This window comes from Agromyces sp. NSFZ (assembly GCF_056156205.1).
The window spans coordinates 2,814,216-3,264,586 of sequence record NZ_CM149585.1; the positions used below are offsets into that span (position 1 = coordinate 2,814,216).

At 71.0% G+C, this 450,371-nt stretch carries 421 protein-coding genes, 7 tRNA genes, 3 rRNA genes, 2 pseudogenes and 3 riboswitches (2 of these 436 cut by a window edge); of the genes and pseudogenes, 183 read left to right on the forward strand and 250 right to left on the reverse strand.

Annotation, left to right across the window (positions count from 1 at the left end; translation table 11 throughout):
- On the forward strand, positions 1-514 hold the end of the coding sequence (locus ACVFI9_RS13260; protein WP_474762689.1) for a nicotinate phosphoribosyltransferase. 806 nt of this gene lie to the left of the window's left edge; the window shows 514 of its 1,320 coding nt (coding positions 807-1,320); the start codon falls outside the window, past its left edge; the stop codon is at positions 512-514.
- 21 nt (positions 515-535) lie between these two features.
- Here the strand turns inward: ACVFI9_RS13260 and ACVFI9_RS13265 are convergent, their stop codons facing one another.
- From ACVFI9_RS13265 to ACVFI9_RS13275, 3 genes are all read right to left on the reverse strand, one after another.
- Positions 536-823, reverse strand: a complete 288-nt coding sequence (locus ACVFI9_RS13265; protein WP_474762690.1) for a DUF3039 domain-containing protein — start codon at positions 821-823, stop codon at positions 536-538.
- A 62-nt stretch (positions 824-885) separates the two neighbouring features.
- Positions 886-2,460 carry a hypothetical protein gene (locus tag ACVFI9_RS13270; protein WP_474762691.1) on the reverse strand — a complete coding sequence of 525 codons (1,575 nt, stop codon included), beginning with the start codon at positions 2,458-2,460 and terminating at the stop codon, positions 886-888.
- Positions 2,436-3,725, reverse strand: a complete 1,290-nt coding sequence (locus tag ACVFI9_RS13275; RefSeq protein ID WP_474762692.1) for an ABC transporter ATP-binding protein — start codon at positions 3,723-3,725, stop codon at positions 2,436-2,438. Before ACVFI9_RS13275 ends, ACVFI9_RS13270 begins: the two co-directional genes overlap by 25 nt.
- A gap of 585 nt (positions 3,726-4,310) precedes the next feature.
- On the opposite strand from ACVFI9_RS13275, the gene ACVFI9_RS13280 reads away from it, so the two are divergent.
- Positions 4,311-5,003 carry a phosphocholine cytidylyltransferase family protein gene (locus ACVFI9_RS13280; RefSeq protein WP_474762693.1) on the forward strand — a complete coding sequence of 231 codons (693 nt, stop codon included), beginning with the start codon at positions 4,311-4,313 and terminating at the stop codon, positions 5,001-5,003.
- A gap of 95 nt (positions 5,004-5,098) precedes the next feature.
- On the opposite strand, the gene ACVFI9_RS13285 is transcribed toward ACVFI9_RS13280, so the two are convergent.
- Entirely contained in the window at positions 5,099-5,587 is a 489-nt protein-coding gene (locus ACVFI9_RS13285) for an ECF transporter S component (RefSeq protein WP_474762694.1), read from the reverse strand.
- Positions 5,588-5,716: 129 nt separating this feature from the next.
- Here ACVFI9_RS13285 and ACVFI9_RS13290 point away from each other — a divergent pair, with 129 nt between their 5' ends.
- Both ACVFI9_RS13290 and ACVFI9_RS13295 read left to right on the forward strand, forming a co-directional pair.
- Entirely contained in the window at positions 5,717-6,529 is an 813-nt protein-coding gene (locus ACVFI9_RS13290; protein WP_474762695.1) for an ABC transporter permease, read from the forward strand.
- On the forward strand, positions 6,529-7,305 hold the full coding sequence (locus ACVFI9_RS13295; protein ID WP_474762696.1) for an ABC transporter ATP-binding protein: 777 nt from the start codon (positions 6,529-6,531) through the stop codon (positions 7,303-7,305). The genes ACVFI9_RS13290 and ACVFI9_RS13295 overlap by 1 nt, the downstream gene beginning before the upstream one ends.
- Positions 7,306-7,355: 50 nt before the next feature.
- On the opposite strand, the gene ACVFI9_RS13300 is transcribed toward ACVFI9_RS13295, so the two are convergent.
- Positions 7,356-8,603 carry an HNH endonuclease signature motif containing protein gene (locus tag ACVFI9_RS13300; protein ID WP_474762697.1) on the reverse strand — a complete coding sequence of 416 codons (1,248 nt, stop codon included), beginning with the start codon at positions 8,601-8,603 and terminating at the stop codon, positions 7,356-7,358.
- Positions 8,604-8,791: 188 nt separating this feature from the next.
- Between ACVFI9_RS13300 and ACVFI9_RS13305 the strand changes: the two genes are divergently transcribed.
- On the forward strand, positions 8,792-9,862 hold the full coding sequence (locus tag ACVFI9_RS13305; RefSeq protein ID WP_474762698.1) for a hypothetical protein: 1,071 nt from the start codon (positions 8,792-8,794) through the stop codon (positions 9,860-9,862).
- Between the two features lie 24 nt (positions 9,863-9,886).
- Here ACVFI9_RS13305 and ACVFI9_RS13310 read toward each other — a convergent pair whose 3' ends face one another.
- From ACVFI9_RS13310 to ACVFI9_RS13330, 5 genes are all read right to left on the reverse strand, one after another.
- Complete coding sequence (locus ACVFI9_RS13310) at positions 9,887-11,182, reverse strand: hypothetical protein (protein ID WP_474762699.1); 1,296 nt, start codon at positions 11,180-11,182, stop codon at positions 9,887-9,889.
- A gap of 91 nt (positions 11,183-11,273) precedes the next feature.
- On the reverse strand, positions 11,274-12,119 hold the full coding sequence (locus ACVFI9_RS13315) for a glycosyltransferase family 2 protein (RefSeq protein WP_474766257.1): 846 nt from the start codon (positions 12,117-12,119) through the stop codon (positions 11,274-11,276).
- 88 nt (positions 12,120-12,207) lie between these two features.
- Entirely contained in the window at positions 12,208-13,020 is an 813-nt protein-coding gene (locus tag ACVFI9_RS13320; protein ID WP_474762700.1) for a CDP-alcohol phosphatidyltransferase family protein, read from the reverse strand.
- Positions 13,021-13,025: 5 nt separating this feature from the next.
- The gene (locus ACVFI9_RS13325; RefSeq protein WP_474762701.1) at positions 13,026-14,081 is read right to left on the reverse strand and encodes a glycosyltransferase family 2 protein; all 1,056 of its coding nucleotides are present in this window, start codon (positions 14,079-14,081) and stop codon (positions 13,026-13,028) included.
- A gap of 96 nt (positions 14,082-14,177) precedes the next feature.
- The gene (locus ACVFI9_RS13330) at positions 14,178-15,872 is read right to left on the reverse strand and encodes a S1C family serine protease (protein WP_474762702.1); all 1,695 of its coding nucleotides are present in this window, start codon (positions 15,870-15,872) and stop codon (positions 14,178-14,180) included.
- Positions 15,873-16,041: 169 nt separating this feature from the next.
- Here ACVFI9_RS13330 and ACVFI9_RS13335 point away from each other — a divergent pair, with 169 nt between their 5' ends.
- Complete coding sequence (locus ACVFI9_RS13335) at positions 16,042-17,259, forward strand: aminotransferase class I/II-fold pyridoxal phosphate-dependent enzyme (protein ID WP_474762703.1); 1,218 nt, start codon at positions 16,042-16,044, stop codon at positions 17,257-17,259.
- A gap of 6 nt (positions 17,260-17,265) precedes the next feature.
- Here the strand turns inward: ACVFI9_RS13335 and ACVFI9_RS13340 are convergent, their stop codons facing one another.
- The gene (locus ACVFI9_RS13340) at positions 17,266-18,102 is read right to left on the reverse strand and encodes a carbon-nitrogen hydrolase family protein (RefSeq protein WP_474762704.1); all 837 of its coding nucleotides are present in this window, start codon (positions 18,100-18,102) and stop codon (positions 17,266-17,268) included.
- 127 nt (positions 18,103-18,229) lie between these two features.
- Between ACVFI9_RS13340 and ACVFI9_RS13345 the strand changes: the two genes are divergently transcribed.
- Entirely contained in the window at positions 18,230-18,922 is a 693-nt protein-coding gene (locus ACVFI9_RS13345; protein ID WP_474762705.1) for a hypothetical protein, read from the forward strand.
- 48 nt (positions 18,923-18,970) lie between these two features.
- Here ACVFI9_RS13345 and ACVFI9_RS13350 read toward each other — a convergent pair whose 3' ends face one another.
- Entirely contained in the window at positions 18,971-19,477 is a 507-nt protein-coding gene (locus ACVFI9_RS13350; RefSeq protein WP_474762706.1) for a ClbS/DfsB family four-helix bundle protein, read from the reverse strand.
- A gap of 4 nt (positions 19,478-19,481) precedes the next feature.
- Positions 19,482-19,970 carry a hypothetical protein gene (locus ACVFI9_RS13355; RefSeq protein WP_474762707.1) on the reverse strand — a complete coding sequence of 163 codons (489 nt, stop codon included), beginning with the start codon at positions 19,968-19,970 and terminating at the stop codon, positions 19,482-19,484.
- 145 nt (positions 19,971-20,115) lie between these two features.
- Between ACVFI9_RS13355 and ACVFI9_RS13360 the strand changes: the two genes are divergently transcribed.
- On the forward strand, positions 20,116-20,685 hold the full coding sequence (locus tag ACVFI9_RS13360; RefSeq protein WP_474762708.1) for a PadR family transcriptional regulator: 570 nt from the start codon (positions 20,116-20,118) through the stop codon (positions 20,683-20,685).
- A 37-nt stretch (positions 20,686-20,722) separates the two neighbouring features.
- The gene (locus tag ACVFI9_RS13365; protein ID WP_474762709.1) at positions 20,723-22,420 is read left to right on the forward strand and encodes an ABC1 kinase family protein; all 1,698 of its coding nucleotides are present in this window, start codon (positions 20,723-20,725) and stop codon (positions 22,418-22,420) included.
- 60 nt (positions 22,421-22,480) lie between these two features.
- On the opposite strand, the gene ACVFI9_RS13370 is transcribed toward ACVFI9_RS13365, so the two are convergent.
- The 7 genes from ACVFI9_RS13370 to ACVFI9_RS13400 all read right to left on the reverse strand — a co-directional run bounded on the left by ACVFI9_RS13370 (position 22,481) and on the right by ACVFI9_RS13400 (position 29,295).
- Complete coding sequence (locus ACVFI9_RS13370) at positions 22,481-22,840, reverse strand: MmcQ/YjbR family DNA-binding protein (protein WP_474762710.1); 360 nt, start codon at positions 22,838-22,840, stop codon at positions 22,481-22,483.
- Positions 22,841-23,012: 172 nt separating this feature from the next.
- The gene (locus ACVFI9_RS13375; protein WP_474762711.1) at positions 23,013-23,390 is read right to left on the reverse strand and encodes a hypothetical protein; all 378 of its coding nucleotides are present in this window, start codon (positions 23,388-23,390) and stop codon (positions 23,013-23,015) included.
- A 23-nt stretch (positions 23,391-23,413) separates the two neighbouring features.
- Complete coding sequence (locus ACVFI9_RS13380) at positions 23,414-24,040, reverse strand: nucleotidyltransferase domain-containing protein (protein ID WP_474762712.1); 627 nt, start codon at positions 24,038-24,040, stop codon at positions 23,414-23,416.
- 147 nt (positions 24,041-24,187) lie between these two features.
- A tRNA-Met gene (locus ACVFI9_RS13385) sits at positions 24,188-24,261 on the reverse strand.
- A gap of 62 nt (positions 24,262-24,323) precedes the next feature.
- Positions 24,324-25,202, reverse strand: a complete 879-nt coding sequence (locus tag ACVFI9_RS13390; RefSeq protein ID WP_474762713.1) for a class I SAM-dependent methyltransferase — start codon at positions 25,200-25,202, stop codon at positions 24,324-24,326.
- Positions 25,199-28,120, reverse strand: coding sequence for a UPF0182 family membrane protein (locus ACVFI9_RS13395; protein WP_474762714.1), 2,922 nt, complete (start codon positions 28,118-28,120; stop codon positions 25,199-25,201). The genes ACVFI9_RS13390 and ACVFI9_RS13395 overlap by 4 nt, the downstream gene beginning before the upstream one ends.
- 71 nt (positions 28,121-28,191) lie before the next feature.
- Positions 28,192-29,295, reverse strand: coding sequence for a YlbL family protein (locus tag ACVFI9_RS13400; protein WP_474762715.1), 1,104 nt, complete (start codon positions 29,293-29,295; stop codon positions 28,192-28,194).
- A 221-nt stretch (positions 29,296-29,516) separates the two neighbouring features.
- Between ACVFI9_RS13400 and ACVFI9_RS13405 the strand changes: the two genes are divergently transcribed.
- Positions 29,517-30,836 (forward strand): zinc-dependent metalloprotease, encoded by a 1,320-nt coding sequence (locus ACVFI9_RS13405; RefSeq protein WP_474766259.1) that lies wholly within the window; start codon positions 29,517-29,519, stop codon positions 30,834-30,836.
- An 841-nt stretch (positions 30,837-31,677) separates the two neighbouring features.
- On the opposite strand, the gene ACVFI9_RS13410 is transcribed toward ACVFI9_RS13405, so the two are convergent.
- Positions 31,678-33,474: an ATP-dependent helicase gene (locus ACVFI9_RS13410; RefSeq protein ID WP_474766261.1), complete on the reverse strand. Its 1,797-nt coding sequence runs from the start codon at positions 33,472-33,474 to the stop codon at positions 31,678-31,680.
- Entirely contained in the window at positions 33,474-34,436 is a 963-nt protein-coding gene (nudC, locus tag ACVFI9_RS13415) for an NAD(+) diphosphatase (protein ID WP_474762716.1), read from the reverse strand. The genes ACVFI9_RS13410 and nudC overlap by 1 nt, the downstream gene beginning before the upstream one ends.
- A gap of 117 nt (positions 34,437-34,553) precedes the next feature.
- Here nudC and ACVFI9_RS13420 point away from each other — a divergent pair, with 117 nt between their 5' ends.
- Positions 34,554-35,786 (forward strand): phosphotransferase, encoded by a 1,233-nt coding sequence (locus ACVFI9_RS13420; protein ID WP_474762717.1) that lies wholly within the window; start codon positions 34,554-34,556, stop codon positions 35,784-35,786.
- Here ACVFI9_RS13420 and ACVFI9_RS13425 read toward each other — a convergent pair.
- Both ACVFI9_RS13425 and ACVFI9_RS13430 read right to left on the reverse strand, forming a co-directional pair.
- Entirely contained in the window at positions 35,690-38,986 is a 3,297-nt protein-coding gene (locus tag ACVFI9_RS13425; protein ID WP_474762718.1) for a UvrD-helicase domain-containing protein, read from the reverse strand. The two genes, ACVFI9_RS13420 and ACVFI9_RS13425, sit on opposite strands and share 97 nt — an antisense overlap.
- The gene (locus tag ACVFI9_RS13430; protein ID WP_474762719.1) at positions 38,983-42,096 is read right to left on the reverse strand and encodes a PD-(D/E)XK nuclease family protein; all 3,114 of its coding nucleotides are present in this window, start codon (positions 42,094-42,096) and stop codon (positions 38,983-38,985) included. Before ACVFI9_RS13430 ends, ACVFI9_RS13425 begins: the two co-directional genes overlap by 4 nt.
- A gap of 93 nt (positions 42,097-42,189) precedes the next feature.
- Here ACVFI9_RS13430 and ACVFI9_RS13435 point away from each other — a divergent pair, with 93 nt between their 5' ends.
- Positions 42,190-42,414, forward strand: coding sequence for a DUF3107 domain-containing protein (locus ACVFI9_RS13435; RefSeq protein ID WP_474762720.1), 225 nt, complete (start codon positions 42,190-42,192; stop codon positions 42,412-42,414).
- Positions 42,415-42,416: 2 nt separating this feature from the next.
- Positions 42,417-42,728: a hypothetical protein gene (locus ACVFI9_RS13440; protein ID WP_474762721.1), complete on the forward strand. Its 312-nt coding sequence runs from the start codon at positions 42,417-42,419 to the stop codon at positions 42,726-42,728.
- Positions 42,729-42,778: 50 nt separating this feature from the next.
- Here the strand turns inward: ACVFI9_RS13440 and ACVFI9_RS13445 are convergent, their stop codons facing one another.
- The gene (locus ACVFI9_RS13445) at positions 42,779-43,495 is read right to left on the reverse strand and encodes a ferritin-like fold-containing protein (protein WP_474762722.1); all 717 of its coding nucleotides are present in this window, start codon (positions 43,493-43,495) and stop codon (positions 42,779-42,781) included.
- 132 nt (positions 43,496-43,627) lie between these two features.
- Between ACVFI9_RS13445 and ACVFI9_RS13450 the strand changes: the two genes are divergently transcribed.
- Complete coding sequence (locus tag ACVFI9_RS13450; RefSeq protein ID WP_474762723.1) at positions 43,628-45,148, forward strand: DEAD/DEAH box helicase; 1,521 nt, start codon at positions 43,628-43,630, stop codon at positions 45,146-45,148.
- 32 nt (positions 45,149-45,180) lie between these two features.
- Here the strand turns inward: ACVFI9_RS13450 and ACVFI9_RS13455 are convergent, their stop codons facing one another.
- Positions 45,181-46,050 carry a PHP domain-containing protein gene (locus ACVFI9_RS13455; protein ID WP_474762724.1) on the reverse strand — a complete coding sequence of 290 codons (870 nt, stop codon included), beginning with the start codon at positions 46,048-46,050 and terminating at the stop codon, positions 45,181-45,183.
- Between the two features lie 97 nt (positions 46,051-46,147).
- On the opposite strand from ACVFI9_RS13455, the gene ACVFI9_RS13460 reads away from it, so the two are divergent.
- Positions 46,148-47,170, forward strand: coding sequence for an endonuclease/exonuclease/phosphatase family protein (locus ACVFI9_RS13460; protein WP_474762725.1), 1,023 nt, complete (start codon positions 46,148-46,150; stop codon positions 47,168-47,170).
- Between the two features lie 132 nt (positions 47,171-47,302).
- The gene (locus ACVFI9_RS13465; RefSeq protein ID WP_474762726.1) at positions 47,303-48,871 is read left to right on the forward strand and encodes an aminopeptidase P family protein; all 1,569 of its coding nucleotides are present in this window, start codon (positions 47,303-47,305) and stop codon (positions 48,869-48,871) included.
- A 102-nt stretch (positions 48,872-48,973) separates the two neighbouring features.
- On the opposite strand, the gene ACVFI9_RS13470 is transcribed toward ACVFI9_RS13465, so the two are convergent.
- The gene (locus ACVFI9_RS13470; protein WP_474762727.1) at positions 48,974-49,324 is read right to left on the reverse strand and encodes a TIGR02611 family protein; all 351 of its coding nucleotides are present in this window, start codon (positions 49,322-49,324) and stop codon (positions 48,974-48,976) included.
- Between the two features lie 150 nt (positions 49,325-49,474).
- Between ACVFI9_RS13470 and ACVFI9_RS13475 the strand changes: the two genes are divergently transcribed.
- Positions 49,475-50,896 carry a M1 family metallopeptidase gene (locus ACVFI9_RS13475; RefSeq protein WP_474762728.1) on the forward strand — a complete coding sequence of 474 codons (1,422 nt, stop codon included), beginning with the start codon at positions 49,475-49,477 and terminating at the stop codon, positions 50,894-50,896.
- A gap of 78 nt (positions 50,897-50,974) precedes the next feature.
- Here the strand turns inward: ACVFI9_RS13475 and ACVFI9_RS13480 are convergent, their stop codons facing one another.
- Positions 50,975-51,724 (reverse strand): YflT domain-containing protein, encoded by a 750-nt coding sequence (locus ACVFI9_RS13480; protein WP_474762729.1) that lies wholly within the window; start codon positions 51,722-51,724, stop codon positions 50,975-50,977.
- A 77-nt stretch (positions 51,725-51,801) separates the two neighbouring features.
- Between ACVFI9_RS13480 and ACVFI9_RS13485 the strand changes: the two genes are divergently transcribed.
- Genes ACVFI9_RS13485 through ACVFI9_RS13500 form a run of 4 tightly spaced genes read left to right on the forward strand, consistent with a single transcriptional unit; the run spans position 51,802 to position 55,731 of the window.
- Positions 51,802-53,130, forward strand: coding sequence for a magnesium transporter MgtE N-terminal domain-containing protein (locus ACVFI9_RS13485; protein WP_474762730.1), 1,329 nt, complete (start codon positions 51,802-51,804; stop codon positions 53,128-53,130).
- Complete coding sequence (locus ACVFI9_RS13490) at positions 53,117-53,638, forward strand: DUF1003 domain-containing protein (protein ID WP_474762731.1); 522 nt, start codon at positions 53,117-53,119, stop codon at positions 53,636-53,638. The genes ACVFI9_RS13485 and ACVFI9_RS13490 overlap by 14 nt, the downstream gene beginning before the upstream one ends.
- On the forward strand, positions 53,625-54,803 hold the full coding sequence (locus ACVFI9_RS13495; RefSeq protein WP_474762732.1) for an Mrp/NBP35 family ATP-binding protein: 1,179 nt from the start codon (positions 53,625-53,627) through the stop codon (positions 54,801-54,803). The genes ACVFI9_RS13490 and ACVFI9_RS13495 overlap by 14 nt, the downstream gene beginning before the upstream one ends.
- A gap of 7 nt (positions 54,804-54,810) precedes the next feature.
- Positions 54,811-55,731, forward strand: a complete 921-nt coding sequence (locus ACVFI9_RS13500) for a cupredoxin domain-containing protein (RefSeq protein ID WP_474762733.1) — start codon at positions 54,811-54,813, stop codon at positions 55,729-55,731.
- A gap of 198 nt (positions 55,732-55,929) precedes the next feature.
- Here ACVFI9_RS13500 and ACVFI9_RS13505 read toward each other — a convergent pair whose 3' ends face one another.
- Together ACVFI9_RS13505 and ACVFI9_RS13510 are read right to left on the reverse strand one after the other, a co-directional pair.
- Entirely contained in the window at positions 55,930-57,459 is a 1,530-nt protein-coding gene (locus ACVFI9_RS13505) for a pyridoxal phosphate-dependent decarboxylase family protein (RefSeq protein ID WP_474762734.1), read from the reverse strand.
- Complete coding sequence (locus ACVFI9_RS13510; protein ID WP_474762735.1) at positions 57,456-58,916, reverse strand: MFS transporter; 1,461 nt, start codon at positions 58,914-58,916, stop codon at positions 57,456-57,458. The genes ACVFI9_RS13505 and ACVFI9_RS13510 overlap by 4 nt, the downstream gene beginning before the upstream one ends.
- A gap of 55 nt (positions 58,917-58,971) precedes the next feature.
- On the opposite strand from ACVFI9_RS13510, the gene ACVFI9_RS13515 reads away from it, so the two are divergent.
- Positions 58,972-60,522: a succinic semialdehyde dehydrogenase gene (locus tag ACVFI9_RS13515; protein WP_474762736.1), complete on the forward strand. Its 1,551-nt coding sequence runs from the start codon at positions 58,972-58,974 to the stop codon at positions 60,520-60,522.
- Positions 60,523-60,550: 28 nt separating this feature from the next.
- Here the strand turns inward: ACVFI9_RS13515 and ACVFI9_RS13520 are convergent, their stop codons facing one another.
- The gene (locus tag ACVFI9_RS13520; protein WP_474762737.1) at positions 60,551-60,940 is read right to left on the reverse strand and encodes a sec-independent translocase; all 390 of its coding nucleotides are present in this window, start codon (positions 60,938-60,940) and stop codon (positions 60,551-60,553) included.
- A 92-nt stretch (positions 60,941-61,032) separates the two neighbouring features.
- On the opposite strand from ACVFI9_RS13520, the gene ACVFI9_RS13525 reads away from it, so the two are divergent.
- Positions 61,033-61,665, forward strand: a complete 633-nt coding sequence (locus tag ACVFI9_RS13525) for an O-methyltransferase (RefSeq protein ID WP_474762738.1) — start codon at positions 61,033-61,035, stop codon at positions 61,663-61,665.
- An 8-nt stretch (positions 61,666-61,673) separates the two neighbouring features.
- Here ACVFI9_RS13525 and ACVFI9_RS13530 read toward each other — a convergent pair whose 3' ends face one another.
- The 3 genes from ACVFI9_RS13530 to dapE form a co-directional block, all read right to left on the reverse strand.
- Positions 61,674-61,847, reverse strand: a complete 174-nt coding sequence (locus ACVFI9_RS13530; RefSeq protein ID WP_067875042.1) for a DUF3117 domain-containing protein — start codon at positions 61,845-61,847, stop codon at positions 61,674-61,676.
- Positions 61,848-61,988: 141 nt separating this feature from the next.
- Positions 61,989-63,248, reverse strand: coding sequence for a hypothetical protein (locus ACVFI9_RS13535; protein ID WP_474762739.1), 1,260 nt, complete (start codon positions 63,246-63,248; stop codon positions 61,989-61,991).
- Positions 63,227-64,327, reverse strand: a complete 1,101-nt coding sequence (gene dapE / locus ACVFI9_RS13540) for a succinyl-diaminopimelate desuccinylase (protein ID WP_474762740.1) — start codon at positions 64,325-64,327, stop codon at positions 63,227-63,229. The genes ACVFI9_RS13535 and dapE overlap by 22 nt, the downstream gene beginning before the upstream one ends.
- Before the next feature lie 83 nt (positions 64,328-64,410).
- Between dapE and dapD the strand changes: the two genes are divergently transcribed.
- Together dapD and ACVFI9_RS13550 are read left to right on the forward strand one after the other, a co-directional pair.
- The gene (gene dapD / locus ACVFI9_RS13545; RefSeq protein WP_474762741.1) at positions 64,411-65,373 is read left to right on the forward strand and encodes a 2,3,4,5-tetrahydropyridine-2,6-dicarboxylate N-succinyltransferase; all 963 of its coding nucleotides are present in this window, start codon (positions 64,411-64,413) and stop codon (positions 65,371-65,373) included.
- Between the two features lie 114 nt (positions 65,374-65,487).
- Positions 65,488-68,079 (forward strand): penicillin acylase family protein, encoded by a 2,592-nt coding sequence (locus tag ACVFI9_RS13550; protein ID WP_474762742.1) that lies wholly within the window; start codon positions 65,488-65,490, stop codon positions 68,077-68,079.
- A 57-nt stretch (positions 68,080-68,136) separates the two neighbouring features.
- Here ACVFI9_RS13550 and ACVFI9_RS13555 read toward each other — a convergent pair whose 3' ends face one another.
- From ACVFI9_RS13555 to ACVFI9_RS13575, 5 genes are all read right to left on the reverse strand, one after another.
- Positions 68,137-69,435 (reverse strand): citrate synthase, encoded by a 1,299-nt coding sequence (locus ACVFI9_RS13555; protein WP_474766263.1) that lies wholly within the window; start codon positions 69,433-69,435, stop codon positions 68,137-68,139.
- 165 nt (positions 69,436-69,600) lie between these two features.
- On the reverse strand, positions 69,601-70,716 hold the full coding sequence (dapC, locus tag ACVFI9_RS13560; protein ID WP_474762743.1) for a succinyldiaminopimelate transaminase: 1,116 nt from the start codon (positions 70,714-70,716) through the stop codon (positions 69,601-69,603).
- 2 nt (positions 70,717-70,718) lie between these two features.
- A complete protein-coding gene (gene fdxA / locus ACVFI9_RS13565; RefSeq protein ID WP_142139444.1) occupies positions 70,719-71,039 on the reverse strand; it encodes a ferredoxin in 321 nt (106 codons plus the stop codon).
- 37 nt (positions 71,040-71,076) lie between these two features.
- Complete coding sequence (locus tag ACVFI9_RS13570) at positions 71,077-71,487, reverse strand: hypothetical protein (RefSeq protein ID WP_474762744.1); 411 nt, start codon at positions 71,485-71,487, stop codon at positions 71,077-71,079.
- Positions 71,484-71,936 carry a hypothetical protein gene (locus ACVFI9_RS13575; RefSeq protein ID WP_474762745.1) on the reverse strand — a complete coding sequence of 151 codons (453 nt, stop codon included), beginning with the start codon at positions 71,934-71,936 and terminating at the stop codon, positions 71,484-71,486. Before ACVFI9_RS13575 ends, ACVFI9_RS13570 begins: the two co-directional genes overlap by 4 nt.
- A 143-nt stretch (positions 71,937-72,079) precedes the next feature.
- Between ACVFI9_RS13575 and ACVFI9_RS13580 the strand changes: the two genes are divergently transcribed.
- On the forward strand, positions 72,080-72,889 hold the full coding sequence (locus ACVFI9_RS13580) for an enoyl-CoA hydratase/isomerase family protein (RefSeq protein WP_474762746.1): 810 nt from the start codon (positions 72,080-72,082) through the stop codon (positions 72,887-72,889).
- A 38-nt stretch (positions 72,890-72,927) separates the two neighbouring features.
- Here ACVFI9_RS13580 and ACVFI9_RS13585 read toward each other — a convergent pair whose 3' ends face one another.
- On the reverse strand, positions 72,928-73,710 hold the full coding sequence (locus ACVFI9_RS13585; protein WP_474762747.1) for a M23 family metallopeptidase: 783 nt from the start codon (positions 73,708-73,710) through the stop codon (positions 72,928-72,930).
- Between the two features lie 296 nt (positions 73,711-74,006).
- Here ACVFI9_RS13585 and ACVFI9_RS13590 point away from each other — a divergent pair, with 296 nt between their 5' ends.
- On the forward strand, positions 74,007-75,221 hold the full coding sequence (locus ACVFI9_RS13590) for an IS30 family transposase (RefSeq protein WP_474762373.1): 1,215 nt from the start codon (positions 74,007-74,009) through the stop codon (positions 75,219-75,221).
- A gap of 56 nt (positions 75,222-75,277) precedes the next feature.
- On the opposite strand, the gene typA is transcribed toward ACVFI9_RS13590, so the two are convergent.
- From typA to ACVFI9_RS13615, 5 genes are all read right to left on the reverse strand, one after another.
- A complete protein-coding gene (typA, locus tag ACVFI9_RS13595; protein ID WP_474762748.1) occupies positions 75,278-77,200 on the reverse strand; it encodes a translational GTPase TypA in 1,923 nt (640 codons plus the stop codon).
- A 246-nt stretch (positions 77,201-77,446) separates the two neighbouring features.
- The gene (locus ACVFI9_RS13600; RefSeq protein ID WP_474762749.1) at positions 77,447-79,216 is read right to left on the reverse strand and encodes a dipeptide ABC transporter ATP-binding protein; all 1,770 of its coding nucleotides are present in this window, start codon (positions 79,214-79,216) and stop codon (positions 77,447-77,449) included.
- Positions 79,213-80,172 (reverse strand): ABC transporter permease, encoded by a 960-nt coding sequence (locus tag ACVFI9_RS13605; protein WP_474762750.1) that lies wholly within the window; start codon positions 80,170-80,172, stop codon positions 79,213-79,215. Before ACVFI9_RS13605 ends, ACVFI9_RS13600 begins: the two co-directional genes overlap by 4 nt.
- Positions 80,162-81,091, reverse strand: a complete 930-nt coding sequence (locus tag ACVFI9_RS13610) for an ABC transporter permease (RefSeq protein WP_474762751.1) — start codon at positions 81,089-81,091, stop codon at positions 80,162-80,164. Before ACVFI9_RS13610 ends, ACVFI9_RS13605 begins: the two co-directional genes overlap by 11 nt.
- Before the next feature lie 187 nt (positions 81,092-81,278).
- On the reverse strand, positions 81,279-82,898 hold the full coding sequence (locus ACVFI9_RS13615; protein ID WP_474762752.1) for a peptide ABC transporter substrate-binding protein: 1,620 nt from the start codon (positions 82,896-82,898) through the stop codon (positions 81,279-81,281).
- Between the two features lie 204 nt (positions 82,899-83,102).
- Between ACVFI9_RS13615 and ACVFI9_RS13620 the strand changes: the two genes are divergently transcribed.
- The gene (locus ACVFI9_RS13620; protein ID WP_474762753.1) at positions 83,103-83,867 is read left to right on the forward strand and encodes a CPBP family intramembrane glutamic endopeptidase; all 765 of its coding nucleotides are present in this window, start codon (positions 83,103-83,105) and stop codon (positions 83,865-83,867) included.
- Here ACVFI9_RS13620 and ACVFI9_RS13625 read toward each other — a convergent pair.
- On the reverse strand, positions 83,813-84,271 hold the full coding sequence (locus ACVFI9_RS13625) for a hypothetical protein (RefSeq protein WP_474762754.1): 459 nt from the start codon (positions 84,269-84,271) through the stop codon (positions 83,813-83,815). The two genes, ACVFI9_RS13620 and ACVFI9_RS13625, sit on opposite strands and share 55 nt — an antisense overlap.
- 200 nt (positions 84,272-84,471) lie before the next feature.
- Here ACVFI9_RS13625 and ACVFI9_RS13630 point away from each other — a divergent pair, with 200 nt between their 5' ends.
- Positions 84,472-84,606 (forward strand): hypothetical protein, encoded by a 135-nt coding sequence (locus ACVFI9_RS13630; RefSeq protein ID WP_474762755.1) that lies wholly within the window; start codon positions 84,472-84,474, stop codon positions 84,604-84,606.
- Positions 84,607-84,661: 55 nt separating this feature from the next.
- Here the strand turns inward: ACVFI9_RS13630 and ACVFI9_RS13635 are convergent, their stop codons facing one another.
- From ACVFI9_RS13635 to gcvT, 5 genes are all read right to left on the reverse strand, one after another.
- Complete coding sequence (locus ACVFI9_RS13635) at positions 84,662-85,390, reverse strand: anti-sigma factor family protein (RefSeq protein ID WP_474762756.1); 729 nt, start codon at positions 85,388-85,390, stop codon at positions 84,662-84,664.
- A complete protein-coding gene (locus ACVFI9_RS13640) occupies positions 85,387-85,893 on the reverse strand; it encodes a sigma-70 family RNA polymerase sigma factor (protein ID WP_474762757.1) in 507 nt (168 codons plus the stop codon). Before ACVFI9_RS13640 ends, ACVFI9_RS13635 begins: the two co-directional genes overlap by 4 nt.
- Before the next feature lie 110 nt (positions 85,894-86,003).
- The gene (gene gcvP, locus ACVFI9_RS13645; protein ID WP_474762758.1) at positions 86,004-88,898 is read right to left on the reverse strand and encodes an aminomethyl-transferring glycine dehydrogenase; all 2,895 of its coding nucleotides are present in this window, start codon (positions 88,896-88,898) and stop codon (positions 86,004-86,006) included.
- 79 nt (positions 88,899-88,977) lie between these two features.
- The gene (gene gcvH / locus ACVFI9_RS13650) at positions 88,978-89,349 is read right to left on the reverse strand and encodes a glycine cleavage system protein GcvH (protein ID WP_474762759.1); all 372 of its coding nucleotides are present in this window, start codon (positions 89,347-89,349) and stop codon (positions 88,978-88,980) included.
- A gap of 47 nt (positions 89,350-89,396) precedes the next feature.
- Positions 89,397-90,593 carry a glycine cleavage system aminomethyltransferase GcvT gene (gene gcvT / locus ACVFI9_RS13655; RefSeq protein ID WP_474762760.1) on the reverse strand — a complete coding sequence of 399 codons (1,197 nt, stop codon included), beginning with the start codon at positions 90,591-90,593 and terminating at the stop codon, positions 89,397-89,399.
- 147 nt (positions 90,594-90,740) lie between these two features.
- Positions 90,741-90,847: riboswitch (glycine riboswitch) on the reverse strand.
- 216 nt (positions 90,848-91,063) lie between these two features.
- Between gcvT and ACVFI9_RS13660 the strand changes: the two genes are divergently transcribed.
- From ACVFI9_RS13660 to ACVFI9_RS13685, 6 genes are all read left to right on the forward strand, one after another.
- Positions 91,064-91,768 carry an NUDIX hydrolase gene (locus tag ACVFI9_RS13660; protein ID WP_474762761.1) on the forward strand — a complete coding sequence of 235 codons (705 nt, stop codon included), beginning with the start codon at positions 91,064-91,066 and terminating at the stop codon, positions 91,766-91,768.
- Positions 91,765-93,120 (forward strand): quinolinate synthase NadA, encoded by a 1,356-nt coding sequence (gene nadA / locus ACVFI9_RS13665; RefSeq protein ID WP_474762762.1) that lies wholly within the window; start codon positions 91,765-91,767, stop codon positions 93,118-93,120. The genes ACVFI9_RS13660 and nadA overlap by 4 nt, the downstream gene beginning before the upstream one ends.
- Before the next feature lie 2 nt (positions 93,121-93,122).
- Positions 93,123-94,712 (forward strand): L-aspartate oxidase, encoded by a 1,590-nt coding sequence (gene nadB / locus ACVFI9_RS13670; RefSeq protein WP_474762763.1) that lies wholly within the window; start codon positions 93,123-93,125, stop codon positions 94,710-94,712.
- Positions 94,712-95,587: a carboxylating nicotinate-nucleotide diphosphorylase gene (gene nadC, locus ACVFI9_RS13675; protein WP_474762764.1), complete on the forward strand. Its 876-nt coding sequence runs from the start codon at positions 94,712-94,714 to the stop codon at positions 95,585-95,587. The genes nadB and nadC overlap by 1 nt, the downstream gene beginning before the upstream one ends.
- Entirely contained in the window at positions 95,584-96,729 is a 1,146-nt protein-coding gene (locus tag ACVFI9_RS13680; RefSeq protein WP_474762765.1) for a cysteine desulfurase family protein, read from the forward strand. The genes nadC and ACVFI9_RS13680 overlap by 4 nt, the downstream gene beginning before the upstream one ends.
- A 195-nt stretch (positions 96,730-96,924) precedes the next feature.
- The gene (locus tag ACVFI9_RS13685) at positions 96,925-98,484 is read left to right on the forward strand and encodes an MDR family MFS transporter (protein ID WP_474762766.1); all 1,560 of its coding nucleotides are present in this window, start codon (positions 96,925-96,927) and stop codon (positions 98,482-98,484) included.
- 84 nt (positions 98,485-98,568) lie between these two features.
- Here the strand turns inward: ACVFI9_RS13685 and ACVFI9_RS13690 are convergent, their stop codons facing one another.
- Positions 98,569-100,323, reverse strand: a complete 1,755-nt coding sequence (locus ACVFI9_RS13690) for a VWA domain-containing protein (RefSeq protein WP_474762767.1) — start codon at positions 100,321-100,323, stop codon at positions 98,569-98,571.
- Positions 100,324-100,847: 524 nt separating this feature from the next.
- On the opposite strand from ACVFI9_RS13690, the gene ACVFI9_RS13695 reads away from it, so the two are divergent.
- Both ACVFI9_RS13695 and ACVFI9_RS13700 read left to right on the forward strand, forming a co-directional pair.
- Entirely contained in the window at positions 100,848-101,426 is a 579-nt protein-coding gene (locus ACVFI9_RS13695; RefSeq protein WP_474762768.1) for a carboxymuconolactone decarboxylase family protein, read from the forward strand.
- Positions 101,427-101,467: 41 nt separating this feature from the next.
- Positions 101,468-102,130, forward strand: a complete 663-nt coding sequence (locus ACVFI9_RS13700; RefSeq protein ID WP_474762769.1) for a phosphoribosyltransferase — start codon at positions 101,468-101,470, stop codon at positions 102,128-102,130.
- A 27-nt stretch (positions 102,131-102,157) separates the two neighbouring features.
- On the opposite strand, the gene ACVFI9_RS13705 is transcribed toward ACVFI9_RS13700, so the two are convergent.
- On the reverse strand, positions 102,158-102,970 hold the full coding sequence (locus ACVFI9_RS13705; RefSeq protein ID WP_474762770.1) for a putative protein N(5)-glutamine methyltransferase: 813 nt from the start codon (positions 102,968-102,970) through the stop codon (positions 102,158-102,160).
- Positions 102,971-103,132: 162 nt separating this feature from the next.
- Between ACVFI9_RS13705 and ACVFI9_RS13710 the strand changes: the two genes are divergently transcribed.
- Entirely contained in the window at positions 103,133-105,058 is a 1,926-nt protein-coding gene (locus ACVFI9_RS13710) for an anthranilate synthase family protein (protein WP_474762771.1), read from the forward strand.
- A gap of 91 nt (positions 105,059-105,149) precedes the next feature.
- Complete coding sequence (locus tag ACVFI9_RS13715) at positions 105,150-105,683, forward strand: hypothetical protein (RefSeq protein WP_474762772.1); 534 nt, start codon at positions 105,150-105,152, stop codon at positions 105,681-105,683.
- Positions 105,684-105,731: 48 nt separating this feature from the next.
- Here ACVFI9_RS13715 and ACVFI9_RS13720 read toward each other — a convergent pair whose 3' ends face one another.
- The 3 genes from ACVFI9_RS13720 to ACVFI9_RS13730 are packed head-to-tail and all read right to left on the reverse strand — an operon-like array spanning position 105,732 to position 108,272.
- Complete coding sequence (locus tag ACVFI9_RS13720; protein WP_474762773.1) at positions 105,732-106,217, reverse strand: deaminase; 486 nt, start codon at positions 106,215-106,217, stop codon at positions 105,732-105,734.
- Position 106,218: 1 nt separating this feature from the next.
- Complete coding sequence (locus ACVFI9_RS13725) at positions 106,219-107,391, reverse strand: cytochrome P450 (RefSeq protein ID WP_474762774.1); 1,173 nt, start codon at positions 107,389-107,391, stop codon at positions 106,219-106,221.
- 20 nt (positions 107,392-107,411) lie between these two features.
- Positions 107,412-108,272, reverse strand: coding sequence for an Fpg/Nei family DNA glycosylase (locus ACVFI9_RS13730; RefSeq protein WP_474762775.1), 861 nt, complete (start codon positions 108,270-108,272; stop codon positions 107,412-107,414).
- A gap of 59 nt (positions 108,273-108,331) precedes the next feature.
- Here ACVFI9_RS13730 and ACVFI9_RS13735 point away from each other — a divergent pair, with 59 nt between their 5' ends.
- A complete protein-coding gene (locus tag ACVFI9_RS13735) occupies positions 108,332-108,874 on the forward strand; it encodes a GNAT family N-acetyltransferase (RefSeq protein WP_474766265.1) in 543 nt (180 codons plus the stop codon).
- A gap of 18 nt (positions 108,875-108,892) precedes the next feature.
- Here the strand turns inward: ACVFI9_RS13735 and ACVFI9_RS13740 are convergent, their stop codons facing one another.
- Both ACVFI9_RS13740 and ACVFI9_RS13745 read right to left on the reverse strand, forming a co-directional pair.
- Entirely contained in the window at positions 108,893-109,219 is a 327-nt protein-coding gene (locus ACVFI9_RS13740; RefSeq protein ID WP_474762776.1) for a DMT family transporter, read from the reverse strand.
- A gap of 11 nt (positions 109,220-109,230) precedes the next feature.
- Positions 109,231-109,294: riboswitch (guanidine-III (ykkC-III) riboswitch) on the reverse strand.
- Between the two features lie 7 nt (positions 109,295-109,301).
- A complete protein-coding gene (locus ACVFI9_RS13745; RefSeq protein ID WP_474762777.1) occupies positions 109,302-110,276 on the reverse strand; it encodes an EamA family transporter in 975 nt (324 codons plus the stop codon).
- A 31-nt stretch (positions 110,277-110,307) separates the two neighbouring features.
- Here ACVFI9_RS13745 and ACVFI9_RS13750 point away from each other — a divergent pair, with 31 nt between their 5' ends.
- Positions 110,308-110,814, forward strand: coding sequence for a MarR family winged helix-turn-helix transcriptional regulator (locus ACVFI9_RS13750; protein ID WP_474762778.1), 507 nt, complete (start codon positions 110,308-110,310; stop codon positions 110,812-110,814).
- A gap of 61 nt (positions 110,815-110,875) precedes the next feature.
- Complete coding sequence (locus ACVFI9_RS13755; RefSeq protein ID WP_474762779.1) at positions 110,876-111,259, forward strand: DUF4180 domain-containing protein; 384 nt, start codon at positions 110,876-110,878, stop codon at positions 111,257-111,259.
- Between the two features lie 19 nt (positions 111,260-111,278).
- Here ACVFI9_RS13755 and ACVFI9_RS13760 read toward each other — a convergent pair whose 3' ends face one another.
- Positions 111,279-112,166, reverse strand: coding sequence for a DNA-formamidopyrimidine glycosylase family protein (locus ACVFI9_RS13760; protein ID WP_474762780.1), 888 nt, complete (start codon positions 112,164-112,166; stop codon positions 111,279-111,281).
- Positions 112,167-112,253: 87 nt separating this feature from the next.
- On the opposite strand from ACVFI9_RS13760, the gene ACVFI9_RS13765 reads away from it, so the two are divergent.
- Positions 112,254-112,838, forward strand: coding sequence for a 1-acyl-sn-glycerol-3-phosphate acyltransferase (locus tag ACVFI9_RS13765; RefSeq protein WP_474762781.1), 585 nt, complete (start codon positions 112,254-112,256; stop codon positions 112,836-112,838).
- A gap of 12 nt (positions 112,839-112,850) precedes the next feature.
- Here the strand turns inward: ACVFI9_RS13765 and ACVFI9_RS13770 are convergent, their stop codons facing one another.
- The 7 genes and pseudogenes from ACVFI9_RS13770 to ACVFI9_RS13800 form a co-directional block, all read right to left on the reverse strand.
- Positions 112,851-114,155, reverse strand: coding sequence for a hypothetical protein (locus ACVFI9_RS13770; RefSeq protein ID WP_474762782.1), 1,305 nt, complete (start codon positions 114,153-114,155; stop codon positions 112,851-112,853).
- Positions 114,156-114,228: 73 nt separating this feature from the next.
- The gene (locus tag ACVFI9_RS13775; RefSeq protein WP_474762783.1) at positions 114,229-114,837 is read right to left on the reverse strand and encodes an RNA polymerase sigma factor; all 609 of its coding nucleotides are present in this window, start codon (positions 114,835-114,837) and stop codon (positions 114,229-114,231) included.
- A gap of 102 nt (positions 114,838-114,939) precedes the next feature.
- Positions 114,940-115,056, reverse strand: a pseudogene (locus ACVFI9_RS13780) (DUF933 domain-containing protein); the annotation flags it as partial.
- A gap of 29 nt (positions 115,057-115,085) precedes the next feature.
- Complete coding sequence (locus tag ACVFI9_RS13785) at positions 115,086-115,451, reverse strand: zinc ribbon domain-containing protein YjdM (RefSeq protein WP_474762784.1); 366 nt, start codon at positions 115,449-115,451, stop codon at positions 115,086-115,088.
- Positions 115,444-116,517, reverse strand: a complete 1,074-nt coding sequence (gene ychF / locus ACVFI9_RS13790; RefSeq protein ID WP_474762785.1) for a redox-regulated ATPase YchF — start codon at positions 116,515-116,517, stop codon at positions 115,444-115,446. The genes ACVFI9_RS13785 and ychF overlap by 8 nt, the downstream gene beginning before the upstream one ends.
- Before the next feature lie 329 nt (positions 116,518-116,846).
- Positions 116,847-117,800, reverse strand: coding sequence for a DMT family transporter (locus ACVFI9_RS13795; protein WP_474762786.1), 954 nt, complete (start codon positions 117,798-117,800; stop codon positions 116,847-116,849).
- 80 nt (positions 117,801-117,880) lie between these two features.
- A complete protein-coding gene (locus tag ACVFI9_RS13800; protein ID WP_474762787.1) occupies positions 117,881-118,702 on the reverse strand; it encodes a class I SAM-dependent methyltransferase in 822 nt (273 codons plus the stop codon).
- A 36-nt stretch (positions 118,703-118,738) separates the two neighbouring features.
- Here ACVFI9_RS13800 and ACVFI9_RS13805 point away from each other — a divergent pair, with 36 nt between their 5' ends.
- Together ACVFI9_RS13805 and ACVFI9_RS13810 are read left to right on the forward strand one after the other, a co-directional pair.
- On the forward strand, positions 118,739-119,356 hold the full coding sequence (locus ACVFI9_RS13805) for a 3'-5' exonuclease (RefSeq protein ID WP_474762788.1): 618 nt from the start codon (positions 118,739-118,741) through the stop codon (positions 119,354-119,356).
- Between the two features lie 154 nt (positions 119,357-119,510).
- Positions 119,511-120,863 (forward strand): DNA recombination protein RmuC, encoded by a 1,353-nt coding sequence (locus tag ACVFI9_RS13810; RefSeq protein ID WP_474762789.1) that lies wholly within the window; start codon positions 119,511-119,513, stop codon positions 120,861-120,863.
- A 66-nt stretch (positions 120,864-120,929) separates the two neighbouring features.
- On the opposite strand, the gene ACVFI9_RS13815 is transcribed toward ACVFI9_RS13810, so the two are convergent.
- The 3 genes from ACVFI9_RS13815 to glpX form a co-directional block, all read right to left on the reverse strand.
- Positions 120,930-121,337 carry a VOC family protein gene (locus ACVFI9_RS13815; RefSeq protein WP_474762790.1) on the reverse strand — a complete coding sequence of 136 codons (408 nt, stop codon included), beginning with the start codon at positions 121,335-121,337 and terminating at the stop codon, positions 120,930-120,932.
- 391 nt (positions 121,338-121,728) lie between these two features.
- Complete coding sequence (locus ACVFI9_RS13820) at positions 121,729-123,084, reverse strand: MFS transporter (RefSeq protein WP_474762791.1); 1,356 nt, start codon at positions 123,082-123,084, stop codon at positions 121,729-121,731.
- Between the two features lie 47 nt (positions 123,085-123,131).
- Complete coding sequence (gene glpX / locus ACVFI9_RS13825) at positions 123,132-124,133, reverse strand: class II fructose-bisphosphatase (protein ID WP_474762792.1); 1,002 nt, start codon at positions 124,131-124,133, stop codon at positions 123,132-123,134.
- A gap of 253 nt (positions 124,134-124,386) precedes the next feature.
- Here glpX and fbaA point away from each other — a divergent pair, with 253 nt between their 5' ends.
- Positions 124,387-125,418, forward strand: coding sequence for a class II fructose-bisphosphate aldolase (fbaA, locus tag ACVFI9_RS13830; RefSeq protein WP_474762793.1), 1,032 nt, complete (start codon positions 124,387-124,389; stop codon positions 125,416-125,418).
- A gap of 7 nt (positions 125,419-125,425) precedes the next feature.
- Complete coding sequence (locus ACVFI9_RS13835; RefSeq protein WP_474762794.1) at positions 125,426-126,031, forward strand: DUF6264 family protein; 606 nt, start codon at positions 125,426-125,428, stop codon at positions 126,029-126,031.
- Between the two features lie 71 nt (positions 126,032-126,102).
- Here ACVFI9_RS13835 and ACVFI9_RS13840 read toward each other — a convergent pair whose 3' ends face one another.
- Positions 126,103-127,146, reverse strand: coding sequence for a 4-hydroxy-3-methylbut-2-enyl diphosphate reductase (locus tag ACVFI9_RS13840; RefSeq protein ID WP_474766267.1), 1,044 nt, complete (start codon positions 127,144-127,146; stop codon positions 126,103-126,105).
- 110 nt (positions 127,147-127,256) lie between these two features.
- Here ACVFI9_RS13840 and xseA point away from each other — a divergent pair, with 110 nt between their 5' ends.
- The 5 genes from xseA to ACVFI9_RS13865 all read left to right on the forward strand — a co-directional run bounded on the left by xseA (position 127,257) and on the right by ACVFI9_RS13865 (position 131,598).
- Positions 127,257-128,498 (forward strand): exodeoxyribonuclease VII large subunit, encoded by a 1,242-nt coding sequence (xseA, locus tag ACVFI9_RS13845; RefSeq protein WP_474762795.1) that lies wholly within the window; start codon positions 127,257-127,259, stop codon positions 128,496-128,498.
- Between the two features lies 1 nt (position 128,499).
- The gene (locus ACVFI9_RS13850) at positions 128,500-128,751 is read left to right on the forward strand and encodes an exodeoxyribonuclease VII small subunit (protein WP_474762796.1); all 252 of its coding nucleotides are present in this window, start codon (positions 128,500-128,502) and stop codon (positions 128,749-128,751) included.
- On the forward strand, positions 128,751-129,392 hold the full coding sequence (locus tag ACVFI9_RS13855; protein WP_474762797.1) for a DUF4245 domain-containing protein: 642 nt from the start codon (positions 128,751-128,753) through the stop codon (positions 129,390-129,392). Before ACVFI9_RS13850 ends, ACVFI9_RS13855 begins: the two co-directional genes overlap by 1 nt.
- Before the next feature lie 60 nt (positions 129,393-129,452).
- Positions 129,453-130,109, forward strand: coding sequence for a carbonic anhydrase (locus tag ACVFI9_RS13860; RefSeq protein WP_474762798.1), 657 nt, complete (start codon positions 129,453-129,455; stop codon positions 130,107-130,109).
- A 115-nt stretch (positions 130,110-130,224) separates the two neighbouring features.
- Positions 130,225-131,598 carry a class II fumarate hydratase gene (locus tag ACVFI9_RS13865; protein ID WP_474766269.1) on the forward strand — a complete coding sequence of 458 codons (1,374 nt, stop codon included), beginning with the start codon at positions 130,225-130,227 and terminating at the stop codon, positions 131,596-131,598.
- 176 nt (positions 131,599-131,774) lie between these two features.
- On the opposite strand, the gene ACVFI9_RS13870 is transcribed toward ACVFI9_RS13865, so the two are convergent.
- On the reverse strand, positions 131,775-131,945 hold the full coding sequence (locus ACVFI9_RS13870) for a hypothetical protein (RefSeq protein WP_474762799.1): 171 nt from the start codon (positions 131,943-131,945) through the stop codon (positions 131,775-131,777).
- A 135-nt stretch (positions 131,946-132,080) separates the two neighbouring features.
- Between ACVFI9_RS13870 and ACVFI9_RS13875 the strand changes: the two genes are divergently transcribed.
- Positions 132,081-132,707: a pyridoxamine 5'-phosphate oxidase family protein gene (locus ACVFI9_RS13875; RefSeq protein WP_474762800.1), complete on the forward strand. Its 627-nt coding sequence runs from the start codon at positions 132,081-132,083 to the stop codon at positions 132,705-132,707.
- Positions 132,708-132,746: 39 nt separating this feature from the next.
- Here ACVFI9_RS13875 and ACVFI9_RS13880 read toward each other — a convergent pair whose 3' ends face one another.
- The gene (locus ACVFI9_RS13880; RefSeq protein ID WP_474762801.1) at positions 132,747-134,123 is read right to left on the reverse strand and encodes an FAD-binding oxidoreductase; all 1,377 of its coding nucleotides are present in this window, start codon (positions 134,121-134,123) and stop codon (positions 132,747-132,749) included.
- Positions 134,124-134,215: 92 nt separating this feature from the next.
- Between ACVFI9_RS13880 and ACVFI9_RS13885 the strand changes: the two genes are divergently transcribed.
- Positions 134,216-134,671 carry a MarR family winged helix-turn-helix transcriptional regulator gene (locus ACVFI9_RS13885; protein WP_474762802.1) on the forward strand — a complete coding sequence of 152 codons (456 nt, stop codon included), beginning with the start codon at positions 134,216-134,218 and terminating at the stop codon, positions 134,669-134,671.
- Between the two features lie 60 nt (positions 134,672-134,731).
- Here ACVFI9_RS13885 and ACVFI9_RS13890 read toward each other — a convergent pair whose 3' ends face one another.
- The 3 genes from ACVFI9_RS13890 to ACVFI9_RS13900 form a co-directional block, all read right to left on the reverse strand.
- Positions 134,732-136,048: a PhoH family protein gene (locus ACVFI9_RS13890; protein WP_474762803.1), complete on the reverse strand. Its 1,317-nt coding sequence runs from the start codon at positions 136,046-136,048 to the stop codon at positions 134,732-134,734.
- Positions 136,049-136,335: 287 nt separating this feature from the next.
- Positions 136,336-137,454 carry an aminotransferase class V-fold PLP-dependent enzyme gene (locus ACVFI9_RS13895; protein ID WP_474762804.1) on the reverse strand — a complete coding sequence of 373 codons (1,119 nt, stop codon included), beginning with the start codon at positions 137,452-137,454 and terminating at the stop codon, positions 136,336-136,338.
- A 60-nt stretch (positions 137,455-137,514) separates the two neighbouring features.
- Entirely contained in the window at positions 137,515-138,300 is a 786-nt protein-coding gene (locus ACVFI9_RS13900; protein WP_474762805.1) for an isoprenyl transferase, read from the reverse strand.
- Positions 138,301-138,373: 73 nt separating this feature from the next.
- On the opposite strand from ACVFI9_RS13900, the gene trhA reads away from it, so the two are divergent.
- Together trhA and ACVFI9_RS13910 are read left to right on the forward strand one after the other, a co-directional pair.
- Entirely contained in the window at positions 138,374-139,174 is an 801-nt protein-coding gene (trhA, locus tag ACVFI9_RS13905) for a PAQR family membrane homeostasis protein TrhA (protein ID WP_474762806.1), read from the forward strand.
- 127 nt (positions 139,175-139,301) lie between these two features.
- Positions 139,302-140,636 (forward strand): DUF222 domain-containing protein, encoded by a 1,335-nt coding sequence (locus ACVFI9_RS13910; protein ID WP_474762807.1) that lies wholly within the window; start codon positions 139,302-139,304, stop codon positions 140,634-140,636.
- A gap of 74 nt (positions 140,637-140,710) precedes the next feature.
- Here ACVFI9_RS13910 and ACVFI9_RS13915 read toward each other — a convergent pair whose 3' ends face one another.
- Both ACVFI9_RS13915 and ACVFI9_RS13920 read right to left on the reverse strand, forming a co-directional pair.
- Entirely contained in the window at positions 140,711-142,312 is a 1,602-nt protein-coding gene (locus tag ACVFI9_RS13915) for a transposase (protein ID WP_474762808.1), read from the reverse strand.
- Between the two features lie 339 nt (positions 142,313-142,651).
- Entirely contained in the window at positions 142,652-142,969 is a 318-nt protein-coding gene (locus ACVFI9_RS13920) for a hypothetical protein (protein ID WP_474762809.1), read from the reverse strand.
- A 110-nt stretch (positions 142,970-143,079) separates the two neighbouring features.
- Between ACVFI9_RS13920 and ACVFI9_RS13925 the strand changes: the two genes are divergently transcribed.
- A complete protein-coding gene (locus tag ACVFI9_RS13925) occupies positions 143,080-143,490 on the forward strand; it encodes a DUF4307 domain-containing protein (protein WP_474762810.1) in 411 nt (136 codons plus the stop codon).
- 82 nt (positions 143,491-143,572) lie between these two features.
- Positions 143,573-144,064 (forward strand): transcription elongation factor GreA, encoded by a 492-nt coding sequence (gene greA / locus ACVFI9_RS13930; protein ID WP_474762811.1) that lies wholly within the window; start codon positions 143,573-143,575, stop codon positions 144,062-144,064.
- Between the two features lie 70 nt (positions 144,065-144,134).
- Here greA and ilvA read toward each other — a convergent pair whose 3' ends face one another.
- Both ilvA and ACVFI9_RS13940 read right to left on the reverse strand, forming a co-directional pair.
- A complete protein-coding gene (gene ilvA / locus ACVFI9_RS13935; RefSeq protein ID WP_474762812.1) occupies positions 144,135-145,373 on the reverse strand; it encodes a threonine ammonia-lyase in 1,239 nt (412 codons plus the stop codon).
- Positions 145,374-145,377: 4 nt separating this feature from the next.
- Positions 145,378-146,610, reverse strand: coding sequence for an AI-2E family transporter (locus ACVFI9_RS13940; protein WP_474762813.1), 1,233 nt, complete (start codon positions 146,608-146,610; stop codon positions 145,378-145,380).
- A gap of 78 nt (positions 146,611-146,688) precedes the next feature.
- Between ACVFI9_RS13940 and ACVFI9_RS13945 the strand changes: the two genes are divergently transcribed.
- On the forward strand, positions 146,689-147,897 hold the full coding sequence (locus ACVFI9_RS13945) for a winged helix-turn-helix domain-containing protein (RefSeq protein WP_474762814.1): 1,209 nt from the start codon (positions 146,689-146,691) through the stop codon (positions 147,895-147,897).
- Positions 147,898-147,921: 24 nt separating this feature from the next.
- Here the strand turns inward: ACVFI9_RS13945 and ACVFI9_RS13950 are convergent, their stop codons facing one another.
- The 6 genes from ACVFI9_RS13950 to ACVFI9_RS13975 form a co-directional block, all read right to left on the reverse strand.
- Positions 147,922-148,797 carry a M48 family metalloprotease gene (locus ACVFI9_RS13950; protein ID WP_474762815.1) on the reverse strand — a complete coding sequence of 292 codons (876 nt, stop codon included), beginning with the start codon at positions 148,795-148,797 and terminating at the stop codon, positions 147,922-147,924.
- Positions 148,798-148,806: 9 nt separating this feature from the next.
- Complete coding sequence (locus tag ACVFI9_RS13955; protein ID WP_474762816.1) at positions 148,807-149,373, reverse strand: LemA family protein; 567 nt, start codon at positions 149,371-149,373, stop codon at positions 148,807-148,809.
- A 123-nt stretch (positions 149,374-149,496) separates the two neighbouring features.
- Positions 149,497-150,822 (reverse strand): D-arabinono-1,4-lactone oxidase, encoded by a 1,326-nt coding sequence (locus tag ACVFI9_RS13960; RefSeq protein WP_474762817.1) that lies wholly within the window; start codon positions 150,820-150,822, stop codon positions 149,497-149,499.
- Positions 150,819-152,066, reverse strand: coding sequence for an alanine racemase (locus ACVFI9_RS13965; protein ID WP_474762818.1), 1,248 nt, complete (start codon positions 152,064-152,066; stop codon positions 150,819-150,821). The genes ACVFI9_RS13960 and ACVFI9_RS13965 overlap by 4 nt, the downstream gene beginning before the upstream one ends.
- Positions 152,063-153,337 (reverse strand): MFS transporter, encoded by a 1,275-nt coding sequence (locus ACVFI9_RS13970; RefSeq protein WP_474762819.1) that lies wholly within the window; start codon positions 153,335-153,337, stop codon positions 152,063-152,065. The genes ACVFI9_RS13965 and ACVFI9_RS13970 overlap by 4 nt, the downstream gene beginning before the upstream one ends.
- A complete protein-coding gene (locus ACVFI9_RS13975) occupies positions 153,334-153,930 on the reverse strand; it encodes a TetR/AcrR family transcriptional regulator (protein ID WP_474762820.1) in 597 nt (198 codons plus the stop codon). The genes ACVFI9_RS13970 and ACVFI9_RS13975 overlap by 4 nt, the downstream gene beginning before the upstream one ends.
- A gap of 107 nt (positions 153,931-154,037) precedes the next feature.
- Here ACVFI9_RS13975 and ACVFI9_RS13980 point away from each other — a divergent pair, with 107 nt between their 5' ends.
- From ACVFI9_RS13980 to ACVFI9_RS14005, 6 genes are all read left to right on the forward strand, one after another.
- Positions 154,038-154,967, forward strand: coding sequence for a Ppx/GppA phosphatase family protein (locus tag ACVFI9_RS13980; RefSeq protein ID WP_474762821.1), 930 nt, complete (start codon positions 154,038-154,040; stop codon positions 154,965-154,967).
- Positions 154,968-155,030: 63 nt separating this feature from the next.
- Positions 155,031-155,537 (forward strand): hypothetical protein, encoded by a 507-nt coding sequence (locus ACVFI9_RS13985; RefSeq protein WP_474762822.1) that lies wholly within the window; start codon positions 155,031-155,033, stop codon positions 155,535-155,537.
- Positions 155,530-155,910, forward strand: a complete 381-nt coding sequence (locus tag ACVFI9_RS13990; RefSeq protein WP_474762823.1) for a nuclear transport factor 2 family protein — start codon at positions 155,530-155,532, stop codon at positions 155,908-155,910. The genes ACVFI9_RS13985 and ACVFI9_RS13990 overlap by 8 nt, the downstream gene beginning before the upstream one ends.
- 419 nt (positions 155,911-156,329) lie before the next feature.
- On the forward strand, positions 156,330-156,539 hold the full coding sequence (locus ACVFI9_RS13995; protein ID WP_474766271.1) for a helix-turn-helix domain-containing protein: 210 nt from the start codon (positions 156,330-156,332) through the stop codon (positions 156,537-156,539).
- A 92-nt stretch (positions 156,540-156,631) separates the two neighbouring features.
- A complete protein-coding gene (locus ACVFI9_RS14000) occupies positions 156,632-156,898 on the forward strand; it encodes a hypothetical protein (protein WP_474762824.1) in 267 nt (88 codons plus the stop codon).
- 48 nt (positions 156,899-156,946) lie between these two features.
- Positions 156,947-157,828, forward strand: coding sequence for a hypothetical protein (locus tag ACVFI9_RS14005; RefSeq protein ID WP_474762825.1), 882 nt, complete (start codon positions 156,947-156,949; stop codon positions 157,826-157,828).
- A gap of 224 nt (positions 157,829-158,052) precedes the next feature.
- Here ACVFI9_RS14005 and ACVFI9_RS14010 read toward each other — a convergent pair whose 3' ends face one another.
- From ACVFI9_RS14010 to ACVFI9_RS14020, 3 genes are all read right to left on the reverse strand, one after another.
- On the reverse strand, positions 158,053-158,484 hold the full coding sequence (locus ACVFI9_RS14010) for a hypothetical protein (RefSeq protein ID WP_474762826.1): 432 nt from the start codon (positions 158,482-158,484) through the stop codon (positions 158,053-158,055).
- Positions 158,485-158,568: 84 nt separating this feature from the next.
- Positions 158,569-158,955: an HK97 family phage prohead protease gene (locus ACVFI9_RS14015; protein WP_474762827.1), complete on the reverse strand. Its 387-nt coding sequence runs from the start codon at positions 158,953-158,955 to the stop codon at positions 158,569-158,571.
- Positions 158,956-159,394: 439 nt separating this feature from the next.
- Complete coding sequence (locus ACVFI9_RS14020; protein ID WP_474762828.1) at positions 159,395-160,618, reverse strand: IS256 family transposase; 1,224 nt, start codon at positions 160,616-160,618, stop codon at positions 159,395-159,397.
- Positions 160,619-160,878: 260 nt separating this feature from the next.
- Here ACVFI9_RS14020 and ACVFI9_RS14025 point away from each other — a divergent pair, with 260 nt between their 5' ends.
- A complete protein-coding gene (locus ACVFI9_RS14025; protein WP_474762829.1) occupies positions 160,879-161,517 on the forward strand; it encodes a hypothetical protein in 639 nt (212 codons plus the stop codon).
- Positions 161,518-161,738: 221 nt separating this feature from the next.
- On the opposite strand, the gene ACVFI9_RS14030 is transcribed toward ACVFI9_RS14025, so the two are convergent.
- A complete protein-coding gene (locus ACVFI9_RS14030; RefSeq protein WP_474766376.1) occupies positions 161,739-162,206 on the reverse strand; it encodes a hypothetical protein in 468 nt (155 codons plus the stop codon).
- Between ACVFI9_RS14030 and ACVFI9_RS14035 the strand changes: the two are divergent.
- Positions 162,109-162,324 (forward strand): annotated as a pseudogene (locus ACVFI9_RS14035) (site-specific integrase); the annotation flags it as partial. The gene ACVFI9_RS14030 and the pseudogene ACVFI9_RS14035 sit on opposite strands and share 98 nt — an antisense overlap.
- A gap of 472 nt (positions 162,325-162,796) precedes the next feature.
- Here the strand turns inward: ACVFI9_RS14035 and ACVFI9_RS14040 are convergent.
- From ACVFI9_RS14040 to ACVFI9_RS14075, 8 genes are all read right to left on the reverse strand, one after another.
- Positions 162,797-163,408, reverse strand: a complete 612-nt coding sequence (locus ACVFI9_RS14040) for a hypothetical protein (protein WP_474766377.1) — start codon at positions 163,406-163,408, stop codon at positions 162,797-162,799.
- A gap of 226 nt (positions 163,409-163,634) precedes the next feature.
- Positions 163,635-163,979 (reverse strand): hypothetical protein, encoded by a 345-nt coding sequence (locus ACVFI9_RS14045; protein ID WP_474762830.1) that lies wholly within the window; start codon positions 163,977-163,979, stop codon positions 163,635-163,637.
- An 81-nt stretch (positions 163,980-164,060) separates the two neighbouring features.
- Complete coding sequence (locus tag ACVFI9_RS14050; RefSeq protein WP_474762831.1) at positions 164,061-164,423, reverse strand: hypothetical protein; 363 nt, start codon at positions 164,421-164,423, stop codon at positions 164,061-164,063.
- A gap of 198 nt (positions 164,424-164,621) precedes the next feature.
- Entirely contained in the window at positions 164,622-165,350 is a 729-nt protein-coding gene (locus tag ACVFI9_RS14055; protein WP_474762832.1) for a hypothetical protein, read from the reverse strand.
- A 137-nt stretch (positions 165,351-165,487) separates the two neighbouring features.
- A complete protein-coding gene (locus ACVFI9_RS14060; RefSeq protein WP_474762833.1) occupies positions 165,488-165,841 on the reverse strand; it encodes a PadR family transcriptional regulator in 354 nt (117 codons plus the stop codon).
- 156 nt (positions 165,842-165,997) lie between these two features.
- On the reverse strand, positions 165,998-166,555 hold the full coding sequence (locus ACVFI9_RS14065; protein WP_474762834.1) for a DUF6036 family nucleotidyltransferase: 558 nt from the start codon (positions 166,553-166,555) through the stop codon (positions 165,998-166,000).
- On the reverse strand, positions 166,552-167,130 hold the full coding sequence (locus tag ACVFI9_RS14070; RefSeq protein ID WP_474762835.1) for a helix-turn-helix domain-containing protein: 579 nt from the start codon (positions 167,128-167,130) through the stop codon (positions 166,552-166,554). Before ACVFI9_RS14070 ends, ACVFI9_RS14065 begins: the two co-directional genes overlap by 4 nt.
- 367 nt (positions 167,131-167,497) lie before the next feature.
- On the reverse strand, positions 167,498-168,436 hold the full coding sequence (locus ACVFI9_RS14075) for a hypothetical protein (RefSeq protein WP_474762836.1): 939 nt from the start codon (positions 168,434-168,436) through the stop codon (positions 167,498-167,500).
- A gap of 1,346 nt (positions 168,437-169,782) precedes the next feature.
- On the opposite strand from ACVFI9_RS14075, the gene ACVFI9_RS14080 reads away from it, so the two are divergent.
- Entirely contained in the window at positions 169,783-169,977 is a 195-nt protein-coding gene (locus tag ACVFI9_RS14080; protein ID WP_474762837.1) for a hypothetical protein, read from the forward strand.
- A 49-nt stretch (positions 169,978-170,026) separates the two neighbouring features.
- Here ACVFI9_RS14080 and ACVFI9_RS14085 read toward each other — a convergent pair.
- The 9 genes from ACVFI9_RS14085 to ACVFI9_RS14125 form a co-directional block, all read right to left on the reverse strand.
- Positions 170,027-170,100, reverse strand: a tRNA-Leu gene (locus tag ACVFI9_RS14085).
- 34 nt (positions 170,101-170,134) lie between these two features.
- A complete protein-coding gene (locus ACVFI9_RS14090) occupies positions 170,135-171,595 on the reverse strand; it encodes an NAD(P)/FAD-dependent oxidoreductase (protein WP_474762838.1) in 1,461 nt (486 codons plus the stop codon).
- A 46-nt stretch (positions 171,596-171,641) separates the two neighbouring features.
- The gene (locus tag ACVFI9_RS14095; RefSeq protein WP_474762839.1) at positions 171,642-172,913 is read right to left on the reverse strand and encodes a S8 family serine peptidase; all 1,272 of its coding nucleotides are present in this window, start codon (positions 172,911-172,913) and stop codon (positions 171,642-171,644) included.
- On the reverse strand, positions 172,910-173,473 hold the full coding sequence (locus tag ACVFI9_RS14100) for a DUF501 domain-containing protein (protein ID WP_474762840.1): 564 nt from the start codon (positions 173,471-173,473) through the stop codon (positions 172,910-172,912). Before ACVFI9_RS14100 ends, ACVFI9_RS14095 begins: the two co-directional genes overlap by 4 nt.
- Complete coding sequence (locus tag ACVFI9_RS14105) at positions 173,470-174,111, reverse strand: FtsB family cell division protein (protein ID WP_474762841.1); 642 nt, start codon at positions 174,109-174,111, stop codon at positions 173,470-173,472. Before ACVFI9_RS14105 ends, ACVFI9_RS14100 begins: the two co-directional genes overlap by 4 nt.
- Positions 174,112-174,176: 65 nt before the next feature.
- On the reverse strand, positions 174,177-175,457 hold the full coding sequence (gene eno / locus ACVFI9_RS14110) for a phosphopyruvate hydratase (RefSeq protein ID WP_474762842.1): 1,281 nt from the start codon (positions 175,455-175,457) through the stop codon (positions 174,177-174,179).
- Between the two features lie 276 nt (positions 175,458-175,733).
- Positions 175,734-177,038: a histidine--tRNA ligase gene (hisS, locus tag ACVFI9_RS14115; RefSeq protein ID WP_474762843.1), complete on the reverse strand. Its 1,305-nt coding sequence runs from the start codon at positions 177,036-177,038 to the stop codon at positions 175,734-175,736.
- A gap of 45 nt (positions 177,039-177,083) precedes the next feature.
- Positions 177,084-177,527 (reverse strand): DUF6841 family protein, encoded by a 444-nt coding sequence (locus ACVFI9_RS14120; protein ID WP_474762844.1) that lies wholly within the window; start codon positions 177,525-177,527, stop codon positions 177,084-177,086.
- Between the two features lie 85 nt (positions 177,528-177,612).
- The gene (locus ACVFI9_RS14125) at positions 177,613-178,338 is read right to left on the reverse strand and encodes a nucleoside triphosphate pyrophosphohydrolase (protein ID WP_474762845.1); all 726 of its coding nucleotides are present in this window, start codon (positions 178,336-178,338) and stop codon (positions 177,613-177,615) included.
- A 154-nt stretch (positions 178,339-178,492) separates the two neighbouring features.
- On the opposite strand from ACVFI9_RS14125, the gene ACVFI9_RS14130 reads away from it, so the two are divergent.
- Positions 178,493-179,692, forward strand: a complete 1,200-nt coding sequence (locus ACVFI9_RS14130) for a Na+/H+ antiporter NhaA (protein ID WP_474762846.1) — start codon at positions 178,493-178,495, stop codon at positions 179,690-179,692.
- Positions 179,693-179,726: 34 nt separating this feature from the next.
- Here ACVFI9_RS14130 and mfd read toward each other — a convergent pair whose 3' ends face one another.
- Positions 179,727-183,416: a transcription-repair coupling factor gene (gene mfd, locus ACVFI9_RS14135; protein WP_474762847.1), complete on the reverse strand. Its 3,690-nt coding sequence runs from the start codon at positions 183,414-183,416 to the stop codon at positions 179,727-179,729.
- A 77-nt stretch (positions 183,417-183,493) separates the two neighbouring features.
- On the opposite strand from mfd, the gene ACVFI9_RS14140 reads away from it, so the two are divergent.
- A complete protein-coding gene (locus ACVFI9_RS14140; RefSeq protein WP_474762848.1) occupies positions 183,494-184,222 on the forward strand; it encodes an RNase H family protein in 729 nt (242 codons plus the stop codon).
- Between the two features lie 45 nt (positions 184,223-184,267).
- On the opposite strand, the gene pth is transcribed toward ACVFI9_RS14140, so the two are convergent.
- From pth to ACVFI9_RS14155, 3 genes are all read right to left on the reverse strand, one after another.
- Positions 184,268-184,894 carry an aminoacyl-tRNA hydrolase gene (gene pth, locus ACVFI9_RS14145; protein ID WP_474762849.1) on the reverse strand — a complete coding sequence of 209 codons (627 nt, stop codon included), beginning with the start codon at positions 184,892-184,894 and terminating at the stop codon, positions 184,268-184,270.
- Positions 184,895-185,023: 129 nt separating this feature from the next.
- Positions 185,024-185,668, reverse strand: a complete 645-nt coding sequence (locus ACVFI9_RS14150; protein WP_474762850.1) for a 50S ribosomal protein L25/general stress protein Ctc — start codon at positions 185,666-185,668, stop codon at positions 185,024-185,026.
- A gap of 191 nt (positions 185,669-185,859) precedes the next feature.
- Positions 185,860-186,387: a gluconokinase gene (locus ACVFI9_RS14155; protein WP_474762851.1), complete on the reverse strand. Its 528-nt coding sequence runs from the start codon at positions 186,385-186,387 to the stop codon at positions 185,860-185,862.
- A gap of 178 nt (positions 186,388-186,565) precedes the next feature.
- Here ACVFI9_RS14155 and gndA point away from each other — a divergent pair, with 178 nt between their 5' ends.
- From gndA to ACVFI9_RS14175, 4 genes are read left to right on the forward strand one after another with little or no spacing between them, the layout of a single operon-like run.
- On the forward strand, positions 186,566-187,975 hold the full coding sequence (gene gndA, locus ACVFI9_RS14160; protein WP_474766272.1) for an NADP-dependent phosphogluconate dehydrogenase: 1,410 nt from the start codon (positions 186,566-186,568) through the stop codon (positions 187,973-187,975).
- Positions 187,976-188,029: 54 nt separating this feature from the next.
- Entirely contained in the window at positions 188,030-188,383 is a 354-nt protein-coding gene (locus ACVFI9_RS14165; protein ID WP_474762852.1) for a YidH family protein, read from the forward strand.
- Between the two features lie 4 nt (positions 188,384-188,387).
- On the forward strand, positions 188,388-188,738 hold the full coding sequence (locus ACVFI9_RS14170; protein ID WP_474762853.1) for a DUF202 domain-containing protein: 351 nt from the start codon (positions 188,388-188,390) through the stop codon (positions 188,736-188,738).
- Positions 188,735-189,097: a hypothetical protein gene (locus ACVFI9_RS14175; RefSeq protein ID WP_474762854.1), complete on the forward strand. Its 363-nt coding sequence runs from the start codon at positions 188,735-188,737 to the stop codon at positions 189,095-189,097. Before ACVFI9_RS14170 ends, ACVFI9_RS14175 begins: the two co-directional genes overlap by 4 nt.
- A 9-nt stretch (positions 189,098-189,106) precedes the next feature.
- Here the strand turns inward: ACVFI9_RS14175 and ACVFI9_RS14180 are convergent, their stop codons facing one another.
- The 5 genes from ACVFI9_RS14180 to ACVFI9_RS14200 form a co-directional block, all read right to left on the reverse strand.
- Positions 189,107-189,595 (reverse strand): hypothetical protein, encoded by a 489-nt coding sequence (locus ACVFI9_RS14180; RefSeq protein WP_474762855.1) that lies wholly within the window; start codon positions 189,593-189,595, stop codon positions 189,107-189,109.
- Positions 189,596-189,608: 13 nt separating this feature from the next.
- On the reverse strand, positions 189,609-191,309 hold the full coding sequence (locus tag ACVFI9_RS14185; protein ID WP_474762856.1) for a long-chain-fatty-acid--CoA ligase: 1,701 nt from the start codon (positions 191,307-191,309) through the stop codon (positions 189,609-189,611).
- Between the two features lie 5 nt (positions 191,310-191,314).
- A complete protein-coding gene (locus ACVFI9_RS14190; protein ID WP_474762857.1) occupies positions 191,315-192,292 on the reverse strand; it encodes a ribose-phosphate diphosphokinase in 978 nt (325 codons plus the stop codon).
- 35 nt (positions 192,293-192,327) lie between these two features.
- Positions 192,328-193,779, reverse strand: coding sequence for a bifunctional UDP-N-acetylglucosamine diphosphorylase/glucosamine-1-phosphate N-acetyltransferase GlmU (gene glmU / locus ACVFI9_RS14195; RefSeq protein WP_474762858.1), 1,452 nt, complete (start codon positions 193,777-193,779; stop codon positions 192,328-192,330).
- A gap of 1 nt (position 193,780) precedes the next feature.
- Positions 193,781-193,852: transfer RNA gene (locus tag ACVFI9_RS14200), tRNA-Gln, on the reverse strand.
- A 108-nt stretch (positions 193,853-193,960) separates the two neighbouring features.
- Between ACVFI9_RS14200 and ACVFI9_RS14205 the strand changes: the two genes are divergently transcribed.
- The 3 genes from ACVFI9_RS14205 to ACVFI9_RS14215 all read left to right on the forward strand — a co-directional run bounded on the left by ACVFI9_RS14205 (position 193,961) and on the right by ACVFI9_RS14215 (position 195,302).
- Positions 193,961-194,281 carry an ArsR/SmtB family transcription factor gene (locus tag ACVFI9_RS14205; RefSeq protein ID WP_474762859.1) on the forward strand — a complete coding sequence of 107 codons (321 nt, stop codon included), beginning with the start codon at positions 193,961-193,963 and terminating at the stop codon, positions 194,279-194,281.
- Positions 194,278-194,718, forward strand: a complete 441-nt coding sequence (locus tag ACVFI9_RS14210) for an SRPBCC domain-containing protein (RefSeq protein WP_474762860.1) — start codon at positions 194,278-194,280, stop codon at positions 194,716-194,718. Before ACVFI9_RS14205 ends, ACVFI9_RS14210 begins: the two co-directional genes overlap by 4 nt.
- A 92-nt stretch (positions 194,719-194,810) precedes the next feature.
- A complete protein-coding gene (locus ACVFI9_RS14215) occupies positions 194,811-195,302 on the forward strand; it encodes a MarR family winged helix-turn-helix transcriptional regulator (RefSeq protein ID WP_474762861.1) in 492 nt (163 codons plus the stop codon).
- Between the two features lie 133 nt (positions 195,303-195,435).
- Here the strand turns inward: ACVFI9_RS14215 and ACVFI9_RS14220 are convergent, their stop codons facing one another.
- From ACVFI9_RS14220 to ACVFI9_RS14245, 6 genes are all read right to left on the reverse strand, one after another.
- Positions 195,436-195,873: a hypothetical protein gene (locus ACVFI9_RS14220; protein WP_474762862.1), complete on the reverse strand. Its 438-nt coding sequence runs from the start codon at positions 195,871-195,873 to the stop codon at positions 195,436-195,438.
- A gap of 102 nt (positions 195,874-195,975) precedes the next feature.
- Positions 195,976-196,635 carry a methionine ABC transporter permease gene (locus ACVFI9_RS14225; protein WP_474762863.1) on the reverse strand — a complete coding sequence of 220 codons (660 nt, stop codon included), beginning with the start codon at positions 196,633-196,635 and terminating at the stop codon, positions 195,976-195,978.
- The gene (locus ACVFI9_RS14230) at positions 196,635-197,660 is read right to left on the reverse strand and encodes a methionine ABC transporter ATP-binding protein (protein ID WP_474762864.1); all 1,026 of its coding nucleotides are present in this window, start codon (positions 197,658-197,660) and stop codon (positions 196,635-196,637) included. Before ACVFI9_RS14230 ends, ACVFI9_RS14225 begins: the two co-directional genes overlap by 1 nt.
- A 97-nt stretch (positions 197,661-197,757) precedes the next feature.
- On the reverse strand, positions 197,758-198,654 hold the full coding sequence (locus tag ACVFI9_RS14235) for a MetQ/NlpA family ABC transporter substrate-binding protein (RefSeq protein WP_474762865.1): 897 nt from the start codon (positions 198,652-198,654) through the stop codon (positions 197,758-197,760).
- A 183-nt stretch (positions 198,655-198,837) separates the two neighbouring features.
- Positions 198,838-200,712, reverse strand: a complete 1,875-nt coding sequence (locus ACVFI9_RS14240; RefSeq protein WP_474762866.1) for an ABC-F family ATP-binding cassette domain-containing protein — start codon at positions 200,710-200,712, stop codon at positions 198,838-198,840.
- Positions 200,713-201,815: 1,103 nt separating this feature from the next.
- Positions 201,816-202,394 carry an ArsR/SmtB family transcription factor gene (locus ACVFI9_RS14245; protein WP_474762867.1) on the reverse strand — a complete coding sequence of 193 codons (579 nt, stop codon included), beginning with the start codon at positions 202,392-202,394 and terminating at the stop codon, positions 201,816-201,818.
- Positions 202,395-202,474: 80 nt separating this feature from the next.
- Between ACVFI9_RS14245 and ACVFI9_RS14250 the strand changes: the two genes are divergently transcribed.
- Positions 202,475-203,512, forward strand: coding sequence for an aldo/keto reductase (locus tag ACVFI9_RS14250; protein WP_474766273.1), 1,038 nt, complete (start codon positions 202,475-202,477; stop codon positions 203,510-203,512).
- Here ACVFI9_RS14250 and ACVFI9_RS14255 read toward each other — a convergent pair.
- The 6 genes from ACVFI9_RS14255 to ACVFI9_RS14280 all read right to left on the reverse strand — a co-directional run bounded on the left by ACVFI9_RS14255 (position 203,499) and on the right by ACVFI9_RS14280 (position 209,644).
- Positions 203,499-204,431, reverse strand: a complete 933-nt coding sequence (locus ACVFI9_RS14255; protein WP_474762868.1) for a 4-(cytidine 5'-diphospho)-2-C-methyl-D-erythritol kinase — start codon at positions 204,429-204,431, stop codon at positions 203,499-203,501. The genes ACVFI9_RS14250 and ACVFI9_RS14255 overlap by 14 nt on opposite strands.
- A 37-nt stretch (positions 204,432-204,468) precedes the next feature.
- Positions 204,469-205,008 (reverse strand): hypothetical protein, encoded by a 540-nt coding sequence (locus ACVFI9_RS14260; RefSeq protein ID WP_474762869.1) that lies wholly within the window; start codon positions 205,006-205,008, stop codon positions 204,469-204,471.
- A gap of 46 nt (positions 205,009-205,054) precedes the next feature.
- Entirely contained in the window at positions 205,055-205,960 is a 906-nt protein-coding gene (rsmA, locus tag ACVFI9_RS14265; protein WP_474762870.1) for a 16S rRNA (adenine(1518)-N(6)/adenine(1519)-N(6))-dimethyltransferase RsmA, read from the reverse strand.
- Entirely contained in the window at positions 205,957-206,796 is an 840-nt protein-coding gene (locus ACVFI9_RS14270; protein ID WP_474762871.1) for a TatD family hydrolase, read from the reverse strand. Before ACVFI9_RS14270 ends, rsmA begins: the two co-directional genes overlap by 4 nt.
- A gap of 137 nt (positions 206,797-206,933) precedes the next feature.
- Positions 206,934-208,493 carry a methionine--tRNA ligase gene (metG, locus tag ACVFI9_RS14275; RefSeq protein WP_474762872.1) on the reverse strand — a complete coding sequence of 520 codons (1,560 nt, stop codon included), beginning with the start codon at positions 208,491-208,493 and terminating at the stop codon, positions 206,934-206,936.
- 41 nt (positions 208,494-208,534) lie between these two features.
- The gene (locus tag ACVFI9_RS14280; protein ID WP_474762873.1) at positions 208,535-209,644 is read right to left on the reverse strand and encodes an NADP-dependent oxidoreductase; all 1,110 of its coding nucleotides are present in this window, start codon (positions 209,642-209,644) and stop codon (positions 208,535-208,537) included.
- A gap of 391 nt (positions 209,645-210,035) precedes the next feature.
- Here ACVFI9_RS14280 and ACVFI9_RS14285 point away from each other — a divergent pair, with 391 nt between their 5' ends.
- Positions 210,036-210,305: a hypothetical protein gene (locus ACVFI9_RS14285; RefSeq protein WP_474762874.1), complete on the forward strand. Its 270-nt coding sequence runs from the start codon at positions 210,036-210,038 to the stop codon at positions 210,303-210,305.
- 16 nt (positions 210,306-210,321) lie between these two features.
- Here ACVFI9_RS14285 and rsmI read toward each other — a convergent pair whose 3' ends face one another.
- Both rsmI and ACVFI9_RS14295 read right to left on the reverse strand, forming a co-directional pair.
- A complete protein-coding gene (rsmI, locus tag ACVFI9_RS14290) occupies positions 210,322-211,146 on the reverse strand; it encodes a 16S rRNA (cytidine(1402)-2'-O)-methyltransferase (RefSeq protein ID WP_474762875.1) in 825 nt (274 codons plus the stop codon).
- Between the two features lie 27 nt (positions 211,147-211,173).
- Entirely contained in the window at positions 211,174-211,467 is a 294-nt protein-coding gene (locus ACVFI9_RS14295; protein ID WP_474762876.1) for a hypothetical protein, read from the reverse strand.
- Positions 211,468-211,528: 61 nt separating this feature from the next.
- Between ACVFI9_RS14295 and ACVFI9_RS14300 the strand changes: the two genes are divergently transcribed.
- The 6 genes from ACVFI9_RS14300 (at position 211,529) to ACVFI9_RS14325 (ending at position 217,952) form a co-directional block, all read left to right on the forward strand.
- On the forward strand, positions 211,529-213,211 hold the full coding sequence (locus ACVFI9_RS14300; RefSeq protein ID WP_474762877.1) for a dolichyl-phosphate-mannose--protein mannosyltransferase: 1,683 nt from the start codon (positions 211,529-211,531) through the stop codon (positions 213,209-213,211).
- A gap of 114 nt (positions 213,212-213,325) precedes the next feature.
- Entirely contained in the window at positions 213,326-214,429 is a 1,104-nt protein-coding gene (locus ACVFI9_RS14305) for a hypothetical protein (protein ID WP_474762878.1), read from the forward strand.
- Positions 214,430-214,456: 27 nt separating this feature from the next.
- Positions 214,457-214,831 (forward strand): hypothetical protein, encoded by a 375-nt coding sequence (locus ACVFI9_RS14310; RefSeq protein ID WP_474762879.1) that lies wholly within the window; start codon positions 214,457-214,459, stop codon positions 214,829-214,831.
- Positions 214,832-214,843: 12 nt separating this feature from the next.
- On the forward strand, positions 214,844-215,152 hold the full coding sequence (locus tag ACVFI9_RS14315) for a hypothetical protein (protein ID WP_474762880.1): 309 nt from the start codon (positions 214,844-214,846) through the stop codon (positions 215,150-215,152).
- A gap of 72 nt (positions 215,153-215,224) precedes the next feature.
- Complete coding sequence (locus ACVFI9_RS14320) at positions 215,225-217,045, forward strand: S8 family serine peptidase (protein WP_474762881.1); 1,821 nt, start codon at positions 215,225-215,227, stop codon at positions 217,043-217,045.
- 22 nt (positions 217,046-217,067) lie between these two features.
- On the forward strand, positions 217,068-217,952 hold the full coding sequence (locus ACVFI9_RS14325; RefSeq protein ID WP_474762882.1) for an AfsR/SARP family transcriptional regulator: 885 nt from the start codon (positions 217,068-217,070) through the stop codon (positions 217,950-217,952).
- Here ACVFI9_RS14325 and ACVFI9_RS14330 read toward each other — a convergent pair.
- Entirely contained in the window at positions 217,846-218,499 is a 654-nt protein-coding gene (locus ACVFI9_RS14330; RefSeq protein WP_474762883.1) for an AfsR/SARP family transcriptional regulator, read from the reverse strand. The genes ACVFI9_RS14325 and ACVFI9_RS14330 overlap by 107 nt on opposite strands.
- 298 nt (positions 218,500-218,797) lie before the next feature.
- On the opposite strand from ACVFI9_RS14330, the gene ACVFI9_RS14335 reads away from it, so the two are divergent.
- On the forward strand, positions 218,798-219,766 hold the full coding sequence (locus ACVFI9_RS14335) for a YeiH family protein (protein WP_474766274.1): 969 nt from the start codon (positions 218,798-218,800) through the stop codon (positions 219,764-219,766).
- A gap of 24 nt (positions 219,767-219,790) precedes the next feature.
- On the opposite strand, the gene ACVFI9_RS14340 is transcribed toward ACVFI9_RS14335, so the two are convergent.
- The 6 genes from ACVFI9_RS14340 to ACVFI9_RS14365 all read right to left on the reverse strand — a co-directional run bounded on the left by ACVFI9_RS14340 (position 219,791) and on the right by ACVFI9_RS14365 (position 224,118).
- Positions 219,791-220,756, reverse strand: coding sequence for an NAD(P)-dependent alcohol dehydrogenase (locus ACVFI9_RS14340; protein WP_474762884.1), 966 nt, complete (start codon positions 220,754-220,756; stop codon positions 219,791-219,793).
- On the reverse strand, positions 220,753-221,751 hold the full coding sequence (locus ACVFI9_RS14345) for an NAD(P)-dependent alcohol dehydrogenase (protein WP_474762885.1): 999 nt from the start codon (positions 221,749-221,751) through the stop codon (positions 220,753-220,755). Before ACVFI9_RS14345 ends, ACVFI9_RS14340 begins: the two co-directional genes overlap by 4 nt.
- Positions 221,752-221,763: 12 nt before the next feature.
- On the reverse strand, positions 221,764-221,991 hold the full coding sequence (locus ACVFI9_RS14350; RefSeq protein WP_474762886.1) for a helix-turn-helix transcriptional regulator: 228 nt from the start codon (positions 221,989-221,991) through the stop codon (positions 221,764-221,766).
- Complete coding sequence (locus ACVFI9_RS14355) at positions 221,985-222,416, reverse strand: hypothetical protein (RefSeq protein WP_474762887.1); 432 nt, start codon at positions 222,414-222,416, stop codon at positions 221,985-221,987. Before ACVFI9_RS14355 ends, ACVFI9_RS14350 begins: the two co-directional genes overlap by 7 nt.
- A 213-nt stretch (positions 222,417-222,629) precedes the next feature.
- Positions 222,630-223,805, reverse strand: coding sequence for an FAD-dependent oxidoreductase (locus ACVFI9_RS14360; protein ID WP_474762888.1), 1,176 nt, complete (start codon positions 223,803-223,805; stop codon positions 222,630-222,632).
- A gap of 10 nt (positions 223,806-223,815) precedes the next feature.
- The gene (locus ACVFI9_RS14365; RefSeq protein ID WP_474762889.1) at positions 223,816-224,118 is read right to left on the reverse strand and encodes an antibiotic biosynthesis monooxygenase family protein; all 303 of its coding nucleotides are present in this window, start codon (positions 224,116-224,118) and stop codon (positions 223,816-223,818) included.
- A gap of 106 nt (positions 224,119-224,224) precedes the next feature.
- Between ACVFI9_RS14365 and ACVFI9_RS14370 the strand changes: the two genes are divergently transcribed.
- The 6 genes from ACVFI9_RS14370 (at position 224,225) to ACVFI9_RS14395 (ending at position 229,110) form a co-directional block, all read left to right on the forward strand.
- On the forward strand, positions 224,225-224,800 hold the full coding sequence (locus ACVFI9_RS14370) for a cysteine hydrolase family protein (protein WP_474762890.1): 576 nt from the start codon (positions 224,225-224,227) through the stop codon (positions 224,798-224,800).
- 90 nt (positions 224,801-224,890) lie between these two features.
- Entirely contained in the window at positions 224,891-226,186 is a 1,296-nt protein-coding gene (locus ACVFI9_RS14375; RefSeq protein ID WP_474762891.1) for an O-acetylhomoserine aminocarboxypropyltransferase/cysteine synthase family protein, read from the forward strand.
- Complete coding sequence (locus ACVFI9_RS14380; protein ID WP_474762892.1) at positions 226,183-226,827, forward strand: CoA-binding protein; 645 nt, start codon at positions 226,183-226,185, stop codon at positions 226,825-226,827. The genes ACVFI9_RS14375 and ACVFI9_RS14380 overlap by 4 nt, the downstream gene beginning before the upstream one ends.
- A gap of 83 nt (positions 226,828-226,910) precedes the next feature.
- A complete protein-coding gene (locus tag ACVFI9_RS14385; RefSeq protein ID WP_474762893.1) occupies positions 226,911-227,330 on the forward strand; it encodes a GNAT family N-acetyltransferase in 420 nt (139 codons plus the stop codon).
- Between the two features lie 117 nt (positions 227,331-227,447).
- Entirely contained in the window at positions 227,448-228,824 is a 1,377-nt protein-coding gene (locus ACVFI9_RS14390) for an L-serine ammonia-lyase (RefSeq protein ID WP_474762894.1), read from the forward strand.
- Between the two features lie 85 nt (positions 228,825-228,909).
- On the forward strand, positions 228,910-229,110 hold the full coding sequence (locus tag ACVFI9_RS14395) for a hypothetical protein (protein ID WP_474762895.1): 201 nt from the start codon (positions 228,910-228,912) through the stop codon (positions 229,108-229,110).
- A 39-nt stretch (positions 229,111-229,149) separates the two neighbouring features.
- Here ACVFI9_RS14395 and ACVFI9_RS14400 read toward each other — a convergent pair whose 3' ends face one another.
- The 3 genes from ACVFI9_RS14400 to ACVFI9_RS14410 all read right to left on the reverse strand — a co-directional run bounded on the left by ACVFI9_RS14400 (position 229,150) and on the right by ACVFI9_RS14410 (position 232,023).
- Positions 229,150-229,662 (reverse strand): rhodanese-like domain-containing protein, encoded by a 513-nt coding sequence (locus ACVFI9_RS14400; protein ID WP_474762896.1) that lies wholly within the window; start codon positions 229,660-229,662, stop codon positions 229,150-229,152.
- A 112-nt stretch (positions 229,663-229,774) separates the two neighbouring features.
- Entirely contained in the window at positions 229,775-231,049 is a 1,275-nt protein-coding gene (locus ACVFI9_RS14405) for a M18 family aminopeptidase (RefSeq protein ID WP_474762897.1), read from the reverse strand.
- A gap of 41 nt (positions 231,050-231,090) precedes the next feature.
- Positions 231,091-232,023, reverse strand: coding sequence for a DnaJ domain-containing protein (locus ACVFI9_RS14410; protein WP_474762898.1), 933 nt, complete (start codon positions 232,021-232,023; stop codon positions 231,091-231,093).
- 141 nt (positions 232,024-232,164) lie between these two features.
- On the opposite strand from ACVFI9_RS14410, the gene ACVFI9_RS14415 reads away from it, so the two are divergent.
- Positions 232,165-232,590 (forward strand): DUF1761 domain-containing protein, encoded by a 426-nt coding sequence (locus ACVFI9_RS14415; protein ID WP_474762899.1) that lies wholly within the window; start codon positions 232,165-232,167, stop codon positions 232,588-232,590.
- A gap of 53 nt (positions 232,591-232,643) precedes the next feature.
- Here ACVFI9_RS14415 and ACVFI9_RS14420 read toward each other — a convergent pair whose 3' ends face one another.
- Positions 232,644-234,212 (reverse strand): DUF7059 domain-containing protein, encoded by a 1,569-nt coding sequence (locus ACVFI9_RS14420; protein WP_474766275.1) that lies wholly within the window; start codon positions 234,210-234,212, stop codon positions 232,644-232,646.
- A gap of 153 nt (positions 234,213-234,365) precedes the next feature.
- Between ACVFI9_RS14420 and ACVFI9_RS14425 the strand changes: the two genes are divergently transcribed.
- The gene (locus ACVFI9_RS14425; protein ID WP_474762900.1) at positions 234,366-234,701 is read left to right on the forward strand and encodes a hypothetical protein; all 336 of its coding nucleotides are present in this window, start codon (positions 234,366-234,368) and stop codon (positions 234,699-234,701) included.
- Here the strand turns inward: ACVFI9_RS14425 and ACVFI9_RS14430 are convergent.
- From ACVFI9_RS14430 to ACVFI9_RS14455, 6 genes are all read right to left on the reverse strand, one after another.
- Positions 234,698-235,090 carry a DUF3054 domain-containing protein gene (locus tag ACVFI9_RS14430; protein WP_474762901.1) on the reverse strand — a complete coding sequence of 131 codons (393 nt, stop codon included), beginning with the start codon at positions 235,088-235,090 and terminating at the stop codon, positions 234,698-234,700. The genes ACVFI9_RS14425 and ACVFI9_RS14430 overlap by 4 nt on opposite strands.
- A 16-nt stretch (positions 235,091-235,106) precedes the next feature.
- Positions 235,107-236,999 carry a thioredoxin domain-containing protein gene (locus tag ACVFI9_RS14435; protein WP_474762902.1) on the reverse strand — a complete coding sequence of 631 codons (1,893 nt, stop codon included), beginning with the start codon at positions 236,997-236,999 and terminating at the stop codon, positions 235,107-235,109.
- A gap of 137 nt (positions 237,000-237,136) precedes the next feature.
- Positions 237,137-237,253: ribosomal RNA gene (rrf, locus tag ACVFI9_RS14440) — 5S ribosomal RNA — on the reverse strand.
- Positions 237,254-237,456: 203 nt separating this feature from the next.
- A 23S ribosomal RNA gene (locus ACVFI9_RS14445) occupies positions 237,457-240,560 on the reverse strand.
- Positions 240,561-241,041: 481 nt separating this feature from the next.
- A 16S ribosomal RNA gene (locus ACVFI9_RS14450) occupies positions 241,042-242,573 on the reverse strand.
- The 16S, 23S and 5S rRNA genes sit together here, the layout of an rRNA operon.
- 566 nt (positions 242,574-243,139) lie before the next feature.
- A complete protein-coding gene (locus tag ACVFI9_RS14455; RefSeq protein WP_474762903.1) occupies positions 243,140-243,976 on the reverse strand; it encodes an aldo/keto reductase in 837 nt (278 codons plus the stop codon).
- Here ACVFI9_RS14455 and hrpA point away from each other — a divergent pair.
- From hrpA to ACVFI9_RS14505, 10 genes are all read left to right on the forward strand, one after another.
- A complete protein-coding gene (hrpA, locus tag ACVFI9_RS14460; RefSeq protein WP_474762904.1) occupies positions 243,975-248,024 on the forward strand; it encodes an ATP-dependent RNA helicase HrpA in 4,050 nt (1,349 codons plus the stop codon). The genes ACVFI9_RS14455 and hrpA overlap by 2 nt on opposite strands.
- A 69-nt stretch (positions 248,025-248,093) precedes the next feature.
- Positions 248,094-248,624 (forward strand): M28 family peptidase, encoded by a 531-nt coding sequence (locus ACVFI9_RS14465; protein WP_474762905.1) that lies wholly within the window; start codon positions 248,094-248,096, stop codon positions 248,622-248,624.
- A gap of 97 nt (positions 248,625-248,721) precedes the next feature.
- Positions 248,722-249,930, forward strand: coding sequence for an MFS transporter (locus ACVFI9_RS14470; RefSeq protein ID WP_474762906.1), 1,209 nt, complete (start codon positions 248,722-248,724; stop codon positions 249,928-249,930).
- Between the two features lie 25 nt (positions 249,931-249,955).
- Positions 249,956-250,777, forward strand: a complete 822-nt coding sequence (locus ACVFI9_RS14475; protein ID WP_474766277.1) for an aldo/keto reductase — start codon at positions 249,956-249,958, stop codon at positions 250,775-250,777.
- Positions 250,778-250,926: 149 nt separating this feature from the next.
- The gene (locus ACVFI9_RS14480) at positions 250,927-251,868 is read left to right on the forward strand and encodes a DUF4349 domain-containing protein (RefSeq protein WP_474762907.1); all 942 of its coding nucleotides are present in this window, start codon (positions 250,927-250,929) and stop codon (positions 251,866-251,868) included.
- A 9-nt stretch (positions 251,869-251,877) separates the two neighbouring features.
- Entirely contained in the window at positions 251,878-253,041 is a 1,164-nt protein-coding gene (locus ACVFI9_RS14485) for an acyl-CoA dehydrogenase family protein (RefSeq protein WP_474762908.1), read from the forward strand.
- Between the two features lie 83 nt (positions 253,042-253,124).
- Complete coding sequence (locus ACVFI9_RS14490) at positions 253,125-253,301, forward strand: hypothetical protein (protein ID WP_474762909.1); 177 nt, start codon at positions 253,125-253,127, stop codon at positions 253,299-253,301.
- A 4-nt stretch (positions 253,302-253,305) separates the two neighbouring features.
- A complete protein-coding gene (locus ACVFI9_RS14495; protein WP_474762910.1) occupies positions 253,306-254,193 on the forward strand; it encodes an alanyl-tRNA editing protein in 888 nt (295 codons plus the stop codon).
- Between the two features lie 46 nt (positions 254,194-254,239).
- The gene (locus ACVFI9_RS14500) at positions 254,240-254,734 is read left to right on the forward strand and encodes a cation:proton antiporter regulatory subunit (protein ID WP_474762911.1); all 495 of its coding nucleotides are present in this window, start codon (positions 254,240-254,242) and stop codon (positions 254,732-254,734) included.
- A gap of 10 nt (positions 254,735-254,744) precedes the next feature.
- A complete protein-coding gene (locus ACVFI9_RS14505) occupies positions 254,745-255,932 on the forward strand; it encodes a cation:proton antiporter (RefSeq protein ID WP_474762912.1) in 1,188 nt (395 codons plus the stop codon).
- A 7-nt stretch (positions 255,933-255,939) separates the two neighbouring features.
- Here the strand turns inward: ACVFI9_RS14505 and ACVFI9_RS14510 are convergent, their stop codons facing one another.
- Positions 255,940-257,055 carry an LLM class flavin-dependent oxidoreductase gene (locus ACVFI9_RS14510; RefSeq protein ID WP_474762913.1) on the reverse strand — a complete coding sequence of 372 codons (1,116 nt, stop codon included), beginning with the start codon at positions 257,053-257,055 and terminating at the stop codon, positions 255,940-255,942.
- Between the two features lie 214 nt (positions 257,056-257,269).
- On the opposite strand from ACVFI9_RS14510, the gene ACVFI9_RS14515 reads away from it, so the two are divergent.
- Together ACVFI9_RS14515 and ACVFI9_RS14520 are read left to right on the forward strand one after the other, a co-directional pair.
- Entirely contained in the window at positions 257,270-257,929 is a 660-nt protein-coding gene (locus ACVFI9_RS14515; RefSeq protein ID WP_474762914.1) for an NADPH-dependent F420 reductase, read from the forward strand.
- Positions 257,930-258,010: 81 nt separating this feature from the next.
- A complete protein-coding gene (locus tag ACVFI9_RS14520) occupies positions 258,011-258,706 on the forward strand; it encodes a DNA alkylation repair protein (RefSeq protein WP_474762915.1) in 696 nt (231 codons plus the stop codon).
- 93 nt (positions 258,707-258,799) lie between these two features.
- On the opposite strand, the gene ACVFI9_RS14525 is transcribed toward ACVFI9_RS14520, so the two are convergent.
- The 5 genes from ACVFI9_RS14525 to galU all read right to left on the reverse strand — a co-directional run bounded on the left by ACVFI9_RS14525 (position 258,800) and on the right by galU (position 263,243).
- Entirely contained in the window at positions 258,800-260,278 is a 1,479-nt protein-coding gene (locus ACVFI9_RS14525) for an MFS transporter (protein WP_474762916.1), read from the reverse strand.
- A 157-nt stretch (positions 260,279-260,435) separates the two neighbouring features.
- A tRNA-Ala gene (locus ACVFI9_RS14530) sits at positions 260,436-260,508 on the reverse strand.
- 90 nt (positions 260,509-260,598) lie between these two features.
- The gene (locus tag ACVFI9_RS14535; protein ID WP_474762917.1) at positions 260,599-261,627 is read right to left on the reverse strand and encodes a hypothetical protein; all 1,029 of its coding nucleotides are present in this window, start codon (positions 261,625-261,627) and stop codon (positions 260,599-260,601) included.
- A 52-nt stretch (positions 261,628-261,679) separates the two neighbouring features.
- Positions 261,680-262,342, reverse strand: coding sequence for a GNAT family N-acetyltransferase (locus tag ACVFI9_RS14540; RefSeq protein ID WP_474762918.1), 663 nt, complete (start codon positions 262,340-262,342; stop codon positions 261,680-261,682).
- 1 nt (position 262,343) lies between these two features.
- Positions 262,344-263,243, reverse strand: a complete 900-nt coding sequence (galU, locus tag ACVFI9_RS14545) for a UTP--glucose-1-phosphate uridylyltransferase GalU (protein WP_474762919.1) — start codon at positions 263,241-263,243, stop codon at positions 262,344-262,346.
- A gap of 75 nt (positions 263,244-263,318) precedes the next feature.
- Between galU and ACVFI9_RS14550 the strand changes: the two genes are divergently transcribed.
- From ACVFI9_RS14550 to mscL, 3 genes are read left to right on the forward strand one after another with little or no spacing between them, the layout of a single operon-like run.
- Entirely contained in the window at positions 263,319-263,897 is a 579-nt protein-coding gene (locus ACVFI9_RS14550) for a 5-formyltetrahydrofolate cyclo-ligase (protein ID WP_474762920.1), read from the forward strand.
- 29 nt (positions 263,898-263,926) lie between these two features.
- On the forward strand, positions 263,927-264,283 hold the full coding sequence (locus tag ACVFI9_RS14555; protein WP_474762921.1) for an FmdB family zinc ribbon protein: 357 nt from the start codon (positions 263,927-263,929) through the stop codon (positions 264,281-264,283).
- 34 nt (positions 264,284-264,317) lie between these two features.
- A complete protein-coding gene (gene mscL / locus ACVFI9_RS14560; RefSeq protein ID WP_474762922.1) occupies positions 264,318-264,770 on the forward strand; it encodes a large conductance mechanosensitive channel protein MscL in 453 nt (150 codons plus the stop codon).
- A gap of 9 nt (positions 264,771-264,779) precedes the next feature.
- Here mscL and ACVFI9_RS14565 read toward each other — a convergent pair whose 3' ends face one another.
- Both ACVFI9_RS14565 and ACVFI9_RS14570 read right to left on the reverse strand, forming a co-directional pair.
- Positions 264,780-264,980: a hypothetical protein gene (locus tag ACVFI9_RS14565; RefSeq protein ID WP_474762923.1), complete on the reverse strand. Its 201-nt coding sequence runs from the start codon at positions 264,978-264,980 to the stop codon at positions 264,780-264,782.
- Complete coding sequence (locus tag ACVFI9_RS14570) at positions 264,980-268,657, reverse strand: DEAD/DEAH box helicase (protein ID WP_474762924.1); 3,678 nt, start codon at positions 268,655-268,657, stop codon at positions 264,980-264,982. Before ACVFI9_RS14570 ends, ACVFI9_RS14565 begins: the two co-directional genes overlap by 1 nt.
- 183 nt (positions 268,658-268,840) lie before the next feature.
- Here ACVFI9_RS14570 and ACVFI9_RS14575 point away from each other — a divergent pair, with 183 nt between their 5' ends.
- Together ACVFI9_RS14575 and ACVFI9_RS14580 are read left to right on the forward strand one after the other, a co-directional pair.
- Complete coding sequence (locus tag ACVFI9_RS14575; protein WP_474762925.1) at positions 268,841-269,149, forward strand: rhodanese-like domain-containing protein; 309 nt, start codon at positions 268,841-268,843, stop codon at positions 269,147-269,149.
- Positions 269,146-269,445, forward strand: a complete 300-nt coding sequence (locus ACVFI9_RS14580; RefSeq protein WP_474762926.1) for a metal-sensitive transcriptional regulator — start codon at positions 269,146-269,148, stop codon at positions 269,443-269,445. The genes ACVFI9_RS14575 and ACVFI9_RS14580 overlap by 4 nt, the downstream gene beginning before the upstream one ends.
- 94 nt (positions 269,446-269,539) lie before the next feature.
- Here the strand turns inward: ACVFI9_RS14580 and ald are convergent, their stop codons facing one another.
- Positions 269,540-270,640 carry an alanine dehydrogenase gene (gene ald, locus ACVFI9_RS14585; RefSeq protein WP_474762927.1) on the reverse strand — a complete coding sequence of 367 codons (1,101 nt, stop codon included), beginning with the start codon at positions 270,638-270,640 and terminating at the stop codon, positions 269,540-269,542.
- Positions 270,641-270,770: 130 nt separating this feature from the next.
- Here ald and ACVFI9_RS14590 point away from each other — a divergent pair, with 130 nt between their 5' ends.
- The 8 genes from ACVFI9_RS14590 to ACVFI9_RS14625 all read left to right on the forward strand — a co-directional run bounded on the left by ACVFI9_RS14590 (position 270,771) and on the right by ACVFI9_RS14625 (position 277,340).
- Positions 270,771-271,286 carry an Lrp/AsnC family transcriptional regulator gene (locus tag ACVFI9_RS14590; protein WP_474762928.1) on the forward strand — a complete coding sequence of 172 codons (516 nt, stop codon included), beginning with the start codon at positions 270,771-270,773 and terminating at the stop codon, positions 271,284-271,286.
- Positions 271,287-271,347: 61 nt separating this feature from the next.
- Positions 271,348-272,394, forward strand: a complete 1,047-nt coding sequence (locus tag ACVFI9_RS14595; protein WP_474762929.1) for an ATP-dependent DNA ligase — start codon at positions 271,348-271,350, stop codon at positions 272,392-272,394.
- 150 nt (positions 272,395-272,544) lie between these two features.
- Positions 272,545-272,709, forward strand: a complete 165-nt coding sequence (locus ACVFI9_RS14600) for a hypothetical protein (protein WP_474762930.1) — start codon at positions 272,545-272,547, stop codon at positions 272,707-272,709.
- Positions 272,706-272,975 (forward strand): hypothetical protein, encoded by a 270-nt coding sequence (locus ACVFI9_RS14605; RefSeq protein ID WP_474762931.1) that lies wholly within the window; start codon positions 272,706-272,708, stop codon positions 272,973-272,975. Before ACVFI9_RS14600 ends, ACVFI9_RS14605 begins: the two co-directional genes overlap by 4 nt.
- A gap of 153 nt (positions 272,976-273,128) precedes the next feature.
- Positions 273,129-274,418, forward strand: a complete 1,290-nt coding sequence (locus tag ACVFI9_RS14610; protein WP_474762932.1) for a serine hydrolase domain-containing protein — start codon at positions 273,129-273,131, stop codon at positions 274,416-274,418.
- A 63-nt stretch (positions 274,419-274,481) separates the two neighbouring features.
- The gene (locus tag ACVFI9_RS14615; protein WP_474762933.1) at positions 274,482-276,236 is read left to right on the forward strand and encodes a sensor histidine kinase; all 1,755 of its coding nucleotides are present in this window, start codon (positions 274,482-274,484) and stop codon (positions 276,234-276,236) included.
- A complete protein-coding gene (locus tag ACVFI9_RS14620) occupies positions 276,227-276,877 on the forward strand; it encodes a response regulator (RefSeq protein WP_474762934.1) in 651 nt (216 codons plus the stop codon). Before ACVFI9_RS14615 ends, ACVFI9_RS14620 begins: the two co-directional genes overlap by 10 nt.
- Positions 276,878-277,019: 142 nt before the next feature.
- Positions 277,020-277,340 (forward strand): DUF7882 family protein, encoded by a 321-nt coding sequence (locus ACVFI9_RS14625; protein ID WP_474762935.1) that lies wholly within the window; start codon positions 277,020-277,022, stop codon positions 277,338-277,340.
- On the opposite strand, the gene ACVFI9_RS14630 is transcribed toward ACVFI9_RS14625, so the two are convergent.
- Entirely contained in the window at positions 277,316-277,732 is a 417-nt protein-coding gene (locus tag ACVFI9_RS14630; RefSeq protein WP_474762936.1) for a MerR family DNA-binding transcriptional regulator, read from the reverse strand. The two genes, ACVFI9_RS14625 and ACVFI9_RS14630, sit on opposite strands and share 25 nt — an antisense overlap.
- An 85-nt stretch (positions 277,733-277,817) precedes the next feature.
- Between ACVFI9_RS14630 and ACVFI9_RS14635 the strand changes: the two genes are divergently transcribed.
- A complete protein-coding gene (locus ACVFI9_RS14635) occupies positions 277,818-278,975 on the forward strand; it encodes an MFS transporter (RefSeq protein WP_474762937.1) in 1,158 nt (385 codons plus the stop codon).
- 10 nt (positions 278,976-278,985) lie between these two features.
- Here ACVFI9_RS14635 and ACVFI9_RS14640 read toward each other — a convergent pair whose 3' ends face one another.
- From ACVFI9_RS14640 to ACVFI9_RS14650, 3 genes are all read right to left on the reverse strand, one after another.
- Entirely contained in the window at positions 278,986-279,288 is a 303-nt protein-coding gene (locus ACVFI9_RS14640; RefSeq protein WP_474762938.1) for a hypothetical protein, read from the reverse strand.
- Positions 279,289-279,324: 36 nt separating this feature from the next.
- Positions 279,325-279,396, reverse strand: a tRNA-Arg gene (locus ACVFI9_RS14645).
- Between the two features lie 4 nt (positions 279,397-279,400).
- Positions 279,401-280,003, reverse strand: coding sequence for a helix-turn-helix domain-containing protein (locus ACVFI9_RS14650; RefSeq protein ID WP_474762939.1), 603 nt, complete (start codon positions 280,001-280,003; stop codon positions 279,401-279,403).
- A 178-nt stretch (positions 280,004-280,181) separates the two neighbouring features.
- Between ACVFI9_RS14650 and ACVFI9_RS14655 the strand changes: the two genes are divergently transcribed.
- Positions 280,182-281,231 (forward strand): lactonase family protein, encoded by a 1,050-nt coding sequence (locus tag ACVFI9_RS14655; RefSeq protein WP_474762940.1) that lies wholly within the window; start codon positions 280,182-280,184, stop codon positions 281,229-281,231.
- Positions 281,232-281,450: 219 nt separating this feature from the next.
- Here ACVFI9_RS14655 and ACVFI9_RS14660 read toward each other — a convergent pair whose 3' ends face one another.
- The 4 genes from ACVFI9_RS14660 to ACVFI9_RS14675 all read right to left on the reverse strand — a co-directional run bounded on the left by ACVFI9_RS14660 (position 281,451) and on the right by ACVFI9_RS14675 (position 285,135).
- The gene (locus ACVFI9_RS14660; RefSeq protein ID WP_474762941.1) at positions 281,451-282,350 is read right to left on the reverse strand and encodes a CHAP domain-containing protein; all 900 of its coding nucleotides are present in this window, start codon (positions 282,348-282,350) and stop codon (positions 281,451-281,453) included.
- Positions 282,351-282,525: 175 nt separating this feature from the next.
- The gene (locus ACVFI9_RS14665; RefSeq protein ID WP_474762942.1) at positions 282,526-283,023 is read right to left on the reverse strand and encodes an HNH endonuclease; all 498 of its coding nucleotides are present in this window, start codon (positions 283,021-283,023) and stop codon (positions 282,526-282,528) included.
- Positions 283,024-283,381: 358 nt separating this feature from the next.
- Positions 283,382-284,047 (reverse strand): C40 family peptidase, encoded by a 666-nt coding sequence (locus tag ACVFI9_RS14670; RefSeq protein ID WP_474762943.1) that lies wholly within the window; start codon positions 284,045-284,047, stop codon positions 283,382-283,384.
- A 377-nt stretch (positions 284,048-284,424) separates the two neighbouring features.
- The gene (locus ACVFI9_RS14675; protein ID WP_474762944.1) at positions 284,425-285,135 is read right to left on the reverse strand and encodes an iron-dependent transcriptional repressor DtxR; all 711 of its coding nucleotides are present in this window, start codon (positions 285,133-285,135) and stop codon (positions 284,425-284,427) included.
- A gap of 66 nt (positions 285,136-285,201) precedes the next feature.
- Here ACVFI9_RS14675 and serC point away from each other — a divergent pair, with 66 nt between their 5' ends.
- Together serC and ACVFI9_RS14685 are read left to right on the forward strand one after the other, a co-directional pair.
- A complete protein-coding gene (gene serC, locus ACVFI9_RS14680) occupies positions 285,202-286,317 on the forward strand; it encodes a phosphoserine transaminase (RefSeq protein ID WP_474762945.1) in 1,116 nt (371 codons plus the stop codon).
- 5 nt (positions 286,318-286,322) lie between these two features.
- A complete protein-coding gene (locus ACVFI9_RS14685) occupies positions 286,323-286,589 on the forward strand; it encodes a DUF2530 domain-containing protein (RefSeq protein WP_474762946.1) in 267 nt (88 codons plus the stop codon).
- Here the strand turns inward: ACVFI9_RS14685 and ACVFI9_RS14690 are convergent.
- Positions 286,565-287,332 (reverse strand): DUF3027 domain-containing protein, encoded by a 768-nt coding sequence (locus ACVFI9_RS14690; protein WP_474762947.1) that lies wholly within the window; start codon positions 287,330-287,332, stop codon positions 286,565-286,567. The two genes, ACVFI9_RS14685 and ACVFI9_RS14690, sit on opposite strands and share 25 nt — an antisense overlap.
- Positions 287,325-287,705 (reverse strand): cold-shock protein, encoded by a 381-nt coding sequence (locus tag ACVFI9_RS14695; RefSeq protein WP_474762948.1) that lies wholly within the window; start codon positions 287,703-287,705, stop codon positions 287,325-287,327. The genes ACVFI9_RS14690 and ACVFI9_RS14695 overlap by 8 nt, the downstream gene beginning before the upstream one ends.
- Positions 287,706-287,812: 107 nt before the next feature.
- Here ACVFI9_RS14695 and ACVFI9_RS14700 point away from each other — a divergent pair, with 107 nt between their 5' ends.
- The 6 genes from ACVFI9_RS14700 to ACVFI9_RS14725 all read left to right on the forward strand — a co-directional run bounded on the left by ACVFI9_RS14700 (position 287,813) and on the right by ACVFI9_RS14725 (position 295,588).
- Positions 287,813-288,088 (forward strand): hypothetical protein, encoded by a 276-nt coding sequence (locus ACVFI9_RS14700; protein WP_474762949.1) that lies wholly within the window; start codon positions 287,813-287,815, stop codon positions 288,086-288,088.
- 9 nt (positions 288,089-288,097) lie between these two features.
- Positions 288,098-289,972 carry a helicase-associated domain-containing protein gene (locus tag ACVFI9_RS14705; protein ID WP_474762950.1) on the forward strand — a complete coding sequence of 625 codons (1,875 nt, stop codon included), beginning with the start codon at positions 288,098-288,100 and terminating at the stop codon, positions 289,970-289,972.
- Between the two features lie 133 nt (positions 289,973-290,105).
- The gene (locus ACVFI9_RS14710; protein ID WP_474762951.1) at positions 290,106-291,749 is read left to right on the forward strand and encodes a DNA repair helicase XPB; all 1,644 of its coding nucleotides are present in this window, start codon (positions 290,106-290,108) and stop codon (positions 291,747-291,749) included.
- Between the two features lie 118 nt (positions 291,750-291,867).
- Entirely contained in the window at positions 291,868-292,896 is a 1,029-nt protein-coding gene (locus ACVFI9_RS14715; RefSeq protein ID WP_474762952.1) for an iron ABC transporter substrate-binding protein, read from the forward strand.
- A gap of 26 nt (positions 292,897-292,922) precedes the next feature.
- Positions 292,923-294,470: an ABC transporter permease gene (locus ACVFI9_RS14720; RefSeq protein WP_474762953.1), complete on the forward strand. Its 1,548-nt coding sequence runs from the start codon at positions 292,923-292,925 to the stop codon at positions 294,468-294,470.
- A complete protein-coding gene (locus ACVFI9_RS14725; RefSeq protein ID WP_474762954.1) occupies positions 294,467-295,588 on the forward strand; it encodes an ABC transporter ATP-binding protein in 1,122 nt (373 codons plus the stop codon). The genes ACVFI9_RS14720 and ACVFI9_RS14725 overlap by 4 nt, the downstream gene beginning before the upstream one ends.
- Here the strand turns inward: ACVFI9_RS14725 and ACVFI9_RS14730 are convergent.
- From ACVFI9_RS14730 to folE, 4 genes are read right to left on the reverse strand one after another with little or no spacing between them, the layout of a single operon-like run.
- Positions 295,570-296,286, reverse strand: a complete 717-nt coding sequence (locus tag ACVFI9_RS14730; protein WP_474762955.1) for a pyrimidine reductase family protein — start codon at positions 296,284-296,286, stop codon at positions 295,570-295,572. The genes ACVFI9_RS14725 and ACVFI9_RS14730 overlap by 19 nt on opposite strands.
- A complete protein-coding gene (gene folP / locus ACVFI9_RS14735) occupies positions 296,283-297,137 on the reverse strand; it encodes a dihydropteroate synthase (protein ID WP_474762956.1) in 855 nt (284 codons plus the stop codon). Before folP ends, ACVFI9_RS14730 begins: the two co-directional genes overlap by 4 nt.
- Before the next feature lie 37 nt (positions 297,138-297,174).
- Positions 297,175-298,416, reverse strand: a complete 1,242-nt coding sequence (locus tag ACVFI9_RS14740; RefSeq protein ID WP_474762957.1) for an NAD(P)/FAD-dependent oxidoreductase — start codon at positions 298,414-298,416, stop codon at positions 297,175-297,177.
- Positions 298,417-298,447: 31 nt separating this feature from the next.
- The gene (folE, locus tag ACVFI9_RS14745; RefSeq protein ID WP_474762958.1) at positions 298,448-299,137 is read right to left on the reverse strand and encodes a GTP cyclohydrolase I FolE; all 690 of its coding nucleotides are present in this window, start codon (positions 299,135-299,137) and stop codon (positions 298,448-298,450) included.
- 83 nt (positions 299,138-299,220) lie between these two features.
- Between folE and ACVFI9_RS14750 the strand changes: the two genes are divergently transcribed.
- The 4 genes from ACVFI9_RS14750 to ACVFI9_RS14765 all read left to right on the forward strand — a co-directional run bounded on the left by ACVFI9_RS14750 (position 299,221) and on the right by ACVFI9_RS14765 (position 303,187).
- A complete protein-coding gene (locus ACVFI9_RS14750) occupies positions 299,221-299,934 on the forward strand; it encodes a helix-turn-helix transcriptional regulator (RefSeq protein ID WP_474762959.1) in 714 nt (237 codons plus the stop codon).
- Between the two features lie 29 nt (positions 299,935-299,963).
- Positions 299,964-300,656: a response regulator transcription factor gene (locus tag ACVFI9_RS14755; RefSeq protein WP_130353365.1), complete on the forward strand. Its 693-nt coding sequence runs from the start codon at positions 299,964-299,966 to the stop codon at positions 300,654-300,656.
- Between the two features lie 31 nt (positions 300,657-300,687).
- Positions 300,688-302,541, forward strand: coding sequence for a sensor histidine kinase (locus tag ACVFI9_RS14760; RefSeq protein WP_474762960.1), 1,854 nt, complete (start codon positions 300,688-300,690; stop codon positions 302,539-302,541).
- Between the two features lie 355 nt (positions 302,542-302,896).
- Positions 302,897-303,187, forward strand: a complete 291-nt coding sequence (locus tag ACVFI9_RS14765) for a WXG100 family type VII secretion target (protein ID WP_474762961.1) — start codon at positions 302,897-302,899, stop codon at positions 303,185-303,187.
- A 41-nt stretch (positions 303,188-303,228) separates the two neighbouring features.
- Here ACVFI9_RS14765 and ACVFI9_RS14770 read toward each other — a convergent pair whose 3' ends face one another.
- The 6 genes from ACVFI9_RS14770 to ACVFI9_RS14795 all read right to left on the reverse strand — a co-directional run bounded on the left by ACVFI9_RS14770 (position 303,229) and on the right by ACVFI9_RS14795 (position 308,871).
- Positions 303,229-304,428, reverse strand: a complete 1,200-nt coding sequence (locus ACVFI9_RS14770; RefSeq protein ID WP_474762962.1) for a hypothetical protein — start codon at positions 304,426-304,428, stop codon at positions 303,229-303,231.
- A 213-nt stretch (positions 304,429-304,641) separates the two neighbouring features.
- On the reverse strand, positions 304,642-306,264 hold the full coding sequence (gene groL / locus ACVFI9_RS14775; protein WP_474762963.1) for a chaperonin GroEL: 1,623 nt from the start codon (positions 306,262-306,264) through the stop codon (positions 304,642-304,644).
- Between the two features lie 146 nt (positions 306,265-306,410).
- Positions 306,411-307,451, reverse strand: coding sequence for a DUF3048 domain-containing protein (locus ACVFI9_RS14780; RefSeq protein WP_474762964.1), 1,041 nt, complete (start codon positions 307,449-307,451; stop codon positions 306,411-306,413).
- Between the two features lie 139 nt (positions 307,452-307,590).
- Positions 307,591-307,791 carry a cold-shock protein gene (locus tag ACVFI9_RS14785; RefSeq protein ID WP_130353371.1) on the reverse strand — a complete coding sequence of 67 codons (201 nt, stop codon included), beginning with the start codon at positions 307,789-307,791 and terminating at the stop codon, positions 307,591-307,593.
- Between the two features lie 210 nt (positions 307,792-308,001).
- Positions 308,002-308,547, reverse strand: a complete 546-nt coding sequence (locus tag ACVFI9_RS14790) for a LytR C-terminal domain-containing protein (protein ID WP_474762965.1) — start codon at positions 308,545-308,547, stop codon at positions 308,002-308,004.
- Between the two features lie 27 nt (positions 308,548-308,574).
- A complete protein-coding gene (locus tag ACVFI9_RS14795; protein WP_474762966.1) occupies positions 308,575-308,871 on the reverse strand; it encodes a DUF3263 domain-containing protein in 297 nt (98 codons plus the stop codon).
- 187 nt (positions 308,872-309,058) lie between these two features.
- Between ACVFI9_RS14795 and msrB the strand changes: the two genes are divergently transcribed.
- Both msrB and ACVFI9_RS14805 read left to right on the forward strand, forming a co-directional pair.
- The gene (gene msrB / locus ACVFI9_RS14800; RefSeq protein ID WP_474762967.1) at positions 309,059-309,460 is read left to right on the forward strand and encodes a peptide-methionine (R)-S-oxide reductase MsrB; all 402 of its coding nucleotides are present in this window, start codon (positions 309,059-309,061) and stop codon (positions 309,458-309,460) included.
- Positions 309,461-309,463: 3 nt separating this feature from the next.
- The gene (locus ACVFI9_RS14805) at positions 309,464-310,018 is read left to right on the forward strand and encodes a nitroreductase family protein (RefSeq protein WP_474762968.1); all 555 of its coding nucleotides are present in this window, start codon (positions 309,464-309,466) and stop codon (positions 310,016-310,018) included.
- Here ACVFI9_RS14805 and ACVFI9_RS14810 read toward each other — a convergent pair.
- The 3 genes from ACVFI9_RS14810 to ACVFI9_RS14820 form a co-directional block, all read right to left on the reverse strand.
- The gene (locus tag ACVFI9_RS14810; RefSeq protein WP_474762969.1) at positions 310,002-311,102 is read right to left on the reverse strand and encodes a DMT family transporter; all 1,101 of its coding nucleotides are present in this window, start codon (positions 311,100-311,102) and stop codon (positions 310,002-310,004) included. The genes ACVFI9_RS14805 and ACVFI9_RS14810 overlap by 17 nt on opposite strands.
- A gap of 1 nt (position 311,103) precedes the next feature.
- Positions 311,104-311,176: transfer RNA gene (locus ACVFI9_RS14815), tRNA-Thr, on the reverse strand.
- 97 nt (positions 311,177-311,273) lie between these two features.
- Entirely contained in the window at positions 311,274-312,209 is a 936-nt protein-coding gene (locus ACVFI9_RS14820) for a DsbA family protein (RefSeq protein ID WP_474762970.1), read from the reverse strand.
- A gap of 249 nt (positions 312,210-312,458) precedes the next feature.
- Between ACVFI9_RS14820 and ACVFI9_RS14825 the strand changes: the two genes are divergently transcribed.
- Positions 312,459-313,562 carry an ABC transporter ATP-binding protein gene (locus tag ACVFI9_RS14825; protein WP_474762971.1) on the forward strand — a complete coding sequence of 368 codons (1,104 nt, stop codon included), beginning with the start codon at positions 312,459-312,461 and terminating at the stop codon, positions 313,560-313,562.
- Positions 313,563-313,660: 98 nt separating this feature from the next.
- Here ACVFI9_RS14825 and ACVFI9_RS14830 read toward each other — a convergent pair whose 3' ends face one another.
- The 9 genes from ACVFI9_RS14830 to ACVFI9_RS14870 all read right to left on the reverse strand — a co-directional run bounded on the left by ACVFI9_RS14830 (position 313,661) and on the right by ACVFI9_RS14870 (position 325,298).
- Entirely contained in the window at positions 313,661-313,897 is a 237-nt protein-coding gene (locus tag ACVFI9_RS14830; RefSeq protein WP_474762972.1) for a glutaredoxin domain-containing protein, read from the reverse strand.
- Between the two features lie 34 nt (positions 313,898-313,931).
- On the reverse strand, positions 313,932-315,650 hold the full coding sequence (locus tag ACVFI9_RS14835; RefSeq protein ID WP_474762973.1) for a sigma-54-dependent Fis family transcriptional regulator: 1,719 nt from the start codon (positions 315,648-315,650) through the stop codon (positions 313,932-313,934).
- Positions 315,651-315,848: 198 nt separating this feature from the next.
- The gene (locus tag ACVFI9_RS14840; RefSeq protein WP_474762974.1) at positions 315,849-316,847 is read right to left on the reverse strand and encodes a 3-hydroxyacyl-CoA dehydrogenase; all 999 of its coding nucleotides are present in this window, start codon (positions 316,845-316,847) and stop codon (positions 315,849-315,851) included.
- The gene (locus ACVFI9_RS14845; protein WP_474762975.1) at positions 316,844-318,139 is read right to left on the reverse strand and encodes an iron-containing alcohol dehydrogenase; all 1,296 of its coding nucleotides are present in this window, start codon (positions 318,137-318,139) and stop codon (positions 316,844-316,846) included. Before ACVFI9_RS14845 ends, ACVFI9_RS14840 begins: the two co-directional genes overlap by 4 nt.
- Positions 318,139-319,656, reverse strand: coding sequence for an NAD-dependent succinate-semialdehyde dehydrogenase (locus tag ACVFI9_RS14850; RefSeq protein WP_474762976.1), 1,518 nt, complete (start codon positions 319,654-319,656; stop codon positions 318,139-318,141). Before ACVFI9_RS14850 ends, ACVFI9_RS14845 begins: the two co-directional genes overlap by 1 nt.
- 75 nt (positions 319,657-319,731) lie before the next feature.
- The gene (locus ACVFI9_RS14855) at positions 319,732-320,736 is read right to left on the reverse strand and encodes an ABC transporter permease (RefSeq protein ID WP_474762977.1); all 1,005 of its coding nucleotides are present in this window, start codon (positions 320,734-320,736) and stop codon (positions 319,732-319,734) included.
- Entirely contained in the window at positions 320,736-323,291 is a 2,556-nt protein-coding gene (locus ACVFI9_RS14860; RefSeq protein ID WP_474762978.1) for an ATP-binding cassette domain-containing protein, read from the reverse strand. The genes ACVFI9_RS14855 and ACVFI9_RS14860 overlap by 1 nt, the downstream gene beginning before the upstream one ends.
- A gap of 25 nt (positions 323,292-323,316) precedes the next feature.
- A complete protein-coding gene (locus ACVFI9_RS14865; protein ID WP_474762979.1) occupies positions 323,317-324,036 on the reverse strand; it encodes an SDR family NAD(P)-dependent oxidoreductase in 720 nt (239 codons plus the stop codon).
- Positions 324,037-324,152: 116 nt separating this feature from the next.
- Positions 324,153-325,298, reverse strand: coding sequence for a substrate-binding domain-containing protein (locus ACVFI9_RS14870; protein WP_474762980.1), 1,146 nt, complete (start codon positions 325,296-325,298; stop codon positions 324,153-324,155).
- Between the two features lie 429 nt (positions 325,299-325,727).
- Here ACVFI9_RS14870 and ACVFI9_RS14875 point away from each other — a divergent pair, with 429 nt between their 5' ends.
- Genes ACVFI9_RS14875 through ACVFI9_RS14885 form a run of 3 tightly spaced genes read left to right on the forward strand, consistent with a single transcriptional unit; the run spans position 325,728 to position 329,094 of the window.
- Positions 325,728-326,657, forward strand: coding sequence for an alpha/beta hydrolase (locus ACVFI9_RS14875; RefSeq protein ID WP_474762981.1), 930 nt, complete (start codon positions 325,728-325,730; stop codon positions 326,655-326,657).
- Positions 326,658-326,698: 41 nt separating this feature from the next.
- Positions 326,699-328,324 (forward strand): flavin-containing monooxygenase, encoded by a 1,626-nt coding sequence (locus ACVFI9_RS14880; protein WP_474762982.1) that lies wholly within the window; start codon positions 326,699-326,701, stop codon positions 328,322-328,324.
- Entirely contained in the window at positions 328,324-329,094 is a 771-nt protein-coding gene (locus ACVFI9_RS14885) for an SDR family NAD(P)-dependent oxidoreductase (RefSeq protein ID WP_474762983.1), read from the forward strand. Before ACVFI9_RS14880 ends, ACVFI9_RS14885 begins: the two co-directional genes overlap by 1 nt.
- A 77-nt stretch (positions 329,095-329,171) precedes the next feature.
- Here the strand turns inward: ACVFI9_RS14885 and ACVFI9_RS14890 are convergent, their stop codons facing one another.
- The gene (locus tag ACVFI9_RS14890; protein WP_474762984.1) at positions 329,172-329,864 is read right to left on the reverse strand and encodes a GntR family transcriptional regulator; all 693 of its coding nucleotides are present in this window, start codon (positions 329,862-329,864) and stop codon (positions 329,172-329,174) included.
- A 115-nt stretch (positions 329,865-329,979) separates the two neighbouring features.
- Here ACVFI9_RS14890 and ACVFI9_RS14895 point away from each other — a divergent pair, with 115 nt between their 5' ends.
- Positions 329,980-331,299 carry a DUF4032 domain-containing protein gene (locus ACVFI9_RS14895; RefSeq protein WP_474762985.1) on the forward strand — a complete coding sequence of 440 codons (1,320 nt, stop codon included), beginning with the start codon at positions 329,980-329,982 and terminating at the stop codon, positions 331,297-331,299.
- A gap of 132 nt (positions 331,300-331,431) precedes the next feature.
- Here the strand turns inward: ACVFI9_RS14895 and rlmB are convergent, their stop codons facing one another.
- The 4 genes from rlmB to ACVFI9_RS14915 are packed head-to-tail and all read right to left on the reverse strand — an operon-like array spanning position 331,432 to position 335,666.
- Positions 331,432-332,472 carry a 23S rRNA (guanosine(2251)-2'-O)-methyltransferase RlmB gene (rlmB, locus tag ACVFI9_RS14900; RefSeq protein ID WP_474762986.1) on the reverse strand — a complete coding sequence of 347 codons (1,041 nt, stop codon included), beginning with the start codon at positions 332,470-332,472 and terminating at the stop codon, positions 331,432-331,434.
- Positions 332,469-333,902 (reverse strand): cysteine--tRNA ligase, encoded by a 1,434-nt coding sequence (gene cysS / locus ACVFI9_RS14905; protein WP_474762987.1) that lies wholly within the window; start codon positions 333,900-333,902, stop codon positions 332,469-332,471. Before cysS ends, rlmB begins: the two co-directional genes overlap by 4 nt.
- 41 nt (positions 333,903-333,943) lie before the next feature.
- Positions 333,944-335,155, reverse strand: coding sequence for a 2-C-methyl-D-erythritol 4-phosphate cytidylyltransferase (gene ispD / locus ACVFI9_RS14910; RefSeq protein WP_474762988.1), 1,212 nt, complete (start codon positions 335,153-335,155; stop codon positions 333,944-333,946).
- Between the two features lie 28 nt (positions 335,156-335,183).
- On the reverse strand, positions 335,184-335,666 hold the full coding sequence (locus ACVFI9_RS14915) for a CarD family transcriptional regulator (protein ID WP_056734541.1): 483 nt from the start codon (positions 335,664-335,666) through the stop codon (positions 335,184-335,186).
- A 158-nt stretch (positions 335,667-335,824) separates the two neighbouring features.
- Between ACVFI9_RS14915 and ACVFI9_RS14920 the strand changes: the two genes are divergently transcribed.
- Positions 335,825-336,280 carry a DNA modification methylase gene (locus ACVFI9_RS14920; RefSeq protein ID WP_474762989.1) on the forward strand — a complete coding sequence of 152 codons (456 nt, stop codon included), beginning with the start codon at positions 335,825-335,827 and terminating at the stop codon, positions 336,278-336,280.
- Positions 336,281-336,290: 10 nt separating this feature from the next.
- On the opposite strand, the gene ACVFI9_RS14925 is transcribed toward ACVFI9_RS14920, so the two are convergent.
- Together ACVFI9_RS14925 and ACVFI9_RS14930 are read right to left on the reverse strand one after the other, a co-directional pair.
- Positions 336,291-336,971: a response regulator gene (locus ACVFI9_RS14925; RefSeq protein WP_474762990.1), complete on the reverse strand. Its 681-nt coding sequence runs from the start codon at positions 336,969-336,971 to the stop codon at positions 336,291-336,293.
- Positions 336,968-338,215: a sensor histidine kinase gene (locus ACVFI9_RS14930; RefSeq protein ID WP_474762991.1), complete on the reverse strand. Its 1,248-nt coding sequence runs from the start codon at positions 338,213-338,215 to the stop codon at positions 336,968-336,970. Before ACVFI9_RS14930 ends, ACVFI9_RS14925 begins: the two co-directional genes overlap by 4 nt.
- A 189-nt stretch (positions 338,216-338,404) precedes the next feature.
- On the opposite strand from ACVFI9_RS14930, the gene phoU reads away from it, so the two are divergent.
- Positions 338,405-339,064, forward strand: a complete 660-nt coding sequence (gene phoU, locus ACVFI9_RS14935) for a phosphate signaling complex protein PhoU (RefSeq protein WP_474762992.1) — start codon at positions 338,405-338,407, stop codon at positions 339,062-339,064.
- Between the two features lie 103 nt (positions 339,065-339,167).
- Here the strand turns inward: phoU and ACVFI9_RS14940 are convergent, their stop codons facing one another.
- On the reverse strand, positions 339,168-339,914 hold the full coding sequence (locus tag ACVFI9_RS14940) for a phosphoglyceromutase (protein ID WP_474762993.1): 747 nt from the start codon (positions 339,912-339,914) through the stop codon (positions 339,168-339,170).
- Between the two features lie 50 nt (positions 339,915-339,964).
- On the opposite strand from ACVFI9_RS14940, the gene ACVFI9_RS14945 reads away from it, so the two are divergent.
- A complete protein-coding gene (locus ACVFI9_RS14945; RefSeq protein WP_474762994.1) occupies positions 339,965-340,801 on the forward strand; it encodes a class I SAM-dependent methyltransferase in 837 nt (278 codons plus the stop codon).
- Between the two features lie 16 nt (positions 340,802-340,817).
- Here the strand turns inward: ACVFI9_RS14945 and ygfZ are convergent, their stop codons facing one another.
- The 3 genes from ygfZ to ACVFI9_RS14960 form a co-directional block, all read right to left on the reverse strand.
- Entirely contained in the window at positions 340,818-341,975 is a 1,158-nt protein-coding gene (gene ygfZ, locus ACVFI9_RS14950; protein ID WP_474762995.1) for a CAF17-like 4Fe-4S cluster assembly/insertion protein YgfZ, read from the reverse strand.
- Complete coding sequence (locus ACVFI9_RS14955; protein WP_474762996.1) at positions 341,975-342,583, reverse strand: nitrobindin family protein; 609 nt, start codon at positions 342,581-342,583, stop codon at positions 341,975-341,977. The genes ygfZ and ACVFI9_RS14955 overlap by 1 nt, the downstream gene beginning before the upstream one ends.
- A gap of 137 nt (positions 342,584-342,720) precedes the next feature.
- Complete coding sequence (locus ACVFI9_RS14960) at positions 342,721-343,035, reverse strand: hypothetical protein (protein ID WP_474762997.1); 315 nt, start codon at positions 343,033-343,035, stop codon at positions 342,721-342,723.
- Between the two features lie 103 nt (positions 343,036-343,138).
- Here ACVFI9_RS14960 and ACVFI9_RS14965 point away from each other — a divergent pair, with 103 nt between their 5' ends.
- From ACVFI9_RS14965 to ACVFI9_RS15000, 8 genes are all read left to right on the forward strand, one after another.
- Positions 343,139-343,828 (forward strand): response regulator transcription factor, encoded by a 690-nt coding sequence (locus ACVFI9_RS14965; protein WP_474762998.1) that lies wholly within the window; start codon positions 343,139-343,141, stop codon positions 343,826-343,828.
- Between the two features lie 46 nt (positions 343,829-343,874).
- Complete coding sequence (locus ACVFI9_RS14970) at positions 343,875-346,049, forward strand: RNA degradosome polyphosphate kinase (protein WP_474762999.1); 2,175 nt, start codon at positions 343,875-343,877, stop codon at positions 346,047-346,049.
- Positions 346,046-346,981 carry an NUDIX hydrolase gene (locus ACVFI9_RS14975; RefSeq protein ID WP_474763000.1) on the forward strand — a complete coding sequence of 312 codons (936 nt, stop codon included), beginning with the start codon at positions 346,046-346,048 and terminating at the stop codon, positions 346,979-346,981. Before ACVFI9_RS14970 ends, ACVFI9_RS14975 begins: the two co-directional genes overlap by 4 nt.
- A gap of 239 nt (positions 346,982-347,220) precedes the next feature.
- Positions 347,221-348,312, forward strand: a complete 1,092-nt coding sequence (locus tag ACVFI9_RS14980) for a phosphate ABC transporter substrate-binding protein PstS (RefSeq protein ID WP_474763001.1) — start codon at positions 347,221-347,223, stop codon at positions 348,310-348,312.
- Positions 348,313-348,405: 93 nt separating this feature from the next.
- Positions 348,406-349,344, forward strand: coding sequence for a phosphate ABC transporter permease subunit PstC (gene pstC, locus ACVFI9_RS14985; protein WP_474763002.1), 939 nt, complete (start codon positions 348,406-348,408; stop codon positions 349,342-349,344).
- A gap of 5 nt (positions 349,345-349,349) precedes the next feature.
- Entirely contained in the window at positions 349,350-350,444 is a 1,095-nt protein-coding gene (gene pstA, locus ACVFI9_RS14990) for a phosphate ABC transporter permease PstA (RefSeq protein WP_474766279.1), read from the forward strand.
- Between the two features lie 22 nt (positions 350,445-350,466).
- The gene (gene pstB / locus ACVFI9_RS14995; RefSeq protein ID WP_474763003.1) at positions 350,467-351,246 is read left to right on the forward strand and encodes a phosphate ABC transporter ATP-binding protein PstB; all 780 of its coding nucleotides are present in this window, start codon (positions 350,467-350,469) and stop codon (positions 351,244-351,246) included.
- A 229-nt stretch (positions 351,247-351,475) separates the two neighbouring features.
- Complete coding sequence (locus ACVFI9_RS15000) at positions 351,476-352,663, forward strand: NAD(P)-dependent malic enzyme (protein WP_474763004.1); 1,188 nt, start codon at positions 351,476-351,478, stop codon at positions 352,661-352,663.
- 2 nt (positions 352,664-352,665) lie between these two features.
- Here ACVFI9_RS15000 and ACVFI9_RS15005 read toward each other — a convergent pair whose 3' ends face one another.
- The 3 genes from ACVFI9_RS15005 to ACVFI9_RS15015 all read right to left on the reverse strand — a co-directional run bounded on the left by ACVFI9_RS15005 (position 352,666) and on the right by ACVFI9_RS15015 (position 355,833).
- Positions 352,666-353,553: an aminodeoxychorismate lyase gene (locus ACVFI9_RS15005; protein WP_474763005.1), complete on the reverse strand. Its 888-nt coding sequence runs from the start codon at positions 353,551-353,553 to the stop codon at positions 352,666-352,668.
- A 260-nt stretch (positions 353,554-353,813) separates the two neighbouring features.
- Positions 353,814-354,500: a response regulator gene (locus ACVFI9_RS15010; protein ID WP_474763006.1), complete on the reverse strand. Its 687-nt coding sequence runs from the start codon at positions 354,498-354,500 to the stop codon at positions 353,814-353,816.
- On the reverse strand, positions 354,493-355,833 hold the full coding sequence (locus ACVFI9_RS15015) for a sensor histidine kinase (RefSeq protein ID WP_474763007.1): 1,341 nt from the start codon (positions 355,831-355,833) through the stop codon (positions 354,493-354,495). Before ACVFI9_RS15015 ends, ACVFI9_RS15010 begins: the two co-directional genes overlap by 8 nt.
- A gap of 253 nt (positions 355,834-356,086) precedes the next feature.
- On the opposite strand from ACVFI9_RS15015, the gene ACVFI9_RS15020 reads away from it, so the two are divergent.
- On the forward strand, positions 356,087-357,130 hold the full coding sequence (locus tag ACVFI9_RS15020; protein WP_474763008.1) for a hypothetical protein: 1,044 nt from the start codon (positions 356,087-356,089) through the stop codon (positions 357,128-357,130).
- Between the two features lie 60 nt (positions 357,131-357,190).
- On the opposite strand, the gene ACVFI9_RS15025 is transcribed toward ACVFI9_RS15020, so the two are convergent.
- Positions 357,191-357,829 (reverse strand): DNA-directed RNA polymerase subunit beta, encoded by a 639-nt coding sequence (locus ACVFI9_RS15025; protein WP_474763009.1) that lies wholly within the window; start codon positions 357,827-357,829, stop codon positions 357,191-357,193.
- A gap of 85 nt (positions 357,830-357,914) precedes the next feature.
- A complete protein-coding gene (locus tag ACVFI9_RS15030; protein WP_474763010.1) occupies positions 357,915-358,382 on the reverse strand; it encodes a hypothetical protein in 468 nt (155 codons plus the stop codon).
- Positions 358,383-358,390: 8 nt separating this feature from the next.
- Between ACVFI9_RS15030 and ACVFI9_RS15035 the strand changes: the two genes are divergently transcribed.
- Both ACVFI9_RS15035 and ACVFI9_RS15040 read left to right on the forward strand, forming a co-directional pair.
- Positions 358,391-358,465, forward strand: a tRNA-Lys gene (locus ACVFI9_RS15035).
- Positions 358,466-358,844: 379 nt separating this feature from the next.
- Positions 358,845-359,096: a hypothetical protein gene (locus ACVFI9_RS15040; protein ID WP_474763011.1), complete on the forward strand. Its 252-nt coding sequence runs from the start codon at positions 358,845-358,847 to the stop codon at positions 359,094-359,096.
- A 281-nt stretch (positions 359,097-359,377) separates the two neighbouring features.
- On the opposite strand, the gene ACVFI9_RS15045 is transcribed toward ACVFI9_RS15040, so the two are convergent.
- Complete coding sequence (locus tag ACVFI9_RS15045; RefSeq protein WP_474763012.1) at positions 359,378-360,427, reverse strand: LLM class F420-dependent oxidoreductase; 1,050 nt, start codon at positions 360,425-360,427, stop codon at positions 359,378-359,380.
- Between the two features lie 242 nt (positions 360,428-360,669).
- Between ACVFI9_RS15045 and ACVFI9_RS15050 the strand changes: the two genes are divergently transcribed.
- Positions 360,670-361,845: a MarP family serine protease gene (locus tag ACVFI9_RS15050; protein ID WP_474763013.1), complete on the forward strand. Its 1,176-nt coding sequence runs from the start codon at positions 360,670-360,672 to the stop codon at positions 361,843-361,845.
- 12 nt (positions 361,846-361,857) lie between these two features.
- Here ACVFI9_RS15050 and ACVFI9_RS15055 read toward each other — a convergent pair whose 3' ends face one another.
- Both ACVFI9_RS15055 and ACVFI9_RS15060 read right to left on the reverse strand, forming a co-directional pair.
- Complete coding sequence (locus tag ACVFI9_RS15055) at positions 361,858-362,790, reverse strand: aldose 1-epimerase family protein (RefSeq protein WP_474763014.1); 933 nt, start codon at positions 362,788-362,790, stop codon at positions 361,858-361,860.
- A 17-nt stretch (positions 362,791-362,807) separates the two neighbouring features.
- The gene (locus tag ACVFI9_RS15060) at positions 362,808-363,632 is read right to left on the reverse strand and encodes a DeoR/GlpR family DNA-binding transcription regulator (RefSeq protein ID WP_474763015.1); all 825 of its coding nucleotides are present in this window, start codon (positions 363,630-363,632) and stop codon (positions 362,808-362,810) included.
- A gap of 83 nt (positions 363,633-363,715) precedes the next feature.
- Here ACVFI9_RS15060 and galT point away from each other — a divergent pair, with 83 nt between their 5' ends.
- Positions 363,716-364,870 (forward strand): galactose-1-phosphate uridylyltransferase, encoded by a 1,155-nt coding sequence (gene galT, locus ACVFI9_RS15065; protein ID WP_474763016.1) that lies wholly within the window; start codon positions 363,716-363,718, stop codon positions 364,868-364,870.
- 17 nt (positions 364,871-364,887) lie between these two features.
- A complete protein-coding gene (gene galK, locus ACVFI9_RS15070) occupies positions 364,888-366,024 on the forward strand; it encodes a galactokinase (RefSeq protein ID WP_474766280.1) in 1,137 nt (378 codons plus the stop codon).
- Positions 366,025-366,144: 120 nt separating this feature from the next.
- On the opposite strand, the gene ACVFI9_RS15075 is transcribed toward galK, so the two are convergent.
- Positions 366,145-366,717, reverse strand: a complete 573-nt coding sequence (locus ACVFI9_RS15075; protein ID WP_474763017.1) for a GNAT family N-acetyltransferase — start codon at positions 366,715-366,717, stop codon at positions 366,145-366,147.
- Complete coding sequence (locus ACVFI9_RS15080; protein WP_474763018.1) at positions 366,714-367,217, reverse strand: YbaK/EbsC family protein; 504 nt, start codon at positions 367,215-367,217, stop codon at positions 366,714-366,716. Before ACVFI9_RS15080 ends, ACVFI9_RS15075 begins: the two co-directional genes overlap by 4 nt.
- Before the next feature lie 42 nt (positions 367,218-367,259).
- Here ACVFI9_RS15080 and ACVFI9_RS15085 point away from each other — a divergent pair, with 42 nt between their 5' ends.
- Entirely contained in the window at positions 367,260-368,609 is a 1,350-nt protein-coding gene (locus tag ACVFI9_RS15085) for an APC family permease (RefSeq protein ID WP_474763019.1), read from the forward strand.
- Between the two features lie 10 nt (positions 368,610-368,619).
- A complete protein-coding gene (locus ACVFI9_RS15090; protein ID WP_474763020.1) occupies positions 368,620-369,156 on the forward strand; it encodes a gamma carbonic anhydrase family protein in 537 nt (178 codons plus the stop codon).
- On the opposite strand, the gene ACVFI9_RS15095 is transcribed toward ACVFI9_RS15090, so the two are convergent.
- The 4 genes from ACVFI9_RS15095 to ACVFI9_RS15110 all read right to left on the reverse strand — a co-directional run bounded on the left by ACVFI9_RS15095 (position 369,153) and on the right by ACVFI9_RS15110 (position 374,617).
- A complete protein-coding gene (locus ACVFI9_RS15095) occupies positions 369,153-370,448 on the reverse strand; it encodes a DUF6716 putative glycosyltransferase (protein ID WP_474763021.1) in 1,296 nt (431 codons plus the stop codon). The genes ACVFI9_RS15090 and ACVFI9_RS15095 overlap by 4 nt on opposite strands.
- Positions 370,445-371,317, reverse strand: coding sequence for an N-acetylneuraminate synthase family protein (locus ACVFI9_RS15100; RefSeq protein ID WP_474763022.1), 873 nt, complete (start codon positions 371,315-371,317; stop codon positions 370,445-370,447). The genes ACVFI9_RS15095 and ACVFI9_RS15100 overlap by 4 nt, the downstream gene beginning before the upstream one ends.
- Before the next feature lie 11 nt (positions 371,318-371,328).
- Positions 371,329-372,711 (reverse strand): cytidylyltransferase domain-containing protein, encoded by a 1,383-nt coding sequence (locus tag ACVFI9_RS15105; protein WP_474763023.1) that lies wholly within the window; start codon positions 372,709-372,711, stop codon positions 371,329-371,331.
- 151 nt (positions 372,712-372,862) lie between these two features.
- Positions 372,863-374,617, reverse strand: a complete 1,755-nt coding sequence (locus ACVFI9_RS15110) for a tannase/feruloyl esterase family alpha/beta hydrolase (protein ID WP_474763024.1) — start codon at positions 374,615-374,617, stop codon at positions 372,863-372,865.
- Positions 374,618-374,845: 228 nt separating this feature from the next.
- On the opposite strand from ACVFI9_RS15110, the gene ACVFI9_RS15115 reads away from it, so the two are divergent.
- A complete protein-coding gene (locus tag ACVFI9_RS15115; RefSeq protein ID WP_474763025.1) occupies positions 374,846-375,286 on the forward strand; it encodes a MarR family winged helix-turn-helix transcriptional regulator in 441 nt (146 codons plus the stop codon).
- A gap of 28 nt (positions 375,287-375,314) precedes the next feature.
- Here ACVFI9_RS15115 and ACVFI9_RS15120 read toward each other — a convergent pair whose 3' ends face one another.
- The 6 genes from ACVFI9_RS15120 to ACVFI9_RS15145 all read right to left on the reverse strand — a co-directional run bounded on the left by ACVFI9_RS15120 (position 375,315) and on the right by ACVFI9_RS15145 (position 381,454).
- On the reverse strand, positions 375,315-376,202 hold the full coding sequence (locus tag ACVFI9_RS15120; protein WP_474763026.1) for a bifunctional methylenetetrahydrofolate dehydrogenase/methenyltetrahydrofolate cyclohydrolase: 888 nt from the start codon (positions 376,200-376,202) through the stop codon (positions 375,315-375,317).
- Between the two features lie 121 nt (positions 376,203-376,323).
- The gene (gene glyA, locus ACVFI9_RS15125; RefSeq protein ID WP_474766281.1) at positions 376,324-377,583 is read right to left on the reverse strand and encodes a serine hydroxymethyltransferase; all 1,260 of its coding nucleotides are present in this window, start codon (positions 377,581-377,583) and stop codon (positions 376,324-376,326) included.
- A gap of 119 nt (positions 377,584-377,702) precedes the next feature.
- A riboswitch (ZMP/ZTP riboswitch) is annotated at positions 377,703-377,783 on the reverse strand.
- 41 nt (positions 377,784-377,824) lie between these two features.
- Positions 377,825-379,168, reverse strand: a complete 1,344-nt coding sequence (locus ACVFI9_RS15130; RefSeq protein WP_474763027.1) for a DJ-1/PfpI family protein — start codon at positions 379,166-379,168, stop codon at positions 377,825-377,827.
- Between the two features lie 5 nt (positions 379,169-379,173).
- Positions 379,174-379,569, reverse strand: coding sequence for a hypothetical protein (locus tag ACVFI9_RS15135; RefSeq protein ID WP_474763028.1), 396 nt, complete (start codon positions 379,567-379,569; stop codon positions 379,174-379,176).
- A gap of 113 nt (positions 379,570-379,682) precedes the next feature.
- Positions 379,683-380,321: a response regulator gene (locus ACVFI9_RS15140; protein WP_474763029.1), complete on the reverse strand. Its 639-nt coding sequence runs from the start codon at positions 380,319-380,321 to the stop codon at positions 379,683-379,685.
- Positions 380,318-381,454, reverse strand: a complete 1,137-nt coding sequence (locus tag ACVFI9_RS15145; RefSeq protein WP_474763030.1) for a sensor histidine kinase — start codon at positions 381,452-381,454, stop codon at positions 380,318-380,320. The genes ACVFI9_RS15140 and ACVFI9_RS15145 overlap by 4 nt, the downstream gene beginning before the upstream one ends.
- Positions 381,455-381,658: 204 nt before the next feature.
- On the opposite strand from ACVFI9_RS15145, the gene ACVFI9_RS15150 reads away from it, so the two are divergent.
- The gene (locus ACVFI9_RS15150; RefSeq protein WP_474763031.1) at positions 381,659-383,212 is read left to right on the forward strand and encodes a family 20 glycosylhydrolase; all 1,554 of its coding nucleotides are present in this window, start codon (positions 381,659-381,661) and stop codon (positions 383,210-383,212) included.
- Between the two features lie 27 nt (positions 383,213-383,239).
- Here the strand turns inward: ACVFI9_RS15150 and ACVFI9_RS15155 are convergent, their stop codons facing one another.
- From ACVFI9_RS15155 to ACVFI9_RS15165, 3 genes are read right to left on the reverse strand one after another with little or no spacing between them, the layout of a single operon-like run.
- Positions 383,240-384,151, reverse strand: a complete 912-nt coding sequence (locus ACVFI9_RS15155; RefSeq protein ID WP_474763032.1) for a carbohydrate ABC transporter permease — start codon at positions 384,149-384,151, stop codon at positions 383,240-383,242.
- 3 nt (positions 384,152-384,154) lie between these two features.
- Positions 384,155-385,129, reverse strand: coding sequence for a carbohydrate ABC transporter permease (locus ACVFI9_RS15160; RefSeq protein ID WP_474763033.1), 975 nt, complete (start codon positions 385,127-385,129; stop codon positions 384,155-384,157).
- A 54-nt stretch (positions 385,130-385,183) separates the two neighbouring features.
- Complete coding sequence (locus ACVFI9_RS15165; RefSeq protein WP_474763034.1) at positions 385,184-386,428, reverse strand: extracellular solute-binding protein; 1,245 nt, start codon at positions 386,426-386,428, stop codon at positions 385,184-385,186.
- A gap of 334 nt (positions 386,429-386,762) precedes the next feature.
- On the opposite strand from ACVFI9_RS15165, the gene ACVFI9_RS15170 reads away from it, so the two are divergent.
- The 8 genes from ACVFI9_RS15170 (at position 386,763) to ACVFI9_RS15205 (ending at position 395,677) form a co-directional block, all read left to right on the forward strand.
- On the forward strand, positions 386,763-387,701 hold the full coding sequence (locus ACVFI9_RS15170) for an SIS domain-containing protein (RefSeq protein WP_474763035.1): 939 nt from the start codon (positions 386,763-386,765) through the stop codon (positions 387,699-387,701).
- A gap of 5 nt (positions 387,702-387,706) precedes the next feature.
- Positions 387,707-388,657: an ROK family protein gene (locus tag ACVFI9_RS15175; protein WP_474766282.1), complete on the forward strand. Its 951-nt coding sequence runs from the start codon at positions 387,707-387,709 to the stop codon at positions 388,655-388,657.
- Positions 388,654-389,628, forward strand: coding sequence for a 1-phosphofructokinase family hexose kinase (locus ACVFI9_RS15180; RefSeq protein ID WP_474763036.1), 975 nt, complete (start codon positions 388,654-388,656; stop codon positions 389,626-389,628). Before ACVFI9_RS15175 ends, ACVFI9_RS15180 begins: the two co-directional genes overlap by 4 nt.
- Positions 389,625-390,476, forward strand: coding sequence for a class II fructose-bisphosphate aldolase (locus ACVFI9_RS15185; protein ID WP_474763037.1), 852 nt, complete (start codon positions 389,625-389,627; stop codon positions 390,474-390,476). Before ACVFI9_RS15180 ends, ACVFI9_RS15185 begins: the two co-directional genes overlap by 4 nt.
- A complete protein-coding gene (locus ACVFI9_RS15190; RefSeq protein WP_474763038.1) occupies positions 390,473-391,261 on the forward strand; it encodes a DeoR/GlpR family DNA-binding transcription regulator in 789 nt (262 codons plus the stop codon). Before ACVFI9_RS15185 ends, ACVFI9_RS15190 begins: the two co-directional genes overlap by 4 nt.
- Positions 391,258-392,415 (forward strand): N-acetylglucosamine-6-phosphate deacetylase, encoded by a 1,158-nt coding sequence (gene nagA / locus ACVFI9_RS15195; RefSeq protein WP_474763039.1) that lies wholly within the window; start codon positions 391,258-391,260, stop codon positions 392,413-392,415. Before ACVFI9_RS15190 ends, nagA begins: the two co-directional genes overlap by 4 nt.
- Positions 392,416-392,423: 8 nt before the next feature.
- On the forward strand, positions 392,424-393,590 hold the full coding sequence (locus tag ACVFI9_RS15200) for an RtcB family protein (RefSeq protein ID WP_474763040.1): 1,167 nt from the start codon (positions 392,424-392,426) through the stop codon (positions 393,588-393,590).
- 320 nt (positions 393,591-393,910) lie between these two features.
- Complete coding sequence (locus ACVFI9_RS15205; RefSeq protein ID WP_474763041.1) at positions 393,911-395,677, forward strand: sigma-70 family RNA polymerase sigma factor; 1,767 nt, start codon at positions 393,911-393,913, stop codon at positions 395,675-395,677.
- A gap of 42 nt (positions 395,678-395,719) precedes the next feature.
- Here ACVFI9_RS15205 and ACVFI9_RS15210 read toward each other — a convergent pair whose 3' ends face one another.
- Positions 395,720-396,640 (reverse strand): zinc-binding dehydrogenase, encoded by a 921-nt coding sequence (locus tag ACVFI9_RS15210; RefSeq protein ID WP_474763042.1) that lies wholly within the window; start codon positions 396,638-396,640, stop codon positions 395,720-395,722.
- Between the two features lie 27 nt (positions 396,641-396,667).
- The gene (locus tag ACVFI9_RS15215; RefSeq protein ID WP_474763043.1) at positions 396,668-397,903 is read right to left on the reverse strand and encodes an MFS transporter; all 1,236 of its coding nucleotides are present in this window, start codon (positions 397,901-397,903) and stop codon (positions 396,668-396,670) included.
- Between the two features lie 137 nt (positions 397,904-398,040).
- On the opposite strand from ACVFI9_RS15215, the gene purU reads away from it, so the two are divergent.
- Positions 398,041-398,913 (forward strand): formyltetrahydrofolate deformylase, encoded by an 873-nt coding sequence (gene purU, locus ACVFI9_RS15220; RefSeq protein ID WP_474763044.1) that lies wholly within the window; start codon positions 398,041-398,043, stop codon positions 398,911-398,913.
- Positions 398,914-399,067: 154 nt separating this feature from the next.
- Entirely contained in the window at positions 399,068-399,436 is a 369-nt protein-coding gene (locus tag ACVFI9_RS15225) for a YrdB family protein (RefSeq protein WP_474763045.1), read from the forward strand.
- A 250-nt stretch (positions 399,437-399,686) separates the two neighbouring features.
- Here ACVFI9_RS15225 and ACVFI9_RS15230 read toward each other — a convergent pair whose 3' ends face one another.
- On the reverse strand, positions 399,687-400,769 hold the full coding sequence (locus ACVFI9_RS15230; protein ID WP_474763046.1) for an ABC transporter permease: 1,083 nt from the start codon (positions 400,767-400,769) through the stop codon (positions 399,687-399,689).
- A 91-nt stretch (positions 400,770-400,860) separates the two neighbouring features.
- On the opposite strand from ACVFI9_RS15230, the gene ACVFI9_RS15235 reads away from it, so the two are divergent.
- The gene (locus tag ACVFI9_RS15235; protein WP_474763047.1) at positions 400,861-401,451 is read left to right on the forward strand and encodes a TetR/AcrR family transcriptional regulator; all 591 of its coding nucleotides are present in this window, start codon (positions 400,861-400,863) and stop codon (positions 401,449-401,451) included.
- Positions 401,452-401,470: 19 nt separating this feature from the next.
- Here the strand turns inward: ACVFI9_RS15235 and ACVFI9_RS15240 are convergent, their stop codons facing one another.
- From ACVFI9_RS15240 to ACVFI9_RS15275, 8 genes are all read right to left on the reverse strand, one after another.
- Entirely contained in the window at positions 401,471-402,256 is a 786-nt protein-coding gene (locus tag ACVFI9_RS15240; protein ID WP_474763048.1) for a glucosamine-6-phosphate deaminase, read from the reverse strand.
- A gap of 119 nt (positions 402,257-402,375) precedes the next feature.
- Positions 402,376-403,947: a glycoside hydrolase family 3 protein gene (locus ACVFI9_RS15245; protein ID WP_474763049.1), complete on the reverse strand. Its 1,572-nt coding sequence runs from the start codon at positions 403,945-403,947 to the stop codon at positions 402,376-402,378.
- Entirely contained in the window at positions 403,944-404,786 is an 843-nt protein-coding gene (locus ACVFI9_RS15250; protein ID WP_474763050.1) for a carbohydrate ABC transporter permease, read from the reverse strand. Before ACVFI9_RS15250 ends, ACVFI9_RS15245 begins: the two co-directional genes overlap by 4 nt.
- Positions 404,783-405,763 carry a carbohydrate ABC transporter permease gene (locus ACVFI9_RS15255; protein WP_474763051.1) on the reverse strand — a complete coding sequence of 327 codons (981 nt, stop codon included), beginning with the start codon at positions 405,761-405,763 and terminating at the stop codon, positions 404,783-404,785. Before ACVFI9_RS15255 ends, ACVFI9_RS15250 begins: the two co-directional genes overlap by 4 nt.
- A gap of 85 nt (positions 405,764-405,848) precedes the next feature.
- Positions 405,849-407,081: an extracellular solute-binding protein gene (locus ACVFI9_RS15260; RefSeq protein WP_474763052.1), complete on the reverse strand. Its 1,233-nt coding sequence runs from the start codon at positions 407,079-407,081 to the stop codon at positions 405,849-405,851.
- A 245-nt stretch (positions 407,082-407,326) separates the two neighbouring features.
- On the reverse strand, positions 407,327-409,204 hold the full coding sequence (locus tag ACVFI9_RS15265) for a heavy metal translocating P-type ATPase (RefSeq protein ID WP_474763053.1): 1,878 nt from the start codon (positions 409,202-409,204) through the stop codon (positions 407,327-407,329).
- A 173-nt stretch (positions 409,205-409,377) separates the two neighbouring features.
- The gene (locus ACVFI9_RS15270) at positions 409,378-410,592 is read right to left on the reverse strand and encodes an NADP-dependent isocitrate dehydrogenase (protein ID WP_474763054.1); all 1,215 of its coding nucleotides are present in this window, start codon (positions 410,590-410,592) and stop codon (positions 409,378-409,380) included.
- A 118-nt stretch (positions 410,593-410,710) separates the two neighbouring features.
- On the reverse strand, positions 410,711-411,742 hold the full coding sequence (locus ACVFI9_RS15275; protein WP_474763055.1) for a tellurite resistance/C4-dicarboxylate transporter family protein: 1,032 nt from the start codon (positions 411,740-411,742) through the stop codon (positions 410,711-410,713).
- A gap of 62 nt (positions 411,743-411,804) precedes the next feature.
- Here ACVFI9_RS15275 and ACVFI9_RS15280 point away from each other — a divergent pair, with 62 nt between their 5' ends.
- Together ACVFI9_RS15280 and ACVFI9_RS15285 are read left to right on the forward strand one after the other, a co-directional pair.
- Positions 411,805-412,257 carry a GNAT family N-acetyltransferase gene (locus ACVFI9_RS15280; protein ID WP_474763056.1) on the forward strand — a complete coding sequence of 151 codons (453 nt, stop codon included), beginning with the start codon at positions 411,805-411,807 and terminating at the stop codon, positions 412,255-412,257.
- Between the two features lie 13 nt (positions 412,258-412,270).
- Entirely contained in the window at positions 412,271-412,585 is a 315-nt protein-coding gene (locus ACVFI9_RS15285; RefSeq protein WP_474763057.1) for an MGMT family protein, read from the forward strand.
- A 7-nt stretch (positions 412,586-412,592) separates the two neighbouring features.
- Here ACVFI9_RS15285 and ACVFI9_RS15290 read toward each other — a convergent pair whose 3' ends face one another.
- Positions 412,593-414,392: a sensor histidine kinase gene (locus tag ACVFI9_RS15290; RefSeq protein WP_474763058.1), complete on the reverse strand. Its 1,800-nt coding sequence runs from the start codon at positions 414,390-414,392 to the stop codon at positions 412,593-412,595.
- Entirely contained in the window at positions 414,392-415,054 is a 663-nt protein-coding gene (locus ACVFI9_RS15295; protein WP_474763059.1) for a LuxR C-terminal-related transcriptional regulator, read from the reverse strand. Before ACVFI9_RS15295 ends, ACVFI9_RS15290 begins: the two co-directional genes overlap by 1 nt.
- Positions 415,055-415,266: 212 nt before the next feature.
- Here ACVFI9_RS15295 and ACVFI9_RS15300 point away from each other — a divergent pair, with 212 nt between their 5' ends.
- On the forward strand, positions 415,267-418,842 hold the full coding sequence (locus ACVFI9_RS15300) for a DUF3376 domain-containing protein (RefSeq protein ID WP_474763060.1): 3,576 nt from the start codon (positions 415,267-415,269) through the stop codon (positions 418,840-418,842).
- A gap of 141 nt (positions 418,843-418,983) precedes the next feature.
- Here the strand turns inward: ACVFI9_RS15300 and ACVFI9_RS15305 are convergent, their stop codons facing one another.
- Positions 418,984-420,792: an ABC transporter ATP-binding protein gene (locus ACVFI9_RS15305; RefSeq protein WP_474763061.1), complete on the reverse strand. Its 1,809-nt coding sequence runs from the start codon at positions 420,790-420,792 to the stop codon at positions 418,984-418,986.
- Entirely contained in the window at positions 420,789-422,624 is a 1,836-nt protein-coding gene (locus tag ACVFI9_RS15310) for an ABC transporter ATP-binding protein (protein WP_474766284.1), read from the reverse strand. Before ACVFI9_RS15310 ends, ACVFI9_RS15305 begins: the two co-directional genes overlap by 4 nt.
- A 522-nt stretch (positions 422,625-423,146) precedes the next feature.
- Between ACVFI9_RS15310 and ACVFI9_RS15315 the strand changes: the two genes are divergently transcribed.
- From ACVFI9_RS15315 to ACVFI9_RS15330, 4 genes are read left to right on the forward strand one after another with little or no spacing between them, the layout of a single operon-like run.
- A complete protein-coding gene (locus ACVFI9_RS15315) occupies positions 423,147-426,206 on the forward strand; it encodes an ABC transporter permease family protein (protein WP_474763062.1) in 3,060 nt (1,019 codons plus the stop codon).
- Positions 426,203-428,962, forward strand: a complete 2,760-nt coding sequence (locus ACVFI9_RS15320) for an FtsX-like permease family protein (RefSeq protein WP_474763063.1) — start codon at positions 426,203-426,205, stop codon at positions 428,960-428,962. The genes ACVFI9_RS15315 and ACVFI9_RS15320 overlap by 4 nt, the downstream gene beginning before the upstream one ends.
- Entirely contained in the window at positions 428,959-429,921 is a 963-nt protein-coding gene (locus ACVFI9_RS15325) for an ABC transporter ATP-binding protein (protein WP_474763064.1), read from the forward strand. The genes ACVFI9_RS15320 and ACVFI9_RS15325 overlap by 4 nt, the downstream gene beginning before the upstream one ends.
- Positions 429,918-430,616, forward strand: coding sequence for an ABC transporter ATP-binding protein (locus ACVFI9_RS15330; protein ID WP_474763065.1), 699 nt, complete (start codon positions 429,918-429,920; stop codon positions 430,614-430,616). Before ACVFI9_RS15325 ends, ACVFI9_RS15330 begins: the two co-directional genes overlap by 4 nt.
- Here the strand turns inward: ACVFI9_RS15330 and ddaH are convergent.
- The 7 genes from ddaH to ACVFI9_RS15365 all read right to left on the reverse strand — a co-directional run bounded on the left by ddaH (position 430,588) and on the right by ACVFI9_RS15365 (position 439,052).
- The gene (ddaH, locus tag ACVFI9_RS15335; protein ID WP_474763066.1) at positions 430,588-431,844 is read right to left on the reverse strand and encodes a dimethylargininase; all 1,257 of its coding nucleotides are present in this window, start codon (positions 431,842-431,844) and stop codon (positions 430,588-430,590) included. The genes ACVFI9_RS15330 and ddaH overlap by 29 nt on opposite strands.
- 30 nt (positions 431,845-431,874) lie before the next feature.
- Positions 431,875-432,966, reverse strand: a complete 1,092-nt coding sequence (locus ACVFI9_RS15340; RefSeq protein ID WP_474766286.1) for a Glu/Leu/Phe/Val dehydrogenase family protein — start codon at positions 432,964-432,966, stop codon at positions 431,875-431,877.
- 288 nt (positions 432,967-433,254) lie between these two features.
- The gene (gene purH / locus ACVFI9_RS15345; protein WP_474763067.1) at positions 433,255-434,865 is read right to left on the reverse strand and encodes a bifunctional phosphoribosylaminoimidazolecarboxamide formyltransferase/IMP cyclohydrolase; all 1,611 of its coding nucleotides are present in this window, start codon (positions 434,863-434,865) and stop codon (positions 433,255-433,257) included.
- Positions 434,862-435,455 carry a phosphoribosylglycinamide formyltransferase gene (purN, locus tag ACVFI9_RS15350; protein WP_474763068.1) on the reverse strand — a complete coding sequence of 198 codons (594 nt, stop codon included), beginning with the start codon at positions 435,453-435,455 and terminating at the stop codon, positions 434,862-434,864. The genes purH and purN overlap by 4 nt, the downstream gene beginning before the upstream one ends.
- 99 nt (positions 435,456-435,554) lie before the next feature.
- Entirely contained in the window at positions 435,555-436,970 is a 1,416-nt protein-coding gene (locus tag ACVFI9_RS15355) for a cell division protein PerM (protein ID WP_474763069.1), read from the reverse strand.
- A gap of 31 nt (positions 436,971-437,001) precedes the next feature.
- Complete coding sequence (locus tag ACVFI9_RS15360; RefSeq protein WP_474763070.1) at positions 437,002-438,459, reverse strand: hypothetical protein; 1,458 nt, start codon at positions 438,457-438,459, stop codon at positions 437,002-437,004.
- Between the two features lie 38 nt (positions 438,460-438,497).
- Positions 438,498-439,052: a hypothetical protein gene (locus ACVFI9_RS15365; RefSeq protein ID WP_474763071.1), complete on the reverse strand. Its 555-nt coding sequence runs from the start codon at positions 439,050-439,052 to the stop codon at positions 438,498-438,500.
- 293 nt (positions 439,053-439,345) lie between these two features.
- Here ACVFI9_RS15365 and ACVFI9_RS15370 point away from each other — a divergent pair, with 293 nt between their 5' ends.
- Positions 439,346-440,746, forward strand: coding sequence for a SpaA isopeptide-forming pilin-related protein (locus ACVFI9_RS15370; RefSeq protein WP_474763072.1), 1,401 nt, complete (start codon positions 439,346-439,348; stop codon positions 440,744-440,746).
- 90 nt (positions 440,747-440,836) lie between these two features.
- Here the strand turns inward: ACVFI9_RS15370 and sucD are convergent, their stop codons facing one another.
- Both sucD and sucC read right to left on the reverse strand, forming a co-directional pair.
- Positions 440,837-441,745 (reverse strand): succinate--CoA ligase subunit alpha, encoded by a 909-nt coding sequence (sucD, locus tag ACVFI9_RS15375; protein WP_474763073.1) that lies wholly within the window; start codon positions 441,743-441,745, stop codon positions 440,837-440,839.
- A gap of 14 nt (positions 441,746-441,759) precedes the next feature.
- Complete coding sequence (sucC, locus tag ACVFI9_RS15380; protein WP_474763074.1) at positions 441,760-442,926, reverse strand: ADP-forming succinate--CoA ligase subunit beta; 1,167 nt, start codon at positions 442,924-442,926, stop codon at positions 441,760-441,762.
- A 216-nt stretch (positions 442,927-443,142) separates the two neighbouring features.
- Here sucC and ACVFI9_RS15385 point away from each other — a divergent pair, with 216 nt between their 5' ends.
- Positions 443,143-443,877: a VIT1/CCC1 transporter family protein gene (locus ACVFI9_RS15385; RefSeq protein WP_474763075.1), complete on the forward strand. Its 735-nt coding sequence runs from the start codon at positions 443,143-443,145 to the stop codon at positions 443,875-443,877.
- A gap of 17 nt (positions 443,878-443,894) precedes the next feature.
- Positions 443,895-444,710 carry a DUF72 domain-containing protein gene (locus ACVFI9_RS15390; protein ID WP_474763076.1) on the forward strand — a complete coding sequence of 272 codons (816 nt, stop codon included), beginning with the start codon at positions 443,895-443,897 and terminating at the stop codon, positions 444,708-444,710.
- Here the strand turns inward: ACVFI9_RS15390 and ACVFI9_RS15395 are convergent.
- The 4 genes from ACVFI9_RS15395 to ACVFI9_RS15410 all read right to left on the reverse strand — a co-directional run bounded on the left by ACVFI9_RS15395 (position 444,679) and on the right by ACVFI9_RS15410 (position 448,122).
- Positions 444,679-445,479 (reverse strand): FAD:protein FMN transferase, encoded by an 801-nt coding sequence (locus ACVFI9_RS15395; RefSeq protein WP_474763077.1) that lies wholly within the window; start codon positions 445,477-445,479, stop codon positions 444,679-444,681. The two genes, ACVFI9_RS15390 and ACVFI9_RS15395, sit on opposite strands and share 32 nt — an antisense overlap.
- Positions 445,479-445,988: an FMN-binding protein gene (locus ACVFI9_RS15400; protein ID WP_474763078.1), complete on the reverse strand. Its 510-nt coding sequence runs from the start codon at positions 445,986-445,988 to the stop codon at positions 445,479-445,481. Before ACVFI9_RS15400 ends, ACVFI9_RS15395 begins: the two co-directional genes overlap by 1 nt.
- On the reverse strand, positions 445,985-447,394 hold the full coding sequence (locus ACVFI9_RS15405; protein WP_474763079.1) for a ferredoxin reductase family protein: 1,410 nt from the start codon (positions 447,392-447,394) through the stop codon (positions 445,985-445,987). Before ACVFI9_RS15405 ends, ACVFI9_RS15400 begins: the two co-directional genes overlap by 4 nt.
- A gap of 104 nt (positions 447,395-447,498) precedes the next feature.
- Positions 447,499-448,122 carry a TetR/AcrR family transcriptional regulator gene (locus ACVFI9_RS15410; RefSeq protein WP_474763080.1) on the reverse strand — a complete coding sequence of 208 codons (624 nt, stop codon included), beginning with the start codon at positions 448,120-448,122 and terminating at the stop codon, positions 447,499-447,501.
- 93 nt (positions 448,123-448,215) lie between these two features.
- On the opposite strand from ACVFI9_RS15410, the gene ACVFI9_RS15415 reads away from it, so the two are divergent.
- Positions 448,216-449,661, forward strand: a complete 1,446-nt coding sequence (locus ACVFI9_RS15415) for an FAD-dependent monooxygenase (protein WP_474763081.1) — start codon at positions 448,216-448,218, stop codon at positions 449,659-449,661.
- Between the two features lie 107 nt (positions 449,662-449,768).
- Here the strand turns inward: ACVFI9_RS15415 and ACVFI9_RS15420 are convergent, their stop codons facing one another.
- A protein-coding gene (locus ACVFI9_RS15420; RefSeq protein WP_474763082.1) for an ATP-dependent helicase crosses the window boundary here: on the reverse strand, positions 449,769-450,371 show its 3' portion. The gene runs 1,866 nt beyond the window's last position; the window shows 603 of its 2,469 coding nt (coding positions 1,867-2,469); its start codon lies off the right edge, out of view — the gene reads right to left on this strand; it ends in the stop codon at positions 449,769-449,771.

Genomic DNA, 450,371 nt, shown 5'->3' on the forward strand with positions numbered 1-450,371 from the left:
CGGGCTCGGCGCCGTCGACACGAGGATCACCGTCACGAGCGACCTCGACGAGTTCACGATCGCGGGCCTGTCGGGCGCGCCGGTCGACGCCTACGGCGTGGGCACGGCGGTCGTCACCGGCTCGGGCTTCCCCGCCGCCGGCATGGTCTACAAGCTCGTCGCCCGCCGTGACGACGCCGGCGAATGGATCTCGGTCGCAAAGGCGTCGACCCAGAAGCTCAGCGTCGGCGGCCGCAAGAACGCGGCACGAAGGCTCGACTCCACGCGCACCGCGCGGGAGGAGCTCATCTTCCTCGGCGACGGCCCGGAGGGCGAGGCCGAGTTCGAGCCGGGTGACCGGCTCCGCCCGCTCATGGTGCAGCTCATGGAGGGCGGCGTCGCCGACCCCGCGTTCCTCGGCTTGGCGGGCACTGCGGCCGCCCGGGCGCACCGCGCGCAGGTGATGCAGGAACTGCCGATCGAGGCGTTCCGGCTGGGGCGCGGCGAGCCGGTCATCCCGACGACGTACCGCTGACCCCTGGTGAACGGCTGATGCCTACTGGGCCTTCAGCCGCTCGTAGATCTCCTTGCACGTGGGGCAGACGGGGAACTTCTCGGGGTCGCGCCCGGGCGTCCACTTCTTGCCGCACAGGGCCCGGACGGGCTTGCCGGTGACGGCCGACTCGAGGATCTGCTCCTTCTTCACGTAGTGCGAGAACCGCTCGTGGTCGCCGGGCTCGATGGTCTCCTCTTCGAGGAGCTTCTCGAGCTCGCGGTCGAGCACGGAGGTGCCTCCGCCGGGCGCGTCGGGATCGGCGATGCTCGCGCGTACGGGTTCGATCATGCGCTCGATTCTACGCGCGGATGCCACGACCACGGCCGCCGGGGTGCATCTCGGTCGTGCGTCTACGCGCGCACGGCCGCGGCGAGGATCTCGGGTCCGCGACGGTCGAACACCCGACCGCCCAGCCAGATGCCCACGACCAGCACGATCACGCCGAGGCCCACGCCCGCCGCGAACGAGGCGGCGTGCCAGGCGGGGTCGACGAAGAGCCCGAGCGCGGCGAACGCGACGGCCGGAAGGGCCACGAGGAGCGACCCGAACATGGTGATCGATTGCACGAGCGCCGTGATGGCCGACGTGGACTGCGGCTGCTGGAACGGGCTGTCGCCCGGCTTCACGGCCGGGTAGGGGAACCGCGCCGAGGCGAGGGAGCCGACGCCGAGGCCCGCGAGCAACAGGGCCGTGCTCACCCCGATGACCGACGGCAGCAGCCGCCAGTCGTCGAGCACGAGCACGGTCACCGCGCTGCCGAGACCGATGACGAGCGTGCCGGCGATCAGCACCGGTACGAGCCGGCCGGCGCGATCGGCCGTGCCGCGCACGCCCGAGGCGACATGCAGCCAGACCGCCGTGCTGTCGAACGCCGTGTCGTTGTGGAGCGCCCAGCCGAGGAGCAGGCACATGAGCGGCACGGGAACGAGTGCCGTGTAGGCGAGCGGGATACCGGCGAGACTGAGCGGCACGAGGACGAGCACGGGAACGACCGGGATCATGATCACCGACATCCAGTACCGCGCATCGCGGACCCAGTAGGTGATGCTGCGCGCGGCCACGGCACCCGATGCCGTGTGCGGCATCCGGTCGAACCATCCGAGTCCCCGGTAGTGCTTGGCGGATGCCTCGCGGCCGGGTGTCACGAGCACCCGCGCCACGACCGCCTCCCACGCGAGCCACAGCGCAGCGAGCGTGACGAGGGCGATGAGGAGCTTCACGAGTGCCGCACCCCAGGCGCCGGCCGCCGCATCGCCGGGCGCGGCGAACGCGGCGCCGAGCGGCGTCCACCCGAGCACGCCGGCCGCCGACTCGAGCACGTCGAGCCCCGAGCTCGCCCAGTCGATGGAGATGACCACGACGATGATCGGCGAGAGCAGCACGACGAGCAGCACGCCGAGCACGCCGCTCACCTCGCGCGCGCGCCGTGTCGCGAGCAGCACCGAGGCGACCGAGGTGGCGAGGCGTGCCAGCAGCAGGCAACTGGCGAACGCCACGGCCGCGGAGAGGATCGCGAGGATCGTCTCCCCCACCCCGCGCGACCAGGTCACGACCGTCCCGGAGAGCACGATGGCGAGCACGAACGCCGGGATGCCGATCATCGCCGCGACGGCGAGGCCCATCGCAAGCGTGCGATTCGGCACCCCGAAGAGCGCGAACCTCCGCGGATCCATGGTGTCGTCGACGCCGAACGCGAGGGGGAACACGACGAACCCGATGAGCGTCGCGGCCCCGACCACGGTGAATACGTCGCGGATCACCGCGACGTCATCGGAGAACCGCAGCGCCACGAGGGACGCGAACAGCAGGACCGCGGCCCCGACGCCGTAGATGAGGCCGACGACGATGCCGACGACCTGCCATGGGCTGCGTCGGAAGATGTTCGCGAGCAGGCGCAGTTTCAGTCGGAGAAACTGTGCAACCATTCCATGCCTTCCGCCGCCTTGCGTCCGCCGGCGAGCTCGACGAATCGGTCTTCGAGGGTCTGTCCGCGTCGCACCTCGTCGAGCACCCCGGATGCGAGGACGCGGCCGCCGATGATGATGGCGGCGGAGTCGCAGACGCGCTCGATGAGGTCCATGCTGTGGCTCGACAGCAGCACCGTGCCGCCGCCGCCCACGTAGCGCTCGAGGATGTCGGTGAGGTTCGCCGCCGAGACCGGATCGACCGATTCGAACGGCTCGTCGAGCACGAGGAGGCGCGGCGCGTGGATCATCGCGCACGCGAGGGCGATCTTCTTCGTCATGCCCGCGGAGTAGTCGGCGACCAATCGGTCGACGGCGTCCTCGAGGCCGAACGCGGCGATGAGTTCGAGGCTGCGCTCGCGTACCGTGCGGTCGTCGAGGCCGCGCAGGGCGCCGGAGTAGTAGAGGAGCTGGGCGCCCGTGAGGCGGTCGAAGAGCCGGAGCCGGTCGGGCAGCACGCCGGTCACCCGCTTCGCGGCGCGCGCATCCTTCCAGACGTCGATCTCGTTGATGCGCACGGTGCCGGCGTCGGGGCGGAGGAGGCCGGTCACCATCGACAGCGTCGTCGTCTTGCCGGCGCCGTTCGGGCCGACGATGCCGTAGAACGACCCGGCGCGGATGTCGAGCGTGATGCCGTCGACCGCCGTGTTGTTCCCGAACCGCTTCACGAGCCCCTGGATCGTGAGCACACGAGGCGCGTCGGCCGCGGGCGCCGGGCGGGCGACTCGCAGCGTGCGCTTCTTGCGCGGCTTCGGCTTGCGCGGTGCGGGGATCACCGCGACGGCCTGATCGACGTCGGATGCCCCGAGCGCCTCGCTCTGCGTCGGCTCCTCGATCGCGGGCTCCGCGATGAGCGGCTCGGCGACCGACGCCGGTGTCTCTGCCGGCGTCTCCGTCTCGACGGGCGCCTCGGCCGACGTCTCGCCGGGGAACTCGGTCACGGTGACGACCGGAGGGTCGAGCTCCACGACCGGGGGGTCGAGCTCCACCACCGGCGGGTCGAGCTCCACGACCGGGGCCAAGGCCACCACGGGCTCCTCCACCGGCGGCACGACCACCGGTTCCTCCACCGGCCGCTCGCGCGTCGTCTCGTCGAGCTCGGCCGCGACCGCGGCATCCGACGCGACCGCGGCATCCGACGCGACCGCGGCATCTGTCGCGACCGCGGCATCCGGCTCACCGGCCTTGCGATTGGGCCGCTCGGCCGCGGTCGTCTCGGTCGTCATCGCAGCGGCGACGCGCTGGCGCTTCGCCGAGGTCGTGGTCGTGGCGCGGCCCCTCGAGGTGGTCGAGGCCGCGGATCCGCGACCCGCACGCGCGGTCTTGGCGGCCTCGCCTCGCGTCGCCGCAGCCTTCGAGGAGGCCGCCCGTGACGCCGCATTCCGCTTCGACGGGGCGGGTGCGTCGGACGAGTCGCCGGCGGAGGGAGCCTTGGTCTTGGCCGCCGATGCTGCCGCCTTCGGCGCACGGCGCGCCGCGGAAGACCCCCGATCGGCGGACACCCCCGTGCCGGTGCCTTCGGGAGCTTCGTCGTCAGGATCCACAGGCGAAACGGAAGTCACCACCACAACCTACCAACGAGCACCCGATCGACGCGCGCACGCGTCCCCCGAACGGGGGTAAACTGGGCATTTCCTGAGCGGGACATCACGATCCCACTACGACATGTCAAGCCCGCTGAGTTCTCGGCGTCGCCCCGATATCCTGTATGACGGCATAACGGCGTGTCCACATGTGAACTTCCGGATGAACAGACGACGAACGCACGGCAACGTGCGGGTCGCGGCATCCGCACCACCGAAGGAGATGCAGTGACCACCCAGATCGTGATCTTGGCCGCAGGCATGGGGAGCCGGCTCGGCCGATCGCTCCCCAAGCCGCTCACCGAGCTGGCCGACGGCCGCACCATCATGCAGCAGCAGTTCGACAACGTCGGGCACGCGTTCGGCGCCAACGCCAGCGTGACCATCGTCGTCGGCTACAAACTCGAGCACATCATCGAGGCGTTCCCGCAGGCGTCGTTCGTCTACAACGAGGAGTACGACCAGACGAACACCTCGAAGAGCCTGATGCGCGCACTCGCGGCGTCGCAGCCGGGCGGCGTGCTCTGGATGAACGGCGACGTCGTGTTCGACCCGCGCATCCTCGACCGCGCGCTGCCGTTCATCGCACGCGACCAGTCGTTCGTCACCGTGAACACCGCGAAGGTGTCCGACGAAGAGGTCAAGTACACGACCACCGCCGAGGGCTACATCAAGGAGCTCTCCAAGGTCGTCAAGGGCGGCCTCGGCGAGGCCGTGGGCATCAACTACGTCTCCAGCCGCGACAAGGCGACGCTCCTCGCGCACCTGCAGCGGGTCGGCGACCAGGACTACTTCGAGCGGGGCATCGAGCTCGCGATCGAGAAGAACGGCATGCTCGTCGAGCCGATGGACGTCTCCGACCTCTACGCGGTCGAGATCGACTTCGCCGAAGACCTCGAGCGTGCGAACCACTTCGTGTGATCAGCGCACCACAGCAGTGAAGAGCGGATGCCACGTGGCATCCGCTCTTCGCATGTGGGCACGGTGTCCGCGAACTGCGGTCGGCGCCGGGCGGCTCACGCCGCCTGCGCCACGCCCGCCTTCGCCAGTCGTGCGGCGATCACTCGGCCGATCCAGGTGAACAGCACGGGAGAGAGCACCCACAGCGGCAGCGCGATCGCCCAGGCCCACCAGGCGTAGTGCTCGGCACCGAGGCCGATGAACACGGCGATCGCGATCACCAGCCCCGAGAAGCCGGCGGCCACGTAGTACAGCCACGCGTCCCAGCGGCGGTAACGCGTCACGAGGAACGGGACCTCCATGAGCAGGCCGACGATGAGGCCGGCGCCGACGTAGCGCCACAGCCACCACGGCGCGAACGCGGCGCCGACCAGCCCGGCGATCAGGCCCGCGAGCACGGCCATGCCGGGCCGCTTGAGCACCGCCAGCGCCACGACGCTCGGGAGGAAATGCGTGCCGACCGTGAGGCCGTACAGCATCGGCCCGAAGGCGGCGAACGCGGCGGCGAGATAGCCGGATGCCCCGGCGACCACACCCCCGACCACGCCGATCGCGGCACAACTGAGGAGGACCCGAGTACTGGTGCGGTGCACGACGCTCCTTCCGACCGGTCGCGGCGCGCGCAGACCGCCTCCTCCAAACCTACCGCTGCGGCCATCTACGATGAGATCGTGATGAGCACCGCACCCGTCGCGTATCGCGACGCGCATCCGCTGCAGCGGACGCCGTGGGCCCGGTATCGTCACAGCCTCTGGCTCCTCACCACCCGCGACCTCAAGGTGAGGTACTCGACGTCGGCCCTCGGCTACCTCTGGTCGGTGCTCGACCCGCTCGTGATGGCCGGGATCTACTGGTTCGTCTTCACGCAGGTGTTCCAGCGCATCGCCGGAACCGAGCCGTACATCGTGTTCCTCCTCTCGGCGCTGCTGCCGTGGATGTGGTTCAACGGGGCCGTGTCCGACTCGACGCGGGCGTTCCTGAAGGACGCCAAGCTCGTCCGTTCCACGAAGATCCCCCGCACCATCTGGGTGAACCGCATCGTGCTCTCGAAGGGCATCGAATTCGTGCTCGCCCTGCCCGTGCTGGCGCTCTTCGCCATCCTGTTCGGCGCGGAGGTCGGCTGGCAGCTCGTGTTCTTCCCGCTCGCGGTGCTGCTGCAGGGCGTGCTCACGATCGGCGTCGCGCTCATCGTGGCGCCGCTCGTGGTCTTCTTCCGCGACCTCGAGCGTGCGGTGAAGCTCATCCTTCGGTTCCTCTTCTACGCGTCGCCGATCATCTACGGCGTGTCCAACCTGCCCGAAGAGCTGCATTTCTGGGCGGCGTTCAACCCGCTCTCGGGGATCTTCGGGCTGTACCGCGCCGGGTTCTTCCCCGACGAGCTCGACTGGTTCAACGTCATCATCTCGGCGGCGATGTCGCTCGCGTTCCTCGCGGTCGGATTGCTCATCTTCCGCGGAAGCATCCGCCAGGTGCTGAAGGAGATCTGATGACGGATGCCACGGCCGAGGCGTTGGCCACGAGCGCGCCCCACGCCATCCGGGTCGAGAACCTCGGGGTGCGGTTCCGGCGCAATCGGCGCGGTCGCCGCCTCTTCAAGGACCTCTTCGCCGGACGCCGGCGCCGCACCCGCCCGAACGAGTTCTGGGCGCTCCGCGACGTCTCGATCGACGTCCGCCCCGGCGAGGCCATCGGTGTCGTCGGCCGCAACGGCCAGGGCAAGTCGACGCTGTTGAAGCTCGTGGCCGGCGTGATGATCCCCGACGAGGGCAGGGTCGACGTGACCGGCGGGGTCGCGCCGCTCATCGAGATCACCGGCGGTTTCGTCGACGATCTCACCGTGCGCGACAACGTGTACCTGACGGCCGGCCTGCACGGCATGACGCGCGCGCAGATCGACGCGAAGTTCGACGACATCATCGGGTTCGCCGATATCGGCGACTTCCTCGACACGCCCTACAAGCACCTGTCGAGCGGCATGAAGGTGCGCATCGCCTTCGCGGTGATCTCGCAGCTCGAGGAGCCCATCATCCTCGTCGACGAGGTGCTCGCGGTCGGCGACAAGGCGTTCCGCGAGAAGTGCTACGGCCGCATCGAGGAGCTGCTCGCGGGCGGCCGCACGCTCTTCTTCGTCTCGCACAACGAGCGCGACCTTCGCCGGTTCTGCACTCGCGGCCTCTACCTCGACAAGGGCGCCCTCGTGCTCGATGCTCCGATCGACGAGGTGCTCGATCGCTACAACGCCGAGCACGGCACCGCGAAGTAGGCGCTCGGCGGCCGAGCGCGGCGCAGCATGGGCAACGCGCCGCGCGACCTTCACCCCGCCCTCGCAGTAACCGCGCCGCCATCGCCCGGCGCTTGGAGCGGACGCACCAGCCCGTCGGGTGGCCCGTCGTACCACCGCCCGGCAGGACTGCGCCACCGGATCGTTCCGTCTGGATCCTGCCAGACGCGCCAGCCGGTGTGATGCTTCAGCCGATGGTGGCCTCGGCAGAGGACGGCGAGATTGTCGTGGTCGGTGCATCCCTCGTGCTCCGTCGCGACCGTGTGATCGAGGTCACCCTCGCTCGCCGGCCGCTCGCATCCGGGGAACCGGCACCGTCCGTCGCGGATGCGCAGCCACGCGGCGAGGTCGGCGGGCACCCGGCGCGACGAGCGGCCGTATCGGAGCGTCGCACCCGTCACAGGGTGGGTGAGGATCGTCCGGAAGGACGGCACATGCGCGAAGAGCTGCCGTGCCGTCTCGATGTCGATGGGACCGTGGGTCTCGAGCATCGCCGGCTGTGCGCCGTGCCCGAAGAGGGTGAGCGCGGGAATGACGAGATGCACGGTGGCGCGCACCGTGCCGAGGTCACCGGGCTCGGGTACCGCAGCCGGATTCGCCCGACCCAGCAGCAGCGCGACGGCCGCGTCGGCCTCGCGTTGGGGTCTGGTGCGCCCGTCTCCCGCCGCGCGCACGGCGACCGCGCTCGCGATCCGTGCCCGGATGGCCACGGCCTCCTCGGCCGCGCACAGCAGGTTGACCCACGCCATGCCGTCGTGGGCGGGATCGATGACGAGTCGCCGTTCCTCGAGTGCCCGACGCTTCCGAGCCTCGGCCGCGGTGGGCTGGTACCGATGCTGCATGCGCACGAGCGCCCGGCGGAACCCCGTCGTCGTCATACGGCGCGCCTTCTCGACCGCCTCCCGCTCGAACTCGGCGGCACGCTCGGCGGGAAGGAGCGCGACCGCATCGACGAGCGCGCGCACGTGATGCAGCGACACCTCTCCTGCAGCGAGGGCGTCAGCCGTCTCAGGCAGGTCGACGAGTGCCGAGGCGTCGTACATCATGGCCGCGGCGGCACGCTCGTGCACCTGCAGGGACGTCGCGAGTTCCGCCGCACACGCGCGGTCGGCCCACTCCCGGTTCTCACGTTCGCCTCGTGCCGGATGCGCCTCGACGACGTGCATCAGCCGTCGGAGCCCATCGACCCGACGCAGCTGCTCGGCCTGCAACGCCCGGATGGAGCGCTCGAGCTCGACGACGCGCTCGAGCGCCTCGGCGAGGCGAGCAGTGGGTTCCATGTGGATATTCCAACATGACCCTCCGACATTCGAAATCACCTCCTATCAGGTATTTCGCCTGTGGAGAACTCCCCTCGCCCGGCACCTGTGGAGGACGAGTCGCGGCAGCCGCTCGCACCCATGGGACCCCGACCCCATCGCGCAACCCCCGGCATCCGCTCGGCTTCGCCGCCTAGGATCGACCCACCATGACCGAACGCGTGCACAAGATCACCTCACTCGGCACGAGTGCGCCACGAGAGGGCGACGGCTCCACCGACGCGGCCGCCGGCGCGGCCGCCGGCCCCGACCTCGGACGCGCCCACGGCGTCGAGCGCGGCATCGACGCGGTGCTCTCGATCCAGCGACCAGTCGTCGTGGCGCATCTGCGGAGCATCCGTCGCCGCGTCCCGAACGCCACCCCGGACCAGATCGTGCGCATCCTCGAGCGACGATACCTCGCGGCCGTGACCACGGGCGGCGCGGCAGTGGGTGCCACGGCGGTCGTGCCCGGCATCGGCACGGGCGTCACGCTCGCCCTCTCGGGCGTCGAGACCGCGGGCTTCCTCGAGGCCACCGCGCTGTTCGCGCAGTCGGTCGCCGAGGTGCACGGCATCGCGGTGGAGAGCCCCGAGCGGGCACGCGCCCTCGTGATGACGCTGATGCTCGGCAAGGAGGGCATCGACCTCGTGCGCCAGCTCGCGTCGCAGGCGGCCGGCCGGGGGGTGGCCCGGAACGCCTACTGGGGCGAGCTCATCACGAACAGCATGCCGAAAGCCGTCATGGGAACGGTCGTCGACCGCCTGCGCAGCATCTTCATCCGCCAGTTCGCCGTGCGCGGCGGCGCCGGCATCATCGGCAAGGCGATTCCCTTCGGCATCGGCGCCGCCATCGGCGGCGCGGGCAATCACCTGCTCGGCCGCAAGGTGCTGCAGCAGGCCCGACTCGCGTTCGGCGCGGCTCCCCCGACGCTGCCCGTCGAGCTCGAACCTCGCGAAGGCGACTCGGCGGTGAAGTCGGCGGCCCTCCGGATGTCGCGGGCCGGCGGTGCGGTCGGCTCGTTCGCCGTGACGAGCAGCCGGGGGCTGCGCGAGGCCGCGGGCCGCGCCATACGAGGGCGCAAGCGCTCGAAGAGGCAGGATGCCATCGAGGCGCCCACCGGCCCAGGCGCCGCCACGAGCACCGACGCCACGAGGAGCGCCGCCACGAGGAGCGCCGCCGCCACCGCGGACACCGCCGCCGCCGCCGACGACCTCGGCCCCGAGTACCCGGTCATCTAGGCCAGGTCGTCCAGCCCCGGTCGTCTAGGCCCCGAGCGTCTCCGCCTCTTCCTCGTCGTCCACCTCGAACTCGTCGAAATCCTCCTCGCCCGCGTGCAGCGTCGCGAAGCGCTCCCACTCTGCCATGAGGTGGTCGACGGCGGCGTGGAACCGCTGCGTGGTGACGCCGGGCGTCGTGTCGCCGAAGTAGCGCTCGACCCAGTGCCCGAGCCGTTCGAGCGCCGCCTCATCATGCGAGACCTCGTCGACGCGGGCGACCATGGTTGCGGCATCCGCCGCCTCGAGCCACTCGCAGGCCTGCAGGTACCCGCCCGTGTCGATCTGCGCCTCGGGGTTCACGGGACGCGTGATGAGCAGCGGCTTGCCTGCGGCGAGCCGGTCGTAGACCATCGCCGAGATGTCGACGATCGCGACATCCGCCGCCGCCAGCTGCCAGCCGAGCGAGGGACCGTCGTCGTAGACGTGCTGCGCCTTCGGGTCGGCGGCATTGGCGGCGGCGATGGCGGCGATGATCTCGCGGTTGGCCGCGCCGTAGTCGCGGTCGACGACGCCCGAGCGCGGGTGCGGCCGGTAGATCACGCGGTGGCGGCCGGTGGCGAGGAGCCCGCGTACGAGCGGCACGCCGTGCGAGGCGATGGAGCCGTAAGCGGCCGCTCCGCGGTCACCCTCCCACGTGGGCGCGTAGAGCACCACCTCGCGCTCATCGGGCGTGTACGGCAGCGGCGATCCGTCGAGGTAGTGGTCGGCCTGCGGACGGCCGATGGGGATCGCCCGCTTGTCGAAGTCGTAGTCCCAGAGCACTTTCTCGAGGCGCGCCCGGGCCGCGTCGCCGGCGATCAGCGCGTAGTCGTAGGCCTTGAACTGGTTGGTGGTCATGTACATCTTGTCGGACTCGCCGTGGTTGATGAACACGTGCCACCTGCGCCCGTAGCGCATCATCTGGAAGTTCTTCGCGTTCTGGTTGACGTAGAACACGATGTGCAGGTCCTGCTCGTGGATCACCCGCTCGAGGTCGACGACCCGGCGCACGTAGGCGACGGGCAGCGGCGACTCTTCGAGCAGCTGCAGCGCCGCGCCCGAGGCGCGGGTCAGGATGAGCACCGGATGCCTCGCGGCCAGCTCGGCGAGCGGCCTGTACCACTGGCGCAGCTGGTAGAGGTTGACTCGGCCGTCGGCGAAGTACACGCCGATGCGGTAGCGGTGGGGTTCGAGGGGCGGTTGCGCGGCGATTCGGGCGAGCAGTTCGCGCCGGGCGCGGCGCGACCACATGATGTCCTTGGCCAGCTTGACCGCACGCCGCGCGTCTCTCAGAAGTCCCACCGTCCAAGGGTAACGAGCACGCGAACGGCGGATGTCCCGTGGCCGACCCCTGCGGCTGCCCCGGCCCCGATCGAGAGCCGATCGTTACGCGTCAGACAACGGGCGGGCGCCCGGCCAGCGTCATGCGCCAGACCGTGCGCCAGCGGATCGGCTGGCGCCGCCCGGGGTACTCCCGCCAGCCTGCGCGCCACCCCGCGAACCAGGCGCGCAGCGCCGACGGGTTGCGCGCCCAGCGCAGCACCTGGATCGCGGTCCACGAGCCCACATACAGCGGCACCAGCACGGCAGGAAGGTTGCGTCGCGCCAGCCACACGCGGTTGCGGGCGTTCAGCCGGTAGTAGTAGGCGTGGCGCGCGGGGTCGATCACCGGATGCCCCGCCTCGAGGTCGCCCGCGTACCACGCGACGTGGCCGGTGTCCCACACCCGCCACGCCAGCTCGATGCCCTCGTGCGCGTAGAAGAACGGGTCGGCCCAGCCGCCCGTGGCATCGAACACGGTGCGGGGCATGAGCACGGCACCCTCCCAGCACGAGAACACGTTGCTCGAGTGCGCGGGGTCGCCCTTGCGGATGCGCGGGATCCACCGACGCGGCGACACCCGGCCCGTGGGGTCGAGGACGCGGGGCTGGATGAGCCCGAGCTCGGGCCGGTCGGCGAGGAGGCGGCATCCGTTCGCGAGGAATCGCCGATCGGGCAGGAACGCGTCGTCGTCGAGGAAGAAGAGCACCTCGCCCGTCACGCGCGGCACGCCGCGGTTGCGGCCGGCCGGAATGCCCAGGTTCTCGGCCAGGTGCAGGGTCTTCACGCCCGCGGGCAGCGCGGGCTCGGCGGTCGCCGGGTCCCAGCCGTTGCCGACGCACACGACGTCGACGTCGACGCCCTCCTGGTCGAGGATGCTCCGGATGCCCCGTGCGAGGTCGTCGGGACGCGTGCCCATGGTGAGCACCACCACGCCGACGCGCGGTCGGGCTGCGTTCGCTGAGCCCGTCGAAGCGCGCCCTTCGGCAGGCTCAGGGACCGGCGCGTCAGGCGCGGACACGGCGAGACGCCATGATCGCGACGAAGTGGCCGAGGAGCGAGAGGATCGCGAGCGGCAGCAGCGCGGCGACCACGACGCGGTCGACGAGCGGCTGCCCCACGACGAGTCCGACGAGCGCCGCGGCGAACGCGATGAGCGTGAGCTCGACGGAATGGTAGAGCCGGTGGAACGGCAGGAACCGGGCGGCCTTGCGGAGCTTCGCGAGGAGCCCGCCGCGCGGGGCGGTCTCCCCGTGCGTGTCGGCGAGCTTCGGGAGTCCGGCGTTCGCGCGGGCGACGTGCACCATGTCGTTGAGCGCCTTGTTCAGCACGATGACGAGCGCGAGGAGCGCCGCGAGCGTGGTCCAGAGGAAGTCTGCGGGGAACTCGAGCGGGTAGGCGGCGGCGCGGATGCCGAGCGCGACCGGGATGAGGGCCTCGGTCGTGTAGTGCCCGACCTTGTCGAGGAACACCCCGGCGGGCGACGACGTGCGACGCCAGCGGGCGACCTCGCCGTCGCAGCAGTCGACGAGCATCTGCAGCTGGCCGAGGACCACGGCGAGGAGGGCGCCCCAGACGCCGGGGATGAGCAGCGCCGCCGCGGTCGACCAGCCGACGAGGATCATGAGCGCCGTGACGCCGTTCGCCGAGATGCTCGTGCGCAGCAGCACCCACGTCAGGTAGGGCGAGAGGTTGCGGAGGTAGAGGGACGCCGTCCAGTGCTCGGCATTGCGGCGGCCGCGCACCTCGGGGGGCTGCGTGACGGCACGGAGCTCGGCGATCGACGTGGGCCGGGCGGCGGCCTCACCGGTGTGTGACATCGTCGTCACCTTCCCGTGTGCTTGGCGATGTTGCTCGTGAGCGAGAGGTAGCCGAGCACGAAGCCGACCCCCCACGTCACGTGGATGCAGGGCAAGACTACGAGAAACCACGCGGCCGTGCGTGCGCCGCGGCCGCGGGCGTAGACGAGCGTCGCGAGCACGACGAACAGCAGATAGACGACGGGCACGACGAAGCCGAGGAGCTCCCACGCCTCGACGCCGACCGCGAGCTTCACCAGGCCGACGATGCCCATCAGCGTTCCCAGCACGACACCCACGACCATGATGGGCGGCACGAAGTAGCGGAGGCCGTTCGACGCCGGGAACCGGCGCGCGAGCTCACCGCGCCAGAGCCCGGTCGAGAACATCTGGCGAGCGAGACGCTCGACCGTCGAACGGGGCCGGTACGTCACGCCGAGTGCGGGCGTGAACCAGACGGTGCCCCCGGTCTCGCGCAGGCGGCGGTTGAGCTCCCAGTCCTGTCCGCGCTTGATGGTCTCGTCGAAGAGGCCGACCCGCTCGAGCGCGGTGCGCCGGAACACCCCGAGGTAGACGGTGTCGGCGGGGCCCTCCTCGCCTCCGACGTGGAAGGCGGATCCACCGAGGCCGACCTTGGTGGTGTAGGCGAGCGCGACCGCCTGTTCGAACGGCGTCTCGCCCTTGGCGTCCATGATGCCGCCGACGTTGTCGGCGCCCGTGCGTTCGAGCGTCTCGACCGCGATGCGGGCATAGTCGACGGGCAGCATCGAATGCGAGTCGACGCGCACGACGACGGGGTACCGCGCAGCGCGGATGCCGATGTTGAGACCGGCCGGCGTCGACCCGATCTCGTTCTCGAGCACGCGCACGTCGAGATGGCGCTCGGCGAGATCGGCCACGAGTTCGGCCGTGCCGTCGATCGACGGACCGAGGGCGATGAGCACCTCGACCGGGCCCTCGTAGTCCTGCGCGAGGATCGATTCGACGGCCGCCCGCACGTGCGTGACGTCGTTCAGCACTGGCATGACATAGGAGACGCCGACGAGCGGCGAGGGTGTCGCCTGGTGGTGCTGCTCGGGCATGTTCCTCACTCGCTCGGGTCGATCGAGCCTAGCAGCCGCGTGCCCCGCGAACGAGGAGGGCCGGGGCCCTGGAGCCCCGGCCCTGCATCGTGCGGATCAGCCTTCGAACGTGCCGAGCGTGACGTCGACCGTCTTCGAGTCACCGTCGCGCGTGAACGTGATCTCGGCCTCGGCACCGCCGGGCATGGCACGCACCTGCGCGGTGAGGTCGGTCTGATCGGTGATCGGCACCCCGTTGAACTCGGTCACCACGTCACCGGCCCGAAGGCCGGCCTGCTCGGCGGCGCCGCCGGGCGTGACCTCCGAGATGAGGGCGCCGACGATGGTGCTCGCGTCGTCGGACTCGGCGGCGGTCACCGTCGCGCCGAGGAGTCCGTGCGTCGCCGACCCGTTCTCGATGATCTCCTTCGCGATGCGCTCGGCGAGGTTCGACGGCACGGCGAAGCCCACGCCGATGTTGCCCGCCTCGGTCGCGGCGCCTCCGGCCGAGAGGATCGCCACGTTCACGCCGATGAGCCGGCCCTCGGAGTCGACGAGTGCGCCGCCCGAGTTGCCCGGGTTGATCGCGGCATCCGTCTGGATGACCGGCAGGGACACCCGACCGGCATCGCCGGAGCGCTGCTGCGGCTCGCCGCCCTCGGGGTCGGGGAGGTCGAAGAAGAAGTCGAACGGGCTCTCGGAGCCGTCGCCCTGGTCGCCCTCGCCCGAGTCGTCGGGGGTCGTAGGGGCCGCCGACGAGGCCACGTCGATCGACCGGTTGAGCGCGCTGACGATGCCGTTCGTGACCGTGCCCGAGAGGCCGAGCGGTGCGCCGATGGCGATCGCCGTGTCGCCCACGTTGAGCGCGTCGGAATCCGCGAACTCGAGCGGCGTGAGGTCGGAGGCGTCGACGAGCTTGATGACCGCCAGGTCGGAGAGCGGGTCGGTGCCCACGAGTTCGGCGTCGTACCGTCGCCCGTCGCTCGTCTCGACCTTGATGGCCGGGTCGCCGGTCGCACCGTCGAGCGTCACGACGTGCGTGTTCGTGAGCACGTAGCCGTCGTCGGAGAGGATGATGCCCGAACCGGTGCCGCCGGCCTGGCTGCCGGAGACCGAGATCGTCACGACGCTCGGGCTCGCCTTGGCGGCGACCGCGGTGATCTGGTTCACCGAGTCGGTGTCGTTGACGACGATGTTCTGCGGGCTGCCGGAGCCGGTCGAGGTCACCGGCGAGTCGTTCGCGGTGATCAGGGCCGTCACCCCCGCACCCGAGGCACCGCCGATGAGGGCGGCGGCGACGATGGCGGCGGCCACCCCGAGACCGGCGCGACGCTGCTTGGGCGCCGGCTCACCGGCCGTGCGGGCGTCGTCGCGGCCGCCGGGAGTGCCGGGGCCACCGGGGCCGCCCGGCTCGGTGCGGTACGGCGGCACACCGGCCAATGGCGTGGTGGGCTGGGTCTCGCCCGGCCGCGGGCCGCCGAAGGACGGCGGGACGGCGCCCGATACCGGCCTGGTGTCGCCCGCGACTCCGGCACCCTGGTGCTCGTAGTGCGGGGCGTGGTACGGCTGCGGGGCCTGGCCCGGGTGGTACACCGTGCCGGTGGCCGCAGCCGCGGCGGGCGCGGACTCGGCGGCCGGCGCGGGCGCGGCGGCCGGGGCCGGCGCGGAGGCGGGCGCGGACTCGGCCTCAGCTCCGGCAGTCGGCGCGGCGTCGGGGGCAGGAGTCGTGGCGGCGGGCTGCGGCGTGCCGGCCGGTTCGGCGGCGTCGCCCCTGCGGTCCTCGCCGGTGGGGCCGTCGGTGGTGTCGGTCATGGTCTGCTCCTTCCAAGGCGATGCCAGCATCCGGCCGGAACCTGTGTGCGGCATCGGCGAAGTCTGTGAGCGGGCTATCCCCCAGCCGTGTTTCGACCGAAGGAGGAATCACACGCCCTGGGCACCCCTGCGCCAGCGTAGCGGCCGTAGCCTGACATACGGTGGGAACGTGAGCGACTTCTCCCCCGACCCCGGTCTGCGCCCATGGCAGCGCACGGCCGCGGGTGCCGGGCTCCTGGCCGACGACGGCACCATCGCAGCGACGATCTTCGCCGAGATGAGCGCGCTCGCCCAGCGCACGGGCGCGATCAACCTGGGTCAGGGCTTCCCCGACGAGGACGGCCCGGCCGAGGTGCTCGAGGCCGCTCGGCAGGCGATCTCCGACGGCGTCAACCAGTACCCGCCGGGCATCGGCGCGCCCGTGCTCCGCGAGGCCATCGCCGCGCACCAGGCCAGGTGGTACGGGATCGACGTCGACGCGGCATCCGAGGTGCTCGTGACCGCCGGCGCGACCGAGGCGCTGGCGGCCACGATCCTCGCCTTGGTCGACACCGGCGACGAGGTCGTCACGTTCGAGCCCTCGTACGACGCATATGCGGCGCTCATCGCCCGCGCCGGAGGGGTGCACCGCACGGTTCCGCTGAGGTTCCCCGACTGGCACGTCGACCTGGCCGAACTCGACGCGGCCGTCACCGATCGCACGCGCGTCATCCTCGTGAACTCGCCGCACAATCCGACCGGCACGGTGCTGGCCGACGAGGTGCTCGACCGCATCGTCGAGCTCGCCGACCGGCACGACGCGGTCATCGTCACCGACGAGGTCTACGAGCACCTCACGTTCGGCGCGGCGCATCGGCCGATCGCCACGAGGCCCGGTGCGCGCGACCGCACCATCACGATCTCGTCGGGTGGCAAGACCTTCGCCACCACGGGCTGGAAGATCGGCTGGCTCACCGCTCCCGCGCACCTCGTCACGAGCGTGCTCGCGGTGAAGCAGTACCTGACCTACGTGAACGGCGCCCCGTTCCAGCCGGCGATCGCGACGGGTCTCGGACTTCCCGATGCGGTCTTCGCGGATGCCGCGGCAACGCTCCGCGCGAAGCGCGACGTGCTGGCGGTCGGCCTCGCGGCGGCGGGCTTCACCGTGGCGCTGCCCGACGCCGGGTACTTCATCGTCGCCGACGCTGCGCCCCTGGGCTACGACGACGGTGCGGCACTGTGCCGGGAGCTCCCCGAGCGGGCCGGCGTGGTCGGCGTGCCCGTGTCGGCGTTCGTGCACCCCGACCGCCGCCATGCGTACCGGAGCCTCGTGCGGTTCGCGTTCTGCAAGCGACTCGACGTGCTCGAGGAGGCGTCATCGCGGCTCGCCCGGCTGGGCGCTCGGTGATACCCCTCAGCGCTCGGTGACGCGGAACCGGCGCAACTCCAGCGCCGGGTTCACGCGCCGCACCGCCTCGATGCGCTCACGCGAGATCCATGCCACCGCGACATCCGTCGCCTCGCCGATCGTCGCGACCTCGACGCCCATCGGGTCGACGATCATGCTGTTGCCGGCCCCGACCGGCGGGGCATGGTCGGCCGCGGCGACGTACACGGTGTTCTCCAGCGCCCTGGCGGTGGTGAGCACCCGCCAGTGGGCCTCCTTCAGCGGCCCGCGCACCCACTCGGCGGGCATGCACACGACGTCGGCTCCGGCGTCGACGATGCGCCGGGTCACCTCGGGGAAGCGCGCGTCGTAGCACGTCTGCAGGCCGAATCGGATGCCGCCGGCCTCGAAGACCTCGGGTGCGGCGATGTCGCCCGGGGCCACCCACTCGGACTCGCGCTGCCCGAACGCGTCGTAGAGGTGCAGCTTGCGGTAACGCGCGACCACGCCCGCGCCGGGTGCGACCGCCACCACGGTGTTCGCCACCCGTCGCTCGCCGTCGACGCGCTCGATCATGCCGGCGACGAGGTGCACGTCGAACCGGTCGGCGAGTGCCGCGAGCGCGGTCGTGAACGCGCCGCCCACGGCCTCGGCGGCGCCGAGCCACGACTCGTCGGGCGTGGGCGTGAAGTAGCTCGAGTACTCGGGGAAGACGACCAGCCGGGCGCCGCGCCGGACCGCGAGACCGGCGAGTCGCTCGATCTCGGCGAGGTTCGACGAGGCATCGGCGCCGGGCGCGAACTGCGCCACGGCGAGAGCGAGACCGGGATCCCCCGGGGTCGTGTCGGCGGTCATGTCGGCCATGCCGTCAGCCTATGCGAGCCATGCTCCGCCGTGCCGGGTGAACCGATCCGCCCGCTGTCTCGTCGTACGGAGAGGGACGGCGTTCGCCGCCCCACGTGGTATCCGATCACGAACGAAGGAAGAACACGTGCACATCATCATCACCCGTCTCGCCGGCGTCGCCACCGCCGGGGCGCTCGTCACCGGCGCCATCGCCTCCACCGCAGCGGTCGCGGCCCCCGCGGATGCCGCAGCCGACATCCGCACTCCGAACGACCTCCCGGTCCACGTCGAGGTCCTCGCGCCCGCACGCGGCGACCATGCCGGACTCGACGGCGCGGGCTGGTTCGTCGATCTCTCCCTGAGGTATCGCGACGGACTCGCGGCCGCCGGATTCTCGGGCCTCCAGCTGACGGGTCCCGCCACGCACAACAACGTCGCGCCCTTCCCCGGCACCTTCTCGCCGGGCGCCGATGACCGACTGCCGGGGGTCGTCGTACTGACCTCGACGACCAGCGCCACCCGACCCGGCTTCTCGGGGCCCGGCACGAACCTCGCCAACCTGTTCAACCTCACCGGCGTCACCGATCGGTCGGCAGCGGGAGCCGAGATCCAGGACACCTGGCTCGTCGGTGCCGCGATCGCCGGCGAGGACGTCGACACGGTGCTCACCGTGGCCGTGGTCGACGACCTGAACGGCAACGGCGTCTTCGACGACGCACCGGCGGTCGTGCCCGACGCGAACCAGGACGGCGTGGTCGACAAGCACGACCTGGAGGAGATCGGCGTCGCGTCCAACGTCGTGACGGTGCCGTTCCGCCTCAACGGCGCGGGCGCGTAGCCGGTCGGGCGGCGGGGTGTCACTGGGGGGACTCCGCCGCCCACCGCGTCAGGCTGCCGTCCGTCGTTCCTCGAGCAGGCCGATCGCCCACTCGTAGTGACCACCGAGGCATTCGTGCACCGGGTACGCCAGGGCGCCGCGGAGCCACGGATGCCGCGACGGCTCGAACAGGGACGAGTCGTCGATGCCCTCCAGCCGGGCGAGCACGTCCGCGTGGCTCGCCCGCAGGCGCTCCCGTGCCGCCACGAGCCCGACGTCGCGGTATCGGTCGCGCAGCATGAGGTTGAGCTCGTCGAGTGAGGACCAGTCGTACCCGTCGGCCGGGAACGCAGGCGTCCGGCCCGCGGCATCCGCCTCGAGCCAGCCCAGCAGCAGCACGTGCCATGCGTGCAGGTGGTTGACGACGTCGAGCACGTCGCGGTCGCGGCCGGTGCCTCCACCCGTGAACGGCTCAATCCGCTCGGATTCGGGAATGCCGTCGACGACCTGCTCGAAGGCCGCGAACGATCGGGTGGCGGCGTCGACGATGTCCACGCGCGTCTCGGGATGGGTCATCCCGTCATCGTACGGTCCGGTCTCCCGAGGTACGATCCGGTCTCCCGAGCGCGAGCCGCACGAGCACCACGACCTGCACGATGACGCCGATGATCGTGCCCGCGATCGCCAGGCCGAGCAGGATCCGGAACACCAGCTCCCAGTCGAACCCCGACCCGCCGAAGTCGAACGGGAACACGATCCAGAACCGCACCAGCACGACGAGGGCGATCACCGAGGTGATGATCTCGCCCACCGCCTTGACCCACGACAGGTCGAGCACGAGGTTCAGGACGTTCACGACCACGCCGGCGATCAGCGAGAGGTTCACGAGGACGATGAGCTCCTGCGTCGCCTCGGTGAGGAACGGCAGGACCCGCCAGGTCGGCCACACGTTCACCAGGACGAACAGCACGATGTTCACGACGATCGCGACGACGTAGCCGAACCGACGCCCGGGCGATGCCGGTCGAGCCGTCGCCCACGCGGAGGACGACCGCGGATTCGTGGACATGCCCCCAATGATGCGGGGAGCCCAGGCGCGCGAGGGGGTCGAAGGTCCCGACGCGGCGACCACCATCCACTGGTCGTCGCTCGTTGAACGATGTATCGTTATATATCGTTCGCGATCGAGAGGTCGCCGCCGCTAGGAGGTCGTCATGAACGGTTCGTATTCCGAGAATCCATTCGGTTCGGGCGCTCGCGGGCCCGGCGCAGGCTGGTCGGGTGGCGGCCTGTGGGAGGCGATGGACCAGTTGAAGAACCTGTTCGAGCAGCGCGTCGGCACCCGCATGGGCAGAGGCGACGTGCGCGCGGCCGTGCTCGCCCTCCTGGCGGAGCGGCCGATGCACGGGTACCAGATCATCCACGAGATCCAGGAGCGCAGCCACGGCGCGTGGAAGCCGAGCCCCGGCTCGGTGTACCCCACGCTGCAGCTGCTGGCCGACGAGGGGCTCATCACCGCGGAGGAGTCCGGCGGCAGGAAGACGTACTCGCTCACCGATGCCGGACGGGCAGAGGCCGAGCAGTCGGAGGAGCGCTCGGCTCCCTGGGAGACGCCCGGCATGAAGGATGCCGCGAGCGCCTCCGCGCTTCCGAAGGCCGGCGCGCAACTCGCGCAGGCGGCCGCCCTGGTGGCTCGATCCGGAACGCCCGAGCAGGTGGCCGAAGCCGTCGCGGTGCTCGACGAGGCCCGGCGTAGGCTGTACTCGATCCTCGCCCAAGGCTGACCGCGTGCCGCGAGCACGTCGGCGTCAAGGAGACTCCATGGCCGACGTCAGGCACATGCGCGCCCGCTACCGGCGGCTCCTTCGTTTCGCCGCACGGTACCTGGTGCAGGCCTGGTGGTTCGAGCTCGTCCTGCCCTGGATCGGGTTGTCGAGGCTGGCGGCGCGCGGACGGCCTGCTCGGCTCCAGCGCATCGCCCGGAACTTCCACACGCTCGCGGTCGACCTCGGCGGGCTCATGATCAAGGTCGGGCAGTTCATGTCGTCTCGACTCGACGTGCTGCCGCCCGAGATCACGAAGGAGCTCGAAGGACTCCAGGACGAGGTTCCACCCGAGGAGTTCGCGCAGGTCCGCGCACTCGCGGAAGCGGAACTCGGCGTGCCGTTGGAGCGCGCGTACTCCTTCCTCGACCCGGCACCGCTGGCGGCGGCATCCCTCGGCCAGGCGCACCGCGCCCGGCTGGTGCCCGAGGAGGCCGCCGAGACCGGGTTCGCCGACGTCGTCGTGAAGGTGCAGCGTCCGGGGATCGAGGCGATCATCGACGTCGACCTGGCGGCGCTGCGCCGGGTCGCGGGGTGGATGAGCCGGGTGAGGCTCGTCTCGAGCCATGTCGATCTGCCCCGACTGGTCGAGGAGTTCGCGCAGACCAGTTTCGAGGAGATCGACTACCTGCACGAGGCGCAGAACGCGGAGCGATTCGCCGAACGGTTCGCCGGCGACGGGAAGGTGCGCGTTCCCGAGGTCGCCTGGGAGCGCACCACGCGGCGCGTGCTCACGCTGCAGGACGTGACCGCGATCAAGATCAACGATCTCCCGGGGCTGCGCGCCGCCGGCATCGACCCCTCGGCGGTGGCCGCGGAGTTCGCGACCGAGATGCTCGACCAGTTGTTCGTGGGCGGCTTCTTCCACGCGGACCCGCACCCCGGCAACATCTTCGTCACACCGGTCACCGACGGTGGGCGCTCCGGCGAGCGCACCTGGGTGCTGACCTTCGTCGACTTCGGCATGATGGGCCAGATCCCCGACACGCTGCGGCAGGGACTGCAGCGGTTCCTGATCGCGGTCGCCTCGCGCAACGGACGGCAGCTCGTCGAGAGCATCCGGGGCCTCGGCGTGCTGTTGCCGTCGGCCGACACGGCAGAGCTCGAGCGCGCCATGACCGAGTTGTTCGCACGCTTCGGCGGCATGGGATTCGCCCAGCTCCGGCAGGTCGACGAGCGGGAGCTCCGCGCGTTCGCGCGCGAGTTCGGCGACACGATGCGCTCGCTGCCGTTCCAGCTCCCCGAGAACTTCCTCCTCGTCATCCGCGCGATGTCGCTCACCTCCGGCATGTGCAGCGGGCTCGACCCCGACTTCAACATCTGGGATGCGGTGGAGCCCTACGCCGCCCGTTTGCTGCGCGACGAGGGCGGCGGCGTGGTGCGCTCGTTCGCGCAGGAGGTGCTCTCCATCGCGGGTGTCGCGGCGCGGCTTCCCCGCCGCCTCGACGACCTCGCCACCCGGCTCGAGGAGGGCACGGTCGCCGTCCAGACGCCCCGGCTCGACCAGCGACTCCGTCAACTCGAGCGCACGGGTCGTCGCGTCATCTCGGCCGTCCTGTTCGCCGGCCTGCTCATCGGCGGCATCCTGCTGCGGCCGGCCGATCAGGTCTTCGGCACCGTGCTCATGGTGGCGGCGGCGCCGCCGTTGCTGCACGCGCTGTTCGCAGGGATGCTCGGGCGGCGCGGGCCGGGCTGAGCGGAGCAGCGGCAGGACGCCTCCGCTCACGACGGAATCGCGTACGCTCGCGCCCGCGAGTCATCCCGGGCCGTTCGGGTTCGCCAGATCGTAGGCGCGGGAGACCTTCTGCGGAACGACCATGCGCCAGGCGTCCACGACGAACTCGCGCGCCTCCCCCGGCTCCAGCACCGCAAGGTCGGCATGCACCCAGTTGAAGCGCATGTCGGCCTGGCTCGGCATGTGGAACTTGTGCGGCTGGCCACCGACCAGCGCCGCCCGTTCCTCGCGTGGGAACGCGAAGCCCATCACCGTCTCGTCGAGGGAGAACGCGACGTAGACCAGCTGTCCGACGCGGAACTTCAACCTGCCACGAACGTACACTTCGTACGACCGCTCCAGCTCGGTGCCCAGACGACGTACGTCTTCGAGTCGCGCCATGCGTGCACCCTACTCGCCGGCAGCGACACTCGGCGACCGACCTGGGTGTGATGCACGAAGGCCCGGAATCCGGGGATCCGGGCCTTCGCTTGGCGGTCGCCTAGTAAACGCGACGGTGCATCAGTCCGTCGGCCGAGATCGTGGAGGAAACGAGTTCCTTCGCAGTGGCGACTCAGGTCTCGATGGTGTGTTCGGCGGCGTCGAGAAGTCGTCGCGCGTGCAGCACGTGACGGGCCGCCTCGGCATGCGTCGGCAGGCGATCTCCGTCGGCTTGCACGCTCTTCGCGGCAAGCAGCGTGTCGAGATGCTTCGCCGTCGAGGCATCCGTCGCCGAACGCAACGTGGCCACGGCTTCGCGATGCGCGTCGCCCGATGCGCGATAGCCGAGCACATGGCCGCAGATCGCGTCGCTCGCGGCGATCCCGGCACTCACCGCGATCTCTGCCGCGTGCTTCCACTCGTGAGGGCTGTCCCCGCCCAATTGCAGTTCTGCGCTGACCAGGCGCGTTTGCGCGTCTCGCAGGCGGATGCGCACTGCTGCGGCATCCATCGGATGCCGTCGGGCCGTCGCACTCACGACGCGCGACGTTTCTGCGCGGTGGGCAGTTGCGATCCGTGCACGACGATGCCGTCGGTGATCACGCTCCGGAGCAACGGGTCATGATCGCGTTCGCGACGACGGAGTTCGGAGCGTGTGACAGCGTAGATCTGCGTCTCGTTCCCGGTGAGGCGTTCGGCGTGCTGCGCCAGCCGATAGCGGTACTCCGCCTGCGCGTCAGGATCGATGCCATCGGGGTAGACGACGAAGAGATCGAGATCGGATTCGAGCGAGGACTCACGTCGAGCGACCGAGCCGTACACCACGACAGTGATGTCGAGTTCGCCAGGCAGTTCATCGCGGCAGAATCGATCGAGCTCTGTGAACATCCGGGAACGCGCCTCGAGCGCCACCTCGATCACGGGCCACAGCACGTGCTGACGGTTCGGGCGGTAGATGATCGCCGGCGGTCGCGACTCCGCGTCGACGATCCCGACGCGGACGAAATGTGTGAGCGCCCGATGCACACTCGTCGTGGAGCCGACTCCGGCCAGCTGGTGAACCTGGCGACCCGAGAACCCCGCGTCGCTGCGGGCGAGTACGCGAAGCGTCGCGGCTTCGACCTCGCTCGTGATGCCCGCGAGTGGCTCGCTCAGGTTCATGTGGCGATTCTGGCACGAATGTCACGAATATGGAACATTCGTCACGCTATCGGGACGACAGAACACGACTGTCGTTCATTGGAGCCCCGAGAGCGCTAGGGGAAGCACGAAGGCCCGGAATCCGAGAGGATTCCGGGCCTTCATCTGTTGCGGGGGCAGGATTTGAACCTACGACCTCTGGGTTATGAGCCCAGCGAGCTACCGAGCTGCTCCACCCCGCGGCACAAGAGATAACACTAGCAGGCGGTTCGAGCGACGCCAAATCGAGGCCCACCCGGCGCGTTCAGGCGGCCTCCGAGGCAGAACGCGGCGCCGACGCCACGACCTCGTACGACAGGGGCAACCACCGCTCGGCGGGCCAGCCGTACATGCCCTCCCCCTTCGGTACGGTCACGGGGAAGATCTGCCACGGCACCTCGTAGTGCTCGGTGAACTCGTCGATCGCGAGGCCGGCCGCGCGCAGCGCGCCGAAGACCTCATCGAGCGGATGCATCCACTCCCACGTGCGGGCATGCTCGATCTGCGCATCGGGGTCGGCGTAGTCGGCATCCTCCTCGAACACGTCGGGCTCGCGCTTCGAGTACGCGTACTGGAACGTGGGCATGCCGCCGGGACCGCCGTCGCCGTCGAACACGAACGCCGCGGGGTGACCGTCGGCGAAGTACAGCCGCCCGCCGGGCTTCAGGAACCAGGCGATGATGCGCGCCCACTCCGCGACATCCGGAAGCCAGCCGATGGTGCCCCACGTGGTGAAGACGAGATCGAACGACGCGGGCTCGGGGAGCACGTGACGGGCATCGTAGACATTGGCCTCGACGAACCGGGCCCGGTCGACCACCCCGAGCTCAGCCGCCATGCGGCGGGCCTCCTCGACGGCCGGGCGCGAGAAGTCGAGCCCGACCACGCTCGCGGCGAGGTTCGCGAGCGACAGCGTGTCCGAGCCGAAGTGGCACTGCAGGTGCAGCACCCGAAGGCCGGTGAGGCCGTCGGGGAACACGCGCTCGATGCCCGCGCGGGCGATCGGATCGAGCACCCCGCCGCCGGCACGCAGCGCGCTGCGATCGTAGAACTCGGATGCCACGTGGATGGGCACCCGTTCGTCCCAGTTCGCCCGGTTGTCGTCGAGCCAGTCGCCGCCGCGGAGGTCGACGGCGTCGGTCACTGTCCCTCCGCCGCCGGAGTCTCGGCCTGGGTCAGCTCGAGCAGCTGCGCGACGATCTCGGCGAGCCTCGCGTCGGCGCGGCCGTACGCCGCCCAGTCGCCCTCGCTGAGCGCGGTCTGCTTCTGCTGGATCAGCACCTTCGCCTCGTTGAGGAGCGCCTGCACCTCGTCGCTCGGCACGGTGGGCGTGGTCGGCGTCGTCGGCTCGCCCTCCTCGGGCGGGGTCGTCGGCTCGGTGCCCGGCTCCACCTCGTTGTCGCCGGCATCCGCGCCGGAGTCGCCGCCGAAGAGCACGTCGAGCGCGAGGTCGAGCGTGTCCTGGAACGCGATCTGGTCGCCGAACGCGACGAGCACCTTCTGCAGCAGCGGGTAGCTCGTGTTGCCGGTGGACTTCACGTAGACGGGCTGCACGTAGAGCAGGCCGCCGCCCACCGGCACCGTGAGCAGGTTGCCGTTGATCACGTCGGACTGGCCCTGCTTCAGGATGTTCAGCTGGGCCGAGATGCTCGGATCGCCGTCGAACTGGTTCTGCACCTGGCCGGGGCCGGGCACGTTGTCGTCTTCTGGCAGCGCGAGCAGCCGGAGCTTTCCGTAATCCTCGCCGCGCTCGCCGTCGGTCGAGCCGGCGTCGGAGTTGACCGCGAGGTAGCCGCGGAGCACGTTGCGGCTCTGCTCGCCACGCGCCTCTGGGATGAACGTCGAGTACAGCGAGTACGACGGGGCATCCTGACCCGGCATCTGCATGGTGAGGTAGTACGGCGGCTGCAGGAGCGTCGTGTTGGCGCCCGCCGTCGGCTCCTTCGGCGTGGTCCACGCGTCCTCGCGCGAGTAGAAGGAACCCGGGTCGGTGACGTGATAGCGCCCGAGCACCGCGCGCTGCATCTTGAACAGGTCTGCCGGGTAGCGCACGTGGCTGAGCAGCTCGCCCGACATCTCCTTCATATCCTCGAGCGCCGACGGGAAGATCTTCTGCCACGTCTGGAGGATCGGGTCCTCGGCGTCCCAGGCGTAGAGGGTGACCGAGCCGTCGTAGGCGTCGACCGTCGCCTTCACCGAGTTGCGGATGTAGTTGACCTCGTCGAACGGGAGGGTCGTCGGCAGTCCCTCGCTGTCGGCGATGGCCTCGCTCATGCTCACCCTGTTGGAGTACGGGTACTGGTCGGTGAGCGTGTAGCCGTCGACGATCCACACGATGCGTCCATCGACGACGGAGGGATAGGTGTCGGAGTCGAGCGTGAGGTACGGCGCGACCTTGCGGACGCGATCGATGGGGTCGCGGTCGTAGAGGATCTGCGACTCGGTGTTCACGGCGTCGGAGAGGAAGATCTGCTCCGACTGGAACTTCAGGGCGTACACGAGCTTCGTGAACGCGTTGTCGAGCGTCGGCCCGCCCTCGCCCTGGAAGGTGGTGCGGGTCTCGCGATCGCTGTCGCCGCCCGCCGGGTAGTCGAGTTCGACCGGGTCCTCGTCGTCGGGCGCACCGACGATCGAGTACTCGGGCGAGTCCTCTCCGAAGTAGACGCGCGGCTCGAACTCGCCGAGCGCTCCGACCGACGGGATGCCCGACTGGAGGAACACGGGCTGGCCGTCGACCGAGCGCTGGTTGCCGGCCGCCGCCACCATGCCGTAGCCGTGCGTGTACACGATGTGCGAGTTGAACCAGGTCTGCGCGTCGCCGAGACCGTCGAGCGCGAGGTCGCGCACGGCCACGACGGTGTCCTGCGTCTGTCCGTCGATCTCGTAGCGATCGACGTCGAGCTGTTCGGGGAACTGGTAGTACTGGCGGAACTGCTCGAGCTGCCGGAAGGCGGGGCTGATGATGAGCGGGTCCATGAGGCGGATGTTCGCCGTCGTCTCGGCGTCGGCCCGCAGGGCGCCGGGCTCGGCATCGGTCTCGGCCTCGAACGGGATCAACTCGATGTCGGAGACGCCGTACGCCTCACGGGTCGAGTCGATGGCTCGCTCGATGAACGGCGCTTCGAGCGTCTTCGCGCTCGGATCGACCTGGAACCGCTGAACGACCCACGGGTACAGCGACCCGATGATGAGGCTCGACACGATGAGGAGGGCGGTGCCGATGAGGGGCAGCCGCCACCGGCCGATCGCCGCCGTGATGAAGAAGAGCACGGCGACCACCGCGGCGATGGCCGCGAGGATGCCGCGGCCGGGGATGACGGCGTTGACATCGGTGTATGCCGCACCCGTGATGATCGGGCCGGCTTCGGAGACGGTGGCGTACTGGTCGAGCCAGATGCTCACCGCCTGGAGCAGCAGGTAGACGCCCGCCGTGATGGCGATCTGCACGCGGGCCGACTTCGAGATCACGACCTCGCGCCCGCTCACCCGGATCGAGCCGTAGAGGTAGGCGGTGGCGATGACGAGCAGGAGGGAGAGCAGGACCACGGCGGAGGCGAACCCGACGATGGAACGGTAGAACGGCAACTCGAAGACGAAGAACCCCGCGTCGAACCCGAACTGCGGGTCGGTGGTGCCGAACGGCGTGCGGTTCAGCCAGGTGAGCGAGAGCTCCCACCGGCTCGAGGTCGAGACTCCGGCGAAGATGCCGAGCACCACCGGCACGCCGTACATGGCGAGCCGTCGCAGTGGCTCGAACACCTCCTGGTAGCGATCGAGCTGCGAGTTGAGCTTCGCGTAGACGGGCCTCGTGCGATAGGCGATCTGGATGGACGCCCACACGGGGACGGCCATGGCGACGAAGCCGATGACGAACAGCACCACTCGGGCGATCCACTCGGTGGTGAGCACCTCGAGGAAGCCCAGCTGGTCGTACCAGAGCACGTCGGCGTAGAGGCCGACGAAGACGAAGAACGCGATGACGAGCACCGCCAGCACCCCGATCGTGACGGCGATGGGGGCGCGTCGGCGCGGAATCCTCGGTGCTTGCGGCTGTGCTGACAATCTCGGCCTCGTGTTCGGTCGCGGGGGGATCGAGATTCCATCCTATGGTCGCGATGCTTGGAACCGGCTGCTCATGAGGTGGGACAGGAGGCGAAGCCTGAGGTGTCCGCGCCCGTGCCCACCGCCTCGACGATCTCGCGCGCCTCGTCGAGGGTCGACACGGCGAAGACCTCGATGCCGTCGGGGACATGTCCGGTGACCTCGGCGCAGTTCGACTCGGGAGCGAGGAACCATTCTGCACCGGCTCCGTCGGCACCCCAGAGCTTCTGCCGGATGCCGCCGATGGGCCCGACCTGCCCGGCGGAGTCGATGGTCCCCGTGCCCGCGATGATCTCGCCGCCGGTCATCGCACCGGGGGTGAGCTTGTCGACGATGCCGAGCGCGAACATCATGCCGGCGCTCGGACCGCCGACGTCGTCGAGCTGCAGCGTGATGTCGATCGGGAACTCGTAGCGCATCCGCACGCCGACCCCGATCACCACCGCGTCGTCGCGCTCGACCGGCGTCACCGACACCGCCTCTTCGACGCCGTCGCGGACGACGCGCAGCTCGGCCGGGGCATCCGTGCCGTTCTCGCGGAGCGCGTCGCGAAGCTCGTCGACGGAGTGCACGGCGGCGCCGTTCACCCGGGTGATCACGTCGCCCTCTTCGAGCACGCCGTCGGCAGGCGAATCCTCGAGGATGCCCGCGACCGTCACCTCGCGCGGGAACTCGTAGTCGAGCTCCACGAGCGCCGCGGCGATGGCGTCCTGCTGCGAGTCGACCATCGCGGCCTCGTTCTGGGCGTCCCGGTCCTCGTCGGTGAGACCGGGAGGGAAGATCGCCTCCACGGGCACCGCCGAGCGGGTGCGATCGAACCAGGCCCCGAGCACCTCGAGCCAGTTCGGCGTCTGCCCCGGGCGGCCCAGCACCGTCACCGTGAGCAGGTTGAGCTCGCCCTCGGTGGCGAAGGTCTCCTCATCGGGGATCTCGATGAGCGGCACCTCCTCTTCGCCGCGCTCGGCGACTCCGAGGGTGTCGTAGACGGGGCCCGGCTGCTCGATGACGTAGGGCGAGGGAAGCAGGGCGAAGAGCAGTGCGATGACCGCCGCCACGACGATCGCGGCCCGGCCGATTCGCTCACGCCGGGAGCGGCCCTGCGGGCGCGTCGACGCATGATCGTCGAAGAGGGCCATCGGTGTTTCGTTCCTTCCGGGCGACCGGAGTCGCCTTGCGCGAGCGCCAGAGCGGGCGTTGTTCGCGAAGGGCGGACACCCGGAAGGCCCAGCCTAGGCCATTTCCCAGACCCGCGCCCTGAGCCGGGGCTACGGTTGAAGGAACGCGACTGGAGGTGGCTCACGTGGCCGATCGGGACGACGAGTCCGGCGACCGGAACCCCGAGGATGAGTTCCGCGAGATGCTGCGCGAACTCCTGTCCGGGACCGGCGGCATCGATCCGTCGCAGCTTGCGGGCGCGGCAGGACTGCCGAACGATCCGGCGAGCATCGCCGCCCTGTTCGGTCAGTTGCAGCAGGCGATGAACCGCGGCGGCGACGGCATCGACTGGAACGTGGCGCTCCGACAGGGCGAGGAGCGCGCGGCATCCGCTCAGCAGCAGGTCGGCGACGACGACCGGGCGCGCCTCGGCCAGGCCCTGCAGGTCGCCTCGCTCTGGCTCGACGAGGCGGTGGACTTCTCGGCGCTCCCCGATTCGCCCGAGCTGCTCACGCGTCGTGCGTGGGTCACGGCGACGATGCCCGTGTGGACCCAGCTCGCCGAGCCGGTCGCCCTCAGCATCTCCGACTCGCTGACCCGCGTCATGAGCGAGCAGGCGCCCGAGGAGCTCCGTCCGATGATCCAGGGTGCGAGCCGCATGATGCGCGGCATCGGCGGCGCGCTCTTCGCGATGCAGCTCGGCCAGGTCGTCGGCCAGCTCGCGACCGAGGTCGTGTCGGGCGGCGACATCGGCATCCCGCTGCAGAACGACGGTCGCGCAGCGCTCCTTCCGCAGAACGTGGCGGAGTTCGGCGAGGGACTCGACATCCCACGCGACCAGGTCGAGCTCTACCTCGCCGTGCGCGAGATCGCGCACGCACGCCTGTTCCGGCACGCACGCTGGCTTCGACTGCACCTCATCACCGCGATCACCGCGTTCGCGCGCGGCATCGACATCGACACCGACCGGCTCGAGCAGCTCGCCGAGGGCTTCGACCCGTCGAACACCGAGGAGCTCCGCGACGCCGTCGTGAACGGCGCGCTCATCCGACCCAAGAGCGAGGCGCAGGAGGCCGCGCTGGCCCGCCTCGAGACCATGCTCGCGCTCGTCGAGGGCTGGGTCGACGCGGTCACGGCGGATGCCACGGGGCGCCTGCCGCGCTCCGACGCCATCGCCGAGTCGATCCGACGCCGCCGCGCGTCCGGCGGCCCCGCCGAATCCGCGTTCGCCACGCTCGTGGGGCTCGAGCTCCGCCCCCGCCGCATGCGCGAGGCCACCGCCATGTGGCGCGCCGTCACCGAGGCCGTGGGCGTCGAGGGTCGCGATGCGCTCTGGGCGCACCCCGACCTGCTGCCCACCGCCGCCGACCTCGACGACCCGAGCGCGCTCGTCGCACGCCTCACGGGCAGCCGCACCGCCGAGTCCGACGCCGATGACGAGTTCGATGCGGCGCTCGAGCAGCTGCTGCGGGGAGAGACTCCGGCGGCCCCGGGCGAAGACGGCGAGGAACCGAAGGCCTAGGTCGGGCACCGGCGCGGCCGTCCGGCCCTCCGCCGCTCCGGCCCGACCTGTGGACGGATGCCGCGCGGCGGGCCCCGACTCGGGCATGCTCCCGGCATGGCACCGCGGATCGATCCCACCCTGCCCCTCGTCTGGCGCTCGCCGAGCGACCTGCAGCTCGGGGCCGCGCAAGCCCGCGTCATCCTCCGCGACGCCGGCGACCTCGAATCCAACCTCATCGCCGCCCTGCGCCACGGGGTGAGCACGTCGACCCTGCTGACGCTCGCCACGGGCCTCGGCGCGACGCCCGACCAGGTGCATGCGCTGCTGGCGCGACTCGAGCCCGCGTTCGTCCCGGCGGGCGTGCCGACACCCGATGCGGGAACCGATGGCACGGCGCCGCCGCCCGCGCCGCCCGCGCCGGCGCTCGTCGCGCTCGACGCCGACGGGCTCGTGCGCGCACGGCTGGAGGCGAACCTGACGACCCTCGGCTATGAGGTGGCCGACGTGCGCGATGCGATCGAATTGGCCGACCTCGCGGTGATCGCCGCGCCATGGGTCGTCCAGCCCGCGCGGTACCTGCCGTTCCTCCGCCGCGACGTACCGCACCTCGCGATCGTCTTCGACGACACGGGCGTTCGAGTCGGACCGCTCGTGGAGCCCGGCCGGGGCCCGTGCCTGCGGTGCCTCGACCTCACGAGACGCGACGCCGACGCCGCGTGGCCGGCCATCGCCGCGCAACTCGCGGGCCGACCCGCGGCCAGCCGCACGAGGCGCGCGGAGCTCGACGCGAGCGCCGTCGCCACCGCCGTCGTCGACGACCGCCTCGCGCACGGCCTCACGGGGCTCGCGTCCGCGTCCCTCACGCTGGAGCGGCCGGGCGCCCTCCCGCGGCGGAGACGCCACGAGCCGCATCCCGATTGCGGGTGCCGAACTCCTGCAGGAACCGCGACGGTTCCCGTTCGCCTCGCTGCCCGCCGCCCCCGCGAGGCCAGCTCAGCGAGAGCCGGCGCCGTGCCCGCGTGATGCCGACGTACAGGAGGCGCCGCTCCTCGTCGATGGCGTCGAGCCCCTTCGCGTACGAGATCGGCAGCAGGCCCTCGGTGATGCCGACGATGAACACCTCGTCCCACTCGAGGCCCTTCGCCGAGTGCAGCGTCGCGAGCGTCACGGCCGAGACCGTCGGCTCGTGCTGCGCCTCGGCGCGGGCCCGCAGCTCGTCGGCGAACTCCCTGAACGTGGTGCCCTGGGGCGCATCGTCGACGAGGCGCGCGATGGCGTTCAGGGATTCCCACCGTGCGCGCACGGCTCCCGGACCGTCGGGCGGCTGCACCGTCCAGCCGAGCGAGCGCAGCACGTCGCTCACCGACTTGAAGAGGGGCTCCCCCGCGATCGTGAGCGCCGCCGCGCGGAGCGCGTGCACCGCCTCGCGCACCTCGGGCCGGTCGAAGAAGCGAACGCCGCCGCGAACGCGCGAACTCACGCCGACCTCGTCGAGCGCACGCTCGAGGATGGCCGTCTGCGAGTTCACGCGCATCAGCACCGCGATCGTCTCGGGCGGCACCCCCGCATCGACGCGCTCGCGGATACGCGTGGCCACGCCCCGGGCCTCGGCGAGGTCGTCGGCGTAGGAGACCACGTCGGGCTCGATGGCGGATGCGGCTGCGGCATCCGTCGACCCGGCCATGTGATGCGACGCCGGACGGTCGCCCACCGCGACCAGCTGCAGTGCGCCGGGGCGTCCGCGCATGAGCCGGTTCGCGACGCCGACGATCGCGGCGGTGGACCGGTAGTTGCGCTCGAGCCGCACCACGGTCGCGTCCTCGTAGCGGCGCTCGAAGTCGAGCAGGTACTCGGGCGTGGCCCCCGCGAACGAGTAGATGGTCTGGCTTGCGTCACCCACGACGCAGAGGTCGCGGCGACCGCCGAGCCACAGGTCGAGGAGCTGCTGCTGGGCCGGCGACACGTCCTGGTACTCGTCGACGACGAAGTGCCGGTAGCTCTCGCGCACGTGCATCGCGACCGAGGGCTCCGACTCGATCATGCCGGCGGTCGCGAGCAGCACGTCCTCGAAGTCGAGCATGCGCCGCTCGTCCTTCAACTGCTCGTAGCCCGCGACGAGGGCGAGCATCTGATCGGGCGTGAGCGAGCCCGGCGCACCGCGGCTCGCGAGCCGTCGCTCGTACTCCTCCATGCCGAGCGCGCTGACCTTGCGCCACTCGATCTCGGCGGCGACATCCCGAAGCGTGGCCACATCGACACGCAGCTTGAGCCGCTCGGCGGCCTCGCCGAGCACGCGTCCCTTGTACTCCAGCACCCGTGGCGCGTTGCCACCCACCACGAGCGGCCAGAAGTGGTTGAGCTGCGCGAGCGCGGCCGCGTGGAAGGTGCGCGCCGGCACGCCGCCGGCACCGAGCGTCCGCAGCCGTGCCCGCAGCTCGGCCGCCGCTCGGGCCGTGAACGTGAGCGCCATGACGCGTGCCGGATCGTAGGCGCCCGACGCGACGCCGTAGGCGATGCGATGCGTGATGGCCCGGGTCTTCCCCGTGCCTGCGCCGGCGAGCACGCACACCGGGCCGAGCAGGGCCTCGGCCACCACGCGCTGGTCGTCGTCGAGGGCACCGAGGAGGCGGTCGTCGGAGGCGTCGGATGCCGCCATCACGACGTGCCCCACGGAATCCCCTCGTCGATGGGGCCGCCGTACCAGCGCTCGAGCATCCACCTGGCGATCGAGGTGCCGCCCGGCAGGCCGATGTCGGGATTCGACCCCGAGAGCTCCTCGCGGGTGAACCAGCGCAGTTCGAGGATCTCGACGCCGTCGGGCGTCGCACCGGCGGCCGCGGCGGTCGTGGCCGCCCGGGCCGTGAAGCCGATCATGAGGCTCGCGGGGAGCGGCCACGGCTGCGATGCCGCGTACTCGACGCGGTCGACGACCAGGCCGGCCTCCTCACCGATCTCACGCACCACGGCCGCCTCGAGGGACTCCCCCGGTTCGACGAAGCCCGCGAGGAGCGAGAACCGGTTCTGTTCCCACAGGGCGTTCGAGCCGAGCAGCACGCGGTCGGCGTCGTCGGTCACGAGCACGATGACGGCGGGGTCGGTGCGGGGGAAGAGCAGCGTGTCCTCGCGGTCGCACTTGCGCGCCCAACCCGCCTGGATCACGGTCGTGGACGACCCGCAGCGCGGGCAGAACGGGCTCGACTCGTGCCAGTTCGCGAGGGCGACCGCCTCGGTGAAGAGGCCCGCGTCGCGGTCGCCGAGCACGGGCGCGGCCGCGCGGAGGCTCGCCCAGCGCGCCTCCTCGGGTTCGATGCGGGACGCGGCATCCGCGTCGAAGACCCGCACCTCGATGGGCGTGCCGGCGGGTACGCCGTTGTCGGCGAGCGTGCGACCGAGGTAGCACCGCAATGCGGGCTCGGGCAGGTCGGCCGGCCTGCGGAAATCGAGCACCGGCGCCGAGCCCTCGACACGCCCCGCCAGGAGCGCCCGCCCGCGATGCAGCGCGATGACGCGTGCGCCCGGGTCGGCGTCGAAGCGCTCGGGGAAGTCGTCGTCGGCACGAGCCTCACCGTCGCGATCGATGGCTGCGCGCGCGAGCGGCGGAGCGGTCGTTTCGCGCACGGCGCACCTCTCTGCTCGTTCCAGCGGAGTCGGCGGGAAGGCGTGGCGGTCGCCGCGGAGGCGGACTCACCTGCTTAAGCTGTGGCCATGGCCAGACCCCCTCTCACTCTAGCCGCGTTGGCCACGGCGGCGGTGCCCGGCCTCGAGGTGCGCGGGGCCCGCACGCACACCCGTCGGAGCCACGGCGGGTACGACAGCGTCGAACTCCGCGCCGCCGACGGGCGGCATCTCGTCATCCGGGCGCCCCGCTCGCAGAGCGCCGAGAACGAGCAGTCCGCCGACCTCGTCGCGATCCGCGCACTGACGCCCGGCATCCGCTCGCTCCTGCCGTTCCGGGTGCCGGCGTTCGTCGGCCAGGCGCCCATCGACGGCACGCGCGCCATCGTCACGGAGTTCCTTCCCGGCACGGTGATGACGGCCGACGAGCTCACGGAGCACGAGTCGCTCGCCTGGGCGGTCGGCACCGCGATCGCCGCGATCCACACGCTGCCCGGCGGGTTCATCAGCGACGCCGGACTCCCCCGCGAGAGCTCCGACGAGGCGCACGACGCGGTCGTCGACCTCATCGGCCGTGCGGCGGACACGGGTCACCTGCCCGCGGCGATCCTGCGCCGGTGGGAGCAGGCCACCGACGACGCGACCCTCTGGCGATTCCGGCCCACCGTCGTCAACGGCGCGCTCACCGCGGACTCGATCCTCGTCGACGGCGACATCGTCACGGCGATCGTCGGCTGGGGCGCCCTCTCGGTCGGCGACCCTGCGCGCGACCTGCACTGGCTGCTCACCTCGCGCGGCGCCGCCGCCGAATACGCCCTCGAGGCGTACACGAGGGGCCGCGCGGGCGTCGCCGACGCCCACCTGCCGCAGCGCGCGCTGCTCTACGGTGAGCTCGAACTCGCCCGGTGGCTCCTGCACGGCGTCGAACGGCGCGACCACGCCATCATCGACGACGCCGTGTCGCTCCTCGACGGCCTCGTCGAACGCGTGCACGACCACTCGAGCGAACCGCTCTCGCCCGACACCGGGCCGATCCTCGCCGTCGACGATGTGGAGCGCATGCTCGACGAGACGCCACGCGACCACCGATCGCAGGGCGGCGGCGGCACCCTCCTCACCGACAGCTACGACTTCTCGGAGCTCGAACGCCGCGAGGCCGGGGAGCGGCCGATGGCGGCGACAGATGCCACGGCACCGATCCCGCTCGACCTCAGCGACTGGGGCGACGCGGCGCCGCCCGAGCCGCCGTGGTCACCTCATGACGCTGCCGAGACCCGTGACGCGGCATCCCCCGCCGCCACTCCCGCTCGGGCCACCGACGCCCAGGAGCGACGCAACGCCGCCTCGTCGTAGAGGCGATCGGGTCGGATGATGCGGTCGTCCTCGACGTAGTAGAACACGGCGTCGATCTGCTCGGGCGCGACGCCCGCCCACTTCGCGTAGGCGAGGCGGTACAGCGCGAGCTGCGTCTGCTTGAGCTCGAGGTCGTGCTCGTCGCGCGGTGCCGCACCGGTCTTCCAGTCGACCACCTGGTAGCGGATGCCCCGTGCCGCGAGTTCTCCGCCCGGCGGCACCTCGTACACCGCGTCGAGCTTGCAGACGAACACGTGCTCGTCGATGGGCAGGTGGAGTTCGAGCTCGACCGCGATGGGGCGGCGCCCGCCCCATTCGGAGGCCTCGAACGTCGCCTGCAGCGAGCGCAGGCGCTCGGGCGCGACATCCGCGAGGAGCGATCCCCGCTGCTCGTCGTCGTCGGCGACGACCGGCCAGCCGTCGTCGATCGCCGCGGCGTCGCCGAGGCCCGTGGAACGATGCTCGACCCAGGCGTGGAACAGCGTGCCGATGCGGGTGGCGCGGTAGGGACGCTGCGGCATCGGGCGGCGCAACTGCTCGGCGACGGCCGCCGGGTCGTCGACGTAGTCCTTGAACCGGGAGGCGGGCACGCGTGCGGGGATCTGCGGCGCATCTGGGCCGTCGAAGCGACGGCGACGGTCTTCGAGGAGCAGCCGCAGCTCCTCGGCGAGCCGGGGTCCGATGCCGGCGCCGCTCGGACGCTCGGCCGCCGCGCGCACGGCATCGGCAGCGAGGTGCACCCGGTCGCGCCGGGCGCCGAGCGCGTCGAGCGGCCACTGCTGGCGCGTCGTCGCCGCCTCTCGCGGGTTCTCATCGGCCCCGGGCGCGAGCGGGAGCACGGCCGGATCGATGACGCGTGCGACCGCGAGCTCGCGAAGGAACGGGCTCGGTCGGCGGGCCGACTTCTGGGTCGACCACCAGGACCCGGTGAGCAACAGCTCGTCGCGTGTGCGGGTGAGCGCGACATAGGCGAGGCGTCGCTCCTCCTCGGCGTGCCGATCGCGGTTCTCGTCGGCGAACGCACGCACGGCGACGTCGAACTCGGCCTGGCTCTGCACACCTCGCCACTGCAATTCGGGCAGCTCGTCGCGGTCGCCCTTGAAGTCGTTCGGCAGTTCGCCGAAGGCGAGCCACCCCTTCGTCGTGCGCGGCTTCGACGGGAGCTCCTCGTCGACCATGCGCGGGATCGCGACGAGGTCCCACTCGAGACCCTTGGAGCCGTGGATGGAGAGCACCTGCACGGCGCCGGGCTCGGGATCGTCCTGCCGGGGAGCGAGCCGATCGCGCTGCTCCGCCTCGGTGAGCCAGCCGAGGAATGCGCCGAGGGTGGGATGCTCCGCCACGTCGGCGAAGCTCGCGAGCAGTTCGTCGAACGCCTCGAGGCTCGGCCCGCCGAGCGGCTGCGACGCGTTCGCGGCCACCTCGATGTCGAGGAGCAACTCCTGCACGACGAGGTGCACGAAGTCGACGAGGCCGAGGCCCGCACGACGCCGGAGCGACTGGAGCTGCGCGCCCGCTCGCCGCATGCGGCCGAGTCCCGTCTCGCTGAAGCGCGCCAGCGCGCGATGCTCGTCGGGTGCGGTGAGCAGGAAGTCGAGCGCGTCGACGATCGACGGCGACTCGTCGGGTGCGATCGAGGCCCTGAGGCTCGTGCGCACGTCGTCGTCGAGGCGATGGCTTGCGAGGTCGCGATCGGCGAGCCATCGCGCGAGGTCGTGGAGCGCGGCGAGGTCGGCGGGGCCGATGCGCCACCGCGCACCGCCGAGGACGCGCACCAACTCGGAGCCCGCGGTGGGATCGTGCAGCACGCGCAGCACGCAGACGAGATCGGCGATCACGGGCTGGTCGAGGAGGCCCGCGACGCCCAGCACATGCACGGGCACGCCGTGCGAGCGCAGGGCGTCGGTGAAGACGCCCACGTTCGCGAACGTGCGGCACAGCAGCGCTCCACTCGGGGCGGCGCCGGCACCGGTGCGGCGGAGGCGCGTTGCGAACCAGCGGGCGACGAGGTCGGCCTCCTCCTCGATGGTCTCGGCCCACGCCACCTCGAGCCGACCCGAGCCGGCGAACGGGGAGGCCGCGAGCGGCGCCTTGGGAATACCGGCGTCGAGCGGCCCGATGAGCGTGTTGGCTGCGTCGAGCACGATGCGCGGGTTGCGCCAGCTCGTCGAGAGGTCGTACACGCCGCACGTGGCGTCGGGCGCGAAGTCGTTCGCGAAGCGGGCGAGGTTGGCGGCACTCGCCCCGCGCCATCCGTAGATCGACTGGTCGGGGTCGCCGACGGCCATGACCGAGTGACCCCGGAACAACGTCGAGAGCAGCCGGGTCTGCACCACGCTCGTGTCCTGGTACTCGTCGAGCAGCACGGTGCGCGCCCGCTCGCGGGAGGCGGCGACGACCTCGGGATGCCGCTCGCAGATGGCGAGGGCGAGGGCCACCTGGTCGGAGAACTCGACGTAGCCCCGCTCTCGCTTGGCCGCGGCGTACGCGTCGGCGAGGTCGAGCAGCGGCGGCAGCGCACCCACGACGCCGAGCGCGTCGGTGAAGGTCTGGAAGTCGGTGCGCTTGCGCGGCGCCTCGATCGGCAGGCCCTCCATGGCGAGGAAGTCCCTGGCGAATGCGCGCACGTCGCGGCTGTCGGCAACGTTCTCGGCGAGCGCACGGCTGAGTGCGAGCACCGCGCCCGTGACGCGATCGAGCGAGGCGTCGAGCTCCACGAGTCGCGGGTCTGCCGACGCACTCGCCACCGAGCGGGCGAGCAGCCACGCGGATGCCTCGCCGAGCACCGACGCGTCGGGCTCGCGCCCGATGAGCATCGCGTGCTCGCGGTAGATGGTGCTCGCGAACGCGTTGTAGGTGCTCACGGACGCCGCCTCGAGCGGATCGAGGTCGACCTCGGCGATGCCCTCGGCGACGAGCTGACCGACACGCTCGCGCACGCGGTCGGCGAGCTCGGCGGCGGCCTTGCGCGTGAACGTGAGGCCGAGCACCTCGGGGACGGCGACATGGCCGTTGGCCAGGAGCCACACCACCCGGTTCGCCATGGTCTCGGTCTTGCCGCTGCCGGCGCCTGCGACCACGATGCTCGCACCGTGCGGGTCGGCCTCGATGACGGCGCGCTGTTCGTCGGTGGGCTGGTGCAGGCCCAGGCGCGCGGCGATCGCGGATGCGCCGATGGTCGAGGCCCCGCCGCCGCTCACGCCGACACCGCCGGAACGAGGTGCACGCGGTACTGCCAGGCGCTGAACCGCGAGCGGAAGCCGAGCTCGCCCGGCCCCTCGAACGTGCTGCCGGCCATGATCCGGCCGACAGCTGCGAGCCGCTCGCGGAACTCCGCCTCGGCCTCGTCGTCGAAGGGCTGCTGCACCCGCTCGGTGTACGCGACGCCGCGCGTGGGGCGCGCGAGGTAGACGAGCTTCGCCCCGCCGATGACGCCGGCGTTCGGCACTTCGCCGCCGCGGACGGCGAGCTGATAGGCGGCGAGCTGCGGATGCCGCGCCGTCTGCTCGGCGGTGGGCGGGGTGCGGCCCGTCTTGAGGTCGACGATCACGGTGGTGCCGTCGGGCGAGGCCTCGACCCGGTCGATGGTCCCCGTGATGCGTACGCGGCCGACGATGAGGGTGAACCGGCCCTCGGCGCCGAGCAGCACCTTGCCGTCGTCGGCGAAGGTCGCGAGGTAGTCGGCGGCGCCCTCGGTCATGCGCCGCGCGCCCCGCTTCTCACGTTCGGCGACCCAGCCCGCCTCGAACCGGAGATCGCGCCATCGCGCTTCGACGGCGGCCCAGAGCGTCTCGACGCTCGTGTCGCCGTCGGCGCGGGCTCCGGCCTCCTCCACCACGGCATGCACGATGGTGCCGATCGAGGCGGCGAGGCCCGACGGCGGGGAAGCCACGTGGTCGATGAACCACCCGAGCGGCGATTCCTCGGCGCGATCGATCTGCGAGGGCGAAACCGCGACGAACGCCTCGGGATCGTCGAGGTCGACGAGCGGCGCCGTGGTCGACGGCTCGGCGAGGCCGTACCAGTCGTCGGGGTGCGCCCCCGGCACGCCCTCCTCGGCGAGCAGCGCGAGCGCGGCGGCGGCCTCGGGATCGGCGGTGGCGACCGCCTCACGTCGCAGTACCCCGACGAGCCCTCGCAGGTGCAGGGGCCTGCGCCGCGGTCGTACCCGCTCGACGGCGTAGCCCATGAGCATCGACGGCTGCTCGTCGTCGTTGGCCGTGCAGCTCAGCACGAGCTGGCGTCGCGCGCGCGACGCGGCGAGCGCGAACAGCCGTAGTTCGTCGCCGCGCACCGAGACGCGCGCTTCGGCCGCGTTCTCGGGCCCGGGCAGCGGCGCACCCGCACGCGCGGCGGCGACGACCCGCGGAAGCAACCCGGCATGGAGGAGCGTGCCGCGGGGCCTGAGGTTCGGCCACACGCCGTCTTGCAGTCCGGCCACGACGACCACGTCGAATTCGCGGCCGATGAGCGCCGGCGGCGTGGTCACGACCACCGACTCGGCGCTGCGCTGCGGAGCCAGGGAGTCCTCTGGCAGCTCGCTCGCGAGCACCTCGTCGACGAACCCGCCGGCCGGCGCCTCGGGCTCGCGTTCGACGAAGCGGGTCGCTGCCGCGAACAGCGCGACCGCGGCGTCGAGCGAGCGGTTCGCCTCCTCGGCGAGCACGCCCGTGCCGCGCGCCTGGGCCGCCCACTCGGTGGCGAGACCGCTGCCGCTCCACAGGGTCCAGAGCACCTCCTCGATGGTGCCGCCGTCGGCGGCGACGCCCCGGGCGGCCCCGAGGAGCTTCGCGACGCGAGCGGCGCGGCGGCCCGGAGCGGCATCGATGGTCTCGAACCCGCCGGGCGCCGAGAGCGCGTCGACGAGCAGCTCGTCGCCCGAGCGTGCGCCGCCGCCGGCGAGCTCCTCGTGCCGAAGCGCGAGCCGGAGCCGGCGGAGGCCGACGCCGTCGAGCCGCCCGAGCGGACCCGTGAGCAGTTCGATCGCCCGCTCGGCGGTGAGCGGCTCGCGCCCGAGTGCCAGCGACGCGGCGACGAGCAGCGCGGCGGCCGCGGGTGCGTCGCGCAGGGCGGTGCGGGCGGCGTCGCCGGCCGTGGGCACGTCGGCGAGCGCGAGGCCCCGCTCGAACGCGGGCACGTCGGCGCCGGAGCGCAGCACGACGGCCATCGACGACCATGGCACCCCGTCGAGCAGGTGACGTTCGCGCAGGAGCGCCGCGACCGACTGGCACTCGGCGGCGTGCGAGGGCGCCTCGATGCCGAGCACGGCGGCCAGCGGGTCGGCGTCGACCTCGGCGACGCCGCCGTCGGGCTCGCCGAACGCCGCCTGCCGGTGCGTGCCGCCGAGCGCGGTGCCGATGTGCGACGTGGCGGAGCGCACGACCTCGCGGATGGCCGGCCGTCCACGCTGCACGCGCGCCAGGTCGATGCGTCGCACGGGCGCGCCGTCGAGCACCGTGGAGAGCGAGCCGAGCAGCTCGGGCCGGCCGCCGCGGAATCCGTTGCTCGCGACGTCGGGGTCGCCGAACGCGACGATGGAGACGCCGCGCGCCGCGAATGCGCCGAGCATCGCGGCCGTGGCCTCGGTCGCCTCCTGTGCGTCGTCGACGACGATGAGCCGGAGCCGGGCGAGGTCGCCGAGCGCCGCGGATGCCGCGGCATCCGTCGTGCTCCGACGCACGATGGTCGCGGCGAACGCGCCCAGTTCGGCCGAATCGAACTGGGTGGGGCGGACCTGCTCCTTCACCTCGGCGTACTCCTCGAGGAACGCCGCCGCCGCGACCCATTCGGGGCGGCCCGCACGTTCGCCGAGCCGGGCGAGCGCGGCGGCGTCGACGCCGTGCTCGATCGCACGCATCATGAGGTCGCGGAGCTCCGACCGGAAGCCGCGCAGCTCCCGCACCTCTGGGCCGAGCGGTTCGGGCCACGCGGGACCGAACCCGTCGCGGATGCCCCCCTCGAGCAGGTCGCCGACGATCTGGTCGTGCTCGGCGCCCGTGAGCAGCGTGACGGGTGCGCCCACGGCGGCACGCACGAGCTGGAACGCGATGGAGTTGGCGGTGCGCGCGAGCGGACCGCGCGTGGTCACGCCGAGGCGCACGGCGAGTTCATCGCGCAGGGCCGTGGCCGAGGCGCGCGTCGCCGAGAGCACGAGCACCTCCTCGGTGGTGTGGCCACGACGCTCGACGCGGTCGGCGACGAGCTCGACGACGAGCCTCGTCTTGCCGGTGCCGGGGGCTCCGAAGACGGCCGCGTGCTCGTGGTCGGCGAGGGTCGCGACGGGATGCTGCAGGGTCGCGATCTCGGGCATGCCTGAACGGTAACGCGTTCCGCCGACAGTGAACGGGAGCGGCCCGGCGCGGCCCGTGTCGTAGTGTTTCTGTCACAAGCAGAAAGGGCCACCGTGGACGTTCGCATCGGCATCCAGAACTCCCCCCGTGAACTCGGATTCGAGACCTCGCAGTCGGCGGCGGAGGTGGAGCAGGCCGTCGCAGCGGCGCTCGCCGGACAGGCGGCGCACCTCAAGCTCACCGACGACAAGGGCACCGTGTACGTGGTGCCGGCCGCGGCCCTCGCCTACGTCGAGATCGGCTCCGAGGAGTCGCGCCGCGTCGGCTTCGTCGCCTGACGATGGAACTCCTGTTCGTGGCGCTCGGCGGGGCGATCCTCGGGCTCGCCGCCCGCTACTCGCTCCCCCGGCGCCAGACGTACGGCAGCGCCCTCGTCCCCGCGATCGGCACGGGAGTCGCCGCCGTCGTGTGGGTCGGGCTCACGTGGCTCGGCTGGCCGTGGGACGGCGCCTGGATCTGGGTCGTCTCGCTCGCGGCGGCGGCTGGGGCATCCGTCGTCGCCGCCCTCATGATCGGGCCGCGCCGCGAGCGCGCCGACGAGGCGCTCTTCGAGCGGCTCGCACGCCCCGGAGCCGCGGCCCGCAAGGCCTGAGGCGCCCGTTGCCGACCGGCTCGGCGACGGGCGTGGGGCCGGGCCTCCGGCTACGCCGTGAGGCCGAGCGCGTCCATGCGACGCGTGTGGTCGGCGATGAGCTCGGTGAACACGGGTTCCACCTGCTCGCCGGCCCGCGCCGAGGCATCCGACCCCCGGAGCGCCGACCGCGCGATGAGGAGGGTGTCGCCCACGAGGCTGCGACCCCAGAGCGCCAGTCGGTCGGCGAGCCGCGGCTCGTCGCGGATCGCGCTGCGCAGCTCGGATTCGAGCAGGACGGCCGCGCCCTCCTCGTCGAGGATGGCCCGCACGCGCGCCCCGAGGTCGGCGGCCAGGCCCTCGGCGAGACGCGAGAAGAACGAATCGAGCATGCCCGCCGTGACGTGGATGCCGAGGAGCAGTTCGTACCAGTCGGCCCCGGCCGTCGCCTGGCGGAACCGGTCGGTGGCCGGCGCGAACGGCGCCATGACGTCGTCGGGCTCCACCTCGAGCCGGCGGATCTCGGCGATGAGCGCGTGGTGCTTGCGCAGGGCGACGCCGGCCGCAGCACTCAGTCCCTCCTTCGACGGGAGCGTCGGCGCGGTCGCGACGGCCTTCGCCAGCCCCTCGAAGAACTCGAGCTGGATGTAGGCCGCCTGCCCGAGGAAGGGCACGGCTTCGGGCACGAGCTCGTGGAAGTCGACGCGCGCGAGCTCCGTCGGGGCGACGCGGGGACGCAGTCGTGTCGCGTCGGGACGCGCACCGCGTCGATTCGTCCGGAACACCACGGGCACAGCCTATCGGAGGCTCTCAGGCAGTCTCCGATAGGCTGGGAGCGCTTGCGGACGTTGGATCCGCGGCCGTGCGCCTGGAGTCGAGACGAGGCGCACCCTCATCAGCGACATTCGACAGGCAGAACTTTGACCACTTTCAGTGACCTCGGCGTCGCGTCCGACATCGTCGACGCGCTCGCCGGGAAGGGCATCATCGATGCCTTCCCCATCCAGGAACAGACCATCCCCCTCGCCCTCTCGGGTCAGGACATCATCGGCCAGGCCAAGACCGGCACGGGCAAGACGTTCGGCTTCGGCCTGCCCATCATCCAGCGCCTCGGCGACGACCCCGAGCCGGGTGTCAAGGTGCTCGTCGTCGTGCCGACGCGCGAGCTCTGCGTGCAGGTGACCGAAGACCTCGAGCTCGCGGCATCTAACCGCCCCACCAAGATCGTGTCGATCTACGGCGGCAAGGCCTACGAGGGCCAGATCGAGCAGCTCAAGGCCGGCGCGCAGATCGTCGTCGGCACCCCCGGACGCCTGCTCGACCTGGCGTCGCAGCGGCTGCTGTCGCTCCGCAACGTGAGCGAGATGGTGCTCGACGAGGCCGACAAGATGCTCGACCTCGGCTTCCTGCCCGACATCGAGAAGATCATGGCGCAGACCCCGGCGACGCGGCACACCATGCTGTTCTCGGCGACCATGCCGGGGCCGATCGTCGCGCTCGCGCGTCGCTTCATGGTGCGCCCGATCCACATCCGTGCGACCGATCCCGACGAGGGACTCACGCAGGCGAACATCAAGCACCTCGTGTACCGCGCGCACTCGCTCGACAAGGACGAGGTGATCGCCCGCATCCTGCAGGCCGAGGGCCGCGGCAAGACCGTCATCTTCACGCGCACGAAGCGCGCGGCGGCGAAGCTCGTCGAGGAGCTCAACGACCGCGGCTTCAACGCCGCCGCGGTGCACGGCGACCTCAACCAGGACCAGCGCGAGCGCGCCATGGCCGCCTTCAAGGCCGGCAAGAAGGACGTCCTGATCGCCACGGATGTCGCGGCCCGGGGCATCGACGTCGACGACGTGACGCACGTCATCAACCACACCATCCCCGACGACGACAAGGCGTACCTGCACCGCGTCGGTCGCACGGGGCGAGCCGGCAAGACCGGCATCGCCGTCACGTTCGTCGACTGGGACGACCTGCACAAGTGGGCGCTCATCAACCGCGCTCTCGACTTCGGGCAGCCCGAGCCGACCGAGACCTACTCGTCGAGCCCGCACCTGTACACCGACCTCGACATCCCCGAGGGCACGAAGGGTCGCCTGAAGCCCACGGCCACGGCCGCTCCCGCGCGCTCGAGCGTGGCCGGCCGCAGCGAGGGCCGGGCTGAGGGCGATGCCGAGCGAGCGCCCCGCTCGCGTTCGCGTCGACGCACCCGCGGGGGCAAGCCCGCCGGCGAGACGGTCGGCGTCGCCGGGTCGGCGGCCGGCTCGGCGGCCGGGTCGGCCGAGAAGCCCGAGACGGCTGCCGCGGCGGTCGCCAAGGAGCCCGGCACCGGAACGCACGACGGCAAGGGCCACGAGCACCACGACGGCAATGCGGCTCCGCGCCGCCGTCGCCGTCGCCGCGGCGGAGGCTCGACCGGCGGCGCAGCTCCCGCCGCGTGAGCCGTCGGCGCCGGCGGGCCGCCGCGTGAACCCTACGGCCTGACCGGCGTCGAGCCTCGACCCTCGGCGACGATGCGCTCGACCACGTCGGCCGCCGTCCAGCACTCGCCGAGCACGTTCGGCTTGCCGGCGCCGTGGTAGTCGCTCGAGCCCGTGACGGCGAGTCCGAACTCGCGGGCGAGGGCGCGCAGGCGGGGCTTCGCGTCCTCGCGGTTCTCGGGGTGGTCGATCTCGAGTCCGAACAGGCCGGCGTCGACGAGCATGCGCAGTCGAGCGGGCGGGATCACCCGCTCGGCGCCGCGCGTGCCGGGGTGCGCGAGCACCGGCACGCCGCCGGCCGCGCGGATGAGGCGCACGCCCGTCAGCGGATCGGGTGCGTAGTGCGGCTGCGCATAGCCCGCGCTCGGGTCGAGGATGCCGGCGAACGCCGCCGATCGCGTGGACACGTGCCCGCGGGCCACGAGTGCGTCGGCGATGTGCGGTCGCCCGATCGTGGCGCCCTCGGTCGTCTGGGCGAGCACGTCGTCCCAGGTGAGGGCGTAGTCGCGGCCGATTCGGCGCACGATCTCCTCGGCGCGCGTCAGCCGCGACTCGCGGATGTGCGCGGTCTCGGCGAGCAGCGTCTGGTCGAGCGGGTCGATGAGGTAGCCGAGCAGGTGCACGCTCATGAAGCCCTCGCGCGTGGAGAGCTCCATGCCCGGGATCAGCACGACGCCCGTCTCGGGCACGGCGGCCGCCGCTTCGGCCCACCCGCCCGTCGAATCGTGGTCGGTGAGCGCGATGCCCCAGAGTCCCGCCGCCGCGGCCTGCTGCATCAGGCGGGTCGGCGATTCCGTGCCGTCCGAGACCGTCGTGTGCGTGTGCAGGTCGGCGATCCCGACGCCGACGGGGGTTTCGGACATCCCTTCATGCTAGTCGGGGCATCCTCACCGCCGACTCCCAGCGGACCGGCGGCGACGCCTCGGCCACGGCTGGGCCTTTCCCCCTATGGTGGTTCGCGTGCTTCTCCGGTTCCTCGCGTGGATGGTCGTCCTCGGCACCGCCGTGGTCGCCGTCGTGCTGGTGTGGCCGCAGGGGTTCGGGCTCCAGAACCAGTGGGTCGCGGCCCATGTCGTCGCGCTCCGCGGCGCAGCTGCCGTGGGCGGCGCGGTGTTCGCCGCCGGCTTCCTGTTGTTCACGATCCCGCGCCCCACTCGGAGCTTCGGCATCGCCATGGCGATCGTGCTCGCGCTCTTCTCCGCAGGCAACGTCGCCGTGCTCGCCGCGCGCGGCATGAGCGGTTCGGATGCCGCGGCCGGCGAGGCATCCGTCACGGTCCTGACCTGGAACACCCTCGGCGAGGTGCCCGACGCCTCGTCGATCGCGACGCTGGCCCTCGACGAGGGCGCCGACGTCATCGTGCTGTCGGAGACCACCGGACCGCTCGGCGAGGAGGTCGCGATCGCCATGCGCGAGGGCGGCAGCCCGATGTGGGTGCACACGGTCGCCTTCGACGAGGTCGCGAAGGCCCGTTCGACGACCATCCTCATCTCGCCCGAGCTCGGCGAATACACGGTCACGTCGGCGCTCGTGCCCGGGCCGCCCGGGAACACCAACACGCTGCCCTCGATCGTCGCCGACCCGGTCGACGGCGACGGCCCGCGCATGATCGCCGTGCACGCGGTCGCGCCGATCCGCTGGGAGCTGCGCAACTGGCGCAGCGACCTCGACTGGCTGGCCGAGCAGTGCGCGGGCGAGGACGTCATCATGGCGGGCGACTTCAACGCGACCGTCGACCACTTCGCCGGCCGGGGCGTCGACGGCGGCGATCTCGGGCGATGCCGGGATGCCGCGGTCGAGGCGGGTGCGGGGGCGATCGGCACGTGGCCGACGTTCCTGCCCGAGCTCCTCGGGAGCCCGATCGACCATGTGCTCGCGACGCCGAACTGGCGAGTGGACGGGTTCCGGGTCATCGGCGAGGTCGACGGGTCGGGCAGCGACCACCGCCCCGTGGTCGCGACGCTGAGCCCCGCCGCCGGCTGAGCCCCGCCGCTCGCTGAGCCTGTCGAAGCGAGACCCCTTCGACCGCTGGCTGAGCCTGTCGAAGCGAGCGGCCCTTCGACCGGCTCAGGGACCCCTTCGACCGGCTCAGGGACCGAATCGCGGAGTGCGAGAATGGTCGGCATGGCGAACACCGACACGAGCACGACCACCGCACGCCCGACGTCGGAGGACGAGGACCGCAACGCCAATCGCTCGACGACGCCCGGGTCCGAGGGCTTCAAGCGCTACATCGGCAGCGGCTGGGCCGAGCGCGACGAGACGCTGCCGCCCGCCCGCGAGCAGGCGCGTTTCGCCGCGGCGCGGCGAGCGAAGGTGTCGGCGGCGTTCACCGGCGTCCGGCTGATCATCCCGGCCGGTGACATGAAGCAGCGCGCCAACGACACCGACTATCCGTTCCGCGCGCACTCGGCGTTCGCGCACCTCACGGGCTGGGGCGCCGACTCCGAACCCGGCGCGGTGCTCGTGCTCGAACCGAACGACGACGCGCACGACGCGACCGTCTACTTCCGGGAGCGCGCCGGACGCGACACCGAGGAGTTCTACGCCGACGCGTCCATCGGCGAGTTCTGGATCGGCCCGCGCCCGTCGCTCGCGCACGTCGCCGCCGACCTCGGCCTCGCCACGCGCGGCATCGCCGACTTCGACGATGTCATCCGCTCGGTCGACACCGCCACGCTCGTGCTGCGCGAGGCCGACCCGTCGATCACCGAGCGCGTCGACCACGCCCGCATCCGGTACGCCGCCGAGGCGGCACTCTCGACCAACGCGTCGGATGCCCCGTTCTCGCTCGAGGTGGGCGGCGAGCACGAGCCCGACGCCGACCTCGCGCGCGTGCTGAGCGAACTGCGCCTCGTGAAGGACGAGTTCGAGATCGCCGAGATGCGCGCCGCGATCGACGCGACCGCGCGCGGCTTCACCGAGGTGCTCGAGGAGCTTCCCCGGATCACCGCCGAGGTCCGCGGCGAACGGGTGATCGAGGGTGTCTTCGCCACCCGCGCCCGCCTCGACGGCAACGACGTCGGCTACGGCTCGATCGCGGCGGCCGGCCCGCACGCGACCATCCTGCACTGGACCCGCAACGACGGTCCCGTCGTGCCGGGCGACCTCGTGCTCCTCGACGCCGGCGTCGAGCGCGACACCTACTACACCGCCGACATCACGCGCACGTTCCCGGTGAACGGCGCGTTCTCGCCCCTGCAGCGGCAGGTCTACGAGGCGGTGCTCGAGGCCGCGGACGCCGCGTTCCGCGTCGTGAAGCCCGGCGCGATCTTCCGCGAGGTGCACGCGGCCGCCATGGAGGTCATCGCCCGCAAGACGGCCGAATGGGGCTTCCTGCCGGTGTCGGCCGAGGAGTCGCTGCAGCCCGAGAACCAGTTCCACCGTCGCTACATGGTGCACGGCACGAGCCACCACCTCGGGCTCGACGTGCACGACTGCGCGCAGGCGCGGCGCTCCATGTACATGGACGGCGTGCTCGAGGCCGGCATGGTGTTCACGATCGAACCGGGCCTCTACTTCCAGCCCGACGACCTCACCGTGCCCGAGGAGTTCCGCGGCATCGGCATGCGCATCGAGGACGACATCCTCGTCACGGCCGACGGCGCCGAGAACCTCTCGGCCGGCATCCCGCGCACGGCCGACGAGGTCGAGGCGTGGGTGCGCGGGGGCGCCGGCGCCTGACGCCGCCTGCGCCACTTCGGCGGCCTCCGCGCCAGGCGAAGTGGCGCAGCGGGCGTGCATGTGGCGCAGCGGGTGGTGAGGCCTGCGTGCGGGCGGCGCGAGTCAGGCCCTCGCGCGCTCGGTCCGCCGCGCCTGCCACCACGCCCAGAAGCGCGCGAGCAGGCGCTTCGTGAAGGCGGCCAGGCGCTTCGCCCACGCGAACTCGGTGCCGAGGATCGCGAGGCCGAGGAAGACGACGAGCCATCCGGGTCCGGGCAGCGGCACGAGGAGCAGCCCGCCGATCGCGATGACGCCGCCGAGCACGCCGACCCCGAGCCGGTAGGCGAGCCGCAGCCGGGGGTGGCGGTCGATCCGACGGCGGATGGCTCGGAGCATCCGCCGGATCGGCCGATCGGGCCGCTCGCCCTCGGCGATCTCGCGCTCGAGTTCGCGCTTGGTGATCAACTGCGCCATGGGCACACGCTATATCGCGAGTCTGGAAATGCACCGCGACTCTGGTGGACCCGCCGCCGCGGGGTCTACATTGAGCACCACTGTCGTACCGAGCCGCGTCAGCCTCGGTCAGGGCAGCACCGTGCAGCACCGCCGAACGCAGGAGGATCCATGCCGTCTCGCCGCCCCGCACTGCTCGCCCTCGGATCGGCGGTCGCCGTCGTCGCGCTGCTCGGCGCGCCATCCGTCGCCGTCGCCGGCCCGGCGGAGTACACGCCGGGCTCCGACGGAGCCGGTGACCCGTACTTCCCGCTGGCCGGCAACGGCGGCACGGATGTCGTGCACTACCACCTCGACCTCGACTACACGCCGGCCCCACCCGATCCGGCACCGCTGGAGGGCCACCTCGACGGCGTCGCCACGATCGACCTCGTCCCGACGCAGGACCTCAGCCGATTCAACCTCGACCTGCGCGGCCTCACCGCCACGCAGGTGACGGTGGCCGGCAAGGCCGCGACCTTCACGCAGACCGCGAACGAACTCGTCATCACGCCGACGAAGAAGGTCAAGGCCGGCAAGCGGGCTCAGGTCGTGGTCACGTACGGCGGCACCACGACGCGTCCGACGGATATCGAGGGCGCGCTCTACGGCTGGGTCACGACCCGAGACGGAGCGATGGTGGTCAGCGAGCCCGACGGCTCGGCCACGTGGTTCCCGGTCAACGACCATCCGACCGACAAGGCGACCTACTCCTTCGAGATCACCGTGCCCGAAGGCCTCGTCGCCGTCGCGAACGGACTGCCCAGCGCCCCTGCGGCCACGGCCGACGGGAGGACCACCTGGTACTGGGACGCACCCGACCCCATGGCCGCGTACCTCGCGACCGCCAGTGTGGGCGATTACGAGGTGAACGAGTACGTCGCCGAGAACGGCACGCCGATCTTCGATGCCGTCGATCCGACACGTCTCGGCGATCCTTCGGCGGCCCTCTCCCTCACCAGCGACATGCTCGTGTTCTTCGAGGGCCTGTACGGGCCCTACCCCTTCAACTCGTACGGCGCGATCGTCGACGACGACTCGGTGGCGTACGCCCTCGAGACGCAGACGCGGTCGTTCTTCTCGCGCACCGCGCGCGAGGGCACCGTGGCGCACGAGCTCGCGCATCAGTGGATGGGCGACCACGTGAGCCCCTACCGCTGGGCTGACATCTGGCTCAACGAGGGCTGGGCCACCTATTCGCAGTGGATGTGGACCGAGCATCGCGGCGGCGGCACCGCGCAGGAGGCCTTCGACGACTACCTGTCGATCCCCGCCGACGACGAGGAATGGAACCTCATCGTCGCCGACCCGGGTCCGCTCGGGCTCTTCCAGAACCCGGTCTACGACCGGGGGGCCGCGACCCTGCATGCCCTGCGCGTGGACCTCGGCGACGACGCGTTCTTCGAGCTGGCGCAGACGTGGGTGGAGCGGTTCGGCGGCGGCACCGCGTCGACGGCCGACTTCATCGCGCTCGCGGAGGAGGTGTCGGGCGAGGAACTCGACGCCTTCTTCGACGTGTGGCTCTACACGGGTGAGAAGCCCGTCACCTGGTAGCGGTCGGTACTGCCGAGCGACGCTCCGAGCGACTCCCCCGAGCGACTCCCCGAGCGCTCGGAGCCCGGAAAGCCGCGCTCAGGACTCGGGGGCGTCGCGTCGCTCGCGGGCGGCGCGACGCGCCGCGTCCTGCGCCTCGCCGTAGGTGAGGCCGCGGGGCTGCTCCTCGACGGGCTCCGCGCCGGTGCCGGATGTCTCGCCGTCCTGCCCGGCGCTGGGCGGCGGGGCGGCGGCCGGCGATTCGGCCGGGGCGGCGGGCGCGGCCGGTGGCACGGCAGCCGGCACGGCCGGAGCCGAGGTCGCCGCCGACGTGCTCCACGGGGTGGCCGTGGCCGGGACATCCGTCGTGCCGAGGACCTGACGCGCGCGCGTGACATGCGCGGGCTCGGCGACGATGAGGTAGCGCGTCGCGAGCACCTGCGCGACCGAGGTGAAGTCGCGGCGGCGACGGTTGGCGGCGTATGAGACGACGCTGAAGATCATGCCGAACCCGGCGCCGATGAGGATCGCCGAGCCGAGGATGCCGAGCGACGCGCCCGTCGGCGCGAAGATGAAGAACAGGAGCCCCAGGAAGGTACCGAACCAGGCGCCCGACAGTGCGCCCGCACCGGCCGCCCGACCCCAGCTGAGCCTGCCCGTGATGCGCTCGACGCTCGTGAGGTCGGTGCCGACGATGGCGAGCTCCTTCACCGGGAAGTCGGCCTTCGAGAGCGTGTCTATGGCGGCCTGGGCCTCGGCGTAGGTCTCGAAGCTCGCCACGGTCTCGCCCTTGGGAAGGGTCGGATATGCGCGGGCCATGCGGCCGCCGAACGGGGATTGGGTGCTCACGCGGCCATTCTCCCACGGGGGCGTGCGAGGCCGCGGGAACCGGCCGGGAATCCCCGTTCGGGGGCTAAGTTGGTACCGTGAGCGCCACGAGAGTCTTCGTCGCCCGACTCGCCGGCTGCGCGGTCTTCGATCCCGCGGGCGACCGGGTCGGCAAGGTGCGCGACGTCCTCGTCGTGTACCGCAAGAACGACCCTCCGCGCGTGGTCGGGCTCATCGTCGAGATCCCCGGCAAGCGGCGCGTCTTCGTCTCGATCGGGCGCGTCACGTCGATCGGCGGCGGACAGATCATCACGACCGGCCTCATCAACCTGCGCCGCTTCGAGCAGCGCGGCGGCGAGGTGCGGGTCATCGCCGAGATGCTCGGTCGCAAGGTCGTGTTCAACGACGGCTCCGGTCAGGCGACCATCGAGGACGTCGCGATCGAGGAACGCGAGCCCGGCGAGTGGGAGGTCGACCAGCTCTTCGTACGCCGCCCCAAGGGCGTCTCGCCGTTCTCGAAGGGCCAGTCGGCGTACGTGACCTGGCGCGAGGTCCGCGAGTTCACCGCGAAGGGCGAGGCGCAGTCCGCCGAGCAGCTCATCGCCACGTACTCCGAGCTGAAGCCGGCCGACCTCGCGAACACCCTGCTCGACCTGCCGCCGCAACGCCGGCAGGAGGTGGCCGCCGAACTGCCCGACGACCGCCTCGCCGACGTGCTGGAGGAGATGCCCGAGTCCGATCAGGTCGACATCCTCGCGAAGCTCGGCGACGACCGCGCGGCCGACGTGCTCGACCACATGCAGCCCGACGATGCGGCCGACCTCATCGCGCAGCTCCCCGAGGAGCGCGGCGAGCACCTCCTCGAGCTCATGGAGCCCGAGGAGGCCGACGACGTGCGCTTCCTCCTCTCCTACGGCGCCGACACCGCCGGCGGCCTCATGACCACCGAGCCCATCATCGTCTCGGCCGACGCGACGGTCGCCGAGGGGCTCGCGCTCATCCGCAGGCACGACCTGCCCCCCGCGCTCGGCGCGGCGATCTGCGTGACGCTGCCGCCGTACGAGCCGCCGACCGGCCGCTTCCTCGGCCTCGTGCACTTCCAGCGCATGCTCCGCTATCCCCCGCACGAGCGCCTCGGCACCCTCATCGACCAGGGCCTCGAACCCGTCCGCGCCGACACCTCCGCCGCCGAGGTGAGCCGCATCCTCGCGAGCTACGACCTCGTGTCGGTGCCGGTCGTCGACGAGAAGCACCGACTCGTCGGGGTGGTGACGATTGACGACGTGCTCGACTACCTCCTGCCCGATGACTGGCGAAGTCATCCCGAGGATCCCGAAGTGGGTCGACGTGCTGCGGCACGGGCCCAGCTGACCACCGGTAGCATCCCGATCCCGCATGGAAGGAGGGCAGGAGATGGCACGCGTTGACGCCGAGAACCGCCGGTTCGACACCCCGAAGGGCATCCGTCGATCGCCCTCGTTCCGCGGGAACGGCGACAGCGACCGGTTCGGCCGGTTCACCGAGTGGGTCGCACGCGGCATGGGCACGCCCGGCTTCCTGCTCGGACTGTCGGTGTTCGCGATCGGGTGGATGGCCTGGAACACGTTCGCGCCCGAGCACCTGCGATTCGACTCCATCGCGATCGGCTTCACGGCCCTGACGCTCGTGCTCTCGCTGCAGGCGTCGTACGCCGCGCCGCTCATCCTGCTCGCCCAGAACCGCCAGGACGACCGCGACCGCGTGCAGATCGAGCAGGATCGCCAGCGTGCCGAGCGGAACCTCGCCGACACCGAGTACCTCGCCCGCGAGGTCGTGGCGCTGCGCCTCGCCGTGAAGGACCTCGCGTCGAAGGACTTCATCCGTGCCGAGCTCCGCGCAGCGATGGAGGAGCTCGACCGGCAGTCCGACGAGGAGGCCGAGCATGCCCAGCGCTGACGCCGCGGCGCTCGAGCAGGGGGTCCGCGCCGCGCTCACGGGCGTCATCGATCCCGAGATCCGCAAGCCCATCACCGAGCTCGACATGGTCGAGTCGGTCGCGGTGGCCGACGATGGTCGTGTCCGCGTCGGCATCCGGTTGACGATCGTCGGATGCCCCGCCAGCGACCGCATCGAGCGCGACGTGCGCCAGGCCGCCGAGACGGTGGTCGGGCCGGGCAACGCGGTCGTCGATCTCACGGTGATGACGCCCGAGCAGCGTCAGGCGCTCACCGAACGCCTCCGCGGCGGTCGCGCGGCTCGCGGGAACCCCTTCGGGCCCGGCACCCTCACGCGCGTGATCGCGATCACGAGCGGCAAGGGCGGTGTCGGCAAGTCGACGATCACCGCGAACCTCGCCGTGGCGCTCGCGGCACGCGGGCTCAGCGTGGGGCTCGTCGACGCCGACGTGCACGGCTTCTCGATTCCGGGACTCCTCGGGCTCGTCGACGAGCACGGCAACGCGGCCCGCCCTACGCGCGTCGACGACATGATCCTGCCGCCCGTCGCCCACGGCGTGAAGGTCATCTCGATCGGCATGTTCGTGGAGCCCACCGATCCGGGCGGGCGCGCGTCCTCGGTGGCGGTCGCGTGGCGGGGCCCGATGCTGCACCGCACGCTGAACCAGTTCCTCACCGACGTCTACTTCGGCGATCTCGACGTGCTCCTCGTCGACCTGCCGCCGGGCACGGGCGACGTCGCGATCTCGCTCGGGCAGCTGCTGCCGAACGCCGAGGTCGTCGTCGTCACGACCCCGCAGCCCGCAGCGGCCGACGTGGCCGAGCGATCGGGCATCGTGGCACGCCAGACCGGCCAGCGCATCGTGGGCGTGGTCGAGAACATGGCGGGCTTCGCGGGACCCGACGGCGGTGTCGTCGAGCTGTTCGGCGCGGGCGGTGGCGCCCTCGTCGCCGAACGGCTCTCCGAGGGTCAGCCCGCTCCCGTTCCGCTCCTCGCGAGCGTGCCGCTCAGCATCGCGCTCCGACAGGGCGGCGATGCCGGCATCCCCGTGGTCGTCTCGGCGCCCGACGATCCGGCGGCCCGCGCCATCGAGCAGGTGGCCGAACACCTGGCCGGCCTGCCCCGATCGCTGGCCGGCCGACGCCTCGACGTCTCGGTGCGGTGATCGAGCGATGAGCCGGATGCCTCGCGCCCACCGTCTCCGCTCGCTCGGGTTCCTCGCCGCCCTCGTCGCCGTGCCGCCACTGCTCGCCGGGTGCGCATCGGCCTCGCCCGAACCGGCGCTTCCCGACGGGCTCGCGGTCTCCATCAAGCAGGGCCGCCTCGACGTTCCGGCGGGCCGCCTCGTCGTGCGCTTCGAGAACCACGGCGCCGCGCCCGTGACGATCGAGTCGTTCGTGCTCGGCACCGCGACCCTGGAGCCGGGGCTCGAACGCTCGGAGGCGATCGACCTCGACGCGGGTGACGCCATCGACGTCCGGCTCGACCTGCCGGCGAGCATCTGCGACGCCGAGCCGAGCCCCGTCGAGGTCGACCTCGAGGTGGCGACCGCCGACGGCGTGCAGGCGGGCCGCCTCACCGCGGAGGACCCGTTCGACACCGTCGCCCGCGTGAATGCGGCCGACTGCCTCGGCGAGTCGGTGGCTGCCGTGGCCGCGATCGTCATGCCGGAGCACCTGCGTTCGACGGGCTCCGGCGCCGAGCGGCGCGCGTTCATCGACGTGCGGATCGAGCCCGAGGCATCCCTTCGACAGGCTCAGGACGGCGCCGCCGATGACCGCTCGATGCGCATCGAGCGCGTCTACGGCACGACCCTCCTGAACGCCGAGGACGGCATCGACTGGACCCTCGGGATCGACGTGGCCGTCGGCGACGCCCCGTTCACGATCAGCCTGCCGGTGCGGCCCGCGCGCTGCGACGCGCATGCGATCGCGGACGACAAGCGCGGTACGATCCTGCCGTTCGAGATCGCGGCCGACGACGGGCGGGCGGGGCGCCTCGATGTGCCGTCGGACGACGGGCTCAAGGCCGAGCTGTACGCGTACTACGGGGAGCGCTGCGGCCTCGAGCTGCCGGCCCGCGCGGCCGGCTGACGCGGCGCGCGCATCCAGAAGTCTCGTTTGCACGGTCACACCCTGCAACCCCGCCTTCTCGATCGACGCGGGCGACCGGATGCCGCATTCGCCCGCCCCACCACACTCCAGAAGTCCCGCATGCACGGTCGCACCCTGCAAACCCGCCTTCTCGACCGACACGGGCGACTGGGGCGGGCGGCAACCGCCGCGAGCGATTCAGTCGCGCGGCTCGACCACGCGGGCGAGCAGCTCGATGAGCAGCCGCTCGGTGAGCGGGCCGGGCAGCGCCTCGACGAGCGCCAGCACGGGCGCGAGTCGATCGGGCAGGGCCCCGCCCGCGCCTTCGCCGCCGAGCAGCCCGAAGGCACCGAGCAGTGCCGCCGCCGCGTCGGAGTCGACCCCGGCGACGGATGCCCCGGCGAGCGCGTCCGCCCCGCCCGGGAGCTGTTCGGCGAGCCCCGCGACGAGCTCGCCGCCGTCGACCGCCGGCACGCCACGCACCCGATCGGCGGCGGCCACGAGCGCGGCCGTGAGCTCGGCGACCACCCCATCCGTCACCGGGGTCACGGTGAGGTGCGTCGTGTGCGGCAGGCGCGTGCCGTCGGACTGGATGCGGCCGGGCTGCAGCTGCACGTGCCAGCCCGATTCGCGCGCGGCATCCGCCCAGTGATGCGGGTCGACCCGACGTTCGACGGGTGCTCGCTCGTCGGCGGCGACGGCGAGCAGCGGGCCGGTGGGCTCGCCGACCACGCGCAGCCCCTCGATGCCGTCGATCGTGTCGCGAAGCTCGCGCGTGGCCGAGGCGGCTCGCGTGGTGAGCTCGCGGAAGCCGCGCTCGCCGAGGACCTGCACCAGTGCCCAGGCGGCAGCGAGCGGGCCGGCGGGCTTCGACCCCGTCATCGTCGGGTTCACGACGGGATACCCCGGCCAGGCGGTCGTCGCGAAGTACTGGTGGCGCTGCCGGTCGCGACCCCGGGTGAGGAGCACCGACACGCCCTTGGGCGCGTAGCCGTACTTGTGCAGGTCGGCCGACAGGCTCGTGACGCCCGGGACGCGGAAGTCCCACAGGGGCAGGTCGTCGGGCCAGAAGGCCAGCGCGAACCCGCCGATGCAGGCGTCGACGTGCAGGGCGATGCCGCGGGGCGCCGTGATCGCGGCGACGTCGGCGATCGGGTCGAGGGTCGCGAACGGATACGACGGTGCGCTGAGCACCACGAGGGCGACGTCGTCGCCGAGGCGCTGCTCGATCGCTGCGGGCGTCGGCGCCCCGGTGCCGGGATCCACCGGCACGAGGTCGAGCGCGAGCCCGAAGTAGTGCGCGGCCTTGTGGAACGCTGCGTGCACCGTCGTGGGAGCGACGATGCGCGGCATGCGCGAGGTCCCGGCTCGGGCGGCGCGCCAGACGTCGCGCGCCGTCTTCACCGCGAGCAGGCAGCTCTCGGTGCCGCCCGAGGTGACCGAGCCGACGACGACCCCGTCGATGGCGGCGGCGTCCCCATGGAACACTCGCCTGGCGAATCCGACGACGTCCGCCTCCATCACGGCGACCGACGTGAACGTGGTCGGGTCGAGCCCGTTGACCGGCTGCACGATGCGTGCGGCGCGGGCGGCGAGGTCGTCGAGTTCGGGAAGCCCCGAGTCGTAGACGTACGAGAGCACGCGTCCGCCATGGGTCGGCGCATCCGCGCTCCGCAGGACCTCCAGTTCGGCGAGCACCTCGTCGGGGCTCCGCTCGAAGGCGCTCATCGCAGCACCGCCGGTGCCGCGGCATCCGCCTCGATATCGCCCTTGCGCAGCGGATACCGGCGCAGCGGCGCGAGGCTCGCGAGCACGAGCCCCGCGGGAAGCAGGCTGAACGCGATCGTGATGCCGGCGATCGCCGCGCCGGGTTGCTCGACCGCGGCCGACCCGGTCGATTCGATGTAGCCGGTGACGGCGAGCACGATCGTGAGGAGCGTCGCGCCGAGCGCCATGCCCGCTGTCTCGCCCGCGGTCCAGACGCCGCCGAAGCTTCCGGCCCGGCCCGCGCCGTGCCGCCTGGCGTCGTGCGAGATGACGTCGGGCAGCATCGCCATCGGGAGCGACTGCATGCCCGCGTAGGCGGCGCCGGCGAGCGCCACCGGCGCGTACACCCACGCACCCGGGGCCCAGAGCATGCCGACGAGGCTCGCCGCCGCGACCGCGAACAGCACGCTCGCGATCACGAATCCCCGCTCCTTGCCGACGCGGCGCGCCACGCGTTCCCATGCGGGCGCGCAGAGCACCGCGGGTGCGATGAGCGCGACGAACAGCGGGGTCACGAGACGCTCGTTGCCGAGCACCCACGTGGCCACGAACTGGGCACCCGCGAGCATGGCGCCCGTGGCCAGTCCCTGCAGCACGAATGCCGCCAGGAGTGCCCGGAACGGGGCGCTCCGACGCAGGGCGGCGAGGCCCTCGACGTAGCCGGTGCCGATGCGCCGTGCGGGCGGGGCGCCCGGCGCCGAAGCGTCCGGCACCGACGCATCCGCCACCGAGACATCTGACGCCGTGGCACCCGGCACGGAGACATCCGCGGCGGTGCCACCCGTCACCCGGTGTCGCGCGGCCGTCGTCGCCGCGACGAGCATGCCGACGCCGATCACCACGCCCGCGACCAGCGCCATCACCAGGTAGCCGAGGCGCTCGTCGCCGGGGAAGGCTGCGCGGATCTCGGGGCCGCCGGCGCCGAACAGCAGGATCGCGACCGTGAGCACCACGACCCGCCAGGTGAGCAGCTTCGTGCGGGCGTCGTAGTCGGGCGTGAGTTCGGCGGGCAGTGCGATGTACGGCACCTGGAACAGGCTGAAGGCGGTGGCGGTGGCGACGAATGCGACGAACACCCAGGCGGCGGATGCCACGGGCACGAGTCCCGCCGGCACCGCGAACGTGAGCAGGAATCCGACGGGCAGCGTCGCCGCACCGATCGTCATCCAGGTGCGGCGGGTGCCGGTGCGGAGGAGGGCGCGGTCGCTCCGCTCGCCGATCCACGGGTCGATCACGACGTCCCAGACCTTCGCACCCGTGACCACGAGACCGGCGAGGAGCGCCGCGACGCCGAGCGTGTCGGTGAGGAAGTACACGAGCACGAGTCCGGGCAGCGTCGCGAAGCCGCCGGTGCCGATCGATCCGATCGCATACCGGGTGACGACGCCGCGGGAGAGGGGTCGCTCCGGTGCGGTCATGGTGGCAGTGTACTCATCCGGCGGGCAAGTGGGACAGTTGACCTAGACTGTGCCCATGCGCGCGCCGACGGCCACCCACGACCTCTTCACGAGCCTCGCCGACGACGTCGTCGCGTCGGGCACCGAGACGATCAGCATGCCCTCCCCCCTCGACGGCGAGGCCATCCACGAGCTTCCGCGATCGAGCGCCGACGACGTGCGCGACGCCGTCGCGCGTGCCCGGCTCGCGCAGCTGGCGTGGGCCAGGGCCGGCTTCGCCGAGCGCCGCCGCGTGCTCCTGCGCGCGCACGACCTGCTGCTCGACCGGCGCGATCTGCTGCTCGACCTCGTGCAGCTCGAGAGCGGTAAGAGCCGTGGCCAGGCGCTCGAAGAGGTGTTCCAGTCGGCGTCGGTGACCCGGTACAACGCCCTGTCGGCGCGCCGCGTGCTGCGCGGCCGTCGCCGTCGCTCCGGTGTCCCCCTCGTCACGACGACCCGGGTGCGATACCGGCCGAAGGGCGTGGTCGGCGTCATCACGCCGTGGAACTTCGCGCTCAGCCTCGCCGCGATGGACGTGGTGCCCGCCCTCGCGGCTGGCTGCGCCGTGGTGCAGAAGGCCGACGACCAGGGTGCGCTCACCATCCTCGCACTGCGCCGTGCCTTCATCGATGCGGGCATGCCCGAGGCGCTCTGGGCCGTCGTCACCGGCACGGCGCACGAGGTCGGCGAGACGCTCACCGACGAGGTCGACTACATCTGCTTCACGGGCTCCACCGCGGTCGGCCGTCGCATCGGCGAGAAGGCCGGCCGGCGTCTCATCGGCGCCTCGCTCGAGCTCGGCGGCAAGAACCCGCTCATCGTGCTCGACGACGTCGACCCGCAGCAGGCGGCGGCGGATGCCGCGTACGCGTGCTTCTCGGCGATGGGCCAGCTCTGCGTCTCGATCGAGCGGCTCTACGTGCACCGGTCGGTGTCGGGCGCGTTCACGCGCGCGCTCGTCGAGCGCCTGCGCTCGGCGGAGGTCGGCACGGCGCACGACTACACCATGGACTTCGGGTCGCTGACCAGCAGCGAGCAGCTCGCGAACGTGCGGGCGCACCTCGACGACGCCGTCTCGAAGGGGGCCACCGTGCTGGTGGGCGGCAACCACCGCCCCGACCTCGGACCCTGGTTCTTCGAGCCGACCGTGCTCACGGGCGTCACCCCCGAGATGCGCGTGTACGCCGAGGAGACCTTCGGCGCGATCGTGTCGCTCTACCTCGTCGACAGCGAGGAGGAGGCGGTGCTCGCGGCGAACGACAGCGAGTACGGCCTCAACGCCGCGGTGCTCACGCGTTCGGCCCGCCGCGGCAACCGCGTGGCCGACGCGCTGGAGGCCGCGAGCATCAACATCAACGAGGGGTACCGCGGCACGTTCAGCTCGGTCGATGCGCCCATGGGCGGCATCAAGGCGTCGGGCGTGGGCCGCCGAAACGGCCCGGAGGGCCTGCTCCGCTTCGCCGACTCGATCACCGTCTCCCGATCGACGGGCCTCATGCAGCTGCCGCGCACCGGGCGCGAGTACGGCACGCTGGCGGAGTTGTTCGTGCTGCTCGCCCGCGTCCTCCGGGGCGTGCGCCGGCGCTAGGCCGCACGCCGGCGGCCGCCGGCCCCGGTCAGGTCGCCTCGGAGTCGAACGGCGCCGGCTCCCCCGCACCGAGCGCGTCGAGCTTGCGCTTGCGCTGCAGGTAGGCGGAGTTCTCGTTCACCGCCGCCCGCGCCACGACGGGCTTCTCCGGTTCGGCGAACGGGTCGACGTCGGTCAGCGCCTCTCGGATGATGCGTCGCGGATCGTACTGGCGCGGGTCGAGCTTGCGCCAGTCGACGTCGTCGAAGTCGGGCCCCATCTCCTCGCGCATGCGGGACTTCGCCCCATTCGCCATGTCGCGCATGGAACGCACGAACCGGCCGAGCTGGGCGGCGTAGTGGGGCAGACGCTCGGGTCCGAGCAGGAAGACGGCGATCACCCCGATGATGAGGAGCTTCTCGAACGTCAGACCGAACACCCCTACAGGATAGTCGGCGGCGAGGCGCGTGAACGCCGTCTTCGCAGGCCCGTAGGCTAATGGGTCGAGAGCCAGCCACCGGGAGTCGCCACGTGTCCGAGAGAGACCTGAACTGGAAGTACGTCGACGACTCGGTCATCGAGACCGAGACGGTCGTGAAGGCCCGCCAGCAGTCCCTCGAGCTCGGCATCGAGCCCGTCTCGCCCGCGGTCGGTGCGCAGCTCGCGGTGATCGCCGCGGCCGCGCGGGCCGAATCCATCATCGAGGTCGGCACAGGGGTCGGGGTTTCGGGCCTCTGGATGCTGCAGGCGGTGCGCGGCGCGATGCTGACGTCGATCGACACCGAGAACGAGTACCAGCAGCACGCCCGCGAGCACTTCGCCGACGCCGGCATCGCGCCGGCGCGGGTGCGGCTCATCGCGGGTCGCGCGAGCGAGGTGCTTCCGCGCATGAACGAGAACAGTTACGACGTGGTCTTCATCGACGCGGATGCCCCGTCGGTGATCGAGTACGTCGAGCACGGCCTGCGCCTCGCGAAGCCGGGCGGCTGCGTACTGGTGGCGCGAGCACTCTGGAAGGGGCGCGTCGCCGATCCCGCCCGACGCGACGACGCCGCAACGGCGTTCCGCGAGCTCATCGCCGAGCTGTCGGCCTCCCCAGCAGTGGCAACGGCCGTCTCCCCTGCGGGAGACGGCCTGTTGCAGATCGTGAAGTTGGGCGCTTGACCCTCGCCTCAGGCGGGGTTCACGACGCCGCCGAGGACGTCGTACAGCTCCTTGGCCTCAGCGTCGTTCACCGAGACGACGAGGCGACCGCCGCCCTCGAGCGGAACCCGCACGATGATGAGGCGACCCTCCTTCACAGCCTCCATAGGCCCGTCTCCGGTGCGTGGCTTCATGGCCGCCATTGAGCTACCCCTTTCGTGGCTGTCCCCTCCATTATCGGCCATGCCGCATGGCGCGGAGAAATCCCGGCCCCGTCTGTGGACAACGTTTACAGCCCGGTCACCCCGAAGACGCTTCGCGGGAACGCCCGATTCGCCGCCTCATCAGGGCGGAGTCCAATCCCGGCCGTCGATGCCCCAGCAGAGCAGCAGCCACCCCAGCTGCAGCGCCAGAGAGAGCGCGACCACGCCGCACCGGTACCACCGGTTTCGCGGCAGCGCGAGCGCGCCCAGCAACGGGAACAGGGGGGCGAGGATCCGGAACGTGCTCGACTGCGGGAAGAACACGGCGAGCAGGTACAGCGCGTAGCTCACGCTCCAGAGCCGGATGTCGATGCCCAGGCGGCGCACCGCCGGCGAGGCGATCGCGAGTCCGAAGGCGACGACGAGCGCGACGACCGCGATCGAACCGAACGGTTGCCCGAGCCACCAGTCGCCCGACTGGAACCATGCCGTGAACGGCACGAGTTCCTCGTAGCCGATGTACGCCGAGCGCCAGGCCAGCTCGGTCTCGGTGTAGCCGTGCAGCTCTCCGGTCACGGCCCACACGATCCCGGGCCAGGCGAGACCGGCGAGTCCGGCGAAGACGGCGACGGATGCCGCGAGCACGCGCTCGCGCACGGGGAACGCCTCCCGGTCGCGCCGGAACCAGCGCCAGAGCCAGTGCAGTCCCAACGCGAGGGCGAAGGCGAGGGCACCGGGGCGCGTGAACGACCACACCGCGATCACCGGGAACAGCCACGCGTACCGCCGATCGACGAGCAGCAGCAGGGCGAGCGCGACCCAGAGGAAGCCGAGCGACTCGGCGTAGCCGAACTGCATGATCGGCGCCACCGGCGCGACGCAGAAGAGCACCACGGCGAACAGCGCCCGGTCGGGTTCGAGGAACCGCGACATCAGCCGATGGAAGACGAGCGCAGCGCCGAGACCGGCCAGTGTGGACACGAGCACCGAGGCCACGTTCCACGACAGCCCGAGGAGCACCAGCGAGCCGACCAGCGCCGGGTAGACGGGCAGGAACGCCCACGCGTTCTCGGCCACGTGCCCGTCGTCGGTGAGCGGCAGCTCGGTGGGATATCCGGCGAAGAGGATCACCTGGTACCAGCGCGCATCCCACAGGTTCGAGTACTCGAACAGGTCGGGGTGCGCCCCCGTCCAGGGGTTCGCCGCCTGCACGCTCGAGAGCGCGAGCAGGAACACGGTGGTGACCGCACGCGCCCCGAAGTAGACGAGCACGACCTTCGCCCACCACGGCGCGAGGCGCCATCGCACCCGCGGCGACCATCGCGTGGCCCTGAACGGGTCGCGCTCGCGCTCGAGCGGCGTGCTCGCCACCGTGTCGCTCAGGCTGCGCCGGTCAGCCATGCCCGAAGGGCCCGCTCGCACGACAGGATCTGGTCGCAGGCCACGCGCTCGTCGTCGGCGTGCGCCTTGAGCGGGTCGCCCGGGCCGAAGTTGACGGCCGGGATGCCGAGGGCGCTGAAGCGCGCGACATCCGTCCACCCGTACTTCGGCTTCGCCTGTGCACCGACCGCACGCACGAACTGCTGCGCGAGCGGCGCGTCGAGGCCCGGCCGCGCACCCTCGGCCTCGTCGACGACCGTGAGCTCGTACTCGGGGAACAGCGCCGAGACGTGCTCGATCGCCTCGGCCACCGTTCGGTTCGGCGCGAACCGGTAGTTGACGTGCAGCATCGCCTCGTCGGGAATGACGTTGCCGGCGATGCCGCCCGTGATGCCCACGGCGTTCAAGCCCTCGCGGTACTCCAGCCCGTCGACCTCGACCGTCGCCGGTTCGTAGGCGGCGAGGCGCTCGAGCGCGGGCGCGAGCTTGTGGATCGCGTTCTCGCCCACCCAGCTGCGCGCCGAATGCGCTCGGAGCCCGTAGGCCCGCAGTTCGACGCGCAGGTTGCCGTTGCATCCGCCCTCGACCTGCCCGTTCGACGGCTCGCCCAGGATCGCGAAGTCACCCGTGAACAGGTCGGGACGGTGCCGGGCCAGCCGCCCGAGCCCGTTGAGCTCGGCCGAGACCTCCTCGTGGTCGTACCACATCCAGGTCAGGTCGACGATGGGGTCGGCGAGCTCGAGCGCCAGCTTCAGCTGCACCGCGACGCCCGCCTTCATGTCCACCGTGCCGCGGCCCCACAGGTACCGCTGTCCGTCGATGGTCTCGTACCGGGTCGGGACATTGCCGTTGATCGGCACGGTGTCGAGGTGGCCGGCGATGACCACCCGGCGGTCGCGGCCGAGGTTCGTGCGGGCGACGACGGTGTCGCCGTCGCGGATGATCTCGAGGTGCGGTGCGGCGGCGAGCGCTTCGACCACGAGGTCGGCGAGGGTCTGCTCGTCACCCGAGACGCTCGGCACGTCGCAGATGGCCTGCGTGATGGCCACGGAGTCGGCGGTGAGGTCGAGCGCGGCCCTTGGCGAGTCGGGAGTCGGCATGCCACGAGTCTACGGATGCCCCGGGGCCCGACCCGTGTCGTCATCGGGGAACGGGGTGGCTCGTGCGCGGATACGCTGGAAGCATGCCCGCAGACGACACCGCCTCCTCCCCTGCCCGCTCCGCCTGGGGTCACGGTCTCGAGACGGTGGCCGCCGACGGCACCGTGCTCGACGCGTGGTACCCCGCACCGGCGCTCGGCACGCTCGACGACGCCGACACGGCCGCGTCGTCGGACCTCGACGAGTTCTCCGGCCCCGATGTGCGGCGCGCCGTGACCGTGCGACCGGTCACCACCGTGATCGACCTCGATGCCGCGCCCGCCGGCACGGCCGACGCGTACCTGCGCCTGCACCTGCTCTCGCACCTCGTCGTTCGTCCCAATGAGCTCAGCCTCGACGGCGTGTTCGCGCACCTGCCGGCCGTCGTGTGGACGAACGCGGGCCCGGTGCATCCGGCCGACTTCGATCGACTGCGTCCGCGCCTGCAGCGGGCGGGCATCCACGCCACCGGCCTCGACAAGTTCCCGCGCCTGCTCGACTACGTCACGCCCGATCGCGTCCGGATCGCGGATGCCTCGCGCGTGCGCCTCGGCGCGCACCTCGCGCCCGGCACGACGGTCATGCACGAGGGCTTCGTGAACTTCAACGCCGGCACGCTCGGCGCCTCGATGGTCGAGGGTCGCATCTCGCAGGGCGTCGTGGTGGGCGACGGCAGCGACATCGGCGGTGGCGCCTCGATCATGGGCACGCTCTCGGGCGGCGGGACCGAGCGCGTCTCGATCGGCGAGCGGGCACTCCTCGGCGCCAACTCCGGTATCGGCATCTCGATCGGCGACGACTCGGTCGTCGAGGCGGGCCTCTACGTCACCGCGGGAACGAAGGTCGTCGTCCTCGGCGCCACGGGCGAGCCCGGCCGAACGGTGAAGGCCGTCGAGCTGTCCGGGCAACCGAACCTGCTCTTCCGGCGCAACTCGCTGAACGGGCAGGTCGAGGTGCTCTCGCGCACGGGTGAGGGCGTCACGCTGAACGCCGCGCTGCACGCCTGACGGTCTGGAGACGCGTCGCCGCCGGCGACGCTCCCGGGGTGCCCGAGCGGGGTACAGTGGGGTGCTCAGGCCGCCGCGGGGCGGCCGTCGCCATGCGCCGCACGAAGGAGTGACGTGGGTACCGACGCACCCAGAACCCGCCGGCACGGGGGCCTCCGGTTCCTCACCGTGCTCCTCGTCGCCGTGCTCGCGCTGGCCGTCACCGCGGCGGGGTTCGGCTGGTGGACCGTGCAGCGATCGTTCCCGACGACCTCCGGCCGCATCGAGGCGCCGGGCCTGCTGGCCACCGTCACGGTGTACCGCGACGATGCCGGCGTTCCCCAGCTGGTCGCCGAGACCGATCACGACCTCTTCTTCGCCCAGGGCTACGTGCACGCTCAGGACCGGTTCTGGGAGATGGACTTCCGCAGGCACGTGACGGCGGGCCGCCTCTCGGAGCTCTTCGGCGAGTCGCAGGTCGCGACCGACACGTTCGTCCGCATGCTCGACTGGCGTGGAGTGGCCGAGCAGGAGTACCAGCTCCTCGACGAGGGATCGCGCGCCCTCTACGAGGCGTATGCCGAGGGCGTGAACGCCTACCTCGCCGAGCGCGACGGCGCCGGGCTCTCGCTCGAGTACGCCGTGCTCGGACTGCAGAACCCCGGCTACTCCCCCGAGCCGTGGTCACCGGTCGACTCGATCGCGTGGCTCAAGGCCATGGCATGGGACCTCCGGTCGAACCTCGGCGACGAGATCGATCGGGCCCTCCTCTCGACGGCCCTGCCCCCCGAGGAGGTCGCGCGCCTGCACCCCGGATTCCCGTGGGGCGAGAAGCCCACGATCGTCGATGGCGTGTCCGCGGCGCCCGCGACGCTCGGAGTGACGGCGCTACCCGAGACCGACGCGAGTGCGACGGACACGACGACGGATGCCCCGGATGTCCCGTCGGCCGACCTCGCCCCGTACGCTGCGCCCCTGGCGTCCCTGCGCGCCGCCCTCGACGGCATCCCCGAGCTGCTCGGTGCCGAGGGTGGCGACCTCGGATCCAACTCGTGGGTCGTGTCGGGCGCACACACCGAGTCGGGGATGCCGCTGCTCGCGAACGACCCCCACCTCGGGCCCGCGATGCCCTCCATCTGGACGCAGATGGGCCTGCACTGCGTCGAGCTCCGCGACGACTGCGGGTTCGACGTGGCCGGCTACACCTTCTCGGGGCTGCCTGGCGTCGTCATCGGCCACAACGACCGCATCGCATGGGGGTTCACCAACCTCGGACCCGACGTCGCCGACCTCTACCTCGAGCGGGTCGACGGCGACACCTACGAGTTCGACGGCGCGATGCTGCCGCTCACCGTGCGCGAAGAGGTCATCGAGGTCGCAGGCGGCGACCCCGTCACCCGCACGGTGCGGGCCACGCAGCGCGGCCCGCTCGTCAGCGACGTCGGCGGCGACTACGGGGCCATCGCCGAGGGCCGGCCGGAGGCATCCGGTGACGACGTCGGCAACGCCGTGTCCCTGCAGTGGACCGCGCTGACGCCGGGCAACACTGCCCAGGCCATCTTCACCATGAACCGTGCCCGCGACTGGGACGGCTTCCGCCAGGCGGCCGCGCTCTTCGACGTGCCGGCCCAGAACCTGCTGTACGCCGACGTCGACGGCAACATCGGCTACCAGGCGCCCGGACGCATCCCCGTCAGGAAGGCGGGCGACGGCACGGTGCCCATGCCCGGGTGGACGAGCGCGAACGGCTGGGCGGGCACGGTGCCGTTCGACCAGCTGCCCTCGGTGCTGAACCCCGAGCGCGGCTATCTCGTCACCGCGAACAACGCCGTGAGCGCGAACGGCCCGGCGTTCACCAGCGACTGGGACCACGGGTACCGAGCCGAGGCCATCGAGCGGATGCTCGACGAGCGCATCGCCGCCGGCGAGAAGCTCGCGGTCGAGGATCTCGCCGAGATGCAGCTCGACACCGCCGACGCGAACGCCGCCGTGCTCGTGCCGGTGATCGCCGGGCTCGAACTCGACGGCGACGCCGCACGCGGCGCGGCGCTCCTCGAGACCTGGAACGAGCGCGCCGACGCCGACAGCGCGGCGGCGGCGTACTTCGCCGTGTTCTGGCGCAACCTCCTCGACGGGATGTTCGGGTCGCTGCCGGAGGACGCTCAGCCGAAGGGCGGTGATCGCTGGTTCACGGTCGTCGGCGAGCTCCTCGACGAGCCCGACGCGCGTTGGTGGACGAACGACGACCTCGGCGTCACCGGCCGCGACGCCATGATCGCGCATGCGCTCGAGGCGGCCTGGCACGAGGCATCCGACCGCATGGGCTCCGACACGGGCTCCTGGCGCTGGGGCCGGCTGCACACGCTGACGCTCACGAACCAGAGCTTCGGCGAATCGGGCATCGCGGCGATCGAATGGCTCTTCAACCGCGGACCCTATGCGCTCGGCGGCGGCTCCGACATCGTGAACGCCATCGGCTGGGACGTGACGCAGGGCTACGAGGTCGACTGGGTGCCGTCCATGCGCATGGTCATCGACGTCGGCGACTTCGATGCCTCACGTTGGGTGAACCTGACGGGCGCATCCGGCCACGCGTTCCACCCGCACTACGACGACCAGGCGGGGTTGTGGCAGCGCGGCGACACCCGACCGTGGGCGTTCACGATGCCGGCCGTGCAGGACGCTGCGCAGGACACGCTGCACCTGCGCCCGGCCGACGCGGACTGACGTCGGACGCCGGCGGTCACGCGCCGGGGGCGGCGAACTCGCGAGCCGCGCGGTGGGTCAAGCGCCGGGGTAGCGACGCTCGGGCTCGCCGACGTACAGCTGCTGCGGGCGGCCGATCTTCGTCTGGGGGTCGAGGTTCATCTCACGCCAGTGCGCCATCCAGCCGGGAAGCCGACCGATCGCGAAGAGCACCGTGAACATGCGCGTGGGGAAGCCCATCGCCTTGTAGATGACGCCGGTGTAGAAGTCGACGTTCGGGTAGAGGCGACGCTCCTTGAAGTAGTCGTCTTCGAGGGCGATCTGCTCGAGCTCCTTCGCGAGGTCGAGGAGCGGATCATTGACCCCGAGCCCGGCGAGCACCTCGTCGGCCGACTCCTTCACGAGGCGGGCCCGCGGGTCGTAGTTCTTGTAGACGCGGTGCCCGAAGCCCATGAGCTTCACACCGTCCTCCTTGCGCTTGACGCGCTCGACGAACTTCGCGACGCCCTCGCCCGAGTCGCGGATCTGCGCCAGCATCTGGAGCACGGCCTCGTTGGCGCCGCCGTGCAGCGGCCCCGAGAGCGCCTGGATCCCGGCGGAGATCGAGGCGTACAGGTTCGCGCCCGTCGACCCGACGAGTCGCACGGTCGAGGTGGAGGCGTTCTGCTCGTGGTCCTCGTGCAGGATGAGCAGGCGGTCGAGCGCCTTCGACAGCACCGGGTCGATGACGTAGGGCTCGGCCATGTTGCCGAAGTTCAGGCGCAGGAAGTTGTCGACGAAGCTCAGCGAGTTGTCGGGATACAGGAAGGCCTGCCCGGTGCTCTTCTTGTGCGCGTACGCCGCGATCACCGGGAGTTTCGCGAGGAGCCGCACCATCGTGAGCTCGACGTGGTCGAGGTCATGCGGATCCGACGAGTCCTCGTAGTAGGTGGACAGTGCCGACACCGCGCTCGAGAGCACGGACATGGGGTGCGCCGTGTGCGGCAGGGCCGAGAAGAAGCGCTTGAGGTCCTCGTGCAGGAGCGTGTGACGTCGGATCTTCTCGTCGAACTCGCCGAGCTGGTCGGTCGTGGGGAGGCTTCCGTAGAGCAGCAGCCACGCCACCTCGAGGTAGGTCGAATGCTGGGCGAGCTGCTCGATCGGGTAGCCACGATAGCGGAGGATGCCCTGGGTGCCGTCGATGTAGGTGATCTTCGACTGCGTGGACGCCGTGTTGACGAAGCCGTAGTCGAGCGCCGTCAGGCCGGTCTGGCGAGTGAGGCTCGACAGGTCGATGCTCGAGTGGCCGTCGACGGCATCGCGGATCGGGAACTCGGCCGTGCCGCCGGGGAAGCTGAGGGTGGCGGTCCGGGGCTCGTGCCCGGGTGCCTGGTTCACGACGTCGCTCACGGCGCCTCCTGTGATCGTCACTTGCGCGGTCACCTGCCTTGGGGTCAGGGGCCGATGGCCGCGGCCCGAATACAGCCTAGACGTGCTCGGGGCACACTGTGACATCCACCAAGAGAGGTGCGTATCCGTTGGAGCGACCGCACGGTATCGGCCTCAGGCGCCCGTCGCCGCCCGCAACCGCTCCGCTGCCGCCGAGATCCGCTCGTCGCCCGCGGTCAGGGAGAGCCGCACGTGCTCCGGGTAGTGGATGCCGTAGAAGTGCCCCGGTCCGCCCAGGATGCCGAGGTCGGCGAGCCTTCCGAGGCTCTCCCACGCATCGCGCCCCTCGGTCGCCCAGAGGTAGAGGCCGGCCTCACTGCCGTCGATGCGGAATCCGGCCGCCTCGAGCGCGGGCTTCAGCTTGGCGCGGCGGGCACGGTAGCGCTCCTTCTGCTCCACCACGTGCACCTCGTCGCGCAGGGCGACGGCCATCGCGTGCTGCAAGGGCTGCGGCAGCATGAGGCCCGCGTGCTTGCGCACGTTCGTGATCCGGGCGATCACGGTGCGGCATCCGGCGACGAACGCGGCGCGATAGCCCGCCATGTTCGACTGCTTCGAGAGGGAGTAGATGACGAGCGTGTCGCGTCGGTCGCCGTCGGTCACCGCGGGATCGAGCAGGCTCGGGATGGGCTCGTCGGCCCAGCGGCCCTCCCAGCCGAGCTCGGCGTAGCACTCGTCGCCGACGATGACCGCGCCGAGCTCACGCGCCCGCGCGCGGGCGGCCCGGAGCTGCTCGATGGTGAGGACCCGGCCGTCGGGGTTGCCTGGGCTGTTCAGCCACACGAGTCGCGTCTGCTCGGGCCACTCCGCCGGGTCGTCGGACGCCATGGCGGTCGCCCCGGTCAGCACCGCGCCCATCTCGTAGCTCGGGTAGGCGGCACGCGGATGCACCACGACGTCACCATCGCCCAGGCCGAGCAGGAACGGCAGCAGCGCGACGAGCTCCTTGGACCCGATGGTCGGCAGCACGTTCGCCTCGGTGAGGCCGGTCACGCCGCGTCGCCGCTCGAACCATTCGACGATCGCCGCGCGGAGTTCGGGTGTGCCGACCGTCGTGGGATAGGCGTGGGCGTCGGTCGCCGCGGCGAGCGCGTCGCGGACGATGACGGGCGTCGGATCGACGGGAGAACCGATGGACAGGTCGACGATGCCGCCCGGATGCGCCGCCGCCCGCTCACGATACGGACCCATGAGGTCCCACGGATAGTCGGGCAGTTCGCCCCGCGCCATGTTCAGTGCACCTGCGGCGGGAGGGCGGCGACGAGCGGGTGGTCCTTGGGGATCACGCCGATCTTCGCAGCACCGCCGGGCGAGCCGATGTCGTCGAAGAACTCGACATTGGCCTTGTAGTAGTCGGCCCACTCCTCGGGGAGGTCGTCCTCGTAGTAGATCGCCTCGACGGGGCACACGGGCTCGCATGCGCCGCAGTCGACGCACTCGTCGGGGTGGATGTAGAGCGAGCGTTCACCCTCGTAGATGCAGTCGACGGGGCACTCGTCGACGCAGGCGCGGTCTTTGACATCGACGCACGGCAGGGCGATGACGTAGGTCACTTGGCTCGGTGTCCTCTCGCAGGGCTGGGACTCCAGTCTAAGCGGCCTCGGATGCCGCGCGTCGCCGTGCGGGAAGCTCGGGCCACGCCACCACCAGCACGGCCAGGAGGGCGGGCGCCACCGCCCACACGGTGCCGCGGAGGTCGCCGGTGATGAGCACCGAGCCGCCGGGCCCTGGGAGCGTCAGCAATGCCACCGTGCCGACGATGCCGACGGCCACGCCGATGGCGGCGAGCCGTCCGCCCGCCGCGAGCCGCACGCCGACGAGGAGGGCGAGTACGCCGACGAGCGCCGCGACGATCCCCCACGGCACGACCACGGCGCCGATCGTGAGCTCGTTGCGGTGGCCGATCGTCGCCACCGACCCGTAGATGATGCCGACGAGGATCCCGAGCGCGAGGATGCCCGCGCGCGAGGTCCAGTCGGTGGGGCCGGCCGGGGCGGTCACTGCGCCTTCGGCGTCACCGTGTACGAGACCGTGCTGCCCTCGCCGGCGAGCAGCACCAGGTAGCCGGCGCCGGTGTAGACCTTCGCACCGAGCTGCCCGCCGGAGACCGAGGTGTCCTCGGTGTAGCCGGCCGCCTCGAGTTCGGCGGCAGCCTCGGCGAGGGCGTCACTCGAGGTGGTGGTGACCGCGACCACCCAGCCCTCGGTGCCGCCGGCGCCGGCGGACAGGCCGATCTTGCCGTCGACCACCGGCACCTCCGCCGGGAAGTCCGCGGGAAGCTCGCCCGAGAGGCTCACGTCTCCACCGGTCGCCTCCTCGACCGCGCCCTCGACGCTGCGGTTCACGAGTTCCTCGACCGGGTTCGCGAAGCAGCTTGTGAGGAGCGAGGCGGTGACGCCGGCGATCGCGACCGCCATCGCGGCTCGGGTCGTGACGGGCAGGCTGGGCATGCGGGCTCCTCTGGGGTGCGGTCGGGGATTCGCGGCGCGCGCGGCATCCGCTCGTGTCGGATTCTATCGGCCGAGTCCGCCGAGACGATGGCGTAGCGTGGTCAGCGGCGCGGCAGGGGCCGCTCGGAGAGGATCGATGACGAATGCCGGATGCCGCAACGGGAGCCGTGACCGAGGAGCCCGCCGTGCGGGTGGAGCGGGAAGGCGGCGTCGCGATCGTCACGATCGACCGGCCGGCATCGCTCAACGCGCTCTCGGCGGAGGTGCTCGGCGCGCTCGAGGCCGCGTTCACCGGGCTCGCCGACGAGCGCGGCCTGCGCGGCGCGCTGCTCGTGGGTGCCGGTGGTCGCGCCTTCGTGGCCGGGGCCGACATCCGCGGCCTGGCGTCGCTCGAGCCCGGACCGGCCGCCGACCTCGCCCGCCTCGGGCATCGGGTGGCCGCGGCGATCGAAGCACTGCCGGCCCCCGTGATCGCCTGCGTCGACGGGTTCGCCCTCGGTGGGGGCCTCGAGATGGCCCTCGCGTGCGACCTCATCTATGCGACGGATGCCTCGGCCTTCGGCCAGCCCGAGGTGCGGCTCGGGCTCATCCCGGGGTTCGGCGGCACGGTGCGACTCCCCCGCGCCGTCGGCGCCGCCCGGGCGAAGGAGCTCATCTACACCGGCCGGCGCATCGGCACCGAAGAAGCGGTGGCCCTCGGCCTCGTGGCGCGCCGCTTCGCCGATCGCGAGTCGCTCCTCGCAGGCGCACGCGCCACGATCGACGAGATCGCCGCGAACTCGCCGACCGCCGTGGCGCTCGCGAAGCGCGTGCTGGTCGCGGCGGCCGGCACCCCGACCGACGTCGCCTCGGCGCTCGAGGTGCAGGGGTTCGAGGACGCCTTCCAGACCGACGACATGCGCGAGGGCGTCAGCGCGTTCCTCGAGAAGCGGGAACCCCGCTTCGGCGCCTGAGACGGGTCGGGCGATGCGTCGGTCGGGCGACGCGTCGGTCAGCCGACGCGCGCGCTGAGCCAGGCGAAGCCGTCGAACCGCACGCCGTCGGCGCCGAACATCTCGAGGTGCAGGTGCGGCCCGGTGGACTGGCCCGTCGAGCCGACGAGACCGAGCTGCTGGCCCGCGCTCACGCGCTGGCCCTCGGACACGGCGAGCGACCCGTACTGCATGTGCGCGTACGACGTGGTGATGAGCTCGCCGCCGATGTTGTGCTGCACCTCGACGTTCACGCCCAGGCCGCCACCGTTCTCGGTCGCGAGCACGACCACGCCGTCGGCGATCGACATGACGGGCGTGCCGTTGCCGGGGTTGAAGTCGACGCCATCGTGGTAGGTCGAGCAGCCGGAACACGGCGCCTCGCGCGGGCCGAAGCCCGAGGCGCGGTTCTCGGGGTTGACGACCGGCCAGACGATGAGGTCGGACTCGATCACCGCGACGGCGCCGACGCCGGCCACCTGCGAGACGATGGGCGGCGGCGCCGCCTCGACGGCGTAGCTCTCGGTCGCGACCGGGGAGAGCTCGGCCTCGCTCGCGATCTGGATCGTCTGCGGGCGCTGCGAGATCGTGTCCTCCACCGCCGGCGCGTACACGGAGGCGCGATGTTCGGGATCGGTGGCGGTGACCGCGAGCGCGGGAACGCTCGTTGCGATCATCATGGCGCCGACGAAGGTCATCGCGATCGTCGAGATGGCGGGTCGGAGGCCGCCGCGGGAGGCGGAACGCTGCGGGGCGCTCGTGGCGCCTGCCCGCTCCTGCTTCGGGATGCTGCGGGTGTTCACCGCGTGAGCGGCGCGCGGGGCGCCGGCTTCACGGGTGGATCGGGGGCGGTTTCGGACAGAGGCGGGGGCGGCCGCACGGCGGCCGTGAGTCTTTGGGGGATTCATTCAGTTGCGAAGTTCGGGTTCGGGGGCTTCGGACAATAGGGGCCACCGTACGCAGCGAATCTGAGAGAATCCCGTTATCTTTCCGTGATCTGGCACCGAGTGCCAGCAAACGAGCCCCTCGGCTCGTGCAGGAGAATTGCGGCGAACCCCTGGGCGGATTCTTACGGTCGTTGCAACATGGGAGGTGTTGCGTGGGTGGCCGGAGGTTGTATCCGGATGCGGTCCGGGAGCGGTTCGTGTCCTTGGTGCTGGGTGGGGAGTCGGTCTCGTCCGCGGCACGGTTGCTCGGCGTGCCGGTGCCGACGGTGGAGCGGTGGTGGAAGGCTGCCAGCGTGGGTGTGCCGTTGCGGAAGGGGCGTCGGGGCGGGCTGGTCGAACCGTTGCCGCCGCCGCATGGGAAGTCGGGCCGGTACCTGTCGGACGCGGATCGGGCGGTGATCCAGGCAGGGCTGGCGTGGAAACTGACCCTTGCCCAGATCGGCGCGATGATCGGCCGGGACAAGTCCGTGGTCAGCCGGGAGGTGACCCGGAACCGGGGCGCGGACGGGGTGTACCGGGCCGCGTTGGCTGATCGGGCCGCGGCCGCGAAGCGGCGCCGCCCGAAACGCGTCAAGCTCGCCGGGAATCCGCGGCTGCGGCGGCAGGTCGAGGAGTGGATGGATGATGGCTGGAGTCCGGGGCTGATCGCGCGGATGCTCGCCGCCGACCCCGACCGGGATCAGACTGGACGGGTGAGTCACGAGACGATCTACCGGGCCCTGTACGTGCAGGGGCGCGGCGTGTTGCGGCAGGACCTGGCGCGGAAGCTGTCCACTGGCCGCACCCGTCGCAAGCCTCGGGGCAGCGTGGATCGACGCGGTCGGGCGATCTACGAGGACGCGTTCACGATCAGCGACCGACCGGCCGAGGTCGCGGACCGGGCGGTGCCCGGGCACTGGGAGGGTGACCTGATCATGGGCGCCGGGAACCGGTCCGCGATCGGGACGCTGGTGGAACGCTCGACCCGGTTCGTGATCCTGCTGCACCTGCCGGACCGGCATACCGCGGACGAGGTCGCGGGCGCGATGATCGAGCGGATGGGTGAACTGCCTGACCATCTTCGCCGGTCGATCACGTGGGACCGTGGTGTCGAGCTGGCCGGCTACGAACGGATCCAGCTCGCCCTGCGGGCGCCGGTGTACTTCTGCGACCCCCACTCACCATGGCAGCGTGGGTCGAACGAGAACACCAACCGGCTCCTCAGGTTCTGGTTCACCAAGGGCACCGACCTGAACGCCTGGGACGCCGACGCGCTACGCCGCGTCCAGGACACCCTCAACCGGCGCCCCCGACCCACCCTCGACTACCGCACCCCAGCCCAAGCCCTCAACGAGCTCCTCACCCGACAAGTTGCAACGACCACTTGACATCGCCCTGCCCTGGCGAGGGATGGCGTCCATTCTCCTGCACGAGCCGAGGTGGGTCAGGCCTGCTTCTTGAGGCGCGACGCGGCCCGCGCACGCGCCGTCTGGTCGAGCTCCACCTTGCGGATGCGCACCTTCTCGGGCGTGACCTCGACGCACTCGTCTTCACGCGCGAACTCCAGGCACTCCTCGAGCGTGAGCTGGCGCGACGGCGTCATCGACTCGAAGGTGTCGGCCGTCGACGAACGCATGTTCGTGAGCTTCTTCTCCTTCGTGATGTTCACGTCCATGTCGTCGTTGCGCGAGTTCTCGCCGATGACCATGCCCTCGTAGACCTCCTCGGTGGGGTTCACGAAGAAGGTCATGCGCTCCTGCAGCGCGATGATCGCGAACGGCGTCACCACGCCGGCACGGTCGGCGACGATCGAGCCGTTGCTGCGGGTCGTGATGGTGCCCGCCCACTCGTCGTAGCCGTGCGAGATCGCGTTCGCGATGCCGGTGCCCCGCGTGATGGTGAGGAACTCGGTGCGGAATCCGATGAGGCCGCGGCTCGGCACGATGAACTCCATGCGCACCCATCCGGTGCCGTGGTTCGCCATGTTGTCCATGCGGCCCTTGCGGGCGGCGAGGAGCTGCGTGATCGCGCCGAGGTACTCCTCGGGCGCGTCGATCGTGAGGTGCTCGTACGGCTCGTGCACCTTGCCGTCGATCGTCTTCGTGACCACCTGCGGCTTGCCGACCGTGAGCTCGAAGCCCTCGCGGCGCATCTGCTCGACGAGGATCGCGAGCGCCAGCTCGCCGCGGCCCTGCACCTCCCACGCGTCGGGGCGGCCGATGTCGAGCACCTTGAGCGAGACGTTGCCGACGAGCTCGCGGTCGAGGCGGTCCTTGACCATGCGGGCGGTGAGCTTGTGGCCCTTGACCTTGCCGACGAGGGGCGACGTGTTCGTGCCGATCGTCATCGAGATGGCGGGGTCGTCGACGTGGATGGCCGGGAGCGGCCGGACGTCTTCGGGGTCGGCGAGCGTCTCGCCGATCGTGATCTCCTCGATGCCGGCGACGGCGATGATGTCGCCGGGGCCGGCCTCCTCGGCCGGGAAGCGATCGAGGGCCTTGGTCTTGAGGAGCTCGGTGATGCGCACGTTCGAGTGCGAGCCGTCGTGACGCACCCATGCGACGGTCTGGCCCTTGCGGATGGTGCCGTTGAACACGCGCAGCAGCGCGAGGCGGCCGAGGAACGGCGACGCGTCGAGGTTCGTGACCCACGCCTGCAGCGGCGCCTCGTCGTCAAAGGTGGGGGCGGGGATGTGCTTCAGGATCGCCTCGAACAGCGGCTCGAGGTCGTCGCTGTCGGGAAGGCTGCCGTTCTCGGGCTTCGTCGTCGAGGCGCGGCCGGCCTTGCCGGATGCGTACACGACCGGCACGTCGAGCACGGCGTCGAGGTCGAGGTCGCCGTCGGTGCCCGCCGACATGGCGTCGTCGGCCAGGTCGGACGCGAGGCCGAGCAGGAGGTCCTGGCTCTCGGCGACGACCTCGTCGATGCGGGCGTCGGGCCGGTCGGTCTTGTTCACGAGCAGGATCACGGGCAGACGCGCCTCGAGCGCCTTGCGCAGCACGAACCGCGTCTGCGGCAGCGGGCCCTCGCTCGCGTCGACGAGCAGCACCACGCCGTCGACCATCGAGAGGCCGCGCTCGACCTCGCCGCCGAAGTCGGCGTGACCCGGAGTGTCGATGACGTTGATGGTCACGGGCCCGGATGTCGCGTGCTCGCCGGCGTACTCGATCGCCGTGTTCTTCGCGAGGATCGTGATGCCCTTCTCGCGCTCGAGCTCGTTCGAGTCCATGGCGCGCTCGTCGACGTGGGCGTGCTCGGCGAACGAATGGGTCTGCTTGAGCATGGCGTCGACGAGTGTCGTCTTGCCGTGGTCGACGTGGGCGACGATCGCGACGTTGCGCAGGTCGTTGCGGGTGGCGTTGGCCATGTGGTGGATTCCTCGCGGTGGGGCATCCGTCGGTCGACCTCGAGCGTGCGGGCTCGGATCGACGGCGCGGACGCGCTTGATGAGAGTCTGTGGGAGCGCGACGACCGTGGATCGACGGCTCGCGCGCCTCTACATTACCGTGCCCGGCCGAACGATCGCCGTGTGCCACCGTCGTGCGCCGATGGGGAACGACGAACGCCCGGGCTCCGACGAGCGGAGACCCGGGCGTTCGCGGCGTGCGATCGGCTAGGCGCCGAGCTCGATGTTCGCGCCGGGGATGGCCGCGAGCAGGTCGCGGGTGTACTGCTCCTTGGGGTTGTCGAACACCTCGTCGGTGGCCGCCGCCTCGACGATGCGCCCCTTCTGCATCACGCAGACATTGTCGGCGATGACGCGCACGACGGCGAGGTCGTGCGTGATGAAGAGGTAGGTGAGCTTCAGCTCGGCCTGCAGGTCGGCGAGCAGGCGCAGGATCTGCGCCTGCACGAGCACGTCGAGTGCCGAGACCGCCTCGTCGAGCACCACGATCTCGGGCTTCAGGGCCAGTGCTCGCGCGATGGCGATGCGCTGACGCTGTCCGCCGGAGAGCTCGTTCGGGTACCGGCCGACGAGCGACTTCGGCAGCGACACCTGTTCGAGGAGCTCGTACACGCGCTCGCGACGCCAGGCCTTCGTGCCCACCTTGTGCGTGAACAGCGGCTCCGCGATGGTGTTGCCGATGTTGCGCAGCGGGTTCAGCGACCCGTACGGGTCCTGGAAGACCGGCTGCATGCGGCTGCGCAGGTGGAACAGCTCCTTGCCTGTGGTCGCCGCGAGGTCCTTGCCGCCGACCACGATCTTGCCGCTGGTGGCCTCCTCGAGCTTGAGGAGCATCTTGGCCACGGTCGACTTGCCCGACCCCGACTCGCCGACGAGCGCCGTGGTGGTGCCCTTCGCGATCTCGAAGGAGACGTCGTCGACCGCGGTGAACTCGCCCGCTCCGCGGATCTTGAACACCTTGGTGAGGTGCTCGACCGTGATCGCGGGCGGGGCGGATGCCGCAGCCTCGAGCGCCTCGGCGCGGGCCTCGGCCGTGGCGATGAGGTCGATCTCCTCGCCGGCCACGTGAGCGGCATCCTCCGAGATCGACGATTCGGCCGCCGCGATGCTGCCGCTCGACTGGATGCGCCGCGATGCGAGGCTCGGCGCCGCTGCGACGAGTCGCTGGGTGTACGGGTGCTGCGGGTTCTGGAGGATCTCGACCGACGGCCCGGACTCGACGACCTTGCCCTTGTACATCACCACGAGCTGCTCGGCACGCTCGGCCGCGAGGCCGAGGTCGTGCGTGATGAACAGCAGGGTCGTGCCGAGCTCCCGCGTGAGGGACTCGAGGTGATCGAGGATGACGCGCTGCACGGTGACGTCGAGCGCCGAGGTGGGCTCGTCGGCGATGAGCAGCTGGGGATCGGCCGCGAGGCCCATGCCGATCAGCACGCGCTGGCGCATGCCGCCCGAGAACTGGTGCGGGAACTGCCGGAGGCGCCGATCGGCGTCTTGGAGGCCCGCCTGCTTCAGCACCTCGATGGCGCGCTTCTTGACCTCCTTGCGGCCGGTCGCGATGCCGTTGGCCTTGATGGCCTCCTCGACCTGGAAGCCGATCGACCACACGGGGTTGAGGTTCGACATCGGGTCCTGGGGGACGAAGCCGATCTTCCGGCCGCGGATGCCCTCCATCTCCTTCTGCGAGGCCTTCGCGAGGTCCTGGCCGTCGAGGAGGATCTGGCCGCCGGCGATGTGGCCGGTGCCCGGGAGCAGGTTGATGATCGCGTGCGCGGTCGTCGACTTGCCCGAACCCGACTCGCCCACGATCGCGAGGCTCTGACCGCGGTACAGGGTGATGTTCACCCCGTCGACGGCCTTCACGAGGCCCTCCTGGGTGTTGAACCCGACCTCGAGGTCCTTGATCTCGAGGAGGGGCCGCTCGTCGCGGCCGGTCATCGGGCGGTCGAGGTCGGTTCGATTCACGGTGTCGCTCATCGCTGGGCCCTCGCCTTCGGGTCGAGCGCATCGCGGATGACCTCGCCGAGCATGATGAAGCTCAGCACGGTGATCGACAGCGCGATGGACGGGAGGATGAGGGTCTGCGGCGCGTTCCGGAGGTCGTTCTGCGCTGCCGAGATGTCATTGCCCCACGACATCGTCGAGCTCGGCAGTCCGACGCCGAGGAACGACAGGGTCGCCTCCGCCACGATCGCCGACGCGAGCGAGATCGTCGTGATGACGATGACCGGCGCGATCGAGTTCGGGAGCACATGGCGCAGCAGGATCCGGAATCGCGAGACGCCGAGCGCGGTCGCCGCCATCACGAAGTCGGCGTTCTTCACCCGCAGCACCTCGGCTCTCAGCACACGTGCCGTGGATGGCCACGCGAATATGCCGATGGCGAGCGAGATCACCCACACGTTCGCGTACTGCGAGAAGACCGACATGACGACCACGGCGGCGAGGATGTAGGGGATCGAGAAGAAGATGTCGCCGATGCGCGAGAGCACCGAGTCGACCCATCCGCCGTAGAAGCCCGCGTACGCCCCGAAGACGACGCCGAGGAACGCCACGAGGAACGTGACGATGAGGCCGACCGAGAGCGACGTCGATGTTCCGTGGATGATCCGGGAGTAGATGTCGCAACCCTGCTTGGTGAAGCCGAGCGGGTGCCCCTCAGTGGGCCCGCCATTGCTGTTCGACAGCTGGCAGTCGTTGTTGGGCGGCACCTGGGTGAACAGGTTCGGGAACAGGGCGACGATCACGACGAGCAGGATCATCGCGGCCGAGATCCAGAACATCGGCCGCTTGCGGACGTCGGCCCACGCATCGCGCCAGAGGTTCGAGGGCTTGCCCTCGGTCTTGACGGAGTCGATGGCGACGAGCGGGGTCTCTTCGATCGGAGCGACGAAGTGCTGCTGATCGGGTCTGGTGTTGACGTTACTTGGCATAGCGGATCCTCGGGTCGAGAACGGCGTAGAGGAGGTCGATCGCCAGGTTGACCATGAGGTAGATCAACACCATCACGGTCACGAACGCGACGACGGTCGGGTTCTCTCCGCGGATGATCGCCTGGTACACGGTGCGACCGACACCCGGCACGTTGAAGATGCCCTCGGTGACGACCGCGCCGACCATGAGGACGCCGAAGTCGACGGCGAGGTAGGTCACGACGGGAATGAGCGAGTTGCGCAGGATGTGGACGGGCACGATCCGCCGACGGGACAGCCCCTTGCTCGCGGCGGTGCGAACGAAGTCGAGGCCATCCGTCTCGATGACCGACGTCCTCGTCAGTCGAACGATCTGGGCGAAGCTGCCGGTCGCGAGCACCAGCGCCGGGAGTATCAGGTCCTGTGTCGGGGCGCCGATGCCCACGGTGGTCCTGAACCAGCCGAGCTGGATGCCGAAGATGAACTGCGCGACGAATCCGACGACGAAAATCGGCAGCGAGATGAGGATGAGGCTCACCACGAGTGCGCTGGCGTCGAAGACGCCGCCCTTGCGCAGGCCCGAGACGAGGCCCACCGAGATGCCGGCGATCATCAGGAAGAACGTCGAGATCGCCGCGAGGCGGAGCGTGACCGGGAACGTCTGGGCGAGGATCTCGCCGACCGGCTGGCCGGAGAAGGAGACGCCGAGATCGCCACGGAGGATGTTGCCGAGGAAGATCAGGTACTGGACGATGAACGGCTCATCGAGGTGATACCTCTCACGCAGCGCCTCGAGCACCTGGGGTGGCGGGGTCTTGTCGCCGAAGAGGGCGACGACGGGGTCGCCCGGCATGGCGAAGACCATGAAGTAGATCAGGAAGGTGGTGCCGAGGAGAACAGGGATCACCTGCAGGACTCGGCGCACGATATAGCCGGCCATGGATCAGGCCTCGCATTTCGTGGATATTGACATGTCGAAGAAACCTCACCGTTGTGCGAGTTCGTCCACACGATGCTACGCCGATCGGGTTCGCACCGGGTGACTACGTGGGAGTGGGGCGGCAGCCACTCGGCTGCCGCCCCACGGGCGCCTCAGAGTCTAACCCCGAACCGCCCTCGATCGAGAACTACTCGCTCTTGGTGATCTGGTGGTACAGCGGCACGGAGTTCCAGCCGTACTCCACGTTCTCCACGTTCTCGCTCCACGCGCCGTTCACGGTGCGGTACCACAGCGGGATGGCGGGGAGGTCCTGGAAGAGGATCTCCTGCACCTGCTGGAACTTCTCGTTCGCGGCGTCGAGGTCGGTCTCGGCGAGACCCTCGTCGAGGAGCTGGTCGACCTCGGGGCTGGAGTAGTCACCGTCGTTCGAACCGGCACCCGTGCCGTAGAGCGGCCCGAGGAAGTTGAACAGCGCGGGGTAGTCCGCCTGCCAACCGGTACGGAACGCGGTCTGGATGGTGCGGTCGGTGATCGCGGTGCGCGCCTCGGCGAAGGTCGGGTAGGGAGCACCCGACGCGTCGATGCCGAGGTTGTTCTTCAGCTGGTTCGTGACTGCGTCGACCCAGGCGGCGTGACCACCGTCGGCGTTGTACGCGATCTGGAAGGTGCCCGTCCACGGCGAGATGGCGTCGGCCTCGGCCCACAGCTTCTTCGCCTCGTCGGGGTCGAAGTCGAGGACCTCGGAGCCGGGGATGTCCTCGGAGTAGCCGTCGATGACCGGCGACGTGAAGTCGTGCGCCGGGGTGGCGGCGCCCTCGAAGATCACGTCGGTGATCTCAGCGCGGTCGATCGCCTTCGAGATGGCGGCGCGGCGGAGCTTGCCCTCGTCGCCGTCGAAGTGCGGCAGGCGAGCCGGGATGGTGAACGACTGGAAGATCGCCGCGGCCTGGTTGACCGAGCGGTCTCCGAACTCGTCCTCGTAGCTGCCCAGCGCGCTCGGCGGGATCTGGTCGAGCACGTCGACGTTGCCGCCCTGGAGGTCGGCGTACGAAGCGTCCTGCGTCGCGTAGAAGATGATCGAGAGTCCGCCGTTGGCCGGCTGACGCGGACCTTCGTAGTCGGGGTTGACGACGAGGTCGATCTTCTCGTTGTGCTTCCAGGCGCCTTCGCCGTCGAGCATGTACGGGCCGTTGCCGACCGGGTTCTCACCGAACGCCTCGAGGTCGTCGAACGCCGACGCGGGCAGCGGGAAGAACGCCGAGTAGCCGAGCCGCAGCGGGAAGTCGGACTCGGGCTGCGACAGCTTGACCGTGAAGGTCAGGTCGTCGACGACCTCGAGGCCCGTGAGCTCCGAGTCCTCGTCGTAGCTGAAGCCCTCGATCGACTCGAAGAAGTAGCTCGAGAGCTGCTCGTTCGAGAGGAGCGCGCCGTAGTTCCAGGCGTCGACGAAGGAGTTCGCGTCGACCGGCTCGCCGTTGGAGAACTTCTGGTCGGGCTTGATCTTGATGGTGTAGGTCTGGGCGTCGTCGGTCTCGATCGACTCGGCCATGTCGTTGACGGGGGTGCCGTCGGCCTCGTAGTAGATCAGGCCAGCGAAGATCGCGTCGAGGATCTTGCCGCCGCCGGTCTCGTTGGTGTTGGTCGGGATCAGCGGGTTCTGCGGCTCGCTGCCGTTCGTGGTGACGATTGCAGCCGAGTCGCCGGCTCCGCCGGTCGACCCGGCGTCACCGCTGGTGCAGCCGGCGAGCACGAGTGCGCCCGCAGCCGCAAGAGCAATGGCGGCGACGCCAGTTCTCTTGATCTTCAATGTTCCTCCTGTGAGATGTGCGTCGACAGCACGGCTTCTGGCCGCACTGGACCGCTGGTACACCGAGACTATGAAGCGGCCACCCCCGGCGCAAACTCTTCGGGAAACCGTTACCGACGCGCAATCTACGAATCCGGCGCCCCGCGGATTCCGGTATTCTGCGCAGGATTCTTGCGTCAACGACGGGCATGCGAGGATATCCGCATGTCGACTGCACGGCGCCTGCGGCTCGAGGTCGTCATCGTCCTCGGCCTGTCGCTCGGGGCGTCCGCGGTCTACGCCGTGGTCTCGCTCATCGCGAAGCTCACCGAGGAGCGCGCGCTCGGCGACCAGTCCGTCGCGCTCAACCCGTCGCGTTCGACGCGGGAGTGGCTCGACTTCACGTACCAGTTCCTCGATCCGCTCTTCGGCCTCTTCGCGGTGGCCCTGGTGCTCTACCTGCTGTGGCGACCGGGTGTCGACCCGTTCCGCCGCATCGGCCTCGACCTGACCCGGCCGGCCCGGGACGCGGCATCCGGCGTGTTGCTGGTCGCCCTCATCGGCGTGCCCGGGCTGGCGCTCTACGCCGTCGGGCGCGCACTCGGCGTGACCGTCGCCGTGCAGACGTCACCGGCCGACTGGTTCTGGTGGACGGTGCCGATCCTCGTCTTCCGCGCCCTCGAGGCGGCGCTCACCGAGGAGGTCATCGCCGTCGGCTACCTCTTCACGCGGCTCCGCGAACTCGGCGTCGGGCCATGGGCGACCATCGTCTCGAGCGCGCTCCTGCGCGGCACCTACCACCTGTACCAGGGATTCGGCCCGTTCGTCGGCAACGCCGTGATGGGCCTCCTGTTCGGCTGGTGCTACCACCGGTGGGGGCGCACGATGCCGCTCGTCGTCGCGCACTTCGTGCTCGACGTGGTGTCGTTCGTGGGCTATCCGCTGGCCCTCGGCTGGTGGCCCGAGCTCTTCGTGACGCCCGCGGCCTGAGCGGCGCGAACGGCGTGCACCGGATGCCGCGACCGCGGCGGCTGCGGCACGTGCTCGCTGCGCGCCAGCGCGACGACCGTCGCGGGCATCGGCGGCAGCGCCTCCTCGGGCGGCTCGACGCGAAGGTCGGAGTCGGCCGCGCGCACGCGCGCCATCTCGTGCCAGCTCCGACGGCTCGGCGTGCAGACGGCCGAGAATCCCTCGGCACCGAACGCGGCCGCGCTCGCGTAGTCCGTGAACGACTGGCCTCGGCGGAGGGCCTCGGCGGTACCGGGATCACGACGCTCGAGCAGGTCGGCGCGTCGTTCGAGCCCGAGGCCGCTCGAGGCGAGCACCGAGGTTCCGACGAGGAGCCCCACGAACGCGACCGACGCGAGCGTCGCGATGAGATCGACGGAGATCATGCGCACCCCCAATGCGAGAGAACCTCAGTGTACTCCCGGGCGGCGTCGGAGGGACCTCCCGGATCCGCGGCGTCGCCGATCCCGCGAGCATGGCATCAGGCCGCGGTCGGGATCGAGCCGCGGGTCAGGGGGACGGCACCATGGACCTAGCACACGCCATCGCCGCGGGTGGTCTCTCGGCCCGCGCGACGGAGCGGCGCATGCGCTCGACCGAAGCCGAGATCCGCGAGGCGGAGCGACGCGTGGCCGCTCGCCGTGCCACGCCCGTCGAGGCATCCGACCATCGACTGAGGTTCGGGAGCGGGCGCCACGCGGCACCGCCGGCGCGGGCCTGAGCCTGGCCGTCGGTCGCCGATCCCCTCGCCCGTCGGAGTCCACGCCGGCGAGAACTCACTCCGGCTCGCCGAGCAGGAGCACGTCGCCGCTGGCCACCGCGCGGATCTCGAGCGAGGCGATGTCCTCGAGCGCCACCGCGGTGCCCGCCTCGAGCCGTGCCGTCGCGCCGGGGCTCGCCCGCCAGCTCGACAGTTCGCGGCGGTCACCGTCGCGGTCGACCACGTAGAGCGCGTAGGGCCATCCGTCGACCGGCGCGCCCGCGGCATCCGCCCCGTCGGTCTCGTAGGTGCAGTCGAGGTCGATGCGCGTGCCCCAGGCGACCGGGGTCAACTCGGCGGTCGCGGTGACCGGCACGTCGGCGACCGTGTCGAAGGCGACGACCTCGACGCCCGGCGGCGTCCTCGTGAGCCCGAGGGGCACGACGACGGCGGTCAGTGCGGTCGCCCCGGCCACGGCCGCCACGGCGAAGCGCACCCGGGAGCGGCGGATGCGACGACGCCGCGCCTCGTGGCGCACCGCGGCCAGCAGCTCGGGATGCGGCGCGAGGGGCGGAACCGCACCCTCGCCGTCGCCCTCCTCGAGGAGCGCCTCCGCGCGCTCGGGGGTGAGCCGGGCGAGGAGGCCCGGCATCGGCGTGAGCTCCTCGACGGCCCGGCGGCAGCGGTCGCACGTCTCGAGGTGACCCTCGTACTCGCGGCGCTCGGCCGGCGAGAGGGCGCCCAGCACGTAGGCCGAGTCCCAGTCGGCGAAGCGCTCGTGGTCGACGGAACGGTCGGCGTTCATCGGGTCACCCCTTTCTCCTGCAGGGCGAGCCGCAGTGCTCGCAGGCCGTAGTGCAGCCGCGACTTCACCGTACCCTCGGGGATGCCGAGCCGTCGGGCGACCTCGGCGATGCTGCGCCCGCCGTAGTAGGCGTGCACGATCACCGCCCGATGCTCGTAGTCGAGCCCGGCGAGCGCCTCCTCGACGAGCAGGCTCTCGAAGAGCGCGTCGGTTCCGTCGGAGCCGACCCGCTCGGGCGTCTCGGCGACGCCGACCTCGTGGCGGCGCCTCGCGCTGCGCGCCTCGTCGATCACGAGGTTGCGCGCCACGGTGAACATCCACGCCCTGGTCGATTCGGGTTCCTGGGCGAGGATGCGCGGGCTCCGCCACGCCCGCAGCAGCGTCTCCTGCACGATGTCGTCGGCGCCGGAGGGGTTGCCCGTGAGGTGCACGACGTAGCGCCACACGCTCGCGGCGTGCGCGTCGTAGAGCGCGACGAGCCGTCGGTCGTCATCTGGTGGCATCCGTCACCTCCTGGCGTGTACACGAGACGGCGGGGCATCCGGTTCACCATCGATGCGCATCCGGCACCGCACCACGACGACGGCGGCGACCACGACGACGACGACGGGCGCTACGCGAACGCCTCGATCGGCGGGCAGGCGCACACGAGGTTGCGGTCGCCGTAGGCCTGGTCGATGCGGCGCACGGGCGCCCAGTACTTGTTGCGCACGAGCGAGTGCACGGGGTACACGGCCTGCTCGCGCGTGTACGGGTGCGTCCACTCCCCCGCGACGACCGACTCCGCCGTGTGCGGCGCATTCCGAAGCGGGTTGTCGTCGGCGGGCCACTCGCCGCGCCCGACGGCGTCGGCCTCGGCCTTGATCTGGATCATCGCCTCGACGAACCGGTCCAGCTCGGCGAGGTCCTCCGACTCGGTCGGCTCGACCATGAGCGTGCCCGCGACCGGGAACGACATGGTCGGGGCGTGGAAGCCGTAGTCGATGAGGCGTTTCGCCACGTCGTCGACCGTCACGCCGGTCGCTGCGGTGAGCGGTCGCAGGTCGAGGATGCACTCGTGCGCGACGAGCCCGTTCTCGCCCGTGTAGAGCACCGGGAAGTGGTCGCGCAGTCGCGCCGCGACGTAGTTCGCCCCGAGCACCGCGGCGGCCGTGGCCTGCTTGAGCCCCTCCGCGCCCATCATGCGCACGTAGGCCCACGAGATCGGCAGGATCGACGGGCTGCCGTACGGCGCCGCCGACACCGGGCCGCCGTCGTGCGACACGCCGCCCGCGTGATCGGCGCGCTGGGCCATCGGGTGGCCGGGCAGGTACGGCGCGAGGTGCGCCTTCGCCGCCACCGGGCCGACGCCGGGCCCACCGCCGCCGTGCGGAATGCAGAACGTCTTGTGCAGGTTGAGGTGCGAGACGTCGCCGCCGAAGTCGCCGAAGCGCGCGTACCCCAGCAGGGCGTTGAGGTTGGCGCCGTCGATGTACACCTGGCCGCCCGCGTCGTGCACCGCCCGGGTGATCTGCTTCACCTCGTGCTCGTAGACGCCGTGCGTCGAGGGGTAGGTGATCATGAGCGCGGCGAGGTCGTCGGCGTGGTCGGCGATCTTGGCCCGCAGGTCGTCGAGGTCGACGTTGCCGAGCGCGTCGGTGGCGACCACCACGACCCGCATGCCGGCGAGCACGGCGGATGCCGCGTTGGTGCCGTGCGCGCTCGACGGGATGAGGCACACGTTGCGCTCGTCGTCGCCGTTCGCCCGGTGGTATCCGCGGATCGCGAGCAGGCCCGCGAGTTCGCCCTGGCTGCCGGCGTTCGGCTGCAGCGACACGGTGTCGTAGCCGGTGACCTCGGCGAGCCAGGTCTCGAGCTGTTCGATGAGCCCGAGCGTGCCGACCACGTCGGCCTCGGGCGCGAACGGGTGCAGGTTCGCGAACTCGGGCCAGGTCACCGACTGCATCTCGGTCGCCGCGTTGAGCTTCATCGTGCAGGAGCCGAGCGGGATCATGCCGCGGTCGAGCGCGTAGTCGCGGTCGGCCAGCTGCTTGAGGTACCGCATCATCTGCGTCTCGGACTGGTGCGTGTTGAACACCGGGTGCTCGAGGTACGGGCTCGTGCGGCGCAGGCCGTCGGGCAGCGCGTTCGGCATCGAGCCGCTGCCCGCGCGGAACGGCGCGCCATCCTCGCCGAACGCGCGTACGACGGCCTGCAGGTCCTCCCAGGTCGTCGTCTCGTCGACCGCGACCTGCACGGTCGCCTCGTCGACCTCCCAGAGGTTGAGGCCGAGCCCGCGGGCGCGCTCCACGACGTTCCGCGCGCGCCCCGGCACGTGCACCCGGATCGTGTCGAAGAACGCGTCGTGCACGAGCTCCTGCCCGTTCTCGGCGAGCCATCCGGCGAGCGCCGTCGCCTTCGCCGCGGTCGTGACGGCGATGTGACGGATGCCCCGGGGCCCGTGGTACACCGCGTACATGGCGGCCATGACGGCGAGCAGCACCTGCGCCGTGCAGATGTTCGAGGTCGCCTTCTCGCGGCGGATGTGCTGCTCACGGGCCTGCAGGCTGAGGCGGTAGGCGGGGTGACCCGCGGCGTCCTGCGAGACGCCGACGAGACGACCCGGCATCTGCCGCTCGAGGCCCTTGCGCACGGCCATGTAGCCCGCGTGCGGGCCACCGAAGCCCATGGGCACGCCGAATCGCTGCGACGTGCCGACCGCGACATCCGCCCCCAGCTCGCCGGGGCTCGTCACGAGCGCCAGCGCGAGCAGGTCGGCGGCGACGACCGCGACCGCCCCCTGCTCCTTCGAGGCGGCGATGACGGATGCCGGGTTCCAGACGCGGCCCGACGCACCCGGGTACTGCACGAAGATGCCGAAGTGCTCGCCGAGGGCGGCCACGTCGGTGCTCTCGTCGAGGTCGGCGACGACGAGCTCGATCCCGACGGCGGCGGCGCGCGACGCGAGCAGCGCGTGCGTCTGCGGGAGCGCGTCGGCGTCGACCACGAAGCGGTTCGAGCTCGACTTCGAGCCGCGGCGGGCGAGGAGCATCCCCTCGACGACCGCGGTGCCCTCGTCGAGCATCGACGCGTTCGCCGTGTCGAGTCCCGTGAGGTCGGCGACCATCGTCTGGAAGTTGATGAGCGCCTCGAGCCGCCCCTGCGAGATCTCGGGCTGGTACGGCGTGTACGCGGTGTACCAGCTCGGGTTCTCGAGCACGTTCCGCTGGATCACCGCGGGCGTGATCGTGCCCGAGTAGCCGAGTCCGATCATCGACGTGCGCACCGTGTTCGCGTCGGCGAGCGCGCGGAGTTCGGCGATCGCCTCGCGCTCGGTCGCCGCGGCCGGGATCGCCGAGTCGACGACCTCGCCCATGCGGATCGCGGTCGGCACGGCGGCGGTCATGAGCGCGTCGAGCGAGTCGTAGCCGAGCGCCGCGAGCATCCACTCGTGGTCGTGCGGCGTCGTGCCGATGTGCCGCCGCCCGAAGGCGTCGACGTCGAAGGCCGAGGAGGTGCTGAGGGTCATGGTGTTCCTTGGGGTCGCTGGTCGAGGGGCGGGCGCAGCCCGCGTCTCGAGACCGGGGTGCGAGAGCGGTCTGTTCGGCCTATTCGCCCGTGAGGGCGCGGTACTCGTCGTGCGAGAGGAGCTTCGGCAGGTCGGCGGCCGTGACCTTGATGAGCCAGCCCTCTCCGAACGGGTCGCTGTTCACGAGCTCGGGCGAGTCGATCACGGCCTGGTTCGCCTCGACGACCTCGCCGTCGACGGGGGCGAAGAGCTCGCCGACGGACTTCGTCGACTCGATCTCGCCGACGACGCTCCCCGCGGTGATCCTGGTGCCCGCGGCGGGCAGGTCGACGTAGACGACGTCGCCGAGCTTCTCGGCGGCGTAGTCGGTGATCCCGATCGTCACGGAGTCGCCGTCGCGGCGCACCCACTCGTGTTCCTCGGTGTACTGCAGGGTGGTCTGGTCGGTCATGCTTCTCTCCTCGGTCATTCGGTGTGCTGCGTCGCTGCGGTGCTGGGTCAGGTGGTGCGCCGGTAGAACGGCGGCTTGACGACGGAAGCCGCGACGCGCGTGCCACGGACGTCGACGTACAGGCCACGGCCCGTCTCCGCGGCATCCGGAGCGACGAACGCCATGGCGACGGGGTGCCCGAGCGTCGGCGAGAGGGCACCGCTCGTGACCTCGCCGACCCGGCGCGCGCCGTCGCCGTCGCCGTCGAACACCGCGTATCCGGCGCGCGGTGCGCGGCGGCCCGATGCTTCGAGGCCGACCAGCACCGGGGCATCCGCTGCCGGTCCCTGCTCGACGGCGGCACGGCCGACGAAGTCATCGGGCTTGTCGAGGGCCACGACGCGGCCGAGACCGGCCTGCACGGGCTGGATGTCGCGACTCAGCTCGTGCCCGTAGAGCGGCATGCCGGCTTCGAGGCGGAGGGTGTCGCGACTCGCGAGTCCGCACGGCACCACGCGGGGGCCGCCCGTCTCGCGGAGGGCCTCCCAGAGGCGCGTGGCCCGGTCGGGTGCGAGGTAGAGCTCGAAGCCGTCCTCGCCCGTGTAGCCGGTGCGCGCGATGAGCACGGGCTCGCCCTCGAACGTCGCGGGGAACGCGCGGTAGTACCCGAGCGCGTCGAGGCGCACGTCGAAGTCCTCCTCGTCGTTGCCGGGTCCGTCGACGCCGAATCCGGGCGTCTCGAGGATGACCGCGCGCGCGTCGGGTCCCTGCAGCGCGATGAGCGCGATGTCGCGGCTCTCGTCGGCGACGAACGTGTCGAAGCCCTCGGCGCGTGCGCGCAGCTCGTCGGCGACGACCGACGCGTTGGCGGCGTTCGCGACCACCATGTAGCGGTCCTCGCCCGTGCGGTAGACGACGAGGTCGTCGATGATGCCGCCGTCGGCGGCGAGGAGCAGCGAGTACTTCGCCTGCCCGATCGCGATGGCCGAGAGGCGTCCGGCCAGCGCGTGGTCGAGGGCGGCCGCGGAGCCCGGGCCGAGGAGGACGATCTCGCCCATGTGCGAGAGGTCGAAGATCCCGGAGTGCGTGCGCACCGCGTGGTGCTCGGCGAGGTCGCTCGAGTAGCGCACGGGCATCTGCCATCCGGCGAAGTCGGTGAAGCTCGCGCCGGCGGCGCGGTGCACCGCGTCGAGCGGGCTGCGTCGTTCGGGTTCGGTGGTACCGGGCTCGTCGGTGCCAGGGGCAGTGGTGCCGGAATCGGTCACGGAGTTCTCCAGAGTCGCGTGGGCGGTCGGCGGATGCCGCTGGGAACTCCCCCTCTGTCGTGGGCCTGAGAGATTCACGCGATCGCTCGCGCTTTCACCGTCGGCGGGACGTGGGCGGGAATCGCCCGATCCGCTTTCCAGAGCGGCCTCGTCATCGCGGTGTAGGTGACCTGAGAGATTGGCGGGGAGGCTTGCTCCTTCGGTGCCGGCCGGTGCTGCTGCTGCAGACCTTGCGGCTCTCCCGCGACGCGTCGATGGCCCGGTATGAGGTTGTACGGCTGATCCTAGCCGACGCGGCCCGCGGCCGCTGCAACCCCGTGCCCGCAGGTCGGCCGACCCGGGGCTCGCGGTGCATCGGCCCGGAGCGCCCGTCACGGTTTTGGCGTTCTGGTCAGAGTGACTGTAAGCTGAGCCCAGCACACTTCGAGTCATACTGACTCTAAGCCGTACCGAGAGACCGAGGTAGCCGGATGCCGCAGCCGCACGAGCGCCCAGCACGTCTCGCCGTGTCCACCGTGATCTTCGCCCTGCGACCCGACCACGCGGGTCGGCCCGTGCTCTGGACGCCGCTCGTGCGCCGCACGCGCGAGCCGCAGCGCGGATCCTGGGCGCTGCCGGGCGGCTGGCTGCCGCCGAACGAGGAGCTCGAGGTCGCCGCCGCCCGCACCCTGCGCGCCACCACCGGGCTCGCGCCGAAGTACCTCGAGCAGCTCTACACCTTCGGGCAGGTCGACCGCTCCCCCGACGCCCGTGTCGTGTCGGTCGTGTACTGGGCGCTCGTGCAGAGCGACGAGGCCGCGCGCGCGACCGCCGGCCCGAACGTGCGCTGGGTACCCGCCGACACGCTGCCGGCGCTCGCGTTCGACCACAACCGCATCATCGAGTACGCGCTCTGGCGCCTCCGCAACAAGGTCGAGTACGCGGAGATCGCGCACGCGTTCCTCGGCGAGACGTTCACGCTCGCCGAACTCCGCGAGGTGTACGAGGCGGTGCTGCAGCGCGGCCTCGACCCGGCCAACTTCCGGCGCCAGATGATCGCGTCCGGCCGCCTCCGCGAGACCGGCGAGCGCCTCGCCGGAGCGCCCCACCGCCCCCCGAAGCTCTACCGCTACGACACCTCCGCCGTGACGGCCGAGTCCCGCGAACCGTTCATGAGAGAGAGGCCAGCGTCATGAGCACCCCCACCATCCCCACCCGCGCCGCGGCATCCGTCGACCGCGCGATCCAGCTGATCACGAATGGCGCGACCGGGGGCAGCACGTGCACGCCCGACCTCGCGAAGGGTCCGTGGGAGTTCGACGCCGGACCCGCCGGCTACGGCCCCGGATCCTCGATGGGCGACGTGATCCCCACCGGCTCGCCGCGACAGGGAACGCTGCCCGCCGAGTACCGCGAGGCCGGCGACGAGGAGCTGCACGCGCGCATCCGGGCCGCGAAGGCGACCCTCGGCGACCGGGTCGTGGTGCTCGGCCACTTCTACCAGCGCGACGAGGTCGTCGAGCACGCCGACTTCACGGGCGACTCGTTCCAGCTCGCGAACGCCGCGAAGGGGCGGCCGGATGCCGAGGCGATCGTGTTCTGCGGCGTGCACTTCATGGCCGAGACCGCCGACCTGCTGTCGAGTCCCGGGCAGGCGGTCATCCTGCCGAACCTCGCCGCGGGCTGCTCGATGGCCGACATGGCCGACGAGTCGAGCGTCGAGGAGGCATGGGAGCAGCTCGAGGAGGTCTACGGCGACCTGTCGACGCCGGGCCCAGACGGCCGCGTCCCGGTCATCCCGGTCACGTACATGAACTCGTCGGCCGCCCTGAAGGGATTCGTGGGTCGCAACGGCGGCATCGTGTGCACGTCCTCGAACGCGAAGACCGTGCTCGAGTGGGCGTTCGAGCGCGGCGAGCGCGTGCTGTTCTTCCCCGACCAGCACCTCGGCCGCAACACCGCGAAGGCCATGGGCGTGTCGCTCGAGCAGATGCCGATGTGGAACCCCCGCAAGCCGCTCGGTGGCAACACCATCGACGAGCTCGCCGACGCCCGGGTCATCCTGTGGCACGGCTTCTGCTCGGTGCACAAGCGCTTCACGGTCGACCAGATCACCGCCGCGCGTGCACAGTACCCCGACGTGCAGGTCATCGTGCACCCCGAGTGCCCCATGCCCGTCGTCGACGCAGCGGATGCCTCGGGCTCGACCGATTTCATCGTCAAGGCCATCCAGGCGGCGCCAGCCGGCTCGACGTTCGCGATCGGCACCGAGATCAACCTCGTGCAGCGCCTCGCCGCGGAGCATCCCGAGCACACCATCTTCTGCCTCGACCCGGTCGTGTGCCCGTGCTCGACGATGTACCGCATCCACCCCGGCTACCTCGCCTGGGTGCTCGAGGAACTCGTCGCCGGTCGCGTCGTGAACCGCATCGAGGTGGCCGACGAGGTGGCCGACCCGGCTCGCCTCGCCCTCGAGCGGATGCTCGCGGCGAAGCCTCCTGCGGCCGCGGCGGGCGCGCCCGCTGCGGGCTCGACCAGGGCGGCCTGACCATGGTGCACGTCCTCGTCGTCGGCGGCGGCATCGCCGGGCTCTGGACGGCGGTGAAGGCCGCCGATGCGGGGCACACGGTCGAGCTCGTCACGAAGACGGTGCTCGCCGACGGCAACACGCGCCACGCGCAGGGCGGCATCGCCGCGGCGCTCTTCCCCGACGACTCCGTCGAGCGCCACCACGACGACACCATCGCCGCCGGGGCGGGCCTCGCCGACCCCGCGGCGGTGCGAGTGCTCGTCGACGAGGGCCCCGCGCGGGTGCGGGACCTCATCCGGTTCGGCGTGGAGTTCGACCGCGGCGAGTCCGGGCTCGAGCGCGGGCTCGAGGCGGCGCACTCGCGCGCTCGCATCCTGCACGCGGGCGGCGACGCGACGGGTGCCGCGATCGAGGCCGCGCTCGTCGCGACCGTGCGGCGTCGAGCCGTGCGCATCGACGAGGAGACGATGCTCGCCGACCTCGTGGTCGAGGGCGGCCGCGTGGTCGGGGCTCGTCTGCTCGCGGCATCCGGAGCCATGACCGAGCGACGCGCCGACGCCGTCGTGCTCGCGACCGGCGGAAGCGGATGCCTCTACACCCACACGACCAATCCGACGGTCGCCACCGGTGACGGCGTCGCGGCCGCGTGGCGGGCCGGCGCAGCCGTGGCCGACCTCGAGTTCGTGCAGTTCCACCCGACCGCGCTCGATGCTCCGGGCACGCCGCTCATCTCGGAGGCCGTGCGCGGCGAGGGCGCGCTGCTCGTCGACCGCGACGGCGAGCGCTTCTTGCTCGAGGTGGATCCGCGCGGCGAGCTGGCCCCGCGCGACGTCGTCGCGCGCGCCGTGTGGCGACGCATGGCCGAGCAGGGCGGCGAGCCGGTGTTCCTCGACGCGACCGGGCTCGGTGCCGAGTTCCTGGCGCAGCGGTTCCCGAGCCTCGACGCGGCGTGTCGCGAGGCCGGATTCGACTGGTCTGCCGGACCCGTGCCGATCACGCCCGCGGCGCACTACGCCATGGGCGGCGTGGTGACCGACCTCGACGGGCGCACCACGCTGCCCGGACTCTTCGCGGTCGGCGAGACGGCCCGCACGGGCGTGCACGGCGCGAACCGGCTGGCGTCGAACTCGCTCCTCGAGGCGGCGGTGTTCGCCGACCGGGCGGTGCGCGCCCTGGGCGCTCCATCGCCCGCTCGCGCACAGGACGGCGGATATACGATCGGACGCGCCGGAGCGGGAGCCTCGGTCCGCGGGGTGTCGGATCGTATATCCGCAACACCGAGCAGCGCGGGCGCGGGCACCGGTGTCGTCGACCGCGGCGAGCTGCAGCGCCTCATGTGGGAGCACGTCGGGCTCGAGCGCGACGAGGCCGGCCTCGTCGCGGCATCCGCTCGGCTCAGCGACTGGCGCGCTCATGAAGTGCGCGACCGCCGCACCGCCGAGGACCGCAACCTGCTCGACCTCGCCCGGCTCACGGTCGCGGCCGCGCTGGCACGCACCGAGAGCCGCGGGGCGCATTTCCGCACCGACGACCCGGCGATCGACCTCGTGACCGCCGAGCCCGTGACCGCCGAGCCCGTGACCGCCGGCGCTGCGAAGGCGGCCGCCTGATGACCGACGTCCGCGAGATCGACCGCATCGTCGCCGCCGCCCTCGACGAGGACGCCCCATGGGGCGACCTCACGAGCGAGACGCTCATCCCCGCGGCAGCGACGGCGACCGCCGAGCTCGTCGCGCGCGAGCCGGGGGTCGTGAGCGGCATCGAGGTGTTCGCGGCGGCGTTCCGCCTCGTCGACCCGCGCATCGAGGTGCAGCGGCTCGCCGCCGACGGCGACCGGTTCGGGGCGGGCGACGTGCTCGCTCGCGTGCAGGGCCCGGCCCGTGGCATCCTCACCGCGGAGCGGGTGGCGCTCAACCTGCTCCAGCGCATGTCGGGCATCGCCACGCTCACCGCACGCTACGTCGACGCCGTGGCGGGCAACCGCGCCCGCATCGTCGACACCCGCAAGACCACGCCGGGACTGCGAAGCCTCGAGCGCCAGGCCGTGCGCGACGGCGGCGGGCGCAACCATCGTCGCTCGCTCTCCGACGCCGTCATGGCCAAGGACAACCACCTCACCGTGCTCACCGCGGGCGGCCGCGACCTCGCGACGGCGCTCCGCGAGGCGCGCGAGCGGATGCCGCACACCGCCCATCTCGAGGTCGAGGTCGACCGGCTCGACCAGCTCGACGCGGTGCTCGCCGGCGGGGCCGACACGATCATGCTCGACAACTTCAGCCTCGACGACCTGCGGGCGGGCGTCGCGCGCATCGCCGGACGGGCCGTGGTCGAGGCATCCGGCGGCGTCTCGCTCGACACGGTCGGCGCGATCGCCGCCACCGGCGTCGACGTGATCTCGGTCGGCGCGCTCACGCACTCGGCCCGCGCCCTCGACCTCGGGCTCGACGTCGTGATCGAGGCGCCGGCCCCAGGAGGCGGCACGTGATCTTCCTCGACCATGCCGCGACGACTCCCGTGCGACGGGAGGCGCTCGAGGCGATGTGGCCGTTCCTCACCAACGCGTTCGGCAACCCCTCGAGCCATCACGGGCTCGGCGAGGAGGCGGCCCGTGCCCTCGACGCGGCCCGCGCCGACGTGGCGGCGGTCATCGGATGCCGCGCCGGCGACGTGGTGTTCACGAGCGGCGGCACCGAGGCCGACAACCTCGCGATCAAGGGCATCGCGCTCGCGAACCCGCGCGGCCGGCACCTCGTGGTGTCGCCCATCGAGCACGAGGCGGTGCTCGAGTCGGTCGATCACCTCGCGCGACTGCACGGGTTCGAGGTCTCGTTCGTCGACGTCGACGAGCACGGGCTCGTGCAGCCCGAGGCGCTGGCCCGGGTCATCCGTGCCGACACGACGCTCGTGTCGGTGCAGCTCGCCAACAACGAGATCGGCACCGTGCAGCCCATCGCCGAGCTCGCGGCCGTCGCGCACGCGTCGGGCGCGGCGATGCACACCGACGCGGTGCAGGCGGCCGGCTGGCTCCCGCTCTCGCTCGACGCGCTCGGCGTCGACGCGATGTCGCTCGCCGGCCACAAGGTCGGCGCACCGAAGGGCACCGGCGCCCTCATCGTGCGCGGCCGCATCCCGCTCGAGCCGGTGCTGCACGGCGGCGGGCAGGAGCGCGGTCGCCGGTCGGGCACGGAGAACGTCGCCGGCGCCCTGGCGTTCGCGACGGCCCTGCGCCTCGCGGAGGCCGGGCGAACGGATGCCGCAGCCCGCGTCGGCGCCCTCGCCGCCGAGCTCGTGGCGCGCGTCACCGCCGACGTGCCGTGGGCGCGCCTCACGGGCGACCCCGTGCGTCGGCTGCCGGGCACCGTCTCCTTCGTCTTCCCCGGCACGAGCGGCGAGGCCGTGCTGCTCGAACTCGAGCGGCAGGGCGTCATCTGCTCGAGCGGATCCGCGTGCGCCGCGGGCAGCGACGAGCCGTCGCACGTGCTCACCGCCATCGGCGTGCCGGCCGAGGTCGCGCAGACGGCGGTGCGCTTCACCCTCGGCTCCGAGACGACCGCCGAGGACATCGATGAGGCCGCGGCATCCGTCGCCCGTGCCGTGTCGGTGGTGCGCGCTATCGTCGCACCATGATCGATCCAACCGTCATTCCGTCCGACGACGAGCCCGTCGACACCGAGTAGCACCGGCACGACCTCTCGCCTCGGCCCCGCGGTTTCCATACATTCCGATCCTTCTCCCGATCTGGGAATACTCCGCCGATCGGGGCCGGTTGACCCACGTATTCGACGCTCTTCCCCGGCGCCCACCCGCGCCGATCCCGATTGGATGCATTCCTTGACCGAACGCACCGCTCCCGACCTCGATGACCTCGCCGCGCAGACCCGCGACGAGCAGCCTCACGAACACTCCGACGCCGAGGCGCTGCACGGAGCCCGGAACAACCGGGTCATCTGGCTGCTGCTCGCCGCCACCTTCGTCGTCTTCCTGAACGAGACGATCATGGGCGTGGCGATCCCCCACCTCGTCGACGACCTCGACATCACGCTGTCGGCCGCGCAGTGGCTGACCACCGCGTTCATGCTCACCATGGCCGTGGTCATCCCGATCACGGGCTTCCTGCTGCAGCGGTTCGCGACCCGGCCGATGTTCATCACGGCCATGAGCCTGTTCTCGACGGGCACGCTCATCGCGGCCCTCGCGCCCGGCTTCGAAGTGCTGCTGCTCGCCCGTGTGGTGCAGGCGACGGGCACCGCGATCATGATGCCGCTGCTCATGACGACCCTCATGACCCTCGTGCTTCCGTCCGACCGCGGGCGCATCATGGGCCGCGTCTCCATCGTGATGTCCGTCGCGCCCGCCATCGGGCCGACGATCTCGGGCCTGATCCTGAACTTCCTGTCGTGGCGGTTCATGTTCTGGCTCGTGCTCCCCATCGCCCTCGTGATGCTCGTCATCGGCTACCGCCGAGTCGAGAACGTCAGCGAGACGCGCGTCATCCCGATCGACGTCTTCTCCATCGTGCTCTCGGCGTTCGGCTTCGGCGGCCTGGTCTACGGCCTGAGCCTCGTCGGCGGCGTCGCGAGCGGCACCGACGTGGCCTCAGCTCCCCAGATGTGGATCGCGCTCGCGGTGGGGGCGTTGGGCGTGGCGGCGTTCATCGTGCGCCAGCTCATCCTGCAGCGACACGATCGAGCGCTGCTCGACCTGCGCACGTTCAAGACTCGCAACTTCGCGGTCTCGGTCGGGCTCATGACGGTGATGATGGCGGCACTCTTCGGCACCATCATCCTGCTGCCGGTCTACCTGCAGGACGTCCTGCACCTCGAGCCGGTCTACACCGGCCTGCTGCTTCTGCCGGGCGGCCTGATCATGGGACTCCTCGGCCCGCGGGTCGGTCGTCTCTACGACCGCTTCGGGCCGACCCCGCTACTGGTGCCCGGCTCGATCGTGGTGAGCGGCGTGCTGTGGTCGCTGACGCTCGTGACCGAGCAGACCTCGCCATGGATGCTGCTCGCCGCCCATGTGGCGCTCTCGACCGGACTCGCCTTCATGTTCACGCCGCTGTTCACGTCGGCGCTCGGGTCGATCGAGCCGCGCTTCTACTCGCACGGCTCGGCCACCGTCGGCACGATCCAGCAGGTGGCGGGTGCCGCGGGCACGGCGCTCTTCATCACGGTCATGACGTCGCAGGCCGCACGTCTCGCGACGACCGGCGCGACGGCCGAGGTTGCGGCCTCGTCCGGCATCCGCAGCGCGTTCATGGTCGGCGCGATCCTGTCGCTCCTCGCGATCGTCGGTGCGTTCTTCGTGCGGAAGCCCGCCGACATGATGCCCGGAGCCCACGTCGAGCACACCGCCGAGGCCGACGTCGCCGACACCGTGTGACGACCCGGTCGGGTTTCGGCCCGGTACTCCCCGCCTGATCGAACGGGCCCGGCACGACGCCGGGCCCGTTCGCCGTTCGGTACGTCAGCCGCAGTTCGGGCGGCAGGTGCGCTGCGACAGGGCGTCGACGAGCACGGTACCCAGATCCTCGGGCTTGGAGGCCGAGTAGGCGGCCCCCTTGGTCGCCTGCGCGATGCGCTGCATCGCGGCGAGGTCGGTGTCGGGGCCGAACCCGATCATGATGACCGCCACCGGCCTGGCGGGGTCGTTCGTGCGCTCGAGTTCCGCGAGCAGGGTCTCGAGATCGATGCCGTTCTCGTCCTCGTTCTTGCCGTCGGTGATGACGAGCACGGTGTTGACCTTCTCGGGGTCGTACGACTCCCGAACCCGCTGCACGGCGGCCAGGGTCGTGTCGTAGAGCCCCGTGGCACCTCCGAGGCGTCCGGGCAGCGACTGGATGATTCCGGCGATCTGCTGCTTGTGGGCGAGGTCGGCGAGCGGCGCGATCGGCGACACGTCCTCGTAGTCGACGTCGCCGTTGCGGGCGGTCGAGAAGAGCCAGACGCCGAGCTCGACCTCGCCAGAGAACTTCTCCATGGCGCCGACGGCCGCCTGCTGGAAGATGTCGATGCGCCGAAGGCCGTTCTCGGCGGGTTCCTCCATGGAGCCCGAGACGTCGATGACGGCGAGCATGCGCGAACGCAGCGTGAGGACGCCCCATGCGCGCAGGATCTCGAGCTGGGCGGCCGCGTCGGGCTTCGCCTCCTGCGCGGGCGGCGCCTCGGCGGCGAGCCCCGGCACGTCGAGGGAGCCGGTGCCGTCCGGGCCGCGGAATCCGACGGCGGCCAGCGATTCGGCGCCGTCGCGAACGGATGCCTCGAAGGCATCGACCAGTTCGGCGCGCGACGGGATGTCGGCGGCGTCCGCGTCATCTGCCGCATCGGCCGCGTCGGCGGCATCGGCCGCTTCGTCCGCGGCATCGGACTCGTCGTCCCCGGCGGCCTTCGGCAGGCGCACGAACGGGTAGTCGAGGAGCACGGTGCCGTCGGACGGGTAGGCGGCCACGAGCGTCTCGGCGGGCGCTTCGAGGTTGTAGGCCGCCACCTGGGCCTCGGTGGTGACGACGACACTCGGCTGCTGCGCCGCGGACAACGACCCGATCGCCGCACCGGTCGACGCCGGAATCGACTTGCCCAGCTCGATCATGGCACCCGCGAACTGGCGGGGATCGTCGGGCGAGGAGTGCGCGCGCAGCGCGAGGAGCCCGGCGAGGCTCGCTGAGGACGCCTCGGGGTCGGGCAGGATCGTCGGCAGCGTGCCCGAGAGCACGCGTGCCCAGGTCACCGGCTCCACCGCGATCTCGGCCGCGCGCGCCGCGGGAGCGGCCAGCACGACGGGAGTCGTCGCGACGGGTTCGCCCACCTGCACGTCGGGCGTGCTCTGTCCGAGCGAGGACGCGGTGGCGGCGGTGCGGTCGAGCCAGACGCTCGACTCGGGCACCCAGACGTCGGCGTTCAACGTGCCTGAGGCGAGGACGGCCGCGGTGTCGGCCGAATCCTGCGCCTTCACGATGGTCTCGACGCACTGCTCCGGAGCGGCGTCGAAGTCCTCCGCGATCTCGGTGAGTGCCGGAGCGATCGAGGTATCTGCCACGACGACGAGTTGCTGGGGTTCGACACAGCCGGCTTCCGCCGAGGCGAAGAGCGGATTCAGGTGACCGCCCACCCAGAGATACACCCCGGTGGCGATGACACTGACGACGGCGAGCGCAGCGATAGCGGACAGGATGAGCGCACGGCCCGGCTTCTTCGCCGGCGCCTTGGTGCTGTGACGCCCCACGGACACTCCAAGCCCGACGACGCCGTGGCCTCGCCGATTCCCAAGAGAACGGGTTCCCCCGTTCCGGGGGAAGGATTTCCCCAGTGTAGGCGACCGGCATCGCAACACGAATTCCGGCACGCATGCACGCGTCCGGCACGCTCGCACAGGCGCGGCGTCCGTAGTCGGCCAGGAGGGCGCAGCGGCGGCAGAGACGATGCAGCAGGGGGGAACGCAGCGGAGGCAGAAATGATGCGGGTCGGATGACCCCCAGTCATCCGACCCGCTCCCCCGCCCTGGACGTCGACCCCTCAGTCGACGCGCAGGCGCTTGTGAAACTCTCCGACCGGCCCGCCACTCTGGTGTTCCCCATCTCGTCGTGGTGTGCCGTCCGTAGATACAACGGTAGACGGGCGCGTTGCCCGACGAAAGGGCTTGACGCTCGGGGAGGCACCAACTATAAGCAGGAGTTGCAGCGACTGCTGGCGGCGGGTCGGGCGACCTGCCAGCATGAGGAGAGACCGCTCCGAGATCGAGGCCCGCGCATGACGATCATCCGTACCATTCCCGAGTCCGAGGCCGACGGCGAGGTCGCCGAGCTCTATGCCGACGACGTCGAGACGCTCGGGTACGTCCCGTCGTATACGAAGGCCATGGCGATGAACACCGGGGCATACCGTGCCTTCGAATCGCTGATCCGGTCCGTCGCCAGGCCGCTCGGCCTTCGCCGCTACGAACTCGTCACGTTGGCGGCGGCCCGGGGTGCGAAGTCGCGACACTGTCGACTCGCCCACGGGGTGAAGTCGCTCAAGCTGTTCGACGAGGCGCAGCTCGAGCGCATCGCCCGCGACTACACGGACGCTGATCTCAGCGAGGCGGAGGTCGAGATGATGCGCTTCGCCGAGCAGGTCGGGCGCGATGCGTCCGACATGACCGCCGCAGACGCGCAGCGGCTCAAGGACGTCGGCTTCAGCGATCAGGAGATCGTCGACATCGCGATCGCGGCATCCGCCCGGGTGTACTTCGCCAGCGCGCTGCAGGCCCTCGGCGTCGAGGTCGAGCGGCCGCCCATGCTGGCCGGCCCGCTCCAGGAAGCTCTGCTGGAAGGCATCGACCGGGCATAGTGCGGATGCCCCCACCCCGGCGACCAGAACGGAGGGGCGACATGGACTACTTCAACGACCGGCGCGACGCGGGGCGGCAACTCGCTCGCGCGTTCGAGGGGCGGCGGCTCGACCGGCCCGTCGTCCTCGGACTTCCCCGCGGCGGCGTGCCCGTCGCGGCGGAGCTCGCGCGCGCGCTCGGCGCCCCGCTCGATGTGCTCGTGGTGCGCAAACTGGGTCTTCCGTATCAGCCCGAGGTCGCCATGGGCGCGATCGGCGAGCGCGGTGCTCGCGTGCTGAACGACGACGTGCTGCGCAGCGGCGGCGTGTCGCAGGCGCAGCTCGACGCCGCCGAGCGTCGTGAGCGAGCGGAGCTCGAGGCGAGGGTCGTGCGCTTCCGCGGCGATGCTCCGATCATCGACCTCGCGGGCCGCACGGCCGTCATCGTCGACGACGGGGTCGCCACGGGTGCCACGGCGCGCGTCGCCTGCCGGGTCGCCCGCGAGCTCGGCGCGGCGACCGTGATCCTCGCGGTCCCCGTCGGCGCGCCCGACAGCGTCGCCGAGATCGCCGCCATGCCCGAGGTCGACGAGGTGGTCTGCCTCTCGACGCCTCGCGGATTCATGGCGGTGGGCATGCACTACATCGACTTCTCGCAGACGACCGACGGCGAGGTGCAGCAGATCCTCGCCGAGGCGCACGCGGACGGCAGCCCGTCGGCCTGATGCGGGGCGCGCCGTGATGGCGCCGGCTCAGCGGCGACCGATGACCACGGTGCCGGCGATCTCGTCGTCGTGCTCGATGCGGGCGTCGAGGCCGCCCCGGACGATGAGCGCGGCGGTCGCGTCGGCCTGGCGTCGGCTCGTCTCGATGAGCAGGTGTCCCCCGGGGGCGAGCCATTCCCGCGCGGACGCCGCGACCAGGCGGTGCACGTCGAGGCCGTCGATCCCGCCATCGAGCGCGATGCGCGCTTCGTGGTCCCTCGCCTCGGGGGGCATCATGGCGATCTCGTCGGTCGGCACGTACGGGGCGTTCACGGCGAGCACGTCGACCCGTCCGCGCAGTTCGATGGGCAGCGCTCCGAACAGGTCGCCCTCGACGACCAGCGCGCCGAGCGGCTCCAGGTTCCGGCGTGCGGCTCGGACCGCGGCCGGGTCGAGGTCGGCGGCCACGAGCCGCAGCGGTCCGGCCGCACGGGCCACCGCGGCGGCGATGGCGCCGGCCCCGCAGCAGAGGTCGACGACGACCGGCTCGTGGCCATCACGCGCGGCGTCGCAGGCGAAGCGCGACGCCGCCGACGCCAGCAGCTCCGTGCGGCGGCGCGGAACGAACACCCCCGGCTCGAGCAGGATGCGCAGGCCGGCGAACTCCGCCCAGCCGACCAGCTGCTCGAGCGGCTCACCGGCCACGCGGCGCATGACGAGTCGTTCGAGCTCGGCTGCGGCATCCGGATGTCCCCCAGCGGCCTCGCCGAGCAGGTCGGCCTCCTCCTCGGCGAAGACGCAGCCGGCGGCGCGGAGTCGTGCGACGAGTCGCGGGTCTGGAGACACAGTGGGCGTGCGCATGCGCGAACAATGTTAGAGTGCATCGCATGACCGCGTCGATCCGCACCTGGTGGCCCGCCTCCTAGGCGGACTGCAGCGTTTCGACGTACGACGACCGCCCGAGGGGCGGTCGTTTCGCGTTGCAGCGGGATGCTCCGGCCGAGGGCCCGACCGGAGACCGCCATGACCCGCCTGCTCACCTCGCTCCTCAGCGCACCCGAGCCAACGTCCTTCGCCGTGATCCGCCGCGAGCACGAACCGACGCTCGACGTGCTCGTCGGCGACGTGGTCGACGTCGACCGGCTCGCCGACATCCTGCTCGACGGCGCGGAAGTGCTCGCCCTCGTGCCGTTCCACCAGGTGCGCGAGCGCGGCTTCGAGGCGCGCGACGACGGCGCTCCGATCCGCTGCCTCGTGGTCCGCGAGCGGGAGTCCGTGCCGCTGGATGCGGCCCTCGACCTGCTGCCGCGGCATCCGATCGTCGTCGACGATCTCGACGTCGACGTGAGCGACGTCGAGTACGCCGGGATCGTGCGTCGTGTCATCGACGACGAGATCGGCCGCGGCGAGGGTGCCAACTTCGTCATCCGCCGGGACTTCACGGGCACCACGGATGCCGCGCCGGCGACGGCGGTGCTCGGCTGGCTGCGTGCGCTGCTCGAACAGGAGTCGGGCACGTACTGGACCTTCGCCCTGCACACGCCGACCCTCTCGGCGGCGGGCGCCACACCCGAGCGGCACGTCTCGTCGATGGGCGGCACGGTCTCGATGAATCCGATCAGTGGCACGTTCCGGCACGGCGGGCAGGCGAGTGGCGACGAGGCCGACCGGCTGCTCGCCTTCCTCCACGACGTGAAGGAGCGCGAGGAGCTCGTCATGGTCGTCGACGAGGAACTGAAGATGATGAGCGCCGTCTGCCCCGATGGCGGACGCATCCGGGGGCCGTTCCTGAAGCGGATGTCGCGGCTCACGCACACGGAGTACCTGCTCGAGGGGCGCTCCGACCTCGACCCGCGCGAGGTGCTGCGCCGCACGATGTTCGCACCGACCGTGACGGGTTCGCCCATGGGCAATGCCTGCACCGTCATCGCTCGCCACGAGCCCACGCCGCGCGGCTACTACGCCGGGGTGCTGGCCCGGTTCACGCCGCGCGACGGCCGGTACGACCTCGATGCGCCGATCCTCATCCGTACGGCGTACCTCGAGCCGGGCGGCCGTGTGAGGGTGCCCGTCGGTGCGACGCTCGTGCGCCACTCCGATCCCGACGGCGAGGTCGCGGAGACGCACGCGAAGGCGGCAGGGGTGCTCACCGCGCTCGGCGCGCTGCCCCGGCGCCCGTCGCACGGCGCCCGCGACGACGGTCACGACGGCGGCCACGACGTCGACGCTCGAACCGGAGGGGACGACGCCGACCGCATCCAGACGCTGCTGGCCGCGCGCAACGAGCACCTCGCCGCCTTCTGGCGGACCCCGCAGGACGCGCGACCTTCGCGTGGGCTCGAGGCCCTCGTCGTGGACGCCGGAGACGACTTCACGACCATGCTCGCCCATCAGCTGCGGCACCTGGGCCTCGCCACCCGGGTCGTGCCGTGGCACGAGGTGCCGCTCGAGGCATCCGCGGATCTCCTGGTCTTCGGGCCGGGACCCGGCGACCCGCGCCAGACGGCCGAGCCACGGCTGGCGCGGCTGCGCGAGCTGATGCGGGCCCGGCTCGCTGCGCGCCGCCCGATGCTCGCGGTCTGCCTCAGCCACCAACTGCTCGCCGACCTCGCGGGGCTGCCGCTCGAGCCGCTGCCGGCGCCGCGGCAGGGCGTGCAACTCGAGGTCGACGTGTTCGGGCGGCGCGCCGCGATCGGCTTCTACAACACGTTCTCGGCCGTCGCCGCGAACGGCACGACGACGCCCGAGCTCGGCCTCGTGGTGGCGTCGGATGCCGCGACCGGCGTCGTGCATGCCATGCGCGGTGCGGGGGTGGCCTCTGTACAGGGACACCTCGAGTCGGTCACGTCACCCGACGGGCTCGCGCTGCTCACCGAGCTGATCGACGGGCTCCTGCCAGATGAGCTCGGGACTCGGCGGCCAACGATCGCCGCTCCCGCGCGCGGATGATCCCGCACTTCCGGGTGTTTGGCAAGGCATTGCGGCAGTTCGTCCGCGCACGGTTGTCTGGTGCGGCACCCACCCGAGGAGGCGGATTCCCGTGGACACCAGCACCATCATCTGGATCATCGTCGGCATCGTCGTCGTCATCGCGATCGCCGTGGTCGCCTGGCTGCTGACCAGCCGGCAACGTGGGGAGGCTCGTCGCGAGTCCGAGCGCAGGAAGGCGGCCGAGCTCAGGGAGAGCGCGTACGAGACCGACGCGAAGCGTCGCGAACGCGAAGCCGAGGCCGCCCGGGCCGCGGCCGCCGCGAAGCAGGCCGAGGCCGACGCAGCGCAGGCGCGCCTCGCATCCGAGCGACTCGCCCGCGAGAGCGCCGGCCACCAGACGGAGGCGGAGCAGCTCCGCACCAGGGCCGAGGAGCGGCTGCAGAAGGCCGACCAGCTCGACCCCGACGTCGACGCCGACCGCCGCGACGACCTGCGCGCCCGTGAGCGGACGGCGACGGATGTGGACGGCGACGGTCGCGTCGACACCACGCGTGACCGCGTCGTCGACGACCGTGACCGCGGACTCGACGACCGCGACCGCGGACTCGACGACCGCGACACCGAGACGGGCCGGCGCGTCTGACCGAGCGGAGCGAACGGGCGGCGGAGCGGATGCCCCGCCGCCCGTTCGTCATGCCGGTGACGCGTGGTGCTCGATGAGCACCCGCACCTCCTCGACGAGGTCGCGCACCGGGCCCTCGACGCGGAGCCCGGGCGCGACGGTTGTGATGGGCAGTGCCGCCACCGGTGAGCGCGCGGCACCCACCGCGGCGCGCCACGAGGAGATCTGCTCCGAGGACGCGACGTAGACGATGCGCCCGAGCCCGACCCAGGCGTGAGCGGCGGCGCACATCGCGCAGTGCTCGCCCGATGTGTACACGGTCGCAGCGGCCCGCTCGGCCGGGGCGAGGTGCGTCAGCGCCCAGCGCGCGATCTCGAACTCCGGATGCCGCATCGGGTCCCCCGTGGACTCCTCCCGGTTCCGGTCGGCGAGGCGCTCGGCGCCCGAGGCATCGACGAGCACCGAGCCGAACGGGCTGTCGCCCGAATCGGCGGCCTCCCTCGCGAGTTCGACCGTTCGACGCAGGTGCACGAGGTCGGTCTCGGTGATGCCCATGTCACTCCATTCGCAGTGGGACGCGCTCGTAGCCCCCGGTCGGGTAGCGCGCATTGACGGGTGCGCCCGCGTGCGGGAGCTCGATGCCGCGGGTCGCGGCGAAGAGCTCCTCGAAGAGCACTCGGAGCTCGAGCCGCGCGAGCGGCGCGCCGGGGCAGTAGTGCACCCCGCGGCCGTAGACGAGGTTGTCGGCCGGGTCGCGGTCGAGCCGGAACTCGTCGGGGTCGCCGAACACGCGCTCGTCGCGGTCGGCCGAGGCCCAGAGCACGATGACGCGCTCGCCGGCGGGGATCGCTCGCCCGCCGATCGACACGGGCTTCGTGGTCAGTCGCCGGTTGCCGATCAGCGGGGCCTGGATGCGGAGGATCTCGTCGCTCGCGGCGGCGAGTCGGCTCGGCTCGGCTCGGAGCTGCCGCTGGATCTCGGAGCGCTCGGCGAGGAAGTGCGCCATGATCCCGACCGCCGCCGCGATGGTGGCGAGCTCGCCGACGGTCCAGTTGCGGATGATCGAGACGATCTCGTCGTCGGTCAGCCGGCGGCCGTCGACCTCCTCATGGAGCAGCGCGGCGGTGACGTCGAGCTCCGCGGGCGCGCCACGACGCAGGTCGAGCTGTTCCGTGATGAAGCCGTCGAATTCGAGGGCCACGGCCGACATGGCGTCGCGGTCGGCGGCGAGGGTGGCGTCGTGGTTCTTCCTCGTCCACTCCCGCAGCGGCATCCGCAGGCTCTCGGGCCAACCCATGAAGGCGCACTGCACGTTGTTCGCGAACGGCTCGGCGAGTGCGGCCATGAGCTCGACGTCCTCGCCCAGCGGAAGGGCACGCACAAGTCGCCGCGCGATCCGGCGGCACTCGGGCTCGAAGGCGGCCATGCGCTCCGGCGTGTAGTACCGGTCGACGACGGCACGGTAGGCGGCGTGCTCGGCCCCGTCATAGCCGTTCGGCACCGATCGGTGGTGCGACACGGCGTTGGAGTACGTCTCGGGGTCGTCGAGGATCGCCACGTTGTCGGCGTGACCGAAGACCGTCCAGTTGCCGTGGCGGCTGTACGCCACGGGGCATCTGGCCCGCATGGCGTCGTACGCGGCGATCTGGTCGGCCTGCGACTCGGCGGAGCGGGGCTCCCAGTCGGTCTCGCGCGACGTGTCGTGCGACCCTCGGTGCGACTCCGCCACGTCGACCCCCTGTTCTCTCGTCACTTGAGCAGGCGCGAAAGCACCCGGTCGGCGAGCGGCTTGCCGCCCGTCTGGCAGGTCGGGCAGTACTGGAACGTCGAGTCGGCGAAGATCACCTCGCGCACCGTGTCGCCGCACACCGGGCACGGCTCACCGGTGCGCCCGTGCACCTGCATGCGCGTGCGTTTCGAGTCCTTGAGCTCATCGGGCCGGCGCCCGGCGGCCGCCGCGATTGCATCGGCGAGCGTGTCGCGCAGCGCGTGGTAGAGGCGTTCGACGTCTTCGGGCTTGAGCTTCGCGGCGAGCGCGTACGGCGACATGCGGGCGTTGTGCAGGATCTCGTCGGAGTACGCGTTGCCGACGCCCGCGAAGACCGACTGGTCGCGCAGGAGGCCCTTCACCTGCGTGCGCCGTTCCGCGAGGATCGCGGCGAAGTCGTCGAGCGTGAAGTCGGGTGCCGTCGGGTCGGGGCCGAGCCGGGCGATGCCCGGCACCTCTGCGGGGTCTCGCACGACGTAGACGGCGAGCGATTTCTTGGTACCGGCCTCGGTGAGATCGAACCCCGAGCCGTCGTCGAGCCGCACACGCAGCGCGATGGGCGACTTGCCGGGCTTGATCACGGTCTTCGGCAGTTCGTCGTACCACCGCAGCCAGCCGGCCCGGGCGAGGTGGAACACGAGGTGAAGCCCGCCGATCTCGAGGTCGACGAACTTGCCATGGCGGGATGCCGCGTCGACGGTGCGCCCGGCGAGCTCCTGCAGTGGCGGGTCGAACGTCTTCAGCGCCGAGATGGCCGCGACGGATGCCCCGACGACGGCATGCCCCACGGCGCGCTCGCGGAGGAATCCGACGAGCGCGTCGACCTCGGGCAGCTCCGGCACCCTGCCATCGTCTCACCGTCTGCCGACATCGGGGCAGGTCGTCCTAGGATCGGCGAGTGATCGATCCCCTCCCGCTCGTCGACGGCATCAGCCTGCGCGGACTCCGACCCGTCGATGCCGAGGCGCTGGCGACCGCGTACGCCAGGAATCGCGCGCACCTCGCCGCGTGGGAGCCCGAGCGCGCCGAGGAGTTCTTCACCACCGCCTGGCACGAGGCGGAGGTGGCCGCTCAGCTGACCTCGGCGGCTCGGGGCGACTCGCTGCCGATGGTCCTCGCCGCCGACGACGGCGTGATCGTCGGCCGGATCAACCTCACGGGCATCGTTCGCGGGCCGTTCCAGAGCGCGAACCTCGGCTACTGGGTCGACGCCGGCCGCAACGGGCGCGGCGTGGCCTCGGCAGCGGTCGCCGCGATCGCCGACATCGCGCTGGAGGAGCTCGGCCTTCATCGCATCCAGGCGGCGACCCTCACGCACAACGCCGCCTCGCGGCGGGTGCTCGAGCGCAACGGCTTCCGGCACATCGGCTTCGCGCCCACCTACCTGAAGATCGCCGGCCGCTGGCAGGACCACGAGCTCTTCCAGCGCATCCTGCACGACTGAGGCTCGTCCCGACCCGGGTCAGTGACCCGCGTCGCTCACGAACTTCAGGCCGACGACGCAGCCGATGAGCCCGACGATCAGCAGCGCCTTCACGATCGAGACCGGCTCCGAACCCGTCGCCATGGCGTAGGCGACCGTGAGTGCCGCCCCGATACCGACCCAGACCGCGTACGCGGTGCCGGTCGGGATCTCACGCATCGCGACGGCCAGGCCGATCATGCTCGCCACGAGCGCCCCGCCGAAGACGAGCGACGGAACCAGCCTGGTGAAGCCGGCCGACCTGCCGAGGGCGGTCGCCCAGACCGCCTCGAGCACACCGGAGAAGATGAGGATGACCCACGACACGACTGCCTTCCCATGGCCAGTCTTGTCGCGCACCGGGTACTGAACCGTCGTCCGGGAGCCGTGGTGGGGCTCGTCGCCGAGCTTAGCCGCCCTGCCTGCTCAACGCCTGTGCAGGAGTCGAGCCGGTCGAGGTCAGCGCCGTCGCACGGGTCCCGGCGAGCACCGCGACATCCGAGCGCGCACGCCACGCGCGGATGCCACGGGCGACGACCGGCTGCCCCATCACGATGCCGACGAAGACGAGCGCGAGCCCGACGAACTGCTGCGCCGACAGCGATTCGCCGGCGACCACGACGCCGAGCAGTACGCCGGTCACCGGGTTCAGCAGACCGATCAGTCCGACCGTGCCGGCATCGAGGTGACGCAGTCCGGTGAACCATGCCACGAACCCGACCGCCGTCGCGACGAAGCTGACGTAGCCGAAGGCGAGGAGCGAGGGCGCGTCGAGCGCGGGCGGGGCACCCTCCCACAGGAGCGCCGCGGGCACGAGCATCGTGCCCCCGGCGATGAGCTGCCACGACGTGAGCGCGAGCACGTCGACGCCGCCGCCCCAGCGCTTGGCGAGGATGTAGCCGAGCGACGACATGCACATGGCCGCGACCGACGCGACGACGCCCCACGGCTCGACGGATGCCTCACCCGTGATGAGCATGAGGACCACCCCCGCCAGGCCGACGACCGCTCCGGTCAGCGGCAGCATGCGCAGTCGCTCGGACACGAGGAGCCAGGCGAAGAGCATCATGACGATCGGCGAGGTGGCCATGATGGTCGATGCGATGCTCGATGGCAAGAGCTGCGCCGCGACGTAGACGAGCGCGAAGAAGACGCCCATGTTGAGCGCTCCGAGCACGATCGATCGCCACCACCAGGCCCCGCGGGGCCGCTGGCGCCGGATCGCGAGCAGGAGGAGGCCCGCCGGCAGCGCACGCAGCACCGCGCCCCAGAGCGGTACGTCGGCGGGCAGGAACTCACGCGTGACGAAGTAGGTGCTTCCCCAGGCGATGGGCGCGATCGCGGCGATGAGGGTCCAACGCCAAGTAGCTTCCATGGAAGACATACTAGCTTCCATGGAAGCTAGTATCAATCCCATGGATGCCCCGACCGATCGCGTCGCCCAGATCATCGCCGAGTGGGAGCGTGAGCGACCGGACCTCGACCTCGCGCTCGCGCCACAGGCCGTCATCGGGCGCCTGCATCGCCTCGCGATGCACCTCACCGAGGACCTCCTCGCGGTGTACCGCACGTTCGGCCTCTCCGAGGGGGAGTTCGACGTGCTCGCCACCCTGCGCCGGGCAGGTGCGCCCTTCGAGCGGACCCCGAGCGAGCTGGCCGCGTCCACCATGGTCACCAGCGGGGCCATGACGAAGCGCATCGACCGCCTCGAGGTGCGGGGGCTCGTGAACCGCCGGCAGAGCGACGTCGACGGTCGTGGCCGGGTCATCGCGCTGACGCCGGCCGGGCTCGAGCTCATCGACCGCGCGTTCACCGCGCACCTCGCCAACGAGCGTCGCCTCCTCGAGGAGGCGCTGAGCCCAGCGGATGCGGCCACGCTCGAGCGCGTGCTCACGACCTGGCTGGCGCACTACGAGTCGTGAGTCGGTGTCACCTTGTGGAAGGACGACGACGAGTGACCGGATACCGCGTTATCGTCGAGCCATGCGCACCGACGAGCTGAGTGGCATCCGCGTCCTCCACCTCGACCCCGAGGGCGACCCGATCTCCACGCCCGACGACGCCGCCGACCTGGTCGGCAGCGCCTGGTCGCATCGGGCGACGATGGTCGCGGTCCCGGTCGCGCGCCTGGATCCGAAGTTCTTCAACCTGCGCTCGGGCATCGCCGGCGAAATCACCCAGAAGCTCGTGAACTACCGCCTGCAGCTCGCCGTGCTCGGCGACCTCGGCAGCCATCTCGAGAAGAGCAGCGCGCTGCGCGACTACGTGCGCGAGTCGAACGCGGGCGACCACATCTGGTTCCTCGACGACGCACTCGCGCTCGAAGACAAGCTGGCCCGCCGCGCGGCGCGGGCCACGGCTCGCTGAGGCGCGACGCCGATCACGCTCACTCCGGCGGCGATGGCGAGCGGTCGGATGGCTCCGGCAGCAACTCGCCCGCGGTCTGGCAGGCCGGGCAGTACTGCGCCGTCGTGCTCGCGAACGCGAAGTCGCGGATGACCCCGCCGCAACGCGGACATGGCTCCCCCGCGCGGCCGTGCACCTGCATCGAGGCCACCTTTGCCGCCTTGAGCTGATCCATCGGCACGCCCCGTCGGGCCTCGACGGCCGAGGAGATCACGCCGACGGTCGCCTCGAAGAGCCGCTCCCGTTCGGCCTCGGTGAGTTCCGACGCGCGAACCACGGGCGAGAGTCGTGCGGCATGGAGGATCTCGTCGGAGTACGCGTTGCCGATGCCGGCCAGCGACTCCTGGTCTTGCAGCACGGCCTTCAACTGCTTGCGACGACCGACGACGACCCGGTCGAGATCCACCTTGGTGAAGGCGGGGTCGGCGGGATCGGCACCGAGCTTGCCGACGGCCGGCACCTCCGGCGGATCGTCGACGACCCAGGTGCCGAGCGACACCCAGTCGCCCGCGTCGGTGAGCTCGAGCGTGCTGCCGTCGTCGAAGCCGATCTCGACCAGCGTCGGCGGGGGCGCCTCGTTCGGTGCCGCGGCGCCGGCGGTTGCTTCGCCGGCCGTCTCGTCGTGCCATCGCGCCCAGCCGTGCCGACCGAAGGACACGACGAGGTGCTGGGATGCGCCGACCGCCAGGTCGAGGAGCTTGCCGTGCCGCACCGAGCCCGTGACCTGCTCGCCCACGAGCCCGTCCGGCGGTCGGGTTCGGGTCTTCGTGGTGCGGAACTCGACGACATCGACCGCAGTGATGGCACGACCACGCAGCCGCTCGCCGATCTCGTCGGCGAGCGCCTGCACCTCAGGCGATTCCGGCATGACGCCAGCTTGGCACAGACCACCCACAGGGCGGACGGGCGGACGCGGATGCCTTGCGGGACATACGCCGTGACGTACGGTTGCGACATGCTCCGACGACTCGTCGCACGCGTCTTCTGGGCGTGCAGCCGGTGGCGGCTCATCAGCGAGCCGGCGCCTACGCGGCCGACCGTGCTCATCGGTGCGCCGCACACCTCCAACTGGGACTTCGTGCTTATGCTCGCCATCGCGTGGCGGCTCGGCATCGACGTCCGCTGGCTCGGTAAGAACAGCCTGTTCACCGGTTGGCGCGGGCCCGTCATGCGGCGGATCGGCGGCATCCCGGTCGACCGGGCGAATCCCGGACGCGTCGTGTCGGAGGTCGTCGCGCAGGTGCGGGCTGGCAGGGTGTTCGGCCTCGTGGTGACTCCTGACGGCACGAGAGGCGCGCACGAGTACTGGAAGTCGGGCTTCTACCGCATCGCCCGCGAGACCGGCATGCCCGTGACCCTCGGGTTCGTCGACCGCACGACGATGACCACGGGCCTCGGTCCGACCATGGAGCTCACGGGCGATGTGGCCGGCGACATGGACCGGATCCGCGCGTTCTACGCCGACAAGGCAGGGTTCCGTCCCGACCGGCGCGTGGAGCCGCGCCTGCGCGACGAGCACGGAGGGACCCCCACCGACTGACGGGCCTCCTGGCTACTCGGCCGCGAAATCGAGCTTCGACTCGGCGACGGCGATGATCGACCAGGTGCCGCCATCGGTGTCGGTGAACTCGTAGGCCGGCACGACGATCACGCTCCCGTCGGGCTGCCACTGGCTCGCGAGCCCGAGCCGCGCCTCGACGATCTCGACGTCGTTCACGGGCCACGCCACCGCTGCGCCCGACTTCGGCGTCGCAGGCGGCTCCGTGGGCGGCACCCACTGCTCGGCCGGGGTCGGCGCCTCTCGCAGCGCGATGGGAAGCGCAGTCATCTGGGCGCCGAAGCGCGGGTCCGAGAGCCGCTCGAACGCCTCCTGCTCGCTCACGACCGGGTAATCGCCCAGCGGGACGAGTTCGGCGAGCGGACCCGAGGCGCTGATCATGCCCTCCTCCGACAGCTCGGCGCTCAGCACCTGGTCGAGGCGCTGACCGTCGACCACCAGCCAGGCCTGCGCCATGCGCGTCGGCGAACCCTCCCACGTCTCGGAGGTGAACTCGAACGCCCCGGGGTCGCGGCCGATCGACGTGACGAGCGACCGCAGGGCGTCGATCGCGACCTCCTCGCTCGGCGGCTCGCCCGTCGGCTCACAGGTGACCGCACCGTCGGGGCACTGCCACGGGTTGATGCGCGGGTCGGAGTACCAGAAGCTCGACGCGCCGTCGAGTGACACACTCAGCGACGGGCCCGAGCCGTCCTGCGGTCCGACCGTCCAGGACCCGTACGCCAGCTGCGGCGTCCCCTCGACGCCGAGCGCTGCCCCGAGCGCGGCAACGGCCTCGGAACCGGATGCCGCGCGCGGATCGAACCCGTAGGCCGCGGCCATGCCGTCCGATGTCGACAGTCCCGAGGAGGTGAAGTGGTTGCGACCGCCTCCGTAGGGAGCGAACATGCCGCCCGCGCCGGGTGCGGACATCTTCGCGTCGCCGGTCGCCGGCTCGGGCATCGCGCCCTGCTCCCCCGCTCCGGCGTCAGCACCGCTCGGCAGCGAGATGGGCGGCGCCGCACCATCGGCGAGATTCGCGCTTCCGCCGGTCGACGCGCCGATGCCGTATCCGGCTGCACCGCCGGCCGCGCCGACCACGACGAGCGAGGCGGCGACCGCCGCGACCTGCAGCCATCCGCGGCGCCGGCGGGCGCGCTCCGCGCCGAGGTCGCTCACGGCTGCTCCGACCCCGAGGCCGCCCGTGTCCGCCGTCGCCTGCGCGACGACCTCGTCGGCGAATCCCTCTCGCGGCTCGAGTCCGCCGGCGGGGTCCGCCGCCCGCAGGCGCTCGATCGGGTCGTGCTGCTCGTCGTTCATCGTGATCCTCCGTGGCATCCGGTCTCACTGGGGATATGTGCCGGCAGCGCCGGACCTTGCACGGATGACCCGATCAGAACGTCATCCGCTCGCCCCACGCCTCACGCAGGCGCGAGCGGGCGCGCGAGAGCGCGGCATCCGCCCCTGATCGCGAGATGCCGAGCACCTGGGCGAGCGCCTCGCCGTCGAGGCCCTCCCACGCATGCAGGAGCAGGATGCGCCGGTCGCGCTCGCCGACGCTCATGAGCGCGCCGCGCAGTTCGTCGTCGAACAGCGCGCTGAGTTCGGGGTCTTCGGCCACGCGCCGGTCGCCGTGCTCGGGCACCTCGTCGACGGGGAGGTCGACGAGCTTCCGCCGGTGGTTGGCGAGCGTGAAGCCGGCGGTGCGATACAGCCACGGGAGCACGGCCTCGCGCGGCACGTCGACGCGTCGACGCCACGCCGTCGCGAACACGTCGGCGGCGAGGTCCTCGGCGTCCTGCCGGGGGCCACGGCGGGCGAAGTAGCGCACGAGCGCGGTCGAGTGCTCGCGCACGACGGCGGTGAACCACGCGAGATCGGCGCCGCCGCCGTCGGTCTTCGCTTCGGTGCCGCCGTCGGCGCTGCGCGGCTCGGCGCGCTCGGGCATCGGCACCTCCTGGGTCGAATCGGCGTCTGCGGCGTCGGTGTCGGCGGTCCTCACGTCCTGCTTGTGTCGCGACTGCGCCGAGTCTTGCACGTGCCGCCCCGATTCGTTGCGATTGCTCGTGCACGGGGCGGCGCGCCTGCCGAGCCTCGACATGCCGAATCGACACGTCGCCACGTCGCCGTCCTGCAAGACGTAGTCCTTGCCCTCCATGCGGGCGTTGCCCTTCGCGCGCACCTCGGCGACCGAGCCCGTCGCGACGAGGTCCTTGGACGAAGGGCGTTCGACGCGCTCGAGGTCGGCGATCAGACCGACTTCTTGACCACGCTGGACTTCAGCTGCATCCGCCCGAATCCGGGAACGTTCGCGTCGATGTCGTGATCGCCCACGCCGTCGGCGATGAGCCGGATCCCGCGGACCTTCGTGCCGACCTTCACGACACCACCGCCGGCACCCTTGACCTTGAGATCCTTGACGACCGTCACGGTGTCACCGTCGGCGAGCACGTTGCCGACGGCATCCCTGATCGAGGCCGCGGCATCCGTTCCGATCCCCTCCGCGGCCGAGGCCGAGGACCATTCATGGCCGCACATCGGGCACACCAGCAGTGCGCCCTGCTCGTAGGTGTACGACTCGTGGCACTGCGGGCAGGCGGGCAACGCGTCAGACATTGAAGCGGAACTCCACCACGTCGCCGTCGTGCATGACGTAGTCCTTGCCCTCCATGCGGGCCTTGCCCTTCGCCCGGGCCTCGGCGACCGAGCCGGTGGCGACGAGGTCCTCGAACGAGATGACCTCGGCCTTGATGAAGCCGCGCTCGAAGTCGGTGTGGATCACGCCGGCGGCCTGCGGGGCCTTCGCCCCGACCGGGATCGTCCACGCTCGCGACTCCTTGGGACCCGCGGTGAGGTACGTCTGCAGCCCGAGGGTCTTGAAGCCGATGCGGGCGAGCTGGTCGAGACCCGACTCGTCCTGCCCGGTCGACGCGAGCAGCTCCGCGGCATCCTCGGGGTCGAGGTCGATGAGCTCGGACTCGATCTTCGCGTCGAGGAAGACCGCCTCGGCTGGCGCGACCAGCGCCGCGAGTTCGGCCTTGCGCGCGGCATCCGTCAGCACCGCCTCGTCGACGTTGAAGACGTAGATGAACGGCTTCGCCGTCAGCAGGCCGAGCTCGCGAATGGGTGACAGGTCGACGGATGCCGCCGACAGCGGCGTGCCCTTCTGCAACACCTCCTGCGCCTCGACCGCCGCGGCCAGCACCGACGGGTCGGTCTTCTTGCCCTTGACCTCCTTCTCGAAGCGCGGGATGGCGCGCTCGAGCGTCTCGAGGTCTGCGAGGATCAGCTCGGTGTTGATGGTCTCCATGTCGGCCTTCGGGTCGACCGTGCCCTCGACGTGCACGACGTCGGAGTCCTCGAAGCCGCGCACGACCTGCGCGATGGCGTCGGCCTCGCGGATGTTCGCGAGGAACTTGTTGCCGAGCCCTTCGCCCTCCGACGCGCCCTTCACGATGCCGGCGATGTCGACGAACGACACGGCCGCCGGCAGGATGCGCTCGGAGCCGAAGATCTCGGCGAGCGTCTTCAGGCGCGGGTCGGGCAGGTTCACCACGCCGATGTTCGGTTCGATCGTCGCGAACGGGTAGTTCGCCGCGAGCACCTGGTTCTTGGTCAGGGCATTGAAGAGGGTCGACTTGCCGACGTTCGGGAGACCGACGATTCCGATGGTGAGAGCCACGGGGGTCTATCGTACCGCCCGACCGGTGGCCGCCCCGACCGGCTTGGGGCGATGTCGGCACCACCCCCTACGGTCGATCGCGTGACCACCCCCACCCTCAACGTGATCGAACACGGCTCCGGCCTCCCGCTCCTCGCCCTGCACGGCTTCCCGGTGACGAGCCCGTCGAGCGGGGCGATCCCATCACGGCGCCGACGCTCATCGTCGCCGGCCGTCAGGACTGGATCGTCGGCTACCTCGACCAGTGGAGCATTCTCGAGCACTACCCGGCGGCGACGTTCGCCGTGCTCGACGTCGCCGGCCACAACCTGCAGTTCGAGCGGTCGGAGCTATTCGGTGCGCTCGTTCGGGACTGGCTCGACCGGGTCGCCGACGAGCCGCTCGCCTGATGACGATTTGGTGTCGCCGGCCCGCCGGTCGCGGCGCTGGTGCAGCGTGAGATACACGCCCGCGATGACCACCGCGCCGCCGATGAGCACCGGCAGCTCGAGCGCGGCACCGAGCGCGAGTGCGATCACGACCGTGAACACGGGCAGCAGGTTGAGGAAGATGCCGGCGCGCGACGGACCGACCTTCGACGCACCGATGTTCCACAGCGCGTAGCCCGCCATCGACGGGAAGATCACGATGTACGCGAGACCGAGCGTGCCGGCGGCGCTCGACGGCAGTGAGACGCCGGTGAACACGATGACGGGCAGCATCGTCACGACCGCGAACACGCTCTGCACGGCCGTCGCCGTGATGGGCGGAGTCACGAGGCGCCGCGAGATGAGCGAGTAGATCGTCCACGCGAGCACCGAGGCGATGACGAGCAGGTCGCCGACGCCGAAGCCCTGCTCGACGAGCTGGCCGAGGTCCCCGCCCGTGAGCACCACCGTGACGCCGACGAACGCCACGATGAGGCCGGTCACCTGGACGCGATTCAGGCGCTCGCGCAGGAAGACCGCCGCGCCGAGCGCGATGACCGCCGGGTTGATGGCGCTGATGACGGCCGCGTTCACGGCGCCGGTGAATCCGAGCGCGGCGTACAGGAACAGCGTGTACCCGGTGAGGCCGAGCACCGACTGCAGCAGGTGCAGCTTCCACTCGCGCAGCGCCGCGCGCCAGTTCGGGCGCTCGATGGTCCAGGCGAGCGCGATCAGTGGCAGGAACGCGAAGACCCACCGGAAGAACGTCAGCGAGATGGGCGAGATCTCCCGCGTCACCATCTCGCCGAACACGTAGTTGCCCGCCCAGAACAGGTTGGCGAGCGCCAGGAAGAGGTACACCCGGCCGCGTTTCACCGAACAAGCCTACGTCGTCGCGGCCGGGGCCTCGGTGCACGGATGCCGCAGCCGCCCGTGCGGCGCGGGGTCTGGGTCGCTCAGCCCCGCAGCCGTGAGCGGAAGCAGTGCGTGACGTACGGCACCGCGAGCTCCGCCGCCCCCGCCACGTCGGGATGCGTGTCGAGCAGGGTCTCGAGCGCGGCGATCGTCGCGGCCTGCTCGCGCGCGCGCGCGGTGATGTAGTAGCTCCGGGATCGCACGAGGTCGAGGAACCGGGTCCGCGACATCCGCTCGACCCACTCGACGGTGTGCTCCTCGATGGGACCGAACGGCGGGCCGATCTTCACGTACCCCTCGAACGTCGTGCTCGCGTCGTGACCCTCGTGCATGATCGCGCCGGCCTCCTTGAGCCAGTCCGACCGGATGTCGCGGCTGTTCCAGACGAGGCCGAGCACGCCGCCCGGACGCAGCACCCGCGCGATCTCGGGCACCGCCCGCTCGGGCACGAACCAGTGCCACGCCTGGCCGGCGACCACCGCGTCGACCCAGGCGTCCTCCACGGGGATGTCCTCCGCGGTGCCGAGGATGCGTGGCACGCCCGGCACGGCGACCTCGAGCTCCTCGAGCATCTCCTCCACGGGGTCGACGGCGATCACGTCGCGGTCGAGGGCGACGAGCGCCTCGGTGAGCTTGCCGGTGCCCGCGCCGAGGTCGAGCACGCGCTTCGCATCGCCGATGAGCCACTCGATGGCCTCGACCGGGTAGCCGGGCCGCGACTGGTGGTAGACGGATGCCGCGGCGCCGAACGATCGCGCGACCTCGACGGTCGCGGGGTCGCTCGAGTCGACGACCACGCCGTCGGGACCACGGTTCACGGGCTCGGCATCCACGCCGCCCATTCCACGCCCGCGGCGGGGCATCCGTCAACTGTCCGCCCTGCGTGCGACGATGCAGACGTGCCAGTGGACTTCACCGCGATCGACTTCGAAACAGCCAACTCGTCGGGGGCGTCGGCCTGCTCCGTCGGCCTCGTGAAGGTGCGCGACGGCCGCGTCGTCGATCGGGTGCACTGGTACATCCGTCCGCCGTTCCCGCACAACGAATTCTCGGAGTGGAACATCCGCATCCACGGCATCACGCCCGAGATGGTGGCGGACGCCCCCGGGTGGGACGTGCACCTGCCGGCCCTGCGGGAGTTCGCCGGGGCCGACGTGCTCGTGGCCCACAACGCCGGCTTCGACATGGGCGTCATCGCGAAGACGAGCGCCGCGTTCGGGCTCGACGTGCCCGACTTCCGCTCGTTGTGCAGCCTGCAGGTGGCCCGTCGCACGTACCACCTCGAGTCGTACCGCCTACCGGTCGCCGCCATGGCCGCGGGGTTCGAGGGCTTCTCGCACCACGACGCGCTCGCCGACGCCGAGGCGTGCGCTGCGATCGTCGTGCACGCCGCGAAGCGGCACGAGGTCGACGACGTGGAGCGTCTCGCGCACGTCACCCGCGTGCAGCTCGGCGCCATCGGCCGGGTCGCGACCGGCGAGCAGCGCGCCGCGCACGGCCCCATGGCGCTGCAGTAGCAGCGCCCCGCTCCGCTGCGCCAGTTGTGCGCCCGCCGCGCCAGTTGCGGTGGCGCACGGGGCACCGACGTGGCGCAGGCGAGCGGCCGTCGTGAACGACGACTGGCGGCGCGGCTGACGCGAGGATGTCGGGGGCCGCTGCGACACTGGCGGCATGGACCTCCTCGCACTCCTCATCGGGCTTCTCGTCGGCGCGATCCTCGGCGGCCTCGGCGTCGCCGTGGTGTCGTCGCGGCGCGCCGCGAACGCGCCCGCGGCCGAAGACCCGGCGCTCGTCGAGGCCCTGCACCAGGCCCAGCTCGCCGAGGTGCGAGCCGCCGAGGAGGCGGCGAAGTCGGTGCTCCGCGAGGAGCTCGCCGCGGTGCAGGCGACCGCCGAACTGCTGCGCGAGCAGATCGTCGCCGCCCAGCAGCAGCACCGCGATCTCGTCGAGCAGCACCGCGCCGAGCAGCAGGCGCGCGAGGCCCGCGAGCAGGCCGAGAGCCGGGTGCTGCAGGCGCTCGCGCCCGTGAAGCAGACGCTCTCCGAGATGCAGTCGAAGGTCAGCGACCTCGAGTCGCAGCGCAACCTGCAGCACGGCGAGCTCGCCCAGCAGCTGAAGTCAGCCGCCGAGTCCGAGGAGCGACTGCGCTCCACGGCCGAGGCGCTCGCGTCGGCGCTCCGCTCCAACAGCACGCGCGGCGTCTGGGGCGAGACACAGCTGCGCAGCGTCGTCGAGGCCGCCGGCCTCATCGAGCGCGTCGACTTCGACGTGCAGTCGAGCATCTCGAGCGACTCCGGCTCGGGCCGGCCCGACATGGTCGTGCGCCTGCCCGGCGGCAAGTCGATCGCGGTCGACGCGAAGGTGCCGTTCAACGCCTACCTCGAGGCGAGCCAGATCCCTGCGACCGCCGCCGGCGCCGATGCCGCCCGCCGGGCCGAGTTCATGAAGCAGCACGTGCAGGCGGTGCGCGCCCACATCACGGCACTCGGCTCGAAGGGCTACTGGAACGGCCTCGACGCCTCCCCCGAACTCGTCATCGCGTTCATCCCGAGCGAGTCGCTCGTCTCCGCCGCCCTCGAGGCCGACCCCAGCATCATGGAGTTCGCGTTCGCGAAGCGCGTGGCCCTCGCATCCCCCGTCACGCTGTGGTCGGTGCTGAAGACCGTCGCGTTCTCGTGGCAGCAGGACGTGCTGACCAACGAGGCGAAGACGCTGTTCGACCTCAGCCGTGAGCTGTACTCGCGCCTCGCCACGACGGCAAGCCACATCGAGAAGCTCGGCCGCACCATCGAGCGCAGCGTGAAGGACTACAACGCGTTCGTGGGCTCGCTCGAGCGCCAGGTGCTGCCCACCGCCCGCAAGCTCGGTGCCCTCGACGAGTCGAAGGTGCTGGCGCCCCTGCAGGGCATCGAGGAGGCGCCGCGCGAGCTCACGGCCTACGAACTCGTCGCCGGGGCGGGCGCCGACCTCGACCCCGAGCTGCGGCTCCAGCTCGAGACGACCGACCCCGCGAAACGCGACTGACGCGCCGGCGGCGGCCACCCGGGTCGCCAGCGGGCTTCAGATCTCATCAGGTCGCGAGGTCGCAGGTCAGGTCGCGAGCACGCTGAGCACGTTGCCGGCCGGGTCGCGGAACCACGCGATATCCGGGCCCTGCCCGGTGCGGCTCCCCCACGCGATGCCGCGTTCGTCGGTGCCGAAGTCGTGCTCCCCGCTGTAGATCTTCGTCACGATCCCGGCGGTGTTGAGCTCGTCGACCGCCGTGCCGACGTCGTCGACGATGAGGTTCAGCATCGTGTACTCGGCGGGCACGTGATCCGGCTTCGCGTACACGTAGACCGACTGCCCCGACGGCAGGGTGAGCTGCAACGCTCCCATGGAGTCGTCGGCGACCGGCAGCCCGAGCTTCGAACCGTAGAACTCCCGCGCAGCGGCGAGGTCGTCGACGCTGTACCCCGGAAACGCGTCTCGGATGGTGACGATCGGTTCCTCCTTCAATGGATGCCGCCAAGACTCGCACGCCCGTCGACCGGCGTCGACCCCGGCGCATCCGACCATCGCGCCGCCGACCCCACCACCGCGCACAATTCAGGAAGCGCGCCGACCAGCACCCTCCACAATTCTGGAAGGGCCTGAACCGCCATCCTCCGTCCTCAGGAAACGCACGCGCACTTCCGCGGTCGGGCAGGAAATCGCGGGCTGAACAGGACGAGGACGATGTCGAGTCCTGAATTCTGAACGTCAGAGCCCTCCCCGCTCCTGAATTCTGAAGCACCCCGGAACAGCTCGTTCCTGAATTCTGACCACCTCGCCTCGAGTCGTCCTGAATTCTGCATACGTCTCCTGCGACTCGCTCGGCCGGGCCGGGCGCCGGCGGCCGGGCGGGCGATCAGGCGCGCGGGTGCGGCTCGTCGACCGGCGCCGCGAATCCGGCGGCGGCCTCGGCACCCGTGACCACCGTGGCATCCATCGGCCCGTCGTCGAGCGGGTGCGCGAGCTCGTCCTCCCCGAGCCGTGCCGCCGCGAGCGTGATGACCGCAAGCACCGGCGGCACGAGACCGGCGATGAGGAAGGCCGGCGCCAGGCCGAGCAGCTCGCCGATCGGCCCGGCGACCGCCATCGAGAGCGGCATGAGGGCGAGGGACACGAAGAAGTCGAGGCTCGACACGCGACCCAGCATCGCGGGCGGCACGCGACGCTGCAGCAGGGTGCCCCACACCACCTGGCCGGCGTCGAACAGGAACCCCACGATGAAGGTGGCGCCGACCATGACCCACAGCCACGAGGTCACGCCGATCACCGCGAGCGGAATGCAGCCGAACCCCCACACGAGGATCATGATGGTGAGGTACCGACGAGGGAGCGGGAACGACGCCACGAGCAGCGACCCGAGCGCGCCGCCGATGCCGAACGCCGCGAGCACGAGGGCGAACTCGCCCGCGCCGCCGCCCGCTTGGTCGCGGACGGCGAACGGGATCAGCACCTCGATCGGTCCGATCACGACGAGCACGAGCACGATCGAGAACGCGAGCGTCGCGAAGAGCCACCTGGTGCGCAGCAGGTAGCTGAAACCGTCCCGCAGGTCGGTCGCCATCTGGCGGACCGGGTGGGCATCCGTCTCGGCGAGATCGCGACGCAGCGCCGTGGTGCGCATGATGGCGAGGCCGCCGACTGCCACGGCCTGGAGCCCCGCGACCACCAGGAAGGCGAGCCATGGACCCTGCACGGCGATGAGCACGCTTGCGAGGGCGGGCCCGGCCGCCTGCTGCGCCACCGGCCGGAACACGCCCTCGATGCCGTTCGCCGCGAGCAGCTGCTCAGCGGGCAGGAGGGTCGGCAACCAGGCGGAGTAAGCCGGATAGAAGAAGCCGTCGGCGATGCCCAGCACGCACGAGAGCACCGCGAGGTGCCACACCTGGATCGCACCGCCGACGGCCAGCAACCCGGCGACGACGAACACGGCGGCCCGCACGACCTCGACGACGACGAGGATCCGTCGCTGCGGCACGCGGTCGGCGACGACGCCGCCCACGAGCACCGAGGCGACGAGACCGAGGCTCGCCCCGACGGCGACGATCGACAGATCGATCGGGGAGCCGCCGAGTTCGATGACCTGCCACGCGGCGGCGATGATCCAGGCACCGGCGCTCAGCAATGACGCCGCGAGCGCGACGGTGAGCAGTCGGTACTGGCCCGATCCGAACGGCCGCAGGGCACGCGGAAGGCGTGAGGCGTCGGAGGTCATCCGCTCATTCTGACGCCCGCGCGCGCAGATGCCCCCACGGGATCCGGTCAGATGTCGGTCTTGTCCAGCCACTTCTCGACGAGGTGGTCGGCGATCACGCGGCGGATCGTGCCCGATTTCCCGCGAAGGATGACGCTCTCGGTACGGATGATCGGGCCCTTCTTGCGCACGCCGTCGACGAGCTCGCCGTCGGTCACACCCGTCGCGACGAAGAAGGTGTTGTCGCTGCGCACCAGGTCGTCGAGCTCGTAGACGTGGTCGAACAGGAGCCCGGCGGCCTCACCGCGCTCCCGCTCGGCGTCGTCGAGCGGCGCGAGCCGGCCCTGCATGAACCCGCCGAGCGCCTTGATGGCGCACGCCGTCGTGATGCCCTCGGGGCTGCCGCCGATGCCGACGCACATGTCGATGCGGGATTCGTAGCGCGCGGCGTTGATGCCGCCGGCGACGTCGCCGTCGCTGATGAGGCGCGTGCCGGCCCCGGCCGCGCGGATGTCGGCGATGAGCTGCTCGTGACGCTCGCGGTTGAGCACCGCCACGCGCATCTCGCCGACGTCCTTGCCCTTGGCGGCGGCGAGCGCGCGCAGGTTCTCGCCGATGGGCTTGCGGATGTCGACGACGCCTCTGCCCGCGGCATCCGTCACGATCTTGTCCATGTAGAAGACGGATGACGCGTCGAGCATCGTGCCGCGGTCGGCCACCGCGATGACCGACAGCGCGTTCTGGCGACCGGCGGCCGTGAGCGAGGTGCCGTCGATCGGGTCGACGGCGATGTCGCAGGCGGGTCCGCGGCCGTTGCCGACCCGCTCGCCGTTGAAGAGCATCGGCGCCTCGTCCTTCTCGCCCTCGCCGATGACGACGACGCCGTCGAAGTTGACCGTGCCGAGGAACGCCCGCATGGCGTCGACCGCCGCCCCGTCGGCGCCGAGCTTGTCACCGCGGCCGATCCAGGGATAGGAACGGATCGCGGCCGCCTCCGTGGCCCGCACGAGCTCGAGCGCGATGTTGCGGTCGGGGTGCAGGTAGAGGCTTTCGGTATCGGTGCTCACCATCGAGGGGTCCTCCTGGAACGTGGTCAGGTGTCGACGTCCGATCCCGCGTCGAGTGGTGCGGGGGCGTCGATTCGAGCCTACCGACGGGCCCTTGGCGGGCGGTCGAGTTCGGGACGAATCGGCGTGAAAGATCGTGCGTTCTTTACGATCACGGCACGCGCGGCGGCGGCTCGGGGCATCCGTCGGCACCTGAGCAGTGCTCGGCAACTGGATAGACTCGTGAACGACTCGACCCACTTCCGAAGGAGCAGGTATGCCCATCGCAACGCCCGAGCAGTACGCACAGATGCTCGACACCGCCAAGGCGAAGGGCTTCGCCTTCCCGGCGATCAACGTGTCGTCCTCGCAGACGCTGAACGCGGTGCTGCAGGGCCTCACCGAGGCGGGCTCCGACGGCATCATCCAGGTCACCACGGGCGGGGCAGACTACTTCGCCGGGCACACCGTGAAGGCACGCGCCGCCGGTGCGCTCGCGTTCGCGAAGTTCGCGCACGAGGTGGCGAAGGCGTACCCGATCACGGTCGCGCTGCACACCGACCACTGCCCCAAGGACGCACTCGACGGCTTCGTGTACCCGCTCATCGCCGCCTCCGAGGAGGAGGTCAAGGCGGGCCGCAACCCGATCTTCCAGTCGCACATGTGGGACGGCTCGGCCGTGCCGCTCGCCGAGAACCTCGAGATCGCCAAGGAGATCCTGCCCCGCATGAAGGCGATCAACGCGATCCTCGAGGTCGAGATCGGCGTCGTCGGCGGCGAGGAGGACGGCGTCAAGCACGAGGGCTCCAACGAGGCCCTCTACACGACGCTCGCCGACGCGGTCGCGGCGGTCGATGCGCTCGGACTCGGCGAGCAGGGCCGGTACATGGCCGCCCTCACCTTCGGCAACGTGCACGGCGTGTACGCACCCGGCAACGTGAAGCTGCGCCCCGGGCTGCTCAAGGAGATCCAGGACGGGCTGGCCGAGAAGTACGGCACGGGCGAGAAGCCCCTCGACCTCGTCTTCCACGGCGGGTCGGGCTCGAGCGACGACGAGATCGCCGAGGCGGTGCGCAACGGCGTCGTGAAGATGAACATCGACACCGACACGCAGTACGCGTTCACGCGCTCGATCGCCGGCTACATGTTCCAGAACTACGACGGCGTGCTGAAGGTCGACGGCTCGGTCGGCAACAAGAAGCAGTACGACCCTCGCGCCTGGGGCAAGGTCGCCGAGTCGGCCATGGCCGTGCGCGTGGCCGAGTCGACCCGCCAGCTCGGGTCCGTCGGCAACTCCATCAGCGCCTAGGTTCCGGATGTCGCAGCAGCACCCCGCCGGAACACCCGACGACCGCGCCGGGCGCGACGAGCGCCCGCGCCCGCAGTACGGGGAGTACGCGCCTGAGGGATGGACGTGGCAGCCGCCGACCGATGAGCGCACGTCCGCCCCCGCGCCGCAGATCCCGGCGCCCCCGGTCGGTCCGGTGGCCGGGGGTGCTGCCGCGGCATCCGCTCACGGGGGCCGGCCGGAGCGCCGGGGCGACCGCATCGCGACCGTCGCATTGCTCGTGCTCGGACTCTTCGGCGCGCTCTACAACACGCTGCTGCTGAACATGCTGCCATCCGTGGCCACCGACACGTTCCGCCAGACAGCCGAGATACTCGGCACCGAGCTCCCGGCCCGCGACTTCGCCCCCGGCCCCCAGGTGCCGACCCTGATCCTCGTCGGGTCGATCGTGCAGCTCGCGCTGTGGCTGATCGCCCTGGTCTGGTCGGTGCGTCGCCTCCGGGCGCGGCGCCTCGCGTTCTGGGTGCCGCTCGTCGCCGGGGCCGTCGCGTTCGTGGTGTTCTACGTGCTCATGACGCAGATCCTGCTGTCGGACCCGGAGTACGCGCGGGTCCTGATGGGGTCGGCGGGCTGACGCCGGCAGCGGTGGGGTCGGCGGGCTGACGCCCGCAGCGGTGGGGTCGGCGGGCTGACGCCCGCAGCGGCTCAGCCCTGCGGCGTGCGCGCACGCCCGCCGAGCGCCCGCTCGTCGCGGTTGCCCTGCAGGTCCTTGCGGAGCTCCTTCGGCAGCGAGAACATGAGGTCCTCCTCGGCCGTCTTCACCTCGGCGACATCGCCGTAGCCGGCATCGGCGAGCGCGTCGAGCACCTCGCGCACGAGCTCCTCGGGAACGGATGCCCCGCTCGTCACGCCGACGGTCTCGACGCCGTCGAGCCACTCCTGCTGCACCTCGCTCGCGTAGTCGACGCGGTAGGCGGCCTTCGCGCCGTACTCGAGCGCGACCTCGACGAGGCGCACGCTGTTGGAGCTGTTGGCGGAGCCGACGACGATCACGAGGTCGGCCTCCTGCGCGACCTTCTTGATCGCGACCTGGCGGTTCTGGGTGGCGTAGCAGATGTCGTCGCTCGGCGGGTCGGCGAGCTTCGGGAACTTCTCACGCAGTCGCCGCACGGTTTCCATGGTCTCGTCGACCGAGAGCGTGGTCTGCGAGAGCCAGACGACCTTCTCGGGGTCGCGCACCTCGATGTTCTCGACATCGTCGGGGCTGTTCACGAGCGTCACGTGGTCGGGAGCCTCGCCGGCCGTGCCCTCGACCTCCTCGTGCCCTTCGTGACCGATGAGCAGGATCTCGTAGTCGTCGCGGGCGAAGCGCACGGCCTCGCGGTGCACCTTGGTGACGAGCGGGCACGTCGCGTCGATCGCGTGCAGGCCGCGGTCGGCGGCGGCGTTCACGACGGCCGGCGACACGCCGTGGGCACTGAAGACGATGTGGGCGCCCTCGGGCACCTCGTCGACCTCGTCGACGAAGATCGCGCCCTGCTGCTCGAGCTGGGTGACGACGTGGATGTTGTGCACGATCTGCTTGCGCACGTACACGGGTGCGCCGTAGTGCTCGAGCGCCTTCTCGACGGCGATGACAGCACGGTCGACACCCGCGCAGTAGCCGCGGGGCGCGGCCAGCAGCACGCGCTTGTGTCCGGGGACGGGGATATCCTTGAGCCGGCCGCGCACGCCAGGCACCCTGGGCATGCCGAGGCCGATCCGCGGGGCATCCGTCGTACTCGTCACGGTGTCCATCCTATGCGGCGATACTGAACAGACGGCCTGAGCGGCCACGTGCGACGAAGGGAACCGACTCGATGGCGGATGCCCCGGCGACACGTGAGGCGCCGTGGCCGGTCGCGCTCCTCTCGGGCAAGCTCAAGGAGTACCTCGACCGCCTCGGCACGGTGTGGGTCGAGGGCGAGCTCACCCAGTGGGGGGTCTCGGGCGGCAACGTCTACGGCAAGCTGAAGGACCTCGAGGCCGACGCCACGATCTCGATCACGATGTGGTCGTCGGTGCGGGCACGCCTGTCGGAGCAGTTCAAGCAGGGCGACCACGTCGTCGCGCTGGTGAAGCCGAACTGGTGGGTCAAGGGCGGCTCGCTCTCCATGCAGGTGTACGACCTCCGGCACGTCGGGCTCGGCGACCTGCTCGAGCGGCTCGAACGGCTGCGCGCGCAGCTCGCCGCCGAGGGCCTCTTCGACGTCGCCCGCAAGAAGCGGCTGCCGTTCCTCCCGGGCGTCATCGGGCTCGTCACCGGGCGCGACAGCGACGCGGAGCAGGACGTGCTGCGCAACGCGCGCCTGCGCTGGCCGAGCGTCGAGTTCCGCATGGCGTACGCCGCCGTGCAGGGCGACCGCACCGCCGTCGAGGTCGTCTCGGCGATCCGGCGGCTCGACGCCGACCCCGAGGTCGAGGTCATCATCATCGCCAGGGGCGGCGGCGACTTCCAGAACCTGCTGGGGTTCAGCGACGAGCGCGTCGTACGGGCGGCGGCTGCGGCATCCACCCCCATCGTCTCCGCGATCGGCCATGAGGCCGACCGGCCGCTCCTCGACGAGGTCGCCGACCTGCGTGCCTCGACGCCGACGGACGCCGCGAAGCGCGTCGTGCCCGACGTCGCCGAGGAGCTCACCCGCGTCGAGCAGGCGCGAGCGCGCCTGGGCATGCGCCTCGCCGCGATGCTCACGCGCGAGATCGACCGCATCGGGCACCTTCGCGCTCGGCCGGCGCTCGCCGACCCCGGCTGGATCATCGACCGCCGTGCCGAGGACCTCACCCGGTGGGTCGCCCGCGGCACCGAGCTCATGGAGCGGTGCATCGAACGGCAGACGGCCCGCGTCGGCGAGCTCCGGGGCCACCTCCGGGCGCTGTCGCCGCAGGCGACGCTCGACCGCGGGTACGCCATCGTGCAGCGCGACCACGACGGCGTGCTCACCCGTCCCGACCAGGCACCCGAGGGCACCCGGCTGCGCATCACGCTCGCCGAGGGGCGGCTCGGCGCCGTGTCCACGGGCCGGCCGGCCGACGACGAGGCGGTCGGCGGCGCCGAATAGAATGGAGGCCATGCCCCCCTCCACGGATGTCGCCGAGCTCACCTACGAGCAGGCACGCGACGAGCTCGTGCGGGTCGTCGCCGAGCTCGAGCAGGGCTCCGCGACCCTCGAGCAGTCGCTCGCGCTGTGGGAGCGCGGCGAGGCGCTGGCCGCCCGCTGCGAGGAGTGGCTCATCGGGGCGAAGGCGCGCCTCGACGCGGCGCGAGCGGGAGCGATCCGGCCCGCGGCATCCGACGACGCCGGCGAGCGCTGATGGCCGCACGCAGCCCCCGCGTCGTCGCCGAGCTCGGCCGACCAGAGACCCCCGAAGAGACCGCGGCCCGCCAGGCCGAGAACTCGCGCAAGCACCGCCAGCGGCAGACCGTCAGGAACCTCGTGCTCGCGCTCGGCGCGAGCCTGCTCGTGGTGCTCGTCATCGTGCTGCTCGTGCCGCGCAGCGACACCCCGCTCGAACGCGACATCGACGTGGCCGCCGTGGCGGCGCAGGCGCAGGCGGCGAGCGACGATCCGCTCGCGGTGCCCGAGCTCCCCGAGGGGTGGCGGGCCAACGCGGCCGAGCTGCGACGCTCCGACGTCGACGAGGTCACCGCCTGGTACGCGGGTTACCTCACACCCGGCGACGAGTACGTGGGCATGTACCAGGGTTTCGACGCCAACCCCACGTGGGTCGCCGGGCTCCTCGCCCGCACGCTCGCCACCGGCACCACCACCATCGACGGCGTGGAGTGGACCGTGTACGACAACCGCGACTCCGCCGACGACGTCGGCAACGCCCGATACGGGCTCACGACCGAGGCGGGCGGCACGACGTTCGTCCTGCTCGGCACGGCGAGCCCCGACGAGTTCGAGACCCTCGCGGCCGAGCTCGTCCCCACCATCGAAGCCCAGGACTGACCCGCACCCGCACCGAACCGCAACGCCGACGCCACACCGACGAACCCGAGAGGATCCGCCGTGAGCACGCCGCCCACCGAACGCCCCGAGACTCCGGCTGCGACGTGGCGGGAACTCCGCCGCGGCAACGAGCGGTTCATCGCCGGCGAGCCGCTGCACCCCCGGCAGGACGTCGACCATCGCACGGCGCTCGCCGACACCCAGCGGCCGCTCGTCGCGGTCTTCGGCTGCAGCGACTCGCGCCTGGCGGCCGAGATCATCTTCGACGTGGGCCTCGGCGACGCGTTCGTCGTGCGCAACGCCGGACAGGTCATCTCCGACTCGGTGCTCGGCTCGCTCGAGTACGCGGTCGGCGTGCTCGGCGTGCCGCTCATCCTGGTGCTCGGGCACGACCAGTGCGGCGCCGTGCGGGCCGCGATCGAGTCGCAGGCCCCCGAAGCCGCTCCGCTGCCGCCGCACATCGCGAGCGTCGTCGACCGCATCGTGCCGGCGGTGCGACGCGTCGCGGGCGTCGACGCCGATCAGCCCATCCTCACCGACGACGTCGACGCCGCGTACGTCGGCCGCGAGCACCTGCGCGACACCGTGGCCGAGCTCCTCGAGAGCTCCGAGATGATCAGCGACGCGATCGCGGCGGGTACGCTGGCTATCGTCGGCGCGAACTACCGCCTCGTCGAAGGTCGTGCCGAGACCGACATCGTCGTCGGCCGTATCTGACCGCCGCAGATCTCCGACCGCCGCAGTCGCGGCTCACGCCGGGTCTCCGGCATGCAACGAAAGGGAACACATCGTGGTGGACAACGCCGCCGACTACCGCATCGAGCAGGACACGATGGGCGAGGTGAGGGTGCCGAAGTCGGCGCTCTACCGAGCCCAGACGCAGCGCGCCGTCGAGAACTTCCCGATCTCGGGCTCCCAGCTCGAGCCGCAGCAGATCCAGGCCCTCGCCCGCATCAAGAAGGCGGCCGCCCAGGCCAACGCCCGCCTGGGCGTGCTCGACGCCGACATCGCGAAGGCCATCGAGGAGGCCGCCGATGAGGTCATCGCGGGCCGTCACGGGTTCGTCGAGCACTTCCCCGTCGACGTCTACCAGACCGGCAGCGGCACCTCGTCGAACATGAACATGAACGAGGTGCTCGCCACCGTGGCGACCGAGAAGCTCGGCCGGGCGGTGCATCCGAACGACCACGTGAACGCCTCGCAGTCGTCGAACGACGTGTTCCCCACGTCGGTGCACATCGCGGTCACCGCCGCGCTCATCGACGACCTCATCCCCGCCCTCGACCACCTCGCCGTCGCCCTCGAGGCCAAGGCCGAGCAGTGGGCCGGCGTGGTCAAGGCGGGCCGCACGCACCTCATGGATGCCACGCCCGTGACCCTCGGCCAGGAGTTCGGCGGCTACGCCCGCCAGGTGCGCCTCGGCATCGAGCGCGTGCGCACCGCCCTCCCCCGGGTCGCCGAGGTCCCGCTCGGCGGCACCGCGGTGGGCACCGGCATCAACACGCCGGCGGGCTTCCCGCAGCTGGTCATCGAGCTCCTCCAGCAGGACACGGAGCTCCCGATCACCGAGGCGGCCGACCACTTCGAGGCGCAGGCCAACCGCGACGGCCTCGTCGACGCATCCGGTGCCCTGCGCACCATCGCCGTGAGCCTCACGAAGATCTCGAACGACCTGCGCTGGATGGGCTCCGGCCCCAACACCGGCCTCGGCGAGCTGCAGATCCCCGACCTCCAGCCCGGCTCGTCGATCATGCCCGGCAAGGTCAACCCGGTGGTGCCCGAGGCGGTGCTCATGGTGTGCGCCAGGGTCATCGGCAACGACGCCACGGTCGCGTGGGGCGGGGCATCCGGAGCGTTCGAGCTCAACGTCCAGATCCCCGTGATGGGCACGGCGTTGCTCGAGTCGATCCGCCTGCTCTCGAATTCCGTGCGCGTGCTCGCCGACAAGACCATCGCCGGGCTCGAGGCGAACGTCGAGCGGGCCACGGCCCTCGCCGGCATGTCGCCGTCGATCGTGACGCCGCTCAACAAGCTCATCGGCTACGAGGCCGCGGCGAAGATCGCCAAGCACTCGGTCGCCAAGGGCATCACCGTGCGCGAGGCCGTGGTCGACCTCGGTTACGTCGAGCGGGGCGAGCTCACCGAGGCGCAGCTCGACACCGCGCTCGACCTGCTCTCGATGACGCGTCCGCCGCAGGCGCAGTAGCGCGCTCCGCGGCTCCCGCTCCGCTCCACGCCCGCGCCACCTTCGCGCCCTCCGCGCCACCTCCGCGCGATTTCCCGCGCCCTCCGCGCCACCTCCGCGCCCTCCGCGCCACCTCAAGTGGAGCAGGGGGCGCGGACGTGGCGCAGGCGGTGCGCAATGCCCCGCCCACGTGCTGATCAGGTCGCCGACCCCGTGCCCGCGAGGAAGTCCAGCACGTCGGGAGTCGCGTCGTCGATCCGACGATAGTGGCGATGCGACCCCGGCACGGGCCGCGCGCCGTTCACGCTCCAGGTCGCCATGCCGGCGGCGATGCCCGCGGTGACGCCTGCCGGGGTGCCCTCGATCACGAGGCAATCGCGAGGTTCGGCGTCGTGCCGTCGACATCGAAGAGCACCACGCGGGTCGACGGCATGATCCGAGTCTGGCAGGTTCCCATCCGCCGACGTCGAACAGCGCCCGCGCCACAGGCATAGGTTGGAGGCATGGATCACGGAGGCACTGCCGTCACGGACGTCGACGACCTCGAGGCGGTCGTCGGGAGACCGCTGCCGGCAGTGCGGGGCAAGATGCGCACCCGCCTGCACGAGCTCGACCGGCAGTGGCTCGCCGCATCCCCGCTCTGCTTCATCGCCACGACGGATGCCGCCGGCAACGCGGACGTCTCGCCGAAGGGCGACCCGCCCGGGTTCGCGCTGGTCCTCGACGACACGACGATCGCGATCCCCGAGCGACCGGGCAATCGGCGCGCCGACGGGTTCCACAACCTGCTCGAGAACCCGCACGTCGGACTGATCTTCGTGATCCCCGGACGTGGCGACACGCTCCGCATCAACGGGCGCGCCCGGCTCCTGCGCGATGTGCCCTACGCCGACCGCATGCGGGTGCGCGGTCACGAGCCGCAGCTCGTGCTCGAGGTGACGGTCGACGAGGTCTTCTCGCACTGCTCGAAGGCGTTCCTCCGGTCGAAGACGTGGGAGCCCGACACCTGGAACCCTGCGACCGCGCCGCGCCGGGCGATCATCGCGCAGACCCTCGAGCGCCCCGACGAGACCGTCGAGGCGCTCGACGAGTACTACGGTCCCTCGTACGCCGAGAAGATCTACGGCTGAGGCGAGGGCGGATGCCGCCGCGACATCCGCCCGCGCCCGTCACCGCCCCGCCGTGACCCCGGCGGGCTCGATGTTGACGTTGGAACCGAACACGTTCGCAGGATCGTAGAGCGCCTTCGCCTCGGCGAGACGTCGGAGCGTCGGCTCGGGATACGCCGCTCGCGCCGCCGTCTCGCCGGCGGTCGCCATGAAGTTGACGTACCCGGGGCCGCCGACCCCGAGCGCGGCGCTCGCGCGATCGGCCCACTCGCCGCCGGCCTCGGCGATCACCGGATCGGGGTGCAGTGCGCCCACGGTCGCCATGAGCCCGCGGGAGCGGTGTGCGAACGCCGTCGCCTCGTCGGCCACCCGGGCGATCGCGCCGCCCAGGGGCCGGAGGTTGAGCACGGCGAACGGTGTCGGCGCGTCGCCGACGAGGGCGATCGCGAGATCGGCACGGTCGGCATCGAAGCCGTCGCGGAACCCGGTGCGCATCGCCACCCGGTTCGGCTGGAGATCGGGACCGGCCTGGAACATCGCGGGATACGGCTGCTCGACGACGAGGTCGGCGAGCAGCGTCCCGGCGGCGCGGAAGGGGGCGAGCGCCGAGGGGGCGTCCTCCGGCCGACCGGAGTGGCAGACGAGCGCCATGACGATCGGCGTGCCGTGCCGGTCGGCGGGAAGGAACGGCAGTGGTGGCGCCTTCATGACGTTGACCATGGCCGAGACCGTGTCGTCCGCCTCCAGCGTTGCGCGGACCAGGCCGGCCACCGTCGTTCCCCGCGGCTCGAAGACGAGCATCCCGCCCGTGACGACCGGGGTCTCATGCAACCGCAGCCGCAGTGACGTGACGACGCCGAAGTTCCCGCCGCCGCCACGCAGCGCCCAGAACAGCTCGGGCTCCTCGGCTTCGCTCGCCTCGACGACCCGGCCGTCGGCGAGCACCACCGTGGCGCCGAGCAGGTTGTCGATCGTGAGGCCGTCGCGTCGGCTGAGGTGGCCGATGCCGCCGCCCAACGTGAGGCCCGCGATGCCCACGGTGGGGGTATCTCCGAAGCCCGTCGCGAGCCCGTGCGCGCCGGCGGCCGTCGTGTAGGCGCCGGCCGTCGCGCCCCCGCCCGCCACGCCGACCCGCTGGGCCGGGTCGATGTCCACGTTCGACAACGCACGCAGGTCGAGCAGGATGCCGCCGTCCACCAGGGCGTGCCGGGCATACGCGTGACCGCCGCCCCGAACGCCGAGCGGTGCGCCCGATTCGGCGGCGGTCGTGACCACGGCGGCCACTTCGCGCTCATCCCGGGGCCGTGCCACCGCGATGGGCGTCCGCACGTCGCCCGCGAAGAACAGGGTCGACGCCTCGTCGAACCCGGGCTCCCCGGACGTCAGGAGACCGGCGCCGAGCATGGTGCGCAGCCGCTGCAGTACCTCTGCACTCATTCGATGTCCTTTCATTCGATATCGAAAGATTAGACATCTAATCGTCTGCACGCAAATGCATTCGCATCGAACCCGCAGGATAGGGTCGGGGCATGGAGCTCGTACCGCACCAGGCGCTCGGCATCAGCCTCTGGGAGGCCACCCAGATCGTCTCCCGCGCCTTCGACCGCGAGCTCGCGGCTCACGGCGGCAACCGCCCGACGTGGTTCGTCTTCCTGAACATCGACCGCGGCGAGCACACCACGCAGCGCGACCTCGCGCGCGCCATCGGCATCACCGATGCGACCCTCAGCCACCACCTCGGCAACCTCGAGGAACGCGGTCTCATTCGACGCGATCGCGGCACCCGCGACCGACGCAGCCAGCGCATCACGTTCACCGACGACGGTCGCGAGGTCTTCGAGGAGATGAAGGCCGCCGCGATCGCGTTCGATCGCGAGATGCGCACCACACTCGGGCCGGACCGCACCGCTGCACTGGAGGCCGCGCTCGCGACCCTCGTGACGAGGTTCGACACGGGTGAGCCGCTTCCCCAGCACGTCGACTGACGGCGAGGGGCGAACCCCCGCCGTCGGCCGCGACGTCGGCTCGGCCCGCGCCGGCGTCGGCTACGTCAACTCGGCACCGTCGAGCATCTCCGACACGAGCGCCGCGATGGCCGACCGCTCCGAGCGGGTGAGCGTGATGTGGGCGAAGAGCGGATGCCCCTTCAGCGTCTCGATCACGCTCGCGACCCCGTCGTGGCGGCCCACGCGGAGGTTGTCGCGCTGTGCGACGTCGTGCGTGAGCACCACCCGCGAGTTCTGCCCGATACGGCTGAGCACCGTGAGCAGCACGTTGCGTTCGAGCGACTGCGCTTCGTCGACGATCACGAAGGCGTCGTGCAGCGACCGCCCCCGGATGTGCGTGAGCGGCAGCACCTCGAGGATGCCGCGGTCCACGACCTCGTCGAGCACGTTGTCGGACACCACCGAGCCGAGCGTGTCGAAGACCGCCTGCCCCCAGGGGTTCATCTTCTCCCCCTGGTCGCCCGGCAGGTACCCGAGCTCCTGGCCGCCGACCGCGTAGAGCGGGCGGAACACCATGATCTTCTTGTGCTGCTGACGCTCGAGCACCATCTCGAGCCCGGCGCAGAGCGCGAGCGCCGACTTGCCGGTGCCGGCGCGGCCGCCGAGCGAGAGGATGCCAACCTCGGGGTCGAGCAGCAGGTCGATCGCGAGACGCTGCTCGGCCGAACGGCCGTGCACCCCGAAGACCTCGCGGTCGCCGCGCACGAGCTTCACCTCGCGATCGCCCACGACGCGACCGAGCGCCGACCCGCGGTCGGAGTGGATGACGAGCCCCGTGTTCACGGGCATGCCCTCGACCTCCGGGGTCGTCATGTGTTCGTGCTCGTAGAGCTTGGCCATGTCGTTGGAACCCAGCGAGAGCTCGGCCATGCCGGTCCAGCCCGAATCGAGCGCGAGCTCGGCGCGGTACTCCTGCGCGTCGAGGCCGATCGACGCGGCCTTCACCCGCAGCGGCAGGTCCTTGGAGACGACGGTGACCGCGACCCCGTCGTTCGCGAGGTTCGCGGCGCACGCGAGGATCCTGGAGTCGTTGTCGCCGAGTTGCAGCCCGCTCGGAAGCACCGAGGGGCTCGAGTGGTTGAGCTCGACCCGCAGCGACCCGCCGTCGCCGACGGGGATCGGGAAGTCGAGGCGCTCGTGCTCGATGCGCAGCTCGTCGAGGATCCGCAGCGCCTGCCTCGCGAAGTACCCGATCTCGGGGTCGTTGCGCTTGGCTTCGAGTTCCGTGATGACGACCACCGGAAGCACCACCGCGTGTTCGGCGAATCGGAACAGCGCCCGCGGATCCGACAGCAGCACCGACGTGTCGAGCACGTACGTGCGTTCCGCCTGCGCCGCACGTTGCGGCAGAGACACGTCAGGGCGTGCCTTGGCACGCCCTGTGGTCCGACCGCTGGAGTTGGAGGTTTCGAGTGAGGCCACGACCGCTCCTGCCCCGAGCACTTCCGCTCGGCTCTCGCGCCGGCCGGCGAATCCTCCTACGAGCGCTTCACGAAGCCGACTCGACCGGGCGCCTTGCCCGATGCCTCGACGCTACGACGCCCGTGCCCGATCCGCGACAGCGACACGCGAATCGTCATCTGTCGTTCACATTCGGGCGGGTGTCCCGACCTCGGGCGGATGCCCCACCGCCCGCCGATGCGTCAGTACGACGCCGCCGTGCCGTACGAGACGAACGCGGCACGCAGCATGTCGATGGTCTCGGCGTTCGTCCCGGCGTGGATGCTGAGACGCACCTGACCGAGACGTGTCGTGGCCGTGACGCCGTGGTTGTGCAGCGACGCCGTGAGGTACGTCACCTGCTCGGCGGGCGGCTCGAGCACGACGAGCCCGGCCCGCTCCTGCTCGTCACGCGAGGACACGACGGCGATCGCGAACTCGTCGGCGAGGTCGATCACCTCGCTCACCCGCTCGGCGATGGCCGCGTTGATCTCGCCCACGCCGGTGGCCGAGATCTCCTCCATGACGGCGGCGAAGCGCGCTTCGGCGAGTGGATCGGGGTTCGACACCCGGTACGCCCTGGCGTCGGGGGCCGGAGGCGGCACCTCACCCCAGGGCTCGTCCTCTTCGGTGCCGCTGAAGCCCGAGAACACGGGCGTCAACCGTTCGAGGGCGCGATCTGAGAGCGCCATGATGCCCGTGCCCCAACCGGCGCGGCACCACTTCTGCCCGCCCGTGAGCACGACGTCGGCCGCGGTCCACGGCGCGTCGACGACGCCGAAGCCCTGGATGGCGTCGACGATGAGCAGCCGGTCGCCGATGACCTGGCGGATGCCCTCGATGTCGCAGAGGTAGCCCGTGCGCGAGTCGACGAGGCTCACGGCGACCGCCCCGATATTCGCCTCGAGCTGCTCGCGGATCTGGCCGGGCGTCACCTTGCCGTGGTCGGTTTCGAGCCACACGGGCTGCACCGAGTGCAGCGCCTCCTGCGCCCGCACCGCGGCGATCGGCAGGCTCGGGAACTCCTCGGCCGACAGCAGCACGCTGCCGGTGAGGCCGAACATCGCATGCATGATGCCCTGGGAGGTGTTCGACTGGAACACGATCTGGTCGGCGGGGAAGCCGGTGAGATCGGCCGCGGCATTGCGAACGCGCGCATCCTGCTCGCCGAAGACGTCGAAGCTGCCGTGCCGGCCTCGCTGGAGCACCTGGGCGAGCGCCATGGTCTCCTCGGCGGCGGAGGTCGCGAGCGGACCGACCCGGGCATAGTCCAAGTAGCCGGGCTCCTCGGTGAAACCGGCGATGTACGCGTCGATCGTCACGAACGCCCCCCTTCTCCGAGCCATATCATGGCAGACCTGCGGGGCGCGCGACGAACGGGATCACCCGCCGAACCTGCGGTGCCGGCCCGCGTAGTCGCGGAGGGCGCGAAGGAAGTCGACCTGCCGCAGGTCGGGGCCGAGGGCCTCCACGAAGTAGAACTCGCTGTGCGCGGCCTGCCACAGCATGAAGTCGCTGAGCCGCTGCTCGCCCGATGTGCGGATCACGAGGTCGGGGTCGGGCTGGCCGCCCGTGTAGAGGTGCTCGCCGATGAGGTCGGGCGTGAGTCGCTCGGCGAGGTCCTCCAGGCTCCGGCCCTCGGCGTGATGCGAGGCCACGATCGAGCGCATGGCATCGGTGATCTCCTTGCGCCCGCCGTAGCCCACGGCGAGGTTCACGTGCATGCCCCGCTTGTCGGCGGTGCGGTGCTCAGCGGCGTCGAGCGCGGCGACGAGCGGTTCCGGCAGCCCCGCGTCGGAGCCGACGTGCTGCACGCGCCAGTCGCGGTAGTGCGAGAGCTCCTCGGCGAGTTCGGCGATGATCTCGATGAGGTCGGACAGCTCGGAGCTCGACCGGTTGCCGAGGTTGTCGCTCGAGAGCAGGTAGAGCGTGACCACCCGGATGCCGAGGTCGTCGCACCATTCGAGGAACTCGCGCATCTTCGCGGCGCCGGCGCGGTGCCCGTGGGCCGCGCTCTCGTACCCGAGCTGCTTCGCCCACCGACGGTTGCCGTCGATGATCATGGCGACGTGCCGAGGCAGCACGGCGGGGTCGAGCCCGCGCTTGAGGCGGTTCTGGTAGAGACGGTAGAGGAGACCGCGACCGAGGGGCTGATCGCTCTGTTTCACGGCACTACGCTACCCCTCCCCGGCCGAGCCCACTCACAGCGGAACGTGATCCACGACGCCCTACGCTGTGACCATGAGCCACGAGCGCCGCGACGATCCCCCCGGCTTCGCCGACGAGCTCTCGAAGCCCGTCGCTCCCGAGGACACGGCGGATGCCGCCATCACGCGCGATGCGCACGGGCCCGACCTTCCCAACATCCCGCTGCTCGACGACGCCGTGGCGCACACCGAGCCCAAGCCGACGTGGCGGGGCTGGATCCACGCGGGCACGTTCCCGCTCACGATCGCGGCGGGCGTGGTGCTCATCGTGCTGGCCGAGGGTGCGCCGGCGAAGTGGTCGTCGGCGGTGTTCACGCTCACCTCGATGCTGTTGTTCGGCATGTCGGCGCTCTACCACCGCTTCGACTGGAATCCGCGCACGAAGGTGCTCCTGAAGCGCATCGACCACGCCAACATCTTCCTGCTCATCGCCGGCACCTACACGCCCCTTGCGATCCTCGCGCTGCCACCCGACAAGGGCTGGCTGCTGCTCGGCCTGGTCTGGGGCGGCGCGCTCCTCGGCATCGGCTTCCGCGTGTTCTGGATCCACGCGCCGCGCTGGCTCTACGTGCCCCTCTACCTCCTGCTCGGCTGGGCGGCCGTCATGTACCTCGGTGACCTGCTGGCCGCGAACGTCGCCATGATGGTGCTCGTGCTCGTGGGAGGCCTGCTCTACACGGTGGGCGCGATCGTCTACGGGCTGAAGAAACCGAACCCGTGGCCCGGCCGGTTCGGCTTCCACGAGATCTTCCACACCTGCACGGTGCTCGCCTTCATGGCGCACTGGACGGCGACCCTGATCATCGCGATCGATCCCGTCTACCACCTCGGCTGACGGATGCCGCAGGCTGGACTTGTCCTCCACAGGCGGCTGTCTGGCGGGGTTGTCCACAGGCAGATCTCCTGATCATGGGTGGTTTCCGCGCTGATTGAATGTCGGTGGGTGGGTGCAGGATCGAAGCATGCAACAACCCCCACCGCCACCTCCGCCGCCGCAGCCGCAGCCGCTGGCGCAGCCGTTGGCGTTGGTCGCGCTCGAGCGCGATCTCGCGGCGCTGACCGAGGTGTGGGCGGGTGCGATGCCAGCGTGGGGTGCCGTCCATGGGCGCGCGCAGGTCGAGGTCGAGCAACTGAGCGACACCGGCCTCATGCACGTCGCCGACGCGCTCGCGAAGGTGCGCCGCGGCACCGACGCCCTCCTCGCCCGAGTCGCGGCCGAGGTGACCAAGCGTTCCGGGTCGGAGTTCGGTGACACCGGGCTCGCGAAGACGCATGGGTTCCACAACCCGGTACGCCTGATCGCGGCATCCACCGGGTCGTCCCGCGCCGACGCGCTACGACTGATCACGGTCGGCACCGCCACCGCCGGGCGCCAGACCTTCACCGGTGAACGACAGCCGTCCCGGCACCCGCACGTCGCCGCCGCCCTGGAAGCGGCGACGATCGGTATCGACGCTGCCGCGGCGATCACGGCGATGCTCGACCGGGCCGCGATGCACGCCGACCCGGGTCGGGTCGACGTCGTCGAAGCCGCGCTCGTCGACCTCGCCGCGCACGTCCCCCTCGAGACCCTGCTCCGCGGGGTCCGCGAGGCCGAAGCACGCCTCGGTCCCGACGGCGTCGAACCCCGCGAAGACGAACTCCGGCAGGAGCGGTCGCTGACGATCCGTGAAGACGGCCGCGGCCTGGTGCACCTGCACGCCCGCCTCGACCCCGAAACCGCCGCCCCGATCAAGACCGCGATCGAAGCGCTCGTCACCGACGTGCTCCGCCGACGCGAACCCGGCGACCGCGCGCCCGCCGACGGCATGCCGATCACTGACCACACCGACGGCGACCCCGGCACCAACGCGGTCGTGGACGACCGGCGGTCCATCCCGCAGCTCCAGGCCGACGCGCTCGCCGCCCTCTGCCGGCACACCCTCGGCTGCACCCAGACCCACACCCCGCTCGCGAAGACCACCATCATCGTCCGCGTCGACCTCGACACCCTCACCACCGGGCTCGGACACGCCAGCATCGACGGCCTCGACCAACCCATCTCAGCCGGCACCGCCCGACGCCTGGCCGCCGACGCCGAACTCATCCCCGCCGTCCTCGGCACAGACAGCCTCCCCCTCGACCTCGGCCGCTCGGCTCGGCTCGGCTGTTCACCAAAGCCCAACGCCTCGCGCTCGGCGAACGCGACGGCGGCTGCGCCGCCTGTGGCCAGAACATCACCTACGTCGAAGCCCACCACCTCCACCGGCGGGAACGCGACACCGGCCCCACCGACCTCACCAACGGCGTCCTGCTGAGGCTGTCGCGTGAATCTTCGTGGGGCTGTGTTCGGGTGTTGTGGCGGGCGCCGGGGCGTGGTGTCTGCCTCGGCTCAGGCGAGTCGTGCGGTCCGTAGCTTGAGGAGGTTGTGGGCTGTGCAGATGAGGCGCCATTCGCTTTGCACGGCGGGCATGCTTCGGAGGTTGAATCGGCGGTAGCCGAGGTTGTTCTTGATGTTCCCGAAGACCGGTTCGATGGTGTGTTGTCGTTTGGCGTAGATGTCTCGTCCGTCAGGCTGGGCGAGTTTGTCGTCCATCCGTTGCCGCGCGATGACGGGATCGACGTGCTCGCCTCGGACGTGGTCGAGCATCACCTTGACCCGGGTCGCGGAAACCATGAGTTGGTCCGCGGCGGCACGTCTGGAGATCTCGCCTCGGTCGACTCGTTCGATCACGGGGATCCATTCCGCGGGCTCGGGTTCGCTGGTGCGGGTGGTGATCAGTTCGCCCTCAGTCCCGAAGTACCGTTTCGTCATGTCCCGTACCCAGGTGTAGGAGACGCCGAGGATCTCGCCTGCTTTCCGCAGGGACAGCTCGCCGCGATTGACTCGGGCGAGCACCGCGAGCTTGTCGTCGTCGGGTTTGGGGGCTTTGCGCCACGCGGTCTTCCGGGTCAGGATCAACACGTCCGCCCCAACGTCGACCGTGCCGTTCGCGGCAGTCCAGTAGCCGGCGTCCGCGACGAACACGCCCACCCCGTCGACGCTTCCAGCGTCGGCCAGGTTCCCGCTGACCGCGGCAGCCATCGGCACGAAATGGGGTTGATCGTTCGTGGTGGCCGTAACCTCGGCGGCAACCACGATCTGCCCGGTCGTCGCGGCCGCCTGCGCGTTGTATCCCTGTAGTGCGCCCTGGGAACCTGTTGCGATGATCCTCGAGTTCGGGTCGGTCGTGTTCGCCCGCCGGGCCCGGGCCCGCCGCGCCGTGTCGGGCTTGGGTTTCGGACCGGTCAGCTGCTTCCCTGACGCCTGCTGCTTCCGTTCCCGCTCCGCCATGCGGGATTCGTAATCGTGCGCCTTCTGCCCTTCGAGCTCGTCCAGCGCGGCACGGATCCGGTCGCGCCGGTCCCGGCCCCCAGCCCATTTGCGGGGCAGCTCATCACCACGTCGGTCGCCGAGCTGCTCGTCCTCGGCCGCATCAACCGCATCGGCCTCGGCGAGGATCTCAGCGGCCAGTTCCTCCTGCCGCCGGTTGGCAAAGAACGACGCGTCCGCCGCGATCTTCGTCCCATCGATCGCCACGATCCCCGCATCGACCAGACCCGCTTTCACGCACAACCCGAGGACCTGCCCGAACAAGGCGGCGATCGCGTCCTGATGGCGACGGCGGAACCGGGCCAACGTCGCGTGATCCGGGGTCTGGTTGGCTGCCAGGACACGGTACGCGACATCCTCGACGAGTCGGCGCTCGATGCGTCGCGAGGAGCGCTCCCCGGTGCAGTAGGCGTACACCAGCACGGCGAGCATCAACGCCGGATCGTACACCGCGCCGCCACGACCGTCCGCGCGGTACGACCCGTAGAACGCGATCAGATCCAGCTCATCGACCACGTCGATCACGAAGAACGCCAGATGATCCTCTGGCAGCCAGTCCCGCACCGACGGCGGCAACAGAAACACCTGATCAAGATCGCCCGAGCGCACATTCACAGCCACACTTAATCATCCCTGATCAGGGCAAAACACCAGTCAGGCACACCACGCAAGTGCATATTCACGCGACAGCCTCTGCTCTGCAGCTTCTGCCACCACCTGATCCACCGCGACCGATGGGTGATCCACGCGAGCCCATCCGAGGTGTGGTTCATCCCACCACCACACATCGACCCCGCCCAAACGCCACGACTCGGCGGCCGAACACGATTCCAACTCCACGACAGCCAAGCGGCATGATGCGGCGCCCACTCCTCCCCGAGCACGATTCACAGTTGCCCGGGCGTCGGACGGCTGACACCACCGCGCGCTGGGGCGCCGGAGCACCGGGTGCCGCGACCGTCAGCGGCGGGGAGGCGCCTCGTCGTCGTCGGATGCCACGGGCCGCTCGGCCTGTGGGGTCGGTGTCGTGGCATCCGGAGCCGCTGCACCGTCGCTCGCGGCGAGCTCGGCTTCGAGCCGCTCGGTCTCGAGCTGCTCGCGCACCTGCGCGCGATAGTTGACCCGTCGGATGCGCCGCACCATGTCGAGGATGAGCAGCACCACGACCACCATGATGACGAAGGTCGCGACGAACCCGATGACGCCCGGCGTCACGAGATCGGGGTCGAACTCCTCTTCCTCGGCCCGCAGCAGGAACGGCACCGTCGCAGCGATCACGAGCGTGCTCGGGAGCTGGAACTGGCGGGCAGGGCGAGCATCTGTTTCCCTTCGCGGGGCGGGTTAGGCTGGATCCCAAGCCTAGACGATCGAGGTGGGAGGCAACCGTGGTGACCGGGCAGCAGGCCGAGGCGCTGGACGCCCGCTACGGGCGAACCAGGCCGAACCGCACCCGCGATCGGCTCCTCCTCATCGCGGGCGCGGTCGCCGTCGCGATCGTGCTGGTCGTGTGGGTCGTGTGGGCCGGACTCGACGGCTCCAAGCCCTCGGTCGAGGCCACCGACACCGGCCACGTGCTCATGAACGACGAGCGGGCGGTCGAGGTCAGCTGGACCCTCTCGGTGCCGCCCGGCAACGAGACCGCGTGCATCGTGCAGGCGCTCGACGACGACTTCACCGTCGTCGGCTGGAAGGTCGTGGAGATCCCCGCCTCCGACCGCCACCTCCGGGAGTTCACCGAGACCGTGCGCGTCGCCCAGGAGGCCAACACCGGTTTGATCTCGCAGTGCTGGCTCAGCTAACATAGGAGATTCGCTCCGACAGTCGTCGGGGCGACACGTCTATTCCGACACGTCTCACGACACGTCACAACAGGAGTGCACCATGGCGCAGGACGCCACCGTCACCTGGCTCACGCAGGAGGCCTTCGACCGGCTCGCCGCCGAGCTCGAGGAGCTCTCCACGCACGGCCGCGAGGAGATCGCCAAGCGCATCGAGGCAGCCCGCGAAGAGGGCGACCTGAAGGAGAACGGCGGCTACCACGCCGCGAAAGACGAGCAGGGCAAGCAGGAGGCCCGCATCCGCCAGCTCACCGAGCTGCTGCGGCATGCGGAGGTCGGCGAGGCCCCGCAGTCGTCCGGCGTCGTCGAACCCGGCACGGTCATCACGGCGGTCATCGCCGGCGACGAGGAGCGGTTCCTCATCGGCAGCCGCGAGATCGCCGGCGACTCCGAGCTCGACGTCTTCAGCGAGCAGTCGCCGCTCGGCGCCGCGATCCTCGGACTGAAGGTCGGCGACTCCACGAGCTACACCGCGCCCAACGGCCGCGAGATCGCCGTGCAGGTCACCGGAGTCGAGACCTGGGGCGGCCAGTAACGCTCAGACGCCGCATCCGTCGACGACGGCCCGCTCGCTCAGGCGAGTGGGCCGTTCGTCATTCGGCCGGTCATTCGTCGACGATCCTCGGGTCGTAGCCGGCCCGGCGCAGGACCTCGACCACGGAGGCGCGGTGGTCGGGTCCGCGGGTCTCGACCGAGAGCTGCAGCTCCACCTCCGAGATCTGCAGTCCGGAGCCGTGCCGCGTGTGCAGCACCTCGATGACGTTCGCGTTCGCCTCGGCGAGCAGTTCCGCCACCCGGGCGAGCTGGCCGGGTCGGTCGGGCAGCCCGATGCTCAGCGTGAGATAGCGATCGGATGCCGCGAGCCCGTGCGCCACGACGCGCTGCATCAGCAGCGGGTCGATGTTGCCGCCGGAGAGCACGGCCACGACGGGTCCGTCGCTCGTGACCGCACCCGTCATGATCGCGGCCACGGCCACCGCTCCGGCCGGCTCGACGACGAGCTTGGCCCGCTCGAGGAGCACGAGGAGCGCCCTGGCGATGTCGTCCTCCGAGACGGTGACGACCTCGTCGACCGTCTCCCGGATGATCGCGAAGTTCAGCTCGCCTGGGCGGTAGACGGCGATGCCGTCGGCGATGGTGGGCACGACCGGCACCTGGCGCGGCTCCCCCGCCGCGAGCGACGCGATGTACGGAGCCGCGTTCTCCGCCTGCACGCCGATGACGCGGAGGGCCCGGCCCTCGCGGGCCGCCTGCTGCTTGGCGGCACTCGCGATGCCGGCGACGAGGCCGCCCCCGCCGATCGGGACGACGATGGTCGTGGCATCCGGGGCCTGCTCGAGGATCTCGAGGCCGAGCGTGCCCTGCCCGGCGACGACGTCGGGGTGGTCGAAGGGCGGGATGACGACGGCCCCGCTCTCGGCCGCGAACGCCGCTGCCGCCTCGAGCGTCTCGCCGATCGAGCTTCCCGACAGCACGACGTCGGCACCGTACGACCGCGTGGCCTCGAGCTTCGGCAGCGCGACGCCGACCGGCATGAAGATGGTGGCGCGGATGCCCAGTTCCCGAGCCGCGAAGGCGACGCCCTGCGCGTGGTTGCCCGCCGACGCAGCGACCACGCCGCGGGCGCGCTCGGCCTCGCTGAGCGACGCGATGCGGTGATAGGCGCCACGCAGCTTGTACGAGCCCGTGCGCTGCAGGTTCTCGCACTTGAGGTACACGGGCACGCCGAGCCGGTCGCCGAGGAAGCGGGATGTCTCCATGGGCGTCACGCGGGCCACGCGTCCCACGACCTCGCGCGCGTGGTCGAACTCGGCGAGGCTCGGTCCGGGAATCGTCGTGATCACGCGTTCATTCTCCTCGTTGGTAGCCGGGTCGCTGGGGCACGGTGCGCCAGAGCGGCGAATGCGCCTCGTCGGCCTCCGCGAGGGGCCCGGGGGCGAGCTTCCACGATCCGCCGGCGATGTAGTTGACCATGACGTTGGCGACCGCGGCGACCGGCACGGCGAAGAGGGCACCCGGGATGCCGGCGAGCAGGGAGCCGGTCGCGACCGCGATGACGACGCCCAGCGGATGGACCTTCACCGCGGTGCCCATGATGAGCGGCTGCAGGATGTGCCCCTCGACCTGCTGCACGAGCAGCACGATGCCGAGCATGATGAGCGCGATGACCCAGCCGTTGTAGACGAGCGCCACGAACACCGCGAGCGCGCCCGTGACGACGGCGCCGACGATCGGGATGAACGAACCCAGGAACACGAGGATGCCGATCGGGATCGCGAGCGGAACGCCGAGCAGGAACGCGCCCAGGCCGATGCCGACGGCGTCGATGGCGGCCACGAGCACCTGCACCTTGACGAAGTTCTGCAGGGTGGCCCAACCCGCCTTTCCGGCTCCGTCGACCGCCGCTCGAGCCCGGCGCGGGAACACGCCCACGATCCAGTTCCAGATGCCGCGGCCGTCGATCAGCACGAAGATGGTCGCGAAGATCGCGAGGAGCATGCCGGCCACGAAGTGCCCGAGCGTCGCCCCGGCCGACAGTGCGCCGCTCAGAAGGATGCTGCTGTCCTGCTGTGCCGAGGCGAAGACCTGGTCGACGAGGTCGTTGAGCTGTGCCTCGGTGACGTGCAACGGGCTCGCGAGCAGCAGCGCCTTGAACTGGTCCCACGCGACGAGCGACTGGGCGGCGAGATCGCCGAAGCCGCGGGCGATCTGCATGATGCCGAGGGTGAGGAGTCCCCCGACCACCGCGAACGCCGAGACCAGCGCCACGGTGATGGCGAGCCACCTCGGCCAGCCGTGTCGCTGCAGGAAGAGCGAGAACGGCACGAGCAGGGCACCCAAGAGCACGGCGACGAGGACCGGGACGATGATGAACCGGAGCTGGAAGATGAGGAAGATGACGACGGCGAGCACGCCGCCGACGAGCAGGAGCCGCCACGACCAGGCCGCGGCGAGGCGCATGCCGTAGGGCACTGAATCGGAGGCGTCGCGACGCGGTGCCGCAGTGGCGGGTGTGGCGGGCGCGACGGGGCGTCGGCGTCGTGGGAACCTGCGCCGAGCCCGACCGTTCGACCCAGTCATCGCTCCAGTCTAGGCGCGCCGCATGCGGGAAACGGCATGCACGGGTCGCTGTCGGAGGTGCGCGTTAGCCTCGGGACCATGGTCGATTCCGTCAGCCCGGCCCTCGCGCGCCGCATCTCGCTCGCCGCGCAGGGCTTCGGCCGGCCTGCCCCCGATTCGCCGGGCCTGCGGCAGGTCCGCGGCGTCGTCGAACGCCTCGGGCTGCTCCAGATCGACTCCGTGAACGTCTTCGAGCGCAGTCACTACCTGCCGGCGTTCAGCCGGGTCGGCGGCTACGACCGCACGCTGCTCGACCGCCTGGCGCACGGCCGGCGCGGTCGCCTGCTCGAGTACTGGGCGCACGAGGCGGCGTTCATCCCCCGCGAGCTGTGGCCGCTCTTCGAGTTCCGCCGCGAGGAGTACCGGAAGCAGGGCAGCGACTGGGGCGGCTGGCTCGTCGAGAACCGTCCGCTCGCCGACTGGCTGCGCCGTGAACTCGAGGCCAACGGTCCCATGCCGGCGAGCGCCATCGAGCACGATGCCAACGAGCGCCGCGGCCCGTGGTGGGGCTGGTCAGACGTGAAACGCACACTCGAGTGGATGTTCCGGGTCGGCGAGGTGGTGTGCATCGAGCGGCAGCGGTTCGAGCGGGTCTATTCGCTCCCTGAGCAGGCGCTGCCGGCCGAGCTCCTCGGCGCGCCGCCCACCGAGGCCGACGCGGTGCGCGTCCTCGTCGGGCATGCGGCATCCGCGCTCGGCATCGCGACCGAGGCCGACCTCGCCGACTACTGGCGCTTGAAGCGCACGCAGGTGCGGCCCGCGCTGCGCGACCTCGAGGACGCCGGCGAGCTCCTGCCCGTCGAGGTGCCCGGTTGGACGACGGGCCGGCGGCCCACGCCCACGTGGGTGCACCGCGACGCCCGGCGACCTCGGCGCATCGACGCCGCCACCCTGCTCTCGCCCTTCGATCCGGTCGTGTGGTTCCGCCCGCGCACCGAGCGTCTCTTCGGCTTCCACTACCGCATCGAGATCTACACGCCAGAGGCCGAACGCCGGTTCGGCTACTACTCGCTCCCGGTGCTCATCGACGACGACCTGGTCGGGCGGGTCGACCTGAAGAGCGACCGCAAGTCACGCGTGCTCCGCGTCCAGTCGGCGTGGTCGGAGGCGGGGGCTCCTGCAGAGACCGCGGCGCGGCTGGTGCCGGTGCTCCGCGGTGCGGCCGCGTGGCAGGGCCTCGACGACATCGAGGTCGCCGATCGCGGCGATCTCGCGCCGGCGTTGCGCGCCGAACTCGCCGGCTCCTGAGCGCCGGCGCGTACTCCGGGCTGCCTAGAAGGCGCCGCCCATCTGCTCGAGCCGCTTGACGCGGTCGGCGATCGGCGGGTGCGTCGCGAAGAGGCGGTCCATGACGCCGGGCCGCAGCGGATCGGCGATCCAGAGGTGCGCCATCGACGAGTTCTGGCGCCGCATCGGCCGCCCGTACGCCTCCAGCTTCTCGAGCGCGCGGGCGAGGGCGTCGGGATGCCGCGTCGTCATGGCGCCCGTGGCATCCGCGAGGTACTCCCGCTGGCGCGACACCGCGAGCTGCACGAGGCTCGCGACGAGCGGGGCGATGAGCATGGCGACCAGGCCGACGACGAGCATCACGGGGTTCTGGTTGTTGTTGCGGCCGCCGAAGAAGGTCATGCGCAGGAACATGTCGGAGATGAAGCCGATGGCCACCACGAGCCCGAACACGATCATCGACAGCCGGATGTCGTAGTTGCGCACGTGCCCGAGCTCGTGCGCCATGACGCCCTCGAGCTCGGCGTCGTCCATGATCTCGAGCAGCCCGGTCGTGGCTGCGACGACGGCGTGCTCGGGGTCGCGACCCGTGGCGAACGCGTTCGGGGCCGGGTCGGAGATGATGTACACCTTCGGCATGGGCGAGCCGGTGGTGATCGACAGGTTCTCGACGGTGCGCCAGAGCCGCGGGTGGTCGGCCTTCGAGCGCAGCTGGATGGCACCCGACATGGCGATGGCCTGCTTGTCGGCGGTGAAGTACTGGATCAGCGCGTAGGCCGACGCGATGACCACCGTCACGATGACGATGGTGATGTCTTGGTAGACCCAGGCCGCGAGCCAGCCCAGCCCGCCGATGATGGCGAGGAAGAACAGGATGATGAAGACGGTGTTGCGCTTGTTCCTGGCGATCGCTCGGTACAACGCCGGCCCTTAGAACTGCACGCGAGGCGGTTCTGCGATGGCCGCAGGCTCCGTCACCTCGAAGAACTCGCGCTCGTGGAAGCCGAGGCTGCGCACGAAGAGCGTGTTCGGGAAGACCTTGATCTTCGTGTTGAGCTCACGGACGCCGCCGTTGTAGAACCGGCGCGACGCCTGGATCTTGTCTTCGGTGTCGACGAGCTCGGCCTGCAGCTGCAGGAAGTTCTGGCTGGCCTGCAGCTGGGGATAGGCCTCGGCGACTGCGAAGATCGACTTCAGGGCCTGCTGCATGTGGTTCTCAGCCACACCCGCCTCGGCCGGGCCGTGCGCCTGCAGCGTCTCGGCGCGCGCACGCGTGACGTTCTCGAAGACCGCCTTCTCGTGAGCGGCGTACCCCTTGACCGCCTCGATGAGGTTGGGGATGAGGTCGGCACGACGCTTGAGCTGCACCGTGATGTCGCTCCAGGCCTCGTCGACGCGGACGTTGAGCGTCACCAGCGAGTTGTAGGTCGCCCAGAGGTAGATGCCGACGATCACCACGAGCGCGACGACGATGATGACGGGGATCAGCCATTCCATGGCACGGACTCCTAGCGCTCTTCGCGATGACTTGGTGTTCCACCATCCTAGTGAGCGGCGATCCCGCGCACCGGGCTTCCCATGAGACTCGAAGGGAAGGTACGGGCCGTTCAGGGAAAGGATTCAGGCAGTGGTGGCGCTCCCGAGCACGCGGTCGAGGTAGGCGTTCGCGAAGCGGCGCTCGGGGTCGAGCTCGTCGCGCACCCGCAGGAAGTCCTCGAACCGCGGGTACAGCCCGCGCAGGCTGTCGGCGGTCCGGGTGTGCAGCTTCCCCCAGTGCGGACGCCCCTCGAAGCTCCGCATGATCGCCTCGACGCCCGAGAAGTACTCGCGGTGGTCCTCCCGGAAGTAGCGGTGCACCGCGAGGTATCCGGTGCGACGTCCGTACGCCGTCGACAGCCAGGTCTCGTCGGATGCCGCGGCCCGGACCTCGATCGGGAAGCTGATGCGCCATCCCTTCCGCTCGATGAGTGCGCGCACCTCTCGGAATGCCTCCGGCACCGCCTCGAGCGGCACCGCGTACTCCATCTCCCGGAACCGCACGCTGCGGTGGGTCGTGTACACCTTCGGCGAGAAGTCGGCGAAGTCGCGGCTCCCCGAGAGCCGTTCGACGAGGCGGGCGAGACTCGGGGTCGTGCCGGGCACCACCCTGCCGGTCGCGCACACGGCGCGATAGGCCCCGTTCGCGAGCAGTTCGTCGTCGACCCAGCGCGAGAGGCGTCCGAGCGGTTTCCGCGGCGCATCCCCGGGCAGCCTCGTGTTGGTCTTCGTCAGCGCGCTGCCCGTGTGCGGGAACCAGTAGAACTCGAAGTGGTCGGCCTCCTCCGTACGCGCCATCCAGCCGTCGAGCACCTCGTCGAGCGGCTCGGGCTGCTCGACGGCGTGCAGCACGTAGCGCGGCACGAGCTGCAGCGTGAGCTCGACGAGCACGCCCAGCGCGCCGAGCCCGAGGCGAACGGCCGGGAGCAGGTCGGGGCGTTCCGTCTCGCTCACGGTCAGGAGGTCACCAGTGCCCGTCACGAGCTTGGCGCCGACGATCTGGGTCGCGAGACCGCCGTACCCGAGTCCCGTGCCGTGCGTACCCGTCGACGTCGCGCCGGCGATGGTCTGGCGATCGATGTCGCCCATGTTCGCCATGGCGAGTCCATACGGCGCGAGGAGGTGCGGCAGCTGGTGCAGGCGCGTGCCTGCCGCGAGCGTGACCCGGCCCGTCGAGACATCCGCGTCGATCACACCCGAGAGGTCGGTGAGGTCGAGCTGCACGCCGGGCGCGACGGCGATGCCGGTGAAGCTGTGTCCCGCTCCCACGGGCTTGATGGGCAGGCCGGATGCCCCGGCCGCGACGACTGCCCGCTGCACCGCGCCGGCCGTGGCCGGCCGTTCGATGCGCAGCGGCCGCACCGCCTCGGTGCGTGCCCAGTTGCGCCAGGTGGCTCCGCTCGCCGTCACAGGAACGCCCTCCCCTCTCCCCGGTACGTCGGGATCGTGTCGACCACGCGACCGCCGTCGACGACGGCGAACGCGTTCAGGTGCTCCGAGAGCTCCCCCGACTTCGTGTGCCGGAACCAGACTCGGTCGCCGACGCGCAGCGTGCGGGCCGTCGGCCCGGTGACGGGCGTCTGCACCTCGCCCGCGGCCTCGCGGGGAAGCGTCGAGAGTCCCTCCGGCCAGACGATCCGGGGTAGGCGATCGGGCCCCGGCGGACCCGACGCGATCCATCCGCCGCCGAGGATCGTGGCGTGCTCCGCGCTCGGACGCCGCACGACGTCGAGCGCGAACGCCGCGGCGGGCGCCGGCCGGAACTGCGCGTAGCCGTCGAAGAGGTGCCCCCCGAACAGGCCGGACCCGGCGGCGATCTCGGTGACCGAGGCATCCGCCCCCGTCGACTCGAGCGAGCCGGTGCCGCCGCCGTTGACGAACTCGAGGTCGGCGTGCTCGCGCACCGCCGCGACCGCACGCGCCCGGCGTTCGACGAGCTCGGGGATCGACCGCGCCTGCATCCAGCGGTTCACGGCGCCGTCGAGCGGCCGGCCGGCCGGCCGGTTCGCGACACCGGCGATCTGCGCCTCGTAGGCCATCATGCCGACGAGGCGGAAGCCACGCCGGCCGGCGATGTACGCGGCGAGCGCGCCCGCCTCGGCCGGCTCGTGCACGGGCGAGCGGCGCACCCCGAGGTGTCCGAGCACGGGCACCTGCCACGACGCGTCGAGCTCGAGGCACACGCGGATCGTCTCTCGCTCGCCCGGCGGCAGCACGGCGTCGATGAGGTCGAGCTGCTGCGGCGAGTCGACCATGAGGGTGATGCGGCTCGCGAGGTCGGCATCGCGTGCCAGCCGGCCGATGCCGCGGCCCTCCGCCGTCGGGTAGCCCACCACGAGGTCGTCGACCGTGTCGGCGAGCCACAGCGCTTCGGCCAGCGTGTACGCGAGCACGCCGCGGTATCCCGGCTCGCGGAGCAGCGCCTCCACCACGCTGCGGACCCGCACCGACTTCGAGGCGATGCGGATGGGCGTTCCGGCGGCGCGCCTCGTCATGTCCAGCGCGTTGTGCCGCAGCGCCGGGAGGTGGATGACGCCGACGGGCGCGTCGAGATCGCGGGTGGCGGCGGTGAGGGCGGGCCAGTGCCGTGCGGGATCGAGCCAGCTCGGGGCATCCGTCGCCGCGTCGCCCATGCGCAGGTCGAGCCCCGTCATCGCACGCTCCGCACGCGCATGACCGCGACGGCGCCGGCGATGCCGAACGCGGCACTGAGGAGGAAGACGAGCGTGAACGACCCGTTGACGACGACGGCGACCGCACCGAGCAGCGGACCGACGGCCTGCGGCACGGCCGTGGCGATGTTCATGATGCCGAGGTCCTTGCCCCGGGCGGCGGGGTCGGGCAGGACCTGGGTCGCGAGCGCCTGGTCGACCGAGAGGAAGCACCCGTAGCCCAGGCCGAGCAGGCCGGCGGCGACCATGGCGACGGCGAGGTCGGGCACCAGGGCGAGCAGCAGCGCGGCGATGCCCTGCAGCGTCGCGGCCACGAACACGAACACCCGGCGGCGCCCGAGCCGGTCGGAGAGGCTGCCGAAGCCGAGCGACGCGACGATCACGAACACCATGTAGACGAGCGTGAGCACGATGAGGTCCGCCTCGGCGTTCTCGTCGCCGAGGCCGAACATCAGGAAGTAGAGCAGGAGGCCCGTGCCGAGGGCGTTGCCGATCGAGACGAGCACTCGGCTGAGGAGCGTCCAGCCGAAATCGGGATGCGCCCGCGGGCTGATCCAGAGGCTCGCGATGACGCCCCTCGCGGTGACGCGCGACCGCTCCCCCGGCGCGAGCGGCTCGTCGTGGCGGGTGAGGAACGGCAGCGTGAGCACGACGAGCGCGACGGCCACCAGTGCGTAGCCCGCGAGCCTGCCGGTCACGACCGTGGTGACCAGCAGCAGGCCGACGATGATGCCGACCGCCTGCGGCGCCGACATCCAGCCCGACACGACGCCGCGTTGCGCGACTGGGACCTGGTCGGAGATCGTCGCCGTGAGCGCGGCGGTCATGATGCAGAAGCCCACGGTCGCGGCCACCCAGGCGGCGCCGATCGCCCACAGCTCGGTCTGGAACCCGAGCGCCACGAGGGCGAGCGCGAACACCAGGGCGCCGACGGCGATCCACGGCCGACGTCGACCGAACCGGGACGTCGTGCGATCGGAGAGGGCGCCCGTGATGGGGTAGGCGACGATCACGAACAGCGAGGCGATGCCCGAGATCGCGCCGAACGCCATGACGCTGTCGACCCAGTGGTCGGGCCGCAGCTGCTCGTCGATCTGCGCCGGCAGCAGCAGTTGCACGGGCGTGAGCTGGGCCATCCAGATGCCGAACCACGCACTCGCGAACGCGGCCACCCAGGCGGCACCGACCCGGCGCATGGGCTCGGCGAACGCGGCGGTGGGCGGGCGCGCGGATGCCGCGTGGAGCTCGGTCATGTGCGGTCGGCCATTCTCGCGAGGGCGTCGGCGGCCGCGCGTGCGACCGCCCTGGCGGCGCTGTCGTCACGATCGACCAGCCAGGTGAGGGTGAGGCCGTCGGTGAAGGCGACGAGCACGTGCGCCACTTCGGCGACCGGTCGGCGCCACGACGTGCCGGCCGCTTCGGCGGCGATCTCGAGGGAGTGCTCGGCGAGCTCGGCGTAGCGGCGGTACTGGGCGACGGCGAGCGGATGCCGCTCGGGCGAACGCAGTGCGTACTGCGTGAGCTCGAGCATCGCCTGTTCGTGATCGGGGTCGGCCCTGAGGTGCTCCAGGTACCGCAGCAGGCCCGACTCGAGGATCTGGCGCAGGTCCTGTCCGGGAACGACGTCGGGGATGACGGCCTGCTGCTCGCGCGCGACGACGGTCGCGATGAGCTCGTCGATGAGCTCGTCTCGCGAGTCGAACGCGTAGTGGAAGCTCGCGAGCGACATGCCGGCCTCGGCGACGATCGCGCGGGTCGTGGCCTGGGCGATACCCTGCCTCGACACGACGCGAAGGGCGGCCTCGACGAGGGCGCTGCGGCGCTCGGATGCGGGGATGCGGGCCACCGGGCTCCTCTCGACGCCGTCGCCGACCGAAGTGGGACGGTCGTCCCAGTCGCACCAGTATGCAGCAAACGCGTCGTCGGTGCATCCGTCGCCAGTACGCTCGAACCATGCGCCTCGGGGTCCTCGACGTCGGTTCCAACACCGTGCACCTGCTCGTCGTCGACGCCCACCGCGGTGCCCGACCGGTTCCGATGACCTCGCAGAAGTCGGTGCTGCGCCTCATGCGGCACCTCGACGGCGACGGCGCCATCCGCGATGAAGGCGTCGACGCCATCCTCACGGCCGTGCGCGAGGGTGCCGAAGCCGCCCGACAGGCGGCCGTCGACGAGTTCCTCCCCTTCGCGACCTCCGCGATCCGGGAGGCGGCGAACGGCGAGGAGGTGCTCGCCCGCGTCGCCGACGAGACTGGCGTGGAGCTGCAGGTGCTCTCCGGCGAGGACGAGGCGCAGCTCACCTACCTCGCCGTGCGCCGCTGGTACGGCTGGTCGGCCGGGCGGATCCTGCTGTTCGACATCGGCGGCGGCTCGCTCGAGGTGACGCATGGCATCGACGAGGTTCCGGATGTCGCGTTGTCGCTGCCGCTCGGGGCCGGGCGTTCGACGATCGAGTTCCTCCCCGACGACCCGCCCTCGACCGATCAGGTCGCGAAGCTGCGCGGGCATGCGCGGGCCGTCCTCGCCGAGGCGGTCACCGCGTTCCGCGAGCTGCCGGCGCCCGAGCACGTCGTGGGCTCGTCGAAGACGATCCGCTCGCTCGCTCGGCTCGCCGGCACCGTCGAAGACGGCGTCGGGGCATCCGATCGCAGCATCCTCACCCGTCGCGGTCTCGACGACTGGACGCCGCGCCTCGCGAAGATCCCCGCCGACGCACGCCCCGCGCTGCCCGGCATCACGGCCGACCGCACGTTCCAGATCGTGGCGGGTGCGGTCGTCCTCTCGGAGGCGATGCGCGCGTTCGGGGTCGACGAGCTCGAGGTGTCGCCGTGGGCGCTGCGGGAGGGGCTCATCCTGCGGCGGCTCGACCGGTTCACCGAGTAGCCGCGCGGTCTGTTCGGTGCCGGCGCGCCGCTGCTAGCCTGTGGCCAGCGAGCGGAGACGAGGATGCTTCACTTCGAGCAGTCCGGTGCGCCGGTGACGATCGAGGCGGTGGTGCCGATCTTCGTCGCGCTGCTCACGGCGACCGGCGCGATCCTCGCGCCGCGGCTGAACGCGCGACCCGACGACCTGAAGCTCGCCCAGAGCCTCACGACGCTGACGGCCGACCTTCCGCCGTCCCCGGAGCGGGAGCTCCTCGAACAGGTGCGCGACGAGCACGCGGTCGTCTGGGCGCTCCGGGAGGTGGCTCCCGTGCTGCCGAGCCTGAGACGGCTCGAACGCCTCTCGTACTATGGCGGGATCCTCGTGCTGCTGATCGCACCGGTGGCGCTCCTGCTCACGCCGGGTTACCAGTGGTGGTTCTGGATCGCATACCTCGCCGGAGCGGCCCTCATCCTGGTCGGTGCGGTGCTCCATCGGATGCGAACCGCTCGACGCCGAGCGTGGATGCGTGAGGAGCGCGTGCGACGCGGGCTGCGTGCGGGTGAAGAGGGAGAGGACGGACATGGCTGAGCGAGTGACGCGCGAGGTGCTCGAAGGGTTCCTGGCGGCGTTCAACGATCACGACCTCGACGCGATCATGGGCTACTTCGCCGACGACTGCGTCTTCTACATGCCGAGGGGTGCGAAGCCGCGCGGCGACCGGTTCGCCGGCAAGGAGGAGGTGCGGGCGGGCCTCGCGAAGCGATTCGAGGGCATCCCCGACGTGCACTACGGCGACGATCGGCACTGGGTCTGCGCCGACGGTCTCGGCGTCTCGGAATGGACGCTCACCGGCACCTCGACGGCCGGTCAGGCGATCGAGGTCCGCGGCGTCGACCTGCTCGAGTTCGACGAGGCCGGCAAGATCACCCGCAAGGACTCGTTCTGGAAGATTCTCGGGTGAGCGTCGCCCGACGGTGCTCCCGCTGGGACGGCGCGTGCTCCCGCTGGGATTCGAACCCGAATACGAGCCCCGGAACCGCGCAGGCGAGAGGCAACTTCCGCGAGATTCCGGGGAAGTTTGCATCACGTCCTCCCTCGTGAATCACGCCTTCGAGCGACGAATGTGGGGGAAATGTGGGGAAATCCCGCCCGCGGATACGACTTGCCGTCGAGGCCGAGCACCGGAGCTTCAGGTGCTGCATTTGCAGCACCTGCGCGCCCCAGATCTCGGACCACCGTCGTGTCGTGCGCGCCGACGACCGGCGCGATGGCCCGCGACGACATGCCGACCTCGGCCAGCCGGCCGACCCATCAGCTCGCGCAGCGGGCGAGGCAGCCGCTCGCGAACTCCCCCCGCGCGACTACGATCGCCCCGTGGGGATGCACCGGACCATCACCGCCGACGACGAGGACCTCCGGACGCTCGCCGGGATCCTCGGCACGGACCCCGGCACCGCCGCCAACAAGCTCAACGGCACGGTCGACTGGACCGCCGACGACATCGCCGAGCTCGCCGCGTACTACCAGGTCCAGCCCGCCGTATTCGCCCTCCTGCGCCCGCAGGACACGTCCACGGCCAGACACACGTAGCAGCAGCCGGGTCGGATCCCACGAGCCGCACAGCGCCGGACGCGACCGGGAAAAGGGCTCGTAGTGTCACCGGCCCGAGCGACGATGGACACATGCCCGAGCCCGAACTCCGATCCATCCCACCGGAGCGGCGCAACGGACCACCCCGATGGGAGGTCTGGCACGACGGCCAGCGCATCGGCATCATCCAGGAGAAGCATCTCCGCGGAGCCCGGCTGCCGTTCTACGAGGCCATCGCGCCGCACCCGCGGACCGGGAAGCCGATCAGCCTCGAACTGCACACCGACCGGGACAACCGCGTGCAGATGCTCGTGCGGTTCGCCACCCACCCGGAGGAGTACCGGCAGCATTGGTCATGACCACTCGGGATGACCCCGTTGGAGACATGGGCTGCCACACTGGGCAACGTGAACGCTTCTGAAGTCGAGGATCCGACTCGCACGATTGCCGAGAGCCTGGGCGACTTCTTGGATTACGCGGCAGACACCCTGCGCCTCGCCGATGTGACGCGGCACGGCGCGCACGCACTCCTTGGCGTCGCGCGCCTGAACGAGCACGCGAAGGAGGCTTGGATCGAGGCGTACAGCGAGTACCCGGATGAGCAGGAGATGCGGCTAGTCCGTTCGCAGGAGGTGGCGGAACTCGCGAGGCATGAGTTGGACAGTGGGTTCCCGCTCCTGCACAATCATGCGCTCGTTGGCCTCTGGGGTGCACTGGAAGCCACCATCGAAGACGTCTGCATCGCAAGAATCCTCGCGGCGCCAGAGGTACTGGATTCCGGTGCGCTCTCGCGGGTCAAGGTGTTGGGCGTTCCGTTCCTTGCCATGGGTCGCCGAGCGCAGGCCAGCCTTCTGCTGGACGAGGCGAGACGAGCCATCGGTGCAGAGTCAAAGGTCGGGGTAGGTCAGTTCGAGGCGATCCTTGGCGAGGTCGGACTCGATGGCGAGCTGGATCCCAACGCCAAGAACGTTGTTCGCATCGCGAAGGCAATGCGGAACGTAATCGCGCATCGGGGCGGCGTCATCGACGCGCGTTTCGTTGGGATCTGCCCCGACCTTGATGTCAGGCCGAACACGGCGCTTCGAATCTCACTTGGGCAGTTCACATCGATCGTCTACGCGATGACCATGTACATCGACGTGATTAACTCACGGGCACTAATCGCAGCAGGTCGACCCACCCGCGATCTTGTGTTGCCATTCGGGCTCCAAGACAGCGCCGATCTGATGCTGCCATTTCGCGGTCAGGAGTTCCCGGAACAGGAAACCGACCCCGAGGGGACATCCTAGATCGCGCCCCTGCCGAGGGGGGTGGGGGTTGAACCCGAGGGGGGCGGCGTGCTCGCCGTGGGACTCGGTCGGAGACCGGGCTCCCGCGATCGCCGCGCCCCCTCCCCGCAAGGGATCCGAAGGAGGGCTAGTCGACGACCTCGACGGGCACGTCCGTTTGTAGGTCCTCGCCATCGCGGTTGAGATATCCGCGGAAGGCGATGCGTGCCCGCGATCTCGCGCCGCTACTTCACACGTGGCCGGTAGACGGTAGTGCCTTCCTTGACCTTGAAATAGGTGCCCCTCCGGCCGCGCTTATCGATCCACGTCAACGCGACGATCATGTCCGGCTGGAGTTCCGGAAGCACGTACACGGATCCGGGTCTCGCATCAGAGCCCGCGCTGAAGAGGTAGGTCTTTGTGGGAGTGAGGTTAACCCCGTTCTGCGCCAGAGAGTACGTGACCTCGTACCGGGTCTGGCGAGAGCGGTTCCTTACCTGCCAATGCTCAGCGACCGGGTGTCGCTCCACGACGAAGGGCGCGCGGCTGTGCCATAGGCTACCGATCCATCGGAACCAGCCGCGCGCGAGCCATAGAACGGCAACGGTCAGGACCGCGCTTCCCACCCCGACGATTATGGGGAACCAAAGGTTTTCCGCGAGCCACTCACCATCCACGCCTCGGAGCCTACGAGCTAGCGCAGACATACCGGATCGGGCACGCCGTCGTGGCCGGCTGGCCTCCGCGACGGTCCCTCATCATCAGCTCGGGGCGGAAAGTGCCCCTCTTCGAGCTCTCAGCAGCGCGCGCGGGCGAGGCGCAGCCGAAGTTCGAGGTCTCGGCGGGTCCTGCGCGGGCCCTTGACCGCGAGCACCCCGGTGTCGGCGTTGGCGCCCACCGGGACGAAGCTGAACTCGTAGACCTTCAGCGCACGCAGCTCGGTGGCCTTGGTGCCGTCGTGATGTGACCGGCCCGGAGTCGAGCACGTCGTAGGCGAAGCTGAGCTGCGCGAGCCGCTTGTCCTTCACGAGGCGGTACACCTGCGCGCCCTTGGCCGTGTCGAGGTCGAACCGGCCGCGCACCCACCAGCCGTGCTCGTCCTCGCCCGTGTCCTCAGCGGAGGCGACGTAGAACTCGGGGTCGTCCATCCGGTGCCCGAACAGGCCCGGCAGCACGTTGCCCGAGGTCCTTCAACGGTGATTCCAGCCGCGATCTCTCGCCGCACTACTTCCTGCCGTATGCGAAGGGGCCGAATCCGTGGCGCTGGTGGGACGCGAGGTTGACGGGTGAAGGGGGCGAGGCCGAGCTCGTGCCAGTCGAGCTGCGGCCCGGGCTGTGGGTGCTCCGGCCGGTTGCCGAGGTGTGGACGTCGTGAGCGTCGCGCGAGTGCGTCGCGAGTGTGTCGCGATGCCCACGGGGTGTGGGCGTGGTGCCCACGGGGTGTGGGCGTGGTGCCCACGGGGTGTGGGCGTGGTGCCCACGGGGTGTGGGCGTGGTGCCCACCGAACGAGAGACGAGGACTGAACGGGGGTGGCGTCCCGCTGGTTGGTGGAGTTTCTCGACACCGTGCGGGTCAGCTGTGGTTGATTATGCCGCGGTCAGTTCCGGGATGGCCACCTCCTCGGCTTCGACGTTGAGGAGCTTCATGGAGTGTTCGCTGAAGTAGCGGCGGTCGGCGCCGTCCCATTCGTCGTGCTGCTCGATCAGGACGTGCCCGGCCAGTCGCAGCAGCGCGGCCGGGTTCGGGAACGTGCCGACGACGTCGGTGCGGCGTTTGATCTCCTTGTTCACCCGTTCCAGCGGGTTCGTGGACCAGACCTGCCTCCAATGCTGCTGTGGGAATCCGGTGAAGGCGAGCAGGTCGTCGCGGGCGTCTTCGAGCATCTCGGCGACCTTGGGATGCGACCGGGTGAGCATCCGGACGACCTCGTCGAACTGGGCGTGCACGTGCTCGGGGTCGGGTTGGGCGAAGATCGTGCGGATGATCGACGCGACCATGGGCCCGGCGGTCTTCGGCACGTTCGCGAGCACGTTGCGCATGAAGTGCACCCGGCACCGCTGCCAGGACGCGCCCTGTAGCACGGTGCCGATCGCGGCGATCAGACCGGTGTGCGCGTCGCTGATCACCAGTTGCACCCCGCCCAGCCCACGCGCCTTCAAGGAGCGCAGGAACGTGGTCCAGAACGGTTGCGACTCGGTGTCACCGACCTCGAACCCGAGCACCTCACGCCGCCCATCCTGTGCGACCCCGACCGCGACCACGACCGCTTGGGACACCACCCGACGGCCGACCCTCGCCTTGCAGTACGTCGCGTCGAGGAACACGTACGGGTAGGCGGTGTCAGCGAGGGGCCGGTCCCGGAACGCGGCGACGTCCTCGTCCAGGTTCGCGCAGATCCTCGACACCTCGGACTTGCTGATCCCGGTGTCGGCGCCGAGCGCCTTGACCAGGTCGTCCACCTTGCGCGTGCTGACGCCGTGCACGTACGCCTCCATCACGACCGCGAACAACGCCTGATCGACCCGGCGGCGCCGTTCCAGCAGCGACGGGAAGAACGACCCCTGGCGCAGCTTCGGTACCCGCAGCTCGAGTTCCCCGGCGGTAGTGGTCAACGCCCTGGGCCGGGTGCCGTTGCGCTGGGCGGTGCGGGTGTCGGTGCGTTCGTACGGGGCGGCGCCGATGAACGCGGCCGCTTCCGCGTCGATCAACTCCTGGTACAGGGTCTCGGTCGCGACCCGGATCCGGTCCGAGACATCGGTGAGCTTGAGTTCCCCGAGCAGCTCGAGGAGGGCAGACTGGTCAAGAGCCATCGTGCGTATGTGTCCTTCCGTGAGATTCCTAGACAGTTCTCACTGACCATCGCACGATGGCTCGCCTACGTCCACGACGCCGGCGACCCCGCCGAAAACCCCACCACCCCAGGGGACGCCACCCTGAACGGGAAAGACGGAGAGCCTTCGCTTCGCAGCTCAGGCCCCGACCTCACATGAAGATCGGTCTTTCTATCGGCTCGCGTTCTTGAGGTGGTTCTGTCCGTCGGCTGATGACGGAAATGATGAGGAGGAAGGCGATGAACCTGGACGAGATGTTCGACCCGCAGCACCCGGAGCGGAATCCGCTCAACATCGTGACGATGGCCGAGCTGAATAAGGCGGTCGGGTTCGGTGAGTTGCGTCGGTTCAGCGAGGTGCTCGACCGGTTCGTGCAGGTCGGCGGGCAGGCCACGCATCTGATCTTGACGTTGACGATCGAGCAGGTGGCCTCGCTTCAGCGCGAGCACGGTGCCGACTGGGTTCAGGTGGCGGAAATGACGAGCGCCCTCAAGCAGGCCGAGGTCGCCGCGTACCTGCACGAGGGTGAGGCGCAGCTCGCCGCGGAGGCCGACGGCCGGCTGCGGGCGGATGTCGAGGCGCTGCGCCTTCTGGACACGGACGACGTCACGCTCCCGCAGCCGGGCGACGACGCGCTGCAGCGAACGCATCTCGATCCCCACCTCCCTCGACATACGACGGAACGACGGCCACGCGTAGTGCTTCGCCGGTTCGTCATCTGCGCCAGGTATCCCATCACCGCGGATTCCGACCCGGTGAACCGCTGCTGCCCGGCCTCGAACTTGTCGAGCGCGCGCCACCAGTTCTCGGCCTCGATGCTCACCGCGCACCTCGACCACCGTCGGAGCCCCGCGCTACCATGGCGACAACGACCGTGACCAGATCGTTCGGGGAGGCCGGGTGAGCGCCCGGCCTTCCGGCGTTCACTCTCGGTGCCACATCGCCACCAACCTCTCGACATCATCGATCGAGCCGTCCCGGAGCACGACCCGGTCCGAGCCGGCCATGCTCACCAGGTAGGACCCAGAGCGAAGCCGCCACATCCGAAGCCCACGAGCCCGCGCCCTACGCCGAGCTCGCTCGAAGCGATCGGCCTCATTCATGTGCCCGCCGTCGGATCCTTCAGCGGCCACCGCTCCCACCCGAACGCGGCGACGAGGGAATCGGCGAGCCAGAAGTCGACCAGTGCCTCCGCGGCCTCGGGGGGCATCGAATCGGACAACACATCGACGAGGTCATCCCCGCACGGATCGACCCCGTCGATCGACGCCGTGCCTTCGAACATCGGCCACCGCTCATCCAGCCAGCTCACCGCGCGAGAGAGCGCCTCGCCCCTAGACCCGGCGACGCTGCTCACGCCGACGCCTCGCCGGTGCGCGAGCCCTTGCGAGCGGCCTCCCAGGTTAGCCGGCACGCCAAAGACCAACCAGGAGCGCAGCGTGCCGTACCCGGCGTTCCTACACGAGATCCTGACGAGCGCGACCGAGGGCAAGCGACGCGACCAGCTGATCTTCGGTGACGGCACCACCCCGCTGATGCAGAACCACTCGTCCCGGGGCTGGTTCATCGCCGCGGTCCGAAGGGCGCAGGCCGACGACCCCACGTTCCCAGAGCACCTCACCCCTCACGACCTGCGCCACACGGCCGCGAGCCTCGCGATCAGCGCCGACGCGAACGTCAAGGCCATCCAGCGGATGCTCGGTCACGCCAGCGCCGCGATGACCTTGGACACGTACGCCGACCCCTTCGATGACGACCTCGATGTCATCGCCGAGCGCCTCGAAGCGCACCGCGCCCGCAATGTGGGGGAAATGTGGGGAAAGCGGCCGATCGGCGAACTGCCCATCCCCGAACTTCCGCGAGATTCCGGGGAAGTTCGGGCGTGGCCGAAGGTGCTCCCGCTGGGATTCGAACCCGAATCTAGGGTCAACGGCGAGGCGGGAATTGATCAAGATCCGCGGAATTCCGCCTCAGTTGAGTGGTTGCGCGATCTCCTGAAGCGCCGGGAATCACGGCAGTTGTTGCCATTTTGTTGCCAGGCCTTAGCATCGGTCGCGTTGAGCTGCCAGTATGAGGGATCACAGGATGGGCAAACAACCGCGATCGTCCCCGTGGTCAGCGCCTCGCCTCGATCTCGACCTCAATCGCGAAAGCTGACTACTGCCGCCCCAAGATCGATTGCACGTAGGTATTCGGGTCAGGGCAAGCCTCCCGCAGCGCGGCATCCATCTCCGGTTCCCAGAATCGTTGGTCGTCAGCGGCCGACGGGAACCAGACGTATCCCGGCCAGGTCTCTACCCAGACGTCGCGCTCGGGCGGCCCGGGCACCACGATTCCATTCGCCTCAAGACAGGGGGCGTAGAAGGTGGTCAGGTAGTCGTAGATCCACCCCAGCTCGGCCTCGTTCGGTTCAGGGCGGGTTATCTTCGTCGGGTGCGCGGTGTCGCAGGCGTACCCCGCAAGCTGCTCGGGCTCGCCGCTTCCTGACCAGCCGATGGAGTCGGGCGGACCGTCTGTGTTCCCGGCCGTTCGGCCCTCGTCGACTTGTAGGCCGGCCGTTTCGTAGCACGCGCGCAGCACCTCGATGCGGTTCTCGTCTGGGACGTAGCCCTCGAAGGTGACCTCCGGCCGTACTGCGTCGGGGTAGCTCGCTAGCACCCCTTGCCAGCGTTGATCGGCGTCGTCGAGTCTCCTCGCCTCGGATTCCGCCTCGGTGAGAGGCGCATCGGGCTCTGGGTACGGCGCCAGCTCGGGCATTTCGATGCTCACGACAGCGGATGTCGGTTCCGTCGGTACGGCGGTGTCGCTGGGGGGTGGGGTTGAGCACGCGGTTAGTGCGAGGAGGGATACCACGAGAAGGGCGAGGCACCCACCGGCCGTCACTGTCGGACGCCGACTGAGGGTTGGAGTCATGCGCTCGATGATCCCGGAGAGAAGGCTCCGGATCAACGTCACATGGCCAACCGTCGTCAGCGTCGTCTGCTGTGGGACGCTCCTACGGAACAAGTAGCAACACCGCCCAATTCAAGATCGCAGCGACAAACGTCAGGGCAGTGAGGACCATGGTGGTGGTGCGGCGTGCCGTTGAATAGCGCACGATCATCCAGGTGAGCGTGACCGCTGTGAGCGTCAACACGATGGCCGTTGCCCAGAGCTCTGGGATCTCCCGGAACTGCGTTCTCTCTGGTGCCTGACCTCCAATAGTTGAGTTGCCGACCGCGACCGTAAACACCCGCCAGATTGCCGCGAGTGTCGGTACGAGTGCGCCGAACAGAAGCAGGCATCCCGGTGCTCCGACGATGTGCCGGTCCCGGTAGTCATCGTTGGGTGTAGCCGCCATGATCGCCTCTCAATCCCCATCCCAAATGGGAACGTAGGTGCCACACGCCATCGCGTCTGGAGCAGGCAAGGGCACACGATCTCAAGCCGCTCCGGGCCGGAGACTCAGGACGCTCAGATTCGCCATGAGCAGGACCAGCGCGATGACAGCGAGGACCATCGTTGATCGACGACGATGCCCGTTTCGGCGCGAGTTCGCCCACATGACGACCAACGTCCCGGTCGAAGCAAGCAAGAGAATCGCGGTCGACTGCAAGGTGACATCGCTCCCGAACTGCACCGGGTTCTCACGGTGTCCTTCGCCAAATGTTGTGTTCTCGAGCGCGATGTCGAACCATCGGGCGAACACTACAAATCCGGGTACGACCACACCGAGAAGGAAGACGACGAGCGAAGCGCGGTTGGAGGATCCATCCTTCGAAGTACGAGTCGGCTGCTCCTTCATGTGTCTCCAGACCAGAGAGGTGAGTTCGTGAGCCGAGACGAAGGAGCAGCACAGTGCCCAGCGAGTCGGATGCACGTGCCCACAACAAAGACGCAGCTCGGTAGTCCCACGACGTGTCGAGCGCCGTAGTCGTCTTGCGGGGTGCTCATTGGGATCGAGGGCGGGGCTCCGGGCCGGGCACCTCGATGGTAGGAAGCGTCACAGCAGGTTCGGGTATTCGATCGGTGCCGGGCATGTCTGATGCAGTTGTTCGACGGTCTCGCCGGTCCGCTTCTCAACGGAAGCGGGACCGTTCTTGATTGCGCTGTATGCAGTCCAGAAATCGGGGGCGGAGTCGCGTCGGTCGATGAAGTCCTGCCTGGACGGGGCGGTCTTGACTTCCACCCCGAAGTCTCGAATGCATCGCAAGGTAGCGATCTCATAGTCATACAGCTGCGACAGTTGCGCGTTCGTAGCCACGGGCTCAGACGTCATCCAGCCGGTCTGTACGCTGCAAGTCCGGTAGTCCTCTGATACCTCGGCCGTCTGTTCCTGTGTCTGACCGGGAATCTCGAAGGACTCCGTGCCGATCGCTCGGACCGTCCACCCTGCCGCCTCCATGCACTCGACGGCTGCCGCGAACGTGTCCGCGCGCCGCTGCAGGCCGGCCTGGATGGCCTTGATGAGCTCGCGGTCGACAAGGGGCGCGGAGGGAGGGGATGACTCCACAGGTGCGGGCGTCATCGCCCAGACGGCTGTACCCAACCCAAGCGGGAGCGCGACCGCCAAAATCGCGGCGGTAACCCTGACCACGAATCGCAAGGCAGGATTGACCGCTGTCCGCTCTGCAGCGGCCCAGGTGAGGTCTGCCGGAATCCCACGCAGGAGGCGCCAGCGCAAGGACCGGCCGAGCTGGCGTGTGGACAAGCCATTCTCTTCTGCCCACATGGCATGCTCGTGCAAGTCCGACGCGATCTCGTCTCGCCGGTTGTCCGCGACCGCAGCATCGAGGCCTCGGGTATACGTCCGCGCCCACCGGAGCGCGGCCCGCGCGGCTCGTCGATACTCTGGGCTCCGCTCGAGAGTCATGCCAAGCCCACCTTCCCCCGATTGATCGCGGGGATTCCCTCTTCGATTGACTGAGCAGCAAGCGCGCGGGCACCATCCGCCGTCAACCGGTAAAGACGACGCCGTGGCCGATGCTGCGACTCAGCCTCCGCCGCGTCTTCCCATTCCGCCTCCAGTAGACCCGCGGCCGCCATCCGATTCAGGGCCTTGTACAGCGCGCCTTGCGACATGAGCGGTTCACCGCCCTTCGTGGCCAGCTCCCGAGCAATCGCGAAGCCATAGAACGTACCTTCCGCGCGCTGCAGCTCACCTCCAGCTTCGAGAATGCGTATCTCCACCGGAAGCAGAACACCAGGTCGTCGTCGTGACATGGTGAAACTATAGGAACCTAGGTTCCAATAAACAAGCCATACGACTGAGTTGCCTCGGACGCATCCACGCGGGTCGTTCCGCGGCGCGGGTCGCGCTGACCCAATGGGTCGGGTTGACCCGACCCACCGATCGACGATGTCGCCCCATACGGCCGATCAGGTGGTCCGCCGCCTTCGCCGCTGGCGGTCGGCTTCGCTGATGACGTCGGTGGCAAACCAGAGGTATGACTGGAGGCCGTCGGGTAGCTCAACGGAGTCATCGCCGTAGACCTCATACGCGAGCGCAACGAGCTCAGCTGGGTCACGGATGCCCTCGCGCCGAGCGATGATGGCCAAGTCCGCGGCATCCTTATCGCGGCCGGCGGCGAGCTTCATAGCGATGAGCTCCTTCGGCGTCGCAACTGAGATGGTGACCGAGTCGTTCCGCTGCTGACCGCCCGCAACGCGCAGCCAGCCTCTCCCGGCGGAGTTGAGCCACCGGCGTGGGAGGTTGAGATCGCGAGCCATTTCTTCGACAACTTCCTCGATGACATCGGTCGGTTCGAGAAGTGCGTCGATGTCCGTCGTGACGCGGACGTCGCCGTCGTCGGGATAGTTCAGAAGCATCGCGGCGCCACCCGCAACTTTGATCGTCCCGCGGACCCCCTTCGCGGTGAGACGGTCCTTCAGCTCATCGAGGAGCTGTCGGACCGTCTCAGCGTCGAACTCCGTCATCGTGTCGCCAGCGAGTTCTCATCCAGGTAGATGTTGAGGTCCCTTAGGAACTCAGGAGTCGACGTCTTCGCCTTCTCGCGCAGTGACGGGAACCGAGAAACGTACCAACGCCGGCCCAGCCTCGACGGGAGCGCCCAGGCGGGGCGCCTGGATTCCGGAATCGATGCTCCATAGATGGCACGGAACAGCTGCTCCCAACGGTCATCTTTGATCTGCGACGGCCGATCGCTGAGGTCCGAGTTCGTGAACTCGTCGCCACTTTCCGTGAGCACCTGAGCCGCATGCGTGATAAGGCGGAGGGCGTAACTCGGGTCGCGCTGATCCAGAGCGTCGTTGACCTGATCCGTGACAGCGGCCGGCCCGTAGTCGGTATACGCAGTGTCAGTCTTGGCTGCGATCGCGATCCGGCGACCCATCGCATCCAGAGCACGCTGGAGAGTCTCGAGCTTGATGCGCCCTTCGCGCTCAGAACGTTCCATCTGCGAGACCGCGCCAGCTGAGATGTCCAACCGCTCTGCGAGCTGAGCGCCTGTGAGGCCCAGTTCGTCGCGTGTGGTGCGGATGAGGTCAGACATGCACCAATTATAGCTGTAGCTGTATTTCATGCAACCGCTCACTGCTCGCTGCCTGCACGACGAAGACCCTCGTCTGCGACCGCTTTCTGTCACCCGGAGCCCTCGGCTCCGGTCCTGGTTCTCTTCTTTCCCTGTCCTGCCGCCCTGCTTTACTTCCCAACCTCCCCCATGAAGAACGAAGGATGAGTGGGGGAGGTTGGGAAGCGCACGAAGCGCGGCAGGGGCGGCAGGATAGGGAAAGAACCCGCCGAAGCGGTCGGTTGCCTATTCGCGTCGGGTGAACGGTCAAGCGAACGGCCAAGTCGAGGCAGCCGACAGTCGGCGGTCACTCAGAGGTTAGGCATCCAACCCAAATCGTTCACCGTCATCAACTTCCTTCGCGTTTGATGTCGTTGTAGAGCTCCTCAACGCGGGTCGTGTAGTCGTAGGCGTCCGGATTGTGAACTCGGAAGATTGCCCGTAGGGCTTGGTTCTTGGGATACGGATCATTCGTGGGGATCGCCTTGTAGGCCTCGTAAAGGGGCATCATGACGTGAGCGGTCGCGATGATCCCCTGCTCGTCGGTCGACACGTCGGGGACCTGCATGATTGTCCTTGTGTGGGCCCCTGTGATGTTCTCCCACGTGCGGGCAATGTAGGGCCGGTTGAAGTCCTCGAAGATCATCACCGAGAGTAGGACGTCCTGCAGTCCCGCTTCGTACTTCTCGAGCACATGCGCGTATCGCCGTCTGAACTTCTTGGCCCTCTGGAGGGCATACCTCGTGCGCTTGGATGTGTCCTGGTTGCGCCTAACTGCTTGGAAGAGGCCGTAGAGGAACAGGATGACGATTAGCCACAGGTCGGTGCGCAGGTTCGCCTCATCAGGCAGGAGCCGGCTCAGACCGTTCTTGATGAGCACCTCATACAGAAAATAGGAGATGGCAATTGAGAGAGCGTGAAACACGAAGAACTGGATCTTGTGGACGAGCGCCCAGCGGGCACTGAGAAGGATCATCGCTGCTTGGAGCGCCGCGAACCAGACTGAGACCGTCCAGATGTTGACGACTACCCACGAAAGGTTGAGGAGGTAGAGCAGTATCGAAACGCCCACGATGGAGAGCGGCGTGAAGAGGACCCTGTAGACGGCATTGAATCCCACGCTGCTCTCGACTTGAAAGAGGCTCGTAATGGGCTGGTAGTCGTCGCGGTAGGCGATGAGCAACTTTCCCAGCCGTTCCGAGACGATCAAGAGCGCGAGCGCGATCAACGCGTGCGCCCAGAAGTTCTCGTAGGGCTCGACGTGAGGCAGCTGCTCGACAAGACGCATGGCCCCAAGTATGGAGGACGGCGGATATGCGTCCATGCACCCGCACTCGGGACGATCGTGTCTGGCTTGTACGCCTGTCCGGCTCACTCGCGTCGATGCTGGATGATGCTCTGCATTCCGCATTCTCGCGATTCGCGCGCGTACTGCTTCCTTACTGTTCTTCCTGTTCTCTTCCTGTTTCTTAAGGGGGACGCTCACCGTACCCCTGGGTGGTCGCTAAACGTACCCCTAAGGGGGTCGCTCACCGTACTCCTGAGGGGGTCGCTCACCGTACCCCTGAACGGTTGGGTGGCCCGTTATCCACAGGCCGTCGACGACGAATACTCTGCGCCGGACCCTGTCAATGGTCCTCGCTAGCCTGACCTCGTGGAACTCAACAACGAAGTCACACCCTCGATTCGGGAGGGACGCGCTCGTGGGTAGCGTCCTCGCGTATTCGACCTCAGGCGGCCGTCGCTATCGCGTGGTCTACCGCAAACCCGATCACAGCCAAGGCCAGAAGCGCGGCTTCAGGACCAAGCGCGATGCCGAGCTCTTCCTCGCCGAAGTCGAGCTTTCGAAGGCTCGCGGCGAGTTCATCGACGCATCATCGGCAAGGGCGCGTGTCGAGGGTCTGGGTGACGTCTGGCTCGCAGCGCAAGAGCAACTGCTGAAGCCATCGGCGTTCGCTCCGCTCGAATCGACGTGGCGTCTGCACGTGCGCCCGATCTGGGGACCTCGCGAGATCGGCGGAATCCGCCATAGCGAGGTGCAGACGTGGGTTTCCGAGCTCGCGAAGCGGATGGGCGCGACCAGCACGCTGCGTGCATATGGGATTCTCGCCGGCATCCTCGATGTCGCAGTCAAAGATCGGCGTATCCCCTCGAATCCGGCACGCGACCTCACACTCCCCCGCAAGAAGGGCAAGGCAAAGGTCTACCTGAGCCACACGCAGGTCGAACTCCTCGCCGACTCGTCGGCGCACCCCACGCTCGTGCACTTCCTCGCCTACACGGGTCTCCGGTGGGGTGAGGCGACCGGTCTGCGAGTAAAGCACCTGGACGCACTACGCCGTCGTGTCCGTGTCGAAGAGAACGCCGTGAAGGTCAACGGAAAGATCCACTTGGGTACGCCGAAGACGCATGCCACCAGATCGGTCCCGTACCCGCCCTTCCTCGCCGGGCCGCTCGCACGGCTTTGCGAGGACAAGGGCCGCGAGGGCATCCTGTTCGGCGACGGCGTCTCGCACATGGTGATCCCCCACTCATCGAGGGGATGGTTCGTAGCGGCCGTCAGACGGGCGCAGGAGGCCGAACCCGACTTCCCGAGGGTCCACGCCCCACGACCTCCGGCACACGGCCGCGAGCTTGGCGATCAGCGCCGGCGCCAACGTCAAGGCCGTCCAGCGGATGCTTGGCCACGCATCCGCGGCCATGACCCTCGACGTCTACGCCGACCTCTTCGACGACGACCTCGAGGCAGTCTCGACCGCCCTCGATGACGCCCGGGCGGCTGCGGTTGTTGCCAAAATGTTGCCACTGGCCCCGTCGGCCGAAGCATGAGAGGTCGAACTTCCGCGTGATTCCGCGGATCTGAGCACGTCAAGCACGGTGCTCCCGCTGGGATTCGAACCCAGACTGAGGCGAGTTTAAGTCGCCTGCCTCTGCCGATTGGGCTACGGGAGCGCGGTGCCGCACCGTGGCGGCACCGCGTCCCAGACTACTTGGCGGAGACCGGCTCGCCCTTGGCCTCGACCTTGGCGGCCTTGGTTGCACCAGTGGCCGGCCTCGACGTCACGGCCTTCGAGGTGTTGCCGGATGCCGCGACCGCGGGCGAGGTCGCCGGCGCCGCCGCTGCGGGCGGCTTCGGGCGCGCCGCGAACTGCTCGAACGCAGCGCGCGGGTCCTGCAACGCCGAGAGCGACACGATGTCGCGACCGAGCCAGAAGTTGTTCCACCAGCCCCAGAACACGCGGAACTTGCGCTCCCAGCTCGGCATCGCGAGGCCGTGGTAGCCGCGGTGGGCGAACCAGGCGATGAGACCCTTGAGGGCGAGCTTGCCCGACTGGAAGACGCCCGAGCCGATGCCGAGGCCGGCGACCGCACCGAGGTTCTTGTGGAAGTACTCCTTGGGCTCCTCGCCCCGGAGCACCGCGACGATGTTCTTCGCGAGGAGCTTGCCCTGACGCACGGCGTGCTGCGCGTTCGGCACGCAGTAGCCGCCGACGCCGCCGCCCGAGAGGTCGGGGACCGCGGCGATGTCGCCTGCGGCCCAGGCGTCGGCCACCCAGTCGTCTTCGTCGCCCACGCGCAGGTCGGCGCGCGTGAGGATGCGGCCGCGCTCCTCGACGGGCAGGTCGCTCGAACGCACGATGGCCGGGTTCGCCATGACGCCCGCGGTCCAGACCACGAGATCGGACTCGAACGTCTCGCCGGTCGACAGCTCGATGACGCCGTTCGCCGCGCTGGTGAGCTGCGTGTCGAGGTGGATCTCGGCCCCTCGCTGGGCGAGGTGCTTGATCACCCAGTGGCTCGTCTCGAGCGACACCTCGGGCATGATGCGACCCATGGCCTCGATGAGGTGGAAGTGCGTCTCGTCGAAGCTCAGCTGCGGGTAGTACTCGAGCAGCGCGCTCGCGAACGAGCGCAGCTCGGCGAACACCTCGATGCCCGCGAAGCCGCCGCCGACGACGACGAACGTGAGCAGGCGCTCGCGCTCGGGACCGGGAGGCAGGGTCGCCGCCTTGTCGAAGTTGGTGAGCACGCGGTCGCGAATGGCGACGGCCTCCTCGACCGTCTTCAGCCCGATGGCGTTCTCGGCGATGCCCGGAATGGGGAACGTGCGCGAGACGGCGCCGCCGGTCACGACGAGCACGTCGTACTCGAACTCCCACGAGTCGCCGAGCTCGGGCGTGATGGTCGCGGTCTTCGACGCGTGGTCGATGCCGGTCACCTTCGCGGTGATGATGTTGGTCTTCTTGAGGTGCCGGCGCTGGGAGACCACCGAATGACGCGGCTCGATCGAGCCGGCGGCGACCTCGGGAAGGAACGGCTGGTACGTCATGTACGGCAGCGGGTCGACGATCGTGACCTCAGCCTCGCCGGGACGCAGCCACTTCTCGAGTTTCCACGCTGTGTAGAACCCCGCATAGCCACCGCCGACGATGAGAATCTTGGGCACGGTGAATGGACTCCTCAGTTGTGATCAATGCGGGCTGTGTGTGCGATCACTGTTCGCGAGTTCGGACAGTCCGCCTGGTGTGCCGAGTGGCGCCGATGCCCAACAGCGTTGCTAGCGTACCAAATCCGGCGACGAGGGAGAGCGGGACGGTGATGTAGGCCAGTGTCCACGCGGTCGGCAGGAGCGTCTGCGCGCCGTCGGACCTCGGCAGCGGAGGATCCGCGATCGGCACGATGGGCTGGTTCTCGGCGTCGGTCGCGGGCGCCGGGACCTCCGCCCGCCGATGCAGCGCGATCCAGTCGGCCAGGCTGCCGAGCGGGTTGGCGTCGACCTCGTCGACGTCGGCCGTGAGCGCCGGTACCGGGTCGATGAGCCCCCACCCGTAGAGGGGGCTCGGCACGTCGTGGCCGTTGGGGTCGGCCGTGCGGATGACCCGTTCGATGACGTTCGCGGCATCCAGTTCGGGGTATTCGCTGCGCACGAGGGCGACCAGGCCCGAGACGATGGGCGCCGCCGCGCTCGTGCCGTCCCACTGCACGTAGCTGCCGTCGGGTAGCACGCCGACGAGGTCCTCGCTCGGCGCCGACACCGCGATCGTGATGCCCTGCGAGCTCGCGTCGAAGCTCGCGTTCTTCTCGCGGTCCACCCCGGCGACGGTCAGCACGCCCGGAATCGTGGCGGGCGCACCCACCTCGCTCGTGCCGCTGCCCCGGTTGCCGGCCGCGGCCACGATGACCACGTCATTGTCGAACGCGTACATGAACGCGTCGTCCCAGCTCTCGGGCCAGTCGCGGGTGTTGCGGGTGAGCGACATGTTGATGACGTCGGCACCCGAGTCGACCGCCCAGCGCACCGCCTCGGCGATCTGTTCGTCGTTCGACTTCTCGGCGCCCGTGTCCTGCCCGAAGGCGACGGACGCCGTGAGGAGGTCGGCCTCGGGCGCGACGCCGATGACGCCGTTGCCCTCCCCGGTCCCGCGACCCGCGAGCAGCGACGCCACGAGAGTGCCGTGGTTGGGGTCGTCGCCGACGGGCGTCTGGCCGTCGGGGCTGCCGAGGCCCGAGACATCCGTGCCTCCGACGATGGCGCCCCGAAGCTCGGCGACGTTGCCGTTCACGCCGGTGTCGATGATCGCCACCTTCACGCCCTCGCCGCGGGAGGTGTTCCACGCGGTCGTGAAGCCGTAGTCGGCGAGCCAGTACTCGAGGTCGCGCACGGTGTCGGCGTGCGCCGGCGTCGCGCCCGCGAGCGCGATCATCGTCGCCGCGGCCAGGGTTGCCGCAGCGCCGGCGAGAGCTCGGCTGAGACGCCGGCTCATACGCCGCTCCCGGTCGTGTCGTCGGCCGGATCCGCCGGATCAGGCACGTCGACGCCATAGTCGGGACACTGGCACACGTCGGGCGACCACGACGAGCGCTCGAGTGCGAGGTCGCCGATCGGGTTCACGCCGGGGCCCGCCGCCAGCGCGTGACCCGCGAGGGCGTGCAGACACTTCACGCGCGTCGGCATGCCGCCTGCCGAGATGCCCGCGATCTCGGGCACCACGGCGATCGACTCGCGGTCGGCCAGGTACTGCTCGTGCGCTCGCTCGTAGGCTGCGGCGACCTCGGGGTCGGCGGCGAGCAGCTCACCGCACTCGACCATGACCTGGGCCGCCTCGAGGAAGGACATCGCGGCCGTGGCGGCCGGATGCGTGAGGTAGTAGAACGTCGGGAACGGCGTGCCGTCGGACAGCCGCGGTGCGGTCGACACGACCGTCGGGGCGCCGCACGCGCAGCGCGCCGCGATGCCGACGACGTCGCGCGGGCGCCGACCGAGCTGCGCCGCCACGATGCTGAGGTCGCGCTCGCTCACCGGATCGAAGGGCGGGCGGGTCATCCGCGGCCCCCCGCCGCCGGAGCGGGCGTCGCCGCCGGAGCGGGCGTCGCCGCCGGAGCGGGCGCGAGCCCGGCGATCATCACGGAGTCGAGGAGGCTGCGCATCCAGTCGCCCTTCGATTCGGTCACTTCGGCGGAGACCTCGGCCGTGCCATCCGCGCTCGCTCCCGGGGTCCGGTCGTCGATCACGAGGTAGCTGACCTCGCCTGGCAACACGTAGTACAGCCGTTCACGCGCCTGGGTCATGATGAACGTCTCGTCGTTCCAGCGTTCGCGCTCGTCGCGGAGGCGCTGCACCTCCTCCTCCTGCGCGGAGACGGAGGCGCGCAGCTCGGCGATCTCCTGGCGCTGGGCGGCGAACGCGGCGATGGTGGGCGCCAGCACCACGACGGCGAGCACGAGCACGCCCATCATGATGAGCGAGAACCCCGAGAATCGGATGCCGCTGAGCCAGCCTGCGCTCGCTGCGGCGTTCGACGTGGTCGTCGTGGCCTTCGCGGCAGGCTTGCGCGGCTTGCCGGAGGTCCCGGGCTTCCCGGACTTCCCGGGCTTCGCGGACTTCCCGGACTTCCCGCGCGTTCCGGACGGCGTGGCCGCCCCAGCGGGACGACGCGGAGGGCGCGGCGGATTCTGCGGCATCGCCCCTCCTCACCGACCCGGCGGACGTGTCGGGAGCGGCCCCACGGCCGCCCCCGACACCCGAATCAGGCCGTGAACCGGGGGAACGCCGTGCGACCGGCGTACACCGCGGCCTCACCGAGCTCTTCTTCGATCCTCAGCAACTGATTGTACTTGGCGACCCGCTCGCTCCGGGCGGGCGCGCCCGTCTTGATCTGACCGCAGTCGGTGGCGACCGCGAGGTCGGCGATGGTGGTGTCCTCGGTCTCACCCGAACGGTGCGAGAGCACCGCGGTGTAACCGGCACGCTGGGCCAGTTTCACGGCGTCGAGCGTCTCGGTGAGCGTGCCGATCTGGTTGACCTTCACGAGGATCGAGTTGCCGACGTGGCGGCCGATGCCGTCGGCGAGCCGCTTCGGGTTGGTGACGAACAGGTCGTCGCCGACGAGCTGCAGCTTCGTGCCGAGCGTCGACGTGAGCTCGGCCCAGCCGTCCCAGTCGTCTTCGGCCAGCGGGTCCTCGATCGAGATGAGGGGGTACGCGTCGGCGAGCTCGGCGTAGTACGCGTTCATCTCGGCGGCCGAGCGGTCCTTGCCCTCGAAGCGGTACACGCCGTTCTCGAAGAACTCGGTGGCTGCGACATCCAGGCCCAGTGCGATGTCGGTGCCGAGCGTGAATCCCGCCTTGCCGATCGCCTCGGCGATGAAGTCGAGCGCGGCGCGGTTGTGCTCGAAGTCGGGGGCGAAGCCGCCCTCGTCGCCGAGGCCCGTGGAGAGGCCCTTCGACTTCAGCAGGCTCTTCAGCGCGTGGTACGTCTCGACGCCCCAGCGCAGGCCCTCGGAGTAGGTCGGCGCGCCGATCGGGAGGACCATGAACTCCTGGATGTCGACGCCGGTGTCGGCGTGCGCGCCGCCGTTGATGATGTTCATCATGGGCACGGGCAGCACGTGCGCGTTCGGGCCGCCGAGGTAGCGGAACAGCGGCAGGTCGGCCGAGTCGGCGGCGGCCTTGGCGACCGCGAGGCTCACCCCGAGGATGGCGTTGGCGCCGAGACGGCCCTTGTTGTCGGTGCCGTCAGCGTCCTTCAGGGCCTGGTCGACGACGCGCTGGTCGCTCGCGTCGAGGTCCTCGATGGCCGGGCCGAGCTCGTCGAGCACGGCGTCGACGGCCTTCTGCACGCCCTTGCCGAGGTAGCGGTCGTTGTCGCCGTCGCGCAGCTCGTACGCCTCGAACGCTCCGGTCGACGCGCCCGAGGGGACGGCCGCGCGGGCGAGGGTGCCGTCGTCGAGCAGCACCTCGACCTCCACGGTGGGGTTGCCGCGCGAATCCAGGATCTCGCGGGCGCCGACAGCTTCGATGAATGCCACAGTGAACTCCTCTGTGATGGGGATGTGCTTGGACGACTCCGTCGTGATCCGCGGTTCAGTCTAGTGAGGCGGGCTCACTCGTGACGTCCCGCGACGGATGCCGCGGCATCCGCGCGCCGGGCGTCGCAGACATCGAACGGTCGCGTTTGCAGGGTCGCACCCTGCAGACGCGACTTCTCGATTCCTCGGGCACCGCCCACGACCCCGCCGATGATCGAACGGTCGCGTTTGCAGGGTCGCACCCCGGCAAACGCGACTTCTCGATGGTGCGGCTCGCTACGCGCTCAGGTCGCGGAACGCGAGCGACGAGGCATCCGTCGTCTCCGCGCCCACCTGCGCCCACGCGTCGAAGCCGTCGGCGGTCACGCGGTCGAGGAGCGCTCGCACGTTCTTCACGCGACGCTCGAAGCGCACGCGGGTTCCGGATGCCACGAGCTCGTGCTTCAGCGAGAGCAGCGTCGCCGCGTCGACCTCGGCGTCGTACACGAGCACGACCGAGCGCGGGCGCCCCTCGTCGCGCACGGCGAGCAGGTCGACGATGCGCTCGAACCCGATCGAGAACCCGCACGCGGGCACCTCCTGGCCGAGGAAACGCCCGATCATGTGGTCGTAGCGGCCACCGCCACCGAGCGAGTAGCCGAGATCGGGGTGCGCGATCTCGAAGATCGTGCCCGTGTAGTAGCCCATGCCCCGCACGAGCGTGGGGTCGAACTCGATCGCCGCGTCGGGCAGGGCGGCGCGCAAGGCGAGCAGGTCGTCGTACGCCGCCCGGTCGAGCCAGGCGGGCGGGCGCACGACGCCGTCGTGCAGGTGCCAGTCGGCGGCCGTGAGCGCCTCGAGCTCGGCCGCGACATCCGGCACGCCCTCGCCACCGGCCCCGCCGTCATCGTCACCGCCGCCGCCGACGATGCCGAGTTCGCGCAACTCCGCCGCCACGCCCCCGACGCCGATCTTGTCGAGCTTGTCGATCGTGATGAGGGCGCGTTCGCGCAGCTCCTCTGGCACACCCCACGACGAGAGGATGCCCGCGAGGATCCGCCGGTCGTTGAGCCGGATGACGCAGCCGCCGAGCCCGAGCGCGTCGAGCGTCGCGAGGGTCGCGGTGAGCAGTTCGAGCTCGGCCAGCTGCCCCGCCTCGCCGATGATGTCGATGTCGCACTGCACGAACTGGCGGAACCGGCCCTTCTGCGGGCGCTCGGCACGCCACACGGGCGCGATCTGGATGGCCCGGAACACGGGCGGCAGCGCGGCACGGTGCGTCGCGTAGAACCGCGCGAGCGGCACCGTGAGGTCGTAGCGCAGGCCCAGGTCGGCGAGCGAGAGGGCGTCGCCGGATGCCGCGGCCGCCGCGAGGTCGTCGGGCGTGAGGCCGCGCTTCATCACGGCGAACGCGAGCTTCTCGTTGTCGCCGCCGAGGCCGGCGTGCAGGCGCGACGAATCCTCCATCACGGGCGTCTCGATCTCGTCGAAGCCGTGCGCCCGGTAGACGCCTCGGATCACGCCGAGGGCGTGCTCGCGGCGGGCCTTCTCGGCGGGCAGGAAGTCGCGCATGCCGCGCGGAGGGGTGACGGATGCGGCCATGCCGACCATTCTTCCAGCACGGCGGAGGGTCGCCCGCGCACGGCCCTACCCGTACAGGTCGAGGTCGACGCCGCGCTCCCGCGCTGCGCGCTGCAGCGCCTGCATCTCGTCGATGCCGACGGCGAGGTAGGCGTGCAACCCGTCGGCGTCGTCGCGCAGCAGGTACTCGTAGTCGCTCGTGACGATCAGCTCATCGTCGGCGTCGAGGTAGCTCCAGCGCACCCGCACGGAGGCGATGCGGTCGGTGAGCGCGTTCACGGAGCGGATGTCGGGCACCGCCGACTCGAGGCCGAGCATCCGGTACATCGAGTACGACGAGGCCAGCCCGGCCGACATGTCGGCGCGGCTCTCGAGGGCGCCCGCGAAGTCGTCGGTGATGATCATGCCCGGCAGGCCCCACAGCCTCGCGGTCGCATCGGCGTCGAACTCCCGCAGTGCCGCCGCGTACTCGTCGAAGAACTCGGCGATGCGTTCCTCGTCGATGGCCATCGCGCCTCCTCGGTGATCGCGCCCCAGGTGTGCCAGCTCGGCGTGCCTGCTCCGACGGTACGCCCGCGACGGGGCATCCGCGATGCTAGTCGCCCGGCCTGTCGGCAGCGGCCTCCGCGGCCGCTTCAGCGGTGCCTTCAGCGGCCCGCACGCCGGCTTCGAGATCACGCACGGCACGGCGCAGCGCGCGTTCGGCGTCGAGCCCCTGCGAGCGAGCGGATGCCACGAGCTCGAGCAGCGTGCGACCGAGGTCGCCCTCGGTGGCGGGCGACTCAGAGCCGTCCGGGATCGACGCCGGCGTCACCCGTACGCCCACCTTCTCGGCCTTGCCGATCACCTTCTGCGCGAGCGCGAGCGCGGGCATGCCGCGCGGGATGCCGTCGAGCACGCTCGTGCGGTGCGGCTTCTCGTCGGCCTTCAGCTCGTCCCAGAACGAGACCACGTCGTCGGCCGTCGCGGCGGTGCGGTCGCCTCCGAAGACATGCGGATGCCGCGACACCATCTTCGCGGTCATGTGCGCCGCGACATCCTGGATGTCGAAGTCCTCACCGGGCGTGTGCGCGGCGAGGTCCGCGTGGAAGAGCACCTGGTAGAGCACGTCGCCGAGTTCCTCGATGAGCTCCGCGCGGCTGCCCGATTCGATCGCGTCGATGAGCTCCCAGCTCTCCTCGACGAGGTACTGCACGAGGCTCTCGTGAGTCTGGTCGGCATCCCACGGGCATCCGCCGGGGGCGCGGAGGAACGCCACGGTCTCGATGAGCTCGTCGAGCGGGGTGGTCTCGGTAGGACGCTCGTGCGGAACCTGGCGCATTCCGCCAGCCTACGTCGCATCCCGTCCGCACTGCGCGGCCCGATAGGATCGGCGGTGGAGTGCCGGGAAGTCTGGTCGGCCGGCGGGAGACCGCCGAGATGCCCGTTGCCACGCCGTGCTCCAGCCGGTGCGGCGATTGCCGAACAGGGGTCCCATGAACGTCCTCCGATCCGAGCGCTGGTCCGCAGCACTCCTCCTCGTCGCCGCGATGCTCGGCCTGCTCCTCGCCAACCTGAGCTTCGGCCAGGGGCTCATCGAACTGAAGAACGCGCACGTCGACCTGTCGTGGCTCGGACTCGACCTCTCGGTCGGGCACTGGATCAGCGACGGCCTGCTCGCCGTGTTCTTCTTCATCGTGGCGGTCGAACTCAAGCGCGAGCTCGTGATCGGCGAGCTGAACTCGCTCTCGAAGGCGCTGCTGCCGGCCATCGCCGCGGTCGGCGGCGTGATCGTGCCGGCCGGGATCTTCCTGGCCTTCACCGCCGGCACCGACACGGTCGACGGCTGGCCGATCCCCACGGCGACCGACATCGCCTTCGCGCTCGGCGTGCTCGCCGTCTTCGGGCGATTCATCCCGACGCGCGTGCGCGTGTTCCTGCTCGCTCTGGCGGTGCTCGACGACCTCATCGCGATCCTCATCATCGCGTTCTTCTTCACGAACGACGCCGATCTCGGCGCGCTCGGCTTCGCCGCGATCACCATCACGGCGTTCGGCGCGGTCAGCCGCGTCATGAAGCCGCGATCGACGTGGATCCGGTCGCGGCGACCGCAGTGGCCGATCGTCGTGGTGCTCGTCGTCCTCTGGATCGTCACCTGGTACTTCGTCCACCAGTCGGGCGTGCACGCGACGATCGCCGGCGTGGCACTCGGCCTGGTGATGGCACGCCGTCCGGCCGGGCGCGCGGTGCACGTGCTCGAACCGTACTCGAACGGGGTCATCCTGCCGCTGTTCGCGTTCTCTGCGGCGATGGTGGCGGTGCCCCAGGTGCGCCCCAGCGAGCTCGACCCCGCGTTCTGGGGCATCCTCGTCGCCCTGCCGGTCGGCAAGATCATCGGCATCACGCTCGCGGGCGGTCTCGGCGGACTGGTCGCGAAACGCCGTTCGGGCACTCCACTCACGCTCGCCGACCTCGCGATCGTCGGCACGTTGGGCGGCATCGGGTTCACGGTGTCGCTGCTCATGAACGAGCTCGCGTTCGCCGAGCTGCCGGAGGTGGCCGATGAGGGCACCCTGGCCGTGCTCCTGGGGTCGGGGGCGGCCATGGCGCTCTCGGCGATCTTCGTCAGCCTGCTCTCTCGGCATTACCGGCGTCGTGGCGCGCAGGAGGGCGTGGGCGGAGCGTTCTCGCACTGAGTGCCGCGCGGGCGGCCACGCCGCGGTTCAGCGGTCACGCGGTGACGGATGCCTCGGCCGCCGCCTCCTCGACGGGGAAGATCGCCGTGATGAGCTTCGACACCCACTCGATGAGCTCGGCGTCGCCGGGAAGCTCGCCGCCCGGCGTCGGGAACGGCACGAGGATGACGTCGTTCTGCGCGAAGTGCTTCGCGCCCTGGTAGAGACGCTCGAGCCGCACACGACGCGAGTCGGGGATGCGCGCGGGTGCGATGCGCAGCTTCGAACCCGTCGCGATGACATCCGAGAGGCCCGCGAGCTGCGCCACGCGACGGAGCCGCGAGATCGCGATGAGGTGCTTCACAGGCTCGGGCGGCATGCCGTAGCGGTCGACGAGCTCGTCGAGCACCGCGTCGATCTGGCCTTCCTTCGCCGCCGGGCCGCTGGCCGCCGAGAGCTTCTGGTATGCCTCGAGCCGGAGCCGCTCGGAGTCGACGTAGTCCTCGGGGATGTGCGCGTCGACGGGGAGCTCGAGCCGTAGCTCGGTCTGGCCCTCGGCGACGTCGCCGCGGAACGCCGACACGGCCTCGCCGATCATGCGCAGGTAGAGATCGAAGCCGACGCCGGCGATGTGCCCGGCCTGCTCGGCGCCCAGGAGGTTGCCGGCGCCCCTGATCTCGAGGTCCTTCAAGGCGACCTGCATGCCGCTGCCGAGCTCGTTGTTCGCGGCGATGGTCGAGAGGCGGTCGTGCGCGGTCTCGGAGAGCGGCTTCTGCGGGTCCCAGAGGAAGTACGCGTACGCCCGCTCGCGCCCGCGTCCGACGCGGCCGCGCAGCTGATGCAGCTGCGAGAGGCCGTACTTGTCGGCTCGGTCGATGATGATCGTGTTCGCGTTCGAGATGTCGAGGCCCGTCTCGATGATCGTCGTCGACACGAGCACGTCGAACCTGCGCTCCCAGAAGTCGACCACGATCTGCTCGAGCACGTGCTCGTTGAGCTGCCCGTGCGCCACGGCGATGCGCGCCTCGGGCACGAGCTCGGCGAGCTGCGCGGCGGCCCGGTTGATCGACGACACCCGGTTGTGCACGAAGAACACCTGTCCCTCGCGGAGCATCTCGCGGCGGATGGCGGCCGCGACCTGCTGCTCCGAGTACGGCCCCACGAACGTGAGGATCGGATGACGGTCCTCGGGCGGCGTCGCGAGCGTCGACATCTCGCGGATGCCGGTGACCGCCATCTCGAGCGTGCGGGGAATCGGCGTCGCGCTCATCGCGAGGATGTCGACGTTGGTCTTCAGCTTCTTCAGCGCATCCTTGTGCTCGACGCCGAACCGCTGCTCCTCGTCGATGATGAGGAGTCCGACGTCCTTGAACTTCACCTGCTCGGTGAGGATGCGATGCGTGCCGATCACCATGTCGACGGTGCCGTCGGCGAGGCCCGCGACCGTCTCGCGCACCTCCTTGTCGGTCTGGAAGCGCGACAGTGCCCGCACATGCACGGGGAACCCGGCGAACCGCTCGGTGAAGGTCTCGAGGTGCTGCTTCACGAGCAGCGTCGTCGGCACGAGCATGGCGACCTGCTTGCCGTCTTGAATGGCCTTGAACGCCGCCCGCACCGCGACCTCGGTCTTGCCGAAGCCCACGTCACCGGCCAGCAGCCGGTCCATCGGAATGGGTCGCTCCATGTCGGCCTTGACCTCGTCGATGGTCTGCAGCTGGTCGGGCGTCTCGGTGAACGGGAACGCCTCCTCGAGCTCGTGCTGCCACGGCGTGTCGGGCCCGAACGCGTGGCCCTTCGCCGCCATGCGCGCGGAGTACAGCTTCACGAGCTCGACGGCGATCTCGCGTACGGCCTTGCGAGCGCGACCCTTGGCCTGGGCCCAGTCGCTGCCGCCCATCTTCGAGAGTGACGGCGCCTCGCCGCCGACGTACCGACTCAGCAGGTCGAGCTGGTCGGTCGGGACGAAGAGCCGGTCGCCCGGCTGGCCGCGCTTCGACGGGGCGTACTCGAGCACGAGGTACTCGCGCACCGCGGTCGGCGCCTGCTGGATGCCCGCGGTGCGGCTGGGGCCGGTGGGGCGGCTGCCGGTGGCGACCTCGCGTTGCACCATCTCGACGAATCGCCCGATGCCGTGCGTCTGGTGCACGACGTGGTCGCCCGCCTTGAGCTGCAACGGGTCGACGACGTTGCGGCGGCGGGTGGCGAGCTTCTTGTTCTGGCGTGCGTCGTACCCGGCCGCTCGGCCGTAGAACTCCGACTCCGCGATGAGCCCGAGCTTCACCTCGGGCACCTCGAAGCCCTGCGCGGCATCGGCCTGCACGAGGTAGGCGACGCCTGGCTCGAGGCCGGCGGGCACGGAATCGACGATGCGGGCGGCGAGGCCCGCCTCGGCGAGCACGTCGCGCGCCCGCTCGACCAGGCCGTGACCGGCGGATGCCACGACCAGCGACCATCCGTCGCGCAGGCGCTCGGCGGCGTGATCCACTGCCCCGGCGACATTGCCCGCGAAGCTCGGCATCGCCGCAGCGGCAACGCGCACGTACTCGGATGCGGCCGCCGCGGTTCCGTCCGCCGCGGCGTCGGGTGCGGACGCCGCCACCACTGCGGCGGCATCCCCGAGGTCGAAGCTCGAGAACGTCCACCAGACGCGCTTCGGATCGGGTTCGCCCGGCGCACTGAACAGGGTCGACTGGCGGAGTTCACGCATGGTGACGAAGTCGCCGGCCGCCAGGTCGATGGGCGCTTCGGCCCCGGCCGTCGCGGCCGTCCACGCCGCGGCGAGGAACTCGCGGTTGGTCTCGGAGAGATTCACGGCACGCCCGGCGACCCGCTCGGGCTGGAGCACGGCGACGGCGGCCCCTTGCGGCAGGTAGTGCGTCACGGGCACGAGGCGGTCGAGCAGCGCGGGCGCGAGCGACTCCATGCCCTCGACCGGAATGCCCTCGGCGAGCTTCTCGAGGAGGGTCGACAGGCTCGGGAACTCGTGCAGCATCTCGCGCGCCCGCTGCCGCACGGCCGGGGTGAGCAGCAGTTCGCGGCTCGGCGCGAGCGCGACGCGCTCGACGACGTCGGGCAGCGAACGCTGATCGGCCACCGAGAACGCCCGCAGCTCCTCGACCTCGTCACCGAAGAACTCGACACGCACCGGGTGGTCGGCGGTCGGCGGGAACACGTCGAGGATGCCGCCGCGCACCGCGAACTCGCCGCGGCGGGCCACCATGTCGACGCGCACGTAGGCGAGGTCGACGAGCTTCGCCGCGATCTGCGCGAGGTCGTACCCGCGGCCGCCCGCCACGAGCTCGATGGGTGCGAGCCCGGCGAGGTTGTCGGCGAGCGGTTGCAGCGCCGCACGCACCGAGGACACGATGATGAGCGGATGCCGCTCCCCCGCGTTCGACCACTCGTGCATGCGCCGAAGGGCATACAGGCGCCGCCCGACCGTCTCGGCCGAGGGACTGAGCCGCTCGTGCGGCAGCGTCTCCCATGCTGGGAACTCGAGGATCTCGGCGTCGTCGAAGTACGGTGCCAGCGCGGATCGCACCGACTCGCCCTCACGGCTCGTCGCGGTGACGACGAACAGGGCGGGCGGGAGCCCCGCCTCGGCCCGGCGCTGCAGCAGCCCGGCGAGCAGGGGCGCGTCGATGCCCGCGGGAGCCGAGAAGTCGGCGTTCCGCAGGGCCTCGGCGAGCGCGTCGTCGATCGTGGAGGCGCGCGAAAGCGCCGTGTTCAAGCCCTGCAGGATCACCGTACGAGTCTACGCGCGCCCTCCGACGCCACCGCTTCGGCCGGTACCATGAGGGCGCCCCATTCGAGAGGACCCGCATGATCATCGCCGCCGCCGACGGTTCCGCGCTCGGCAATCCCGGCCCGGCCGGCTGGGCCTGGTACGTCGACGACTCCTGCTGGGCGGCCGGCGGGTGGCCGCGCGGCACGAACAACCAGGGCGAGCTCACGGCGGTGCTCGAGCTCTTCCGTGCCACCGCGCACCTCGACGAGGAACTGCTCGTGCAGTGCGACAGCCAGTACGTGATCAACGCGCTCACGAAGTGGATGCCGAACTGGAAGCGCAAGGGCTGGCGCAAGGCCGACGGCTCCCCCGTGCTGAACCTCGAGCTCATGCAGGCGCTCGACGAGGCGCTCCAGGGGCGCCGCTATCGCTTCGAGTGGGTGCGCGGCCACGCGGGGCACCCCATGAACGAGGCGGCCGACGAGCGAGCGCGCGCCGTCGCGACCGCGTACCAGCGGGGCGGCAACGTCCCGGCAGGGCCGGGCTGGAGCGGCGCCTGCGAGCCGGCCGTCGACGCCCTGGTCTCGCCATCGCCCGCGGCATCGGTCGAGGCCGTCCTCGAGCCGGGCGCGGCGGGTGGCGCCCCGGGTGGCGCGGCGGTGGGCGCGCTCGCCGAAGAGCCGACGCTCTTCGCCTTCGCCGACGATGATGCGCAGTGGCACACGCTGACGCTCGAGCTCACGACCGAGGAGCTCGACCGGCTCGTGCAGCGCGCCCGCGCCGAGGGCCTTCCTCCAGAGGAGTTCCTGCGCGGCCTGATCTGACCGGGTCGCCGGTCGCACGCCGGCTCAGGCCGGCTCGGCGCCGGCTCAGGCCGGCGAGTGGAACTTCTGCTGCGCGGCGACGAGGCCGTGCGACACGATCTCCTCGACGGCGTCGGCGGCATCCGACAGCAGGTTCGGCAGCGCCTGACGCTCGGTGCCCGAGAAGTCCTTGAGGACGAAGTCGGCCGCGTCCTGGCGCCCCGGCGGGCGGCCGATGCCGACCCGCACGCGCGTGAACGCGGCATTGTCGGTGGCCTTCGCGACATCGCGGATGCCGTTGTGCCCGCCATGACCGCCGCCCTGCTTGAGGCGCACGGTGTCGAACGGGATGTCGAGTTCGTCGTGGACGATGATGAGCCGGTCGGCGGGCAGCGAGTAGTACTTCAGCAGCGCCGAGACCGGGCCGCCCGAGGTGTTCATGTAGCTGTTCGGCTTCGCGATGACGAGCTTCGGCCCGCCAGGGCCGAGGAACCCCTCGGCCACCCGCGACGGCGTCTTGTGCGTCTTGAAGGTCGCGCCGAGCCGTTCGGCGAGTCGGTCGGCCACCATCTGGCCGACGTTGTGCCGGTTGCCGGCGTACTGGGCGCCGGGATTGCCGAGCCCGACCACGAGCCACGTGTTCTCGGCCACGGTGTCGTCCTTCCGGCGGCGCAGGAGATCGAGGAGGCCCATGCCGGCTCCCTTCGACGGACTGCGGATCGTGCAGTGATGCGGTACGGGGAATGCGAGGGGCCCGCGGCCCGCCTCCGAGCGTACTCGGACGCGAGCCGCAGGCCCGGTGCGGGGTGCCGCGGCTGACGGCTACTCGGCCTGCTCGGCCTCGGCTGCGCCTTCCTCGGCGCCCTCGGCGGCTTCACCCTCGGCCTCGGCGGCCTCGGCCTCCGCGGCCTCCTCGCCGAGGTCGACCTTCTGCGGCACGTGCACGTTCACGACGAGGGTCTCCTCGTCGCTGACGAGGGTTGCGCCGGCGGGCAGCTCGACGTCCTTGGCGTGGATCTGGGTGCCCTCCTCGAGGCCCTCGACCGAGAGCACGATGCTCTCGGGGATGTGCGTCGCCTCGACCTCGAGCAGGAGGGTCTTGGCGTCGAGGTCGGCGATGGTGTCGCCGAACGGCTCGCCCTCGACGTGCACGGGGACCTCGACCTGGACCTTCTCGCCGCGACGGACGACGATCAGGTCGAGGTGCTCGATGACCTGATGCACCGGGTCCTTCTGCACGTCCTTCACGAGCGCGAGCTGGCTCTTGCCGGCGATCTGCAGGTCGAGCACCGCGTTCGCCTTGCGGAGGAGCAGGGCGATCTGGTGTCCGGGCAGCGTGAGGTGCTGCGGGTCGGTGCCGTGCCCGTAGAGCACGGCGGGGATCTTGCCGGTGGCGCGGATCTTGCGCGCCGCGCCCTTGCCGAACGTGTCGCGCGGGGCCGCTTCGACCTTGTTGTCTTCGTCCATGGTGGTTCTCCTTGCGGGCTCACTCGGCCCAGATCGTGTGTCTGTGTCGTTTCGACTCGACGCGCGCACATCTCGTGCGCAGTGCGTGAGGAACAGCCGTGAAGCCTGGATCCACCGCGTCGATCACGGATGTCGCGAGCGGCCACGGGGCCGGCTGCGAGACATCCCTCGCCGAAGTACAGTCGCCCAGTTTAGCGGATGTCGCCGAGCGCCGTGACCGCAGCCGAGACGACCTCGTCGACCGGGCCCGAGTTGTCGACCCGGACTCCCGGTTCGCCGCCCGCCAGCGGCTCCAGCGCGCCCAGCTGCGAATCGAGCAGCGTCGCGGGCATGAAGTGGCCCGGGCGTCGACCGACCCGCTCGCCGAGCTCGTCGCGCGGGACGACGAGCTCGACGAAGACGGCGTCGGGGCACGCCGTGCGGATCGCGTCGCGGTACGTGCGGCGAAGCGCCGAGCAGGCGATCACGCGGCCGCCGTCGGCCTCGGCGAGCGCGGCGCCGACGAGATCCAGCCAGGGTTCGCGGTCGGCGTCCACCAGCGCGATGCCGGCACGCATCTTCTCGACGTTGGCCACGGGGTGGAGATCGTCCCCGTCGACGAAGTCGAGCCGCGGGAACCGCTGCGAGAGCCGCTCGGCGAGGGCTGCGCCGATGACCGACTTGCCGGCACCGCTCGGGCCCATCACGACGATGCGGGGCGGAGCGTCGGTTGCGGTCATGACCTGCAGGCTAGCCCACCGGGAGCGGCCGTCCTGCGCCACCGCGTCCCTCACCGCAACGGGAGGCAACGGTGAGCCGCGCTCACAGTACGCTGGGGGGCGACCCCCAGAACTCACGAGGAGAGCTTTCGTGCCTGAAAACGGAACTGCAAACATCGGCGTCGTCGGACTCGCGGTCATGGGGTCGAACCTCGCCCGCAACCTCGCGAGTCGCGACGGCAACACGGTGGCCGTGTTCAACCGCTCCCCCGAGCGCACGCAGACCCTCGTGTCCGAGCACCCCGAGGCCGGATTCGTGCCGTCCGAGGCCTACGACGAGTTCGTCGCGTCGCTCGCCAAGCCCCGCACCGCGATCATCATGGTGCAGGCAGGCAAGGGCACCGACGCGGTGATCTCCGAGCTCGTGGAGCGCTTCGAGCCCGGCGACATCATCGTCGACGGCGGCAACGCGAACTTCCACGACACGATCCGCCGCGAGGCCGAGATCAAGCCCACCGGCATCCACTTCGTGGGCATGGGCGTCTCGGGCGGCGAGGAGGGCGCGCTCAACGGCCCGTCGCTGATGCCCGGTGGCACGGCCGAGTCGTACGAGACGCTCGGTCCCATCCTGCGGACGATCGCGGCGATCGCGCCCGACGGCGAGCCGTGCGTGACCCACGTCGGCACCGACGGCGCCGGCCACTTCGTGAAGATGGTGCACAACGGCATCGAGTACGCCGACATGCAGCTCATCGCCGAGGCCTACGACCTCATCCGCCAGGGCACCGGCAAGAGCCCGGCCGAGATCGCCGACGTCTTCGCCGAGTGGAACACCGGCGAGCTCGAGAGCTACCTCATCGAGATCACCGCCGAGGTGCTGCGCCAGACGGATGCCGCCACCGGGCAGCCGCTCGTCGACGTCATCCTCGACGAGGCGGGCGCCAAGGGCACCGGCGCCTGGACCGTGCAGAACGCGCTCGACCTCGGCGTCCCGACCTCGGGCATCGCGGAGGCGGTCTTCGCCCGGAGCCTCTCCTCGAAGCGGGCCCAGCGCCAGGCCTCCGCCGACCTGCCCGGCCCGGCGGGCGGCTGGACGGTCGACGACCCCGACACGTTCATCGAGGACGTGCGCCGGGCGCTCTACGCCTCGAAGATCATCGCCTACTCGCAGGGCTTCGACGAGATCGTCGCCGGCGCCGAGCAGTTCGGCTGGGACGTGCACAAGGGCGACATCGCGAAGATCTGGCGGGCCGGATGCATCATCCGCGCGCGCTTCCTCAACCGCATCGCCGAGGCGTACGCCGAAGACCCCGGCCTCGTGGCCCTCGTCGTCGCCCCGTACTTCCGCGACGCCGTCGCGGGGGCGCAGGAGAGCTGGCGCCGCATCGTCGCGATCGCCGCCCAGGCCGGCATCCCGACGCCCGCGTTCTCGTCGTCGCTCGCGTACTACGACGGCCTGCGCGCCGACCGCCTGCCTGCCGCGCTCATCCAGGGCCAGCGCGACTACTTCGGCGCGCACACCTACCGTCGTGTCGACCGCGAGGGCGTCTTCCACACGCTCTGGTCGGGCGACCGCAGTGAGATCGAGACGTCGCCCTCGTCGCACTGAGGCGTGAGCGGGAGCGGGCGCGAGCAGACGAGGCCGACGGGGAGGAGCGTGCGGATGCCGGAACCGGCGTGGCGGAGCGAGGGCACCGAGCCCGACTACCGCTTCACCCTCGCGAATGAGCGCACCTTCCTCGCGTGGATCCGCACGGCTCTCGCGCTGCTGGCCGGCGGCGTGCTGCTGCACCAGTTCGCGACGGAACTCGGTCCCCGTCCTGCCGTCACCGCACTGTCGGTCGGGCTGGCCGTCGTCGCCGCCGTGCTGAGCCTGGTCTCGTACACGAGGTGGCGCGGCAACGAGATCGCCATCCGGCAGGGGCGGCCGTTGCCGTTCAGCTGGGTGCTGCCGACCCTCGCGGGCGTCTGCCTGCTGACCAGCGCGGTGCTCGCGGTGCTGCTGCTCGTCACATGACCGGATGGGGCGGGTCGTGCGGCCGCATGTGATCCCCGCGACGGGCGATCCGGGACTCCAGCCCGAACGCACGGCCCTCGCGTGGACGCGCACGGCGCTCGCGATCGCGGTGAACGCCGCACTGTCGATGCGCGGGGGCCTGGTGACCGGCACGCCATGGCTCGTGGCGGTCGGGGTGCTGCTGCTCGCGGCATCCGCTGCGGCCGTCGTGATCGGCACCGTGCGCCGCCGCCAGCTGTCGGGCGCGCGACTCGTGATCACGCCGCCGCGCGGCGCCATCGTGGGCGTGGCGGCGGCGACGATCGCCGCGAGCGTCGGCGGCCTCGCCTCGGTGCTGGTGGGAGCCACGGCATGAGCGACCGATTCCGGGAACTCGACGACGAGCCGGGCGACGAGGGTCCGGTCTATGGCGAGCGCCGACGCCGGGCGCTCCGCATCACCGTGCTCGTCGCGCTCGGCGCGATGCTGCTGCCGCTCCTGCTCTCGTTGTACGGGGTGGCCCATTCGGCGGCGCAGCGAGCCTGCGCGGTGTCCGTGAACGCCTACGACGCGGATGCCGCGGGCGCACGAGTCTCGTTCGACCTGTTCGGTCCGGCCGGTCCCGGCTGGCAGTGCTTCGCCGTCGGCACGAACGGGAGCGAGACGCTCATCGCCGAGCTCGGGCTCCTGCCCGGGACACCGCGCTTCGTCGGCGACGACGAGCGCGACGCCTGAACCGCGCGGTCAGCCCGCGTCGGACGGCGGCGCCTCGTCGGGGAACACGCGCTTGTACGTGCGCCCGTCGGGCAGTCGCACGGTCTCGGCGCGCAGGAGCCCGCGGGTGACGCGCTGGTAGATCGCCTGCGGTGTCACCCCGAGGCGCTTCGCGGCCTCGGAGACCGACAACCCGGGCAGATCGGTCGCCGCGGTCGACGGGCGGTCGCGCTTGCGCTTGCGGCTCGCGTCCTGGCGGCTCGCGATGGCCTCGTCGTCGCCCGCCCAGCGGTACTTCGCCGCCGACGGGCTGAGGCCCGCGGCATCCGCCACCTCGTCCCACGTGGCGCCCGCCGCGATCGCCTCGCGTACGGCGCGCAGCGCGGCCGGGTCGGCTTCGAGGGCGACCACGAGGGAGCGGATGCCGCGGAGCCGCTCGAGCGGCGGGGCATCCGGACCGGCCTCGAGCGCGGCGAGGCCCTCGAGCGCCCGCGCGGCGTCGGCCGAGAGGAACGACACGGCGAGCCCCGGATCAGCCCGCGAGGAGGTTGTTGCGCACCTGGCGGCGCAGCACCTTGCCGATGAGCGAGCGGGGCAGGTCGTCGGCCTGCACGATGCGCCTGGGCACCTTGTAGGCCGTGAGCTCGCCGCGGGCGAAGTCGCGGATGGCGGCCTCGTCGAGCGTCGCGCCCTCGCGCAGGACGACGACCGCGACGACCTCCTCGCCCGATCGTTCGTCGGGCATGCCGACCACGGCGCAATCCTCGACGTCGGGGTGGCGGCGCACCGCCTCCTCGACCTCGCTCGGAGCGACGTTGAAGCCGCCCGTGATGATGAGCTCCTTGATGCGGTCGACCACGCGCACGAAGCCGTCGTCGTCGATCGCGACGATGTCGCCCGTGCGGAACCACGGCGCCCCGCCGTCGGGGTCGTCGACGAAGACCGCCTCGGTCTCCTCGGGCTTGCGCCAGTATCCCGAGAACACCTGGGGACCGCGCACGACGAGCTCGCCCTCGGCACCGTGCTCGCGGTCGACGGTGGGCTCGTCGGGGTCCACGACGCGAGCCTCGGTCGAGGGCAGCGGCAGGCCGACCGTGCCGGCCTTGCGGTTGGATGCCACCGGGTTCGCCATGAGCACGGGCGAGCACTCCGACAGCCCGTAGCCCTCGACGAGGTAGCCGCCGGTGGCGGCCTCCCACGGCTCGACCACGTCGGCCGAGAGCGGCATGGCTCCCGAGATGGCGATCTCGATGCCCTGCAGCGAGACTCCCTCGGCGGCCGCCGACTTCGTGAGCCGGTCGTAGATCGGCGGCACGGCCGGCAGGAACGTCGGCGGATGCTGCTTCACGGCCTTCAGCACGAGGTCGGGATCGAACTTCGGGAAGAGCACGAGCCGCGAGCCCATGCTCATCGCGAAGGTGAGGCACAGCGTGAGCCCGTAGGCGTGGAACATCGGCAGCACCGCGTAGACGACCGAGGTGCCGCGCTCGACCTGCGGCACCCAGGCGCGCGCCTGCGCCGCGTTCACGCCGAGGTTGGCGTGCGTGAGCACGGCGCCCTTCGGGCTGCCCGTGGTGCCGCTCGTGTACTGGATGACGGCGACGTCATCGGGGCCGGGGGCGACGATGTGCGCGTCGATCGGGTCGGATGCCACGAGCCGCTGCCACGGCATGGTGCCCCGCACCTTCGTGGTGAGCGCCGCTCGCGACTCGCGTGCCTTCGCGACCGGCAGTCGCAGCATGGCGCGCATGAGGGCCGGCATGGCACGGGTGAGGTCGACCGACACGACGTGCCGCACGGCGATGTCGGCGGGGAACGCCTGGATCGACTCGACCACCTTGTCCCACGCGATCACGACGCGTGCGCCGTGGTCCTCGAACTGGTGCCGCAGCTCGCGCGGGGTGTAGAGCGGGTTGTGCTCGACGACGATGGCGCCGAGGCGCAGCACCGCATAGAAGGCCACAACATGCTGCGGGCAGTTCGGCAGCACGATGGCGACCGGGTCGCCCTTCTGCACGCCGAGGAGGCGCAGGCCCTCGGCGGCGCGGTCGATCTGCGCGCCGAGCTCGGCATACGTCGTGGTGGCGCCGAAGAACTCGAGCGCGACGTTCTGCCCGTACTGCTCCACCGAGCCTCGAACGAGGTCGTACAGGGAGCCCTGCTGCGGCTCGATGTCGTGCGGCACGCCCTCGGCGTAGCTCGAGAGCCAGGGACGGGGCGTCGTGATGGCCATGGCCGTCAGGCCGCGCCCTCGAACATGCTCGTGACCGAGCCGTCTTCGAAGACCTCGCGGATGGCCCGGGCCAGGAGTGGGGCGATGGGGAGCACCGTGAGGCGATCCCAGCGCTTCTCCTCGGGCACGGGCAGCGTGTCGGTGACCACGACCCGGTCGATCGACGGGTCCTGCAGGATGTCGACCGCCGGGGTCGAGAAGACCGCGTGGGTCGCCGCCACGACGACGCCGATGGCGCCGTTGGCCTTGAGCGCCTCTGCGGCCTTCACGATGGTGCGGCCGGTGTCGATGAGGTCGTCGACCAGGAGGCAGACCCGGCCCTCGACGGTGCCGACGATCTCGTGCACCGAGACCTGGTTCGGCACCAGCGGGTCGCGACGCTTGTGGATGATCGCGAGCGGCGCGCCGAGCTTGTCGCTCCAGATGTCGGCGACGCGCACCCGGCCCATGTCGGGCGACACGACCGTGAGGGTCTGCGGGTCGAGGAGCTGGCGGAAGTGCTCGAGCAGCACGGGCATCGCGAACAGGTGGTCGACGGGTCCGTCGAAGAAGCCCTGGATCTGCGCGGCGTGCAGGTCGATCGACATGATGCGGTCGGCGCCGGCCGCCTTGTAGAGGTCGGCGACCAGACGCGCCGAGATCGGCTCGCGACCGCGGCCCTTCTTGTCCTGACGGGCGTACGGGTAGAACGGCGAGACCACGGTGATGCGCTTGGCCGAAGCACGTTTCAGCGCGTCGACCATGATGAGCTGCTCCATGAGCCACTCGTTGATGGGGGCGGCGTGCGACTGGATGACGAACGCATCGGTGCCGCGCACGCTCTCGTCGAATCGTGCGTAGAGCTCACCGTTCGCGAACGTGCGCGCGTCGGTGGGCATCAGCTCGGTGCCGAGTTCCACCGCGATCTGCTCGGCGAGCGCGGGGTGCGCCCGCCCGCTCACCAGCACGAGGCGCTTCGATCCGGTGGTCTCGATTCCAGCCATGTGGCCTGTCCTCTCCACCAGCCTCGACCGGTGCGTCAGTCTTCGACGGGGGCGGATGCCTCGCCGGCGGTCTCGGCGGCCTCGGCGGCCTGGGCCGCCGCGGTGCCGGGCCGGTGCTTCCGGACCCATCCCTCGATGTTGCGTTGGGGTGCCACGTTCACGCCGAGCGCCCCCGCGGGAATGTCCTTGCGGACGACCGTGCCGGCGCCCGTATAGGCTCCGTCACCAATCCTAACGGGCGCGACGAAGACGCCGTGCGACCCGGTCCTCACGTGCGAGCCGATGTCGGAGTGGTGCTTCCGCACCCCGTCGTAGTTCGCGAAGATCGAACCCGCGCCGATGTTCGAGTGCTCGCCGATGGTCGCGTCGCCCACGTACGAGAGGTGCGGCACCTTGCTGCCGGTGCCGATCTTCGCGTTCTTCGTCTCGACGAACGTGCCGATCTTGCCGTCGGCGCCGAGCACGGTGCCGGGCCGCAGGTACGAGAACGGGCCGACGGATGCCCCGGCGCCGATGACCGACAACGTGGCATCCGTGCGCTTCACCTCGGCGTTCTCGCCGACCTCGCAGTCGACGAGCGTCGTATCGGGGCCGACCACGGCGCCCGTCGCGATGACGGTGGCGCCCTTCAGCTGGGTGCCCGGGCGGATCGTGACATCGGGATCGATCTTCACGTCGAGGTCGATCCATGTCGTCGCGGGATCCTCGACGGTGACGCCGTTGAGCTGCCACCCGCGCACGATGAGCGCGTTGAGGCGCGCGGCCGTCTCGGAGAGCTGCGCCCGGTCGTTGATGCCCGCGACGAGCCACGGCTCGGAGACCGGCACGGCCTCGACCTCGCTGCCCGCTTCGCGGAGGTGCTGGATGACGTCGGTCAGGTACTTCTCGCCCTGCGCGTTGTCGGTCGTGAGGTTCGCGAGCTGGTCGCGCAGGGCGCTCGCGCCGAACGCGTAGATGCCCGCGTTGATCTCGGCGATGCCGCGCTCCTCCTCGGTGGCATCCTTCTGCTCCACGATGCGGCGGAAGGCGCCGCGCTCGTCGCGCACGATGCGTCCGTAGCCGCTCGGGTCGTCGTACCTGGCCGAGAGCACGGAGGCCTGCGCGGCGTGGCCGCGGTGCTGTTCGAGGAACGCCGCGAGCGTGTCGGCGTCGAGCAGCGGCACGTCGCCGTTGAGCACGAGCACCTCGCCCTCGAAGTCCGCGGGGAGCGCGGCGAGCGCCTGTTCCACCGCGCGCCCGGTGCCCGGCACCTCGTCCTGGTCGACCACGACGCACGCGGGCAGCACCGACTCGACCGTGGCGGCGACCTGGTCGCGCTCGTGGCGCACGACCGCGATGACGTGCGCGGCGTCGAGCGCTTGGGCCGTGCGGAGCACGTGGGACACGATCGGCGCTCCGGCGAGGGGGTGCAGGAGTTTCGGCGTGGCGGACTTCATGCGCGTGCCCTGGCCGGCGGCGAGGACGATGATGGCGAGTTGCTGATCCATGCTCCGCCACCAGGATTCGAACCTGGTCCTCACAGCTCCAAAGGCTGTCGTGCTGCCGTTACACCATGGCGGACCGCGCGGGCGGGGCCCTGCGCGCCAACCAGTCTGCCATGGCGCGGAGGGGTGCTCGCGGCATCCGGGTCTTGTCATGTGACCTTTTGGTCACCTATTATCGATGGCGATGGATGACGACGATCTGGTGTTCAAGGCACTCGCCGACGCCACGAGGCGCCGCCTGCTCGACCACCTGTTCGAGCACGACGGCGCCCGTCTGGCCGATCTCGAGGGATTGGCCGACATGACGCGGTTCGGCGTCATGAAGCATCTCCGGATCCTCGAGGAGGCCGGGCTGATCAGCACGCGCCGCTCGGGCCGGGAGAAACGGCACTACCTGAACGTGGTGCCCATTCGCCTCATCCACGACCGATGGATCGACAAGTACCGGGTCGGGCCGGCATCGGCGCTCTCCGACCTCAAGCGAGAACTGGAGCATCCGACATGACGACGACGCAGATCTACCACGTCTTCATCCGCGCGAGCGCGGACGAGATCTGGGAGGCCATCACGCGCCCCGAGCACACCGCGAGGTACTTCTACGGCGCGCACATCGACACCACGGCGCAGGAGCGCGTCAACCGCGGTCCCGACGGATCGGACTGGGGCACCGAGGCCGTGCTCGAGTTCGACCCGCCCCGGCGGCTGGTGCACGAGTGGAGGTCTGGGTACGACGACGAGCTCGCTTCGGAGCCGGCGAGCCGGGTCACCTGGGAGATCTCGCCACGCGACGACGGAACCTGCCTGGTGACACTGACCCACGACCGGCTCGAGGCGTCGCCGAAGACGGCCGAGGGGGTCGGAGGCACGGGCTGGATGTACGTGCTGAGCGCCCTGAAGACCGTGCTCGAGACGGGCGAACCGCTCGTCGCCTCCGGCCCCTGAGCCCGTCGAAGGGAGCCCCCTGAGCCCGTCGAAGGGAGCCGGTCAGCGGGCGCGCGCCATCGCATCGCCGCATCCGCCGGGATAATGGCGGGATGACGGAAGCTGACGAGGTCGACCGGATCGTGCGCGACTGGGAGCGCGAGCGACCCGACCTCGACTTCGCCCCCCTGCAGGTGCTGTCGCGCGTCGCACGCCTCTCGAAGCACCTCGACCGCGCCCGGCGCCAGGCGTTCACGCGGTCGGAGCTGGAGTCGAGCGAGTTCGACGTGCTGTCGGCGCTCCGTCGCGCAGGCGCGCCGTACCGGCTCTCGCCGAAGCAACTGCTGCAGCAGACGCTCGTCTCGAGCGGCACGATGACGAACCGCATCGACCGCCTCGTCGAGCGGGGCCTCGTCACCCGCCAGACCGATCCGCACGACGGCCGCGGCATCCTCGTCGAGATGACGCCGGCCGGCCTCACGCGCGTGGATGCCGCGATCACCCGCCTCGTCGACGCCGAGGCGGAGCTCCTCGCCGAGCTGCCGGCGGCGGAGCAGAAGCGGCTCTCGGCGCTGCTGCGGAAGCTGAGCCTCGGGTTCGACTGACGCTCGGTGCCGGTCGAGCCGCGTGAGCGTGGGCGTGGCGCCGAGAAGTCGCAGATGGCGGGTCGGACCCTGCAAACGCGACTTCTCGATCGGGAGGAGGACGAGCCCTCGGTCCCCGATCAGCGCCGGACGGTCACGCGTCGTCGTCAACCGCGAGCCAGCGCACGCCGCCGTCGTGGAGGATGAGCTGCGCCCGCACGGCCACGCCCTCGGCCCGGCACGCCTCGGCGAGCGCACGCGCCCACTCGCGGTCGCCCGGCGTCGGCTCGGCGCCGCCCGGCCGCTCCCATACGAACACCACCTTGGCGGCGCCGACCTGGCGGACGATGCTCGACAAGCGGTCGGCGATGAGTTGCGCCGCCGTGCTGCCCTCGCCGCTCGGCAGGTCGGGGCGATCGGGATACCCGGCCATGGGCATGAGGAGCGGCAGCTGCACGTCGTCGTCATCGAGGTAGAGCGTCCACCACTGACGTCGAATGGCATTCCGGAGCAGCAGTGCGACGCGCTCCTCCACGTCGCGGTCGGTCGTGATCGGCAGGCGGGCCGCCTCGTCGGCGTGCAGTCGGGTCATGCGGCGATCGTGGCGGGGACGCGCCGCCCGCGGCATCCGCTCAGCCACCGCTGTGGAGACCGGCACGAGCCGCCGGCCTGCCGAGGACGAGTCACGCCTCGGCTACCGGCGCAGCACGCGGCGTGCCAGCCAGTTGCCGAGGAACTGCACGCCCTGCACGAACACGACGATGAGGAGCACCGCCGCCCACGTGACGGCCGGCTCGAACTGCCGATACCCGTACACGAGCGCGAAGTTGCCGAGCCCGCCGCCGCCGATGAAGCCCGCGACCGCGGTCATGTCGACGATCGCGACGAGCACGAACGTGTAGCCGAGGATGAGCGGGCCCAGCGCCTCGGGGATCACGACCGTGCGCAGGATGCGCAGCGGGCCCGCGCCCATCGACTTCGCCGCCTCGATGACGCCGGGCGAGACCGTGAGCAGGTTCTGCTCGACGATGCGCGCGATCGCGAACGATGCCGCGAGCGAGAGCGCGAAGATGAGCGCGTTGTTGCCGATGCCCGTGCCGATGACGAGCCGCGAGAGCGGCTGCACCGCGGCGATGAAGATGATGAACGGGATCGGCCGGAAGAAGTTGATCACGACGTTGAGCACGTTGAACACGACCCGGTTCGACAGGAGGCTCCCCGGCCTGGTCGTGTAGAGGCCGATGCCGATCACGAGGCCGGCGAGCCCGCCGAAGAGCAATGTGAGCGCCACCATGTAGAGCGTCTCGGCGGAGGCCACCCAGAACTCGGTGCCCAGTTCGAGCAGGCGATCCATCAGCGGGCCTCCGTCACGTCGACCCGCGCGGCGATGCGCGCGAGGGCGGCGTCGATCGCGGCATCCGGCCCTCGGAGGGCCAAGGTCAGATGCCCGAAGGCGCGGCCCTGGATGTCGTTGATGCCGCCGTAGACGAGCTCGAACTCCACGCCCGCGTTCGCGAGCTCGAGGAAGACGGATGCCTGCGACGCGTCGCCGTCGCGGAACGAGATCGTGGCGATGCGACCCTCGTGGCGCTCCCGCAGCACGGCGAGCTCCACCGGCGACGGGATTCCCTTCACCACCGTCGCGACGAACCGCTGCGACGACGGGTTCTGCGGATCCGAGAACACGTCGAAGACGTCGCCCTGCTCGATGACCCGGCCACGGTCCATGACGGCGACCTTCGTGGCGATCGACTGGATGACGTCCATCTCGTGCGTGATGACGATGATCGTGACGCCGAACTCGCGGTTCACCCGCTTCAGGAGCTCGAGCACCTCGTGCGTCGTCTCGGGGTCGAGCGCGCTCGTCGCCTCGTCGGCGAGCAGCAGTCGCGGCGAGGTCGCGAGCGCGCGAGCGATGCCGACGCGCTGCTTCTGTCCGCCCGAGAGCTGGTCGGGGTGGTTCCGCGCCTTGTCGGCGAGTCCCACGAAGTCGAGCAGCTCGTCGACGCGTGCCGCGATCTCGGCCTTCGGCCGCCCGGCGACCGTGAGCGGGTACGCGACGTTCGCACGCACCGTCTTCGAGTCGAAGAGGTTGAACTGCTGGAAGATCATGCCGATGCCGAGCCGCATGCGGCGAAGCTCCCGCTCGCTCATCGCGGTGATCTCGCGGCCGTCGACCTCGATGCTCCCGGCGGTCGCGGGCTCGAGCGCGTTGACGAGCCGCACGAGCGTCGACTTGCCCGCTCCCGAATAGCCGATGATGCCGTACACGTCACCGGCGTCGACCTCGAGGCTCACGTCGTCGATCGCGACGACGGGCGCGCCTCCGGCGGGAGCCGGATAGGTCTTGGTGACGTTCCTCAGCGCGACGAGCGCCATGTGCGTGATCTTCTCCTGCAACGCCGCACCGGGCGACGGACGCCGTCTCCGGCGCCCGTCGCCCGATCGGCGAGCGATCGATCGTCGGGCGCGACGATCAGCCCTTGGCGGCCTCGGTGTCGGCCTCGACCTTGGCGAGCGACTCGACGAGGTCGGCGACGGGCGTCTGCACCGAGAGGCCGGTTCCGCCCGAGGACTCGAGGAGCCCGGCCTGCACCTCGGGGTCGGTCTGGAAGATCTCGACGAGCTTCAGGTACGTCTCGTTCTCGGCGTCATCGGCGCGCGTCGCGAAGATGTTCACGTAGGGCAGCGCGTTCGGGTCGCTGGGGTCGTCCTTCGCGATGGCGTCCTCGAAGGTGAGGCCGGCGTCCTCGACGAAGTCGTTGTTGATGATCGCGGCGGCCACGTCGGGCAGCGACGTCGGCGTGAGCGACGCCTCGAGCGCGGTCACCTTCACCTTGGACTTCGCCTCGTCGATGTCGGCGAGGTCGGAGAAGATCGTGCCGCCGCTCGTCAGCTCGATGAGTCCGGCGGACTGGAGCACGAGCAGGGCACGGGCCTGGTTCGACGCGTCGTTCGGCACGGCGACGGTCTCGCCGGCGGGGATGTCCTTCACCGAGTCGTACTTCGTCGAGTAGAGCCCCAGCGGGTAGATCGCGGTGGAGCCGATGGGCGTGAGGTCCTCTCCGGCCGACACGTTGTAGTCCGCGAGGTAGACGATGTGCTGGAACTGGTTGAGGTCCAGCTCCCCCTCGGTGGTGGCCGGGTTCGGCTGCGCGTAGTCCGAGAAGTCGATGATCTCGATCGTGATGCCCTCGTCGGCGGCGGCCTCCTCGAAGGCGGCCCACTGCGGGTCGCCCTTGCCGACGACGCCGATCTTCACGACGTCGTCACCCGCGGTCTCGCCGGAGGCGGGCGTCGCGCAGGCCGCGAGGCCCGCGAGCAGCGGAACGGTCGCCAGGGCGGCGAGGAGCTTGGTGGTGGTGCGTGACATTCCTGTGATTCCCTTTCGCGTGAGCGCACGCGATCGGGTGCCGATGGCGGGGAGGCATGGCTCCGCCGGGTGAGTCGTGACGAGGGGGCGACGTTGCCGCGAACGCGGGCGCAACAACCACGTTAGGCGAAGGATCTGCGCCTCCCGACCGATCGGTCATGATTGGTCACAGTTCCTGCGGCGTCATCCCTCGATCGCTTCAGAAACTTCGAGCCAGCGAGTCTCGAGTTCGGCGACGGATGCCTCGAGCTCCTGCAGTTCGTCGCCCAGCACGCCGAGGCCCACGTAGTCGCCCTGGTCGTGCAGGGCGAGCCGCTCGTGCAGGCGCGCGATCTCGGCGGCGAGCTTCTCGAGGCGCCGGTCGATCGACGAGAGCTCCTTCTCGGCGTTGCGGCGCTCGGCGCCGGTGAGCGCCTCTGCGGGCCGAGGAGTCGGCGAAGCCGGCGCCTCGATACCCTCGGTGCGCGCGAGGTCGGGTCTCGACACGCGCTCGGCTTCGCCTGGCCCTGCTCGGCCAGCAACCCGCAGCTCGAGGTACTGCTCGACGCCGCGCGGCAGGTCGCGCAGGTGCCCGTCGAGGATCGCGAACTGACGGTCGGTGACGCGCTCGATGAGGTACCGGTCGTGGCTCACCACGAGCAGCGTGCCGGGCCACGAGTCGAGCAGGTCCTCGATCGCGGCGAGCATGTCGGTGTCGAGGTCGTTCGTCGGCTCGTCGAGGATGAGCACGTTCGGCTCCTGCAGCAGGATGAGCAGGAGCTGCAGGCGCCGCTTCTGCCCACCCGAGAGGTTCTTCACGGGCGTCGAGAGCTGCGCGTTCGTGAAGCCCAGCCGTTCGAGGAGCTGGCCGGGCGTGAGCGACACCGCCTTCGACCCCGTCCCGACCGTGTACTCCGTGCGCTGCTCGGCGACCACCGCGCTCACGCGCTCGTCGGCCCACTCGGCGAGTTCGGCGAGCTCCTGGCTGAGCGTGGCGATCTTCACGGTCTTGCCGCGCTTCACGCGTCCGGTCGTCGGCTGCACCGCGCCCGTCACGAGCCCGAGGAGCGTCGACTTGCCCGCCCCGTTCACACCGAGGATGCCGGTGCGCTCACCCGGCGCGATGCGCCACTCGAGGTCGTGCAGCACGGTGCGCTCGGTCGGCGCGCCGGGCGGGGCATCCGGAACCGGGTAGACCACCGACACGTCGAGGAGGTCGACGACGTCCTTGCCGAGGCGCGACACCGCGAGGCGGTTGAGCTCGACGGGGTTCCGCACCGGCGGCTCGTTCTCGATGAGCTGGTTCGCGGCCTCGATGCGGAACTTCGGCTTCGACGTGCGGGCAGGGGCCCCGCGGCGGAGCCACGCGAGCTCCTTGCGCATGAGGTTCTGGCGCTTGGCCTCGGATGCCGCGGCCATGCGGTCGCGCTCGACGCGCTGCAGCACGTACGCCGCGTAGCCGCCCTCGAAGGGCTCGACGATGCCGTCGTGCACCTCCCACGTGTCGGTGCAGACCTCGTCGAGGAACCACCGGTCGTGCGTCACGACGACGAGCGCGCCGGCGTCGGCAGCCCATCGCGTCTTCAGGTGCCGCGCGAGCCACGCGATGCCCTCGACGTCGAGGTGGTTGGTGGGCTCGTCGAGGAACACGACGTCCCAGTCGCCGACGAGCAGCGCCGCGAGCCCGACCCTCCGCCGCTGCCCGCCCGAGAGCGCGCCGACCTGGCCGCGCCACGGGACATCCGCGAGCAGCCCGCCGATGACGTCGCGCACCTTCGGGTCGCCCGCCCAGACGTGCTCCTCGATGCCGCCGACGACCGACTCGGCCACGGTCAGGCCGGGATCGACGACGTCGGCCTGGTCGAGCATGCCGATCCGGATGCCGCGGCGGCGCGTCACGCGCCCCGCGTCGGGCTCGAGTCGACCCGCGAGGAGCTTCAGGAGCGTCGACTTGCCGTCGCCGTTGCGGCCGACGACGCCGATGCGGTCGCCCTCGTCGACGCCGAGGGTGACCTCGTCGAAGACGGTGCGCGTCGGGAACTCGAGGTGCAGGCGCTCGGCGCCGAGGAGGTGTGCCATGTCCCACCGAGCCTAGCCGCCGCGGGTCGGCGTGGGCTGCGCGTGGCACGCGCCGGCCGGCGCCGGCCCGCGCCGTCGGCGCGCCGTCGTGCGCGCGTCGGTCGTGCGCGGCCTCTGCTCTGGGCGAGTCGATGCCATTCGCACCGCTCCCCGCTTCCTGCGGTGCGGATGACATCGACTCGCGTTCCGGTCGCCAGCCGCGAGCCCGCAGGCGAGCCGCCACGCGCTCGCACATGGCCGCCGAGTTCCGCGCCTCGCCGTCGGCGCTCACGTCGTCGGCGGTCACCTGCACGATCGACCAGTCGAAGTCGGCGATCCGCTCCAGGCGCCCGATGTCGCGGCGGAACGCGTCCGCCGGGCGATGCAGGTCGCTCTGGTACTCGAGCCCGACCCGATACGCCGGGTACGCGAGGTCGATCATCGCGACGAGGGACCCGTCGGAATCGAGCACCCGGTGATTGCACTCCGGCTCCGGGAGGCCGCCGCGCACGAGATCGAGACGCAGCAGCGACTCCCGGCGCGACAGCGGACCCGATCGCGCCAGCTCCAGCGCCTCGCGCAATCGCGCGGCGCCGCGGCATCGCGGATGCCGCTCGATCGCCGCCGCGAGGTCGTCGCGCGTGCAGCGCGGCGCTCTGCCGTCGAAGGGCTGGGTGCCGGTGAGCAGGAAGTCCGCGGCGGCCACGAGGTCGTCGACCGACAGGCGCGCCGCGCACTGCACCCACGCGCTCGCGGCGTCGACCATCCGGAGACCGCCGCGCACGTGCACGGTGACGCGCTCGAATCGGATGGCGTGGCCGGTGACGCCCCGGCCGGCCGGAGGAGCCGAGTGTCGCGGCACCGAGACGTGCAGCGTCGGCGCTGCTCCCTGATCCGAGCCCGACGATGGCGGCGGCATCGCGGACGCCGGCAGCGGGACGCCCCAGAGCGCGGCCGCCGTCTCGTGGCTGAACACCTGCCGCCGGGGCATCCGCTCAGGGTGCACCGATCCGGGGCGACGGGCCGGGGCCTCTCCACAGGGCCATGCGGCGGCTCTCGCACCGTCGATGCCGAATGCACCGCTCGCCGCATTCGACGGTGCAGATGGCATCAACGGCCGGATCTCAGGGTCGCGAGGGGAACGCCCGCACGAAGGCGAGCACCGAGCGACGATCGGCACCGTCGTCGGGAAGCTCGCGCCGACGCCACCGCAGCAGCAGCTCGTCGAGTTCGCGACCGAGCTGCGCGAGCTCGTCGGGGGTCAGCCGCAACCAGGTGCGGCTGGACACGGCCGCGTCGTCCCACGGCGGCTCCGCCGCGGCGAGGAAGGCGCGTGCCCGCTCGACGTCACGAGCGAGCATCACCGCGTCGGCCGCCGCCGCGGCAGACTCCGCCGCCGGGCGGTCGCGGAACTGCCCGGCCGACCAGCGCATGCCGCGGGTGACGAGCTTCCAGCGTCGCTGGCGGAGGTCCGCGGCATCCGGTGCCGCGCGTTCGACGAGACCGGCGTCGACGAGCACGCGCAGGTGATGCGAGGCGCTGCCCGTGGCGACGCCGAGCACGTCCGCGAGCGCGCCGGTCGTCGACGGCCCGTCGACGGCCAGGGCGTCCATGATGCGCGCACGGTCGGGGTGCGCGAGGGCGGCGAGCGCGCGCACCTCGTCGACCGTGCGTACGTCTCCGGGGGCTCCATCTCGTCGCATGTGACCGAGCCTAGTCAATTTCGCAACCATATTTGCGCAAATCTGCTTGCCGAACTAGGGTCGGGCCTGTGACCACCGACATGCCCACCACGATCCTCGGGCGGACCGGCATGACCGTCTCCCGCTTCGCGCTCGGCACCATGATGTTCGGCGCCGCCGGCAACCCCGATCACGATGACTGCGTGCGCATCATCCGCACCGCCCTCGATCGCGGCATCAACTTCGTCGACACGGCCGACATGTACTCGGCCGGCGAATCCGAGGTGATCGTCGGCAAGGCCCTGCGTGACCGGCGCGATGACGTGATCCTCGCGACCAAGGGCCACTTCGCGCTCGGATCGGGCCTCAATCGCGGCGGCAACTCCCGGCGCCACCTGCTGCGCGCCGTCGACGCGAGCCTGAGCCGCCTCGGCACCGACTGGATCGACCTGTACCAGGTGCACCGGCCCGACCTCGACACCGACCTCGAGGAGACCCTCGGCGTGCTCACCGACCTCGTGCGCGCGGGCAAGATTCGGGCGTTCGGTTCCTCGACGTTCCCCGCCCACGAGGTCGTCGAATCGCACCGGGTCGCCGAGGCGCGTGGCCTCATGCGGTTCCGCACCGAACAGCCGCCATACAACCTGCTCGCACGCGGTGTCGAGCGCGACCTGCTCCCGGTCGCCGAACGCTGGGGTATGGGCGTGCTGACCTGGAGCCCGCTCGCGTTCGGGTTCCTCACCGGCCGCTACCGGCGCGACGCGGCACCGCCCGCCGCCGAGGGTCGCGCGGTGCTCCGGCCCGCGTGGTTCGACCCGGCGGATGCCACGACCGCGCGCAAGCTCGACGTGGTCGAGCAGCTCGTGCCCGTCGCCGACGGACTCGGCGTCTCACTGCCCGAACTGGCCGCCGCGTTCCCCCTGGCGCACCGGGCCGTCACCTCGGTGATCGTCGGCCCGCGCACGCTGCCGCAACTCGAGTCGCTGCTGCCTGCCGGCGCCCTCGTGCTCGACGACGAAGTGCTCGACCGCATCGACGAGATCGTCCCGCCCGGCACCGACGTGTACGCACCGAACGGCGCCTTCGACGCACCACGACTGGCCGATCCCACGCGGCGGCGGGCGATCAGGCGTAGCTGACGCGTGCGCCGTGCACCGGTCCGTGCACGTGCACCGCGGTGAGGCGCGCCGCCGACAATGCGACCTGCAGGTCGATCGCCGAGCCGGCGTCTTCGGCGAGGAACGCGACGGTCGGTCCCGAACCCGACACGATCCCCGCGAGCGCCCCGTGCGCCTCGCCGAGCTCGAGGATGCCGCCGAGCCCCGGCGCGAGCGCGAGGGCCGCCGGCTGGAGGTCGTTGTGCAGCGCTCCGGCGAGGCGATGTGCGTCGCCGGCTCGCAGGGCCTGCAGCACGGAGGCGGCCACGACGGGCGGCGCGTCGACGGCCATCGGCCGCGTCGTCTCGGCCCGCTGCCGGTCGAGCTCGCCGTAGACGGCGGGCGTCGAGAGGCCGAACTCGGCGAGCGCGAGCACCCAGTGGAACGAGCCGGTCGCGAGGGCCGGGCTCAGCCGATCGCCCCGGCCGGTGCCGATGGCGGTGCCGCCCGACAGGGCGAACGGCACGTCGGCGCCGAGCTTCGCGGCGAGTCCGTGCAGTTCCTCCTTCGACAGCGCAGTGCCCCACATGGCGTCGCACGCGATGAGGGTGGCCGCGGCATCCGCCGAACCCCCGCCCATGCCGCCCGCGATGGGCACGTGCTTCTCGATCTCGAGTCGCACGCCGCCGGGCACACCCGCGGTACGCGCGAGCAGCTTCGCCGCCCGGATCGCGAGGTTCGAGGCATCCGTCGGCAGGCCCGAGGTGTCCACGCTGCCCGAGAATCCGACGCTGAACTCGTCGTCGGGCCACGCCCGCACATCCTCGTAGAGCGAGACCGCCTGGTACGCCGTGGCGACGTCGTGGTACCCGTCGGACTGCACCGCGCCGACGCGCATGAAGAGGTTGATCTTGCCCGGCGCCCGCACACGCACTGCCTCGTCGGTTGCCGCGATCGTCATGCTGCCACGCTATCCCACGAGGTCGGACGTCCCCCCGTCAGCCCACCGCCTGCAGCCACTCACGCAGGTCGGCCTTGATCTCGGCGAGTCGGGTGCCGTCGCTCATGCGACCCCAGGTCAGGCCGATCGACGAGCGCCCCTCGCCGACCGGACTCGCGCTCGCGAGCACGAACTCGCCGCTGTCGAGCGGGAACCGCGCGGTCGGATGCTTCGCCGTGAGGTTGAGGGCGAGCGGCTCGACGTCGAGCTCGGCGGTGACGACCGCCGCGAGGGCCCGCAACGCGTCGGCGGGAGCGAGCGCGACGGTGCGGCTGACGCTCGCCTCGAACGTGCCGTCCTGCCGCTGGCCGGGCTCGCGGATGCCGCGTGCCTGTTCGTAGGCCACGGTGAGGTGCTGCGCCCACCACGCGTCGACGCCGTGCTGGTCGGCGAGCCACGACGCGACGTCCTTGTGCCGCCACGTGGCGGCACCGGCCTCGTCGAGCATCACGTACCACTCGGAACGCGCGCGTCCCGTCGCCTCCATGACGGCGTCGTCGCTGATGCCCTCGGCGCTGCTCCCCACCGGCGTGTCCATGGCACCACGGTAGTGCCGCCGCCAGCGCCTGTGAAGGGCGCCGCGGTCAGGCGTCGACCGGTGCAGATGCCGGTGCCGAAGCGGCCCGCGCGATCGCGAGGAAGTCCGCCACGCGAAGCTCCTCGCCGCGCGACTGGGGGTCGACACCGGCGTGTTCGAGTACCGCCGAGGCCGCCCCCGACGTGCCGCCGAGCACGGCCGACAGCGACTGCCGCAGCATCTTGCGGCGCTGCTGGAACGCCGCGTCGACGATCGCGAACGTCGCGCGTCGTTCCTCCTCGGTGCCCGGCTCCTCACCGCGCTCGAATCCGACGAGCACCGAGTCGACGTTCGGCACGGGCCAGAACACCATGCGCGAGACCTGCCCGGCGATGCGCCAGGTGCCGTACCAGGCGGCCTTCACGCTCGGCGAGCCGTAGACCTTCGAACCGGGTTCGGCGGCGAGCCGGTGGCCGACCTCGGCCTGCACCATGACGATGCCCGACGCGAGTGACGGGAAGTGCTCGAGCAGGTGCAGCAGCACGGGCACCGACACGTTGTACGGAAGGTTCGCGACGAGCCGCACGGGCGGCAGCCCGGGCAGCGAGGTGACCCGCAACGCGTCGTCGTGCACGACCGTGAGGTGGGTGCCGGGCTGCATGAGGCTCGCCGTGTGCGGCAGCTGTTCGGCGAGCCGTCCGTCGATCTCGACGGCCGTGACGGATGCCCCGGCCTCGAGCAGCCCGAGCGTCAGCGACCCGAGCCCGGGGCCGATCTCGAGCACGGTCTCACCCGATCGCACCCCTGCGGCGTGCACGATGCGCCGCACCGTGTTGGCGTCGTGCACGAAGTTCTGTCCGAGCTTCTTCGTGGGCGTGACGGCGAGATGCTCGGCGAGATCTCGGATCTCGACCGGGCCGAGCAGGCGCGGGGAGCTCTCGGCGCCATCGGCCGCATGCCGATGCGCGTTCACCGCGGCGCTCCCTGCGACCCCTCTGCCCCCCGCACGGGCTCATCTTGCCACGACCCGTACACTGCGACGGTGTTCGACGCGAGCTGTTCGCAGAACTCGTCGAGCGGGATGCCGAGCACATCCGCCATGAACCGCACGGTGTGCGGCACGAGATACGGCGCGTTCGGTCGCCCGCGCAGCGGGACGGGCGTGAGGTACGGGGCATCCGTCTCGACGAGGATCCGATCGCGCGGCGCGACCCGCAGCGCCTCACGCAGGTTCTCGGCGTTCTTGAACGTCACGTTGCCGGCGAACGAGAGGTACCAGCCCTCGGATGCCGCGAGCCGGGCGAGCTCCTCGCCGCCCGAGAAGCAGTGGAACACCGTGCGCTCGGGGGCACCGACGCGCCGCAGCGTCGCCACGACCTCGTCGTGCGCGTCGCGGTCGTGGATCTGCAGGGCGAGCCCGTGCCGCTTCGCGATCTCGATGTGGGCCTCGAACGCGCGGAACTGGGCGCCGCGTCCGTCGTCGCCGGTGCGGTAGAAGTCGAGTCCCGTCTCGCCGATGGCGCGCACGCGCGGCCGGGCCGCCAGCTCGTCGATCACGGCGAGGGCGTCGTCGAGGGTTCCGGATGCCTCGAGCTCGGGCGCCTCGTTCGGATGCAGCGCCACGGCCGCGAGGAGCCTCGGCTCGCGTTCGGCGACGTCGGCCGACCAGCGGCTCGTCGCGACATCCGTGCCCACCTGCACCGCACCGAGGACACCGACGGAGGCGGCGCGCTCGAGGTGCTCGTGCACGTCGAGCGGGAGGGCGCCGTCGGCGATCTCCAGGTGGGTGTGGTTGTCGTACACGCCCACGGCGAGGGGCTCGGGCGGCGGCGGGTACCCCCTCGCTCCGGTCCCTGAGCCCGTCGAAGGGCCGGAACGCGTGCGGAGGTGCTCGGACCTCCCTTCGACAGGCTCAGGGACCTCGACTGGCTCAGGGACCGAGCCCGTCACTCGCTCACCTCGACGCGCGGAAAAAGCGCCTCGAGCGCAGACACCTGCACGCCGACGCTCCACTCGTTCGCCCGGTCGATGCGCTGCTCCTGCACGGTGCCGGGCGCGCCGAGCGCGGTCCAGAGCTTCGCGGTCGCCTTGGGCAGCACGGGCGAGAGCAGCACGGCGAGCGTGCCGAGCCCGTGGTACGCGGTGGCGAGCACGGTCTCGAGGCGGGCGCGCTGGTGCGGATCCTTGGCGAGCGTCCACGGCTCCTCGACCGTGAGGTACCCGTTGAGGGCGTCGACGAGCTCCCACGTCGACGAGATGGCCTCGTGCACGGCGAGCCGCCCGATGGCCGACCACGCGGCATCCGTCGCCCGCTGCTCGATGGCCGCGATCTCGTGGTCGGCGGCGGAGAGCTCGGCGGCGCTCGGCACGACGCCGTCGCAGTACCGGTTGATCATGGCGACGACGCGCGACGCGAGGTTGCCGAACCCGTTGGCGAGCTCGGCCTGGTAGCGCGCCGAGAGGTCCTCCCACGAGAACGAGCCGTCCTGGCCGAAGTGGATCGCCGAGAGGAAGTAGTAGCGGAACGCGTCGGAACCGAACGTCTCGGTGATCTGCTCGGGGGCGATGCCCGTGAGCTTCGACTTCGACATCTTCTCGCCACCGACGAGGAGCCAGCCGTGGCCGAACACGCCGCGCGGCACCTCGAGGCCGGCCGCCATGAGCATGGCCGGCCAGATCACGGCGTGGAATCGCAGGATGTCCTTGCCGACGATGTGCTGCGCGGGCCAGCGGCGGGCGAACTCCTCGTCGTCCTGCCCGTAGCCGACGGCGGTGATGTAGTTGAGCAGCGCATCGAACCACACGTAGACGACGTGCGTGTCGTCCCACGGCACCTTCACGCCCCAGTCGAACGTCGAGCGCGAGATCGAGAGGTCGGCGAGCCCCGAGCGCACCCAGCCGAGCACCTCGTTGCGCGCCGACTCGGGCTGCACGAAGTCAGGGCGCTCCTCGTAGAGCGCGAGCAGCCGGTCGGCGAACGCCGACGTGCGGAAGAAGTAGTTCTTCTCGTGCAGGAGCTCCACGGGCTTGGAGTGGATCGCGCAGACCAGCTGGCCCTCGTACTCGCCCGCGCCCTGGACGAGCTCGGACTCCTGCTTGTACTCCTCGCACCCGACGCAGTAGTAGCCCTCGTACTCGCCCGTGTAGATGTGGCCGTCGTCGTAGAGCTTCTGCAGGAACTTCTGCACGTTCTGCTCGTGGCGCTCGTCGGTGGTGCGGATGAAGTCGTCGTTCGCCACGTCGACGGTCTCGAGCAGCGGCTTCCACGCGTCGGCGACGAGCTTGTCGGCCCACTCCTGCGGCGTCACGTCGTTGGCCGTGGCGGTGCGGAGGATCTTCTGGCCGTGCTCGTCCGTGCCGGTGAGCATCCACGTGTCGCGTCCCGCCTGGCGGTGCCAGCGTGCGAGCACGTCGGTGGCGACCTCGGTGTACGCGTGCCCGATGTGGGGCACGTCGTTCACGTAGAAAATGGGCGTGGTGATATAGAACGAGGAGGCGTCGGCCATGCGCTCAATCCTATGGGCGCGCGGATGCCGCTGCCGCCGCGTTACCGGCCGCTGGCGTGCTCCTCCCGCTCGTGCTCCTCGCGCTCGTGCTCCTCTCGGTGCCGCCGCCGCACGCTGCCGTCGGCGAGGGCGGGAGGAATCGCCTCCTCCACGTCCAGGTGCTCGTGCGGCGTGAGCACGCCGAGCGTCACGTCCTGCTCCTTGAGCGCCGGCTCACGGACCCGTTGCCCCCGGTACTCGACCATGCGCAGGCCGAGCACGATCTTGCCCGGCGCCTCCCGCTTGTCGAGCGCACGATACGCGTCGGCAACCGAATCGAGTGCGAAGACGTCCGCGATGGGGAGGCGGATGCGACGTGCGGCCGCGAGGGCGGCGACCCTGCCGAGGGCCACGGCGTCGCCCGCCGAGATGCGCACCGCGCCGTGTTCGTCGACCGCGTCCCAGTCGAAGATCGTGAGGATGCGCGCGGGCGGCACGCCGAGCGCCTTCGCCTCGCGCACCTCGCCGCCGAGGAAGTCGAGGAACGCGCTGATCGGCTCGGACGTGAGCGCGCGCACGCGGTCGGCGAGTCCGGCACCGTAGCCGGTCGGGATCACCCCGAACTGCCGCAGGAAGTCGAATCTCGCCTCGGCGCTCGTGCCGATGACCGTGGCACCGCGCATGCGGGCGAACTGCGCGGCGAGGCATCCGACCCCGCCCGCGGCCGCGGTGATGACCACCGTGTCGTTGGGCCCGAGTCCAAGGCCTTCGACGGCGTTCCACGCCGTGGTGCCCGCCGTGTACAGCGACCCGGCGACCTCCCACGACAGCCCCGGCGGGCGCGGCATCAGGTTCTCCTCGGGCACGACCACGTGCGTCGCCTGCGCGCCGCGAGCGACGAAGCCCATGACCTCGTCGCCACGGCTGAACCGGGAGGCGCCCGGCCCGTTCGCAATGACCACGCCGGCGAGGTCGCTCCCCTGCGTCACCGGGAGGTCCACCGGCCATCGCTCGCGATGATCGCCCCGGCGGATCGAGCTCTCGACCGGGTTCAGGCCCGTCGCGAACACCTCGACGAGCACCTCGCCCTCGCCCGGTTCGGGCGTGGGCACCTCGACGACCTCGAGTGCCTCGGGGCCGCCGAATCGGGAGTACTGCACTGCGTGCGCCATGTCGCACCTCCACCAGCATCATCCGCTGATGTCATTGTCCCCCTCTCGGGGGAGAAACGACAGGGTCGGGCGGGCGCACGGCGGCATGGACACGGGGCGACGCCACCTCTGGGCGACGCCGCCTCCGAATCCCGGGTTCCCGCGACCTCAGTCGCAGGAGCCCGGGATTCGGCGCATCGAGAGCGTCGGGGCCGGCTCCGTCGGCGCGGACACAACCGGTGCTGGTCTCGAGCGGGCCTCGCGCGCCCACACGGCAATAGGTCGACGAGCCGGCCTCGGCGCGTCCCGGATGTCGCGAGCGCGAGCGTGCGGGCGAGGGGCCCGTGGCGTGTCGGTCCGCCTCCGGCCAGCCATCGCGGGCAACGGGCTGCGGACACGAGATAATCGACGCATGTCTTCCTCCGTCGAGTCCCGCTCCAATCCGACAGCCTGGGCCGCCTTCTGGTTCGCGCTGGCCGGCCTCGTGCTCATGCCCATCCCGCTGTTCATCGGGCTGATCCTCGGCGGCGGCCTCTCGATCGTCGCCGCAATCCTCGCCGTGATCGCCCTCCTCAAGGGACTCGCGCGCAGCGGCAAGGGCATCGCGCCCGTCGTGTTCGCCGCGATCTTCATCGCGCTCACGTGGGGCGGCATCTCGGTCGGCGGCGGCACCGTCTGGTAGGTCGGGCGACCACACTTCAGCTCGAGCGGCGGGCGGCGAGCGCGGCCTCGTAGAGCTCCCGCTTGCCGAGGCCGCTCTCGGCGGCCACGAGCGCGACCGCGTCCTTCAATCGGGTTCCGGATGCCGCGAGCCCGAGCACCCGTTCGAGGGAACCCGCAGCATCCGCCTGCTCCTCGGCCGCCCCGCCCACGACGACGCAGATCTCACCGCGCACCCCGCCCTCGGCCCACGCGGCGAGTTCGGCGAGCCCGCCGCGACGCACCTCCTCGTGGAGCTTCGTGAGCTCGCGGCACACCGCCGCCGGGCGCTGGGCGCCGAACGCGTCGGCGAGCGCCGCGAGGCTCGCGGCGAGCCGCGACGGGCTCTCGAAGAACACGAGCGTGCGGCGATCACCGGCGAGTTCGGCGAGCCGTCGCGCACGCTCCCCCGCCTTGCGCGGCAGGAAACCCTCGAACGCGAACCGGTCGGTCGGCAGCCCCGACACGGCGAGGGCGGTGATGACGGCCGACGGCCCGGGGATGGCGGTGACCTCGACGCCTGCGGCCGCGGCCGCCTGCACGAGCGGGAAGCCCGGATCCGACACGGTCGGCATGCCCGCGTCGCTCAGCACGAGGAGGTCCTGGTCGCGCGCGAGCTCGACGAGCTCGGCGGCCTTCTGCCGCTCGTTGTGCTCGTGCAGCGCGATGAGCCGTGGGCGGTTGTCGATGCCGAGCCCCGCGAGCAGGCGCTGGGTGACGCGGGTGTCCTCGGATGCCACCACCGACGCATCCTCGAGCGCCTCCCGCAGCCGGGCCGACGCGTCGCCGAGGTTGCCGATGGGCGTGGCCGCGAGGATGATCATGCCCCAAGTGTCTCAGGGTGCGGCGGCTCAGGGTGCCCCGGCGAGCGTTCCCTCTTCAGCCGCGACGAGCGCGTCGATGGCGGCGAAGAACGCGGCGATGCCCGGCAGGTTCGCGCCCTTCTCGCGCGAGGCGGCGAGGTGCTCGGGCCGCTCCCACGTGACGACGTCGAGCCACTCCCCGTCGGGCAGCCGCACGAGTCGCGCGTCGACGAAGCCCGCTCGATCGGCGGCGAAGTCGGCGAGCATGCCGGGCCGTGCCGCGATGAGCGCCGCTTCCTGCTCGGGTCGGACTCGGAACCTGGTGAGCTCGATCGTGGTCATGCCGCCGAACGTACCGCGCCCCACCGTCACCCCGCGTGGTCGCCCGATTACGCTGGGGCGCATGGGTGCTGAGACGGGGTCGACCGACGTGCGCGCAACGCGCGACGACGCGACCTCCGTCGACGACTCCCCCGTACCCGAGACCGACGGCGCGGGTACCGGCGCGCCTCGGCCCGAACGCCGCGGAACGCGACTCGACGACTGGTGGTCGCGCGTGCTCACGACGCCGCGCCGCCGTGCCCTCTGGTACTGGGGCGGGCCGATCCTCGTCACCCTCTTCGCCGCCGTGCTGCGGTTCTGGAACCTCGGCCATCCGCAGGCGATCGTCTTCGACGAGACCTACTACGTGAAGGACGCGTGGACGCTCCTGCACAACGGGTACGAGTCCGACTGGCCCGATGGCGCCGACGAGGATTTCGCGCGCGGCGACACCGGCATCTTCAGCGACGATCCCGCGTATGTGGTGCATCCGCCGCTCGGCAAGTGGATGATCGCACTCGGCATGGCCGTGTTCGGTGCCGACAGCGCCTTCTGGTGGCGGGCATCCACGGCTCTCGCCGGCACCGTCGCCGTGTTCGTGCTCGCCCTGGTCGCCCGGCGGCTCTGGCCGTCGACGATCATCGCGGTGATCGCGGGGTTCCTCCTCGCCGTCGACGGCAACGCCATCGTGATGTCGCGCGTCGCCCTCCTCGACAACTGGATCATGCTCTTCGCCCTGCTCGGGTTCTGGTTCGTGCTGCTCGATCGCGAGGACGCGAGGCGTCGTCTCGAGGAGCGGCTCGCCGAGGCCCGCGCGGCCGGCCGCGAGCCGCATTACGGCCCGGCGATCTGGGCACGCCCATGGGTCCTCGCCGCCGGCATCGCGGTCGGGGCGGCGTGCGCGGTGAAGTGGTCGGGCGTATGGTTCCTCGCCGGGTTCGGCCTCTACCTCGTGCTCGTCGACGCCCTGGCGAGGCGGCGGGCGGGCGTGCCGTTCTGGCTCACGGCCGCCGTGCTCAAGCAAGGCCCGGTGACGTTCCTCCTGTTCGTGCCGGTCGCGGTGTACGTCTACGTCACCTCCTGGACCGGCTGGCTCGTCACCGACGGCGGCTACTACCGCGACTGGGCGGATGACCCGGCCAACGCGGCGACCGGATGGCTCTCCTGGGTGCCGCATGCGCTGCAGAGCCTCTGGCACTACCACGTGTCGGCCTACACCTACCACGTCGGCGTGCACGGCGACCATCCGTCGCAGTCGAGCCCGCTCTGGTGGCTCATCATGTTCAAGCCCACGAACATGTACTTCGCCGCCACCGACGACGGATCGGGCGGATGCGGCGCCGACACCTGCTGGGAGTCGATCATCGGCATCGGCAACCCGCTCATCTGGTGGGCTGCGGCCGCGGCATCCGTCTACCTCGTGTACCGGCTGGTGCGCTACCGCGAGTGGCAGACGGGCGCGATCCTGCTCGGCCTCGTCGCCGGCTACCTGCCGTGGCTCATGTACCTGGACCGCACCGTGTTCCAGTTCTACTCGATCGCGTTCCAGCCCTATACGATGCTCGCGCTCACCGCGGTCATCGTGCTCATCCTCGGGCGTCGAGACGACCCGCGGTGGCGACGACTGCGCGGCATCGCGACCGTCGCGATCTTCCTCGGCTTCGTGCTGCTCGTGTCGGCGTTCTACTACCCGATCTGGACGGCCATGCCCGTCACGCCCGAGTTCCGGCAGCTGCACTTCTGGACGCCGAGCTGGGTCACGTGAGCGCTGGCTCGCCCCGGTGAGCCGCGCCGCCAACGCGAGTGCAACGCGGCGGTGACGGCTGCCCGTCGATAGTGAGAACTCGAGGCCCAGCAAGCCCTGGATCGAGGAGGAATCATGGCGCAGGCATCAGTCACCAGCAAGCTCACCAGTCTCGGCAGCGGCGGGCCGGCCGTCACTCCCGCGGGAGCATCGGCGCCGACGTCGGCGGGCGACGGATACGGCGACGGTCCGGACGTGCTCGTTCCGGCAGGATTCATCGCCAGCATCGCCGCCGGACTCTCGGGCACGGTCGGCGAAGTGGCGGGGACCTACTTCGGCTACCCCAAGCTCGGCAAGGCCGTCGGGAAGGCGGCATCACCGCTCATCGAGCTGCTCCCGTTCCAGGTCATCCCGGCGCGCGTGGAGGTGCAAGGTGCGGGGCCCTCCACCAACGGGTCCACGGGACCGGCAGAAGACCTGGTCGTCGTTCCTGCAAGCGTCTTCGGCGGACTGCTGGGAGGCATAGGCGGCAAGCTCCTGGGCGGTGCCGTCGACAAGTGGCTGGGCGGCGGCGGCGGGACCGGTGAGTCGATCGGGGGCGCGATAGGCGGCACCCTCGGCGGCCTCCTTCCATTCCAGGTCGTCGCGCCGCAGGTGACGCCGCAGTCGACGGGTCCCATCGCGGAGCACGTCCCGGAGGAGCCGCTCATCGTCGTGCCGGCGAAGTTCTTCGGCAACCTGTTGGGCGGCGTCGCAGGGAAGTTCGGCGAGCTCGTCGGCGGCGAGACCGGCAAGGCCTGGGGCGAGGCGGCATCACCCATCCTCAAGTTGCTCCCGTTCCAGGACGTCCCGCCGAACCTCGTCCCCGCATCGGCCGGCCCGGGCGGAGCCGTCGAGGAGCGACTCATCGTGGTGCCCGCGAGCCTGTTCAGCAGCCTGCTCGGCGGACTCGCCGATACGGTGGCCACCGAGATCGGGGGCTTCCTCGGTCACGAGGAAGCAGGCGCAATGGTCGGCGGAGTCGCGAAGGGCGTGATCGAGATGCTCCCGTTCCACGCCGTTCCCGACGCGATCGCACCGGCGTCTGCCACGGGCGGTCCCGGAGGCGACGCCGACAAGCTGATGTTCGTGCCCGCAAGCCTGCTCCAAGGGGTCCTGAAGGGACTTTCGAAGACCTTCGCCTGGTCGAAGGGGCCCGTCCCTCCGCTGACGTCGCCGATCGGCACACTGCCCTTCTAGCGACGGCCGTCACGAAACGGAGTCATCATGCCGTTCACGTGGAACAGATCTCGCAGTTCGGAGCCCGTCGCTCCTGCGACCGCAGCCGTCGCGACGATCGGTGGCACGGTCGCACCGGCCACCGTGGCGGTCACGCCGCTGGGCGGCGTGCCGGGTGCGGCGACAGAGAACGCCGAGACGGCGGCTCGGGCGGACGCGGGCCGACTGCTCGTTCAGCTCTTCCAGTACCTCGAGCGTCACGCGGTCGAGCATCCGGGACTCATGCCCGTCATCGCCCGACTCGGCGACGCCGTGGCCGAATACCGCACCGGACAGTCCGCCGACCCGTACGCGGGGGTGCGGGCGGTCGTCTCGGCGATCCAGGGCGTCCGGGCGTCGGATCGATCGCTGCCCGAGCCATGACGGGTGAGCCGCATGACCGAGCGTGGCGAAGGCCCGGACACCGACGACACCGGTCGCGATGACCGCGGAACGGCGGCCCGTCCGGCGCCCGGTGACGAGCGCGTGCTCATCGCCGGGTCGCCGGACGTGCTGCTGGTCGTGGCCGCAGCACTGGCGGCCGACCCTGAGACGACGGTGGTGAGCGTGTCGCCCCCCGGTCCACGCGGTCCGGAGCGCATCGTGGCCGCAGTGCCGCCACGACGGCTCGCAGACCTCCGCGAGGCGTTCGGAGATGCCGTGCTCATCGAGCCCGACGAACCGCTCCGACCACTCGGACCCTGACCGGGCGCATTCGCGCCCGATCCTCGAATCGTGCGTCACCGGCGCACCCACTTCATCTCCCTGGAGGCTCCGATGTCCCCGATCGAACGCGACTCCGCGTCGGCGACGGGCGGCGTACCGACCCGCGATCGCACGTACCTCATCTCGAAGAACAGTGCGCTGTCGCTCTTCTCAGCCGATCCTCTCGACTTCGACTGGATTCTGGAACAACTCGACGCGGATCCGGAAGTAGCCGTGCAGCAGACCCTCGAGCCACGCAACTTCGCCCTCGCGAGTGCAGGCCAGTCGATCGTCCAGAAGGTCGTGGTCGCGTCGATGCCCGAAACGAAGCGCGCGGAGCTCGAAGGGCATCCGCAGATCGTGCTCGAGGAGGACTACGTGGTGGTGCCGCAGGACGGCGCACCCGCGATCCCGGAGATCGTCGGCGATCCGACGCTGGTGAGCCCGTTCGGCACCTCCACGTCGTGGCAGCTCCGGCTGACCGGACCCGACGGCGCGCCCGTCGCGGCGGCGACGGTCTTCCTCTACGGCAGTGGGATGCCCGCGCAAGGGCAGACGGATGCGAACGGAATGGTGACACTGAGCCTTCGAAACGAGTCGGACGCGACCATCCGTGCGCTGTACGTCAATCCGCTCCGCGACTTCTGGAGCCTGTGGGCCGATCGGCCGGCCCTGACCAGCGGGCAGGTCACGACCATCACCCTCCAGCCCCTGGCTGAGGCGTTCCCCGGATTCCCGGCGGCACAGCTCGTCGGATGGGGCCAGGTTGCGATGCGGCTCGACCAGGTCCCTGCGGGCTTCGACGGTCGCGGCATTCGTGTCGCAGTGATCGACTCGGGGGCGGCGACGCTCACACACGCCGACCTCGCGCAGGTGCGCTCGGGAGTGGATTTCACGTCGATTCCGGCGAACGACGTGCACTGGACCGACGACACCATCGCCCACGGCTCCCACTGCAGCGGCATCATCGCCGGAACCGACGACGGCGCGGGCGTGGTCGGCTTCGCGCCGGCGGCCGAACTGCACGAACTGCGGATCTTCCCCGGCGGCCGCGTCAGCAGCCTCATCGACGCGGTGGACTACTGCATCGACCAGCAGATGGACGTGGTCAACATGAGCCTGGGCGCCGGCGGCGTCTCGCAGGTCCTCCTGCAGAAGCTCACCCAGGCGCGGGAGCAGGGCGTCGCGTGCATCGTCGCCGCCGGGAACTCGGGCAACGCCGTGCAGTTCCCCGGCCTCTCGCCCGACGTCCTCACCGTGGCGGCGATCGGGAAGGACGGCGAGTTCCCCGATTCGAGCTATCACGCACAGCAGCGGTGGAAGCAGGGAAGGATCGACGGTGGGTTCTTCGCCGCGGCGTTCTCGTGCCACGGACCGGAGATCGATGTGTGCGGCCCGGGGGTTGCCATCGTCTCCTCGGTGCCGGAATCCGGGTACGCCGCCTGGGACGGGACGTCGATGGCGACGCCGCACGTAGCCGGGCTGGCGGCTCTCGTGCTCGCCCACCACCCCGACTTCCAGACCCCGGCGCTCCGCCTCAGGACGGCGGCCCGCGTGGACCGGCTCTTCCAGATCCTCAAGGGCTCGGCCACCCCGCTCGACTTCGGCGATCCCCAGCGGTCGGGCGCAGGACTGCCGGACGCGGTCCGCGCCCTCGGCGCCGGGGGGCCGATCCTTGCACCGGTCGATTCCGGCGTGTCATCGACGGCGATCGCTGCCGCGCTCGATCAGGTGCGCCTCGCCCTGGTGGCGGTCGGCCTGCTCGACTCCTCCGCACCGTCGAGCGCTGACGCCGGAGGCACTCCGAACGCGGCGGACGTGCGGCGGGCCCTCGCCGACGTCCGCGCACAGCTCGAGAGCGCGGGCCTCCCGGTCGGCCGCGATGGCGGCTGACGACACCTGGAGCGCATGGGCCATGATCGCCTCACTCCCCGAGGAGGTCGAGATCCGCCTCCTCGACACGCCGTTCGTGAGCGTTGACGGACTGTCCGTCGCAGTGCCGGAGGACAGTCGAGGACTCCTGCTCCGCCTCGCGTTGCACGGCGCCGGCGAGGTGCGACGGCCGCTGCCACGCACGGAGCTCGCCATGGTCCTCTGGCCGGATTCGGACTCGGGCCATGCCGCGGGCAGCCTGCGAACCGCACTCTGGCGACTCCGCTCCGCCGGCATCTCCGCGATCGTGAGCGCCCCCGCCGGCCTCCGACTCGCCGACGGGGTCCGGGTCGACCTCGATGCCGTGCTGCGGCTCGCCCACCGGATCACGGCCCAGGGGTCGGCTGGACTGGCCGGCGAGGACGAGTTCGATCTCGACCTGGATTTCGTCAGCGCCGCGACCGGCGCCCTGGACCTGTTGCCAGGTTGCTACGACGCGTGGGTCGATCACGAACGCCAGCGCACCCGGTCCTCGGTGCTCGCCGCGTTCGACGTGCTCTGCGCCGAGCGGTGCGCAGACGGGAGAACCGCGGAGGCGATCGACCTCGCGCTCACCTCGGTCTCGATCGATCCCCTGCGTGAGCGCTCGCAGGCCGCGCTGATCGCAGCGCATCTCGCCGATCGCAATGTGAGCGAGGCTCGCAGAGCCTACCTGGAATACCGCCGCATCCTCATCGCCGAGCTCAGCGTCGAGCCGTCACCCGAACTCGCCTCCCTGGTGGGGGACGCCGTCGCCGGGCCGTCCGAGCGGAACGGCAGCGTCACCCGGCTCGGCCCTGGAACGGCACGCGGCCCAGCGCCATTCCGACCTTCGCCGAGAACTCCCGTGATGGAGATACGCCGAGCTCTTCGCGGAGGAGCACCCTGAAGGACTCGAACGCGACGAGGGCCTGAGCGAGGTTGCCGCTCGCGATATGGGCGTCCACGAGTACGGACTGCGCACTCTCGCGAAGCGGCTGATGGACGACCGCAGGCGTGATCGTGTCGATCGCCTCGGCCAACCGTCCCTGCGCGATGTACCGCCGCGCCCGCGCCTCGAGCGCATGCAGTACACGCTGACGAACCCGCTCGCGTTCGACTTCGATCCACTCGTCGTCGTGCCCGTGCAGGAGATCGAAGACCTCCTCCGGCAACTCGATGGCCGCCGGCTCCGTCGCCGGCAGTCGGCCCTCTTCCGCGGGCGCCGAGTGGATTGCGAGCTCGGCCCACGCGTTGATCTCGTCGAGATCGACACGCGCCTCCTCACTCAGCCAGATCGACCACTTGTCCGCGTCGATGACCGAGATCCCGGCACGGTGGAGACGAAACAACGCGCCGCGCAGGTTGTTCGACGCCCGCGGATCCGTGCAGTCCGGCCACAGCGTCCCAGCAACGAACGATCGATCGAGCCTGCCGCGCCGCAGCGCGAGGAACATCACCAATCTTCGGCTTCCGGGCGGGATGCCGAAGATGCGCCCCCGCTCGGATACGTATGGGCCTCCAAGGAGATGCACCGTCGGCGCATCCGTCGGAGGCGAAGTCGATCCCCCCATGACTTCCCCCTTTGGGGTAAAGAACCCCTGCGCCCCATTGTCCGTGAGTCTGGGCAGGCGTGGTACCCGCACGCCGGATTTCCACGTCGCCGCGCATCGGCGACGGCCGATCACGGCGGACGAGGCAGGTCGGCCGGCGTCCCGGCGGACCGTAGGTTAGCGTGAGCGGGTGCGCGAATGGATGCCGGGACTCGTGGTCGCGGCATCCGCGGCACTCGTCTCATGGGTCGTGCACCTGGCCGTGCCCGCCGTGCCGATCCTCACGGCGGCGGTGGCGCTCGGCATCGTGGTGGGGCAGGTGCCGGCGCTGCGGCCCGCGCTCGCGGGCGTGCTTGCACCGGGTCTGCGGGTGGCCGCGCGGCGACTGCTGCGCCTCGGCATCGTGCTGCTCGGCCTGAAGCTCAGCCTCGTCGACATCGCCGCGCTCGGCTGGGTGTCGATCCTCACCACCGTCGCGGTGGTCCTCGTGACGTTCGTCGGCACCATCGGGCTCGGCCGGGCGTTCGGGCTTCCGGGGCATCAGCCCGTGCTCGTCGCGAGCGGGTTCTCGATCTGCGGTGCCTCCGCGATCGGCGCGATGGCCGCGACGGTGCGCGCCCGCGACGAGGAGCAGGCCGTGCCGGTCGCGCTCGTGACGCTGTGCGGCACGCTCGCCATCGCCGTGCTGCCCGCGCTGTGGCATCCGCTCGGTCTCTCGGCGACGGGATTCGGGCATTGGGTGGGTGCGGGCGTGCACGACGTCGGGCAGGTCGTGGCGACCGCGCAGCTCGCGGGCTCGGCGGCACTCGCGGTGGCCGTCGTGGTGAAGCTCACGCGCGTGCTCATGCTGGCGCCGATGGTGGCGATCACGGCCGCCGTCGAACGTCGGCGGGCGATCGAGCCGAGCGGGCGGCGCCCGGCGATCGTGCCGCTGTTCGTCGCGGGCTTCCTCGCGGCGGTGCTGCTCAACACGTTCGTGCCGCTGCCCGAGCCGGTGCTGGTCGTCGCCGACCTCGTGCAGACGGCACTGCTCGCGACCGCGCTGTTCGCGCTCGGCGCCTCGATCCGATTCGCGGAGCTGGCGCGCACCGGATGGCGTGCGCTCGTCGTCGGTCTGACGTCGTGGGTGCTCGTCGCCGCACTCGCCTACGGCGCGGTGCTCATCGGGTGAGGCGCAGCCGCGGCGGAGGCCCGCTCACACCGCGAGCACGAGCTTGCCCCGCACGGCGCCCGACTCGAACCGGGTGAGCGCATCGGCTGCGCGCTCGAGCGGGAACACCTCGTCGACCACCGGTAGCAACTCGCCCGCGTCGATGCGGCGCGCGAGCTCCGCGAGATCGTCGCCGCTGCGCCGGGCGGTGATCGCGACCAGCCGCTGCGGCACGAACGGCGAGATGGCCGAGGCCCGCAGCATGCGACCGATCGGGCCGAGCAGCCTGCCGCCCCGGCCCGACGCCAGGACGAGCGTGCCTCGCTCGGTGAGGGCCCGGCGCAGCCGCCCGAGCGGGTGATCGGCGACGAGGTCGAAGATCACGTCGTAGCGTGCGCCGCCCGCCGTGAAGTCGTGTGTCGTGTGGTCGATGACGTGGTCGGCGCCGATCGCGCGCACATGCTCGGCCTTCGAGCCCCGGCAGACACCCGTCACCTCGGCGCCCATAGCCTTCGCGAGCTGCACGGCGAATCCGCCGACGCCGCCCGAGGCGCCGTTCACGAGCACGTGCTGCCCGGGTGTCACGGCAGCGAGGCACATGCCCTGCAGCGCCGTCGTGCCCGACACGGGGACCGCCGCGGCGTGCACCACGTCGACCGAGGCAGGCCTCGCGGTGACGTACCCCTCCTGCACGGCGACGAACTCGGCGTACCCGCCCTGGTCGGACTCGGCGTACACGGCGTCGCCCACGGCGAACCGGGTGACGCGAGCCCCGACCGCCGCGACCTCGCCCGCGACATCCCGCCCGATGGTGGGCCGCTTCGGCCGCCGCAGCCCGAATGCGAGCCGAACCGCGCGAGGCTCGCCGCGCATGATCAGCGCGTCGCCCGCGCTGACCGCCACGGCGCGCACCCGGATGAGCACCTCGTCGTCGCCCGGCACCGGCACCGGCACGTCGGCGATCGAGAGCACCTCAGGCCCACCGTACCGGCGCTGCACGACGGCCCTCATGCCGATGCCGCCGTCGGCTCTGCGGCGAGAGGCCGCACGATGACGCTGCCGGCCTTGTGACCCGCGTCGACGATGCGATGCCCGGCGGCGATGTCGTCGAGCCTCACCTCATGCTCGATCGGCGGCCGCAGTGCTCCGGATGCCGCGAGCGCGGCGAGTTCCTCGAGGTCGGGGACCTTGTCGGCGTCCTTCCTGAGCCCGGTGAACATGACCACCGCGCGACGGCTGCCCGCCCTCGACGTGAACTGCTGCAGGAGGATCGCGAACGAGGGCACGGTCGTGAGGTAGGTGCCGCCCGCCGCGAGCGCGCGCCGGCAGCGACGGAACGTGCTCTTGCCCACGGCGTCGAAGATCACGTCGTAGGCGTCGAGGGTCGCCGTGAAGTCCTCGCGCGCATAGTCGATCACCCGGTCGGCTCCGAGCGAGCGGACGAGCTCGAGGTGGCCGGGACCGCACACGCCCGCGACCTCGGCGCCGAGGTGCTTCGCCAGCAGCACGGCGGCGGCGCCGACGCTCCCCGACGCGCCGTTGACGAGCACCCGCATTCCCGGGCGGAGATGCGCGCCGTCACGGAGGAAGGGCAGCGCGGTCATGGCGCCGTCGCAGATGGCCGCGGCATCCGTCATGCCCACCGTCGGCGGAAGCTTCACGATCGCCCCCGACTCGGCGACGATGAGCCGTTCGGCGTGTCCGCTCATGTCGACGCCGGTCGCCCCGAAGACCCGGTCGCCGAGGGCGAACCGCGTGACGCCGGGGCCGATGGCGTCGACGACGCCGGCGAAGTCCGAGCCCAGCACCGCCCGCTTCGGCCGACGGAGACCGAACGCGAGGCGCGCGAACCACGGGGTTCCCGATCGCGCCGCGCTGTCGGCCGCGCCGATCGACGCGGCGTGCACCCTCACGCGCACCTCGCCCGCGCCGGGCTCGGGCTCGGGCCGTTCCGCGACGGCGACCACCTCGGGTGGACCGTAGCGTTCGTATGCGGCGACTCTCATGATGGCGGCTCCCTACCGGTCTGCGGTGTCGGGGTACTGGAAGACGTCGTCGAGCGGGACCCCGAACACCCGCGCGATCTGGAAGGCCATCTCGAGCGAGGGCGAGTAACGGCCCTGTTCGATGGCGATGACGGTCTGGCGGGTGATGCCGAGGCGCTTCGCCAGGTCGGCCTGGGTCATCTCGCCGTGACGGAACCGGAGCGACCGGATGTCGTTCGTGACACGAGTGGGCTTCACCACGTCGGCACGCCCCTGCGGTACGCGACGAGCTTCGTGACGCTCGACACCAGGCCCGAGAGCACGAACCCGAGATAGAGGGCGTTCGCGATCCAGAAGGTGTCGACGTCGAACATCGCGAGGATGAGCGCGCCCACGCCGCCGATCACGACGAAGGAGCTGCCGACCCGCTCGCCGAGGCGGTCGATCTCCTTGTCGCGGATGTCGCCCTTCGTGCTCTCGCTCGGCGAGACGATCTCGACCAGGATGCGACCGACCATGCCGGCGACGATCGCCCCGCCGATGGTCCACAGCATCGGCGTCACCCAGGTGATGCCCTCGACCGGCGTGCCGCCGAGCAGCTGCGGGAGCACCAGGAACAGATACACCGCATAGCCCCCGACGGCGATCGTGAGGAGCACCCACGTGCCCTTCTCCTCGTACGACATGCGCGCCCCTCCGATGTAAAGAATGCTTGACATTCAGTGTCAAGCATTCGCGACATCGTGTCAAGAGTTGTTTACATTCTGCGGGTGACCGATCGGCGAGATGCGGCCATCCGCACCGCCGACGGCGCCAGGCGGTGCGAATGGCATCACCTCGATCACCGGCTCCGACGCCGCGCCGACGACGCCCGGCCTGCGCAGCGCCGGCGGACCCGATCACTCCGTGCGCAGGCCACCCAGCCCGGTCGGCGAGCCGGCCGCCTCGTCGATGACGCGGTCGGCGGCGAACAGCTCCGGCGCGGGGCCCGACCCGTCGGCCAGGTCCGCGAGGATCCGCCCGACCACGGGCGTGAACTTGAAGCCGTGCCCCGAGAACCCGGCGCCCACCACGAGCGGGCCGAGCCGGTCGAGCACGAAGTGCTCGTCGGGTGTCGTCGTGTAGGTGCAGCTGACGGGCATGACCTCGTCGGCGTCGACGCCCGGAAGCCACTCCCGTGCGTAGCGTTGCAGCGCCGCGAGCTGCTCGGGCACCGCCTCGAAGTCGCGCGCGTCGGGATCGACGACGGGTCCGACCCCGTGCCAGCCGGCCTTCACGCCCTCGCCGGGCGTGAGCATGCCGTAGACCGGCGAGAGCCAGTAGTCGTACGCGTCGCCCGCGCCCGGGAAGTGGTTGAAGCTCGGCCACGCGGTCGCCTCGTCGCGCACGGCGAAGTGCGCGGGCTGCTCCTGCGTCACCACGAGCCGCGGCAGGCGCTCGGCGCCGATGAGCTTCGTCGTCCAGGCGCCGACGGTGGCCACGGCAGTACGGGCCTCGAACACCTCGGCGACGCCGGCGTCACTCACGGATGCCACGCGCACGAGCCCATCGTCGACCACGTCGATGCCCGTGGCCTGCGTGCGGTGCCGCACGTCGGCGCCCGCGGCACGTGCGGTGTCGTGCAACGCCCGCACTGCGGCATCCGCCCGCACCCGGCCGGCCTGCCCGTTGAACAGCACGCGAGTGTCGAAGCGGACGCCCGGCCAGCGCTTCGCCGCCTGCTTCGCGGTCAGGAACTCGGCGGGGATGCCCGCCGCGGTAAGGGCCTCGTGCACGTCGTCGAATCCGGTACTCGCGCCGTGGTTGGCGACGCCCACGAGATCGAGGAGCTCCGTGCCCGACTCATCCTCGAGTTCACGCCAGAGCGGCAGCGCCTCGGCGAGCATGCCCACATAGGTGGTGTCGGCGTAGGCGACGTTGAAGTTGCGGGTGGCCCCGTGCGAGGCGCCCATGCGGTGCCCCGGCTCCCAGCGCTCGAGCAGCACGACCTCGCGGCCCCGCCGGGCCAGCTGCCATGCCGTGGCGGCGCCCATGGCGCCACCGCCCACCACGATCGTCTCGACTCGAGTCACCATGGCGGCAAGCCTAGGCGGGCGAGCTGAGTACCTCGGTGAAGTGCTCGACCTCGGGGAACGGCTCGTAGAACCCGTGCAGCAGCTCGCGCCAGCGCTCGTACTCGGGCGATCCGCGGAACCCCCGCTCGTGCGCCTCGATGCTGTCCCAGTGCACGAGCAGCAGGTACGCGTTCGGGGTCTCGACCGATCGCGAGAGGCGCAGGTCGTTGAACCCCGGCATCGACGAGATGATCGGCGCGGCCTCCCGGAACGCGGCTTCGAAGTCGGCCTCCCGGCCGGGAACGACGGGCAGGATGGCATGTTCGAGGATCACCTGCCCACCGTAGCGGTGGCCACGGCGCGCCTGCTTGGCAGCCCGACGCCGAGGAATGGCAGCCGTCGCCGGCCCGCAGGCACCGGACACGAGCGATCATGAGGACATGGACTACGACGACACCGCCGCCCTCATCGTCATCGACGTGCAGCAGGGATTCGACGACCCGCAGTGGGGCGAGCGCGACAACCCCGACGCCGAGGCGAACATCGGCCGCCTGGTGCAGGCGTGGTCGGACGCCTCGCGGCCGATCGTGCTCGTGCGCCACGACTCGCGCTCCCCCGGCTCGCCGCTCGCGCCGGGCGCGTCCGGCAACGCGCTGAAGGACGTGGTGGCGGATGCCCCGCACGACCTCTTCGTCACCAAGCACGTGAACTCCGCGTTCTACGGGAAGCCCGACCTGCACGCGTGGCTCCAGGACCGCGGCATCCGACAGCTCGTGATCTGCGGCATCCAGACGAACATGTGCGTCGAGACGACGACCCGCATGGCCGGCAACCTCGGGTACGACGTGACGCTCCCGATCGACGCGACCCATACCTTCGATCTCGAGGGCCCCGGCGGCGTCCGCCTCACCGCCGCGGAGCTGGCCCGCGCGACGGCCGTGAACCTGCAGGGCGGCGGATTCGCGAGGGTCGTCACGACCGACGAGGTCGTCGGCGCAGGGGTCGTCCGCGCATGACGACCGCCGCGCAGCCGGGCCCCGCGGCATCCGTTGCCCCGCGTTACGACGACGACCGGATGCCGCCACCGCACGCAGTAGCGTGAGCGCATGGCAGACCGCGAATTCGGCTTCAAGACCCGCGCCATCCACGCGGGCAACATCCCCGACCAGGTGACGGGGGCGCGCGCGCTGCCCATCTACCAGTCGAGCGCGTTCGTCTTCGACGACACCGCCGATGCCGCGGCCCGGTTCGCCCTGCAGAAGTACGGCAACATCTACTCCCGCCTCGCGAACCCGACGGTCGCGAGCTTCGAGGAGCGCGTCGCCAGTCTCGAGGGCGGCCTCGGCGCCGTCGCCACCGCGAGCGGCCTGAGCGCGCAGTACATCACGTTCGCGAGCCTCGCGGGCAGCGGCGACCACATCGTCGCCTCGGCGAACCTCTACGGCGGATCGATCACGCAGCTGGATGTCACCCTCCGCCGCTTCGGCGTCGAGACGACGTTCGTGCGCTCCTCCGACCCGGCCGACTACGCCGCCGCGATCACCGAGAAGACCAAGGCGATCTTCGTCGAGACCATCGCGAACCCGTCGGGCGAGATCGCCGACCTCGAGGGCCTCGCCGACGTCGCCCGGGCGCACGGCATCCCCTTCATCGTGGACTCGACCATCCCGACGCCGTACCTCAACCGCCCGATCGAGTGGGGCGCCGACATCGTCACGCACTCCGCCACGAAGTTCCTCGGCGGCCACGGGACGACCCTCGGCGGCGTCGTCGTGGAGTCGGGCCGGTTCGACTGGCACTCCGACAAGTTCCCGCTGTTCGGCCAGCCGGTGCCGAGCTACGGCGGCCTGCAGTGGTCGGGCAACTTCGGCGAGTACGCGTTCCTCACCCGACTGCGCGCCGAGCAGCTGCGCGACATCGGTCCCGCGCTCGCGCCGCACTCCGCGTTCCTGCTCGCGCAGGGCGTCGAGACGCTGCCGTACCGCGTGCAGGCGCACGTCGACAACGCCCGCGTCGTGGCCGAATGGCTCGAGGCCGATCCGCGCATCGAGCAGGTGTGGTGGGCTGGCCTCCCGAACCACCCGCACTACGACCGTGCGCAGAAGTACCTGCCGAAGGGCCCGGGCTCGGTGTTCAGCTTCGAGGTCAAGGGCGGCCGCGCCGTCGGCCAGCAGCTCATCGAGTCGGTGAACCTCGCCTCGCACCTCGCCAACATCGGCGACGCGAAGACGCTCATCATCCACCCCGCGTCGACCACCCACGCGCAGCTCAGCGAACAGCAGCTCGTCGACGCGGGAGTCCTGCCCGGCGTCGTGCGGATCAGCGTGGGCATCGAAGACGTGGAAGACATCATCGACGATCTCGACCAGGCCCTCACGGCCGCGACAGGAGGCACACGATGACGACGGCGGCCCTTCGACAGGCTCAGGACGGCGCGGATGCCACGACCAGGCCCGACGACGCTTCGACGGAGCTCGACACGAGCCTCGAGACCGTGCGGCTCGTCAACGGCCTCTCGTGCGAGCTGCCCGCGAGCTCGCCGCTCGCGAAGCTCCTGAAGTCGCAGCGCACCTGGGTCGGACCCGACGCGAAGCAGCGGCTGCGCATCCTCAACGCCGCGAAGTCGGTGGCCATCGTGGGCGCCTCGCCGAATCCGGCCCGCTCGAGTTACTTCGTGGGCACCTACCTGCAGCAGTCGAGCGACTACCGGCTCTACTTCGTGAACCCGAACGCGACCGAGATCCTCGGCGAGCCCGCCTACAAGAGCCTCGCCGACCTGCCCGAGGTGCCCGACATCGTCGACGTGTTCCGGCGCGCGAGCGACATCCCGAGCGTCATCGACGAGGCGCTCGCCATCGGCGCGAAGACGGTCTGGGTGCAGCTCGGCATCTGGAACGAGGAGGCCGCCCGCTACGGCGAGGAGCACGGCCTCACCGTGGTCATGGACCGCTGCATCAAGGTGGAGCACGCGCGGTTCCACGGCGGCCTGCACCTGCTCGGCTTCGACACGGGCCAGATCACGTCGCGCAAGACCATCCGCTAGCCGGCCGTTCCCCGCCCACGTGACGGGCCACCGATCCCCGACTGGCTCTTGTCGCGCCGACCGCAGCGCGGTGTGATCGAGGTATGCCCGACGACCTCGAGTTCTCCGACGACCCAGCTCGCCTCGACCGCGACCGAGTGCACACGTGGCTCTCGGAGGAGTCCTACTGGGCGGCCGGGCGGCCGCGAACGACCCAGGATGCCGCGATCGACGCGTCGCGCAACTTCGGCGTGTACGACCGCACGACCGGCGAGCAACTCGGGTACGCCCGGGTGGTCACCGACGGGGCGACGTTCGCATGGCTCTGCGACGTCTTCGTCGCGAGCGGAGCGCGCGGACGAGGCATCGGCGTCGCCCTCGTCGAGGGCGTCGTCGCGGCCCTCGAACCGCTGGGACTGCGGCGCATCATGCTCGCGACCGCCGATGCGCACGGGCTCTACGAGAAGTTCGGCTTCGCGCCGCTCGCCATCCCCGAGCGCTACCTGGAGCGGTCGGGGCGTTGATCCCAGCGGCACGATCCCGCGAGTCTCGCCGCTCTCGTGCGTGGAGCCGCCTTCCGTCGCACGATCGTGCGACGGCACGCCAGATCCGTGCGTCGACTCCCACGTAGCCTTGGACACGTGACAGCGTTCGTCTCAGCCCTCGATCTGTTCTCGATCGGGATCGGGCCCTCGAGTTCCCACACCGTCGGTCCGATGCGGGCCGCACGCGCGTTCGCCGAGCAACTCGCGCGTGACGGGCTCCTGGAGCGGACGACGCGCGTCACCTGCTCCCTGTACGGCTCGCTCGGTGCGACCGGCCTCGGCCATGGCACACCCGATGCGGTGGTCGCCGGGCTCGCGGGCCTCAGACCCGACGACTGCGACCCCGCTCGGGTGCGCGGTGCCTGGTCGGGCCTGGGCGACGACGGCGGGACCGTGCAGCTCGCCGGGCGGCATCCGATCACCATGACGCAAGCCGACCTCAGCCTCGAGCCGCGAACGCGCCTCCCCGGCCACCCGAACGCCATGACGCTCCAGGCGTGGGGCGACGACGACGCGCTCCCGCTCGCGGAGGAGACGTACTACTCGGTCGGCGGCGGGTTCATCCGTCGCGATGGCGACGACGCGCAGGTGGCTGAAGCGCTGCGGCATCCGCTTCCGTACTCGACCGCCGACGAACTGCTCGCGCTCTGCGAGGAACACGGCGTGTCGTTCTGCGACGTCGCCCGCTCCAACGAGGTGGCGGTGCACGGCGAGGCGGGCATCGATGCGGGGCTCGACGCGATCTGGGCGGCCATGGCGGAATGCGTACAACACGGGCTCGCGACCGAAGGCACGCTGCCCGGTGTCCTCGGCGTGAAGCGCCGCGCACCCGAGGTGCGACGCCGGCTCGAGGAGTACGACCGCGACGAACACGAACGCGACACCTCGACCGAGTGGCTGCACGCGTTCGCGCTCGCGGTGAACGAGGAGAACGCCGCGGGCGGCCGCGTCGTGACGGCGCCCACGAACGGCGCCGCCGGCATCATCCCCGCGGTCGGCCACTACTACCTCCGCTTCGTGCCCGGCGCGGATGCCGCGGGCATCCGTCGCTACCTGCTCACCGCCGCCGCGATCGCGTCGCTCGTCAAGAAGAACGCGTCGATCTCGGGCGCCGAGGGCGGATGCCAGGCCGAGGTCGGGTCCGCGTGCGCGATGGCCGCCGGCGGGCTGTGCGCCGTGCTCGGCGGCACCGCACGGCAGATCGAGAACGCCGCCGAGATCGCGATGGAGCATCACCTCGGCCTCACCTGCGACCCGGTGGCCGGGCTCGTGCAGGTGCCCTGCATCGAGCGCAACGCCATCGCCTCGTCGACCGCGGTGTCGGCTGCACGACTCGCGCTGCACGGCGACGGCACGCACGTCGTCTCGCTCGACACCGTCATCGAGACGATGCGCCAGACGGGCCTCGACATGATGACGAAGTACAAGGAGACGAGCGAGGGCGGCCTCGCCGTCAACGTCATCGAGTGCTGAGCGCCGCCGCGACGCGTGCGCCGGCGCCCGTGCCCCCCGATCGGGACCCTCGCGCGGGCGCCGCGGCATCTGCCAGTCTGTGCTGATGGACACCCCCGACCCCAACGTCATCAACGACCTCGTCGGCACCGCCGGCCTCATCGGGCTCATCGTCGGCCTCGTCGTCTACCTCGCGATCCTCGCGCTGAGTCTCTGGATCGGGTATCTCATCATCAAGGCCGCGGTGCGCAACGGGCTTCGCGAGCACACCCTGTGGCTCGAGCAGCGCCGGGGGCCGCTGCGCTGACGGGCAGGCGTCGAAGTCCCGGCCGACGCCCGCCCGCGTTCAGCACGCGCACGTGATGTCGGCGTTCACCGCGGTGTCGCCCGCGAGTCCGGCCTGCGCCACGTTCGTGAGCGCGTCGGGCGGGAGCTGCGCGAGCCCGTCGGCCGTGTCGAATGCGAAGCCTTCGCGCACCCAGTACTCGAAGCCGCCGATCATCTCCTTGACGGGGTGGCCGAGCAGCGCGAACTCCAGTGCGGCTCGGGTCGCGCCGTTGCATCCCGGCCCCCAGCAGTAGACGACGACCGGCGTGCCGGCCGGGATCCGCTCGGCGGCCTCCGCGGCGATGCGACGGCGAGGCAGGTGCATGGCTCCCGGCACGTGCCCCTGCGTCCAGGACTCGTCGCTGCGCGTGTCGACGAGCACGAAGCCGGGCTCCGGCGCGGCGAGTGCTGCCGCGACATCCGACACGTCCGCCTCGACGGCCAGGCGGCCGCTGAAGTGGGCGATGGCGTCGGCCTGGGTGGCCACGTGCTCGAAGAGGTCGGATGCCGCGTGCGCGATGGTGTCGGTCATGCCATCACCCTCGCACCCGCGGGCCGGCCCCGGCACGCGAAATCGCGCCGTCGTGCCGCGAGATCCCGCCAGCGTGCCCGGACAGGCCGCGAAGCCGCAGTCCTGCGGATCCTCAGTCGGCCGGAGCGAAGAACGCCGTGACGGCGGCCGCGAGCGCGACGAGGTCGTCGACGTGCGCGAGCTCTCGGGCGGAGTGCATCGACAGCAGCGGCGTGCCGACGTCGACGGTGCGGATGCCGAGCCGGGTCGCGCTGATCGGCCCGATCGTCGAGCCGCATGGGATCGAGTTGTTCGACACGAACGGCTGCGTCTCGATGCCGGCCTGGCGGCACGTGCGCGCCCACAACGCGGAACCCACGGCATCGCTCGCGTACCGCTGGTTCGCGTTGAGCTTCAGGAGCGGCCCGCCACCGAGACGGGGCCGGTTGCCGGGGTCATGGCGCTCGGGGTAGTTCGGGTGCACGGCGTGCCCGGCGTCGGACGAGAGCAGCCACGAGTCCGCGATGGCCCGACGTCGGTCGGTCGCGTCCGCGCCGAGCGCCGCTCCGATGCGCACGAGCACGTCCTCGAGGAACGGGCCGCTCGCCCCCGAACGCGACTCCGAACCGAGCTCCTCGTGGTCGAATGCGGCGAGCACGCTGATGCGCCCGGTGTCGCCGGGTGCTCCGAGCAGCCCGACGAGGCCCGCGAACACCGACGAGAGGTTGTCCATGCGGCCTGCCGCGAAGAACGCGTCATGGAGCCCGAACCGCTCGGGCGCCTGCGTGTCGGCGACGAGCAGGTCGTGTCCGCCGATGTCGCCGAGCTCGACCCCGGCGATGCCGGCGAGATGCGCGAGCAGGTCCCCCGCGGCGGCCGCGCCCCACACGGGCTGCAGGTGCCGCTGCTTGTCGAGCGTGAGCGCCTTGCTCACGTCGCGGTCGAGGTGGATCGCGAGCTGCGGGATGCGCAGGAACGGACCGGTGCGCACGAGGTGCTCGGCGCCGTCGCGGGTCACGATACGGCCGGCGAGCTCGAGCTCGCGGTCGAGCCACGAGTTCAGCAGGGGGCCGCCGTAGACTTCGACGCCCGCCTGCAAGAGCCCCTCGGCCGTGGGCGACGGGCCCGGCTTCAGCTTGAACGACGGCGAGTCGGTGTGCGCGCCGAGGATCCGGAACGGCGTGGTGCCCGTCGCGCCGTCGGGCTGCACCCAGGCGATGACGGCGCCGTCGCGCACCACCACTCGCTTGCCGGGAGTCGTCGGCCACTCCTCGCGCTCGTCGAGCCGCTCGAACCCGTCGGCCTCGAGCCGTCGGGCGACCGAGGCCGCGGCGTGGTACGACGAGGGGGATTCCCGGATGAAGTCGGCGAAGTCGGCGATGTGGGCGTCACGATCGAGCTCAGGCACCTCTCCATCCAACACCCCGACGGCCCGCCCGCGCGAACCGGCTACGCGAACCGGACGACCGCCTGCAGGCGCGAACGCACCTCCATGACCTCGGTGCCGCCGAGGTGCGCCGAGCCGGGGATCCCCTCGCGCACCGCGCTCGCGAGCCGCGAGCTGCGCACGAGCGCGACGACGGCGCCGCGGATGCTGCCGCCGAGCTCGAGCGGCTCGGCCGCGTGGTCGTCGGGCACGACGATGACGAGCGCGGTTGGCTTCACCCGGGCGGCGCGGCCGATGGCCTTGGCACGTGCCGCGAGCGCGCGGAAGGGTCGCTCAGCGCCCAGCGCCTCGCCCACGAGCTCGCCGCGCTTGAGCGCCACCGGCGCGCCCCAGTCCTCGGACTGGATGGCGAACAGCCCGGTGGGACCGAGCACGAGGTGGTCGAGCTTCGGCGGCAGGCCGGGGCCCGCGGCATCCGTCGCCACGTCGTGCCAGACCGTGTAGGCGATGCCGAGCGTGGCGAGCGCGCGAGCGGTCGCCTCCTCGGCGAGCGCGTCGGCGAGGACATGGCGGATGTCGCGTGGCGCGCTGCGCACCAGCGCGGGGTCGTAGGGGTCGTCGAGCGTCACGCCGCGCCCCGCCCACTCGCGGATGCGGTCGAGGTACAGCTGCCGGGTGAGCCCGCCCGGGTGCCCGTAGGAGCGTGCGAGCGGTCGTGAGTCGCGCGGCCGGCGGGGTGCGGCCGGCGCCCACGCCTCGCGGGTCGGCGTGGGCGCCGCGCCCTTGGCGCCTCGATCGAACGCGGCCCGCGCCTCGGGGGTGCCGATGAGGAGCCACGCCCGCTGCACGGCATGGAACGTCGCCGGATCGCCGCCGGTGTCGGGGTGCGCGTGGCGCAGTGCCCTGCGGTATGCCAGGCGCAGGGCTGCGGCATCCGCATCGGCGGGAACGCCGAGCACCTCGTACGGGGAGTCGGAGAGCGGACTGTCGGGCATTGGCTCGCTTTCAGGTATGCGAGCACGAGACTACCGCCGCTGGCTCGGTGCTCGCCGAGACGTGGCGCTCCCGTGCTCGCGCGGGGCTCGACGCTAGACTCCGGGCAGGCGCGGCCGTGCCGCGCGGGGGGAGGCAGCGGCATGCTCATCGACGTGAACTACTGGGCCGTCGTGATCGCGACGATCTCCACGATGGTCATCGGCTCCATCTGGTACACGCCGCGGGTGTTCGGCAACTACTGGATGCGCGTGGCCCGAGTCGACGTCGGCGATCGCAGCGCGGTGGCGCCGATCGTGACCACGATCATCGTGAGCTTCATCTCGGCGTGGGTGCTCGCGCTCGCGACGCAGGTGGCCTGGCTGGCGTTCGGCGGCAGCTACCTGCTGCTCGCGCTCCTCACCGGCATCCTGCTGTGGGCCGGCTTCACCGCGGCGCGCTTCATCACCCACGACGCGTTCGAGGGCCGGCCCGCAGGGCTCACCATCGTGAACATCGGGCACGAGCTCGTGACGACGGTCGTCATGGCGCTCATCATCGGCGTCTGGCCGCCCGCCGGCACGGTCTGAGCGGCGGATGCCCCGAGCCGCCGCCGCCGGCCGTTCTCGCGTACGCGGGCCCTTCAGTCGGTCGGCAGCCGCAGCATCCCGTCGTCGATGAGCGCACGCACGGCCGGCAGCACGTCGGCGGCGAGCGCCGCCTCGTCGACCTTGAGGAGCTGCGCGATCGCCGCGACGATCGCGCCGACCGTGAGCTCGCCGTCGCACGCTCCCACGAGGGCGGCCAGCCCGGTGTCGAGGTCGATCACGCGCGCGAAGCCTCCGCCCTGCCGGAGCAGCATGGCCGTGGGGTCGTCGTCGCCCGGCCAGTAGTGGCGCTCCTCGGTCACGTCACCGGCGACGGTCAGCCGGGTGGCCGAGAGCGCGTCATCGTCGAGCGACGCCTGCCGGTCGTGTGCCGCGAGGCACTCGGCGAGGTGCACGCCCAGTCCGCCGGGGCTGGCGCCGAGCGGCCCGTGCCGGCGTTCGACCCTGGCGAGCGGCGCCCGCTCGGCGCTGGAATCGGGCGGGCGCCGCAGCAGCACGTACCCGAACCCGATCTCGCGCACCCCGCGGCGCTCGAAGTCGTCGAGCCAGGCGTCGTAGAGGCGGTCGAAGTCGGCCGTGCCCGGACGGGTGCCGCCGTCGCGGATCCAGGTCTCGGCGTACTCGGTGACCCGCTGCACCTCACGCTCGACGATCCAGTGGTCGAGCTCGCCCGCCCATCCCGGTACTCGGTCGAGCGCGTCATCGTCGTCGCGGTACTCCCAGTTGCCGAGGAGCTGCGCCACGCCGCCGGGGTGCAGGTGCTCGGCGGCGCCCCGCATCACCGCCTCGACGATGGCGTCGCCGACCAGCCCGCCGTCGCGGTACTCGTACTCGGGCACGCCGGCCGCTCGCGGCGTGATGACGAACGGCGGATTCGACACGATGCGGTCGAACCACTCCCCCTCGACCGGCTCGAACAGGCTGCCGAGCCGGAGTTCGACGCCGTCGATGCCGTTGAGCTCGAGGTTGAGTCGCGCGAGCCGCAGCGCCCGCTCGGAGATGTCGGTGGCGACCACGTGCGAGGCGAACCGCGATGCGTGCATGGCCTGGATGCCGCAGCCGGTGCCGAGGTCGAGCACTCGCTCGGCCCGGGTCGGCAGCATGAGCCCCGACAGCGTCATCGATGCTCCTCCGACACCGAGCACATGCTGCTCGCCGAGCGGACCGCCGAGCGCGAGTTCCCCGAGGTCGGACATGATCCACCAGTGCCCCGCGCCGTATCCGTCGGTGAACGCGTACGGTCGCAGGTCGAGCCGGGCGCGCACCGACGCACCGCCCGCGTCGCGTGCGACGAGGCCCAGCTCGGCGGCGCCCTCGAGCCCGAGTGACGGCAGCGCTCCCGCCGCGTCCTCGACGGGCACGGGCAGGCCGAGCACGAACAGCTCGGCGAGCGTGGCCAGGCCGGCGGATGCCCCGTGGCCCGCGCGTCGGGCGTCGAGCACGCGGCGCGCCGGCACGCGCTCGCCACGATGCAGCGCGGCCGCGGCATCCGCGCCCCAGAGCGCGTCGAGCGCGTCGACGCTGAAACCGGCCGTCTCGAGGTCGGCGCGGAGCCGAGCCACGAGCTCGGCGGCGCGCCGTCGATCGGTCGTCGGGTCGGTCACGTCGTTCACCGCACCATTCAACCGCAGTGCGCCGGCTCGAGATGGTCACGCGCGCGTCATCCGCCGTCCATCTGACGACGACCGGTGTAACCCGCACGTCACACGGTCCGCGTAGCGTTGGTTACGATCGAATCAGCGAGGGGAGGTCGCGACATGGCCGAGGCATCGACGCTCGAACGCCTGCGGCAGGACGCGCGCGACGAACTCGCCGCGCTCATCGAACTGCGCTGCCGGCTCGGCGAGGACCCGTGGGTGTTCCTCCCAGAGCTCCCCTCGGTCGATGAACAGGTCGTGGCGACGCTTCGCGAGGAGCGCCTCCATTCCGACCGATGGAGCCTGGTTCGTGCTCGGGCCTACCACCCGACGGCCCGTCGTGGCGATGCGGCGCGCTTCGAGTACGAGCTGCTCCGCGAGATTGCCCTCGACCATCCCGACCTCAGCACCGCCGTGTGGTCGCTGCTCGACCGCCTCGACCGGCTGGCCCGTTAGCGCACCGCGGTGCTCCGCCGTCGCGCCAGAGCGGCGACGGCCCGCCAGCCGACGAGGAACAGTCCGAGTGTCAGGCCGGCGACCACGATGAAGGCGACGGCCGTGCCCTGCCCGCCGGCAAGGCGGAGCAGCATGCCCACGACGAGGGTCGCCGCCCAGATGACGACCCCGGTCGGCCAGACAGCGAGCGGATGCCGCCACGCCCGCGCCGCGACCCAGCCGAGCACGAGCCCTCCGAGGAACGGCCACGCCGTGCCCCAGAGCCCGGCGAGCGTGAGCCCTTCGGCGTGACTCGCGCGGCCGATCACGGCGAACGCGATGACGAGCACCGCGTCGACGACGAGCGCCCCGACGATGCCGCCTGCCGAGGTTCCGTTCCGTTCGCTCACCCGTCCATCGTACGGATCAGCGGCGGTCTGCGAGTTCCACGAGCTCCCCGGCGCCGTGCACCGGCAGTGCGCACACGAATGCGTGGCAACGGTAGGCGGTCGGCCTCCGGCCGGATGCGACGCGTCCCTCGAACAACTCGAACCCCGCCGCGGCGAGCTCGCGCGCGTGCGTTTCGGTGACGACCGCGGCGATGGATGCCTCATGCCGACGCGTCTCATCGATGAGCGCGTCCGACCCCGGCCCGGCTTCCGCACCGGGGTCGGCGTCGGGCACGACGGTGACGAGCTGCACGAGCGGCGCCGCGAGCCGCGCCATGACCGCGAGTGCCCCGCCGAACGCGATGGGCCGTTCGACGGCGATGCCGGCGACCGATCGCATCGCGCGTTCGGCGAGCTCGAGATACCGGTCGCCTGCGCCGAGCGCGTACAGCCGCCGCGCTGCATCGGCACATGCCGTGACACCCGATGGCGTCGCCCCCTCGGCGGGATCCGGGGGCAGCGCGAGTCCACGCGCGACGAGTACGGGGTCGCCCCCGGCCGGCGCGGCGAAGGGCATCGCCGCATCGGCCGGAGCCGAACGTGCTGCGCGGTCGATGAGTTCGCGGGCGGCCGTCGCGTACCCGGCCTCACCCGTAGCGGCGGCGAGCTCCAGCAGGCCGCCCGCGAGCATGCCCGAGTCCTCGAGCGTCGCGGTCGCCGACGACAGCACGCCGTCGAGCGACGCACGCACGAGCGACCCGTCGGCACGTCGGTGGTGATCGAGCAGGTAGTCGGCCGCCCGTCGCGCAGCCGCCACTGCGTCGGCACGGCCGAACACGAACCCCGCCCGCGCGAGCGCGCCGATGGCGAGCCCGTTCCAGCCCGTCAGCACCTTCGTGTCGAGGGCCGGGGGCTGCAGCCCCGTGCGTCCTGCGGCGTCGCGACGGTAGTACCCGCCTTCGCTGCGCTCGCCGTCGATGATGCTCTCGGAGTCCTGGGCGCTCGCGAACCCGCCCGAGGCGAGCTGCATGCGCTCGACGAGGAACCCGATGACGCCCCCGGCGAGCGGTGCGACGAAGTCGGGTGGCGCCTCCCCACGACCGAGCTCGGCGGCGACGCCGAGGAGGAGCGCGTTGTCGGTGAGCATCCGCTCGTAGTGCGGATCGCTCCAGTCGGCGCGAGTCGCGTACCTGAAGAAGCCGCCCTCCACGGGATCGCGGAGCGGCGAGGCGCCCATGCGCTGGAGTGTCCGGGTCGCCAGGGCTCGCGCCTCGGGTCCCGCTACGGTGAGGAACTCGAGCACCGGTGCGACGGGGAACTTCGGCGCGCGTCCGAACCCGCCGTACACCCGGTCCTCGTCGGCGGCGAGCACCGCGGCCGCCGACTCCAGGCGCGCCCGATCGGGCAGGTCTCCGGCCGTGTCGGCGACGGATGCCGCGTCGAGCGCCGTGGCGACGGCATTCGCGGTCTCGTCGAGGTCGCTGCGTCGCTCGCGCCATGCCTCGGCGACGGCCGCGAGCACGTCGGGGAACGCCGGCACGCCGCGGATGCCGCGGGGCGGGAAGTAGGTGCCCGCGTAGAACGTGCGCCCCTCGGGCGTGGCGAACACGGTGAGCGGCCAGCCCAGTTCTCGTGTGAAGGCGGATGCCGCGGCGAGGAAACTCGCGTCGACCTCGGGATGCTCCTCGCGGTCGACCTTGACGGCGACGAACCAGTCGTTGATGAGGCGAGCCGTCTCCGGATCGCTGAAGCTCTCGCGCGCCATGACGTGACACCAGTGGCAGGTGGCGTAGCCGATCGAGACGAGCACGGGCACGTCTCGCCGACGCGCCTCGGCGAACGCGTCCTCGCCCCAGGGGAACCAGTCGACGGGGTTGTCCGCGTGGGCGCGGAGATATGGACTCAGCGCGTCCTTCAGGCGGTTCGGCATGCTCTCAGCGTAGGACGGATGCCGCCGACCGGCGCCGGGCTTGACTACTCCCGTGCGGACGGACGCTTGGGTACCGAAGATGGAGGCGTTAAACCGAAGAGAGCCGCCCAACCTTGGGCGGCTCTCTTCGAATGGATGTCCGGCGGTGTCCTACTCTCCCACAGGGTCGCCCCTGCAGTACCATCGGCGCTGCGAGTCTTAGCTTCCGGGTTCGGAATGTGTCCGGGCGTTTCCCTCGCGCTATGGCCGCCGAAACTCTAGAACCAACAGGGGCACACTCTTGGGTGTGGTGTTGGTGGTCTCGGCACCCCGTTCGCCCTGACCGCGGGTGGTCGGGGGGTTGGGGTGTTGTCTGTGTGGTGTTGTTGGGTTTCCGTCTGTTGGGAACCACAGAGTGGACGCGAGCAATCTTGTCGGCCACACAACCCAGCCTTTGCAAACATGGTTGTGTGTAGTGATTGTCAAGTTATCGGCGTATTAGTACCGGTCAGCTGCGACAGTCGTTAGTCCTGTCTTCCACATCCGGCCTATCAACCCAGTCGTCTGGCTGGGAGCCTCTCCCCCGAAGGGATGGAAATCTCATCTCGAGGCCGGCTTCCCGCTTAGATGCTTTCAGCGGTTATCCATCCCGAACGTAGCTAACCAGCGGTGCTCCTGGCGGAACAACTGGCACACCAGAGGTTCGTCCAACCCGGTCCTCTCGTACTAGGGTCAGATCCTCTCAAATTTCCTACGCGCGCAGCGGATAGGGACCGAACTGTCTCACGACGTTCTAAACCCAGCTCGCGTACCGCTTTAATGGGCGAACAGCCCAACCCTTGGGACCTACTCCAGCCCCAGGATGCGACGAGCCGACATCGAGGTGCCAAACCATGCCGTCGATATGGACTCTTGGGCAAGATCAGCCTGTTATCCCCGAGGTACCTTTTATCCGTTGAGCGACAGCGCTTCCACAAGCCACTGCCGGATCACTAGTCCCGACTTTCGTCCCTGCTCGACCTGTCAGTCTCACAGTCAAGCTCCCTTGTGCACTTACACTCGCCACCTGATTGCCAACCAGGTTGAGGGAACCTTTGGGCGCCTCCGTTACTTTTTGGGAGGCAACCGCCCCAGTTAAACTACCCACCAGGCACTGTCCCTGAACCGGATCACGGTTCGAAGTTAGATATCCAGAGTGACCAGAGTGGTATTTCAACAATGACTCCACGAACACTGGCGTGCCCGCTTCAAAGTCTCCCACCTATCCTACACAAGCCACACCGAACACCAATACCAAGCTGTAGTAAAGGTCACGGGGTCTTTCCGTCCTGCTGCGCGTAACGAGCATCTTTACTCGTAATGCAATTTCGCCGAGTTCGCGGTTGAGACAGCTGGGAAGTCGTTACGCCATTCGTGCAGGTCGGAACTTACCCGACAAGGAATTTCGCTACCTTAGGATGGTTATAGTTACCACCGCCGTTTACTGGGGCTTAAATTCTCAGCTTCGCCTTGCGGCTAACCGGTCCTCTTAACCTTCCAGCACCGGGCAGGCGTCAGTCCGTATACATCGTCTTGCGACTTGGCACGGACCTGTGTTTTTAGTAAACAGTCGCTTCCCACTGGTCTCTGCGGCCACTCCACGCTTCCCCCAGCAAGTGGGTTCACGCTTCGGGCCCCCCTTCTCCCGAAGTTACGGGGGCATTTTGCCGAGTTCCTTAACCACGATTCTCTCGATCTCCTCGGTATTCTCTACCTGACCACCTGAGTCGGTTTGGGGTACGGGCGGCTGGAACCTCGCGTCGATGCTTTTCTCGGCAGCATAGGATCACCAACTTTTCATCCGCATCGCGTCTCAGCCTCGTGAACCGCGGATTTGCCTACGGTTCGGCCTACACGCTTGCCCCGGGTCAACCATCGCCCGGGTTCGGCTACCTTCCTGCGTCACACCTGTTAATACGCTCACTCCACCAGACGGGGTCGCATGCCGCCCCACGCGTCACCCCGAAGGGATCGTGCATGGATTAGGATGCTTAGCACTCCTGGTCTCGTGTGGGCGGTTCTTCGCCGGTACGGGAATATCAACCCGTTGTCCATCGACTACGCCTGTCGGCCTCGCCTTAGGTCCCGACTTACCCAGGGCAGATTAGCTTGACCCTGGAACCCTTGGTCTTCCGGAGGACGGGTTTCTCACCCGTCTTTCGCTACTCATGCCTGCATTCTCACTCGTGTGGCGTCCACGGCTGGTTCACACCGCCGCTTCACTCGCCACACGACGCTCTCCTACCCATCACCACGACTGGACCACGAAGGCCTATCGAATGCGGTAATGCCACGACTTCGGTGGCGTGCTTGAGCCCCGTTACATTGTCGGCGCGGAATCACTTGACCAGTGAGCTATTACGCACTCTTTCAAGGGTGGCTGCTTCTAAGCCAACCTCCTGGTTGTCTGTGCAACTCCACATCCTTTCCCACTTAGCACGCGCTTAGGGACCTTAGTCGGTGGTCTGGGTTGTTTCCCTCTCGACGATGAAGCTTATCCCCCACCGTCTCACTGCTGCGCTCTCACTTACCGGCATTCGGAGTTTGGCTGACGTCAGTAACCTTTTGGGGCCCATCGGCCATCCAGTAGCTCTACCTCCGGCAAGAAACACGCAACGCTGCACCTAAATGCATTTCGGAGAGAACCAGCTATCACGAAGTTTGATTGGCCTTTCACCCCTATCCACAGCTCATCCCCTCCATTTTCAACTGAAGTGGGTTCGGTCCTCCACGACGTCTTACCGTCGCTTCAACCTGGCCATGGATAGATCACTTCGCTTCGGGTCTAGGACCTGCGACTGAAACGCCCTATTCAGACTCGCTTTCGCTACGGCTACCCCACACGGGTTAACCTCGCCACAGATCACTAACTCGCAGGCTCATTCTTCAAAAGGCACGCCGTCACCCCAACAAGGAGGCTCCGACGGTTTGTAAGCAAACGGTTTCAGGTACTATTTCACTCCCCTCCCGGGGTACTTTTCACCTTTCCCTCACGGTACTTGTCCGCTATCGGTCATCTGGGAGTATTTAGGCTTATCAGGTGGTCCTGACAGATTCACACGGGATTTCTCGGGCCCCGTGCTACTTGGGATCCCTCTCCGGCCGGCCAGGCATTTCGACTACGGGACTCACACCCACTCCGGTCCGGCTTTCAATCCGGTTCGTCTATACCTGACGCGTCACCGCGACTGCACGGCAGTACAGTCCGAGAGGTCCCACAACCCCGACCATGCAACCCCTGCCGGGTATCACACATGACCGGTTTAGCCTCTTCCGCTTTCGCTCGCCACTACTCACGGAATCACGGTTGTTTTCTCTTCCTGTGGGTACTGAGATGTTTCACTTCCCCACGTTCCCTCTACCCGCCCTATACATTCAGGCGGGAGTCACCAGGTCACCCAAAGGGCCCGGCGGGGTTTCCCCATTCGGAAATCCTCGGATCACAGCTCGTTTATCAGCTCCCCGAGGCTTATCGCAGATTACGACGTCCTTCTTCGGCTCCAGATGCCAAGGCATCCACCGTTTGCTCTTAGAAACTTGAAATCACATGAGTTCGAATCGCACACCCACACCCCCGAAAGGGCACAGATGCGAAATTGACCAGTGAACACCGAACAACACCCCCGAAAGGATGCTCTTCAGCGTTTCACCTATTGTGATCAACACCCCCGAAGGGGCATCAATCTAAGATGCTCGCGTCCACTATGTAGTTCTCAACAGACGGCCAGAACCCCCACACCCACCAACCACACAGGTCGGTCTCGGTGAAGGCCTGAAGAGTCCAAACCACCCCCGACCCACAGGTCAGGGGATGCGCCCGGTCCCTCAGGACCCAACAGCGTGCACGCACCAACCCCCTCACCCCGACCCGTTCCAACCACCCCCCGAAAGAGACGGCGTACTAGAACCAGGACGACTCAGCTGATGCCTATGTCAATGTTCCACCCATGAGCAGCCGGCAGACACGTTCGGTCTGATCCGGCATGCACTGCGAAGCCCCGAAAGACTCCGAGTTGCTCCTTAGAAAGGAGGTGATCCAGCCGCACCTTCCGGTACGGCTACCTTGTTACGACTTAGTCCTAATCACCGATCCCACCTTCGACGGCTCCCTCCCACAAGGGGTTAGGCCACCGGCTTCGGGTGTTACCGACTTTCATGACTTGACGGGCGGTGTGTACAAGGCCCGGGAACGTATTCACCGCAGCGTTGCTGATCTGCGATTACTAGCGACTCCGACTTCATGAGGTCGAGTTGCAGACCTCAATCCGAACTGAGACCGGCTTTTTGGGATTCGCTCCGCCTTACGACATCGCAGCCCTTTGTACCGGCCATTGTAGCATGCGTGAAGCCCAAGACATAAGGGGCATGATGATTTGACGTCATCCCCACCTTCCTCCGAGTTGACCCCGGCAGTCTCACATGAGTTCCCACCATGACGTGCTGGCAACATGCGACGAGGGTTGCGCTCGTTGCGGGACTTAACCCAACATCTCACGACACGAGCTGACGACAACCATGCACCACCTGTAACCGAGTGTCCAAAGAGTTCCACATTTCTGCGGCGTTCTCGGTTATGTCAAGCCTTGGTAAGGTTCTTCGCGTTGCATCGAATTAATCCGCATGCTCCGCCGCTTGTGCGGGCCCCCGTCAATTCCTTTGAGTTTTAGCCTTGCGGCCGTACTCCCCAGGCGGGGCGCTTAATGCGTTAGCTACGACACGGAAACCGTGGAAAGGTCCCCACATCTAGCGCCCAACGTTTACGGCGTGGACTACCAGGGTATCTAATCCTGTTCGCTCCCCACGCTTTCGCTCCTCAGCGTCAGTTACGGCCCAGAGAACTGCCTTCGCCATCGGTGTTCCTCCTGATATCTGCGCATTCCACCGCTACACCAGGAATTCCATTCTCCCCTACCGCACTCCAGTCTGCCCGTACCCACTGCAGGCCCGAGGTTGAGCCTCGGGATTTCACAGCAGACGCGACAAACCGCCTACGAGCTCTTTACGCCCAATAATTCCGGACAACGCTCGGACCCTACGTATTACCGCGGCTGCTGGCACGTAGTTAGCCGGTCCTTTTTCTGCAAGTACCGTCAAAGCCCGAAGGCCCCTTCTTCCTTACTAAAAGCGGTTTACAACCCGAAGGCCGTCATCCCGCACGCGGCGTTGCTGCATCAGGCTTGCGCCCATTGTGCAATATTCCCCACTGCTGCCTCCCGTAGGAGTCTGGGCCGTGTCTCAGTCCCAGTGTGGCCGGTCACCCTCTCAGGCCGGCTACCCGTCGACGCCTTGGTGAGCCATTACCTCACCAACAAGCTGATAGGCCGCGAGTCCATCCCAAACCGAAAAAACTTTCCACCCCGAACCATGCGGTCCAGGGTCCTATCCGGTATTAGCTCCGATTTCTCGGGGTTATCCCAGAGTCCAGGGCAGGTTACTCACGTGTTACTCACCCGTTCGCCACTAATCCCCCCAGCAAGCTGGAGTTCATCGTTCGACTTGCATGTGTTAAGCACGCCGCCAGCGTTCGTCCTGAGCCAGGATCAAACTCTCCAAAAAAACTGGTTCAACCAACCCGAAGGCCAGTCAAGTTCGATCTCCGACAGAGAAACAACTGACTCAAAAAATCAAATTGTCCATCAATCAAAGGAATCCCACCCACCCCCGAAGAGGCAGGACAGGGTTCAAAAATTGGCATTGAACATAGTGCACGCTGTTGAGTTCTCAAGAAACGGACGCACCTGAGTTTCAGCCTCACGGCCTGCCCTCAGGGCAACCTATCCATGGTACCACGTGACCACGAAAACGAGCCGCCGTCGCAGCCGTGAAAACGACTGCTGACACAACGCGGATCAACGCTTCGTGAGGAAGTGGAGTTTCATCTTAGGCTTGAAATCACCGAGTCGCAATGCGCCTTCGAGGTTATTTGGCTAAGATGACCGCCGTCTCGGCCGGGCAGTTCAGAGCTTCTCGCTCCTCCGCTTCCCGCACCGCCGTGGCGATGAGTAAGAATTTACGCGGATCCGGGAGCGGTGCCAAATCAGGCTCGCATCCCGGGCGTGTCGCCCGGGACGCGCCCGCCACACTGCGTCGGGCAGCCCCTGATCGTCGGCGGTTTCCGACGCTCAGTTCACCTCGTCGGGGTGGGCGCTCATGCGCCCCTCGCGCTCGAGCGCGGTGATGGCGTCCATCTCGGCGTCGTCGAGCTCGAAGCCGAAGACCTCGAAGTTCTCCGCCATGCGCTCACGGCGGTTCGACTTCGGGAACAGGATGTGCCCGCGCTGGAGATGCCACCTGATGACGACCTGCGCCGGCGTCGCACCGTGGGCCGCGGCGGCATCCGCCACCTCGGGGAGCTCGAAGAGTGGGTACTTGCCCTGCCCGAGCGGCCCCCATGCCTCGATCGCGATCGCGTGCTCCTCGGCGAACGCGGCGGTCTCGGGCTGCTGGTGGTACGGGTGCAGCTCGATCTGGTCGACCGCCGGCACGATGCCGGTCTCGGCGAGCAGCCGCTCGAGGTGCGGCACGAGGAAGTTCGAGACGCCGATCGATCGGGCGCGTCCCGACTCCCGCAGTCGCTCGAAGGCTCGCCACGTCTCGACGTAGCGGTCGTTCGCCGGCGACGGCCAGTGGATCAGGTAGAGGTCGACGTACTCGAGGCCGAGTCGCTGGAGGCTGCGGTCGAACGCGTCGAAGACCGACTGGGTGCCCTGGTCGTCGTTCCAGAGCTTCGTGGTCACGAAGAGCTCCTCGCGTGGGATGCCCGAGTCGGCGATCGCGCGCCCGACGCCCTCCTCGTTGCCGTAGATACGAGCGGTGTCGAGGTGGCGATAGCCCACCTCGAGTGCGTCCGTCACGATGCGTTCGGTCTCCTGCGGGTCGACGCGGAACACGCCGAAACCGAGCTGCGGGATCGAGAAGCCGTCGTTCAACTGGATGCGGGGTACGGGGGACCGGGTCATGAGCCCATCCCATCACGTTCCCGACGGCATACGATGGGAGGCTGTGCTTCCCGCGATCACCTATCCCCCAGAGCTGCCCGTCTCCGCGCAGCGCGAGGAGATCGCGCGCGCCCTCCGCGACCACCAGGTCGTGATCGTCGCCGGCGCGACGGGGTCGGGCAAGACGACGCAGCTGCCGAAGATCTGCCTCGAGCTGGGCCGCGAGTCGATCGCGCACACGCAGCCCCGACGCATCGCGGCACGCACGATCGCCGAGCGCATCAGCGAGGAGCTCGGCGTCGAGCTCGGCGGACTCGTCGGCTACCAGGTGCGATTCACCGACCGGGTGAGCGACTCGACGCGCATCAAGGTGATGACCGACGGCATCCTGCTGAACGAGATCCACCGCGATCGCGAGCTGCGCCGCTACGACACGATCATCATCGACGAGGCGCACGAGCGCAGTCTCAACATCGACTTCCTGCTCGGGTACCTCAAGCGCCTCCTCCCGCGCCGACCCGACCTCAAGGTCATCGTCACGAGCGCGACCATCGACCCCGAGAGCTTCGCCAGGCACTTCGCGGATGCTGCGGGCAGGCCGGCGCCCGTCGTCGAGGTGTCGGGGCGCACCTACCCCGTCGAGATCCGCTACCGGCCGCTCGTCGCGGAATCATCGGGGGACACCGGCGAGGAGGCCGACGACGAGGGTGCCGCCGCCGAGGACAAGGACGTGCAGCGGGGCATCCTCGAGGCCCTCGACGAACTCGAGCGCGAGTCATCCGGCGACGTCCTCGTGTTCCTCTCGGGCGAGAGCGAGATCCGCGACGCCGAAGCGGCCGTGCGCGCGCACTACGGCCCCTCGACCGGCTCAGGGACCAGGCGCGGAGGCGAGACGGAGGTGCTGCCGCTGTACGGACGACTCTCGTCGGCCGACCAGCACAGGGTGTTCGAGCCGTCGAAGGTGGTGGGCCTCCGACGACGGGTCGTCCTCGCCACGAATGTCGCCGAGACGAGCCTCACGGTGCCGGGCATCCGGTACGTCGTCGATGCCGGCACCGCCCGCATCAGCCGCTACTCCGTACGCTCGAAGGTGCAGCGCCTGCCGATCGAGGCGATCTCGCAGGCCTCGGCGAACCAGCGGTCGGGCCGGTCGGGCCGTACCAGTGACGGCATCGCGATCCGCCTCTACTCGGTGGAGGACTTCGAACGGCGTCCCGCGTACACCGACCCCGAGATCCTGCGCACGAACCTCGCGGCCGTCATCCTGCAGATGGCGTCCCTCGGCCTCGGCGAGATCGAGGAGTTCCCGTTCCTGACCCCGCCCGACAGCCGCGGCATCCGGGACGGTCTCGAACTGCTGCGCGAGCTCGGGGCGATCGACCCTTCGACCGGCTCAGGGGCCGGCTCAGCGGCCGAGCGCGGGCCGCAGCTCACCCGGGTCGGCCGGCAGCTCGCACGCCTGCCGATCGAGCCGCGGTTCGCGCGCATGGTGCTCGAGTCGAAGGCGCAGGGCGTCTCGCGCGAGGTGCTCGCGATCGTCGCGGGGCTCACCATCCAGGATCCCCGCGAGCGCCCGCTCGAGAAGCGCGAGCAGGCCGACGGGTTCCACGCGCGATTCGTGGACCCGACGAGCGACTTCCTCACCCTGCTGAACCTCTGGAACCACCTCGAGGAGCGGCAGCGCGAACTCTCGGGCAGCGCGTTCCGACGTATGTGCAAGGCGGAGTTCCTGAACTACCTGCGCGTTCGCGAGTGGCAGGACCTCTACCGCCAGCTCGTGCGGCTCGCGAAGCCGCTCGGGCTGCACGTGGCCTCTTCGACAGGCTCAGGGACCGGCGCGCCGAACCCCGACGGCATCCACCGCGCGCTGCTCGCCGGACTGCTCTCGCAGATCGGCCTGCGCGACGAGCGCTCCCCGAGCTCGTCGAAGGGAGCTGCCGCTTCGACGAGCCCGGCGAGCAAGGGGCGCCGGCCGCAGGCGGAGTTCATCGGTGCCCGGAACGTGCGGTTCATGGTCTTCCCCGGCTCGGCCCTGGCGAAGAAGCCGCCCGGCGCGCTCATGAGCGCCGAACTCGTCGAGACGAGTCGCCTGTTCGCCCGGATGAACGCGGCGATCGATCCGGCCTGGGCCGAGCCCCTTGCGGGCCCGCTCGTGAAGCGCACCTACAGCGAGCCTCGCTGGGAGCGCCGCCAGGGCTCCGCCGTCGCCGACGAGAAGGTCATGCTCTTCGGCGTGCCGATCGTCGCGAAGCGCCGCATCCAGCTCTCCCGCGTCGACGCCGCACTCGCACGCGAGCTGTTCATCCGGCACGCGCTCGTCGAGGAGGACTGGGACGCGACGCGGCTGGACAAGCGCGTGTTCCGGTTCCTGCGGTCGAATCGTGAGCTTCGGCGTGAACTCGCCGAGGTCGAGGAACGCACCCGCCGCCGAGACATCCTCGTCGGCGACGAAGCCGTCGTGGCCTTCTACGAGGCCAGGGTGCCGGCGGATGTCGCGGACACGCGCGCCTTCGAACGCTGGTGGCGCACCGAGCACCGAACCCGACCCGACCTGCTCACCATGACCGCCGCCGACCTCCTGGACGACGAGGCGGAGGCGGATCGTGGCGACGGCTTCCCCGACCGCTGGCGTCAGGGCGACCAGACCCTGTCGCTCGCCTATCGCTTCGAGCCCGGCGCCGACGACGACGGCGTGACGGTCGTCGTGCCCCTCGCGCTGCTGCCCCGGATCGAACCCACCGGATTCGACTGGCAGGTGCCCGGGCTGCGCGACGAACTGATCCAGGCCCTGCTCCGCACGCTGCCGAAGGTGCTGCGCCGTCAGGTGGTGCCTGCCGCGGAGTGGGCCGCGAAGATCGCCGCCGAGCTGCCGGCCGGCCCAGAGGACGGCGAGCCGCGCGAGCCGCTCGCGGCGGCCGTCGGCCAGGCCATCCGTCGGCTCACCTTCGCACCCGTCGACGCCTCGGACTTCGACCTCGATCGGGTGCCGCCGCACCTGCGCGTGACCTTCCGGGCCGTCGACGAACGTGGACGCGTGCTCGGCAGCTCGAAGGACCTGGGCGAACTGCAGGTGCGCCTGGCCGACCGCACACGAGCCGCCGTGGCGAAGGCGGTGACCGCGAGACCGCGAAGCGCCGCCGCGGAGCCCGTCGGAGGGCGCGCGGCTTCGACGAGCTCAGCGAGCGTCGACTCCCCCGCCCTCGCCGAGCGCGATGGGATCACCATTTGGGAATGGGACGAGCTGCCCACGCACCTCGACACGCGCCAGGCGGGCAACGTGATTCGCGCGTACCCGGCGCTCGTCGACGAGAGGACCTCGGTCGCGCTGCGCCTCGTCGCCACGGCGGAGGAGCGCGATCGGGCGTCGCGTCGGGGCATCCGCCGCCTGCTCGTGCTGGCCACGCCGACGCCCGTGGCCTACGTGCAGCAGCACCTCTCGAACGAGGAGAAGCTCGCGCTCGCGGCGAGCGCGTACCCCGGCACCCGGGCGCTCCTCGACGATTGCCTCGCAGCCGTCGTCGACGCCGAACTGCGAGCCCGACATCCCGAGGGGCTGCTGCGCTCGCGCACCGAGTTCGAGGCGGTGCGCGACGCCGTGGCCGCGACCGTCGTCGACCGGATGTTCGAGACCGTCGCGCTCGTCGCCCGAATCGTGCGCCTTGCGCGCGACGCCGACCGGGCGATCGCCGGCGCGTCGAGCATCCACCTCATGGCCGCGCTCGGCGACGTACGGGCGCAGCTGGCGGCGCTCGTGCCGTCGGGCTTCGTCTCGACCACCGGGCTCGAGCGCCTCCGGCACCTTCCGCGCTACCTCGAGGCGATCATCGTGCGGGTTCGCAGGCTCGTCGAGAACCCTGGTCGCGACCGGCAGGCGATGAACCAGCTGGAGCCGTCGATCGCCGCCTTCGAGGCCGCCGGCGGACGCGTCCCGATCGACCCGGAGGCACCGGAGCGGCTGGTGCGGGTGCGCTGGATGCTCGAGGAACTGCGTGTGAGTCTCTTCGCCCAGGAGCTGCGCACAGCCGAGACCGTCTCGCCGCAGCGGATCGCCAAGGCCCTCGCGGACTGAGTCGCCGGGGGTTGACGGCCCCTCGACCCCCGGGAGAGAGTGAGTCCCATTCGGTGTCGCCGCCGATCCATGAGATCGGCGCGGCACAAGGGCCCGACCGGCAGCGCGAACATCGAGTCGGTCTTCGAGGACTTCTTCGAGTCCGAGGGACTCGCGTCGGAGGCGACGGCGTTCGACGGGCGCTCGGACTACGACGCGTTCATCAGCGCTGGCATCCCCGCGGGCGGCCTCTTCACCGGTGCGGAGGACACGAAGTCCGCTGACCAGGTCGCGCTCTACGGCGGTCTCGCCACGTTCGACGGCGAGCCGGTGTCGTACGACCCGTGCTACCACCAGGCGTGCGACAGCATGGACCCGACCGGCGACGGCGCTGACGCCGAGCTCTACGAGGAATTGAACGCGGCCTACGACGGCGCGCTCGAGTACCAGGGCGTGATCACCAACGTGAACACGCTGGCACTCGAGGAGATGTCGGATGCCGCTGCGCACGCGATCCTCACGTTCGCGACGTCGACGGCCTCGGTGAGCGGCACGGCGAAGGGCTCGCCGGTCGCCATGGAGAAGGTCGGAGACCGACTCGGTTCCCACTTCCGGCGCTGACGGAAGCCCACCGAAGCCGGCCTCCCGCACCGCGGTGCGGGAGGCCGGCCCGCGTGACCCGCGATCCGCCCAACGGCCTCGATAGAGTGGTCGCACCGTGGGCAGCTACTCCGATCTCCTCAGAACCTCGGGCGTCGCTCGTATCATCGCCGCCCAGCTGACGGCACGGTTCCCCTCGGGAATGCTCTCTCTGGCGTTCCTGCTGCACATCGAACGCCAGACGGGCTCCTACGGCGCGGCCGGGCTGGTGCTCGCCGCCACGTCCCTCGGGCAGGCCATCGCCGGGCCGCTCACGAGCCGGTTCATGGGTCGATGGGGCATGCGGCCCGTGCTCATCGCGACGCTCGTGGTCTGCGCGGCATCCGTCGTCGCGGTCGCGCTGCTGCCGCTCACCGTGCCGCTCTACATGGCCGTCGGCTTCGTCGCGGGCCTCTCCACGCCGCCCGTGCAGCCCGCGGTGCGCACCATCTACCCGAAGATGGTGAACTCGCGGCAGCTGACTCCCCTGTTCTCGCTGGATGCCTCGGCGCAGGAGATCATCTGGGTCGTCGGCCCGGTCGTCACCACGTTCGTGTCCACGCAGGTCGGCACGGTCTGGGGCATCCTGCTGGCCGCCGTGCTCATGATCGGCGGGGGCATCTGGTTCATCTCGTCGCCCGAGCTCGGGCGTGTGCGCATTCCGCGCTCGAAGCGTCGGCTCGGGGTCGTGCTCACGCGCCCGCCCGTGCTGCTCGCGACGGTCGTGGGGTTCCTCCTCATCGGCGCGGCGGCGGCGATCGAGGCGGGTGTCGTGGCGGCGTTCGGCCACGGCGGCGCCGAGGCGGGTATCGTGCTCGCGATCTTCTCGGTCGGCAGCCTCGCGGGCGGGCTCTTCCTCGGTCACGTGCCCATCGGTCCCTGGTCGACCGCACGCCGCATGCTCATCGTGTTCGTCGGAACCGGGCTCGCCGCATTCTCGATGGACTTCTGGTGGCTCTCGGCGATGCTGTTCATCGCCGGCATCGGCATCGCGCCCGTGCTCGCCGTGCTCTTCGCCATCGTCTCGGCCAGCGTGAAGTTCTCGGACACCGCCGAGGCCTACGGCTGGGTGGGCACGGGCCAACTCATCGGCGCGGCGCTGGGGTCGGCCCTCGCCGGATTCCTCATCGACGGCTACGGCGCACCGGGCGCGTTCTGGGCGGCCACCGGCCTCGCGCTGCTCGGATTCCTCGTCTCCGCGCTCGGCCGGCGATGGCACCCCGACCTCAGGGGCCGCGACGCGAGCCCCATCCCCGACACCGAACCGGTGCCGATGCAACCCAGTTGAGAAGGAGCCACGGATGTCGCCACCGATCACGCCCGCCCCGCGCCTGTCGCTCGACGACGGCGCCACCATCCCGCAGCTGGGCTACGGGCTCTACAAGGTGCCCCCGCCGGACACCGTGCGCCTGTGCCGGGATGCCATCGCGATCGGGTACCGGCACCTCGACACCGCGGCCTTCTACGGCAACGAGGAGCAGGTGGGCGTCGCGGTGCGCGAGGCCGATGTTCCCCGCGACGAGCTCTTCGTCACGAGCAAGGTGTGGAAGGACGACAACGGCTTCGACACGACGCTGCGGGCGTTCGACCAGTCGATGGCGCGCCTGGCCCTCGACCGACTCGACCTGTACCTCATCCACTGGCCGGTACCGTCGACCGACCGCTTCGTCGAGACCTGGCGCGCGCTCATCCGCCTGCAGGAGGAGGGACGCGTGCGCTCGATCGGCGTGGCGAACTTCCACGCCCACCACATCGAGCGGCTCATCGCAGAGACCGGCGTGAAGCCCGTCGTGAACCAGGTGGAGCTGCACCCCTGGCTCCCGCAGGCGGAGCTGCGCGAGTTCGACGAGGCCAACGACATCCGCACCGAAGCGTGGTCGCCCCTCGCGCGCGGGCGCGTCCTCGGCACCCCGCTGCTCGACGACCTGGCCGACAAGCACGGCCGCACCCCGGCGCAGATCGTGCTGCGCTGGCACGTCGAGCTCGGCAACATCGTGATTCCGAAGGCGTCGTCGCCCGAGCGCCTGCGCGAGAACCTCGATGTCTTCGACTTCGCGTTGGACTCCGACGACCTCACCGCCATGGCGACCCTCGAGACCGGCGAGCGCACCGGCCGCGACCCCGATCTCGACTGAGGTTCGACGCGGTCGATGTCCGGCGAACGTGCGGCCTCGCCGCTTCGTTGGGACCGGTCGTCGACTCCCAGCAAAGCGCAATCCGATCGTGACCCGACTCCCAGCAGGCATCCAGACAACCGGTTCGGGCCCCGCAATACAGTGAGCGCATGAGACGACTCGGACCCGTGGCGGCGACGGCCGCGATCATCGCACTGCTCCTCGCCGGCTGCTCCGTCGGCACCTCGGGCTCCGACGCACCCGGCCCGGCCGTCGAGGCGCCAACGGGCGGAATGGTTCCCGAAGAGGGCCGGAGCGACGGCGAGGCGCAGGACGCCGTCGGCGGCTCGACCGAGTCGCAGCCGACCGACCGCAGCGTGATCACGACGGGCTGGGTGTCGATCACCGTCGACGACCCGGTGGCCACGGCCGAGGAGGTCGCCGGCATCGCCGAGCGCGCCGGGGGCCGCGTCGACAACCGACGAGAGACCCCGGGAACGGCCACGCAGCCGGCGAGCGCGTCCTTGACCCTGCGGATCCCCTCCGACGAACTCGACGGCGCGGTCGCGGAACTCCGGGACCTCGGCACGGTGACCTCGGTCTCCATGGACGCCTCGGATGTCACGCAGCAACGCCAGGATCTCGACGCGCGCATCGACGCGCTCACCGCCTCGGTCGACCGCCTGCGCGAGCTCCTCGGCACCGCCACCTCGATCGCCGACCTCATCGCGATCGAGTCAGAGCTGACCACCCGCCAGGCCGAGCTCGACAGCCTGACGCAGCAACGCGACTGGCTCGTCGACCAGGTCGACTTCTCGACGCTCACCGTCGACCTGGTGACCGAGGACGTCGCGCCCGACCCGGCTCCGGACGACTTCTGGAGCGGGCTCATGGCCGGCTGGAACGCGCTCGTGGGCTTCGCGAAGTGGCTCGGGGTCGCGGTGGGGGTGCTCCTGCCGTGGGTGGGCGTGCTGCTCGTCGCCGCGGCGATCATCGTCGGCATCGTCGTGATCGCCGCCCGGAGCCGTCGGCGCCGAGTGGATGCACCCGCCGCACCGACCGACGCACCGACCGACGCCGACGCATCCCGCACCGAGACGCCGCGGGCGTAGTCTGGCGTCGTGAGCTCGACGCACGGAACCCTGCTGCACGACGACCTCCTCGAGCGGATCCGCGAGCGCGCGGCCCGTCACGACCGCGAGAACACCTTCTTCACCGAGGATCTCGCCGAGCTCCGCGACGCGGGCTACCTGCGTGCGCTCGTGCCCGAGGAGCTCGGCGGCCTTGGCTGGGGCTTCGACGAGGCGGTGCGCGCGCAGATGCGGCTCGCTGGCGCCGCGCCCGCGACGGCCCTCGCCGTGAACATGCACCTCGTGTGGACGGGCGTCGCGAAGATCCTCCGCGACCGGGGGGACGACACGCTCGAGTTCGTGCTCCGCGAGGCGGCGGCCGGCGAGGTCTTCGGCTTCGGCATCAGCGAGGCGGGCAACGACCTGATGCTGTTCGGCTCCCGCACGAAGGCCGAGCCGCAGGCCCGCGGCGGCTACCGCTACACGGGCCGGAAGATCTTCACCTCGCTCGCTCCCGCCTGGACTCGTCTCGGGACCATGGGGATCGACACCGTCTCCCCCGACGCCCCGAAGATCGTCTACGGGTTCATCGACCGCGACGATCCCGACGTCCGCACGCTCGACGATTGGGACACCATGGGCATGCGGGCGAGCCAGAGCCGCACGACGGTGCTCGACGGCGCCTTCGCGGCGCCCGACCGCATCGTGCGACGGCTCGACCCCGGTCCCAACGCCGACCCGTTCATCTTCGGCATCTTCGCGAGTTTCGAACTCCTGCTCGCCTCGGTCTACGCCGGCATCGGCGCCCGGGCGCTCGATCTCGCCGTGGCGGCCGCCCACCGCCGCACGTCGATGAAGCACGACGGTCGCACGCTGTCGCAGGATCCGGACATCCGCCGGCGCGTGGCCGACGCCGCCCTGGCGCAGGACGCCCTCGAGCCGCAGCTCGTGGCGATCGCGCGCGATCTCGACGGCCTCGTCGACCATGGCGGGCTCTGGTTCGCGAAGCTCGTCGGCGTCAAGGTGCGCGCCACCGAGACCGCGAAGCACGTGGTCGACCAGGCGGTGCGCGTGGCCGGCGGCTCGAGCTACTTCGCGGGATCCGAGCTGGGCCGTCTCTACCGCGATGTACTGGCGGGCATCTTCCACCCGTCCGACGACGAGTCCGCCCATTCGACCGTCGCGACGGCCTGGCTCGGCCCCTTGGAGGGGTGAACCTGCGGTGACCTGGCGGCGGCCTTCGGGCCGATAGACTGGCCCGCGGGCGGCGATCGCCGCACCGCATTCTGGAGGTCGTAGTGAACGTCGTCGCATTCCTCGTCGCCATGGGGCTCTTCACATTCAGCCTGTGGCTCATGAGCATCGCCCCCGAGGTGGTGGGCTTCGAGGCCATCCTGTTCCTCGCCGCCATCCTGCTGGCCTCCATCGCCGTCGCGATCCCGGTGAACATCCTCGGCCGCTCCAACGGCGTCTGACCGGATGCCGCTGCCCTCGCGCGACACCCGAGTCACCTATCCGTCCGGCGCGCTCGCCGCGTCGTCGAGCGTGGCGTACGTCGCCGCGGCCGGTGAGGGCCTCGTCGCCGTGATCACCGAGACGACGAGCTTCCATCCCGTTGACGCGGCCTGGCCCGACCAGCCCGCCGACGCCGGCACGCTCCGTGTCCGCGGCGTCGCGCACGCCATCCGCGACGCGATCGTCGCCGCCACCGACGGCGAATCGCTGCACCTCGGCTCGGACATCCCGGTGCGCAAGGGCACCGAGGGCTGGTCGTTCGTCGTCGCGCACCTCGTCGACGCCGACGCGGCTGCCGACCTCGCCGAGGGCGACGAGGTCGAGATCGAAGCGGATGCCGCGACGAGGCACGCCCTCTCGGCCGGGCACACCGCCTGCCACGTGGCATCCCTCGCCCTCAACCGCGTCCTGGCCGACCGATGGTCGAAGGCCGCCCGTGAGGATGCGCTCGGCCGCCCCGACTTCGACGGCCTCGCGATCGACACCTCGCGCATCGTGTCGAACGGCTCGGTCGACCGGTATCGCCTCAACAAGTCCCTGCGCCGCGCAGGCTTCGACACCGCGTCCGTGACCCGCGAGAGCCTCGACGACCTCGGTCGCGCGGTCTCCGACGTGCTCGAGGAGTGGGTCGCGTCAGGGGCGTCGGTACGCGTCGAATGCGACGGCGAGCTGCTGACCGAGCGTCGCTCGTGGGTGTGCGACCTGCCCGATGGCACGGCGCGCATCCCCTGCGGCGGCACGCATGTCGACTCGCTCGCCGAGTTCGCGGCGGTCGTGCCCTCGTTCGCCCTGCACGACGACGGCGGCACTCCCGTGCTCGAGATGACCACCGAGGCCCGATTCCGACACTGAGGGCGGTGTGCCGGTCGCACCTGTCGGCGGGGTTACGATAGCGGTCGTGGGTATCCGAATCGAGAAGGTCGATCTGCCCGGGATCGGTGTTCGCCACGACCTCGTCACCGAGGGCGGCCGGCGTATCAGTGTCGTGTCGCACCGTGACGGCGAACGCGACCTCGGCGTCTTCGACATCGACGACCCCGATGAGTGCCGTGACTCCATCCCGCTGAACGACGACGAAGCCGCCGCACTGGCCGATGTGCTCGGAGCATCCGTCATGCTCAGCCGACTCACCAGCCTGAGCGATGAGACCGCCGGCCTCTACACGGAGCAGATCGCCCTGCCGACGGATTCCCCCTACCTGAACCGCACCCTCGGTGCCACGAAGGCCCGCACCCGCACGCACGCCTCGATCGTCGCCATCGTGCGCGATGCCGCGATCATCCCCTCGCCGACTCCGGCGGAGATGCTGCGCGCGGGCGACGTCCTCGTCGTCGTCGGCACCCGTGAAGGACTCGACGGAGTAGCCCGCCTGCTCGCCAACGGCCCCGACTGAGGCGGCCGTCGTGCACGAGACCACGCTGCTCCTGATCGAAGTCGGCGCGCTGCTCCTCGGCATGAGTCTCCTGGGGCGCCTGGCGCTCCTCTTCGGGATCTCGCCGATCCCGTTCTACCTCGTCCTGGGCCTGGCCTTCGGTGAGGGCGGATTCGTGCCGCTCGCGGCGAGCGAGGAGTTCCTGCAGACCGCGTCCGAGATCGGCGTCATCCTGCTGCTGGCCCTCCTCGGACTCGAGTACACGGCATCCGAGCTGTTCGACAGCCTGAAGTCGGCACGCACGGCTGGGATCGTCGATGGGCTCCTCAATGCGCTCCCCGGGGCGGCGCTCGCCCTGCTGCTCGGCTGGGGTCCGATCGCGGCCGTCGCGCTCGCGGGCGTGACGTGGGTGTCGTCATCGGGCGTGATCGCGAAGCTCCTCCGCGATCTCGGTCGCCTCTCGAACCGCGAGACGCCGGCGATCCTCGCCGTGCTCGTGATCGAGGACCTCGCGATGGCCTTCTACCTGCCGGTGCTCTCGGCGCTCGTCATCGGCGTCAGCCTCCTCCAGGGGGTCGTGTCGGTCGCCGTCGCCGTGGCGGTCGTGAGCCTCATCCTCTTCATCGCGCTGCGGCACGGGCACATCGTGTCGCGGCTCTTCCCTGCCGACGAGTTCGAGCCGCTCCTGCTCGGCGTGCTCGGTCTCACGATGCTCGTGGCCGGACTCGCGGCCGAGGTGAACGTCTCGGCCGCCGTCGGCGCGTTCCTCGTGGGGATCGCCCTCTCCGGACGCGTCGCGACGAACGCGAGCCAGGTGCTGACGCCATTGCGCGACCTCTTCGCGGCGACGTTCTTCCTCTTCTTCGGGCTCACGACCGACTCGTCGGAGCTCGTGATGATGCTCCCGGCAGCGCTCGCCCTCGCCGCCGTCACCATCCTCACGAAGCTCGTGACCGGGGCCTACGCCGCCCGGCGGGCGGGCGTCGGTACGCTCGGCCAGTGGCGTGCCGGGCTCACGCTGATCCCGCGCGGCGAGTTCTCGATCGTGATCGCCGGCATCGCGGTGGGGGCGGGCGTGAATCCCGCGCTCGCGCCACTCGCGACGGCCTACGTGCTCATCACGATCATCGCGGGCACCTTCCTCGCGCGGCTGCCCGAGGCGACGTGGTTCCGCGGCCTCGTGCGTCGACGGGCGCTGCGCGCGACGACCACGGCCTGAACGTGGGTCAGTCCGCGGGGTGCTCGGCGGCGGCTGCGGCATCCGTTCGGTCTGCGGCTGCGAGGGCGTCGGGCCCGTCGTCGCCCACCTCGGCCAGGAGTTCGCGGACGCGCGGCACGACCTCGGTCGCGTAGCGTTCGATGCTGCCCATCATCGCCTCGTGCGACAGGGTGCCGTTCGAGTACTTGAGGTCGAAGCGGGTCGCGCCGATCGCCCGCATCGCCGCGGCGATCTTCTGGGCGACCGTCTCGGGCGAGCCGGCGTAGAGGGCGCCGTGCGGGCCCGCCTCGTCCTCGTAGTGCTCACGGCTCACCGGGCCCCAGCCGCGCTCGCGGCCGATGCGGTCGATGAGCACCTTGTAGTGCGGCCAGAGCGTGTCGAGCGCCTCGTCGTCGGTGTCGGCGATGAAGCCGGGCGAGTGCATCGCGATGGGCTGCGCGGGGTGGCCGAACTGCTCGAGCGCCCGCCGATAGAGATCGGCGAGCGGCGCGAAGCGGGCCGGGCTTCCGCCGATGATGGCGAGCACGAGCGGGAGCCCGTAGTTCGCGGCTCGGACGACCGACTCCGGGCTGCCGCCCACGCCGACCCAGGTCTTCAGTCGACCGTGCTCGACGGGCGGGTAGACGAGCTGGTCGGTGAGTGGGGCACGCAGCTTGCCCGACCACGTCACCGGTTCCTGCGGCAGGAGCGCGGCGAAGAGGTTGAGCTTCTCCTCGAAGAGGTCCTGGTACTGGCTCAGCTCGAATCCGAAGAGGGGGAACGATTCGATGAACGACCCGCGGCCGAGGATGACCTCGGCGCGGCCGCCCGAGAGCCCGTCGAGGGTCGAGAATCGCTGGAAGACCCGCACCGGGTCGTCGGAGCTCAGCACGGTGACCGCCGAGCCCAGGTGGATACGCTCGGTGCGACCGGCGATCGCGGCCAGCACGACCTCTGGCGCCGACACCGCGAACTCATGGCGGTGATGCTCACCCACGCCGAAGAAGTCGAGGCCCAGTCGGTTGGCGAGCACGGCCTCCTCCACGAGGTTGCGGAGGACCTGGGCGTGCGGCAGCCGTGTGCCGTCGGGCCCTTCCGTCACGTCGCCGAAGGTGTCGAGCCCGAATTCGTACCGCCCTGCCATGTCCTCAGTCCCATCTCGCGTCCATGCGGACGCATGCAATACCGGGCAACCCCCGTCACCGCGAGACTATTCCCCCGGCGAGGCCAGGCGCGACCGGCGGGCGGCGGAGCTGACGGAGGCGACGGCTGGCGAGTCCCGCGGGAATGCGCCGGTGGCGTCCGACGTTGCCGGTCGATGAAGACGCATCGACCGATGCGTCAGCGAGAATGGAGTGATGGACGTGGCGGATCGGCCGGTCGTCGGCATCTTCGGTGCCGGCAAGGTGGGCACCGCGCTCGCTCGACTGCTCGTGGCATCCGGATACGACGTGGTCATCGCCGGCTCTCCACGCCAGACCGCCCTCGACCTGCTCGTGTCGGTCGTCGCTCCCGGCGCGCGAGTCGCATCGCCCGACGAGCTCGTCGCGGCATCCGACGTCATCATCATCGCCGTGCCCTTCGGCAAGGGCGGAACCGTGCCATGGGAGGACTTCGGCGGTCGCATCGTCGTGGATGCCATGAACTACTGGCCGCCGGTCGACGGGCACATCGCCGAGATCGACGCCGACGAGCGCTCGACGAGCGAGATCAACGCCACGCGCAATCCGCTCGCCCGGGTCGTGAAGTCGCTGAACCATCTCGGGTACCACGAGATGGAGGACGACGCCATGGACCCCGGCTCGCCGCTGCGGCGCGCGCTCGCCGTGGTCGGCGACGACCCCGAGGCCCGCGCCGTCGTGGCCCGCATCATCGACGGCATCGGCTTCGATGCCGTCGACGGCGGGGAGCTGGCCAACGGTCGCGCGCTCGAACCGGGGCACCCGGCCTTCGGTCGAGAGCTCTCGGCGCGCGAGCTCGCCGCGCTCGTCTCGCCTGCGGCGCACCTGGCGGCCTGAGCGAGCACGGGTCAGGCGACTTCCTCGGATACCCGACGCCTGCCGTACGCTGTGGGCAACCGCAGCTGGGAGGACGACCCGATGACGGATGCCGCGGAGCTGATCACCACGCTCGAGGGCCTCGCCGACGACGACGAGCGCCGGAAGTACGAGCGGTACTTCCCGCCCGACCCCGACGCGCCCTTCATCGGCGTGCGCATGGGTGCCGTGTTCGACCTGTCGAGGACCGTGCTCGACCTGCCACCCGACCAGCTCGAGGCCCTCCTGGAGCAGCCGACCCACGAGGTGCGCGCGCTCGCGTGCAGCATCATGGGCAAGTCCGCCGCACACCGGAAGACGCCGGACGCCAGACGAACGGACCTGTACGAGCTCTACCTGCGCCGACACGATCGCATCGACCAGTGGGACCTCGTCGACCTCGCGGCGCGCGACGTCGTCGGCGGCTACCTGCTCGAACGTCATCGCGGCCCGCTCGCGCGGCTCGCGGCATCCGGATTCTGGCCGGAACGCCGGACGGCCCTGGTCGCGACCTTCGCCTTCATCCGCCGCGGCGAACTCGATGACGTGTACGCCCTCGCCGAGACGCTCGTCGGCGACCGCGAGCCGCTCGTGCAGAAGCCGCTCGGGTGGGTGCTCCGGACGGCCGGTGATGTCGACCGTGATCGGCTCACCGAGTTCGTCGAACGGCACGCCGCCACCATGCCGCGCGTCGCCCTGCGCGGCGCCATCGAGCACTACGACGCGCCCGAGCGCGCTCGTCTCCTCGCGATCCGCTGATCGACGAAACGAACGAGGCGAACGAATCGAACGGATCGAATGGATCGACGGATGCCGCGCCATCCGATTCTCGCGAGGAGTCCAGCGCGGCGATCAGCCGAGCGGGCGGCGCTTCCGTCGACGCTCGCCCAGGTCGGCGACCCCGACCGCGAACGCGATGGCGAGGAAGATCGCGACCGACAGCATGCCGAAGCCGTACGCGTGGTGGTACACGGTGAGGTCCGCGGCCTCGGCCGAGCCGTTCTCGCGGTAGATCGTCGAGTAGAACAGCGACAGCCCGACCGCGGTGCCGACGGCGGTGCCGACGCGCTGGGAGAGCTGGTTGACCGAGCCGGCGAGGCCGCCCTGTCGCACCGGGATGTCGGCGAGGGTGAGCGTCTGGTTCGGCGCGAGCACGAACCCGCCGCCCATGCCGCCGAGGGTCATCGCGGCGGCCATGGCCCACGGGGTGACGCTGGGCGGTGTCGCGAGCGCGGCCAGCACGAGGAGCCCCACCCCGCCGAGGACCGCGACGAGGCCCCACACCACGAGCGGCCGGCCGAGGCGGTTCACGAGCCGGCCGCCGAGCCATGACCCGCCCGCGCTGAGCAGCGCGAAGCCGATGCTCACCATCCCGGCATAGACGGGCGCCAGACCCAGCCCGTGCTGGAGGTAGAGCGTGGTCAGCAGGAACATGGCCGGCAGCGCGGCGAAGTACGAACTGGCCAGCAGCGTGCCGTTGCGGAAGGAGCTCACACCGAAGAGCGCGAGAGGGACGAGCGGATGCTTGCCGGATGCCGCGTAGCGGCGTTCCCAGGAGACGAACGCGGTCACGGCGATGAAGAAGGCAACGAGCAGCCACCACCTGGCCGGGTTGTCGTCGGGTGACCCCGTGGTGAACAGGAACGGCCACATGAGCGAGGCGACGGTGACGCCGAACAACAGCACGCCCACGGGATCGAGCGACAGGCCCCGCGCGGACCGGTTGCGGGTGCCGGGCAGCAGTCGGACGGCGAGCACGATGGCGAGGAGCGCCAGCGGAACGTTCATCCAGAAGATGCCGCGCCATCCGTCGACCGGTCCGCCGATGGCGATGGCGAGGCCGCCGAGGGTGGGCCCGAACGCCGTGGAGATCCCGATCGTCGCCCCGAACAGCCCGAACGCGCGTCCGCGCTCGGCGCCCTGGAACAGCTGCTGGATGAGGCCGATGACCTGCGGCATCTGGATGCCGGCCGCCACGCCCTGCAGCAGGCGCGCGACGAGCAGGGCGCCCGAGCTGGGCGCGAGCGCGCACGCGAGGCTCGTGAGGGTGAAGAGGGAGAGCCCGATCACGAACAGGGCGCGCCGGGACCACTGGTCGCCGATGCGGCCGGCCGGCACGAGCGTGAGTCCGAAGGCGAGCACGTAGCCGACGACGATGAGCTGCAGCTCGGTCGAGGTCGAGTCGAACGCGTCTTGGATCGAGGGCAGTGCGACGTTGACCTTCGTGAGGTCGAGGATCGTGAGCGCGGCCACTGCGACGCAGACCCAGTAGGCGCGCCATCTCCTCGCGGGATCGAGCGGGATCTCCGGCGAGGGCGGTGGGTTCGACATCGACACCAACCCTATGCGCGGATGCGGGAACGACCCGTGCGCTCGCTCAGCGAGCGGAAGCCGGAGGCGGAATCCGGATGCCGCGGCAGCGCGCCCGGCGTGCCAGCCGACACCGGAACAGGTGAAGCCCCGGCCGATGGCCGGGGCTTCACGAACGTGGACCCAGGGGGATTCGAACCCCCGACCTTCTCATTGCGAACGAGACGCGCTACCAACTGCGCCATGGGCCCGAGCGACATCGAGCCTATCACCCCTCGAGGGTCGCTTCGAACCACGACAGGACCAGCGACGACCACCACCCGGACGACCACCCGGACGGGTCAGCCGGCCTGCCGTCGCCGCCGGAGGACGGCGTCGAGGTCGCCGAACGCCGGCCGCGCCTCGTCGACGATGCCCATGCGCGCGTACGGACTGGCGGGAACTGCGCCGGCGCCCTCACGCTGCGGCGCCGCAGCCGCGGCGGCCGGGGCGATCGACGGCACGGGCGCCTCGAGCTCCTCGGCCCGACGTGCGACCTCGGCGTCGGCAGCGGCACGCTTGAGCTCCGCGGCCTCCTCGATCGAGGCCATCGCCATCGCGGCGATCGTGCCCCGCGAGAGGTGCAACGGCCTCGGGAGCGGCTGCGGCATCCAGCTGTGCTCCTGCTCATCGTCGTCGGGTTCGGCGAGCTCGATCGGCTCGAACGGCACGGCGTCGGGCAGCTCGCGCGGCGCGGACACCACCGACGGCACGCGAACCCTCGCCAGCAGTGCCACCCCGGCGAACGCCACGACGACGCCGAGTGCACCGCCGCCGGCGATGAGGAGCGACGCACCGAAGATCGAGGCGATCAGCCCACCGACGACCGTGAGGAGCGACGCGAGCAACAGCAGCGAGAACCGGGCGCGTCGGCGACGCAGCGCGCGACGTGCCGCCACGGCCTGGAGTCGCGCGGCATGGGCCGGCGGGAGGGTCGCAGACGGGGCATCGGTCACCGCCGGAACCGCGATCGGCTCGGTGATGGGCGCCAGCGCGGATGTCGCGAGCTCACGTGCCGCCTGCGCCGCCTCCTCTGCCGCCCGACGCTCGGCGATCGCGAGTTGCTCGGCCGCCTCGGCGGCGAGGCGCTTGGCCTCCTCGTGCTCGTGCAGGATGCGCTGCTGCGTGGCGACCTCGCGCGCGGTGGCCTCGACCCGCACGGGCTCCGGGGTCTCGGCGGTCTCGGCGAGGATGCGGAGCGTCTGCTGGAGCCGCACGGCGTTGCGCTCGGTCGCGAGGTACTGGCGCCGCCGCAGCCACGTCGGGAGGAGGTACGCGATCCAGAGCGCCGCGGCAGCTGCCACGAGCACTCCCCCACCGATCACGTCCATGCGACCACGGTAGGTCACACCGGGCTACCCGGCCCGCTGCGTGCGCGCGTGTTCAGCGATCGGTGAGGCGCAGCGGCTGTTGGGCCGCCGCCCGGTCCTCCGCGTTCACCCGCGCCGCATCCCCGGGGACAGCACCCTCGCGCCAACGTCGCAGCACCCCCCTAGGCACCTCCTCGGCCACGAGCGCGAACGCGAAGTGGTCGCGCCAGTCGCCGTTGATGTGGATGAACCGCCGCCGAAGCCCCTCGTAGCGGAAGCCGAGCTTCTCGACCACGCGGAGCGACGGGTGGTTCTCGGGCCGGATGCAGATCTCCATGCGGTGCAGTCGCAGCACCGAGAAGCAGTAGTCGGTCGCGAGCGCCACGGCGGTCGGCGTGATGCCCCGGCCGGCGACCGACTGGGCGACCCAGTACCCGATGGTCGCCGACGAGAGCGACCCGAACGCGATCGACGAGACGTTCAGCTGGCCCACGAGCTCCCCGTCGACCTCGATGACGAACGGCAGCGCGTTCCCGGTGCGCGCGTGCGCGAGGAGGTTCCGGATGCTCGCGCGGGTGTCGATGACCGACCCGCCGCCCGGGTACGTCGCCTCCCACTGTCGCAGCCAGCCCCGGTTGTCGAGCAGCACCCGCTCGAGCACCTTCGCGTCGCGCGCACGGATCGGCCGCAGCGTGACGTCCCCGTCACGCAACGTCGGGATCGTGGCGGCGGCCATGTCAGTCCCGATCGAGCTGGGCCACGTACTCCTCGAGCCAGGGCTTGAGCTCGGGGCCGAGGTCGTCGCGGTCGGCGGCGAGCTGGATGACGGCCTTGATGTAGTCGAGTTTGTCGCCCGTGTCGTAGCGGCGACCGCGGAACACCACGCCGTAGACACCGCCGGTGCCCTCGACGTCGCCGGCCATCTCCATGAGGGCGTCGGTGAGCTGGATCTCGCCGCCCTTGCCCGGCTCGGTGCGCTCGAGGATGTCGAAGATCTCGGGCTTGAGCACGTAGCGGCCGATCACCGCGTAGTTCGAGGGGGCCACGTCCTTCGACGGCTTCTCGACGAGGCCCGTGATGCGCACCACGTCGTCTTCGTCGGTGGCCTCGACGGCGGCGGCACCGTAGAGGTGGATGCTGTCGGGGTCGACCTCGAGGAGCGCGACGACGGATGCGTCGCGCCGCTCCTGCTCCTCGAGCATGCGGGTCAGGAGCACGTCGCGGGCGTCGATGATGTCGTCGCCGAGGAGCACCGCGAACGGCGCGTCGCCCACGTGCATGCGGGCACGCAGCACCGCGTGCCCGAGGCCGAGCGGGTCGCCCTGGCGCACGTAGTGCATGTCGGCGAGATCGGTGGACTCGTTGACCTTCTGGAGCTTGGCGGTGTCGCCCTTGGCCTCGAGCGTCGCCTCGAGCTCGGCGACGCGGTCGAAGTGGTTCTCGAGCGCGTTCTTGTTGCGCCCGGTGATCATGAGGACGTCGGTCAGGCCTGCGCCGACCGCCTCCTCCACGACGTACTGGATCGCGGGCTTGTCGACGACGGGCAGCATCTCCTTGGGCATCGCCTTGGTCGCCGGCAGGAACCTGGTGCCGAGTCCCGCCGCAGGGATGACGGCCTTGGTGATCCGATGAGTCATGCGTCTCAGCGTATCCGGATGTCACGGCCGGTCGCAGTGGGCGAGCGGCGGACAGAGCGTCCTAGGATTGCTGGCATGCCCGCCGATCCGGATGTCCAGAAGCGCATCCTCCGTGCCGAGATCCGTGAACGACGGCGCAACATGCCCGCGCATGAGCGCGAACGCGCCACCGAGGGCTTCACGGCGCGGCTCGAGGAGCTCGTGGGCAGCACGGGCGCAGCGTCGCTCTCGTGCTTCCTCTCCATGCCGACCGAGCCGAACACCCGGCCGTTCGTCGAGTGGGCGGAGGCGCGGGGCATCCGGGTGCTGTTCCCCGTCACGCGTGAGGACGGCCTGCTCGACTGGACCGTCGGCGAGGAGGACACCGTGGAGGCGGGGCTGTTCGGCACCAGCCACCCGGGCGGCGAACTGCTCGGGCCGATGGCCATCAACGACGTCGACCTCATCATCATCCCCGCCGCCGCGATCGACGCCACGGGCATGCGGCTCGGCTGGGGCCGAGGCTTTTTCGACAAGACCCTCGGTTCGATGGAAAAATGTCCTCCGGTGTACGCCGTCGTCTTCGACAGCGAGTTCGTCGAGCAGGTGCCGCGCGAGGTGCACGACCAACCGGTGAACGGGGTCGTCACGCCCACGCGCATCATCGCGTTCTGACGGCGCACCGCCGATCCGGAAGAGCCACCATGCCCACCTATTCCTACCGCTGCACCGAATGCGACAACGCGTTCGACATCCACCAGGCCTTCACCGACGACGCACTCACGGTGTGCGACGTGTGCGGCGGCCGACTCCGCAAGCTGTTCAACACCATCGGGGTGACGTTCAACGGGTCGGGGTTCTACCGAACCGACTCGCGCAGCGGCGGCGACTCGTCGGGTTCGAGCGGGTCGGATGCCTCGTCGAGCGGCTCCTCCTCAGGAGGCGCGGGCTCGGCGACGGGCTCGGGCTCGGGCTCGTCGGGTTCCGGCTCCGGCTCCGGCTCCGGCTCCGGCTCCGGATCCGGATCCTCCGGCTCGGGATCGTCGCCGAGCGCGGCGTGACCGCCGCGCCGCACCGATGACACGAGGGCAATCGATGTTCAAGGGCTTCAAGGAGTTCATCCTCCGTGGCAACGTGATCGAACTGGCCGTCGCGGTCGTCATCGGCGCCGCCTTCACGGCGGTGGTGAACTCGATCGTCAACAACCTGATCAACCCGCTGATCGGCGTGATCTTCCAGGCCGACAGCCTGGATTCCGCCATGGTGGTGTCGATCCCCACCCTGTCCGGCGGTGTCGCCGAGGTGCGGTTCGGCGCCGTGCTCGGGTCGATCGTGGCCTTCGTCATCGTCGCCACGGTCGTCTACTTCGTCTTCGTGCTGCCGATGAACACGCTGAAGGCTCGCACGGAGGAGAAGCGGAAGTCGGGCGCGCCCGACCCCGACGAACCCGAGAGCGAACTCACCCTGCTGGCCGAGATCCGGGACCTGCTCGCCGCGGAGCGCGAGGCTGCCGCGTCCGAGCACGGGGTGCGTCGAGGCGGCGAGTAGCCGAGCCGCTCACCAGTGCGGTGGGCGCTCCCGCGTGATGCGCTCGTCGTCGGCCGATCCGCGCGGCTTCGCGCCCGGCTCCTCGGCGTCCTCGCTCTTCGGCCCGGGCGCCTCCGGCGAGACATCCGTGCCGGGAACCGGGGTGAGGCGCGCACGCCGCGACCGGCCGCCGGCGCGCTCCACGCGCTGTCTGGGTTCCTCGTCGGGCATCAGTCGGCCGCGACCTCGGCGGATCGGGATTCCTCGGGCTTGCCGAGCAGGGTCGCGACGCGAACCGCGACGGCCTCGGGGTTGCCGAACAGCTCGAAGCTGTGCACGCGCAGGTAGTGCCAGCCGAGGCGCCGCAGCACGTCGGGCCGCAGGCGCAGGGACTCGCGCAGGCTGAGCCCGGTGAACGCCTCGTCCGTCTCGACCACGACCGCCTTGCCGGCGTTCGCCGCGGCGAGCGCGAGCCGGCCACGGTGGCCGACGCTCACCCTGATGCCGCGGCGCGAGAGTCGCACGGCGAGGTCGTCGAGCATCGAGCCGCCGGCCGGGCGGGCATCCTCCTCGGCGGCGCGCTCCTCGGTCTGCGAGAGGATGGCCGCGAGCGCGAGCACGCCGTGCGACTGCCGCTCCTCGTCGATGTCCTCCGGCCGGAACGCGGAGACGAGATCCATGGACCGTCGGGCGCGGGTCATCGCCACCGCGAGGAGCCGGTCGCCGCCCGGCTCGCCCAGGGCGCCGAAGTTCGAGAGCAGTCGCCCATGCGGTGTGCGGCCGTACCCGACCGAGAAGATGACCCGGTCGCGGCTCTGGGCGACCGCCTGCTCGAGGGTGAGCACCGTGAACGGCTCGGCCCGGTCCTTGAGGATGAAGTCCGAGAGGTCGGTGCGCTTGGCGAACGCCGCGAGCACCGCCTGGTGCACGCGGGCGGCGTGCCGTGCGCTGGCGGTGATGACCATGAGCGACTCGCGCGGACGCTTGACGGCGTGCTCCATGACGAGCTCGACGACCTTCGCGACCTCGGAGTCGATCGATTCGACGGTGCCGGTCACCGCGTCGGGCAAGCCGTTGCCGCGTACGTAATGGAGCCCCAGGCTGCCGTGCCCGAGGAAGCTGCCGGCCCAGGGCAGCGATTGGATGCGCCCGGCATAGAAGCGTCGGTTCACGAGCTCGGCGAGGTCCTCGCCGCCGGCGCGGTAGCTCCGGGTGAGGGTCAGCGTCGGCAGGAGTTCGCCGAGTCTCGCGAGCGCGGAGTCGGCGTGCAGCGCGTCGACGCCGTGTTCGGTCGGGCCGGCCGGAACGACGTCGGTGTCGTCGATGCCGGTCTGGAAGAGCGTGGGCGTCTGCGTGACGGGGTCGCCGAATGCGACGACCTGGCGGGCCCGCCGGATGGCGCCGAGGTTCTCGGCGATCGTCGTCGAGCCCGCGTCGACGAGGATGACGGCGTCGAAGACGATCCGATCATCGATCTCGGGCACCTGGTACGGCGACGCCAGCCAGATGGGCGCGAGCGTGCGGAAGAGCTGGGGCGTGTCGCGGTGCAGGTCCGCCGGGTGGACGCGCTCGGCACGGAGCATCCGCTTCAGTCGTTCCGCCTCGTCGGGATGGTCGACGAGCCCGACCTTCCAGTTCTCGGCGAGGTGCCACGCGAGCTGTGGCCCGGCTGCCGACGCGTGCGCCTCGTCGACCAGCCTGAAGTCGGCTTCGAGGCGGTCGAGCACGGTCGTGTTGGCACCGAGCAGCGCCTTGTCGTGGGCGAGCATGAACTCGAGCACCGACTGCCACCACGCGAGCTCGAGCTCGTCGGCCACGAACCGCTCGGGCACGTGTCGCTTCGCGAGGTCGACGAGCAACGGATCGAGGCCCAGGTCGCGGAGCCGGGAGAGCACCGCGGTGCGCTCCTGGAGGTTCATGAGCACCTCGGACTCGGCGGCGAGTCCCGCGAGCGCGATCTCGAGGTCGCGCACCGGGCGCGCGGCGAGCTGGCGCGGTGTGCCGACCACGCCGAGCGGCGCGTCGAGCGCGGCCAGGTCGGTGGCGACGGTGCGGTAGGCGACGTACACGTCGTCGATGCCGACCGGCACGCCCGGGATGGCGCCCGCCTCCGAGTAGCGCTGCCACAGCGTGCGCTGCTGCTGGATGCCTCGGAGCGCCGCGTTGAGGTCCGTCACGTGCACGCCGGGCCGCACGTACTCGAGCGCGAGCCGGCGCAGTCGCCGCCGGTTGGATCCCGACATGCCCGGCGAATCGCGCCGTGAGCTCGTGGCGGCGATGAGCTCGCCGAGCGGGCGGTCGAACACCGAGGGCTGGAAGCGGTCGAGCGTCTCGCGGACGTCGAGGAGGAGCCGCAGGAACACCCCGAGCTCGGCGACCGACTCGAAGGGCCGCAGGCGGGTCTGCGCGATGAGCCCCCTGCCTCGCTCGAGGAGCCTGGGCAGCTCGGTCCCGCTCAGCCGCTTCGCGAGCTCGTGCGCGTGGCTCGCCTCATCGGACGACGTGAACGATGCGCCGTACCAGGGCGAGTCCCCGGGGCCGTACCGGAACTCGCCGAGCTCGGCGGCTCTGGCGAGGTCGCGGGCGACGCCGTCGCGACCCTCGGCGAGGGCCACCAGCGAGGCCCGGTCGAGGCGAGCGGTGGTCGAGGGCGGGTCGCGCAGCAGGGCGAGGCGCGCGAGCTCGCTCAGCGCCTCGAGCACGGAGACGCGCAGTTCGGGGTCGCGACGCGTGAGCGAGGAACGATAGTCGAGCAGGACCTTGCGGAGCCGCACGAGCGCCTCGTCGACATCGGCGACCTGGGGGCGCTCGGCCTTCTCGTTGCGGGAGATCGACTGGATGAGATCGCGGCGGAGCGTCTTGGTGGTCACGGCCGCACCGCCGAGACCCCGCTGCGCGAGCCGATGGGCGATGCCGTCGAGGCTCGATCGGCGGGCGCCGACGACGAGGACGCGCTTGTCCTTCGCGACGAGCGCGCCGATGGCGTTGACGATCGTCTGCGTGCCACCGGTGCCGGGGAGCGTCTTCACGACGATCGAGGATCCGGCTTCGATCTGGGCGATCACCTGCTCCTGCTCGGGATCCGCGTCGAGGAGGAGGGTGTCGGTCGACGGCGGCCGTTCGTCCTGCGGCACGGGCGTCACGGGCTCGTTCCGCTCGGCGAGCCCGGCGCGGGCCGCCGGATTGCCGGCGATCGCGTCGATGACGGGGTGGTCGAGCGTCGCGACATCCGCCGCCATGGCCGGCCCCACCTCGGCGAACGAGGAGACCACGAGGCGCGGTGCGACGTGGAACCACGGCAGGTGCGAGGTCAGCCCGCGCAGCCGGTCGATCACGGGCTGCGGCTTGAACACTCCGTTCGTGATGGCCAGCGCGACGAACGACTCGGCGTCGAGCGTGATGCGGAACTGCTCGCGCAGCTCACGGGCGAGCGCGGGGTTGAGGAACGGCTGGCCCTTGAGCTTCAGCTCGAAGTCGCGGCCGTACCGGCGGATCGCGAGCGGCCGGAGCAGCACGGGCGCCAGGTACTCCTCGCCGGCGTTCCGCCAGGATGCGAGGCCGATTGCGAGGTGCACCGACTCGATGCCGCGCACCGAGCGAAGCTCGATGCCCTTCTGGGTGATCTCGGCGGCCGCCAGACGCGCGTTGCGCAGGGCGAGTTCGTCACGGATGAGGCTCGAGAGCAGCGTCGACTTGCCGGTGATGAACTGCGGCAGGCCACCCGGATGCGTCGTGGAGAGCTCGATGCGCGTGCGCGGCGTGTCGGCGAACCGGACGAGCGGGGAGCGTCCGCCGACCTCCGCGAGTTCGCCCTGCCAGCGTCGCCACGAGGGCTCCGCGACGTTGCCCGGGACGAGTTCGGGGTCGCCGAGGCTCACGCTGTCGGGGCTGGTGGTGTCGCTGCGCATGGATCTGGGGAGGAATCGTTCGGCTGCGGCATCCGACTCGGACTGAAGGTTGTCCCCCTCGTCATGATTCCGATCGAGCCGCCACACACGGACACCATACGTTGATTCCTGCGGAATACCGGGAGGCACCGCCGTATCCAGCGCAGGATTGATACCCCGGGGGTATGTTGATACCCTTGCGGTATGCAGTCCATCGCCCCCACCGAAGCCCACGCCATCGACGACGCCTACATCATCGACGTGCGCGAGCCCGACGAGGTCGCGCAGGCGAGCGTGCCGGGTACCCACCACATCCCGCTTGCGACGCTGCCCGCGCGCATCGGCGAGGTTCCCCGCGATCGCACCGTGTACGTGATGTGCCACGCCGGCGGCCGCAGCGCCCGAGCGACCCAGTTCCTCCGGGCCGAGGGCTTCGACGCCGTGAACATCGACGGCGGCATCTCGCGCTGGTACGCCGATGGACTGCCGACAACCCTCGGGAGCGCAGCATGACCATCATCGAGACCACCAACCCCGCGCCGACCGACGACGCCCAGCGCCGCATCCTCAACCGCTTGAAGCGGGCTCGCGGCCAGCTCAACGCCGTCATCGACGCCGTCGAGTCGGGCGGCGACTGCCGCAGCGTCGTGACACAGCTCTCCGCCGTGTCGAGCGCCCTCGACAAGGCCGGCTTCGCGATCATCTCGAACGCGATGCGGGAGTGCCTCACCGAACCCGGCCCCGGCGACGACTCCGACAACCGGATGACGGTCGAGGAGCTCGAGAAGCTCTTCCTCACGCTCTCCTGAACCCAGGCGCCCGGAGACGGGAATCGCCGACGGCCCGGGCCTCCTGCGAGACCCGGGCCGTCGGCGTCGGAGCGGGAACGCCTCAGCGCGGGCGTCAGCCCGCCGCCTGCAGCTCCATGCCGTGAGCGCGCGCGACGCCCTCGTTGACGAGCCGGCCGGCCGTGACGTTCAGGCCGAGCGCGAGCGCGGGGTCGGCGGCGAGCGCCTGCTCCCAGCCGAGGTCGGCGATCTTCAGCGCGTACGGGAGCGTCGCGTTCGTGAGCGCGGGCGTCGAGGTCGCGGGCACCGCGCCCGGCATGTTGGCGACGCAGTAGTAGATCGCGTCGTGCACCCGGAACGTCGGCTCGGCGTGCGTCGTGGGCCGCGAGCCCTCGAAGCATCCGCCCTGGTCGATCGCGATGTCGACGAGCACGGCGCCCGGCTTCATCGTGGACACCATCTCGTCGGTGACGACCTTCGGCGCGGCGGCGCCCGGCACGAGCACGGCCCCGACCACGAGGTCGGCGTCGCGCAGCTGTCGTGCGATCTCGTAGGGCGACGAGGCGAGCGTCTTGATGCGGTGGTCGTAGCGCGCGTCGATCTCGCGCAGCTTCGCGAGCGAGATGTCCATCACGGTGACGTCGGCGCCCAGGCCCATCGCCGTGGCGGCCGCCTGCTCGCCGGCCACGCCGCCGCCGATGACGACGACCTTCGCGGGGCTCGTGCCGGGCACGCCGGCGAGCAGCACGCCGCGGCCGCCCTTCGACGCGTGCAGCTCGGCGGCGCCGACCTGCGGGGCGAGCCGGCCGGCGACCTCGCTCATCGGGGTGAGGAGCGGCAGCGAGCGGTCGGGCAGTTGCACCGTCTCGTAGGCGATGGCGGTGGCGCCCGAGTCGAGCAGGGCGCGGGTCAGCGGCAGGTCCGCCGCGAGGTGCAGGTAGGTGAAGAGCGTGAGGTCCTCGCGGAGGAAGCCGTACTCGCTCGCGATGGGCTCCTTGACCTTCATGACGAGCTCGGCAGCCCACGCCTCGGCCGCGGTCTCGACGATCTCGGCGCCGGCCGTCGCGTACTCCGCGTCGAGGTAGCCCGCGCCGAGCCCGGAGCCCGCCTGGATCGCGACGTGGTGGCCGCGCTGCGTGAGTGCGTGCACGCCCGCGGGCGTCATCGCGACGCGGAATTCGTTGTTCTTGATCTCTGCAGGCACGCCGATGCGCATGGTGGACTCCGAATGGTGTGTGGATGGTTGATTCCATGGTCGCTGGTTATTCGTCCGACGCATAGCACTACCGCATAGAATTCGGTAGGCTACCGAAGTTCATCGCATTCATTCGATAGAGAGGTCCGCTATGGGCGATCTGCCGCAGATCAGCGAGGCATCCGCGCCGACGAGCCGGATGGCGCTCGACGCCGTCGACCGGCAGATCATCGCCCACCTGCACGACAACGCACGCATCCCCAACGTCGACCTCGCGCGAGCCGTGGGAGTCTCGCCGTCGACGTGCCTCGCGCGCGTGCGCTCGCTGCGGGAGCGCGGCGTCATCACGCGCTACACCGCGGAGATCAACCCGCTCGCCCTCGGGTTCACGCTGCAGGCGCTCGTGAGCGTACGCATCCGGCCTGGTGCCCGCCACCTCATGGAGCAGATCTCCGACGAGCTGCGCATGCAGCCCGAGGTCGCGCAGCTCTTCTTCCTCGGCGGCTCCGAGGACTTCCTCATCCACGTGCGCGTGCGTGACAGCGACCACGTACGGCAGTTCGTGCTGAAGAACCTCTCGGCGAACCCGGCCGTCGCGCTCACCGAGACGAACCTGGTCTTCGAGCACCACACCGCCCTGTCGGCGGGGCTTCGCACCGTGCTGTAGCCCCGGCACGCATCGAGCGGATGCCTCGCCGCACGCGGCATCCGGGGCCTATCGTGGTCGCATGGCGCCAGCATCCACCGTCGCTCCCATGCTCGCCAAGGCCGTGCCCACCGTGCCCGACCCCGACTCGGTGGCCGGCGGGCTCGTCTACGAGCCGAAGTGGGACGGCTTCCGCGGCATCGTCGCGTACGACGGCGACGACGTCGAGATCGGCAGCCGCGGCTCGAAGCCGCTCACCCGGTACTTCCCCGAGCTCGTCGAGGCCTTCGCTCGGCTCCTGCCCGAGCCGTGCGTGCTCGACGGCGAGATCGTCGTGAGCACCGAGGCATCCGGCGGCGCGAAGCTCGACTGGGAGGCGCTCAGCCAGCGCATCCACCCCGCGGCGAGCCGCGTCGATCGCCTCGCCCGCGAGACGCCCGCGATGTTCGTCGCGTTCGACCTGCTCGAGCTCGGCGGCCGGTCGTTCGTCGACGAGCCGTTCTCGGTCCGACGCGACGCGCTCGAGCGCCTCGTCGAGGGGCTCGGGCATCCAATCCACCTCACCCGCATCACGGACGATGTCGACCTCGCCCGGCGCTGGTTCACGGAGTTCGAGGGCGCCGGGCTCGACGGAGTCGTGGCGAAGCCGCTGGCCGCGCCGTACTCACCGGGCAAGCGGGTGATGCTGAAGGCCAAGCACCGACGCACCGCTGACGTCGTCGCCATCGGCTACCGCGTGCACACGTCGGGGCGCGGCGTCGGCTCGATCCTCCTGGGCCTCTACGACGATGGCGGCGAGCTGCGGAACGTGGGCGGGGTCTCGGCGTTCAGCGACGCGCGGCGCCAGGAGCTCATCGAGGAGCTCGCACCGTTCGTCGAGCGCGACGAGACCGGCGCGGCGCTCAGCGGCGAGACCGACCGCAGCCGCTTCGCCTCGAGCAATGACGTCTCGTTCGTGCGACTGCGGCCTGAGCTCGTCATGGAGGTGCGGTACGACCAGCTCGAGGGCCTGCGGTTCCGGCACACCGTGCAGTTCGAGCGGTGGCGTCCCGACCGCGAACCGCGCTCGTGCACCTTCGCCCAGCTCGACACGCCGGTCGCGTACGACCTCGCCGACGTGCTCGCCTGAAGTTCGAGCAGATTCACGCCCATACCGGGCCGGGGTAGCATCCGGCCCCCGGGCGGTCAATCCCCTGCCGCTTGACGCGACGGCCGCCTACGGTGCTTGATGGGCCGATCTCGCGCTCTCGCGTGCGGCCGTGAACCGAGGAGTGCACCGATGACCGATCCGAAGCCCACCGATCCGAACGCGGCGAACGAACTCGATGAAGCGGTCGACGCCGCCGAGCAGCACCAGCAGGCCGAGCAGGACGCCGACCCCCACGAGCACGTGGTCGTCCGCGACCCCGAGACGGGCGAGACCCGAGAGGAGCCGGTGCAATGACCTCGCTCATCGAACCGGCTCACGACGACCGGCCCCGCCACCGCCACGGCCTCCCGCCCATCGGCATCTGGTGGCCGATGCTCGAGCGCCCGCTGCAGCGGGAGGTGCTCGAGAACCTCGATGCCCCGCTCCGGGCCATCGTGGTGCGGCGCATCTTCGAACTCTGCGAACAGGACGACTCCCCCGTGCCCCGCGTGGGCGTGCGGCTCGGCCCGAACGAGCGCGCCTACATCGCCGGGTGGATGCACGCCGTCGACTGGGATTGAGCGGCGTGCGGATGCCCCGGGCTCGGGGCATCCGCACGCTCCCTCCTGCCGTGGCCGGCGCGACGGAGGAGTGGACCCAGGTCTATAGCGGCCTGAACGGCCGGCGGGCACGCTGGGGTGGGCGTTGTCGTGCGCCCAGGAACGGAGTCCCCGGTGCGTGTCGAACGAATCACCGCGGGCGTGGCGATCGCCGCCGCGCTCACCCTGCTGCTCGGCGGCTGCACGGCCGAGCCGGCGACGACCGTCGAGCCCACGACGAGCGCGGCTCCCGCCGAGGCCACCTGCGTCGCCGATCCCGAGGCCGTCGCGACCGCGCCGCTCTCGGCCACGGCGACCGACGCGCTCACCGGCTCCCTCGTGACGAAGCTCGATGACGCCGCCGCAGAGGGGTTCGAGATGGCGGCCGCTCCCGGCGCCGTCGTCGCGGTGCAGACGCCCGAGGGTACGTGGACCGCCGCGTACGGCAACGCGGATCCCGACGCGGGGACGCCGATGACGGTCGACGTGCACCACCGGATCGGTTCCGTCACCAAGACCTTCACGGTCACCGTGCTGCTGCAGCTCGCCGAGGCGGGCGCGCTCTCGCTCGACGACCCGATCGAGAAGTACCTCGACGACGTCCCGAACGGCGATCTCATCACGCTGCGGATGCTCGCCGACATGACGAGCGGGGTCGCGAGCTACTCGCTCGACGAGGACTTCCAGCGGGCCCTCTTCGCGGATCCGAACCGCGTGTGGACACCCGATGAGCTGATCGCCACCGGCGTCGCGCTGAGCCCCCGGTTCGAGCCGGGCGCGAAGTTCGACTACTCGAACACCAACCTCGTGATGCTCGGCCGCGTGATCGAGATCGTGACGCGCACGACGTTCGCCGAGGCGCTGCGCGAGCAGGTCGTCGAGCCGCTCGGCCTCGAGGGCACCGCGATGCCGACCGCCGACCAGGTGGCGTTGCCCGCCCCGAGCTCGCGCGGCTTCACGCTGCAGGGCACTCCCGACGACTCGACCGACCCCGTCGACGCGACCGACTGGAACCCGACATGGGCGTGGACGGCCGGTCAGATGACCTCCACGGCGGCAGACCTCCTCGTGTACGGCCGCGCGCTCGGCACCGGCCAGGGCCTCCTCGGCGAGCAGGCGCAGGTCGAGCGGCTCACCTCCATGGCTCCGGCGGGCGGCTACGGCCTCGGCGGCGGATGCCTCGACGGCTGGTTCGGGCACACGGGCGAACTCCCCGGCTTCAACACCGCGCTCTACTACGACACGGCGAACGACACGACGGTGGTCGTGCTCGCCAACAGCGACATCCCGTCGGGCGACTGCACCGAGTCGAAGACCCTGGCCGACGACCCGCGAACCGAACCGTGCATGGACCCGGCGGTGCGGATCTTCGCCGCCGTCTCGACGGCGCTCGGCCACGCGTTCACCCCGCTCCCGAAGGCGTAGCGCTCGAGTCCCATGCTGCTCACCGCGCCGGCGCCCCGCGTGCGCAAGTTACGCTTGACGTCCATGTCGAGCCCGGTGATGCGGTCGAGCCTGTCCCGTTCCCTGGGCAGGTCCCTTGCCGCGCTGCTCGCGATCGGGGTCGTGCTGGCCGCGGTGGAGCTCATGCTCCTGCCGCTCGACGGCCCGGCCGGGCTGCTCCTCGCCGGGTTCCCGATCGCCTTCCTCGTCTACCTCTCGGCCGGCCTCCTCGCGTGGTACCGGCGGCCCAGCAACCGGATGGGCGGCCTCATCGTCTTCGCCGGGCTCGCCGTGTACCTCGCGGGGCTCGCGAACACCGAGATCCCCGTGCTCGTGGCCGTCGGCCTCGTCACGAGCACCCTCGCCCTCGCCACGACCGTGCACCTGCTGCACGCATTCCCGTCGGGGCGGCTTCGCGGCCGCGCCTCCATCGTCACCGTCGGGGTCGCCTACGTCACCTCGCTCGTGCTGGAAGCGCCCTCGTACCTGTTCGACCCGGCGCAGTCGGCCGAGGCCGGACTCGCCATCGCCGATCGCCCCGACCTCGCGGCGGCGGCGGCGCTCCTCCAGCAGGTCCTGGGCGCCGCGGTGATGATCTCGACCGCCGCCCTGCTCGTGCGCCGCCTCGCCACGGCCGACCGGTCGCATCGCGGGGCGCTACTGCGGCTGTACGGCTACGGCGCCTTCGCGGTGATCGCGCTCGTGCTCGTCCCCAACGTGCTCGGTCGGGGCCTCGGCGTCCCCGGCCTCATCACCGGGATCATGCAGCTGGCGCTGCTCGCCGGCATCCCGATCGCCTTCGCCGCCGGCGTGCTGCGCGGCGGGTTCGCGAAGACCGGCGAGCTCGAGGAGCTCGGCGCGTGGCTCGGAGCCTCCGATCGTGCCCGTCCCACCCTCGCCAGCGCCCTCGCGACCGCACTCGGCGATCCGTCGCTGCAGCTCACGTTCTGGGTGCCGATGCGCCAGTCGTTCGTCGACGAACACGGCGTGCCCGTCTCGCCCGCCATGCCCGATCGAGGCCGCCGCACCGTCGAGATCCGCCTCGATGAACGCCTCGTGGGCGCCATCACCTACAACGCCGAGCTCATCGCCGACGCCGAGCTCGTGCGCACCGCGGGGCGGATCGTGGCCATCGCCGTCGACCGCGAGCGATTGACCGCGGAGCTCCGCGCGAGCCGCCTCGCGCTGCAGCGCTCACGCGAGCGGCTGGTGGATGCCGCCGACCTCGAGCGGCGGCGTATCGCCCAGGACCTGCACGACGGACTGCAGGCCCAGCTCGTGCTGCTGGGCATCGAGGCCCAGCAGCTCGCCAATGCGCCCGATCCGGCCGCGGTGATCGGCGAGCGAGCCACCCGGCTCCGCATGGGCATCGACGCCGCCGCCGCCGACCTGCGCCGCCTGGTGCACGAGGTCATGCCGGCCGCGCTCATCGAGCAGGGGCTCGCCGCGGCCGTGGAGGACCTCGTCGACCGCATGCCCATCCCGACCACGCTCGAGCCCGGCACCGGCGACGCCGGGTGTCCGCGGGCCGTCGAACGCACCGCCTACTTCGTCGTGGCCGAGGCGCTCGCGAACACCGTGAAGCACGCCCGGGCCGACGCCGCATGGGTGCGCCTGTCGAAGTCCGACCGCCGGTTGCGCGTGGAGGTGCGCGACGACGGTGTGGGCGGCGCATCCATCAGCGGCGGCTCGGGGCTCCGGGGCCTCATCGAGCGGGTGGACGTGCTCGGCGGCACCATCGACATCACCAGTCAGTCCGGAGAGGGCACGAGGATCACCGTGGAGCTGCCGTGCGTGTAGTCATCGCCGAAGACGAGACCCTGCTGCGCCACGGCCTTCAGCTCGTGCTCGCGCAGGGCGGGTTCGAGGTGGCGGCGGTCGCCGGAGACGCCGTCGTGCTCGAGGATGCGGTCGCGCAGCACCGGCCCGAGCTCGTCGTCACCGACATCCGGATGCCACCCACGCACACCGACGAAGGGCTGATGGCCGCCCTGCGGATCCGAGCACAGTATCCCGACACGGCGGTCGTCGTGCTCTCGCAGCACGTGCAGCGCCGCTACGCCAAGGAGCTGCTGAACGCGCAGACCGGTCGGGTCGGTTACCTGCTGAAGCAGCGCATCGCCGACGTCGACACGTTCCTCGACGACCTCCGTACCGTCGCCGCCGGCGGCACCGCGCTCGATCCCGACGTCGTGGCCGTCATGGTTGCACGCGCCAAGCGCGCCGACTCGACCGTCGGCAGCCTCACCCCGAGGCAGCAGGAGGTCCTCGCGCTCATGGCCGAGGGCCGCAGCAACGCCCGCATCGCGGCGCAGCTGTTCCTCAGCGAGAAGGCCGTGGTGCAGCACACGTCCCATATCTACGACGCACTCGGGCTCTCCGTCGACGCGCACGCCCATCGCCGCGTGCTCGCCGTGCTCCGGTACCTCAGCGACGCCTGAGCCGCTCCGGCGTATCTTCACCCAGATCGAACCCTCCGAAGTCAAGACCCTCCCGCAAATCCGTTCCCGCGGTGAAGATGACTCGACCCGGCCCGCACCCCTGCGGAATCCCGCCGGGCGCAGTGGAACGGAACGGCACGGCATGGGAACACTGGTCTACGACCACGACCGCGCGGCGGAATTCGACGATCGCACGCTCGCTCACCTGCAGGTGATCGTGGTCAACAAGCTCCGTCGGCAGGAGAGCTTCCCATTCACGTGGAGCGATGACGTGCGCACGGTCACGGTCTGGATCAGCCCCTACACGCCGCTCGAGTTCATCTTCCACGGCAATCGACGGCCGCGCCTCAACCGCACCTGGCTCGAGGAGCTCGCGCTCGCGGCTGGTTCGACGACCGGCCTCGTGGTCCTGCCCGAACCGCCCGAAGCGGCGTCGGTCTACGACGAGGAAGCCGCGGGCTGACCCGCGAGCACGACCTGCGCGTCGCCGAGCACCTCCGCGTGACGGGAGCGGGCGAGGAACTCGCGCACGGTGTCTCGGCTGCGGGTGAGGCATCCGATCTTGCCCTCCAGCACCTCGAGTTCCGCGGCGAGGCTCTCGGCCACGTTCCGTGAGCAGGTGCGGGCCAGCTCCTCGCCCTCGACACCCTCCATGCCGAGCAGCAGCCGGATGAGCCGCGTCGGCAGCCCCGAGGAGATGAGTCCGCGCACCTGCTCGACGTCGGCGACGACGGATTCGGGATAGTCGCGGTAGCCGTTGGGCCGGCGGTCGGAGGCCAGGAGACCCTGTTCCTCGTAGTAGCGCAACATGCGGGTGGGCACCCCGGTACGACGTGACAGCTCGCCGATGCGCATACAGCCTCCCCGACTTGACCTTCACATAGATGTGAAAGTTTAGCCTCGCAATATGTCAACGACAACCGGTACATCCTTCGCCCCCGTGGCGGTCCGCACCCCATGGCCAGCGCTCATCGTGCTCGCGTTCGCGGTGTTCGCGACCGTCACGGTGGAGATGATCCCGGCGGGACTCCTCCCCGCCCTGAGCTCCGGGTTCGAGATCCCCGCGGCGCAGGTCGGGCTGCTGGTGTCGGCTTGGTCGGCCGCCATCATCGTCTCCAGCCTGCCGGTGGTGCGCCTCGCCGCGGCCGTCGACCGGCGCACGTTCATCGTCGCTGCGCTGGCCGTGATGGCGGCTGCGAACCTCGTCACCGCACTCGCCCCGACCTTCGAGGTGGCGCTCGGGGCACGCGTCGTCGGCGCCGTCGCCCACGGCGCCTTCTGGTCGATCGTCATGGTCTACGCGACCTCGCTCGTCGAACCGCGCATCGCCGGGCGCACGGTCGCCGTGGTGAGCGCCGGCGCCTCAGGGGCGACGGTCGTGGGCATTCCGCTCGGCACGCTCATGGGCCAGGTCGCGGACTGGCGGCTCGTGTTCGGCGGCCTCGCCGCGGTGCTCGCCGCCGTCGCCGTCGTGATCCATCGACGGCTCCCGAGATCGCCGGGCGCACGACCCGCTCCCCGTGGTGAGCGCCGGCACGACCGCTCGGTGCGCGCGGTGCTCGCTGCCGCGGTCGCCTGCCTGCTCACCGCCGCGGCGAGCTTCACGCTCTTCACCTACATCGCGCCCTACCTGACGGATGTCGCGGGCCTGGCCCCTTCGTCGATCAGCCCGATCCTCCTCGTCTTCGGCGCCGCCGGCATCGCCGGCCTCGTGATCGCGGCGCTCACGGCCGACCGATGGCCAGTGGCCTCGCTCGTGGTCATGTCCGCCCTGTTCACCGCGGCCCTGGCCGCGCTCGGGCTCGCGCCGCACAGCGCCGCGGCCGTCGTGGCGGGCGTGGCGGTCTGGGGCCTCGCGATCGGCGGCCTGCCGGCGATGCTGCAGTCACGCCTTCTCGGCGTCGCGTCGCCCGCCCTACGCGCGATGGCGAGCGCCCTCATGGTCGTCTTCTTCAACGCGGGCATCGCGATCGGGGCGACGCTCGGCGGTGCGCTCGAAGCGAGCGCAGGGCTCGCGGCGGCCGCGTTCGCCGCGGCCGGGCTCGCGGCCCTCTCCACCGGCGCGGTCGTCGCCTCGCGAATGCTCGCCGGTCGATGAGCCGCTGGAGTCAGCCGAAGGCGGTGATCAGCACGATGAACGCCACGACCGTGACGACGACGAGCACGAGGCCTGCGATCGCCCAGCCGCGACCCTCGCCGCGGAGTCCCGCGATACCGGTGAACACGGCGCCGATGATCCCGATGGGAAGCAGCACGATGCCGAGGATGCGCACCCAGTTCGGCGGATCCAGGGGCGTTGCCGAGAGCGCCCAGAGCCAGCCGAACGCCGCGAGCGCGACGGCGCCGAAGACCGCGCTCAGCACCCCCATCGTCCTGGACGGGCGGCCGGCGGGTGCGGGTGACGTGCTCATCGCGCTCTCCTGCCCGCGGCGCCTGCGCCGCTGCGGTGCCCCCGGCAGGATTCGAACCTGCGCTTCCGACTTAGGAGGTCGGCACTCTATCCCCTGAGTTACGAGGGCGCCGTCAGAGTCTACTTCCTACGATTGCTCGTCTCCGTCTGGGCATGGCAATTGGGCAGAGCAGTCGGAGATTCGACAGCTCATTGTTGAGACGGTCGCCGTCGATGTGGTCGAGCTCGAGCGTCAACGGCTTCCCGTTCCACTCCGGGCCGAGCCCGCAGATGACGCAGACCTGCTGCACGCCGAGACGCGTCGTCATCCACCGTTTCGAGGACGTATTGTCGCGCGGGGTCGCCGAACGGGCGAAGCGAGCGTGCACCTGCTCGTCGGTGAGGATCGGTTTCGAGATCCGTGCGAGCCATTCCCCCGTTCTCGCCACCGGAAGCACCACGCCGAGTTCCCTGGCCATGAGGGCCGCCCGACGGTAGTTCCCGCAGTACTTCGAAGCTCCCGTACGATCGAGCACCTCTGCGACGGAGGTGGACTCGACGCACGCCGTGGTGAATTCGCTCGGATCCCAGAGACGGGCCGCCGGCCGACCGTTGGTTCGCAATCCATGGCGCTTGAGCCAGTAGCGCACCGTGGGGTGGGAGACCCCCAAGCGCTCCGCGATCGCCCGTTGGCTGAGGCCCTCATCGCAGAGCGCAGCAAGAAGGTCGCGTCCCACAAGCTGACGCTACTGAGCACCTCGGACATCGCGCACGGGCGGATTCGACAGCGCTCCCCGACCCGCTGCAGAGGCTGATCGCATGACGCTCTCGGCTCGCGATAGCGTGATGAACGGCACGACCGGCGCACGAGTTCGGCGTCGCGTGTCCGCCCGGAGGTGAGGAAGCATGGCCACCATGGAGACCACGAGATTCTGGGTGGGCGCGTCGACGCTGGGCGCTCTCGGATCGCCGGCACCGGGCATCCGGCCCCTCGACGTCGCAGCCGACGGCTCGGTCATCCTCGGCGAGCCCGTCGACGTCGGGCCGAACCCCATGTACCTCGCGATCTCGGCGGCGACGCGCGTGCTCGGCATCGCGCATGAGCTCCCCGACGGACACGTCTCGACCTGGACGCTCGACGGCGACGCGCTCACCCCGCTGGGCTCGTCGGGCGAGACGCGTTCCGGCGACCCGTGCTTCGTCGCATTCGACGAGGCCGGCTCCTGGCTCTTCGCCGCGAACTACTCGGGCGGCCGGCTCACGGCGCACCCAGTGGCTCCGGATGCCCCGAGCGACGCCGTCTTCTCGATCTCGTTCGCCGGATCGGGACCGAACCACGAGCGTCAGGCGTCGCCGCATCCGCATCAGGCCTTCGTCGACGCCTCGCGCGACCGGCTGCTCGTGCCCGACCTCGGCTCGGATCGGATCCGCGTGCTCGGGCTCCACGACCTGCCGGCCGCGCTCGTGCACGAGGACGTCGACGACATCACCGTGCACGCCGGCGCCGGCCCACGTCACCTCGTGATCACGGGCGACATCGCGATCGTCGCCAACGAGCTCGATCGCACGGCGAGCGTCATCGACCTCGTCGCCGGGCGGGAACTCGCGTGGGTGCCGGTCGACGCGACCGTCGAACCGCGCCGCATGGGCGTCTCGGCGATCCGGCTCACGCGCTCGGGCACCGTGCTCATCGGCGACCGTGACGCGGATGCGCTCGTCGCGCTCCGGTACGAACCCGACTCGCGTGCGCTCGAGCATGTCGCGTCGGTGACGACCGGCGGGCGGCATCCGCGCGATCTGCACGTCACGCACGACGAGCGCTTCGCACTGGTCGCCGACCAGGCGTCCGACTCGATCGCGGTCGTCGCGCTCGAGGACGGCGTGCCTCGCGAGGTGGTTGAGACCGCCAGCACTCCGGCGCCGGCGTGCCTCGCGCGGGTGCCCCGGGCCTCGGCTCAGTTGTAGCCGAGGATGACGATCGCCGAGGTCGTCGGAGCGGGCTCGTCGGCGAACCCGATCTCTTCGAGTCGCGCCTCGTCCAAGGGCTGCGTCATCGCGGTCACCTGCCTGTTCGTGGAATGAGGTCTCACGTTACCGGTACGCCCACGTCGGGTTCACTGGCGGTGTCGTCCAAGAAAGCCCAGCGGATTCGCCATGGTGTCGACAACGGGGCTGCGCCGGCGATCAGCCGGGCGGGTAGAGATAGAGCGCGTCACCCGCGGGAATGGTACGACGGTGATACGAGTGGTCGGAGTTCCAGTTGTACTCCTCGAGGTTCACGCTGCCGTCGGCGTTGATCGACTGCACGTAGGCGACGTGGTTGTACGGGAACCACGCGACCGCCCCGACCACGGGGGTGCTCGAGGTCGGCCACCCCTTCGAGGCCCAGGCGTCGGCCCACGCGTAGGCGCTGCCCGACGCGAGGTTGCTCCACGTCCACTTCCACGGGGCGCCGGTCACGCCGGCATCGCGGTTCAGCCGCCAGGCGACGAAGTCGACGCACTCACGGTAGTAGTAGCGGAGCGGCGACAACCCGCCGCCGTAGTCGTCGGGCACCTGGTCCCACCAGGGGTAGTCGTCGCCCTCGGCCTTGACCGTGTAGATCGCGTAGCTGCCGGAGCCGGCGCGAGAGGCGAGCTCGGCGGCCCACGCGGCCTGCTCGGCCGCTTCGGCGTCACGCGCCGCCCGTTCGAGCTCATCCCTGGTCGTGATCGAGTACGTGTCGCTCGAGACGGACGCTCCGCTCGCGAGCTCGGAGACGTCGACGTCCTGCGCCTCGGCGACCGAGAGGCTGAAGGCCCCGGATGCCCCGGAGCCGCCGCTGATCGGCATCAGCGCGTACGCCGGCAGCGCGACCGTTCCGAAGATCGCCGGCACGACGAGCACCGTGGCGAACACGCGGAGGGGGCCGTTGCGCCGCGTCGCGCGCGACGCCGCAGGGATGCTGCGCACGGCGGCGGCGACACGCGGGATGCGCACGGTGGGCCCGGCGGCTGCGGGTCGGCGGGTGCGGCCTCGACGGGTCTCGGTCGCTCGCCGCTCAGAGCGGGTCTGCTCGTGGGCGTCGTTCTCGTCACCGTGCAACAGCTCGAACCTCCGGATCCCGTCGAAGTGCCGCGCTGCAGCGCCGGAAACGGGTTGGCGTCATGTCATCCGGAGGTCGGGGTGGCTCCGGACTCGTACCACGATAGGGCACGTCCGCGCGCCTTGTCACCACCGTCGGCACGACGCGCCGTGATGACCGGACCTCGCCTCGGGCTCAGGCCGCGGTGGAGAGGAACTCGTCCCACTGCGGGAGCGGACGCTCGAACCCGCGCACCACCCAGTTGCGGCCCTGCGGCATCCGCGGCGTGAAGCGCAGCTCCCAGCCCATCTCGGCAGGGGTGTGGTCGCCCTTCGTGTTGTTGCACCGCAGGCAGCAGGCGACGAGGTTCTCCCAGGTGTCGCGCCCCCCGCGTGACCGCGGCAGCACGTGGTCGATCGTCGCCGCCGAGCGGCCGCAGTAGGCGCAGCGGTGCTCGTCGCGGCGGAGCACGCCGCGACGACTCACCGGCACCTGGTGCAGGCGTGGGGTTCGCACGTACCTCGTGAGCAGGATGACGCTCGGCCGCTGCCACGTGCCGCTCGCCGCGCACACGGGATTGCCCTCCTCGTGGAGGATCACGGTGGCCTTCTGGTTCATGACGAGCAGCAGGGCGCGCTTGAAGGAGACGACGGCGAGCGGCTCATATCCCGCGTTGAGCACGAGGGTGCGCATGGAGTGCCTTTCGATCGGGGCTGGATGGCTTCCAGCCGCGTGAACGGATCGACGACTCGAACTCACGTGCACGTGCAGGGGACGGCGTCAGGACCGCGCGCGAATCGCCCCGGAAACGAAGAACGGGCACCGTCATGAAGACAGTGCCCGTCGGCGCGTTCGCGCGGAGGATGCTCGGCTGACTACTGCGCCGCTGGTCGAAGTGCGCGCGCAAACCCGTGGAATGGGTGCTGCGCGTCTCGGCCATCGGCTTCCCTTACCGGCTCTCGGATCGTCAGAGTACAAGGCTAAAGCACGATCGGCGCACCGGAACCCTCCGGCGCGCCAATCGGGCATCGCGTCACGCGATGTTCACATGTCAGATGCGGACGATCCAGTAGTCGCTCGTCCAGATCGGCTGGACGCGCACCACCGTTCCCTCGTACGGCGCGTGCAGGATCATGCCGTTGCCGGCGTAGAACCCGATGTGCCCCGACATCACCACGAGATCGCCGGGAACGGCCTGGGACTCGCTGATCTGGGTGCCCGCCGCGCCCTGGGCCGACGACGAGTGCGGCAGGTCGATGCCGAACTGCGCGTAGACGTACTTCACGAGCCCCGAGCAGTCGAAGCCGGCGGGAGTGGCACCGCCGTAGACGTAGGGCACCCCGAGGTACTGCTGCGCCACGGAGTAGACGCTCGCGGGATCCGCCGAGCCGTAGACGGGCGAGGCGGCGAGTTCGGAGGCCGAGGGCCCCGAATAGCCCGCGGCATACGAGGCCATCTGCGCCTCGGCGGCCTGGCGCGCCGCCTCGGCGGCCGCGGCGGCTTCCTCGGCCGCCCGGATCTCGTCGCCGCTGACGGCCGCGTAGGAGTCCTTGGTGATCGGCGCCGCGATGACGTCGTCGGTGACCTCGACCGTCTGCGCCTGCGCCTTCGTGAGCGCCGTCTCGGCGGAGGTGCCGAACTGCAGGCCGCCGGTGCCGGGCGCGAAGGCGTAGGCCGGGATGGCGAGCGTGCCCACGATGCCGGCCGCAACCGTCATCACGACGACGTTCGCGAGGCCGCCACGCCGAAGGCAGCGGGTCGACGCGAGCGGCGCGCTGCGCACGGTGCTGGCGAGGTCTTCGGTGCGGACTGCCGGAGCCTTCGGGGCGGTGTTCGCCCTCGATGCGGCCCCTCGAGCGATGGTGCGGATCTGACGCCGCCGGGGGAATCGAGCCAAAACGTGTACCTCCGCCCCACGACATCGCTGCCGTCCCACCTGATGCGCACGTGGCGCGTCACGGGTTCTGAATCGAGCGGTGGGCGCCGGGGGGCGATCTCGATCCTGTTCCGCCGACCGGCTTCTTGCCGGCGGACTCGACCGACGATACGCGAGGTTCGCCCGAATGTCACATTTTCATCACGGCGCGCCCGACGCTACCTCGTTCGCGTGCGCTCCTCCGCGATGAAGAGGTGGCCGGCGACGTCGCGAGGGAGTTCGAGGCCGCCGGCGACGCCGTCGACCTCTGCGCGCACGCTGTTGCCCGTCATGGTGAAGGTCGCCTTGGCCCCTGGGATGATGCCCGCGCGCTTCAACTCGCCGAGCAGTTCGGGGTCGAACTGCACCGGTTCGCCGAGCCGTCGGACGACGCCCGTGACCGGCCCGCTCGACGTGGAGAGCGCGTCGAGCACGCGGACGACGCCGGTCATGAACGTGTCGCCCGCGGGGAGGCCGAGCTCCTCGAGACCGGGGATGGGGTTGCCGTAGGGCGACTCGCGGGGCTGCCCGAGGATCTCGATGAGCCGTCGCTCGACCTGCTCGCTCATCACATGCTCCCAGCGACATGCCTCGTCATGCACGTACTCCCAGTCGAGCCCGATCACGTCGGCGAGCAGTCGTTCGGCGAGCCGGTGCTTGCGCATGACGTGCACGGCCTTGCTGCGGCCCGACGGGGTGAGTTCGAGGTGGCGGTCGCCGGTGACGACGACGAGCCCGTCGCGCTCCATGCGGGCAACGGTCTGCGAGACCGTGGGACCGGAATGGCCCAGACGCTCGGAGATGCGAGCACGCAACGGCACGATGTTCTCCTCCTCGAGATCGAGGATCGTGCGGAGGTACATCTCCGTCGTGTCGATGAGGTCGGTCACCTGCAGCCTCCCTGTCGCAACCGTCACCAAGCCTACCGGTCGGCCCTCGCTCGGTAGACTCGACGCATGCCGAGCCTCGTGATCCCCAGCGACCTCCTGCCCGCCGACGGAAGATTCGGCTGCGGGCCGTCGAAGGTCCGGCCCGAGCAGCTCGCCCATCTCGCGGCCGAGGGCCCGAAGCTCCTCGGCACCTCCCACCGCCAGGCACCGGTGAAGAACCTGGTCGGCCGGGTGCGCGCGGGTCTCGCCGACCTGTTCGCATTGCCCGACGGGTATGAGGTCGTGCTCGGCAACGGCGGGTCGACCGCGTTCTGGGATGCCGCGGCATCCGGCCTCATCGAACGCCGCGCCCAGCTCTGCTCCTTCGGCGAGTTCGGCCAGAAGTTCGCCGTCGAAGCGGGTGCACCGTGGCTCGAGGCGCCCGACGTGCGCCGCGCCGAGCCCGGATCGCGTTCCGCCCCCGAGCCCGTCGACGGCATCGACGTCTACGCATGGCCGCACAACGAGACCTCCACCGGTGTGATGGCGCCCGTGACCCGGGTCCCGGGCGACGACGGCGCACTCACGGTCATCGACGCGACGAGCGCCGCGGGCGGCGTCGAGGTCGACCCGTCGCAGTTCGACGTCTACTACTTCGCCCCGCAGAAGAACTTCGCCTCCGACGGGGGCATCTGGTTCGCGCTCTTCTCCCCGGCCGCGATCGAACGCGTCGAGCGCCTCGCGGCCGGCGACCGCTACATCCCGGAGTTCCTCTCGCTGAAGAACGCCGTCGACAACTCGCGCCTGAACCAGACCCTGAACACCCCGGCGCTCGCGACCCTCCTGCTCATGGAGAACCAGGTCGACTGGATGAACAGCTCCGGAGGGCTCGGCTGGGCCGACGCGCGCACCCGCGAGTCCTCGTCGGTGCTCTACGACTGGGCTGCGCGCACCGAGGTCGCGACCCCGTTCGTGGCGGAGCCCGCCGACCGGTCGCAGGTGGTCGTGACGATCGACTTCGACGAGTCGACGGATGCCGCGCGCATCGCGTCGATCCTTCGCGAGAACGGCGTCGTCGACACCGAGCCGTACCGCAAGCTCGGGCGCAACCAGCTGCGCCTGGCCACCTTCACGGCCATCGAGCCCGATGACGTGCGCGCGCTCACCGCCTCCATCGACTACGTGCTCGAGCGAATGGACTGACGCCGATGCGGCTCTGGCTGAGCGAGTCCGAGCGGCGCCCCGATCCCGCGCCGGCGCGGGCCGACGCGCGCAAGGCGATGTTCGTCGGGACCGTGGCGTGGCTGGCCGCGCTCATCGTCGCGATCGTGATGCGCCCGCAGCTCATCGACGCCGGGCTGGGGTGGTTCGTCTGGGCCGCCGCGATCGGGGTGGGTATCGGGGTCGCCGGGCTCGTCGTGGTGCAGGTGATCCGTCGCCGGATCGCGCGTCAGGAGCGCGACTCCGCCGCCTGATCCGCCTCGGGTTCGCCGGCGTCCTCCGCGGTACCGGCGTCGCCGTTCTCGACGTCGCCGTTCTCGACGTCGTCGTTCTCGACGTCGTCGTTCTCGTCGTCCGCGGCGGAATCGTCGAGCGAGTCGATGTCGATGCCGTCGAACTCGTCGTCGCCCGTGTCGTGGCCGAAGGCGGCGTCGAGCTCGGCCTCGTCGTCGAGATCGGTCTCGTCCTCGTCCTCGTCCTCGTCGAGGTCGTCGTCGAAGTCGTCGCCCTCGTCCTCCTCCTCGGCGGCGTTGACCTCGACGCCGTCGGCGGCGGCCGCGGCCAGCGCCTCCTGCGCCGCCCGGTAGTCGGCGAGCCGTTCGGACCAGGGCACCCATTCCGGCGCGAGCAGCGCGCGGTCGCCGGGCATCAGCTCCGTCTCGAGCACGGTGGGCTCGGCTCCCTCGACGCGGGCGATCGTCACGCTCCAGTGCCACCCGGGATACCCCGAGAGGTCGGAGGCGAAGAGCAGCGTGAGCACGTGATCGCCCTCGACGAGGTGACCGACGACGGAACCCACGGTCTCGGGGCGCGTCACCTCGAGCAGCGCGCGGCGAGCGAGGTCGACGGCGCCGAGCAGCACCTCATCGGCCACGGGCGCGGGCGCAGGGGCATCCGTCGCCGCGATCTCGCCGGACTCGGGAGCCGGCTCGCCGGTACCGGCCGTCACCTCGACGGGTTCGGGCGTCGTGTCGACCTGCTCGGAGGGCTCAGGCATCGAGGTCGTCAGCCACCTTGCGCAGCACGGCGGCCACCGTGCGGGCCTTTGACTTGTCGGGGTAGCGACCGCGGCGCAGGTCGGCGCCGATGCCGTCGAGCACCTTGACGACGTCCTCCACGATGATGGCCATGTCATCGGCGGGCTTGCGGTTGATCTTGGCGAGGCTCACGGGAGCCTCGAGCACGCGCACCGAGAGCGCCTGGGCGCCGCGCTTGCCCTGCGCGACGCCGAACTCGAGACGCGTGCCCGCGCGCACGGTCGCACCGGCGGGAAGAGCGGATGCGTGGAGGAAGACCTCCTGGCCGTCATCGGAACTGATGAAGCCGAATCCCTTCTCCTCGTCGTAGAACTTGACCTTGCCGGTGGGCATCGTGGAACCTCGCTTGCGTCGGAAGGCGCGCGGAATCGCGTCGCGGTGCAGGCACCAGTCTAGGAGGCCGCAACCGCTCGGTCGGCCCGCTGCCCTATTCTTGACAGGTGAGCGAAACCGGCCCCATCACCGAGCACCGCGCCGAGCGCATCCTGGCGTACATGTTCGTCGGCCTGGTGGGGGTCTCGATCCTCGCGTTCCTTGCGGTCATGTTCGGCACCCTCGCAGGCGCCGCCGCCGACGACGGGTTCAGCAAGGGCGCCTGGCCCCTCGTCATCATGCTGCCGTGGTTCGGCCTGCCCCTCGCCTTCCTCCTGCTCATCGCGCTGCTGATCGCGAACGCCGTCCGACGACGACGCCAGTCCACGGCCGGATCGAGCTGACGGGGGCCGATGCTCGAGCTCGCCGCACGACTCCGGGGGCTGCCGCGAGAGGAACTCGCGTCGGCACTGCGGACGCGCGAGTTCGACACGACCGGCGCCCGCGACCTCTTCGACCTCGCTGAGGCGCTGCTCGCGCCCGACTCGATCGACCACGCGCTGAGCCGGCTCGACCGGCGGCACCTCGCGGTGCTCGTCGCCGCCTCGGGCATCGCCGACGATCACGGGTCGACCACGATCGGAGCCGTGCGCACCGAGCTCGGCCGGCTGGGAGGCTCCGAGCGACTGTCGGATGCCGCGGCCGGCCTGCTGGCCGAGCTCGCCGCGACCCTCCTGGTCGTGCCCGGCGACCCCGACCAGGAGCTCGTCCACGTGCCGACGGCGATCACGGCGCGCCTCGCGGTGCTGACCGGCCGCGACCTCCCATCCGCCGAGGAGCTCGCGGCACCGGCGCCCGCCGTGCTCGCCGCCGTCGACGATGTCGACCGGAGCCTCCTCGAACGCCGCGCCGCCGAGACCGCCTACGCGACGGTGGCTGCGACGTCGGAGCTTCTCGCAGAGCTCGGCAACCAGCCCGCGCGCGAGCTCGCGAAGGGTGGGCTCGCCCTGCCCGACTCGAAGCGGCTCGCCGAGTCGGCCGGCATCGAGCTCGACGCGCTCCCCCGGCTCTTCCACCGTGCCGACGAGGCCGGCCTCGTGGTGCGCGACGGCGCCTTCTGGCTCGAATCCGACCTCGGGGCGGCGTGGACGCAGCAGAGCGCCGCCGCGCGGTGGCGGCGGCTCGCGGAGTGCTGGCACGACCGCATCCCCGCACCGCTGCGCGACCTCGTCGCACGACGTAGCGAGACCCTGACGGCGACCGACCTCCGCGACGATGTGCGATGGTTCTACCCCGCAGGCGGCCGTTGGATCGACGAGGCGCTCGACCGGCTGGTCGACGACGCCGAGGCGCTCGGGCTCGCGGTCGCCGGCGAGCCCGTGGAGTCGGGTCGCCTGGTGCTCGGGGGCGACATCGACCGCGCGGCCCGCATGCTCGCCGCGCACTTCCCGGCGCAGGTCGACAAGGTCTACCTCCAGCACGATCTCTCGGTGGTCTCGCCGGGTCCGCTCGAGCCCGAGCTCGACTCGCGGCTGCGCGGGTTCGCCGACGTCGAGGGCCGCGACCTCGCCTCGACGTATCGCATCAGCGGGGCATCCGTGAACCGCGGACTCGCCGCCGGCGAGACGGCCGACACCATCCTCGCGTTCCTCAAGGGCCTCTCGCTCACGGGCATCCCGCAGCCGCTGGCGTACCTCGTCGGCGAGGCGGCCGCCCGGTTCGGCAGCGTGCGCGTGGCGACGGCCGACGAGCGCGACGCTCCGGCGCGGTCCGCGGTCCGCTCCGACGACGAGCAACTCGTTCGCACGCTCGCCGTCGACCAGTCCCTCGCCTCGCTCGGCCTGCGTCAGGCGGGCCCGCACCGACTCCTGTCGCGCTTCCCGGCCGACGTGGTGTTCTGGGCCCTGTCCGACGCGAAGTACCCGGTCGCCGCCGAGAACGCGAACGGCGAGATCGTGCGACTGCGTCGGCACCGTCTCGCCGCTGCTCCCCCGCCGCCGCCGAAGACGGACCCGATCGCCGCGCTCCTCGACCGCGTGCTCGCGACCGGCGACGACGGCGCCACCGAACAGGCGTGGCTGGCCAGGCAGCTCGAGGCGGCCGCTCGGGCCAAGGAGACGCTGACGGTGACCGTGCGCATGCCGGGCGGCCAGACGGCCGACTACCTCCTCGCGCCCGCGAGCGTCGCCAACGGCCGGCTCCGTGCGCGCGACCGCAAGGCCGACATCGAACGCACGCTGCCGCTGTCGGCGATCGCGGCGGTGTCGCAGGCGCCGACGAACGTGTGAGCGACCGCGGCCCCTTCGACGAGCTCAGGGACCGGTCGCTGAGCCCGTCGAAGCGAACGGACCCGCCACCGCCACGCGCACCGGGGCGTCGCCTCGGCCTCGCACCCATGAACCGGGCGTAGACTCGAACGCTATGTCAGACGGCCCCCTCATCGTGCAGAGCGACCGGACCGTGCTCCTCGAGGTGGCGCACCCGCTCGCAGAGGACGCTCGCCACGACCTCGCGGTGTTCGCCGAGCTCGAGCGCGCACCCGAGCACGTGCACACGTATCGCATCACCCGGCTCGGACTCTGGAACGCCCGCGCCGCCGGCCACGACGCCGCCGACATGCTCGGCACGCTCGAGCGCTACGCGAAGTTCCCCGTGCCGCAGACCGTGGCCGTCGACATGCGCGAGACGGTCGGCCGCTACGGCCGGCTCGTGGTCGACCGCACCGACGACGGAGACCTGCGCCTGCACTCCTCCGACATCGCGGTGCTCACCGAGGTGGCGAACGCCAAGCGCATCTCGCCCCTCCTCACCGAGCGTCTCGACGACGAGAGCTTCCTGGTGGCGCCGTGGGCGCGCGGGCAGCTGAAGCAGGAGCTCGTGAAGCTCGGCTGGCCGGCCGAGGACCTCGCCGGCTACACACCCGGAACCCCGCACGAGATCGACCTCCGGCAGAACGGCTGGCACCTTCGCGACTACCAGCAGAAGGCCGTCGACAACTTCTTCGACGGGGGCTCGGGCGTCGTCGTGCTGCCGTGCGGCGCCGGGAAGACGCTCGTGGGCGCCGGCGCGATGGCGACCGCGAAGACCACCACGCTCATACTCGTGACGAACACGGTCTCGGCGCGCCAGTGGCGCGACGAGCTCCTGAAGCGCACCTCGCTCACGGCGGAGGAGATCGGCGAGTACTCGGGTCAGGTCAAGGAGATCAAGCCCGTCACCATCGCGACCTACCAGATCCTCACCGCCAAGCGGAAGGGCGAGTACGCGCACCTCGCGCTGCTCGACGCCCTCGACTGGGGCCTCGTGGTCTACGACGAGGTGCACCTGCTGCCCGCACCCGTGTTCAAGCTGACGGCCGAGCTGCAGGCCCGACGGCGGCTCGGCCTCACCGCGACGCTCGTGCGCGAGGACGGCCGCGAGGGCGACGTGTTCTCGCTCATCGGGCCGAAGCGGTTCGACGCCCCCTGGAAGGAGATCGAGGCGCAGGGCTTCATCTCCCCCGCGGCCTGCTACGAGGTGCGCATCGACCTGCCGCAGTCGGAGCGGCTCGCGTACGCGGCATCCGCCGACGACGAGCGCTACCGGCTCGCCGCGACGGCACCCGCGAAGCTCGGCGTCGTGAAGGAACTCGTCGCCCGGCATGCGGGCGAGCGGATCCTCGTGATCGGCCAGTACCTCGACCAGATCGACGAGCTGGCAGAGGCGCTCGGCGCGCCGCAGCTCACCGGGTCGACGCCCGTCGACGAGCGCGAGCGGCTGTTCCAGGAGTTCCGCGACGGAAGGACTCCGGTGCTCGTGGTGTCGAAGGTCGCCAACTTCTCGGTCGACCTGCCCGAGGCGACCGTCGCGATCCAGGTGTCGGGCTCGTTCGGCTCGCGACAGGAGGAGGCGCAACGACTCGGCCGCCTGCTGCGGCCGAAGGAGTCGGGCCTCTCGGCGAACTTCTACACGCTCGTCGCCCGCGACACGGTCGACCAGGACTTCGCGCAGAACCGACAGCGCTTCCTCGCCGAGCAGGGCTACAGCTACACGATCCTCGACGCGCACGCCCTCGAGGCCGCCTGACCGTCGGATCGCGCCGCGTCATCGGACGTCGCCGACTTTGCGCTTGCCGCCATTCAGCTTAGGCTTACCTAAGCCGCAGTTCGCGGCAGCTCACCCGACGTTCCGGAGACCGACCTCCATGCGCTCATCCCGCCCTGCCCTCGCCCTCGGTGCGTTCGCCGCCATCGCGCTCACGCTCTCGGCGTGCACCGCGAGCCCCGATTCGGGGTCGACCGACGACGGCGCGCTCACCATCTACGCGGGGCGCAACGAGGCGCTCATCGGGCCGCTCCTCGAGCAGTTCACCGAGGACACGGGCATCGAGGTCGACGTGCGCTACGCGACGAGCCCCGAGCTCAACGCACTGCTCCTCGAGGAGGGTGAGCGCACCCCCGCCGACGTGTTCTTCTCGCAGGACGCCGGCGCACTCGGCTCGATCGCGAACGCCGGACTCACCACGCCGGTGCCCGCCGAGCTCGCCGACCTCATCCCGGCCGGCTTCACGTCCGACGACGGCAGCTGGATCGGCGTCACGGGCCGTGCGCGCGTCATCGCGTACGACGGCGAGCACCTGACGAGCGAGACCGTGCCCGACACGGTCGATGCGCTGACCGCGCCCGAGTGGAAGGGCCGGGTGGCCTTCGCGCCGGGCAACGCGAGCTTCCAGTCGTTCATCACCGCGCTGCGGGTGCTCGAGGGCGAGGAGGCGGCCGCGGAGTGGGTGGACGCGATCGCCGCGAACGACCCCATCCTCACCGACAACAACCTGGCGACCCTCGACCTGGTGAACGCGGGTCAGGCCGACATCGGGCTGATCAACCACTACTACTGGTTCGAGCGGGCGGCCGAGCTCGGCGAGGACGAGATGCGCGCGCAGCTGGAGTTCCTCCCCGGCGACCCGGGCGGCATCGTCAACGTGAGCGGCGCTGCGATCCTGAAGGGCGCCGAGGGCGACCCCGACGCCCTCGCGTTCATCGAGTACCTCGTGTCCGAGAAGGCCCAGCGCTACTTCGTCGAGGAGACCTTCGAGTACCCGCTGCTGCCCGGCATCGACGCACCCGAGGGCCTGCCCGCCCTCGACAGCCTCGTGAACCCCGAGCTCGACCTCTCCGACCTGGAGTCCCTCGAGCAGACGCAGGAGCTGCTGGCCGACGCCGGACTCCTGTAACGGTTCCGAGCCGTAGGCTGAGACGGATGTCCCTCGCGAGCCCGCTCCGACCGCCGCGCGTGCTGCTCGCCGCGGCGGTCGCCGCGTGCGCGCTGGCAGCGATCCCGCTCGTCTACCTCTTCGTGCGCGTGGGCTCCGCGGGTCTCGAGCAGGTGCTCGAGCTGCTCAGCCGCCCGCGCGTACCCGAGCTGCTCGGCAACACCGTGCTGCTCGCGGCATCCGTCACCGCGGCCACCGTGGCGATCGGCGTGCCGAGCGCCTACGTGCTCGCCCGTGCCCGGCTTCGCGGCCGCGCCGCGTGGACCATGCTCGCGGCGCTGCCGCTCGCGGTGCCGTCGTACCTCGCGGCCTACGGCTGGCTCGCGGCGCTGCCGTGGATGCAGGGCTTCTGGGCCTCGTGGTTCGTGCTGACGCTCGTCGCGGTGCCCTACGTGACGCTTCCCGTCGCGGCCGCCCTGCGGGCCGGCACGACCGGTCTCGACGACGTCGCCCGCACGCTCGGCCGCGGGCCGATCGCGGCCTTCCGGCTCGGCACCCTTCCGCAGATCCGACCCGCGGTGCTCGCCGGCGCGCTGCTCGTGTGCCTCTACACCTTGAGCGACTTCGGCGGGGTCGCCCTGTTCCGCTTCCAGGTGCTGACCACGGCGATCCAGCAGGCGTACGGGGCGAGCTTCAACCGCGACTACGCCGCGATCCTCGCGACGACCCTGGTGCTGCTCGCGGTCGCGGTCGTGGTGGGCGAGCAGGCGGCCCGCGGTCGGGCCGCGCGGCAGTTCGGGGCCGTGACGGGGCCGGCCCGGAAGCGGCAGGTGCGTCTCGGCCGCTTGACGATCCCCGCGCTCGCGCTCCTCGTCATCCCGCCGGCGCTCGCGGTCGTGGTGCCCGTGGCGGTGCTCGTGGTCCGCCTGTTCGAGGCGCAGACGCTGCGCACCTTCGACGCCCGCGAGCTCGGAGCCGCGGTGATGAACACCGTGCTGCTGTCGGCGGGCGGCGCGATCGTGGCGATCCTGCTCGCGCTGCCCATCGGGATCCTCGCGGCCCGGTACCGCGGCCGCATCGTGCGTGCCGTCGAGACGACCGGCTACCTCGCCCTCGGCCTTCCGGGCATCGTGGTCGGACTCTCGCTCGTGTTCTTCTCGCTGGCCGTCGTGCCGGTGTTCTACCAGACGGCGTTCGTGCTCGCCTTCGCGTACGGGGTGCTGTTCATGCCCAAGGCCATCGGCGGCATCCGCAGCGCCACCGCGCAGGTGCCAACCTCGCTCGAGGACGTCTCGCGCACGCTCGGCAACGGCCGGGTGCGCACGTGGTGGTTCGTCACCGCACGGCTCGCGCGGCCCGGCATCACCGCGGCGGCGCTGCTCGTCACGGTGACGGCCATGAAGGAACTGCCCGCGACGCTCCTCCTCCGCCCGACCGGCACCGACACGCTCGCCACCGAGCTCTGGTCGCGCACGGATGTCTCCGCCTACGGCGCCGCGGCGCCCTACGCCCTCGCGCTGCTCGTGGTCGCAGCGGTGCCCGCGTTCCTCCTCTCGCGCGCACGCACGGGCGAGTTCGACGAGGTCGCGACGTGAGCCGGCTCGAGGTGCGCGACCTCGTGGTCGGCTACGACGCCGCCGACGTGCTCCACTCCGTGAACGTCGACGTGCCGCACGGCGCCCTGCTCGCCATCGTCGGCCCGAGCGGATGCGGCAAGACCACCCTGCTGCGAACCATCGCCGGCCTCGTGCGTGCGCGGGCGGGCGAGATCCGCATCGGCCAGCGCATGGTCACCACCCACGGCATCCACCTCGCGCCCGAGAAGCGGCGCATCGGCTGGGTGCCGCAGGATGCCGCGCTGTTCCCCCACCTCACCGTCGCCGAGAACGTGGCGTTCGGCCTGCCGAGCGCGCGGGGCTCCGCGCGAAGCGCCCGCCGCGCCGCACGCAACGCCGACGTGCAGCGCCTGCTCGACCTCGTGGGCCTCGGCGCACTCGGCGACCGCCTCCCCACGCAACTGTCGGGCGGTCAGGCCCAGCGCGTCGCACTCGCGCGCGCGCTCGCCTCGGCGCCCGACGTGGTACTCCTCGACGAGCCGTTCGGCGCGCTCGACCCGATCCTGCGCGCGGAGCTCCGCGGGTCGGTGCGGGAGCTCCTGCGAGAGGAAGGCGTCACCGGCATCCTCGTGACGCACGACCAGGCCGAGGCGCTGTCGATCGCCGATCTCGTCGCGGTCATGCGCGGCGGCGAGGTCCTGCAGCTCGACACGCCCGAGCAGGTGTACCGCCGGCCCGCCACGCCATGGGTGGCCGGGTTCGTCGGCGACGCGGTCTTCCTGCCGGGAACGTGGCACGGCGACGAGGTCGCCTGCACGCTGGGGCGGATCCCGGCCGACTGGGTGTCGGGCGATCCCGCCTCCGGTTCCGTGGCCGACGCACCCGTCGACGGCGCACCGGTCGAGGTGCTCGTGCGTCCCGAGGAGCTCGCACTGACGCCGTTGGACGCGAGCGGCGCGGCGGGCACCGGCACCGACGGCGGGCTCGTCGCCACCGTGGCCGACATCAGCTACACCGGACACGACGCGATGCTCACGCTCGTCGCCGACGACCTGCGGCTGCGGGCGCGAGTGACCGCGGCCGGCCTCCTGCCCGTCGGCTCCCGGGTCGCGATCCGCGTTGCGGGCCGCGTGCTGGCCTACCCGAGCCTGGCGTAGCGGAGGAGCAGCAGATCTCCCGCGGGGATCGCGTGCACCAGACGCATCCGACGGTCGGCCTCGCCCGCCCCGCGCACCATGCGGGCCGGGTCGCCGCCCACGAGCGTCGGGCTGAGGCTGAGGCACAGCTCGTCGACGAGGTCCTCATCGAGGAGCGCGCCGAACAGGTGGGGGCCGCCCTCGCAGAGCACCTGCGGCATGCCGGAGCCGGCGAGCGCGCGCAGCATCTCGCGCACGTCGACCGCGTCGGTGCCGCAGGTGATGACGTCGGCCACCTCGGCGAGCGCCTCCCGCCGGTCGGTCGGCGCGGACGCATGCGTCACGACGAGGGGCCGTTCCACGGCGCACGCGAAGAACGCGTGCTCGGGGCCGAGGTCGAGCCGCGAGGAGACCACCGCGAGCCGAGGCAGGTCGCGCAGACCGTGTGCACGGCGCCAGGCGACATCCGGGTCATCGAGTTCGACCCCGCCGTACCCTTCGACGCGCACCGTGCCGGCGCCGACGAGGACGACGTCGGCCAGCGTGCGCAGCGCGGCCATGGCGAGCCGATCGCTCGCGTCGCCGAGCGGGCCGCTGCGCCCCTCGAGCGTCACGCCGCCGTCGAGGCTCATGACGAAGTTCATGCGCACGCGCGGCGTCGCGCGGTCGTCGATGGCGTACGCCTCGAGCAGGGCGTCTCGCCCGATCGCCGCGGTCACCGGTTGTGCTCCAGGAAGACCGGCTCGCGCCACCCCTCGATCGCCTCGACCATGCGAACGGCGTCGACCGTCTCGCGCACGTTGTGCACGCGCACGATGCGCGCGCCGCGCATGACGCTGTACGCCGCCGCGGCGATCGAGCCCTCGACGCGCTGTTCGCGCGGGCGACCGAGGCTCTCGCCCACGAAGTCCTTGTTCGAGAGGGCCACGAGGGTGGGGTAGCCGAGCGCGACCACCTCGTCGAGCCGTCGGGTGAGCTCGAGCGAGTCGAGCGTGTGCTTGTTGAGATCGTGGCCGGGGTCGACGATGAGGCGGTCGGATGCCACGCCGCCGGCCTCCGCGACGGCGACCCGCTCCTGCAGGAACTCGACGACCTCGGCCACCACGTCGTCATACCGGGGCGACGGGAACGGCGTGCGCGGGGCGGCGAGGCTGTGCGTCACGACGACCGCGGCCCCGGTCGCCGCGACGACGTCGACCATGGCGGGGTCGCGCAGGCCGGTCGTGTCGTTCACGACGTGCGCGCCCGCCGCGATCGCCTCGCGGGCGACCTCGGGCTGGAACGTGTCGACCGAGACCACCGCGCCGGATCCGGCGAGCGCGGCGATGACCGGCACGACGCGCTCGAGCTCCTCGGCCACCGGGATGGGCGGCCCGGGGGCGAACTTCGCGCCGCCCACGTCGATCCAGTCGGCGCCCTCCTCGATGGCGCGATGCGCGGCGGCGACGGCGGCATCGAGGGAGTCGGTGCGCCCGCGATCGTAGAACGAGTCGGGCGTGCGGTTCACGATGGCCATGACGGCCACCTGCCGGGCGAAGTCGAACTCGCGCGGCCCGATGCTCCGGCGCATGGTGGCCGAGGCGACGCCCATCAGGAGGCCACGCCCATCAGGCGGCTCCGGCGAGTTGATCCAGCGGCACGGCAGGGTCGGCGAGGCGCGCGGGATCCACGACGACGCGCGAGCGGATGAGCCCCTGCACGGTCTCGTTCACGTCCCACACGTTGACGTTCATGCCGGCCACGACCCGGTCGTCGCGGAGCCAGAACGCGACGAACTCGCGGGCGTCGCGATCGCCGCGGAACACCGGGGTCACGTCGGCCGCGAGCACGCCGTACCCGGAGTACTCCATGCCGAGATCGTACTGGTCGGTGTAGAAGTACGGGATCTCGTCGTACTCGACACGCTCACCGGCGAGCGAGCGCCCGGCGGCCTTTCCGGCGTTCTCGGCGTTGGCCCAGTGCTCGATGCGGATCGGCCGCTGCAGCACCGGGTGGAAGACGCTCGCGACGTCGCCGACGGCGTAGACGTCGTCGGCACTCGTACGGAACGCGGCATCCGTCACCACCCCGCGGTCGACCTGGAGGCCCGCCCCCTCGGCGAGGCCGGTCTCGGGGATCGCGCCGATGCCGACCACCACCACGTCGGCAGGCACCACGTCTCCGCCCTCGAGCTCGACGCCCGTCGCCGTGCCGGCGTCGCCGCGGATGCCCGCGACGCTCGTCGACATGCGGAGGTCGACGCCGTGCTCGCGATGGAGGGCGGCGAAGACCGAGCCGGCGTCGTCGCCGATCGCCGCGTTGAGCGGCACGGTCTCGAGGCCGAGCACCGTCACGTCGTTCTCGTACCCGCGCGCCGCGGCGGCCACCTCGAGGCCGATCCAGCCGGCGCCGATGACGACGATCCGGCGGCCGCCCGGCCGGAGCGCCTCGCGAAGCGCCGCCGAGTCCTCGACGGTGCGCAAGAGGTGCACCCCGGCGAGGTCGCCGCCGGGGCCGCCGAAGCGGCGCGGTGATGCGCCGGTGGCGAGGAGCGCGCGACGGTATCGCAGGGTCGCGCCGTCGTCGAGCTCGATGGTGTGCGTCGCCGGGTCGAGTCGCGTGGCGCGTCGACCGCGGACGAGGTCGACGCGCTGGTCCGCGTACCAGGCCTCGGGGTGCACGTCGATGCTCTCGCGCTCGGCGTCACCCGCGAGGAACTCCTTCGAGAGCGGCGGTCGCGTGTAGGGCAGGGCGTGCTCGGCCGACACGATCACGAGCGGGCCGTCGTATCCCGCGTCGCGTGCCCCCTCGGCCGCTCGGGCGCCGGCGAGTCCGCCGCCGACGATGACGATCGCTTCCTGTTCGGGCATCTCATCCACCTCATTCACTGGTCGGGCCCACTCACTGGGCGCGCACTCCGCATTGCTCGAGGAACTCGCGTCGCGTGCGCTCGTCGTCGCGCACGACTCCCGTGAAGGAGCTCGTCACCGTGCGGGCGCCGCGGACCTGCACGCCGCGGAGCGACATGCAGAGGTGCTCGGCCTCGAGCACCACTCCGACGCCGAGCGGAGCGAGCTCGGCGTCGATCCATCGGGCCACCTGGTGCGTCAGTCGCTCCTGCACCTGCAGGTCGCGGGCGAACCGCTCGACGACCCGGGCGAACTTGGACAGGCCCAGGATGCGGTCACCGGGAACGTACCCGATGTGGGCGGTGCCGCTGAACGGCAGCAGGTGGTGCTCGCAGAGGGAGTCGAACGGGATGTCGGACACCACGACGAGCTCGTCGTACCCCTCGTCGTTGGGGAAGGACGTGGCCTCGAAGGGCCGGGGCGTCAGCAACTCGATGAACGAGTCGGCCACCCGGCGCGGGGTCTCGGCGAGGTGCGCCGAGCGGATGTCGCGACCGAGCGCCGTGAGCAGCTCGGCGACCGCGGCGGCGGCCCTGGCCCGATCGACGTGCATGGCGGACTCGGCGTATGCCACGACCTCGCCGGCTGTCACGAGCTCGTCGCCCGCGGCCTCGGCCGCGGCGCCGACGGCATGCAGGTGGGGCCGGGACACGCCCTGCTCGGCGAGTTCGATCGAGGTCATCTCCAACACCTTCCGTCGATTCCGACGCTATGCCGGTGTCGTTCTTTTGTCAATGATCGTTGTTTTTAGAGTAGGATCGGGTCATGGCATCCGACGACGAAGCCACCTTCGAGCGGCGCGTGAGCGCCGTCTCGGCCCTTGCCGACCCGTTGCGGCGCCGCGTCTACGACGCCGTCGCGCGCAGCGCCGAGCCACTCGGCCACGACGCGGTGGCCGCGGCGCTCGACGTTCCCCGGTCGACGGCCGCATTCCACCTCAACCGGCTCGCCGCCGAAGGACTCCTCGATGCCGAGTTCCGCCGTCTCGGCGAGCGCACCGGTCCAGGACAGGGCCGACCCGCGAAGGTGTACCGGCGCACGGACACCGACCTCGCGGTGGAGCTTCCGCGTCGCCTCTACGAGCTCGCCGGACGCATCATGGCCCGCGCCATCGCCGTCGCCGACGATGGCGACGTGCCCGTCATGGAGGCACTCCGCGCGGCGGCGACGAGCACGGGAGCCCGCATCGCCGAGGCATCCGCGAGCCTTCCCGACGCCCTCGATCACCTCGGCATGGAGCCGATCGCCGAAGGGGTCGACCTGGTGCTCGGCACGTGCCCGTTCCACGTCCTCGCGCAGGAGAACCCCGGCATCGTGTGCGCCCTCAACCAGTCCTTGGTCTGCGGCATGGCCGAGGCGGTCGGCGACGACCCCGAGCGGGTTCGGCTCGACCCCGGCGCCGGACGCTGCTGTGTCCGCATCGCACCGCGCGACTCGGCTCCGCCCGGCGACCCGGCTGTCCAAGGAGTTCCCAGCTAGGTTTCAGCCAACGCGCAGAGACTGTTCGCATGAGCGACGGACCACGCATTCTCATCGTCGACGACGAACCCAACATCCGCGACCTGCTGACCACCAGCCTGCGGTTCGCCGGGTTCGCCGTCCGCGCCGTCGGCAACGGCGCCCAGACCATCTCGGCCGTGCTCGAGGAGGAGCCCGACCTCATCATCCTCGACGTCATGCTGCCCGACATGAACGGCTTCGGCGTCACGAAGCGCCTGCGCTCGGCGGGTTACACCGCCCCCATCCTGTTCCTCACGGCGAAAGACGACACGGAAGACAAGATCACGGGCCTCACCGTGGGCGGCGACGACTACGTGACCAAGCCGTTCAGCCTCGACGAGATCGTGGCGCGCATCAAGGCCATCCTCCGGCGCACGATGCACGCCGAGGAGGACGCCGTCATCCGCACCGGCGAACTCACGATGGACCAGGACACGCACGAGGTGCTCGTCGGCGACGTGCCCGTCGAGCTCTCCCCCACCGAGTTCAAGCTCCTGCGCTACCTCATGCTGAACCCCAACCGGGTGCTCTCGAAGGCGCAGATCCTCGACCACGTGTGGGAGTACGACTTCAACGGCGACGCGGGCATCGTCGAGAGCTACATCTCGTACCTCCGCCGCAAGCTCGACCAGCACTCGACCGAGCCGCTCATCCAGACCAAGCGCGGATTCGGGTACATGCTGAAGTCCTCGAAGCCCTGACTCAGGCTTCACCGCCTAGACTCGGGCCGCGATGCATCAGACGATTTCGGAGCGGTGGAACCGCATCTCACTGCGCACCAAGATCACCGGGGTGACGGTGCTGATGCTCACGCTCGGACTCCTCGTCTCGGGCATCGGCACCGCGGCGATGCTCCGCTCCTACGTCGAGGAGCAGATGGCCTCCAAGCTCGAGGCACTCGCGACCGGAGACCTCGCCAAGTACTTCGAGCCGGGCGACACGCGATCGGAAGACCTCTACGGGCGCGACTTCAGCGATTCCGAGGACGTCTTCGTGGCGGTGTACCGGCCGTCGGGCGAATACGTCGGCAACAACTGGGCGAACAGCGACCACGACACGCCCCAGATCCCCGAGACGCTGACGCAGGCCGAGGTCACGGACCTCAACCCGGGCGAGTTCACCGTCATCCAGCTCAAGGACTCGAAGGGCGCGCGCACCTACCGTGCGGTGACCGCGCTCATGCAGGCCGACAACCAGGGCAACTACGCGCCCATCATCATCGCGATCTCCTCGAAGGACACCGAGCGCCTCCTCGCGGTCTACCTCACGATCTTCCTCGGCTTCGGCCTCGGCGTCGTGCTCGTGGGCGCCCTGCTCACCCGCATGCTCGTGACCACGACGTTCGCCCCGCTCCGCGAGGTCGAACGCACCGCGGCCGCCATCGCCGACGGCGACTTCAGCCAGCGCCTCGGCGGCGCCACCCCGAACACCGAGGTCGGCCGGCTCAACCGATCGCTCAACACCATGCTCAACCGCATCGACCGTGCGTTCCGCGACCGCGCCCGCACGATCGAGCAGATGCGCCGGTTCGTCGGCGACGCGTCGCACGAGCTGCGCACCCCGCTCGTGTCGGTGCGCGGGTACGCCGAGCTCTACCGCATGGGCGCACTGCAGACGCCCGATGAGGTCGGCCAGGCCATGGACCGCATCGAGAAGGAGGCCATCCGCATGGGCGGCCTCGTCGAGGACCTCCTGGCCCTCGCCCGACTCGACGAGGCGAAGCCGCTCGAGCTCGCCCAGGTCGACCTGGTGCCGCTCGCGCGCGACGCCGCGCTCGACGCCATGGCCGCCCACCCCGGTCGCCTCGTCACCGTCATCGCCCCCGAGGAGACCGGTGAGCCGGATGCCGCGGGCGAACCGCCGACCGAGGTCGTCGTCGAACTCGAACCCGAGCGCCCGGTGACCGGGGCGATGTCGTTCGCCGGCGCGACGCTGGCTCGTCTCCGCGGCCGCCGCCATCGCGGCGAGGGCGCCGGCGGCGGCCGACGAGGATCGGGCCATCGGGCGGGCGCCGGGGCATCCGGTGCCTCGTCGCGGCGATCGGGCGGCTCCAGGTCGCGCGGCGCCGCCGTCGAGTCCGGCGTCGCGACCGTGGCCGACACGTCGACGCCGGGCGCGACGCCGGGCGCGACGTCGGGCGATGCCGCGCGCCGCCCCGGCGCGGCCTCCGGGGCCATCGTGCCGGTGCGTCGCGCGGTGGTGCTCGCCGAGGAGAACAAGATCCGCCAGGTCCTCACGAACCTGATGGCCAACGCGATCCGGTTCACCACCGACGGCAGCCCCATCGAGATCCGGGTCTCGGTCGATGACCCCGCCGAACGCGCCATGATCGAGGTCATCGACCACGGCGAGGGCATCGCGCCCCAGATCCGCGAGAAGATCTTCCAGCGGTTCTGGCGCGCCGACACCTCGCGCACGCGCGAGACCGGCGGATCCGGCCTGGGCCTCGCGATCGTGTCGTCGATCGTGGCGGCGCACAACGGCACGGTCGACGTCGTCGAGACGCCAGGCGGAGGCGCGACGTTCCGGGTGTCGCTGCCGCTCGCGGGGTCGACGGCGGCCCCGCAGCCGGTCACCCAGGGCTGACGCACCGCTGTCGCCCGCTGCCGCGGGTAAGGCCGATGTCCACAATTCAGGAACCGGCGCTCGGCAGCGGCATCCGCACACGCCGGAATTCAGGGATGCTGCGGCCCACGACATCACCAGTGCGGTAGAAATGCCTGCTGCCCACGCGACGAGCGCGACAGTCTCCTGAATTCTGAACGCGCCTGGCGGGAGCGGCTCCTGAATTCTGGCCGATGCACGCGCTCAGCTGGTCACTCCACTCCCCCTCCCCAAGCGGCCAGTCTCCGGACGCCGCACCCGCATGCCTTGCGGCACAGCCGCCGGCTCGGCGCCCGCCCATACCGTGGCAGGCATCAGCCGAGCGAAGGGAAGCTCCATGACCACGTACCACGTCGACGCCGCACAGGTGTCCGCCACCACCCAGGCCGTGCAGGGCACGATCGGCCGCATCCAAGCGGAGGTGGCCTCGCTCCTCGGGCAACTGACCGGGCTGCAGTCCTCCTGGTCCGGCCAGGCCGCGACCGCGTTCCAGGGCGCCGTCAGCGACTGGCGAGCAACGCAGCTGCAGGTGGAGCAGAGCCTCGCCAACCTCAATCGCGCGCTGGGGCTCGCCGCGACGCAGTACGCCGACGCCGAGCAGGCGAACGCGCGACTGTTCCTGCGCTGAGCGCGTGATCCGTCCCGCCGCCGCCGCGGCGTGGCCGACGCTTACGACGCGGCAGCCGTGGGCGGCGCGGCAGCGGAGACGTTCGCGACGATCGCCTCCGCGAGCGGCACGATCGCCGATCGGGCGGCGTCGTAATCGAGATCGGGCGGAAAGCCGTCGTCGTTCTCGGGGACGGGCGGGAAGTCGATGCGCACCCAATCGCCCGCCACCCGTAGATCGAGCCGGCAGTGGTCCGCCGCGTCCTCGCATCGCAGCGTCGCATCCCCTGCGGGCAGGCCGCTGATCATCGGCTCGTCTGCGCCCGCGGCGAGCCACGCGTCACGGTACCGATCGAAGCCCCATGCCCCACCTGGTAGCACGCGCACCGAGCCGTAGCCGCCCTCGCGATCCCCGAAGGCGAGCGAGCATCGCTTCGCGCCGGTCTGATCGGTGGCGTAGAAGTACTGGGAGACTCGGGGACCGTCCCAGGCGAGCCCGACGCGGATCCCGACCATGCCCGTGATCTCCTCGGCCTGTTCGCTCGGCAAGACGTTCTCGCACTCGGTGACGCCCGACGTGGCCGGCGCGATCCATCGCGGACCGGGACGCAGCGGTTGCAGCTGCTCGACCATCGGGTCCGTCACACGACGGAACCCGTCGAGCAGTGCTGCGTCGGTGCCGGGGTCCGCGACGATGCCGCTCACCGTGAATTCGACCCACGTTTCGCCGATCACACCGAAGAGCTCGCAGAAGCCCCGGTACTCTGCGGTCGAGGGGGCACCGCAGCGCGGCCCCTGGACGTGGTCGCCATACGTCGGATCCGCCATCCGGTACATCTCAACGTACTCGGCCGCCTGCTCGAGCCCTTCGGGCAGCAGACGCAGGGCCACGGTCTGCGCGGCGGGATCCGGACCGGTCCAGTACGATCCGGCAAGCCCGTTCGTCCACCCGCACTCGAGACCACCCAGTTGCAGCACGGATGCCTCGTCGGGGTTCGACGCCGACCGCGGCACCGGCGACAATGTCGCTCCGGGGGTTCCCACGAGCGCCTGCAGTGCTCCGAGGTCGACGAGGCGCTCGCAGTCGGCGTCGATGCGGGGTTGAGGACCCGGGTCGGCCGCCGGCTCCGACGGACTCGGCGATACGGGGTGCGGGGTGTCGGACGGGGTGGCGCTCGGGCCTGCACATCCGCTGAGCGCGACCATGATCACGAGAGGCAACGCGAGCAGGGTCGCCTGGAACGCAGCGCGGTTCGGGGGCACATCGAGAACCATACCGGCGATCCGCCGCCGCCCTGACCGCGCTGCCGCCCGCCTGCCCCGCTGCGCCAGTCGCACGTCGCGCGCGCCATCAGTGGTGGCGCAGCGGGCGCAGAAGTGGCGCTGAGGCGTGTCGGGAGCGGCGGAGCTCGCGCACGCATCGACGACGAAGGGCGCCTCCCGGAGGAGGCGCCCTTCGCGCGTGGTGAGGTGGGACTAGAAGTCCATACCGCCGCCCATGTCGCCGCCGGCCGGAGCCGCGACCTTCTCGGGCTTGTCGGCGACGACGGCCTCGGTCGTGAGGAAGAGGCCGGCGATCGACGCGGCGTTCTGCAGCGCCGAACGCGTGACCTTCGCCGGGTCGATGATGCCCTGGGCGATGAGGTCGCCGTACTCGCCGGTCGCGGCGTTGAGGCCGTGGCCCGCGGGGAGCTCGGACACCTTGTTCGCGACGACGCCCGGCTCGAGGCCCGCGTTGAGGGCGATCTGCTTGAGCGGCGCCTCGATGGCGACCTTCACGATGTTGGCGCCGGTCGCCTCGTCGCCCGAGAGCTCGAGGGTCGCGAACGCCTTCGCACCGGCCTGGATGAGGGCGACGCCACCACCGGCGACGATGCCCTCCTCGACGGCGGCCTTCGCGTTGCGAACGGCGTCCTCGATGCGGTGCTTGCGCTCCTTGAGCTCGACCTCGGTGGCCGCACCCGCCTTGATGACGGCGACGCCGCCGGCGAGCTTGGCGAGGCGCTCCTGGAGCTTCTCACGGTCGTAGTCCGAGTCGGTGTTCTCGATCTCGGCACGGATCTGCGCGACGCGACCGGCGATGGCCTCGGGGTCGCCCGCGCCCTCGACGATGGTCGTCTCGTCCTTGGTGATGACGACCTTGCGAGCCTGGCCGAGCAGGTCGAGGGTGACGTTCTCGAGCTTGAGGCCGACCTCCTCGGAGATGACCTGGCCGCCGGTGAGGATCGCGATGTCCTGCAGCTGCGCCTTGCGACGGTCGCCGAAGCCGGGAGCCTTGACGGCGACCGACTTGAAGATGCCGCGGATCTTGTTGACGATGAGCGTCGCGAGCGCCTCGCCGTCGACGTCCTCGGCGATGATCAGGAGTTGCTTGCCCGTCTGGATCACCTTGTCGACGATGGGGAGCAGGTCCTTGATGTTCGAGACCTTGGAGTTGACGATGAGGATGTACGGGTCCTCGAAGACCGCCTCCTGGCGCTCGGGGTCCGTGACGAAGTACGCCGACAGGTAGCCCTTGTCGAAGCGCATGCCCTCGGTGAGCTCGAGCTCGGTGCCGAAGGTGTTCGACTCCTCGACGGTGACGACGCCCTCCTTGCCGACCTTGTCGATCGCCTCGGCGATGATCGCACCGATCTGCTCGTCGGCAGCGGAGATCGAAGCGGTCGCGGCGATCTCCTCCTTGGTCTCGATCTCCTTGGCGGCCGAGAGCAGCTCCGCCGAGACGGCCGAGACGGCCTTCTCGATGCCGCGCTTCAGCGAGATGGGGTCGGCGCCGGCGGCGACGTTGCGGAGGCCCTCGCGCACGAGCGCCTGGGCGAGCACGACCGACGTGGTGGTGCCGTCACCGGCGACGTCGTCGGTCTTCTTCGCGACCTCCTTGACGAGCTCCGCGCCGATCTTCTCGTACGGGTCGTCGAGCTCGATCTCCTTGGCGATCGAGACGCCGTCGTTCGTGATCGTGGGGGCGCCCCACTTCTTCTCGAGCACGACGTTGCGACCGCGCGGGCCGAGGGTCACCTTCACGGCGTCGGCGAGCTGGTTGAGGCCACGCTCGAGGCCGCGGCGGGCCTCCTCGTCGAAAGCAATGATCTTTGCCATGTGTGTTTCTCGTCCTTTCCCGGACGTCTTCAAAGATTCGTTGGTTTAGCACTCAAAACGAGTGAGTGCTAAGACGATTCTGGCACTCTACCGGCACGAGTGCAAGCGAGGTCGGATGCCCCAGCACCGCGCCGCCGCCGACCGCGTCAGGGACCGAACGCGACCGCGCCCTCGTTCGGCACGAGCTCCACCCACGTGTTGCCCGGGGCGAGGCGCAGCACGCTGCCGTCGTCGGCGGTGAGCGCGAGGGGCGATGCCTCGGCGTCCTTCGACCACGTGCCGTGCGCCGTCCTCCCGGCCACCGAGACCCACGCCTCACCCGAGCCGACCAGGACCGTGAGCGGCACCTCCCCGAACGGCCACACGATACCGACGCGCAGGGTGACCAGGTTCGTCGCGCGCACACGCTCGCCCGATGCCTCGAGGTCTGGTTCGCCCTCCTGCGATCGAAGCCACCCGGACGTGCCCGGGTCGAAGTCCCACGACCGCGACCCACCCTCCGAGAACGTGAGCTCCACGTGCGCCGTCGAGACCGCCGCCGATGCAGGCGAGGCGAGCGGGTCGGCGCTTCCGTAGGCGAACTGCACGGGCGGCGGCGGCAGGGCGGCGTTGCGGTCGATCGCCTCCATCGCGTCGAGGATCACGTCATGCGGTCCGGGCCGGTCGTCGGCCCGCTCGAAAAGCCCCGTGTCGTCCTCGTCGAACACGAGGTTCACGAGGGACGTCGACTTCATGAGGTCGACGAAGTACTCCTGACCGCCCGAATAGGCGATGACGCCGCCGAGCGGCGAGGCGATGGCCGGATCCATCGGCCGGATGGATCGCACCGGACCCACGGCCTCCGGCACGTCCGAATGCCAGACCGCGAGGTAGCGCGTCAGGCCGCCCTCCACCAGTTCCTCGAACACGATGTCGCTGCGGTTCAGGGCGATCTGCGGCCGCGCATCGGGGTGGTTGTCGATCTTCACGGCGAGTGACGGATGCCGCAGTCCCGCCGTATCCGCGGGCGTGCCGCGCAACGGCGCGAACGCCATCGCTGCCGGGGCCCCGTCGCCGACGGGCCGCGTCGGCTTCGGCGACGGCAGGAGATCGACCGGCGCCTCCGCGCAGGCGGACAGCAGCAATGCGGATGCCACGACCGCAAGCGGCACCCCCCACGCACGAGCCGATCCGGCCCTGCCCCCCATGGCGTCATGGTACGACGCGATTCGCGCGCGCGCCATCGGCGCGCCGTCGGGGCATCCGATCGCCTCAGGTGTCGGCGCATGGTGGACCGAACGGCGAACGCGCCGCCGGCGTACCGGAGACCCGCTCGAGCACGCGGGCTCAGGCGGGCCGGACGGCCTCCGCCTGCGGACCCTTCGAACCGGTGCCGACCTCGAAGACGACCTGCTGGCCCTCTTCGAGCACCTTGTATCCCGCCATGTCGATGGCGGAGTAGTGGACGAACACGTCCTGGCCGCCATCGACCGTGATGAACCCGTAACCCTTTTCAGCGTTGAACCACTTGACGGTTCCGTTCGCCATGCGTTGCTCCCATGTTGCCGTTGTGCAGATCAGCACGTGCCTGTCGCCTGTACCGGGCCCCCTCGGATCGTGCTGACGGGGCACCGGGGACGGCGCCGGGCGTTCCGCACGGGATCGAGCGACCAACCCCCAGATAACAACGACGCGTTGCTGCGGCACAAGAGCGAGAACGCACGAAATGGTCGCAGAATGGCAACGATTCGGCGACGATCAACCGCCGGTGGCCGCCGCGTAGTCGGAACCCACCACGAGAACGAGTGGCGTGCCGATCTGCGCGAACTGCTCGGAGAGCCGCACGTCGGCCTCGGCCACCGCCTGCGCCACGCCGCGGGCCGCACCCTCGAGCTCGGGCGTCGCGTAGTAGACCACGGTCTCGGTGAGGTCGCTGGTGCTCGCATTGGCGGTCGTGCCCACCGGGATGCCGGAGGCCGTGAGCGTCTCGCCCGCGCGCGCCGCCAGCCCGGAGGTCGTCGTGCCGTTGAGCACCGTCACCGGGATGTCGGGCGCGATGGTCGGGGTCGCCGCGACCGGGGTGGGTGTCGGGGTCGCCGCCGCGCCGGTGTCGCCGAAGTCCAGGCGGTCGTTCAGCACGATCACCGATCCGATGCCGATCGCCACGAGCACGACCGTGGCCAGTGCCGCCCACCCGAACGCGATCCAGCGCGCGCCGCGTCGAACGGGTGCCCGGTGCGCGCCGACCCGTTCGATGCCGTGCGGAATGGAATCGAATCGGTCGCGGGGGAACTTCTGCGCCATAGGTCCAGTCGGGGGTCGGGGCCGCGCTCAGTCGAGCGCTCGGCCGATCGAGAGGGAGCGACGCGCGCGCGTCGCCGCACGCGCCTCGCGCATCCGCTGCAAGCGCTTGACCAGCATGGGATCGAAGCGGAGGGCTGCAGGGGAATCGATGAGTTCGCCGAGGATCCGATAGTACCGGGCGGCGGAGATGCCGAACTCGTCGCGGATGGCCTCGGCCTTCAGACCCGGATGCTGCCACGCCTTCGCCTCGAACTCGAGGATGTGCACCGCACGCTCGTCGAGGGCGCTGTCGTCGTCGCGGGCGGGCATCGGCTCGGCGCTCATGCATCCTCCCGTCTGCGGCGGGTCTCCGCCTGCAGCACATCCTAGGGACTCGAAGCCATGAGCAAGCCGAGCGTCGCGGCGTGTGCGACGTCATGGAACAGCGGCATGGCGTCACACGTTGCATGCAGAGGGTGAAGACCTGCGACCATGGTGGGACACCACGGCGGACGGAAGGGAAGGAGCGCTCATGGCGTATCGCGTGAACAAGACCGACGAGGAATGGCGCGCCGAACTCGAGCCCGAGCAGTACGCCGTGCTCCGCGAGGCGGCGACCGAGCGCCCGTGGTCCGGGGAGCTCCTCGACGAGGAGCGCGCCGGCGTCTACACCTGCGCCGCCTGCGACGCCGAGCTGTTCAAGAGCGGCACGAAGTTCGACTCGGGGTGCGGGTGGCCGAGCTTCTACGAGTCGGTGCGACCCGAGGCCGTGGAGCTCATCGAGGACACGTCGCTCGGCATGGTGCGCACCGAGGTGCGATGCGCCGCGTGCGGCTCCCACCTCGGCCACGTCTTCCCCGACGGCTTCGGCACCCCGACGGGCGACCGGTACTGCATGAACTCGCTCGCGCTCGGGTTCAACGCGGAGTCCTGACGGGTGGGCTCGGCGCTCCAGGCGGCGCTCGCACGGCGATCGTCGCCGAAGGTGACGGATGCCGCGCCCGACGACCAGACGCTCATGGCCCTCCTCGAGGGTGCTGCGCGCGTGGCCGACCACGCCTCGCTCCGCCCCTGGCGCCTGATCGCGCTCCGGGGACCGGCCCGTGAGCGCCTCGGACACGCGCTCGCCCGCGCCGCCGGCGCCGAAGGCGACGCCGCGGCGAAGCTGGCGGCGAAGCCGCTCCGGGCGCCGCTCCTGATCGCGGTGGTCGCGGTGGTCACGCCGGGGCATCCGAAGGTCCCCGAATGGGAGCAGGAGGCCTCCGCGGCCGGCGTCGCGCACGTGCTCAGCCTGCTCCTCGATGAGGCCGGGTGGGGCGTGATGTGGCGCTCGGGCCCGCACACGCGGCATCCGCTCGTCGCCGAGATGCACGGGCTGGCGCCGAATGAGCGACTGCTGGGCTGGCTCTACGTCGGCGGGACGCCCGTCGGGGGCCGCGGGGAACGCCGAGCCGAGCACGTCGCGGCGTCGCGTCTCATGACGCTCGACTGACCCCCGCGCCACCGGAGCTTCCACGCGGCTCCGGCGCCGCGTGCATGTGGCGCGACCAGCGCACGCTCGCGATCACGACCGCGACGAGGGCGAGCGCCGTGCCGCCGATCGTCGCCACATCGACGCCGCGCCCGGCGGTCGGCACCAGCAGGTCCAGCGAGAGGGCGGCGGCGAGCTGGCCGGCCACGCCGCAGAGCGCGAGCACGAGGACCCCCACGATGCGCACGAGCACGGCCTGACCGGCGATGAAGATGCATCCGATCGCCCCGCCCGTGTACAACCACGCGTCGCCCGGCAGGGCGTCGGGCCAGCCCGCCGAGAGCGCGTGCACGAGCATCGCCACGACCAGGGCGGCGCTGCCCACCGCGAAGTTGACGACGGTCGCCGTGAGCGCGCTCGACGCCACGCCACGCACCCGGCCGTTGACGGCCTGCTGCCAGGCCCCGCCGATCCCCGCGAGGAAGGGCAGGAACATGACGAGTGCCGGCACGTCGCGCTCGAGCTGTGCCCAGACCGCCCAGACGATCGCCGCGAGCGCGAGCACGGCGCCGGCCACCCGGGTCACCGTCACGGGCCGCCGCCCGCCCGGCCCGAGTCCGACGAGATCGAACACGATGCCGCCGAGCGTCTGGCCTGCCACGATCGCCACGGTGAAGAGGGCGACGCCGACCACGCCCACCGAGAACCCCTGCGTGAGCACGAACCACGCGCCGGCGAGGCCGCCGAGCAGCATCCACCAGGGCAGCGTGCGATCCCGGAGGCCCACCGAGATGGAGGCCAGCCCGCGTCGCCCCGGCCGCCACACCGCGAGCGCGACGAGCAGGATCGCGAGTCCGCTGCCGAACGAGATGACCGCCGCTGTGTACGCATCGTCGATGGCGGCGGCGAGCTCGCCGTTGATCCGCGATTGCAGGGCGGTGAGCGCACCGCACCCGAGGGCGAAGACGATGGCGAGCCACATCGGCAACCGGGACGCCTCCGCGTGGGCGTGACGATGCGGCGACGCGGCACCCGGAGCGGACGCCTCGCCCTGGTGCACCGGGTTCGCCGCGGCCGCGGCATCCGTCTCGCGGTGCTCAGTCAAGAGCCGGCTGCGGGACTCGAACCCGCAACCACCGCTTTACAAGAGCGGTGCGCTACCAATTGCGCCAAGCCGGCCTGAGGTGTCGACCTCTGGGTCGACCTCGCGAACATCCTACCGACCCGACGAAGACCCGGCGATCGGCGCCGGGTCTTCGTCATCGATCGGATGCCGCTACTGCGCGGGCGGCGTCGGCGTCGGGGTCGGGGTCGGCGTCGACGAGTCGTTGAAGGTCGCGCTCGTGGCCTGCAGGACGAACGACTGGAACTCAGCCGGGTCGTCGAGCGAGCCGGCGTACTGCTGACCGTTCACGAGCACGGTCGGCGTGCCGGTGATCGACGGCAGGTCGGAGTTCGGCACCGGCTGGGTCAGCGCGCGGTTCGTGGCATCCTGCACCCAGGCCTTGAACTGCACGTCGTCGATGCACTTCTCCACTTCGGCCCGGTCGGACACTCCGGCTTCACCGGCGAGCTCTTTGAGCTCGTCGTTGGTGAGTCCTGCCGTGCCCTCTTCAGGTTGGTTCTGGAACAGGAGCGCGTTGAAGTCGAAGAACGAGTCGGGCGAGGTGTCGGCGACGCATGCGGCCGCGTTCGCGGCACGAAGCGAGTACTGCGTGCCCGCGGACTTGTTCGTGAGGATCGCCACCGGGTGCACCTCGAGCGTCGCCGCGCCCTCCTCGACCATGGTGCGGATCGACTCGGAATTCGTCGCCTCGAACTGACCGCAGAACGGGCACAGGTAGTCGACGTAGATCACGATGTTCGCCACCGTGCCGCTGTCGTCGGGCTCGGTCGGCGTCGGGGACTCGTTCGCGGCGAGCGCCGCCGTCTCGACCGCCGTGATGCCGCCGTCCTCCGACGCCGTCAGAAGGATGCCGTCGCTCGCCATGTTCCGGGGACCGGGACCCTCGGGGCGGGTGCTCTGCACGATGAGCGTCACGACGATCGCCGCGATCGCGAGCACCGCCACGATGACCCCGCCCTGGATCAGGTACTTCTTGCGGCGTTCCCGCTTCTTCTGCTCCTCGCGCAGGATGCGGGCCTTCTCGCGTGCCGCCTCCCGACGCTCATTGCGGGAGGGGCGTGGCTGGTTCGAACCGCCGTAGGTCATCGATGGTCACTCCGGTCGCTGTGTGGGCGCGCGCGTATGCACACGAACGCACCCACGATAGTAGGAAGCGTGTCTGGGAATCACCCAAGGCGAGGCCGTGTGCGTCCTGCGACGGGCATGTGAGTCCATTGCGTCGTGTGGTCGCTCACGTGCGTGGCATACTGAGGGGGCGTCGCCGCCGAAGTCGACGTATTCCCATTCACTACGGATCGTCCGGCACGTACCTGCCGGTGAAGGAGAAGCACGATCATGGCATCAGTCACGTTCGACAAGGCCACCCGTCTGTACCCAGGTGGCACCCGTCCCGCCGTCGACAAGCTCGACCTCGAGATCGCCGACGGCGAGTTCCTCGTCCTGGTCGGCCCCTCCGGTTGCGGCAAGTCCACGTCGCTCCGCATGCTGGCGGGTCTCGAGGAGGTCAACGAGGGCAACATCTTCATCGGCGACCGCAACGTCACCGACGTGCCCCCGAAGGACCGCGACATCGCCATGGTCTTCCAGAACTACGCGCTGTACCCCCACATGACCGTTGCCGAGAACATGGGCTTCGCGCTCAAGATCGCGGGCGTCGGCAAGGACGAGCGCGCCGCGCGCGTCCTCGAGGCCGCGAAGCTGCTCGACCTCGAGCCCTACCTCAGCCGCAAGCCGAAGGCACTCTCGGGCGGCCAGCGGCAGCGCGTCGCCATGGGTCGCGCGATCGTGCGCCAGCCGCAGGTGTTCCTCATGGACGAGCCGCTGTCGAACCTCGACGCGAAGCTGCGCGTGCAGACCCGTACCCAGATCGCCTCGCTGCAGCGTCGCCTCGGCGTCACGACCGTCTACGTCACGCACGACCAGACCGAGGCCCTCACCATGGGCGACCGCATCGCGGTGCTGAAGGACGGCGTGCTGCAGCAGGTGGGCACGCCGCGCGACCTCTACGAGAAGCCGAACAACGTCTTCGTCGCAGGCTTCATCGGCTCGCCGGCCATGAACCTCTTCCACGCCGACCTCGTCGAGGGCGGGGTGAAGTTCGGCACCGCGACCGTGCCGATCGACCGTGAGATCCTCGCCGACGCCGAGGGCAGCACGATCGCCACCATCGGCGTGCGCCCCGAGGACATCGTGGTGTCGCCGAACGAGGGCGAGGGACTCGCGGTCGACGTCGACCTCGTCGAGGAGCTCGGCGCCGACGGCTACCTGTACGGCCACTCGACCGTCGAGGGCAAGCGCACCGACATCGTCGCCCGCGTCGACGGCCGCCTGCACCCGAACGCCGGCGAGCGCGTGTACCTCACGGCCACGCCCAACCACGTGCACCTCTTCGACGCCGAGTCGGGTGAGCGCCTGACGGACAAGGCCGTGGTGAGCTGACGGCCTCGCCTCGCATGAGCCGGATGGCGCCGGTCGGGCTTCGGCCCGGCCGGCGTCGCCGTTCCGGGGCTGTCGTCGCTCGATGCGGCTCTTCCGCCTTACGCCGCTCGCTCGGCCAGGGCCTCGGACAATTCCTCGTCGCTCGGCTCGACCAGCACTCTGCCCGACGGCACCACCACGACGGGCACACTCGAGACGCCGCTCATGGCTGTCGCGTGCTCACGCGCCTGGCCATCGGCGAGCACGTCGAAGAAGCGGTACTCGATGCCCACGGCGTCGAGCAGGGCTCGCGAGCGCTGCGTGTCGGTGCAGTCCAGTTTTCCGTAGACGGTCACGTCGGCCAATGTCATCCCTTCCGCCGGCCGGGGTTCAGCCCAGCCGGTACGCCTTCATCTTGCGGTACACCGTGGCTCGTGAGACGCCGAGGATGTCCGCTGCCTTCACGCGATTGCCCTTGGCGTCCTGCAGTGCCTTTCGGATCGCCTCGAGCTCCACGCGTTCGATGAGCGTCAGGTTCTTGGCGCTCTGCATCGCGGCCGGCAGATCGGACGCCTCGACCGTTCCCGAATGTCCCGCGGTGAGCTGGAGCACCAGTTGGCGCAGTTCCTTGACGTTGCCGGGCCAGCCGTAGGCTTCGAGCAGGCGCATGGCCTCGGGCTTCACGTCGAGACGCGTGTTCGGCGCCACGACGACCGCGATGCTGGCGAGCAGGTCCCCGAGGTCCGACGCACGTTCGCGAAGCGGCGGAACCCACACCACGCGAGCGCCGAACTTCAGCTCGATCGCCTCGACGTCGTCGCGCTGCTCCGTGGTCAGCGTCATGGTCGTCGTGGCCCCCGCCGGCCGGGACTCGATGATCGCGCGCATGCCGTCGAGCGCGGGAGGGTCGAGGGTCTCGATGCCGCGCACCACGACGCGCTGGTCGATCGCCATCGCATCGCGCAGGTTCGTGAGCCATTCGCGTGAGCCGATGATGTGCCGTTCCGCCGCGTCGATGAGCACGGTCCGCGGCGGCACATGGCCGGCGCGGAACGGGGCGCCCAGGGCGAGCGAGGTCTTGCCCACTCCCACCTCGCCCGCCAGCACCACCGGCTCGGGCAGTGCCTGCAGGTGCTCGACCTGGTTGACCAGGGCGAGCCAGTCCGACGAACGACCGGCGATCGCCGGAGCGGGAGCCGACGCGGTTGCTCGCGACCGCCGGGCGAGGCCGTCGCCGACCACGACCACGTTGTTCCCCCGCCCCACGGCGGTGAGGTCGAGCGAGGTCGGGCCGGAGGAGAGCTCGACGACGTACCGACCGCTCGCACGGCCCTCCTCGCTCACGTCCCGCAGCACGGCGAGGTCATGCGGGGTGAGCTCGTTGGCCTGCTCGCTCTGGATGAGGACGCCCTGCGGTCCGAATGCAACGACCGGCATCGTGCGCTTGCGGGCGCGGTCGAGGAATACGTTGAACATGAGGCGGGTATCGGGATGCTCGACGGAGAGCACGTGCTGCTCGAGTTGGGCCGTCATCGACTTCACGAGGGGCTTGAGGAGGTCGGTGCGGGGCGTGAGGTCGCACGAGAGGGTGACGACGGCGAGCAGGTTGCGGGTGATGGGGTGCAGCACGGGCGCGCCCGTGCACACCGCGTCCTGGTAGATGTCCGCGAAGTGTTCGGATCCACGGATCTGCACGGCCCCGCCCGTCGCGACGACCGTGCCCACCCCGTTGGTGCCGACGACGTTCTCGGCGAGCACCGCACCGCGGACCGTGCCGACGCCGTCGAGGTGGCTGCGCGATTGCCGATCCTGCACCCAGCGCTGCAGGATCTGACCCCGCGAGTCGGCGAGCAGGAGCGCGAGTCCGGTACCTTCGAGATCCTCGGCGAACCGGTTCATGGGCGCGCCGAACATGTCCAGCAGGTGCTCGTCGAGGAGCGACTCGGGCACGTGCGGGACCTCGCTCACGCGCCCGGGATCGCCGAGCGCGGCCTGGGAGCGGCGCCAGGACTGCACGATGTCGGCCGTCGACGACGCGGAGGCGCGCTCGAGCTGGAGGATCTCCTCCTTGAGCGCCTGCGTGCGTCCGTGGTCGAAGTCCTGCGTCATCGCAGCCACCCAGCCGCGCGCCGCCGAACTCGCGTGCGATGGCGGTCGGTGAGTTCCGCGTGCAGGTGCTCGGTGAGGTGGGTCATGCTGGGGGCCATCCGTTCCGACATCGTTGTCAACGCGACTCGAGGGGATTCGGCAATCGCGTAATACGGTCCTACGAGATTAGGTGAAACGTCCTCACCAAGCAATTCCGCGTCACGCCGCGCTCCCGGCCGTGTCGCGGGCGGCGTCGCGACCGGCCTCGCGGGCGGGGCCGCGGTCGATGAGCGCGGAGAGGCGCATCAGCTTCCGGTCGCGCCAGGCGACCCGGTCACCCCACAGCGCGAACGGAAGCAGCGACCGGCGCTGCCGCACGACCTCGCCGACGAGCTCCGGCGTCCACGGATCATGCTGCCCTCGCTCCTCCCCCATGCGCTCGTAGGCGGGTCCCATGGTCTCGGCGTGGGTGCCGATCCCGCCGCGCGTGTTGAGGTCCACCGTCTCGAACGGCCCGATGAACGCCCATCGGCGGCCCAAGCCGCTGCGCATCACCTCGTCGATGTCGTCGACGGATGCCACGCCGTCGCGTACGAGGCAGTACGCCTCGCGCAACACCGCGCCCTGGAGGCGATTGAAGATGAAGCCCTCGACCTCGCGGCGCACATGCACGGGGCGGAGGCCTGCAGCACGATAGATCTCCCCCGCACGTTCGAGGGTCTCGTTCGACGTGGACGGCGACGGCACGAGCTCGATCACCGGAATCAGGTACGGCGGGTTGCCCGGATGCGCCACGAGCACCCGATCGCGCGCCGGCGTCACCGTCGCGAAGGCGCTGGCGACGATTGCCGAGCTCGAGCTCGCGAGCACGGCATCGGGCTCGCTGAACGAACCGAGCAGGCGGAACAGCTCCTGCTTCACCTCGAGTCGCTCGGGGGCGCACTCCTGTACGAGGCATGCTCCTTGCAGCGCCTCGAAGAGGATCTCATGGAACGAGACGCGCGCGAGCACCTCGCTCCGCGGCTCGTCGAGGAGTCCCTCATCGGCGAGCATCGCCAGGCGTTCCTCGAGCTCGCGGCGCGCCCTGAGGAACGCTTCCGGCATGGCATCCCACACCCGCACGGCGAAGCCCGCCGTGGCGAACCGGATCGCGAAGGCGACGCCGATCGAACCGGCACCGACGATGCTGACCGGTCGGGACGCGGCGTGGGAATTCACAGGCCCCACCAGCTCCGGTCGTCGGCGTACCCGCGCTCGAGGATCTCGACGGCGGCCTCCTTCGTGATCTCGCGCGGGTTGTTCGCGATGAGCCGGGTCGACAGGAGCGACTGCTCGGCGACCCGTTCGATGTGGTCCCGCTCGAGACCGAGGTCGCGCAGGTTCAGCGGCACGCCGAGCGCCGCGAGCAGCTCCTCCACGCGCAGGATGGCGGCCTTCGCGTTCGCGAGCTCGTCGGCTTCACCGTCGGCCACGCCGAAGATCCGCGCCATCTCGGCGAACTCCGCCACGCGGGCGGGCAGGTTGAAGCGCATGATGTACGGCAGGAGCGCGCCGACGCCCATGCCGTGCGCCGTGTGGGTCAACGCCCCGATGGGCGACTGGATCGCATGCGCGCTCGCGGTGCCGGCCGTGTTGAGCGCCATCCCCCCGCAGAACGCGCCGAGCATGGTGTCGGCGCGAGCCTGCAGGTCGGACGGATCGGCCACGACTCGCTCGAGCGAGCCGTTGAGCAGGCCGAGTCCGGCCCGGCAGTACATGTCGGTGAGCAGGTTCTTGCCTACGTACAGGTGCGCGTCCATCTCCTCGGGCGTCGGGTTCTTGGCCCGGTCCGTGAAGGTCTCGATCAGGTGCGATAGGGCGTCGGCGCCCGTCGCGGCCGTCAGCCCCGGCGGGCAGGTCAGCGTCAGCTCGGGATCGACGACGGCCGTGTGGGCTTCGAGATGCGCGCTCGCCACGCCCACCTTGACCTCGCGTTCCTCGTCGAAGACCACGGCGATGCAGCTCACCTCGGCGCCGGTGCCGCCCGTCGTCGGCACGGTCACCACCGGAAGCACGGGACCGGGCACCAGGTTCTCCCCGTAGTAGTCCCGGATGTCCCCGCCACGCGCGAGCACGAGCGCCGCGACCTTGGCCATGTCCATGCAGCTGCCACCGCCGAGGCCGATGACGACCTCGACCCCTGCCTGTCCGAAGCGCTCCTGGAGCTCGAGCACGTTGGCCCTCGGCAGATCGGGAGCGACCCGGTCGTACACCGTCACGGTGACCCCCGCGGCCTCGAGGCCATCGCGGATCTCGGCGAATTCGGCGGTGGTGCCCATGCGCTCGTCGGTGCAGATGAGTACCGATCGACCGAGGGGCGCCACGATGTACGGCAGCTGCCGCCGCTGCCCTGGGCCGAAGAACACGGCCCTGGGCTGGCGCAGCAGGCCCAGCCCGAGGTCGTTGTCGATGCCGGCGGGCCGCCCCAGCGGGGCCGAGGCGATGAGGTCGTCGATGCTGGTGACGTTCATCAGCGCAGCCCCGCCGTCTCGTCGATGGTGAGCGCGATGTACTTGGGCTCGAGGAACTCGTGGATCCCGTCGTGCCCGCCCTCGCGTCCGATGCCCGACGCCTTGACGCCGCCGAACGGCGCGGCCGGGTCGGCCATGATGCCGCGATTGACGCCCACCATGCCGAAGTCGAGACGCTCGGCGAGGGTGACCGCTCGCGAGAGATCACGCGTGAACAGGTACCCCGACAGTCCGTAGTGGGTCTCGTTGGCGAACGCGAGGGCCTCCTCCACCGAGTCCACCGTGTAGAGCGCCGCCACGGGAGCGAACATCTCGTCGTTGCAGAACTCGTGTGCGTTCTCGTGGAATCGCAGCACCGTCGGCTCGAAGAAGAACCCGGGCCCTGCCATCGGCGATCCGCCGGTCAGCACCTCGGCGCCCACGCTGCGGAAGTCCTCGAGAAGGCTCACGACCCGGGAGCGTTGGCGCTCGGAGATGATCGGGCCGACGGCCACACCCGGATCGAAGCCATCGCCGACCCGCAGTTCCTTCGTGCGCGCGACGAACTTCTCGGTGAACTCGTCGGCGATCGCACGGTGCAGGATGATCCGGTTGGCGGCCACGCACGCCTGGCCCGCGTTCCGGAACTTGCAGAGGATCGCGTGCTCGACGGCGAGGTCGAGGTCGGCGTCGTCCAGCACGATGAACGGTCCGTCGCCGCCGAGCTCCAGCGAGGGGTTGATGATGTGATCGGCGGCCTGGCGGAGCAGCTGGCTGCCGACGCCGGTGGAACCCGTGAAGCTCACCTTGCGCAGTCGCCGGTCGGCCATGAGCCCCGCTGAGACGGCCGGCGATTCGCTCGTGTGCACGAGGTTCACGACGCCTGGCGGGAACCCGGCATCCTCGAGGGTCTTCACGAACAGCGCGGCCGTGAGCGGGGTCTCCTTGGCCGACTTCATGACCACGGTGCATCCGGCGGCGAGCGCCGCCCCCGCCTTCCTGGCCGACATCAGCATCGGGAAGTTCCACGGGGTGACGAGGAAGCTCGGACCGACGGGCTGGTGCGTCTCGATGACCCGGTAGCCGCCGGGCGAACCCTCCTGGTAGGTGCCGTGCAGGTGGGCGATCTGCTCCGTGAACCACAGGAAGAAGCCCGACGAGAGGGCGAACTCCGCGGCGGCCTCGGCGCGGGGCTTCCCGCTCTCCAGCGTCATGACGTCGGTGAACGCGTCCGCCCGCTCGAGCAGCAGGTCGTGCGCTCGGTGGAACAGGTCGGCCCGCGCGCGCGGCGCCCAGTGCCGCCAGGAGTCGGCCGCCGCGACGGCTGCGTCGAGCGCCGCGGCGGCCTCCGCCGGGCCTCCGTCGGCGACCTCGGCGATGATCGTGCCGTCGGCCGGGTTCGTGACCGGGATCACGCGCTCGGTGGTGCGCCACTCCCCGGCGATGTGCAGTCCCGTCGGGACGAGGTGTCCGCGCAGGGTGGTCACCGGCACGGCGCCGACCCTCGCGGTCGGGTCGAGAGTCGTGGACTCGGGCATTTGGTACTCCTTGGATCGAGTTCGGGTTGGCGGGTCGCCGGTGGCACTGCGGGAATGCCACCGGTGTCGCCGGGTCTAGGTCAGGGCGGCCTGCGTCCGGCGTGCTGCGAGGCTGCGGGCGAGGACCGGCACGAGCTCCCGCAGCAGCACGACCGCGAGCAGCACCGCCGCCTGCGCCACGAGCTGGAGCGGCTCGGGCCATCCGACCGCCCGCAGCAGCTGGCCGAGCTGGGTCAGGAACAGCGCGGCCACACCGGTCGCGACGAGCGCGGAGCGGCCGCCGGTGAGGGCGGCACCGCCGAGCACGACCGCGGCGACGGTCGGCAGCAGGTAGCTGTCGCCGAAGAACAGCGGCGGGGTGGTGACGTATCCGGTGTAGAGCAGTGCCGCGATCCCGTAGGCCGCTCCGGCCAGCGCGTACGACATCGTCTGGTAGAGCACGACGCGCATGCCGACCGCCGTCGCAGCGCGTTCGCTCACGCCGATCGCGGTGAGCCGACGGCCGACCACGGTGCGTTGCGAGACGAAGCCGGCGACGACGACGACCACGACGGCCACGATGAGTGCGTTCGGCACCACGCCGATCTCACCCTTGGCGAAGTCGGCGAGCCCCTTCGGGGACCCCGCCGGTGTGCCGTTCGAGATGGCGAACACCGTCCCGAGGAGCACCGCGTTCATGCCGAGCGTCACCACGAGGGGCATCACGCCGAAGTACGTGACGACGATGCCGTTGATGAGGCCGGCGAACGCCGGCAGGACGATGGCGGCGAGCACGGCCAGCCACGCGGGCCAGTGGTGCCACTGCGGCAGTCCCGACACGAGCGTCGCGCCGAAGGCCATCATGCCGGGAACCGAGAGGTCGAGGCCGCGCTGCTGCACCACGAGCGCCTGGCCCACCGAGGCGATGGCGAGCACCGCCGCGAAGGGCAGCATGCCGAGCACGGCTGCGCCGCTGAGGCTGCCGGGGGCGACGAACGGGCTCACCGCGAACAGGGCGATCGTCGCGACCCAGATCGCGGCGGACCCACCGGAGAACAGGCGTCGCCGCAACGCGTCGGTCTTCACGTCGATCGTGCTCATCAGTTCTTCCCGATTCTGCGCAGCTGCGCGTAGAGGATCGCGGCACCCATGGTGATGACACCGGGGAGCCAGTAGCCCCAGGCGCCCGAGAGGCCGAGGAAGGTCGGTGCGCCGAGCACCTGGGCGACGAGGATTCCCGCGGCGATGATGCCGATGAACGAGCCGCGGCCGCCGAAGATGCTCGTCCCGGCCAGCACCACGACCGTGACGGAGGACAGGGTGAAGGCGAGCCCGGGCCGCCCGTCGCCGATGCCGATCTGCGACATGAGGATGACGGCGGTCGGCATGACGAGCAGGGCCGTCACGACGTACGAGACGAGGCTCACCCGGTTCGGGTCGATGCCGAGCCGTGCCGCCGCGTCGCGTCGCGACCCCACGGCCCGCAGCTCGACGCCCCAACGGCTGCGGCGGAGCGCCCATTCGAGCAGCAGCGCGATCAGGACCGCGAAGATCAGGGAGACGGGCACGAAGCCGATCTTGGCGAGCACGACGTTGGTGAGGGTACTGGAGATGATGCCTCCCGGGGTGCCGCGCAGCATGAAGAGGATCCCCTGCAGCGCGAGCGCGATCGCCAGCGTGACGACGACCGGATTGAGCGCGAACCGCGTCACCAGGAAGCCGTTCACGAAGCCCACGGCCAGCGCGGCCGCGATCATGAGGCCGATGCCGATCATGAGGTCGCCCCCGTCGATCACGAAGAACGACGCGATCACGACCATGAAACTGAGCAGTGGTCCAACCGACAGGTCGAACCCGGAGCCGAGCACCACCACCTGCTGGGCCGCGCCGATGAGGATCATCATCGAGGCGGCGAACAGCACGTTGCCGAGACTGAACGGCGAGAAGTACGCGGGGTTGGATGCCCCGATCAGGGCACCCAGCAGGAGGATGACGAGACCGAGCACCGCCGCGGGCGAGTGGTCGCCGCGCAACCAGTTGCGCAGGCGACCCGACCTGCTCGTCGTGACGGTCTCGCGTTTCCGCACGGTCGTGGCGGTGAGCGCGGCGCGCGCGATGCCGGCCTCGGTCACCTCGTCGCCGTCGAGCTCCGCCACGATGTGCCCGCGCGACATGATGAGGACGCGATCGCACAGGCCTTCGAGTTCGACGCCGTCGGAGGAGAGGAGGACGACGGCGGCACCGTCGTCCGCGGCGCCGCGGAGGATCTGGTAGATGTCCACTCGGGCACCGGCGTCGACGCCCTGCGTCGGCTCCTCGGCGAGGAGGACACGCGGCTCCGCGAGGAGCGTGCGCGCGAGCACCGCCTTCTGCTGGTTGCCGCCTGAGAGCGAGGAGATGGGTGTCCGCGTCGACGGCGTCTTGATCGCCTGTCGGCGGATCTGCTCCTGAGCGACTCGTTCGACCGCCGCATCCCGAACCACGCCGGCGCGCGACACCTTGCGGAGGACCTTCATGGCGATATTCTCGCCCACGCTCAGCGGCAGGAAGACGCCTTCGCCGTGGCGGTCGCTCGGCACGTAGACGGCACCCGCACGCGAGGCGGCCACGGGGCTGCCGAGCCGCACCCACTCGTTGCTGATGCGCACCGAGCCGGTGGCGGGCTCGACGCCGGCGAGCGCCCGGATCAGCTCCTCCTGGCCGTTGCCCTGCACGCCCGCGAGGCCGACGACCTCGCCCGAGCGCACCGAGAAGGAGATGTCGTGGAAGTGCCGGCCGCTGAGGCCGCTCACGACGAGCCGCTCCTCCGTCCCGACCGAGCCGACCTCGGACCCCTTGGGTGGGAACACCGTCTCGAGGGCCCGTCCCACGACGAGCTCGATGATGTCGGCCTCGCTGACGTCGGCGGCCGCGAAGGTGCCACGCACGCGGCCATCGCGGAGGACGGTGATGCGATCGGCGATCTCCTTCACCTCGGGGATCCGGTGCGAGATGTAGACGACGGCCGCGGAGTCGGCGGTGAGCTCGCGGACCCGGCGGAAGAGGCGCTCGACCTCCTCGCGGTTGAGGTGCTCGGTCGGCTCGTCGAGGACGAGCACGCGCGGCTGGAGCACGAGGGCCTTGGCGATCTCGACGACGAAGCGCTGCTCGACCGACAGGTCCGAGACCCGCGAGCGGGCGTCGATGCCCATCTGCCAGGGGTCCAGCGCCTGCTGGGCCCATCCGGGCGCCCGCCGGAGGCCGCCGCGCCGGGTCAGGCCCGCGCCGATCGCCATGTTCTCCGCCACCGTCAGGTCGGGCAGGAGCGCCGGGTCCTGCCGGACGATGCCGAGTCCGAGTCGCCGCGCCTCGTCGGGCGAGGCCGTCGACAGGACACTCCCGGCGATCTCGACTGTACCCGTGTCGGGCGCGAGTGCGCCCGATGCGACGGCCATCAGGGTGGACTTGCCGGCACCGTTCTCGCCGACGAGCGCGTGCACCTCGCCGGGCACGACGTCGAGGTCGACATCGGTGAGCGCCATGACGCCGGGGAAGGTCTTCACGATGCCGCTGAGGCGGAGTGCACTCGCGGCGGCGGCGGGAGAGGGAGCGGGAGCAGGCTCCGGCGACGACGCCGGCGGGAGGCTCGCGGTGAGAGAGGTCTCTGTGTTCGTCATGGGACGCATCCTTTGTCGGAGTGGTCTACTGCGCGAGGTAGCCGCCGTCGATGACGAGCTCGGCGCCCGTCATGAAGCTGGACTCGTCGCTGGCGAGGAAGAGCGCGCCTGCCGCGATCTCCTCAGGGCGCCCTGCGCGGCTCATCGGGGTCATCGACACGACGTAGTCGTTGACCGCGGCGTCCTGCGCATCGGTCAGCGGCGTCGCGATGAAGCCGGGGTGGAGTGAGTTCACGCGGATGCCCGTGGTGGCGTAGGTGATCGCCGCGTTCTTGGACATGTTGCGCACGGCGCCCTTGGTGGCGTGGTAGGCGTGCGCGCCGGCGACGGCGCCGTTGCCCCAGATCGACGAGACGTTCACGATGGATCCCGCCCCGCGCTCGAGCATCGAGGGGATCACCTGACGGAGGCCCAGGAACACGCCGGTCTGGTTCACCGCCACGACCCGCTCCCAGTCGGCGAGGGAGAGCTCGTCGACGGCCTCGTAGGCGATGATGCCCGCATTGTTGACGAGCACGTCGATGCGGCCGTGCCGGTCGAGGACGGCATCCACGACGCGCTTCCAGTCGCCCTCGTCGGCGACGTGGTGCTGGAAGTAGAGGATGTCCGGACCGAGGTCGTGGTGAGGTGACTGACTGGTGGCGATGACGGTCGCGCCCTCACGGGCGAACGTCTCGGCGATGGCGCGGCCGATGCCGCGACCGGCGCCCGTGACGATGGCGACTTTGCCGTTGAGACGGTTCATGGAATTCTCCGGTCTGGCGTGACGAGCCCGGCGGGCATCGTCGAGGGGAAGCTTGCGTTCGGGGGGGCGGTGCCGGGCACGGAAGTCCGTACCCGGCACCGTGGGCGTCCGCTCGATCAGTCGAACAGCGCCTTCAGCTGGTCGACCGAGAGGCCCGACGAGTTGATGGCATCATTCGGCAGGTCGGTCTCGCAGACCGGCTGCTGGTTCGGGTCGGTCGAGTCCTCGATGATCTCGAGGTCGTAGCTCGACGGCTCGTCGTTCGGCAGGTTGTTGAAGGCCGCGAGCCCCTTGTGCAGGGCCGGAAGCACGACCCAGTTGCGCGACGACATCGTGGCGACCTGGAACGAGGGCTGCGAGTCCTTGTACTGGTACCACAGGCATGCGAACTGGTTGGAGTCGTTCGCCGACCACACCGGAACGGGCTTGCCCGCCTCGACGAAGGCCTCGATGCCGCCCACGGAACCCCCGCCGTAGTCGGCGACGATGCCGTCGATCTGGCCGTACTTGGTGATGAGGCCGGCCATGACCTGCTTGGTCTTGCCGGGCTCCCAGCCGGTGTCGACCGGCACGTCGCCCATCTCCTCGTTGAGGAGCGTCACGCCGGGGTTCTCCTCGACCGCGCGCTTGGCGCCCGCGTACACCGCGGCGGAGTAGGGGTTGCCCGCCTGGCCGCCGGTCATGATCAGGTTGCCCTCGCCGCCCATCTGCTCGATGGTCCACGATGCGAGGCCGTAGCCGTACGTGTCCACGTTCTCGGAGACGCAGTCGACGTAGTCGACACCGGGCTCGCCGCCGGGGCAGGCCACGATCGGCACGAACTTGACGCCGGCCTGCGTGGCCTGGCGGATGGTCGGCAGCAGCGCCTCACCGCCGTCGGTGAACGACACGATGATGTTGACACCCTGCGCGACGAGCGAGTTGATGTCGCTGATCGCCTTCTGGGTGTCGGCCTGGGCGTCGGTGTAGAGGATGTCGGTGATGTTGTCGCACTTGGCGGCCTCGGCCTCGAAGAGGGCCCGAGTCGTCTTGCGCCACGAGTTGCCGCCGAAGCCGTCGGCGAAGGCGACCTTGATCGGCTCGTCGCCGCAGAACTCCGAGATGTCCGCGATCTGGCTCTGCAGGCCGGCCGTGCCGACCTCGTAGGTGAGCTGTTCCTCCCCGCCGCCGGCGGTCGAGGTGGCCGGCGTGGAACATGCGCTGAGCACGAGCGCGCCGGCGGCGAGCAGTGCCGCGAGCGACAGTTTGCCCTTGGTGTTCATGTGTGGATGTCCGTTTCTCCCGTTGGGGTGGGGTGCGGATCGAGCGCTCTGCTCGGGCCGCGCTGTGATGTCCCCGGGGTGCGGCAGGTTCCGGATGTCGCTCCGGTCGTCGTCGTCGACGAGTGGTCGTCGACGTTGACGATGCCGCGTTCGGGGCCCAGGGTCTCTCGATGCGTCGGAACCGCTGCGGGGTCGCCGACCGGGTCCGAACCGAGGCCGACGCCCCGGTGATCTTCATGGTTCCAGCCGCGAACGGCGCGATCGTGCGTCACGTTGCGACGAGGGTGACTCACTTTGAGACAGCCCGAGACGGCGCCCGAATCGCCGTGCAATCTGAACTCGTGGAGTCGCCCTCCACGTCAGAACTCGACGGTCTCGACGCTGAGCACACGGCGCCGACCGACACACCCTTCGCATTGGAGCACGAACATGTCGTCACCGAAGCCGACCGACCTCCTCGGGGAGGTCTACGCCCACTGGATCGAGCAACTCGGCCTCATCCCCGCACCCACGACCGAGCTGCTGCGGCTCATCTTCGATGACTGGCAGCGCGCGACCGCCGAGCCCGAGGGCGTGACGTACCGTCACACCGAGATCGGCGGCGTGCCGGGCATCCTCGTCATGCCCCTCGACGCCGACCCGAACCAGATGCAGATCCTGCTGCATGGCGGCGGCTTCGCCCTGGGCTCCTCCGCGTCGCACCGCAAGCTCGCCGGCCACCTGGCGAAGGCCTGCGGCAGCTACAGCTTCGTCGCGGATTTCCAGCTCGCGCCGGAGTCCAAGTTCCCGGCGCAGATCGGCGACGGCGTGAGCATCTACCGCGCCCTGCTCGCCGACGGATTCCGTCCCGAGGACATCACTCCCGTGGGCGACAGCGCCGGCGGCAACCTCGCGATCAGCATGACGTTCCAGCTCATGCGCGACGGCCTCCCGCTGCCGGGACAGGTCATCACGATGTCCCCGTGGCTCAACATGGAGAACGACGGCATCACCATCGAGACCAACGACGCCACCGACTTCCTCATCACCCGCGAGGGCCTCCAGGGCAACATCGACCGCTACATCGCGGGAGCGACCGAACCGACGAACCCGATGGCGAACCCGCTCTACCAGGACTTCACCGGGTTCCCGCGGCTCTACATCACGGCCGGCGACATCGAGTCGCTCTACGACGACAGCGTGCGCCTGCACCAACTCGCGCGCGACGCCGGCGTGGACGTCACGTTCTCCGTCGGCCAGGGGATGCAGCACGTGTTCCCGTTCCTCGCCGGACGCCACCCGCGCGCCGACGAGGAGGTCGCCAGCATGGGCGCGTGGTACCGCGAGGGCCGCGCCGCAGAAGACCGGAACGCAGCTTGACGCGCCCGCCCCGGCGCGACTCATCACGAAAGGAAATCCCAATGTTCAAGAAGGAATACGACGCCATCGTCATCGGAGCCGGGTTCTCCGGCTTGGCGATCCTCCATCACCTGCGCGAGATCGGACTGGACACCATCGTCGTCGATGGCGCCGACGGTATCGGCGGCACCTGGTGGATCAATCGCTACCCGGGCGTGCGCACCGACAGCGAGTTCAGCTACTACTCGTTCTCGTTCTCGAAGGAGGTACGCGACGAGTGGACCTGGACCGAGCGGTACCCCTCCGGTGAGGAGGTGCTCGAGTACCTCAACTTCGTCGCCGACCGGCTCGACCTGCGCAGGGACATCCGTCTCGGCTCGTGGGTCGAGAAGGCGGTCTACGACGAGAACCGCAATCGGTGGGACGTGACCCTCGCCGGCGGCGAAGTGCTCTCGGCCAAGTACCTGCTCTCGGGCATGGGCGTGCTCTCGCAGCCGATCTGGCCCGCCATCCCCGGCCGCGAGAAGTTCCAGGGAACAATGGTGCACGCCGCGCGCTGGCCGCATGAGGGCGTCGACCTCGCCGGCAAGCGTGTCGGCCTCATCGGCCTCGGCGCCTCCGGCATCCAGATCACGCCGGCCATCGCCCCGGAGGCGGGTGAGCTCTTCGTCTTCCAGCGCACCCCGAACTTCATCGTCGAGACGAACAACGACCCCGTCACGCCCGAGCAGATGCAGTACGTCCGCGACACCTACGACGAGATCTTCGAGCGCGCCGCGAACCACCCGTTCGGCGTCGACATGGTGCCCGCGCAGTTCAGCGCGCTCGAGGTCGACCCCGAGGAGCGCCGGCGCATCTTCGAGGGCAAGTGGAACGAGGGCGGCTTCCACTTCGCCAACGAGTGCTTCAACGACCTCGCCACCAACCACGAGTCGAGCGAGCTCGCCTCGGAGTTCATCCGCTCGAAGATCCGCGAGATCGTGAAGGATCCCGCGACGGCCGAGCTCCTCTGCCCCAAGGGCTACTCGTTCAACGGCAAGCGCGTGCCCACCGGCTTCCGGTTCTACGACACGTTCAACCGGCCGAACGTGCACCTGGTCGACACGAAGTCGACGCCCATCACCGAGTTCACCGAGCGCGGCCTCAGGGTGGGCGACACCGAGTACGAGCTCGACGTCATCATCGCGGCAACCGGCTTCGACGCGATGACCGGCACGCTCACCAACTTCGACATCGTCGGGCGTGACGGCCTCGTGCTGCGCGACAAGTGGAGCAGCGGCATCCGCTCCAACCTGGGCATCTCGATGAACGGGTTCCCGAACCTGTTGCTGTCCCTCGGGCCGCAGACGCCGTACTCGAACCTGCCGGTGCCCATCCAGCTCGGTGCGCAGTGGATGGCTCGTGCCATCGACTTCGCCGAGCGCAACGGCATCGAGGTCATCGAGGCCACGCCGGAGTCGGAGGAATGGTGGGCTCAGGAGGTCGACCGCGCCGGCAAGGCGACGGTGATGTACTCGGAGGGCCAGAAGGCGAAGGCCTGGTTCTTCGGCGAGAACGTGCCCGGGAAGCCGAAGGAGTTCCAGGTCTACATGGGCGGCGGCCAGGTGTACCAGCAGTTCTGCCGTGAGGCCGAAGCCGACGGCTACCGGTCGTTCCGCGCCACCGAGCTGCTGAAGGCGACCGCCTGATGGGTCGGCTCAACGGCAAGGTCGCCGTCATCACGGGCGCCGCATCGGGCATGGGCCGGGCGACCGCCGAGCTCTTCGTGGCGGAGGGCGCCACGGTGGCGGTCACCGACTTCAACCCCGAGCTCGGCGAGCAGGTGGTCGCGGCCATCGAGGCTGCAGGCGGTACCGCCGCGTTCTGGGGGCTCGACGTCACCCGCGAGGCCGAGTTCGCGCGCGTCTACGGCGAGATCGGCGCTCGGTTCGGCACCATCGACGTGCTCGTGAACTGCGCCGGCATCATCGGCGTGGACAAGCCCACGCACGAGCTCACCGAGTCCGAATGGGACGCCCTCTTCGCGGTCGACGTGAAGGGCGTCTTCTTCTCCACCAAGCACGCCGTGCCGTACATGATCTCGCAGCGGTCGGGTTCGATCATCAACTTCTCATCGATCTACGGTCTCGCCGGCAACGAGGAGTTCACGGCCTACCATGCCGCCAAGGGCGCGGTCACGATGATGACCAAGCAGGATGCCGCGGTGTACGGCGAGTACGGGATCCGGGTCAACTCGGTGCACCCGAGCACGGTGCTCACCCCGCTGGTGGAGGGCATCGCCGCGGAGTTCCCCGGGGGGCTCACGGAGTACGAGAAGGTCAACACCCGGGCGCAGTCGATCCGTCGGCTCGGCAAGCCGATCGACGTGGCCTGGGCGTGCGTCTACCTCGCCTCCGACGAGTCGACGTGGGTGACGGGCGTCAACCTGCCGATCGACGGCGGCTTCATGGCTCGCTGAGCCACGCGTCGGGGGCGCTCTGCGGACGGAGCGCCCCCGACGACGGCCCAGCGGCCCCGAGGCGGGCCCACGCGGACTCAGGCCGACTCGAACCTCGCGAGCCAGCCGCAGTACTCGCGCCGCGCCACCAAGGCGGCGCTTCGCACGTGCTCCTCGCACGTGCGGCGGGCATCTGCCGGGTCGCGATCACGGGCGGCGGCGTCGACGATGCGACCGAACTCCAGCATCGAGATCGCGACGCGCTCGGCGTCGCGCAGCGCGAGATTCCGGAACAGGCCGATCCGGCGATGGACGCCGTGCACGTGGTCGCGCAAGACCGGGTTCCGGGCGCCATCGAGCATGACCTCGTAGAACGTCTCCTTCGCCCGCTGCCGCGATGCGGGCGTCCCGGCAAGATAGGTGGCGCTCATCCGGTCGTAGTGGGAGATGAGCCGCGCGGCCGCCTGATCGGGCGCGCGCTCGGCGAAGAGCTCCCCCATGAGCCCCTCGAGCGACGCGCGCACCTCGTAGAGCGCGACGATCTCGGATTCTTCGAGGATCGTGACGATGGGACCCCGATTGGCGAGCATCGTCACGAGACGCTCAGTCTCGAGCTGCCGCAGAGCCTCGCGCACGACCGTGCGCGAGACGCCGTAGCGGTCGCACAGGGTCGCCTCGAGAAGCCGATCGCCGGGTGGCAGGTCGCCGGCCAGGATGTCGCCGCGGAGCGCGTCGACGACCTGCGCGCGCAGCGGCGCCGCCTGGGGCGTGATGCGACGTTCGGCGGACATGACGACGACTCCTCGGCTCTCGGGATCGGAACAGCCTATCCACCCGCGCTGCGAGTCGACTCAGCATCGCCCCCGACACGGGAGTGGAGAGGACGCCACGATAGGCTCGACCCTCGTGAGCGGCTCACTTTCGATCACCTCGGCCATGGCCGACCCGGCCCTGCTCGACCTCCCGTGGGACCTGCCCCTCGAGGCCTGGCCGAACGACACCATCGCCGCGCTGCCGAAGGGCATCTCCCGCCACCTGGTTCGCTTCGCGCACCTCGCCGGGCACGTCGTCGCCATCAAGGAGACGACCGCCGAGATGGCGAAGGGCGAGTACGAGATCCTGCGCACCCTGCAGCGCCTCGAGATCCCCTGCGTCGAGCCGGTCGCCGTCATCACGAATCGAACGGATGCCGAGGGCGACGCGCTGAAGCCCGTGCTCGTCACCCGCCACCTCCGGTTCTCGCTGCCGTACCGGGCCCTGTTCTCGCAGACGCTGCGCCCCGACACCGCGACGCGCCTCGTCGACGCGCTGGCGGTGCTCCTCGTGCGCCTGCACATCGTGGGGTTCTTCTGGGGCGACGTGTCGCTCTCGAACACCCTCTTCCGCCGGGATGCGGGCGCGTTCGCCGCGTATCTCGTCGATGCGGAGACCGGCAAGCTCTACGAGGGCGGACTCTCCAACGGGCAGCGCGAGAACGACCTCGAGATCGCCCGCGTGAACATCGCGGGGGAGCTGCTCGACCTCGAGGCCGGCGGGCGGGTGGCCGACGAGCTCGACCCCGTCAACATCTCGAACGGCATCGTGGAGGCCTACCGCAGCCTCTGGAAGGAGCTCACCGGCTCGGAGTCCTTCTCATCGGCGGAGCGATGGCGCATCAACGAGCGCGTCAACCGGCTCAACGACCTCGGCTTCGACATCGAGGAACTCGCCATCAAGACGGACGAGTCGGGCACCACGGTTCGCATCCAGCCGAAGGTCGTCGACGCCGGCCATCACCAGCGGCGCCTCCTCCGCCTCACGGGCCTCGATGCCGGAGAGAACCAGGCCCGGCGCCTGCTCAACGACCTCGACTCGTACCGGGCCTCCTACGGCAAGTCCGAGCTCGACGAGGAGATGGTCGCCCACGAGTGGCTGATGCGTGTGTTCGAACCCGTGGTCCGAGCCATCCCGCTCGACCTTCGCGGCAAGCTCGAACCCGCGGAGGTGTTCCACCAGCTCCTCGAGCATCGATGGTTCATGGCCCAGCAGGCGGGGCACGACATCCCCCTGGCCGAGGCCGTCTCGTCGTACGTCAACAACGTGCTGCGGCACCGCCGTGACGAGGCGACCATGATCGGCCCGTCGACCGGCACCATCACGACGGCCATCGACGTCGTGGCACCCGACACGTCGGCCATCGCCGTCGTCGACCCCGACGACGAGGACGACTGGCGCCTCAAGGTCTGAGCGCGGCATCCGCCATTTGACCGCCTCCGGTGTTTCCGTTCCCGCGTGAGGTGCTCGTTGCGGCGGCCACCGCACGCGGGAACGGAAACATGAGCGGCCGCGGCCCAGCCGCGCGCGGCTGCGTGCCCGCGGCTACGCGCCCGCGCCCGCCGCTCGTAGCTTCGAGATCTCGTACAGGGTGACGGATGCCGCGATGCCCGCGTTCAGCGACTCGGTGGACGCGCTGATGGGGATCGACACGATCGCGTCGCACGTCTCGGCCACGAGCCGCGAGAGTCCCTTGCCCTCGCTGCCGACGACCACCACGAGCGGCCGGTCGGCCCACGACAGCCCGGGAAGCGACACCTCGCCGTCGCCGTCGAGCCCGAGGACGAAGACACCGCGCTCCTTGAGCGTCTTCAGCGTCTGCGTGAGGTTCGCCGCCATCGCCACCGGCACCCGGGCGGCGGCGCCGGCCGAGGTCTTCCAGGCTGCGGAGTTGACGCCCACCGAGCGGCGCTGCGGCACGATCACGGCCTGGCCGCCGAACGCGGCCGTCGAGCGCAGGATCGCTCCGAGGTTGCGCGGGTCGGTGATGCCGTCGAGCGCGACGAAGAGCGGCGTCTGATCGCGCGCGAGCACCCGGTCGAGCTCCTCGATAGGGTGCGCGTACTCGTAGGGCGGCACCTTCAGGGCGAGGCCCTGGTGCCCGCCGCCCTCCCCCGCGAGCCGGTCGAGCTCGGGCCGCATGACCTCGAGGATCGGGATGCCCCGGTTGGTGGCGAGCTTCATCGCCTCCTTCACGCGGTCGTCCATCTCGACGCGGGCGGCGACGTAGAGGGTCGAGGCCGGGATGCGGGCGCGCAGTGCCTCGACCACCGAGTTGCGGCCCGTGACGATCTCGGACTCGTCGCCCGACTTCGCGCGCCGGGACGCCCCGGACGCCCCGCGCGGTGCGCCGGCGCGCTGCGCCTGCCCGGCGACCTTGCCCTTGCCGCCCGCGGCGGAGTAGCGCTCCTGCGCGGCCTTTCGCTTGCCGGCGGGATGCCACGCGCGATCCTCGGCCTTGGGGGTCGGGCCCTTGCCCTCGAGCGCCTTGCGCCCGTGGCCGCCGGTGCCGACCTGCTTGCCCGCAGCGCCCTTTCCGCCCTTGCGGACGGCTCCGCCGCGGGACTTGCCGCTGCCTGCCTTCATGATCCAAAGCTCCAATGCGTGCCGGTCTGGCTGTCTTCGATGGTGATGCCTGCGGCCGAGAGCTCGGCGCGGATCCGGTCGGCCGCGGCGAAGTCCTTCGCGTCGCGCGCCGCCTGCCGGTCCTCGATGAGGCGGGCGATGAGGCTCTCGAGGGCGGATGCCGCGGGGCCGGCCTCGGCGGACGCCCAGTGCGCGTCGCGCGGGTCGATGCCGAGCACCTCGACCATCGCCACGACCTGTCCGTGCAGCACGGCCGCCTCGTGCAGGTCCTCGTCGTCGAGCGCCTGGTTTCCCGCCCGCACGGTGTCATGCAACACGGCGAGCGCCTGCGGCACCCCGAGGTCGTCATCCATCGCCGCGGCGAACGCGTCGGGGATGAGCGGGCTGCCGACGCCCATGTACCGCGTTCCGGCCAGTCGACGTTCGACGCGCGTGAGGAACGTGCGGATGCGGTCGACGGCGGCCTCCGCCTCGGCGAGGGAGCTGGGCGAGTAGTCGAGGGTCGAACGGTAGTGCGCGGCACCCAGCAGGTACCGTACGGCGAGCGGCGACGCCAGCTCGAGGAGCTCGCTCGCGTAGACCGAGTTGCCGAGGGACTTGGACATCTTCTGGCCGCCGACGTTGACGAGACCGTTGTGCACCCAGTACCGCGCGTACCCGTCGCCCGCGGCGGTGGACTGCGCCAGCTCGTTCTCATGATGCGGGAAGCGCAGGTCGAGTCCGCCGCCGTGGATGTCGAACTCCGCGCCGAGGTACCGGGTGGCCATGGCCGAGCACTCGATGTGCCATCCCGGTCGCCCGTCGCCCCACGGCGACGACCAGCTCGCCGATGCCGGCTCCGATTCCTTGCGCCCCTTCCAGAGGGCGAAGTCGCGGGGGTCGCGCTTGCCGCGCGGGTCTGCGTCGGCGGCGGCCTCCATGCGGTCGCGCGACTGGCGGGTGAGTTCGCCGTAGGCGGGCCAACTGGCGGTGTCGAAGTACACGTCGCCCGAGGCATCCGGTGCGGCGTAGGCGTGGCCGCGCTCGATGAGCCGGCCGATGATCTGCTGCATCTGCTGCACGCTCGCCGTGGCACGCGGCTCGTAGGTCGGGGCGAGGATGCCGAGCAGGCCGTAGGCCGCGGTGAACTCGAGCTCGACCCGGTAGGCGAGCGCCCACCACTCCTCGACCTTGCCGTCGCCGTCGAAGTCCTCGGATGCCGCGAGGATCTTGTCGTCGATGTCGGTGACATTGCGCACGAAGGTCACCTCGTTGCCGCGGTAGGCGAACCAGCGGCGCATGATGTCGTAGACGAGCGCGCTGCGGAGGTGGCCGATGTGCGGGCTCGACTGCACGGTGGGCCCGCACACGTACATGCCGACGTGCCCCTCACGGAGGGGCACGAAGTCACGAAGGTCCTGGGCCTTCGAGTCGTAGAGTCGCACGGTCACCCTGCAAGCCTACCGGCGGCGCCTCGGGGGTGACGGGGCGCTCAGGCCGGCACGACGAGGGCCGTCGCGATCGCGGCCACGCCCTCGCCTCGGCCCGTGAAGCCGAGGGCGTCGGTCGTGGTCGCCGTCACGCTCACGGGTGCCCCGACGATGCCCGAGAGGAGCGCCTCCGCCTCGGCCCGGCGCGGCGCGAGCTTCGGCCGGTTGCCGACGACCTGCACCGTGACGTTGCCCACGGCGTAGCCCGCCTCGCGCACGAGCCGCACGGTCTCGGCGAGGAACACGTCGCCGTGCGCGCCCTCGAAGCGGGGGTCGCCCGTGCCGAACACGCTGCCGAGGTCGCCGAGTCCGGCCGCGGCGAGGAGCGCGTCGCAGATGGCATGGCTCGCGACGTCGCCGTCGCTGTGTCCGGCGAGACCCCGTTCGCCGGGCCACTCGAGCCCGGCGAGCCAGAGCGGGGTGCGCGTGTCGTCGGCCAGGGCGTGCACGTCGAGTCCGGTGCCGATGCGCGGCGCGGCGGTGCCGCGGCGGTCGGTCGATCGGGCCGACTCCGCGGCGGGTCCGGTCTCGCGCTCGGCCATCATCGCCTCCGCGCGCCGCAGGTCGGTCGGCAGGGTCACCTTGAAGGCGCGCGCGTCGCCGGGCACCACGTCGACGTCCATGCCCGCGGATGCCGCGAGCGCCGCGTCATCCGTGAACTCGCCCGTCGCGGCGGCGTAAGCGGCATCGAGCGCCCGCCGCGGGAAGCCCTGCGGGGTCTGCACGGCGGCGAGCGCCGAACGGTCGACCGTCTCGAGCACGCGGCCGTGCTCGCCGACCCGCTTGATGGTGTCGACCACGTCGAGCGCCGGCACCACGCCGTGCCGGCGCGATCGAACGGCCGCCACGACCTCGTCGAAGACGATCGATGGCGTGAGCGGCCGCGCCGCGTCGTGCACGAGGACGGTCGCGATCTCCTGCGGCAGCGCGGCGAGCCCGCTGGCCACCGATTCCTGGCGCGTGGCGCCGCCGGCCACGACGTCGAACCCGGCGGATGCCGCGGCCGGCGCATACCGAGCGCGCGTCTCGTCGACCCGATCCTCAGGTACGACTACCACGACGTGCGGCGTCTCACGCATGCCGAGCACGGCATCGAGTGCGACGCCCAGGATGGTGCTCTCGCCGAGGGGGACGAACGCCTTCGGCTCGACATGCCCGAGCCGGGTGCCACTGCCCGCGGCGACGACGATGACGGCGACCGTTGACGCGCTCATGGGTCGAGCGTATCGCCGTGGCGGGCGACTAGGAGGCGAGCACCTCGTCGAGCACCGTCGACGCCTGCTCCTCGTCGGTCTTCTCGGCGAGCGCGAGCTCGGAGATCAGGATCTGGCGTGCCTTGGCGAGCATGCGCTTCTCGCCGGCGGAGAGGCCGCGGTCCTGGTCGCGGCGCCACAGGTCGCGGACGACCTCGGAGACCTTGATGACGTCGCCGGAGGCGAGCTTCTCGAGGTTCGCCTTGTAACGGCGGGACCAGTTCGTGGGCTCCTCGGTGAACGGGGCGCGCAGCACCTCGAAGACCTTGTCGAGGCCCTCCTTGCCGATCACGTCACGAACGCCGACGAGGTCGACGTTCTCGGCCGGGACCTCGATGACGAGGTCACCCTGCGTGACGTTCAGCTTGAGGTAGAGCTTCTCTTCACCCTTGATGATCCGTTTCTTCACCTCGGTGATCGTTGCGGCTCCGTGGTGGGGGTAAACGACGGTTTCGCCAACCTCAAAAAGCATGAATGAATGTCCTTTCGGCAACTTTCAGGATATCACATTCGGGTTCGTGCTAAGGTTCGCCAACCCTTCCATGCCCGGGCGCGCCGGTAGGCTACACTCGGATCGATCCCTCGCGCGAGCACGCTCCGTTCGCGCGCTCGCTCGCACTTGGAGGTTCTGTGAAGGCGCGTCTCGCGGCATCCGCTGCTCTGGCCCTTGGTCTCGTCGTGGGTGCGACCGGCTGCGCCATGGTCACCCCCCAGGCGACGACCGAGAAGTACGACCCGAGCGACGGCGTCTCGGCGAACCTCGGCGACATCGACGTGCGCAACGCGCTGATCATCAGCGAAGACGGCGAAGACGGCACCCTCGTCATGAGCATCGTCAACCGCAGCGACGAGCGCGCCAGCGTCACCGTGCAGGTCGGCGGCGACGAGCTCGAGATCGACGTGCCCGCCGGCGAGACCCTCGTGCTCGGCTCCGAAGACGAGGAGCCGGTCGTCCTCGAGGGCATCGACGCCGAGGTCGGCGGCCTGCTGCCCATGTACTTCCAGTCGGGCGACGCCGAGGGCGTCGAGAAGCAGGTCCCGGTGCTCGACGCACGCCTGCCCGAGTACTCCGAGCTCGCGCCGTAGGCTCGCGGGCCTACCCCTCGAAGCGGTACCCGAGCCCCCGCACCGTCACGAGCTGCACGGGCTCCGATGGCTGCAGCTCGATCTTCGACCGGATGCGCTTGATGTGCACGTCGAGGGTCTTGGTGTCGCCGAAGTAGTCCGATCCCCACACGCGATCGATGAGCTGGCCGCGCGTCAGCACGCGCCCGGGATTGCGCATGAGCAGTTCGAGCAGTTCGAATTCCTTGAGCGGCATGGGCACGGCCACGCCGTCGACCTCGACCGTGTGCCGGTCGACGTCCATGCGCACGCGCCCGCCCTCGAGGATCGCCTCGTCGAAGTCCTCGACCTCGTTGCGTCGACGCAGCACCGCCCGGATGCGGGCGAGCAGCTCCCTCGTCGAGTACGGCTTCGTCACGTAGTCGTCGGCACCCAGCTCGAGCCCCACCACGATGTCGATCTCGGAATCCTTCGCGGTGAGCATGATGATCGGCACGTTCGAGCGGCTGCGGATCTCGCGGCACACCTCCGTACCGGGAAGGCCCGGCAGCATGAGGTCGAGGAGCACCAGGTCGGCGCCGTGCTGATCGAAGGCCGCGACCGCCGAGGGGCCGTCGGCGGCCACCTCGACCTCGTAGCCCTCCCGCCCGAGCAGGAAGCTCAACGGATCGCTGAGGGCGATCTCGTCTTCGACGAGCAGGATGCGGGTCACGTACGTTCTCCTCGGTTCGATGCGACGGACTTCGTCGCGAGTGCTGCGGCGGCGACATCCGCTCGGCCCGGGCGACCGTCGGAGGTGTGCTCGACCGGCTCGTCGGCGACGGGCGTGTCGGGAGCCTCCGCGACGGGAAGCCGGATCATGAACGTCGAGCCGCGGCCCGGCTGCGACCACACGCGCACGTCGCCGCCGAGGTTCTGCACGGTGTGCTTCACGATGCTGAGCCCGAGGCCCGACCCGCCGGTGTTGCGCGAGCGCGCCTGGTCGACGCGATAGAAGCGCTCGAAGACGCGATCGAGCTCCTCCGGCTCGATGCCGATGCCCTGGTCGGTGACCCCGATCTCGACGGTGTCGTCGACGACCTTCGCGCCGACGCCGACGCGCCCGCCCTCGTTCGAGTAGGCGATGGCGTTGGCCACCAGGTTGTGCACGGCCACGACCATGAGCGCGCGGTCGCCCCAGACCTTGGCCTTCGTCGACGCGCGCATGGCGACATCCACGTGCTTGGCCGCGGCGACGACGCGGTTCTGGTCGACGGCGGCGGCCACGACCTCGTCGATGTCGACGAGCTCGTCGCGCCGGAGCGCGTCGCGGGCCTGCAGTCGCGAGAGCTCGATGACCTCGCTCGTGATGTGCGCCAGGCGGTTCGCCTCGATCGACAGCCGGCCGGCGAAGCGGCGCACCTGTTCGGGCTCGTCGGCGGCCTGGTCGAGCGCCTCGGCGAGCAGGCTGACCGACGCGATGGGGGTCTTCAGCTCGTGGCTGATGTTCGCCACGAAATCGCGGCGCACCTCGTCGAGCCGGTGCGCCTCGGTGCGGTCCTCGGCGATGAGGAGCACGAACCGGGTGCCGAGCCGTGCCACGAGCACGCGCAGTCGCAGCGTGGACTCGCCGAACGGGCCGCGGGTGACGCTGAGGTCCCGCGTGATCGGTTCGCCGGTGCGGCGAACGGATGCCACGAGCTCGAGCAGTTCGCCGTGCGTGAGCGAACGGTGCCGGACGAGGCCCATCGCGAGGGCGCCGGGCGAGGCCTTCAGCACGTTGTTCGACGGATCGAACACGACGCCGGCGGATTCCAGCACCTCGAGCACCTGGTCGACGCCGTCGGGGATGGTGGGAGCGACGACGCGTGCGGCGCTCGATCCGCGGCGCTCGGCCATGTGCAGGACGATCACGAAGGCGGCCCCGAGGAAGATGCCGAAGGCCAGTGCCGTGAGCACCACCCACATGGAATCCATGGCTTCACCCTAACCACTCGCGCTGTGACCGATCCGCGCTCCGTCCGGCGGGACGGCGGTAGGTTAGGGAGTGTTCAGCGTCCCGGCACCTGCTGTTCACCTCCGACGGGGAGGATGTCGCGAGGCCGGATCGAACCGGTAGGCCCGCGCGCGCCCTGCGCGGGATCGAACAGACAAGGATTTCGTTTCATGCGTGAGGTGTTCCAGCAGGAGCTGCGCGAGGTGCAGGACCGACTCGTGGAAACCGCTCAACTCGTCGCCGACTCCATCGAGAAAGCCACCCGCGCCTTCAACAGCTCGGACGTGAGCCTCGCCGAGGAGGTGATCGCCGATGACGACCGCATCGACCAGCTCACCGTGTCGCTCGACGAGCTCGCCATCACCATCCTCGCGCGCCAGCAGCCGGTGGCCCGCGACCTGCGCATCGTCGTGAGCGCGCTGCGCATCAGCGCCTCCCTCGAGCGCATGGGCGACATGTCGACCCACATCTCGCAGCTGGCCCGCTACCGCTTCCCCGACAAGGTCGTGCCGAAGTCGCTGCGCCCCACGTTCGCCGAGATGGGCGCGCTCGACGTCGAGATCGCCCGGAAGCTCGTGGAGCTCCTCCGCACCGAAGACGTAGTGCTGGCCGAGGAGATCCGCAACGGCGACGACAAGATCGACGCGCTGCACCTCTCGGTGTTCGACAAGGTGCTCGGCGAGACGTGGAAGGGCCAGGCTGTCGACACGGTCGACGCGACGCTCGCGAGCCGGTACCACGAGCGGTTCGCCGACCACGCGGTGTCGATCGCGAAGAAGGTGCAGTACCTCGCGACCGGCGACTGGGATCCCGAGAAATCGGCGCTCTGAGGCCGGGCGCGGGCGCGGGTGCGCCGCACCCGCTCGCCGGTCGCCGCCGGCGACGAGAAGGGCGGGGGATGCGACATCCCCCGCCCTTCCTCGGTGCTTCCGGCTACTTGCGGCCCTGTGCGGCCACCGCGGCGGCCCCCGCGGCGGCGGCCTCGGGGTCGAGGTACTCGCCGGGCTTCGTCGGCATGAAGTCGTCGCCGAGCTCGTAGACCAGGGGGATGCCGGTCGGGATGTTCAGCTCGGCGATGTCCTCGTCGGAGATGCCGTCGAGGTGCTTCACGAGCGCCCGCAGCGAGTTGCCGTGCGCGGTGACGAGCACCGTCTTGCCGTCGGCCAGGTCGGGGATGATGCCGCTCTCCCAGTAGGGCAGCATGCGGGCGATGACGTCCTTCAGGCACTCGGTGCGCGGCATCTCGTCGTCGGAGAGCGTCGCGTAGCGGGGGTCGCCGACCTGCGACCACCGGCTGTCGTCGTCGATGGGCGGCGGGGGCGTGTCGAACGAGCGACGCCAGAGCATGAACTGCTCCTGGCCGTACTTCTCGAGGGTCTCCGCCTTGTCGAGGCCCTGCAGCGCGCCGTAGTGACGTTCGTTCAGACGCCACGAGCGGCGCACGTCGATCCACGAGCGGTCGGCGACCTCGAGAGCGATCTCCGCGGTCTGGATGGCGCGCGTGAGCACCGAGGTGTGCAGCACGTCGGGGAGCACGCCGTGCTCGACGAGGAGCTCGCCCGCACGTCGCGCCTCGGTGCGACCGAGCTCGCTGAGCCGCACGTCCACCCATCCGGTGAACAGGTTCTTCTGGTTCCAATCGCTCTGGCCGTGGCGCAGCAGCACGAGAGTGTGTGGCATGTCGACCAGCCTAGCCGGGGCGAACCTCCAGCTTCGTCCTGAGAGGATCGATGCTCGTGCCCGTCGGATCCATCACCCGCGGCACGACAAACACCAATCGGCTCCGGCGCATCGACCGGTGGATCTCGGAGCACCCGGCGTTCCGTCGTGCCATCGACCCGTTCGTCGTCGACCTCGGATACGGCGCCAGCGGAGTCACCACGTTCGAACTCGCCTCGCGCCTCGGGAGGGCACGCCCGGATGTCGAGACGCTCGGCCTCGAGATCGACTCCGGGCGGGTGCTCCGAGCCCGGAGCCAGCTCGAACGGCTCGCACGCGGCGAGACCTCGTTCCCGGCCGGACTCCCGGTGCGATTCGGGCTCGGCGGCTTCGAGGTGCCGACCGGCGACCGGCACCCCGCCGTGATCCGCGCGTTCAACGTGCTCCGCCAGTACGACGAGGCCGAGGTCGCGGAGGCGTGGGCGCGCATGTCGTCGCGGCTCGCACCGGGCGGCCTCCTCGTCGAGGGCACCTGCGACGAGCTCGGTCGCATCGCGAGCTGGGTGGGCATCGAGGCATCCGAGCCGGATGCCGCAGCGGCATCCGTTCCCGCGACGTTCACGATCAGCCTCCGCCTCACCGACCTCGAGCGCCCCTCGGTCGTCGCGGAGCGCCTGCCCAAGGCGCTCATCCACCGGAACGTGCCGGGTGAACCGGTGCACGAGCTGCTCACCGCGCTCGATCGCGCGTGGCGGGTGCACGCACCCCTGTCGGTGTACGGCCCGTCGCAGCGCTGGATCCGGAGCGTCGAGACGCTGCGAGCCCAGGGCTGGCCGGTGCACGGCACGGTGCGCCGCTGGCGGCTCGGGGAGCTCACGCTCGACTGGGCGGCCGTCGCGCCGCACTGAGACGCCGGCGACGGCGCTACTTGCGCACGCCGAGCCGCGGCAGCCGCGGCACGTCGACCGCCGCACCCGCGCTGGCCGGCACGATCTCGACCTGCGCCGCGGCCACGTCGATGCCGTGGCTCTCGACGATGAGCTCGAGGTCGGGCGGGACCTGCCGCTTGACGACCGCGAGCGCGACCGGTCCGAGCTCGTGGTGCATCGCACTCGACGTGACGTGCCCGACGACCTTGCGTTCGGGGGCCTCGCCCGGCTCGGGCTCTGGCCGCACCTTCTCGCCGACGACCGCGTCACCGGGCACCGGCAGCACGGTGTCGCTGCCGTCGAGGTGGAGGAGCACGAGCCGGCGCGGCGGGCGTCCGAGGTTCAGCACCTTCGCGACCGTCTCCTGACCCTTGTAACAGCCCTTGCCGAGGTCGACGGCACTGCGCAACCAGTCGAGCTCGTGCGGGATCGACTTCTCGTCGACCTCGGTGGCGAGCCGCGGACGCCACGCCGCGATGCGGAGCGCCTCGGCCGCGAGCGAGCCGGCCGCCGCGACCCGACCGTCGCGCACGGCGGCCGAGGCATCGGCGAGCGCCGAGCGAGGCACGATGCGCTCGATCCAGTGCCACGCGGATGCCGGGTGGCCGGCGTCGGGGGCGTAGCGATGCGCCGTCGGGGCGGGCGACGACCAGGGGTCGGTCCAGTCGAGGGCGACGCCGTTCGCGGCGAGGGCGGGCGCGGCGGCATCCAGCGCGTCGGTCGACATGGCGCCGAGCACGGCGACGTCGGATGATCGGTCGGCCACCTCGACCCGCAGCATGAACCGCATGCGGTCGAGCCAGGCCGCGAGCGGTGCGGCATCCGCCCCCTCGACGATGAGCCAGGTCGACTCGCCGTCGTCGACGGCGTGCACGACGTGCTCGATGCGACCGGATGCGTCGAGGAAGAGCGCCTCGGCCGATTCGCCCGGGGCGAGCCGATCGAGCGCCTGGCTCGCCATCGAGTGCAACCAGGTGAGCCGGTCGGGGCCGGTGACGGTGAGCACGCCGCGGTTCGAGCAGTCGACGATCGCCTCGCCGCGCTCGAGCCGGCGCTGCTCGACGTTCGGGTTGCCGTAGTGGCCGGCGACGCCCTGGTCGACCCCTTCGGCCGCGACGGCGCCGTCGAGGGCGAGGAACGGGTTGGCGGTCATCAGTCCACCTTCGCGAGTCGGGCGGATGCGTGCGTGCGCAGGTCCTGGCCGAGGGCCGCGATGTCCCACGCCCAGAGCAGGTGTCCGTCGACGAGCCCGTACAGCCGGGTCGCGGCGGCGTAGTCCTTCGCGCCGGCGGTGCGCATGACGGCATCGGTGCCGAGGTCGATGCGGGGTCCCTTCACCTGGCCGAGGTAGAGCTCGGCCACGCCGCCCGGGTGCACGAGCGAAACCTCGAGGTCGAACCCGCCGTCGGCGTTGCGCAGCGTCTCGACCGACTCGGCGTCGCGGAACCGGGACTCCCCCACGGCCGGCAGGAGCGCCGGTCCGGCGTCGCCCTCGCCGAGCGGGCGCTCGAGCCGCCAGTACCCGGTCTCGGTGGCGAGCGGCTTCGGGTCGCCTCCGGGCTGCTCGGGGTACAGCCAGGTGTAGGACGTGTAGTTCAGGTGCGGCAACCCGTCGTGGCTGAAGCTCACGCGCTGGCCGAACTCATGGGTGATCGACTCACCGCCCACCTTGTAGTCGATCACGCCCGACCCCTCCCAGACCCCGATGAGCCAGGAGAGCGGAACGAGCTCGGCCGGGAGATCGACGGGCAGTTCGATCATGCGACTAGCGCTGCCCCCTGAACAGCTTGTAGACGACGACGCCGCTCACCCACGCGATCGCGAGGCTCGCGAGTCCGAGCAGGCCGATGAAGAGGAGTTCGAGGGCGAGCAGCTGCGACATGCTCCGATTCTACCCGTCAGGCGGAGGCGACCGGCACCACGGCGAGCGCCGCCAACCCGACCACGAGCGCCGCCCCGGCGATGCTCGTGCTCGCGCGCGTCACGAAGCCGCTCGGCCGACGGGTGGCGAGCTGCACCGCGAGCGAGGCGACCACGGAGGTCGCGAAGACGATGCCGAGCGCGCCGAAGACGCCGAGTCGCGACGTGTCTCCGAACCAGTTCTCGGCGCCCGAGTACGCGAGCGCGAGCACCGTGACGGCGCCGGCGAGCGCGATCGCCCAGATGAGCAGGATGCCCGGCCATCCGCCTCGCGTCTCGGAACCCGCCTGCATCGTCTGACTCCCTGTTTCCCGTCGCAACTGCCGATGTCCGGCGTCACGTAGTATTGACCGCACCTTACTACTGGAGGCCAGTGACTGCGGAGGGAGTACTGCCGTGGCGCAGCTGCTGATCCTGTCGCCGGCGGCCAACGAAGACGTCCTCCCGGCTCTGTCACTCCTGTCTCACCGGACGCGGGTCATCCCCGCTTCGCCTGAGCAGCTGGTGAGGGCGCCCGAATCCGACCTCGTGCTCCTCGACGCCCGCACCAACCTCGTCGCGGCGAAGGCGCTGTCGCAGATCCTCCGCACCACCGGCATCTCGGTGCCGCTCATCCTCATCGTCACCGAGGGTGGCCTCACCGCGGTCACGCCCGACTGGGGCGTCGACGACGTCGTGCTCGAGCACGCCGGGCCGGCAGAGGTCGACGCCCGCATCCGCCTCGCCATCGGCCGTGCGCAGTCCGCGCAGCCGACCGAGCGCATCCAGACCTCTGGCGTCGTCATCGACGAGGCGAGCTACTCTGCGAAGGTGCATGGGCGCACGCTCGACCTCACCTACAAGGAGTTCGAGCTGCTCCGGTTCCTCGCGGCGCACCCGTCGCGCGTCTTCACGCGCGAGCAGCTGCTGAGCGAGGTGTGGGGCTACGACTACTTCGGCGGCACCCGCACGGTCGACGTGCACGTGCGGCGGCTGCGCGCGAAGCTCGGCGACCTCGACAACCTCATCGGCACGGTGCGGAACGTGGGGTACCGCTTCAACGTGCACGAGGACGACGACGAGGGCGCTGCCGTCACCGCACGTTGAAACGGCGTTCATCGGCCCGGTCCGACGCCAATGGCATGATGAGGGGATGACCGACAGCGTCCTCGACGAAGACCGCACGTCGAGTGATTTCGACGACGACTTCGAGCCCTTCGACATCGAGGGTGCGCCGGAGCTCCTCGCCGAACGCTACCTCGACCGCGAGCTCAGTTGGCTGGCGTTCAACCAGCGGGTGCTCGAGCTCGCCGAGGACCCGCGCGTGCCCGTGCTCGAGCGTGCGAACTTCCTCGCGATCTTCGCCTCGAACCTCGACGAGTTCTTCATGGTCCGGGTCGCCGGCCTCAAGCGCCGCATAGCCACCGGCCTCGCGGTTCCGACGAACGTCGGCCGTTCGCCCGTCGACGTGCTCAGCGACATCGCGCGCAGGGCCGGGGAGCTGCAGCAGCGACATGCGGCCGCGTACCAGGACCTCGTGAAGCCGGCGCTCGCCGACGCCGGCATCCGCATCGTCGCCTGGCACGAGCTCGGCGAGACCGAGGTCGCGCACCTCCGCGAGTACTTCTCCAGCCAGATCTTCCCCGTGCTGATGCCGCTCGCGGTGGACCCGGCGCATCCGTTCCCCTACATCTCGGGCCTGTCGCTCAACCTGTCGGTGCGCGTGCGGAACAGCCGCAGCGGCCGGCAGGAGTTCGCGCGCGTCAAGGTGCCGCAGATGCTCCCGCGCTTCGTGCGGGTCGACCCCGCCGAATCGATCGAGGACGCCCGCTACGTCGCGCTCGAGGAGCTCATCGCCAACCACCTCGGCGACCTCTTCCCCGGCATGGAGATCCTCGAGCACCATGTGTTCCGGGTCACCCGCAACGAGGACGTCGAGATCGAGGAGGACGAGACCGAGAGCCTCATCCAGGCGCTCGAGAAGGAGCTCCTGCGACGCCGGTTCGGTCCGCCCATCCGGCTCGAGATCACCGCCGACATGGACGACGTGACGCTCGGCCTGCTGTCGCGTGAGCTCGACCTGCCCGAGCAGAGCATCGTGCGCCTGCCGGCCCCGCTCGACCTCGGCGGTCTCTTCGACCTCGCACGCCTCGACCGGCCCGAGCTGCACTACCCGACGCACGTGCCGACGACGAGCGTCCAGCTGCAGCCCTCCGAGTCCAACCTGCGGTCCGACGTCTTCGCGGCGGTCGCCCGCAAGGACGTGCTGCTGCACCATCCTTACGAGTCGTTCGCCACGAGCGTGCAGGCGTTCCTCGAGCAGGCCGCGGCCGACCCCGACGTGCTCGCCATCAAGCAGACGCTGTACCGCACGTCGGGCGACTCCCCCATCGTCGAGGCCCTCATCGACGCCGCGGAGTCGGGCAAGCAGGTGCTCGCACTCGTGGAGATCAAGGCCCGCTTCGACGAGGCCGCGAACATCACCTGGGCGCGCAAGCTCGAGAAGGCCGGAGTGCACGTGGTCTACGGCCTCGTCGGGCTGAAGACCCACTGCAAGCTGGCGCTCGTCATCCGTCAGGAGAAGGGCGTGCTGCGGCACTACAGCCACATCGGCACGGGCAACTACAACCCGAAGACGAGCCGCATCTACGAGGACCTCGGCCTCCTCACGGCCGACGACCAGGTCGGGAAGGACCTCACCCGTCTCTTCAACGAGCTCTCGGGCTACGCGATCGAGAAGAAGTTCAAGCGACTCCTCGTCGCGCCGCTGCACCTGCGCAAGGGCCTGCTCAAGCTCATCGCCGCCGAGACGCGCAACGCCGAAGCCGGCCGGCCCAGCGGCATCCGCATCAAGGTGAACTCGATCGTCGACGAGGCGGTCATCGACGCGCTCTACCGAGCCTCCAATGCCGGCGTGCCGGTCGACGTGTGGGTGCGTGGTATCTGCAGTCTGCGGCCCGGCATCCCCGGACTCAGCGAGAACATCCGGGTCCGCTCGATCCTCGGGCGATACCTCGAGCACTCGCGGGTCTTCTCGTTCCTCAACGGCGGTGAGCCGCAGGTCTACATCGGGTCCGCCGACATGATGCACCGCAACCTCGACCGCCGCGTCGAGGCCCTCGTGCGGCTCACCGACCCCGATCACCTGGTCGAGATCGACCGCCTCTTCGACCTGGCCATGGACGAGTCGACGAGTTCGTGGCGGCTCGACGGCGACGGCGAGTGGACCCGCTCCTCCACCGATGCCGAGGGCCGGCCGCTCGTCGACATCCAGAACCAGCTCATGCAGCAGATCGGCCAGCGCACCCGTTCGGGGAAGCGGCGGTGACCACGGCGATCTACGCAGCCGGTGCCGTGTGCTGGCGAGTCATCGACGGCAAGGTGCACGTGCTCGTCATCCACCGCACCGTGTACGGCGACGTCACCATTCCGAAGGGCAAGGTCGAGCCCGGCGAGTCGCTCCCCCGCACCGCCGTGCGCGAGATCGCCGAGGAGACCGGGCTCGAGGTCGCGCTCGGCGTGCCGCTCGGGATCTCGCGGTATCCGCTCCCCAGCGGACGCGAGAAGATCGTGCACTACTGGGCGGCCGAGGTGAGCGAACGCGCCGTGCAACGCTCCACGTTCAGGCCGAACGCCGAGGTCGCGGCGCTCGAATGGGTCACGATCAAGCGCGCCCGCGGCTACCTCAGCTACCCGCCCGACGTGGAGATCCTCGAGAACTTCGCGAAGCTCGTCGAGCAGGGGGTCACGAGCACCTTCGCGCTGACCCTCCTGCGGCACGGCAAGGCGGTCGGGCGCGGCGGATGGAAGGGTCCGGATGCCTCGCGGCCCCTCGCCGAACGCGGCGTCGCCCAGGCGGCGGCCCTCGTGGACACCCTCACGGCGTGGGCGCCGAGGCGCATCGTGTCGAGTCCGGCCGTGCGCTGCGTGACCACCGTGACGCCGCTGTCCGCCGCCACGGGCATTCCGATCAGGCGCGAGGACGGCATCAGCCAGGACGCATGGGAGGCCGGCACGGCCGACGTGCGACGCGTCGTCGGCAAGCGCGTGGCCTCCGGTCGGAGCGCGGTCATGTGCGGTCACGGACCGGTGCTGCCCGAGATGGTGCGCGAGATCGCGCTCGCCACCGCGACGCCGCTCGGGTCGTACGTGACGGATGCCGCCGAGCTCGAAGCCGGGGCGTTCAGCGTCGTGCACCTCTCCGCCACGAACTCCGGTTCGGGCATCATCGCGATCGAGACGCACGCCCCGCGCGCCTGACCCGCGGCTTCAGCTTCAGCTCGTGCAGGAGATTCGGGGAGATCACGCGGTTCAGGGCGGGATGGGGCCCATTCTCCGGCGCGAGCACACCGCGGGTTGGGGCGGCATCCGCATTGGTCCGCGGTCGTTCACCTTCCGTTTACCGTCGTGGCGGAAGCTCGTAAGGCGGGCGACTTAGCGTCGCAGGCGGGTCGGCACCGGCCCACCCCCTGCAATTCGAACCCCGGAAGGGAATTCACGTGAACCTCAAGCGTTTCGGCGTGCCCGCCGTCATCGCCGTCACCGCGGCGCTCGCGCTCAGCTCCTGTGCCTCGAACGAAGGCGGCGCCGCGCCGTCGGAGTCGGCCTCGACGCTCTCGGGCAACCTCGTCGGCGCCGGCGCGTCCTCGCAGGACGCCGCACAGCAGGCGTGGATCGCCGGCTTCCAGACCGCGAACCCCGACGTCACCATCGACTACGACCCGTCGGGCTCCGGCGCCGGCCGTGAGACCTTCCTCGAGGGCGCGAGCGACTTCGCCGGCTCCGACCGCGCGTTCAAGGACGAGGAGCTCGCCGCCGGCGGCTTCGCCAAGTGCGCGCCCGACTCGAGCATCGTCGAGCTCCCGCTCTACGTCTCGCCGATCGCCGTGATCTTCAACCTCGAGGGCGTCGACACGCTCGACCTCGACCCGGCCACCATCGCGGGCATCTTCGCCGGCACGATCACCAACTGGAACGACCCGGCCATCGCCGCCACGAACGACGGCGTCGAGCTGCCCGACCTGGCGATCACGCCGGTGCACCGCTCCGACGACTCGGGCACCACGGAGAACTTCACCGAGTACCTCGGTGCGGCCGCTCCCGAGGTGTGGACGTACGAGGCCGACGGCGTGTGGCCGTTCGAGGGCGGCGAGGCCGCTCAGGGCACGTCCGGTGTCGTCGACGCCGTCACCAACGGCACCGGCACCATCGGCTACGCCGACGCCTCGCGCGCCGGTGACCTGGGCACCGTCGCGGTGAAGGTCGGCGACGAGTTCGTGCCGTACTCGCCCGAGGCTGCCGCCGCCATCGTCGACGCCTCGCCGTTCGTCGAAGGCCGCGCCGAGGGCGACCTCGCGATCGAGCTCGACCGCACCTCCTCCGAGGCCGGCGTCTACCCGATCGTGCTCGTCAGCTACCTCATCGCCTGCCAGGAGTACGCCGAGCCCGAGAACGTCGAGCTCGTGAAGGCGTACCTCGGCTACATCGCCAGCGCCGAGGGCCAGGATGTCGCGGCCGAGAACGCCGGCTCCGCGCCGATCACCGACGCGCTCCGCGAGAAGGTCGTGGCTGCGATCGACTCGATCAAGTAGTAGGTTCGTGCCCGACCCGCAGGCTCACGCCCCCGGGCCGGGCACGACCGCGTCTCCAGATACCGCATCACAGAACCCGAGGAATTGCGCCGGATGAGCACCGCATCGACCGCCATCAAGGCGAAGCAGCGACCCGGCGATCGGGTCTTCTCAGGCTCGGCCGTGTTCGCCGGCTCGATGATCCTCGTGACCCTCGCCGCGGTCGCGATCTTCCTCATCGTCCAGAGCCTGCCCGCCCTCGTCGCCACCAACGAGGAAGCGTCGATCCTTCCCACGAACTTCTGGGCGTACGTCGGTCCGCTCGTGTTCGGAACGATCTGGGCGGCAGCCCTCGCGCTCATCATGGCGCTGCCCGTCTCGATCGGCATCGCGCTGTTCATCTCGCACTACGCCCCACGGCGCCTCGCCTCCGTGCTCGGCTACATCGTCGACCTGCTCGCCGCCGTGCCATCGGTCGTCTTCGGCCTCTGGGGCATCGGCGTGCTCGCCCCGGCCGTACTGCCGATGTACTCCTGGCTGGTCGACAACCTCGGCTGGTTCCCGCTCTTCGCCGGCCCCGTCTCGGGCACCGGCCGCACCATCCTCACGGCCGCGATCGTGCTCGCCGTGATGGTGCTGCCCATCATGACGGCCATCAACCGCGAGGTCTTCCTGCAGACCCCGGTGCTGCACGAGGAGGCCGCGCTCGCCCTCGGGGCGACCCGGTGGGAGATGATCCGCACGGCGGTGCTGCCGTTCGGGCGCTCCGGCATCATCTCCGCGTCGGTGCTCGGCCTCGGCCGCGCCCTCGGCGAGACCATGGCGGTCGCCATGGTGCTGTCCGCGACGGGCGCCGTCACGTTCGAGGTCCTGACCTCGGTGAACCCCTCCACCATCGCCGCGAACATCGCGCTCAGCTTCCCCGAGGCGTACGGCATGAACGTCAACGTGCTCATCGCCACGGGCCTCATCCTCTTCATCGTGACCTTCGCCGTGAACGCGTTCGCCCGGTGGATCGTCAGCCGTCGCAAGGAATTCTCGGGAGCCAACTGATGACCATGACGACGAACCCCGAGACCACCGACCGCCCACCCGCCGCCGGCATCGCGAACTCGTTCACCGCGGGCCGGCTCCCCTCGTACGCACCGTGGCTCGTGCTCGGTGCGGCGATCCTGGTTGCGGCCGCGGTGTTCGGCGTGGTCGCCCTCGCCGGTGAGGGCTACGACTGGGGCGCAGCGCTCCTCGTCGGCGCGATCCTCTACGTGCCCTCGATCTGGCTGTTCTCGATGCTCGTCGAGGGCCGCCGCCGTGCGATGGACCGCCTCGTCACCGCGCTCGTGACGGGCGCGTTCGTGCTGGCGATGATCCCGCTCATCTCCCTCACCATCACCGTCGTGACGTTCGGCCTCGCCCGCTTCGACGCCGAGTTCTTCACGTACTCGATGCGGAACGTCACAGGCGAGGGCGGCGGCGCGCTGCACGCCATCGTCGGCACCCTGCTGATGACCGGCACGGCGGCGATCATCTCGATCCCGATCGGCCTGATGACCTCGATCTACCTCGTCGAGTACGGGCGCGGGCGGCTGGCGCGCGGCATCACGTTCCTCGTGGACGTCATGACGGGCATCCCGTCCATCGTCGCCGGCCTGTTCGCGTACGCCGTCTTCTCGATCTTCCTCGGCCCGGGCACCCGCACCGGTCTCGCGGGCGCCATCTCGCTGGCCGTGCTCATGATCCCGGTCGTCGTGCGCTCGAGCGAGGAGATGCTCCGCCTCGTGCCGAACGAGCTCCGCGAGGCGGCGTACGCCCTCGGCGTGCCGAAGTGGCTCACGATCGTGAAGGTCGTGCTGCCCACGTCCATCGCCGGCATCACGACCGGCATCATGCTCTCGATCGCCCGCGTCATCGGCGAGACCGCGCCGCTGCTCATCGCCGCCGGCTTCACCGCGAGCATGAACTACAACATCTTCGACGGCCGCATGCAATCGCTCCCGGTGTTCGTGTACACGCAGTACGCCAACCAGGGCAACCCGCCGGAGGCCTACCTCGACCGCGCGTGGGCGGCCGCCCTCACGCTCATCCTCATCGTCATGGCGTTGAACCTCATCGCCCGTCTCGTCGCCCGCTTCTTCGCTCCGAAGTTCGGCCGCTGATCTTCACGCAGTAAGGAAACCCGTGTCCAAGCGCATCGAAGTCCGTGACCTCAACGTCTACTACGGCAAGTTCAAGGCCGTCGAGGGCGTGACCCTCGAGATCGAGCCCCGCAGCGTCACCGCGTTCATCGGCCCGTCGGGCTGCGGCAAGTCCACCTTCCTCCGCACCCTGAACCGCATGCACGAGGTCATCCCCGGTGCGCGCGTCGAGGGCGAGGTGCTCATCGACGGCAACAACCTCTACGACCCCGACGTCGACCCGGTGCTCGTGCGCCGTCAGGTCGGCATGGTGTTCCAGCGTCCGAACCCGTTCCCCACGATGTCGATCAAGGAGAACGTGCTCGCGGGCGTGAAGCTCAACAACCGGCGGATCTCGAAGTCGGACTCCGACGACCTGGTCGAGAAGTCGCTGCGTGGCGCGAACCTCTGGAACGAGGTGAAGGACCGGCTCGACCGACCCGGTTCGGGCCTGTCGGGCGGCCAGCAGCAGCGCCTCTGCATCGCCCGCGCGATCGCGGTCTCGCCCGAGGTGATCCTCATGGACGAGCCGTGCTCGGCCCTCGACCCCATCTCGACGCTGGCCATCGAGGACCTCATCGAAGAACTCAAGCAGGACTACACGATCGTGATCGTGACCCACAACATGCAGCAGGCCTCCCGCGTCTCCGACCGCACGGCGTTCTTCAACATCGCCGGCACCGGCAAGCCCGGCAAGCTCATCGAGTACGACGACACCACGACGATCTTCTCGAACCCGTCGGTGAAGGCGACCGAGGACTACGTCTCGGGGCGCTTCGGCTGATCGCCGAAACCCTGTTACCATCGATGACACGGTGACGACCCACCCCCGTCGACACCTCCCGCGATTTCCACCCTCCAGCGGTGAGCAGGTGGCTGCGCGGCGCACACGGCGCCGGGCCCACGACTCGGCGGTCCCCGTGCGATGCGCATCTCCGTTCAGCGGCGGCGGCCCGACCCCACTCCGCCGCGGCGCACCTCGTGCGTGCGCCTGCTGATCGAAGGATTCGAACATGACCGATCGCGCCAGCGACACCAGTCCAATCTCCCTCACCGATGCCGAGATCTTCGCCGCCCATGACGGCGGCAAGCTCGAGATCGCCCTCTCCTCGCCGCTCGACACGAAGCGAGACCTCTCCATCGCGTACACGCCCGGTGTCGCTCGAGTGAGCCGCATGATCCACTCGGCGCCCGAGACGGCCCAGCAGTACACGTGGGCCAGCCGCCTCGTGGCGGTCGTGAGCGACGGCAGCGCCGTGCTCGGCCTCGGCGACATCGGCGCCGCCGCATCCCTCCCGGTCATGGAGGGCAAGGCCGCCCTCTTCCGCCGCTTCGGCGGACTCAACTCGATCCCGCTCGTGATCGAGACGAACGACGTCGACGAGATCGTCGAGACGCTCGTGCGGCTGCGCTCGAGCTTCGGTGCGGTGAACCTCGAGGATGTCTCGGCCCCGCGCTGCTTCGAGCTCGAGGCCAAGCTCATCGAGGCCCTCGACATGCCGGTCATGCACGACGACCAGCACGGTACGGCCGTCGTCGTGCTCGCGGCCCTCACCAACGCGGCCCGCCTCGTGGGACGCGAGCTCGACTCGCTTCGCGTCGTCATCGCGGGCGCCGGGGCGGCCGGCATCGCCGTCGCCGAGATCCTGCTGCAGGTCGGCATCTCCGACCTCGTGATCCTCGACTCGCGCGGCATCGTGACCACCGAGCGTGAGGACCTCACCGGGGTGAAGGCGGCCTACGCCGAGCGCACCAACCCCCGGGGCCTCGCCGGCGGCATCGGCGAGGCACTCGACGGCGCCGACGTCTTCATCGGCGTCTCCTCGGGCACCGTGCCCGAGTCGGCGCTCGCCACCATGTCGAGCGACGCCATCGTGTTCGCCCTCTCCAACCCCGATCCCGAGGTCCACCCCGACGTGGCCGCCCGCCATGCCCGCATCGTCGCGACCGGCCGCAGCGACTTCCCGAACCAGATCAACAACGTGCTCGCCTTCCCCGGCATCTTCCGCGGGACCCTCGACGCGCACGGCACGCGCATCACCACGGAGATGAAGATCGCCGCCGCCCGCGCGATCGCCGAGATCGTGGGCGACGACCTCGCGACCGACCACATCGTGCCGAGCCCGCTCGACGAGCGCGTCGCCCCCGCGGTCGCCGCGGCCGTCATGACCGCGGTGCACGGACTCGCGGCGCGGCCGTAGCGTCAGTCCCGGGGGCTCAGCAGGTAGTTGTTGAGCTCCCGGGCCTCCTCCGAGTCGTAGGGCAGGTCGCGGCCGTCGAGGTGCGTGACCCCGACCGCGAGCCGGACGCTCGACACCAGCCACACGGCATCCGCGGTCTCGAGATCCACGACGGGGATGTCGCGGTACTCGGTGTCGCGGCCGGTGCGGCCGAGGTGCTCGAACAGGCTCTGCTGCGTCGTGCCGTGCAGGATCGCGCCCGACGGCGCCGGCGTCGACCACACGTCGCCACGACGGATGATGACGCTCGACGTGGGCCCCTCCATGACGAAGCCGTCGCTCGTGACGAAGATGGCGTCGGCGGCGCCGCGCCGCCTCGCCTCGCGGAGCGCGGCCATGTTCACGGCGTAGCTCAGCGTCTTCGCGCCGAGCAGCAGCCAGGGCGCGCGCTCCGCCGTGCCGCGCGCATACCCGCGGTCGAGGGTGACCACGCGGAGCCCGCGCTCGCGCACGTCGGCGAAGTCGGCGGCCGGTGCGACGTGCAGCCACGCCGTCGGTGCCGGTCCGTGCTCCACGCCGCGACTCAGCACGAGCTTCAGTGCGAACTCGCCCCGACGCGGGATCGCCGCAACAGCGCGAGCGATGGCGGCCTCCCACTGCGGCAGGTTGGGCTCGGGCAGCTCGCAGATGCGCGCGGAGTTGCGCAGGCGCTCGAGGTGCGGGCGGGTCTCCTGCGCGTGTCCGTCGACGACGCCGATGGTCTCGAAGATTCCGTCGCCGCGCTGCGTCGACAGCTCACCGACCCGGAGGGCGGGCATCGAGGCGTCCACCTCACGGAACGTGGCGTCGAGCCGCGTGACCTCGGCGTCGGCGGGCAGCGGTTCGATGAGGAGCGTGACGGTATCGGCCATGCTCCGATGCTACGCGGGCGGAGGACCGCGCATCGGCGGGTCGCGCCGCCGGCGGAAGGGCCGGCGGGACGCGGACGGGAAGCCCTGCAGGAGCACCGGCATCGGTAAGGCCGGGCCGCAGAACGCCTCTCGGCGCGAGGCCGCTCGAAGCGGCGAATATTGGAGCCCGGGGTTACTGCGGCCCGGCCTCGTCAAGTGTAAACCAGCCCCGAAGGCCGTTCATTCCCGCCCTGGAGATCGCCTCCGCGTCACCGTCGCGCTCACTTCCGACGCCGCGCCCGACCGCCGAGCCCGTGCTCGAACGCCCAGATCACGACGTGCACCCGGTCGGGCAGTTCGAGCTTCGCGAGGATCGCGGCGATGTGCGTCTTCACGGTGTTCGCGGTCAGGAACAGCCGTTCGCCGATCACCTCGTTCGAGGCCCCTGTGAGCATCTCGGCGAGCACCTCGCGCTCGCGCGGGGTGAACCGCGCGAGCAGCGCCTCGGGGTCGGCGGGTTCGGGGACCCCGGCGACGAAGTCGAGGAGGCTCGCCGTCGCCCGCGGCGCCACGACGGCGTCGCCCGCGTGCACCGCACGGATGGCGGCGGCGAGCTCGTCGCTCGAGGCGTCCTTGGTGAGGAACCCGCTCGCCCCGGCGCGGATCGCCGCGAACACGTACTCGTCGAGGTCGTACGTCGTGAGGATCAGCACGCGCGTGCCCGGCTGGGCCGCGAGCAGTCGCTCGGTGGCCGCGATGCCGTCGAGCCGCGGCATCCGGATGTCCATCAGCACCACGTCCACGCGATGCGCGCGCGCCGATTCGAGCAACTCCGCACCGTCGGCCGCCGCGAACACGAGGTCGAGGTCGTCGTGCACCTCGACGAAGGCCGCGATGGCCGAGCGGATGAGCTGCTGGTCGTCGACGATCGCGACCCGGATGCGTGGAGCGGCGCGCTGCTCAGGCATCCGGTGCCCCGCCTGACCCGATGGGGAACGTCGCCAGGGTGCGCCAGCCGCCCTGATCGCGCGGCGCGCTCTCGAGCCGGCCGCCGACACGCTCCACCCGGTCGGTCATGCCGCGGATGCCGCTTCCGGCCGGCGCCGTCGCGGACCGGGTTCGCGGCGCGCCGTCGTCGACGACCTCCAGCACGAGCTCGTCGTCATCCCAGTGGAGTCGCACCTCGCTCGCCGTCGGCGCATCGGTGTGCCGCAGCGTGTTCGTGAGCGACTCCTGCACCACCCGGTAGACGACGAGCGCCGTGCCCGGGCTCACCGCCCGCGGCATCCCGGTCTCCACGAGCACGACCGAACGACCCGGCGCCGTGGCCCGCTCGACCAGACCGGCGAGCTCGCCGAGACCGGGACTGGGCTCGCGGGAGGCGACGGCCGGTGACGCATCGGCTGCGGCGGGCGGGTCGACGAGCACCCCGAGCAGCCCGCGCATGTCGGCCATCGCGGCACGGCCGGTCGCCACCACCTGCTCGATCGCGCTGCGGGCCCGTGCCTCGTCGCGGTCGAGCAGCACCCGTGACGCCTCGGCCTGGGTCACCATGACGGCGAGCGAGTGCGAGACGACGTCGTGCAGCTCCCGGCCGATGCGCCGCCGATCCTCGGCGAGCGCGGCGCGTTCGGCCTGGAGGCGGAGCTCGGCGGCCTGGCGCAGACCGACCTCCTGCGCGGCGCGCCGGCGCGCCGACTCGTGGCGGTAGCGCCCGAGCGCCCACGCGGCGCCGATCGCCGCGAGCAGGAACCCCGCGAACGAGAGGAGCACCCCCGGCTCCGTGTCGTGTCCGCGCATGACCGCGACGACCGTCATCAGGGCCGCGCCCAGCACGCCGAGGACCAGCGCCGCGACGACCGTGATGCGGTCGTCGCTCGCCGCCGCCGTGAACACGAACACGAGGTACACCGCGGCGCTCGGGAACAGCGACGCCATGAACGGCAGGCCGGGCAGCCCGGCCACCGTGAGGGCGAGCATGATGGCGGATGCCGCGAGCAGCGTGCCCCTCGGCCATCTCCGCCTCACCGCGACGAGCAGGTGCAGCACGACGAATGCGCTCACGACCGCGGTCAGCCACGCGACATCCGGTGGGCTCGGCAGGGCTGCGAAGAGTTCGATCACCGTCACCGGGAGCAATGCGGCCCCGAAGGCCGCCGCCCAGACCCAGTCGGCGGCGGACGGCGCGCGAACCACCTCGGAGACCGCAGCGTCGCCGACCGCGCGCTCGCCGGGAAGGCGGGAGCCGGCCTCGCGGCCGACGGCCGGCGAGGGGACCTTGGAACGACTCGTTGCACCCATCCTGCGGTCCACCGTACTCGTCCCGTCGGCACCCGATCTCGCCCGTTCGGGTGAGGCGGCGGGCCGTCGCCCGCTGCGACGCTGGCTGCTGCCCCGGCCGATCGGCACGGGCGACACGGGAAGGGAACGGGCACGAATGATGAGTGCGACAAGGCCATCGACGGAGCGTCGACCGACCGCGAGCGTTCCGATCGGACGGCGGGATCGGGCCGTCCGGGCGGCCACGTTCGGTGCGCTGGTCACGTCGTCGGCGATGGCCGGATTCGGGCTGGTCTGGCTCGTCGCAGCCGACCTCAACCCGTTCGCGGGCGACGAGATGCGCAGCGTGGCGGCCGCCGTGCTGGGTGGCGGAGGCGTGGCCGTCGCAGCCCTGATCCTGGGCCTCGCCGGCGCCGTGCTCGCCGCGACCCTCGTGGTGCGGCCACGCGCCGTCGCCCACGGCGGTATCGCCCTCGGCGCCGCAGCCCTGGCCGCGGCGCTCTGCCTCGTCGTCGGCAACGTGCACATCATCGCGCTCGCCGGCTACCTCTTCGGGCTCGCAGCAGTGGTGGCGGGCGTCGCCACCGTCGCGGTGCTCCTGGCACGGGCACCGCGACTCGGCGTGCCGCTGCTCGTCGCGCTCATCGTCGTCGTCGCAGCGGCCGCTTGGATGGGCGTAACCGGCGAGACCCTCGTCGAGTTCGGGGCGGCGTTCGGGGCCGCGCTGGTCGAGGACGCGGCCAGCGTCGGCGTCTCCGCCCTCATCGTGGGCGCGATGCTGGCCTGGGCCACGGTCATGGTCATCGGCGTCGGACGCTCCTCGGCCGGACGGCGGTTCGAGGCCTGGCTCGTGCGCCACCGCCGGGCGCTCACGATCCTCGCGGCGGCCGGGCCGCTCCCCTACGCGGTGGCGCGAGCCTCGTGGCTCACCCCGTGGCCGCTCCTCGCCCCGACCGGGGTGGACCTTCCGGCGACGGCGCTCGCCACCGGACTCATGCTGGGTTCGGGTGCCGTGGCCGCGAGCCTGCTCACGCTCGGCCTCATCCTGCCGTGGGGCCGCACCTTCCCGCGGTGGATGCCGCGCCTCGGCGGGCGCCCCGTGCCGACGGCTGCCGCCGTGATTCCGGGGTCCATCGCCGCGGCCGCCCTCTGCGTCGCGGCTGGTCCGATGTTCCTCATGAACGCCGTGGGTCCCGTGGACGTGGTGCTCCTCAACCTGGCGCTGGCGCTGCCGCTGTGGTTCTGGGGGCCGATGCTCGCACTCGCCGTCTGGGCGTACGCGGCATGGCGGCGGCGCACGGCCTCGGAGGTCGCGTGATCGGCGGTGGCGGCGTCGCACGGGTGGCGCAGTGCCGCGCGGCACTGCGCCGTTCGCGTCTCAGTCGAGCGAGTCGCGTCGCCAGAGCCTCGCGCACGCGGCGAACTCGTCGGCGAGCTGCGTGAGGCGAAGCGCACGCTGCGTGAACCGACCGGATCGCTCGGGGTGCGCGCTGTCGGAGGCATCCGCGTCGTCGGCGAGGCTCACGAAGCCCGCCGCGACCACCCGGGCGAACGCCGCCGCGCGTTCGAGCGCCACGGCGAAGTCGCCGCCGAACAGACCGCGGAGGATCTGGTCGGCGAGCTCGCGCACCTCGTCGGGGCCCGCCGGGACGGGGGCGCCGGCGACCACCTGGTCGATGGTGTGGGACACCTCGGTGCCGCGCTGGTAGGCGAGGCTCACGCCGACGGGGTCCTGCCGGATGAGGGTGCGCAGCAGGTACACGCGCCAGAGCGCGCCCGGCAGGCTCTTCGGCGAGGCGTGCGACCAGAGCTCGGCGATCGCGTCGATGCCGTGCTCGTCGGTGAACGAGACGAGGCGGGCGACGACCGCGGGGTCGGGATCCGAGCGCACGCGCGACAGCAGGGCCGCGGCGGTGTCGTGTGCGACGCGGCTGACGTGCGCGGGATCTTCAGCGCCGAGAAAGCCCTCGAACATGCCCGGTGGGAACCGCGTGGGGCGGTGGAAGTCAGAAGCCATCGCCGCACACCTTACCGGGCTTGCTCGGGAGCGGCCGCAGGATCGGGTGGGCCCTCGCCGATTGCGACCCGATTCCGAGTCGCGATCAGTCCGCATCCGCCCGCAGCAGGAGCGCGGACCGCCAGTTGGCCCCCATGCGCTCGTACGTGACTCTGGCGTGGCAGTTACGGCATCGGACGTCGCACTTCGCGATCTCCGCCATGACCCTCGCAAGTGAGTATCCGTCTTGCACGAGTTTCATCACATCGCGCGACTTACCCGCGTCTGGACGATGATCGAAGTCCAGCACGCGCACGTCGGCTTCACCGCAGTCCGTGCACGGGTTGATCATAAGGTACTCACCGATCGCCTCAAGGGTCGCGAGTCGGATCATTCGTTTCCGCGCCATGATGACGCGAATGTGGGCCTCGCGGTGTTCCGCGTAGTACCTTCGTGCCTTCGCACGGTTGCACGCTCGACAGATGTTCTGGAGTCCGTCGGATGAGGCACGCCGAACGTTGAACTCGACCGTTGGCTTAGACTGCTGGCAGGCGGAGCAGTGCTTCGTCGTCATCGATTTGCGCCCCCGTAGCTCAGAGGCAGAGCAGCTGACTTTTAATCAGCGGGTCGGGATGTCGGAATTCCCCGGGGGCACCACCACGGGACCCGACACGCGCGTCGACGCTGCCAATCGCCGGAATCGGGTGCATGCCCTCGTCCTTTCGTCGGATTCTCGGTGTGACGAACCTATGCAGTCCCACCGACACGGATGCCGCGATGCCGCCGGGCGGCCAATTCGCCGACGCGGCCTCACGCACGGGCCGGAGCCGCACCACCACGCCGTCGCTCCGGTGTCAAGGCCCTTGGCACCCGATGCGCGGCCACGTAGAACTGTTCGCATCGGGCCCTGAACGCCCGAGGCAGGCGGGCCGGGCCGGCCGACGCAGCGCTACGACCACGCGCTTCCCAGGACGCGTCGACCGGCCACGGTCCTGCCGCAGGCACGATCGACGCGATTCGATGGGGATGGTGCGAGATGTCGGCCCGACAGGCGACCCGCTCCCATGTGGAGCTGACCCCGCTGAGCGCGACCAGCTGGCGCGTGTGCGACGACCGGCGAGACGACGGCGACATGCGACGCGTGGTGGGCTACCTGCAGCAGGTCGACGACGACTTCGAGATGCTCTGGATGCGCCCGCGGCCGGGCGCGGTCTACCGGTATCCGACCATGGAGGCGGCGCTCGGCGCCGTGTCGGCACGCCTCGAACTCACGTCGCACGGGCACTGAGGCGCGGTCGCGCGGGTACTGAGGCGCGGTCGCGCGGGTTACGAGGCGCTTCCGGGGCACCGCCCGACGGGCGTCCGAGCTGCCGTCGCGCATTCGGACGTTCCCGTCCTGGCGGCTCCTCCCCAGGTTCCCCTTCCTGCACGCCGACGTGCAGGTGAATCTCACCGTAATCCCCGATGAAGGTTCGCACCAGCGTTTGCACTCGTTCTGGGGTGGCCGACGTGGGGTGGCCGACGTTCGGGGTGGCCGACAGGGATTCGTGCGTCCCCTGCCGAGCGCGGTCAGCCCACGAGCGCCCGGAATCCGCTCATCAGGGCGATGCGCTCGGCCGAGCTGCGCGCGAGCGGCGTCACCGCGAGCGTGGTCACACCGGCGGCCCGGAACGCCGCGACGCGGTCGGCGACGTGCGACGCCGGCCCGATGAGCGAGATCGCGTGCACGAGATCGTCGGGCACGGCGGCGACGGCCTCGTCCTTGCGCCCCTCGAGGTAGAGGTCCTGGATGCGCGCAGCCTCGGCCTCGAAGCCGTAGCCGGCGATGAGGTCGTTGTAGAAGTTCTTGCCGCGGGCTCCCATGCCGCCGATGTAGAGCGCGAGCTGCGGCTTGACGGCGGCGATCGCCGCCGCCGCGGCATCCGCTCGATCGGTGATCGCGAGCGCGGGGGTCGCGAAGACGTCCAGCGGCGCGAGCGAGGCGTCGCGCTTCGCGGCGCCGGCGGCGAGCGCCGAACCCCAGGTCTCGGTGGCACGTTCGGGGTGGAAGAACATGGGCAGCCAGCCGTCGGCGATCTCGGCGGTCTGCTGCACCGACTTCGGGCCGAGCGACGCGATGGTCACCGGGATGCGCTCGCGCACCGGGTGGTTGATGAGCTTCAACGGCTTGCCGAGTCCTGTGCCCTCGCCCTCGGGCAGCGGGATGCGGTAGTTGCGGCCGTCGTGCACGACGGGCTCCCGGCGCCACACCGCGCGACAGATCTCGACGATCTCGCGCGTGCGCCCGAGCGGCGCGTCGTAGCGCACGCCGTGGAAGCCCTCGATGACCTGCGGACCGGATGCCCCGATGCCGAGCTCGAACCGTCCGTCGGAGACGTAGTCGAGTCCGGCTGCGGTCATCGCCGTGAGCGTCGGCGTGCGCGTGTAGAGCTGCAGGATGCCGCTCATGAGCGTCATCCGCGTGGTGCGTGCCGCGAGGAACCCGAGCTGGCTCACCGCGTCGAACGAGTACGCCTCGGGAACGACGACCAGGTCGATGCCGGCCTGCTCGAGCTCGGCCACCTCGGCGGCCGCCTCCCGGAATCCGCCCGCGTAGTTCAGGAACATGCCGACGCGCATCCGTCACTCCTCATCGTGTGCTGGCGCCCGGTGCGGGCGCGGCCTCTCAGAGGCTAACCGACCGTGCACCGACCGCGAGCGCGGTTGTGCGCGACCACGAAGCCGGGGCGCCGCGCGCGGGTTCGAGTGGTGGGATGCGTGCACCGTGCGCCGCCGTCGCGCGCCTTCAGCGGTCTCCGAGCCGGATGCCGCAGGCTGGAGGCCCGTGCACTCCCGCGCCGGGCCGCAGGAAGGAGCATCCGATGAGCTGGAGCCTCCTGCTCGACCTCCTGCTGATCGTCGTCTTCATCGGCTCGATCGTGGTCGGCTACCGCGCCGGCCTGCTGCACACGGCCGCAGGACTCGTCGGACTCATCCTCGGCGGCATCGCCGCGTACTTCGCGATGCCGTGGGTGGCGGCCGTCGTTCCGCTGCCCGAATGGCGCGCTCCTGCGGCGATCGTCGCCGCCCTCGTACTGCTGTCGCTCGGAGGGTGGCTCGGCGCCCTGGTGGGTGGCGCGCTCCGCCACGGTGCGCGCGCGGCGAGGCTGGGCGTGCTCGACCGGGTGCTCGGCGCCATCGGAAACCTCATCGTCACGGCGTTCGTCGTCGCACTCGTCGGATCTGGCATCTCGGCGATGGGCGTTCCCGTGCTCTCGCCAGCCGTGGCCGGCTCCCGCGTGCTCTCCACACTCGACCGGGTGACGCCGGCGCCGGCGCGAAGCCTCCTCGCGGAACTCCGCACCGCGGCCCTCGGCGGGGCGATCCCGTGGCTCGTCGACGTGCTCGATGCGCCGACGGAGGCACCACAGCTGCCCACCGGCGGCCTCGACGACGTCGAACTGGCGCGCGCCGCCGAATCCGTCGTACGCATCACGGGAACCGCGTTCCAGTGCGGCAGCAACATGTCGGGCAGCGGGTTCGTGGTCGCAGAGGACCGGATCGTCACCAACGCCCACGTCGTGGCCGGCGTCACCGAGCCGATCGTCGAGGCCCCCGGCGAGCCCGCCGTCGAAGGTCGGGTCGTCGCATTCGACGCCGAGAACGACCTGGCGCTGATCGCGGTTTCGGATCTCGAGACGCCGCCGCTCGCGATCGCCGATGCGCCGACGGGCGCCGACGTCGCCGTCGCGGGCTATCCGTTCGGCGGTCCGCTCGAGCTGCGGCCGGCACGCGTCATGTCCGTCGGACCGATCACGATCCAGGAGTCGGGTCGCACCGCGACGCGAGACATCGTGACGCTGGCCGCCGACGTCGATCACGGGAACTCCGGCGGGCCGGTGCTCACGGGTGACGGCGCGGTCGGCGGCGTCGTGTTCGCCAAGTCCGACTCGGTCGACAACGTCGGCTACGCCATCCCGGTCTCGACGCTCGCCCCGCTCGCGGCCGAGGCGCCGCAGCTCACGGAGCCCGTGGACTCGGGTTCGTGCGTGCGCTGACGCCCGTTCGCCTCAGTCGGCGGTGAATCCCTCGAAGCGGATGCCCCACGAGAGCTGCCACTCCTCGCCCGGGCCGAGCCAGCGCAGCCCGCGCCCGGAGTTGAACGCCTCGGCGGGCGCCGTCATCGGCTCCACGGCGATGGCGACGTCGCCGTCTTCGCCGGGGAATTCGCGCGTCGTGAAGACCTGCACGTAGTCGAACTCGTCGTCGGCCCAGATCGACACGCTTCGTCCATCGGGAGCGGTGAGCGTGTGGGTCACGGTGCCGTCGTGACTGCCGACTTCGCCGAACGCGTCGTCGAGGTTCACGTCGCCCACGCGCCGGCCCTCGCGGAAGTCCCACTCGGTGCCGTCGACGGGCACCTCGCCGGTCGGCAGCAGTCGGTCGTCGACCTCGATGTGGCTCGCGGCGTCGAGGCGGAGCATGAGGTCGGCCGTCGGCACGCCGCCGATCTTCACGTAGGGGTGGGTGCCGATCGCGACCGGAGCCGCCTCGGCGCCGAGGTTCTCGATGAAGTGCGTGACCTTGAGCCCGTCGGCGACGAGCTCGTAGTGCACGGCCGTGCCGAGGAGGAACGGGTATCCGAGCTGTGGGTAGACCGTCGCCTGGAGGGTGACCGAGTCGCGTTCGCGCGCGATGGGCCGGTACTCGGTGAACCGCAGGAGTCCGTGGATGGCGTTGTTTCGGGAGGGCTCGGTGATGGCGAGGTGGCGCTCGACGCCATCGTGCGTCCACACGCCGTCGCGTATGCGGTTCGGCCATGGTACGAGCACGATGCCCGCGGCCATCGGCTGCGGCTGGTCTTCGGGGTACTCGGGGACGAGCTGGATGTCGTTGATCGTGAGGGTGCGGATGCCGGCGCCCACCGCGGTGATCGTCGCCTTGAGGTCTCCGCTGGCCGTCGAGGTCTCGAGGACGAAGTGCTCGCCCGTGGGAAGAGTCATGGATCCACTTTAGGGTCTCATGCGAGGTGCACCGCGAGCCCGGCGACCTCGAGCTCGGCGACCAGCGGGCGGGGGGCCGCGGCATCCGTCACGAGCTCGTCGAAGGCGTCGATGGGCGCGATCCGCCCCAGGTGCACTTCGCCGAGCTTCGACCCGTCGGCGACCACGATGCTGCGCGCCGCGGCCTTCAGCATGAGCGTCTTGACCGCGGCCTCGGGGAGGTTCGCGTTCGTCACGCCGTGCACGGGGTCGACCCCGTTGCATCCGATGAACGCGAGGTCCACATGGATCTCGTCGAGCATGGAGCCGGCGAGCGGATGCACCAGCGAGTGCTGCTTCGGCCGCAGGGTGCCGCCCGTGATGACGACCGTGAACCGGGGGATCTCGGACTCCAGCTCGAGCGCGATCGAGAGGCCGTTGGTGAAGACGGTGAGGTCATCGAGGTCGTCGCGGGCCTTCAGGGCCCGTGCGATCTGCAGCGTCGTCGTGCCGACGTCGAGGATGATGCTCCGGCCGCTCCTCACGAGGGAGGCCGCGTGCTCGCCGATGCGGCGCTTGGGCTCGACGGATGCCGCGAGCGCCTGTTCGAACGTGGGCTCGCGCTCCGGCCGCTCGGCGGTGAGCACCGACGACGCCGGCACCGCGCCGCCGTGCACGCGCCGGATCTCCCCACGACGCTCGAGCGCGTCGAGGTCCGCCCGTGCCGTGACGGTGGTGACGCCGAACGCCGTGCTCAGCTCGGCGACGCGCACGAATCCCCGCTCGGCCACGAGGGCGAGCGCGAGCTCGCGTCGCCGGGGCGCGTCGAGCGCGGTGTGCGTCGCGTCGGCGGCATCCGTCATACCCGAGATTCTCCGCTGGACATCGGTACTTTGCAATACGAAACCGAGTTGTTTGCGAATCGAAAGCCGCGTATGGTGGGCGCGTGCAGACGGATCCCCGCATCACCGTGCGCCCGGCGAGGCTCGCCGACGGACGCGAGCTCATCTACTTCGACGACGCCGACAGCACGCTCCCGCCCGAGCGCGCGATCGACACGCGCGAGCTCGATGCGCGTCCCGCGACCGCGCAGATGCGGCAGGACCCGCTGACGGGCGAGTGGATCTCGATCGCGGCCGCCCGCCAGAACCGCGTCGTCCTGCCCCCGGCCGACCTCGACCCGCTCGCGCCGCAGCGCCCGGGCAATCCGTCGGAGATCCCGAGCACCTACGACGTCGCGGTGTTCGAGAACCGATCGCCGTCGTTCGGTCCGGACCTGACGGCGACGGATGCCTCGGGCGCCGATGCCCTGGCCGCGCTTCGCCGCATCGGCCTCGAGCGCACGCTGCCCGCGGTCGGACGCTGCGAGGTGGTGTGCTTCAGCCCCGAGCACGAGGGCTCGTTCGGCACGCTGAGCCGCTCGCGGGCCCGAACCGTGATCGAAGCCTGGGCGCAGCGCACCGCGGCGCTCTCGGCACTGCCCGGCGTCGAGGAGGTGTTCCCGTTCGAGAACCGCGGCCGCGAGATCGGCGTGACGCTGCCGCATCCGCACGGGCAGATCTACGCCTATCCCTACGTGACCCCTCGCACGGAGCGGCTGCTCGCCTCGATCGACGGCTACGGCCCCGCGCTCATGGCCGACGTCCTCGAGCGGGAGCGGAACGGGCCCCGCGTGCTGATCGCGGGCGAGCACTGGACGGCGTACGTGCCGTTCGCGGCGCGGTGGCCCATCGAGGTGCACCTGCTGCCCCATCGGCACGTGCCCGACTTCGCCGAGACCACGCTCGCCGAACGCGACGAACTGGCCGGGCTGTACCTGCGGCTCCTTCGCGGCGTCGACCGGCTCTACGACACGCCCACCCCGTACATCGCGGCGTGGCACCAGGCGCCGGTGCACGAGCACCGCGACGACGTGCGGCTCATGCTGCAGCTCACGAGCCCGCGGCGCGCGGCCGACAAGCTCAAGTACGTCGCCGGTTCGGAGGCCGCCATGGGAGCCTGGATCGGCGATGTCACGCCCGAGGCGCAGGCCGAGGCGTTGCGCACGGCGATCGACGGAGTCGACGTCGAGGGAATCCGGATCGAAGGAGTCGAGGCGTGAACGAGGCCGACCAGGCGATGCACGGGTTCGCCGAGTGGTTCGGACGCCGGCCGGTCGGCGTCTGGTCGGCACCCGGCCGGGTGAACCTGATCGGTGAGCACACCGACTACAACGACGGCTACGTCTTCCCGTTCGCGATCGACCGGCGCACGGCGATCGCCCTCGGCGACCGCGACGATCGGGTCGTCCGGGTCACGTCGGGCTTCGCACCCGAGCCGGTCGAGATCCACCTCGACGAGCTCGCGCCCGACGCGGTGGAGGGCTGGGCGGCCTACCCGCTCGGCGTCGCCTGGGCGCTCGGCGAGTTCGGCGCCGACCTCGAGCACGTGCGCGGGGTCGACCTGCACGTCGCCAGCAGCGTGCCGATCGGCGCCGGCCTGTCGTCGTCGGCCGCGATCGAGTCCGCCGTCGCGCTGGCGCTCGACGAGCACTGGGGGCTGCAGTTCGACCGGCCGACGCTCGCGAAGGTGGGCCGCCTCGCCGAGAACCGAGTGGTCGGGGCGCCGACGGGCATCATGGACCAGTCGGCCTCGCTCCTGGGCGAGGTCGACTCGGGCGTGTTCCTCGACTGCCGCAGCCTCGACGCCGAGATCATCCCGCTCGGCTTCGAGGCCGAGGGTCTGACGCTCCTCGTGATCGACACGCACGTCGCGCACGCCCACGCGGGCGGCGGCTATGCGGCACGACGTGCCTCCTGCGAAGCCGGTGCCCGGGCCCTCGGAGTCGCCTCACTGCGCGACCTGCGCACCGACGACCTCGCGCGCGCCGCCGACCGGCTCGACGACGAGACGTTCCGGCGCGTGCGGCACGTCGTGACCGAGAACCGGCGCGTGCTCGACACCGTGCGCACGCTGCGCGAGCACGGACCCGGAGCGATCGGGCCCTTCCTCGACGCATCGCACGTGTCGATGCGCGACGACTTCGAGATCTCGGTGCCCGAGCTCGACCTCGCGGTCGCCACGGCCCAGGCGAACGGCGCCATCGGCGCCCGCATGACGGGCGGCGGCTTCGGCGGCGCCGCGATCGCCCTCGTCATCGACGCGCTCGTGCCGATCGTCACGCGCGAGGTGACGGCGGCGTTCGCCGAGCGCGGCTACCGCGAGCCGACGGTCTTCGCGGTGCGGCCGAGCCAGGGCGCCCGCCGCGACACCTGACGGCGCGTGCGCCAGCCGCGGCCGCGCCACGAGCGCGCGCTCTGCGCCAGTTGTACTGGCGCAGAGCGCGCCGAAGTGGCGCGACGCGTGAGCATGGAAACGCCGCTCAACGCGTGAGCGTCAGCGCCCGGCCTCCCACTCCTCGGCGAGGATGCCGTACGTGAAGCCGTCGATCCAGCCGAGCTCGGCGTGCCAGGAGTCGTGGACGCCGTGCTGCTCGCGCCGCATGCCGAGCTTCTCCATGACTCGCCACGACGCGACGTTGTCGGCGAAGCATCCGGCCGTGACCCGGTGCAGGCCGAGCTCGGTGAACGCGAGGTCGAGGAGGGCCCGGGCGATCTCGGTCGCGAAGCCGTTGCCGGCATGCGCGGGGTCGACCAGGTAGCCGAGGTCGCCCTCCGCCCCGCGCCAGGCGTCGCCGTCGAACTGGCCCATGCCGTCGCGCACGTCGAGCGAGCCCGTGCCGACGACCACGCCATCGAGCACCGCCAACGCGGTGTGCTGGTTCGGGTCCTCGACGCTGCCGAGCCACACCTTCCGGAAAGCCTCGGGGTCGACCGTGGTGCGCAGCAGCCAACGCGTGACGTCGGGCCGGTTGCGCCAGGCGAGCACCTGTTCGATGCCGTCGTGCGTCGGAGTCCGCAGTTCCAGCCGGCCGGCCCTGCGCGGCCAGGCGACGCGGGACGACGTCATGCCCCGACCGGGGGCTCGACCGCGCGCGGGGTACCGCCCGTGATGCGCACGAGGTCATCGAAGCTGATCGGGAACACGGTCTTCGCATGCCCGGCGGCCGCCCAGACCCGGTCGTAGCGGGCGAGCTCGGTGTCGACGAACGTGCGCACGTGCGACGGATGTCCCACCGGCGCCACTCCCCCGATGACCTGCCCGGTGGCCTGCTTCACGACCTCCTTCGAGGCGCGTCCGATGACGCCACCGAGCTCGGCGCCGAGCCACTCGGTGTCGACGCGGTGCGCACCCGAGGTCAGCACGAGGATGGGCTCGTCGTCGAGCGTGAACACGAGGGAGTTCGCGATCTGGCCGACCTCGACGCCGAGGGCCTCGGCGGCGAGCGGCGCGGTGGTCACGGCGTCGTCGAACCAGACGATCTCGGGGGTGAGTCCGTGGCGGGCGAGCGCGGCGGCCACGCGCTCGACGGCGGCGTGCGAGGGGGCGGAGGTCTGCTCTGCGGGCATGCGTCGATCCTACGATTCACGCCCGTGGAGTAGGGTTCCCGCGTGACCGCCGGCCCCCACCCCTCGCTCGCCCGCCGACTCGGCCTGCGCGACGCCGTCGCCATCGGGCTCGCCGCCATGATCGGCGCGGGCGTGTTCGCCGTGTGGGCGCCCGCCGCACAGGCTGCAGGGTCGTGGCTGCTCGCCGGGCTCGGCATCGCCGCGCTCGTCGCGTTCGCGAACGCCGGATCCACGGCGCAGCTCGCGGTGCGCTACCCCGAATCGGGCGGCGCGTACCGCTACGGCCGGGAGCGCCTCGGCGCCTGGCCCGGCTTCCTCGCCGGCTGGGGCTTCGTGATCGGCAAGACCGCGAGCTGCGCGGCGATGGCGATGACCGCCGCCGCCTACCTCGTGCCGCCGGCGTGGCAGAAGCCGGTCGCGGTCGCCGCGGTGATCGTGCTCGTCGGCGTCAACGTGCTCGGCGTCACGCGCACCGCGCGGGTCGCGTCGGTCATCGTGTCGGCCGTGCTCGCCGTGCTCGTCGTGGTCGTCGCGGCGGGCGTGGCCGCGATCGCGAGCGGCGGCTGGGGTGCGGCCGATGCGGCGGTCGCCTCCGCGATCGTCGCGCCGGTGGGCCCGCCGACCGGCGCCGCCGTCGTGTTCGCGGGCACGTACGGCGTGCTGCAGGCCGCCGCCCTCATCTTCTTCGCCTTCGCCGGCTACGCGCGCATCGCGACGCTCGGCGAGGAGGTGCGCGACCCCACCCGCACGATCCCCCGGGCGATCGGCGTGGCCTTCGCCATCGTGGTCGTCGTCTACGCGGCGGTCGGCACGGCGGCGCTCGGCGCCCTCGGACCCGGGCCGCTCGCGACATCCGCAGCTCCCCTCGTCGACGTGGTCGCCATCGCCGGCTGGCTCTGGGCCGAACCCGTCGTGCGGGTCGCGGCGGGCGTGGCCGCGCTCGGATCGCTGCTCGCGCTCATCGCTGGCGTGGGCCGCACGAGCCTCGCGATGGCGCGCGACGGCGAGTTGCCGCGCCCGCTCACCACGGTGCATCCGCGATTCGGGGTGCCCCACGTCGCGGAGCTCACCGTCGGGGCGGCGGTCGTCGTGCTCGTGGTCGTCGCCGACCTGCGCGGCGCGATCGGCTTCTCGTCGTTCGGCGTGCTGCTCTACTACCTCGTCGCGAACGCCTCGGCCCTCACCCAGCCCGCCGGCGACCGGCTCGTGCCGCGCTGGCTCTCGTGGGTCGGGGCCATCGGATGCGTCGTGCTCGTCGTCACCCTGCCGCTCGTGTCGATCGCGGCCGGCGTCGCGGTCTTCGCGGTCGGCGTCGTGATCCGGCTCATCGTGCTCGCGGTGCGCCGGCGACGGGGTGAGCGGCCGCCCGCCGGCCCCTTCGCGAGCCAATAGGCTGGCGGGCATGAGTGCAGATCCATCCGCCCGCATCATCACCATCGCGGGCATCCCCGCCCCCGTCTGCGACGAGCGCGCGTTCGTCGCCGCCGGCGCCGTCATCGTCGGCAACGTGCGACTCGCTCCCGGTTCGAGCGTCTGGTACAACGCGGTGCTCCGCGCCGAGGCGGAGCCGATCGTGCTCGGCGAGGACTCGAACCTGCAGGATGCGGTGGTCTGCCACGTCGACGGCGGCTATCCGCTCACCGTCGGGCGCGGAGTCTCCGTCGGTCACGGCGCCGTGCTGCACGGCTGCACCGTTGAGGACGACTGCCTCGTCGGCATGGGCGCGACCGTGCTGAACGGCGCGGTGATCGGAGCGGGCTCGCTCGTCGCCGCCGGCGCCGTCGTGCTCGAGGGCACCGTCGTGCCGCCCGGCTCGCTCGTCGCGGGCGTGCCGGCGAAGGTGCGGCGCGAACTCTCCGAGGAGGAGCGCGAGGGCATCAAGCGCAACGCGGCGCACTACCTGAAGCACGTGCAGGAGCACACGGCGCCCGTCGACTAGGCCGCCAGGCTCCGAAGGCGCCGGAGCCGCCGCACGACGCCGCGGGCGGCGAGGCCGGCCGCCCACGCCGCCGCGCCGAGCGGGCCGCGATCGTACGCGCCGAGCATGCGGCGACGCTCGTACGCCGTGCGGAGCGCTCCGCCGACGAGGTCATGTCGGCGTTCGAGTCCGGGCAGCGGCACGATCTCCCGCGCCTCGACGAGCGCGTGCAGCCGCCCGACCCAGTCGTCGGCGTCGCGCCCGTGGAAGTAGTTGTCGGCCAGCCACGCGGCATCCGCGTGCCGGAATCGGCCCACGACGAGGTCGTCGGTCGAACCGAACAGTCCCGAGCCCTCGAACACCGTGTTGATCATGGCCGGTGACACGCCGAAGTCGTCGAGCAGGAGCACCGGGAGGCCGAGCGCCACCGCCTCGAGCGCCGCCGTCGAGCTCACCGTGACGAGCGCGGCCGCCCGGGCGAGCTTCTCGGCCATCGGCCCGTCTTCGACCACGAGGTTCGGCGGGATCCCATCCGCGAGAGCGGCCAGCAGGTCGGCGTAGTCGTGCTCCTCGAAGTGCGTCTGCGCTTCGCCGCGGCGTGCGCGCACCTTGACGACCACGCGGCGCTCGGGGTGCCGGCGGGCGTGGGCGGCGAGCCCCTCGAGCACGCGCAGGCGGCCGTCACGCTCACGAGGAACCTTCGCCTGGGCCGCGAACACGACGTCGGTGCGGTCGACCTCCGCCGGTCTGGGAGGCCGCAGGCCGTCTCGAGACCGCCCGTCGCCCTCGGCGAGGAACGGCAGCGTGGCGAGCCCGAACCTCCGGTCGATCGCGAGCTCGGCGGCGTTGGTGCGGAACTCACGCACCTCGCGCCGGCTGTGCAGCACCACGAGGTCGGTCTGCTCCCGGTAGATCACCGCCTTCGGCACGGCCGGAACGGTCAGGCCCGGGAAGCCGCTCACGAGCACCGGCCGATCGTCACGGGCGGCGATGCGCGGCGCCACGACCCGCACGAACGGTCCGCGAAGCGAGAGCAGCACGGCGTGCGGGTCGGTCTCGTCGACCAGGGCGTCGAGCCCGTCGAGATGACGCACCGCCACGTCGGCGGGGGCGAAGCGGGTGCCGGCGAGCGCGTCCGCGAGCTGCCGCGCACTCGGCATCACGGGCGACTCCAGCACGACGAGGCGACTCGTCCACGACGGCGGCAGCGTCGAGGCGAGGGCCGCGCCCCACTTCACGTACGAGTCGGAGTCGGCGACGACGAGCAGGCGCCGGCTCGCGCCATCCGTCACCGACGGCGACGACGGACTCACGCTGCGACCCGGCGCAGCTTCGCGCGCGGTGCCTCCTCACCGGGGAAGACGCGCTTCACGCCGTCGCCCATCGCGTCGCCGATGATCCGGATGTCGCGCACGAGGTGCGCGAAGCCCTGCGGCTCGAGCGAAGCGGCCTGGTCGCTGCCCCACATCGCGCGGTCGAGCGTGATGTGCCGCTCGACCGCGACGGCACCGAGCGCCACCGCGGCGAGCGAGATCTGCAGGCCATGCTCGTGGCCCGAGTAGCCCACCGGGACGCCGGGGTAGCGCCTGCGCAGCGTGTCGATCATGCGGAGGTTGGCCTCTTCGGCGGGCATCGGGTAGCTCGAGGTGGCGTGCATGAGCACGAGCCGGTCGGTGCCGAGCGCCTCGACGGCACGGTCGATCTCCTCGATCGTCGACATGCCGGTCGAGAGGATGACGGGCTTGCCGGTCTCGGCGAGCGCGGCGAGCAGTTCGAGGTCGGTGAGGGACGCGGAAGCCACCTTGTGGGCCACCACCCCGAGCCCCTCGAGGAACTCGACCGACGGGACATCCCACGGCGAGGCGAACCAGTCGATGCCGGCACGCAGTGCGTACGACGCGATCTCGAGGTACTCGCGCTCGCCGAACTCCACTCGTCGACGGTAGTCGAGGTACGTCATGGTGCCCCAAGGCGTCTCGCGCGGCACGTCGCGCATGTGCTCGGGGGTCGCGATCTCGGGGGTGCGCTTCTGGAACTTCACGGCCTGCGCACCCGACTCCACCGCCACGTCGATGAGGCGCTTCGCGACCTCGACGTCGCCGTTGTGGTTCAGGCCGATCTCGCCGATCACGTAGACGGGTGCTTCGGGGCCGATGGTCGATCGGCCGATGCGTACGGACATGCAGTGCTCCCTCACTCGGGGTCGCGCGGGTGCGCGGGGTCGGGGGCGGCGCGGCGTGCGCCGGGCTCGCGGGCGGTGTCGCGCATTGCCGCACCGGCGGCTCCTCTCGCGGCGAGGATCAGGTCGGCCAGCTCGCGCACCGCACCGTGGCCTCCCGGGCTCGTCAGCACGTGGCGTGCCGCCTCGAGCGCCTGCGGCGCGGCATCCGGCACCGCGACGGGCCAGCCGACGAGGTCGAGCGCCGGCAGGTCGCCATGGTCGTTGCCGAGGTAGGCGATGCGGTCGAGCCGGATGCCGCGGGCCGCCGCCCAGTCGCGGAGCACCTCGCCCTTCGCGGCGACGCCCTGGGCGCACTCGACGCCGAGCTTCTCGGCCCGGCGACCGACGACGGGGTTCTCCTCGGCAGAGAGGATGAGCACGGGGAGCCCGGCCGCGCGCAGGCGTGCGATGCCGTGGCCGTCGCTGCGGCTCACCCGCACCGACTCGCGACCCAACTGGTCGACCATGACGGTGTCATCGGTGTGCACCCCGTCGAAGTCGGTCACGAGCGCGTCGACGTCGATGGGCGGATGCCGCGGGGCGAGGTCCCGGTCGATCCGCACAGCGAGCGTGCGCGCCCGCTCGAGGTCGGCGGCGTCGTCGATCTCGATGGCGTGATCGGGGTGCACGGGCTGCACGCCGACGCGTCCGAAGAAGCGGTGGCCCGAGTCGCGGAACCCTTCGGTGGCGAAGACGTAGAACGCACCGGTCTCGGCGTACTCGGGCGTGCGGTCCTGCCGGCGCGGGCGATGCGACATCTCGTGGTTCACCCCGACGGCGGTCCCGCCGATCTCGCGCCAGAGGAAGACGTGCGTGGGCGCCGCCGAGAACACGGCGTCCCGCTCGCCGCTCTCGACCCGCTCGACGGCGGCGTCGAGGTCGGCGGGATCGATGAACGGCGACGTCGCCTGGATGAACACCGTGATCGCGGGCGTCTCGCCCGCGGGTTGAGTCGCGACCGAAGGGAGCGTCTCGAAACCCGCCCCCGCTTCGAGCACTTCGAGCGCATGCAGCAGCGCCGACTCGCTCGACGCCTCGCCCCCGGCGAGCGCGGCCGGACGCTCGACGACCTCGGCGCCGGCGGAGCGCGCGGCCTCGGCGATCTCCTCGTCGTCGGTCGTGACGACCACACGTCCGATCCGGGGCGCGGCCAGCGCGGCCCGCACGGCACGCGTGATGAGGGGCACCCCGCCGACGCGGGCGAGGTTCTTGCCCGGCAGCCCCTGCGAGCCGCCACGGGCCGGGATGATCGCGGTCGCGACGCCGGCTGCGGCCTCCGACCGCCCGGCTCGCGTGCCCGCGTGCTGCACGGCGGAAACCGCGGCGGGCGCCTCGGCGAGGTCGATCTGGGCCATGGCGCGAAGCTACGCGCGCCAGACAGCCGCTCGGTGCACGTTCGGTGAACGCGAGCCGACCGGGAGGTCGACGAGCGGTGCCGGCGGTGCTGACGGCAGACGTCCCGGTCCCCCTCAGCCGCGAGGGGGACCGGGACGGGTCGCGCTGAGCTCAGCCGAGCCCGATGCCGAGCCCGATGCCGCCGCCGCTGTGCTTGCAGGCGAAGCTGTCGGCGTCGTCGGGGTCACCCGACGTGTACCGCGCGACCGAGGGATACGGGCAGAGCGGGCGGCTGAGGTCGTCGGCCCAGTCGGCGGGCACGTCGGGGTTCGCCGGGTTCACCCACGCGTCGATCCGGTCGGGCGCCGATCCGAATTCGACCCAGTCGACCAGGGCGGTGAGGCCCGCGTACTGGTCGGTCGCCGGGCCACCGCTCACGTGTCCCATGCCCGGCACCTCGAAGTACCGCGCGAACTCGCCGGCCTTCTGGCCGTGGTTCGCGTCGAGCTCGTCGTACCAGGCCGCGGTGTCGTCGACCGAGAACACCCCGTCGGATGCCCCGTGGACCACGATCATCTTCCCGCCGCGCTCGCGCAGCGTGTCGAGCCTCGTGGGGTCGGGCGGCGTCATGAACTCCATGCCGCTCTCGGTGTAGATGCCGCTCGTCGCGTAGATGCTCTGCGCGATCGCATCGATGTCGGCGGTGAGCGGCGAGGCGGGGATGCTCGGGTCGGGCGGGGTGCCGAAGATGAAGCCGATCGCGCCGGGATCGAGGACCCTCGAGGCGAAGAACTTCCAGAACGCCCAGTTCGGCTGGGCGAGCCCCGGATCGAACGGGAAGGAGCTGTAGATCTCCTCACCGCTGCTCGCGCGAGCTCCGGCGAAGACGGCGGCGACCACGGCCTTCTGCTCGGGGGTCAGGCACGTGCCGTCGCGATCGGCGTCGCAGGTCGGGACATCCCGATCGATCGAGAAGGCTTTCTGGCACCGCTCGCTGTCCTGCACCAGGCCGTCCTCGAGGCGGTCGAGGTCGTCGCACCGGGCCAGGATCGCGCTCGCGATCGCCTGCCGCTCGGCCGGCGTGAGGGCGGTGTTGAGGTCGGCGACGTTCGTCGCCACCGTGGCCCACTGCTGTGCCCCCCACACCTGCGCGACCGCGGCCTGCGGCAGATTGAATCCCGGCGCGACGGCGAGGAACCCGTCGTACTCGTCGGCATAGCGCGCGGCGCCGACCATCGTGTGGCGGCCGCCGTTGGATCCGCCGGTCATGTACGACCGATCGGGAGCCTTGCCGTAGGCGGCCTCGATCAGCGACTTGGCCATCGGGGTGAGGGTGCCGACGGCCTGATAGCCGTAGTCCAGGCGCGCCTGCGGGTCGATCCCGAAGGTGGGCCCCAGCGAGCCGGGGTGTCCGGCATCCGAGCTGATCACGGCGAAGCCGAGCTGCAGGCCGCTCTCGCTCCCCGCCCTGCCGAGCGCGGTGACGACGTTGCCGTCGAGACCGCCGTTGCCCTGGTAGAGGTAGCGCCCGCTCCAGTCGGTCGGGAGGCGCATCTCGAATCCGATGCGATACGTCTGTCCGTCGACCTCGCTCACGCGTTCGTTCATGTGGCCGCGAACGAGGCAGTGCTCGCCGACCTCGACGCCCGACAGCGGGCCGGCCGCGACGAGTGCCGCGCTCGTGATCACGGTGCTGTCGAACTCGAAGGCGATGAGGGATTCGCACTCCGCGAGGGTGCCGGGCTCCGCCGGTGCGAGCTGCGGAAGGGCGGTGGGCGGCGAGCCGGGCTCGGCCGCGGCGGACGCGGCGCCGCCCGTGATCATGAGTGCGATGGCTGCGGTCGCCGCGGCGAGGCCGACCGACCTGCTCGCGGGCATCACCGCCCCCTCCTCGATGTCGACGACGATGACCGCCGGACGCTGCATCTCCTGATGGATGACATGTCGATCCTCCCCATGCAGGCGCCGGCGAGGTCGCTCACCGACGCGGTGACGGCGAGCGCAACGCTGCGCCCGCTCGCGGCCAGCGTAAGGCGGTTAATTGCAGACTGCAATGGTTGAATTTCGCATCGAGTCCGGTGACGACTCCACGGCGGGACTCGGACGCCGGCGCGGTGCTACCGTGGTGCCGTTGGCGGCCGAAGGGAACCGAGCGTGGCGGAAGGGGTCGGTCGCGTGCTGCTCGACGACGTCGGCTTCCTGCTCGCCCGCGCGAGTGCCGTCGCCGTGGCGGCCGGGAACGAGGCCCTGCAGCCGCTCGGCCTGACCGTCCGGGCGTTCGCGACGCTCGCACTCGCCGTCGAGCACGACGGCATCACGCAGCGCGGCATCTCGGACTTCCTCCGGCTCGATCCCAGCCGTGTGGTCGCCATCGTCGACGACCTCGAGCATCGGGGCCTCGTCTCCCGGGTCGTCGCCCGCGACGACCGCAGGATGAAGGCCGTGGTCGCCACCGCGGCGGGTCTCGAGGTGTTCCGGGAGGCGGTCGCGGCCACGCGCCGCGCCGAGCACGACGCCTTTCCGCTGCCCACCCCCGAGGCGCGCAGCGAGGCGATCCGGATGCTCCGTCGGCTCGCCTTTCCCGGCGAGCACTGACCCGCAGCCCTTCGACGGGCCCGGTCGACTAGCGGCGCTGCAGTCGCAGCTCGGCCGCCTTCACGACGTTCGCGAGCAGCATCGCGCGGGTCATCGGACCGACGCCGCCGGGGTTCGGCGACAGGTGACCGGCGACCTCCGCGACTGCCGGGTCGACGTCGCCGGTCAGCCGCCCCTTGCCCGTCTCCTCGTCCTGCACGCGCGTGATGCCCACATCGAGGACCGCGGCGCCCGGCTTCACCCAGTCGGCCTTCACGAGGTGCGGCACGCCGACGGCGGCCACGACGATGTCGGCCCGGCGCACCTCGTCGGCGAGATCGATCGTGCGGGAGTGCGTGAGGGTCACCGTGGCGTCCAGGCCCTTGCGCGTGAAGAGCAGGCCGAGCGGACGGCCCACGGTCAGGCCACGGCCGATCACCGTGACGTGCTGTCCGCGGATCGGCACGTCGTAGCGGCGCAGCATCTCGACGATGCCTGCCGGCGTGCACGGCAGCGGCGAATGCAGTTCGCCCTCGATGCCGAGCACGAGTCGACCGAGGTTCGTCGGGTGCAGTCCGTCGGCGTCCTTGTCGGGATCGATCAGCTCGAGCATGGCGTTCTCGTCGTGGCCTGCGGGCAGCGGCAGCTGCACGATGTAGCCCGTCACCTCGCGTGCCGCGTTGAGGTCGCGGATCGCCGCACGCACGTCGGCGGTCGATGCCGACGCCGGCAGGTCGACGCGGATCGACTCGATGCCCACCTCGGCGCAGTCGCGGTGCTTGCCGGCCACGTACGAGCGCGATGCGGGGTCGTCGCCGACGAGCAGCGTGCCGAGTCCCGGCACGACTCCGTGGGAGCGCAGGGCGGCGATGCGGGCGGCGAGCTCCTGCTTCACGGCGGCGGCGGTCGCGACGCCGTCGAGCGTGATGGCGGTCATGGTCTCTCCTCGTGTCCCCGGATGGCCCGGATCCTGCATACCGGGCCGGGCCGCACGAGGCGACCGGATTCCCGGCGAATGGAAACGCGGCCCGGGGACGGCGCCCCGGGCCGCGAGCGAGCTACTGCTGCAGGCCCGGGTACAGCGGGAACGCCGCCGTGAGGGCCTGGACGCGCGAGCGGAGCTCGGGGACATCCGCTTCGCCCTTGAGGGCGAGGGCGATGATGTCGGCGACCTCGGTGAACTCGGCGTCGCCGAAGCCGCGGGTGGCGAGCGCCGGCGTGCCGATGCGCAGGCCCGACGTGACCATCGGCGGGCGCGGGTCGAACGGCACGGCGTTGCGGTTCACCGTGATGAGCGCCTCGTGCAGGAGGTCCTCGGCCTGCTGGCCGTCGATCTTCGAGTTGCGCAGGTCGGCGAGCACGAGGTGCACGTCGGTGCCGCCCGTCAGCACGTCGACGCCCGCGGCGCGCGAGTCGTCGGCGTGCAGGCGCTCGGCGAGGATGCGGGCACCGCGGAGCGTGCGCTCCTGGCGGTCCTTGAACTCCTCGGATGCCGCGATCTTGAACGCCGTGGCCTTGGCCGCGATGACGTGCATGAGCGGGCCGCCCTGCTGGCCGGGGAACACGTTCGAGTTCAGCTTCTTCGCAAGCTCGGTGTCGCGCGAGAGGATGAAGCCCGAGCGCGGGCCGCCGATGGTCTTGTGCACGGTCGACGAGACGACGTCGGCGTAGGGCACGGGCGACGGGTGCAGCCCGGCCGCCACGAGGCCCGCGAAGTGCGCCATGTCGACCCAGAGCTGCGCGCCGACCTCGTCGGCGATCTCGCGGAACGCGGCGAAGTCGAGGTGGCGCGGGTACGCCGACCAGCCCGCGATGATCACCTGCGGCTGGTGCTCGCGCGCCTTGTCGCGCACCACGTCCATGTCGACGAGGAACGTCTCGGGGTCGACGCCGTAGGACACGGCGTTGTAGAGCTTGCCCGAGAAGTTCAGCTTCATGCCGTGCGTGAGGTGGCCGCCGTGCGCGAGCTCGAGGCCGAGGATCGTGTCGCCGGGCGTCGCGATCGCGCTGAGCACGGCGGCGTTCGCGGTAGCGCCCGAGTGCGGCTGCACGTTCGCGTACGCGGCGCCGAAGAGCGACTTCGCGCGCTCGATCGCGAGGTTCTCGGCGATGTCGACGTACTCGCAACCGCCGTAGTAGCGACGCCCGGGGTAACCCTCGGCGTACTTGTTGGTGAGCACCGAGCCCTGGGACTGCAGCACCGAGACGGGCACGAAGTTCTCGCTCGCGATCATCTCGAGGTAGTCGCGCTGACGTCCGAGCTCGAGCTCGAGGACCTCGGCGATCTCGGGATCGACCTCGGCGAGCGATTGGTTCATCACGGACTGCTGGGAAACGGCGGTATCGGCCAAGACTGGCTCCTTCATGACATGCGGACCTGCCCTTCGACAGGCTCAGGGACCTGGGTGCTGCCTGCTGCGACTCGCGCAGAGACATGCGTACCGGCCCAGGCGTACGGTCGGTCCGTGCCAGTCGCTCCCCGATGGTGACCATCTCAACGCCAGTCGCGACGCTCGCAAGCATAGCAACGGATGCCGGGAGCCGCCCGACCGGCTCGGGTCAGTCGCCGTCCGGGGCGGGTGCGGGCGCCGCCTGCCGCCCGCGGACCCGGCTGCCTCCCCGACGTCGCCGCACCAGCGCGAGCACGCCGAGGGCCAGGAGCGCACCCAACGCGGCGAGCGCCACTGGCCGGAAGGTCTCGGTCCACGGCCACGAGTCCCCCGACAGGCTGAGGTCGTCGATGGGGTACTCGAGCACCTTCGCCGTCCAGCGCGCGGTCGCGACGTCCGTGGAGCGTGCGAGGTCCTGCAGCACGCCGTCGTACGGGAAGCCGGGGTCGTGGTGCGGGTGGGTCGGGGCATCCATTCCCGGCACCGGATCGTGCTCGGTGGTGCCTGGCACGACGAGCCGGTCGAGGCCGACGCCGCTGTCGGTGCGCGGCACGAACGTGAGCCCGTTCCGGCTCTGCACGGCGCCGTCGCCGAGGCTGACGGTGCGCGCGGCGAGCGACTGCCCGTAGGTGTCGAACACCGAGGCGAGCTCGATCTCACCGACGCCGTCGGTGAGGAGGACGCCGATCCGCTGCCGGTCCCAGCCGAACGCCGTGTTGAACGCGACGACGGCGTCGGATGCCTCGAGCCGGGACTGGTCCATGCCCGCGGGCCCTCCGGGGTGGTGGTGCGGCCAGCCGATCGCATGGGCCGCGTCGGCCGCGGCATCCGCGCCGACGAAGCGCTCGACCGCGTGCAGGGTGCCGTCGATCCCCGACAGGATGCCCGCCGTGCTGATGACGGCGCCGTCGTCCACGTACCTCGTGCCCTGCATCCACTCGACCTCCGGGAACCGCTGCGACCACTCCTGCAGGCGCAGCCAGTGAGCGGTGGCCTCGCGCCCGTCGAGGAGGCCGGCCGAGGCGACCACGGCCGCCCCGTTGCAGATGCTGAGGAGCACCGCTCCCCGTTCGGACTGGGCGGTGAGCCAGTCGGTGACGGGCCGCGTGGACGGCTGCGTCACGTCGGGCATGGCGGGCACGACGACGAGGTCGGCCGGGCCCCCGGTGAGGTCTTCGAGTTCCGCGAACGTGAGGTCGGGCACGAGGTCGAGTCCGCCGGTCAACGGCACGGAGTGCGGCTCGGATGCCACGGTGTACACGTTGAACGCGCCCGTGGTGGCGAGGATCTCGTAGGGCGCCAGCGCGTCGGACACGACCGCGCCGCGGTCGCCGACCACGACGACCGCGGTCGGCTTGGCCGGATCGTACGCCGGCGGCTCGGCCGTGACGGCGACCTCGTCCGTGCGCGGCGCGTTGAGCGCGGCGAATGCGGACGCGACGGTCGGCGCGGCGAGTGCCGTCGGAAGCGCGAGCGCGACGAGCACGACCGCCAGGATCTTCAGGATGCGCACGGCCCTCACCACCCGTACTCGTGCCGGCGGCGCAGCATGGCGGCGAGCATCGCCGTCACCATGAGCACGTGGCCCCAGGTCATGAGTGCCATGTCGGAGAGCATGCCCGCCCAGTTGAACGGCAGCAGCACCAGGAACGGCAGGTACATGGCCGCGCACATCTCGACGATGGGGACTGCGCCATGCCCGCGGATGCGCATCCAGACGGCCATGCCGATCGACATGTTCGTGGCCATCACCAGCGCACTCGCGGTCGTGTTCTCGTCGAGCCCCGGCCAGGCGAACGACCACACCGGGCCGAGGATCGCCATGCCGACCAGCATGGCGATCACCATCTCGAGTGCGTGGCGCGCGAAGCGCAGTGCGGACGGACGGCGGGCGGCGGTCGCGTCGTGGTTCATCTCGACTCCTCGTGTCGTGTGGATGGGACACGGGAATCCTCGAACCGGCGGCGGGGTCGCGGCAGGTGCCGAAGGTCACGCCCGAGGTCACCTGCTCGGGATGACCCGTCGGGTCACAGGATGCCGAGATCGCGGGCGCGCAGGGCCGCCTGGGTGCGATCGCGAACCTCGAGTTTCGCGAGCACGCTCGTGACGAGGTTCTTCACAGTGCCCTCGGCGAGGTAGAGGGCACCCGCGATCTCGCGGTTGCTGCGGCCCTCGGCGAGGAGTCGCACGACGTCGACCTCGCGTTCGGAGAGCGGATGCTCCGCCGGCGCGGCGTCCTCCGGCAGTCGCGCCACGCGTGCCACGAGCTTGGCGGCCACCGACGGATGCAGCACCGACTCACCCCGTTCCGCGGCGAGCAGGGCCTCGACGAGTCGCGCGCCGCTCACGTCCTTCAGCAGGTAGCCGACGGCGCCGGCGCGGATGGCCGCGAACACGTCATCGTCGTCGTCGAACGTGGTGAGCGCAAGCACGCGCACGTCGGGCTGCTCCGCCCGGAGGCGCGCGGTGGCGGCGACGCCGTCGAGCACCGGCATCCGCAGGTCCATGAGCACCACGTCGGGGCGCAGCTCGGCTCCGCGACGCACCGCCTCCTCGCCGTCGCCGGCCTCGCCGACGACGTCGATGCCCGGCTGCACCTCGAGCAGCGTCGCGAGGGCCTCGCGGAAGAGCGCCTGGTCGTCGGCGATGAGCACGCGGATCGTCATCCGGGCACCTCGACGGTGAGCGCGAGACCGGTGTCGCCGGCGGGGGCCAGGGACATCCGGCCGCCGAGGCTCGCCATGCGCTCGCGGAGCCCGGTGAGGCCGAAGCCGTCGGCCGCGACCGCTCCGGGCGCTGCGGCACCCGCGCCCGCCTCCGCGTCGGCGCCGGGGAGTCCGTGCCCGTCGTCGCGCACCTCCAGCCGGATCCGGTCGGCCTCGCGGTAGTCGAGCACCACGGTCGTGCGGGTGGCCTCGGCGTGCTTGCGCACGTTCGTGAGCCCTTCCTGCGCCACGCGGTACAGCGATTCCTCCACCTCGGCCCGCACCTGGCGCACCCGGCCGCGCACCTCCAGCTCGGTGGTCACCCCCGCCTCCGTCGCCTCGGACGTGAGCGTGCCGAGGGCCTCCACGAGGTCGGGGCGCTGCTCGCGCAGGGTGGCCACCGAGCGGCGCACCTCGGCGAGCGCCTGACCCGACTGCTCCTGCGCCTTGGCAAGCATGCCGTCGAGGCGGTCGGGATCGGCCGTGCGGATGACGGCGCGCGCCGCCTCGAGGAGCATCTGCACGACCGTGAGGTGGTGGCCGACGCCGTCGTGGATGTCGCGGGCCAGCCGGTTCCGCTCCTGGATGGTGGCGAGCTGCTCGGCCTGTGCCGCGTAGTCGCGCAGGCGTTCGTTGGCTCGGGCGAGTTCGGCGCGTGCCCGGCGCTCGCGCACGAGCAGCTCGGTCACGACGAGGGTGAAGGTCGTCACGGCGAGCGTGCCGAGACCTTCACGCAGGCCGTCCTGCCACTGCATGCCGAGGTGGATGAGCGGAATGGCGGCGGCGACCACCGCCGCGGCGGGCAGCGGCAGGAGCAGCACGCTCTGCGAGACGAGCACGACGAGCAGCAGGACCGCGCCGATCGCCGCACCCGAGAGCGAGAAGATCACGAAACCGAGCGGCAGTTGCACCGCGACGAAGGCCACGGCCCACCACACCGAGCGGCGCTGCACGAGGTGGAAGCCGAAGATCGCGATCACGGCGTAGGCGAGCCCGACGAGCAGGGTCGGCAGCGGCTGCTGCTCGAAGCTCGACGACCCGAGCGGCAGCGTCACGTATGCGATGACGGTCAGGATGGCCAGTGCCCTCTGCACGGTTCCCACTGTGGATGACCCGGCGTCGCGGGTCAACCAGACCAGGGGCACCGGTCAGGTCGGAGACACCCTCCCGTCCGCCGCCTCCGGCATGGCAGGATGGTCGGCACGATGTTCGTAAGGATTCCTGCCCTACTGCTCGTCGTCGCGGCCGTCGCCGTGTCGGCGAGTGCGTGCGGCTCGCCAGACCAGAACGGAGACGCCGTGACCGGCATCGTCCCAGCGCCCGCGTCGTTCGACCTGCGCGACGCCGCGCCGTTCCGTCTGAGCGAGGATGCTCGCATCGTGGCGCGCGGCGACGGCGCCGCGGCCGTCGCCGCGACGTTCGCCGAGTGGCTACGGGCGGCCACGGGCTTCGACCTGCCGGTCACGGGCGGCGAGCCCGCGGCATCCCTTCGACCGGCTCAGGGCGGCGCCGACCTCGCCTTCGTCGTCGCCGACGGGGAGCCCCCGGGCGGCGCGGCCGAGGGATACACGCTCGAGGCCGGTGACGGCGGCGTGCGCATCGGCGCCGAGACGGCCGAGGGACTCTTCCGGGGCACGCAGTCGCTGCGGCAGCTCCTGCCGCCCGAGATCGAGCGAGCGGATGCCGCGACAGCGCCGGCCGGCGGCTGGACCGTGCCCGCGGCATCCATCGCCGATGCGCCGCGCTTCGCCTACCGCGGCGTCATGCTCGACGTGGCGCGGCACTTCTTCCCCGTCGAGGACGTGCTCGACCTCATCGACCGCATCGCCCTGCTGAAGTTCAACGTGCTGCACCTGCACCTCACCGACGACCAGGGCTGGCGACTCGAGATCGAGTCGTGGCCCGCCCTGACCGACGTCGGCGCGTCGACCTCGGTCGGCGGCGCCGGCGGCGGGTACTACACGAAGGACGACTACCGTCGCATCGTCGCGTACGCAGCCGAGCGGTTCGTCACGATCGTGCCCGAGATCGACCTTCCGGGACATACCAACGCAGCGCTCAGCGCCTCCCCCGAGCTCAACTGCGACGGCGTTGCGCCCCCGCCGTACGAGGGCGTCGAAGTGGGCTTCTCCTCGTTGTGCGCGTCGCCCGAGCGCGCCGAGGCGACCGACCGGTTCCTCACCGATGTGACCCGCGAGGTCGCCGAGCTCACGCCCGGCCCCTGGCTGCACCTCGGGGGCGACGAGTCGCTCGCGACGAGTCCCGAGGACTACCTCGACCTCGTGCGGCGGATCGCCGCGGCCGGAGCGGCGACGGGCAAGACCGTCATCGGCTGGCACGAGATGGGCGCGTCGCGCGACCTGCCGCCCGGCACGGTCGGCCAGTACTGGAGCTTCGTCGAGCCCGAGCCGGAGGCCGCCGCGCTCACCCGTTCGTTCGTCGAGCAGGGCGGGCGCGTGATCATGTCGCCGGCGGATGTCGCGTACCTCGACATGCAGTACGTCGACGATCCGCAGGGCCCGCTCGGCGGCACGCTGGGGCAAGACTGGGCCAAGGGGCCGACGACCATCGAGGAGGCGTACCTCTGGGATCCCGCCGCGATCGTGCCCGGCGTCGGCGAACGCGAGGTGCTCGGCGTCGAGGCGCCCGTGTGGACCGAGACGCTCGGCGCGATGTCGGAGGTGGAGTTCATGCTCTTCCCGCGTGTCGCGGCGATCGCCGAGGTCGGGTGGTCGCCCGCCGGCCGCGGCGACGTCGACGGCTTCTTCGAACGCGTCGCCTCCCTCGGCGAGCACCTCGATGCGCTCGGGGTCGAGTACTACCGCCTGCGCGGGATCCCCTGGGCGCGGTAGTTCCCCTGCCCTCCGACGTGACGACGTCTACTTCACGCTGCCGGCGGTGAGCCCGCCGACGAGTCGCTTCTCGATGATCATGAACAGCAGCACCACGGGGAGGATCGCCACGACCGAGACGCCGAACACGTAGTGCCAGCTCGTCTCGTACTGGCCGACGAACTTCGTGAGGGCGACGGAGAGCGGCTGGTTTCCGGCGGTCGAGAGGATCACGAGCGAGGCCGCGAACTCGTTCCAGCACGCGACGAACGTGAACACGATCGCGGTGACGATGCCCGGCCACACGAGCGGCAGCATGATGCGGAACAGCACCGTGAGGCGCCCGGCTCCGTCGATCTGGGCGGCCTCGTCGACCTCCTTCGGCACGCCGGCGAAGAACGAGTGCATGATCCACACGGCGAACGAGAGGTTGAACGCCGCATTGACGAAGATCATCGCCGCCCACGTGTCGATCATGCCGAGCGCGACGAACTGTCGGAACAGGCCCGAGGTGAGCACGGCGGGCTGCAGCATCTGCGTGACGATCACGAGGAAGAGGAACACCATCCGCCCGGGGAAGCGGAATCGCGCCGTGTAGTACGCCGCGGGCATCGCGACCGCGAGCACGAGCAGGGTCGCGAAGACCGAGATCACGATGGTCGAGATGAGGTTCTGCGGCAGCGGCGTCTCGGGGGTCGACCACATGTTCACGTAGTTCTCCCAGTGCCACTCCGTGGGGAAGTACGTGGGTTCGACCGAGCGGATCTGCGCCTTCGTCTTCACCGAGCCGAAGAACATGATCGTGTACGGGAGGATGAAGATCACGAGCACCACGAGGCCCGCGAGCATGCGCAGCAGCACGCGCCAGATGGGCACCTGGTCCTCGGTGTAGCGACGGCGGCGGCGAGCGGATGCCTCTGGGCGGGCGATCGCGTCGAACACGGGCGCGGAGACGGTCACGGGTCAGACCTCCTGCATCGGCTTGACGATCCGCACGTACGCCGCGACGATCACGATGACGATGAGGAAGGCGACGACCGACAGCGCGCTGGCGACGTCCACCTTGTGCTGGTTCTGGATGTACTTGAAGATCATCGTCATGATCGTGTCGGCGTCGTAGCCCGGGATCGAACCCGTCATCACCTTGAGGATGGGTAGCGAGTTGAAGACGTTGATGATGTTGATGAGCACCGCGACCGAGAGCGCGCCGCGCAGCTGCGGCAGGACCACGCTCCAGTAGGTGCGGACCGGTCCGGCGCCGTCCATCTTGGCCGCCTCGAGCACGTCCCCCGGCACGGTGGCGAGGCCGGCGAGGATCGTGTACGTCGTGAACGGCAGCGAGACGAATACGGCGACGACGATCGACCAGGCGAACGCCGTGTCGGGGTTGCGCGTCCACCCGTAGCCCTCGGGCGTCGCGATGAGGCCGATGTCGACGAGGAAGGTGTTGATGATGCCGAAGTAGGGCTCGAGCCCGTAGTAGACGACCATCGTGGTCATGACGACCGACGCGGCCCACGGGATGATCACCGCGAGCCGCACGATACGCCGCCCCGGGAAGGCCTTGTCGAGGATCTGGGCGAGGCCGAGCGAGATCACGACCGTGGCCCCGACGACCACGACGACCCACACGATGGTGCGCACGAAGATCGGCCAGAAGTAGGCGAACGAGAAGACCTCGACGTAGTTGGCGAATCCGACGGAGCCGTTGTCGAGACCCGAGATCGTGATGTCGCGGGTGGAGTTGTAGAACATGACGACGGCCGGGAACAGCACGACGCCGAAGATCAGCAGGAGGGCCGGCCCGATCCAGGGCAGGGCCGCGAGGAGCGCGATCCCGCCCGGGCGTCGTGCGCCCCCCGAGTCGCCCCTGGAGGGGCGGGGGCGGCCGTCGGCCGCCCCCGCCCGGTTCGATGACGTGTCGGTCGTGGTGCTCATGATGCGATGGTCACCGATCCCTCCGATGGTGCGTACGGTGCGGATGTCGCGAGACTAACCCGCGTCCACCTGCGCCTGGATCTCGGTGAGGACATCCTGCGCAGGCTTCGTCTGCAGCTGGCCGAAGAGGGCCTTGAATGCGGCATCCGTCGCCGACCACTTGGGGTTCGTGCTCGGGTAGAACTGCGCGTCGGGCAGCACCTCGAGGAACGGCTGCAGGGCCTCCTCGTCGGAGAGCTCCTCGGCACCCGACTTGGTGGTGGGCAGGAAGCCCTCCGCCTCGACCCACGGCACATACGCCTCGGCCGAGAAGAAGTAGTCGAGGAACGCCGTGATGGCCTCCTGCTTGTCGCCGTCGTTCTGGAACGCCATGAGCTGGTCCATGACGCCGAGCGTGAACGGGCTGCCGTCCTCGGTCGGGATGGGGACGATCGAGTAGTCGAGCTCGGGGTTGTTCTCCTCGATCTGGCCGACCGTCGGCGGCAGGCCGACCTGCATGCCGATCTTGCCCTGCACGAAGATGTCCATGAGCGGTGAGCGGTCGGTGGAGCCCGGGTCGGCCTGCGTGGCACCGGCGTCGATCATCGCCTTGATCTGCTCGGCTCCCGGCAGGTTCGACGGGTCGTCGACGGTGATCTCGGACTCGTCGCCGAACGTGCCGCCGCCGCCCCAGAGCCAAACGGCCGCCTCGGCCTGCGCCTCCTCCGAGCCGAGGGGCATGCCGTATCCGGCGATGCCGCCGCCGAGCCCCGAGATCTTGGTGGCGGCGTCGAGCAGTTCGTCCCAGGTCGTCGGCGGCGCCGAGACGCCCGCCTGCTCGAGCAGGGCGTTGTTCACGAACAGCGCCCGCGCCGAGGCGATGAAGGGCAGCGCGTAGGCGGTGCCGTCGACCTCCGCGTTGGCGAGGAACGACTCCTGGAAGTCGGCGTAGGTCTCTTCCGAGACGACCTCGTCGGCCGGGTAGAGGAGGCCGTCGGCGGCGAAGCCCGCGAACGGCCCGCCGTTGTAGATGTCGGGTGCCTCGCCGCCCTGGATCTTGGTGGTGATCACCGACTCGAGGTTGTCCCACGACTGCACCTCGAGGTTCACCGAGATGTCGGGGTTCTCCTCCTCGAAGCCGGCGATGACGTCCTCCCAGAGCCCCTGGGTCGCGTCGGAATAGCTCGGGACCAGCAGGTCCAGCGTGGTGCCGCCTTCGGCATCGTCGCCCGAGCCGCCGCCGAACCCGCACGATGCGAGCGTGAGCGATGCGGTGGCAGCCATGGCGAGCGCGGCGCCGAAGCGTAGCGACTTCTTCATTCGTGCTTCCTCACTGTTCGTGGATCACGGGTGCGGCAGCGTGCCGCGCCGGTGCGGTGGGTGGCGACGTCGAGGCCGCCGAACTGCATGAAACTGACGTGAAACGGATATTTCCGATCATGTCCGGTCACACGGTGGTCACGATGATGGCGGACGTCGCCCGATGCGTCAAGACGCCTTCACCTGATCGTTACCGTCGGAGGGCGAGATGGGAGCACCCGGCTTCCCGCCCCACGAACGTGGGGTTTCTGTTCATAGACTTGATTGATAGACAGTTGCTGCGATCATTTGCGATCATGAGCGCAGCAGATCGCGTATCGACATGGAGGAACGCATGACCCACGGCACCGAGGACGACTCCACCCGACCGGGCACCACGGGCCGCGCACCCCTCGGGGCCCACATGGCCGCGGAGCTCGCCTCGCAGCCCGAGACGTGGGCCCGCGCAGCCGGCCTCCGGGCCGAGCAGTCGACGCTCCCGGCCCGGGGCGCGCGTGTCGCCGTGGTCGGGTGCGGCACCTCGTGGTTCATCGCGCAGTCGTACGCGTGGCTCCGCGAAGCCGGTGGTCACGGCGAGACCGACGCCTTCGCGGCATCCGAGGCCTTCGTCGACCGCGGCTACGACGCCGTCGTCGCGTTGACCCGGTCGGGCACCACGACCGAGGTGCTCCAGCTCGTCGAGCGGCTGCGCGGCCGCGCGCGCACCATCGGCGTCATCGGTGACGCGGCTTCGACGCTCGTCGGCCTCGTCGATGAGGCGATCACCCTGCCGTTCGCCGACGAACGCTCGGTCGTGCAGACGCGATTCGCCACCACAGCGCTCGCGCTCTTCCGCGCATCGCTCGGCGAGCACCTCGACGACGCCATCCGCGACGCCGAGCACGCCGTCGCCGAGGAGCTCGATCCGGCCTTCGTCGACGCCGAGCAGTTCACGTTCCTCGGCCGGGGATGGTCGGTCGGCCTCGCCCACGAGGCGGCCCTCAAGATGCGCGAGGCCTCCCAGTCGTGGACGGAGTCCTACCCGGCCATGGAGTACCGGCACGGGCCCATCTCGATCGCGGCGCCAGGACGGGTCACGTGGCATTTCGGCGAGCCCCCCGCCGGCCTCTCCGAGGAGGTCGCCGCGACGGGCGCTCGCTTCGAGGCGGGCCGGCTCGACCCCATGGCCGAGCTCGTGCGCGCCCAGCGCGTCGCACTCGAGCGGGCTCGGGCGCGTGGCCTCGACCCCGACTCGCCGCGCAACCTCACCCGCTCCGTCATCCTCGGCGGTTGACGATCGTGACCGAGACCCCGGATGCCCCGTCCGCTCCCCTGGGACCGGGCGACGTCGTGGTGGCGTTCGACGTGGGCGGCACTGACACGAAGTCGGCGCTCGTCGACGGCGCGGGACGCGTGCTGGGGCTCCGCCGCACGCCCACCCCCATCGACGGCGACCGCACCGCCGAGGCCGTCGTCGCACGGGTCGCCGAGCTGGCCACCGAGCTCCGCGCCGCCCACCCCGATCTGCACCCGGTCGCGGCGGGCCTCCTCGTGCCGGGAATCGTCGATGCCGAACGCGGGGTCGGGGTGTTCGCGAGCAACCTCGGCTGGCGCGATGCGCCGATCCGCGACCTCGCCGAGGCCGCGCTCGGGCTGCCGGTGGCCTTCCACCACGACGTGACGGCCGCGAGCTGGGCCGAGCACCGGCTGGGCGCGGCGCGGGCATACGCCGACGTCGTGGTGCTCGTCATCGGCACCGGCATCGCCGGCTCGCTGATCCTCGACGGCCGGCCGCACCTGGGCGGCGGGTATGCAGGCGAGATCGGACACTCCCCCGTCGCGGAGGAGCCTCGCTGCGCCTGCGGGGCCCGCGGATGCCTCGAGGCGATCGCCTCGGCCGGCGCGATCACCCGCCGCTACGCGGAGCGCTCGGGAGTCGAGGTCGACGGTGCGCGCGAGGTGCTCGCCCGCGCGGAGGCGGGCGACGCCCATGCGCGGGACGTATGGGCGTCGGCCGTGGACGCCCTCGGGTTCGCCGTGGCGCAGCTCGCCGCGACGGTCGCGCCCGAGGCGATCGTGATCGGCGGTGGGCTCTCCCGCGCGGGCGACGCCCTCTTCGCTCCGCTCACGACACGGGTCGACGAACGACTGAGCTTCCACCGACGCCCGCTGCTCGTGCCGGCCAGCCTGGGCGACGATGCCGGCCTGCTCGGGGCCGCCCTCATCGCGCGCGAGAGCATCTCCCGATGATCCTCACGGTGACCCCGAACCCCGCGATCGACCTGACCTGGCACGTCGATCAGCTGACGCGAGGCGGCGTCCACCGAGTGCCGGCCGGCGCCTCCCGGGCGGGCGGGAAGGGCCTGAACGTCGCCCGCGTCCTCCACGCCACGGGACACGACGTCGTCGCACTCGCCACGGCCGGAGGACTCACCGGCGACGAGCTCCGGGCCGATCTCGAGGCGTCGGGCCTCAGGTACCGGCTCGTTCCGACGGCGTCGCCGACCCGGCGCAGTGTCGCGATCGTCGACGAGGCCAGCGGCGAGGCGACCCTCCTCAACGAACTCGGCGCCCCCCTCTCGCCGGCCGAATCGGCCGCCTTCGCGGAGGCCACCGCCGACCTCGGGGGCACGGCGCAGGCGGTCGCGATCAGCGGCAGCCTGCCCCCGGGCTTCGACGCCGAGGAGCTCGGCGCGCTCGTCGCACGACTCGCCGCGATGGGTGTCCCGGCGGTCGTCGACACGAGTGGTCCGGGCATCCTCGCCGCCGCCCGTGCCGGCGCCTTCGCCCTGAAACCCAATCGCGAGGAGCTGGCGGACGCCACCGGCGTGGCCGACCCCATCGGGGGCGCACGCTCGCTGCTCCACTCCGGTGCGCGGCTCGTGGTCGTCTCGCTCGGCGAGGAGGGCCTGCTCATCGTGACCCCGGGCGCTCCGAGCCTGCACGCCCGGCTGGCCGCTCCGCTGCGAGGCAACGCCACCGGGGCCGGTGACGCCGCGGTGGCGGCCATCGCAGCCGCCATCGCGACCCGGGCCGATCTCTGGAGCACCACGGATGCCGCAGCCGGGGCCCGCACGCGCCTCGCGCGCCGCGCGGCCGCGTGGTCGGCGAGTGCCGTGCTCATGCCGCTCGCCGGCGAGCTCTCGCCCCGGCATCCCGAGCTCGAGGCCGAGGTCGTCGTCACCCCGCTCCAGCACGCGACCGACGAGGGGAACCCATGACGCTCACGCCGACCCGGAACATCCTCGACCGCGCGCGCGCCGCCGGTCGTGGCGTCGGCGCGTTCAACGTGCTGCACCTCGAGACCGCGGAGGCGCTCGCCGGTGCCGCGGAGGACGCCGGACTGCCGGTGATCCTGCAACTCTCCGAGAACTGCATCCGATACCACGGCGCCTTCGAGCCGATCGCGGCCGCGACCCTCGCGATCGCCGAGGCATCGAGCGCCCTCGTCGCCGTGCACCTCGATCACGCCGAGGATCCCGAGCTCGCGTTGCACGCCCTCGATCGCGGCTTCGGATCGGTCATGTACGACGGGGCGAGGCTGCCGTTCGACGACAACGTGGCGGTGACCCGCCGGGTCGTCGCGCACGCCCGGACCACCGGCGCCCTCGTCGAGGCCGAGCTCGGCGAGATCGGCGGCAAGGACGGCGCGCACGCCCCCGGAGTCCGCACCGACCCCGGCGAGGCGGCTCGATTCGTCGGCGACACGGGCGTCGACGCCCTCGCGGTCGCGGTCGGATCCTCGCACGCCATGACCGAGCGCACGGCGGCCCTCGACCTCGACCTCATCGAACGGATCGCCCGAGCCGTGCCCGTGCCGCTCGTGCTGCACGGCTCATCGGGCGTCGCGGATGAGATGATCGTGCGGGGCATCCGCGCCGGCCTCACGAAGGTCAACGTGTCGACCCACCTCAACGCGCACTTCACGGGTGCGATCCGCGACTTCCTGACCGCTCACCCCCAGGTCGTCGACTCGCGGAAGTACGTCACCGCCGGCCGGGAGGCCGTGCGTCTCGAGGCGACGCGCCTGATGGTGCTCTTCGCCTCCGCCGAGAAGGAGCCGGAATGAACCGCGCCGAGCGCCTGAGCGCCGTGCTCGACCTGCTCGCCGAGAGCGGGCAGATCGAGGTCGACCAGATCGTCGAGCGGCTCGGGGTCTCCCCCGCCACCGCGCGTCGCGACCTCGACGCGCTCGCGCAGCAGCAGCTGCTCACCCGCACGCGCGGTGGAGCCGTCGCGCACTCGGTCGCCTACGACCTGCCGATCCGGTACAAGAACCAGCAGAATCCCGAGGCGAAGGCCGCCATCGCGCGGGCCGCGAGCGCGCTCGTGCCTCGTGGCGCGGTGATCGGGCTGTGCGGCGGAACGACCGCGACGGCCATCGCCGATGCCCTCATGTCCCGCGCCGACATCATGGAGCCCTCGCACGAGCCGAGCCTCACGGTCGTCACGAACGCGATCAACATCGCCATGCAGCTCGCGATGCGACCGCAGATCAAGACCGTCGTCACGGGCGGCGTCGTGCACGCGCGCTCCTACGAGCTCGTCGGCGCCTACGCCGACGCCGTGCTCGAGCACATCACGCTCGACCTGGCGTTCATCGGGGTCAACGGCATCGACCCGGTCGTCGGCCCGACCTCGCACGATGAGCGCGAGGCGGCGGTCAACGCGCTCATGGCGTCGCGGGCGACGCAGGCGGTGCTCGTCGCCGACGCCTCGAAGATCGGCCGGCGAGCCTTCGCGGCGATCGGTCGCCGCCGCCTGTTCTCGACCATCGTCACCGACGCCGGCGTCACCGACGAGCAGCGGCAGCGCCTCGTCGAGGGCGGGTACGACGTTATCGTGGCGGAATGACCCCACCGTCCACCGTCATCCACTCGGCCCGCCTCGTGAGCGGCCGCGACACGGCCACCGACGCATGGGTGCGCTTCGAGGGCGATGTCGTGGCCGCCCGGGGCATCGGCGACACGTGGCGGGACTCGTTGCCGCAGGACGCGTCGGTGACGGATGCCGCGGGCCGTCACCTGGTGCCGGGATTCATCGACCTGCACTGCCACGGCGCCGGCGGGGCATCCGTCGAGCAGGGCGCAGAGGCCATCGAGCGGGTGCTCGCGGTGCACGGCACGCACGGCACCACGCGCTCCGTGCTCTCGCTGGTCACGGCGCCCGTCGAGGCGCTCACCGACCGGCTCGAGGCGATCGGCCGGGCCGCGGCATCCGACCCGCGCGTGCTCGGCGCGCATCTCGAGGGCCCGTTCCTCGACCACGAGTTCCGCGGAGCCCACGACCCGGCCCAGCTGCGCGCGCCCGACGCGGCATCCGTCGACCGGTTGCTCGAGGCGGCGAACGGATGCCTCCGCCAGATCACCCTCGCCCCCGAACTCCCCGGGGCGCGTGACGCGATCGCCCGCTTCACCGGCGCCGACGTCGTGGTCGCCGTCGGGCACACCGGGGCCGACTTCGAGATCGCGCTCGCGGCATTCGACGCGGGCGCCTCGATCCTCACGCACGCCTTCAACGGGATGCGCGGCATCCACCATCGAGCGCCCGGTCCGGTCGTCGCGGCCATGCATGCCGGCCACGTGACGCTCGAGGTCATCAACGACGGGGTGCACGTGCACCCCGACGTCGTGAAGCTCGCGTTCTCGGGTGCGCCGGGGCGCATCGCCCTCGTGACCGATGCGATGGCCGCAGCCGGCTCCGCGGACGGCGACTACCTGCTCGGCTCCCTCCGGGTCATCGTCGCCGACGGCGTGGCACGTCTCCTCGAGGGCGGTTCGATCGCGGGGTCGACGCTCACCCAGGACGAGGCGCTCCGCCGCGCCGTCGTCGACAGCGGCATCCCGCTGGCCGATGCCGTGCGCGCCCTCACCGAGACGCCGGCCGCGGCGATCGGCCGCGCGTCGGACCTCGGGTGCCTCGAGCCCGGGTACGCCGCCGACGCGGTGCTGCTCGGCGAGGACCTCGGTGCCGAGGCGGTCTGGAGCGCGGGCGTCAGGATCGCCTAGAGGACGCGATGCAGCGGATCGGCGACAAGCTCCTCAGCTGGGCCTCCGTGCTCGACCCTGCGGCACGCGACCAGGCACTGGCCACGGCGTCGCTCGACATCGTGCACCCGCACGTCGCGCTGATGCCGGATGCGCACCCGGGCCTCGGCGCCACGGTCGGCTCGGTGATCCCCACCCGCGGCGCCGTGATTCCCGCGGCCGTGGGGCTCGACATCGGGTGCGGCATGATCGCCGTGCGCACGCAGCTCGTCGCGGCGGACCTCCCCGACGGCCTGGTCCGGCTGCGCGAGGCGATCGAGGCGGCGGTCCCGCTCTCCGCCGGGCACTACAACGAGGTCCTCACACCGTCGGCGGAAGCGCGTGTGCGCGAGCTCGAGGCGGCGGCCGCCGACGCGGGATTCGATCCGGCCGACCCGACGCGCAACTGGCGGTTGCAGCTGGGGTCGCTCGGCAGCGGCAACCACTTCATCGAGGTGAGCCTCGACGAACTCGACCGCGTCTGGCTCTTCCTGCACACCGGGTCGCGCGGCGTGGGCAAGAACATCGCGGAACGCCACATCCGGGTCGCCAGGAACGAGGCGACCGCGACACGGCTTCGCCTTCCCGACCCCGACCTCGCGTGGCTCTCGGAGGGCACCGCCGCGTTCGAGGCCTACATCGCCCAGATGCGGTGGGCGCAGCGATTCGCCCTCGAGAACCGCGAGGAGATCATGGACCGCGTCGTGGCCGAGCTGCAGCGCTGGGCGGGCGTGCGCGTCGTCGAGCAGGAGCGCATCAACTGCCACCACAACTTCACGCGCCGCGAACGGCACTTCGGCGAGGAGCTGTGGGTCACGAGGAAGGGCGCGATCCACGCCGGTACGGGGGTGCCGGGGCTCATCCCGGGGTCGATGGGAAGCCGATCGTACGTGGTCGCCGGCCGGGGCAACGCGCTCGCCCTGGACTCGGCGCCGCACGGCGCGGGGCGGAGGTACTCGCGTTCGGCCGCCCGGCGAACCTTCACGATCGCGCAGCTGCACGAGGCGATGACGGGCATCGAGTACCGCGACACCGCCGCGTTCCTCGACGAGATCCCCCAGGCATACAAGCCCATCGACCTCGTCATGGCGGATTCGGCGGATCTCGTCGACATCCGGCACTCGTTGCGACAGGTCGTGAACGTGAAGGGCGACTGAGCCGCGGACTCCGTGAGCCGTGCGGGGTCCGGAGGCGTGTTCCCCATCGCCTCCGAACCCCCGCGCGGTCGACGCGCGCCTCGACCCCCGACGTGCGCGTCCCGCCGGCGATGCCGGCTCCGCCCCGCGTTCGAGCTCGATGCGAGGCGGCGGTGCTCGGGCTCCCCTGAGTGCCCTCGACTGAAGAGACGGGCAGCGGTCGCATCCATGACGCACGTCCCGGAGAAATCTGCTGGAATGTGGAAGATCCCCCGGCGGCGTCATGATCCGCACGTTCCCGCGTCTGTATTCATGAGGCCCCTACCCGACCTGGAGGCGACGTGCCACCCCTGCGCACCGACCTGTCCGACGGCGCGCTCATCGAGCGCACCCGTCGCGGCGACCGCACCGCCTACGGCGAGCTCTGGCGGCGGCACGCGGCGTCCGCACGCACCGTGGCGAGCTCCTACAGCTCGCTGGACGCCGACGACCTGGTCGCCGAGTCGTTCACGAAGATCTACGACGCCATCCTCGGCGGCGGCGGGCCGACGAGCGCGTTCCGCCCGTACCTGTTCACCACGCTGCGGAACACCGCCGCGAGCTGGGGGCGCGGACGGCGCGAGGCGAACCTCGAAACGCTCGAGTCGTTCGAGGACCCCACGACGAACGAGGCTGCGACGCTCCGCTCCCTCGACCGGTCGACGACCGTCCAGGCCTTCCGCGCGCTGCCGACCAGGTGGCAGGAGGTGCTCTGGTACTCCGAGGTCGAGGGCATGGGCCCGCAGCAGATCGCCCCGCTCGTCGGCATGACGGCGAACGCCACGGCCGCGCTGGCCTATCGCGCGCGGGAGGGCCTGCGACAGGCATGGATCCGGGCGCACCTCCGGAACGCCGAGGGGGAGCCCGAGTGCCGCTGGACCATCGACCGCCTCGGCGCATACACCCGCGGCAGACTCCGGGCGCGCGACACCGCGAAGGTCGAGGCGCATCTCGACGATTGCGCGAAGTGCACGATCGTCGCTGCGGAGGCGCGCGACGTCGGATCGCGCCTCGCGCTCGTGCTCCTGCCGCTCACCGCCGGAGTGGGTGGCGCGACGGCGTACTCGGCATGGCTGTCGCAGGGCGCACCAGCGGTCGACGTCGCCATGGGTGCGGCCGGGCTTCCGGCGGTGCTCGTCGGGGTACCGGGGATGGCCGGCAGCAGCGTGGCCGTCGCCGGCGGCAGCGCGGCCGGCGGCGGCGCGGCCGGAAGCACGGCAGCCGGCGGCAGCGCGGCCGGAAGCTCACTCGGCGCGAGCGGGGTCGCGGTGGGCGCCGGCGTCGGCACGCTGGTGGTCGCCGCGGCCGCGGTCGCGGTGTTCATCGCCATCCCCAATCTCACCGCCGCGAGCGGCACGCCGCCCGCCGCCGCCGCCGGGCCGGCCGTCGACGCCGTGCCCGGGGTCGCGCCGGCGCGCCCGCCGTCACCGATCGTGCCCGATCCGCCGACCGCTCCCGACGCGCCCACGGCGCCCGACGTCCCCGACGCGTCGGTCCCGGCCGCACCTGCGGTCGCCGAACTCGGCGCGGCTGCGCACGTCGAACCCGTGCCGGTCGACCACGGCGCGCCTGCTCCATCGTTCTCCGCCGACACCGCGGGCGGGCTCGTCGATCCGCTCCTCACCGGCACGGCCGTGGCCGGCGCGAGCATCGTCGTCACCGCCGATGACGGGCGCTCCTGGGCGACCGCCGCCGATGCGACGGGTGCGTGGACCCTCGTCGCCGACGACCTGTCCGCCGGCGTCACGCTGCTCACGGCGACGCAGACCGATGCCGCCGGTGCGGTCTCGCCCGCGAGCGAACCCGTCGTCGTCGAGCTCGCCACCCCGGCGCTCGCGCTGCGCCGAAGCGGCCACCTCGTGTGGCATGCGGCGTTCGCGGGCGTGCCGGGCTCGAGCGTCGAGCTGCTCCTCGACGGCGCCTCGCTCGCCACGGTCGAGCTCGACGGCGCGGGGTCGACGAAGGCGATCGCGCTGACCGTCGGCGACGAACTCGCCGACGCCATGGTGCGGTACACCGCGGACGGACGCACCGGACCCGCGTCCCGGGTGGTCGTCGAACCCGACTGACCCGTCGCGCCGAACGTCCGCGGCACCGGGCCATGACCGTGGTCAGTCCACGTGGAGCACGGCCTTGCCGCCGATGCGCCGACGCAGCAGGTCGTCGATGGCGGGCACGGTCTCACGCCACGAGCGCTCCATTCCGATCTGGCAGTCCAGCCGTCCATCGACGATGAGCCGGCAGAGGCGACCGAGGTCGGTGCGGGTGCTGCCGTGCGCGGCGAGTTCGTCCGGGAGGTTCAACGTGTAGATCTTCGCGCCGACCGCCCGGTCCAACCGCCCGGCCCGGAAGGCGACCATCTCGTCGGCGCTCTGGGTGCCGACATTGACGAGGACTCCGTGGGCCGCGAGGTGTTCGATGGCGGTGCCGAACGTCGTGCCTCCGACGGTGTCGACGATGGCATCGAAGTCGCCGTCGATTCGCTCGACGACCTCTCCGGCGCCGAGTCGGCGCAACGGCGCTCCGGCCCCGGTCGCGTCGCGTACCAGCGCGGTGACGTACGCTCCACCGGCGTGGGCCAGCTGGATCGCGAACCGCCCGACACCTCCGGTCGCGCCCGTGATCAGCACCCGCCTCCCGAGCAGCAGCCCCGCGACCTCCAGCGATCGCAGCGCCGTCAGGCCGGCCGTGGGGAGCGCCGCGGCCTGTCCGTCGGAAACGCCTTCGGGGACCACCGCGATTCGCTCGGTCGGGACGGCCGCGAGCTGCGCCCAGGCTCCTCGCCTGAGCAGGCCGACGACCCTCGTCCCGGCGCCCGGCCCGCTTCCGTCGCCGGCGGGTCGTTCGACGACGCCGGCCACGTCCCAGCCGGGGGTGACGCCTTCGGGCAGGTCGGGCAGGTCCAGGACCTCGCCGCGGTTGAGTGAGAACGCCCGGACGCGGACGAGTGCCTCGTCGGGCAGGGGAACGGGCTCGGGGACCTCGGCGAACGCCAGATACGGTGCACTCGGAACGGTCCTCAGCGCGAGCATGCGTCCGACTCTACGGCGGCGTGGTGCTCACCGCGTCGTCGATGGCTCGACCGCGGGCCGTTCGGTGATCGAGACCGACTGACGCGGCGCACCGAACGCCTCGCGCGCGAGCCCGAGGGCGACGAGGGCGAGCAGCGCGGCGTACGCGAACGGCAGTGCGCCCACCCCGAGCCGGTCGAAGAGGACGGCGCCGATCAGCGCACCACCGCCGATCCCGATGTTGAACGCGGTCGTATAGAGGGCGCTGGCGGCGTCGCGGTGGGCAGCCGGCGCCGACTGCAGCATGCGAGTCTGCAGGAGCGGCGGGATGGCGCCGAACGCCACACCCCAGACCGCGAGCGCGATGATCGACGGCACGGCACCCGGCGCGAGGCCCAGCACCACGAGCGACGCCGCGACGAGCGCCATGGCGACCACGAGCGCCCGCACCGGACGAGTCGCGAGACGGGATCCGGCCAGGGCCAGCCCGACGGCGCCCGCCACGCCGTAGACGAAGAGCAGCGGACCCACGGCGCCGACGTCGAGGCCGACGACCTCGGTGATGAGCGGTGCGACGTAGGTGAACACGGCGTACTGGCCGAGCATGGTCGCCGCCGTCACGGCGCAGACGAGCAGCACGGGACCGAGCGCCACGTCGCCTCGGCGGAAGCGGGCCGCGGTCGCCGCCTGCGACCCGCGCACCGGCGGCAGGAACCGCCACACCAGGAGGCCGCCCACGAGGGTCAGCGCCCCGACGATGGCGAACACCGGACGCCAGCCGATGGCCTGGCCGAGCACCGTCGTCACGGGCACCCCGGCCACGAGCGCGAGGGTGCCGCCGCCGAGCGTGATCGAGACGGCGCGCCCGATCTGCCCGTCGGGCACGAGACGGGCGGCATACGCGGCGACGAGCGCCCAGAACAGCCCGTGTGCGACACCGCCGGCGACGCGGAGCGCCGCGAGCATCCAGTACTCGGGCACGAACGCCGAAGCGAGCGTGGTGAGACCGAGCACCGCGATCACCGCGACCATGAGGCCGTGGCGGGGCATCCGGCTGGTGAGGGCCGTGAGCGGCGTCGACGTGACGACCACCGCGAACGCGAAGACCGAGACGAGGAGGCCGACGAACGGCTCGGCCACGCCGAGCCCCTCGCTCATGCCGGGCAGGAGCCCGGTCGGCAGCATCTCGATCGTGATGGACAGGAAGACCCCGGCTGACAGCACGAGCAGGCCGAGCCAGGGCAGACGGGGTGCGCGCACGCGCACGGATTCGGTGACGGACATCAGGATGTCTCTCCGACGGCGTTCCCCGCGGCGGGTGCGTTCACCGCGCGGGTCGACTACGCGCTCATGTGCGCGCCCAGGGCCGTGCGTCGTCCGCAGGCCACTGACGAGTCTACCCGACGCACTACGCTGGTCGGATGCCGTCGGACGCCGCGCCCGCCCACCTGTTCCACTGGGTCGTGACCCTCAGCTGCATCGACGGGCCCGGCATCGTGCACGCGGTGAGCGGTGCGATCGTCGCCGCCCGCGGCAACATCACCGAGAGCCAGCAGTTCGCGAGCCATGACACGGGCCGGTTCTTCATGCGCCTCCAGGTCGAGTCGCCTGCCGGCCGCGCCGAGTTCGAGGCGGCGCTGGCCCCGGTCGCGCGACAGTGGGACATGACGTGGCATCTCGACGAGGTGGGCCGGCCGCTGCGCACGCTCGTGCTCGCCTCCACCGCGGGCCACTGCGTGAACGACCTGCTGTTCCGCCGGCACGCCGGGCAGCTGCCGATCGAGGTCCCGCTCGTGCTCTCGAACCACGGCACGCTGCGTGATCTCGTCGACTTCTACGGGGTGCCGTTCGAATCGCTGGCGGTGACGGATGCCACGTCGAAGGCGGCCTTCGAACGGCGCGTGCTCGACGCGGTCGACGAGCACGACATCGAACTCGTCGTGCTCGCGCGCTACATGCAGATCCTCTCGCCCGAGCTGTGCGAGGCGCTCGCGGGTCGCTGCATCAACATCCACCATTCGTTCCTGCCGGGCTTCAAGGGGGCGAATCCGTACCGGCAGGCGCACGCGCGCGGCGTGAAGCTCATCGGCGCGACCGCGCACTTCGTGACGAGCGACCTCGACGAGGGGCCGATCATCGAGCAGAACGTCGTGCGCGTCGACCACTCGCGCTCCGTCGCCGAGCTCGTCTCGGTCGGACAGGACGAGGAGAGCCGCACGCTCTCGCAGGCCGTGAAGTGGTTCGCCGAGCGGCGGGTGCTCCTCGACGGCGCGCGCACGATCATCTTCCGCTGACGCCGCCACTTCCCGTTCCCGTTCCCGTTCGCGAGCACGTGCAATTCCGACGAGTGCGCGTGCGTTACCGCACGCCCTCGTCGGAATTGCACGTGCTCGCGGGTTCGGGCGAGGTGGGGTGGAGCTGGAGCTGGGCGAAGTAGGCTGGGAAGCCGTGAGCAACACCCAGACGAACGAGCCCCTGCCCAAGGTCGGGCCGAACGACGTCCTCCGCTTCCTCCTCGAGCTGTTCGCCTTCGTGAGCCTCGGCATCTGGGGGTTCCTGGCGTTCCCGCTCCCGTGGCCGGGCGTGCTGATCGGCCTGGGCGCGCCCGCGGTGGCGATCGTGCTGTGGGCGCTCTTCGTCTCCCCCAAGGCGGTCTTCCGCGTCGACGTGTTCGGCAAGGCGCTCGTGGAGATCGCCGTGTTCTCGGCCGCCGCGATCGCCTGGTGGATGCTCGGACAGCCGGTCGTGGCCATCGTCTTCGCGCTCGTCGCGGCGGTGAGCGGCATCATCAACGGCCGCAAGCAGCTCGCCGGCTGACGCCGCGCCGCAGGCCGACGACGCCGGCGAGGCCGGCGCGCGCCGACGCAGGCGCATCCCGACACACGCCCGTGCACACTCCTGCGGATATACGATCCGACACCCGGCCGAAGACCTCGCGGGCCCGGCGCGCCGGATCGTATATCCGCTGAGAGGGACGCCGCGGATGCCGCAGGGCTGACGCCGCGCCGCAGGCCGACGCACGCCGGCGCCCGGGCCAGAGGGCCGAGCGCCGGTGCGTGGCATCCGGTCAGATGGAGACGAGTTCCTCCGCGGGGGCATCGGCCACCGCAGCCTCGGCGTCGGGCTCGGCGCCGCCCGCGGTGCGGAAGTGTCCCACGATCGAGAGCAGGATGCCGCCGACCGCCCACGAGGCGAGCACGAGCCATGGGAACGTCGTGTCGGCCGCCGGGAAGTACGACAGCTCGCGCATGAGCGTCGCGGCCGCCCCCGGCGGGAACCACTGGCCGACCTCTCCCCACGGCGCGAGGATGAACTCCTTGGGGAGGGCCGCGCCCGAGATCGGGTTGGCGAACAGCAGCATGACGACGGGCCCGACGGCGATGCCGGGGCGCCCGATCAGCGCCACGAAGCCCGTGATGGGTGCGGCGATGGCGACGAGCGCGAGCGCGATGCCCGCCGAGTTCAGCCAGAAGTCGCCCTGCAGCGAGCCGAACCAGCCCTGCAGGATGCCCGCGAGCGCGAGCCCGCCGACCGCCGAGTACACGAGCACCGCGGCGACCCGGCGCATGGCGCCGATGACGACGACCGAGATCGCGATGCCGCCGATCATTCCGCCGAGCACGAGCGGGAACAGGGCCGCCGTGAGGCCGGTGCCCCGCGGGTCGGACTCGGCGAGCGGCACGACGTCGGTGACGGTCACGTCGAGGTGCGGCGGTGCAGTGGGCGCGCCGGCCGCCGCTGCCGCGGCGGCGGCTTGCGCGTTGACGCCCTCTTCGAGCTGGGCGGCCACCGTGTTCAGGAGTTGCGCGACCACGAGGCTCGACGCCGATGAGGTGAGCACCTCGGGCTCCTGGCCGAGGATGACGGCGCCGTAGACGTCGCGGGTCTCGATGGCGTCGACGGCCGTGGCGCGGTCGTCGACCTCGCGGAACGCGATGGCGCCGTCGGACTGCTCGTCGACGGCGGCCTCAGCGGCCGAGACGGCCTCGGCCGGACCCGTGATCGCGATGGGCAGGTCGTGCGGCTCGGCCGTCACGGCGGGCCAGGAGAACGCCAGCACGATGATCGCGAGGACGGCGGCGAGGGCCAGCGAGAGGCCCAGCACGCGGCCGATCGGCGTGTGCGCGGTGGTGCCGGACTGGTGCGACATTCGATCCTCCAAACAAAAACGAATATTCGTTCTTTATCCTGGAGCCGCTGTCTATGCTTGTCAAGAACGTTCATTCCGTTTGGGGGCGCCGATGCCGAAGGTGACCGAGGCCTACCGCGAGGCGCGGCGCGATGAGATCATCGCCGCCGCGCTCCGCCGCTTCGCGGCGAGCGGGTTCCAGCGAACCTCCATGGCCGACATCATCGCCGAGTCGGGCCTGTCCGCTGGCGCGATCTACGGCCACTTCGCGGGCAAGAAGGAGCTCTTCGCCGCCGTCGCAGGGCGCGTGCTCGACTCCCGACGCGGCGAGTTGCAGGCCCGCCGTCTCGAGGGATCCCCGCTGTCACCCGGTCAGGTCATGGCGACGCTCATCGACGGCATGCGCCGAGAGCCGTTCAGCGGCGTGCTCATCCAGCTGTGGGCTGAGGCCGCCATCGATCCCGACATGCGCGAGCCCGTGCACGACGTGCTCATGACCGTCCGTGCGACGGTCGAGGCCGCCTTCGCCGAATGGGCGGCGGCCGAGCCGGGGCGTGTCGACGGCGACCCCGGCGAGTGGGCCGCCCGGCTCACGCCCGTGGCGCTCGGGCTCATGCCCGGGTTCATGGTGCAGCGGGCCATCGCGTCGGACTTCGACGAGGACGCCTACCTCGCCATGCTCCCCGAGGCCCTGCCGCACTGACGGCGACGGCCTCGGGCGGTCAGATGCCCTGCCATCTGGGCTTGTTGGTCCACGCGTGCCGATAGTAGGCGAGGTTGTCGAGCTCGGATGCCGCGGCCTCGTCGACCACGACCGTCGTGTGCGGGTGCAGCTGGATCGCCGATCCCGGCTGGCTCGCCGTCACCGGGCCCTCGACCGCCGCAGCGACCGCGTGCGCCTTCGCCTCGCCGAACGCGAGGAGCACGAGGTGCCGCGCGCGCAGGATCGTGCCGATGCCCTGGGTGATGCAGTGCATCGGCACGTCGTCGGGCGAGTCGAAGAAGCGGGCGTTGTCGGCGCGCGTGGGCTCGGTCAGGGTCTTGACCCGCGTGAGCGACGCGAGCGACGAGCCCGGTTCGTTGAAGCCGATATGCCCGGTGCGCCCGATGCCGAGGATCTGCAGGTCGACGCCGCCCGCCGCGAGCAGCGCTGCCTCGTAGTCGGCGCCGGCGTGCTCGATGGACGCCGGGTCGCCGTTCGGCACGCGCACCAACTCGGGCGTGAGGCCCAGCGGCTCCACCACTTCGCGCGCGATGACCGCACGGTAGCTCTCGGGGTGACCGGACGGCAGGCCCACGTACTCGTCGAGCGCGAACCCGCGGACGCCGCGCACGTCGATCGATCCCTCGGCGATGCGGTCGGCGAGCGCGCGGTACGTGGCGAGCGGCGTCGAGCCGGTGGCCAGACCGAGCACCGCGTCGGGCTTCGAGCGGATGAGGGCGACGATGGCGTCGGCGACGAGGCGGCCTGCGGCATCCTCGTCGGCGACGATCACGACTTCGGCCATGGGTGTTCTCCTCCGAGGGCGGCACCGGCGACGGATGTCGGACCGGGACATGACCCGCAACGACCCGAGGCCGAGCGAGGCGGAACGGCCGCGTCGGCGGCCGTCCCTTCAGGATATGGTCACGGCGTCGACGTCGCGGCGAGCGCCACCGCGTCGCCCACGAAGCCGAGGAGCGCCTCCCCCACGAGCCGAGAGGCGCCGAACGTGGCGACGTCCGCGTAGGCGCGGTCGTCGGACGGCCAGCCCATGTCCACGGTCACGACGTCGTCGCGCGCGGCGCGCAGCATGTCGATGGCCGCGAGGGCGAACGGATGCCGGTGCAGGTCCTTGCCCACCACGAGCACGGCACCTTCGAGGCCGGCCGGATCGGCGAGCGGTGCGTCGGCGGAGACCGTGATGATCCGGGCGGCGTCGAACCACGTGGCATCCGCTGCCGTCGTGGATGCCGCGGCCGCGGCGAACGGACCCCACGGCGCATCCCCGATCGCGATGTTCGCCGCGGCCTCGATGCGCACGACCGTGCCGATGCGCGAGGCCGACGCGAGGCGGTGGCGCGCGACATCCGCCACCTCGAATGCGCCCGCCAGTCGCGCGAGGTCGTCCGCATCGTGCCACGGTTCCACGATCGCGGGCGGAGCGGAGGCCGCGGCGATCGCCGGCACTGCACCGACCGTCGGCGCCGGCGTCGCCGCGGCGAGCCGCCGCACCCGCTCCGCGGCGTCGCGCACCCTCCCGGCGGCGAGCCGGCCGCCGACGACCGCGGCCTCGATCGCGCCGACGATGTCGTCGAGTTCGTCGGCCGCGGTCTCGCTGCCGAGGCAGAGCAGGTCGCATCCGGCGACGAGGGCGCGCACCGCGGCCTCGGGGATGCCGTGCACGCCGCTCGCACCGTGCATGTCGAGCGCATCGGTGATGATGACGCCGTCGAACCCGAGTTCGCCGCGCAGCAGGCCCCGCACGACGCGTGGGGAGAGCGTGGCGGGGTTCACCGCGTCGAGCCGCGGCAGCAGGATGTGGCTCGTCATGATCGTGCGCGCGCCCGCCGCGACGGCCGCGGCGAACGGCACGAGCTCGCGAGCGCGGAGGGTCGCGAGCGACACGTCGACGACGGGCAGCGCCAGGTGCGAGTCGGTGGCGGTGTCGCCGTGCCCCGGGAAGTGCTTGGCGCTCGCGGCGATCCCCGTCGCCTGGAGGCCGCGCACCCAGGCCGCCGCGTGGCGGCCCGCCAGGTGCGGATCGACCCCGAAGCTGCGCACGCCGATCACGGGATTGTCGGGGTTGGAGTTCACGTCGACGTCGGGCGCGAAGGCGAGGGTGCATCCCGTGGCCGCGAGCGCCTCGCCGACCGCGCGTGCGACGCGCTCCGTGAGCGCGACGTCGTCGATCCGGCCGAGCAGCGCGTTGCCCGGGTAGGGTGCGCCGACGGCGTGGAAGAGGCGGGTGACGTCGCCGCCCTCCTCGTCGATGGCGACGACCGCGACCGGGTTCGCGGCCCGCAGCGACGCGTTGAGCTCCCGCAGCTGCCCCGCATCGGTGATGTTGTGGCCGAAGATGCAGACCCCGCCGAGCCCCTCGGCGAGGCGCCCGAGCAGCCAGTCGGGCGCCGCGGTGCCGGCGAACCCGGGAAGCAGGGTCGTGAGGATGTCCCGGCGCAGGTCGTCGCCCGCGCCGGCCGGTTCGCGCTCGCTCATCCCTTGACGGCTCCGCTCACGAGCCCGCTCGTCATGCGGTGCTGCACCAGGAGGAAGAAGACGACGACCGGCAGCGCGACCAGAGTCGACGCCGCCATGAGATGCGCCCAGTTGACGCCGCCGTTCGGGTCGAGGAAGGTGCGCAGCCAGACCGGCAGGGTCATCGCCTCGGGGCGCGGGTTCAGCACGAGCGCGAACACGAACTCGTTCCACGCCTGGATGAACCCGAAGACCCCGGTCGCCACGAGTCCCGGCGCCAGCAGCGGGAAGGTGATGCGCCAGAACGCCTGCGCCCGGGTCAGTCCGTCGATCATGGCGGCCTCCTCCAGCTCGGCCGGCACGCCGTTGACGAAGCCGCGCAGCGTCCAGATGGTGAACGGCAGCACGGTCGCCACGTACACGGCGGTGAGGCCCGCGATCGAGTTGAGCAGGCTCCAGCCGTCGACGAGGCGGAAGATCGAGATGATCATCGCCTCGGCCGGGATCATCTGCACGATGAGGATCGCGACGATGAACGTCACGCGGCTCCGGAACCGGAACCGGGTGACCGCGACCGCCGCGAGGAACGAGAACACGAGCGCGATGAGCACCGTGAGCACGGTGACCTGGAGCGAGTTGAGCAGCGCGGGCACGAACGGCGCGCGGCCCGTGTCGAGCACGATCGCCGCGTAGTTCTCGAGGGTGGCGTTGTCGGGCCAGAAGTGCAGCTCGGTTCCGCGCACCTGGCCGTTGGGCTGGAGCGAGGTGTTCACCATCCAGTAGACGGGGAACGTCGAGCACGCGAACACGATGATCGCGGCGATGCCGGCGAGGATCGAACCGAGGCGGCGGCCGGTCACAGGCTCTCCTCCCTGACGTTCTGGCGCACGTAGACGACCGCGAGCCCCACCAGCAGCAGCACGACGATCACCGAGATGGCGCCGCCGACCCCGAAGTCGCCGGAGCCGAGCGAGACGCGGTAGATGTACACGCCGAGCGTGTTGGTCTGCTCGGCGAGGCCGCCGAGGGATTGGAGCGCGTAGATCTGCGTGAAGACGCGGAGGTCCCAGATGACCTGCAGGATGGTCACGACCGCGAGGATCGGACGGATGGTGGGCACCACCACGAACCGGAACCGCTTCATGGCCCCGGCGCCATCGAGCTGCGCGGCCTCGATCACCTCGTCGGGCACCTGGGTGAGACCCGCGTAGACCGTGAACGCCGCGAACGGCACCGCGCCCCAGACGATGACGATCGCGGCGACGAGGAAGAAGCTCAGCGGGTCGATGAGCCACGAGTGCCCCGCGAACTCGGGGCCGAACAGATTCGCGAGCACGTTGTTGAGCACGCCGTACTGGGTGTCGAAGATCCACCCCCAGACGATCGTCGCCGACAGCGGCGGCATGGCCCACGCGAGCAGGAGCCCGACGGAGACGAGCGTGCGCAGCCAGGTGCCCAGCCGACGCATGAGCAACGCCACCAGCACGCCGAGCACCATGGTGACGACCACACAGATCCCGGCGAACAGAAGCGAGCGGCCGAGCACCTGCCAGAACTCGTCGTCGCCGAGCACCTCGAGGTAGTTGTCGAGCCCGATGAACTCCGGCGCGGCACCGAACACCTGTTCCCGGCCGAAGCGCTGGAACGACATGACCACGAGCTGCACCAGCGGCCATCCCGTGATCACCACGAGCACGAGGAGGGCGGGCATGAGCAGGGCGTACGGGGTGAACCCGGCGCCGCGGCGCCGGCGCGGCGGTTCGGCCGGCAGGCCCGCTTCGGGTTCACGGGCGGCGACGTCCGGCACCGTCCTCGGCCCGGTCGTGGTCGTGCTCATCGGTTCTCCTCGGTTCGTCGGGGCGCCGGGCCGGCGACGTGCGTGGTCGCCGCCGGCCCGGTCGCTGCGGGGCATCCGAACGGGTTCAGCCGTTCAGGATGTCCTCGATCTTGCCGTCGACCTCCTCGGCGAGGCGCTTCAGGTCGCCGCCTTGCGCGACCTTCACGAAGAAGTCCTCGAGCACGCGGGATGCCTCCACCTCGGCCCAGTTCGGCGACGCCGGGGTCAGCTTGGCACTGCCCGCTGCCGCGGTGAAGGCCGCCGCCTCGGGGGTGTCGCCGAGGGTGGGCGCCAGCGACTGCTTGGCCGGGATGAGGCCGTTCTCGCCGTAGATCGTCTGGAACCCGTCGCTCAGGATGATCTCGAGCGCCTTCTTCGCGAGCTCGGGGTGCGCCGACTTCGCCGAGATGCCGATGTTCGACCCGCCGGCGAACGCCTGCGCAGCGCCGCCGTCGGCGCCGGGAAGGGCGTACACGAGCGGTGCGGAAGGCGGTGCGGCCGTCTCGCACTCGCTGGCGAGGCCGAGCGCCCAGTTCGGCGCCGAGAACTGGATGGCCTGACCCTCGCAGTACGGGGTCCACGGTTCGGCGTTGTCGCCGTCCTTCGGCGCGAGCGTCGCCGTGGTCATGAGGTCCTGCACCTGCGCGAGGCCGGCGAGCGACTCGGGCGACGACAGCTGCGCATCCCACCCGTCGCCGTCGGGAACGGCGATCTCGCCGCCGTTCTCCCAGATGAAGGGGAGCGCGTTGTACCAGTCCTGACCGGCGAAGTAGACGCCCGATTTGCCGGGGTTGGCTGCGGCCAGCTCCTTCGCCGTCGCGACGTAGTCGTCGAGGGTGGCCGGCGACTCGGTCACGAAGGCCGGGTCGGCGAACACGACGCGCGCGCCCGCGTACAGCGGCGGGGCGTAGAACCTGCCGTCGTACGAGCCGGCCTCGACGAACCCGGGAAGCAGGTCGTCGCCACCGAGCGCCTCGTAGTCGTCGCTGAGGTCGATCAGCGCACCGACCGACGTGAAGGCCGGAGCCTGCGTGTTGCCGAACTCCACGACGTCGGGGCTGTCGGAGCTCGACAGGCTCGTCGTGAGCTTGTCGACGAGGCCCTCCCACGTCTGCTCCTCGATGACGAGCGTGGAGCCGGGGTTCTCCTCCTCGAAGGTCTCCACCAGGTAGTCGCGTGCCTCGTCGGGCGTGTCGGTGCCGACGAGCCACACGCGGATCTCGGCGCCCTCGTCGGAGGCCGCGTCGCCTCCGGAGGCGCAGCCGGCAAGAGTGAGCGCAGCCGCGGCGCCGAGCGCCACGATGCCGAGTTTCCTCATTCGTCGTTTCCTTTCGTGGGTGTGTGCTGAGCGGTCGAAGTATTCGTTAGTAAACCTTACGAACTAATGCGGGGCAAGAGTTCGACGGATGTTTCGGCGGCACGTTACCAAGCTGTGACCGCGGGTGGTGGCCGACGCCACTGACGGGCTCGCGGGCAGCGGGGCGCGTGCTTTCCTGAACGAGACGTCGCGGATGCACGATCGCACCAGCCATCCGCGACGGCTCGATGCAGACCGGGTGCGGGTCAGCGCGTGACGACGGCGGCTCGCGCGCGCGACTCCGCGGTCGCTGCGGCATCCCGGCGCCCGCCGATGGCACGCAGTGCGGCGAGGATCGCGGCGAGGTCCACGAACTCCTGCAGCAGCGCCCCGGCCGTCGCGGGGATGAATCCGAACGCGGCGACGACCATGAGCCCGACACTCACGATGATCCCGAGCCAGATGCTCTGCAGCGCGATGCGCACGGTGTCGCGGCCGATCTCGACGGCCTTGGCCGTGCGGGAGATGTCGTCGACGAGGATGACCGCGTCGGCCGACTCGCTCGCTGCGGTGGCCCCGCGAGCACCCATCGCGATCCCGACGTCGGCCGCCGCGAGCACCGGCGCGTCGTTCACGCCGTCGCCCACCATGATGACGGGGCGTTCGGCGATCGCGGCGACGTCCCGCACCTTGTCGGCGGGCAGGCATTCGGCACGGACGCGTTCGATGCCGATCTCCGCGGCGATGTGGTCGGCGGTCGCCTGCGCGTCGCCCGTGAGCATCATCGTGTGCGTGACGCCGGCAGCCTCGAGTCGGTCCAGGGTCTCGTGCGCGTTGCGGCGGAGCTGATCGCGCGCGATCAGCGCTCCGGCGTACACCCCGTCGACGGCGACGTACACGGCGAGCTCGCCGGGGGCGATGTGGGTGCGCCGGGTCGCGGGCGCGTGCTCGAGCACGTAGGCGTACTTGCCGATCAGCACCTCGCGTCCGCCGATGGTCGCGACGACGCCGTTGGTGGCCGCCTCGCGAGCGCGTTCGGCCTCGGTGAGGCGGAGCCCGCGTTCGGCCGCCGCATCGATGATCGAGGCCGCGAGCACGTGCGAGGAGTACTGCTCGGCGGACGCCACGAGTCGCAGCAGCTCGTCGGGGTCGAATCCGGGCTCGGGCCGGACGGCGACGAGCTCGGGTTCGCCGTGCGTGAGGGTGCCCGTCTTGTCGAACACGACGGTGCGCGCCCTGGCGAGCTGCTCGAGCACGCCGCCGCTCTTCACGATGATGCCGTTGCGAGCGGCACGGCTCATGCCGCCGATGAACGCCACGGGTGCCGCGATCAGGAGCGGGCACGGCGTGGCCAGCACGAGCACCTCGGCGAACCGCACCGGGTCGCCGGAGATCCACCACGCGACGCCGGCCAGCAGCAGCGAGAACACCGTGAACGGCACGGCGTAGCGATCCGCGAGACGGACCACGGGGGCCTTCGACTCGGCGGCGCCCGCCACGAGCGCGACGATCTGCTGGTACTGGCTCTCGGCTGCGGTCGCGGTCGCGACGATCTCGACGGCCGCCTGGCCGTTCACCGATCCGCTCAGCACCTCGTCGCCCGCGTGCTTCTCGGCCGGGAGGCTCTCGCCCGTGATGGACGACTCGTCCACCAGCATCTCGATGGAGCTGAGGACGCCGTCGACGGGCACGATCTCCGACGGACGCACGATCAGCACATCGCCGGGGAGCACGTCGTCGGCGCGGATGTCTCGGATGCGATCGCCCTCGACGCGGTGCGCCGTCTGCGGCGCGCGGGTGAGGAGCGCGTCGAGCTCGCGCTTGGCCCGACGATTGGCGTAGTCCTCGAGGGCCTCGCCGCCCGTGAGCATGAGCACGACGATCAGGGCCGCGATGTACTCGCCCACGAGCACCGTCGCCACGATCGCGGTGACCGCGAGGATGTCGAGACCCCAGTGGCCGCGCAGGAGGTCGCGCACCATGCCGACCGCCTGCCACGCGGCGATGCCGAGCGCGTAGGCGCCGAAGACCCACGGCACCGACTCGCCCCAGCCGATCAGCGCGAGCACGATGCCGACCAGTCCAACGGCCAACGTGAGCGTCACGGCCCAGTACCGCCGAGCGAGCTTCAGGACGACGACCATGCCTCCATCCTCCCCCGGATCGCGAACGATCGTGACCGGGCGGCGCCCGGCAGGCGTGCGGCGCCCGGCAGCAGCGGGCCGCCCGGCGAGCGATCGTGCGGCACTCACGACGACGGGGCCGGATGCCGCAGCGGCATCCGGCCCCGTCTCGACCGTGTGGCAGCGCCCTGAGGTTAGGCCAGGCGCGCCTTGAGGTTGTCGGAGAGCGTCTGCAGGAACTCCTCCGTGGTCTGGTACGGCTGGTCGGGCCCGACGAGGAGCGCGAGGTCCTTCGTCATGGCACCCGACTCGACCGTCGTCACGATGACGTCCTCGAGGGTGTGCGAGAAGTCGATGAGCTCCTGGTTGCCGTCGAGCTTGCCGCGGTGCGCGAGGCCGCGCGTCCAGGCGTAGATCGACGCGATGGGGTTCGTCGAGGTGGGCTTGCCCTGCTGGTGCTGGCGGTAGTGACGCGTGACGGTGCCGTGCGCCGCCTCCGCCTCGACGACCTTGCCGTCGGGCGTGGCGAGCACGCTGGTCATGAGGCCGAGCGAGCCGAAACCCTGCGCGATGGTGTCGGACTGCACGTCGCCGTCGTAGTTCTTGCACGCCCAGACGTAGCCGCCCTCCCACTTGAGGCTGGCCGCGACCATGTCGTCGATGAGGCGGTGCTCGTAGGTGAGGCCAGCCGCGTCGAACTTCTCCTTGAACTCGGTGTCGAAGATCTCCTGGAAGATGTCCTTGAACCGGCCGTCGTAGGCCTTGAGGATGGTGTTCTTCGTCGAGAGGTAGACGGGGTAGTTGCGGTCGAGCCCGTAGTTCAGCGAGGCGCGCGCGAAGTCGCGGATCGAGTCGTCGAGGTTGTACATGCCCATGGCGACGCCTGAGCCGGGCGCCTGGAACACCTCGAACGACTGCGGCTCGGAGCCGTCCTTCGGGGTGAAGGTCATGGTGAGGGTGCCCTCGCCGTCGAAGCGGAAGTCGGTGGCGCGGTACTGGTCGCCGAACGCGTGACGGCCGACGATGATCGGCTTGTTCCAGCCGGGCACGAGGCGCGGGATGTTCGAGATGATGATCGGCTCGCGGAAGATCACGCCGCCGAGGATGTTGCGGATGGTGCCGTTCGGCGAGCGCCACATCTTCTTGAGGCCGAACTCCTCGACGCGGGCCTCGTCGGGCGTGATGGTGGCGCACTTGACGCCGACGCCGTGCTTCTGGATGGCGTGCGCCGCGTCGATGGTGATCTGGTCGTCGGTCTCGTCGCGCTTCTGGATGGAGAGGTCGTAGTACTCGAGGTTCACGTCGAGGTACGGGTGGATGAGCTGGTCCTTGATGGCCTGCCAGATGATCCGCGTCATCTCGTCGCCGTCGAGCTCGACGACGGTGCCTTCAACCTTGATCTTGGACAAGAGGATGTCTCCTTGGGTTTCTCGAGGGGAGTTCAGAAGTCTTCGGGGGGCGGTGCGACACGCCGCCGTCCAGCTTAGCGCTTCACGCGGATATCTCGATATCGAGACAAATGACGGATCAATGACCCCGCGTCAGGCTCACCGCGGTGGCGACGAACACGATGACCCACGCGAGCACCGCGACCCAGAGGAACGCGGCCCCGATCGCACCCACGATGGGGAGCCGGTCGGCCGCGCCGAGATGGATGCTCGCGACGGCGTACATGCCGAGGGGGAACACCATGCTCCAGTAGGCCGGGTCGTAGGTGAGGGGCACCCGCCGTGCAACGTGCCGCCACCAGCCGATCAGCAGGAGCGCGGGGATGAGCCAGCTGGCGAACGCCCAGAACAGCACGGATGCCCCGCCGATCAGGCCCTGGGTGACCGACGCCATCGGCGTTCCGGTCATGTCCACGATCAGCGCACCGGCGAACACCGAGATCGAGGCGGCGCCCATCGCGATCCAGTACGGCGGACCGAGCTGCTCCGGCTCGATGCCGAACATCAGGAACCGCATCACCACGGCGACGCCGATGACGCCGTAGAGCACCACGCCGATGCCCCAGAAGAGGATCGCGAAGATCGAGAGCAGGTGCGCGAGCTCGTCGATGCGCACCTCGAGCGTGGCCGCGAGCACGGCGCAGGACTGGCTCGCCACCGGCCAGACGAACCACGTGCCGTTCACGCCCTCGAGGCTGCGACCCGCACCGCCCTCGACGACGACCCACCACGGGATCGCGTAGCCGAGCACGATCCAGCCGATGAGCCCGACGACGAGGAAGGCGAGCGACCACCACGGCCCGGCCACGTCGACCAAACGGGTGCCGAGCACGCACGTCGCCGCGACGAACGTGTAGAAGAGGAAGCCGTTGCGCGCCGACATGAAGTCCTCGCGCATGCGGTCCCGCCAGACCACGAGCCGCCATCCGGTGAGCACCACGAGCACGACGTACGCGACCACCGCGACGGCGGTGAGCACTCCGGCGGCGACCGTGAGACCGACCGTCTCGAGGCCGGCCCCGACGATCCCGGTGGCCATCACCAGGGCGAAGTACCCCGGCGGCAGCGTGCTGACGGCGGTGTCGAGTGCTGCCGGTCGCGCGGCGTTCACGAGGCCACAATAGACCCGGTTCGGCTATCGACGGCGGCGCGCCACGGGCTAGCCTTGGCACCATGGCTGAGCTGAGACTGGAAGAACTGTCCGCGTCCAACATCGTCGCTGCGAACTCGCTCTCGTTGAAGCCCGGCCAGGAACAGTTCATCGCCCCCGTGACGTACGCCGCCGAGACCGCCGTCGTGAACCCGGCCACCGCGTGGCAGCGGGTCGCGCTCATGGGCGACCAGGTGGTCGGCTTCATCCACGGCAACTTCGACCCCGAGAACGAGCACGAGGAGTTCCGCGCCTGCATCTGGCGCATCAACGTCGACGCCGAGGTGCAGGGCAAGGGCGTCGGCCGCTTCCTCGCCACCGCCCTCGCCGAGGAGGCCAAGCGCCGCGGCGTCGACCGCATCACGGTGCTGTGGGAGCCCGGTGAGGAGGGCCCCGAGGCGTTCTTCCACCGCATCGGCTTCGTCGACATCGGCGAGTCGCAGTACGGAGACGTGATCGGCGCACTCGAGCTCTGACCCGACCTCCGACGTGCCTTCGCAGCCGCTGGGATTCGCCGAGGCGGTGCTCGCCGTCGTCGCCGACATCCCCGCAGGGCGCGTGGCCACCTACGGCGACATCGCGGCGCTCCTCGGATCGCGCGGCGCGCGCGCCGTGGGCCAGGTCATGGCGAGGTCGGGGTCGGATGTCCCGTGGTGGCGCGTCATCCGCGCGGGCGGCCGGCCACCCTCGGGCAAGGCGGCGAAGGCGCGGCCGTACTACGAGGCCGAGGGCGTGCCGCTCCGCCCGACCGACGACGAGGACGGCTACCGCATCGACCTCGCGGTGAGTCGCTGGCGCCCCTGAGCGCGGGTCAGTCCTCGGCGGGCGCACGCCCCAGCGGGATGTGCACCGTGAGCGTCGTGCCGGCGCCCTCCGGGCTCTCGAGCTCGATCGACCCGCCGACCGCGTCGACGCGGTCGGCGATGCCGAGCATGCCGGTCCCGGCGTCCAGGCTCGCGCCGCCACGGCCGTTGTCGCGCACGACGAGTTCCAGCAGGTCGCCGTCGACGAGGTGCGCCCGCACCCATGCGCGCGTGGCGGCGGAGTGCTTGGCGATGTTCGCGAGCGCCTCCGCGACGACGAAGTAGGCCGTCGACTCGATGACCTCGGGCAGGCGGCCCTCGGCCTGGACGTCGACGACCACCGGGACCGGGCAGCGCCCGGCGAGCTCGGGCACGGCCAGCGCGAGCCCTCCCGACGAGAGCAGGCTCGGGTGGATGCCGTGCGCGAGCTCGCGGAGCTCCTTCAGCGCCTGGTTCAACGTCATGATGGTGTCCTCGAGCTCGGCCGAGAGCGACTCCTCCCCCGCGTCCCTGGCGGCGTTCGCGGCGAGCCGCAGCCGCATGCCGAGCGACACGAGATGCTGCTGGGCTCCGTCGTGCAGGTCGCGCTCGATGCGACGCCGTGCCTCGTCGCCCGCCTCGACGATGCGCTGGCGGGACTGGCGCACCTGCTCGAGCGTGCGCTCGATCTCGGAACGGAGCCGCCCGTTGTCGACCGAGAGCCGGAGGGCGCTCGAGACCCCGTCGAGGAGGCGCGCGTTGTCGGTGAGCACCCGGTCGTGGCGGATGAGCGCGATCGGCGTCCCGAGCGGGGAGGCGACCGGCAGGATGCTGTGGCTGCCACGCGGATCGGCGTCCGCCTCGTCGATGGGCGTGCCAGAGGCATCCGCGTACCGGCCCCGTTCCTCGTCCCACCAGAAGACGCGCACCGAGGCGTCGCGCAGGGTGCGCGCGAGCGACTCGGCCCAGAGGCCCCGGTCGGCGCCCTCTCGCGTGATGCGCATGAGGTCGGCGACCCGGGCGCGCATGTTCCGGGCGTGCGCGACCCCCGCGTCGAAGCTCACGGGGATCGACGCCATCGCGATGAGCGACACCGTGTTGAGCACCGTGTTGGCGGTCGTCTGCGCCGCGTAGCTCACGGCCTGGGCGGCCAGTGTGGTCGCCCACGCGAACAGGGCGAGCGGCATGAGGAACGCGACCGTGCGCGCGGGCACGCTCGCCCGCACCCAGCGCACCAGCAGTCGGCCGGCGATCGCCAGGGCGAGTGCGCCGCCGACGATGCGGTAGCCGATGTCGATGAGCCCGAACACGGTCGGGGCATCGACGAGCTGGTACGGATTCGGGTCGACGCATGCGCATGAGACGGCCTGCGGGCCGGCCAGGAGGATCACCGCGAGCAGGTTCACGAGCGAGGCGACGAGCGCGATGCCGGCCACCCACCGGTCGAAACCGTCGCTCAGGTACCCCTTCGGGTAGACCATCACGAGGATGCCGGCGATCACCGCCCAGCCGAGGTCGACGCCGCGCACGATCGGCCACAGCCAGTCGACGCCGCCGATCACGTAGTAGATCGACTGGGGGATCCAGACGACCACGAAGGCCAACATGAGCCGCGGCGGCACCCGGGTGGGGCTGATCCGCCACGCGATGCCCGCACACGCCGCGAACACCAGCGGAACGATGGCGTGGAGGGTGGTGTACGACACCTCGGGCCGCTCCGCCTCGGGCGTGGCGAGGAAGCCCGTGACCTCCATCCAGAGGCTGAGCGCGACGACGACCGTGATGACGGCGGTGCGCCTGGCGATCCGGCCCTTGCGGCCGGGGGCCATCACCGCTCGCCGAGGAGCGTGAGCACGGCGAGCACGCGCCGGTGGTGCTCTGGCGACTCCTCGAGGTCGAGCTTCTGCAGGATGCTCCGCACGTGCGTCTCGACCGTCTTGAGGCCGAGGAACAGCGTCTGGGCGATGCCGCCGTTGGAGTACCCCTGCGCCATCAGCTCGAGCACCGACCGTTCGCGCTCGGTGAGCCGCGACAGGGGATCGTCGGCGCGAGTGCGCTTGACGAGTTGCTCGACGACCTCGGGGTCGACGACCGAGCCGCCCGAGGCGACCGTCTCGACGGCCCGCACGAGGGTCTGCGGCTCCGAGACCCGCTCCTTGAGGAGGTACCCGGTGCCGCTGCCGGCGCCCATGACGCGCAGCGCGTACTCGGGCGTCGCGTACATCGAGAGGAGCAGCACGCCGATCGTCGTTCCGCCGGAACGGAGGGTCTCGAGCGCCGTGATGCCCTCGTCGCGGTAGGTCGGCGGCATGCGGATGTCGAGCACCGCGGCGTCGACGCCTCCGCCGCGAACGACCTCGAGGAGTTCGTCGCCCGTGCCGACCGAGGCGACGACCTCGATGCCGCCGCCCTCGAGCACCTTGGCGATGCCCTCGCGCAGCAGCAGTGCATCATCGGCGATCGCGACGCGCAGGGGTCGGGCGTCGTTCATCGCACCTCCGTCCGCAGGCAGGAATGACCGTTCGGGGGACATCACCCACCTGTGCCGACTGTATCGCGAGCTCTGCCGGGCGCGTGCGACCCAGTTCTGGGGACAACCGCGCACACGGATCGCCCCGATCGTGCCACGCTTGGAGTACCGCGCCCTCCCCCCGCCGCGCGGCGTCCGAGGCGCGCGCCCGCGCCGACCGAGCCAGGAGCACCATGGTCCAACGCGACGTGCCCGAGACCGCACTCACCCGCCTGACCACGTCGTCGCGTCCGGTGCGCGTCGTCGTCGTCCGTCCCGACGAGCGCATCGACGACGTGGTGGCGCGCCATCGCGGTGCGGCGCCCTCGTTCAACCGCACACTTCGCGTCGCCCTCGCGATGCGCGGCGGCGTGAGCCTGGCGGTCTGGATCGGGGGCGCCGTCGCCGAGTTGGACCTGCTCCGTCGCATCCGCCTCTACGACCACGATCGCGAGACGCTCGCCCTCGTGCCCGAGACGCCGGGTTCCCCGCTCACGCCCGCCGTGATCGCACGCCTGCAGGCCTACGCCGAGATGCTCGACGCCGCCGGATACGACCGTGTCGAGTTCGATCTCCTCGCTGGGGCCAGCGCGGGCGGGCTGAACGCGGTCGTCTACGCGGTGGCCCAGCGCGCCGGCACCGGGCTCGACCGGCTCCTCCACACCTGGAGCCGGGTGGGCGGCTTCTGGGGACTCCTGCACCCGCCCGGCTCACGCCGCATCCTCGCGCTCATGCAGGGCGAGGACTACTTCCGCGCCCGCACGTACGAGGCGCTCGAGGAGATCTACGACACCGACGACCGTCACCCCGACCTCGTCTCCGAGTACACGAGCGTCGACCTCTCGGCCACGGTCATCGACGCGAGCGACGAGTTCGAGGAGGAGGCCAACGAGGGTCGCGGACACTTCCGGTTCGTGGGCAGCGACGATCACCGCTTCGACAACCGCATCCCGACCCGCGCCGACGACCTCGACGAGGCGCAGCGCCTCGACGATCTGGCGAACCTCTCGCGCCTCGCGCTCGCGGCACGATCCACCTCGTCGCTCCCCGGCGGGTTCGAGCCGGCGAACGTCGACTCGTTCGGCGGCGAGGCGGGCCGGCCCGAGGTGGCCGAGGAGCGCGGCATGCGGTTCGCGTTCGCCGCACACCGAGAGGAGCCGGGCACGCCGTACCGCATCGTCGACGGCGCGGTCTTCGACAACGTCCCGATCGACCGCGCCCTTCGCGCGGCGCGCTCCCGCACGTCCGACCGCAAGGCCGACCGGGTCATGCTGTTCCTCGACCCGGAGCCCGACCCGCCCGTCGGCGGCGCGGTCGCGTGGGACGAGCACGCGTCCCGCTTCTTCCGCGCGATCGGGGCGATGTTCACCCGGCAGCTGCGCCGGGAGTCGGTGGCCCACGAGGTGGCCGATCTCGAGCGGTTCAACGCCGACCGGCTCGTGGCCGCGGCCCGCTTCGACAGCGCCGCGCCGCTCGTCGCGTCGGCGCAGTGGACGCACCCCGCGGTGGTCGAACGGCAGGACGCCTACGTGCGCGCGCTCGGCGTCGAGCTCGCCGATCACCTCGCCGAGACGCTCTCGGCGCCGAGCCTGTGGCAGCTGCACTCGACGCTGCCGACGCGACGCCGGTACCGCCCCATCGACCGGAACGCGCTGTCGGGCCTCGCCGCAGCGGCGGCGCGCCGCTTCGCGGAGCTCTCGACGACGGATGCCGCGGCCGTCGCCCGTTCGCCCCTCGCGCTCGCCGACGCGGCGAACTGCGTGCTCGGCTGGACGCGTGCGCTCGAGTCCCTCCCCGAAGACGAGGGGTCCCGACGCGGGATGGCGTTCCCCGAGGTGCGGCGCACCGCCTACGAGGCGCTCGCGGCCGCCATGCGCTGGCGCGACGAGCTCACCGTCGCCGTGCTGCGCAGCGCCGACCGGCTGGCGCGCACCGGGACCGCGCCCGGCGCGGAGCACTTCGACGCCTGGATCGACGAGTGGCTCCGATCCTCCTCGCGCATCCGCACGTCGTCGCACTGGCGCGACCTCGACATGGCGGTCGCGCGCCTGCGCATCTCGAGCTCGAGCGCCGAGCGCGACGCGCGCACCTCGCGGCGCACCCTGCCCGCCACGTGGACGACATCGGGGTGGCGACCGCTCGGGAGCGCACCCGGATCCCTCTCGGCGACGGATCTCGCGCCGTTGTACCACGCGAGCGGCATCCCGGCCGCGCTGTCGCACGTGCGCTACTGGGCGATCGGCGTCGACGAGGAGCCCGACGACCCCGCGAGCTTCCGCACGCTCGCCGCCGACCGCTGGTACACGCTCCTCGGACGCGCCATGCGCCGGCCACGGGCCACGCCCGACGACATCGCGGCGGCCGTGAACGCGGCATCCGACCGCGTGGTGCTCGACCGGCAGTCGAAGCTCGCCGGGTACGGCTTCGGCAACTTCCTCGGATTCCTCGCCCGCGACTGGCGCGTGAACGACTGGTGGTGGGGGCGCCTCGACGCGGCCGCCGGGCTGGCGCGGTTCTTCGCCTCGCTCGCGCCGACGGCCGTTCGCGTGCAGCCGGCGATCCGCCTGCTGCAGGACGCGGTGCTCGAGGAGGCCGACGAGCCCAAGGTCGTCGACCGCGGCCTCACGCCGCTCGAGCCCGCGCCGACGCCCGCCGACCCCGAAGAGCGCCGGGCGGCACGGCGCGTGCGCCTCCGCGCCGGCACCGACACCATCGCGAACCTCTCGCCGTCGTACCGGTTCGCGATCGCGTCGCGCACGGTGCGACTGCTCGACCGGGTCGTCGTGCAGCCCGTGCACCGCGGCTTCGCCGCACTCGCCGGCGCCGTGCTGGCACTGCTCCGGCCGGTGCTCGTGGCGCTGCCCGCGGTCGCCGATCCGCCGCGCCTCGCCCTTCTCGCGGGGCTCGTGGCCGCCGTCGCCTGGCTGCTCACCTGGTCGCCGATCAGGCCGCCGAGCGCCGGATGGATCACCGCCGTCGTGATCGTCACGGCGAGCCTGGCCGCGATGATCCTCGTGGGCGTGCGCACGACGCGCCGGAGATGGGCGCGCGTCGCCGAGGCACTCGACGTCCCGCTCGACGACTTCGCACGCACGGCGGCCGCACGCGCGTGGCGGCCCACGCTCCGGCTCACGATCCTCACCCTCGCGAGCCTCGTGCCGCTCGTCGTCTCGCTGCTCCAGGGCAACGTGCTGCTGGCGCTGCTCTGCCTCGGGGTCACCGGGGTGCTCACGGCCACCACGCTGCGCGTCGCCTCCTCGGCGCAGCGCACCCGGATCCCCCGCCGCGACCCGCGCAGCGCGGTCATGATCGCCGTGTTCGCACTCTTCGGCGGCCTGCTGCCGCTCGTGCAGCTCCTCTTCGCGACTCCCGGCGGATGGCTCGCGCCGCCGCCCTCGTGGAACCCGTGGGTGCTCGCGGTCGGCGCCGCGGCGGTCACGATCGTGCTCACGGTCGACTGGCTGCGCTTCGGTCGAACGACCAAGGCGATGGCGCGCACGCGAGGCGTGAACTGGATCACCGTCACGCTCTTCTCGGTGGCCGCAGGCCTCCTGGGGTACGCGCTCGCCTGGGTGCTCACCGGGGGCCTCGTGCCACTGCTCGCCGAGAACCTGCGCGCGGCCGCGTTCATCCTCGCGTGGGCCAACGCGCTGTGGTGGCTGCCCGAGCTCGCGAAGGCGACGCCCGACATCGAGGACCGAGTGGAGCGGGCGCCGCTCGTCGCCGCCGACCTCGCGGCGGCCGAGGCGGTCGACGACACCCGCGCCTGAGGCGAGGCCGTCGCCGCCACCGCGACGACGCCTCCACCCACGGCATCGGCCCGCGGCATCCGGCCGCGGCATCCGCCCACGGCATCCGGCCCACGGCATCGGCCCGCGGCATCCGCCCGACGACGGATGCCGCGGCCGACGTCACACGAGCGAGTCGCGCCAGGCGGCGTGCAGCGCTGCGAACCGACCCGTGCCGCCGATCAGCTCGGCGGGCGAGCCGTCCTCGACGACGCGGCCGTGCTCCATGACGAGCACGCGATCGGCGATCGCCACCGTCGACAGGCGGTGCGCGATGATGACCGCGGTGCGATCGGCCAGCAGCGACTGCAGCCCCTCCTGCACGAGGCGCTCGCTCGGGATGTCGAGCGAGCTGGTCGCCTCGTCGAGGATCAGCACCGCCGGGTTCGCGAGGAACGCGCGCGCGAACGAGATGAGCTGGCGCTGCCCCGCCGAGACGCGCCCGCCGCGCTTGTTCACGTCGGTGTCGTAGCCGTTCGGCAGGCTCTCGATGAATTCGTGCGCGCCCACCGCCTTCGCGGCGCCGACGATCTCGTCGAAGGTCGCGTCGGGCCTGCCGAGCGCGATGTTGTCGGCGACGGACCCCGAGAACAGGTACGCCTCCTGGGTGACCATCACGATCGCCCGCCGCAGGTCCTTCGGGTGCAGGCGCCGCAGGTCGACGCCGTCGAGCTCGACCGCCCCGTCGCTCGGGTCGTAGAAGCGCGCGATGAGCTTCGCGAGCGTCGACTTGCCGGCGCCGGTCGATCCGACGAGGGCGATGGTCTGCCCGGCCGGAATGTCGAGGTCGAACCGCGGCAGCACGACCCGGTCGGGCGTGTAGGCGAACTCCACGCGCTCGAACCGCACGTGACCGTCGGCGTTCCAGAGGTCGACGGGGTTCGCGGGGTCGGGCACGCTCGGCTGCTCCTCGAGCACGCCCGAGATCTTCTCGAGCGCGGATGCCGCGGACTGGTACCCGTTGTAGAACATGGCCATGTCCTCCATCGGGTCGAAGAACCGCTTCGCGTAGAGGAGTGCGGCGAGGAGCACGCCGATCGCCAGCTGGCCGTCGACGACGCGGAAGCCGCCCACCACGAGCACCGCGGCGACGCAGGCGTTGCCGATGAGCAGGAGGCCGGGGTCGTAGATGCCGAACAGCTGGATGACCCTCGCGTTGACGCCGCGGTAGTCCTCGACGAGCCGCCCGAACTCGCGCGCGTTGCGCTGCTGGGTCCGGAACGCCTGCACGGCGCGGATGCCCGTCATGGTCTCGACGAAGTGCACGATGAGCTTCGCGGAGGCCACGCGCGAGCGCCGGAACAGCCGCTGCGACCGGGTCTGGAACCAGCGCGTGAGCACCGCGAGCGGCACGAGCGTGACGACCAGCACGAGTGCCGACGCCCAGTCGAGCAGCGCGAGCGCGATCGCCGTGAACGTCATGTAGAGCACGCCGCGCACGAGCTGGTTGATGCCCTCGTCGAGGAGCTCCCTGATCGCGTCCAGGTCGCTCGTCTGCCGGGAGATGATGCGCCCCGATGTGTACGACTCGTGGAACTCGAGCGAGAGCTTCTGGGTGTGCAGGAACACGCGGGTGCGCAGGTCGAGCAGCACGGCCTGGCTGATCCTCGCCGAGAGTCGGATGTACCAGGCGATCAGGAAGGCGCCCGCGGCACCGGTGAGCAGGTACGCGAGACCTGCGGAGCCCACCGGCAGCCAGTCGCCGTCGATGAGCGCCGGCAGTCCGCGATCGATGCCGTATGCGATGAGCGCAGGGCCCGCCACCTGTGCGCCGGTCGACACGACCACGATGGCCATCGTCAGCCAGAGCCGACCCCGCACGGGTCGCAGCAGCGACCCGAGCAGGCGAAGCGAACGCTGCCGGATGTGCCGGGACTCGGCCTTCGTGAAGTCGTGGCGTTCCTCGCCCTCGACACCCGTGACGGTGCTCATCGGGTCGCCTCCTCTCGTGCGATGGGTTCGGGTTCTGCCGGTCGAGGATCGACCGACGCCGTCGGACGCGTCTCGAGACGCTCCACCCCGTGGGCGATCGCGGCCTCGCGACGCTCCTCGTCCTCGAGGCTCGAGATGACGAAGCGGTAGTGCTCCGAATCACGCAGCAGCTCGGAGTGCGTGCCGACGACCGTGATGCGCCCGTCTTCGAGCAGCGCGACCCGGTCGGCGAGCATGACCGTCGACGGGCGGTGCGCCACGATGAGCGCGGTGGTGGAGGCGAGCACGGCACGCAGCTCGGCTTCGACGCGGGCCTCGGTGGCGACGTCGAGCGCCGACAGCGGGTCGTCGAGCACGAGCACCGACGGGGATGCCGCGACCGCGCGTGCGAGGGCGAGACGCTGCCGCTGCCCGCCCGACAGGCTCATGCCCTCCTCGCCGACGGTCGTGTCGACGCCGCCGGGGAGGTCGTGGACGAAGTCCGCCTGCGCGATCCGCAACGCCTCGTCGAGCACGCGATCGGCCTCGGCGCGCACCTCGGGGTCGTGACCGGCGAGCTCGGGGCGGCCGAGCAGCACGTTGTCGCGCACCGAGGCGCTGAACAGGGTCGCGTCCTCGAACGCCATGGCGATGTGCCGGCGAAGTTCCTCGCGCGTGAGCGCACGGATGTCGACGCCGTCGAGGGTGATCGATCCGCCCGTCACGTCGTAGAGACGGGTCGTCAGCGCCGTGAGCGTCGTCTTGCCGCTGCCGGTGAGGCCCACGAGCGCCATCGTCTCGCCCGGCTCGAGCGCGAGGTCGACGCCGTCGAGCAGGTCGCCGAACCGGTCGGGCGAGTCCTGGTATCGGAAGCGCACGCCGTTGAACGCCAGTTCGCCGCGCGGGCGCTCGAGGGAGGCCGGCCGTGCGGGATCCGTGATCTGGTTCTCGCTGTCGAGGATGTCGAAGAACCGGTCGGTCGCGGTGCGCGCATCGACGGAGAACGCCAACAGGAACCCGATCGACTCGATCGGCCACGCGAGCACGGTCGCGGTGGCGAAGAAGGCGACGAGCTGGCCCACGGTGAGCAGGCCCTGCGCGGCGAGCCAGACGCCGAGCACGAGGCACGCGGCGAGCGCGAGAGTCGGCACGGCGAGGAGCCATGCCCAGATGCTCGCGTCGAGTCGTGCCTTCTCGATCTCGGTCGAGCGCAGCGACTCGGCCTGCACGCGGAAGCTCGACAGCGCGTGCTTCCCACGGCCGAACGCCTTCAGCACGCGGATGCCGTGCACCGATTCCTCGACGGCCGTCGCGAGGTCGCCCGCCTGGTCCTGGCTCCGCCGCGACACCTCTGAGTATCGGCCCTCGAAGCGGTAGCCGACGATCCACAGCGGGATCGAGCAGACCAGGAACACGAGGCCGAGCAGCCAGTTCATCGACACGAGGATGACCATGCCGACGATGATGACGACGAGGTTCACGACGAGCAGCACGAGGCCGAACGAGAGCCAGCGCCGGATGAGGCCGAGGTCGCTCACGGCGCGCGAGAGCAGCTGCCCGCTCGGCCATCGGTCGTGGAAGCTGACCGGCAGGTCCTGCAGCTTCGCGTACAGCGCGTTGCGCATGCGGGCCTCGACGCGGGTGCCGGGGGTCAGCACGAACCAGCGTCGGAGCGCGATCATGCCGGCCTCGAGGGTGCCGAGGGCGAACACGAGCCAGGCGAGCGGCCAGATCGCGTCGGCGTCGCCGTCGGCGAGCGGGCCGTCGACGATCCACTGCAGCACCTGCGGGATCGCGAGGGCGATGAGCTGGGCGACGAGGGCGGCAACCATGCCCGCGACGATGAACGGCATGGCCGGTCCGGCGTATGCACGCAGCCGGAAGAGCGCCCGCGCGGTGCTCGGGCGTGGTTGGAGGGGGTCGTGGTGGGGCGGGGTGGCGGACAAGCCGGTTCCCTTCGAGAAGGAGGGGCGCCGAGACGTCGTCGAACGACGTGGAGCTCGGCGAGATGAGGTGAGGCGCGAGTGGGGAGGCGCCGGGCGCGGATCGACCGCGGAATCGGGGGCAGGCAGCGCCTGCCGAGGCGGGGCGGGAGCTACCCGGCGAGCGCGACGACCGGGGACGCCGGACGAGCAGCGCCGCGGGCCGTGAACTGGCGTGCGAAGCTGTCTGTCTGCATGGTGTCCTCCTGCGGATCGTCTGCGTACCTCATGGCCCCGGATCGCGGCGGCCAGCCCCCCAGAATAGGGGTTTCGGGCGGTGGCATGCAAGACCACCCTCGCCGATATGCTGTGCGGATTCGTCATCCGCGTGAAACGGACGACCTGCTCCGCATCCCGCCTCTCACGCACCCCGATCGACACCGAGGAGAGCGAGTGGGAGCGACACGCGCCGTGTTCGCACGGGCGACGGCTCGCGCCGGCGTGCTCGGTTCGATCGCCGCCGTCGTCCTGCTCCTCACCGCGGTCGGCACGGCGGTCGTCGACTCGCTCGCGGGCGCCGCACTCGGAAGCCTCCGGGACGGCCTCGGGGCGGCGTCCGGAGTCGACGGGGCGGTGCGCTGGCAGATCCGCGTCACCGAGGACACGGAGGCGCAGGCCGAGGCTGCGGCGACCGTGCTCGACCGCATGATCGCGCCGCACGGGGCCGACTTGAGCCGCTCGGTGCAGACCGCTCCCGTCATCGCCGCATCCGACGGTCGGCGCTTCGGCGCGGTGCTGCTCGCGGATCCCGACGTGCGCGGGCGCGCGTCGCTCGTCGCCGGCGCCTGGCCCGATGACACCGAGGCGACCTCGGCGGCGACCGATGTCGGCGCGTCGCCCGCGGCCCTGCACGCCGCCGCGGCCGAATCCCTCGGCCTCGTGCCCGGCGACGTCGTCGAACTGCCCGCCGACGACGGCACCCGCCGGCTCCTCGTCGTCGGCACCTGGCTTCCCGACGACGCTGCCGCGAGCGAGTGGTTCGGCGATCCCATGGTCGCGACCGGCGCCGCGGCGGGCGGTTTCGGCCCCTTCCTCGTCCGCGACGAGGCGGTCGCCGACCTGCCCGTTGCGACGATCGTGCGGTGGACGGCGACGGCGGATGCCGCGGATGCCACCCCTGAGGGTGCGGCCGCGCTTCGCGCCGCCATCCCGGACGTCGAGCCCGCGCTACGCGCCCTTCCCGAGATGGGCAACGACGGGCTCTCGACGCTCGGGGGGTTGCCGGCGACGCTCGACCGGCTGCTTGCGGGCCTCGGCGCGGTGCGCGCGATCGCCCCGCTGCCCGTGCTGCTGCTCGCGTTCGCCGGCTTCGCGGCCATGGACCGGCTCGCGTCGCTGCTCTCGGCCGCACGACGCGGCGAGACGGTGCTGCTGCGTGCGCGCGGCGCCTCCGCGTGGCGGCTCGCACGCGACACCGCGATCGAGGTGCTCGCGGTCGGGATTCCTGCCGCACTGCTCGGCGCAGCGGGCGCCGAGCTGCTGCTCGCCGCAGTGCACCCCGGCGAGGCCCGCGACTGGGAGCTCGCCGCGGTCGTGGCATCCGTCGCCCTCGTCGGCGCCGTCGCGCTCGTCGCCGGCCGGGCATGGCGGGAAGCGACGAGACCCGTCGTGCGCGGTGCCGGAGACGAGACGGGCCGGATGCCGCGCGCCGCCGCGGCCGGCGGCGTCATCCTCGTGGCGGTGGCCGCCGCCGTCGCCCTCTGGCAGTTCCGGCTCTACGGCTCGCCGCTCGTCGCGAGCGCCTCGGGCGCGCTCGAAGTGGATCCGATCGCCGTGCTCGCTCCCGTGCTGCTGCTCCTCGCCATCTCCCTCGCCGCGCTCGGCCTCTCGCGCCCGCTCGGCGCGATGCTCGAACGGTCCGCGTCGGGTCGTCCGGGTCTCGTGCCCGCGCTGCCGATGCGACAGCTCTCGCGACGTGCAGGGCTCTACGGTTCGGCCTCCCTCGTGACCATGCTCGCGGTCGCCGGGCTGACGCTCGCGGCGGCCTTCGCCGGCACCTGGCAGGAGTTCGACCGGGCCGCTGCCGCCGTCGCCACGGGCGGCGACGTCCGCATCCTCCTCGCGGGCGGCGACGTCGTCGAGGGCACCGCACCGTTCCCGGCCGCCGACCCCTCCGCCGAGGTGACGGGCGTCGCGGCGAACGGCCAGGTCGCCCGCGGCGAGGTGCGCATCGGCTCCGACCCCGCCGTCCTCGTGGCCGCCCCCGCGGCCCGCCTCGCGGAGATCTCGCCGGAGACGAAGCTCGACCGCGGCGACCTCGAGGAACTCGCGGTCTCGGCAGCGGCGTCGCCCGCGCTGCCGCCAGCGGCCACCGCGGTGGCCGTCCACGTGCGGCTCGACGCGCCTGCAGGCACCCCGGGCTCGGTCGCGATCTTCGCGTGGGTGCTCGACCCCGACGGCGCGGCGGGGCGCCTCCCGGCCGGGGAGTTCGACGTGTCGGCAGGCGGCGGCACGGCGACCGCCGACCTGCCCGCCGCATCGGGGTTGCGCCTCCTCGGCTTCGAGGCGGTGCTCACCGGCTCGCAGGGCCTCGGCGATGTGACGGCGGCCTTCGACGACGTCACGGTCGACGGTGTGACGGTCGACGGTGGCGGTGCGGCAGCCGATCCCATCGAGGCGACCGGTCAGACGACCCTGTCGGCCACGCGTCCGAGCGGGCGCGTGGCGACGGCGGCCGACGACGCGCCCGTGCCGGTGCTCATCGGCGCAGCCCTCGCCGCACGCATCCAGGCCGAGCCCGGCGACGCCCTCGTGTTCCGCGTGCTCCGGGGTGGCGCGGACGTGCACGCCGTGGTGGCCGGGGTGGCGCCCGCCCTGCCGGGTGCCGGCGATTCCGGCCTGCTCGCCGACCTCGGTGCGCTCTCGCGCGCCGCGTTCGCCGCCGGCGCCGGCGTTCCCGCCGCGACCGAGCGATGGCTTGCGGCAGCCGCCCCCGAGGCCGTGGCCGACGCGCTCGAACAGCGGCGCACGACCCCGCTCGTCGTGTCGACGCGCGCAGACGCCTCATCCGTCGAGCTGGTCGGCCCCGCGATCGCGGCGCTCTGGGCGGGCACCGCCGGGGCGCTCGTGTTCGCCCTCATCGCGCTCGTGGCGCTCTCGGCGGCGCTCGACCGCGCTCGGTTCGGCGAGGTCGTCGTGCTCCGCGTGCTCGGCGTGCCGCCACGCCTCCAGGCCCGCGCCCGCTTCGCGGAGCTCGCCGCATCCGTCGCCCTCGCGGTCGTCATCGGCATCCTGGTGGGCGCGATCGCCTCCGCCGCCACGGTGCGCGAGCTCGCTCGTGCCGCGGTGGCCGGCGCTCCCCCGGCGCTGCCCGTCGGACTCGACCTGGCCTGGCTTCCATGGTGCGTCGGACTCGCCGTGTTCCTCGTGCTCGGAGGGGCGATCGGCGCTCGGGCCGGCGCGGGCATCCGCCGCACGGCGTCGCGCCCCGGCCTCCGCGAGGAGGAACGATGAGGCGGCACCGCTCGCATCTCGGAACCCCGGGACTGCTGCGACGCCAGTTCCTCGCCGCCCCGGGCGCATCGATCGCCCTGGCGTTGCTCGTGCTCGTCGGCGCCCTGCTCGCCACCGCACTCCCGCGTGCGATCGCCACGCAGCACACCGGCGCGCTCGCCGAGCAGACCGCCGACACACCCGGGTACGAGCTCGACCTGACCGTCACCACGCTCGCGCGACCCCAGGTCGGGCCGTCATCGGGAGACACGACGCTCGACGATGACGTGGACGCCGTCTGGGGCCTGCAGGAGGATCTCCTCCGCGACGTGCACGCCGGCATGCCGCAGCCGCTCCGGAGCGTCACCGGCGATCCGCTCGTCGCGCTCACCATGGGGCCGACCCGGGCGGAGGTGCCGGGTGCCGGCCCGGGATCGCCCGTCTACCGCGTGCTGCCGACCTTCGACCCGCGCCTGCGCGAGCACGTCGAGCTCGCCACGGGCGAATGGCCCGTCACGGTCGAGGCCGCGGTGCCCGGTAGCGGCGTGGTCGAGATCCTGCTCGCCGAGGCGGTGGCCGACCGCATGGCGTGGGAGCTCGGCGAGGATCGGTTCCTCGACATCGGCGGGATCGACCAGGCCCTGCGTCTGGTCGGGACGGTGGCGCCCAGCGACGACGCCGACGAGTACTGGACCCACGTGACCACCGCCATCGAGCCCCTGGTCATCGACAACGGCCTCGCGCCGCCCGAGATCACCGCCGTCGCATTCGTGGATCCCGCCTCCTGGCCGGCCTTCCGCATCGTGAACCTGCCGGTGCGGATGCAGCTCTGGTTCCCCGTCCTCACCGACCGCATCACCTCCGATGAGAACGCCCGGCTCCAGGCCCAGCTCGGCGAGTTCTCGAGCGACGTGCACCGACTGGGATCCGGAGAGCGGAACGGGTACATCGACGAGGTGAGCGACGTCGCCTTCGTCGGCGGCCTGCGGGATGCGCTCGTCGAGGCATCCGCCACCGCTTCGGCCGGCGACGCCGTGTTCGCGACCATCGCATCCGGACCGATCGGCGTCATGATCGCCGTGCTCGTGCTCGGTGCACGGGTGGTCTTCGAGCGCCGGCGGACCGGGCTCGAGCTCGCGGCCGCGCGAGGCGCGTCGCCCGGCCAGCTGCGCGGCATCCTCGCGCTCGAGGGGCTGCTCATCGGTGTTCCGGCGGCGATCCTCGGCGGGGTCGTCGGCAGCGTTGCGGTGCCGGCCGAAGCCGGCGCCGGGGGCTGGCTCCTCGCGGCCGCGTTCGCCGTGACGCCCGCGCTTCTCCTCGTCAGCTCGGCCCCGGCACTCAGTCCGCTGCGTCGTTCTCGTGCCGATCTCGGCGCTGCCGGAGGCTTCCGGTTCCGCTGGGTCGTGGAGCTCGTCGTCGCGCTCATGGCGGCGGCCGCGGTGGTGCTGCTCCTCCAACGGGGGCTCGCGACCTCCGCCGCGGTGACCGGGGTCGACCCCCTGCTCGCCGCCGTGCCGCTGCTCCTGTCGCTCGTCGCCTGCGTGGTGGTCCTCCGGCTCTACCCGTTGCCGCTCGCGCGTCTCGTGCAGCGGATGTCGCTCCGGCCCGGACTCGTGTCGTTCCTCGGTTCCGCCCGAGCGCTGCGCGATCCGTCGGCCGGACTCGTGCCCGTGCTGGCCGTCGTGGTCGGCGTCTCCGTCGCGGTGTTCTCCGCGGTCCTCCTCGGCACGGTCCGCACCGGCATCGAGTCGAGCGCCGCGGCACGGATCGGCGCCGATGCCGCGGTCACGGGCACGCCGTTCACGCGAGCGCAGCTCGACGAGTTCCGCTCCGTGCCGGGTGTCGAGGCCGTCGGCCCGGTGTACTCCACCCGGCCGGCGCAGCTCTCGATCGACGGCCGGCAACGCTCGACCACCCTCATCGTCGTGGACACCGAGGAGATGCGGCGTGTGCAGGCCGGGCGTGCCGACGCCACGCCGCTGCCCGCGACCCTCGCCGACCCCATCGGCGACGACGGCGTGCCCGTCCTCGCCTCGGGGCTCGTCGACTCGCTCATCGACGACGCCGGCGCCGACGCCGCCTTCGAGCTCGACGGCGACGCGGTCCGCATCGATGGTGCCGTGGAGGGCACCACGGCGTACTCCCCGCGCTCGAACTGGGTGCTCATGGATGTCGCCAATGCCGAGCCGTTCACCGACACGCTCGTGCCGCGAAGCGTGCTCGTGCGATTCGAACCCGGAGCGGACGCCGCGGGCGTCACGCGGGCGCTCGCCGAGATCGCCGGCGACGAGGCGACCGTCACGACGCCGGCCGACCTCGCACGCGAGCTGGCCGAGCGGGCCACGGCGCGCGGACTCATCGTCGCGCTGGTCGCGGCGATCGTGCTGGCCAGCCTGCTCACCGCGTTGGCCATCGTGCTCACGCTCGTCGTCGGCCGGCCCGCGCGGGACCGCCTGCTGCCGCTGCTCTCGACGCTCGGACTGGGACGCCGGGGCGAACGCGGACTCGTCGCGTGGGAGATCGGACCCGTCGCGACCGTCGCCGTGGTCGTCGGCGCCGCACTCGGCATCGTGCTGCCGTTCGTGGTGCTGCAGGGCATCGACCTCAGCGCGTTCACGGGCGGCGACGATCAGCCCGTGATCGCGTACGACCCCTGGCTCGTCACGGCCGTGCTCGCGGGTGCCGTGCTCGTGACGGGCGTCGCGGCCGCCGTCGCATCCGGCATCGGCGGCCGGGTGAATGCCGCACGCGCGATGCGCGCGGAGGAGGAAGGATGATCCAGGTGGCCCCAACCGATGCGGAACCGCACATCCTGTGCACCGATCTCGTGCGGATCTTCTCCGCCGACGGCGTCGAGGTGCAGGCGCTGCAGGGACTGAACCTGCGCGTCGAGGCGGGCGAGATGGTCGCCGTGGTCGGCGCGTCCGGCTCGGGCAAGTCGACGCTGCTCACGATCCTCTCGGGGCTGGACACCGCCACGGCCGGTGTCGCACGGGTGGCCGGGCACGACCTGCTCACCATGCGCTCCCGGGAGCGGGTGGCGTACCAGCGCCACACGGTCGGATTCGTGTGGCAGCAGACGTCCCGCAACCTCCTGCCCTACCTCACCGCGGCCGAGAACGTGGCCCTCGCCATGAACGTGGCCGGCACCCACCGCGGCGCCGCCCGCGAGCGGCGCGTGAGCGAACTGCTCGAGCTCCTCGACGTGGGCGAACACCGCGACCGTCGCCCAGGCGAGCTCTCGGGCGGCCAGCAGCAGCGCGTCGCCATCGCCGTGGCGCTCGCCAACGCGCCGCTCGTGCTCCTCGCCGACGAGCCGACGGGCGAGCTCGACGAGGCGACCTCGGCCGCGGTGCTCCAGGCCATGCGCGGGGTCAACGACGAGCTCGGCGTGACCACCCTCATCGTGACCCACGACCCCACGGTGTCGGGGCATGTGCGCCGCACCGTGCAGATCCGCGACGGACGCACGTCGACCGAGGTGCTCCGCTCGACACGCGTCGACGAGCACGGCGCTGAGGAGCACATCGCCGAGGAGTTCGCCGTGCTCGACCGGGTCGGGCGCCTGCAGCTCCCGCACGAGTTCATGCAGAGCCTCGAGCTGCGCGACCGCGTGCGCCTCGCCCTCGAGAGCGACCACGTCGGCGTGTGGCCGGGCCACGAGACGGCGGATGCACCGCCGCGACGCGTCGACGGGGCATCCGTGCCCGTCGGCACGGAGGAGGACGAACGATGACGACGCTCCGAGCCGAGACCGTGAGCCGGGTCTTCGAGACGAGCGCCGGCGCCGTGCACGCCGTCGCCGAGGTCTCCCTCGAGGTGCGACCCGGCGAGCTGCTCGTCGTGACCGGGCCGTCGGGCGCGGGCAAGACGACGCTCCTCAACCTGCTCGGCGGGCTCGACCGGCCGACCTCGGGGCGCGTCGTGCTCGGCGACGACGAGCTGTCGGCCCTCGGCGAGGACGCGCTCGCGACCGTGCGACGCGACCGGCTGGGGTACGTGTTCCAGTCGTTCGGGCTCATCCCCGTGCTGTCGGCGGCCGAGAACGTCGAGGTGCCGCTGCGGCTGCAGCGGATGCCGCGTGCCGAGCGCGACGAGCGGGTCGCCGAGTCGCTCGCGCTCGTGGGCCTCGCCGCACACGCGGCACAGCGGCCGTACGAGCTGTCGGGCGGCCAGCAGCAACGCGTCGGGATCGCACGCGCGCTCGCGGCCCGGCCGCAGGTCCTCCTCGCCGACGAGCCGACGGGTCAGCTCGACAGCGGCACCGCGGCCACCGTGATGGACCTCATCGGCGACCTCGTGCACGCCCGCGGCGTCGCGGCCGTGGTGACCACCCACGACCCGGCCCTCGTGAAGCGCGCCGACCGCGTGCTCGAACTGCACGACGGCCGGGTGAAGGCGGTCAGCGCACTCGCACCGACAGGCACGTGACGCCGCCCTCGAGCTTCTCGAACTCGTCGATGTCGACCGTGACCACCCGGTAGCCGAGGCCCGACAGCATGGCGGCGGTCCGCGGCGCGGCGGATGACATGAGCAGCGACTCGGGCGAGAGCTCCAGCACCGCGGCGCCCTCGCGCTCGGGCACCGGCAGGAACGTGTGGAACAGGCTCGGCACGTCGACGAGTTCGGGGTCGCCGATGATGGTCCCGTCGGGCAGCGCCGTGACGGCCGTCTTCAGGTGCAGCGCCTTCGTCACGGGTACCGCGACGACCGAGTAGCCGTGCGGGGTGAGCAGCACCCGGAGCTGGCGGATGCCCTCGGCGTTGGTGCGGCTCGACGCGCCGACGTACACGGTCGATCCGACCTTCAGCACGTCGCCGCCGTCAAGGGTGCCGGGCAGCTCGATGCGGCGCACCGTGATGCCGGGCACCGACCTGACCGTGCGCTCGACCGACTCGAGCTCGGGCCGGCGCGACTCGGCGCCAGGGCTCGCGATGACGGCCAGGTCGCCGAAGAACACGACCGCGTCCTCGACGAACACGGAGTCGGCGAGCTCGGGTGCGGCGTCGACCTCGATCGTCTCCCAGCCCTCGGCCACGAGCGCTGCGCAGTAGTTGTCCCACTGCTCGTCGGCGCGTGCCTTGTCGACCGGAACGCGATCGAGGTGGGTGAGCTCGCCCTCGTCGAGGTTCGATGCGGGGATGCGCACGAGCGCGATGCGACGCGGCGCCCGTCGCGGGGCATAGGCGAGGATGCCGCGCAGGACGCGCGGGGCGAGGAAGACCTCGGCGGCGATCACCGTGAGGATGAACACGAGATTCAGGCTCACCAGCGAGCCGATCACGAAGAGGAAGATCGCACCCGAGAACGGGCTGCCCGCCGCGTTCGCGGTCACGGTCGTCGCCAGCAGCGCGGCCAGCGCTCCCGACGCGAAGCCGCTGATGAGCGCGAGGAACCACGCCCGGGTGGCACCCACGGCGTTGGCGACCGTCAGCAGCACCCACACGATGAGCGCGGCGAGGGCGAAGTGGCCGAACAGCTGGCCGAAGATCTGGGGCGACTGGCCGTTGCCGATGAAGAACGCGAACACCGCCACCAGCATGGCGGTGACGGCGACGGACGCCGCGGACCCGACCACCGCCAGCGCCCGCCGCCCAGGCGTCGCGGCCGGCGTGAACCGGGCCGGAGCGGGCGGGGGCGCGGCGGCAGGCGACGTCATGGCACGAGCCTATCGGCCCGTGCGACGCCCTCAGCGCGCGGCGTCGAGACGCTCGCGGGCGAGTCGTTCGGCGGCCGCGAGCGTCGTCGTGCCGTGCTCCTGCGCCGACCGCAGCACGGATGCCACGGTGTCGCCGATGCCGGCGATGCGTGCGTCGAGCGCGGCCTTGTCGGCGTCGGGCTCGCTCGCCGCGTCGAGGTAGATGACACCGCCGGCGTTGACCACGAAATCGGGTGCCCAGACGATGCCGCGTTCGGTGAGGGAGCCGGCGACGTCGCGAGATGCGAGCTGGTTGTTGGCGGCGCCGACGACCGCGCGAACGCGGAGCGCGTCGACCACCTCATGCGTGAGCACGCCGCCGAGCCCGCACGGCACGAACACGTCCGCCTCGACGAGGTGCGCCTCCTCGGGCTCGACCCACGTCGCGCCGAGCTCGTCGGCGAGGGCGCGCTTCGAGCCCGCGACATCCGTCACCGTGAGCTGTGCACCGGCGCGCACGAGGCTCCGGGCGAGGCGTCCGCCCACCTGGCCGAGGCCGACGACCACGAAGTGGCGCCCCGCGGGGTCGGACGAGCCGAACACCTCGGCGAGGGTCGCGCGGATGGAGGCCTCGACGCCGGCCGCGGTGGCATCCGCCGGCTCGCCCACGCCGCCCTGGTCGGCCGGAAGGCCGCAGACGTGCTCGGTGCGCTCGTGCACGACGGCCATGAGCTCGGCGCTCGTGCCCACGTCCTCGGCGGTCATGTAGGCGCCGCCGAGGGACTCGACGGCGTCGCCGAGGTCGAGCATCGCGTCGCGGGTGGAACGCTCGTCGAGGGCCCCGCCGTGCGGGATCGCGATCACGGCCTTGCCGCCGCCGCGAGCGAGCCCGGCCGCGGCGTTCTTCATGGTCATCGCCTGCGAGAGGCGCAGGGCGTCGGCGAGGGCGTCGGTCCAGTGGGTGTACCGCCACAGGCGCGCGCCGCCCAGGGCTTGCCCGAGTCGCGTGGAGTGCACGGCGACGATGATGGTGAGGCCCGACCTCGGGCCGTGGGTGATGAGGACGCGCTCGTGCTCTGGGGCGTCGAGGGGAAGTGCTGCGCTGACCTCGGCTGCAGGGGTCGCCGGGGTTGTGGTGATCATCATCGATCGGTCTCCTTGTTCCATCCGCTTCGTGGGCGGAGCTGCGTGGGCGCCTTCTGAGCGCCGCTCACCTCAAGGCTACCGCCGTGCGCGCAGGCTGAACGCCCCCCTTGCGCGACGACCCGTCCGGAGTTGCACGTTCTCGCGGATATACGATCCGGCACACCGGGGAATCGGGATCGGGCGCGGCGCGCCGGATCGTATATCCGCAGAAGTGGACACGACGGATGCCCTGATCCCGTCATCCGCACGCGGCGCCCCCGCACGCGGCGTCCCGAACGACCGGCGTCAGTGGAAGAAGTGGCGCTCGCCCGTGAAGTACATCGTGATGCCGGCCGCGCGGGCCGCCGTGACGACCTCCTCGTCGCGCACCGATCCGCCGGGCTGCACGACCGCGCGCACGCCGCCGTCGATCAGGATCTGCAGCCCGTCGGCGAAGGGGAAGAACGCGTCGGATGCCGCGACCGAGCCGGCCGCGCGTGCACCGGCGCGATCGACCGCGAGCCTGCAGGAGTCGACACGGTTCACCTGGCCCATGCCGACGCCGACGGAGGCGCCGCCCGAGGCGAGGAGGATCGCGTTCGACTTCACCGCCCGCACCGCCCGCCAGGCGAACTCGAGGTCGGCGAGGGTCGCCCCGTCGGCGGGCTCGCCAGTCGCGAGGGTCCACTCGGCGGCGGGCGCGAAGCGCCGGTCGGCCTGCTGCATGAGCAGGCCGCCCGAGATCTGCCGGGTCTCCACCTCGGTCGGCGCGAAGCCCTCGGGAAGCGTGAGCAGCCGGATGTTCTTCTTCGCGGTGAGCAGCTCGACCGCCTCGGCCTCGAACGCGGGCGCCACGAGCACCTCGGTGAAGATCTCGGCGACCGCCTCGGCCATGGCGCGGGTCACCGGGCGGTTCGCGGCGATCACGCCGCCGAACGCCGACACCGGGTCGCACTCGTGCGCGCGGCGGTGGGCGTCGGCGATGGCGTCGGATGCCGCAGCCGATGCGACCGCGATGCCGCACGGGTTGGCGTGCTTGATGATCGCCACCGCGGGCTCGTCGAAGTCGAAGGCCGCGCGCACCGCCGCGTCGGCGTCGACGTAGTTGTTGTACGACATCTCCTTGCCGTGCAGCTGCACGGCCTGCGCGATGCCGGGCCGTCCGCCCTGCGAGGCGAAGAGCGCCGCGGCCTGGTGCGAGTTCTCGCCGTAGCGGAGGTCGGCCTGCTTGGTCCACGTGCCGCCGACCCATGCGGGGAAGGGCGACTCCTCGGCCGCCTGGTCGGGCGCGACGACGCTGCCGAGCCACGAGGCCACCGCGACGTCGTAGGCGGCGGTGTGCCGGAACGCCTCCCGCGCGAGCGCCTTGCGCTGCGCGAGCGTGGTGCCGCCGGCGGCGATCGCCCCGATGATGTCGTCGTAGCGGTCGGGCGAGACCACGATCGCGACGTTCGCGTGGTTCTTCGCGGAGGCGCGCACCATGGCCGGGCCGCCGATGTCGATCTGCTCGACGGCGTCGAACTCGGATGCCCCGGCCGCGACGGTCGCCGCGAAGGGGTAGAGGTTCACGACCACGAGCTCGAAGGGCTCGATGTCGAGGTCGCCGAGCTCGCGCTCGTGGTGCTCGAGCCGCAGGTCGGCGAGGAGCCCCGCGTGCACCGACGGATGCAACGTCTTCACGCGCCCGTCGAGCATCTCGCGGGCACCCGTGACGCTCGCGACATCCGTCACCTGGAAGCCCGCGTCGCGGATGGTCTGCGCGGTCGAACCCGTTGAGACGATCTCGGCGCCCGCCTCGGCGAGGGCGGCCGCGAGCTCGGTGATGCGCCGCTTGTCGCTCACCGAGAGGAGCGCGCGGCGCACCGGCACGAGATCGCGTTCGCGGTAGAGGCTCGGGTCGTGCGTCGGGCCGCTCATGATCGGCTCAGCTCCTTGAGGTCGAGGTGGGAGTTCGCGATGTCGAGCACCGCCTGGATGAGCAGGCGCCGCTCGACGGGCTTGATGCGGTCGTGCAGGGTCTGCTCGGTGTCGCCCGGCAGCACCGGCACCCGCTCCTGCGCGATGATGGGGCCGCCGTCGACGGAGTTGTCGACGACGATGAGGCTGGCCCCGGTCTGGTCGACGCCCGCGGCCAGTGCGTCGCGCACGCCGTGGGGGCCCGGGAACTCGGGGAGGTACGCCGGGTGCGTGTTGATGAGGTCGGGCGAGAACGCGTCGACGACGGCAGGCGGCACGAGCCGCATGAGCCCCGAGAGGACGACGAGGTCGGGCTGCCAGTGCCGCACCTGCTCGATGAGGGCTTCGCCCCAGGCGTCGCGGTCGGGATACGCCGTGAACGGCACGATGAACGTCGGGATGCCGAACTCCTCGCCGAGGGCGAGTCCGTCGGCCTCGCGGTCGGCGCCGATGGCCACGACGCGGGCGGGGAACTCGGCGTCCTCCGAAGCCTCGAGCAGGGCGCGGAGATTGGAGCCCGTGCCCGAGATCAGCACGACGAGTTGCAGCACCATACGAGCCTACCCGCTGCGATGCGGCGTGTTTCGCGGGGCGTCGCCGGGCGGAAGCCGCGGATGCCGCCGCGATGAGCCGCACGGAACGGGATGCTGCTACTCCGCGTCGCGTCGACGGTCGACGCCCCAGATGAACTCCCGATGGGCGGGCTCGGGCTCATGGGCGGGCTCATGCTCATGGGCGGGGTCATGCGCGGGCTCGGGCTCGGGCTCGGGCTGATGCTCGGGCTCATGCGCGGGTTCCTGCTCGTCGTCGCGCTGCCACGTGTCGACTCGTGACGGTTCGTCTCCAACGCCCGCGGCGCCTCGGAACCTCGCGTATGCGCCGACGATCGAGCCGATCCCCACGGTCAGCGCGGCGACGCCCGCGACGGGCCACGGCTGCGGTCCCACGTCGCTGAGCCGGCCGGGGCCGGCGGCGCCGCCGGACCACCACGCGAGCAGTCCGAGCACGATCGCCGCGACCGCCGCGGCACCGGCGCTCACCGCGAGCGGCCCCCACCAGGCCCTCGTGGTGTCGTCGCGCACGTCGGGATCGGCCGTCACCAGCCATGCCCCCGCGAAACCGAGCAGCAGCGGCGCGATGAGCCAGAGCGCGCCGAGCACCGGCACCTCGGTCGGCAGCGCGCCGAGGAGCGGCAACCCGGGGACTGGCCCGAGCAAGGTGCCGCCGGTCGAGACGAGCGAGCCCGAGCCGATGGCGAAGCCGGGCCCGAGCAGCCACGACGCCGCCCAGACGACGACGTTCGGCAGGAGCGCGAGTTCCCCGACGGTGAGGGCGAGACCTCCGTCGATGCCCGCACCGAGCGTCTGGTAGAGCCCCGCGATGGTCGCGTAGTCGAGGGCGATGAGCACCGCCACGAGCACCGCGCCGATCGCGACCACGCCGAACGCCGCACCCGCGCCGATGCGGACGCTCGCCCGGGTGACCGCGACGAGGCCGGGCGGCAGCGACGAGAGCGCCCGGCGCACGACGCCGGTCGCGGCATCGGTCGCCGACGCCTCGCGAAGCGACTCGGCGACCGCGCCCATGACGACGCCGAGCGCGATCACGAAGGCCGGCAGCAGCGCGCCCTGCCACAGGTCCGCACGAGCGGCGTCGACCGCCGACGCCGACGCCAGCCCCCAGCCGGCGACGCCGAAGACGACCACCGCCGAGACGCCGCCCGAGAACGAGTGCCCGCCCGCGGCCGATCGACGCCCGATGCGCACCCCGGACGTCACCGAGAGGAGGGCGAATCCCAGCAGCGCGATCGTGATGGGGAACGGATCCCCGGCTCCCGGGAGCGCCATCCGTGCCGCGGTGGCGGCATCGAGCTGCACGGTGACGTCGACGCCGTGGCCGAGGAGCCAGATGTCGGCGGCCGCGCGGAGGAACACGACGACGTCGACCGCGAGCCCGAAGTGCACGGCCCAGAGCAGGATGAGCGGAACGAATGCCACCCCGAGGCCGACGAGCGCTGCGACGGTGGCCTCGAGGGCGGCCAGCAGGGCGATCGTCGTGCGTCTCATTCCTCCGGGAGCCTATCCCGGGGGACCTCGGTCAGCCGACGCGACCGGCGGGTTCGGCCGGACTCACCTCGGCAGCGTCGCCGGCGACGGCCGAGGCGGTTGCCCGAACCTCGTCGATACCGGGCGCGGGCGGGATCGCTGCGACCTCGTCGGCGGGCCGTCGGAGCAGTTCGACGACCGCCACGGCGAGCAGTGCGATGACCACGGTCCAGACCACGAACGACACCGTCACGGGCCGGTTGAAGAGGATGACGACCGACGCGACGACGGCGATCACGACGTAGGCGGCCACCCGCCAGCGGTCGAGTGCGATGCCGAACCCGCCCGTGGTGATGCCCTGCTTCGCGGCGGCGCGCCGCACGCTCGAGAAGCCCGCGTGGGCGAAGCCGCGCACGGCACGCGCCGGACGCCACGGACCCGAGAGCCAGGCGATGACCGCCACGAACAGGGCGAGCACGAAGAGCGCGAGGATCGTGGAGAGCATCAGCTGCACGAGCCCGTCGTAGAGCACGCCGGCCGCGTCGGACGGCATGATCGACGGACTCACCGTGCCGATGAAGAAGGCACGACCGATTCCGATGCCGCTCGCGAGGATGAGCATCGAGAGGGCGAAGCCGCCGGCGGTCCAGACGAGCGCCGTCGTCCGTCGCTTCGCGATGAACACGCCGGCCACGAGCAGCGCGAGCGTGAGCCACGGCAGCCAGGTGCCGACGGCGACCGCGATCGTGTAGATCGTCTGCACGAGCACGAAGGCGTCGTTCTGGGCGACGACGATGCTTCGCTCGATGACGGGGATCTGCTCGGCGAAGCCCACCCCCTGTTGCTCGAGTCGGTCCTTCACGGCCTCGATGATCGGGCCGAGCTGCACCGAGAGGGTTCCCTCGCCACCGATCGCGAGTGCCGCGTCGGGGTCGCCCTGCATGGCCGCCACGAACTGGCGATGGGTGACCTCGAGCGCCGTCCTCCAGACTCCGGCGAACGCGTCGGACTCCACGACCCGATCAACCACTCCAGAGACCAGCGATTGCAGCCCTTGCGTGGCCGGCGCCTCGAGGAGCCCCAGCGCCTGCTCGGCGCGCGGCGGCAGGTCGAGGGCGCGGAGCCCGTCGAAGACGTCGGCGGTGAGAGCGGGGATGTCGACCTGCTCCTCGATCGCGGCGGTGACCTGATCGCCGACGTAGGCCTGCACCGCCGGGTCGTCGGCGAGGGGCGCGAACGTGGCCACGAACCGCTCGGTGTCCACGAGCTCGAGCCGGGCCCACGCGCTGATCACCGCCACAGGCGCGAGCAGCAGGCCGATGACCACCAGCACGACCGCCGCGACCGTGCGGCCGCGCCCTCGGCGAACAGGTCTGGTCCGATCGGATGCCGCGAGCCCGGGCACCCCCTCCGTGGCCCCCTCGGCGCCCGCGATCTCGCGGAGCGCCGAATTCTCCGCCTCGAGCTCCGCGATGCGTGCCCGGAGCTGACTGTCCGACATCCCACTCATGTCGACCCCCCTCGGCTCACCATATCGCCATGGGGTCGTCAGTGCACGAATGCCTTCAGCACGATCATCGCGACACCGAACGCCGCCGTGCCGAGTGCGCCCGCCACCCGGATCGGCCACGGTGAACCGCGCCGGGCGAACGCGATCCAGCCGAGCACGGCGAGCACGATCACGCCGGCCCAGAGCGCGGCCCAGATCGCGTACCGGTCGGGGATCGCCTCCGTGGCCCCGAGCAGCAGGATGAACAGCGGAATGGCGGATGACGCGAGCAGGCCGAGGGAGCGACGGAACGACATCCGGAACGACTCGCCGAGACCGACGACCCGGTCGTGATCGAGGCCGTGGTGCGCCACCGTGCCCGCGTAGACGTGGGCGGCCCAGAACACGAGGACCGTCACGAGCACGGTCCAGAACACGCGCCCGGCGGTATCGCCGTGCCCACCTGAGACGACGACCATGCCCGAGACGAGGATCACGCCGTACACCGACTCCTCGGTGACGAACGTCGTGCGCACGAGCTCCGTCGCGAACGAGGGCTGCGCCGGGCGCGGCGGCTCGGCCGATCCTGGGGCCTCCGGTGTCGACTCGGCCATGCACCCAGCTTCTCACGCCGGGTCGGCTCGTGGACGTGTCCCCTTTTTTGGGGACATGAGCATCGCTCGACTTCTCTCGACGCTTCCGTCGGCCCGGGTGTAGCCTGCCCGCAGAACTTGAGACTCCCCTGTCTGGGGACGATGCCGCCGGAGCCCGATTCCCTCCGTCCACCGGCAGGACGACCGTCGCCCGCGCGTACCCGCGCGCCCGCAGTACGCCAGTGCACCGCCCCTGGTAGGGGTGCGCCTGGGTCACCCGACCGGGCGAACTTCGGTAACACCTGGAGGCGACGATGCCCCACATCAACACCCCGCCCGAGACGACGGAACCGGTACGGAGGCGTCTACGTCTCGGCGCGATCGCCGGAATCGGCGCGCTCACGATCACGGCCTTCGTCGGCGGTCCGGCCTTCGCCTCTCACCCGGAAGTGAGTCTGACTGGCAGCAACTTCGAGATCGACACCGACGCGAACCTCAAGGTGGACGACGCGGCACCCTCGATCGACTGGGCGAGCGTCAACGAGATCCGCAAGGCCGACGAACCCACCGGGGCCACCGACGACTCGTTCGGCCAGGGCACCAAGGAGGACACCGCGGTTCCGACGGTCGTCGACGGCAGCATCCCGCCGAACAAGAGCGACCTGCTGAACTTCGGCCTGTACCTCGAAGAAGCGGCGGCCGGCGACTTCCTGCACCTGTTCTGGCACCGGGTCCAGGAGCCGAGCGGCACGACGAACATGGACTTCGAGTTCAACCAGTCCGAGACGACGTCGGCCAACAACGTGACGCCGGTGCGCACCGAGGGCGACCTGCTCATCCAGTACGACCTCGCTCAGGGCGGAACCCATCCCGAACTGTTCATCGCCTACTGGCTGACCGACTCGGACTTCGACGGCACCACGGTGAGCAAGGCCGACTGCGTCGCCGCGAATGCACTCCCGTGTTGGGGTCTGCGAGAGAACCTCACCGCATCCGGTGATGCCACCGGATCGATCAACACCACGGCGATCCCGTGGGACGAGTCGGACGGCCTGGCGGACGAACCCGGAGAGGTCTCGCCGCGCACCTTCGGTGAGGCGACCATCGACTTCGATGCCATCGCCGGATCCGGCTGCGTGTCGTTCGGCAGCGCGTACCTGAAGAGCCGGTCCTCCGACTCCTTCACCGCGGCGCTGAAGGACTTCATCGCCCCGACCGAGACCGGGCTGAACAACTGCGGCTCACTGAAGGTCGTGAAGACGAAGAAGCACAAGGAGGCCACTCCCACGACCCAGCCGCATGCCGGTGTCGTGTTCACTGTCACGGGAGCCGGCTTCCCGGCCGCAGGCACGCAGTACACCACTGACGCCAACGGCGAGATCTGCATCACCGGTCTCGAACCCGGCAACTACGGGGTCACCGAGTCGGTTCCGACGAATTACGCCGTGACCTCGAACAATCCGCAGACCGCCGTCGTGGTCGCTGACACCACCTGCGCCACCGCAACGCCGGTGACGTTCACCAACGTGCCGCTGACGAACATCACGGTCTCGGTGGACTCGCTCGTCGTCGGCGGCACCGCGTCCACGATCGACTGCGACGCTGCGGCCGACCCGCCGTACGAGAAGACGACGGAAACGGGTGGTGACGGGTCGCTCACCAAGAGCAACCTGCTGCCGGGCACCTACACCTGCGTGATCATCATCGATCCGTGAGCTGACCGAGAGGAGACATCCGCTCACCTCATGAGCAGTGCCCCGCCGGCGATCGCCGACGGGGCACTTCCCTGCGTGTGAACGCCGCGACTATGCGCCGAGCGCCTCGTAGACCTCGCGCAGCAGCGTCGCCGTCTCGGACGGGGTCTTGCCGACCTTGACACCTGCGGCCTCGAGGGCCTCCTTCTTGGCCTGCGCGGTGCCGGCGGAACCCGACACGATCGCGCCGGCGTGACCCATGGTCTTGCCCTCGGGGGCCGTGAAGCCGGCGACGTAGCCGACGACCGGCTTCGTCACGTTGGCCTTGATGAAGTCGGCTGCGCGCTCCTCGGCGTCGCCGCCGATCTCGCCGATCATCACGATCGCCTTGGTCTCGGGGTCGGCCTCGAACGCGGCGAGCGCATCGATGTGCGTGGTGCCGATGATCGGGTCGCCGCCGATGCCGATGGCGGTCGAGAAGCCGAGGTCGCGCAGCTCGTACATCATCTGGTACGTGAGCGTGCCCGACTTCGAGACCAGGCCGATCGGGCCCTTGCCCGTGATGTTGGCCGGGGTGATGCCGACGAGCGACTCGCCGGGGCTGATGATGCCGGGGCAGTTCGGCCCGATGATGCGGGTCTTCTCGCCCTTCTCCTTGGCGTAGGCCCAGAACTCGGCCGAGTCCTGCACGGGCACGCCCTCGGTGATGATGACGAGGAGCGGGATCTCGGCGTCGATGGCCTCGACCACGGCATCCTTGGTGTAGGCCGGCGGCACGAACGCGATGGAGACATCCGCCCCCGTCTGCTCGACGGCCTCGGCGACCGACGCGAACACCGGAAGCTCGACCGGGTTGCCGTCCTTGTCGGTGTGCAGCACCGTGGTGCCCGCCTTGCGGGCGTTGACGCCGCCGACCACCTGGGTGCCCGCCGCGAGCATGCGCGCCGTGTGCTTCGAGCCCTCGCCGCCGGTGATGCCCTGGACGATGACCTTGGAGTCCTTGTTGAGGAAGATCGTCATGTCTGAATCCCTTACTACGCGGCGTTCGCCAGCTCGGCGGCCTTGTCGGCGCCCTGGTCCATGTTCTCGGCGAGGGTGACGAGCGGGTGCGCCGCCTCCTCGAGGATGCGGCGGCCCTCGACGACGTTGTTGCCGTCGAGCCGCACGACGAGCGGCTTGTTCGCGGCGTGGCCCAGCTCGGCGAGCGCGCCGACGATGCCCTTCGCGACCTGATCGCAGGCGGTGATGCCGCCGAAGACGTTCACGAACACGGCCTTGACCTGCGGGTCGCCGAGGATGATCGAGAGGCCGTTGGCCATGACCTCGGCCGAGGCGCCGCCGCCGATGTCGAGGAAGTTGGCGGGCTTCACGCCACCGTGGTTCTCGCCCGCGTACGCGACGACGTCGAGCGTCGACATGACGAGGCCTGCGCCGTTGCCGATGATGCCCACCTGGCCGTCGAGCTTGACGTAGTTGAGGTCGAGCTCCTTGGCCTGCTGCTCGAGCGGGTCGGCCGCGGCCTTGTCCTCGAGGAGGGCGTGTCCGGCGTGACGGAACTCGGCGTTCTCGTCGAGCGAGACCTTGCCGTCGAGGGCGATGATCTCGCCGTCTTCCGACAGGATGAGCGGGTTCACCTCGACGAGGGTGGCGTCCTCGCCCTTGTAGACCTCGTAGAGCTTCACGAAGACGTCGGCGACCTTGTCGACGAGCTCGGCGGGGAAGTTCGCGGCCGTCGCGATCTCGCGCGCCTTCTCGACCGTGACGCCGGCCAGCGGGTCGACCTCGATGCGGGCGAGCGCCTCGGGCTTCTCGACCGCGAGCTGCTCGATCTCCATGCCGCCCTCGACGCTCGTGAGCGAGAGGTACGAGCGGTTGGCGCGGTCGAGCAGCACCGAGAAGTAGAACTCCTGTGCGATGCGGGCGCCGCCGGCGACCATGACGCGCTTCACGACGTGACCCTTGATGTCGAGGCCCAGGATGTCGCGAGCCGCCGCCTCGGCCTCGTCGGGGTTCTTCGCGACCTTGACGCCGCCGGCCTTGCCGCGGCCCCCGGTCTTCACCTGCGCCTTGACCACGACGACGCCGCCGAGCTTCTCGGCCGCCGCGCGGACCTCCTCTGGGGTGTCGGCGACGATGCCCGGGAGCACCGGGACCCCGTATCGTTCGAACACGTCTCTGGCCTGGTACTCGTAAAGATCCACGCTCTACTTCCAATCGATCCGCACGCGCGGTCGCGCACAGGGGCTGGTGGGAGTGGCCCGGCCATGACTCTCTCGAAGTCGAGATAAGCGGGACCAGCACCCATGGTACCTCGCCTCCAGAGCGCCTCCGAACCGGCCGGAACCCGCCGTAATCACGGGGTGAGGCGAGGCTGCCCATGCTGGCCGACGTCGTGATCGAGATGCGAGACTGCCGGAATGACGCACGCTGCAGGCCCGACCGACGCCGAACCGGTCCACGAACTCGATCCACACGCCGGGTCGGTCCATGCGAAGTTGAACTGGCTGCGCGCCGGCGTGCTCGGCGCGAACGACGGCATCGTCTCGGTCGCCGCCCTCGTGGTCGGCGTGGCCGCGGCCACGACGGATGTCGGCGCGATCCTCATCGCGGGAACGGCATCCGTGATCGCCGGCGCCATCTCCATGGGCCTCGGCGAGTACGTGTCCGTGTCCAGCCAGCGCGACACCGAGCGCGCCCTCATCGCGAAGGAACGCTGGGAGCTCGCCAACATGCCGCAGCAGGAACTCGCCGAGCTCGCCGAGATCTACCGCGGCAAGGGCCTCACCGCCGAAACCGCCGAACGCGTCGCCGAGGAGCTCACCGCCCACGACGCGCTCGCAGCGCACCTCGAGGCGGAACTCCACATCGACGAGCAGGACGTCGTGAGCCCGTGGCACGCGGCCGGGGCATCCGCGCTGGCCTTCCTCGTCGGCGCCGTGCTGCCGATGCTCGCGATCCTGCTGCCGCCGCCCGAGTGGCGCGTGCCGACCACGTTCGTCGCGGTCATCGTCGCGCTCGCGATCACGGGCTGGCTCAGCGCGTGGATCGGTGGGAGCCCGAGGCTCAGGGCCATCCTGCGGGTCACCATCGGTGGTGCGCTCGCGCTCGCTGCCACCTGGCTGATCGGCGCCCTCCTCGGAGTGGCCGTGTAACCGTGGCCGAGGCGCGGGTGGGCATCTCAGGCTGGCTCTACCCGCCGTGGCGGGGGGTCTTCTACCCGAAGGGCGTCCGCCAGGCCGACGAGCTCGACTACGCCGCGCGCCACGTGACCTCGATCGAGGTCAACGGCTCCTTCTACTCGCTGCAACGGCCGTCGAACTGGGTGCGGTGGCGCGATGCCGTGCCGCCCGGCTTCGTGTTCGCCGTCAAGGGGCCGCGGTTCATCACCCACATCAAGCGGCTCGGCGACATCGACGCGCCGATGGCGAACTTCTTCGCCTCGGGGTTGCTGGCACTCGGCAGCCGCCTCGGGCCGGTGCTCTGGCAGCTGCCGCCGAACCTCGGCTTCGACGAGGCGCTCCTCGACGCGTTCCTCGCCCGACTGCCGCGCACGCACGGCGCTGCGGCGGCGATCGCACGGCACCGCGATCGACGGATGTCGGGACGAACCTCGTACGCCCTGGCCGCGCCCGCCGACCGGCAGCTCCGCCACGCCGTGGAGGTGCGGCATCCGAGCTTCGAGACGGATGCCTGGCGGGACCTGCTCGAACGCCATGGCGTGGCATCCGTCACCGCCGACACCGCCGGCAAGTACCCGCGCGTCGACTGGGTCACCGCCGACTTCGCCTACGCGCGCCTGCACGGCGAGGAGGAGCTCTACGTCTCGGGCTACGACGCCGACAGTCTCGACCGCTGGGCAGACTGGGTGCGCGCGCACCTGGCTGCCGGCCGGGACGCGTTCGTCTACTTCGACAACGACGTGAAGGTGCGCGCGCCGTTCGATGCCATGGCGCTCATCGAGCGGCTTCCGAGGCCGGGCGCCTGAGACCGGTGCCGGATGCGCCGGACCGGCGCGGCCATCCCGGCGTGGCGAGCAGCGAGCCGTCGCGGCGCTCGGCGAGCACGTCGACGTCGAACCGGTCGGCGAACTCGTCGAGCGCGTCCTCGCCGCCGGCGACGATCGCGGTGGCGAGCACGTCGGCGGTGAGGATGTCGATCGCGGCGACGCTCACCTGCACGAACGGATTCGGGCCGGCGCCCGGCGCGGTCCAGATGTGATCGCCGCGCTCGGCGCTGCCCGAGGTGGCGACGGCCAGTCGATGCGCGCCGAGGTCGATGCGGGCGAGGAGCGCCGCGCGATCCGCGGGATCGACGATGCCGATCTGCCACGGCGGTTCGCCGTCGCCGATCGGTGCGACGAGCACGTCGCCGCCCGCGTCGATGCCGTACCGGCCGAAACCGGCACGCCCCAGCGCGGTGCCGGCATCGGCGATCGCGAGGGCCTTGACGACGCCGTTGAGATCGATCTGTCCGTCGCCTCGGTGCGGGGTGAACGCGCCGCCGGTGCGGGCGCGCCAGTCGAGTGCGACCGCGTACGCGTGGCGCACCTCGTCGCCGGCATCCCCGAGTGCGAGTTCGCCTCGATTGACCCCACTGAGCTCGGAGCCAGGGCCGAACAGGCTGCAGCGCCGCTCCCAGCGTGCGAACACGGCGCGGACCGCGGACACGGCCTCCTCGGCGCCGAGGCCGGGGGTCCGGGTTCGGACGCTCACGACCGTGCCCATCGCCTCGAACGCGCCAGGCGGCAGCGTCATCAGAACCCCGCCTGGTCGAGAGCCGACTGCAGCGACTGCAGGTAGGCGTCGCTCGTGTACGTCGCCCCGCTCACCATCGACACCGACGCGGATTGCGCCTGCAGCACCTCGTCGCGGAGGATCGGCGCGGCGCGGTTGCTGATCGAGATCGAGCGACCGTCGTGGTCGGTGAGGTGCGTCGCCGCGACGTCGGTGATGGCGCCGGCCGAGATGGTCACCTGCACCTGCACGTCGCCGAACCGGGTCGAGACGGTGTCGCCGGTGTAGCTGCCGTCGGACCCGGATGCGGATCCCGCGGTGCCGGCGCTCGTGCTGCCGGTGCCGCCCACGGTTCCCTGGCTCGTCGGAGTCCCGGATGCCGCAGCCCCCGTCGAACGCGAATGGCCCGACGGTCCGGTTCCGGCCTGCGTGGCCGGTGACGTCGCCGCGGTCAGGGCTCCGAGTTGCCAGCCGCCGAGGATCGCCGCGACAGAGGCCGCCGAGGCGAGGATCACCGCACGTCGCCTCACCAGTCGAACCTCTCGTGATGGATCTGCTCGGGCCTGACGCCCGCCGTGCGGGCCTCGGCGATCACGCCGTCCGCCCACCGGCGCGGGCCGCAGACGTACAGGTCGGTCTCGGCGAGCCGTGGAACCAGCGCCGTGAGCGAGAGCCCCTCGCGCTCCGCGGCATCCGTCAGCCACCCGTCGCCGCGGGAGCCCGGCACCGTGATGAGCGTGGCTCCGCGCGATCGGCACAGGTCGCGGATCTCGTCGAGGAGCCACCCCGAGGTGGCGCCCTGGGTGCGCAACACGACCGTCGCCTCGCCGGGACGGAACGTGGCCGTCTCGAGCAGCGACCGGATCGGCGTGACACCGATGCCCGCAGCGACGAGCGCGAGCCGCGGTCGACTGCGAGAGGCCTCGCTGAAGATTCCGTACGGCCCCTCGATCGCGACCGGGGTTCCGGGGCGGATGCCGGCGAGACTCGCCGATCCCCGACCCAAGGCGCGCACGGTGATGCGAAGCCGGCCGCTGCGCGGCGCGGCCGACAGCGAGTAGGGATGCGCCTGCCACCACTGGCCGGGTGCGAGGAACCGCCAGACGAAGAACTGGCCGCCCGTCGCGCGGAGCCGCTCGAGGTGTCGACCGCGCATCGTGATCGAGACGACACCGTCGTCGATTCGATCGACGGACTCGACCACCATCCGGTGGCGCAGGGTCACCGCCACGGGCACGAGTGCTCGGAAGACCACGACCGCGCCGAGCGTGGCGATCGTGACCACGAGCCAGTACCAGCGCTGCCAGGTCCCCTCGGCGAGGAGTCCGCCGACGCTGAACTGGTGCGGCAGCGATGCGAGCACCGCCGCGTAGACGAGCAGGTGGATGAGGTGCCACGCCTCATAGCGCAGCTTGCGGCGCACCGCCACGAGCGAGCTCACGACGACCGCGAGGAACAGCGCGAAGCCGAGCACCGCGAGCGGCAGGTCGGGCAGCGACCAGATCGCGACGGCCTCGGCCATGAGATCGACGCCGTCCGCGATCGCGTACCCGCCGAGCAGCAGCACGCCGTGCCCGACGAGCAGGTACAGCACGGGCTTTCCGAGCCGGCCGTGGAAGGCCATCGCGGCATCGTGGCCGACGGCGCGTTCGATGAGCGGAACGCGGGCGGCGAGCAGGAGCATGAGCAGCACGAGATCGGTCGCGACGAGCCCGCCGACGATGCCGAGCGAGGTCAGCGCCGAACCGAGGTCGGCGAAGCGCGTCGCGCCGCCGTCGGCGAGGAAGAGGGCGATGACCACGGCGACGGATGACGCGGCCGCGGCCTGCAGCAGGTCCACGCGCCAGAGCCGGCGCGTCGCTCGCCGGCGCTCCGGCTGCGCCGACGGACGCGAGCGCCGTTCGAGCGGGCGGGCGTCGTGGACGAGGAAGGCCATGACTCCATGCTCGGCGGAGCGCCTATCCGCGCCCCATGCGGCTGCTGGACGGCGCCTGTGAGTGTGGCGACGATCACCGGGCACCGTACCGCAGCGACCGGCGATCAGGTCGACGGCGCGAGGACGGCGTGCTCGGCCATCATGATCAGCCGGGCGGCGGTGTCCTCCTGGCTCAGGCCGCGGCCCGTGAACAGCTGGTCGAACGTGTCGAAGCTCGTGATGACCCAGAGGATGTCGGCGGCCTCGTCGACCGTGAGCCCGGGGCGCAGCTCGCCCTGCGCGTGGAGCCGCTCCGCCAGCCGCCGCTGACCTTCGGCTCGGCCGCGCTCGACCACCTCGAAGGTGCGGCGCACCGCGTCGGGATCGAGCGACCACATCGAGGTGATCGCTCGGGCGATGTCGCGCTCGGAGGCGTAGACGGCGGCAGCTGCGCGGAGGGACTCGCGCACCGCGTCCCGGGCATCGGGGATCTTCATGGCATCGACGATGCGCTGGAAGCCGGTGCGCTCGAGCAGGTCCTGACCCAGCGCCTCGAACAGTCCCGCCTTCGAGCCGAACACGACGTACACCGTCGAGCGCGCCACGCCGGCCTCCTGCGCGATGCCTTCGACGCTGAGCGCCTCGGCGGGCGCTGCGCGCAGGCGATGGCGCATGGCATCGAGGATGCGCCGTCGTGTCTCCTCGGCGGCCAGCGCCCGGGCCTTCTGGGTGTACGTGCGAGTGGTCACGCCGACATCCTACTTTCACTTGACAACAAGTCTGACCAAAGACATCATGTCTCATGAAAGACACACCGTCTCATGAAATCGAGGAACCGAACCATGCGCACCACCGGATCACCCGACGTGATCGTCGTCGGGGCGGGCCCTGCGGGGCTCACAGCCGCCATCGCCCTGGCCCGCCACGGCGTCCGCACGCTCCTCGTCGAGCGCCGAACCGCCCTCTCCCCGTTCCCGCGCGCGACCGGCGTCAACCTCCGCACGATGGAGCTGCTCCGCAGCTGGGGCCTGGAGGCGGCCGTCCGGGCGGGCGCGCTCGAGGTGAGCCCGACCGCGTGGATCGGCCACGCCCTCGCGTCAGACGAGGGCGCCGTGATGCCGATGGGCTTCGCCCCGCCCGAAGTCGCGGCCGCGCTCAGCCCGACCTCCGGCGTGGTGGCCCCGCAGGACCACCTCGAGCCCGTGCTCATGGAGTACCTCCGGTCACTGCCGGCCGCTTCGGTGTTGCTCGGTACCGAGCTCATCGGTCTCGAGCAGCACGACGACTCCGTCACCGTGACGCTGCGCGACGGCGTCGAGACCGCGACCGTGGGCGCGGCGTACGTCATCGGCGCCGACGGCGCGCACAGCCGGGTACGTCGCACGACGGGCATCCCGATGCAGGGGCCGGGCGAGCTGGGCGCATATCTCGCGACGGTGTTCCGGGCGCCGCTCGCCGACGTCGTGGGAGCACGGCGCCACGGGCTCTACATGCTGACGCGGCAGGGCCCGCCCTGGGTGTTCCTGCCCACCGACCGCGAGGATCGGTGGGTCTTCTCGCTGACGTGGGACCCGTCCCGCGAGACGCGCGACGAGTACTCTCCGGAGCGTCTCGTCGCGTTGATCCGCGCGGCCGCCGGCGTGCCCGACCTCGAGACCGAGCTCGTGTGGACGGGCGATTTCACGTTCACCGCCCGGATCGCCGATCGGTACCGCGAGGGCCGCGTGTTCGTCGTCGGCGACGCCGCCCACCAGATGACCCCGCGCGGGGCCACTGGCATGAACACGGCGATCCACGACGGCTATGACCTCGGCTGGAAGCTCGCCTGGGCGCTGTGCGGCTGGGCCGACCCTTCGCTGCTCGACTCGTTCGAGGCCGAACGCCGACCGGTGGGGCTGCGCAACATGCAGCGCTCCGCGATCCCGGCGGAGGAGCGCGACGTCTCGGCGGACTACCTCGACGACATCGCCGACCGCATCCCCCACGCGTGGCTCCCCGATGGGCGCACGTCCACGCTCGACCTGCTCGGCGACGGGTTCACGGTGTTCGCCGGGCCTGAGGCGCATGTCCGAGTGGGGCGGTCGACCGGCACCCCGGTCGACGTGCACGCGGTCGACCGGGATGCCGCCGATGTGCTCGGCATCGGTGCCGGCGGCATGCTGCTCGTGCGGCCCGACGGCCGGCCGGTCGCGCGATGGGCGTCGACCGCGGATGCACCGTCGGTCGCCGCGGCCGTGCGGCGCGCGGTTTCGGGCGTCGTCGACGAGAGCCTGAGTCCGGCGGCCTGACGAGCTCCCTCCGACGGAGTCCCGTCGACGACCTCCCGTCGACGAGGTCAGGGAGCGACCGGTCGCTGCGCCCGTCGAAGCGACCTCCGCGGGCTACACTCCGCGGCCTACAGCTTCTCGATGGGCGCGATCTTGATGAGGAGCTTCTTCTGCCCCGCGATGTCGAAGCTGACGTGCGCGATGCGCTTCGTGCCCTCGCCGGTCACCTGCGTGACGGAGCCGTCGCCGAAGTCGACGTGACGGATGCGGTCGCCGCGCTCGAGGGTGAGGTCGCCGTTGTCGCGCACGGTGCCCGTGACCCGGTTGGCCCACTCGGCCTTCGGCGCTGCGCTCTTCGTGACGCTGAACCGCTCGAGGTCTCGGTCACGCGTGCCCCATGCTCCGCCGGGCCGCCGCGCATTGAGCGCGCGAGGCTGCGTGCCGCCGCGGCTCGTGGCCATGCCGGGCGACTGCTTCCAGTCGATGAGGCCCTCGGGGATCTCCTGCAGGTACCGGCTCGGCATCGCCACCGCGACCTCGCCGAACTGCGCGCGGCTCATGGCGAGCGAGAGATAGAGCCGCTTGCGCGCCCGGGTGATGCCCACGTAGAAGAGCCGCCGCTCCTCGGCGGGGCCGCCGGGCTCCGACGCCGACATCTGGTGCGGCAGCAGTCCCTCCTCGAGGCCCGTCAGGAACACCGCGTGGTACTCGAGCCCCTTCGCGGTGTGCAG

What these genes read in the sequence shown, in the direction of transcription:
- ACVFI9_RS13265 (WP_474762690.1), bottom strand. Translation starts at nt 823, where the DNA reads ATGATCGAACCCGTACGCGCGAGCATCGCCGATCCCGACGCGCCCGGC.
- ACVFI9_RS13270 (WP_474762691.1), bottom strand. Translation starts at nt 2,460, where the DNA reads ATGGTTGCACAGTTTCTCCGACTGAAACTGCGCCTGCTCGCGAACATC.
- ACVFI9_RS13275 (WP_474762692.1), bottom strand. Translation starts at nt 3,725, where the DNA reads ATGACGACCGAGACGACCGCGGCCGAGCGGCCCAATCGCAAGGCCGGT.
- ACVFI9_RS13290 (WP_474762695.1), top strand. Translation starts at nt 5,717, where the DNA reads ATGAGCACCGCACCCGTCGCGTATCGCGACGCGCATCCGCTGCAGCGG.
- ACVFI9_RS13295 (WP_474762696.1), top strand. Translation starts at nt 6,529, where the DNA reads ATGACGGATGCCACGGCCGAGGCGTTGGCCACGAGCGCGCCCCACGCC.
- ACVFI9_RS13300 (WP_474762697.1), bottom strand. Translation starts at nt 8,603, where the DNA reads ATGGAACCCACTGCTCGCCTCGCCGAGGCGCTCGAGCGCGTCGTCGAG.
- ACVFI9_RS13305 (WP_474762698.1), top strand. Translation starts at nt 8,792, where the DNA reads ATGACCGAACGCGTGCACAAGATCACCTCACTCGGCACGAGTGCGCCA.
- ACVFI9_RS13315 (WP_474766257.1), bottom strand. Translation starts at nt 12,119, where the DNA reads ATGGGCACGCGTCCCGACGACCTCGCACGGGGCATCCGGAGCATCCTC.
- ACVFI9_RS13320 (WP_474762700.1), bottom strand. Translation starts at nt 13,020, where the DNA reads ATGTCACACACCGGTGAGGCCGCCGCCCGGCCCACGTCGATCGCCGAG.
- ACVFI9_RS13325 (WP_474762701.1), bottom strand. Translation starts at nt 14,081, where the DNA reads ATGCCCGAGCAGCACCACCAGGCGACACCCTCGCCGCTCGTCGGCGTC.
- ACVFI9_RS13330 (WP_474762702.1), bottom strand. Translation starts at nt 15,872, where the DNA reads ATGACCGACACCACCGACGGCCCCACCGGCGAGGACCGCAGGGGCGAC.
- ACVFI9_RS13340 (WP_474762704.1), bottom strand. Translation starts at nt 18,102, where the DNA reads ATGGCCGACATGACCGCCGACACGACCCCGGGGGATCCCGGTCTCGCT.
- ACVFI9_RS13350 (WP_474762706.1), bottom strand. Translation starts at nt 19,477, where the DNA reads ATGACCCATCCCGAGACGCGCGTGGACATCGTCGACGCCGCCACCCGA.
- ACVFI9_RS13355 (WP_474762707.1), bottom strand. Translation starts at nt 19,970, where the DNA reads ATGTCCACGAATCCGCGGTCGTCCTCCGCGTGGGCGACGGCTCGACCG.
- ACVFI9_RS13360 (WP_474762708.1), top strand. Translation starts at nt 20,116, where the DNA reads ATGAACGGTTCGTATTCCGAGAATCCATTCGGTTCGGGCGCTCGCGGG.
- ACVFI9_RS13365 (WP_474762709.1), top strand. Translation starts at nt 20,723, where the DNA reads ATGGCCGACGTCAGGCACATGCGCGCCCGCTACCGGCGGCTCCTTCGT.
- ACVFI9_RS13370 (WP_474762710.1), bottom strand. Translation starts at nt 22,840, where the DNA reads ATGGCGCGACTCGAAGACGTACGTCGTCTGGGCACCGAGCTGGAGCGG.
- ACVFI9_RS13375 (WP_474762711.1), bottom strand. Translation starts at nt 23,390, where the DNA reads ATGGATGCCGCAGCAGTGCGCATCCGCCTGCGAGACGCGCAAACGCGC.
- ACVFI9_RS13380 (WP_474762712.1), bottom strand. Translation starts at nt 24,040, where the DNA reads ATGAACCTGAGCGAGCCACTCGCGGGCATCACGAGCGAGGTCGAAGCC.
- ACVFI9_RS13400 (WP_474762715.1), bottom strand. Translation starts at nt 29,295, where the DNA reads ATGGCCCTCTTCGACGATCATGCGTCGACGCGCCCGCAGGGCCGCTCC.
- ACVFI9_RS13405 (WP_474766259.1), top strand. Translation starts at nt 29,517, where the DNA reads ATGCTGCGCGAACTCCTGTCCGGGACCGGCGGCATCGATCCGTCGCAG.
- ACVFI9_RS13410 (WP_474766261.1), bottom strand. Translation starts at nt 33,474, where the DNA reads ATGGCGGCATCCGACGCCTCCGACGACCGCCTCCTCGGTGCCCTCGAC.
- ACVFI9_RS13430 (WP_474762719.1), bottom strand. Translation starts at nt 42,096, where the DNA reads ATGCCCGAGATCGCGACCCTGCAGCATCCCGTCGCGACCCTCGCCGAC.
- ACVFI9_RS13440 (WP_474762721.1), top strand. Translation starts at nt 42,417, where the DNA reads ATGGAACTCCTGTTCGTGGCGCTCGGCGGGGCGATCCTCGGGCTCGCC.
- ACVFI9_RS13455 (WP_474762724.1), bottom strand. Translation starts at nt 46,050, where the DNA reads ATGTCCGAAACCCCCGTCGGCGTCGGGATCGCCGACCTGCACACGCAC.
- ACVFI9_RS13465 (WP_474762726.1), top strand. Translation starts at nt 47,303, where the DNA reads ATGGTCGGCATGGCGAACACCGACACGAGCACGACCACCGCACGCCCG.
- ACVFI9_RS13470 (WP_474762727.1), bottom strand. Translation starts at nt 49,324, where the DNA reads ATGGCGCAGTTGATCACCAAGCGCGAACTCGAGCGCGAGATCGCCGAG.
- ACVFI9_RS13475 (WP_474762728.1), top strand. Translation starts at nt 49,475, where the DNA reads ATGCCGTCTCGCCGCCCCGCACTGCTCGCCCTCGGATCGGCGGTCGCC.
- ACVFI9_RS13490 (WP_474762731.1), top strand. Translation starts at nt 53,117, where the DNA reads ATGGCACGCGTTGACGCCGAGAACCGCCGGTTCGACACCCCGAAGGGC.
- ACVFI9_RS13495 (WP_474762732.1), top strand. Translation starts at nt 53,625, where the DNA reads ATGCCCAGCGCTGACGCCGCGGCGCTCGAGCAGGGGGTCCGCGCCGCG.
- ACVFI9_RS13500 (WP_474762733.1), top strand. Translation starts at nt 54,811, where the DNA reads ATGAGCCGGATGCCTCGCGCCCACCGTCTCCGCTCGCTCGGGTTCCTC.
- ACVFI9_RS13505 (WP_474762734.1), bottom strand. Translation starts at nt 57,459, where the DNA reads ATGAGCGCCTTCGAGCGGAGCCCCGACGAGGTGCTCGCCGAACTGGAG.
- ACVFI9_RS13510 (WP_474762735.1), bottom strand. Translation starts at nt 58,916, where the DNA reads ATGACCGCACCGGAGCGACCCCTCTCCCGCGGCGTCGTCACCCGGTAT.
- ACVFI9_RS13515 (WP_474762736.1), top strand. Translation starts at nt 58,972, where the DNA reads ATGCGCGCGCCGACGGCCACCCACGACCTCTTCACGAGCCTCGCCGAC.
- ACVFI9_RS13530 (WP_067875042.1), bottom strand. Translation starts at nt 61,847, where the DNA reads ATGGCGGCCATGAAGCCACGCACCGGAGACGGGCCTATGGAGGCTGTG.
- ACVFI9_RS13535 (WP_474762739.1), bottom strand. Translation starts at nt 63,248, where the DNA reads ATGGCTGACCGGCGCAGCCTGAGCGACACGGTGGCGAGCACGCCGCTC.
- dapE (WP_474762740.1), bottom strand. Translation starts at nt 64,327, where the DNA reads ATGCCGACTCCCGACTCGCCAAGGGCCGCGCTCGACCTCACCGCCGAC.
- dapD (WP_474762741.1), top strand. Translation starts at nt 64,411, where the DNA reads ATGCCCGCAGACGACACCGCCTCCTCCCCTGCCCGCTCCGCCTGGGGT.
- dapC (WP_474762743.1), bottom strand. Translation starts at nt 70,716, where the DNA reads ATGGCGCGGGGCGAACTGCCCGACTATCCGTGGGACCTCATGGGTCCG.
- ACVFI9_RS13575 (WP_474762745.1), bottom strand. Translation starts at nt 71,936, where the DNA reads ATGCCCAGCCTGCCCGTCACGACCCGAGCCGCGATGGCGGTCGCGATC.
- ACVFI9_RS13580 (WP_474762746.1), top strand. Translation starts at nt 72,080, where the DNA reads ATGCCGGATGCCGCAACGGGAGCCGTGACCGAGGAGCCCGCCGTGCGG.
- typA (WP_474762748.1), bottom strand. Translation starts at nt 77,200, where the DNA reads ATGGCCAACGCCACCCGCAACGACCTGCGCAACGTCGCGATCGTCGCC.
- ACVFI9_RS13600 (WP_474762749.1), bottom strand. Translation starts at nt 79,216, where the DNA reads ATGAGCGACACCGTGAATCGAACCGACCTCGACCGCCCGATGACCGGC.
- ACVFI9_RS13605 (WP_474762750.1), bottom strand. Translation starts at nt 80,172, where the DNA reads ATGCCAAGTAACGTCAACACCAGACCCGATCAGCAGCACTTCGTCGCT.
- ACVFI9_RS13610 (WP_474762751.1), bottom strand. Translation starts at nt 81,091, where the DNA reads ATGGCCGGCTATATCGTGCGCCGAGTCCTGCAGGTGATCCCTGTTCTC.
- ACVFI9_RS13620 (WP_474762753.1), top strand. Translation starts at nt 83,103, where the DNA reads ATGTCGACTGCACGGCGCCTGCGGCTCGAGGTCGTCATCGTCCTCGGC.
- ACVFI9_RS13625 (WP_474762754.1), bottom strand. Translation starts at nt 84,271, where the DNA reads ATGATCTCCGTCGATCTCATCGCGACGCTCGCGTCGGTCGCGTTCGTG.
- ACVFI9_RS13630 (WP_474762755.1), top strand. Translation starts at nt 84,472, where the DNA reads ATGCGCTCGACCGAAGCCGAGATCCGCGAGGCGGAGCGACGCGTGGCC.
- ACVFI9_RS13635 (WP_474762756.1), bottom strand. Translation starts at nt 85,390, where the DNA reads ATGAACGCCGACCGTTCCGTCGACCACGAGCGCTTCGCCGACTGGGAC.
- ACVFI9_RS13640 (WP_474762757.1), bottom strand. Translation starts at nt 85,893, where the DNA reads ATGCCACCAGATGACGACCGACGGCTCGTCGCGCTCTACGACGCGCAC.
- gcvP (WP_474762758.1), bottom strand. Translation starts at nt 88,898, where the DNA reads ATGACCCTCAGCACCTCCTCGGCCTTCGACGTCGACGCCTTCGGGCGG.
- gcvH (WP_474762759.1), bottom strand. Translation starts at nt 89,349, where the DNA reads ATGACCGACCAGACCACCCTGCAGTACACCGAGGAACACGAGTGGGTG.
- ACVFI9_RS13660 (WP_474762761.1), top strand. Translation starts at nt 91,064, where the DNA reads ATGCCGCAGCCGCACGAGCGCCCAGCACGTCTCGCCGTGTCCACCGTG.
- nadA (WP_474762762.1), top strand. Translation starts at nt 91,765, where the DNA reads ATGAGCACCCCCACCATCCCCACCCGCGCCGCGGCATCCGTCGACCGC.
- nadB (WP_474762763.1), top strand. Translation starts at nt 93,123, where the DNA reads ATGGTGCACGTCCTCGTCGTCGGCGGCGGCATCGCCGGGCTCTGGACG.
- nadC (WP_474762764.1), top strand. Translation starts at nt 94,712, where the DNA reads ATGACCGACGTCCGCGAGATCGACCGCATCGTCGCCGCCGCCCTCGAC.
- ACVFI9_RS13685 (WP_474762766.1), top strand. Translation starts at nt 96,925, where the DNA reads ATGCATTCCTTGACCGAACGCACCGCTCCCGACCTCGATGACCTCGCC.
- ACVFI9_RS13695 (WP_474762768.1), top strand. Translation starts at nt 100,848, where the DNA reads ATGACGATCATCCGTACCATTCCCGAGTCCGAGGCCGACGGCGAGGTC.
- ACVFI9_RS13700 (WP_474762769.1), top strand. Translation starts at nt 101,468, where the DNA reads ATGGACTACTTCAACGACCGGCGCGACGCGGGGCGGCAACTCGCTCGC.
- ACVFI9_RS13705 (WP_474762770.1), bottom strand. Translation starts at nt 102,970, where the DNA reads ATGCGCACGCCCACTGTGTCTCCAGACCCGCGACTCGTCGCACGACTC.
- ACVFI9_RS13710 (WP_474762771.1), top strand. Translation starts at nt 103,133, where the DNA reads ATGACCCGCCTGCTCACCTCGCTCCTCAGCGCACCCGAGCCAACGTCC.
- ACVFI9_RS13720 (WP_474762773.1), bottom strand. Translation starts at nt 106,217, where the DNA reads ATGGGCATCACCGAGACCGACCTCGTGCACCTGCGTCGAACGGTCGAA.
- ACVFI9_RS13745 (WP_474762777.1), bottom strand. Translation starts at nt 110,276, where the DNA reads ATGTCTTCCATGGAAGCTACTTGGCGTTGGACCCTCATCGCCGCGATC.
- ACVFI9_RS13750 (WP_474762778.1), top strand. Translation starts at nt 110,308, where the DNA reads ATGGATGCCCCGACCGATCGCGTCGCCCAGATCATCGCCGAGTGGGAG.
- ACVFI9_RS13755 (WP_474762779.1), top strand. Translation starts at nt 110,876, where the DNA reads ATGCGCACCGACGAGCTGAGTGGCATCCGCGTCCTCCACCTCGACCCC.
- ACVFI9_RS13760 (WP_474762780.1), bottom strand. Translation starts at nt 112,166, where the DNA reads ATGCCGGAATCGCCTGAGGTGCAGGCGCTCGCCGACGAGATCGGCGAG.
- ACVFI9_RS13765 (WP_474762781.1), top strand. Translation starts at nt 112,254, where the DNA reads ATGCTCCGACGACTCGTCGCACGCGTCTTCTGGGCGTGCAGCCGGTGG.
- ACVFI9_RS13770 (WP_474762782.1), bottom strand. Translation starts at nt 114,155, where the DNA reads ATGAACGACGAGCAGCACGACCCGATCGAGCGCCTGCGGGCGGCGGAC.
- ACVFI9_RS13785 (WP_474762784.1), bottom strand. Translation starts at nt 115,451, where the DNA reads ATGTCTGACGCGTTGCCCGCCTGCCCGCAGTGCCACGAGTCGTACACC.
- ACVFI9_RS13800 (WP_474762787.1), bottom strand. Translation starts at nt 118,702, where the DNA reads ATGCCCCGCCGCGGGCGTGGAATGGGCGGCGTGGATGCCGAGCCCGTG.
- ACVFI9_RS13810 (WP_474762789.1), top strand. Translation starts at nt 119,511, where the DNA reads ATGGACCTCCTCGCACTCCTCATCGGGCTTCTCGTCGGCGCGATCCTC.
- ACVFI9_RS13820 (WP_474762791.1), bottom strand. Translation starts at nt 123,084, where the DNA reads ATGACCTCCGACGCCTCACGCCTTCCGCGTGCCCTGCGGCCGTTCGGA.
- glpX (WP_474762792.1), bottom strand. Translation starts at nt 124,133, where the DNA reads ATGGTGAGCACCGATACCGAAAGCCTCTACCTGCACCCCGACCGCAAC.
- fbaA (WP_474762793.1), top strand. Translation starts at nt 124,387, where the DNA reads ATGCCCATCGCAACGCCCGAGCAGTACGCACAGATGCTCGACACCGCC.
- ACVFI9_RS13835 (WP_474762794.1), top strand. Translation starts at nt 125,426, where the DNA reads ATGTCGCAGCAGCACCCCGCCGGAACACCCGACGACCGCGCCGGGCGC.
- ACVFI9_RS13840 (WP_474766267.1), bottom strand. Translation starts at nt 127,146, where the DNA reads ATGCCCAGGGTGCCTGGCGTGCGCGGCCGGCTCAAGGATATCCCCGTC.
- xseA (WP_474762795.1), top strand. Translation starts at nt 127,257, where the DNA reads ATGGCGGATGCCCCGGCGACACGTGAGGCGCCGTGGCCGGTCGCGCTC.
- ACVFI9_RS13850 (WP_474762796.1), top strand. Translation starts at nt 128,500, where the DNA reads ATGGAGGCCATGCCCCCCTCCACGGATGTCGCCGAGCTCACCTACGAG.
- ACVFI9_RS13855 (WP_474762797.1), top strand. Translation starts at nt 128,751, where the DNA reads ATGGCCGCACGCAGCCCCCGCGTCGTCGCCGAGCTCGGCCGACCAGAG.
- ACVFI9_RS13865 (WP_474766269.1), top strand. Translation starts at nt 130,225, where the DNA reads ATGGGCGAGGTGAGGGTGCCGAAGTCGGCGCTCTACCGAGCCCAGACG.
- ACVFI9_RS13875 (WP_474762800.1), top strand. Translation starts at nt 132,081, where the DNA reads ATGGATCACGGAGGCACTGCCGTCACGGACGTCGACGACCTCGAGGCG.
- ACVFI9_RS13880 (WP_474762801.1), bottom strand. Translation starts at nt 134,123, where the DNA reads ATGAGTGCAGAGGTACTGCAGCGGCTGCGCACCATGCTCGGCGCCGGT.
- ACVFI9_RS13885 (WP_474762802.1), top strand. Translation starts at nt 134,216, where the DNA reads ATGGAGCTCGTACCGCACCAGGCGCTCGGCATCAGCCTCTGGGAGGCC.
- trhA (WP_474762806.1), top strand. Translation starts at nt 138,374, where the DNA reads ATGAGCCACGAGCGCCGCGACGATCCCCCCGGCTTCGCCGACGAGCTC.
- ACVFI9_RS13910 (WP_474762807.1), top strand. Translation starts at nt 139,302, where the DNA reads ATGCAACAACCCCCACCGCCACCTCCGCCGCCGCAGCCGCAGCCGCTG.
- greA (WP_474762811.1), top strand. Translation starts at nt 143,573, where the DNA reads ATGGCGCAGGACGCCACCGTCACCTGGCTCACGCAGGAGGCCTTCGAC.
- ACVFI9_RS13940 (WP_474762813.1), bottom strand. Translation starts at nt 146,610, where the DNA reads ATGACTGGGTCGAACGGTCGGGCTCGGCGCAGGTTCCCACGACGCCGA.
- ACVFI9_RS13945 (WP_474762814.1), top strand. Translation starts at nt 146,689, where the DNA reads ATGGTCGATTCCGTCAGCCCGGCCCTCGCGCGCCGCATCTCGCTCGCC.
- ACVFI9_RS13955 (WP_474762816.1), bottom strand. Translation starts at nt 149,373, where the DNA reads ATGGAATGGCTGATCCCCGTCATCATCGTCGTCGCGCTCGTGGTGATC.
- ACVFI9_RS13965 (WP_474762818.1), bottom strand. Translation starts at nt 152,066, where the DNA reads ATGACGGGGCTCGACCTGCGCATGGGCGACGCGGCGACGGATGCCCCG.
- ACVFI9_RS13970 (WP_474762819.1), bottom strand. Translation starts at nt 153,337, where the DNA reads ATGACCGAGCTCCACGCGGCATCCGCGCGCCCGCCCACCGCCGCGTTC.
- ACVFI9_RS13980 (WP_474762821.1), top strand. Translation starts at nt 154,038, where the DNA reads ATGCGCCTCGGGGTCCTCGACGTCGGTTCCAACACCGTGCACCTGCTC.
- ACVFI9_RS13985 (WP_474762822.1), top strand. Translation starts at nt 155,031, where the DNA reads ATGCTTCACTTCGAGCAGTCCGGTGCGCCGGTGACGATCGAGGCGGTG.
- ACVFI9_RS13990 (WP_474762823.1), top strand. Translation starts at nt 155,530, where the DNA reads ATGGCTGAGCGAGTGACGCGCGAGGTGCTCGAAGGGTTCCTGGCGGCG.
- ACVFI9_RS13995 (WP_474766271.1), top strand. Translation starts at nt 156,330, where the DNA reads ATGCACCGGACCATCACCGCCGACGACGAGGACCTCCGGACGCTCGCC.
- ACVFI9_RS14000 (WP_474762824.1), top strand. Translation starts at nt 156,632, where the DNA reads ATGCCCGAGCCCGAACTCCGATCCATCCCACCGGAGCGGCGCAACGGA.
- ACVFI9_RS14015 (WP_474762827.1), bottom strand. Translation starts at nt 158,955, where the DNA reads ATGGACGACCCCGAGTTCTACGTCGCCTCCGCTGAGGACACGGGCGAG.
- ACVFI9_RS14020 (WP_474762828.1), bottom strand. Translation starts at nt 160,618, where the DNA reads ATGGCTCTTGACCAGTCTGCCCTCCTCGAGCTGCTCGGGGAACTCAAG.
- ACVFI9_RS14025 (WP_474762829.1), top strand. Translation starts at nt 160,879, where the DNA reads ATGAACCTGGACGAGATGTTCGACCCGCAGCACCCGGAGCGGAATCCG.
- ACVFI9_RS14030 (WP_474766376.1), bottom strand. Translation starts at nt 162,206, where the DNA reads ATGAACCAGCCCCGGGACGAGTGGTTCTGCATCAGCGGGGTGGTGCCG.
- ACVFI9_RS14045 (WP_474762830.1), bottom strand. Translation starts at nt 163,979, where the DNA reads ATGGCGGCTACACCCAACGATGACTACCGGGACCGGCACATCGTCGGA.
- ACVFI9_RS14050 (WP_474762831.1), bottom strand. Translation starts at nt 164,423, where the DNA reads ATGAAGGAGCAGCCGACTCGTACTTCGAAGGATGGATCCTCCAACCGC.
- ACVFI9_RS14055 (WP_474762832.1), bottom strand. Translation starts at nt 165,350, where the DNA reads ATGTGGGCAGAAGAGAATGGCTTGTCCACACGCCAGCTCGGCCGGTCC.
- ACVFI9_RS14060 (WP_474762833.1), bottom strand. Translation starts at nt 165,841, where the DNA reads ATGTCACGACGACGACCTGGTGTTCTGCTTCCGGTGGAGATACGCATT.
- ACVFI9_RS14065 (WP_474762834.1), bottom strand. Translation starts at nt 166,555, where the DNA reads ATGACGGAGTTCGACGCTGAGACGGTCCGACAGCTCCTCGATGAGCTG.
- ACVFI9_RS14070 (WP_474762835.1), bottom strand. Translation starts at nt 167,130, where the DNA reads ATGTCTGACCTCATCCGCACCACACGCGACGAACTGGGCCTCACAGGC.
- ACVFI9_RS14075 (WP_474762836.1), bottom strand. Translation starts at nt 168,436, where the DNA reads ATGCGTCTTGTCGAGCAGCTGCCTCACGTCGAGCCCTACGAGAACTTC.
- ACVFI9_RS14095 (WP_474762839.1), bottom strand. Translation starts at nt 172,913, where the DNA reads ATGAGCCGGCGTCTCAGCCGAGCTCTCGCCGGCGCTGCGGCAACCCTG.
- ACVFI9_RS14100 (WP_474762840.1), bottom strand. Translation starts at nt 173,473, where the DNA reads ATGACCCGCCCGCCCTTCGATCCGGTGAGCGAGCGCGACCTCAGCATC.
- ACVFI9_RS14105 (WP_474762841.1), bottom strand. Translation starts at nt 174,111, where the DNA reads ATGCCGCAGAATCCGCCGCGCCCTCCGCGTCGTCCCGCTGGGGCGGCC.
- hisS (WP_474762843.1), bottom strand. Translation starts at nt 177,038, where the DNA reads ATGGCCGCATCCGTCACCCCTCCGCGCGGCATGCGCGACTTCCTGCCC.
- ACVFI9_RS14120 (WP_474762844.1), bottom strand. Translation starts at nt 177,527, where the DNA reads ATGGCCATCGACGAGGAACGCATCGCCGAGTTCTTCGACGAGTACGCG.
- ACVFI9_RS14125 (WP_474762845.1), bottom strand. Translation starts at nt 178,338, where the DNA reads ATGCGCCAGGTTCCGCACGAGCGTCCTACCGAGACCACCCCGCTCGAC.
- ACVFI9_RS14130 (WP_474762846.1), top strand. Translation starts at nt 178,493, where the DNA reads ATGAACGTCCTCCGATCCGAGCGCTGGTCCGCAGCACTCCTCCTCGTC.
- ACVFI9_RS14140 (WP_474762848.1), top strand. Translation starts at nt 183,494, where the DNA reads ATGATCATCGCCGCCGCCGACGGTTCCGCGCTCGGCAATCCCGGCCCG.
- pth (WP_474762849.1), bottom strand. Translation starts at nt 184,894, where the DNA reads ATGGGCCTCCTCGATCTCCTGCGCCGCCGGAAGGACGACACCGTGGCC.
- ACVFI9_RS14150 (WP_474762850.1), bottom strand. Translation starts at nt 185,668, where the DNA reads ATGGACGAAGACAACAAGGTCGAAGCGGCCCCGCGCGACACGTTCGGC.
- ACVFI9_RS14155 (WP_474762851.1), bottom strand. Translation starts at nt 186,387, where the DNA reads ATGACCGCAACCGACGCTCCGCCCCGCATCGTCGTGATGGGCCCGAGC.
- gndA (WP_474766272.1), top strand. Translation starts at nt 186,566, where the DNA reads ATGGGGTCGAACCTCGCCCGCAACCTCGCGAGTCGCGACGGCAACACG.
- ACVFI9_RS14165 (WP_474762852.1), top strand. Translation starts at nt 188,030, where the DNA reads ATGCCGGAACCGGCGTGGCGGAGCGAGGGCACCGAGCCCGACTACCGC.
- ACVFI9_RS14170 (WP_474762853.1), top strand. Translation starts at nt 188,388, where the DNA reads ATGGGGCGGGTCGTGCGGCCGCATGTGATCCCCGCGACGGGCGATCCG.
- ACVFI9_RS14175 (WP_474762854.1), top strand. Translation starts at nt 188,735, where the DNA reads ATGAGCGACCGATTCCGGGAACTCGACGACGAGCCGGGCGACGAGGGT.
- ACVFI9_RS14185 (WP_474762856.1), bottom strand. Translation starts at nt 191,309, where the DNA reads ATGGCCATCACGACGCCCCGTCCCTGGCTCTCGAGCTACGCCGAGGGC.
- ACVFI9_RS14190 (WP_474762857.1), bottom strand. Translation starts at nt 192,292, where the DNA reads ATGGCTGGAATCGAGACCACCGGATCGAAGCGCCTCGTGCTGGTGAGC.
- glmU (WP_474762858.1), bottom strand. Translation starts at nt 193,779, where the DNA reads ATGGATCAGCAACTCGCCATCATCGTCCTCGCCGCCGGCCAGGGCACG.
- ACVFI9_RS14205 (WP_474762859.1), top strand. Translation starts at nt 193,961, where the DNA reads ATGGATGACGACGATCTGGTGTTCAAGGCACTCGCCGACGCCACGAGG.
- ACVFI9_RS14210 (WP_474762860.1), top strand. Translation starts at nt 194,278, where the DNA reads ATGACGACGACGCAGATCTACCACGTCTTCATCCGCGCGAGCGCGGAC.
- ACVFI9_RS14215 (WP_474762861.1), top strand. Translation starts at nt 194,811, where the DNA reads ATGACGGAAGCTGACGAGGTCGACCGGATCGTGCGCGACTGGGAGCGC.
- ACVFI9_RS14220 (WP_474762862.1), bottom strand. Translation starts at nt 195,873, where the DNA reads ATGACCCGACTGCACGCCGACGAGGCGGCCCGCCTGCCGATCACGACC.
- ACVFI9_RS14225 (WP_474762863.1), bottom strand. Translation starts at nt 196,635, where the DNA reads ATGGATCGCCTGCTCGAACTGGGCACCGAGTTCTGGGTGGCCTCCGCC.
- ACVFI9_RS14230 (WP_474762864.1), bottom strand. Translation starts at nt 197,660, where the DNA reads ATGGCGCTCGTCGCGCTGAGGAACGTCACCAAGACCTATCCGGCTCCC.
- ACVFI9_RS14235 (WP_474762865.1), bottom strand. Translation starts at nt 198,654, where the DNA reads ATGTCACGCACCACCACCAAGCTCCTCGCCGCCCTGGCGACCGTTCCG.
- ACVFI9_RS14240 (WP_474762866.1), bottom strand. Translation starts at nt 200,712, where the DNA reads ATGGCACACCTCCTCGGCGCCGAGCGCCTGCACCTCGAGTTCCCGACG.
- ACVFI9_RS14245 (WP_474762867.1), bottom strand. Translation starts at nt 202,394, where the DNA reads ATGCGACGAGATGGAGCCCCCGGAGACGTACGCACGGTCGACGAGGTG.
- ACVFI9_RS14250 (WP_474766273.1), top strand. Translation starts at nt 202,475, where the DNA reads ATGCCCACCACGATCCTCGGGCGGACCGGCATGACCGTCTCCCGCTTC.
- ACVFI9_RS14255 (WP_474762868.1), bottom strand. Translation starts at nt 204,431, where the DNA reads ATGACGATCGCGGCAACCGACGAGGCAGTGCGTGTGCGGGCGCCGGGC.
- ACVFI9_RS14260 (WP_474762869.1), bottom strand. Translation starts at nt 205,008, where the DNA reads ATGGACACGCCGGTGGGGAGCAGCGCCGAGGGCATCAGCGACGACGCC.
- metG (WP_474762872.1), bottom strand. Translation starts at nt 208,493, where the DNA reads ATGGCCGACGCCTCCTCGTTCTATATCACCACGCCCATTTTCTACGTG.
- ACVFI9_RS14280 (WP_474762873.1), bottom strand. Translation starts at nt 209,644, where the DNA reads ATGGCGCACGCAGTGCAGTACTCCCGATTCGGCGGCCCCGAGGCACTC.
- ACVFI9_RS14285 (WP_474762874.1), top strand. Translation starts at nt 210,036, where the DNA reads ATGTCTTCCTCCGTCGAGTCCCGCTCCAATCCGACAGCCTGGGCCGCC.
- rsmI (WP_474762875.1), bottom strand. Translation starts at nt 211,146, where the DNA reads ATGATCATCCTCGCGGCCACGCCCATCGGCAACCTCGGCGACGCGTCG.
- ACVFI9_RS14295 (WP_474762876.1), bottom strand. Translation starts at nt 211,467, where the DNA reads ATGACCACGATCGAGCTCACCAGGTTCCGAGTCCGACCCGAGCAGGAA.
- ACVFI9_RS14300 (WP_474762877.1), top strand. Translation starts at nt 211,529, where the DNA reads ATGGGTGCTGAGACGGGGTCGACCGACGTGCGCGCAACGCGCGACGAC.
- ACVFI9_RS14305 (WP_474762878.1), top strand. Translation starts at nt 213,326, where the DNA reads ATGGCGCAGGCATCAGTCACCAGCAAGCTCACCAGTCTCGGCAGCGGC.
- ACVFI9_RS14310 (WP_474762879.1), top strand. Translation starts at nt 214,457, where the DNA reads ATGCCGTTCACGTGGAACAGATCTCGCAGTTCGGAGCCCGTCGCTCCT.
- ACVFI9_RS14315 (WP_474762880.1), top strand. Translation starts at nt 214,844, where the DNA reads ATGACCGAGCGTGGCGAAGGCCCGGACACCGACGACACCGGTCGCGAT.
- ACVFI9_RS14320 (WP_474762881.1), top strand. Translation starts at nt 215,225, where the DNA reads ATGTCCCCGATCGAACGCGACTCCGCGTCGGCGACGGGCGGCGTACCG.
- ACVFI9_RS14325 (WP_474762882.1), top strand. Translation starts at nt 217,068, where the DNA reads ATGATCGCCTCACTCCCCGAGGAGGTCGAGATCCGCCTCCTCGACACG.
- ACVFI9_RS14330 (WP_474762883.1), bottom strand. Translation starts at nt 218,499, where the DNA reads ATGTTCCTCGCGCTGCGGCGCGGCAGGCTCGATCGATCGTTCGTTGCT.
- ACVFI9_RS14335 (WP_474766274.1), top strand. Translation starts at nt 218,798, where the DNA reads ATGCCGGGACTCGTGGTCGCGGCATCCGCGGCACTCGTCTCATGGGTC.
- ACVFI9_RS14340 (WP_474762884.1), bottom strand. Translation starts at nt 220,756, where the DNA reads ATGAGGGCCGTCGTGCAGCGCCGGTACGGTGGGCCTGAGGTGCTCTCG.
- ACVFI9_RS14345 (WP_474762885.1), bottom strand. Translation starts at nt 221,751, where the DNA reads ATGAGAGTCGCCGCATACGAACGCTACGGTCCACCCGAGGTGGTCGCC.
- ACVFI9_RS14355 (WP_474762887.1), bottom strand. Translation starts at nt 222,416, where the DNA reads ATGTCGTACGAGGAGAAGGGCACGTGGGTGCTCCTCACGATCGCCGTC.
- ACVFI9_RS14360 (WP_474762888.1), bottom strand. Translation starts at nt 223,805, where the DNA reads ATGGTGACTCGAGTCGAGACGATCGTGGTGGGCGGTGGCGCCATGGGC.
- ACVFI9_RS14370 (WP_474762890.1), top strand. Translation starts at nt 224,225, where the DNA reads ATGGACTACGACGACACCGCCGCCCTCATCGTCATCGACGTGCAGCAG.
- ACVFI9_RS14375 (WP_474762891.1), top strand. Translation starts at nt 224,891, where the DNA reads ATGGCAGACCGCGAATTCGGCTTCAAGACCCGCGCCATCCACGCGGGC.
- ACVFI9_RS14380 (WP_474762892.1), top strand. Translation starts at nt 226,183, where the DNA reads ATGACGACGGCGGCCCTTCGACAGGCTCAGGACGGCGCGGATGCCACG.
- ACVFI9_RS14385 (WP_474762893.1), top strand. Translation starts at nt 226,911, where the DNA reads ATGCCCGACGACCTCGAGTTCTCCGACGACCCAGCTCGCCTCGACCGC.
- ACVFI9_RS14395 (WP_474762895.1), top strand. Translation starts at nt 228,910, where the DNA reads ATGGACACCCCCGACCCCAACGTCATCAACGACCTCGTCGGCACCGCC.
- ACVFI9_RS14400 (WP_474762896.1), bottom strand. Translation starts at nt 229,662, where the DNA reads ATGACCGACACCATCGCGCACGCGGCATCCGACCTCTTCGAGCACGTG.
- ACVFI9_RS14410 (WP_474762898.1), bottom strand. Translation starts at nt 232,023, where the DNA reads ATGCCCGACAGTCCGCTCTCCGACTCCCCGTACGAGGTGCTCGGCGTT.
- ACVFI9_RS14415 (WP_474762899.1), top strand. Translation starts at nt 232,165, where the DNA reads ATGCTCATCGACGTGAACTACTGGGCCGTCGTGATCGCGACGATCTCC.
- ACVFI9_RS14425 (WP_474762900.1), top strand. Translation starts at nt 234,366, where the DNA reads ATGGCCGAGGCATCGACGCTCGAACGCCTGCGGCAGGACGCGCGCGAC.
- ACVFI9_RS14435 (WP_474762902.1), bottom strand. Translation starts at nt 236,999, where the DNA reads ATGCCGAACCGCCTGAAGGACGCGCTGAGTCCATATCTCCGCGCCCAC.
- hrpA (WP_474762904.1), top strand. Translation starts at nt 243,975, where the DNA reads ATGAGCCCATCCCATCACGTTCCCGACGGCATACGATGGGAGGCTGTG.
- ACVFI9_RS14455 (WP_474762903.1), bottom strand. Translation starts at nt 243,976, where the DNA reads ATGACCCGGTCCCCCGTACCCCGCATCCAGTTGAACGACGGCTTCTCG.
- ACVFI9_RS14465 (WP_474762905.1), top strand. Translation starts at nt 248,094, where the DNA reads ATGAGATCGGCGCGGCACAAGGGCCCGACCGGCAGCGCGAACATCGAG.
- ACVFI9_RS14480 (WP_474762907.1), top strand. Translation starts at nt 250,927, where the DNA reads ATGAGACGACTCGGACCCGTGGCGGCGACGGCCGCGATCATCGCACTG.
- ACVFI9_RS14495 (WP_474762910.1), top strand. Translation starts at nt 253,306, where the DNA reads ATGCCGCTGCCCTCGCGCGACACCCGAGTCACCTATCCGTCCGGCGCG.
- ACVFI9_RS14510 (WP_474762913.1), bottom strand. Translation starts at nt 257,055, where the DNA reads ATGGCAGGGCGGTACGAATTCGGGCTCGACACCTTCGGCGACGTGACG.
- ACVFI9_RS14515 (WP_474762914.1), top strand. Translation starts at nt 257,270, where the DNA reads ATGGACGTGGCGGATCGGCCGGTCGTCGGCATCTTCGGTGCCGGCAAG.
- ACVFI9_RS14520 (WP_474762915.1), top strand. Translation starts at nt 258,011, where the DNA reads ATGACGGATGCCGCGGAGCTGATCACCACGCTCGAGGGCCTCGCCGAC.
- ACVFI9_RS14525 (WP_474762916.1), bottom strand. Translation starts at nt 260,278, where the DNA reads ATGTCGAACCCACCGCCCTCGCCGGAGATCCCGCTCGATCCCGCGAGG.
- ACVFI9_RS14535 (WP_474762917.1), bottom strand. Translation starts at nt 261,627, where the DNA reads ATGGACGTGATCGGTGGGGGAGTGCTCGTGGCAGCTGCCGCGGCGCTC.
- ACVFI9_RS14540 (WP_474762918.1), bottom strand. Translation starts at nt 262,342, where the DNA reads ATGGCCGCCGCCACGATCCCGACGTTGCGTGACGGGGACGTCACGCTG.
- galU (WP_474762919.1), bottom strand. Translation starts at nt 263,243, where the DNA reads ATGACTCATCGGATCACCAAGGCCGTCATCCCTGCGGCGGGACTCGGC.
- ACVFI9_RS14550 (WP_474762920.1), top strand. Translation starts at nt 263,319, where the DNA reads ATGCCCGCCGATCCGGATGTCCAGAAGCGCATCCTCCGTGCCGAGATC.
- ACVFI9_RS14555 (WP_474762921.1), top strand. Translation starts at nt 263,927, where the DNA reads ATGCCCACCTATTCCTACCGCTGCACCGAATGCGACAACGCGTTCGAC.
- mscL (WP_474762922.1), top strand. Translation starts at nt 264,318, where the DNA reads ATGTTCAAGGGCTTCAAGGAGTTCATCCTCCGTGGCAACGTGATCGAA.
- ACVFI9_RS14565 (WP_474762923.1), bottom strand. Translation starts at nt 264,980, where the DNA reads ATGCCCGACGAGGAACCCAGACAGCGCGTGGAGCGCGCCGGCGGCCGG.
- ACVFI9_RS14570 (WP_474762924.1), bottom strand. Translation starts at nt 268,657, where the DNA reads ATGCGCAGCGACACCACCAGCCCCGACAGCGTGAGCCTCGGCGACCCC.
- ACVFI9_RS14575 (WP_474762925.1), top strand. Translation starts at nt 268,841, where the DNA reads ATGCAGTCCATCGCCCCCACCGAAGCCCACGCCATCGACGACGCCTAC.
- ACVFI9_RS14580 (WP_474762926.1), top strand. Translation starts at nt 269,146, where the DNA reads ATGACCATCATCGAGACCACCAACCCCGCGCCGACCGACGACGCCCAG.
- ald (WP_474762927.1), bottom strand. Translation starts at nt 270,640, where the DNA reads ATGCGCATCGGCGTGCCTGCAGAGATCAAGAACAACGAATTCCGCGTC.
- ACVFI9_RS14590 (WP_474762928.1), top strand. Translation starts at nt 270,771, where the DNA reads ATGGGCGATCTGCCGCAGATCAGCGAGGCATCCGCGCCGACGAGCCGG.
- ACVFI9_RS14595 (WP_474762929.1), top strand. Translation starts at nt 271,348, where the DNA reads ATGGCGCCAGCATCCACCGTCGCTCCCATGCTCGCCAAGGCCGTGCCC.
- ACVFI9_RS14600 (WP_474762930.1), top strand. Translation starts at nt 272,545, where the DNA reads ATGACCGATCCGAAGCCCACCGATCCGAACGCGGCGAACGAACTCGAT.
- ACVFI9_RS14605 (WP_474762931.1), top strand. Translation starts at nt 272,706, where the DNA reads ATGACCTCGCTCATCGAACCGGCTCACGACGACCGGCCCCGCCACCGC.
- ACVFI9_RS14615 (WP_474762933.1), top strand. Translation starts at nt 274,482, where the DNA reads ATGTCGAGCCCGGTGATGCGGTCGAGCCTGTCCCGTTCCCTGGGCAGG.
- ACVFI9_RS14625 (WP_474762935.1), top strand. Translation starts at nt 277,020, where the DNA reads ATGGGAACACTGGTCTACGACCACGACCGCGCGGCGGAATTCGACGAT.
- ACVFI9_RS14630 (WP_474762936.1), bottom strand. Translation starts at nt 277,732, where the DNA reads ATGCGCATCGGCGAGCTGTCACGTCGTACCGGGGTGCCCACCCGCATG.
- ACVFI9_RS14640 (WP_474762938.1), bottom strand. Translation starts at nt 279,288, where the DNA reads ATGAGCACGTCACCCGCACCCGCCGGCCGCCCGTCCAGGACGATGGGG.
- ACVFI9_RS14655 (WP_474762940.1), top strand. Translation starts at nt 280,182, where the DNA reads ATGGAGACCACGAGATTCTGGGTGGGCGCGTCGACGCTGGGCGCTCTC.
- ACVFI9_RS14665 (WP_474762942.1), bottom strand. Translation starts at nt 283,023, where the DNA reads ATGCGCACCCTCGTGCTCAACGCGGGATATGAGCCGCTCGCCGTCGTC.
- ACVFI9_RS14670 (WP_474762943.1), bottom strand. Translation starts at nt 284,047, where the DNA reads ATGACGGTTGCGGCCGGCATCGTGGGCACGCTCGCCATCCCGGCCTAC.
- serC (WP_474762945.1), top strand. Translation starts at nt 285,202, where the DNA reads ATGCCGAGCCTCGTGATCCCCAGCGACCTCCTGCCCGCCGACGGAAGA.
- ACVFI9_RS14685 (WP_474762946.1), top strand. Translation starts at nt 286,323, where the DNA reads ATGCGGCTCTGGCTGAGCGAGTCCGAGCGGCGCCCCGATCCCGCGCCG.
- ACVFI9_RS14690 (WP_474762947.1), bottom strand. Translation starts at nt 287,332, where the DNA reads ATGCCTGAGCCCTCCGAGCAGGTCGACACGACGCCCGAACCCGTCGAG.
- ACVFI9_RS14695 (WP_474762948.1), bottom strand. Translation starts at nt 287,705, where the DNA reads ATGCCCACCGGCAAGGTCAAGTTCTACGACGAGGAGAAGGGATTCGGC.
- ACVFI9_RS14705 (WP_474762950.1), top strand. Translation starts at nt 288,098, where the DNA reads ATGCTCGAGCTCGCCGCACGACTCCGGGGGCTGCCGCGAGAGGAACTC.
- ACVFI9_RS14710 (WP_474762951.1), top strand. Translation starts at nt 290,106, where the DNA reads ATGTCAGACGGCCCCCTCATCGTGCAGAGCGACCGGACCGTGCTCCTC.
- ACVFI9_RS14715 (WP_474762952.1), top strand. Translation starts at nt 291,868, where the DNA reads ATGCGCTCATCCCGCCCTGCCCTCGCCCTCGGTGCGTTCGCCGCCATC.
- ACVFI9_RS14720 (WP_474762953.1), top strand. Translation starts at nt 292,923, where the DNA reads ATGTCCCTCGCGAGCCCGCTCCGACCGCCGCGCGTGCTGCTCGCCGCG.
- folP (WP_474762956.1), bottom strand. Translation starts at nt 297,137, where the DNA reads ATGCGCCGGAGCATCGGGCCGCGCGAGTTCGACTTCGCCCGGCAGGTG.
- ACVFI9_RS14740 (WP_474762957.1), bottom strand. Translation starts at nt 298,416, where the DNA reads ATGCCCGAACAGGAAGCGATCGTCATCGTCGGCGGCGGACTCGCCGGC.
- folE (WP_474762958.1), bottom strand. Translation starts at nt 299,137, where the DNA reads ATGACCTCGATCGAACTCGCCGAGCAGGGCGTGTCCCGGCCCCACCTG.
- ACVFI9_RS14750 (WP_474762959.1), top strand. Translation starts at nt 299,221, where the DNA reads ATGGCATCCGACGACGAAGCCACCTTCGAGCGGCGCGTGAGCGCCGTC.
- ACVFI9_RS14755 (WP_130353365.1), top strand. Translation starts at nt 299,964, where the DNA reads ATGAGCGACGGACCACGCATTCTCATCGTCGACGACGAACCCAACATC.
- ACVFI9_RS14760 (WP_474762960.1), top strand. Translation starts at nt 300,688, where the DNA reads ATGCATCAGACGATTTCGGAGCGGTGGAACCGCATCTCACTGCGCACC.
- ACVFI9_RS14765 (WP_474762961.1), top strand. Translation starts at nt 302,897, where the DNA reads ATGACCACGTACCACGTCGACGCCGCACAGGTGTCCGCCACCACCCAG.
- groL (WP_474762963.1), bottom strand. Translation starts at nt 306,264, where the DNA reads ATGGCAAAGATCATTGCTTTCGACGAGGAGGCCCGCCGCGGCCTCGAG.
- ACVFI9_RS14780 (WP_474762964.1), bottom strand. Translation starts at nt 307,451, where the DNA reads ATGGGGGGCAGGGCCGGATCGGCTCGTGCGTGGGGGGTGCCGCTTGCG.
- ACVFI9_RS14785 (WP_130353371.1), bottom strand. Translation starts at nt 307,791, where the DNA reads ATGGCGAACGGAACCGTCAAGTGGTTCAACGCTGAAAAGGGTTACGGG.
- ACVFI9_RS14790 (WP_474762965.1), bottom strand. Translation starts at nt 308,547, where the DNA reads ATGGCGCAGAAGTTCCCCCGCGACCGATTCGATTCCATTCCGCACGGC.
- ACVFI9_RS14795 (WP_474762966.1), bottom strand. Translation starts at nt 308,871, where the DNA reads ATGAGCGCCGAGCCGATGCCCGCCCGCGACGACGACAGCGCCCTCGAC.
- msrB (WP_474762967.1), top strand. Translation starts at nt 309,059, where the DNA reads ATGGCGTATCGCGTGAACAAGACCGACGAGGAATGGCGCGCCGAACTC.
- ACVFI9_RS14820 (WP_474762970.1), bottom strand. Translation starts at nt 312,209, where the DNA reads ATGACCTACGGCGGTTCGAACCAGCCACGCCCCTCCCGCAATGAGCGT.
- ACVFI9_RS14825 (WP_474762971.1), top strand. Translation starts at nt 312,459, where the DNA reads ATGGCATCAGTCACGTTCGACAAGGCCACCCGTCTGTACCCAGGTGGC.
- ACVFI9_RS14835 (WP_474762973.1), bottom strand. Translation starts at nt 315,650, where the DNA reads ATGACGCAGGACTTCGACCACGGACGCACGCAGGCGCTCAAGGAGGAG.
- ACVFI9_RS14845 (WP_474762975.1), bottom strand. Translation starts at nt 318,139, where the DNA reads ATGAACGTCACCAGCATCGACGACCTCATCGCCTCGGCCCCGCTGGGG.
- ACVFI9_RS14850 (WP_474762976.1), bottom strand. Translation starts at nt 319,656, where the DNA reads ATGCCCGAGTCCACGACTCTCGACCCGACCGCGAGGGTCGGCGCCGTG.
- ACVFI9_RS14855 (WP_474762977.1), bottom strand. Translation starts at nt 320,736, where the DNA reads ATGAGCACGATCGACGTGAAGACCGACGCGTTGCGGCGACGCCTGTTC.
- ACVFI9_RS14860 (WP_474762978.1), bottom strand. Translation starts at nt 323,291, where the DNA reads ATGACGAACACAGAGACCTCTCTCACCGCGAGCCTCCCGCCGGCGTCG.
- ACVFI9_RS14865 (WP_474762979.1), bottom strand. Translation starts at nt 324,036, where the DNA reads ATGAACCGTCTCAACGGCAAAGTCGCCATCGTCACGGGCGCCGGTCGC.
- ACVFI9_RS14870 (WP_474762980.1), bottom strand. Translation starts at nt 325,298, where the DNA reads ATGAACACCAAGGGCAAACTGTCGCTCGCGGCACTGCTCGCCGCCGGC.
- ACVFI9_RS14875 (WP_474762981.1), top strand. Translation starts at nt 325,728, where the DNA reads ATGTCGTCACCGAAGCCGACCGACCTCCTCGGGGAGGTCTACGCCCAC.
- ACVFI9_RS14880 (WP_474762982.1), top strand. Translation starts at nt 326,699, where the DNA reads ATGTTCAAGAAGGAATACGACGCCATCGTCATCGGAGCCGGGTTCTCC.
- ACVFI9_RS14885 (WP_474762983.1), top strand. Translation starts at nt 328,324, where the DNA reads ATGGGTCGGCTCAACGGCAAGGTCGCCGTCATCACGGGCGCCGCATCG.
- ACVFI9_RS14890 (WP_474762984.1), bottom strand. Translation starts at nt 329,864, where the DNA reads ATGTCCGCCGAACGTCGCATCACGCCCCAGGCGGCGCCGCTGCGCGCG.
- rlmB (WP_474762986.1), bottom strand. Translation starts at nt 332,472, where the DNA reads ATGAAGGCAGGCAGCGGCAAGTCCCGCGGCGGAGCCGTCCGCAAGGGC.
- ispD (WP_474762988.1), bottom strand. Translation starts at nt 335,155, where the DNA reads ATGAGCGCGTCAACGGTCGCCGTCATCGTCGTCGCCGCGGGCAGTGGC.
- ACVFI9_RS14915 (WP_056734541.1), bottom strand. Translation starts at nt 335,666, where the DNA reads ATGCTTTTTGAGGTTGGCGAAACCGTCGTTTACCCCCACCACGGAGCC.
- ACVFI9_RS14930 (WP_474762991.1), bottom strand. Translation starts at nt 338,215, where the DNA reads ATGGATTCCATGTGGGTGGTGCTCACGGCACTGGCCTTCGGCATCTTC.
- phoU (WP_474762992.1), top strand. Translation starts at nt 338,405, where the DNA reads ATGCGTGAGGTGTTCCAGCAGGAGCTGCGCGAGGTGCAGGACCGACTC.
- ACVFI9_RS14940 (WP_474762993.1), bottom strand. Translation starts at nt 339,914, where the DNA reads ATGCCACACACTCTCGTGCTGCTGCGCCACGGCCAGAGCGATTGGAAC.
- ACVFI9_RS14945 (WP_474762994.1), top strand. Translation starts at nt 339,965, where the DNA reads ATGCTCGTGCCCGTCGGATCCATCACCCGCGGCACGACAAACACCAAT.
- ygfZ (WP_474762995.1), bottom strand. Translation starts at nt 341,975, where the DNA reads ATGACCGCCAACCCGTTCCTCGCCCTCGACGGCGCCGTCGCGGCCGAA.
- ACVFI9_RS14955 (WP_474762996.1), bottom strand. Translation starts at nt 342,583, where the DNA reads ATGATCGAACTGCCCGTCGATCTCCCGGCCGAGCTCGTTCCGCTCTCC.
- ACVFI9_RS14960 (WP_474762997.1), bottom strand. Translation starts at nt 343,035, where the DNA reads ATGCAGGCGGGTTCCGAGACGCGAGGCGGATGGCCGGGCATCCTGCTC.
- ACVFI9_RS14970 (WP_474762999.1), top strand. Translation starts at nt 343,875, where the DNA reads ATGACCGACAGCGTCCTCGACGAAGACCGCACGTCGAGTGATTTCGAC.
- pstC (WP_474763002.1), top strand. Translation starts at nt 348,406, where the DNA reads ATGAGCACCGCATCGACCGCCATCAAGGCGAAGCAGCGACCCGGCGAT.
- pstA (WP_474766279.1), top strand. Translation starts at nt 349,350, where the DNA reads ATGACGACGAACCCCGAGACCACCGACCGCCCACCCGCCGCCGGCATC.
- ACVFI9_RS15000 (WP_474763004.1), top strand. Translation starts at nt 351,476, where the DNA reads ATGACCGATCGCGCCAGCGACACCAGTCCAATCTCCCTCACCGATGCC.
- ACVFI9_RS15005 (WP_474763005.1), bottom strand. Translation starts at nt 353,553, where the DNA reads ATGGCCGATACCGTCACGCTCCTCATCGAACCGCTGCCCGCCGACGCC.
- ACVFI9_RS15010 (WP_474763006.1), bottom strand. Translation starts at nt 354,500, where the DNA reads ATGCCTGAGCAGCGCGCCGCTCCACGCATCCGGGTCGCGATCGTCGAC.
- ACVFI9_RS15015 (WP_474763007.1), bottom strand. Translation starts at nt 355,833, where the DNA reads ATGGGTGCAACGAGTCGTTCCAAGGTCCCCTCGCCGGCCGTCGGCCGC.
- ACVFI9_RS15020 (WP_474763008.1), top strand. Translation starts at nt 356,087, where the DNA reads ATGGCCGGATTCGGGCTGGTCTGGCTCGTCGCAGCCGACCTCAACCCG.
- ACVFI9_RS15025 (WP_474763009.1), bottom strand. Translation starts at nt 357,829, where the DNA reads ATGGCTTCTGACTTCCACCGCCCCACGCGGTTCCCACCGGGCATGTTC.
- ACVFI9_RS15030 (WP_474763010.1), bottom strand. Translation starts at nt 358,382, where the DNA reads ATGACGACGAAGCACTGCTCCGCCTGCCAGCAGTCTAAGCCAACGGTC.
- ACVFI9_RS15040 (WP_474763011.1), top strand. Translation starts at nt 358,845, where the DNA reads ATGTCGGCCCGACAGGCGACCCGCTCCCATGTGGAGCTGACCCCGCTG.
- ACVFI9_RS15045 (WP_474763012.1), bottom strand. Translation starts at nt 360,427, where the DNA reads ATGCGCGTCGGCATGTTCCTGAACTACGCGGGCGGATTCCGGGAGGCG.
- ACVFI9_RS15050 (WP_474763013.1), top strand. Translation starts at nt 360,670, where the DNA reads ATGAGCTGGAGCCTCCTGCTCGACCTCCTGCTGATCGTCGTCTTCATC.
- ACVFI9_RS15055 (WP_474763014.1), bottom strand. Translation starts at nt 362,790, where the DNA reads ATGACTCTTCCCACGGGCGAGCACTTCGTCCTCGAGACCTCGACGGCC.
- ACVFI9_RS15060 (WP_474763015.1), bottom strand. Translation starts at nt 363,632, where the DNA reads ATGACGGATGCCGCCGACGCGACGCACACCGCGCTCGACGCGCCCCGG.
- galK (WP_474766280.1), top strand. Translation starts at nt 364,888, where the DNA reads ATGCACGGGTTCGCCGAGTGGTTCGGACGCCGGCCGGTCGGCGTCTGG.
- ACVFI9_RS15075 (WP_474763017.1), bottom strand. Translation starts at nt 366,717, where the DNA reads ATGACGTCGTCCCGCGTCGCCTGGCCGCGCAGGGCCGGCCGGCTGGAA.
- ACVFI9_RS15080 (WP_474763018.1), bottom strand. Translation starts at nt 367,217, where the DNA reads ATGCCCGCAGAGCAGACCTCCGCCCCCTCGCACGCCGCCGTCGAGCGC.
- ACVFI9_RS15090 (WP_474763020.1), top strand. Translation starts at nt 368,620, where the DNA reads ATGAGTGCAGATCCATCCGCCCGCATCATCACCATCGCGGGCATCCCC.
- ACVFI9_RS15100 (WP_474763022.1), bottom strand. Translation starts at nt 371,317, where the DNA reads ATGTCCGTACGCATCGGCCGATCGACCATCGGCCCCGAAGCACCCGTC.
- ACVFI9_RS15105 (WP_474763023.1), bottom strand. Translation starts at nt 372,711, where the DNA reads ATGGCCCAGATCGACCTCGCCGAGGCGCCCGCCGCGGTTTCCGCCGTG.
- ACVFI9_RS15110 (WP_474763024.1), bottom strand. Translation starts at nt 374,617, where the DNA reads ATGCAGCGTCCGGCGGTCATCGTCGTCGACATCGAGGAGGGGGCGGTG.
- ACVFI9_RS15120 (WP_474763026.1), bottom strand. Translation starts at nt 376,202, where the DNA reads ATGACCGCCATCACGCTCGACGGCGTCGCGACCGCCGCCGCCGTGAAG.
- glyA (WP_474766281.1), bottom strand. Translation starts at nt 377,583, where the DNA reads ATGAACCAATCGCTCGCCGAGGTCGATCCCGAGATCGCCGAGGTCCTC.
- ACVFI9_RS15135 (WP_474763028.1), bottom strand. Translation starts at nt 379,569, where the DNA reads ATGAACCACGACGCGACCGCCGCCCGCCGTCCGTCCGCACTGCGCTTC.
- ACVFI9_RS15140 (WP_474763029.1), bottom strand. Translation starts at nt 380,321, where the DNA reads ATGACGATCCGCGTGCTCATCGCCGACGACCAGGCGCTCTTCCGCGAG.
- ACVFI9_RS15160 (WP_474763033.1), bottom strand. Translation starts at nt 385,129, where the DNA reads ATGAGCACCACGACCGACACGTCATCGAACCGGGCGGGGGCGGCCGAC.
- ACVFI9_RS15165 (WP_474763034.1), bottom strand. Translation starts at nt 386,428, where the DNA reads ATGAAGAAGTCGCTACGCTTCGGCGCCGCGCTCGCCATGGCTGCCACC.
- ACVFI9_RS15170 (WP_474763035.1), top strand. Translation starts at nt 386,763, where the DNA reads ATGACCCACGGCACCGAGGACGACTCCACCCGACCGGGCACCACGGGC.
- ACVFI9_RS15180 (WP_474763036.1), top strand. Translation starts at nt 388,654, where the DNA reads ATGATCCTCACGGTGACCCCGAACCCCGCGATCGACCTGACCTGGCAC.
- ACVFI9_RS15185 (WP_474763037.1), top strand. Translation starts at nt 389,625, where the DNA reads ATGACGCTCACGCCGACCCGGAACATCCTCGACCGCGCGCGCGCCGCC.
- ACVFI9_RS15190 (WP_474763038.1), top strand. Translation starts at nt 390,473, where the DNA reads ATGAACCGCGCCGAGCGCCTGAGCGCCGTGCTCGACCTGCTCGCCGAG.
- nagA (WP_474763039.1), top strand. Translation starts at nt 391,258, where the DNA reads ATGACCCCACCGTCCACCGTCATCCACTCGGCCCGCCTCGTGAGCGGC.
- ACVFI9_RS15200 (WP_474763040.1), top strand. Translation starts at nt 392,424, where the DNA reads ATGCAGCGGATCGGCGACAAGCTCCTCAGCTGGGCCTCCGTGCTCGAC.
- ACVFI9_RS15210 (WP_474763042.1), bottom strand. Translation starts at nt 396,640, where the DNA reads ATGCTCGCGCTGAGGACCGTTCCGAGTGCACCGTATCTGGCGTTCGCC.
- ACVFI9_RS15215 (WP_474763043.1), bottom strand. Translation starts at nt 397,903, where the DNA reads ATGTCCGTCACCGAATCCGTGCGCGTGCGCGCACCCCGTCTGCCCTGG.
- purU (WP_474763044.1), top strand. Translation starts at nt 398,041, where the DNA reads ATGCCGTCGGACGCCGCGCCCGCCCACCTGTTCCACTGGGTCGTGACC.
- ACVFI9_RS15230 (WP_474763046.1), bottom strand. Translation starts at nt 400,769, where the DNA reads ATGTCGCACCAGTCCGGCACCACCGCGCACACGCCGATCGGCCGCGTG.
- ACVFI9_RS15235 (WP_474763047.1), top strand. Translation starts at nt 400,861, where the DNA reads ATGCCGAAGGTGACCGAGGCCTACCGCGAGGCGCGGCGCGATGAGATC.
- ACVFI9_RS15240 (WP_474763048.1), bottom strand. Translation starts at nt 402,256, where the DNA reads ATGGCCGAAGTCGTGATCGTCGCCGACGAGGATGCCGCAGGCCGCCTC.
- ACVFI9_RS15245 (WP_474763049.1), bottom strand. Translation starts at nt 403,947, where the DNA reads ATGAGCGAGCGCGAACCGGCCGGCGCGGGCGACGACCTGCGCCGGGAC.
- ACVFI9_RS15255 (WP_474763051.1), bottom strand. Translation starts at nt 405,763, where the DNA reads ATGAGCACGACCACGACCGGGCCGAGGACGGTGCCGGACGTCGCCGCC.
- ACVFI9_RS15260 (WP_474763052.1), bottom strand. Translation starts at nt 407,081, where the DNA reads ATGAGGAAACTCGGCATCGTGGCGCTCGGCGCCGCGGCTGCGCTCACT.
- ACVFI9_RS15265 (WP_474763053.1), bottom strand. Translation starts at nt 409,204, where the DNA reads ATGGTCGTCGTCCTGAAGCTCGCTCGGCGGTACTGGGCCGTGACGCTC.
- ACVFI9_RS15280 (WP_474763056.1), top strand. Translation starts at nt 411,805, where the DNA reads ATGGCTGAGCTGAGACTGGAAGAACTGTCCGCGTCCAACATCGTCGCT.
- ACVFI9_RS15290 (WP_474763058.1), bottom strand. Translation starts at nt 414,392, where the DNA reads ATGGCCCCCGGCCGCAAGGGCCGGATCGCCAGGCGCACCGCCGTCATC.
- ACVFI9_RS15295 (WP_474763059.1), bottom strand. Translation starts at nt 415,054, where the DNA reads ATGAACGACGCCCGACCCCTGCGCGTCGCGATCGCCGATGATGCACTG.
- ACVFI9_RS15300 (WP_474763060.1), top strand. Translation starts at nt 415,267, where the DNA reads ATGGTCCAACGCGACGTGCCCGAGACCGCACTCACCCGCCTGACCACG.
- ACVFI9_RS15305 (WP_474763061.1), bottom strand. Translation starts at nt 420,792, where the DNA reads ATGAGCACCGTCACGGGTGTCGAGGGCGAGGAACGCCACGACTTCACG.
- ACVFI9_RS15310 (WP_474766284.1), bottom strand. Translation starts at nt 422,624, where the DNA reads ATGCCGTTCATCGTCGCGGGCATGGTTGCCGCCCTCGTCGCCCAGCTC.
- ACVFI9_RS15320 (WP_474763063.1), top strand. Translation starts at nt 426,203, where the DNA reads ATGAGGCGGCACCGCTCGCATCTCGGAACCCCGGGACTGCTGCGACGC.
- ACVFI9_RS15325 (WP_474763064.1), top strand. Translation starts at nt 428,959, where the DNA reads ATGATCCAGGTGGCCCCAACCGATGCGGAACCGCACATCCTGTGCACC.
- ACVFI9_RS15330 (WP_474763065.1), top strand. Translation starts at nt 429,918, where the DNA reads ATGACGACGCTCCGAGCCGAGACCGTGAGCCGGGTCTTCGAGACGAGC.
- ddaH (WP_474763066.1), bottom strand. Translation starts at nt 431,844, where the DNA reads ATGACGTCGCCTGCCGCCGCGCCCCCGCCCGCTCCGGCCCGGTTCACG.
- ACVFI9_RS15340 (WP_474766286.1), bottom strand. Translation starts at nt 432,966, where the DNA reads ATGATCACCACAACCCCGGCGACCCCTGCAGCCGAGGTCAGCGCAGCA.
- purH (WP_474763067.1), bottom strand. Translation starts at nt 434,865, where the DNA reads ATGAGCGGCCCGACGCACGACCCGAGCCTCTACCGCGAACGCGATCTC.
- ACVFI9_RS15355 (WP_474763069.1), bottom strand. Translation starts at nt 436,970, where the DNA reads ATGAGACGCACGACGATCGCCCTGCTGGCCGCCCTCGAGGCCACCGTC.
- ACVFI9_RS15360 (WP_474763070.1), bottom strand. Translation starts at nt 438,459, where the DNA reads ATGAGTGGGATGTCGGACAGTCAGCTCCGGGCACGCATCGCGGAGCTC.
- ACVFI9_RS15365 (WP_474763071.1), bottom strand. Translation starts at nt 439,052, where the DNA reads ATGGCCGAGTCGACACCGGAGGCCCCAGGATCGGCCGAGCCGCCGCGC.
- ACVFI9_RS15370 (WP_474763072.1), top strand. Translation starts at nt 439,346, where the DNA reads ATGCCCCACATCAACACCCCGCCCGAGACGACGGAACCGGTACGGAGG.
- sucD (WP_474763073.1), bottom strand. Translation starts at nt 441,745, where the DNA reads ATGACGATCTTCCTCAACAAGGACTCCAAGGTCATCGTCCAGGGCATC.
- ACVFI9_RS15385 (WP_474763075.1), top strand. Translation starts at nt 443,143, where the DNA reads ATGACGCACGCTGCAGGCCCGACCGACGCCGAACCGGTCCACGAACTC.
- ACVFI9_RS15395 (WP_474763077.1), bottom strand. Translation starts at nt 445,479, where the DNA reads ATGACGCTGCCGCCTGGCGCGTTCGAGGCGATGGGCACGGTCGTGAGC.
- ACVFI9_RS15405 (WP_474763079.1), bottom strand. Translation starts at nt 447,394, where the DNA reads ATGGCCTTCCTCGTCCACGACGCCCGCCCGCTCGAACGGCGCTCGCGT.
- ACVFI9_RS15415 (WP_474763081.1), top strand. Translation starts at nt 448,216, where the DNA reads ATGCGCACCACCGGATCACCCGACGTGATCGTCGTCGGGGCGGGCCCT.